The sequence below is a fragment of the Synechococcus sp. WH 5701 genome, from assembly GCF_000153045.1.
Classification (GTDB): Bacteria; Cyanobacteriota; Cyanobacteriia; order PCC-6307; family Cyanobiaceae; genus Regnicoccus_A; species Regnicoccus_A antarcticus.
This window is the reverse complement of record NZ_CH724160.1, coordinates 311,142-639,398: the sequence shown is the minus strand read 5'-3', so window position 1 is coordinate 639,398 and position 328,257 is coordinate 311,142. Positions and strand designations below refer to the sequence as shown.

Genomic DNA, 328,257 nt, shown 5'->3' with positions numbered 1-328,257 from the left:
CAGCCGGACCAGCGGCGGTAGAACCAGCCCTTGGCCAGCTCGGCGCTAGCCACGTAGGCCAGAAGGATCAACAGCAGCGGCAGCAGGAACTCCGGCGGCAGAGGCACGAAGCCGAACAGCCGCCCCAACGGCGTCCAGGGCAGGGGCAGGGTGAGGGCGACCACGGCGATGGTGGCCACCACCAGCGCCCGGGAGGGACGGCTGTGGAGCAGGGGGCCGCGGGTGCGGATCACCAGCACGATCGAGGCGGCCGAGATCACCGATTCCACGAACCAGCCGCTGCGGAACTGGGCGGCATCGGCGTGGAGCAGCAACAGCAGCACCGCGAAGGTGAGGTAGTCGAAGACGGAGCTCACCAGCCCGAACACGACCATGAACCTCTGGATGAAGGGGATGCTCCAGCGGTGCGGCTGGCTGATCCAGTCGGGATCGACCCGGTCGGTGGAGATGGTCATCTCCGGCAGATCGGTGAGCAGGTTGGTGAGCAGGATCTGCTTGGGCAGCAGCGGCAGGAAGGGCAGCAGCAGCGAGGCACCCGCCATCGAGGCCATGTTGCCGAAGTTGGCGCTGGTGGCCATGAACACGTACTTGAGCGTGTTGGCGAAGGTGCGGCGGCCCTCGCGGATGCCGGCCAGGAGCACCGCCAGGTCGGGCTCGAGCAGCACGATGTCGGCGGCTTCCTTGGCCACATCCACCGCCCCCTGCACCGAGAGACCCACATCGGCGGCATGAAGCGCCGGGGCGTCGTTGATGCCATCGCCCAGGTAACCCACCACGTGGCCGGCACGGCGCAGGGCATGGATCAGCCGTTCCTTCTGGCTTGGCTCGATCTCGGCGAACACGTCCACCTCCCCGGCCCGCACAGGCAGGGCGGTGTCGGAGAGCCGCTGCAGCTGGGCGCCGGTCAGCACCTCCGGATTGCGAAGCCCCGCCTCGCGGCCCACCCGTGCCGCCACCAGGGCGTTATCGCCGGTGATCATCTTGAGGCGCACCCCGAGGCGCTCCAGCTCGGCCACGGTGTCATGCACCCCCGGCTGGAGCGGATCGCTGAGGGCCAGCAGCCCCAGCAGGCTCATGCCGGTTTCGTCCTGGCGGCTCACCGCCCGCGGCACCAGGGGCCCCTGGTCCTGCCAGCGCCGCACCGCCACGGCCAGGACCCGGAATCCCTCGGAGCTCCATTCGGCGTAGAGCTCGCGCAGTTGGGCCTCCACCGCCGCCAGGGGCAGCACAGCGCCGCTGGCGGTTTCGGCCCGGTCGCACACCTCCAGCACCTTGAGGAACGCCCCCTTGGTGATCAACACCGGGGTGCCATCGGCGCGGGCCAGCACGCTGAGACGCTTGCGGTTGAAGTCGAAGGGGATCTCATCGAGCTTGGTCCAGGCGGAGAGATCGAGCGGGCCGCGAGCGCCTTCGGGACCGTCGCTCGCGACCGCTGCCTCGCGGAGCGCCGCATCGATCGGGTTGCTGAAGCCCGTTTCAAACGAGGCGTTCACCGCCGCGTGCAGCAGCACCGCCGGGTTGGCCTCGCCATGCACGCCACAGCTGCGCTGCACCCGGGCGCTGCCCTCGGTGAGGGTGCCTGTCTTGTCGGAGCAGAGGATCGTCATGCTGCCGAAGTTCTCGATCGACGAGAGCCGCTTGACGATCACCTGCCGGGCGGCCATGCGCCGGGCCCCCTGGGCCAGGTTCACCGAGATGATCGCCGGCAGCAGCTGGGGCGTGAGCCCCACCCCAAGGGCCAACGCAAACAGGAACGAATCCACCACCGGCCGCCGCAGGAACACGTTGACGGCGAAGATCGCGATCACCAGCACCAGGGTGACTTCCAGCAGCAGCGCCCCGAAGCGCCGCACGCCCCGCTCGAATTCGGTTTCGGGGCTGCGCTGGCGCAGTCGCTCGGCGATCGATGCGAACTGGGTGGCGCCGCCGGTGCGCACCACCACGGCGGTGCCGCTGCCGCTCACCACATGGGTGCCGAGGAACAGCACGTTGGCGCGCTTGGCCAGCGGGGCGTCGGCGGCCACCGCCACCGGGTGCTTGCTCACCGGAAAGCTCTCACCGGTGAGGGCCGCCTCGTTGACACTCAGGTCGGTTTCGTCGATCAGGCGGCAGTCGGCCGGGATGGCGGCACCGGCGGAGAGCACCAGCAGATCGCCCGGCACCACCTCCGCCACCGGCACGGCCTGGTCGCCGCCATCGCGGCGCAGCACCGCAGTGGTCTGAACGGCCTTGAGCAGCTGGGCCACTGCCCCGGCGGCGCCGTTCTCCTGCCAGAAGCCCAGCAGGCCGCTGATCAGCACGATCACCAGGATGATCAGCCCATCGGTGGGCGAATCAAGCAGGAACGAGAGCAGCGCCGCGCCGCTCAGGATCAGGATGATCGGGCTGCTGAACTGACGCAGCAGCAACCGCAGCGCCCCACCCCGCGCCGGCGGCGCCAGGGCGTTGGGGCCGTGCTCCAGAAGGCGGCGAGCGGCCTCGCCGCTGCTGAGGCCGGCCTCGCTGGTGCGCAGCTCCGCCAGCAACTCGGGGAGGGGCTGGCTCCAGAAGGCCTCAGGGTCACCAGGGCTGGTGAGGGGCTCCATCTGCCTGGGCGAACTCTCGGTAGGCTGATGGGTCTGAGAGCCCGGTCAAGACCGGTGCAGGAATACTCCCCATGGCCCACACCATCCAGGATCCCCGCCAGCAGGCCCTGCTGCTGTCGCTGCGTCAGCGGATGGCCGAAGCCCGAGCCTGCGGGAATGCCGAAGCCCGCCGGGCCCTGTTCCGCGAGGCGGTCTACCTCGGCATCCAGCCCAACCTGCTGGAATCGGAGCAGGCCACGGCCGCACAGGAGCACACCAGCGGCCGCTGAATCCTCTCCAAGGCCAATCGCATGGGTGAGCCCATGCAGGCCCTGATCCTGCACAGCCTCTGGGGATTCCAGGGCAGCCTGCAGGAGGCGATTCACCAGGCACGCCACAGCGGCTTCGATGGTGTGGAGGCCAACCTCGACCATCCAGCCCTGGCAGGCGCTGATCCCGGCACGGTGGTGGCCGAGTTTGCCGCCGCCGAACTCACCCTGATCGTGGAGCTGGTCACGGGCAACGGCTACGTGCCCGATCTCGCCATGACAGCGGCGGAGCATCTTCAGCAACTGGCCAGGCAGCTGGAGCGCTGCCGCCGACTCGAGCCGCTGCGGATCACGGTGATCACCGGCAGCGACAGCTGGACCTGGGCAAAGCAACAGTGGTTCTGGGACCGGGCGCTGGAGCTGGCCGCCGCCGCCCAGGCACCGGTGACGTTCGAAACCCACCGTTCGCGCAGCCTGGCGGACCCCTGGCGCATTCAGGACTGGATCAGTCGCTACCCGGATCTGAGGCTCACCGCCGACCTCAGCCACTGGTGCGTGGCCTGCGAGCGGCTGATGACGCCGGACCTGGAGCCGATCCAGGCGATCGCTGGGCGGGTGGACCACATCCACGCCCGGGTGGGGCATGCCCAGGGGCCCCAGGTGGGCCACCCCTTCGCGCCAGAGCACGCCGAGGCCCTGGAGGCGCACCGGGCCTGCTGGCAGCTGATTCTGGATCGGGCCCGAGCGCGCGGCATGGAACGCTTCACGCTCACCCCGGAATTCGGCCCCGACGGCTACCTGCCCACCCTTCCCTTCACGAACCAGCCCGTGGCCGATCTGTTGCAGATCAACACCGCCATGGCCGCCTGGCTCAGGCGCGAGCTGAAAACGGCGGCTCCAGGCCCATGATCCGCGCATAGAGCGCCTGCTGGTGCAGGATCCGCCGCTCCAGCCGATGGGCCGGGCCAGGCGTCAGGCCACTGGTGTAGCCCCGCTGAGCCGACTCCACCAGGGCCCGGTCCTCGTCCAGGAAGGAGCGCAGCTCCTCGATCCAGGCTTCGCCCAGGTCCGTCTGGGCGGGATCACCCAACAACCACACCTGCAGGCGGCAGCGACCCAGATCGCGGGGAGGAAAACTGATCAGGGCCAGACGCCCATCGGGCCAGGCCAGCAGATGAATCCAGGGCGGCGCACCGAAGGTGAGGAACTCCGGTGCCTCAGCATCAGCGCCGCTGCCCTGAAGGGGGACCGGGGTGGCCAGCAGGTTGGTGTGATCGGCAAAGCGATGCCGGTAGTGGCGCACAGGCCCCTGCTGGCGGTGCAGGGTGGTGGGGTGCGCGATGGCCACGTGGTAATCGTCGAGGGTGTTGTCATGGGCGATCTTCCAGTTGCAGGCCAGTTCCGACTCCAGGCTGGCCAGCAGCACCCTTGGCCGCTCCAGGGCCGGGCCCAGCTCCTGCTCCACCAGATCCAGCTGGTGCTCGAGGGGCAGCGGATCCTGGCCGATCGCTACCCAGAGCATCGAGCCGCGCACCGCACAGGCCAGTTGGATCAGGGGCCAGTCCTCGCGTGCGAAGGGATCCACGAACTCCGCTTCCCGTGCCGCGGCCCGCAGGCTGCCACCGAGGTCGTAGGTCCAGCCGTGGTACGGACAAATCAGACGGCGGCAGGGCTGGGCCGCTTGCGCCGGGGGCAACAGGGCCACCCCGCGGTGCGGGCAGCGGTTGAGGAACGCCCGCGGCGAACCTCCGGGGGGATGGGTGAGCAGCAGGGGCTGATCCAGCAGCTCGAGAGCCAGGGCTGAACCCTCCGGCAGGCTGGAGAGTGGTGCCACCGGATGCCAGAAGCGTGGTGCGTAAACCTGCCGCTCACGCTCTGCAACAGAGGCGGAGCGATACAGCTCCGCCTCCAGAAAAGGGCGCTGGCCGAACTGATCGTCTGAAGCGTCCATGGCGGCCACTTCAGATGCCGGCGCCATCAAGGTTGCGCAGGGTGTTGACCAGCTCTTCCCGCAGCTCCAGGAACGGCGGGGACACCCTCAGGTGGGCCAGGTTGGAACGATCCAGATCAGCCTCCACCGTTCTCACGATGCGCCCCGGTCGCGGCGCCATGATGTGAACCCGTTTGGCCAGCAGCAGCGCCTCCTCGAGGTCGTGGGTGATCAGCAGAGCCGTGAGCCCGGAGCGCTCCCAGAGCTGATAGAGAAACTCCTGCATTGATTCACGGATCTGCAGATCCAGGGCGCCGAAGGGTTCATCCAGCAGCACCACCTTGGGGTCGGCCGCCAGGGCGCGAGCGATCGCCACCCGCTGCTGCATGCCGCCGGAGAGCTCACGCGGCAGACGCCGGGCGGCATCCTGCAGCCCGACCACCTCCAGGAAGTAGCCCGTACGCTCCCGGACCAGGGCCTTGGGCAATCCCTGCAGCGTCATGCCGAAGGCCACGTTCTGGGCCGCGGTCATCCAGGGGTAGAGGCTGTACTTCTGGAACACCATGCCCCGGTCGGAGCCGGGCCCGCGCACCGACTTGCCGTCCAGGGCGATCACACCAGCACTGGGGCGCTCCAGACCGGCGATCAAGCGCATCACCGTGGACTTACCCGAGCCGGAGCTGCCCACCAGGGCCACGAATTCGCCGGAATCGATCGAAAAGCTGATGTCGTCGAGCACCAACTTGGCGTGGCGACCGTCGCCGAAGGTTTTGCTGACGCCGTTGACGGAAAGATGCATCTCAGTTGGCCCACGCGCAGCTGCGGCGCAGCAGAAAGCGGAAGCCCAGATCGATGATCAGCCCGATCAGGCCGATCACGATCAGGCCCACGAAGATCTCATCGGTGCGCAGGAAGCGCTGGGCCAGGCTGATGCGCTTGCCCAGGCCCTCGTTGGCCGCCACCAGCTCCGCCACGATCACCAGGTTCCAGGCCGAGGCCATGTTGATGCGGTAGGCATCGATCACCTGGGGAGCGATGAAGGGGGCCACCACGCGGGTGAGGATCGGCAAGCCACGGCCCCCAAGGGTGAGGGCCGTCTCGATCAGCTCCGGCGGCACGAATTTCACCGCATCCATGATCATCAGGGTGTTGAAGAAGAAGGTGCCGACGAAGATCAGCAGCACCTTGGGCAACTCCCCCAGACCGAAGTAGATGATCAGCAGGGGGATGAACGCTGGCGCCGGCATGTAGCGGATCAGACCCAGCAGCGGCTCCAGCAGGCGGCAGATCAGCGGATTACTCCCCATGGCGATCCCCAGGGGCAGGGCCAGGGCCGCGGAGAGGGCGAAGCCCAGGAACACCCGCCGGATGCTGGCGATGGCATCTCCCACCAGGATTCCGCCCTGGAACTGATCACTCGCGGCCTGCCAGACCGCCGGCGGGCTCGGCAGAAACAGGGGATCCACCGCGCCGCTGAGACTGATCAGCGACCAGACCAGCAGGACCACGCCGATCCCGAGCGGACCGAGCAACCAGGGATTCCTCATGGCGCCGCGTCGACGAAGCGCGCATCGAAGAGCTTGGTGAGATCAGGTGGCGTCTTGGCCAGTCCCACCTCCTGCAGGAAGGTGCTGATCTCGGCCGCGGCAAAGGGGAGCGAAGCCATGGTGTCGCCCGGCTTGAGCGCCTCACGGTTCTGCTCGAGCGTGAAGATCGTGGTGCCGGCGTCGTACTCCTTGTATTCGGCCTCGCTCACCCCAGCCCGGGCCGCCAGGATCGTGAGGCTGGGGCCAGGATTGGCCTTGATCTCCTTGAGAGTGGCGAACCAGGCATTCACCACCTTCTGCAACTGCTCAGGATTCTTCTCCACGAACTCCGTACGGCAGACCAGGTGATCGCTGATGGCACCCGGGAACTCCTTGGAGGAGACCAAGGTGGTGCTGCCGGAGCGCTTGAGCGCCTGGGTGGTGAACGGAGCGAACACACCAACGGCATCCACCTTCTCGGCCACGAAAGCCGCTGCTGCTGCCCCCGTTTCCAGGGGCACGAATTCGATGTCCTTGGACGTGAGCCCCGCTTTCTTCAGGCCCAGCAACAGCAGGTAGTGATCAACCGTGCCCTCCTCAGCAGCCACCTTGCGGCCCTTGAGCTGAGTGACGTCCGCGATGCCCTGGGCCGCGATGATCTGGTCATTACCGGTGGAATTGTCGTTGGTGAGCACCACCCGCAGGTCGGCACCACCGGCGATCGAGCTGATCGTGTCGTTGAGCGTCTGGCTGTTGCAATCAAGCTGCCCGGCGTTGAGCGCATTGATCGAATCGAGGTAGCCATCGAACCACTGCAGGGTCACCGGCACCCCCGCCGCGGTGAAGAGATCCTTCTCCTCGGTGACTTTCCAGGGAATCCAGCCGGGCCAGGCGCTGTAGCCAATGCGCACGGGGGTGGCACCTGGCTTCGGAGGGCTCTGGCAGCTGGCCAGCAACCCACCGCCGAGCAGCGCCGTCAGGCCGAGGCCAAGCAGACGTTGACGGCGCCGACGCGGATGTGGCGGGCGTTGCTGCTGAGAAACCGAGCGCGCGGTGGTGGGCATGGAGGTGGAGCTGAGGTCAGGGCGCGGATTGGAGGTCATGGGTTGATTAGCAAAGAAAGGCTGCAAAGCAATACATGCTTGGGAGAAACAAAAGCGTGGCAGTGATGGCTCAGAGGAATTCGAGATAACGCGTCAGCTCCCAGTCCGACACGCAGCCGTGATACTCGGCCCATTCGGCTCGTTTGTAGTCGATGAACGCGTCGGCCATGGCATCACCGAACACCGAGCGGGAGAGTGGATCAGCGGCAAAGGCCTCGATCGCGTCACCAAGGGTTCGTGGCAGAACCCTCAGCCCCCTCTCGGCCCGCTGCTCGGCGCTGAGCCGGTAGGCATTGACGAGATTGGGGTCGCCTGGATCCAGCTCCTCCCGGATGCCTTCCAGTCCAGCCGCGAGGATCATCGCTGCTCCGAGATAGGGGTTGCAGGCACTGTCGGCAGCGCGGCATTCCACTCGGCCACCGGCGGATGGAATCCGCAACATGTTGGTGCGGTTGTTGTTGCCATAGCAGATGAAGACCGGCGCCCAGGTGAAGCCACTCATGGAGCCCTGGGCCACCAGGCGCTTGTAGCTGTTCACCGTGGGAGCGATCACGGCGCAGATCGCCGGGGCATGGCGCAGGATGCCGGCGATGAACTGCTCCGCCAATGGGGTGATGGCGCCAGGGGTGTCGCCCGCGAAGAGATTTCGGCCCGTGGCCGGATCCGCCAGCGACATGTTGAAGTGGGCGCCGCTGCCGGTGCGATCGCTGAAGGGCTTGGGCATGAAGCTGGCGATCAGCCCATGGCGGTGGGTGATCTCCTTGAGCATCAGCCGGAAGAAGGTGAGGCGGTCCGCCATGGTGAGCGCCTCGGCATAGGCGAAGTCGGTCTCGAACTGGCCATTGCCGTCTTCGTGATCGAAGGAGTACACCCCCCAGCCGAGATCATTCATCGCCTGAACCAGCTCATCGAGCCAGGGCAGGTTGTCGAGCAGACCGGTGAGGTCGTAGCAGGGTTTCTCGAGGGTGTCGCGGGAGCTGGCGGGCCGGAGGGCTCCATCGGCGCCACGACGCAGCACAAAGAATTCGGTCTCGATGCCCAGGTTGAAGCGGAATCCCATCCGCTGGGCCTCGTCGAGGGCACGAATCAGAATGTTGCGGCTGCAGGCCTCGAAGGGCTGCCCATGCAGGTGCAGGCTGCTGGCCAGCCAGACCACATCACGACGCCAGGGCAGCACCGTGGCTGTGGCCAGGTCGGGAATGGCGGCCACTTCGTCGTCGCTGACATCCTGGGGAACGCCATCGAGGGCGGCACCGGTGAACAGTTCGGAGCCTGCGAGCATCGCCTCGAAATGGTCCAGCGGCACCGCCTTGGCCTTGCTGGTGCCGTGCAGATCCACGAAGCTGGCCAGGGCATAGCTCACCCCCTGGCTGAGCAGATCAAGCTTGCGCTGCTGCCAGCTGAGCTGCGGTTCAGTGAGCGGATCGGCGGAGGCCGGGGAGGGCAGGCTGCTCATCCCACCTCCGCCAGCACGGACGGGCGGGTGTGCTCCCGGGTGGTGGCCAGCACCCACTGGTGCCAGGCCTCGAGCCCGGCGCCGCTGCTGGCCGAAACCTGGAAGACCACGGCGCCGGGGTTGACCGCGCGGATGTGCGCTTCGATGCGGCTCACCTCGACCGACAGGTAGGGGAGCAGATCCACCTTGGTGATCAGGACGCAATCAGCTTCGCGGAACATCACCGGGTACTTGAGCGGCTTGTCGTCGCCCTCGGTGACACTGAGCAGAGCCACTTTGAGGTGCTCGCCCACCTCAAATTCAGCTGGACAGACCAGGTTGCCCACGTTCTCGACCCAGAGCAGATCGAGATCGGCAGGATTGAGCTGTGCCTGGAGCTGGCGCAGACCACCACTCACCATTGCGGCATCGAGATGGCAGGCGCGGCCCGTGGTGATCGGAACCACCGGCACACCCACCGCTTCGAGGCGCTGGGCATCGAGCTGGGTGGTCATGTCACCCTCCAGCACGGCCATCTCCAGCTGAGGTGCCAGCGCCGTGATCGTGCGCTCCAGCAGGGAGGTCTTGCCGGCGCCGGGGCTGCTCATCACGTTGAGGCAGAGCAGGTTCCAGGCCTCGAAGTGCTCGCGGTTGTGCTCCGCCTGGTGCTGATTGGCGGCCATCAGGTTGAGGCCGAGGGTGTCGCTGAGGGGCATGTGCATGGGATCAGCGCGAGGGAACGGCGGCGGAATCGGAATCTGAGGTCTGGTGCGGCAGGCTGTAGTCGACGGAGCGGATGCGCAGCTCACGGCCGCTGATGATCTCCTCCATGGGCCGATCGCAGCAGGGGGAGCGGTAGGCCCGCTCCCGATCAGGGCTGTACTCGCTGAAGCAGCCCAGGCAACGGGCCCGCAGGGGCACGGTGTCGATCTCAAGCGTCGAGCCATCGAGCCAGGTGCCCTGCACGGCGGCGGCGAAGGTGAACCGCAACGCCTCCGGCTCCACGCAGGTGAAATCACCCACCTGCAGATGCACCGCCGCCACCACCGGGGTGTGGGGCTCCTGCCCACGCTTCCACTCCTGCAGGGAGAGAAGCAGGCACTTGGTCATGTCGACCTCATGCATGGCTCACCTCCACCTCTGATCGACGGCCATGTTGCAGGCTTCGTGCAGCCAGGCCGGCTTCTGCTTGCGGGGCAGCTGACCACTGACCACCAGGTGGGCCATCACGTCGCAGATCACCCGCGTGGCCATCAGCGACGTCATGTCGCTGATGTCGTAGGGAGGTGAAACCTCCACCACTTCAAGGCCGCAGACCGGCACGTTGCGCACGATCAGCTCCAGCAACTTGAGCGCTTCGCGCGGCAGCAGCCCACCGGGCTCGGGCCAGCCCGTGCCGGGCACGAAACCGGCGTCGATGCAGTCGATGTCGAAGGAGATGTAGACGCAGTCGGTGCCATCGGTGGCGCGCTCGATCGCGAACTGCGCCGCCGCCTCCAGGCCCATGTCGCAGATGTCGGTGACGGTGAGCACGTTGGTGCCCCGCTCGCGGCAGACCTTCACCCCCTCGCGAGGAACCTGCCAGCCGCCGATGCCCAGTTGCACCAGGTTCTGAGCCGGGGCGTTGGCCATGTTGGTGGCATGGAACCAGGGGCAGGTGTGCATGCGTTCGTCGAGGTCGATCTCCTGGGTGTCGACATGACGATCGAAGTGGATGATGCCGACTTTCTTGTCACCCAGGTGACGGCAGACGCCGCGCACGGTGGGAAAGCCGATCGAATGATCGCCGCCGAGGATGATCGGGAAGGCGCCACTGGCGAACACGTGAGCCACGCCCTTGGAGATCTGATCGAAACTCTTCTCGTTGTTGGCCGGAATCGTGAAGATGTCGCCGACATCGCAGAGCCTGATCGATTCGCGCAGGTCGACGCCCATTTCGTAGTTGTAGGGCGTGTAGAGCGCCGAAATGCGCCGGATTCCCTGGGGGCCGAAGCGGGTGCCGGGGCGGTAGGTGGTGCCGGAATCGTGGGGCACGCCCAGGATCGCCACATCGAACTCACCGACGCGGTTCACGTCTTCGATGTAGGGCGCCTTCATGAAGGTGTTGATGCCCGCGTAGTGGGGCAGCTCACCACGGGAGAAGGTGGAGATGCGCCGATCAACAATGCTCTCAGCCGCCTCAAGCCCGTAGCGCAGGCCCTGATCCACCTCCTGCTGCCAGCCTGTGAGCGGCAGGCGCGCCTCCTTCTCGAGGGCCTCAGCTCCCTGGCGTCCAGAGGGCGGAGCCTGGGTACGACGGTCGAAGGCCCCTTCCGGGCCTGAAGATGCGGTCATGGCACAACACGGAGGTGGGGTTGCGGTCTCCCGGGCTTTTATCCCTCCGTGCAACCGGGTGACCCCGGTGAGCTTCTCTCGGACCAGACGCCGCATCGGGCTCGCTGAAGCGAACTGACGCGAACCGGAACCCTAGAAGCTGCTTCCGCCCCTGAACCTTCACCCCATCAGAGCGGTGGCGTTGTGACGGTTGCTACCAGAGAGTGACTCCTGGACTTGGATCGGCTGGTTGGAAGGGAGCACACACGAGCACAGATACGCCCCAAAAATCCTTGAAACCCGGAACGATTTCAAGCAAGACTGCAACCGAACCAGAAGATCTAGCCTGACTGGTCCAAACACCGTGTCCTGGGGGCAACGACCATGCGAGCCGTTGTTTATGAACGCTACGGACCACCTGAAGTGCTTCACCTCACGGAAGTGGCCAAGCCCATCCCCGCAGCCCATGAGGTGTTGATCCAGGTCAGGGCCACCACGGTGAGTTCAGGCGACTGGAGGATCCGCAGCCTGGAGGTGCCCGCCGGTTTCGGGCTGATCATCCGCCTGGTGTTCGGCTTCTCCAGACCAAAGCAACCGATCCTGGGCAGTGAGCTGGCCGGTGTCGTCGAAGCGGTGGGCGGCGATGTGAGCCGTTTCAGGCCTGGTGATCCGCTGGTGGCCTTCAGCGACACCGCCATGGGCTGCCATGCGGAGTACGTCTGCCTGCCGGAGGATGGCCTGCTGGCCCGCAAGCCTTCCAACCTCAGCTTCAAGGAAGCCGCCGCGCTCTGCTTCGGTGGCACCACGGCCCTTGCAGTTCTGCGCCAGGCCAGAGTTCAGCCCGGAGAGCGGGTCCTGGTCAATGGTGCCTCAGGCAGCGTCGGCACAGCGGCGGTGCAGCTGGCCCGGCACCTGGGAGCCGAAGTGAGCGGAGTGTGCAGCCAAGCCAATCTGGAGCTCGTGCGTTCCCTGGGGGCCAGCCAGGTGATCGATTACCAGCAAGCTGATTTCAGCCAGAGCGGTGACACCTACGACGTGATCATCGACACGGCCGGCACGGCACCCTTTGCCCGCAGCCGCGGCAGCATGAGGCCGGGGGGTCGCCTGGTGCTGGTGCAGGCAGGGCTGGCCGCCATGCTGCTCAGCCCCTGGCAGACAGTCAGCAGCGACAAGACGGTGATCGCCGGTCCGGTGAGCGTGGAAGCCAGCGACGTGCGCCAGCTCGCTGAGCTGGCCGAGGCCGGGGTCTACAGGCCCGTGATCGATCGTCACTACCCACTGGATCAGATCGTGGCAGCCCACCGCTATGTCGACAGCGGGCGCAAGACAGGCAATGTGGTGATCACGCTTGAGCCTGAAGGCTGATCCCGGAACCCTCGATCAGCTGGTAGCGGCAGGCCAGCCGGCAGGTCTGCCCAGGGGCCACCTCCAGCCGCCGATCACCACTCACCAGGGCGCCCCGCGGTGCCGTCCAGGGCTCCAGGCAGACCATCGAGCGGGGCGGATCGCTCCAGACCACTGCCAGATTGAAGGGGGCTTCAGCCTGCAGCTCCAGGGCCACCCCCGCCTGGCCGTCCAGCAAGCGCACCGGACCAGCAGGCTGCGCCAGCAGATCCACCCCCTGCTCCAGCCGCTCCAGCAGCGGTGCGGTGGCGGCGGGCGCCATGGTGCCGTGGTCGAAACAACGCTCCGGCAGGCCCTCCAGCGACGCCGCCGCCAGGGAGGTGACAGCGAAATACGGATGCAACCCGAAGGCGAAGGGCAACGGTTCCGGCCCGAGGTTGTCCACCAGCACCGCGATCGCCAGAGCCCCTGGCTGGGGCCGTAATTCCAGCTGCAGCCGGAAGGGGAAGGGGAACATCGCCTGGGTGGCGGGGCTATCGCCCAGGCTCAGGCGCACGCCCTCAGCTCCCTTCAGCTCCTCCAACTCCCAGGGCAGATCCCGGGCAAAGCCGTGCTGCTTGAGCGTGAAGTTCCCCTGCGGCAGTGGCAGCTGATCAGCGGGGAGGTTGCCGCAGATCGGGAACAGCACTGGCATGCCGCCCCGCACCGAGAGGGCCGGATCGGCAAAGCGAGCCTCATCGAGATAGAGCAGCTCACGGCCGTTGCAACGCCAGCCGCTGAGCAGCCCGCCCCGCTCCGGCACCAGCCGCAGGAGATCACCATCGGCTGCAGTGCTGAACTCCCAGTGGGGATAGGGCGTGGTGCGGTGGGTCAGGGGCATGGCAGCTCAGGCATCCGGCAGGCTCGAGAGCCACTCCAGCAGGGCGGCGTTCACCTGCTCGGGCACTTCATCGTGGGGGCAGTGGCCGGCGTCGAGCACCACCTCAGTGGTGGCGGCTGGTGCGTGGCGCTGGAAGGCGGCGCGACGGCCGGCGGCATTGATCCAGGGGTCGCGGATCCCCCAGAGCAGCAGCAGGGGGGCCTTGAGCTGGGCAAAGAGTTCGTCCAGGGGCTGGCCACGGGGAATGTCAAAGACCGTGCGAAACACCCCGAAGGCCCCTGGATCCAGCGAGGGCCGCCGGATCGCCTCCACCAGCGCGTCATCCACGTTGCTGCGATCGATGTAGACCTGATTGAGGGTGCGCCGGATCGTGGCCGGGCGCCGCAGGTTCTCGAACAGCAGGCGCTGAAGCACTGGACTGCGCAACAGGGCACCGCCGATCGTGCGCTTCGTGATCGCGCCCCAGCCCTTCGGCTCGGCCTGCTCGTCGCTGAAGGGGCCGGCGGCATTGATCAGCACCACCCCGGCCGCCTCGCTGCCCAGGGCCGCCCCGGCCGCCAGGGCGGCAAAGCCGCCGAGGGAATTGCCCACCAGCACCGTGGGCCGCCCGATCCGCTCGCGCACGTAGGCCACCAGCTGATCACGCCACAGCCCTCCCCCGTAGGCCAGCCCCTCGGGCTTGGCGCTGCGGCCAAAGCCCAGCAGGTCAAGGGCGTGAACCTCATGGTGCTCCGCCAGCGCAGGAATGTTGTAGCGCCAGTGGTCGGTGGAGGCGCCGAAGCCGTGCACCAGCAAAATCGCCGGGCCCTGGGGCTGCGGCGGTCGACTGGCCAGGGCGTGGACCCCATGGCCGCCATAGGTCCAGGGCTCGGAGCGGGGGCCGATCAACGCAGGTGTGGCTTGGTCGTCGATGCTAGGGATCACTTCGGGGGGTTCGCTCCGTGCTCGAGCTGTCCAGCCTGCTGCCGGGAACGGCCCTGTGGGCTCTGGCCTTGTACCTGCCCCTCTCTCTGCCGCTGGCCCGGCTGGAGGAAGCGCTCACCCAGGGGCCGCTCCCTGAGGGGCTGCGTCAGATCGTGCTGCTGCTGAGCAGCGTGATGCTGGCCTTTGCCGTGGGGGGGATCACCCAGCTGGGTCTGAGCTGGGTCCTCAGCCCCAGCTGGGCCGCCAGTCTCGGGCTGATGGCCGTGCTGGCCGGGGCCTTCTGGACCCTGGCCTCCCGCCGAGACGAGAGCTGAACTGACGGGCGCTGAGGCTGAGCAGAACGAACTTTGAGCCTCAGGCCGGCTGCTCGGCCAGCTTCTCCTGGCGGCTGAGCACCACCCTCAGCAGGATCGGGGAGAGGAAGGTGGTGCCGATCACCATCAGCAGGATCGCCGCCTCCAGCGCCGGGGTGAGCAGGCCGGCCTGGGTGCCCAGACCCAGGAAGATCAGGCCCACCTCGCCGCGGGGCATCATGCCCAGACCCACCACCAGGCGGTTGGTCTTCTCCTTGCTGACGTAGGTCCAGCCGGAGGCCACCTTGCCGATGATCGCCACCACCAGCAGGAAGGCCGCCATCACCAGACCCGGGCGGTTGGCCGGATCCATCGGGTTGAGCACGGAGAGATCCATGCTGGTGCCGATCAGAACGAAGAAGATGGTGGCGAACAGCGACACCAGCGGCTTCACTGTTTCCTGAATCGCGTGGGTGTGGCGCGATCCGCTCAGGATCAGGCCGGCAGCAAAGGCACCGAGGGCGGCCTCCAGGCCGATGGCCTGGGCGGCGAAGCAGCAGACGCAGAGCACCACGAAGGAGGCCACCACCACCTCGCCGGGGGCCTTGAGTCGATCGAGCAGCCAGTCGAAGGCCGGGGCGGCGGTGCGGCTGAGGAAGAGGGAAGCGGACACGAACACCGCAGCCGCGAGCAGCAACTTGACGATCGGGCCGAGCTCGAATGAACCCCCACCCGCCACCGCCACCACCACGGCAAGGATCACGATGCCGAGAATGTCATCGAGCACCGCGGCGCCGATCACGGTCTGCCCCTCCCGGGTCTTGAGGTACTTCAGCTCACCGAACACGCTGGCCGTGATGCCAATGCTGGTGGCCGTCATCGCCGCTCCGGCGAACACCGCCGGGATCATCGGCACATCGAAGAAATAGAGCAGACCGAAGGTGCCCAGAGCAAAGGGCAGGGCCACACCGGTGACAGCCACCGTGGTGGCCTGGGCGCCCACCGCCACCAGTTCATCGAGTTCGCTCTCGAGCCCGGTCAGAAACAGCAGGGCAAACAGGCCCAGGGTGGCCACCGCCTGCAGGTTGGGGAACGTCTCGATGTAGATCGCCTGAACCGCATCTGGAGGGAGATCGGCCAGGGAACCCACCGCCGAGGTGAACCAGTTGCTGAGTTCGGCCCCCGTTTCCGGCGGCAGGATCAGGTGCAGCCCGGAGAGGCCGATCAGGACACCGGCAACCAGCTCACCGAGAATGGTGGGCAACTGGAGCCGAACCATCAGCTCGGCCAGGGTGCGCGCCGCCAGGAAGATCAGCAGAAACCGTCCGACCCCGATCAGGGTTTCGGCCACCTCGCCGTTGTGGTTGCCGATCTCGAGCAGCAGGGTCGGAAAAGTCATGCGGGCGGTTGGCGCGTCGCTTCAATGAAGTTGGCCGCGACGTTAGACGGGATCTGCTGCGGGAATTGGAATCTGTCCAGACCAGTCTCTGCCCACCATCAGTGAATCCACACCGAATGGCTGCTGGCCAGGCACAGGCCGAACGACCTGCTCCGCCTCAGGACTGTCCGCTTCGCGCCTGAGCCAAACTGGCTAGACGCACGGATCGGACCGGCATCGCGTTTCACCGCCCGGCGTTGTTCAGCTTCACCGCTCCACCTCCTTCGCCCCGCCACCATGACCGACGCTCCGCCCAGACAGCTGAGGCTGCCCACCCCGGGCTGCTTTGCCGACCCTGATCGCAGCGGCCTCACGGCCGATGGTGTCTTCGACGGCATGACCGAGCATCTCTTCTACACGCTCGGCAAGCTCGCCCCCACCGCCAGCCACCACGACCTCTACGTGGCCCTGAGCTACGCGGTGCGCGACCGGCTGATGACCCGTTACCTGGCGGGGATCGAAGCGATCTCGGCCACGCCCGCCCGCGTGGTGGCTTACCTGTCCGCCGAATTCCTGATCGGCCCCCAGCTGGGCAACAACCTGCTGATGCTCGGCATCCAGGACGAAGCCGCCGAGGCCCTGCGCCGTTTCGGCATCGACTCGCTCGATGAGATCCTCGAGGTGGAGGAGGAACCAGGCCTGGGCAATGGGGGGCTCGGCCGCCTGGCCGCCTGTTATCTGGAATCCCTGGCCAGCCTCGAGATCCCCGCCACCGGCTATGGCATCCGCTACGAGTTCGGGATCTTCGACCAACTGATCCGCGATGGCTGGCAGGTGGAGATCACCGACAAATGGCTCAAGAGCGGCTGGCCCTGGGAACTGCCCCGCCCCGACCAGGCCTGCTTCGTCGGCTTCGGTGGCCGCACCGAGAGCTACCGCGACACCCAGGGGGAGTACCGGGTGCGCTGGTTGCCCTCCGAGCACGCCATCGGTGTCCCCCACGACGTGCCGGTTCTGGGCTACAGGGTGAACACCTGCAACCGCTTGCGGCTCTGGCAGGCGGAAGCGTCCGAGAGCTTTGATTTCTACGCCTTCAACATCGGCGACTACTACGGCGCCGTGGAGGAGAAGGTGGGCTCCGAGACCCTCTCGAAGGTGCTTTACCCCAACGACGGCACCGATGAGGGCCGGCGCCTGCGCCTCAAGCAGCAGCACTTCTTCGTGAGCTGCTCCCTGCAGGACATGCTGCGCAGCCTGGAGCTGCGTGACCTGCCGATCACCGACTTCCCGGAGCACTGGTCGGTGCAGCTGAACGACACCCACCCGGCCATCGCCGTGGCCGAGCTGATGCGGCTGCTGATCGATCACAAGCACCTGAGCTGGGATGCCGCCTGGGACATCACCACCCGATCGCTGGCCTACACGAACCACACCCTGTTGCCCGAGGCCCTGGAGAAATGGGGCCTGGACCTGTTCGGCTCACTCCTGCCGCGGCACCTGGAGCTGATCTTCGAGATCAACCGCCGCTTCCTGCAGACGGTGCGGCTGAAGCATCCGGGCAACGAGACGATGCTGCGCCGGGTGTCGATCATCGATGAGAACGACGGCAAGGCGGTACGGATGGCCCACCTGGCCACCGTGGCCTCCCACCACGTCAACGGCGTGGCGGCCCTGCACAGCGACCTGGTGCGTACGCAGCTCTTCCCTGAATTTGCCTCCCTCTGGCCCGAGAAATTCACCAATGTCACCAACGGCGTCACCCCTCGGCGCTGGATCGCCCTGGCCAACCCGCTGCTGCGGGAGCTGCTCGATGAGGTGATCGGCCAGGACTGGGTGCACAACCTCGACGAGCTGCGCAAGCTGGAGGCCTTCCAGAATGATTCCGGCTTCCTGGAGCGCTGGGGCCAGACCAAGCTGGCGGTGAAGCGTCAGCTGGCCCACTACATCCACCGCCAGAGCGGCCTGCTGGTGGATCCCTCCTCGCTCTTCGATGTGCAGGTGAAGCGGATCCACGAATACAAGCGCCAGCACCTGAATGCCCTGCAGGTGATCGCCCAGTACCTGCGCATCAAGAACGGCCTTGGCGACAACCTCGCCCCCCGCACCGTGATCTTCGGAGGCAAGGCGGCACCGGGCTATTACATGGCCAAGCTGATCATCCGTTTCCTCAACGGCATCGCTGAAACGGTCAACGCCGACCCCGACATGGACGGCCGCCTGCGGGTGGTGTTCCTGCCGAACTACAACGTCACCCTGGGGCAACGGGTGTATCCGGCCTCGGACCTCTCCGAGCAGATCTCCACCGCCGGGCTGGAGGCCTCCGGTACCGGCAACATGAAATTCGCCATGAACGGGGCACTCACCATCGGCACCCTCGATGGCGCCAACGTGGAGATCCGCGAGCAGGTGGGCGCCGAGAACTTCTTCCTCTTCGGCCACACCACCGATGGCATCGAGGCCCTGCGCGCGGGGGGATACCGCCCCTGGGAGCTGATCGCCGGCATCCCGGAACTGCCGGAGGCTCTGCAGCTGGTGGAGCAGGGTCACTTCAGCAATGGCGACACGGAGCTGTTCAAGCCCCTGCTGAAGAACCTCACCGGCCGAGATCCCTACTACGTGATGGCCGACTTCAGCGACTACATGCGTGCCCAGGACACGGTCACCCAGGCCTGGGGCGATCGCACCACCTGGAACCGGATGTCACTGCTGAACACGGCGCGCTCCGGCTTCTTCAGCAGCGACCGCTCCATCCTTGAGTACGCCGAGCGGATCTGGCGGGCAGAACCGTTTCCGGTGACGATCAGCTGCGAGATCGACTGAGGGGCCTCAGGGCCGGTGGTCCGGCAGGTCGGGGGTCTGGTGCAGCAGGCGGTTCAGCCGCAGGCGATCGGCATTGAGGGGGTCGGGGGCAAGCTCTCCGGCCACCTCCCGGAATTTCTGCTCCACATCCTCAGGCACCCGCACATCAAAGATGCGCTCCATCAGCGCTTCGATTGAGAACAGGTGGGCGTTGATGTTCTCCAGATCGGCGATCGCCTGCTGCAGGCTCTCCTCCTCGGGGGAGCCTTCAGCCGCTGCCGGAGCTGCGGAGGCGGGCTGAGGGGCTGGCGCCTCGGCTTCGCCGTCGCCCTGGGTCTTCTGCAGCTCTTCGAGCACCCGGCCCGCCAGGGTGCGGAACGACTGCAGGGCCGCCCAGTTCAGTTCCTGCTGCTGCCGCAGTGTGGGGTTCTCCCGGATCAATCGGTCATGTTCCCGATAGAACCGCTGGCAGTCAGGGCATTGGCAGGGCTCTTCGGGCACCGCGCTCCCTTGGTTCCTTAACGCCCATCATGGCATTGGATGTTCAGGGGCGCCGCTGAGAGCTCCTGCCCCCTCAGACCAGGCGATCAAAGGGGCCGAGCAGGTCCAGCTGGTCGTCGTCACCGTCAGCGTCGTCGCTGTCGTCGCCGTCCTCCTGGATGCTGGGCAGCGGGATCTCGATCGAGCTGACCAGCTGGATCACATCGCGCAAGCGCATCGAATCGGCGAACCAGCCCATCGCCTGCTCCATGTCGCCCCGTTGCTCCGCCTCGACTGACTGCTCCTGATGCACTTCGGCCAGCAGCGCCAGCCAGCAGAGGCAGCGGGCCTGGACGACCGAGAGATCCAGCTCGTCGGGCTGGCTGCGGGCAATCCGCTCGCCCTCCTGCTGAACCAGCAAGCGCAGACGCAGATCGTGAAGCTCGTTCATGCAGGGTTCACGGCCGCTCCCACGCTAGCCAGGGAGCCCTGTTTGGGAAGGCCACCACCGGTAGCGTTCCCTACCACCTGGATCGACGGGGCTGGCGGGACTCGAACCCACGACCTACGGTTTAGGAAACCGTCGCTCTATCCGGCTGAGCTACAGCCCCAACGACACCATTATCCGCTCCGATCACCACCCGGCCTAAAGTCGGCGTCGAAAGCAGGTGAGGTGGTCGCGATCGAAGGGATGACGCCGGCTTCGGCTGGTGGCTCCGGCTTCGGTTGAGGAAAGTCCGGGCTCCCCAATGGCCAGGCTTGCTGGGTAACGCCCAGTGCGGGTGACCGTGAGGAGAGTGCCACAGAAACACACCGCCGATGGCCGGGGCCTGGCCCCGCGCACAGGCAAGGGTGCAAGGGTGCGGTAAGAGCGCACCAGCAGCATCGAGAGGTGCTGGCTCGGTAAACCCCGGCTAGGAGCAAGGCCCAGGGACAACGGTTGGCCATGACACCCGTCCCGACACAAGTGAGCCGCTCGAGGCCGCCGGTAACGGCGGTCCCAGACAGATGCCCACCCCGGTCCGCCCCGGCGGGCCGGAACAGAACCCGGCTTATGTCCTGCTTTCACCCCTTCCGGCCTCCGCAGGGAGGCCAATGGTCCTCCGCCAAGCCCCCGTGCCCCTGAGTGACGAGCGCCGCCACAGCCTGGTGGAGTTCCTCGCGGGCCTCGGGCTGGCGGGCCTCGGGCAGACTGATCTCCGGAGCTCAGAGCTCGACCTCGCCCCGATCGAGGAGGCTCTCACCCACAGCTCCGCCGGCCGGCCGATCAACCACGAGCGGTTGGAGTTTCTTGGCGATGCCGTGCTGCGGCTGGCGGCGGCGGAGTTTCTTGAGCGCCACCACAGGGCCATGGACGTCGGCCAGCGCTCGGCTCTGCGGGCCCAGCTGGTGAGTGACCGCTGGCTGGCGGAGCTGGGGAAGCGCTGCGGCATCGAGGCGATGGTGCACCTCGGCCCGGTGGCTGCAGGGGACAGCGCGGCACGCCAGACGATCCGTGCGGAGATCTGCGAGGCCCTGATCGGCGGGCTCTACGAGACCACAGGCAGCCTGGAGCCGGTGCACACCTGGCTCACCCCCCACTGGCAGCGCAGCGCCAAGGAACTACTGGCCGATCCTTACCGCCACAACTGGAAGACGGGTCTGCAGGAGTGGAGCCAGGCCCAAGGGCTCGGCCTGCCCAACTACCGCTGCGAAGAACGCAGCCGCCGCCACGGCGACCCTCGCCGCTTCCACTGTTCCGTGGACCTGAAAGGTCAGCCGGTGGGGGAAGGCTGGGGAGGGTCCCGACGCGACGCCGAACAACAGGCAGCCCGCTCGGCTCTGGAGCAGCAGCAGGCGATCAGCTCGCTTCCAGGGTCTTCAACGGCATCGTGACCAGCTTGTCCCAGTTGCCCCCCTCGAACAGCACCGCCGCCTGGCTGCCGCTGATGCGCTGCACGAAGCCCCGGTAGCCGTTGTAGATCGAGCGGACATCACGAACCACCACCGTGGTTCCTGGCAAGACCGGCGCCGCTACTGGCGATGCATCTGCTGGAGAGGGATCAGCCGCAGCCATGGGGGTAGTGCACAAGATGAGTTCATTATCGAGTCGATCGGCAGGATGGGGCGCAGATGCGCGGCAGGTCAGTCGATGGTGGGGAGATGGTGAGCGAAGCGGACGCGCCAGAGGCGTGGCTGGTGGTGGGGAAGGTGGTGGCGGCCCAGGGGCTGCAGGGGGAGCTGAGGGTGGTGCCCCGCACAGATTTCCCTGAGCGCTTCACCCGGCCTGGTCAGCGCTGGCTGCGCCGGGCCCAGGAGCCCGCCCGCGCCGTGCGTCTGCTCTCAGGCCGTCAACTGCCCGGCCGGGAGCTGTTCGTGGTGCGGCTGGAGGGAGTCGGCACACGGGAGGAGGCCGAGGCCCTGGTGCATCAGGATCTGCTGGTGGAAGCGGGCGATCGGCCCCGCCTGCAGGAGGGGGAGTTCCACCTGCTCGATCTGCAGGGACTGCAGGTTCGCCTGGCGCCCCATGGCGAGGTGATCGGCACCGTGGTGGATCTGATCCATGCCGGCAACGACCTGCTGGAGGTGGAGCTCAGCGGTGAACAGCCCCGGCGGGCGCTGATCCCCTTCGTGGAGGCGATCGTGCCACGGGTGGACATCGCCGGCGGCTGGCTGGAGATCACACCGCCGCCGGGGCTGCTCGACACCTGAGGGTGGGGCTGACCGCTGGCGCTCCAGGGAGTTCCCCATAGGATTCGGGCCAGAATTGACCCATCAAGGGAAGATCCGACGATGAGCCCAGCGGCCTCCCTCGTGCCCGTGATCCTCTGCGGCGGCACCGGCACCCGCCTCTGGCCGCTGTCGCGTGCCAGTTATCCCAAGCAGTACTGGCCCCTGGCCGGCAGCGGCGAGGAGACCCTGCTGCAACAGACCCAGTTGCGGCTCAAGGGGCTGAACCAGCTGGGCGCTCCCCTGCTGATCTGCAATGAGGACCACCGCTTCATCGTGGCCGAGCAGATGCGCCAGATCGGGGTGGAGCCCGGCGCCATCCTGCTGGAACCTCTCGGTCGCAACACGGCACCGGCGATCGCCGTGGCGGCCCTGCACGCCACCAGCCGGGGGGATGACCCCCTCCTGCTGGTGCTCGCCGCCGATCACGTCATCCAGGACGGTGCACGCTTCCGCGCCACCGTTGAAGCGGGCCGCGCCGCCGCCGAGGGCGGGCTGCTGGTGACCTTCGGCATCGTGCCCACCGCCCCGGAAACCGGCTACGGCTACATCGAGGCGGTGGAGCCCCTGCCCCAGGCCACCCCTGGGCTGGGCGAGCCGCCGATCCCGACCCCCACCCCGATCGCCCGCTTCGTGGAGAAGCCCGATGCCGCCACGGCAGAGGAGTTCCTGTCCAGTGGCCGCTTCACCTGGAACAGCGGCATGTTCCTCTTCCGCGCCAGCGCCATCCTCGCCGAGCTGGAGCGGCTGGCGCCGGAGGTGGTGAGCTGCTGCCGCGCCGCCATCGACCACGACAGCGCCGACCTCGACTTCCTGCGCCTGGAACGGGAATCCTTTGCGAACTGCCCCAATGTCGCCATCGACGTGGCGGTGATGGAACGAACGGGCCTGGGCGCCGTGCTGCCCCTGGAGGCGGGCTGGAGCGATGTGGGCAGCTGGAGTGCCCTCTGGGACACGGGCGCCCGCGACAGCGACGGCAACGTCCTGCGCGGACGGGTGATCAGCGAGGGCTCACGCAACTGCTACCTGCGCAGCGAGCACCGGCTGGTGGTGGGGCTGGGGGTGGAGGATCTGGTGGTGGTCGAAACCGATGACGCCGTGCTGGTGGCCCACCGGGACCGCGCCCAGGAGGTCAAGACCATTGTGAACCGCCTCGCCTCCAGCGGCAGTCCCGAGGGCAAGGCCCACCGCCGCATCTACCGCCCCTGGGGCTCCTACGACGGCATCGTCGAAGGCAGCCGCTGGCAGGTCAAGAAGATCGTGGTCAATCCCGGCGCCAGCCTCTCGCTGCAGATGCACCACCACCGTGCCGAGCACTGGGTGGTGGTTCAGGGCACCGCCGTGGTGGAGAAAGACAGCGTCGAGGAGCTGGTGGGGGAGAACCAGAGCACCTACATCCCACTGGGTGCCAAACATCGGCTCAGCAATCCCGGCAAGATTCCCGTCGAGATGATCGAGGTGCAGAGCGGCCCCTACCTCGGCGAAGACGACATCGTCCGCTTCGATGACCGCTACGGCCGCTCGGACATGAGCCTTCCGGTCCGCTGAGAGCTCCGGTCCGCTGATCTCCCCGAGCTGATCAGGCCGGGGCGGCCACCACCGTCCCGATCAGCTCGGCCCGGGGGAATCCGGCTGTTCGCACAGCGGCCAGTGCCGCCTGAGCCGCCGCCGCCGGCATTGACGCCAGCAGCGGACCACAGGTCTGTGGGTCGATCAGCAGCTCCCGCAAGGGGGCCTTGAGCGCCGCGGCCTGAACCCTGCCGGTCTCCAGCTCCACCCAGGCGCTGCGGTTGGCGGGCGCCAGGCTGCTGGCGAAGCCCCGCTCCAGCAGCTCCAGCGCCCCGGAGAAGGCGGGCAGGGCCTGCGGCTCCAGCACCACCCGCAGGGGTTCCGCCGCGGCCTCCAGCATCTCGCCGAGGTGCCCCAGCAGCCCGAACCCCGTCACATCGGTGCAGGCGCGGCAGCCATGGGCGGCCAGCAGCTCCACCAGCGGCTGCTGGCTCTGAGCCATCACCTCCAGGGCCCCATCGATCCATTCCGGCTCCGCCGCACCGGCCATCGCTCCCGCAAAAAGCACGCCACTGCCGATCGGGCGGCTGAGCAGCAACCGATCACCGGCAGCCAGATCGCCCTTGGCCCAGAAGCGGCCAGGCTCAGAGCGGCCGGTCACGCTCAGGGCGAGGCTGAGTCCCTCCGAGGTGGTGCGCTGCTCCAGGGTGTGCCCCCCCACCAGCCGGGCGCCGAGGGGATCGAGCACGGAGAGCACCCCGGCCAGGGTCTGCAGCAACCACTCCTCCTGCAGCGCCGCCGTTCCCCGCGGCAGGGTCACCAGGGCCAGGACACTCTCCACCCGGGCCCCACAGGCCCAGAGGTCGGAGCAGGCATGCAGGGCGGTGAGCCGCCCGTTCAGCCAGTCGTCGCCCACCAGGGCGGGGAAGCCATCGAGGCTCTGCAGCAGCAGTCCTTGATCCAGGGAACCGGCGATCACGGCGGCGTCGTCACCCCCGGGCGAACCCTGATCCGCCGACCACACCCCGGCCGCGGCCACACCCAGCCGCTCCAGGGCCCCTCGCAGTGGAGCGGCACCCAGCTTGGCGGCGCAGCCCCGACAGGGGCTCTCTTCGACCATGGGAGCCAGGGCCTGGAAGCGGCTGATGAAGCGGCGGTCGATCCAGGCCTTGCACCACCACAGCCAGCGGGAGGGCCCCAGGCAGAACGATCCCCACTGGGCCAGGGCACGGGGCTGGCCATCGACGGCACCGCCATCGCCCAGCAGCTGCAGGGCATGGCGGGGGGGATGCCAGGGGCGCAGGGGTTCACCGTGCAGGGAGCGGCGCAGGTTGGCCGCCAGTACAGGGGCCACCCGCACCGCCCACACCCCGCTGGGTGGGCGAGGTGCCGAGCGCACCAAACCGCAGTCGCCGCAGGCGAACACGCCGGGATGCCCCTCCACCTCAAGGCTGGCCTCCGTGAACACCCGGCCCGTGGCCGGGTCACTGGGCAGTCCGCTGGCCGCCAGCCAGTGCGGAGCCCGGCTGCCCGTGCAACGCACCAGGGGACCCGGACCATCGGCCGGCACGCCGACGTCGGCTTCGGGATCTGGATTCCTCAGGGCCACGCCCGCCGCCGCCAGCATCCGCTCGCCGGCCCGGTTGGCCCCAGGCGAGCCCAGGGCAAGGCTGTCCCCGCGTCGCACCAGCTCCACCCGCAGGCCCCGGGCCTTCAGAGCCAGGGCCACCTCCACCCCGGCCGCCCCACCGCCCAGCACCCGGCAGGGAGCACCGCCTGGCGCCAGCGACTCTGACCAGGCCAGGAACGGCTCCAGCGGCTTGATCGCCAGCCCGCCGGAGCCCGGGGTAACGGCCCCCACATCCAGGCTGAGCCGGTCCCAGCGCAAGGGGGGACGGCCGGCCAGCCGCAGCTCACGCTTGGCCGGATCCAAGCCGGTGATCTCGGCCCGCACGAAACGCACCCCAGCGCGGTCGCAGAGGCGGCGCAGATCGATGGCGGTCTCACGGCGGCCATACAGCCCGGCGATCAGGCCCGGCACCATGCCGCTGTAGAGGGCGGTGCTGGCGCGGCTGACCAGGGTGATCAGCACCCCGCTGGGATGACCCTCCATCGCCCAGCGGCGCAGCAGCAGGGCATGGCTGTGGCCGCCCCCGGCCAGGATCAGGTGCTGCTGGAGTGGGTCCTCAGTCCCCACGCGGCCCATAGCCCTTGGGATTGGCACTCTGCCAGGCCCAGCCATCGCGGCAGATGGCGTCGAGGTCGCGCTGGGTGCGCCAGGCCAGGCGCCGCTGCGCCAGCGACGGATCCGCCACCGTGGCCGCCACATCCCCGGGGCGCCTTGGCACCAGGTCATAGGGAACGGGGGAGCCGCAGGCCCGCTCGAAGGCCGCCAGCAGCTCCAGCACCGAATGGCCCCGGCCGCTGCCCAGGTTGAGGGTGAGCAGCTGGGGGGGCTCAGCCATCAGCACCTCGAGGGCTGCCCGGTGGCCGTCCGCCAGATCCATCACGTGGATGTAATCGCGGACGCCGGTGCCATCGGCGGTGGGCCAGTCGGAGCCGAACACTTGCAACCGTGGCCGGCGGCCCACCGCCACCTGGCTGAGGAAGGGGAACAGATTGTTCGGGATGCCGCCTGGATCCTCGCCAATGCGTCCGCTGGGGTGGGCACCGACCGGGTTGAAGTAGCGCAGCCGCGCCACCCGCCAGCCCGGCTCGCTGGCGTACACATCAGCAAGCATCTGCTCCACCGCAGCCTTGGAGTAGCCATAGGGGTTCACCGGTGCGACCCTGGCGGATTCGGCAATCGGCACCGACTCCGGGGAGCCGTAGAGGGTGGCACTGCTGCTGAAGACGATCGTGCGGCAGCCGGCCTGAACCATGGCCGCCAGCAGGGCGCGGCTGCCACTCAGGTTCACATCCCAGTAACGCAGGGGATCGGCCACCGATTCAGCCACGGCCTTGAGGCCGGCGAAGTGGACCACGGCCTCGATCGGCGCCACGGCAAAAGCCCGCTCCAGATCCCCTGAGCTGCGCAGATCGCCTTCGATCAGCTGCAGCCGTGGGGCCGCAACCGGGCCGGCCAGCTCCTGGACGCGCCGCAGGGCTTCGGGAGAACTGTTGGAGAAGTCATCGAGCACCACCAGGTGGTGGCCCGCTTCCAGCAGCACCAGGCAGGTGTGGCTTCCGATGAAGCCAGCACCGCCGGTGATCAGCAGTTGGCTCATCCCAGCCTCAGATCAAGGGTGCGCAGACCCGCCGAAGGTGCGGGCCATGGGGGGGCCTGGGGGCTCCAGTCATGGTTGGGCTCAGGCCCATCGCCCTCCGCTGCACTGTCGCCAGCCTGGGGAACGGCGATAGGCTCGAAGGTGATCCGCTCCGAGCCCTCGGCCCCAAGCTCGAAACGGGCCGGGGCCGAGGCCAGACCGCTGATCTCCAGCCTCAGCGGCAGGTGGGGATCGACGCAGGGGTGGAGTGAGGGATAGAGGCGGCTGTGGCGGTAGCGCAGGCCGAGCCAGCCGTCGCCCAGGGGCAGCTCCCGGCCGTTCAAGCGCAGCGAACACGACTGCAGGAACGCCGTGTTGGCCTTCAGCTCCAGACGCTGCAGGGAACTGTCGACAAAGCGGCTGGTATTGCCCCCCTGCACCGGGGTGTCGCAGAGCAGGGGCCAGGGCTCGAGAGCCCGGCGGATCTCCAGGCGGGCGCCCTCCTGCTCCCAGTTCAGCAGCAGGGGGAAACGCCACTCCCAGATCGCGCGGAAGGGTTCAGGCTCCAGCACCAGACCATCTCGGGCCAGCAGATCCAGCACCGCCTGGAGGTCGGACCAGATGGCCTGCGGCAGCTGCATCGCGTCATGAAGACGCTCGCCGAAGGGCTCGAGCCGGCTGGGGCGGTGGGCCGGATCGAGCAGGTGGGCGGCCAGGGCGCTCCAGAGCAGGGCGATGGCTGCGGTCCAGTCGGGATCGGGCAGGGTTTCGATGGCCCGGAACTCGATCAGGCCCTGGCAGCCGGCCGCCCAGGCGGGATTCCAGAACTTGTCGAAGCTGATCTCGCTGCGGTGGGTGTTGCCACTGCGGTCGGCATGGAGGTGGCGCAGGGTCTCGCTGATCAGGATGCGCTGATCCCCCTCAGGCAGGGATTCGATCGCCCGGTGGGCCAGCAGCAGATCAAGGGAACTGGCACTGCCTTCATCGAGGCGGGGGGCCTGGGAGGCCGGTCCGACGGAGCTGTTGCCGAACAGGTAGGAGAGGCTGGGGTGCCGCTGCCAGAAGCGCAGGATCGCCACCAGCCAGGCCGGCCTTGAGAAGAAGGGATTGGTCTCGAGGCTGGGGCCTCCCCAGAGCAGATGGTTGCCACCGCCGGTGCCTTCCTGGCGCTCCCCCAGCTGCTTCCAGCTGCGCAGACCCACCGCTTCCGAGGCCTCGCTCAGGGTGCGGATCCAGAAGTTGTAGTCCGCCCAGCCGTGACAGACCGGCAGATTCACCTCCAGCACGCCGGGATCGGCCGTCAGGCCCAGCACGTTCCAGCAACCATCGAGATCCGAGGGGAGCACGCCGCTGAGTTCAGGCTGACTCCAGCCGGCACTGGCCTCGGCGATCAGATGCAGCAGCTGCTCAAGGGGCTGGCGGGGCAGCGGCGGCAGGAAGAGGTTCCAGCCATTGCGGCTCACCTCCAGGGTGAGCACCTGGCGCAGCACCCCCTCGGGGAAATGCTGCAGCGGCAGGCGCAGCCCCGCCGGGCCGCTGGCGGGAAGCAGCTCGCGCAAGGGCTTGGCCAGGGGCCAGCGGGCGGCCTGCCAGCCTTCGGGGAGATCAGGTTCCTCCTCTGTCGGGGTGCTGTGGGACAGGGGGACAGCCCAGATCTTGGAGCTGGGGTCAAGGGGATCCTTCAGCCGCAGGGGGTGCACCTCATGGCCCAGGGCCTTGCCGATCCCATGCAGGAAGTCCTCGGCCCGCTTGGCCGGCAGGGGGAGGGGAGCGGCCTGATCGGCCGGGGATGAGGCCGGCGCCTGCTGAGGCCAGGGCACCAGGGGAGTGCCATCGAGGCCCGTGATCAGCCGCAGCGCCCAGCGGGGGTTGACCTCGCCGTCGTAGCGCTTGCCCGGGCAATACATCAGGGTGCTGCCGGGCCAGACCCGCCGCTGCAGTTCAGCGGCCAGCCGCCGCGCATAGCGCAGCTTGGTGGGGCCATCGGCAGCCACCGACCATTCGGCCCCCTCGGGCTCGACCGGCACCACCGTGGGCTCACCACCGAGGGTGAGCTGGATGCCTTTGGCGCTCAGGCGCCGCTCCGCCTCCGCGGCGGTGACGGCCATCCAGCCGGCATCAGCGGAGGCGTGCCGGATCGACTCAGTGACCACCATCGGCTCAGCGGGAACCCGGCTGGGCCGAGGGCAGCACCGTGCAGGCATTGATGGGCATCGACTCCACGTTCCAGATCCGCTCTGCATAGTCGCGGATCGAGCGGTCGCTGCTGAAGAAACCGCAACGGGCGGAATTGAGCAACGACATCCGGCTCCAGCCGACGGAATCCACCCAGGCGGCATCCACGGCGTTGTGGGCCTTGCGGTAGTCGCCGATGTCGGCCATGACCCGGAAGGGATCGCTGCCGCAGAGGTTGGCCAGCAGGGGGTGGAACAGGTCGCGATCTCCCTCGCTGAAATGACCCGAGCCGATCAGGTCGATGGCCTCCCGCGCGATCGGGTCGTTCTCCAGCCAGGGCATCGGGTGGTACCCGCTCCTGTTGATCACCTCCAGCTGCTCGGCGGTGTGGCCGAACAGGAAGAAGTTCTCGTGGCCGACGAGATCCCTGATCTCGATGTTGGCGCCATCGAGGGTGCCGATCGTGACGGCCCCATTCAGCGCCATCTTCATGTTGCCGGTGCCGGAGGCCTCCAGGCCGGCGGTGGAGATCTGCTCGGAGAGATCCACCGCCGGGTAGACCTTCTGCCCCAGGCTGACGCTGAAGTTGGGCAGGAACACCACCCGCAGGCGCCCGTCCATGGCCGGATCCATGTTCACGATCTCGGCGATGCCGCCGATCAGGCGGATGATCAGCTTGGCCATGGCGTAGCCCGGCGCCGCCTTGCCGCCGAAGATGAAGGTGCGCGGCGGCAGGTCCTCGCCGTTGCGGATACGCAGATAACGCTCGACGATCTGCAGAGCCGCCAGATGCTGGCGCTTGTATTCGTGAATCCGCTTCACCTGCACATCGAACAGGGAGGCGGGATCCACGAGCACGCCCAGCTGCTGGTGGATCAGGTTGGCGAGGCGCTGTTTGTTGTGATCCCGAACACCACGCCAGCGCTCCAGGAAGCCTCCGTCATCGGCATAAGACTCGAGGCGGGAGAGCTCGCCGAGGTCGCGGCGCCAGTTGCTGCCGATGGTGTCATCGAGCAGGTCCGAGAGCGACGGGTTGGCCACGGCGATCCAGCGCCGGGGGGTGACGCCGTTGGTCACGTTGGTGAACTTGTCCGGCCACAGCTCCACGAAGGGAGCGAAGAGGTCCTTGCGCACCAGCTTGCTGTGCAGCTCAGCCACACCGTTGACCCGATGGCTGCCCACCACCGCCAGGTTGGCCATGCGCACCTTGCGGTGCGGACCCTCCTGAATCAGCGACATCCGCTCCAGCAGAGCCGGCTGACCTGGATGGCGGATGCGCACCATGCGCAGGAAGCGGGTGTTGATCTCGTAAATGATCTCCAGCTGGCGCGGCAGCAACTGCTCGAACAGGTCGACACCCCAGGTCTCCAGGGCCTCCGGCAGCAGGGTGTGGTTGGTGTAGCTGACGCAGGACGTGGTGATCGACCAGGCGGTGTCCCAGTCCACGCCGTGCTCATCGATCAGCAGCCGCATCAGTTCAGCCACGGCAATGGCCGGGTGGGTGTCGTTGAGCTGAACGGCGAACTTGGTGTGGAACTCCGTGACCGGCAACCCCTGCCCCTTGAGGATGCGGAACATGTCCTGCAGGGAGCAGCTCACAAAGAAGATCTGCTGACTCAGGCGCAGCTGCTTGCCCTGGTCGGTCTCATCGTTCGGATAGAGCACCTTCGAGAGGGTCTCCGAATTGATCTTCTGCAGCACCGCCCGGGTGTAGTCACCGGCATTGAAGGAGGCGAAGTCAAAGGATTCCGGCGCCTGGGCCGACCACAGCCGCAGGGTGTTGGCGGTGTGAACGCCGTAGCCCAGGATCGGGGTGTCGTAGGCCACGCCCATCACGGTGTGGCCCCCGATCGTGACTGGATAGGTCCATTCGGCGCGGATGACTTCCCAGGGGTTGCCCTGGGCCAACCAGGGATCGGTGCTCTCCACCTGGCTGCCGGCCTTGATCTGCTGGCGGAAGATGCCAAATTCGTAGCGGATGCCGTAGCCGATCGCCGGCAGCTCAAGGCTGGCCATCGATTCCTGGAAACAGGCCGCCAGGCGTCCCAGACCGCCGTTACCCAGGCCCGGTTCCGGCTCCTGGGCGATCAGATGCATCAGATCGAGGCCCAGCTCATCACAGGCTTCCTGGGCCGCCTCGCGCAGGCCCAGATTGACCAGGTTGTTCTCCAGGTGAGGACCAAGCAGATACTCGGCAGAGAGGTAGGACACCGTGCGCACCCCGCTCTGGGTGTAGGCCTCGGCCGTGTCCACCCAGCTCTGCAGCAGCTGATCGCGCACGGCCATCGCCAGGGCGCGGTAGTAGTCGTGACTGGTGGCCAGCGACGGTGACTTGGCCTGGGTGAAGAACAGATGACGGCGCATCGCCTCGGCCAGGGCGTGGCCATCCAGGGATGGCGACGCGCCGAGGTCGGTGGGGGGGACGGTGCTGGCTGCCATGGAGGCGGATCGGGTCGACTCGTCCCTTCATGCTGCGGGACACCCCCCCATCGCTGCTGGAACGGTTACCGATTCAGGTTCATTCCAGGTTCCCTGAAGGTTCGCCTCAGAAGTGCAGGAGGTTGGGCACGGTGTGGTCCTCGCTCAGCACTTCGGCCGCAATCGACCATTGCATCTCGCTGGTGACCCCCGCGGGGCCGCTGAAGCTTCCCATCACGGCCGCGGCCAGGTTGGGCTTGGAGGAGGTGGCCAGGGGGATGTAGCGATCGTCGATGGCCCCCATGCCGCTGGGATCAAAGCCACGCCAGCCGGCCCCCGGCAGGTACACCTCAGCCCAGGCGTGCAGGTCGTAGCGGTCGGGCCTGGGCTCCACCAGGTGGTATCCGCTCACGAAGCGAGCCGGCAGCCCCACGCAGCGGCAGGCCTCGATCATCAGCACCGCCAGATCGCGGCAGGACCCCACCCGCTCCTTGAGGGTGCGTCCGGCGGGCCAGGCCGGCCCGATGTGCCGCTGGGTGTACTTGACCCGGTCCTGAATCATCTCCACCAGCTGATCGAGGAACATCAGCGCCCGCTGATCACTGCCCATCAGGGCCTCCTGGGCCAGTTCCACGGCGGCAGGATCGTGCTGGCCATTCGGCAGCCAGCCCTCAAGACTGCCCAGCAGGTCGCCGTTGAGCTGGCCCTTGGGATAGGGCAGGGACGGCTCGTTCTCCTCCAGGCAAACCTGCAGCAGGGGCGGCACCTGGGTCTCCACCTCGCACTGGGAGCGGATGTCGAAAGCATCGGTGGCGCCGCTGAAGCGCGCCCGCAGGATGTCGTCGCCACTGGCGGCCACCAGCGGGTGAAGGCGATGGGGATCCGGGGAGAGATAGAGATCGAAGCTGAGCAGGCGCTGGAAGCCATGGGCCCTTGGCTTCAGGCAGATGCGGTGCGGACCCAGCAGGACAGGAGCTGTATAGCGGTAACTGAGGGTGTGGGTTACGCGGGCGCGCATGCCGAGGATGCAGGAACGACGGTGCTGGAGGAGGGGCTGGGGTCGGCGGCCGCGGCAGTGTCGTCCGGCTCCGCCTGGGGCGAGGCCACGACGAAGTAGTTGGCGTCGATCAAGGCATGCAGGCGGTTGAGATCGCCCTGGAAACGGTCGATGGCCTCATGCAGCCCCTGGGAGATCAGCTCGTCGATGCGCACGTAGCTCCAGGTGGCGAGCATGCGTCCCGTCAGGCACTCGAGGTCGTCGGGGGGGCCGGGCACCGGATTGCCGCGGATGACCCGCATGGACTTGCTGAGACCTTCGAGGCAGTAGCGCACCGAGCGGGGAAAGATGGGATCGAGCAGCAGGAACTCGGCCACGGCCCGGGGGGTGATGCCCTGTTGCTGCGACTGGCGGAACATCTGGTACGCCCCGGCGGAGCGCAGCAGCGAAATCCATTGCAGCTCATCGAGCACACCGCCCACCTCCTCGGGGCTGGGAAGCAGCAGGTAGTACTTGACGTCGAGGATGCGGCTGGTCTTGTCGGCGCGCTCCACCAGTCGACCCAGTTTGCTGAACTGCCAGGAGAGGTCACGGCTCAAGGTGGCATCGGTGATGCCGTAGAAGAGCTGACAGGCCTTGCGGACCTCGTGGAGCTGCTCCTGGCCGGGAAGCCGCCAGAACGAATCACTCTCGAGCAGGGTGAGATAGAGATCGTTGAGCTGCTCCCACATCTCAGTGGTGATCACCTCTCGGATCTGGCGGGCGTTCTCGCGGGCCGCGTCGATGCAGTTGACGATGCTGCTGGGATTGTCCGGCTCCTGGACCAGGAAGCGCACCACCTCTTCGGGCCCCCCAGCGGGGAAGATCTGATCGAAGAGTTCACGGTCGCCGCTGGCGTCGATCAGCGGCAGCCAGGGCTCGGCACTGCCGGGGGGGCAGTCGAGGGCCATGGCCTCGCTCACCTCAAGGAAGCGGGAGATGTTCTCCGCCCGCTCCACGTAGCGGTTGATCCAGTAGAGGGATTCGGCGACGCGGCTCAGCATGAAGTCTCATCCACGATCCAGGTGTCCTTGCAGCCTCCTCCCTGGGAGGAGTTCACCACCAGGGAGCCGCGGCGCAGGGCCACGCGGGTGAGACCCCCGGGGCTCACCCAGGCGCCCTTGCCCCGCAGCACGTAGGGACGCAGATCGACGTGACAGGGGTAGAGCTCGCCTTCACTGAGGGAAGGCACGGTGGAGAGCTCCAGGGTGGGCTGGGCGATGAAATTGCGGGGATCGGCCTTGATCTTCTCGGCGAAGGAGAGGATCTCGGCCTGATCGGCATGGGGGCCGATCAGCATGCCGTAGCCGCCCGCCTCCGCCACCGACTTGACCACCAGTTCGCTGAGATGGGCGAGCACATAGGCCTGGTCGTCGGGCCGCGAGCAGATGTAGGTAGGCACGTTCTCGATGATCGGCTCCTCCCCCAGGTAGTAGCGGATCATCTCCGGCACGTAGGCATAAATCAGCTTGTCGTCGGCCACACCGGTGCCGGGGGCGTTGGCGATCGCCACGCGCCCGGCCCGGTAGGCCTCCATCAGCCCGCGCACCCCCAGCATCGAGTCGGGGCGGAACACGGCCGGATCGAGGAAGTCGTCGTCGATCCGGCGGTAGATCACATCCACCGGCTCAAGCCCGGAGGTGCTGCGCATCCAGACCCGGTTCCCCTCACAGACCAGATCGCGACCCTCCACCAGCTGGATGCCCATCTGCTGGGCCAGGTAGCTGTGCTCGAAGTAGGCGCTGTTGAAGACCCCGGGGGTGAGCAGCACCACCTTGGGGGTGTCGGTCCAGGGGGCCAGGTCGCGCAGGGTCTGCAGCAGGTGCGACGGATAGTCGTCGATGGGCTGCACCGTGCGGCCGGCGAAGAGGCTGGGGAACATCCGCTTCATCACGCGGCGGTTCTCGAGGAAGTAGGCCACCCCCGAGGGGCAGCGCAGGTTGTCCTCCAGCACCCGCCAGGTGCCCTGGCCGTCGCGGATCAGATCAAGCCCGGAAATGTGGCACCAGCGGCCCAGGGGCGGCTTGAACCCCTGCATCTGGGGCCGCCAGCCCTGGGAGCTCTCGACATCCTCCCGGGGCACGACCCCGTCGCTGAGGATTTTCTGATCGCCGTAGACATCGCCCAGGAAGCTGTCGATCGCTTCCAGCCGCTGAATCAGGCCGAGTTCCAGCCGCTGCCATTCGCCCGAGCGGATCAGACGCGGCAGGGGATCGAAGGGAAGGATCCGCTCACCGCCCCGCTCACCGGAGCCGTTGAGGCGGAAGGTGGCGCCGAGGCGCTTGAGCAACATGCCGGCGGCGGCATGGTTGCGGTTGATCTCCTCGATCCCCAGCTGACCGAGGGACGAGAGCAGGGGACTCAGGGCCGAGCGCGGCTCGGAGGCGGCGCTGAAATACTCGTCGTAACCCTTGCTGGGCTTGTAGTCAGTGAACATCGACGCTGGCGTGGCCATGGCTTGATCATGGACAGCGGCATTGACAACTCTGGTGGTTATCGCTACCGATTGCCGGTGGGTTGAGCTGGATCGATCCAGATCCACACCCGGCCAGGGCCCGTTGTTGGCGCGGGCCCTCAGAGCAGGAAGTAGAGCTGCGCCATCGGCAGCTCGTCGGCGGGCTCGCAGGTGAGCAGTTCACCGTCGGCGAAGACCTCATAGGTCTGGGGATCCACCTCCACCTTGGGCAGGGCGCTGTTGTTGCGCATCTGGGCCTTGCCGATGCCACGGGTGTGAACCACCGGCACGCAGGGCCGCTTCAGGCCCAGCTTGCGGGGCAGGTCATCGTCGAGGGCCGCCTGGCTCAGGAAGGTGAGGCAGCTGGGGGCGAGGGCGCCGCCGTAGGCCGCGAACATCGGCCGTCCGTGCACCGGACCGGGGGTGGGGATCGAGGCGTTGGCATCACCCATCTGGGCCCAGACGATCGAGCCCCCCTTGACCACCAGCTCCGGCTTGACCCCGAAGAAGCCGGGCTTCCAGAGCACCAGATCAGCCAGTTTGCCCACTTCCACCGAGCCGATCTGGCTGTCGAGGCCGTGGGCGATCGCCGGGTTGATCGTGAATTTGGCCACATAGCGCTTGAGGCGCACGTTGTCGTTGCGGCCGCGGCCCGCACCGGCGCTGTCCTCCGGCAGGGTGCCGCGCTGCACCTTCATCTTGTGGGCGGTCTGGAAGGTACGGGTGATCACCTCACCCACCCGGCCCATGGCCTGGGAGTCGCTGGCGATGATGCTGAAGGCCCCCAGGTCGTGGAGGATGTCCTCGGCGGCAATGGTTTCGCGGCGGATGCGCGATTCGGCGAAGGCCACGTCTTCGGGGATGGCCGCATCGAGGTGGTGGCACACCATCAGCATGTCGAGGTGTTCCTCGAGCGTGTTGCGGGTGTAGGGGCGGGTGGGGTTGGTGGAGCTGGGCAGCACGTTGGCCTCGCCGCAGATCCGGATGATGTCCGGGGCATGGCCGCCGCCGGCCCCCTCGGTGTGGAAGGTGTGGATGGTGCGGCCGCCGATCGCCCGGATCGTGTCCTCCACAAAACCCGCCTCATTGAGGGTGTCGGAGTGGATGCAGACCTGCACGTCGAGCTGGTCGGCCACGGTGAGACAGCAATCGATCGCCGCCGGGGTGGTGCCCCAGTCTTCGTGGAGCTTGAGACCGCAGGCTCCGGCCCGCACCTGCTCCTCGAGCGCCTCGGGCGTGCTGGCGTTGCCCTTGCCATAGAAGCCCAGGTTCACGGGCAGGCCTTCAGCGGCCTGGAACATCCGGGCCAGATGGAAGGCCCCGGGGGTGCAGGTGGTGGCATTGGTGCCGGTGGCCGGGCCGGTGCCGCCGCCCAGCAGGGTGGTGACCCCTGAGGCCAGGGCCGTTTCGATCTGCTGCGGGCAGATGAAATGGATGTGGGTGTCGATGCCGCCGGCGGTGAGGATGTGGCCCTCCCCGGCGATCGCCTCGGTGCCGGGCCCCACCACGATCGTCACCCCGTCGGTGATGTCGGGGTTCCCTGCCTTGCCGATGGCGCAGATGCGTCCGTCGCGCAGGCCCACATCGGCCTTGACGATCCCCCACCAATCGAGGATGAGGGCGTTGGTGATCACCGTGTCCACCGCCCCGTCGGCGCGGGAGGTCTGGGCCTGGCCCATGCCGTCGCGGATCACCTTGCCGCCGCCGAACTTCACCTCCTCGCCGTAGCTGGTGAAGTCGTCCTCCACCTCCAGAATCAGCTCGGTGTCAGCCAGCCGCAGCCGGTCGCCGGTGGTGGGGCCATAGGTCTCGGCGTAGGCCCGGCGGTCCATCCGATAGGGCATGGCTGGTGCGGGTGGCGAAGGAACGGGGGATGGGCGGTGTGGCCCGTGGGAGATCAGTCGAGGGGGCCGTTGATCAGGCCGTTGAAGCCGAACACACAGCGGGATCCGGCCAGGGGCACCAGCTGAACGGGACGTTGATCCCCCGGCTCGAAGCGGATCGCGGTGCCGGCGGGGATGTCGAGGCGCTGGCCCCGAGCCGCCTCCCGATCGAAGACCAGGGCATGGTTGGCCTCGTGGAAGTGGAAGTGGGATCCCACCTGCACAGGACGATCACCCCGGTTGGCCACCTCGATCGTGGTGACCGGCCGGCCGGCGTTGAGCTCGAGGCTGCCGGGCTCAGGAAAAAGTTCGCCGGGAATCATCGGATCGGTTCATGCAGGGTGACGAGCTTGGTGCCATCAGGAAAAGTGGCCTCCATCTGCACCTCGGGGATCAGCTCCGGCACCCCCTCCATCACCTGCTCGCGGCTGAGCCAGGTGGTGCCCTCGGCCATCAGTTCAGCCACGCTGCGGCCGTCGCGGGCCCCCTCGAGCACAAGAAAGCTGAGCCAGGCCACTGCCTCGGGATGGTTGAGGCGCAGACCCCGCTGCAGCCGGCGCTCCGCCAGAAGCGCTGCGGTGACGATCAGCAGCTTGTCCTTCTCCTGGGGAGTGAGATACATGGGCCGGGGCGTTCCGCAGGCACTCTGGCAGTGGCCTGGCAGGCCGCCAGGTTCAGCAGGAACTTTCACCGCCGGCTCGCGGCCTCGAGACCAGCATGCTCGGAGTCCAAGCAGCCCCACCGCCATGGCCGAGCCGATCGATCTGCTGGAGCTGCCGGCGGCCCTGCGTCGCCGGACGGTGCTCGCCTACGGCCTCGGTGACGCCGGCACCGGGCTGGCGGCGGCCCTGATCGGCTTCTATCTGTTCGTCTTCTACACGAAGATCGCCGGGCTGCCCCCCTGGCTGGCTGGCCTGGTGCTGATGGTGGGCCGGCTCTGGGACGCCATCAACGATCAGCTGTTGGGCTGGCTCAGCGACCGCACCCGCAGCCGCTTCGGGCCCCGCCTCCCCTGGATGGTCTGGAGCGCGGTACCCCTCGGGCTGAGCATGGCGCTGATGTGGTGGTTCCCTCCCGGTGGTGAACTGCTGCGCTTTGGCTGGTTCGTGCTGATCTCCGTGGTGTTCATGGCCGCCTACACAGGCGTGAACCTGCCCTTCTGCGCCCTGGCCACCGAGCTCAGCGAAGACACCCGGCTGCGCACCCGCCTCAACGCGGCCCGATTCACCGGCTCGATTCTCAGCAGCCTGCTGGGCCTGATGCTCGGCGCGCTGCTGGTGGGCTACGGCGCCCCGGGCTACCTGGCGATGGGGGTGGCCGCAGGAGCGGTGGTGGTCGTCGGCACCCTGCTGTCCGCCTGGGGGTTGGCGCCGGCCGCACGGGTGTGCCGCCGGCCCTCGGGGTCACCCGAGCCCATCACCGCCCAGCTGGGACGCATCCGGCGCAATGGCCGCTTCCTGCGGGTGGTGGGCCTGTATCTCCTGCTCTGGGGAGCGCTGCAACTGATGCAGCCAGTGTCGTTGCTCTATCTCACCGAGGTGATGCATCTGCCCCAGGCCTGGAGCACCTGGATGCTGATCCCCTTCCAGCTGAGTGCCATGGCAGGGCTGGAGCTGTGGAGCCGGCTGGCGGCCCGACGGGGACGGCTGGTCGCCCTGCGCTGGGGCTGTGGCGTCTGGATCGCCATGGGGGGTCTGGCCATGGTGCTGGTGCCGCTGGATGCCGCCGCGGCCCCGCTGGCCCCTGGGGGCAACGGCCTGAAGTTCTCGCTGCTGGTGGGGGTGGTGATTCTGCTGGGCCTGGGGGCCGCCACCGCCTACCTGCTGCCCTGGTCGTTGCTGCCCGACGCGATCGACGCCGATCCGGAGCGGCCGGCCGGGCTGTTCACCGCCTGGATGGTGATGACCCAGAAGCTGGGCAGCGCCGTGTCGGTGTTTCTGCTGGGAAACCTGCTCAGCTGGAGCGGCTACGTGGCGGGGCTGGTCGGTGGCCAGCCCCATCCGGCTCTGGTGATGATCCGCCTCTGCATCGGCCTGATCCCGGCCGTGCTCGTGGTGCTGGGGCTTGTGGTGATGCGTCACTGGCCGCAGCCGTCCTGCCGGCCCCGATGAGCCCTGAGCTCAGCTGAACTCCGGCTTACCGGCCAAGCGGGGCCTGACGATCCCGTCCGAGGTGTCGAGCCAGGGATCCTCCTGGAACGGCCACACCCGGGGGAGAACCGGCACCGCCAGGCCCCGCTCGGCGCGGATCCTGGCCCAGATGCGGGTGAACCACCAGCGGGCCGCCTGGGTGGAGCCGCCCCGGTAACGCGCCACCAGCCCCTGATCGAGCCGGCCGCAGGCCATCTCCCCCTCCAGCCCGGTCCGATCGGCTCGGCAAAGCTCCAGAAGAGCTTCCGGCACCGGCGCCGGCGCCGCCCAGACCAGGCTGCCGAACACGGGCATCCCCGCCAGCCCGTGGGGGGAGCGCAAGGTCTCTCCCGACAGCTCGAGTTGATCGACCACGCTCCAGCGCCCCTGCCGGCGAACCTCCAGGCGCGAGCGCCAGCAGCCCTCCCCCAGGGTTTCGGCATCGGCACTGCGGCCCAGGCGCACCACATCGGCCCCGAGCCAGCTGGCCCCCTCGGCCAGCTCCACCCGGCAGCTCTGCTCGATCAGACCTCCTGCGAACACCACCAGCTCCTGGGGCAGCCATTCCAGGTCCGCCCCCTCCAGCAGCTCGAAGCTCAGCCGCTGGCGGCTCCAGCTGCCCCGGGGCTCCAGGCGGGAGCGGCCCACCGATCCATACACCTTCTGGGCGGCGACGCTGGTGATCAGGGCACGGCTGTGGGGCCCGAGCTCGGCTCCGATGCTCAGCTCATCGCCCCCCACAAGACCACCGCCGGTGTGCAGCAGCGGCAGTTCGCAGCGGCCATCAGCGCGGGCGAAGGCCCGCTGGATCTTGAGGGGGGCCGTGGCACCGCCCTGGTGCTGGGTGCCGCGATCAGCCGGTCGCTGGAAGCGCAGGTGGGCCTCTGCGCACCAGGGCTTCGGGGGAGCGCTGAGCATGGGCAATTGCGCTCCTGAGAGTTCGGCAGTGTCCGGGGAATCCTGGCCCAGGCCACCAGAGCTGATTTGGTAGCCATTGCCACAGGGATTGCCTCCCGGCCTGGGGAGGCTGGCGCCTTGTTCTGAGGCTGATGGCCCTGTGTCCAGGCCCCCGAGCTCGAGTTCACCCCAGGTCACACCGCCGCTGCAGCTCGAGTTGCGCGGCCAGGGGCAGGCGCCGGGTGCGCTCATGCCGGCGCTGAATCTGCCCTTGAGCGCCCAGGAGCGCACCAGCCTGCGCGGGCGGCGGCGCACCTCCTGCGGGCGCGAACTGCTGCTGCACCTGCCGCGAGGACCGGCCCTGGAGCCGGGGGAGCGGCTGATGCCGGCCGATCGCAGCGTGCTGGTGGTGGTGCAGCCAGCGCCTGAGCCGGTGCTGGTGGTGCGCAGCCCGGATTCCCTGGCGTTGCTGCAGGCCGCCTACCACCTGGGCAACCGCCATGTGTCGCTGGAGCTGCGCCCCCGGGAGCTGAGGCTGCTGGAGGACGGGGTGCTGGAGGAGCTGATACGGCAACGGGGGCTGTTGGTGGAGCACCGCCTGGAGCCGTTTCTGCCGGAGCCGGGTGCCTATGCCACAGCCAGTGACTCCCACAACCACTCCCACGCCCACAGTGGCGACCACAACCACGACGGCGACCAGGCGCGATGAGTGTCGCCGGACTGCATCTGCTGCAACTGGTGAGCCCCGCCTTGCCGGTGGGGGCGTTCAGCTACTCGGAGGGGCTGGAGGTGTTGGTGCAGAGGGGAACCATCACCACGGCGAGGGCTCTGCAGGACTGGCTCGAAGCCGAGCTCCGGCGCGGCAGCATCGGCATCGAGGCGGCGGCCCTGGGCCCTCTGCAGGAGGCCCTGCGTCAGCACCAGCTCATGGCTGCAGCGGGAACCGAGAGCGAGGGGGCTCAGCGTGCCCGGGCAACGTTGATGGATCTCGACAGCTGGCTGCTGGTCCAGCGCGAAGCGCCTGAACTGCGGTCCCAGCAACGTCAGATGGGACGCTCCTTGCTGCAGCTGCTGGCGCAGCTGGGCTGGCCGCTGCAGCCTGCCGTCGAGCTGGCCTGGCCGGCGGCCTGGGCCTGGGCGGGTCTTTGCCTGGAGCTCCCACTGCCTGATCTGGTGGAGGCCTACCTCTATGGCTGGTGCGCCAACCAGATCAGTGCCGCCGTGCGCCTGGTGCCACTTGGGCCCACCCAGGGACAACGGTTGCAGCTGGCCCTGGCACCATTACTGGTGGAGCGGGGCCGCGAGCTGGCGCGCGCCGATCCCCGCGAGCAATGGACCGGCGGCATCGGCTCTGGCCTCTGCCAGCTCCACCACGCCGAGCTTTACTCCAGGCTGTTTCGAAGTTGACCCTCAAGGCGGCCCACCAGCATGAGCAAACTGCGCGTTGGAGTGGCGGGACCCGTGGGCTCCGGCAAGACGGCCCTCGTTGAAGCCCTCTGCCGGCGGCTGCGCCAGGAGCTGGAGCTGGCGGTGGTCACCAATGACATCTACACCCAGGAAGACGCCCAGTTCCTGACGCGCGCCGGCGCTCTGGAGCCCGAGCGCATCCGCGGGGTGGAAACGGGAGGTTGCCCCCACACCGCTATCCGGGAAGACTGCTCGATCAACCGCGCCGCGGTGGAGGAACTGGAGATCCAGTTCCCCGATCTCGATTTGGTGCTGGTGGAGAGCGGCGGTGACAATCTCGCGGCCAGCTTCAGTCCGGAGCTGGTGGATCTGTGCATCTATGTGATCGACGTGGCCGCCGGGGACAAGATCCCCAGGAAGGGGGGGCCGGGCATCACCCGCTCCGACCTGCTGGTGATCAACAAGATCGATCTGGCAGCGATGGTGGGCGCCGATCTGAGCGTGATGCAACGAGACACCGAACTGATGCGACCGGGCCGCCCCTGGTGCTTCACCAACCTTCGCAGCGGAGAAGGCCTGGAGCGTGTCGAATCCTTTCTGCGTGAACAGTTACCCAGCCCAAGGGCCTGAGTCAGGGACCTGGCTTCACCAGCAAATCCACACACCCTGAGCCAGCACAGAGGTTTCGTGCGATCGGATACATAGCGCCCTGGGCGATCTCCGTAAGTTCCGAGCTGCCGTCAGCATCGCGGCATACCCTCACCTTGACAAAGCACCAATGGTTCAGAATCTCTCTCGGCGGCTGTTTGCTGGACTTGCTGCTTCCGCCGTCAGCATCACTCTGGTGTCCTGCGGTGGCGGTGGCGGTGGAGACTCCGCTGGCAACTTCGACGGCGAGGTCAAAGTTGGCATCCTCCACTCCCTGAGTGGCACCATGGCTATCTCGGAAACGACCCTGAAAGAGGTCGAAGAGATGGCGATCAAGGAGATCAACGATGCCGGCGGCGTCAAAGTTGACGGCAAGTCATACAAAATCGTCGCCGTTGCCGAAGATGGTGCCTCCGATTGGCCCACCTTTGCCGAGAAATCGCAGAAGCTGATCGACTCCGACAAGGTGGCCGTGGTGTTCGGAGGCTGGACCTCCGCCAGCCGCAAAGCCATGCTGCCGGTGTATGAAGCCAAGAATCATATGGGCACCTCGAAATATTGCCACTACCCAGGCTGCCTTGAGAAGCAAAATGCTCATCCTCTGCACGTGCAGATCCGCCTGATGACTGACATTCATGACTTAAATGCGGGATAATTATCCCGTTGCCGAATGATCAGACAGCCAGCATTGCCTTTGAGTTGCAATGCAGGTATCGAAGAAAGTTGTAAGTCAGATTACGCAGTCCCCACCAAGCTTTCGTTCTGGCCAGTCCAATCCGCCTTGTCAGCTTGCCGCGCATGCAGGTTGTGATTGCACCAAAGACATGCTCAACCCTGGCCCGTACAGTTGATCGGACCTTGTTCCGTTCCTTGGCCTCCTCGCTCAAGGGATGGCAGCGTGAGCCCTTTTCATGAATTCGGCTCTCAAAACCACCCAGGTCCAGGAGATCCTCAAACTGAGCACCTGCATAGCCAGAATCAGCCCAGACAAAGTCATCCCTATTTTCAGGGTCTAGCACCTGCGTAAGCATCTGGCTGTCGTGAATATTAGCTGGGGTAATGGCAAATCTGCGAATGAAGCCGTGAGTGGCATCAATGCAGATGCTGTTCTTGTAGCCGTAGTGGTTGACGCCATTCTTCTTGACCCAGCGAGCGTCAGTGTCCTTCTGGCGCAAGCGGTTTGGCTTGTCCAACCACTTCTCTGGAATGGCTCCATCCTTGATGGTCTTGTTCTCCTCCCTTGAGTTTCGCTGTTTGGGAACTGGGACAAGTGTTGCATCGATGATCTGCCCACCACGGGCCTCCAGCCCATGGGTCCGCAGGTGCTCCTCAAAACGTTCAAAAAGCTCATCGACAACACCCGCCTTGCGGAGCCGCTCGCGGAAGAAGGCAATAGTGGTGGCATCGGGAATGGTGTTCATCACTCCCAGTCCGACAAACTCCTCGAATGAGCGTCTGTCGTTGACCTGAAATTCCAGCTCCTCATCACTGAGGTTGAACAGCTGCTGCAGCACCAGCATCTTGAAGAGGATGATCGGATCAATCCGCTTACGGCCAGCATTGCTCTTGCGTTCATGGCTGTAACCCTGCTCCAGCAGTGGCCTGAAGGCATCCCAGGGAATCGTCTCGGACAGGGTCGCTAACGTGGGCTTCTTCTGCTGAAGCCTGTGGATGCGCTTCTCCTCATCCCAGAATCCACGCTGTCCCATTCAGCTGTGTTGAACTGAACCAATTCTATTGCATATTTCATAGGCTGTCAGGGAGCGACGTAGATTTTTCGAGGTGCCCATATTCTCTTCTACCCGATTCAGTATGAGGGGCAGGAATGCTCCAAGAACATCTTCTACACGGGCGCCGTTCCCAACCAGCAGGCCGAACCAGCCGTTGACTGGCTGATGAAGACCTACGGCGACAAACTGGGCAAGAAGGTTTACTTGGTCGGCTCCGACTACGTCTATCCGCGAACCGCCAACACCATCATCAAGGAGCAGATGAAGGCGCTTGGCGGTGAAACCGTTGGCGAAGACTACATTCCTCTCGGCAACACCGAGGTGGCCCCGATCATTGCCAAGATCAAGAAGGCCTTCCCTGATGGTGGCATCATCATCAACACCTTGAACGGCGACTCCAACGTTGCTCTCTTCAAGCAGTTCAAGGCCGCCGGCATTGATCCGGCAAAATACCCGATCATGTCCTTCTCGATCGCTGAGGAGGAAATCCGCCAGATCGGACCCGAGTACACCACTGGCACCTACGCTGCCTGGAACTTCTTCATGAGCCTGGACACCCCGGCTTCTAAGAAGTTCACCTCCGACTTCCAGGCGATGTATGGCGCCGATCGGGTCACCGGCGACCCGGCTGAATCGGCCTACAACATGGTATACCTCTGGAAGAACGCCGTTGAGAAGGCTGGCACCTTCGAAGATCTCGACAAGGTCCGCAAGACCATGATCGGAATCAAATTCGATGCGCCCCAGGGCGAGATCGAAATGTACCCCAATCACCACACCTCCGAGCGTGTGTTGATCGGTGAGGCTGAAGCCAACGGTCAGTTCAAGATCCTCGAGGACAGCAAGAAGGCCATTCCGCCCATCCCCTGGAACCAGTTCGTGCCCGAAACCAAGGGTTACACCTGCGACTGGACTCAGGATCGTCCTGATGCCGGCAAGTTCAAGATGTGATCAGGGCCATCCCCGGGAGGCGATGAAAAATCGGTGGTTCCTCCAGGAACCACCGCCCGCCGTCCAGATCGATACACCACCCCGTTCGACCTGGTCCAGCGTCGCGTCAGCGATGCTGGACCTAACTTTCAACATTCATTCCGTTGGAACTTTTCTTTTCTCAGATTCTCGATGGCCTCAGCATCGGATCGGTTCTGCTGCTTGCAGCCACCGGTCTGGCCATCGTTTTTGGCTTGATGGGGGTCATCAACCTCGCCCATGGTGAGTTCATGATGCTGGGCGCCTATGTCACCTACGTGGTGCAGTCGGCGTTCAAACCCATGGGTGGTGTGATCTTCGAGCTGTATTTCCCAGTCTCTCTGGTGCTTGCCTTCATCGTCACGGGATTGATTGGAGTGCTGCTGGAGAGAACGCTGATCCGACAGCTTTACGGCAGACCCCTGGAAACACTGCTCGCCACTTGGGGAGTTAGCCTGATTCTCATCCAGCTGATTCGAAGTGTATCAACGGCCATGATGCTTGGCATCATTGTGGGTGTAGCTTCCGGGGTCTTACTTTCTAAGTTACTGCGCGCGAAGTTCTCACAGAAGCCTTTCTTCACCTATCTCAATGGACTGGGCTGGGCTCTCTCCATCCTCATCGGTCTGATTGCCGTGAATCTCTTCGATCAGTTCCGGCCACTCTCCAAGCCTTGGTTCGGTCCCCGCAACATCGATGTGACGGCACCGAAATGGCTGCAGGGTAGCTGGGGGATGATCGGCACCATCGAACTGCCCGGTCTGAGGATCTTCATCATCCTGCTGTCGGCCCTTTTGCTTCTGGCCACCTACTGGTTCCTGAATAAAAGCGTCTGGGGTCTGCGGATCCGCGCAGTCACCCAGAACCGTCAGATGAGCAACTGTCTCGGTATTCCAACCGATCGCGTGGACAGCATCACCTTCGGTATCGGATCCGGACTGGCCGGGGTGGCTGGGTGCGCCATCACTTTGCTGGGATCGGTGGGCCCCAACCTCGGGGCCGCGTATATCGTGTCCTGCTTCATGGTGATCGTGCTGGGCGGTGTAGGCAACCTGCTCGGCACCGTGATCGCAGCGATTCTGCTCGGGATCATTCAATCGGTGATCGGCTCAGGAACCTTGCTCACCATCTTCCCGGATATGCCGGAGGCGGCCCGAGGGGTCACCGAATTTTTCGCGACCACGAGCATGTCGCTGGTCCTCGTTTTCATCTTCATCATCGTCTTCCTCCAGTTCCGTCCCAACGGCATGTTCCCCCAGAAGGGTCGCTCGGTCGATGCTTGACCCGATCATCCCCACCCGCTGCAGATTCCCGTTCCATCTCCCCACGAGGAGGCCTCTACCTTGAAACTCTTCCAAAGACTTGTCCCCTGGATTCTGCTGGCGGTTGCCCTGTTCATCCTGCCGGCTGGCCTCGACGATTTCCGGCTCAACCTCTTCGGTCGCTATTTCGCGCTCGCCATCACCGCTCTGGCGATCGATCTGATCTGGGGATACACCGGTCTGCTGAGCCTGGGTCAGGGGATCTTCTTCTCGTTGGGTGGCTACGCGGTGGCCATGTACCTGATGCTCAATACCAAGAGCCTGGCTGGCGGTAATGGCATCCCCAAATTTTTCGAGAACTACGGCGTCGCTGAGCTGCCCTTTTTCTGGAAGCCCTTCTGGTCACCTGTATTCACGCTGATCGCCATCTGGGTGATCCCAGCCGTGGTGGCTGGTGTGGTGGGTTGGTTGATCTTCAGAAACCGGATCAAAGGAGTGTATTTCTCCATCATCACCCAAGCCGCGTTGATGGTGTTCTTCCACTTCTTCAACGGCCAGCAGAAGCTTTTCGACGGCACCAACGGCCTCAAAACCAGCACCTCGCAGCTGTTCGGCCAACTGGTGGGTTCCCCTGACATGCAGGTGTGGTTCTACCGCCTCACGGTGATCCTGCTCCCCATCGCTTTTCTGATCTGCCGGTACTTCACCAGCGGGCGCTTCGGTGATGCCCTGATCGCCATCCGTGACGATGAGACAAGATTTCGCTTTGCCGGTTTCAATCCGGTCCCGTTCAAGACCATCGTCTTCCTGGTGGCGGGGGCCCTGTGCGGAATCTCTGGCGCGCTGTACACCGTGCAGTCCGGGATCGTTTCGCCCCAGTACATGTCGATCTCCTTCTCGATCGAGATGGTGATCTGGGTGGCCGTGGGCGGCCGGGGGACCCTGGTGGGTCCCATCATCGGCGCCACATTGGTCAACTATCTGCGCAGCCTGGTAAGCGAGGCCCTGCCGGAGGCCTGGCTCTTCGTTCAGGGTGCCCTATTCATCTTCGTGGTTGTGCTCATGCCCGATGGCATTTATGGCTGGGTTGTCAACGGTGGATTCAGGAGTCTGCTGGCCGCCTTCGGCATCGCCAAGAAGGCAAAAACCTATCCCCGGATCGATGAGGAGGCTCTCCCCGTGGACTAGTCAGTCCGACAATGCTGCCAGGTTTTTCTTCGTGACTGCTTTCTCGAATACGCTCCTTTCCGATGTCCATGTCAGAACCTCTACTTGAGCTCAATGACGTCAGCGTGAGTTTCGATGGCTTCTATGCCCTCACCGATCTCAGCCTGAAGTTATATAAGGGTGAGTTGAAGTCGATCATCGGGCCCAACGGTGCCGGCAAGACAACATTTCTGGATGTGATCACCGGCAAGGTTCGACCCACCAAGGGCTCGGTGACCTTCAAGGGACAATCGCTTCTCGGTGTTTCGGAGCAGAAGATCTCTCGTCAGGGGATCGGCCGCAAGTTCCAGACCCCGAGGGTCTTCGAGAACCTCAGCGTGCTTCGCAATCTCGAGCTAGCCGCCTCCCCGTTGAAAAACGCCTTCAGCCTGCTGGGGTCGGGCCTTCCCCAGGCGGCCAAGGACGAGGTTCATCGCATCATGAACTATGTGGGCCTGGCACCCTTCGCCACCGTGAAGGCTGGCTCCCTCTCCCATGGCCAGAAGCAGTGGCTGGCCATCGCTTGCCTGGTGGCCCAGGCCCCGGAAGTTCTGCTCCTGGATGAACCGGTTGCCGGTCTGACCGATGAGGAAACCCTGCGAACGGCCGAACTGATCAAGTCCCTGGCCGGCGACCACACCGTGGTGGTGATCGAGCACGACATGGAATTCATCCGGGATCTCGATTTCGACGTCACCGTTCTGCATCAGGGGCAGGTGCTCACTGAGGGTCCGCTGGACCAGGTCAAAGCCGATCCAAGGGTTATCGAGGTCTACCTGGGGCCGCCCGAACAGTAACCGTTTTCCGACCTTCAACCACCGCCCCCATGTCTACCACCAGCGAAAAACCCCTGCTCCAGGTCAACGGTCTGAATGTGTATTACGGAGAAAGCCATATTCTCCGCAACGTGGACCTGAGCATCCATGAAGGGAAAATGGTCTGCCTGATCGGTCGCAACGGCGTCGGCAAGACCACGTTTCTCAAGACCATCATCGGACTGCTGCAGCAGCGTTCGGGCACCATCGAATACGGCAGCGGTCAACTGTCCAGCCAGCCTCCCTACCGGAGAGCTCGTGCAGGCATCGGCTATGTCTCCCAGGGCAGGGACATCATTCCCCAGGTTTCGGTCAAGGAGAATCTCCTGCTGGGCATGGAGGCCCTTCCCGGAGGGCTCGAGAAGAACCGCCACATCGATCCTCTGATCTTCGATCTGTTTCCGATTCTCGAGAAGTTCCTCAAGCGCAAGGGTGGCGACCTCAGTGGCGGTCAGCAGCAGCAGCTGGCCATCGCCCGAGCTCTGCTGGGCAAGCCGAAACTGCTGCTGCTGGATGAACCGACCGAAGGGATTCAGCCTTCGATCATCCTCGACATCGAGCACGCCGTTCAGCGGATCATGAAGGAGACCGGCATCAGCGTGCTGCTGGTGGAGCAGCATCTTCACTTCGTGCGCCAGTCCGATTTCTATTACGCCATGCAGCGTGGTGGCATTGTGGCCAGTGGCAAGACGGATCAGCTCTCCGACGAGGTGATCAAGGAGTTCCTGACGGTCTGATCGAGATCGAATGCGCCTGGGCGTTGGCTCCCAGCAGGAGTCGACGCCCAGGCCTGAGCTCCCACTTCCGCGGTTGTCAGCAGCCTCGATTGAGCATCCAGGGACGGGTGCTGCTCTGCTTCAGCCGGGGCTTCGCCGTCTCCGGCTGAGCAACTTCTTTGCGCACCAGTCGTGGTTCCGATTGTTCCTGCTTCAGCCGTAAAGGGCCGGTGAGGGACATCACCGGCGTGAACACACGCTTTCCTTCCGCATCACAGGCAGGACAGTTCGTGTTGCTCTGGCGCTCATCGATGCTGCGCCAGACTTCATAGTTTTCGCAGCCGTTGGCGCAGCTGTATTCGTAGACAGGCATGGTGGGAGAAGACAGGGATCTTGGCAAAAACATCGGCACAATACAAAGGGGGCCTGATGCTCAGGCCCCCCAGATTCACCCTTACTGATCAGCAGGGCAGAATATCCTGGTCGAAGATCGAGGTTGGGATGGCCAGGGTACAACAGGCATTGGGAATGTCGACGATGCCGCTGATTCGTCCCTCAACCGGCGCACAACTCAGCAGCAGGTAGGCCTGCTCACCGGTGTAGCCGAACTTCTTGAGGTACTCGATGGCATTGAGGCAGGCCCGCCGGTAGGCGATGTGCACGTCCATGTAGTACTGCTTGCCTTCGAACTCATCCACGGAGATTCCTTCAAACACGAGGTAATCAGTGAAATGAGGCTCGACGGGGCTGGTCTTGAACATGGGATTGACCATCCCATACTTCTCCATGCCACCCTTGATGATCTCCACATGCAGATCGAGGTAGCCGGACATCTCGATCGCGCCACAGAAGGAGATTTCGCCATCCCCCTGGGAGAAGTGGATGTCTCCCATCGAGAGTTTGGCCCCTTCCACGTAGACGGGGAAGTAGATCTTTGTTCCTTTGGTGAGATTCTTGATGTCGCAGTTACCACCATGCTCCCGGGGAGGCACCGTGCGGGCCGCCTCATTGGCCACCCGCTCGAACTCCGAGCTGGGAAGGGTTCCGAGGATGGCGCTGTTGGGATTGGGCAGGGCCGCCAGCACCGGCTCACTGCCCGAGAGCCCGGCGCCATAGGTGCGGCGGTCGGGGGCGGTGTTCACCAGCTCGGTTTCACGTCGGTTCCACTCCCTCAGCAGCTCATGGGAGGGGGCGCAGCCGATCAGGCCGGGGTGGGTGATGCCAGCGAAGCGCACACCGGGGATATGCCTGGAGCTGGTGTAGATCCCTTCGAAATCCCAGATGGCCTTGGCCGCCTTGGGGTAGTGATCCGTCAGGAAGCCGCCACCGTTTTCCTTGGCGAAGATTCCCGTGAAGCCCCATTCATCTCCCTGCAGGGCGCCGACATCAAGAATATCCACCACCAGGATGTCGCCAGGCTGGGCACCATTCACCCAGATCGGCCCACTCAGGACATGGACAACCTCAAGATTGACATCGGCGATGTCCTGGGGATCATCGTTGTCCTTGATCTGGCCATCGGTCCAGTCCTTGCATTCGATCCTGAACACATCACCCGGATTGACTGAAACCACTGCCGGGATGTCGGGATGCCAGCGGTTATGGCCCGGCATCTCCTGCTGGTCCATCGTCTTGGTGAGATCAACCTTGAACAGCGTTTTCGGCATCGAAAGGAGGGGCTCGTTGCAGTTTTCGCCCACATCCAACGCGAGCCCTCCAAGAGGAACAGTGTCATCGGCTACTGGACCCCGCGCTCAGCGGTCCGGTCACTGGCGTGCCGTGCTGTCATCGAAATCACCCCGACGGCAGAGGTTGTCCCTGAGGCGAGCCGTCCAGGCCTGAGGTTCAAGGCCGCCACTGGCCTCGATCCGCCCATCAAAGTGATACAGAATCTGCCAGCGACTCTTGCCGCTCAGCTGAGCGGCCTCGGCAACGTCCGAGATGGGGTAGCCGTAGACGTTGTCGTAGGCGGGCCAGCCGGGTGTGTCCTTGATGCTGCAGACGACGTTGAGCGCATGCAGGCGTCCGCCCGCCGGCTGGCCAGGCCCATGCAGAAGGACGGCGCCCTTGTAGAGGCCGTTGGACACCCCGGGCTTGAAGGTCTGGGCCAGCTCCACCCGGGTCCCCTCCGCCACCACCAGCACATCCCCCAGCCTGGCGTTCTGAACGGCCACCTCCTTGGGCCCGCCGCAGGCCGAAAGCCCCGCCAGCAGCAACGCCAACCCAGGGATCACCGCTGCCGCCTCGACCCTCACGCTGCTCACCCGCTGATGACCAGACGCTATGACAACTGCCAGCGGCGATGGCCACTGGCTCAGTCGTCAGCGAGCAACCCACGCCAGAACCGCTCCGGCTCCGGCCAGGTAGGCAGCACCTCCCCCGCCAGGGCCCGAATCGGCCGGCAGCCGAGGCTGTTGATCAGCAGCGCACCATGACGCAACTGAGGGGCTTCGATCGGCGCCGGAGCCTCCTGGGCCAGCCCCAGGGCCAGGGCCCTCGCCCGCATCACCCCGGGCAGGCAGCCACTGGCCAGGGGCGGAGTCCACCAGCCCCGGGAATGGCGCACGAGCAGGTTGGCGCTGGTGCCGCAGCAGAGCCCCCCGGCCGTGCTCTCCAGCAGCGCCTCCTGCTGCCCCGCCCGCTGGGCCTCCAATCGGGCCAGCACCGAAGCTCCATAGGCAAAGGTCTTGCAGGAGCTGAGCTGGCTGGCGGCATTGCGTCGCTCGAGCCGGCTCACCATCACGGAAACCGAGCTGAAATCAGGCCAAGCGGCACTGAGCTGCAACCAGAAGCGAGCAGGTCCGGGCGAGGGTTCGAGGCCACGCGCGCCATCGCCCCGGCTCCAGTTGAGGCGCAGGGCCCCGCAGCCGATCCCGCTGCGCTCGATCGCCTCGCGGGCCAGTACCGCCACCCGCTCCAGCTGCGGTGGGGGTTCAAGCCCCAGCACATCCGCCCCGCGCCGCCAGCGCTGAAGGTGCTGCGCCAGCAACCGGGGTCGCCCCCCCTCCACCAGCACCGTTTCGAACAGCCCATCGGCCAAGCTCAGGCCCCGATCCGAGAGCGGCACCGCCAGGCGGTCAGGGGCGCCCCAGCGGCCCCCGTCCGGTCCATCGATCCAGGCGATCGCGCTCAGGCCAGGGCCTCCAGCAGGGGATCCAGTTTCCAGGCCAGTTCCTCAGCCTCGGCGGCGGGGCTGGAATCGGCCACGATGCCGCAGCCGGCATGGGCGCGCAGGCGCCGCCCCCTGAGCATCAGGCTGCGGATGAGGATGTTGCTGTCGAAGCGGCCATCGGCCTCGAGCAGGAAGAGGGAGCCGCAGTAGGGCCCCCGGGGCACGGGCTCCAGGGCGCCCAGGCGCTGGCAGGCGCGCACCTTCGGGGCCCCGGTGATCGACCCGCCCGGCCAGCAGGCCCGCAGCAGGTCCACCAGATCGGCCTCCGGGCGCAGCGATCCCTCCACCACGGAGGTGAGATGGTGCACCTGGCGGTAACTCTCCAGCCCCAGCAGCTGCGGCACCCCGATCGAGCCGCTGCGGCAGACCCGGCCGAGGTCGTTGCGCAGCAGATCCACGATCATCACGTTCTCGGCCCGGTCCTTGGCGCTGGTGATCAGGTCGGCGGCGGCGGCGGCATCGGCCTCGGCGGCCGGGTGACGGGGCCGGGTGCCCTTGATCGGACGGGTCTCCACACGGCCATCGCCCTGCAGACGCAGAAAGCGCTCCGGAGAAGCGGAGAGCACCGCCTCGCCGTCCTGGCCGAGCGAAGCGATCGCCACCCCCCCGAAGGGTGCCGGGCAATGGCGCCTCAGTCGGCCGTAGAGCTCCAGGGGTGAGACCGGCTGTGGCAGCAGCAGTTCGCGGCAGGCGGTGAGATTGGCCTGGAACAGATCCCCGGCAGCGATCCACTCCCGCAGGGCCGTTACCTGATCTGCGAAGGCCTCCGGGGTGGTGTGCCAGTGCCAGTGTCCGGGCGGCAGCCCCGGAGAAGGCAGCGCTCCAGCCTCCCCCGGACCCGGATCTTCAGGGCATGACTCGATCAAGACTGCCATGTCCAGCAGCCGCCCCCGGTCGTCTCCCTCCAGCCAGAGACACCGCTCATGAAGATCGAAGCGCAGCAGCGGGTCGTAGCGAGCGGCCCAGAGGGTGGCTGTGTCCGGAGAGCGCCAGTGGGAGCCTGGCTCCACCCAGGCTCCTGCCTCATAGCCCAGCCAGCCCAGCCAGGCCCCACCCGCTCCCAGGACACGCCGCAGGGCCGCGAAGGGATCGCTGGCCCCGGCCTCAGCCGGCAGCCCCCGGCACTCCAGCTGCTCAAGGGGCGCCAGGGCCAGGGTCGACGTGCGTCCCAGGGCCGTTCCATCCCCGTCCAGCCAGACCAGACCCTCGAGGCCGCGCTGCTGGGCCAGCCGGTTCACCAGGGGCCAGGGTTCCCGCCACGGCAGGGGGCGGATCAGACGCTCCCGGCTCATCCAGGTCCGCGGCTGGCCAGTTCGGGATGCCCGGCGTCCCGCAGGGCGGCATCGCGGATGCGGCAGCTGTCGCAGCGGCCGCAGGGGACGGTCCCGCCGGCATAACAGCTCCAGGTGCGCTCGATCGGCAGCCGCAGCCGCAGGGCCTCCTCAACGATCCGGGTCTTGCTCCAGCTCAGCAGCGGTGCCCAGAGCTGGGCCCCCTGGCCCTCCCGGCCGGCCTTGCTGGCCAGGTCCGCCAGGCTCTGAAACGCGGCGAGGTAGTCGGGACGGCAATCGGGGTAGCCCGAATAATCCACCGCATTCACCCCCAGCACCAGCCGGGAGGCCCCCCGGGCCTCGGCCAGGCTGAGCCCCAGGGCGATGAAGACCGTGTTCCGGCCAGGCACATAGGTGGGAGGGATCACCCCCTCAACCACGCCTGCGCCGGGCAGGGCGATGTCCGGATCGGTGAGGGCCGAGCCGCCCCAGGCGGCCAGGTTCAGGGCGATGGTGTGGTGCTCGATCAGGCCGAGCACGGACGCCAGCAGGGCGGCAGCCTCCAGCTCCTGGCGGTGACGCTGGCCGTAATCGAAGGACAGACCGATCACCCGGTAGCCCGCCTCGATCGCCAGAGCCGCGGCCGTGGCCGAATCAAGGCCGCCGGAGAGCAGGGCCACGGCCAGCGGTGCCGGAGAACCTGGATCCAGGGCTGCCGGGGCGGAGGGCAAAGGGATGGCGCCGATCAACGCTGCGCAGGGGCTTGGACATCCATTGTGAAGCTCTGCTCAGCGAGCCTGGGGCGAGACGCTCTCCGGGGGAGAAGGCGCCTGCGGCTGGGGAGGGCGGCGCTGGTCGGGCTCAGGGGTGACAGGAGCTGACGGCTGCTGGCGGGAGGGTGTCTCCTCCGGCTGGCTCTCAGGCTCCGGGCGCTCAGCAGGCTCCGGCGGGCTCGGCACAGGCGGGGGAGGGTCGGCCCGCAGCGACAGGGTGATGAAGGCAGGGGCCACACCTTCGTTGCTGATCAACAGCTGGGCCTGATTACCGGGCACCACCCCCAGGCTCACCACCCGCAGGGGACCTTTGGGCTCGAGCAGATTCCCCTGGGCGTCGAAGATGCTCATCTGCATCAGCGGGGAGCCATTGACCCCCAGCACCAGCTGGTGGCCCCTGGGGATGCGAATCGGGAACACCCGGGCGCCGTTGGCCTCCAGTTCCGCCGACTGCACCCGGGCCTGACCGGGGGTGGCCAGAATCGGCTCGACCCGCAGGCTCTCCAGGGTCTGCTGGGCGGCGGCATACCAGAGCTGGCGGAAGGGCTCGGGTGGAATGTCCATGCTGGATCGGCCCGGCAGCAGAGCCTGGGCATTGCCGGAGACCAGCTGGCGCAGCACCGGTGCGCTCAGGCCCTGGGCGGCAAGACGCCGCTGCTGGCCCTCCCAGTCGGAGGCGCTGAAACTGCCGAGCTTGCGGCGCACGGCGATCGGCAGCTGCTCCACCCGGGCCAACCACTCCTCCGCCAGTTCATTCCAGACCTTGCGCAGGGGGGAATCCTCCAGCGCATCACTGGGCAGTCGCCCTCCCCGCTCGGGGAACTGGGCCATCAGGTTGGCGTCCACCAGGTTGAGAAACCAGCCACGGTCGACCTGCAGGGCCCTCAGGCGGTTGAGCAACTCCTGGCGCTGATCCACTTCCCCAGGCGGCAAGCTGGCAGTGAGTGGGCGCTGGGGGGTTTCCCTGACCTCCTCGCTGGGAGCCTTGCCGCGGCCGAGCAACCACCAGCCCAGGCTGATGCCGACCACGGCCGAGAACACCAGGGCCATCACCACCGGCCAGAGCCGGCCTTCCACGGCCTCGTCCTTGACCTGCTGGCGGCTGCGCAGAACAGCGACAGGCGGCGTGGGAGCCGGAGCGCGGGGAGGCTCAACTGGCGGCGGCACAGACGGTGGCACCAGGGCAACGGTGCGGTCGGCCCGGGCCACGGGGCCGAGGCTCTCGGGCATCGGCAGCTCCTGAAAGGCCTCCAGCGCCTGGGACGCCGTGGCAAAGCGCTGATCGGGATCGGAGCTCAGCAACCGCTCCAGCGGCTCCCGCAGGGCCGGATCGAGCTGGTCGGCAGCCGGCCAGCTCCAGGCGAGGGTTGTTGGATCGAGCAGGGCCGCCGGCTCATCCCCGGTGAGCAGCACCAGCGCCACGACCCCCAGGGCGTGAAGGTCCATCCAGGGCTGCACGGGTTCGCCGCGGCCCAGCTCCGCCGGCGCATAGCCGGGCGTGGCCCCGCCGGCGGGAGCCTCGATGGAACCATCGCGCACCAGGCCGAAATCGAGCAGCACCGGCAGGCCATCGCGGTCGCGGCGCAGCAGATTGGCCGGACTGAGGTCGCCATGGACCAGGTCCTGGCCATGGAGGGCCGCCAGCACCGGCAGCAGCTGTCGCACCAGCAGCAGCACCTCCCCTGCCCCGAAGACCAGCTGACGCTCGCGCCGCGCCTCCAGCAGCTCCCTGTAGGTGGGTCCCCCCTGCCACTCGCGCACCAACCAGAGCTCATCCCCCCGAGGAATGGCTTCACCGATGCGGGGGATCTGGGGATGGAGCACCCCCTGCAGGCGGCTCCAGAGCTGCCGCCAATGCTCCTGGTCCTGCTCGGGACCCAGCTGACGCAGGGCCATCAGCGCCCCGCCGGCCAGCTGATCGCTGGCGCGCCAGAGCACCCCCTGGGGGCTGCGGCTGAGCTCCGCCTCCAGGCGGTAGCGATCCGCGATCAGCAGACCTGGCTCGGCGGTTTGAGCGGGATCCATCAGGCCGGAACCCGCTCTCGGCGGGGCTGGCTCAGTCCGCGGGAGGCGAGCCAGTCGGCATCGTAGAGGCGGGAGCGGTAGCGATCACCGCTGTCGCAGAGCACGGTGACGATCGTGTGGCCGGGCCCGAGCCGGCGGGCCGTTTCCACCGCCGCCGCCACGTTGATGCCCACCGAGCCGCCCATGAACAGCCCTTCCCGCCAGAGCAACTGGTAGATGGTCTCGAGGGCGCTCTGGTCGTCGATGCGCACCGCATCGTCGATCGGTGCCCCCTCGAGGTTGGCGGTGACGCGGCTGTTGCCGATGCCCTCGGTGATCGAGCTGCCCTCGGCCTTCAGCCCGGCGCCGGTGGCCCAGGCATGGAGGGCGCTGCCGTGGGGATCGGCCAGCACGCAGCGCACCCGCTCGGAGCGCTCCTTCAGGAACAGGGCCACGCCGGCATAGGTGCCGCCGGTGCCGGTGGCCGACACCCAGGCGTCGATGCGGCCGCCGGTCTGCTCCCAGATCTCAGGGCCGGTGCTGGCGTAATGGGCGCGGCGGTTGGCCAGGTTGTCGAACTGATTGGCCCAGATGGCACCCGGGATTTCGGCGGCGATGCGGCCCGAGAGCTTCACGTAGTTGTTGGGGTCGCGGTAGGGCACCGCCGGGACGGTGCGCACCTCCGCGCCAAGGCTGCGCAGCAGCCCGATCTTCTCAGCCGACTGGGTGTCGGGGATGACGATCAAGCTGCGGTAGCCGCGGGCATTGCAGAGGTGGGTGAGGCCGATGCCGGTGTTGCCGGCCGTGCCTTCGACCACGGTGCCGCCCGGTTGCAGAGCGCCCGACTCCTCCGCTTCCAGCAGGATGCCGAGGGCAGCGCGGTCTTTGACGGAGCCCCCGGGGTTCATGAACTCCGCCTTGCCGAGGATCTCGCAACCGGTCAGGTCGCTGAGCAGGCGCAGACGAATCAGGGGGGTGTTGCCGACGGCTTCAACAAAACCCTGGCTGATGCCTGCCTGGGTGCAGGGTCCCTGGCGGATGCCCATGGCGGCGGCTTTGTCGCAACGGTGGTCTGTGGCCGATCGTAAGGGGGTCAGCCGCGACCGCCGATCCCCACTAGGCTCCTCCCCAGCTTGTTTCCCATGCCATGGCTTCCGCGGCTCCAAGCGCGGCCCTGCTGGAGCGGCTGGGGACGATCCGCCGCCGCAGCGAAGAGCTGGTGGCCGATCTGGAGCCTGAAGACCTCTGCCTGCAGGGCATGGCCGACGCCAGCCCGCCCAAGTGGCATCTCGGCCACACCACCTGGTTCTTCGAGACCTTCCTGCTCCAACCCCACTTGCCCGGCTATGAGCCCGCCGACAGCCGCTGGGGCTTTCTGTTCAATTCCTATTACGACGCGATCGGCGAGCGCCACCCCCGCCCCCAGCGGGGCCTGCTCTCCCGTCCACCGATGCGGGAGGTGATGGCCTGGCGGCGGCGGGTGGATGCCGGGCTGGAGGATCTGCTGGAGCGGCTGGTCCGGCAACCCCAGGCCACGGCGGCGCCTGTGCTGGAGCTGCTGGAGCTGGGGCTGCAGCACGAACAGCAGCACCAGGAGCTGCTGCTGATGGATCTGCTCGACGGCTTCAGCCGTAACCCCCTGGAGCCCGCCTACCGCCAGCCGGCCGGGCTCCCCGGTGAAGCGGCGGAGCCGCTGGAGTGGATCGAGCATCCGGGCGGCCTGGTGGAGATCGGCGCGGGCCCCGAGGGCGGCTTCCACTTCGACAACGAGGCGCCACGCCACCGTCACTGGCTGGAGCCCCATGCGATCGCCAGCCGGCTGGTGCGCAATGGCGAATTCGCGGCCTTCATTGCCGCAGGGGGGTACCGCCGGCCGGAGCTGTGGATGAGCGAAGGCTGGGCCCTGGTGCAGGAGCGCGGCTGGCGGGCACCCCGCTACTGGCGCGGCTCTGAACACGACGGCTGGAGCTGGGAGTTCAGCCTGGAAGGGAGGCGGCCCCTGCGTCCGGAGGCGCCGGTGCGGCATCTGAGCTGGTTCGAGGCCGACGCCTACGCCCGCTGGGCCGGAGCCCGCCTGCCCACGGAAGCCGAGTGGGAATCCGCCGCCCGGGGCGGCCACCCCGCTTTGCGGGAGCTGGAGGGTCAGGTGTGGCAGTGGACCGCCAGCGCCTACCGTCCCTATCCGGGCTTCACGCCAGCCGCCGGCGCAGTGGGTGAATACAACGGCAAATTCATGAGTTCCCAGATGGTGCTGCGCGGCGGCAGCGACTTCACCCCGCCCGGTCACAGCCGCCTCAGCTACCGCAACTTCTTCCCGCCCGCCAGCCGCTGGATGGCCAGCGGCCTGCGCCTGGCCCAGGAGCGGCGATGAGCAGCCAGCCCGGCCTCAGGCCCCGGCTGGCGACACCAGCGGCACCGCGGTCGCCGGACCCTGCCATCACCATGCTCGATCTGCATCCAGCCCCGGCCGACATGGCCCGGCTGGTGATCGAGGGGCTGAGCCGCACACCCAAGCAGCTCCCGGCCTGGTTTCTCTACGACAACGAGGGCTCCCGCCTGTTCGACGCCATCTGCGAACAACCGGAATACGGCCTCACCCGCACTGAAACCGCCCTGCTCAGCCGCCATGCCCCCGCCATGGCCGCGGCCATGGGCGAGGGTGTGCTGGTGGAGTTCGGCGCCGGCAGCGCCCGCAAGGTCTCGCCGCTGCTGGAGGCCCTGGCCCCGCCGGCCTACGTGGCCCTTGACATCAGCGCCGAGCATCTTCAGGAGGCGTGCCGCAACCTGCAGCAACGCCACCCCAGCATCCCGGTGCTGGGCATCTGCTGCGACTACAGCCAGCTCCAGCAGCTGCCGGAGCAGCCCCTGCTGGCGGGGCAGCGGCGGCTCGGCTTCTACCCCGGCAGCTCCCTGGGCAACTTCGATCCCGACGAAGCCGTGACCCTGCTGGGCCAGTTCTCCCGCCTGCTGGGGAGCGATGGGCGGCTGCTGATCGGCATCGACCAGCCGCGCTCGGCGGCGGCGCTGGAAGCGGCCTACAACGACCGGGCCGGCCACTCCGCCGCCTTCGCCCGCAACCTGCTGGTGCGGCTCAACCGAGAGCTCGCAGGCAGCTTCGATCCCGGCAGCTTCCGTTATGAGGCCCACTGGCAGGCACAGGACTCCCGCATCGCCATGGCCCTGGTGAGCGAGCGGGACCAGCAGGTGAGCCTCGATGGAACACCCTGGCGGTTCGCCGCCGGCGAAGCCCTGATCACCGAGTACAGCCACAAGTACAGCCCGGAGGCCTTCACCGCCCTGGCGGCGGCGGCGGGTTGGCGCGCCCTGGAGCGCTGGGGCGCCGACGACGGCAGCTTCAGCCTGCACCTGCTGCAACCAGCGGCAGCAGGTGCCGAACCAGGCAGACTCAGCATCTGATCAGAAGCGAGAAGACCGGCGATGAGCAGGGACGACCAGCGTCGGGCGATGCGCGAGACCCGCGAAGGCCTGATTGAGCAACTGGAGCAGCTCTACCGCGAGGCTTTCGACCGCATCGGTGAACGGGATCTCGGCGAAGGGGCCATCGCCCGCCTCACCCAGCTGCTGCTGCGCTCCCGCGAAGCGGCGATCACGCCCCTGGAGGAAGAGATCGAAGCCCCCCTGATCACCCGTGCCCCGGAGTGAACCCTCCTTTGACCGTGACACGCCCATGAGCAGCAGCTGGTTCGAGCAGTTGGAGTCGCAGCTGGAGCAGCAGCTGGAGGCCTTCCTCGGCAGCCATCCAGGCCAGCAGGAGCTGCTGGAGCTGGAGGAGCTGCTGGAGCGCCAACGTCGCCTGCGCCGGCGGCGCCTGCAGATCCAGGCCCAGGCCGAGCAGCTGCGCCAGGCCTTGCTGCAGATCGCCGGCGAGATCACCCAGTGGCAGGAGCGGGTGCGGCGGGCGAGGGCCGCCGGTGCCCAGGAGCTGGCTGGACGGGCCGAGGCCCATCAGGGTCAGCTGATGGGCCAGGGGCGCGACCGCTGGCAGCTGCTGGGGGAGCTGGGCAAGGAATTCGCCCGGGTGGAGCAGGAGTTGCAGGAGCTGGAGCAGCGACAGCAGGCCCGCCCCAAGCCCTCCGGCCAGCCCGCCAGAGAACCAGTGGGCGACCCAGCGACCGGTCCCGACCTGGAGCGCGCCTGGGCCGATTTCGAGTCGCGCCAGGAGCTGGAGGAGCTGCGGCGCCGCTCCCGGCCCGCCGGCCCCTGAGCAGGAGCTCCCTCCCATGGGCTTTCTGCTCTCGAAATTGCTGCCGCAACTGCTCTATCCGCTGAGCCTGGGCCTGCTGCTGGCTCTGGCCGGCCTGCTGGTGGGGCCGCGGCGCCGCTGGAGCGGCCCCCTGGGGGGCCTTGGCCTGGCCATGCTCTGGATCAGCGCCATGCCGCTCACCGCCAGGGAACTGGTCTGGGGGCTGGAGGCCCGCAGTGCCCGCCTGACGCCCGCGCCCGTACCCCGGGGCGACGCCATCGTGGTGCTGGGCGGAGGCCTGCGGGCGGCGTTGCCCCCCAGGGCCGGAGTGGAGGTGAACGAGGCTGGCGACCGGCTGCTGAGCGGGATCCGGCTGCTGCGGGACCAGCGGGCGCCCCTGCTGCTGCTGAGCGGAGGCCGGGTGAGCTTCAGCGGCGGGGATCCCGCCCCAGCTGAAGCCATCAGCGCCCGCAGCCTGGCGCTGGAGCTGGGTGTCCCCGCGGATCGCCTTCTGGTCAGTGATCAGGCCAGGACCACCGCCGAGGAGGCGAGGGATCTGCGGCGGATCGGCCAATCCCGCGGCTGGAGCACGGTGCTGCTGGTGACCAGCGCCCTGCACATGCCCAGGGCCCTGGCCAGCTTCCGCCGCCAGAGCGGGCTCCAGGTGGTGCCGGTGGCCTGCGACTACCTGCTGCCGGCCCGTGATCAGCTCGGCAGGCCCACCGCCGGATCGGTGCTGCTGTCGCTCTGGCCCGACGCCGGCTCACTGCTGCTGAGCAGCCTCGCCATCAAGGAACATCTCGGCCTGCTCGTGTACCGCCTCAGGGGCTGGAGCTGAACAGCTGAGCTGAAGGGGGCGGCCGGTCGTTGGAGCGGGCTTACTTCTTCGGAGCGGGGGGCTCCAGGCTCACCCCTTCTGGAGGAGGAGTGGGATCGGGATCGGCGATCAGCATGTGCTGCAGGACGATCTCGGGCCGCTCACTGTCGCGCCAGCGGATGCGGTAAGCGGGCATCTTGGTGCCACGGCTGGTGGTCTGCTCAACAGGCTCCATCACCCAGCCCCGGCGGGAGCGACCCTGAGGATTGCGCTTGACCACCGCATCCGCGTGTTTGAAGCGGAAACCGACGCGCTCACCGCTCATGGGCTGGGGGATAGTCCGAGTACGGTTAATTATCTCATTGCGCCGGTTCAGCCCACCGGCGGCACCGCTTCCGGCCGTAGCAGGGGGAAAGCGATCACGTCGCGGATGCTCGGGCTGTCGGTGAGCAGCATCGCCAGCCGATCGATGCCGATGCCCAGTCCGCCGGTGGGGGGCATGCCCACTTCGAGGGCATGGAGGAAGTCTTCGTCGACCCCATGGGCCTCCAGATCGCCCGCCGCACGGCGCTCCTGCTGGGCTTCCAGCCGCCGGCGCTGGTCGATCGGATCAATCAACTCACTGAAGGCGTTGGCGGTTTCACGGCCAACGATGAACAGCTCGAAGCGCTCCACCAGCCCGGGCTTGCTGCGGTGAGCGCGGGCGAGGGGGGAGTTCTCCACCGGGTAGTCGGTCACGAAGGTGGGCTGAATCAGCGAGTCCTCCACCCGTTGCTCGAAAGCTTCGTTGAGCAGTCGACCCACGCTGTCGGCCGCCTCAGGCACCTCCAGGCCCGCGGCGGCCATGGCGGCGGCGGCCTGCTCGCGGCTGCTGAAGCCGTTGAAATCCAGGCCCGTGGCCTGCTCCACCAGCTCATGCATGGTGGCCCGCCGCCAGGGGGGGGTCAGGTCGATGGCGGTGCCCTGATACTCGATGGCCGTGGTGCCGCACACCTGCTGGCAGACCGAGGCGATCAGCTCCTCGGTGAGCACCATCATGTCGGTGTAATCGGCGTAGGCCTGATAGATCTCGACCGTGGTGAACTCAGGATTGTGGCGCGTGCTCACCCCTTCGTTGCGGAAGATGCGGCCCAGTTCGTAGACCCGCTCGAAACCGCCCACCACCAGGCGCTTGAGGTGCAGTTCGGTGGCGATCCGCAGCACCAGGGGCAGATCGAGGGTGTTGTGGTGGGTGGTGAAGGGCCGGGCGTCGGCACCACCGGCCTCGGCGTTGAGGACCGGCGTTTCGATCTCCAGGAACTGGCGCTCATCCAGCCAGCGGCGGATGCCGCTCACCAGCAGGGCCCGGCGCCGGAAGGTCTCGCGGGTCTGGGGCGAGACCACCAGATCGAGGTAGCGCTGGCGGTAACGCTTCTCCACGTCCGCCAGGCCGTGCCACTTGTCGGGGAGTGGCTGCAGGGCCTTGGTCAGCATCTGCCAGCCGGTCACCTTCACCGAGAGCTCGCCCCGGTCGGTACGGCGCAGACTTCCGCTCACACCGATCCAGTCGCCGGCGTCCACCAGGGTGGTGAGCTGGGTGAAGGCCTCGGGCTGATCCGGCAGGGCCGCCGCCAGGGTGGCCTTCTCGATGAACAGCTGGATCGGGCCGGTCTCATCGAGCAGGGTGAAGAAGGCCAGCTTGCCCATCACCCGGCGGGTCATCACCCGCCCGGCCACCGAAACCCGCTCATCCCGCTCCTGACCGTTGGCCAGATCGGCATGCAGACGCTGCAGCTCAGCGTGACGGTGGCTGGGGTCGAAGCGCAGGCCATAGGGTCCCTGGCCCAGGCCCCTGAGGACCTCAGCCTTGTCCAGTCGGGCCTGCTCCAGGCGGTTGAAGCGCGTCTCCGGCAAGGGGACAGATCTCAGACAGGAGACCCATCCTGAAGGACCGAGGGCTTCAGGATGGGTCTCAGGCCGTGGCCGCGACGGCCGCCTCGGCCATCCGCTGGGAGGCATAGCCGGTGCCTCGCACCGTGAGGATCAGCTCGGGGTTGCGCGGATCGGGCTCGAGCTTGCCGCGCAGGCGGGCCACATAGACATCGACCACGCGCAGGTCGGCGGCACGGCGAGGGGGATAGCCCCAGAGCTGCTCGAGGATCTCGGCCCGGGGCACAACCCGGCCGGGATCACGGAAGAGCAGCTCCAGCAGGCTGAATTCGGTGTAGGTGAGGCCGATGCGCTCACCCTCGCGGGTGACCTGGCGGCGGTTGGTGTCGACGACCAGATCCCCCACCCGCAACACCCCCTGCCCAGCAGGCACATCGCGGGATTCGGCTGCCGCGGAGCCCCTGCCCACCCGCCGCAGGATGGTGGCGATGCGGGCCTCGAGCTCCTTGGGGCTGAACGGCTTGGGCAGGTAGTCGTCGGCGCCGAGATCCAGGCCGGCCACCCGCTCGGCAATGGCATCAAGTGCCGAGAGAAAGATGATCGGCACGCAGGATTCAGCCCGCAGCCTGCGGCAGACAGCGAAGCCATCCAGCTTGGGCAGCATCACATCGAGCACCACCAGGTCGGGCTGCTCGTCGTGGAAGAGGGAAAGGGCCTGCTCACCGTCCTCGGCGCAGACCACCCGGTAGCCGGCCAGCTGCAGGCGCATCACCAGCACACGGCGCACGGTGGCTTCGTCGTCGACCACCAGCACGGTGGCGCAGGGTTCTGACGAAGACTCCGGGGAAGACACACCCTGCAGCTGCTGGGGATCCGCTTCCAGGGGCATCGGAGTCCAGTCATGAAGAAAAGCAACCCTACCTTGTGGGGCTGTTACAGAGCGACCAACGCTCAGCCTCTGCGCGGGGACTCAGCCAAGACTTAATGATTTATTCATGAAGTCTGGAGGGGCGCCCAGTCAGGGCCAGCGGGCTTCGGCATACACGTTCCAGTCGCGCTCCGCTTCCGCCAGCGCCTGATCACTCTCGATCTGGCCAAGCATCGCCCGCTGCAGCTGGCGGTAAAGAATCGCCTGCAACCTCTTCACCCCGGGGGTGGCGGGCACCAGCACCCGCGCCCGGCCGAGGGTCTCCACCGACTGCAGTCGCGCCTGCCGCACCAGCCGCTCCTGGGCATCGGCGGGCGTCTGCTGGCGCAATCCCTGCTCGATGCTCTTCAGGGCCTGCCGCGCCGAAGGCAGCACCCGGGCTTCCTCGGCAAAGCGGGCCTGGTTGGCGGCATTGGTGAGGTAGAGGGCAAAACTGAGCGCCTGCTTCGCTTTGGTGCTCTGGCGCGAGACGGCCAGGTTCATCACCGCCACGTTCGCCAGCCCGTCGGGGCCCGTCAGCGGCGGCCCCGGCCGGGTGACGGCGGCAATGCCCGGGGCATTGGTCTGAATGCTGCGCAGGAACTCGGCGCCGCTGGAGAGCAGGGCCAGTTCACCACTCTGGTAGAGCTCCACGGCCCGGCGGTAGCCCTGGCTCACCACCTCCCGCGGCAGCAGGCCCCGCCGGTAGAGGTCGCTCCAGAAGGCGAAGGCCCGGCGACCCGCCGGGGAGTTGAAAGCGGCGCGCTGGCGCTGATCCTGCAGGGTCACCCCCATCTGCACCATCGACTCCAGCAGCTCGGCGGAATCGTCGGGCACCACCGTGACGAACAGGGCGTATTTGCCGGTGCGACGCCTGACCGCCTCGGCGAAGGCCGGCACCTCCTCCCAGCGGCTGGGCGGCTGGCTGTAACCCGCCCGGGTGAGCAGGTCGCTGTTGCTCAGGGAGATCCGCGCCGTGAGGTACCAGGGAATCGCGAACTGCCCGCCGTCCTGGCGGCTGGCCTGCCAGATCAGGGGCAGGTAGGTGGCAGCGGCATCCGGGGGCAGGAGCGGATCCAGATCCATCAGCCCTCCCTTGCTGGCGAGGTTGGCCGCAAACAGCGGGTTCAGGTTCACCACATCCGGCGCCGTGCGGGCGAACACCGCCGCCAGCAGCTTGCGCTCCACCGACCCCCAGGGCACATCGGTCCAGCGCACCTTCAGGCCAGGATTCTCCCGTTCCCAGGCGGCGATCACCCCACGCAGGTAGTCATTGAACTTGGGGGCCAGATCAAGGGTCCAGAACTGCAGCTCCGGTCCGCTGGGGCGACGGACCCCGCAGCCGGCCAGCAACGCGAGCAGGGCGCTGCCCATCAGCTCACGCCGGCTCCAGCGGCGCCCGGGATTGAAGGGCCGATCCAGCACCGGTTTCGTCATCCCATCACCCCCGCGCGCTGGCACTGTGCCGTCGCCAGAGCAACAGCAGCAACGAACAGATCATCGGTGCCAGCAGGGCCGTGACCAACACCTGCGCCAGCAGGGTGTGCAGGCTTGCCGCTGTGAGCAGTGCCGCCCAGCCGCTGCCCGCCTGGCGCTGCAGCAGCACACTCAGCCCCAGCAGCGCGCTGCCGAGCATGGCCAGCAGGCCGAGGCTGAAGCTGCGTTCGATCGGCGGGCCCCGCCGCGGCAGCCGCCCCCACCACCAGCCCAGCAGGGCCAGGGCAGGCATCTGGGTGGCACCGCCGAGATGGAGGGTGTCGAGCAGGAGGCCTAGGGCCAGCCCCGCCAGGGCACCGGAGAGGGGCCCATCCGCCAGCGACCAGGGCAGCAGCCAGAGCACCGCCCAGCTGGGGGGAACCCCGCCGATCCGCAGCACGCCAGGCGCCGCCAGGGTGAGCAGCGGCACCACCAAGGCGCTGACCACGAAGAGGGGGCGGCGGTGCAGGCTGGCCATGGTTCAGGATCCCGCCGGAGCGGGGCCCCGGCGGGTGAGCACCTGCACCCAGTCGACCGAAGCCACCGGGGCGCTCAGCTGCACCACCGCCAGCGTGGCCGGCACCGCCTTCTCATCCACCGACTGGATCACCCCCACGCTCAGGCCCGGGGGCACCAGGGTGCTGGCGGGGGAGGTGACCACCACATCGCCCGGGCGCACCTGGGGATCCTTCTCGAGGAAGCGCAGCACAGGCCTGTTGCTGCCGACCCCGGTGAGCAGTCCATGGCGCTGAGTGCGCCCCACCCAGACACCCACCTTGCTGGAGGTGTCGGTGAGCAGGGCCACCCGGGCGGTGGTGGGGGTGACGCTGTCCACCCGCCCGATCAGGCCGCCGGGAGCGATCACCGAATCCCCCGGCTGGATGCCCTGGAGCCCGCCGGCACCAAGCACCAATTGATGCCACCAGTCGCCCGGCTCACGGGAAATCACCGGTGCGGTGACCTTGCCGGGATCGGCCCGCTGCAAGTCAAGCAGGCGGCGCAGGCGGCGGTTGTCGAGCTCCAGCTGACTGAGCCTGGTCTGCTGATCCAGCTGCTGAGCCGCCTGCAACCACTCCTTCTGGGCGCTGCCGGGCCAGAAGGGGCGGCTCAGCAGGGCGTAGGTATCGCTGAGCAGGGCGCCCTTGCTGAGGCGAACCGCCACCAGGGCGAACGCCACCAGGGCCCACGGCCAGGCTCCGACCACCGGCCTCAGCCAGGGGACGCGGGAGAGGCGTCCGAACGGCACAGGACTCAGGTGGAGAGACGGGAGAAGTCAGGGGTGTCGAGAACCCGCTCCAGACGCTTGTAGTCCTCCAGCACCTGGCCGCAGCCGTTGACCACGCAGAGCAGGGGATCCTGGGCCACGTGGGTGAGGATGCCGGTCTCGTGGCTGATCAGCTCGCTGATGCCGCGCACCAGGGCGCCACCGCCGGCGAGCATGATGCCGCGATCGACGATGTCGGCGGCCAGCTCAGGCGGTGTGCGCTCCAGGGTGCGTTTCACGGCTTCGACGATCACGTTGAGCGGTTCGGCCATCGCTTCGCGGATGTCGCCGGCGCGGATGTTGATCGTGCGGGGCAGGCCGGAGAGCAGGTGCAGGCCGCGCACATCCATCGAGGATTCATCGTGGGCGTCGTCGGGGAAGGCGGAGCCGATCCGGATCTTGATCTCCTCGGCAGTGCGCTCGCCCACCACCAGGTTGTGCACCTTCTTGAGATACACCGTGATGGCATCGCTGATCTCATCACCCGCCACCCGCACCGACTCACTGAGCACGGTGCCGCCAAGGCTGAGCACAGCCACTTCGGTGGTGCCGCCACCGATGTCGACGATCATGGTGCCGACGGGTTCGGTGACCGGCAGACCGGCGCCGATCGCGGCCGCCACCGGCTCATCAATCAGATGCACCTCGCGGGCACCGGCCAGACCGGCCTCCCGCACCGCCCGGCGCTCCACGCCGGTGACGCCGCTGGGGATGCCGATCACCAGTCGTGGCGCCACGATGCCGCGGCCTTCGTTGCCCTTCTGGATGAATGACTTGATCATCATCTCGGCGGCGTCGAAGTCGGCGATCACCCCATCGCGCAGGGGACGCACGGCGCGAATGTTTCCGGGGGTGCGGCCCAGCATCAATTTGGCCTCGTCGCCCACCGCCAGGGGCACCCCCTTCTCCAGATCAAGCGCCACCACGGACGGTTCCTGAAGCACGATCCCCTTGCCGGACACGTACATCAAGGTGTTGGCCGTTCCCAGATCGATGCCGATGTCACGGGAGAGCTGGAAACGACGAAAGAACACTGGTGAGCAGTCAAGCGGGGCGAATCATAGGTGGGCCCCTTGGACAGCCCCTCGGCTAGACCCGGGGTGGGACATCCGGGCCCAAGGGTGGAACCAGCAGAGAGAAGCGCTGCAGGACGTGGCGCATCATGGGTCCAAGTGACCCCATCCCCCCCTTTTCTGGAGACCCCCATGGGTGTGAATTCCGTGACCCTCGTCGGCCGTGCCGGCCGCGACCCCGAAGTGCGCTACTTCGAATCCGGCACCGTGGTGGCCAATCTCACGCTGGCCGTGAACCGCCGCAGCCGCGACGACGAACCCGACTGGTTCAACCTCGAGATCTGGGGCAAGCAGGCCCAGGTGGCCGCCGACTACGTCCGCAAAGGCTCGCTGCTGGGCATCATCGGCTCCTTCAAGCTCGATCGCTGGACGGACCGCGCCACCGGTGAGGAGCGCAGCAAGCCCGTGGTGCGGGTCGACCGGCTGGAACTGCTGGGCTCCAAGCGCGATGCCGAGCAGGGGGCCTACGGCGATGGCGGCGGTGCCTACGGCGGCGGCGAACCCAGCAGCGAGGAAGTGCCCTTCTGAAGCTGACCCTGGACACTGCAGGCCTGCTTCAGCGGCTGGCCTGGCGCTTTTTCCAGGTGCGCAGCCCCAGCCAGGCGGCGAAGGCCAGCGCGGAGAGCACCAGCAGCACCTTGATCACCTGGGTCACGGGCTGCAGCCAGACCTCCACGTTGGCGTAGCCCTCCCCGAGCGCCATGCCAGCCACGGTCAGCAGCAGGGTCCAGATCAGGCTGCCGGCCGTGGTCCAGATCAGGAAGGGGACCAGCGGCATCATCTCGATGCCGGCAGGAACCGAGATCAGCGTGCGGATGCCCGGCACCAGCCGGCCCCAGAACACCAGGGCCGTGCCGTGGCGGCTGAACCAGTTGCGGCTGCGGTGCAGTTCCTGGGGGCTGATGCCGATCCAGCGGCCGTGGCGCTCGAGCCAGTGCTCGATCCGCTCCTCATTGACCAGGCGGCCGACGCCATACCAGGGCAGGGCCCCCAGCACCGTGCCCGCCAGACCGGCCAGCACCACGGGCACGAGGCCAAGCTGACCCTGCTGCACGTAAAACCCCCCCAGAGGCATGATCAGCTCCGAGGGGATGGGGGGGAAGAGGTTCTCCAGGAACATGGCGCCGAAAATGGCCCCATAACCGGCGATCGGATTGGCAGCCACGGCCGCACCGATCAGTTCGGGCAGCTTCTGGATCAGTTCGATCGCCATCCGGGGTCATCTGAGCTGCCCGCAAGTCTTCCATGGGCGGCGACCTGCCCAGGCTGCTGAGGCTTTCCCAGCAGCCGCGGTACCAGGGACGAACTCAGTAGCGGTAGTGATCCGACTTGAAGGGTCCCTCGACGGGCACATTGATGTAGGCGGCCTGCTCGGTGGTGAGCTCGGTGAGCCGGGCGCCGATCTTGTCGAGGTGGAGGCGGGCCACCATCTCATCGAGGTGCTTGGGCAGCACGTAGACCTCCTTGCCGTACTGATCACCCTTGCTGAACAGCTCGATCTGGGCCAGCACCTGGTTGGTGAAGGAGTTGCTCATCACGAAGCTGGGGTGGCCGGTGGCGCAGCCCAGGTTCACCAGGCGGCCTTCGGCCAGCAGGATGATCTTGTTGCCGCTGGGCAGCAGCACGTGATCCACCTGGGGCTTGATGTTGTCCCAGGGGTATTGCTTGAGGGAGGCGACATCGATCTCGTTGTCGAAATGGCCGATGTTGCAGACGATCGCCTGATCACGCATCTGGATCAGGTGGTCATGGGTGATCACGCGGAAGTTGCCGGTGGCCGTCACGAAGATGTCCACGTCCCCCACCACGTCGTCGAGGCGGACCACCCGGTAGCCCTCCATGGCCGCCTGCAGGGCGCAGATCGGATCGACTTCGGCGATCATCACGCTGGCGCCCAGGCCACGCAGCGACTGGGCCGAACCCTTACCCACATCGCCGTAGCCCATCACCAGGGCCACCTTGCCGGCCACCATCACATCGGTGGCGCGCTTGATGGAATCCACCAGCGATTCACGGCAGCCGTAGAGGTTGTCGAACTTGCTCTTGGTGACCGAGTCATTGACGTTGATGGCCGGGAACGGCAGCTCGCCGCTCTTCTGCATCTGGTACAGACGGGCCACACCGGTGGTGGTTTCCTCAGTGACGCCCTGGATCTGGGCGTGGATCCGCGAATAGAACCCAGGCTGGGCGGCAAGGCGTTGACGAATCGAGTTGAAAAGGGCGACTTCCTCCTCACTGCCGGGATTGTCGAGCACCGAGGGGTCCTGCTCGGCCTTGGTGCCGAGCACCACTAGGCCGGTGGCATCACCGCCATCGTCGAGGATCATGTTGGGCGTGCCGCCGTCGGCCCACTCCATGATCCGGTGGGTGAAAGCCCAGTATTCATCGAGGTTTTCGCCCTTGTAGGCGAACACGGGGATGCCAGCGGCGGCGATCGCGGCCGCGGCGTGGTCCTGGGTGGAGAAGATGTTGCAGGAGGCCCAGCGCACTTCAGCGCCGAGGGCCACCAGGGTTTCGATCAGAACCGCCGTCTGGATCGTCATGTGCAGGCTGCCGGCGATGCGGGCGCCTTTGAGCGGCTGCTGGCTGCCGTACTTCTGACGCAGGGCCATCAGGCCGGGCATCTCGGTTTCGGCGATCGCCATCTCCTTGCGGCCGAACTCCGCCAGGCCGAGATCAGCGATCACATACGACGCGGTGACCTGCAGGCCCGACATGGCCTTGCTCAGAGTGGAGTCGGCCACGGCCGCGGGGGGGGAAACCACCATGGGTTGAAGACGCTCCCTCAAGGGAGGACGATGGGTTGAAATATCTGCAGAGACGCCGAGGCTTCGGGCTCGCTGGAGCTGAATCTACAGGCGGTGCGAGGGCATGGGCGAGCGCAACGGGTGCAGGCAGGGCTGGCAGCAGCATCTGATCGACGCCGCGGCCACCCGTCAGCTGGGGGGTGAACTGGCGGCCTTGCTGCTGAACGAGGGTCCCCGGCTGCTGCTGCTGCAGGGCGATCTCGGCGCCGGCAAGACCTGCCTGGTGCAGGGCCTGGCCCAGGGCCTGGGGATCACCGAGCCGATCACCAGCCCCACCTTCGCCCTGGCTCAGCACTACCGCGGTCAGCGCACCGGCCACGACACCGACCTGGTGCACCTCGACCTCTACCGCCTGGAGCAGCCCGAAGCGGCCGCAGAGCTGTTCGCTCAGGAGGAAGAAGAAGCCCTGGCCCTGGAGGCGGTGCTGGCAGTGGAATGGCCCGAGCGGCTGAGCTTCACGCCCGGGCCGGCCTGGCAGGTGCACCTGCTGATCGATGCTGACGGTCGCCGAGCCCTGGTTCAGGCTCCAGACTGTTGAACAATCGATGCTGAGCCTGGGGAAGCTTCCAGCCAATCCAGCAATCCCAGTTTCGCCAGCCAGACAATGGTCAGGATGATGAATTCCGCCCTGGCCGGCGGGAAAGACTGAAGAAGTGTCGCTGCCGTCAAGCCCGGCTCGGCAGCCAGCAGCTCCAGGATCCGCCGTGCTTCCTCAGGTGTTCCATGCAGGCGACTAAAGGCCCGATTCAGGGCAACCTGATTGACACGATCAAACCCAGTGCCAGGCAACTCACCTCGCAGCCTGAGTGAGCTTCTGGGGCGCAGAACCTGGGTAGCAAAGCCAACAAAGTCAGCGAACGGCTCCCCCCGGAGTGGGTGGACGGCAATCCTGGATCGAGGCGCTTGATTCAAGGCCGCTGTCTCTCGACGGGCTGCCAACTCCTGGAACAACTCCTTGTACTGGGCGATCACCACGGGCCAGCTGAAACACTCCCGCGCTCGACGTGCCGCCGAAGCTCCCATGGCTGCCCGCATCTGGGGCGAGGTAATCAACAGGCGCAAGGCCTCGGCGGCCCGACCAACATGCACGGCTGTGTGCTGTGCCACCGATCCCACATACCCCTGATACGTCTCAAGACCCAGGGCATGCAGATCTGCCATCACACCCCCGAGTCGAGAGCCCGGGGCTGCCAAAGTAGGGATCAGAAATCCATCCAGCCCATTTCGAATTGTAGCTCGATAACCGTCCCAGTCACTGGCGACGACGGGAAGGCCTGCAGCCATGGCTTCGACTGGCGTCAATCCGAATGTTTCCTGAATGTTATCGACCAGCGATAAAAAAATGTCTGCGGCAGCCCAGCAATCGGCGAGCAGATCTTTATCATTTCCATCCCAAAATATGACATTCACATCCGGTGCGCAGGTCGTCGCTGCCTCAATATAATGCTTTCGGTCTTCTTCTCCACCAGGAAACCATCCATACAGGCCGAAGTGGACACGTTGGCCAGAGGAAACTGAGGCATCCTGTAGAGCCTGAAACATAGCCTGAGGGAAGGCTTTTTCATAAAATGAAAGCCGGCCGACCCAAAGCACGAGCGATTCATCTTCCGCAATTGCATGCTTGCTCCGCAAGCGCTGGCGGGCCTGAAGGTTAGAGGCATTTTCGGCAATCGCCTCAACATCAACAGCCAAGGGAATGATGGGCAACTGGGGGCGGGGAGAGCGGCATGCGCCAAGCCGTTCCGAGAGGTGCTCGCTCCAACTGTCAAACATTTGCACCATGGACTGGTGCACGGATGGGGAGGTACAGATCAACGCATCCCACTCATGCACTGGAGCAATTGCGGCAGCGCCGATGGATTCCCGAATCGCCGGTGGGGCAATGGTATGGATCAGCCCTACAAGACTGTAGGCAGCATCGGAGCTAGCGCGACGGCGGATCCAGGCCAGCTCGGACAGATAGGGCTGCCCCCTTAAGAGCACACCACAGCGGGCGGGAATTTCCGTCGACATCAATGAGCCCCCACTGATGGCACATTGGGAATCACCAGATGGATCAAGGCCTTGGCTCAGTTGCTCATCAGTCAGACCCAGTTGATTGAGAATATGAATTCGCTTATAGCCACCATGGCTGAGTAGACCACGGTAAAGCTGAGCGTTAGCAATATCTTTTCCGAACGGATTACTGGGACGGGCTAGCTGACCAGGTGGGTGAAAGATCGACAGTTCGTTCAACTGCATGTTTCAACAACCTCCCATGCTGCCGTCATTCTGAGAACCAATATCCGCCAGAAACGCCAGCACCTGAGCCTGGGTAGGCTGTGGATCGATCGCCCCGGCACCGCGGCAGACCAGGGCGCCGCAGGCACTGGCAAAGCGCATGGCTTCCCGCACGCGCTCCGCGCTGCCTGAGGCCAGCAGCTCCGGCTCCTGGCAAAGACGGTGCAGCAGTCCCGCCAGGAAGGCGTCGCCGGCGCCGGTGGTGTCCACTACGGGCACCCTGAAGGCCCCGAGGCGACCGGCGTGACCGCCCAGCCACCAGCTCAGGGCGCCGGGGCCATCGGTGATCAGTACCGCCGGACCCTGGGGCAGGGAGGCGCTGATCCGCTGGGGGTCACGACTGCCGGCAATCCAGTCGGCCTCCTCGGCGGAGACCTTGATCAAGGCTGCACCGGCCAGCAAGGGCCTGATGTCGGCCAGTGCCTGCTCGGGGGAGCCGGGCCAGAAGGTGGGGCGCCAGTTCACATCAAGAGCCAGCGGAATCCCGGCCGACTCGGCTCGGCGCTGGGCCAGGTGCAGGGCAGCGGCTGAGGCCTCAGAGGCCAGCGGGATGGTGCCCACCAGCAACCAGCGGGCAGCCGCGATCAGCTCTTCCAGCGGTCCCGCCAGGGCAGAAGCCTCCACGGCCTGATCAGCGAACCCGTCCCCCCGCTCACCGGCGAAGCCACCGAAACTGCGATCTCCCGTACTGTTGCGCCGCACCAGCACCGTGCGACTGGGCCGCACCGGATCCCACTGCACGGCCCGGGTGTCCACCCCCCGGGCAGCGAAGAGATCGCCGAAGGCGGCCCCGATCGCGTCCTCGCCGAGGCGCCCCAGCAGGGCCGAGCCCGTGCCCAGCCTGGCCAGGGCGCAGGCCACATTGGCGGGCGCGCCACCGAGACAGTCCTCGACGGGCAGATCGGTGGCAGGGTCACCGCCCGGGGGGCCGAGGCGATCCACAATCGCCTCTCCGAAACACAACACCTGGGGCATGGTGGTCATCAGGCCGATGGCAGCTCAAGGCCAGCATGACCGGGCGTGCCATGACGGCCGAGCCAGGTGTGCAGGGCGGCAATGATCCGGGCGTTGGCAGCCGGAAAGGGAAACTCCACCAGCCGCTCCGGCTCCACCCAGCGCACCTGCTGGCTGGCCAGAGGCTGGGGTTCACCGCTGCTCCAGCGGCAGAGATGGACGATGAAGCGCAGCCGCTTGTGGCTGTAGGCGTGCTCGAGGCGGATCAGCTCCTCACCCACCTCCACCTCGATCGCCAGCTCCTCGCGCAGTTCCCGGCGGATGGTGTCGACAATCAGCTCATCGGGCTCCTGCTTGCCGCCGGGGAACTCCCACAGGCCGCCCAGCAGGCCCTCCTCCAGGCGCTGATCGATCAGCACCCGAGCAGCGCCATCGAGAACAACCCCCACACCGATCACCTGAAACAGCGGTGGTGAGCTGACGTCCTTCACGGGATAGCGGGTGGGGTCTCCGGCAGCGTAGGCAGCACAGTGGGGCCGCCAGGGGCACTCGCCACAGCGGGGCCGGCGGGGAGTGCAGACGGTGGCGCCCAGGTCCATCAGGGCCTGGTTGAACACCCGTGGCCGCTGCACATCGAGCAGCTCCTCACTCCAGCGCCAGAACTGGGCGAGCGAGCGCTGGGGCGGCTGCGGCCAGGCCAGCAGGCGCGCCAGCACCCGCCGCACGTTGCCATCGAGAATCGGGCAGGGGCGATCGAGGGCGGAGCTGAGGATGCTCCCAGCCGTGCTGCGGCCGATCCCCGGCAGAGCCAGCCAGCCCTCCAGATCCCCGGGCCAGCCTTGGGCGGCCAGCCGTCCGGCGGCCTGGTGCATCCGGCGGGCACGGGAGTAGTAGCCCAGCCCCTGCCACAGCAACAGCACCTGCTGCTGGCTCGCCTCCGCCAGGGCGTCGACGCTGGGGAAAGCCAGCATCCAGCGCTCCCAGTAGGGGCGCATCACCGCCAGCTGGGTCTGCTGAAGCATCACCTCGGCAGTCCAGATGCGAAAGGGGCAAAGGGGTTCACCGTCCAGGGGCTCGCTGCCATCCGGCCTGAGCTTCCAGGGAATCCCCTGGCGGCCATGCAGGGTCCACCAGGCGAGCAGATCCCGACGCAGGGCCCACGGATCGGGGATTGCTTCCCTCAAAGATTCAAAGCATGCGCACCAACAGGGTCTCGTCCTGCACTTGCAGGCTGTACTCGGAGCTGCAGGCAGTGGTGTCCGAAGGAACGCAGGGCTCATCACGGAACGCCTCCGGCTCCAGCTGGCTGCGCTTGAGCTCCAGGCCATGGAACTGAAGCTGCTTGCGTCCCCAGCTCCAGTCGTCGTTGATCAGCCGGGGCACCAAGCGGTCCAGCAGGGGGAACTTGGTCTGGCTGTTGCGCAGCACCGGGGACTGGGGCATCCCACCTTCGAAGCGGATCGACGTGATCCTGGCCTCCGGCAGCTGCACCTGCAGCCGGGAGATCCCGTCGATCAGCCGCGAGATCCGCCCTTGTTCATAAATCGCCTGGACCGAGGTGGCATGGCCATAGGCATAGGCCACGACCACCAGCAACCAGGCCAGGGCCGCCACCGCTGCGCGGGGGATCACCCTCCAGCGGAGCTGGGTCGTCCCCGCCACGATCTGCAGGGCCAGTGCCGAGAGCAACGGACCAACAAAGAGCAACAGGCGCGGCACCCTAGCCAGGGGATCCTCCAGGCCCAGCAGGGCGCCGGGGGACACCAGGGCGATCAGTGCCACGATCCCCAGCACCAGAGCTGTGCAGGCCAACATCGCCGGGCGGCCACGGCGGGCCTTCGGCCACCGCCCGACAGCGATCCAGACCACGACGGCATAGGCCAGCACCAGTAACAGCCAGGGGACACTGATGGGCCAGCGGCTCCAGTCGTCGAAGAGGATCTGCCAGAACTCCAGGGCATGGCGGAGGAGCTGGGCGGGCAGGGCCGCGTCGAGGGGGAGCGCCCGGCCCTGTTCGGTGGCGTAGGACGTGCGCTCCTGCAGCACCAGCCGCATCAACGTCATGTAGCTGGCCAGGGCGAGGCCATAAGCGGCCAGCACCCGCCCCAGCATGCGCAGGAGGGAGGGCCTCGCAGGCACCGGCGCCGCCAGACCCAGGGTTTCCCCCACCACCAACATCAGCGCAAAGGGCAGAAAGCCGCTGGTGGCTGGCTGGTAGAGGCAGAGGGAGGCCAGCAACAAAGCCGAGCTCAGCAGCAGCCCCAGCCTCGACACGGCCCGGTGGAGCACCACGGCAGCCACAACCGCCAACCCCAGGGCCAGGGCCATCGCCAGACAGTCGAACCCGTAGGACAGGTTCTCCAGGGCATAGGGCTGCCCCAGCAATGGAAGTGTGGCCAGGGCGCTCCAGAGGGGTGAGCGCAGGCCATAGGCACGGGCGGCCACCACGGCCATCAGAGCCAGCACCCCAACGGCCAGGAGCTGATGCAGTGGCGCCACGGCCACGGCTGGCGATCCCAGATTCACCAGGGCGAACAGACCATCGGCCAGGGGACGCCCCACCTGAGTCCAGCGGAATTCTCCGTCCATCGAGCGGCCGTAGTCGTCGATGTAGCGATGAACGAAGAGAATGATCGGGAGAACCAACAACACTCCCGCTGCCAGACAGGCATAAAACTGACGAACGACCCCCGGGCCCGAAAGAGCGAATGGGGCCAGAATTTTTTCGCCAATAAGGCCTGAGTCAGGGAGCCGCCGCATCCACGATCACACGGAAACAACGCACTGTATCAATGTCGAGCGAAGGATGACCATCCCCCGCTATCCATAAAGAATTTTACCTGGGAATCGTTGCAGAGATGCAGGCGCGTGCGCAGCCATGTCTCCTGACATCACCACTGCTGCTTGCGATCACAAAGAAAGTCGCATTCAACCTCATTTCGCAGTCCCGGACCTGACGACTGCACCCGTTCCCTGCAAAGGACCTCACCCAGTCCGACCTGATCCGCATTCTCAAGGCCATCCCGAACGGCCGCTTTCGCCGTGAGATCTGGAGCGGGTTGGCCGGCGCCATCGCGAGGTGTTGAACTAGGTCCAAGGCCTTTGCTACGAGAGTTGGCCCTCAGACTCCACGTTCGTCTACTGATCAACGAGGCCCGCCTGCAGGAGTTTGGGCAGGTGCTGCAGGGCTGGATGATCAGCCAGATCCTTGGTGGGGCAGCACCGCTTTAGTCCGTTAAGTAGACCTGGCACCCAGTGGCACGACCAGACTACTGGTTGACGATGGCGCCGCCTTGCCGGAGCTCAATACCATCAGTGCATCCTTGAGCGGAGATGTCTTTGATTCCCAGAATCCTTCACTATCTCTGGCTCAGTGATGAGCCCAGGCCTGACCTCATCCGTCGCTGTCTGGCATCCTGGGCGCAGGTGATGCCCGACTTCCGGATCCGGCACTGGTCCCTGGCCGACTTCGATCAGAACGACCTGCCGCTCTTCGCTCAACAGGCGATCGCGCTGAAGCAGTGGGCCTTTGCATCGGATGTCCTGCGGCTTTGGGTTCTTGTTCAGCACGGGGGGGTATATCTCGACGCGGATGTGCTGGCCATACGCTCGCTGGAGCCCCTGCTCGGCTACGACGCGTTTACGGCCGTGGAGTTCAATCCCATGGCCTTCGACGCGGAAAACGGCGTTGCCTGGCTGGACGCGGATGGGCGCAGAAGGCCAGAAGAACGCCAGGGCCCTCCACCTGGCATCGGCCTTCAGGCGGCAGTGTTGGGCGCAGTTCCCGACCATCCGTTCCTGCTCTCTTGCTTGGCCTACTACGAGAACCGCCCATTCGTCGAGCCCGATGGCAGCTGGCACCGCGATCCGATCGCTCCCGGAATCTACGGCCTGGCAGCTGAACACCATGGCTTCCGCTGGACCAACCGCATGCAGCAACTCCGTGATGGGATTGTTGTGCTACCGGCGGAGATGATCGCCAGTACCAAAGCTCAATATGGCCTTAATACCTTCGCCTTCCACTGCTGCGCTGGGTCATGGCGCCAATCACCCCCAGGCTGAACGCCGACGGACGCAGGGAGCTGCTCCTCTTCTGTTCATCTCAGGTTCACCACCAGGTTCGCCTGCCTTGGTGGGGCTGGTGGCGACGATCAAGGTGGCCTCGAGATTGGCCTTGACGGTCTGTATGACCTGTTTGGCCAGGTTGTGCTTCTCGAGCAAGTGGCGGAAGCTCAGGATCGTCGTCTGATCGGGGATATGATCGCAGATCAGGCCAATACCAGCGAAACGACACATTAACTACACCTCAATCAGTGTCTCATCCATCGCCGGATCTTTGAGGCTGTACCATTGCTGCAACAAGTGGATTAGCAGCATGGTGGCGAGTGGGGGATGTCCGCCCTTCTTGCTGGTTTTGGGATCGTGGGGCTTCATCGGGTCGATCAGCGCCTGCCACGGCATCCCCTCCTCCATCTCAGCCAGGTACTTCTCCCGTTTAGTGCACTTCCTGGCAGCGGTATGCGCGTAATCGTCGAACTCAAGCCGCTTCCAGCCATGAAGCCGTTCCTGGCCTGCGCTCCGAGGCACATAGGCAAATATTAGTCCCATGATATTGCTAAACTTATCAGGGATTCGCTGGCTTGAGCCACAACTCACATCTTCTGCTATAAGGATATTAGGCCCTCTTCCTTGTGAATATGGGGATCTTATTTCTAGCGGATCAGTTCTCTGAGCAGTATCCAGGCGGGGCAGAGCTAAGCGACGAGGCGCTAATTCGACGGCTACTAAAGCACACAGATGTAATACGCATCAATACCCGAGAAGCAACGCCAAGCAGGCTTGAGAAATATAGAAAGGCACCAATTCTTATTGGCAATGCTAGTCATCTTTCAAATGAGTCTCGGCAGTGGTTGATTACGTCAAGAAGCTGGTTCGCAATCATTGAACATGATCACCACTATCTTAAGAGGAGAAATCCCTGTCTTTATCCAAACCTCACGGCGCCTCCAGAAGAATTGAGCCAAGTTGATTTTTTTCTGGCTGCTCAACTAGTCATTTGCCAAACACACTTTCACGAGAGTGTGATGAGGCGATCGATCAGCCAGGCGAAGACATGGGTGCTCGAATGCAATTTCTGGCATGAAGAGTGGTTTCCCATTTTCAGTCGGCTTAGACGCGAAGCCAAGAGGATACCCCTTGCAGCTGTGCAGGACTCCACACAACTAGTCAAGAATACACAAGGTGCACTGGACTACTGCAAAAAACATGACTTGCCGTGCAGACTCATACCCAAGCTTGCGTATCCTGAGTTCATTCAATTGCTAGCAACTAATCAGCGCCTAGTGTTCATGCCATTGTGGATAGAAAGTTTTTCAAGAATAACTGCTGAAGCCATGATGCTAGGCCTTAATATTATCGGAAATCACAATATTGGTCTATTGCACGAGCCATGGCTCGAGGATCTCCGGTCGAAGCACAGGGTCAGGCCAGGCCTTGCAGAAGCATTGGCTGAGCGGCTGCGAAAGCGAAACATCGAAGCAACGGAAACCTTACTGAAAATGCTTCCATGATCCCACTTGATGAGTGCTAAATCTGGCCGGGGTGGGTGGGCTTGCTCAACATCGCGGAACGGCATCGGATCGATGTTGGGCAAGCGAAGATTAAAGGTGGCTCCAGAACCGCAGTGCAGGCCTCGGAGACTCATGGCGCCCAGATCGGCTTGGCTGAGAGGCAGGGCAAAGCTGGTGGCAACAAGGGTGGGTAGAGGGCTCATGGCTGGAAGGGAGGGGTGACGGCCGCCAAGGTCCGAACGATCTCCTGATAAGAATCTGCTTTGAAGCGGAATCCTTTCACAGGCGATCTTCCGGATCAAGCTGGAGCTAGATCCATGCCCCGCCACCATCCCGGCAACGCTCAGATCATGGCCGCGTCGCTGTAGTCCTTCACCTGATCGCTGAGGCGGCGCAGGGATGCGAGGCCGTCGCGCTCGAGGTTGCGGATGCGATCACGGCTCATGCCCAGGATGCGGCCGATGCCGGTGAGGCTCATGGGCTCCTCCACATCGATGCCGTAGCGCATGCTCAGCACGCTCCGCTGCAGCTCAGGCAGCTGCTCCAGCAGCGCTCGCATGTCGCCGCGCAGGCACTCGCTGTCCACGCTCTCCGCCGGCAGCGTCCCGTCGCCCTGCAGCAGGTCCAGCAGTTCCGTGTCCTCTCCGTCGCCCACCTTCGTCTCCAGGCTCACCGGTTGCCGCGCACGGCAGAGCAGGTCCTTCACCTCCTCCTCCGGCAGCTCCACACACACCGCCAGTTCGCTCAGTGTGGGTGTCCGCCCCAGCTCCTGGCTCAGTTCCCGCTGGCCTTTCTTCAGCTTGTTCAGCGTTTCGGTGATGTGGATCGGCAGCCGGATCGTGCGGCTCTTCTCCGCGATCGCCCGCGTGATCCCCTGCCGGATCCACCAGTACGCATACGTGCTGAATTTGTAGCCACGGGTCGGGTCGAACTTCTCCACTCCCCGCACCAGACCGATCGTTCCTTCCTGGATCAGGTCCAGCAGTTCCATGTTCCGCTTGGTGTACTTCTTCGCCACGCTCACCACCAGGCGCAGGTTCGCCGCCACCATCCGCTCCTTCGCCCGCCGGCCGCTGGACAGCTTGCGCTTCAGCAGCGCCGGGCTCAGGCCCGCCGCGCTCGCCCATTCCGCCGCGCTCGGCTTCTGGCCTCCGGCGCGCATCTCCAGTTCCTGCTCCGCTTCCTCCAGCCGCATCAGCTCCTGCACCTGACGGCCCAGGGTGATCTCCTGCTCATGGGTCAGCAGCGGCACGCGGCCGATGTCGCGCAGGTACGAGCGCACCAGGTCGCCATCCACCGGCGGCAGGGTGCGCACAGCGATGGGGGCCTGGCGGCTGTCCAGCGCGGGGGCGGACTGGAGGGCGGCTGGACGGGTGGAGAGAGCGGCGACCACGACGACGGAACTTCTGACGGTGTGTAAAGCCTAACCTGAAGAAGTGTGAAGGGCCTCTCAGGAATGGCACGAGTTCCGCCCAGCCCGGCCCGCTCAGGCCGGCATGCCCACGTGGTTCAGCAGCCAGGACGCCGTTTTGAGGTAGATCAGCACCCCGGCCACGTCGGTGGCGGTGGTGATGAACGGCGCCGACATCAGGGCCGGATCCAGTCCCAGCCGGTCGAACAGCAGCGGCAGCGAGGCTCCGGCCGTGGCCGCCAGAGTGGTGATGCAGACCAGGCTGATGCCGGCGGCGGTGGCCACCAGCATCCCGCCCCCCACCTGCCAGGCCCAAGGCACCACCACGATCACCAGCAGCAGGCCCAGCAGCAATCCTGAGAACGCTTCACGGCCCACCGTGCGCCACACCCCCAACGCCTGGATGCGCTGGGTGCTCAGGCCGCGGATCACCACCGTGGAGCTCTGGGCGCCCACGTTGCCGCCGGTGCCGATCAGCAGCGGGATGAAGGCCGCCAGCCGCACCACCGCCTTGAGAACCCCTTCTTCGGAGGCGATCACCGCCGAGGTGCCGGTGTTGGCCACCAGCAGCACCAGCAGCCAGACCACCCGGCGGCGGGCCACGGTGAACAGGTTGCTCTGGAAGTAGTCGTCCTCGTCGCCGGCCTGCACGGCGCCGGCGGCGTAGAGGTCGCGGGTCGCCTCCTGCTGGATCACGTCGATCACGTCATCGACGGTGACGATCCCCACCAGCCGCTGCTCCAGATCCACCACCGGCACGGCCAGAAAGTCGTAGCGCTGGATGATGCGGGCCACCTCTTCCTGGTCGGTGGTGGTGGTCACGCTCACCACCTCCCGGGTCATCACATCGCCGATGCGATCCTCCGGATCGGCCGTGACCAGATCGCGCAGCGAGAGGATGCCGGTGAGATGGCGCGAGGCGTCGGTGACGTAGAGGCTGTAAACGGTTTCGGTGTCGCGGGCGCGGCGGCGCACGATGTCGAGGGCCTGGGCGGCGCTGTGGAACTCCTTGAGATCGATGAATTCGGTCGTCATCAGACGACCGGCGGTTTCGGGCTGATAGCCCAGCAGCTGGGCGGTGACGCGCCGCTCGGCGGGGCTCAGCTCCACCAGCAGCCGGCGCACCACCTTGGCGGGCAGTTCATCGAACAGCCTCACCCGATCGTCGGGCGACATCTCCTCCACCAGCTCCAGCACCTCACCGGAGCGCAGCCGCTCCAGCAACGATTGCTGCACCGGCGGATCGAGATACTCATAGACCTCGATCGCCTCGTCCTTGGCCAGCAGGCGAAAGGCCAGGGCTTGCAGGGTCCGCGGCAAAGCGCCGATCGCCTCGGCGCAGTCGACGGGCTGAACCGGCTCCAGCAGCAGCTTGACGCCGGCGTAATTCCCAGCGGTGAGCAGCGCCTGCAACTGCCGCGCCACCACATCAGCCACTGGCAGCCGGCCGTTGCTGGCCACCCCTGCTGAAGAGGCGCCACTGCCGCTGGTTCCCTCGCTCATCGGCCTGAAGGATCGCGGCCCACCGAGTGTATGGGCGAAGGCCCATCACAGCGACGTCGCCCGCCTAGGGTCCGGCCGATTGAGGATCTTCCATGGCTGTGAATGTGTCGGATGTGGTGGTTCGCGGCGCCACGGGTGGTGAACAACGTCTGGGCGACTTTGCGGGCCAGGTGCTGTTGATCGTGAACGTGGCCAGCCGTTGCGGCTTCACCCGCCAGTACGCCGGACTGCAGAAGCTGCAGGACAGCTACGGCCCCCGTGGCCTGCAGGTGCTGGGCTTCCCCTGCAACGATTTCGGCGCTCAGGAACCGGGCACGCTGCCCGAGATCCAGCAGTTCTGCGCCACCACCTACGGCGCCTCCTTCACCCTCTTCGACAAGGTGCACGCCAAGGGCGTCAAGACCGCTCCTTACGACCTGCTCACAACCGTGGAGCCGGCAGGGGATGTGGAGTGGAACTTCGAGAAGTTCCTGGTGGGCAAGGACGGCACCGTGCTGGCCCGCTACAAGAGCGCCGTCGAACCCGATGGCGCCGAACTGACCGCTGCGATCGAAGCGGCCCTGGCTGCCTGAAGCCATGCCACCGCTAGGGCTGGCCGAGCTGGTCATCGCCGGATTGATGGCCGATGGCCTCTTCCGGCGTCTGGGGCTGCCCGGGCTGGTGGGCATGTTGCTGGTGGGGGTGGCCCTGGGAACCTCGGGCCTGGGGCTGATCGACCCCCGCCTGCTGGCCCTCAGCGGCGATCTGCGCCAGATGGCGCTGATCGTGATCCTGCTGCGGGTGGGCTTCGGGCTCGATCTGGCCACCTTGCGGCGGGTGGGCCCTCGGGTATTGCTGCTGGCCTGGATTCCCGCCAGCTGTGAGGGCCTGATGATCACCGCGGTCGCCCAGCCCCTGCTGCAGCTCAGCTGGCTGGAGGCGGCCCTGCTGGGCTCGGTGCTGGCGGCGGTGTCGCCGGCGGTGGTGGTGCCGCTGATGCTGCGGCTGATCGAGGAGAACCGGGGCACCGCCAAGGCCATTCCCTCGATGGTGATGGCCGCCGCTTCCCTTGACGACATCGCCGTGATCGTGGTGAACGGGGTGCTGCTGGGTCTGCTGGTGAACGACCGGGGGGCGCTGAGCGCCCGGCTGCTGGGCCTGCCCCTGGGACTCGCCCTCGGGGCCCTCGCCGGGGGTCTGCTGGGCTGGGGCCTGATCCGCTGGTTCGAGCGCTTCCGGCCCAACGCCAACCGCCAGACCCTGCTGGTGCTGGCCCTGGCCCTGCTGCTGCTGCGCCTGCAGGAGGGTATCAACCACCTGGTGCCCTTCACCGGCCTGGTGGCGGCCATCGCCCTCGGGGTGGTGTTCCTGGAGCTGCGCCAGGATCTGGCCCACCCGATCTCCGCCAAGCTCAGCTCGATCTGGGTGTTCGCCGAGCTGGTGCTGTTCGTCCTGGTGGGGGCCCAGCTCAATGTGGGAGTGGCCTGGAGCCATGGCCTGGCGGGGCTGGCGGTGCTGGCCCTGGGTCTGCTGGCCCGTTCGCTGGGCACCCTGGCCTGCCTGGCCAGAAGCACGCTCACGGCGGGGGAGCGCCTGTTCGTGATGGTGGCCTACACCCCCAAGGCCACGGTGCAGGCGGCCATCGGCGCGGTGCCCCTGCTGACGATGCAGGCCGCTGGGCTGCCCAGCGGTCCCGGCGAAGTGATCCTGGCGGTGGCGGTGCTCAGCATCGTGGTCACAGCGCCCGCCGGCGCCTGGCTGAGCGCCCGCGTGGCCGACCGGGTGCTTCTGCCTTCACCCGGCCAGCCAACCGCGCCGGGGTGAGCCGCAAGGGCCGGCAGTCTCCACGTGGAACCATCGCTCGCCGTCGGGCTGCTGCCACACCCTCAGCAACCGCAGCGGCTCACCCGCGCGCAACGGGATCAGGCTGGGGGCGCGGTGATGGGGGGAGGCGCGCAGGGCATCGTCGCGTTCAGGGGTGAGACCAGACAGCAGGGGGTCGCCGGCCTGGCGACGCCGTAGCTGGGGGGAACGGCGCTCACCGCCACCAGCAGGCAGAGCCGCCGGGGCGATCAGGGCGAAGCCGAGGATCCAGGCCCAGCGCCAGGTCATCAGATGTCGAGCTGAGCGAAATCCAGTTCGGCGCTGTGGGTTTCGATGAATTCGCGGCGAGGAGCCACCTTGTCGCCCATCAGGATCGTGAAGATGCGATCCGCCTCGGCGGCGTCCTCAATCTCGACCCGTTTCATCGTGCGGGTGGTGGGATCCATGGTGGTTTCCCACAGCTGCTTCGGCATCATCTCGCCGAGGCCCTTGAAGCGCTGAATCGTGTAATTGGCCTTCTCACCGAACCCATCGAGGGTTTTCTTGAGATCCTGCTCGTTGTAGCAATAGGTGTGGTTCTTGCCGCGCTCCACCTTGTAGAGCGGCGGGCAGGCGATGTAGATGTAGCCACCTTCCAGCAGAGTTTTCTGGTAGCGGTAGAAGAAGGTGAGCAACAGGGTACGGATGTGGGCGCCATCCACATCGGCGTCGGTCATGATCACGATGCGGTGGTAGCGCAGGGCCGAGAGGTTGAACTCCTCGCCCTTGATCCCCAGGCCAAGACCCGTGATCAGGGCCTGAATTTCAGTATTTTTATAGATCTTGGCGTCGTCGGTTTTCTCGATGTTGAGGATCTTGCCGCGCAGGGGCAGGATCGCCTGAAAACGCCGATCACGGCCCTGCTTGGCGGAGCCGCCGGCCGAATCACCCTCAACGATGTAGATCTCCGATTCGGAAGGATCGCGGGAGCTGCAGTCGGCCAGCTTGCCGGGCAGGGTGGAGCTCTCCAGCACCGACTTGCGCCGCACCAGCTCCCGGGCCCTTCGGGCCGCCTCAGCCGCATTGAAGGCCTGAATGGCCTTCTCGAGGATCAGGTCGATCACCTGGGGATGGAATTCCAGAAATTCCCCGAGGGCCTCGCCCACCACCGAATCGACGATGCCACGCACCTCGGTGTTGCCGAGCTTGGTTTTGGTCTGTCCTTCGAATTCGGGATCCGGCACCTTCACCGAGAGGACGGCCGTGAGGCCTTCACGGATGTTCTCACCGGCAAGATTGGAATCAGTGTCCTTGCGCTTGCCGCGCTTCTTGGCGAAGGTGTTGAGGGTGCGGGTGAGGACCGTTTTCAGGCCCTCGATGTGGGTGCCGCCGTCGACGGTGCGGATGTTGTTGGCGAAGCCAAGAATGCTGTCGGAGTAGGCATCCACGCACCACTGCAACGCCGCTTCCACCTGGACACCGTCCTTGGACGCGTTGACGTAAATGATGTCGGGATGGAGGGGATCCTTACCCGCATTCATGTAAGTGACGTACTCGCGGATGCCGCCTTCGTAGTGATAGATCTCCTCATGGGGGCTGCCATCGGAGCCCTTGGCCGCCTCGCGTTCATCGCGGAAGACGATGCGCACGCCGCCGTTGAGATAAGCCAGCTCGCGCAACCGGCCTGAGAGGGTGGCGTAATCGAAGTCGATCCCGCCGCTGAAAATCTCAATGTCGGGCTTGAAGCGCACCGCCGTGCCGGTGGCGCCACTGGGGTCGTCCTCGGAGCGCAAGCTGCCGATCGGAGTGCCGCGCTCGAAGCGCTGGCGGTGCACCTGGCCCTGGCGGCGCACGGTGACCTCCACCCACTCGCTTAGGGCATTGACCACGGAGATGCCCACCCCGTGCAGGCCGCCGGAGACCTTGTAGCCGCCACTGCCGAACTTGCCACCGGCGTGCAGAACGGTCAGCACCGTTTCCAGGGCCGACTTGCCGGTGCGGGGATGGATGTCGGTGGGGATGCCACGGCCGTTGTCGGTGATCTCGGCGGATCCGTCCTCGCAGAGGCGAACCAGGATTTCATCGCAGTGGCCGGCAAGGGCCTCGTCGACGGAGTTGTCGACCACCTCATAGACCAGGTGGTGCAGCCCCCTCGGCCCCGTGGTGCCGATGTACATGCCCGGGCGCTTACGCACCGGCTCGAGGCCCTCGAGCACCTGAATCTGCTCGGCGCCGTAGGCGTGTTGGATCTTGGAAGCGTCGCTCATTCCGGAGGTCACACCAGGCGGACGGCGAAGTCCATGGGGGAAGATAAACGGCTGGACAACGCAGTGGATTTGGAGGGCGAATGACGCGCCCAAACCCTTGCCCGAGGCCTTCACTTTAACACTGAAGGCTCACAGGCGCCCACAGGGGCCTCTGACGGCCCATTCGAGCGAGGGATGCACCCCCAAGATTCCATGCCCCTGCCGCCCCTGCTGATCGCCCTGATGGGGCCCACCGCCAGCGGCAAGACCGCCCTGGCGATCGAGCTGGCCGAAACCCTTGATCTGGCCGTGCTCTCGGTCGACTCACGCCAGCTCTACCGCGGCATGAGCATCGGCACCGCCAAACCGAGCGCCGAGCAACGCGCCCGGGTACGCCATGACCTGCTCGACCTGCGCGACCCCGACCAGCCGATCAACCTGCAGGAGTTCTGCGGGGCCGCCCGGGCCGCCATCGCCGCCGAACACCGCCGCCGGGGCGTGGCCTTCCTCGTGGGCGGCAGTGGCCTGTACCTGCGGGCTCTCACCCAGGGCCTTGAACCCCCGGCCGTGCCGCCCCAGCCCGCTCTGCGAGCCCAGCTCCAACAGCTCGGTCAGCCCTTCTGTCACCAGCTCCTTGACCAGGCTGATCCGCTGGCCGCCGGGCGGATCGCGCCCGCCGATGCCGTGCGCACCCAACGGGCCCTGGAGGTGATCTATGCCACCGGACGGCCCCACACGGCACAGCCGAGCGCCTGCCCGCCACCCTGGCGGCTGCTGGAGCTCGGCCTGAACCCTGCGGATCTGCGCGAGCGCATCAGCCGGCGCAGCCAGCAGCTCTACAGCGATGGTCTGGTGGAGGAAACCGAGCAGCTGATCGGGCGCTATGGCGCCGACCTGCCCTTGCTGGCCACGATCGGCTACGGCGAAGCCCGCTCTCTGCTGGCCGGGGAGCTGGCTGAAGCGGAGGCCATCACTCTGACCACCCGGCGCACCCTCCAGTACGCCAAGCGGCAGCGCACCTGGTTCCGACGTCAGCATCAACCGTTGTGGCTGGAGGGCGACGATCCAATCCGGCAGGCGTTGCCGGCGGTGCAACGCGTCCTAGGGTGACTGTCTGGTTTAACCAGGTTCATCGACCCCAACTGCCGGTCCCTCGCCTCTCTGAATGCCACCTCGTCCCCGTTTCGATCGCCGCGCCCCCGTCCGGGAGCTCCCCAACATCAACGATCGGATCAGCTACCCCCAGCTCAGGGTGGTTGATGCCGACGGCAGCCAGCTCGGAGTGATCACCAGGGAGGAAGCCCTGGATGTGGCCAAGGACCGCGATCTCGACCTGGTGCTGGTGAGCGAGAAAGCTGATCCGCCGGTCTGCCGGATCATGGACTACGGCAAGTTCAAGTTCGAGCAGGAAAAGAAAGCCAAGGAAGCCAAGAAGAAGTCGCACCAGACCGAGGTCAAGGAGGTGAAGATGCGCTACAAGATCGATTCGCACGACTACCAGGTGCGCATCGGTCAAGCGGTGCGCTTTCTCAAGGACGGTGACAAGGTCAAGTGCACGGTGATCTTCCGCGGCCGCGAGATCCAGCACACGGCCCTGGCCGAACAACTGCTGTTCCGCATGGCCAAGGATCTCGAGGAAAGCGCCGAGATCCAGCAGGATCCGAAGCGGGAAGGCCGGAACATGATCATGTTCCTCACCCCACGCAAGACGCCGCTCACCAAGGAGAAGGATGCCGCCGCCCAGGCCGCCAAGGCCGTGCGCACCATCCCCTCCCCGGTCCGGCAGCTCAGCAACGCCGAACCGGCACCCAGCGAAGCCTGAGCCGGCCTCGGCCATCTGCCGGCTCAGGCGCTGACCACTGGGGTCGGCTGCCGTCAGGGCACCAGCCACATCCGGTAGCACCTCAAGGCTGGGGGCAGGGGTGGGGTGCCCCAGGCGATGGTTCGATCGTGATCCACTCGGCCATGGCAGAGGCTACGGGGCAGCGATCAGTGTGACGGCGGCAACCGGCACAGGCTCCTATGCCACAGGGGGAATTGTCACCGGCGCAGAAGCTCCGTAGGGTGGCGCAACTCGTACTGGTTCCCTCCGGCGTGCGATTCCACATCCAGCAGGAAAGCGATATCCCGGCGTCGACCCAGCTCTACAACCAGATCTGCTTTGCGATCGCCGCCCGGCACTACCCCCCGGGCCATCGCCTGCCGAGTACGCGGCAGCTGGCCATGCAGACCGGCCTGCACCGCAACACCATCAGCAAGGTCTACCGCCAGCTGGAGAACGATGGGGTGGTGGAGGCGATGGCCGGCTCGGGCATCTACGTGCGCGACCAGCAGAAGCCCCGTGAGCTCAAGGTGCCGCCAGGCCTGCGCAACCGCCTGCGCCCCGACATCGACCGGGAGGTGCGCCAGTGCGTCGACGGGCTGCTCAACGCCGGCTGCACCCTGCAACAGGCCCGCGAGCTGCTCACCCGCGAGATCGACTGGCGCCTGCGCTGCGGCGCCAGGGTGCTGGTGTCGACACCCCGCGAAGACATCGGCGCCTCGATGCTGATCGCCGAGGAGCTGGAGCCCGTCCTGGAGGTGCCCGTGGAGGTGGTGCCGATGGAGGAGCTCGAGGGCGTGCTCGAGAGCTCCAGCAACGGCACGGTGGTCACCAGCCGCTACTTCCTCCAGCCCGTGGAGGAGCTGGCCCAGCGCTTCGGCGTGCGGGCCGTGGCGGTCGATCTCAACGACTTCCACCACGAGCTCAACCTGCTCAAAGAGCTGAGGGCCGGCAGCTGCGTGGGCCTGGTGAGCATCAGCCCGGGCATCCTGCGGGCCGCCGAGGTGATCCTGCACAGCATGCGCGGCAATGAGTTGCTGGTGATGACCGCCAACCCCGACGTGGGCAGCCGCCTGCTGGCTCTGCTACGGGCCGCCAGTCACGTGCTCTGCGACCGCCCGAGCCTGCCCCTGGTGGAGCAGACCCTGCGTCAGAACCGTTCCCAGCTGATGCGCCTGCCCCAGGTGCACTGCGCCCAGAGCTACCTGGGGGCCGCCACCATTGACCTGCTGCGCAAGGAGATCGGCCTGATCGGGCCTCGAGACAGCCAGGCCGAGGGCGAAGCCGCTCAGGCCGGATGATCAGGCGAATCCTTAAACCTATTCTCGCGGATCTGCGCATCATCCGGGAGCGAGACCCGGCGGCTCGCGGCACCCTCGAGATCCTGCTCTGCTACCCGGGCTTCCAGGCCCTGGTGCTGCACCGCCTCAGCCACCGCCTCTGGACCCTGAACGTGCCGCTGCTGCCCCGGCTGTGCTCGCAGGTTGGTCGCCTGTTCACCGGCATTGAGATCCATCCGGGCGCCACAATCGGCCACGGCGTGTTCATCGACCACGGCATGGGGGTGGTGATCGGTGAAACCGCCGAGATCGGCGATCGCTGCCTGCTCTTTCAGGGGGTCACCCTGGGCGGCACCGGCAAGGAACACGGCAAGCGCCACCCAACTCTGGCGGAGAACGTGGTGGTGGGCGCTGGCGCCAAGGTGCTCGGCGCGATCACGGTGGGCACCAACACCCGCATCGGCGCTGGCTCGGTGGTGCTGCGCGATGTGGGCCCCGACAGCACGGTCGTGGGGGTTCCCGGTCGCGTCATTCACCAGTCGGGTGTGCGCATCGATCCCCTCGCCCACTCCCAGCTGCCGGATGCCGAAGCCAAGGTGATCCGCAACCTGATGGAGCGCATCGACACCCTCGAGAGCGAACTCAGCCGGCTGCAGACCTGCCTGCGCGAGGTGGCGGCTGGACGGCCCCTGCAGGAAGTCTGCGGCGGCCGCGCCCAGAGCCTGAAGGACCGGGAAATCCTGGAGTTCCTGGGTGACCGTCCCAGCGGGGGCACCTGAACTGGACGATGGGCCTTCCCTGGGTATCGGTGATCAGGGCAGGACATGGGGTGGCCTGCCTGACGCGGAGGCGGCCATCCCCTGAGCGGAGAGAGACGCTGCAAAGGCTTCAGGAAGAAGTTGGGATGGAGCCAGCCTCCTGTTCATCCGAGCAACGAGAAAACCGCAGCCACGAGCCAGCGCCCAGCGCGCCACTAAAAGTGATCGATTCCAAGCTGAAGGGGCATGGCGGCGAAACAACCGTTCAACAGCCACGATGCTGCGGCCTCTCTGGGCCGAAAGCGAGGTTGAATGCAGGCGATAGGCCATCAAGGGTTCCCTGATCAGGCCATAGGCAGGGGGCGGCATCCGCTCGAACAGACGCAGCCAGAGACCATAGTCTTCGTGACGCTCAGGCCGAAAGGGATCCTCCAGCCACGACCGTTGAACCACAACCGTTGAAAGGGGAATCACGTTGCCCCTGAGCAATTGTCGATAGGAGAGCCCTGTCGGTGGGCAGCGGGTCTCAATCAGCTGGTGTGATGAATCCACGAAGCGATGGTACGCCGTAACGGAAATCTCAATGGCATGATCAAGATGCAACGGAAGCTGACGCTCGAGCTTGCAAGGGTGCCAGAGGTCATCGGCATCAAGAAACGCAATCAGGCTGGCGCGTGCACTGGCGATACCAACGTTACGGGCACACCATGGCCCTGGAGCATGGAGTTTGTCGACAATGGAGAGAAGCCTGAATCTTGGATCGGTGCGAACCAGCCATTGCGCACAGGAGCGGGCATAGGCCTGGGAGTTGTCATCGACCAACAGACATTCCCAGCAAGGAAAAGTCTGGGAACGAAGCGAGTGAGCAGCCTGGATCAGATAGTCGCCCTGATCACGAAAGGGAACAACGATGGAGACCAGAGGACTGGAGATCAAATCAAAAACGGATTCAGAACCCGGGCAGGAATGCGGTGGACGTGATCGGATGGTAAAAAATGTATTGAGCCTGTTGGTGTGCAATTCGTTGCAGAAGCCGCGGGGAGCGACAGAGTCGCCGCAAGCGTTCAGCGAGAACGTCGTCACGACAACCCTGCCAATGGAGATGGTGGAAGTGATCCCAGAGCGGCCAGCGCCCAAGCAAAGGCACGGCACAGCCGGCAGCCACCGCTTCCAACTGGGCAATTCCGAAGGATTCATAGTCGGCCGGGATGATCACCACCTTGGAGCGCGACAAGCAAGCCTGAATTGCATCATCGGAAGGTCTAATCACAAGCTGTACGTTCTCAGGGATATTGTCGGTCGTTGGCTCGAAGGGAACGATGGCCAAGCAATGAAGTCGCGTCAAACGAGCAAGAGTGAGGAAGCGCATCCAACCCTTCTGTCGCGTGGGTCGACCCAAAAACAACAGATCAACAGGACGCGGTGAAGTGGCACTGAAACGGCCGAGATCAAGTCGGCCAGCAAGCTTCTCCTTGACGTCCGCAGGCAAACCATGACTGGAAAGCTGGCAGAGCCCCCCATCCAGGAGCTTGCGTTCATGGGACGTCTGTGCATAAACCGTGATCCCCCAGCTCTGGGTTGCCTTCAATGCCAACTGCGCCAACCTGGCGCGCCAGGCATGACTCACCGAAGAGGGATCATGAAAACTGGGCAACCAGCCAATTTTGAGCGAAGGGCGCAACAAACGGGTGCGTACCACCAGGCCATAGGCCCACGGGCTGTCACAGCCGAAAATCAACATCCGGGAAACGCCATGGAGCTTGCGGACGACGGGGATTCCAGGCAAGCCGCCATCCAACTGGTCAGCCAAGGATGAACGGGCGACAACCACACAACAGGAGGAAGGATCCTGCTGCCGGACGACTTCCATCGCCAGACGCCTGATCCCACCGATAGCACGAAAGCCATCGGGGCGATAGACCAACGCCGTGGCTCTGAGCAAGGGTTTCATCCGATCAACTGGGCAGAACTTTGCGATAAATCTGCGTGGTGAGATGGGCCGTATGGGACCAGCTGAAACGACTTGCTTGTTGGATGGAGCGTTGCGCCATCGTTTGACGAAGTGACGGAGAGGCCAACAGGCGCTCCATCGCCATCCTTAGTTCAGCTGAACTGTGCGGATCAACGAACAGCGCCGCATCACCCACCACCTCAGGCAACGACGACGTATGCCCAACGATCACAGGAGTTCCACACTGCATGGCCTCCAGGGGGGGGAGCCCAAAACCTTCATATAAGGATGGATAAACGAAGGCATCAGCCAGCGAATAGAGCACGGCGAGATCAGATTCCGCCACATGATCAGTGATGATGATGGAGCCTTGGGCCGAGCTCTGGCTGATTCGTTCCATCAATGGCGATGTCTTCCACCCCAGAGAACCTGCCAGAACCAGCACGCAGGCCGTGGCAGGCAGCTTGGAGACCATGGCCTCGTAGGCCTCGATCAACGTGATCAGATTCTTGCGTGGCTCAAGGGTGCAGAGGCTGAGAAGAATAGAGGAATGCTCGGGGATGCCATACCGGCTCCGAGCTGCCAGCAGAACACCCGGATCCCTGACAGCGGCAAGGCTTGGGGACGCCGCCAAAGGTGTCACATGAACGTTGGACTCAGGGACCACGTGCTGATGGCTTAAGAAGTCTTGCCGTGTTGCCTGGGAGACACAAACGACATGATCGGTGGCCCTGAGTCGCTTCATCATCGCGGCAAAATGCCTGATCGCCTCTTGCGCAAAGAAGCGAGGCTGTGTCAATGGCAGCATGTCATGGACCGTGATGAACACGGGCATCCCGGCCTGGTCACGAATCTCATCCGGGAGGCCATAGAAGGGGGTGTGATACACCACGTTCTCAGCAGTGATCGACTGAAGGAGTTCGGCAAATCTCCGGCGGCGCCAGCCTTTAATCTGGGGCAGACGAGAAAACAGCCGATAACCATGCTTCAAGGCTGGCTTGATCCACCCTGGCGATGACAACATTCCACGGCTCGCAGTCGCCCCACTGGCACTGACAGGCTGCCCGGGGATCAAGCCAAGGGCTTGCAGTTCCATGTCGGCAGCTGCCTTGAACAGAGGCTCAGGGCAATAGGGAGTCAGGGCACAGTCACCCTGACAATGGAGCGCCAGCAGCAGCTCACTTGAATACCGAAAGATGCCACCACGATTGAGCGGTCGCCCATGTGCCTGGCCCAAGATTTCTGTATCAAAGATCAGATTCATGGCTCGGGAGTGACGAGGCCGCTATTGCGCCACAGTCAGCACGATAGGACGAAGAGTGAAACAATAAAATGGCCCGCTAGTAACTGGAAGCTTTTCCACGCAGAACAGCGCCTCTGGCACGGATCCCTTGGCAAACCAATGAAGGCTTCTCAGTGCAGGCAACTTTCATCGAAGCGAAGATGACATGAGGCTGAAGATTCCGATGAAACAGAACGACTAGGTCGATGGAGCGGGGCCGCCCCCTGACTACTTTACGATCAGCTGGTAAAATCAAAGAATCAGATTTGAACTGCCTTGCTCATTGATCTGCGGTTGCTGCAACAGCAAAGTGTGTCTGCCGATCCCGAGGACCTGCGGCGCACCCTGGCTGACAGCCCAGACGAATGCAAGGACGCCTCCATTCCGCTGCTGCTGAATGCAGATCCCGACTGGGCTCGCTCGGCTACGGCAGCGATGCTCCTGGAATGGCTGGCTCCGCACCCGACACGGCACCTCTGCCTCATGCCCAGCCTGGGCGATCGGGCCTTGAGCGCCCTCTGCAGCTGGTATGGGGTCACCAGGGTGTGCAGACCATCCCTGCTGGAGGCGACCTGGCATTGCAGCGATCATCCCCCACAGAGCGCACCGCAGACACCGGAGCCAGCGACCCGGCAAAGCTCAACTGAGGCCTTGAGCACTGATCACCATGACCTGGAGCGGCTGGCCTGGCTGAGCCCGATGCCACCACAACGGAGCGGAATCACAAGCTACAGCCTCGAACTCCTGCCGCATCTGGCCAAGTATTTCCAGATCGATCTGATCACCCAAGAACCACTACCCGGTCCGATTCCTGCGGGCGCAAGCCAAGTATGCAGCGTGCAGGCATTCCACGACAACCCAGGGTATTATCAACACATTCTCTATCATCTAGGCAATTCACCAGAAAACCTCAGCAGTGTTCAACTGCTCGAGAGCACGCCCGGAGCCGTGGTGCTCCACGACTTCTATCTCTCGCATATGCTTTGCGCCCCCCAGGCTGATCAGATACTGGGGGGGAGCTGCATGCAGCGGCTCTATCACTCCCATGGTTATCAGGCCTGCTTGTCCTACCAAACCTCTTACATCCGCGAAGATGAAACGTTTCTGTGGGACTATCCATGCAATCTTTTGCCCCTTCAAGCGGCTTCTGGGGTCATTGTCCACAGCGAGGAATCACGCCAACTTGCCTCGAGGTTCTTCACACCCCTCAGCGCTGGAGAGTGGTCTGTCATCCCTCACTTGAAGCTGCTCTCTGATCGTGTTGGGCGCCAGCAAAGCCGCACGCATCTTGGCTTCAGCCCGGATAGCTTCGTGGTGTGCAGCTTTGGCTTTCTTGGAACATCAAAGCTGAGCCCTATGTTGCTGGAGGCTTTCCTCGCCTCGGATCTTGCCAGAGATCCGCGCTGCGCTTTGGTCTTTGCTGGATCCGCTGGTGGCCATCGCCGTCTTCTTGATCAATTGTCGAAAGAGATTGATCAGGCACGGCGCACTGGGCGCCTGCAGGCTGAGGTGAGGATCACTGGATGGCTTGAATCTGACAGCTATCAAGCCTATCTCGATGCAGCCGATGTGGCCGTTCAACTGAGAACACTTTCCAGGGGGGAAACATCAGGGACGGTGCTGGACTGCCTGGGAAGCGGCATTCCATTGATCGTGAATGCCCATGGAAGTATGCGCGAGATCCCTGCTGAATGCGTTCTGGCGCTGCCGGATCAATGCAGCCTTGACAATATCCAGCAAGCGCTGAATACTTTATATTTTGATTCTGCCAAGCGCAACCAGCTGGCAGCGCGGGGGCTTGAGCAAATTGCACGGCATCATCGACCAGAAAGCTGTGCCGCTCTCTATGCCATCGCCATCCGAAAAAGCACAGAACGGAGACAGCGGCGGTCTGCCATCGCCCAGCTCTTCATGCCCAGATCGGGCGAGCAAGAGCTCGTGGAAGCGGCCAATACCCTCGCTCAACTGCTACCGCCTGAGCCCAGCACCCCCCAATTTTTCCTGGACGTCTCCGCACTGGCTCAGGACGATCTGGGAAGTGGGGTCCAACGGGTGGTTCGATGCATCTGTGAGCAGCTTCTTGCGCGCCCACCTGAGGGCTTTCGGGTGGAGCCTGTGGTGGCTAAGCCTGATGGCCTGGGATATCTGTATGCCAGAGGCTTCAGCACACGGCTGTTGGAACTCCGGGACATCGAGCTGGACGACAGCCCAATCCTCTTCAGGCGTGGAGATTACTTTCTCGCAATTGATTTAAGCCACGGCATCGTTAAGGATCAGTCTGCTTTCTACACCTTCATGAGATCTCAGGGTGTGGCCATTTATTTTGTTGTTCACGATCTGCTGCCATGCAGCTTGCCCGATTGCTTCCCTGAAGGCACTCAAGAGCTTCACGAAGACTGGCTGAGGGTGGTCGCTGCCTGCGATGGAGCACTCTGTGTTTCGCGCAGCGTAGCCTCCGATCTCAACCATTGGCTGATGCAGCGGGGAGGCCTGCATCGAACACAGCCATTCCCCGTGGGCTGGTTTCACCACGGCTGTGACTTCAGCCGGAAACAGACGCTCTCCAAGCCCAAGAGGCGCCGCACCGATCGGGGCAAGCCTTCATTCGGCGCTGGGCCCACAGTGCTGATGGTGGGTACCATCGAGCCCAGGAAAGCTTATCTTGACGCTGTAGAAGCGGCCACTCTGCTCTGGGCTCAGGGGGAGGCGTTCAATCTGGTGATCGTTGGCCGTGAGGGCTGGAAGGACTTACCCCAGGCCCAACGACGCACCATTCCAAAGACGATTGCCAGGATCCATGAGCATCCAGAGCTGAATCGATCTCTGTACTGGTTTGACAATGCCTCCGATGCCGAGTTGAGCCAGCTGTATCAGTCTGCGGACGGACTTATGAGCACGTCTTTGGGAGAGGGATTTGGAATTCCGCTGATCGAAGCCGCCAGTTATGGCCTGCCCCTGCTGCTTCGTGATCTCCCCGTGTTCCGCGAGGTCACAGAAGGCCACGCCCGCTATTTTTCTGCCAATGCTGATGCTGAAACCCTGGCCGCTGAGATCAAAGCCTTTCTCGCCATCCTGCGTGATCCTCTTGCCAGCACCGCAGCACGGCTGCAACTTCACCCCCAGTCGTGGCAGGAGAGTGCCGATCAGTTGATCAGTGCCCTCGGGCTGGAGCCCGGGCTGGAGCGGATCCCCCGGATCGAGAGTCCTGCAGACGACTCCGGCCTGACAACCGTCCCTGTCAAGGTGTCCAGACCTCGGTTGCACCGCCGCCTGGCGCACCGCTGCAAGCGGATGGCCCGCAGGATTCTCAGGCGCCTGAGGCGTCGTTCAGCCTTGGTGCCGAGCCTGGCCATGAGCACAGGCAAACCGCTGGTTCTCAGCCCAGGAGCGCAAGGCTGGTATCAGGAACTGCGACGAAACCTTTCGAGAAACTGACCGAATTGGCGATAGGTCGCCGTGAGCTTCCAGGACCGGCTGTTGAGCAGGTCGTCGATGGCCTGGTGACTCTGCTCAAGCTGATCCTGGACACCTCGGAGCTCTTCGCGCACCACACTCAGGTCCCAGTTGAGGCGTTCGCGCTGATCTGCAAAACGATGCCGCTCCGTTTCGAGCTGCAGATTGTGTTCAGCCTCCATCTCAGCTTTCATTTCGACGCTACGTTCCCGCTGGCGAATCGCCAGACGCCACATCAGATCAGCTTCCTGAACAGCCCAATAGGTGAAGGAGGCCCGCAATCTGGGGCTATTGCGCATGACTTGCTCAACAAGAATCCCGACCTGCCTGATGTCGTAGAGATCGAGCGTGTTCCCTCGCGTGCTCTTCTCATCGTGGACAGCCGTTACATCCGCTGAGTAATAGGGTGTCTTCTCCAGGCTGGCCCAGAAATCAAGACACAAAGCAATATCCTCGCCGCAGACCTGGAAAGTTTCCCGAAATCTGACCATCAAAAAATCACTGCGACGCATCACCATCAGCGCTCCGGTAACAGCCGGCATCGGCCCAGACTCCTGAACCTCCAGAGCCTCTGGATCGATCAAAGCACCAAGTTGTTCTGGCCGGAAACGGTTGTAGGGAAGATGATCATTGGAGAACAAGAGTCCAGCATGGGTCAGCAGGCCCGTTGAGCTGCGCAGCCGACCGCCCACCATCCCCACCTCGGGGCGACTGAGCAGCACCTGCACCGCCCGATCAATGCTGCCCGGATCCAGCACGAGATCGTCGTTGATGAACACCAGGAATTCACCGGTTGCCTGCTCTGCCAGCGCATTCATATTGCTGGCAAAGTGATAAGGACTTCGGCAGGCGATCCTGAAGCCAGGAGAGCCGTGATCCACGAGAAGATCTTCATCACTGCTGCTGCCATTCCAGGAACAGAGCACCTCATCACCCGCCTGGGGAAAAGCCCTTGCGCAGGAGAGACTGGAGAGCAGGCGGTTGAGAAGAGCTGGATTTTTCGAAACCACCAGATAGGAGATGGTGGGACCGAGTGGATCAGGCGCCATAGTGAGGCAAATCAAGAAAAGAATTCATCCTGCTCCAGCCCATCGGACGGACTGGCCCCCTGGCCCTCGGCCAGACCCGCCGCCAGCTTGAGCTTCAACCAGGGATGACGCTGCTGCAAGCGACGGCTGACCACACGAAGATGGCGATGGGTCTGGGTCGCCAGCATGGATTGGCCGTGTTCGTGATAAGTGGCAAGGCGCTGCGGGCAGAGAATACCCTGATAGCCAGCTTCAATGAGTTTGCACCAAAAATCAAAATCCTCCCAGCCTTAAGGGATGTGAGTGTAGCCACCCACCTCTCTCCAGGCAGAGCGGCGTACCAGGGCCATGGCATCGATGTAGTTCTTGAAACGGAACCGCGAGGACTGCCAACTACGCCCACCGATCAGCGCAAGCTCATCGGCATGACTGGCTGGGGAGGTGGAAACCACCTCGACCAGCGGATGAACCACGGCAATGTCGTCTGGTGCGTGGCTCGCCACCGCCAGGCAGGAGCGCACGGCCTCCGGCTCCAGGGTGTTATCGGCATCAAGAACGAAACACCAGGGGGCCCGGGCGCTGCCGAAAGCCGTGTTGCGGGCTGCGGCAAGGCCGCCATTGGTGGTGTGCTGCAGCAGCAGAGCACGAGCGAAATGCTGTCCATGCAGGGCGAACCAGCGTTCGGCCTGCTCAAGTCCGCCATCGGTTGAGCCATCATCAACCACGATCAGCTCAAGCGGCTGGTGGCACTGCAGCCGGACACTCTCCAGCGCTGTGCTGATCCGATCCGCGTAGTTGTAAAGGCTGATGCAGACTGCGGCGGTCACAGCCTTGCCGCTGTCAAAAGCCCAGCGAATCTGATGCCCTGGCTCCGGTGTCGGCAACTCAGGCTCGGGTGGCCCCCCTGCGAGACGCCAACGCAGTTCCTCCAGACACTCCTCAGGATGGATCGGAGCCAGGAAGAACTGGGGTGGGAGCCAGTTCTGGATGCTCTGGTCTGGGCGCCCGAGAGCGTGCCAGCCCTGCGCCAGGCGTTCTGCCTCGTTGGGGTTGAGCCGCACCAGCTGGATCCCTTCGAGGCAACAGGCATTGAGCCAGCTGGCCAACAGGCGAGCCTGCTCGCTGTTGGCGATGACCACGTCGTCGAAGCCAGGCCAGCCCCAGATCGGGGGAGCCAGCTGACGGTTCCATGGCGTCCCCGCCGTGCCAAGGGACAGAACCGCTGGCATCCCGTGCCAGCTTTCAGGCGTGTGGCAGGCACAGAGTGCTGCAGGCGCTGGCACGCCAAGACAGCGGCTGGCCGCATCCCCATCGTTCGGTTGCTCCAACCAGCCATTGGCGGTGGTCTCGGGCTCCAGCAGCCAGGCTTGAACGCCAAGGCGGCGCAGAAGAGCCACCTGCTCGGGATCGGGCGTGTACACGTTGCCCAGATGGGCGAGCTGGATCAGCTGGGGGCTGTTCTGGGGGCCATGGGGCAACTCACGCAACAGCACAGCAAAGCTGTTGGGCATCGCCTCCTCGCCGGCGGTCACCTGAACCAGGGAGAAACCTTCGGGAAGCGGACAGCGTTGCAACCAGGCATGGAGCTGCCAGTCGTGGATGGAGCTGCCGATGTGCACAAGGGTGGAGTTGGCCCTGAGGGGCTGCGGCTCCGGCAGCAGCGCCAGGGTGAGGGCAAACGGCTCGGCCGGGGCAGCAGCAATTTCCGCCAGATCGTGGAGCTCAAGCCCATGCTCCAGCCAGTGCTGAAGGCGCATCACGGCGGCCCGTTGATCACCACCACTGAGCGCCAGGGCAGCTGAGGCCCAGGGATGCAGGCCCTCGAAGCGGGCGGCTCGCCATTGCTCGCGCAACAGGGGGGAGACCTGCAGCCAGGCGGGATCGGCCAGGTTGCAGGGGGGCACAGCCTGCTCGAGACCGACGCTGAGAAAGTGGAGCAGCGCTGCCCCATTCAACTCAAGTCCCTGGCGATGGCAGGCCTGGCGGTAGTGCTCTGGATCGAAGAAGGGATGGGGAGAGAGCTGCTCCTTCCAGCCACACCACCAGTAGTGGCTGAGTGGATCGTGATCAGCCGGCAAGTGGGGCCGCTGCTGACGGTAGTGGTGGCTCTCGAACCAGGGGCCGGCATCCAGGTGAGGCACCCGCCGCGCGCGGCGCTGGATCAGCCGGGATCGCCAGCTGCCGACATGGCTGGGCGAGTGAGGCAGCTGAGCCTGTTCGGGCCGTTGCAGCCAATCGCGAAGAGGCTCAAGGGCTCGGACTTGTGCCTCCTGATCCATGCGTGCCAGGGAACGCAGCGCCTGCCTCAGGCGCCGCAGACGCGGGTGAAGCATTCGTTGTGGGGCGCCGGCATCGCCATCGCCCGATGGGTTGAAAGCCCCATGACCATGACCCTGGCGTGACTGCAGAGCAGGCTCCAATTCGTCTAGCAGATTCGGAGCGACAGTGCTTCCTGGGACCCCACAAAAGTCAAGGAGTTGCTGCCATTGCCGTTGTGCGTGATCTGGCCTGGACCAAACACAGGGGTCGACCAGCAGAATCGCAAGATCCCTGGTCTCCAAAAGTCCACGACGGGAGTAGTTCCAGCAAAGCCGCTGATCGATCCAGGACAAGGAGCGAGGTGGAAGCGAAAGGCTGAACAGAAGCTTGAGGTCGACGTTCAGCTCTGCGCACATCTGACGCCAAAGCGGCAGAAGCAGCGTGGCCCTTGCGTCCTGAAGAATCCAAGGGCCACGCTGCCGACCCAGCTCATCCTTCACCAGCTCCCGCAGGGCCGTGGCTGCCTGGGAAGTGATGGGCCAAGTCAGCCATGCATCCGGCAATGGCCACAGGCTCGCCAAACCGCACCATGGACGCCCCAGCTGGAGCAGCAGCCGTTCCTGCAACTCAGCGATCGCCCCCGTTCGATCGCCGACGACCGAACCACCAGATGCCAGGAGGCCATCGAGCAAGGAGGACGTGGGGGAGCAGGAGCCACCGATGACCAGGATCAAGCTTCTCATTGCTTGGCCGGCTCGCAGCTAATGGCAGTCACGGGTGGGAGGAAGATTCGAAGGCTCCTGGCGAATACTCGAGGGTCCCCAGTGCCAGTCGACCCGTTCGGCACGACTCAGAATCGGGATGGCGTGGGATTTGGTGGTCGTTGACGGGTTGAGCAGCTCAAGCCCCAGGTCGGAGTTCGGCGTGGGTGGGCATGGCACGCGTTGACGTGAATAACCGAAGGTACCGAAATCCTGAGGATAAAGTGCATGAGCCAACTCGATTTCATCAGGGCTCAAGCCTTCGACCGTCTGCCTGGATGGGTTGTTTCGCAACCGTTGGGCCGCCTCAGAGCGGATAGAGGCAGGCAGATCGAGTTGCTCCGCGAGGTGCTGGACGTCGTCGGCAAGTGTTTCACAGCGGAGCAGATGATCCACCACTGGGATGCTGCCGAGGTGAGTGAACCAGGTCATTGGCAAGGAATGAACGAAGCGTGGATCCAGCTGGCTGTGCTGAAGGGCCAACTGCTGAAAATAGGATCGACGCATGTCCAACGTGATCCCCGTGGTGTTGATGGTGGCCTCGTCTTGCTTTGAACGCTGCCGAAAATACTCGTTGGCCGCAGAGATCAAACGCTCGTAGGGATTGCGAATCGCCGCGATGGTTGTGTAAGACTCAAGCCATCGAAACTCCGGCCAGTGCACGAGATCGGCCATCGGAAGATGGGCCAGATCGACATGGCGATGCAGAACGGGACTGTAGGCGAAGTTGAACATGCTGACGCAATGCTCAGGACGCGCATCATGAGAAAACAGCTCACGCAATTCTTTGCCAGCACACTTCGGTACGTGCAGGAAAACCAGCTTGAGGTCGTGACGAATGATCATGGATGATCGGCTTCAGCGTAGATGTTCCGGCACCTGCCAAAAGCCCTGATGAATTTCAAGCTGTCGTTCATTGCCAATCCCGAGCTCGGACGGATCGTCGAGCCAATGGATCGGGCAATGCGTGGCCTGCAGCAACATCGAAACACAGACATCCTCATAGAGCATGGACTGGACAAAGCCCCAACTATGCAGGGCGAAGTCCCCCAGCTGTCGAACGGCAGAAGCGGAGAGGAGATAGCCAACTCCGCCCGACATCCAACGCTCGGATCCGAGTGAGTCGAAGGGCCTGAGGTTGAAGCGGGCTGATTTACCCATGTGCCAAGCGCGATCGAGATCCAGTGGGGAAGGGGTGAAGATGGGATAACCAGCAGCAACCGCCTCGCCCTGGGCGAGGCGGGCCAGGGTGATCATCAGGGCTTCGGGGTCACCGGGATGGGTATCGTCGTCCATCTTGAGCAGGGCGGGTGGCTGATCCAGCAGGGAGGCCACCAGCATCAGCGCCATCACCTTGTGGGGCAGACCCTCGTAGGCATCGTCAACGGGAAGCTGGAGAAGCCGTTGGTGGGGGCAAAATCTGAAGCGCCAGTCGGGCAGGGTCGGGTCCCCCACCACGATCAGGGGGATCCCCTGGCCGGCTCGTTCCCAGTGGTGAAAGTGCTGCAAGGCCTGCCGAGCCTTGCCCAGCCGCTGCCGGCAGCTCACGATCGCCAGCAAGGGCCGTTCAGCGCTGCTCCCGAGGCCCTGGAGCGCGCACAGATCCGGGGCGTTCAACTGGGCCAGCAAGCCACGGCCACAGCCCATGGCCTCAGCATCGAGAGGAACCAAGCTGAGCAGGGCCCGGAGGGAGGCGATCAGGGGCACGGGAATTGACCGCAGCCCTGAGAACCTCAGCAGCCTCAGCCCGATCAGGCGGCGCTGGAAGCGCCTCTCCAGGCGCTGAATTGAGCTCGAGCGAAGCTGCTGACCGCGATGGCCGCTGAGCGCATGGTGCAGACCCAAGGCACAGGCCTGATGAGGCCCGAGGAGCCAGTGCTGCCTGGAACCGGGCATGGTGGATCCTCTGCCTCGGCGGTACGGAAATCGTAGGTTGGCTCTCGACTCCGTTGCTGCGCGTCCGCTCTGCCCCTGCCGAATTTCCTCTGCCTCGGTGCACAGAAGGCTGGCACCAGCACCTTGCAGCACTGGCTGAGCCTGCATCCCCAGGTCTTTCTGCCGCCCGGCAAGGAGGTGCACTACTTCAGCCTGCACTACGACCGAGACCGAAGCTGGTATGAAGACCACTACGCCAGCGCAGGCGCCCAGCAGGCTTGCGGAGACATCACCCCGTACTACCTGTTCCATCCGTTGGCCGCTGAGCGTATCGAGACCTTGCTTCCCCGGGCCCGCCTGATCGTGTTGCTTCGGGACCCAGTGGAGCGTGCGCTGTCGGGTCTGTTCCACTCGATCCGCCTTGGTCTGGAATCTCTTCCACCCGATCAGGCGTTGGCGGCGGAGGAGGAGCGGCTGGCCGGCGCCGAGCAGCAACTGACCAGCGGTGCTGCCACCCATCATTCCCATCAGGTGCACAGCTATCTGGCCCGCAGCCGCTATGAACAGCAGCTGGAGCGCTACGAGGCGCGATTCCCAGCCGAGCAGCTGCTGATCTTGCGCAGCGAAGACCTGTTCACCGAGCCAGAGCGGATCTGCCCCCCGCTGCTGGAGTTCCTGAATCTGGCTCCGGCCAAGATCCCGAAGCGGCTGCCGGTGCATAACGCCGGTCTTGGACTGGCCGGAAGCGTGGATCCAGCCCTGCGGGGTTGGCTGCGTACCGCGCTGGAGCCCACCTACGCAGCCATGGAGCAGCGCTATCAGCTGCGCTGGTCGTGATCGAACGCCCTTTTAGGATCCGACCTCTGAGAACGTGTCGATGACCTCCATCCTGCAGCGGATACGGCAACGGCTTCAGGGTCAGCCCCCGAGTGAGCCCCTCGATCCCGAGGGGGCCAGCGGGGTCGCTCTACGCGGCCATCGCGGCTATGTGGGGGGGCATTGGGAGGAAATCGGTCAATTGCAGTTCAACTTTCTCTGTGACCAGGGCCTCCGTCCTGAGCACATCCTGCTCGACATTGCTTGCGGCTCGCTGCGGCTGGGCGTCAAGGCCATCCCCTATCTGGACAAAGGCCACTATCTGGGCATCGAGAAGGAACGCAGCCTGATTGAGGCGGGCCTCGAGCAGGAACTGGGGCAGGAGCTGCGCCTGGCCAAGGCACCGATCATTCTCGAGGATCGATGGTTTCGGTTCGAGCGATTCGGCGTCGAGGTGGACATGGCCATCGCCCAATCCCTGTTCACCCATCTACCTCCGAAGCAGATCGAGCTGTGCCTGAGCCAGCTACGGCCTGTGCTCAAGGCCTCTGCCACCTTGTACGCCACATTCCATGAGGTTCCTGAAGAGCGGCGCAATCCCGATCGGCCGCACGACCATGGTTTCTTCGCGTACACCCGCGACCAGATGGAAGCATTCGGCGAGCATCAAGGCTATGCGGTCAGCTACATCGGCAACTGGGGCCATCCCCGCGGCCAGGTGATGGTGGCCTACCAGCCATTCCCATGATGGCAGCAGAGCAAACAAGCAAGCCATCGCCTTGGCAGCATCTCGAGGCCTACCGCATCGCCATGTTCGAGGCCCACTGCCGCTATCTGTTGGCGGCCTATCTGCAGCCCTGGGCGGCCTCTCTGAGCCGGCGCCTGGAGGCGGGGCAGACACCACCGGCCCTGCATCCCGAGCGGAGAGCCCTGATCGTCGACGACCGACCTAGCCCTGTACTCAGGGCCTGTGTGCTGAACACGCTGCTGATGGGGCGGTTGCGGCTGGGGGTGACCGTGATCAGCTCCACGGGTTCCCACGCCGCGATGACGGCGTTGTTCGCCGGGCTGGAAGCCTGGGTACGGGTCGAGCAGCGGCAGGCGGGCACCGGCGAGAGATTCGGTTGGGAGGGATACAACCGGCTGTTCAAGTCCGCAGAGTTCTGGTCGACTCTGGAGGCCGCCAAGCTGCTGATCTTCCAGGCCGATGCCCTGCTGATCGAGCCGCCGGAGGAGCAGCTCTTCGAATATGCCTACGTGGGATCACCCTGGAGCCGAGGACAGGTGATTTCCTGGCGCTTTCCGCGGTACTCCAGGACACTGGAGCCAATGGAGCCATTCTGGCAAAGCCGTGTGATGTGCAGCACAGTGCCGGAAGGGCTGGTGAACGGCAACGGCGGGGTGTCGATCCGCGACCGCGGGGTGATGGAGCAGATTTGCCGGTTGGAAGCCACAGAGGCACTGGAACCTGAGGACATCTACTTCAGCCGATGCCTGGCACGGCATGTCAGCCCGAAACAATTGCCTTCGCTGCCCATGCTGGAGCGCTTCTGCTGTGAAACTCAGTATCAGCGCACGTGCGCCGCTCATGCTTCCTGGCGCTATCTCTCAGCAGCTGATCAGGCCGAGATCTACGAGAGGCATGCCAAGCAGGTGATCGCACTGATTGGGGCCTGCTGATCCAATGCCAAAGAGTACCGCAATGCGAGCACATTCTGCAGGCCAAGAAGTACCACAGAGACAAATGAACAGACCCGCTGAAGACATTATAGATTTCGCAATTTTCTTCTACCAACGAGAAGCAAAAGAAATCGACTTCAAAGCCATTAGAGATCTTGATTAGGTAGCAAGCTCCGTCAGCCGGCTTTGTCGCATAAGCTGGTACGTGTGTACCAGGGGTGATTGGCATGGCTATGAATCGGATTCAGTTCCAGGCCAGCCTGTCGCTGCCCAAGTTCATCGAGCTCTACGGCACCGAGGAGAATTGCGAGGCCGCCCTGGAGCAGGCGCGCTGGCCCGACGGCTTCAGATGCCCCCGTTGTGAGGGCAAGGAGTATGGGCTCATCGGTGGCCGTCGCCACAAGCGCTATCAGTGCCGGAGCTGCCGCCATCAGGCCACCCTCACGGCCGGCACCATCATGGAGGCGACCAAGTTACCGCTGACCACCTGGTTCCTGGCTTTCTATCTGGTGGGCCAGGCCAAGACTGGCATTTCTTCCCTCGCCCTGATGCGCCATCTCGGGGTGAACTACCGAACAGCGTGGCTGGTTCACAACAAGATCATGCAGGCGATGAGCGAGCGGGAGGAGGCCTATGTCCTGCGGGGAAAGGTGCAGGTGGATGATGCCTACCTTGGCGGAGAACGCTGTGGTGGCAAGGCAGGACTGGGATCGGAGAACAAGGTGCCGATTGTGGCGGCCGTCTCTCTCGATGATGCGGGCCACCCCCGGCACGTGAAGCTTGCCACCGTGGCCACGTTCTCCTTTGCCGCCATCGCTGACTGGGCTCAAGATGCACTGGCGATTGGATGTGAGGTGATCTCTGACGGACTTGCCTGCTTCCGTGCCGTAGCAGAAGTCGGTTGCTTTCATCAAGCTGTGGTCGTGAAGGGGCGCCATCCCAACGAACTGCCTGAATTCCGCTGGATCAACACGGTACTCAGTAACTTGAAAACCAGCTTCAGCGGAACGTTCCATGCTCTGCGATTCGATAAATACGCAGACCGCTACCTGGGCGCCTTCAATTACCGTTTCAACCGGCGCTTCAACTTGGGAGAGATGACCGAGCGGGTGGTTCATGCCATCTGCAGCTGCACCGCACGGCCGGAGCACCTCCTGAGGAGCGCGGAGTTTGCTACCTAATCAAGAGAGATTTTATCCAGAATCTGAAATCACTCACCTTACGGATCTTAAGACACCACTTTTATCTGGATGCAGCCAGGCACTCAGGCTAGATGTTCCCTTGGACAGGCCCATGCTGGCTCGCCTCCAGCTGCATGCGACTTACCAGGGGCAGCAGGGAAGAAGCACGGTCTTTCTTGATTCTGACATGCTGATGGTTCGCCCACTTCCTCAGATCAGATTGGCGTCCAATGAAGTGCTGCTATGCCGGAGGTCTCTTGACAGAACTTCTCTTTTCAACCCAGGATTCATGGGTGGTCTATTCGCAGAATACAGTGGCCAGACAATTGACCAAGTGCACCCCGCGCTAGCCTGCTTTACGGCTACTCCAAATATCAGCTACTGGATTTCACTGCTGTCAGCTCTCAGCAATATTGACAGAAAGTTTCAACTTTGGTATGGAGACCAAGAGGCGATGCGGCGTTCCCTTGGCAATTTACAATTCAGCTTTAAGATGATCCCAGAAGCAATCGCTGCGTGCCTACCAGAGGCGCCGCAGGCTCGTGAAGCATCCATTCTTCACTTTAAAGGCAGACGCAGGAAGCAGCTTCTACTCGGAAAGACTCTTGGAGTCTGAGTTCAACATCCCGGCTTTAGACCTCCAACAAAGATGAATCAAAGAGAGCCAATGCAGGAGAATCAAGCCTTCAGCAAGGAACAGCCCCTGTCAATTCTCGCATACACTATATACCAGCGGAGTGAGTTCGCAGGTATGACCATATCTAACGATCATGGCGTTGTCAGAATAATGCATGCCTCTGTTGGGCGAAGGCCTGCAAATCTTCTCCTACTTGCTTGACGAGGAGACTCCAGTCATCACCGCTAGACTGACGGAAAAGGCGAGCTGAGGGATACCAAGGGGTTTGATCGCCTTCCATGCCCCAATACCAATGAGGGACCTGGCGAGAGGGCAAAAGAATCCAGGTAGGTTTTCCCATCGCACAAGCAATATGCGCTGTACTCGTGCTCACCGTAACCACGACATCGCAGAGCTGGATCCAGCAAGCGAGGGCTTCCAGGTCGCCGAAGAAATCAGCTTCGGGAAGAACGATTCCAGTCTGATCGATAAGCTCATGTTCCTCCTCAGAAAGCGCCTCGTGCTGCAGACTGATGCAGCTGGCGAAACTCAGCGTCGAAAGGGGAAGAAGATCCCTCAGGAATAATGATTTTCTGAATCCCCACTTCCTGTTATTGCTACGCCATACCAACCCTACCTTCAGTTTCCTGCTGTGCTCAGGAGGAAACTGCCTGAGGAGGCCAGGAGAGACGGGCGGGGCCTTCAAATAAGGGGCATTCCGGAAAGCAAAGGAGGAACGGTCATTGCGGCAATACATCCCCAATGACCCAAGAGGTACTACAGCGTTGATGTCAAGGGCATCAAGCGAAGTTTCGGAGGTAACGAGGGTGGCATCGGGGAAGCAGGGCCGCAGCAAGGTCAGGAGGCGAGGGCTCACCTCGATCACCAACTGATGACCCGCCGCAATTATTTCCCTCAGGAAGCCGAGGAACAGAACCTCATCCCCGATGCCCTGCTCGCGAGTCACCAGTAGTTGCCCATCCAGCTGAGAGCCGTCCCAGCGAGGGAAATGTGAATACCGGGACGCCTCCGCCCCCGGCTCGATCCATCGAGCCTCGTAATGCGCCCATGCAGCTTCGCTGAACGTACCGGTGCTGAATAACTGGATTCCCAGGTTCCTACGAGCGATTGCCTGGAAAGCTAAATTCTCCGGATCGGCCTCCATTGCCACCTGCATAGCTGTTGTGGCTTTCTGATGCTCACCTTCCCTGTTCAGCAAGTTCGCCAAAGCTGCGTAGGCTTCGCCTGAAACCCTGTCCTTTGCCAGCACCCTCTCAATCAGCTGCCGCGCTTGCGAAAGAGCGTCTGTTGCTTCTTCTTGCATCAACAACTCTGCAAGCCCAAGCAGCGCCGGCGAGAAGTCCGGACCGAGCTCTGCAGCCTTCCGCCAGATGGCACTGGCTTCGTCTGGCCTGCCCAACTTTTCCAGAATCTGTGCCAAGACTGTAAGAGCTTCCAAGTGGCCGGGCTCAATCTGCAGAGCTTGGAGCACCACCCTCAACGCCTCCTCGTTGTTCTTCCTCCACATCTGGAGGCTCGCCAGCAACACTAGTGCTGCCACATGATTCGGCTTAATCCGCAAGGCTCGTTTCGCCAGCGCATGAGCCTCTTCAGGCTTATTCTGAGCCTGCCGCAAGATGCCAAGAGAAATCAGGGCTTCTGGCTGCTGCGGCTGAAGTTCAAGGCCCTGGATAATGCAGACGTTTGCTTCGCCTAGAGCCCCACGTTCACGCAAAAGATTTCCCAGATTGATGTAAGCATCGCTGAAGTTTGGATTGCTGCGAATGGTCTCGCGCAGAAAATGTTCCGCCTCTTCACACCTCTGGGTGCGAAGCAGCACGGTGGCAAGGTTGGAGAGCAGGATTGGATGTCGGAGACCCCGGGCGAACGCGTTGCGATAACAAGCCTCAGCAGCTTTCAGATCGCCATGACGCTGGGCATCAATGCCGGTCGTCATCAAGGCGTCAATGGAGGAAGGAGTAGATCCCACCCGCATCTTCTTTGAAGGCAGCTTACTAGGAGAAGAAGAACCAAAACCTGCAGCCATGGATTCGCCTAAGCTAAGCATCAAGGCTAAGGCGTGGAGCCGATGGCGCCACTTGCTACCAGCGCCATCAGCGACAGCTGACGGGGCAGGCAACGATCCAAGCTGTAGTGGCTCAAGACCGTGGCTCGGGCGGCTTCCCCGAGTCGACGCGCCAACGCGCGATCCTGAAGGAGCTCGACCACGGCTTCGGCTAGGGAGTCCGGGTCGAAAAAGTTGACAAGCAGTCCGTTCCGTCCATCGTCGATCACTTCCTGCACCGGTGCCGTGGCGGAACCCACCACGGCACAACCACAAGCCATCGCTTCCAACATGCTCCAACTAAGCACGAAGGGATAAGTGAGATAAATGTGCGCCGCACTCAGCTGCAACAGATGCAGGAAACTTGAATAGGGAAGCCTACCGGTGAAATGCACGCGGCTGGGTTCATAGCGTCCCTCGATCTCCCGCAGGAAACGATCCTTCCACTCCCCCTCCTCGCAGACAGACCCATAACTGGCTCCCTTCGTTTCTCCGACGATCACGATCCGGGCCTCTGGAGCCAACCGCTGCAGCGAGGGGATCGCCCGGATCATCGTGTGGCAGCCCCGATAAGGCTCCACGCGACGGTTCACGAAACTCACGATGGGATCCCCCTGGCAGAGTTCCGTTCCGTCAGGCAGGGTCAGGGGCCCAGCCTCGGAGTTGGGGCGGGCCCGCTGGGTGTCGATGCCGTCGTGAATCACGCTGATACGGCTTTGCCAGAGGGACGGAAAGCTGCTGCGCTGGAATGCCGTGGGGGTGACACTCCAGCTGCTGGTTTCCCAATGGAGCAGCGGGTTGGCCATCTTCAGCCGAACTCGGGCAGCCGTACGCCAGTCGAGATCGCCCTGCAGCTCTAGATCAAAGTCGGAATCAAAGCCTCGTGCACGGTAGAAGAACTCCTGATAGGTGAGGATCGGAACGGTCGGCCAGAGGTCGCGCAAGAACAGCATCTCCCCCCAGCCAGGATGACCACAGATCAGGTCAGGGCGGTATCCCTGCTCCTTGAGGCGATGGGCTGCTTCGGCACAGGCCTCGCCACGGATTGTCTTGGTTTCGATGTCACGCACAAGGGGGCTGAGATCCGTGGAGGAAGCACGCCGGATGCCGTAGCGCAGATAGGTGACCCCCTTAGGGATCGGCTCGGAGAGTTGCTCGATGCCCAGCGCCAGCAGATGGTGCCCCTGCTGGCCAGCCAGTGCACGGATCACGTGGCGGTACTGCCCAGGAAAACTCTGATGAATGAAGAGAATATTCACAGGATTGGAAAAAGCATATCCTAAGATTAGTGTTACTGAAGAAGGTTGCCGATGCCAAGACCATGCACGGTAAGAGTGGTTATCCCTCACTTCTTCAGCCGAACGCCCGCTGAAGAAGGGTACGGCTCCACCCGCGGAGATGAGCTAATCCGGGGTATCGCCCTGAGCCGCTGCATCGGCTCGATTCTAGCCTTGGCCCGCAGCGAAGCAGACGACATCCTCGATATTGGCAGCCGCACGATTGCCCAAGCACCGTCGGCAGCCTTTCCGTCCCCACAGCTCAGTGGCATCAATCTTGAATTGCATGTCTTCGTAACCGGTGAGCAGTGGATCAAGCCTGTGCTCAACAGCTTTCGTGGCCGCATCCATCTGCATCGACAAGAGCTCGACAATCCACGCCTGCTGCCGGCCTCTGCTCGAGACTTTCTGCTTCAGGCCGAGCCCATTGCTGACCTGTCGATGTACCTGGAGGATGATCTGGTGATCGGCGATCGGCAATACATCGATAAGTTGCTTTGGTTCATGCAAACCACGCAGCACGGTATAGGGTTGATGCCCCATCGCTACGAACTGACCGGTGAACACGGTACCGCACGGTTGTATGTGGATGGGCCGCTACGGCATGAATTCCTCAACCAATTCCAGAGCCCTGCCTTGAATGTGGCTGGGCTGCGCTTCTGGGATGGCCAAATCGTGCACTTTGATCGGTCCACCAACCCCCACTCCGGCAGCTTTTCTCTCAGCAGACCACAGGTGGAGAAGCTGCGGGAGCAGACGGCCTGGCCGATCGAGGGATTTGTGGGTCCGCTGGAGAGCGTGGCCACTTATACGGTGTTACAGCAGTTCCCGGTCTGGAAACCGAGCTGGGCATGCCGGGAGTTTCTGGGAATCGAGCACGGTTGCCCATCGTTCCTGCACTATCGGCAGCATCTTTCCCGAAAAATCATACGCCGAAAATAAAGACAAAGCCTGCCAGGAATCTCAATCTTCTGTTGACGCCACAGGAAAGGCTATGTGTACTAAGAAAAAGCCCTCTCCGAAGAGAGGGCCATAGAAAGAGGAAGTATTCTTAAGAAAGCCTTAGCCTGAATTGCTGATCAGACAGGAATAGTTCCTTCAAAAACAAAGTTACTGTCTTGGAGGATAGAGGTGTTACCAGCACCAATTAAGACCGTTGAGACATCCCGATTGAAGTCAGCATTAGTCCAATCACCAAAAGTTTGATTGCTGGTTTGAGTAAGCAGAATGTCAGAGCCAAATTGTGCAGTCACAAAAGACTGCGAATCAGCACTGAAGAATCCTCTAATGGCAATGTTAGAGTTAAAGGGTGCCAATGTACCACTAGCATTGAATGACATATTTGCAGCACCTTGGTTGCCAATAACAAGTTGACCAATAATCCCGGTGTCAATCACATTGGTTCCAGCAGATGCTGAACTCCAATCAGTAATTACATCGACGCCACCGCCGCCCCAGGTAAATTGAAATCCATTACCCAGTCTAGAAGTGCCGGCACCTGGAGCAGTAACGTTGTAGGTAGCTGAATCATCATCCCTGCTCACAAAGCGGTTGCCACCAGTGCCGCCGCTGAGGGTATCCCCCTCGCGGTCATTTCTGCCGCCGTACACGACATCGGAGCCGTTGCCGCCTTCAACTGTGTCTCTACCTTCAGCACCAACGAGAAAGTCGTCGCCGTCGTTGCCTTGGATGGAGTCATCGCCGTCGCCACCGGTCACAGAGTCGTTACCGGCGCCGCCCACCATGGTGAGATCAGCTTCGGATGTACCAACAGCAGTAGCAGTCGCCGACAGGAAGTCGTCACCGTCGCCACCGTCGAAGATCGTTCCGGCAGCGGAGGAGTCGACGTCAATCAGGATGACGTCATTACCGAGATTGCCTCCAACAAAAGAGTTGGTAAGAGCACTGTTATCACGGCCAAGCTCAATGGTCAGGAGGTCATTGCCTTGACCACCAAAAATGGAGCTGCGATCGGTATTGCTTGGTGACAAGTTGTCATCCATGCCGAGGAAGTCGTCGCCCCTATTCCCATTAAAATAGGAACTCTGAGCATTGCCGATCCACAACGTGTCGTTGCCTTGACCACCTTGGAGGGTCGAAATGGTGGCATCAATTGAGAATTGACGGTTTCCGAACTCGTCATCCCCCTAGTTCAGCTCAATAAGAGCGCCAGAAAGGAAGAGTGGATCAGTACCGATGACTCCGAGGCCGGCAACATTGGTGGTTACGACATCATTGCCTTGGCCACCGAAGATTGAAGCATTCGGCGCGAAGACGCCAATGTTCCAGAAGTCATCACCTTCCCTTCCTTCGGAGTAGAACGTGGTGGCATCTACGGGGAGAGACGTGATGGCAATCTGGTCGTTGAAGGCAGTTCCAAGAAACTGAACGGGCTCTGTAGGTGAGCCGGGGATGGTGTCAAAAGCCATGGTTGGGGCTGTTTTGAGCGCTGTACAGCAGATCCACTCTACGCCGAAGGGCGGAGCATGACCACCCTAGACCAAGGATCAGTAGGCGGCAATTGATCTGGCACAGGGCCAATGCGGGAGCAAAAGCCCTGCACCGCAGGCGTTCTCATGGATTTCAGTACCAGAAAACTCCTCTGAGGGCAGCCAAGAAAAAGCAACTGTGGCCAGTCTCACACATTATCTGAGCGCCGTGGCCATCGGGAGACTCCGCCTGAGGATCAACGGCGTCGCAGCCCTTCGGCCTTATCGCGGAAGCTGCCCAGCAGTAGCTGTAGATAGGTGGCTTTACGCAGCTTGATGTTCGCCCTCAGCGACATGCCCACCTGCAGTGGCAAATAGCTGCCGGTCTTGAGCTTCAACCGCTGGCTCAAGAGCGTGATTCTGGCCGGAAAACGGTAATCTTCACGTTGAGCTGTCCGATCCGGCGCCAGAGCATCGGATCCAATCTGGCGTACGGTTCCCTCAAGAACACCGAAATCATTGGCCGGGAACGAGTCGATGCTGAGGTCCACGGGCATGCCCACGTGCACGAAGCCAATCTGAGACGACGGAATTTCCACGCCGGCTTCCAGCTTGTTCAGGGGAACCACCTTCATCACCGATTCAGTGCCCTGAGCCACGTAGCCCGCCGCCTTGGGCTTGAGGTCGAACACCACACCACTCACCGGTGCACGCAGCTCCTGATAGGCCAGAGACACCTCAACATCAGCCAACTCGCTGCGCAGGCTGGCCAGCTGACCCTGCAGTTGCTGGGTGGCCTGGTCCAGGATGGCCTGCTGGCGAAAACGATCCAGCTGAGTTTGGGTAAGCTGGCCTTCGGTTTGCTGCACGCGGTCAAATTGCTGGAGATACTGGAGTTCTGCAGAAGCCCCCTCCCTGGCCAAGCTCTGATAGCGCTTGAGAATGTCCTTCTGAAGGCTGAGGTTCTTATCCAAAACCAGGGCTTGATCCTGGTTCATCTCCAGAAACTTCCTCAGTTCCAGATCCTTGAGGTTCAACTGACGTTGAGTGGCAGCAATATTTTGCTCGATCGAGCGCTTCTTCTGGCGGTTGGATTGCGTATCAAGCCGCATCACCACCTGGCCTGCCTTCACCTGATCGCCTTCCTTCACCAGCAGGGAAGCTGCGATGCCCCCCACCGGCATCTGGATGTCTCGCACGGAGCCAATCGGCTCGAGTTTGCCGGTAACGGAAACGATCTCTTCGGTTTTGGCCAGGGCCAGCCAGCCCACGGCAAAGGCGGTGGTTCCCATCAAAACCCAGGCGGTGGCTCGCATCCACAGCCGGGATTGCCTGAGCACCGTTTCGTCATGCTGGCCTGCGGAGACCATGCGCTCAAGCAACTGCCCAGGGTTGCGGTTCGACATGTGAGTGGGCATCAAGCGGCTTCCTGCTGGCGGAAAAGGGTGTAATAACGCCCCTTCTGGGCGATCAGTTGGTCATGGGTTCCGGTTTCCACGATCGCCCCTTGATGCATCATCACAATCAGATCGGCGCGCCGGATCGTGGAGAGGCGATGGGTGATGAAGAAAACGGTGCAGTCGTGGAGTTCTTCAAGCAAATTGTCGCAGACACGCCGCTCGGTGTCATAGTCGAGAGCACTGGTGGCCTCGTCCATCACCAGGAGCTTGGGGCGCGTGAGCAGGGTACGGGCAATGGCCACTCTCTGGCGTTGTCCGCCGCTCAGGCCAGCTCCTCTCTCACCGATCTTCGTGCTGTAGCCACTCGAGAGCTCCATGATGAATTCATGGGCGCAAGCCAGTTTGGCCGCCCGCACGATGTCTTCACTATCTGCTTCGGGCTGGGTCAACGCGATGTTCTCGCTGATCGTGCCGGAAAAAAGCAGCGGCTCCTGGGGAACGATACCCACCTGGCGGCGCAGTGAATACAATTCAACCTTGTCTATGTCGTAGTGATCAATCAGGATACGACCACTGTTTGGAGAATAGAGCCTTGGGATCAGCTTCATGAGAGTGCTTTTCCCGCTTCCGCTCTGGCCCACGATGCCAACAAAGGTTCCAGCCTTCAACTCAAGATCAACGTTCTTGAGAATCAATGGTTGGCCTTGAACGAACGAAAAGCTCACATCCTCGAACACCACATCGCCATGGATCGGCGGCAGTGGAATCTTGGCTTTATCAGTTTCCGTGGATTCCTGGGGGGTGTCAACCACATCAGCCAGACGCTCGAACGACACCCGAAGCTCCTGAATGCTTTGCCAGATCGTGGAAAGCCGTAGCAGGGGTTGGGTCACATAGCCACTCAGAATTCTGAAGGCAATCAACTGGCCCAAGGTAAGTTCGCCCCTGAGCACAAGCACCGCACCCACCCAGATCACCAGAAGCTGAGACAACTTCTGAAGAACCTGGCCGATCTGAGACAGCGCCGTACCGGTGATGGTTTTCTCGAACGTGCGCGAGATGTATTTTCCGTAGAGTTCCTGCCACTTCCAGCGGCTCACCATTTCCACGTTCTGGGCTTTCACGGTCTGAATGCCGGTAAGCACTTCCACGAGGTGGCTCTGGGTACGGGCGTTGTCTTCAGCGGCCTGGCGGAACTGGCGCCGGAAGAGTGGAGCACCCAAGAGGGTGATCCCGATCTGAATGGGAAGCACCGCCAGAGCCACGATCGTGAGTGTCCAGCTGTAGAGCACCATCACAGCGATGTAGATCACCGAGAACACGGCATCCAGCACCGTGGTCAGCGCCTGGCCGGTGAGGAAACCCCTGATCTTCTCAAGCTCCGCCACCCTGGATCCCAGCTCTCCCACCGGACGGCGATCGAAGTAATTCAGGGGCAGGCGTAGCAGGTGGTCGATCACCTCGGCGCCCAGGCGCTGGTCGATCCTGTTGGTGGTTTCAGCAAACAGGAACGTACGCAAACTCCCAAGCACACCCTCCAGCAAGGTGACCACCATCAGGGCAAAGCCCAGAACTTGGAGAGTATCCAAACTCCGCTGATTGATCACCTTGTCGATGATGATCTGAATCAGCAGGGGATTGGCCAGGGTGAACAACTGAACCACAAAGCTGGCCACCAGCACCTGCAGCAGCACTCCCCGGTAGCGCGACAAGGCCGGCAAAAACCAACTCGGCCCAAAGGTCTGATCAGGCGTGGACGTGGTGCGATCGAACACCAGCAGATCCATCCCTTCCGAGTAGGCCTCCAAGATTTCGGCTGGGGTGAGTTCAATCCAGCCATGGCGCGGTGAGGCCAGCGTGATGCCTCCTTGATGGCTGGCCACCACCAAAGCGAATCCCTCCTTCCAGCTCAGCAGCGATGGGGTCTGCAGACGGGTGCCCATTCCTGCTGGCACCTTGGCCCCCACCACATGCAGGCCGAGGGATCCGGCCACCTGGCCAATGAGCTGCAGGTTGAGGGTCTGGCCGCGGCGCAGGGCATCCTGCAACACTTTCTCGATCGAATCCCGTCGGTACGGAAGCTTCATCTCCCGAGCCAGCATCTGAAAGCAGGCCATCGTTTCCTGCAGGGGTCCCTCACCCCGCACCAACGTCATCCCCCGACGTTCGCCGTTGGCGCCGTAGGTCAGCCGACTCACTTCCGGTGCTTCGGGGGCCTCCTGGATGGCGCTGCCCTCCAGGCTGCGCTCAGGGGTGGCCGGCGGCTTGTTTTCGTTGGCCGAGGGAGCGATCACCCGGTCCATCACGTCTCTGGGCAGAGCAATCAGCCGGAGCCCGAAGGGCCCAATGGGCTTGGGGAGAGTGACCTGGGGATCAGCAAGCTCTGAGCACAGCGCCTGACCTTCACAGGCACTGCCCAGGAAAAGCGCCGTACCGGCAAGCACGGCGTCCCGAAACGCTGGTCGATCGGGTGGAATCAGCTGGGCTTGCCCGGCCGCCGGGGCCAGGACCTGAAGCAGGGAGCCGTTACTGCTGGCGCTGCTCTGCTGAATAGCCTGCAGCAGGGCCACCACTTCCGCTGGGAAGAGCGTGCTATCGCACCATCCGCGGAAGGAAGGCTCACTGCCATGCAGCTTCACGATCAAGTCGTCGCTCAGAGCGAACGCCACCAGCTCGGTGGCCGCGCAGACTGATTCACAGGCCTGGCCCCGCAACAGCGAGGCCAGGCCCACCAGATTCCCAGGACCCAGCTTCACCAATGTGGCCATCCGGCCCTGCTCCTGACCAAGCAGGCGCGCCTGGCCTTGCACCAGCAGCAGCACCTGGGCAGGAAGTATGCTGCCATCGGTGAGACTTTGTCCCAGCCGGTAGCGCAGCAAGGTCGACGACTGGGACAGGAGCTGGCGCCCTGCTGGGCTCAGGGATCGAAACGCTGGATGGTCAAGCAGAGCGCCAGCAGCAGTCTGGGTCATTCCGTCGGGCGGCTCTCGCTGTTGATCTGAAGTGCAGCCAGCTTACGGGAAGTCTCCTCCTTGACCCATTGCTCGAACAGCTCGAGCGCCATCTGATCAGCCGTCGCCTCCTCAAAGCTGGCGGGGTGGTAACTCTCCAGCCGCAAGATCAGCCAAAATCCCTCCAGGAGAAAGGGTTCCTGCAACAGGCCCGGGCGGCTGACCCTCAGCCGTTCCGCCAGGGCTGGGTGAGCCTGGGTCAGCGGTACCGGACCCACCAGGCCCTTGGTGTGCTTCTCCACCCCCGTGGAGAAAGCCGCCGCCAGGTCGGCGAAACTGGCCTCTTGCCCGGCGATGCGCAAGTAGAGCTCCCGGGCCAGGAAGGGATCCTGAACACGCAGGAGACTGTAAACCACCCGATCAAGGTGATTCTTGCGGCTGAGAAAGTGGGTCTCGGCTTTGTGCCGGAAGTGCTCCTGGCAGTGATGGCGCAGCTTCAGTGGCTGTTGGATCTGCCACTCCAGGGCGTCCCCCGAGAGCCCTCGCTCAATCAGAAACGAGGCGATCGAGGCCTCATCACTCAGCCGGTGATGGCGGAGGAACTCCTCACGTGCGGCAGCAAGGTCAGCTGCTGCGATGGGTTCGGCCGAAATGGCATCCTCGACCACCTGAGCGCGCACCAGCTTTTTGAGCAGGTTGTGGCGCTGCAGCAGGGCGAGGGCTTCGGCAGGCAAGCTCCCGATCACGTCCTTCATGGGCCGCAGCATAGAGGTCGAACTCGGCTGCCCCCCGGTTTGACCCAGAGGCCCTCGATGGGGCATGCTGACCAAGTCGGCGACAGGCCGGTACTGCAGGGCACCCGTCAAACGATCGGGCCCAGCATGCGGATGTAGCTCAGTGGTAGAGCATCTCCTTGCCAAGGAGAGGGTCGAGAGTTCGAATCTCTTCATCCGCTTTCAGAACACTCAGAATCACTGTTGTGGTGCCCAGCCTCAGCTTTGCTTATGCAGCAGCAACTGCTGGGTGACAGGCTCGAATCCCAACCTCTGATAAAAGCCGGCGCTGTTCGTGGTCATGAGGTAGATGCGCTCCACCCCGCTCAGCTCCGGACTGGCGAGCAGGCGCTGCACGAGCATTCGTCCCAGGCCCTGGCCCTGGTGGCCGGAGTGCACGACCACGTCCCAGAGCAGGGCCCGGTAGACCCCATCACTGGTCGCCCGCCCAAAACCAATCAGTTCACGGCCGCTCCAGGCACTGACAGCGACCTGGCTTCCCCTCAACATGCGCTGCAGATCGTCCCGCTGTCGCCCCCTGGCCCAGAAGCTGTGGCTGTTGAACAAGTGCTGCAACTGGCCCATGGCATCAACCGGCCGCAGCCCCGGCCCAAGCCCCAGGCGCAGGCCTGGGGCACCTGGACGGTGTCGGATCAGGGTGGGCAACAGGTCAGCCCCCTGGCTGCAAGAACGACAGCGTCCCATCTTCGCTTCCCGCCCGCACTGAGGTGTGTGGACACTTCCCTGATAGTGTTCGCCTAGAAAACTGGGCGCCTGATGTTCATTCGGAGAACGACACGCTGGGATTGGCTGCTGGCTGTTGTGCTGCTCTCACTGTTTCCTATCTACAGCTTGATCAGCGGCCAGGACATCAACTACGACGCCCGCAATTACCACCTCTATTCTTCGCTTGCTTTTCTTGCCAACGATTATGGCTCCGACCTTCTCCCCGGCGGCACGCAGACCTTCCTGAACCCCCTGGCCAGCCTGCCGGCCGCCTGGTTGTACGCCGCCAGCGGCGTACTCGGACCGTTGCTGCCCACGCTGCTGTTCTCGCTGCTCCAGGGCTTTGCCCTGGTTGTCGTCTATGCGATCGGCTTGCTCCTCTTCGCTGGTGATCGCCGTCTGTCCTTCCTGGCGGCTCTACTCGGTGGCAGCGCCCCCCTGGTGCTTTCGGAGGCGGGCAACACGATGGCCGATCTCACCCTGTCACTCCTCAGCGTCATCAGCCTCTGGTTGGCTCTGGCGGCAGTGGCTGGTCACGCCGGGCCGGTTCGGCGTCGCTGGCTGGTGGCGCTTTCGGCGGGGCTGGTGGGTGCGGCGGTCGGGATCAAGCTCACCTTCGTGATCACCTTGCCGCTGCTGGGGGCGGTGTTGCTGCTGGGCCCGATGCCGCCGCAAGGGTGGCGGGCGGCGCTGCGAAGGTTGCTGCGCGGAGTCGCGATCGTTCTGCTGCCCTTCCTGCTCAGCCTCTCGCTATTCACCTCCCCCCAACTGATCCATTCCAGCCAGAACACGGGCAGCCCGATCTACCCCCTGTTCAACAACCATTTCCGTTCCCCTCTGCATGAGGATTCCCACCCCACTGAAGGCCGCTTCCTACCCGACTCGCTCCCCTCGTTTCTGCTCGCCCCCCTCTTCGATTTCAGCGACAGCTTCTTTCCGCCCTTCAATCCGGACATGGACCTGAAGACTCGCCGATCAGAGGTTCTCTTCCGTGATCTGCGTCCGTTGTTGTGGGCACTGAGCAGTCTCGCCCTGTTGTTGGTTCCGCCCCTGCGGCATCGGCTGGGGCGGCTGCAGCGAGCCGTGGTGCTGGGGCTCGCCGGCTCCTACGTCTTCTGGCTTGGACTCAGCGCCATCGGCCGCTACGCCATCCCCCTGCAACTGCTGCAGGGCCTGGTGATCGCCCTGTTCTGCCAGCAACTCCTGGCCAGTCTGCCTGTTCCGCAGCGCCGGTTCGGCCCCGCGCTGCTGCTGACGGCTGTGCTGGCGCTCAGCCTGGCCAGCCAGATCACCCCCAGCTGGGGACGTTCAGGCTTCGAGAGGCACTGGACCATGATCCGCTCCGCATCCGCGCCGGCACTGGTGCCGCTGAGCGATGGCCGGCTTGAGTTCCCTCCTGGTGTGCCAATCGTGCTGCTCAATCGGCCGATCGGCTGGATCAAGTCCCACACCCTCGCCAGTGGCAATCCTTTGCTGAACTGGGATCCAGGGATTGCTCCGGCAACGGCGGCCCATTCGAAGATGCCGATGCTCCACCGTCTGATCCAGCAGCGGCTGCTGGACAGCGGCTTCGATTCGTTTCTGGTCCATGTCATCCCCCGGGGAGATGAGGTGCCGGAGCAACGGCTTCGCGCATTCCTGGAGGAAGCGCCCATGATCACTGCTGCGGGCTTCAGGCTGGGGCGCTGTTCCCACTACGAGGCCAGTTCAGGCCTGGAAGACTTCAGCCTTTGTTCCGTATCACAGCCCTGAATGGATTTGCTTCAGTCGATTGCCAGCAAGCGAATCGATTCGATAGGATCACCGAACAGCTGATGAGCAGGGGACTTGCGAACATCTCCCGAACCCCAGCTCAGTTTCGTCATCCCCTGCCTCAATGAGGCGCCCACCCTCGCTGCCACGATCCGCGATTGCCATCGTGGCGGCGCCGCGACCGGCCTTCCCTACGAAATCCTGGTCGCTGACAATGGCAGCTCCGATGGCTCGGTCGAGATTGCCAGACTTGAGGGCGCCCGGGTGGTTGCGGTGCCCGTCCGTGGCTATGGGGCCGCCCTGCGGGCCGGCATCCAGGAGGCGCGAGGGTCCTTTGTGTTCATGGGGGATGCTGATTCCACCTATCGCTTCGACCAGGCCCCCCTGTTTCTGGAGCCCCTGAAAAACGGAGCAGATCTTGTGATGGGCAACCGCTTCCAGGGCACGATCGAGCCGGGAGCCATGCCGTTCTTGCATCGCTATCTTGGCAATCCTGTGCTCAGCTTGCTGGGACGGATCTTGTTCGGCATTGAAGTCGGAGACTTTCACTGCGGCTTGCGGGCCTTTCGCCGCAACTCGATCGAGCGGCTATCCCTGTGCAGTAACGGCATGGAATTCGCCTCTGAGATGGTGATCAAGGCCAGCATTTGTGATCTCTGTCTCAAGGAGATCCCCACCGATCTTCGGCCTAACCCTCCGAGCCGTCGCCCTCACCTCCGCACCTGGCGCGATGGCTGGCGCCACCTGAAGTTCATGCTTTCATTCAGTCCTCGCTATGCATTTCTCGGGCTTGGATCGATCTGCCTGGTTACTTCTCTTCTCTTGTATCTCGCCTATTCAGCCGAGATTTACGTCTTCACCGGCACAACATCCTTGCTCGCAGCCAGCTTTCTGTTTTTTGCGGCATGCGCCCTCATTTCCGATTATATTGTAACGCGCTTCTTCTTTGCGCGTCGTTACGGCAGCCACGTGGGCCGTGGGGGTCGCCTGATTGATCGCTTACTAAACATGCGTTCTGGCGTTGACAGGCTGATGAGAGCTGCGGTGTTTTCACTGATCCTGGGAATCGTGCTGATCATGATCGCCTCAACCTCATACCACAATAATCCGATCCCCATCCGCCGCATCAGTCAAGTCGCCTTTCTGGCCTCAGTTGCCCTCTCAATATCCTTGTTCTCATATCTTGCCGGCGCGAAGATCTCCACCTTGGCGGCATTTCAGGATCGAGAAATCTAAGGTGAATGGCCGCTTCCTGCTCTTCGCGCTGATTGGTGCCATCGCCTTTGCGGTGGACGCGGCAGCCTATCTCCTGCTTGGCAGCTGGTTCAATCAGCCTCCACTACAAAAAGCCCTGGGCTTTTTTGGCGGCGTGAGCACCACCTATCTGCTCAACAGCTTCATCACCTTCCGCACACCACTGGCGCTGTCGCGCTATGGCCTCTACGTGCTCTCCCAGAGCGCCGGCATGCTGGTGAACCTGACCTCCTTTCTTGTCTTTCTGCGGCTTGTGCCTGTTCTTGCGGCCCTGGTGCTGGCCACGCTGGCAGGGCTTGGATTCAATTTTTTTGCGGCCAAGCGAGTACTGCGAAGGCCTTCACCGCCTGGATGAGCCACGCCAGACCTGGGTCGGAAATGCTCAAATCCCTTGGCCTGCCTGACATCTGCCGCCGCAGGCCTCAAGGCGGCGGTGGTAGGCTGACCAATCCAGGCTGGCCCGCTCCATGCTCAAGCTGCTCCTCGGGGATCCCAACGCCCGCAAGCTGAAGCGCTACCAGCCGATCGTTTCGGACATCAACCTGCTGGAGGAGGAGATCGCTCCCCTCAGTGATGATGAGCTGCGCAGCAAGACTGCTGACTTCCGCCTGCGGCTCGAGAAGGCCAACTCCCCGTCCAGCCAGCGCCAGCTCCTCGATGAGCTCCTGCCCGAGGCCTTTGCGGTGGTGCGCGAAGCCGGCAAGCGGGTGCTGGGCATGCGCCACTTCGATGTGCAGCTGGTCGGGGGCATGGTGCTGCATGAGGGCCAGATCGCCGAGATGAAGACCGGCGAAGGCAAAACCCTGGTGGCCACCCTGCCGGCTTACCTCAACGCCCTCACCGGTGCAGGCGTTCACGTGGTGACCGTAAACGACTACCTCGCCCGCCGCGACGCCGAGTGGATGGGGCAGGTGCATCGCTTCCTGGGCCTCTCGGTGGGCCTGATCCAGCAGGACATGGCACCGCCCGATCGACGCCGAAACTACGCTTGCGACATCACCTACGCCACCAACAGTGAGCTCGGGTTCGACTACCTGCGCGACAACATGGCGAACGACATCGAAGAGGTGGTGCAGCGCCAGTTTCACTACTGCATCATCGACGAAGTCGACTCGATCCTCGTGGATGAGGCGCGCACGCCCCTGATCATCTCCGGCCAGGTGGAGCGTCCCCAGGAGAAGTACATGCGCGCGGCTGAGATTGCCGCCGCCCTGGAGCGCGCTGAAGGCATGGCCAAGGATGGCATCGACCCAGAAGGAGATTATGAAGTGGATGAGAAGCAGCGCAATGTCACCCTCACCGACGAGGGCTATGCCAAAGCCGAGGCGATGCTTGGCGTTCTCGATCTGTTCGATCCCGCTGATCCCTGGGCCCACTACATCACCAATGCGCTCAAGGCCAAGGAGATGTTCGTCAAGGATGTGAACTACATCGTGCGCGGCGCTGATGCCGTGATCGTTGATGAGTTCACCGGTCGCGTGATGCCGGGTCGGCGCTGGAGTGATGGCCAGCATCAGGCGATCGAGGCCAAGGAGATGCTGCCGATCCAGCCTGAAACGCAGACCCTGGCAAGCATCACCTACCAGAACTTCTTCCTGCTCTATCCGCGTCTCGCCGGCATGACCGGCACCGCCAAGACCGAGGAAGTGGAATTCGAGAAAACCTACAAGCTCGAAGTCACGGTGGTGCCCACCAACCGGCCACGCTCGCGTCAGGATCTCGTCGATCAGGTCTACAAGAACGAAGCGGCCAAATGGCGCGCCGTGGCCTTGGAAACCGCCGAAATCCACCGGGCCTCCAGGCCGGTCCTGGTGGGCACCACCAGTGTGGAGAAATCCGAGTTGCTCTCCGGGCTGCTCACGCAGCAGGGGATCCCCCACAACCTGCTCAACGCCAAACCGGAGAACGTGGAGCGGGAGGCCGAGATCATCGCCCAGGCGGGGCGTGCCGGGGCCGTCACCATCGCCACCAACATGGCCGGTCGCGGCACCGACATCATCCTGGGCGGCAACTCCGATTACATGGCACGCCTCAAGCTGCGCGAAGTTCTGCTGCCTCGCCTTGTGCGCCCCGAAGACGAACATCAGCCGCCGGTTCCCCTGCCGCGCCAAACCGCTGCGGCAGGTTTCGGCCAGGACTCCTCAGCGGCGCCCTTGATGGCCCCGAGCGAAGCACGCGCCATCGGGGGTCTCTATCCCTGCACTCTCAGCGAGGAGAGCGAACGTGAGCTGGCGCATCTGGCCCGCGAGCTGGTCAAGGTGTGGGGTGACCGGGCCCTCACGGTGCTGGAGCTGGAGGATCGCATTGCCCAGGCAGCGGAGAAGGCTCCCGCCGAGGATCCCCAGATCCAGCAGTTGCGCCGCACAATTGCGCGGGTACGCGCCGAATACGACGCGGTGGTGAAGCAGGAGGAGGACCAGGTGCGCCAGGCCGGAGGCCTGCACGTGATCGGCACCGAGCGTCACGAGTCGCGCCGGGTCGACAACCAGCTGCGCGGCCGCGCCGGCCGTCAGGGCGACCCCGGCAGCACCCGCTTCTTCCTCTCGCTGGAAGACAATCTGCTGCGCATCTTCGGGGGCGATCGGGTGGCCGGTCTGATGAATGCCTTCCGCGTGGAGGAAGATATGCCGATCGAATCCGGGATGCTGACCCGCTCGCTGGAGGGGGCCCAGAAGAAGGTTGAAACCTACTACTACGACATCCGCAAGCAGGTGTTCGAATACGATGAAGTGATGAACAACCAGCGCAAAGCCGTCTATGCCGAACGGCGGCGTGTGCTGGAGGGGCGTGAGCTCAAGCTGCAGGTGATCGGCTATGGCGAGCGCACAATGTCCGACATTGTTGAGGCCTACGTGAACCCCGATCTCCCGCCAGAGGAATGGGATCTGGGCCAACTGGTGGCCAAGGTTCAGGAGTTCGTTTATCTGCTGGAGGATCTCACGCCCGAGCAGCTTTCAGGCCTCAACACCGAAGAACTCAAGGCCTTTTTGCGGGAGCAACTCCGCAATGCCTATGACCTCAAGGAAAGCCAGATCGAGCAGGACCGGCCCGGGCTGATGCGGGAGGCCGAGCGCTTCTTCATTCTCCAGCAGATCGACACCCTCTGGCGTGAGCACCTCCAAGCGATGGATGCCCTGCGTGAATCCGTGGGCCTGCGCGGCTATGGCCAGAAGGATCCCCTGATCGAATACAAGAATGAGGGCTACGACATGTTCCTCGACATGATGACCTCAATGCGCCGCAACGTGATCTATTCGATGTTCATGTTCCAGCCCCGGATCAGTCCTGCTGAGCAGCCGGCATCAACGGCAAGCCAAGCCTAAACTCAGGATGAGCAAGCTGTAGATTGCAGGCACCAATGGAAACCGTCTTCTCAGATTGGACAATTCTGAGTGCACGAAAGTCGACCACTTGATGAATAAATTGCGTTTCGTCGCCATCATTCCAAATACCGCCTCCAATAAAATACAGGCCTGGCCAAAGCGAACCACTGAAGTGAAATCTGATTGTCCAGCTCCCTCCCGCGTCTATCCGAATTGCAGGACAGTCAACTAATGGATAGACCTGGCCGGCAATCCTCTGACCGGCATGACTCGCGATGTGACAGCCACAGGCTAAATCTTCTAGTCCAGCCTTAGCGATGTACTCCCAGCGAAGGACAAAAGGGAGACCCGTCAACAAAACATTCGCCTCAACACCCTCCTCTGTCTCAATGACTACATCTTGGATGCAAGCGCCCTTGCCAGGGTAGATGATTGTTGACTGCGGATGCAGCGATGGGTCGTGCCAAAAGCGAGAGAATGAAGCGACTGGACTATCATGGCTGAGCAGACTCAGCTCTTTCTGCACCTCATCGCTGTCACGACGGCCAACCTGCTCTGATGTACCCTGTTCTTGAGATGTTGAGGGTGATGCCAGCACTTCCATGGCCTGATCCCACTCCAGGTCAGTGGCATTGCTAAGACGTTGATATGTCACCGTGATTCGATCGGGCCTACCCCAAAGCCGCAGTCTCCCACGATGAAGCAGGATCGCTTCATCACAATGCTGAATGATGACAGGGCAGCTATGCGTAACGAGCAGAATCGATGCTCCCTTGGCTTTCAGACGCCCAAGGTGGTCATAGCACTTTTTCTGAAACAATTCATCTCCAACGGCGAGCGCCTCATCGACGACAAGCACATCAGCATCAATATGAGCCTGCACAGGGAATGCCAACCGCAGCGCCATGCCGCTGGAATAGCTTTTGACCGGTTAGTCAATGAATGGTCCAATATCAGCAAAAGCCAAGATGTCATCAAACCGCTTTTCAATATGAGCCTAAGTCAGGCCCAAGCACGGCAGCATTCAGAAATACTTTTTCACGACCGGTAAAGTCAGGATTAAAGCCACTCCCTAATTCAAGCAGAGCTCCCACTCGGCAACGCACGGCGATGCGCCCAGCTGTAGGAGTGAGTGCGCCACAGATTAATTGAAGAAGAGTACTCTTGCCAGATCCATTTCGACCGACGATTCCGACTGTATGACCACGAGTAGGCCTGAAGTTGATTCCCCTTAGAGCCCAGAACTCTCTTAAATACTGTCTCCTACGCCCATCTAATGCCTGCAGCATGCGATCACAGGGATGATCATAAATTTGATAGCACTTGGAAAGATCTTCAACCTCAACAACAGATTCCCGACTGGGAGGCAAAATCTCAAAGGACATCGGCAAAACCTCGCTGGGCCTTTAGAAAAGCCCGGCGAAAACTCAGCCCACACATAAGAATGGCCAAACCAGAGTCTACGACAATGTACATTAGACTAGTGGGTTTACCTAGTATTGTCACTTTTCGAGTCTCTTCGATAATGAGACCAAGTGAATTGAGCCCCAGGAGCGGGGCCGGTTACCAGCGAACTGGAAGTGCGCTGAGGGTATAAAAGACAGCGCTGCTGACGCTTTCCATATGATGCTGATTCGCGGTAATTCATGTTAATAACCTACAACGCTTGCCAGCGCTTGGCAGTAAGAAGCAGAGCGAGTAACGAGCGACTCTTTTTGCTGTACGAGTGCATGTGATTGTTAGCTAACTTAGATCAGTCTCTCTTTTAAAATTTGCTTGAGTCCAATGGTTAATAGGATAGAAAGAAACGATATTGTAAAAAAGAAAGCGGGCTCTCCATGCAAATTCCTTATAAAGTCCAGGGTTTCCAATAAAAAAGGATGTACACAGTATAGGCCCAATGACACTGAAGAAAGCAACGTTATTGGACGAGAAGGTCTGTCCTTTAAATAAAATGATAAAGACAACAGCATGATTGCTCCTACCAAAGGAGAAGCCCTAGCGTAGGAAGGAAATTCCGTAGCCAATATCAATTTATGATTAGGATGTATAAATGATCCCCACTCAATTGTTGAAATAAGTAAATATATGATACCTATCATAAAAATGACCATTTTATTGGTTTTTATGATTTTCTGATAATGAACCATTAGTTTTGCTGCGAATATGGTTGGCAGGAATAGCAAAGGGTTCCAGAATGCTACAAGTTTCATGTATCGTGGGTCAAGCATATTTAAAATTGGAAAAGTGATATTAATGAGCACTATGAAACAAAATAATAGAAGCCAAGTTCCCCTAATAGTCCATTTGCGAACAAGCGATGCTATGATAGTAAGAAAAACCAAGGTGAATAAATAGTAGAATATGGAGTTACCACCTCTTATTATAAATTCTACTATTTCAGGACCATTCCAGCTAGGTATTTTTCTAGTGAATAGTAACCATAACCCAACCCAGAAAACATAAAGAATTATTAATTTATAGATTCTTAATAAGTCATCAATAATAGATTGCTGCTTTTTGAAAAATAAGAATAAAGACATCAAAAGAAAGGAGGGGACAGCTAGTAATAATATATTAAATTGAATGATGTCAAATATGTTTGGCGATTTTTCGACGTCTGAAAATAAGTTTCCAAAACTTGAGATAACCTTAGTGTGCACCGCAATGACAAAAAAAGGAAGAATAGCCCTTAACCAATCAAAGCCATATTCATAGTTTATCAGTTTTCTTTTATCCTTAATCATATCCTTTATTCAACCCCTCAGCAAACCGTGTTTAGCAGGGTCCGGTATCCACCACAGTTCCTGCCTCATTTGTAGCCTAAGATCCCTCATGGCTTCCGAGTCTAAGCCGGACACCGCCACGGCTCAGCGTCAGCGTCTGGCATCCTCTCTAAGATCAGTCAAATAATAGCGAGTGAGGCACTACGGCAAGAGGTCCAAGGAGGAGTTCGTTCAATTTGTCAACTTGACACTGGAGCATAGCAGTGACTTAAAACGCCACCAGTCCGTGCAGCTTGACCACTCGACATGAGAGTCCGACTACGTGAGATGCAGATCAGTTACAAGGGTGCAAGCACCCCTTGGGATTTGCAGTCGTGTCAGTTCAACGCAGCAGACCTACTCATTGAGGACATGTATGCCCTTGATAGGGCTGAGATCCTCGTAAGCCCTACATCGACACGAGTTCAACCTAAAATATTGAATCGAATTTCACCTGGCTTCGTTTTTCCATAAGCACATCTATAGTTCTGACTTTCTTTTTACGAGGTTTTGATCATATAAAAAGCGAATAAAGGGGGCCGCAAGCGAGGCGGATCCGGCAGCATTTAGGTGGTCTTTATCTCGATAGTACAGCAAGCCTTGATGAGACATTGAGCACCGGACATCACTTGATGGGCACAAATAAGAAAATGGCTCAAATACCCTAACGGCAGCCTCGCTGGACTCGGCTAGTTCATCCAAATACCGTTGAACCATAGAAATAGAAGGCAAGATATCGGAGCGAAGTATACTGCATTCAGCGCCCACTCTTAACCAGATACTAGACCGGCATCTATCTATCGTATCAACATCAAAGATTGGAGGAGGACCGATAATGACCAACGATACTCCCTTAGATGCTAAGACTTCCGACAGAGCAAGCAAGTTGTTTCCCCACTGTTTCAAGTCATTTGGCAAGCCTAAGTCATGATGTCGCTTAAAGAAGAGACGGGAGACGACTACAATGTCTCCATTATGGAATTGAAGCTGTGCACGATTATAAAGTATTTGCCGATCTTTTAGAAACTTCTTACTTGTCATTGGAAATGGAATCCCTGGCGTCTCAATAAGGTGAAACCCTGATCCCGTCTGCCTATTGACCTCTAGCAACAATCCTTGGAGATGACCAATATGACTATCTCCAAAGGCCCAGATCATGGGCTGATCGGAACTGCTAGAAGGGACTGTGCATTTTGAAAAAGTCATGGCATTTAATTTACGTCCTCTTCCATCAATGACACATTCCTGACTGAAGCTTAGCCCTGAGTCTCTAAGGGGTAAATAGTCTGGGGGAGCAGGCAGATCATTAATTCCACTTACAAGCATGGCAGGACTCAGCTGCTTTAATGTGGCCAGCCCCAATGCGGCAAGAAATGATCCAAAGAGACCAAAGAACAGTATTCCCGATTTTCGACTAGGCCAGTTTGATTTTCTTATTGGCACTTCAACAAATCGATAGGAGAATATTGCAAGACATAAAACAAGCATGAGTTGAAGTGGCACTGTCCACCATTGAACCCCAATCGTCCAACGGCTAAGCGAAAGAACACTCCAGTGCCATAGATACAAGGAATACGAGAGGAGGCCCAACGACACGACATAAGGATTAGTCAGGAGAGAAAATTCATAAGTTCCTGAGCGCAAACATGCGATCAGCAAAGCTGTCATCAGCACAATCCCAACCACCGGAATGACTGAATATTGAGCTGGGATCAGCATGATTCCAACAACAACGCCGACAATGGGCGATGCTGGAATCTGTGAAAGTCGCGCAAAGTGACTGGCATAATATGTTTGCCCAAGAAATAACAAGCAACCAATCCCTAGCTCCCACATGCGTGCTGGCATTAGGTAATATGACAGCACTTGATTGGCCTGATAAAGATAAATGAATATAGCCAATGAACTCAAAGACAGAGCACTCATTAGCATAATAAAAGATCGCGGCCTGTTTGCCTTCTCAGGGCCAGTCCGGCATAGCCAATATATAAACGGAAACAAGAGATAGAATTGTGCTTCAACAGAGAGCGCCCAAGTATGTGTGAAAGGATTGAGCTCTGCAGCCGTTGCAAAATAATCCGTTGAACTTCTTATTAGGTGAAAATTGGACACTCCCAGCAAGGCGGCAATACCTGTTTTTAGAATTAAGGTAGGTTCGGAAATAAATAAGCATGCAAGAATGGCTGTGAACAGAACGAAGACAATAAGTACAGGCAAAAGTCTCTTAAATCTTCTAGAATAAAAGCCAAGTGTAAACTGCCAAAAAGATTCACCGCCTCTCCCCATTAGCGAAGAGAGAATCACGTAGCCCGAAATAACAAAGAATATGTCAACTCCTAAATAGCCGCCAGGCAGGAGCCTCCTGTTAAAATGATTGACGATGACGGCAATAATTGCAAGTGCTCTGAGCCCGTCTATCTCCTTCCTGTAGGCTGGACGTAGCGACTCATCTAACGGGACACGTTCTTGCATTGTGTTAACTTAGAGGTCTGTAGGCGATCTTGACGATGAGATTGTTCCACGATTGGAGGCTTAATGATGCCTACTTCGAGACAGCATCAAGGGCGACACAAATAGGTGCTTTTCATGCCTAAAGTATCTGAAATTGACACAGCGCAAACGTTGCTGGCGTCCCTGCTAAAACTCAGAACATTTAGCAGCCCAAACATCAACACGCCTAGAAGAAGCTGATTCCATAGACGTTGGTTAGACACGCCCTCACCTCCTCCTTCCTTCCCGCCGATTGCGTAGCTTGAGTTACATGTCAAGCAGTGGGAGAGGCTTGGGCCAGAGATGCAGGCCTCACGTACTCTGATCGGACAGAAACCCTGATCTGCAGCAGCACTCACACAAAGGACGCCGTCTACTCGCGCATGACTCCACCCACTCCTGAAACAGCCACTAAACTGCATTTCTATTGTGAAAATGACCAAAGACAATATAAGACTATCACCTCTTGAGGGCAACCTGGCATGAAATTAGTCGAGTTCAGGGGCGATCCTTCAGGCCTACGCGAGCACGGTCACAAGATTGATATCGTGTGTTCTGCATATAAACGGCCTGGCCAACTTAAAGTTCTAATCCAATGCTTCCTCAATCAAGAGGATGCTAACTGGAATCTGCACGTCATTCACGATGGCCCATGTGAAAGTTTCTCTCAACTTGGAAGAACATATCGCAATGACAACCTGCAGTGCAAGTTCAGCGCCAGCCAAGAACGATCCAACGACTATGGTCACTCACAAAGAGCAAAAGGGCTTGAGCAGACAACTGCCGATTACGTACTGATTACCAATGACGACAATTACTACCCACCCTCATTCCTTTCATATATTAATTCCGCAATTCACTCGGTTAACCCGGATGTAATTCTTTATGACATGGTTCATGGGCACCATTTTCCTGGTGGTCGCTATCAACTCTCGAATTGCTTATTTCAAGTTTACTTCGCAAGGGAATCGATCGATATAGGCGCCGCCATTGTTCGTGGGAGCTTAGCTCGAGAGGCCGGGTTTCACGGAAGAGATTTTTCTGCTGATGCTACATACTTCGAAGACATCAAAAGAATAGCGGGGCCAGACATACTGATTGTCAAAATACCGAGGATTCTCCTATATCACAATTAAAGAGACTCTCTCCTCTGCCAGCAGACTTGACACCAATCCATTCCGATTACTGCAACGACAAAGAGGCTTGATGGAGCAAGATCGATCGGCATCCACCCTTGGCCAAGAGCAGCCCCATGCCACGCAAGCGCCACAATGCCGAGAGGCTGCTCAACAGGGGGGTCGTCAGACACAACATAGGGCTTCCTGAAGATCTCCAGACCGCTTGCAGTGCAGTGGATCTGGGCACTTCTATGGCGGTATAATGTGCGCAAATCGGCTGGATTGAGCCGAAAAGCTGCACCAAGTTTTCCACATGTACCGCCGCAAGGAAGGCAATCAGCTCTCCTTTGATGATTTCTTCCTCCCATTCGGCGGGAAGCTCTCGGGGGATAACCGCTGGGTGAAGTTGGCGGATCTGATCCCTTGGGATGAGCTGGAGCATCACTACGCCTCGCAGTTTTCAAAGGGGTTCGGAGCGCCTGCCAAGCCTTTTCGCATGGCCCTTGGTGCCTTGATCATCAAGGAGCGCTTGCAGGTCACCGACGAAGAGCTCGTTGAGCAGATCAAGGAAAATCCCTATCTTCAGTTCTTTCTTGGCTTGGAAGGCTTCCAGTTCGAGGCACCGTTTGATCCCTCGATGATGGTGTATTTCCGTCGTCGGCTGCCAGAGAAGACCATCAATGACTGCAACGAGCGGATCGTCCGGCATGGCAAACAACAAATTGCACAGAATAAACAAGGCGACAATGATGATCCTGATGATGGTGACGGATCAGTGCCTGCCGCTCTTGAACGCCCCAGCCAAGATGCGAAGGCGCCCAAGAGGCATCAAGGAATCCTTCTGATTGACGCCACATGCGTGCCCAGCGATATTCGCTATCCCACTGATCTCTCTCTTCTCAATGAAGCCCGCGAAACGACAGAGAAGCTGATTGATGAGATGCACAAGCAAGTGCGTGATGTGTTTGGCCACAAACCAAGAACCAACCGGCGTCAGGCCCGTCGTCAATTCCTGGCGGTGGCCAAGAAGAAGCGTCCGCGCCTCAGCAAGATTCGCAAGGCCATTGGTCAGCAGCTCCGGCATCTGGCTCGAAACCTGTCCAGTATCGATGCTCTGATCGCCTGCGGTGCAAGAGTTTTGGCGGCTGGTCGCCATTGGTATCGCAAGCTGTTGGTGATCAGTGAGCTGGTGAGGCAGCAAAAGATCCTGTATCACTCAGACACCAGAAGTATTCAGGATCGAATCGTCAGTTTGACACAACCCCACATCAGGCCAATCGTTCGTGGCAAGACTAGAAATAATGTTGAATTTGGTGCCAAGATCTCGATCTCGGTCAGTGGCGATGGATTTGCATTCCTGGATCGTCTCAGCTGGGATCCCTACAACGAAGGAGAAGACCTAAAATCCCAGGTACGCACTTTTCACCGTCGCCATGGCTTTTATCCAAAGGTTGTCTGTGCTGATCAGATCTATCGCACACGATCCAACCGCGCCTTTTGCATGAGGCATGGAATTCGCTTGAGCGGGCCGCGTCTTGGCAGGCCAAAAAATGATCCTGATCTCGTCGCTGCAGAGAAGAAGATCGCTCTAGATGATCAGAGGCGGCGCAACGGTGTAGAGGGGAAGTTCGGCCAAGGGAAGCGCCGTTTCGGGCTTGGGCTCGTTCGTGAGAAGCTGGCCGAGACCTCAGGTTGCACCATCGCCATAAATCTGTTGGTCATGAACCTCGAGAAGCTCCTGGAGCTTCTTGTTGTATTGATTGCCATACTCCAAGGCTTGCTAATGGCATGTATCGCCTCTGAGAGGCGTCCCACGCTGCTCATTTCATCGGGACTGAGTTTGGCTACATGCTGAGATGATCACGGCGCAGGCATCTCTGGATCAGAGGCTGGCCCGAGCAATAGCTTTTTCAGGAGGCCCAACATAATTCTGGCTTGGCTCCTTAGCAAAAAACTTACTCATCCTCAATATTGATAGGATCACTGAGAGAGTCTGGGGTTGCACCCATGCCTAGCCTACCAATACCAAACTTTACAAGTGCGGCGAGTAGCATTCTTGATTCCGGGGCCTTGATTCCCAAAGCGTGAAGCTCTGCAATACTTAGAGACTTCTTAGACTCAAGTAGACATATCAACTGAGGAATTTGGCCACCTAGAAGAAACTGCAGAAAATCCCTTACCATGGCGCTATTGAGCCATTCTGGAGGAGTGCCGTCATCATCTATTATAATCTTAGATGCTTCAAAGCTCGTGGAAGCATGATGAGCAAATATGCTTGCATAGCTACCATGAAACCGTGAAAGATTCCTGCTTCTTTCATCTGATTCTCGCACTTTCGAGAGTTCGCCCCACAACTCTCGATATTGCTCTGCCACAACCTTGCCGCTAAAGTTATCATTATATTTTTGCAAGCTTGCTTCGGCCATGCCCTGGCGCCTTTCGGAATCGCGCAAAAGGATGGTCAAGGAGCGCTCAAGCGCCTCCTCATCAACAATAACTCCCAACGACCTGATGCCAATCATCATATCATAATCGACTAGTCCAAGCCGGTAGAGTACCTCTAGCTTATCGGCACCATCTAAGGTCAAAAGAACATCATAGGTTGGCACTAGGAATCCGCTGACATCAGGCGTGACAAGATCACGATAGCCGTCCCAGTCACTCACGACCAACGGCAGTTCGGCAGCCATTGCCTCTATCAAGGACAGGCCAAAGGTTTCCTGAAGGTTGTCGGCTGGAGATGTGAATACGTCAGCTGCAGCAAGGGCTTCCCACTTTTCATCCTCACCCGCGGGCTTAGATCCACCTACTCGTATAAAATTAAGACCGTCAAACGAATGCTGAAGCTCATCATAGGCAGCAATAATTTGCTCGTTAAAAGCATGGCCGCATTCGATCAGAGTGATGCCTGCTGTATGCTTGGCAAGCTTTGCTAAGACTCGATAGAGGGGCTGGGGATGTGCTTTCGAGTGAAAGCTGAGCCTGCCGACAAAGGCAACAACAAAGTTCTCTGCAGGAATTCCTAACGCATGTCTTGCTCTAGCTCTGCGTTCCCTGCGACTCAGCTCCGGTGCATAAGCTTGCCGGGCGTCCACGGTCAGGGGAATGATGGGCAGAAGGGGCCCTGGAGGCCGTGCAAGATCTGGCTGATTAAACCTGCGACGGAGCAACTCCATTCGTTCCTCCATGCATCGTTCAACGACTTTTCTGCCAGCTCTGGATGTGCAAACAAGCGCATCCCAAGGGTAGAGGGGGGCAAGGACAAGATCCTCTAGCGAATTCAGGACCTGAGAGGAGCAGAGAGTATGAATTACCCCTGTGATCGAGAAGGCCCTAGGCTCATCCCATGGTCTGAGTTGACACCACTGGGAGAGATCTGGAGCTGGAACATGAAGGTTGCCCGCTTCCCGGGCGACCTTCATAGACAGGCCGCGCTGGATCCGAAGCTTACCACTGGGTGCCAAATGACGAACCAGGGCTTGTTGAAGCGTCCACGCATCACTTTCACTAATAGTAATTGCTGTCAGTAATTCGCCAGCCCTTAGATTTGAGGCAAGTGCTTGGGCAAAATGACGTCCGGCCACCCTTCGGCCTAATATTTGATGGCTTTGGGTATCGAAGGTCTCGCCAGGCAAAAATAATGCTGCCGGATAGTGACTGTTCATTCTTCACCGAGTCAATTGTGCTTTCTAGCCTGGTCATCCAAAGCAGCCTCCCACTGAGGTGTAACTCCAGTTGTGGCAAGGGATGGGTTGATCTGTGATCCTTGCCCATTGTGCCGCCTCCAAGCTCTGCCAACTCCTGGGCTCGCTTGAAGAGCGCGGGCGGGAACCGAACTAGGCTGGTGATCTCGGATGCTCACCTGGGCCTGACAGCCGGGAGCGCTTGTTGCGCAACTTCTTGAGCCCTGTTCCCAAGCGGCAAGGCTTCTCAGAAGGAGTAGGCCGGCCAGATCATCGTGGCGGCATCCAACCAAGCCATGTCCGTGATTGAAGCCGCCCGAGCCTCTGGTGGGGGGTCGGCCTGTTGCATGTTGCACCTCTACTTGAACTATCCATGTATTCCCAGCCATATACCTGGCTCAGATCAGACCCAAAGCGGAAGGCGGTAGCGAAGTTTTGTTAGAAGGAGACCAGCCAGAACGACGGCGATCAGGTTGAAACTGAGCACCAGGAGCTCCGTTCTCAACTGCAAGCGCCCTTCAATCAGGGCATCTCGAACCGGAGCCAGCGCTTGATAAAAAGGGTTAAAATCAGCCAGAAATTGGAGCCTTCCCAAGCCTTCCCGTTTGTAGAGGATCGGCGAGACCAGGAAAAGCAGTTGCAGAACGATGGGCATCAGTTGGGCAAAGTCCTTGAATCGGGCGCCAAGAACTGCCATTAACACGATCACCCAGAAGGTAAAGAAAGCCAGATTCAGCAATGGAAGCCAAAGGAAGCTGACGGCATTCAACAATAAGGAGGGCTGGATAAACGCAAATGCCGCAAAAACTACGACGAAAGCCTGGGCAAAGGTTTGAAGCTGAAAAGCCCACTCTTCCAGGCAATAGAAGACGCTTGGCATCGCGTTACTCAGCAACTGCTCCCTGCGTTGAATGAACAGCCCGCTACCAGCCAGTGAAGCCTGACTGATCAGGCCCCAGATCGTGATACCAAATCCAAGATAGACGATATAAACCGACGGATCGGCAACTTTCAGCACAGTGCTATAGACGACTCCAAGAACAGCCACACTCAGCAGATTGCTCAGTCCCATCCAGAAGCTCCCGAGGGTAGTGCGGCTGAATCGTGCCAACGTCCTCAGCCAGGCGCTGTACCACCAGGCCCGAGCTGTCCGGTAGCCGTAGAACAATCCCTGGCCTTGTGCAGGCTTGGCTTCCCGCAAATTCATAATCCCAGCCGATTCAATGGCCATCCTTCAAGCCACTCCCTGGCTATAGACCTGAATCGCCTGATCCAGAGGGCCATCGAACACCAAGTGGCCATGCTTGAGCACAAGGCCGCGAGTGCAGAACTGGGAGAGCAACTCGTTGGAGTGCGACGCCAGGATCAATGTACCAACCTCCCCCAGAAATCGCTTGAGCTGGTGACGGGCCCTGGAGAGAAACCACTGATCGCCTGCACCGATCCCCTCATCGAGGGCCAGAGCCTCATGGCGAAAGGAGGTCAGCAGCCCGAACTGAAGGCGGGTGCGCATACCTTCGCTATAGGTACGGATCGGGAGATGAATGAAATCAGCCAGTTCGGTGAACTCCGTCAGTTCTCTGAGGAAGGGATCGAAACCCTCGATCGTGTTGCAGTTGAGTAAGTAGTGGGCTCGCGCCGCATGGCGACCACTGAGATCGGAGTCGACCCAGAAGCCTTTATTGATCAGCGGCACCACCTGTGCATAGCGGCGTATCTTGCCTCGAGTGGGCCGGTACACATCGGACAGAAGCCGCAACAACGTGGACTTACCAGCCCCATTATGACCCAGCAGAGCAACACGTTCCCCTTTCTGAATGGTGAAGGAAAGATCATTGAGAGCTGTGACGGCCACAGCACCGCCTCTGGTGCGGTTCAGCAGACCGCCGGTCAGCCCTCCCACCAGAGCCGATTTCAACGAACGGCTGCCAACCCCTTCCACAGGGATATCAAGGCTGACGCCTTCCAGTTCAACCAGGGGCTGATGGAGGGAGTTGAAAGACTCGCTCATGCTCGTGAGCAATCCTCGACACCTGCAAGCATCAGCCTCAACCCGCAGCGACTGGCGGCAGCGTCGCCATCAGGCTGCCCATCTCAAGGGCCTGAAGGGCATAGCTCCAGCCCAGGTTGCTCTTGATGCCGGCCCGCTCCAAGGCCTGCTGCATGGTGTCCGTGGTGAGCACGCCGAAGATCACCGGCACACCCGTGTCGCGTGACACAGCCGCCACCCCCTTGCTCACCTCGGCGCAGACGTAATCGAAGTGGGGGGTGTCGCCCTTGATCACCGCACCCAGGGTGATCAGCACCTGATAGCGGCCCGAGGCCGCCAGGCGCTGGGCCACCAGGGGAATCTCAAAACTGCCGGGCACCCAGGCCAGGTCCAGCTGCTCGCTGCTGGGGCTGGTGTCGATGCCGTGGCGGGAGAGGGCATCGAGGCAGGCACTGAGCAGCTTGGCGGTGACCAGATCGTTGAAACGACCCACCACGATGCCGATGCGCAAGCCGCTGATGTCGGTGAAGCGGCCTTCAAAAACGGTCAATGGACTCAGGCCACGAAGTAGCTCATGCCCCAGTTGAGCAGCACCAGGGCCACCCAGGCCGCTCCACCCAGCAGGATCAGGCGGTTGGAGCGGCCGCTGTCGTCGGTGCTGGCGTAGAGCACCGGGACCGCCACCACAAGGGCAAACGACATCACCACCAGGGCCAGAACGGTGAGGGTGTTGAGGATCTGCATGGTTGGGAGGGCGGGGTGCGCGGTCCCTGGCGCGCGGGCCGGGGCAGGCAGTGGCTGGATTCTCCCATGGGGCCTCCGGAATTTCCCGGCCCGGCCCGGCCATCCTTCACAAGTTGTGGGCACCACCCGGCCCTCCTACGATCGCTCAATCCCTGAGCAAGCCGTGGCCACGCCGCCGGAAGAACAGCTCTCGCTGGTGGCTGCCCTGGGCCTGGAGGCCACCCCCGCCCCGAGGGGCGCAGCCAGGACAGCCTCCACCGACGGCCCCACTGGCGAGAGCGATGACGAGCTGATGGCGGAGGCCGCCGCCCGCCCCCGGCGGCGCCAGGCCAGGGCGAGTGAGCCCAAAGCTGTGAGTCCCGAGCCGGCCGCGGGGTCCGTGGAGTCGGCCGAGCCCGGGGATGCCGCCGAGACGCTGCCCCCCTGGCACCACCACGGCCTGGTGGATCCCGAGGCCCTGCCGCCGGTGCTGCGCCACTACGTGGAGCTCAAGGCGGCCCACCCCGAGCGGGTGTTGCTCTACCGCCTCGGCGATTTCTACGAGTGCTTCTTCGAGGACGCCATCCGGGTGTCGCGGCTGCTGGAGCTCACCCTCACCGGCAAGGAGGGGGGTAAACGGATCGGGCGGGTGCCGATGGCCGGCATCCCCCACCACGCCGCCGAGCGCTACTGCGGCGAACTGGTGCGCCGCGGCCTCGCCGTGGCGCTCTGCGACCAGCTGGAGAGCACCCCAGCCCCGGGCGCCCTGCTCCGGCGTGGGATCACCCGCGTGCTCACCCCCGGCACCGTGCTGGAGGAGGGGATGCTGGCGGCGCGCCGCAACAACTGGCTGGCGGCCGTGGTGCTGGAGCAGGGCCAGTGGGGGCTGGCGGTGGCCGATGTGAGCACCGGCGAATTCCAGCTGATGCAGCGCCAGGGCAGCGATCAGCTGCACCAGGACCTGCTGCAGCTGCAGCCGGCCGAGCTGCTCTGGCCCACTGCGGAGTCCGGCGAGCCGGCCTGGGCGCCGGAGTCGATCCACCGCACGCCGCTGCCGCTCACCCCCTTCACCCTGCCAGAGGCACGCCGCACCCTGCTGGAGCGCTTCGGCCTGGCCAGCCTCGAGGGTCTGGGCCTGGGCGAGGCGCCCCTGGCCCTGAGGGCCGCCGGCGGTCTGGTGCGCTACCTCGATGACACCCAGCCAGCCACTGACGACCCAGCTGACACCACCACCGCGACCACCGCCAGCCGCATCCCCCTGGATCGGCCCACCCTTCAGCAGCGCGGCGATCAGCTGGTGCTCGACGCCCAGACCCGCCGCAACCTGGAGATCACCCAGACCCAGCGGGATGGCCAGTTTCAGGGGTCGCTGCTCTGGGCCCTGGATCGCACCATGACCGCCATGGGCGCCCGGGCGCTGCGCCGCTGGCTGGAGGCCCCCCTGATGGACCTGGCGGCGATCGAGCGGCGCCAGGAGGGCATCGCTGTGCTGGTGCAGCAACGGCCCCTGCGCCTCGCCCTGCGCCGGCTGCTGCGGCCCATGGGCGATCTGGAGCGCCTCTCGGGCCGGGCCGGGGCCGGCAGCGCCTCCGCCCGCGACCTGGTGTCCCTCGCCGATGGGCTGGAGCGCCTGCCCCGCCTCGCCGCCCTGCTGGAGCCCGCGGCCGCGGCCGTGTTCGCTCCCCTGCAGCAGGCCGAACCAGAGCTGGCACAGCTGGCGGCCCTGGTGCGCCACACCCTGGTGGAGGCACCACCGCTCAGCCTCAGCGAGGGGGGCCTGATCCACGACGGCGTCGACGGCCGCCTCGATGGGCTGCGCAACCGGCTCGACGATCAGGACCAGTGGCTGGCGGCCCAGGAGCAGGAGGAGCGCCGCCGCAGCGGCATCCCCACCCTGCGGCTGCAGTTCCACCGCAGCTTCGGCTACTTCCTCTCGGTGAGCCGGGCGCGGGCCGAGCGGGTGCCCGAGCACTGGATCCGGCGCCAGACCCTGGCCAACGAGGAGCGCTTCGTCACCCCCGAGCTCAAGGCGCGCGAGGGCCGCATCCTGCAGCTGCGGGCCCGGGCGGCCCAGCGGGAATACGAGCTGTTCAGCCAGCTGCGTCAGCAAGTGGGGGAGCTGGCCGGACCGATCCGCCAGGCCGCCCGGCGCGTGGCCGGCCTCGATGCCCTGGCCTCACTGGCAGAGGTGGCCGCCTGCCATGGCTACTGCCGGCCGCAACTGGACCACAGCCGCTGCCTGCAGGTGGAGGCGGGACGGCACCCCGTGGTGGAGCAACTACTGGTGGAGGAGTCGTTCAGCGCCAACGATCTGCACCTGGGGGAGCAGGGGCGCCCCGACCTGGTGGTGCTCACCGGGCCGAACGCCAGCGGCAAGAGCTGCTACCTGCGCCAGAACGGGTTGCTGCAGCTGATGGCGCAGATCGGCAGCTGGATTCCGGCCCGATCGGCCCGCCTCGGCCTGGCCGATCGCATCTTCACCCGGGTGGGGGCCGTCGATGACCTGGCCAGCGGCCAGTCCACCTTCATGGTGGAGATGGCCGAGACCGCCAACATCCTTCACCACGCCACCGACCGCTCCCTGGTGCTGCTCGATGAGATCGGCCGCGGCACCGCCACCTTCGATGGTCTCTCGATCGCCTGGGCCGTGGCGGAGCACCTGGCGGCGGGGCTGCGGGCACGGGCGGTGTTCGCCACCCATTACCACGAACTCAACGAACTGGCCGCGCTGCTGCCGGGCGTCGCCAACTACCAGGTGCTGGTGGAGGAAACCGGCGACCACCTGCTCTTCCTGCATCAGGTGCGTCCGGGCGGCGCCAGCCGTAGCTACGGCATCGAAGCGGCCCGGCTGGCGGGCGTGCCGCCCCAGGTGGTGCAGCGGGCCCGTCAGGTGCTGGGGCGGATCGAGGCCAACAGCCATGTGGCCGTGGGCCTTCAGGCCGCGGCCTGATTCAGCCAGGCCCGGCGCAGCAGGGCGTTGCAGGTGGCGCCCACCAGGCCGGCGCCACCCTTGCTGCCTTCGAGCCGGATCTGGGGCAGATCACTGGCGGCCAGCCGCCGCTTGCTCTCCGCCACCCCCACGAAGCCCACCGGCATGCCGATCACCAGGGCCGGCCGGCTGGCGCCGCCGGGCTGATCAAGCAGACGCTCCAGGGCGGTGGGGGCGCTGCCGATCAGCACCACCGCCCCGGGGCAGGCCGCCAGGGCCGCCGCCATGCCCTCGGCCGTGCGGGTGCCGCCAGGCGGCGCCACAGCCGGCGCCCACTCGAGGATGCTGCGCACCGGGTTGGCGAAGGTGCGCCGGGCCATCGGCGAGACGGCCGCGGCCGCCATGGCCGTATCGGTGAGGATCACGGCCCCCCCAGCCAGGGCCTCCAGGCCCAGCGCGCAGGCCTCGGCGCTGAAGCGAAGGTCAGCCGCGATGGCCAGATCGCCACTGCTGTGCACCAGGCGCTCGAGCACCTCCTGCTGCACCGGGTCCAGATCGGTGGGGCCCAGCCACTGGCGGATGCGCCGCACACTCTCGCTGAAGATCGGATGATCCAGATCCAAGCCAGGCCGCCCCATGCCCATCCATCTCTACTGGGGTGACGACGAGGCCGCCAGGACCCGGGCGATCGACGAGTTGATCAGCAAGGAGGTGGACCCGGCCTGGCACAGCATCAACCTCACCCGCCTCGATGGCTCCGACACCGCCCAGGCGGCCCAGGCCCTGAGTGAAGCCCGCACGCCGCCCTTCGGCAGCGGTGCCCGGCTGGTGCTGCTGCAGCGCAGTCCCTTCACCAGTCCCTGCTCCGCCGAGCTGGCAGGCCAGCTGGACACCTGCCTGGAGCTGATTCCCGAGAGCTGCCACCTGGTGCTGGTGAGCAGCGGCAAACCCGATGCCCGCCTGCGCACCACCAAGGCGCTGCGCCAGCGTGCCCTGGAGAAGAGCTTTCAGCTGCCCTCGGCCTGGGATGGGGCCGGCCAGGTGGAGCTGGTGGCGCGCACGGCGCGGGAGCTGGGGGTGACCCTGGCGGCAGGGGCAGCGGAAGCCCTGGCGGAGGCGATCGGCAGCGACAGCGCCCGGCTGAGCAGCGAGCTGGAGAAGCTGGCGCTTTACAGCGGCGAGGCAGCGGTTCAGGTGGCGGCGGTGGCGGCCCTGGTGGGCGGCCACAGCACCACCAGCCTGGCAGTGGGGGATGCTCTGCTGGAGGGGAACGCCGGCGCGGCGATCGCCCTGGTCGATGACCTGCTGCAGGCGGGGGAGCCGGCCCTGCGGCTGGTGGCCTCACTCACCAGCCAGGTCAGGGGCTGGCTGTGGGTCAGTTTGCTGGAGAGCCGCGGCGAGCAGGACGTGGCCGTGATCGCCAAGGCCGCCGGCATCGGCAACCCCAAGCGGATCTACGTCATGCGCCGGCAGATCCGTGGGCGGACCCCCGCCCGGCTGCTGACCCTGCTGGCCCAGGTGCTGGAGGTGGAAGCCGCCCTCAAACGGGGCGCCGAGGCCGGTGAGGCCTTCCGCGATGGGCTGCTGCTGGCCACCGCCCGATAATCGCGGCATCCCATCACATCTGCCGATCGGAATGGCCCTGCTGGTTCAGAAATTCGGGGGAACCTCCGTTGGCAGCGTGGAGCGGATCCAGGCGGTGGCGCAGCGAATCGCCGCCAGCCGCGAGCGGGGTCACGACCTGGTGATCGTGGTCTCGGCCATGGGCCACACCACCGATGAACTCACCGCCCTGGCGCGGGCACTCTGCCCTGAGCCCCCCCAGCGGGAGATGGACATGCTGCTGGCCACGGGCGAGCAGGTGTCGATCGCCCTGCTGGCGATGGCCCTGCACAGCATCGGCGTGCCGGCCGTGTCGATGACGGGACCGCAGGTGGGCATCGTGACCGAATCGGCCCACGGCCGCGCCCGCATCCTCGAGGTGCGCACCGAGCGGCTGCGCAAACGGCTCGAGGAGGGCCAGGTGGTGGTGGTGGCCGGCTTCCAGGGCACCAGCAGCGGCAGTGCCGGCACGCCCGAGATCACCACCCTGGGCCGGGGCGGCTCCGACACCTCTGCCGTGGCCCTGGCCGCGGCCCTCGGGGCCGACGCTTGCGAGATCTACACCGATGTGCCCGGAGTGCTCACCACCGACCCGCGCCAGGTGAGCGATGCCCAGTTGATGGAGGAGGTGAGCTGCAACGAGATGCTGGAGCTGGCCAGCCTTGGCGCGGCGGTGCTGCATCCCCGCGCGGTCGAGATCGCCCGCAACTACGGCGTGCCCCTGGTGGTGCGCTCCAGCTGGAGCGACGCCCCCGGCACCCGGCTCACCAGCGGCAGGCCCCGACCGATCGGCAGTGAGGGGCTGGAGCTGGGCCGTCCGGTGGACGGGGCGGATCTGGAGAACCAGCAGGCGGTGCTGGCCCTCACCCGGGTGCCCGACCACCCCGGGGTGGCCGCCCTGCTGTTCGAGGCTCTCTCCGCGGCGGGGCTGAACGTGGATCTGATCGTGCAGGCCACCCATGTCGGCGCCAGCAACGACATCGCCTTCACCCTCTCGGAGAGCCAGCTGGAGGGCGCCCGAGAGGTCTGCCGGAGCCTGCTCCAGGAGCTGGCGGTGGAGGAGAGCGCCCTGAGCACCCAGGCGGGGCTGGCCAAGCTGAGCATTTCCGGGGCCGGGATCATGGGGCGGCCAGGCATCGCCGCTCGCCTGTTCGACACCCTGGCCCGCTACGGCATCAACCTGCGCATGATCGCCACCAGTGAAGTGAAGGTGAGCTGCCTGGTGGAGGGCAGCCAGGGTGCGCGGGCCCTGCGTGCCGCCGCCGAGGTGTTCGAACTGCAGGAGCACCAGCTGCGCCAGAACCCGCTCCCCTGCGACGTGAGCGATCCGGCGGTGCGCGGCGTGGCCCTCGACCGCAACCAGGCCCAGGTGGTGGTCCGCCAGGTTCCCGACCGCCCCGGCACGGCCGCAGCCGTCTGCCGGGCCCTGGCCGACGCCGGCATCAGCCTCGACACCATCGTCCAGTCGGAGCGCACCCACGGCTCCGGCCCGCAGCTCAGCCGCGACATGAGCTTCACCCTGCGACGCGACGATCTCAACCGAGCCCGCGGCGCCCTGCAACCGGTGCTCGCCCCCTGGCCCGAGGCTCGCTTCGAGGAAGGCCTGGCCATCGCACGGGTGAGCGCCGTGGGCTCGGGCATGCCCTGCACCCCCGGCACCGCCGCCCGCATGTTCCGGGCCCTGGCGGAAGCCGGGGTGAACATCGAGATGATCGCCACCAGCGAGATCCGCACCAGCTGTGTGGTGGCGGAAGCCGATGGGGTCAAAGCCCTGCAGGCGGTGCATGCCTGCTTCCAGCTGGGTGACAGCACCAGCTACACGCTGGAGGCCACGGCCTAGTGCACTGGTTGCGCCACCGCCGCTGGCTGGCCCTGGCCGCGGGCCTCGATGCCCTGGGGGTCTGCCTGCTGGCGGCCTGGATCGACCGGGAACGGAATGGCTTCCTGGACAATCAGCTGGGTCTGCTGGCGATGCTGGTGGTGACCTATCTCAGCCTCGGCTGGCTGTTCGGGTCGTTCACACTCCTCAAGACGAGCCGCCTGCGCTGGAGCCAGCTGGTGGTGCGCCTGGCCATCACAAGTGCGGCCACCACGGCCGCTGGCGCCGTGGTGGGCTGGCTGCTGCGCACCGCGCCGGAGGTGACGCTGCTGCACCGCGGCAGCCTGATGCCACTCTTCACCCTGGCGGCACTCTGGAGCGGTGGCGTGCGGCTGCTGCTGCGCCAGCTGGCCCACTCCACCCGACAGGACCAGTGGGACATCGTCAGTCTTCCCGACGAGCAGGAGGCGATCAGGGCTGAATGGGAGCGAATCGGGGGCATGCGGGCTCCATCGATCCATGTCTTGGGTGAAGACTTTCTCAGGCATGAAAAGGGGCCGGATGGCAACGAGAGCAGCGGCCTTGCCCTCAGCCAGGGAGTGCTCAAGCGGCCCGATGGACTGGAGTCCTGCTCCCGGGCCCTGGAGGAAGGCCGCCCCGTCACCTCCCTGGCGCTGGCGGCCGAGCAGGAGTTGCAGCGGATTCCGCCCCGCTGGGTGGTGGATCAGTGGCTGCTGTTCTCCGATCGCTCCGTGCAGCGCATTGGGAGCTTCGAGCGACAGCTCAAGCGCTATGCCGACGTGATGGTGAGTCTGCTGCTGCTGCTGCTGTGTTCACCGCTGCTGGCCATCACCGCCGCGTTAATCCGCCTGGGCGATGGCGGACCGGTGCTCTACCGGCAGAAGCGCACGGGCCTGCAGGGCAAGCGCTTCAAGGTGATCAAGCTGCGCACAATGATTCCCGATGCGGAGGAAGAGGGAGAGGCGATCTGGTCGGGTCCGAACGACGGGCGGATCACACCGGTAGGCCAGTGGCTGCGGCGCACCCGGCTCGATGAGCTGCCCCAGCTGATCAACGTGCTGCGCGGTGAGATGAGCCTGATCGGCCCGCGCCCGGAGCGGCCCGAGCTGGAGACGGACCTGGAGCGGCGCATCCCCAACTACCGCCTGCGCCACTGGATCCGGCCGGGCCTGAGCGGCTGGGCCCAGGTGAACATGCCGTACACCTCCACGGTGGAGGACGCCGAACTGAAGCTGAGTTACGACCTCTTCTACCTGCGCAACAGCAGTGTCTGGCTCGACCTGCTCATCCTGTTCAAGACAATCAAGATCGTGCTCAAGGCCGCTGGGCGCTGAGCGTCAACTACGCCCCACCAGTTTCTGACGCAGCTTCTTGATGCGATCACGCAGATTGGCGGCCTCTTCGAATTCAAGATTCTTGGCGGCGGCTTTCATCTTGTCCTCCAGCTCCAGGATCAGCTCCGGCAGGGCATCGAGGGGCACCATCGCGAACGATGCCGGCTCGGCTTCAGCAGTGGGAGCCTCATCCTGGGCGCGCCTGGAGACCTCCAGAAAGCTGAGGATGGCATTGCCGGCCCGCTTGCCGGCAGCGCTGGGGATGATGCCGTGGGTCTCGTTGTAGGTCTGCTGGATCGCTCGGCGCCGCTCGGTTTCGGAGATGGCACGGGCCATCGAATCGGTGAGATTGTCGGCATAAAGCAGGGCCGTCCCGTCCACATGACGGGCCGCCCGGCCGATGGTCTGGATCAAGGAGCGCTCGGCCCTCAGAAATCCCTCCTTGTCGGCATCGAGAATCGCCACCAGAGACACCTCGGGCAGATCCAGGCCTTCCCGCAACAGGTTCACGCCCACCAGGGCGTCGAATTCACCGTTGCGCAGATCCTGGATGATCTCAATCCGCTCGATCGAATGGATCTCCGAGTGCAGATAGCGCACCCGCACACCATTCTCAGCCAGGTAATCGGTGAGGTCCTCGGCCATCCGTTTGGTCAGGGTGGTGATCAGCGTGCGCTCATCCCGCCCGGCACGCAGCCTGATTTCGCCGAGCAGATCATCCACCTGGCCCTCGGTGGGGCGCACCTCCACCACCGGATCGAGCACACCGGTGGGGCGGATCACCTGCTGGGCCACATGGCCGTGGCTCTGCTCCATCTCCCAGGTGCCCGGGGTGGCTGACACAAAGATCGTCTGGCGGGCCTTCGACCAGAATTCCGCGGCCTTGAGCGGGCGGTTGTCGGCGGCGCTGGGCAGGCGGAAGCCATGCTCCACCAGCACCTGCTTGCGGGCCTGGTCGCCGTTGTACATGGCATGGAGCTGGGAGCAGGTGACGTGGCTCTCATCCACCACCAGCAACCAATCATCGGGAAAGTAGTCGATCAGGCACTCGGGTGGTGTGCCGGCCGGGCGCCCTGCCAGGTGGCGGGCGTAATTCTCAACGCCATTGCAGTAGCCCACCTGCTGCAGCATCTCGAGGTCGTAGGTGGTGCGTTGCTCCAGCCGCTGGGCCTCCAGCAGGCGGCCCTGGCCATGGAGAACGTCCAGACGCTGATGCAGTTCGTCGCGGATGGCGGCGATCGCCGATTCGAGCCGGTCCTTGGGAGTGACGAAGTGCTTGGCGGGATAGATATTGATGGTTTCCAAACTCTGCAGGATTTCACCGGTGGTGGGATCGACGTAACGAATCGCCTCCACCTCATCGCCGAAGAGTTCAATGCGCACCAGGCGGTCTTCGTAGGCGGGGCCGATCTCGAGCACGTCCCCCTTGACCCGGAAGCGACCGCGCCCAACCTCGACGTCATTGCGGGAATACTGGTTGTTGACCAGCTCGCGCAGGGAACCGCGCAGGTTGAGGGCCTCACCCACCTGAAAACGCACCGCGGCCTTGAGGTATTCCGAGGGAATGCCGAGGCCGTAGATGCAACTGATCGAGGCCACCACGATCACATCCTGGCGCTCGAACAACGAGCGGGTGGCGGAGTGCCGCAGCATATCGATCTCTTCGTTGATCGATGCCGTCTTGGCGATGTAGGTGTCGGAGACCGGAACATAGGCCTCCGGCTGGTAGTAGTCGTAATAGGAGATGAAATATTCGACGGCATTATTCGGGAAGAACTCCCGCAACTCATTGCAGAGCTGGGCCGCGAGAGTCTTGTTGTGGGCCAGCACCAGGGCCGGACGGCCGGTGCGGGCGATCACATTGGCGATGGTGAAGGTCTTGCCGGTGCCTGTGGCCCCCAGCAGGGTCTGGTAGCGCTCACCTGCATCGACACCGTCCACGAGGGCCTCAATGGCCGTGGGTTGATCGCCCTTGGGCTCATAGGGAGCCTGGAGCTCGAAGCGCGCCATGGCCGCTGGATCCAGGTGGCTCCTGGACGAAGACAATATTGATCCTAGGAATCAGCCCACGCCGACTGCAGCGGAGAGGGAAGCGGCCGCCCGGGTGAAGCTCACACCAAGGCCGAGCCAGCCCAGGATCAAGGTACTGAGCACGCTGTAGACGATGGCGCCGAGGGCCGCACTGATCAGACCGTTCTTGAGCCGGAAGCCCTGGATCAACCAGGCCGCCAGGGCAAACAACACGATCGTGATCACCCAGTTGTAGACAGCTGTGATCGGCGTCACCAGACCACCCAGGCTGGTGATGGCCCAGGGCAGTGCCAGCACCAGCTTAAGAGGCCAGATCAGCAGCGTTCCCAGCAGGCCGATCACCACCGCGGAGAGCAGGGCGGTGCCGAAGCCACTGAACTCAACCCCGAGGGGCAGCACACCCACGATCAGCAGCACGACAGCCCGGATGGGCCATTGCAGAAGCCAGATGAACGGGCCCATGGAAGTCATCACGGCGTCGGCCTCACGCTAATCAAAGCCCCCTGACTTGGCCAAGTCAGGGGTGCCGAACCGTCACAGGCTGGCAGGAGGCCTCAGCCGACCACCTCGGCAACAGGCGCTGGGGCCAGGGCCTCACGCAGGCCGCGCACCACCGCCACCATGGCGAGTTCATCGTCGAGCCGGTTCACAGCTGAGCCCACACCCACCCCATGGGCGCCGGCGGCGATGGCCAGGGGCAGGGTGACGGCGGAGAGTCCGGAGGCGCAAAGGACCGGAATCTGCACCGCCCGGCTGATGGCGTGGGCCGCCGCCAGGGTGGGCGCGGCCTTCTCGATCAAGCCAAGGGCCCCGGGGCTGAAGGGACGGGCACTGGTGCCACCTTCGGTCTGGATCAGATCGGCGCCGGCGGCGGCCAGATCGCTGGCCAGCTGCTGCTGCTGATCCAGGGGGAGCCCATGGGGGACCGTGACCGAGAGCACCACCTCCGGCAGCAGCTCCCGGGTGCGCCGGGTGAGGGCGAGCACCTCCTCGGCGCCGAAGATCCGCCCTTCGGGATAGAACGAATCGAAATTGCCGATCTCCACCATCGCGGCGCCAGCGGCCACGGCAGCGGGGAACAGATCCGGATCAACGGCAGAGACACAGACCGGCAAGCCGGAGGCCGCTGCAGCCAGGCGCACGAGCTTCGGATCGCAGGCCACATCGAGCAGGTCGGCGCCACCAGCCCCAGCGGCCCGGCTGATCCGCTCCACGCTGGCCGCCTCGAAGTTGCTCAAGCCGGCGATCACCTTCAACAGCCGCCGCGAGTGCAGCGCCGCTTGCAGGGGGGCGGGCAGGCTGGTGAGGCGCGACATCGGCGAGCAGGGCAGATGGAAGCCATTCTCCCATGGGGTCCCCTGCAGCACCGGCTGCACCGGCGGCTGCTGACGGACCCCCTGCTCCTGCCCCGGGGGAGGCGGCTGCTGCTGGCGATCTCCGGTGGCCAGGACTCGATGGCCCTGACGGCTCTGCTTCTGGAGCTGCGGCGCCTGCACGGCTGGGAGCTTCACCTCTGGCACGGCAACCACGGCTGGCGGAAGGAAGCCGCCGATCAGGCCGGGGAGCTGGCGGCCTGGGCCGGCGGCCTGGGCCTGCCCATCCGGGTGGAGAACGCCCCCGCTGCGCCGGCCTCCTCCGCCAGCGGTCGTGAGGAGGCTGGGCGCCGCTGGCGCTACGAGCGGTTGAACCAGCAGGCCCTCAGCCTCGGCTGCACCCGCGTCGTGACCGGCCATACCGGCAGTGACCGTGCCGAGACCCTGTTGTTCAACCTGGCCAGGGGTTGCGGCCTGCGGGGGCTGAGCAGCCTGCGGGCGCGGCGTCCCCTCAGCGGCAGGATCGAGTTGGTGCGTCCCCTGCTCGGCTTCTCCCGGGCCGAGACCGCGTCCTTCTGCAAGCAGCAGCAGCTGCCCCTGTGGCTGGATCCAGGCAACACCGATCCCCGCTTCAGCCGCAACCGCCTGCGCCAGGAGGTGCTGCCGGTGCTGGAGGAGCTCCATCCCGGGGCCTGGCGGCGTCTGGGCGCACTGGCCGAACGCCTGGAAGGCACCCAGAATCTCACCCAGGAGCTGGCCCTGCTGGCCCTCATGGCTCTGGAGACGCCACCAGCTGCCCCACTCGCCGCAGGCCGGCCTGAGCAGGGGCCAGAACTGCAGCGCCAACCACTGAGCGAGCTCACCGCCAGCAGCCAGGAGCTGCTGCTCGATCTCTGGCTGGAGCGCAGCGCCGGGGTTCGGCTGGGGGCCCGGAGCCTTGAAGCCCTGAGGCGCCGGTTGCCGCTGAGCCAGGGGCCTGGCAGCCTGGCTTTGCCCGGAGGCAGGAGCCTTCACTGGGACCGGCAGAGCCTGTGGCTTCAGCCGGAACCGAGCGATCACGCGGGTCCATCCGGCCCTCCCGAACCCGGTGCGGCCTCAGCCCCCTCCAACCGATGACATCCAGCGGCTTCGATCAGGCCTACAAAAGCGTGGAGCTGGCCTACAGCCAGGGGCGCTTCGCCGAGGCCCTGCAGGAGGGGGAGGACCTGCTGGCGCACACACGACTCGAGGCCAGTGATCCCCACAGCCTGCGGCTGAAACTGTTGCTCGGGCACATTCACTTCTATGGATTGCGCCAGCCCGAAGACGCCGGCGAGCTCTACCGCGAGGTGCAGGCCACTGCCATCAAGGGGAGCACGTACAACGATCTGGCTGCCGAGGGACTGGCGCTCTGCGAGCAGAGCAAGCCAGAGCCAAGCCAGTCCGAACAAAGCCTGGCGCCGGCTCCTCCGGACAACGACCTGGAGGCTGTGCGGGTGTACGTGCTGGCCGAGCAGCCGGCCGCCTCCGTCCGCGATGAAGCAGGCGAGCGGCGCTTCAGTCCCGAGGAGGAAGCTGAGCTGGCCAAGGGTCTGCTGCGGGTGGTGCTGGGCTGAGCGGCAACAGGGCCGCCCAGCCAGCAGCCCTTCAGCTGGCGGCGGTGGAGCGGCGGCGACGCACGCGGTTCGCGGGCATCTCCGGTTCTTCCGGCTTGGTCTCCGCCACCTGGACAACGGGGGCACTTGCAGGGATCTTGGTGGCGACGGGCAGGGTGGCCGTCGCCGAGACAGCACCAGCGCCAGAGGCCTGAACCCGCTGGGGGGGAGCAGGAGCATGGGTGCGGATCACGGGTTCACGCCCTGTGCTCTCCCGGCGACCGCCGCGGGGGGCCGGGCGGCTGTCCGGCTCGGCATCAGCACGGCCCTTGTAGGCCGGGGTGCCCGCCGGAGCCGGCTGCACCAGACAGATGATCAGGGGCTCCACCTGCAGCTCGCGCCGCAAGCGGCGCTGGAGACCGACTTCGATCTCCCGCTGCACGCCCACCCAATCGACCTCGGGGGCCGTACCACCAGTGTTGCGGGCCAGCTGATTCCAGCGGTTGTCGAGCACCCAGCCAATCTCCCGCTCAGCCCAGATCGAGAGCCGGCGGGCATCGGCGGTGGTGACCACACCGCGCAGGTTGACCCGCGGCGGGGCGCCCATGACGCCATCGGTGCTGATCACGGTCAGCAGGGTGATGACGCCGTCTTCGGCCAGTTGCTGGCGTTCCTTGAGCACGCGGTTGTCGACGATGCCGTTGCGGGAGGCATCCAGCAGTTCGATACCGGCCTTGACCGGATCCCCCTTGTGGATGGTCGTGGGGGTGAGCTCCACCACATCGCCGTTGTCGATGATCAGCATGTTGTCGGCGGGAATCCCCATCGACTGGGCCGTGCGCGAGTGGCACACGAGCATGCGGTGCTCCCCGTGCACCGGCACGAAGAATTTCGGCCGGGTGAGTGCAAGCATCAGCTTGTGGTCTTCCTGGCAGCCATGGCCGGAGACGTGGATGCCTTCACCCTTGCCGTAGACCACCTTGGCCCCCATCATCATCAGGCGGTCGATGGTGTTCACCACCGAGATGGTGTTCCCGGGGATCGGACTGGCGGAGAAGATGATCGTGTCGGTGGATTTCACCTGCACCTGGGGGTGCTCACCACGGGAAATACGGCTGAGGGCCGCCAGAGGCTCACCCTGGCTGCCGGTCATCAGCAGCAGGGTTTCGCGATCGGGAAGGTCGCGAATCTGCTTGATCGGCACGAACAGCTCATCGGGGCAACGGATGTAACCCAGTTCGCGCGCCTTGGCGATCACGTTGAGCATGGAGCGGCCCAGCAGGCCCACCTTGCGGCCATGCTTCATCGCCAGTTCCAGGATCATCGAAACCCGGTGAACAGAACTGGCAAACGTGGTGACGATCACCCGGCCATCGGAATTGGCGAAGTGACGGTCGAGGTTCGGGAACACCGACCGCTCCGGCGGGGTGAAGCCGGGTACCTCGGCATTGGTGGAATCGCTGAACAGGCAGAGCACGCCCTGCTCGCCGTAATGGGCCATCCGCTGGATGTCGAAGTATTCACCATCGACAGGAGTGTGGTCGAACTTGAAATCGCCGGTGAAGATCACCACGCCCACGGGGGTGGTGATCGCCAGGCTGAAGCTGTCAGCGATCGAGTGGGTGTTGCGGATGAACTCCACCTGGAAGTGCTGACCCACCTTGACCACATCCCGAGGGCTCACCGTCTGGATCACGGTGCGATCTGTGACGGCAGCCTCCTCCATCTTTCCCTGGAGCATCGACATGGCCAGCCGCGGGCCATAGATCACAGGGATGTTGAAGTTCTTGAGGTGGTGGGGAATACCGCCGATGTGATCTTCGTGACCATGGGTCACGATCATGCCGCGGATGCGCTTCTGGTTTTCACGCAGATAGCTGGTGTCGGGCAGCACCACATTGACGCCGTGCATGCCATCGCTGGGGAAGGCGAGGCCGGCATCCACCAGCATCAGCTCATCGCCATACTCAAAAACACAGGTGTTCTTGCCGATCTCATGAAGACCGCCGAGGGGAATCACCCGCAGGGCCGGCTGTTTGGTGGTGGGGGACGTCTTGTTGTTGCTTGAGCTCATGGGGTGTGGAACGAAGGGTTGGAGAACAGATGGACGGGAATCGGAGTGTTGCTGTTGCGAGAACTCCAGGCCGCACTGCGCTGGAGCTAAGCCATGGCGTCAGGTGGGACGCAGGGCAGCCAGAGCGGAGGTCAATCGGGCACGGACGTCGCTGTCGGCGGAGACCAGCGGAAGACGGGGGGACCCCACGGGCCAGCCCTCCAGTTCAAGGGCGGCTTTGACGGGAATCGGATTGGTGGTGGCGAACAGGGCCCGGCAGAGGGGCAGCAGGCGTTCATGCAGGGCCAGGGCCGCGGCCAGCTCGCCGGCGAAAAAGGCAGAAATCATGCGCTGGATCTCGCGCCCCACCAGATGGCTGGCCACGCTCACCACGCCGACGGCACCCACGGCCAGCATCGGCAGGGTGAGGGCATCGTCGCCGCTGTAGATCGCCAGCCGGTCGCCGCAGAGCAGCCGCAGCTGGCTGACTTCATCGGTGCTGCCACTGGCGGCCTTGTAGCTCACCACGTTGGGAAGATCGAGCAGGCGGGCCGTGGTGCGGGGCTCGAGACTGCAGCCGGTGCGTCCAGGAATGTTGTAGAGCATCACCGGCAGGCCGGGGGCCGCCTGGGCGATCGCGCGGAAATGGGCTTCGAGCCCCTCCTGGGGCGGCTTGTTGTAGTACGGAACCACCACCAGGGCCCCATCAGCGCCTTCCTCGGCCGCGCGTCCGATGGCTTCGATGGCCTCGGCTGTGCAGTTGCTGCCCGTGCCGGCGAGCACCAGGGCTCGGCCACCCACGGCCTGCTTCACCGCCTCGAACAGCTCGTGCTGCTCCTGCCAGCTCAGGGTGGGGGACTCGCCGGTGGTGCCGCAAAGCACCAGTCCGTCGGAGCCGTGATCCACCAGATGCTCAGCCAGGCGCGCGGCCAGCTCAAGATCCACCGCGCCATCGGGACTGAACGGGGTGACCATGGCGGTCAACATCCGGCCGAAGGGCGGATGCGGTTGGCCCGTGATGGCCTGTTCAACCGTGATGCTCAAACGGCACCTCCGACGGCGGCCATGCGCCAGGCCGGATCGAGCAGCAACTCGGCGATCTGCACGGCGTTGAGGGCCGCCCCCTTGCGGATCTGATCACCACAGAGCCAGAGCTCAAGGGCATTGGGGTCGCTGAGGTCCTGGCGAATGCGCCCCACCGCCACCGGATCTCGGCCGGTGACATCGGTGGGCATCGGGAAGCGGTTGGCGGCGAAATCTTCCAGCAGCTCCACCCCAGGAGCCGCAGCCAGCAGGGCTCGGGCCTCCTCGACGGGAAAGGGTTGCTCGAACTCGATGTTCACTGCCTCGGAGTGGGCCCGCAGCACGGGCACCCGCACACAGGTGGCCGAGAGCCGCAGCTCCGGCAGAGCCATGATCTTGCGGGTTTCGTGCAGCATCTTGAGCTCCTCCTCGCAGTAGCCGCTGGGCTGCAGGGGGGAGTTGTGCAGGAAGAGATTGAAAGCGAGAGAGTGGGGCAGCACCTCGCTTACCGGCTCACCCCCATCAAGAACAGTGCGGCTGAGTTCACGCAGTTCCTCCATCGCCCGGGCCCCGGCACCGCTGGCCGACTGATAGGTGCTCACGACCACACGACGGATCGGACGACAGGCCTGCAGGGGCGCCAGGGCCAGGGTGAGCAGGATCGTGGTGCAGTTGGGGTTGGCGATGATCCCCCGGTGAGCCAGGGCCGCCTCCGGGTTCACCTCAGGCACCACCAGCGGCACCTCAGGATCAAGGCGGAAGGCGCTGGAGTTGTCGATGACAACCGCGCCTGCCGCCACCGCCACCGGCGCCCAGCGCCGTGAGATCGACCCACCAGCGGAGGCCAGCACCACATCCACCCCCTCAAAGGCGGCAGCGTCGACGGCCTCGATGGGGACCTCGCGGCCCTGCCACTCCAGCCGGCGTCCGGCAGAGCGGGGGGAGGCCAGCAGCCGAAGCTCACCGACTGGGAAGCGACGCTCCTCCAGCAGGGTCAGCAGCTCCTGCCCCACGGCGCCGGTCGCACCGAGCACCGCCACCGTCAGGGGACGGTTGGGAAGTGGTTGAAAGGAGGCGGTGCTTGACAACGGCAGGACGGGGTGAAAGCGCTGGCTGAGGTGGCTGGGCCTGGAGCAGACCAGTGGGTCAGACGTGGGCTCGGCTGAAGACGGACGCAACGGCCGCAGGCAAGGCTGAACCCGCTGAGCGGGGCTGAGCCATCAGTGAAAGGAGGAGGGAAGCGGGAAGGATTGCAGAGGAACGGGAAAGACTTTGGGAGCCTGGGCCGGTGTCACGCTCCGTGGGGCGGAGGGAGCTGTGCACGCTGGACCGGAGGCTCGAAGTGGAACCGAATGGTCCTGGCGGATATCAACGACCACATGTCGTTGCGCACACAATACGCTGCCCAGGCCTCAGGAGGGTCCGCGGGATGAGCCGGAGCACGAGTTCATAGGATCGGGGGCTGCATCCCCGCGCCCCGGCCGTTTCTCCATGAGCTCCGCCCTGAAGGTCAAGACCAGCCCCCGTCCCGGCAGCCGGCTGGCGCTGGAGGTGGCCGTCCCCGGCGGCCGCTCCCAGGCCAGCTACGAGGCCGCGGTGGTGAAGCTGAGCCGCAGTGTGCGTCTGCCCGGATTCCGTCAGGGCAAGGTGCCCCGTCCGGTGCTGCTCCAGCAGATCGGCCCCCTGCGGATCCGGGCCACCGCCCTCGAAGACCTGGTGGACAGCGTCTGGCGGGATGCCCTCGAGCAGGAGAAGATCGAGGCCCTCAGCAGCCCCGAGCTGAGCGAGGGCTTCGAGGCCCTGCTGGAGCGCTTCAGCCCCGGTGAAGACCTGACCCTCACCCTTGAGCTGGATGTGCAACCCACCCCCAGCCTCAAAGCCACCAAAGGGCTCACGGCCGAAGCCGAGCTGATCAGCTACGACCCCGCACGGGTCGAGGAGATGCTCGAGCAATCGCGCCGCCAGCTGGCCACCCTGGTGCCGGTGGAGGATCGGCCCGCCGCCACTGGCGACGTGGCTGTGGTGGCCTTCAGCGGCACCTTCGTCGACACCGGCGCGGCGATCGAGGGCGGCAGCTCCGACGCCATGGAGGTGGAACTCGAGGAGCGGCGGATGATCCCCGGCTTCGTGGCGGGCATCCTCGGCATGGCTGTGGGCGAGGAGCGCGAGGTGAGCTGCCGCTTCCCCGACGACTACCCCCAGGAGGAGGCCCAGGGCCGCGAGGCCAGCTTCAGCATCACCCTCAAGGAACTCAAGGCGCGCGAACTGCCAGCCCTCGATGACGCCTTCGCCAAGGAGGCCAGTGACAAGGACAGCCTCGAGGAGCTCAGGACCGATCTGGAGACCCGCCTGCGCGAGGACGCCGAACGGCGGGCCCGCAGCAGCCGCCACGACGCCCTGCTGGCGGCACTGGTGGAGCAGCTCGAGGTGGACCTGCCCGAGACACTGATCCAGCAGGAGATCCGCTCGCTGATCGAGCAGACCGCCTCCCAGATCGCCCAGCAAGGGATGGATGTTAAGAAGCTGTTCACCCCCGATCTGGTGCGCAGCCTGATGGACAGCTCCCGCCCCGAGGCCGAGCAGCGGCTGCGGCGCAGTTTCGCCCTCAAGGCCCTGGCCGAAGCCGAAGACATCCGCCCGGAGGCCGACGCCATCGAGGCCAAGGTCAAGGAGGTCATTCAGGGTCTGAGCGACACCAGTTCGATCGATCCGCTGCGGCTGCGCGAAGCCGTGGCCGAAGATCTCCTGCGCGAGAGCCTGCTGGAGTGGCTCGAGGCCAACAGCACCCTCACGGAGAAAGCCCCTGAGGCCGAGTCTGCTGCCGGCGCCGACGACCAGGCCTGAGACCGCCATAGATTGAATGCCTGCACCGTTTCCCCCTGCCCCGGCCGCGTGATCGAAGCCCTTCGCTCCCATCCGATCCACAACAGCTGGCAGGCCTCGCCAGGCGTGCTGCCCACCGTGGTGGAGCAGTCGGGGCGCGGCGAGCGGGCGTTCGACATCTATTCCCGCCTCCTGCGGGAGCGGATCATCTTTCTGGGCACAGGCATCGACGATCAGGTGGCCGACTCCCTGGTGGCCCAGCTCCTGTTCCTGGAAGCGGAAGATCCCGAGAAGGACATCCAGATCTACGTCAACTCACCTGGCGGCTCCGTCACGGCCGGGCTGGCCATCTACGACACCATGCAGCAGGTGGCTCCCGACGTGGTGACGATCTGTTATGGCCTGGCGGCCAGCATGGGGGCGTTCCTGCTTTCGGGTGGCACCAAGGGCAAGCGCATGGCCCTGCCCAGCGCGCGGATCATGATCCACCAGCCCCTCGGAGGCGCCCAGGGGCAGGCTGTCGACATCGAGATTCAGGCCAAGGAGATCCTTTTCCTCAAGGACACCCTCAACGGTCTGATGGCGGAGCACACCGGCCAGCCCCTCGCAAAGATTGCGGAGGACACCGACCGGGACTACTTTTTGTCTCCGCCCGAAGCCGTCAGCTACGGATTGATCGATCGTGTCGTGGATGACACCACCACGGTTTGATCCTTAAGGTCTGCTGACGGACCTCAGGTTCCGGCCCATCCTGGAAGGCCGGCCCATGCCCCACCCCCTGACCAGGACGCCCCAGCCCGATGGCCAAGTTCGACGCCCATCTCAAGTGCTCGTTCTGCGGCAAGTCTCAGGAGCAGGTGCGCAAACTGATCGCCGGACCCGGGGTCTACATCTGCGACGAGTGCATCGATCTCTGCAATGAGATCCTCGATGAGGAGCTGGTGGAGAGCCACGGCAGCGCCAGGCCCAGCGGCGACCACGGCCGCAAACCAGCCGTCAAGAAGAGCAGCAAGCCCGCCCCCACCCTGGCGAGCATCCCCAGACCCCAGGAGATCAAGTCCTTCCTCGATCAGCAGGTGGTGGGCCAGGACGAGGCCAAGAAGGTGCTTTCGGTGGCGGTCTACAACCACTACAAGCGCCTGGCCTGGCAAGGGGACGGCAAGGGCGAGACCGACCGCAGCGCCACCCGGCTGCACAAGTCGAACATCCTCCTGATCGGCCCCACCGGCTGCGGCAAGACCCTGCTCGCCCAGACCCTGGCCGAGCTGCTCGACGTGCCCTTCGCCGTGGCCGATGCCACCACCCTCACCGAGGCGGGCTATGTGGGTGAGGACGTGGAGAACATCCTGCTGCGTCTGCTGCAGAAGGCCGACCTCGATGTGGAGCAGGCCCAGCGCGGCATCATCTACATCGACGAGATCGACAAGATCGCCCGCAAGAGCGAGAACCCCTCGATCACCCGCGACGTGTCCGGCGAAGGCGTGCAGCAGGCGCTGCTCAAGATGCTGGAAGGCACCGTCGCCAACGTGCCGCCCCAGGGGGGCCGCAAACATCCTTACCAGGATTGCATCCAGATCGACACCAGCCAGATCCTGTTCATCTGCGGCGGCGCCTTCGTCGGCCTCGAAGAGGTGGTGCAGCGGCGCCTGGGGCGCAATTCGATCGGCTTCCTGCCGGCCGATGGCCGCGGCCGCGGCCATCGCGAACTCAAGGCCAGCCACGTGCTGCGTCACCTCGAACCGGACGATCTGGTGCGCTACGGCCTGATCCCGGAGTTCACCGGCCGGCTGCCCGTGAGCGCCGTGCTCGAACCCCTTGATGTGCGCTCCCTGGAGTCGATCCTCACCGAACCGCGCGACGCCCTCGTCAAGCAGTTCCAGACGCTGATGAGCATGGACAGCGTGCGCCTGGAGTTCGAGCCCGGCGCCATCGAGGCGATCGCCCACGAGGCCCACCGCCGCCGCACCGGTGCCCGTGCCCTGCGCGGCATCGTCGAGGAGCTGATGCTGGATCTGATGTACGACCTGCCCTCCAACAACGAGGTCAGCTCGTTCACGATCACCCGCGAGCTGGTGGAGCAACGCAGCAAGGCCAAGGTGCTCCCCTATCCCAACGTCGTCAGCCAGCAGGAATCGGCCTGAACGGCAATCCACCCCTGACCCTCCTTGCTCCGTGCGCAATCCCGGCGGCAGGGTAAAGCGGTCCTGCCCCGCGATCACGGCCCATGGCAGCCGCCGACCATCTCCAGGTGCCCCGGCAGCATGGGCTGTTCAACCACCACGGCATCGACCTGGGGGATGGCAGCGTGGCTCATTACCTGGAGGGCCGGGCGATCCTGCGCTCACCCCTCGAGGACTTCAGCCGCGGTGAACCCGTGGCAGTGGTGGCCTATGACCCCGACGAGATCTCTGCGGCGGGCATGACCCTGCGCCGTGCCATGGGCCGGCTGGGTGAGCAGCGCTACAACCTGATCTTCAACAACTGCGAGCATTTCGCCATCTGGTGCAAGACCGGTCGTCACCGCAGCGCCCAGGTGGAGGGCTGGCTGCACACCGGCAGCCTCGGAGCTCTGATGCTCGGCCAGCTGGTGCCGGCAGCCCTGATCACCGCCGTGCGCCTGCTGCTCAGGCAGGGCCTCAACCTGGATGGGGAGCAGCTGGAGAAGGGCCGGACCCTGGCACTGCAGAGCCTGGAGCAGCTCGATGGTCTGCGCCTGAAGCTGCAGCAGAAGCTGGAGGCGGAGCTGGCCCGGGCGGAGGCCCGCTGGGGGGAAGGCCGAGACAGCGCGTCGGAGCCGTTCGCCAAGCTGCGCCTGGCGGCCCAGAACCTGGCCGACCAGCTTGAGGAGGTGGAGGAGATGGAAGACCGCCTGGAGCGCCTGCTGGCCGCGAAACCCTCTGAGTAGCCTCATGGGCCAGGCCGTCCGGGGAGCAGCCTCCATGACCCAGGCCCGTGCCTACCTGCCCCTGCCCCAGAAGTACAGGCCGCAGCGCTTCGACCAGCTGGTGGGGCAGGAGGCGGTCGCCTCCACCCTCACCAGTGCCCTGCGCCAGAACCGGATCGCGCCGGCCTACCTGTTCAGCGGGCCCCGGGGCACGGGCAAGACCTCCAGCGCACGGATCCTGGCGCGGTCGCTCAATTGCCTCACGGCAGCAGGACCCACCCCCGACCCCTGCGGCAGCTGTGAGCTCTGCCGCTCGATCACCGCTGGCAACGCCCTCGATGTGATCGAGATCGATGCCGCCTCCAACACCGGCGTCGACAACATCCGCGAGCTGATCGAACGCTCCCGCTTCGCGCCGGTGCAGGCCCGCTGGAAGGTCTATGTGATCGATGAGTGCCACATGCTCTCGACCGCCGCCTTCAACGCCCTGCTCAAGACCCTGGAGGAGCCCCCGCCACGGGTGGTGTTCGTGCTGGCCACCACCGATCCCCAGCGGGTGCTGCCGACGATCCTCTCCCGCTGCCAGCGCTTTGATTTCCGCCGTATTCCCCTGGAGGCCCTGGAGGGCCATCTGCGCTTCATCGCCAGCGAAGAGGAGATCGGCATCACCCCCGAAGCTCTGCACGTGGTGGCGCTGCGGGCCCAGGGGGGCCTCCGCGATGCCGAGAGCCTGCTCGACCAGCTCAGTCTGCTGAGCGCACCGATCGAGGCCACGGCGGTCTGGGACCTGCTCGGCGCCGTGCCGGAGCAGGAGCTGCTGGAGCTCGTGGCCGCCATGGGAGAGGGCGATCCCGTGGGCATTCTCGAGACCTGCCGGCGCCTGCTCGAACGGGGGCGGGAGCCCGGGGCCGTGCTGCAGGGTCTGGCCAGCCTGCTGCGGGATCTGGTGCTGGCCGGGGTGGCCCCGGACCGGCTGGAGCTCACTGCGGTCAGCACCCAGCTGCAACCGCTGTTGCCCGAGCAGGCCCGCCGCATCGGCAAGGCACGGCTGCTCAGCTGGCAGGCGCTGCTCAAGGGCAGCGAACAGCAGCTGCGCCAGAGCGCCCAACCCAGGCTCTGGCTCGAGGTGCTGCTGCTGGGTTTGCTGGCGGAGCCGGCGGCTGCCGCCGCCGTCCCGGCGATGGTACGGCCCCAAGCCCCGACGGCTCAGCCCCAGCCCCAGGTGCCCGAGGCAACGCCAACAGCCCCCCAGGCAGCAGCAGCAGCTCCTCCTGCGGCTCCAGTCGTCGCCCCAGCCAGCCCAGCTCCCTCCAACGCCCCTGCGGCCGGCCCGGACCACCAGGATCTCGGGGAGCTCTGGCAGCAGATTCTCTCCAGCCTGGAGCTGCCCTCCACCCGCATGCTGCTCTCCCAGCAGGCCTCCCTGCTGCGCCTCGATGGCCAGCGGGCGGTGGTGCGGGTCAGCAGCAAGTGGATCGCCATGGTGCAGAGCCGCCTGCCCCTGCTGGAGTCGGCGCTGCGCCAGGCCCTGGGCAGCCCCCGCCAGGTGCTGCTGGAGGCCTCCGACCAGCCCAGCAGCCCGGTGGTGGTCACTCCACCGATGGTGGCCAAGCCCACTGGAACACCACCAGTGGGGCCGCCCACGGCACCACCCCTGGATCACGCCCCTTCAGCGTCTGCAGCAGCGGTGGTCTCCAAGGCGACGACTTCCCAGGCAGCGCCCCCCCAGGCGATGGCCGCTGCCCAGACGCCATCTCCTGCTCCTGTGAAGGCAGCGCCGAACCCAACCCCTGATCGGCCTGAGCGCCAACCGCTCGATGACCAGGCCCGCCGCCTGGCCGACTTCTTCAACGGCGAAGTGGTGAGCCTGGAGGAGTGAAGCGGACCCGCTCAGGAGGCCTGGGTGGAAGGATCCGAGAGCGGATCAGCCAGGGGATCGATGGGGAGGTCATCGGCGCTGGCCTCGATCCCGCTGTCGCCCCCCAGGTGCTGGGTCTTGGCCCAGACCAGGCGCTTGGGCAGCAGGGCCATGCGCAGGGTGACCCAGGGGATGACCACGAACCAGTGCATGAGATAGGTGATCCCCAGCGCGGCCGCCAGGGGGTTCATCGCCGGCAGGGGAGGACCTTCGCTGGGGCGGCGGCAGCCGGCCACGAACGCTGCGCCAGAGAGGCCGAGGGCCACGATCGACAGGGGCCAGACCGTGGGGGCGGTGCGGCTGACCAAAGCGGCGAGCAGGTCGACGACCGAAACCATCGGCAGCACGTACTGCAGCAGAAAGAAGCTGGTGAGGTCGAGCTTCTGGGCGGGGTTCAGGCGTTCCGAGATCAGCCCCGGCCAATAGTCGAAGAAGCGCTGCAGGCCACCTTCCGCCCAGCGCTGACGCTGGCGCCAGAGGGCCGGAATGGTGAGCACCGCCTCCTCCTCCACGGGGGGATCCCAGAGCACGCCCACCGGCTCACCGGCCAGCAACAAGCGAAAACTGAGGTCAAGGTCGTCGGTGACGGTGTCCTCATTGAAGCCGCCAACCCGGAGGATCACTTCCCGGCGCAGCAACTGGCCGTTGCCCCGCAATTCCGCCACACCGCCGCCGGCCAGCCGGCCCTCCTGCACCACAGCATCGAGGGCCATTTCCATCGCCTGGGCGCGGGTCAGCAGGTTGCAGCCTGCATTCACCACTGCCTTGCGCAGTTGCATCGCCGACCAGCTGCCCTGCTCAGCCTGGGGGATCAACCGCTCGAGCAGATCCTCCTGCAGGCCGGCATCGGCGTCGAGCACCAGCATCCAGCGGCCTTCGAGCTGCTCCAGCACCGCATTGAGGGCCCCCGACTTACCGCCGCCGGCATGGCGGGGGCGCCGCAGCACCCGCAGCATCGGCGTGCTGGCCTCGAGGGCCTTCAGCAGCTCAGGCGTGCGGTCCTCGCTGCCGTCGTCCACCACCCAGAGGCGCAGAACCCCATGGCGGTAACGCAGGCGGCTGATCCGCTCCACCAGACGGCCGACCACGGCCTGCTCGTCGCGGGCCGCCACCACCACATCCACGGATGGCCAGGGTCCCGGCCAGGGGCCGTCGGCTGAGCTCTGCGGCGGGTTGCGACGCCAGAGCTGTCCCAGCACGGTGCGCACCACATAGGCGCCCAGCAGAAGGGTGAGGCTGGCGGCTGGCAGAAGGCTGCGGGGCGGCTCCAGCCAGTGGGGCGCCACCCCGGCCCAGCCGCAGAGCACAACAAACAGGGCAGCTTTGCCGCGACGCCCCCTGGGGCTGGAACCGGTGGCTGTCATGGCAACTCCGTCATGGCAACCGTGCCGGCGTGGCTGGTCCGCGTCAGGGCGAACTCTAAAGGCCCCCACTGAGGGCTTCGATGGTTACCAGCTCGGTGCCCGGGTAGTAGTGCGCCAGGATCCGGTTCTGACTCCAGCCGCGACCGCCCAGATCGATGGCCCCCTGCTGGGAGAGGCCGGCGCCATGGCCGAAGCCACCACCCATGAAGCTCCAGCGGCCGGACCCCTCGGGCTTGAGCACGAAGAGGGTGCTCGGCAGTTGCCGGAACGTGCGGCGGATGGCGTCGCGGCGCAGCACCCGCTGGCCGCTGCTGCCCACCACCGAGAGGGCCAGCACCCGGCCGCTGGGGCCGCGCTCCAGCACCTTGATCTCCCTCGGCTCTCCAACCCCGCCAGGTCCTTTCTCCAGAGACTGGCGGATGCGGGTGACATCCAGCTGCCGGGTCCAGCGAAACAGGGGATGGCCCGCTCCATAGGCGGTGCCTCCCTGGCGCAGCAGCTCCGCCAAGGAGGCGGCGGGCAGGGGCACCCCGAAGCGCTGGGCAAAGGCCGGCGGCCCATCGGGGCGGGCCTGGAGGTAAGGCAGGGGCGGGCCGCTCCAGACCTCCTCGAATCCGGCCGAGATGCCGCCGTTGCTGGCGTGGTAGACGGCGTGGATGGGTTGCCCCTGCCAGCTCAGCACCTGCCCGCGGGTGGCCTCAACGGCACGGCGCACGGCGGCGCCGGCCTGGCGCGGGTCGGCATACACCTGGCACTGGGTGTCGGAGCAGAGGTGGTAGCCGTCGACGTCGTAGCGATGGCTGTTGCGCAGGGCCCAGGTGCGGGCGAGAACGGCCTGGGCGGCGAGGGCCGCCGCTGGGGAGCCAGCGCCGATCTCATGGGGAACGACCCCCAGCAGATAGCGCTCCAGGGGGACCTGCTCGATCAGGCTCCAGCCGCCGTAGGCGTTGGCCTGCAAGCGGAAGGGTCCCTGGAACACTCCTTTGCCCCAGCGCAAGCCCTGCGGGACCTTCAGGCGCAGGGGACCCTGCAACGCCACCACGCTGCCGTCGGCTGCCGTGGCCTCCAGCTCCAGGCGGGTTGTCTCCTCCCGCGTCCAGGCCCTGGCCTTGAATCCCTCGGGCGGAGCCGTGCGGGGGGGGGCCCACACTTCCCACTCCGCCGGATGGGCGATCACGGGCTCCACACCAAGCAGGCGCCAGGCCGAGGCTGCCTGATCAGCCGTTTCAAAACTGGGGAAGGGGCCCAGCACGGTGCGCTCGAGCAGCAGGGGCTCCGGCAGGGGCCGCTGCCGCCAGCGCAGGCTCAGCCTGGGGCCCTGGAGCTTGCGGCCACTGGCGTCCTCCAGCTCGAGGCTGCCGGCGGCGGCCTTCAACAGAAGTGGCGCCGCCTTGGCGGCAGCCATCCCAGGGGCCGGCCCCAGCCGGGCACCCAGGGCGACCCAGAGCACCGGCTGGCTGCGCTCGATGGCGGGGCGAGGGGAGGTGGGCCAGTGCAACGCCGCCGCGGGCATGGCACGGCAGCCCGGGGCCAGCAGCAGGGAGCTGCCGAGGCCCATGGCGAGGGGCGCCAGACGGGACAGGAAGAGTGGTGAGGGCGGAGCGGGGAATCTCATCGAAAAACCGTACGGCCGAGGGGATGATCCTGGGGGAGTTGGCGGAAGGGGCATCCACGTCGTACTTTGGTTGTTTGTGAACGGGCGCCAGACATGCCGAAGCTCAAGACCCGCCGAGCAGCTGCCAAGCGGTTCAAGGTGACCGGCACTGGCAAATTCATGCGTCGGCGCGCCTTCCACAACCACCTGCTCGATCACAAGAGCCCCAAGCGCAAGCGTTACCTCGGCACCATGGCGGTCGTCGATGAGCGCGATGCCGACAACGTGAGCCGCATGCTCCCCTACGCAGGCTGAGAAGCCAGGCGAAAGCCGGCAGCTCCTGATTCCCACCGTTCAACTGAGAGATTTCCATGGCCCGCGTCAAGAGGGGCAATGTCGCCCGTAAACGCCGTAACAAGGTCCTCCGCCTCGCCCGCGGCTTCCAGGGCAGCAACGGCAGCCTCTTCCGCACCGCGAACCAGCGGGTGATGAAGGCCCTCTGCAATGCTTACCGCGACCGTCGCCGGCGCAAGCGCGATTTCCGTCGCCTCTGGATTGCCCGCATCAACGCCGCCGCTCGCCTCAACGGCCTGAGCTACAGCCGCCTGATCGGTGGTCTCAAGCGCTCCGATGTGCAGCTGAACCGCAAGATGCTCGCCCAGCTCGCCCTGGCCGATCCCGGCAGCTTCAGCGACGTGGTGGGCGCCGCCCGCGCCTGACCTCAGGCTCCCCGAATCAACTTCGCGCATTAGCCAACCCCCGCAGGCCCGATGGACCTTCTCCTTCCACAGGCCTATCTGATCGGCCTGATCGTTCTGCTGGGGGGGGCGGCCGTGGTGATCGGCCTGCAGGTCTGGCGTGTGCGCGCTGATGAAGTTCGCCTGGCGAAGCTGGAGATCAAGGTCAAGGAAGACTCCAAGGATTCCGCCACGCTCTACGAGCTGGCCTCGGTGCAGCTGCGCAAGCGTCTCTACGACCAGGCCGTCGACACGCTCAAACTGGCTTTGAAGCGCTCAGACGGCGAACCGGGTGAAGCACGGGCGCTGATGCAGAACGCCCTGGGTTTTGCTCTGGCGGCCCAGGGCAACCATGCCGCAGCCATCCGTCACTACAAGTCGGCCCTGCAGGCCAAAGCGGATTATCCCGTGGCCTTGAACAACCTGGGTTATGCCCTCGAGCGCCAGTCTCTGCCCGAGGAGGCCCGCCAGGCCTACAGCCAGGCCCTGGCCCTTGATCCCGGCAACAAGACCACGAGCAAGCGCCTGAAGCTGCTCGATCGTCGCTTCCCAGCCGAGACCGTTGAAACGGCTGGTCCGGCCCAGGGGATGGCCCCAACAACCGGGCGCTCAGCCTCAACCAAGAACGACGCCTCAGGTCAGAAGAAAGCGTCCTAAGGCTGCCTCTTCAGCAGCCTTTGAATCTCAAACACCTCGCTGAATCTGGCTTTCGGTCACCACAATCCCCGTACCGGCGCTCCACTGGAAGGTGCCGCTGGAGCTGCCACCTGGGCCACTGGACGAAGGTCGAAGCGACCGCCGGGATTGGTCAGACGCGGCGCGACCCAGCCCGCCAGCTCCAGGCCCTGCACCCCACTGATTTCCCCACCCGATTCCATCCCGCCGACTTCGCAGTCGCAGAGCATCAGCAGATCGAGCTGGTCGGATTTGGCGTTGAGGTTGCCCTGCACCGCCACGGTGGTCTCTCCCACCTGCATCTCACCGCGCAGGTCGACCATCTGGCCCATGGGGGTGGCCTCCTCCAGGCGCAGCTGCACAGGCAGGGGCGCGCCGCCGCTGAAGGAGCGGTAGACGCCCGACCACACCCTCGGCAGGTCGCGGGCCAGATCAACGGCCCGGCCCTTCGGATCAAAGGTTTCCACCGGCCCCAGCTCGGCCTCGAAAACCTGCACCGCTGAGGTGGGCGGTGCGCCGAAAGGCACGACGCTTCCCACCGGCAAGGGATTCATGGCCAGCTGGGGGTCGGCGGCAGCCAGGAGCAGCGGCAGAAGCAGCGGCATCGGGAAGGTTCAGGGCACGTGGGAGCAGGCTAAGGGCGGCGGCGCCATCCGGCGGACCGAAACAGCCGCCAGGGCCATCGTTCGCGGTAGTTTCGCGGCATGGCTGGGGCTTCGACGACATCCCAATGGACAGCGACACCCTGGTGATCGCGGGACGGCCCTTCCGCAGCCGCCTGATGACCGGCACCGGCAAATACCCGAGCCTGGCGGCGATGAAAGCCAGCCTGGAGGCAAGCTCCTGCGAGATCGTCACCGTGGCGGTGCGCCGGGTGCAGTCGCTGGCCGCTGGACATGAGGGTCTGATCGAGGCGATCGACTGGAGCCGCCACTGGATGCTGCCCAACACCGCCGGATGCGCCACCGCCGAGGAGGCGATGCGGGTGGCACGGCTGGGCCGGGAGCTGGCGCGGCTGGCCGGCCAGGAGGACAACAACTTCGTGAAGCTGGAGGTGATTCCGGACAGCAGGCACCTGCTGCCGGATCCGATCGGCACCCTCCAGGCCGCTGAAGCCCTGGTGCAGGAAGGATTCGTGGTGCTTCCCTACATCAACGCCGATCCGATGCTGGCGCGGCGGCTGGAGGAGGCCGGCTGCGCCACAGTGATGCCGCTGGGCTCTCCGATCGGCTCTGGCCAGGGGATCCGCAACGCCGCCAACATCGCCCTGATCATCGAGAGCGCCCGCGTTCCCGTGGTGGTGGACGCCGGCATCGGTGTTCCCAGCGAAGCCGCCCAGGCCATGGAGATGGGCGCCGATGCCCTGCTGATCAACAGCGCCATCGCCATGGCCGGTGATCCAGCGGCGATGGCCCGCGCCATGGCCATGGCCACGGTGGCGGGCCGCACCGCCTACCTGGCCGGGCGGCTGCCGGTGCGCTCCGAGGCCAGCGCCAGCTCACCGCAGCAGGGCCTTGTTGGTTCCCCCGCTCCGGCCGAGATCCCGTAACAGTCCTTCTCAGGGAAAGGCCAAGGCCGCCGGCACTGGGTAACTTGCGGCATCCACTGCGCCCCATCCATGTCGGTCACCGAGGAAGACGGCGGCAAACTCAATGCCTTCGCCAGGGAGCCCCGCATGGAGGTGATCGAGACGGGGGCAGGGCGCAGCCGCTCGACCACCATGCTGCTGCTGGGGGGTGTGGTGCTGGTGCTGCTGATGGTGGCGGTGGCGGCGGGGATCAGCTGAGCGTCTGGATCCCGGCTGCCTGCTGGGGGGGGCGGAACGCCTGTAGTAGCTTGCCAGCAGGAGCATCGGCTCGTTCAGCAGGAGTTCAGACGTGAAGGTTCTCGTTCTCGGCGGCGACGGCTTCTGCGGCTGGCCCTGCTGCGTGAATCTGGCCGAGGCCGGCCACGACGTGGTCATGGTCGACAACCTCAGCCGGCGCAAGATCGACGTGGATCTGGGGGTGGAATCCCTGACCCCGATCGCCACCGTGCACGACCGCCTGCGGGCCTGGGAGGACACGGGCGGCCGAGCCATCCGCTTCGTGCACCTCGACATCGCCCAGGACTACCACCTGCTGCTGGAGCTGCTGCGCAGCGAGCGTCCTGAGGCCGTGGTCCATTTCGCCGAGCAGCGGGCGGCGCCCTACTCGATGAAGTCGAGCACCACCAAGCGCTACACCGTCGACAACAACGTCAACGGCACCCACAACCTGCTCTGCGCGATCGTTGAGAGCGGCCTCGACATCCACATCGTGCACCTGGGCACCATGGGGGTCTACGGCTATGGCTCCCACCGGGGCGCCACGATTCCCGAGGGCTACCTCACGGTGGAGGTGCCCCAGGCCGACGGCAGCCGCTTCCGGGAGAAGATCCTGCACCCCACGGATCCTGGCAGCGTCTACCACATGACCAAGACGCTGGATCAGCTTCTTTTTTATTACTACAACAAGAACGACGGCATCCGCGTCACCGACCTGCACCAGGGCATCGTCTGGGGCACCAACACCGATCTCACCGACCGGGACCCCCGCCTGGTGAACCGCTTCGACTACGACGGCGATTACGGCACGGTGCTCAACCGCTTCCTGATGCAGGCCGCGATCGGCTATCCCCTCACCGTGCACGGCACGGGCGGCCAGACCCGCGCCTTCATCCACATCCGTGATTCGGTCAAGTGCGTGGAGCTGGCGATCGATCACCCGCCCGTCTCCGGGGAAAAGGTGCGCATCTACAACCAGATGACCGAGAGCCACAAGGTCAACGATCTGGCTGAAAAGGTGGCGGCGGTCACCGGCGCCCAGGTGAGCCACCTGCCCAACCCGCGCAAGGAGGCGATCGAGAACGATCTGATCGTCGACAACCGCTGTCTGATCGAGCTGGGCCTCAAGCCCACCACCCTGGAAGACGGCCTGCTCAGCGAAGTGGTGGATGTGGCCCGGCGCTGGGCCGACCGCTGCGACCGCTCACGCATTCCCTGCGTGTCCTCCTGGACCACGACCCAGGCGGCGGCCCTCAAGGCTGTCGTCTGAGCCCAGGACCATGCCCCGACAGCGGCTCCCGTGAAGATCGCACTGTTCACCGAAACCTTCCTGCCCAAGGTCGACGGCATCGTCACGCGTCTCACCAAGACCGTGGAACACCTGGTGCGCGCCGGGGATGAGGTGCTGCTGTTCTGCCCGGAGGGCGCCCCCTCGCTTTACATGGGAGCCCGGGTGATCGGCGTGCCGGCCCTGCCCCTGCCGCTCTACCCGGAGCTGAAGCTCGCCCTGCCCCGTCCAGCCGTGGCCGAGGCTCTGGAGGCGTTTCAGCCGGATGTGGTGCATGTGGTCAACCCGGCGGTGCTGGGCCTGGGGGGCATCTGGATGGCACGAACCCGCCAGATCCCGCTGGTGGCCAGCTATCACACCCACCTGCCCAAATACCTGGAGCACTACGGCATGGGCGTGCTGGAGCCCTTGCTCTGGGAACTGCTCAAGGCCGCCCATAACCAGGCCGTGCTCAATCTCTGCACGTCCTCGGTGATGGTGGAGGAGCTCGCTCAGCGGGGCATCCAGCACACCGCCCTCTGGCAGCGGGGTGTTGACACCGAGATGTTCAGGCCCGAGCTGCGCTCGGACGCCATGCGGCGGCGGCTGATGGGCCGCCATCCCGACAGCGACAGCCTGCTGCTGTATGTGGGTCGGCTGTCGGCCGAGAAGCAGATCGAGCGGATCCGGCCCGTGCTCGACGCCCTGCCCCAGGCCCGGCTGGCTCTGGTGGGCGACGGCCCGCACCGGGCTCAGCTGGAGAAGGTGTTCGAGGGAACCGCCACCACCTTTGTGGGTTATCTGGGCGGCGAGGAGCTGGCCGGCGCCTTTGCCAGTGCTGATGCCTTCCTCTTCCCCTCCAGCACTGAAACCCTGGGACTGGTGCTGCTGGAGGCGATGGCGGCGGGCTGTCCGGTGGTTGGTGCCAACCGGGGCGGCATCCCCGACATCGTCACCGATGGGGTCAACGGCTGTCTCTACGACCCCGACGACGACGCCTCCCTCACCGCCGCCACCCTGCGGCTGCTGGCCAGCCCCGAGCGGCGCGAGCAGCTGCGGCTGGCGGCCCGCCATGAGGCCGAGCGCTGGGGCTGGGCCGGAGCCACCGCCCAGCTTCGCCGCTTCTACCGCGATGTGGCCGGTGCTGGCCTTCAGCTGGCGGCCTGAGCCGGCTTGAACCAGGTGGCCAGCAGGGCCTTCACCATCGGCACGGCGATGGTGCCGCCGTAGCCACCACTGTTCTCGCCGAAGGCAATGATCACCAGATCGGGCTTACCGGCTGGGGCATAGCCGCCGAACCAGGCGTGATCCGGCCGCGGCGGGTCTTCGGCGGTGCCGGTCTTGCCGGCCACCGCCGGCAGCCTGGGATCGTTGAGCATGGTGGCGGTGCCGTTCGTGACCACCTCGCGCAGACCCTGGCGCAGCACCTTGAGGGTGGTGGGCTTGAGGCCGATCCAGGTCCGGGGGGTGTCCCGCTCCACCAGGTGGGGCGTGACCAGCCAGCCGCCATTGGCCACGGCCGCGTAGAGACGGGCCATCTGCAGCGGCGTCACCGAAACAGCCCCCTGACCGATCGCCGAGGTGATCGTGTCCACGGAGGTCCAGGATTCGCCCAGCACTTTCTTCTTCCAGGCCTTGTCGCCCAGCAATCCCGGACTCTCCTCATCGCGCAGCTCGATGCCGGTGTAGCTGCCATAGCCGAGGCGGCGCGCCGCCTTGAACAGCTCCTCGGAGCCCACCTTCAGCCCCAGCCGGTAGAAGAAACTGTTGCTGCTCACCGCCAGAGCGAGGGGAAAACCGATGCTGCCGAAGCTGCCGTGGTCGGCGTAGCACTGGCCGTCGTAGCAGAAGGAACCGGAGGTGGGGATGGTGGAGGTGGGGCCGTAGCGCCCCGATTCGAGGCCGGCGATCGTACTGATCAGCTTGAAGGTGCTGGCGGGAGGAAAGGCCCGCATCGCCCGGTTGAGCATGGGTGCTTCCGGGCGGTTGAGATTGTTCCACTGGGCCGTGGTGGGGCCGGTGGAGAAGATGTTGGGATCGAAGTTGGGGCGGCTCGCCATGGCGCGGATGGCGCCGGTGCGGGGATCCATGGCCACGATTGCCCCTTTCGCCACCCCATCAAGGGCCTTCTCAGCAGTGCGCTGCAATTCAAGATCCAGGGTCAGGCGCAGGTCCTTGCCGGCGCGGGCCTGCTTGTCCCCCAGCACCCGCTGCACCTGGCCCGCGGCATTCACCTCCAGCTGCTGGCCGCCCCACTCACCCCTGAGGTGGGATTCGTAGACCTGCTCCAGCCCTGTACGCCCGATGCGGTCCTGCACCCGGTAGCCCTTGTCGGCCAGCCGGGCGTATTCCTCCTCGGTGAGGCCACTGGTGTAACCGAGCACGTGCGCGGCAAGGGGGCCGCCCGGGTAGGAGCGCAGGTAGTCGACGTCTACCTCGGCGCCATCGAGATTGATCGCCTGCTCCCGGAAGCGCAGCACCTGGACGCTGCTGAGGGAACTGGCCAGCTCGATCCGGTAGCCATCACCCTGGAGCCCCTCCTTGTAGTTCTGCTCCAGCTGATCCACCGGCAGCGCCAGGAGCGCCGCCAGCTTCTCGCGCAGGGCCGGCCAGCGTTCCTTCGACACCAGCCGAGGCTGCAGGTAGAGGTTGTAGGTGAGGCGGCTGGTGGCCAGCACCTCCCCATGGCGATCGAGCAGACGGCCGCGGACAGGGTGACGGGGCACCAGGCGGATGCGGTTCTGGTCGGCCCGCAGGCGGTTTTCAGGGCCCTGGGCCAGCTGCAGCCAGGCCAGGCGGGCCCCCATCGCCGAGGCCGCCAGCACCACAACCGCCAGCAGCCAAGCCGGCTGATGGCTCATCCCCGACTGCCGCGGCGAGCCGGCCTGGAATCCGCTGGCCATCGCTTTCAGGCCCCGAGGCGGCGCTCAAGTTCCTCCAGGCGCCCGGAGACGCGCGCCAGGGCCTCCTGCAGCGCCCGCCGCTCCTCCGGCCCCGTGGGGGAGACGGGCGGCGGGCCGCTCAGATCACTGGCCGAACCAGAGGGCACGTCGCGCACCTCCACCTTCACCACAGGGTTGCCCAGCCCGGGTTGCACCTGATCGAGGCTCTCGCGCACCTTCTTAGCGGCCGCATCCCCCTCCTGACGCAGCTGCGCCAGGGGATCATCCGTGGCGGTGAAGGCCTCCACCACCTGGCGGGGTCCGCCCCGACGGGCCCGGTCGACCACGGCGATGCCGACCGGAAGCAGGTCTTCCATCAGGCTGAGCCGCAGGGCATCAAAGGGATCGGCAGCCATGGCACAACTCCTGAAGCGAACGCCGCTGGCAATCACCATCGGACCGTTTTCCCAGTCTGACGCCCAGGCGGGCGGCTGAGGGTTCAGGGGGTGCGCTGGATCCCGGGCTCGAGAATCACCGCACGGCAGAATTCGCGCGATCCCACCCACCAGCCGCCCACCACGGCCAGAGCGACGGCGGCGGTGAAGGGCAGCAGGGCCTGGCGTGTCATGTCGAGGCTGAACCACTCGCCCCAGCCGCGCAGGGCACGCTCACGATCAAACCGACGCCGTTCCCGCTGCTCCAGCTTCTGACGGCGCTGCAGCGATTTCTCAACCCAGCGCTCGAAGGCACGCTTTTTGGTGACGGCCATCTTGCGCTCCACCTCCAGCAGGTGACCGGCGCTGAGATCGGGATGGAAGGTGCTGATCAGCTCCAGGCTCTTGATGAACATCTCCACGGCGCCATCCTTGATCTGGCGGTCGCCGTCGCTGAGTTCCTCCCAGTGGACTTCCGGGTAGAAACGGCCACGGTTGGCCAGAATCTGCTCCTCCGGCAGCTGACCGGGCTCCCGCAACCAGCGGTCGGTGTTGGCATCGAAACGACGCCAGTACAGGAAAGGATTGAGGTAGATGGTTTTCCCCCCCAGCAGGATGCTGTCCTGCTGCAGGCGGCGCTGCACCTGGGGATCCTGCTGAGTGACGGCGGTCAAGGGAAACAGGCTGGGAGCCGATGGTATCGAACGCCGACCAAAGAGGCCAGCGCCGGGACTATTCCCACTCGATCGTGCCGGGGGGCTTGCTGGTGATGTCGAGCACCACCCGGTTCACCCCCTGCACCTCATTGACGATCCGGTTGGAGATGCGCTCCAGCAGGTCATAAGGCAGACGAGACCAGTCGGCGGTCATGCCGTCTTCGCTGGACACACAGCGCAGCACGATTGGATAGGCGTAGGTGCGCTTGTCGCCCATCACGCCGACGCTGCGCACCGGCAGCAGCACGGCAAAAGCCTGCCAGATCTCGTGATAGAGCCCGGCCTCCTGCACCTCCTCGCGAACGATCAGGTCGGCATCACGCAGGATGTTCAGCTTCTCGGCGCTGACCTCCCCGAGGATGCGGATGGCCAGGCCAGGTCCCGGGAAGGGGTGGCGGCGCACGATTTCCTCGGGCAAGCCGAGGCTGCGGCCCACCTTGCGCACCTCGTCCTTGAACAGGCGCCGCAGGGGTTCCACCAGCTTGAACTGCAGATCCTTGGGCAGCCCGCCCACGTTGTGGTGGCTTTTGATCTTCACCGCCACCCGCTCGCCGGTCTTGGGATCGAGGTTGGTGCCGGCCGATTCGATCACATCGGGATAGAGAGTGCCCTGGGCGAGGTAATCGAAGGGTCCGAGCCGCTTGCTTTCCTCCTCGAAGACACGGATGAATTCGGCGCCGATGATCTTGCGCTTCTGCTCCGGATCTGTGACGCCATCGAGCTTGGCAAGAAAGCGATCACGGGCATTGATGTATTCGACGCGAATGTGAAACTGCGCATCGAAGAACTCGGTGAGGAACTCCGGCTCCCCCTTGCGCATGAATCCCTGGTCGATGAACATGCAGGTGAGCTGATCTCCGATGGCCCGGTGCAACAGGAAGGCCAGCGTGGAGGAATCGACCCCGCCGGAGAGCGCCAGCAGCACCCGCTTGTCTCCAACCCGATCACGCACATCGGCAAGGGCTTCATCGATGAAGGCCGCCGTGGTCCAGTCGGGTTCACAGCCGCAGATGTGATAAACGAAGTTGCGAATCATCGCCATCCCGCCGCGGGAATGCACCACTTCAGGGTGGAACTGCACCCCGTACAAACGCCGCTGGTGATCAGCCACCGCTGCTTCCGGCGTGTTGTCGGTGTGGGCCAGACGGCTGAAGCCCGGCGGCAGGGCCTGCACCGAATCCCCATGGCTCATCCACATCGTCGAGCCGTGCTCCACGTTGGTGAGCAGATCGACCGGGTCATCCACGTAGAGGGGCGCCTTGCCGTACTCGCCGCGGCCGGCGGCTTCCACCTGACCGCCGAGCTGCTGAACCATCAGCTGCATGCCGTAGCAGACCCCCAGCACCGGGATCCCCAGGCTCCAGATGGCTGGATCGCACAGGGGTGCCCCCTCGTCGTACACCGAGTTGGGGCCGCCGCTGAGGATGATTCCCTTCGGCGCCAGCCGTTTGATGTCCTCCACGCTGGTGGCATACCCCAGCACCAGGGAATACACCTCGGTTTCCCGCACGCGACGGGCAATCAGCTCGGAATACTGGGAGCCGAAATCGAGGATGACGATCGCCGGCAGACGTGAGCTTTCGGGCTGCTCGGTCGAGGGGGACGGGTGGGACATAACGACCGAATGACGGCCTGCCTGGCCTTTGGGGGTCACCCTAGGTCGTGCCGGAAAGCCTCCAGCAGCTCATGTCCGCAGGGGCCTGACACCCGCAGCTGCCGCTGCCGATCGAAGAGCGCCGCACCGATCCGCATGCTGAAGCGGCCGTAGCGGGCCAGGTAGGCCTGGCTGCGGGTCTCGATCGCCAGCGCCAGCCGCGCCTCGATCCGGGCTGCCAGCGGCCCGTCGAGCTCCTTCAATTCCGCCAGGGCCGCCTCCACCGTGGGCGCCGCGAACAGCCGCTGCAGCTCAGGACCGCCCATGCCTTCGAGGGCCGCCAGGGCCGTGAGCACCTCGGCGCGACCATCGGCCAGGTGGTGGTGGGTGTGGAAGATCCCGCCCGCCAGCTTGATCAACTTGCCGTGATAGCCGAACAGCAGCAGCCGCTCGACGCCGGCTTCTGCCGCCGCCACGATCAGTGGACCGAGCCAGTTGCCGGCCTTGAGCAGCAGGCCGGCGGGCAGCCCGAGCCGGGGAGCCAGATCGAGCCCGTTCTCGCCGATCACCAGCACCAGATCCCTGGGGTGGGGCGAGTGCGGCCACTGGCGCAGGGTCTCCAGGCACTGCTCGAGCCGATCGGGGGCGGCGCTGCGCTGCACCACGGCCTGGGTCCCGATCAGGGCCAGACCATCCACCACCCCGAAGGCTTCATTGCTGGTGCGGCCAGCGAGCTCCCGGCCCCGGGGGAACACCAGCTGGAGCTGCAGACCGCGGCCGGCTGGCACCAGGGGCAGAAGGTTGACCTCCAGCAGCTGGCGGGCATAGGCCGAGAGGCACAGCTCCCGGCTGCCGGCCAGCACGCCCAGCCCCTCCCCCGCCTCCAGAAGCAGCCGCTGGGATGGCTCTGCCCCCTGCGGAGGATCCCACCAGCTGGCCCGAACCCACACCAGCAAACCCCGGGTGAGATCCAGGCCATCGCCCGGATCACAGCGGGCCATGCCCAGGGCCTGACCATCGCCGATGGCGGCGGCGGCCTCCACCGGCACCAGCTCGACGCCGGCCGGCTCCAGCAGCTCCAGCGGCTGCGCCTCACTGGAGCCCCTGAGCGCCGTCACGCCGAGCGCAAGGCCCTCGCCCTCGGCCTCCAGCAGCGCCTCCAGGGCTGCGCGGGCTGCCGCCGCCACCCAGACCGGCAGGGTGAAGGGTGTCGCTTCGGTCATCGGCAAGGGGATGGCTGCGGTGTTGGTCGATGAGCGGGGCCGGGGAGCAGGGACCTTGGTTTTTTAAGGTGGTGGATTGGGCCGCCGCGCCCGCCCCCCCCAGCGCCCCCCATGCAGGACAAGCTCACCCTGATGATCCCCGGTCCCACGCCGGTGCCGGAGACCGTCCTGCTGGCCATGAGCCGCCACCCGATCGGCCATCGCAGCGGCGAATTCCAGGCAATCGTGAAGCGCACCACCGCGCAGCTCAAGTGGCTGCACCAGACCCAAGGTGATGTGCTGGCCCTCACCGGCAGCGGCACCGCCGCCATGGAGGCGGGCATCATCAACGTGCTGAGCCGGGGCGACAAGGTCCTCTGCGGGGACAACGGCAAGTTCGGCGAGCGCTGGGTGAAGGTGGCCAGGGCCTATGGCCTGGAGGTGGAGGTGATCCGCGCCGACTGGGGCCAGCCCCTGGATCCGGAGGCCTTCCGCCTGGCCCTCGAAGCCGACAGCGAGAAGCAGATCCGCGCGGTGATCCTCACCCATTCGGAAACCTCCACCGGGGTGATCAACGACCTGGAGACGATCGCCCGCCATGTTCATGCCCATGGCCAGGCCCTGGTGGTGGCTGACTGCGTCACCAGCCTGGGGGCCTGCCCGGTGCCGGTGGATGCCTGGGGCCTGGATGTGGTGGGCTCGGGCTCCCAGAAGGGTTACATGATGCCGCCGGGCCTGGCTTTCGTGGCGATGAGCGAACGCGCCTGGGAGGCTCACAAGCGCTCCGATCTGCCCAAGTTCTACCTGGATCTGGGCAAGTACCGGAAATCAGCCGCCGCCGATAGCAACCCCTTCACGCCTCCGGTGACGCTCTATTACGCCCTGGAAGCCGCCCTGGGCATGATGGAGCAGGAAGGACTGGACGCCATCTTCGCCCGCCATTCCCGGCTGCAGCGGGCCACCCAAGCGGCCATGCGTGCCATCGGTCTGCCCCTTTACGCCGCTGAAGGCCACGGCAGCCCGGCGATCACGGCGGTGGCCCCTGAGGGCCTGGACGCTGAGGTGCTGCGCAAGAAGATCAAGGAGCGCTACGACATCCTGCTGGCGGGCGGTCAGGACCACCTCAAAGGCAAGGTATTCCGCATCGGCCACCTGGGCTTTGTCTGCGACCGTGACGTGCTCACGGCGGTGGCCGCCATTGAGGCGACCCTGCAGGAGCTGGGGGCTGCCCGTCAGCCGGTGGGGGCAGGCCTGGCCGCGGCGGCCCGGGAACTGGCGGCCTGAGAGCCTAGACCGAGGGTGAGGGCTGAAGCTTCAGCCCTCACCTGTTCACCCTTTGCTAGGGTGAAGAAATGCGGGTGTAATTCAGTGGTAGAATGTCAGCTTCCCAAGCTGAACGTCGCCGGTTCGAGTCCGGTCACCCGCTTGAGTCTGAGATGAATTCATTTTCAGAGCCTTGGCTCTGAATGAAGAGCACTGAAGCAGGCTCTCAGGATCTGGGCTTGATCACCTGGAGAATCTGGGGGCCGATACTGCCGGCTCGGCGCTCGCAATCGAGGGATTTGAGTACAGCCTGGGCCGCTTCGACGAGATCACCACGTTGGGCAGCAGCTTCGGCACGGGATTCATGCTTGGCCGCATCGCGGAGGAACTGGCTTCGTTGCTCTGATCCTTGTGACATGGCGATCGAAGATCGCGTTTGAACCGCAAGCACAACAACAGATCAATCTTCAACCACCTTAACGCTTGAGCGAGAAGTTGGCTTGAAAGAGAGAGGAATCCAGACAGGAAGAGACAATTTCAGCTGTCAGGTGCCTGGCTCTTCGCCCAGACCACCGATGGCATCGATCTGGGAGCGCAGCTGGCCCGCCCGGCTGCTGTCCCCACGGCTGATGGCGATGGCCAAGGCGAATTCCAGCTTCTCAAGCTGATGGCCACCTTCGATGTAGCCAGGGCGGTGGATGGTGGACTGAGGCGCCAACGACCCCCCGTTCCGGGGCAGGGGGCAGGCCGGATAGGTGTTGGCCATGGTTGTTTTTCTTTTCATTCTGCCACCCAGAAGCAGGTCACCGCCAGCTTGAGTGATATTGGTCTGAACGAAGCGTGGAACCCAGCCCGCCAGGTGGAGCAAACGCCCTAGGCGGCCAGGTCCAGCTCCTGCGGCGGGGCAGGCTCGACAGCCAACGGAGCGGACACCGGGGCTGACGTCTCGAGCAGCTGGCGGCAGTCCCGCAGCAGCACCTCCACATTGGAGAGAGCCTGGAGCTGATCGGGCTCCGGCTGCTGGTCTTCCTCCAGCGCCATCTCCAGCAGACCAAGCCGTTGCTCCAGGTGCACCAGCCGGTGCGACAAGGCCGCCACCGTCTGGGCGAGATCTTCCGCCGTGCGGGTGATGCGGAACGACACCGATTCAGGGGCCATGGCAATCGAACCAAGAAGGCCGATCACAACACAGAACCGCCCACCGCTCAAGCCATCTCCCAGACTGAGTCGTCCTGGCGTCACCTGCGGCCATGTCCAGCCTGGCCACTCTGGCGATCTACCTCCTGGCCGGCCTGGGCGGTGGCTTGCTCGCCCTGCGAACGGGGATTCCAGCGGCGCCCCTGGCGGGAGCCCTGCTCGGTGCGGGGCTGGTGAGCATGAGCGGGCGATGGGATGTGGCCCACTGGCCCCCTGGGACCCGCACGGGCCTTGAGATCGCCATCGGCACGGTGATCGGCACCGGCCTCACCAGCGCAGCGCTGACGGAACTGCGGCAACTGTGGCGGCCGGCGATCCTGATCACCGTCACCCTGGTGGCCACCGGCCTGGTGGTTGGCCTCTGGAGCAGCCGGCTGCTGGGGGTGAGTCCGATCATCACCCTGCTGGGGGCTGCCCCCGGAGGCATCAGCGGCATGAGCCTGGTGGGCACTGAATTCGGTGTCGGTGCCGCCGTAGCTGCCCTTCACGCGGTGCGGCTGATCACGGTGCTGCTGGTGGTGCCCATGGTAATCAGGCTGGTGCTGTCATTCACAGCTGGTCATTCCTCCAGTTGACAAGCGCCAGTGCCTCCCCCTCGACAGTTCGGAGTCGACCGATACGTTGGTGCCCGATGCCTGGCTCCACGAACCGATTCGATGCTCTCCCGTCTCCTCTGCCCCTTCTCAACTTCAACGGCGCCGGCCAGAGACCGTAGCCGCAGGCTGAGATCGGCCCTGCGGGGGATCCTGGTGCCCGCCCTGCTGCTCCTGGCGAGTCCTCTGCCCCTGCTGAGCCAACCGACGCGGCTGGCCCAGGTCAGTCAGCCGGACCCCAGCGATCCAGGCAACAAGGGCGCAGAGGTGTACTGCTTCATGCGCAAGGCCGGCAATGACCACGAGGTGAGCTGGACCGCCGCCTACGCCCTGATCAAGCGCCAGAGCGCCAGTCTGTTCAAGACCTCGCCTGAACATGCCGCCGTGATGATCACCGAGGCCGTGGTGAAATCCCCCGATGCCTTCCCCGACTGCGGCCGCTTCATCGGAGCCCTCTATGGCAGTGAAAAACCCGCGCCACTGAGGACCGACATCCCAGCAAGTGGAAGCACTGGTCCTGTTCCCATCCCCAGCGGCGGCGGAACCACTCGCAATGACCGCTATTCCTACTGATTCCCTTTGCGCTGAATCCCCTCGGGCCCTCTGGTGCGCTCTGGCGCTGACCCTGGCCCTGGCCGGTTGTACCGCGGCGCCCCCCCCGACCACGGAATCGCCACGGCTGCGCCAGGACGAATGCCTCGATGAGGTCAAGGTTGATCGGCTCGATCAGGCCCTGGAGCGCTGCGACAAGGTGGTGAGCACCTTCCCGCTTGAGGCCCGTCCCCTCAGTGACCGCTTCGTGATCCACACCCTCAGGGGCGAGCAGGCCAGGGCCTGCCAGGACATCGACAAGGCGGCGGAGCTGCTCAAGGCCACCAGCAACGGAAACCCCTCGAAGGATGCCGGCGATCCCCAGCTGGTCACCGACATCCGTGTGCGCCAGGAAAGCTGCCGCGACATTCCGGCGGCGGCGGCCCCCTGACTCACCAGGCCTCCAGTAACTGGCGCACCATCGCCGGCAGGGCCTGGCGGCGCAGGATCGCCTGACGGCCACCGAGGGCCAGGGCAATCCGCTCGGCCTTGCTGGCGATCAGCCCATCCACCAGCTGATCGGCCACCCCCAGCTGCAGCCAGTGGGCGGTGAGGGGACCGGCCATGCCGATGCGATGGGCCCGGTCCTCCGCCTGCTCGGTGTCGCCCGGGGTCCAGGGCCTCTCCAGCAGCACAACGTGACTGGCGCGGTGCAGGGTGAAGCCAAGGCCCGCGACTGCGAAGGTGGCCACCAGCAACGGCACCCGGCCCGCCTGGAAGCGCTCCACCTGGCGCTGCCGCTCCGGTGGCTTGAGACGGCCCGTGAGCACGGCACCACCCAGGCTCGCGGCCAGCCGCTCGGCAGGAGCCACGAAGGCCGTGAACACCACCACCGCGGCTCCACCCACGAGCAACTGCGTGACCAGAGCCTGGGCCGCCGGCACCTTGTAGGCCGCGCCGATCTGCCTGAGGGCCGTGAGCATCGCCAGGGATTCAGCGTCGCGGCGCACCTCGCCGCGGGCGGCCCGCAGGCGGTAGTTCTCCACCCGCTGCTGCAGCTCATGCTCAAACCCCTGGGCCTGGCTGGCGTTGAGCGCCACGGGGCAGATCAGGCGTTGTTTGGGGGGAAGGTCGAGGCAATCCTGCTTGCGCCGATGCAGCACCAACGGCTGAATCAGCCGGTGCAGGTCCTCCAGACGTTCAGCCCCGCTGGCCTGCCAGTGGCGGCGCCCGCCGCTTTCACGCCAATGGCCCTGGCAATAGGTCTGCTCAAAGCTGAGCTGATCCCGGCCGAGGGGATGATCGATCGCCGCCAGCAGGGGGAAGAGCTGCCGCGGGCGGCCGTTCTTCATCGGGGTGCCGCTCAGGAGCCAGATCGCCCGCAGGCGCGGGTGACGGGCCAGGCGCAGCAGGGCCCGGGTACGGGCCGCCGCCAGGTTCTGGGCGAAATGGGCCTCATCCACGAGCAGCACGGTGCCGGCAGGGGGCAGCTCCGCCGGCAACCGCGCCCAGCTGAACAGCTCCACAGCCAGTTCAAGGGCCAGGGACTCCTGCCTCCAGAAGCCGTGCAGACCCACCGGGGCCACCACGGCAATGCGGCAGTCGGCGCAACGGGAGAGGGCGCGGGCTGCCACCAGGGCTGTGAGGGTCTTGCCCAGGCCCATCGCATGGGCCAGGACAGCCCCACGGCGAGCCAGCAACCAGCGGGCCGCCGTGCGCTGGTGGCTGAAGAGCTGCCGCCCGTCCGGCAGGGGGGCCTCCAGCTGGGCAGCCGCCACCAACTCACGATGCGGCGGCAGGGGGGGCAGTGGCTGGCGCAGCCAGGCCATCCACTGGGCCAGGCCGGGCTCGATCGCAAAGCGCGCGCCCAGCAGAGCCTGCAACTGGCCTGCGGCCTCGAGCGGAAACTCCCAGCAATGGCGCTGGGCACGCCAGCGGCCCGCCGGCCTGATCCGGCGCAACTGGGCCTGGGTGACCGGATCGAACGGGGAGATCACCTCGATCAGGCCGCAGGACCCAAGCTGCAGCAGGCAGCGCGGCTGAGTCCCTCGCGTGGCTCGCAGGGACACCGACGCGCGTCCGTCATTGGAGTTGAAGTCTAGTCAGCTTGGCGCCGTGAACAAGCCTTGGCGATCAGCTTGAAAAAATGAAGTCGTCGACACATTGACAGACCAGAAGCCATGGGCAAACTGTCCGCAACCGAGGCATGGGAATGCAGGTCAGGGATGCGGTCTTCCTTGAGGATCTCTGCCCCAAGTTGCGTGTCAGACGCTGGAGACAATCCCTGCACAAACAGACCCAAAATCGTTGTATTTATTGTGGCAATCGTTCCGAGTCAATTGATCATCTGATGCCGCGCTGCCGCGGCGGGCTGAGTGTGACCGAAAACTGCGTTCCCGCCTGCCTGGCCTGCAACGGCCACAAAAGCGACGCCGACGCCTTCGACTGGTACCGGCGTCAGCGCTTCTACGATCCACGCCGGGCGATGGCGATCCGGGCCTGGATGGATGGCGACCTGCGCCTGGCCATACGCCTGTTGCAGTGGGCCACTCCCGAGCCAGCAGCAGCAACCCAGTCCTCAGACCTGCCCCAGAGGCCGGCCATGACCCTGCAGGCGGCCTGAAGCCAAGACCCCTTCACCAGACGCGGCAGGCGGCTGGCCCGTTGTGGCGCTCGCAGACGGCCGCGAGCTGCTCGGGCTGTTCGGGAGCCACCAGGGCGGCCGTGAGCACGAGAGCCACCACCAACAGTGGAAGAGCCCCCAAGGCACGGGGGAGGCTCCACGGACGGACCCGGCCTGGGCGGCCCAGGCTCGCGGGGAGAAGACGGGGTGTAGAGAAGCAGGAGGCGGCCATCAATGGAATCGAGCAGTGATACAGGTGTACTCATGGTGAGTGCTGTTGTCAACCGCAGCCCCTGGAAGGGGGCCTCCGGCCGGATGCTGGTGCTGGGGGGCGGCTACAGCGGCCAGCGCTTCGCCTCGGCTGTGGCCGCCACTGGCATGCCGGTGCTGATCAGCCACCGCCCCGATGGCCATCCCGTGCTCGGGGAGGGGATCAGCTCAGTGGCCTTCGCCAGCGAGCTCAGGCCGGGAATCGAGCCCGCAGCCCTGGAGAACGTGACCCATGTGCTGGTGACGGTTCCCCCTGGCCGTGACGGCAAGGATCCGGTACTGGAAAGCCTCGGCCCGATCCTGGCCGGCCTGCCGCTGCAATGGCTGGGCTACCTCTCCACCTCCGGGGTCTATGGCGATCGCGGCGGCGCCTGGGTCCAGGAAAGCGATTCCCCCACACCGGGACTGGCCCGCAGCCGGGCAAGGCTGGCCTGCGAACAGGCCTGGGAGGCCAGTGGTCTACCCCTGCAGGTGTTCCGCCTGCCGGCGATCTACGGGCCGGGACGCTGCCCGTTCAACGGCCTGCGCGCCGGCAGCAGCCGCCTGATCCACAAACCCGCCCAGGTGTTCAGCCGCATCCACGTCGATGACATCACTGGTGCTCTGCTGCACAACCTCGCCCTGCCCAGTGCCCAGAGGCCGGCACTACTGAACGTGGCGGATGACAGGCCCTGCCCTTCAAGTGAAACCCTGGGCTACGCCGCCCACCTGCTGAACTGCAAACTACCTGAGGTGGAGTCCTATGGGCGGATCCAGGAGAGCCTCAGTCCAATGGCCCGCAGCTTCTGGAGCGAGAACCGGCGGACCAGCAACAGGCGGCTGAGCGTCGAGCTCGGTTACCGGCTGCGCTATCCCAGCTACCGGGAAGGATTCAGGGCTTCCCTGCTGGAGGAACAGGCCGTTCAGCGAGGGGCTGGCTCCACCTCCTCAGGGCACACCGGCGCGGCCAGCGGCTGAAGATTGGTGAGGCTGGGAATGTTCAGGTCACCCTTCAGGCGACACCAGTCGATCACAATCCACTTCTTCTGCAACCCCTGAGCCAGGCCCAGCACCAGTCCCCCCAGAAGCAACCAGCGGATCATGACTCTCGAGGCCACTGGCAGCAACGCTAAACAAGGGGTGATCGCCCTGGCCCTGGGGGATCCCGCCGGCATCGGTGCCGAGGTGACCCTCAAGTCCCTGGCGGCCCTGCAGGCGCGGGGTGCGGCGGTGAATGTGGTGCTGGTGGGCTGCCGCCGCTGGCTGGAGCAGACCTATATGGACCTGCGCGACCGCAGCGCGACGCCGCTGGCGGATCCAGGTGCCTACCCCATCCTGGACAGACCCCTGCAGGAAGGGATCATCCCGGGCCAGGGCAGCGCAGCCAGTGGTGCCGCCAGCTTTGCCTGGCTGAATGCGGCGGTGGATCTGGTGCTCAGCGGCCAGGCCGGGGCCCTGACCACGGCGCCGATCGCCAAACACGCCTGGCATGCCGCCGGCCATCGATACCCAGGTCAGACCGAGCGGCTGGCGGAACTCTGCGGGCGGAAGCAGGCCTCGATGCTGTTCACCGCTCGCTCACCAGGGGGCAGCTGGCGGCTGAACACACTGCTGGCCACCACCCACATCCCCCTGGCCCAGGTGCCCCAGGCCCTCACCCCCGCCCTGGTGGAGCATCAGCTGGAGATGCTGCTGGCGTTCTGCCGGCGCTTCCAGCCCCAGCCCAGCCTGACGGTGGCCGGTCTGAATCCCCATGCCGGCGAAGGCGGCCAGCTGGGAACTGAGGAGCAGGACTGGCTGATTCCTCTGCTGGAGAGCTGGCGGCAGCGGCACCCCACCGTGACGGTGCGTGGGCCACTACCGCCGGACAGCTGCTGGCTTGGGGCGGCCGCGGCCTGGCGGGGCGACGGACAGGGATCCGACGGTTACCTGGCCCTGTATCACGATCAGGGGCTGATCCCGGTCAAGCTGCTCGCCTTCGATGCCGCTGTGAACACCACCCTGGGGCTGCCCTTCCTGCGCACCTCACCGGATCACGGCACCGGCTTCGACATTGCCGGTTCAGGTCTGGCCCGCGCCGACAGCATGGTGGCGGCCCTGGAAACGGCATGGGAGCTGGGCTGAGCCACAACCGGCGCGGCTCAGGACCGGCGAATTCAGGCGGGCTTGACCCGTAGCAGCACCTGACCAAATTCCACTGGTGTGCCGTTATCCACCAGGATCTCCACCAGCTCACCGCTGACTTCGGCCTCCAGCTCGTTCATCAGCTTCATGGCCTCAAGGATGCACACGGGCTGGCCGACACTGATGCGGCTGCCGATCTCGACGAAGGGGGGATCGGTAGGCGAGGGGGAACGGTAGAAGGTCCCCACCATCGGAGCCGTGATGTCGACAAGATCGGCCCGCAGCGCAGATGGGGCCGGCGGCGGGCTGGACGGGGCCGTGACCCCGGCGGAACCTGGCGCCGGAGCGGCAGGCGCCACCACGGGGGAGGGCAGCGGGGCCGGAGCTGGGGCAAGCGCTGCTGGGGCCGGCAGGTTGCGACGCACCTCCAGGCGGAAATCGTCACCTTCGAGCTTCAACTCCTGGATGTCGCTCTGCTCCAGGAAGATGAGCAGGTTGTGCAGTTGGTCGTTGTCGAGCTGCATGGCGATCAGGACTCCCGGCCGAGATAGCTGTCGTTGCGCGTGTCGATCTTGATCTTCTCGCCAATGGTGATGAACAGGGGCACCATCACCTGGGCACCGGTCTCGACGATGGCGGGCTTGGTCCCGCCGGTGGCGGTGTCACCTTTGACGCCCGGGTCGGTCTGGGTGACCTCGAGCACCACGGAGTTGGGAAGCTCCACTTCCAGGGGAGAGCCGTTCCAGGACACCACGTTCACCTCCATACCTTCTTTGAGGTACTTGCGCCCGTCACCGATCTGCTTGGCGGTGAGGCGGGTCTCCTCGTAAGTGGCCATGTCCATGAAGACGTACTCCTCGGCCTCCATGTAGGTGTGTTGCAGGGTGGATTTCTCCAGCTGGGCCTGGGCGAGGGTTTCGCCGGCGCGGAAGGTCTTCTCAACCACGCTGCCGCTCTGCACGGCCTTGAGCTTGGTTCGCACGAAGGCTGATCCCTTACCAGGCTTGACGTGCAGGAACTCAACGACCCTCCAGACCTGTCCATCGAGCTCGATGGTGGTGCCAGTTCGGAAGTCGTTGCTCGAGATCATTCCGGCGGAACGGGTGAGCGGGATTGTACGGCTGGCCGTTGAACCCCCCTCTGAGACTGGCTCTGGGCCCCGGCAAGCTGTGCCAAAGTCCGAAGAACGGCAGAACGCCCGGAGACCGGCAGGGACAGCCATGAACAGGAGTTCTCAGCAACAGCAAGCCCCCCGGCCAGAGGAACAGCAGCTCAGAGAGCAGCGCCGGAACCCCTGGCGGGCCATGACGCTGCTGCTGATGGCGCTGGTGCTTGCCGGCGGCGCCTGCTTCGGCCCGGTCAGCCCGGTGGCGGCTGCCCTGCCGCCGGGGAACGCCGTCACCGATCCAACCGCCTTGCTGCGCAATGCTTTGCCGATCGAGCAGCCGGATCTTCAGAAGCTGCAGCATCGCCTTGAAGACAGCAGCGACGACCTGCGTGCCAAGCGCTGGAGTGCTCTCACCGGCACGGCCCGCAAAGCCCAGGCGCAGCTGAGCAGCCGGCGCTCCGCCCTGCTGGCGGCCTACCAGAGCGAGCAGCGCGAGCAGGCCACGGCCCTGCTCGACCGCCTCGAATCCGAATTGCAGTCCGTGGCCGAGGCCGCCGAGCGGCAGGATCGCGATGTCTTCCTGACCACCCGCCGCCGGGCCCTGAGCACCATCGGAGAAGCGGAAGCACTGCTGGTGGGGCCGTTCCCGTTCGAAATTCCGGCAGAGTTCGCCGACCTGCCCAGGCTGCTGGGTCGCGCCACCGTGAAGCTCACCACCACCAAAGGCGACCTGATCGCCGTGGTGGATGGCTACAACGCACCACTGACCGCCGGAGCCTTCATCGACCTGGTGCAGCGGGGTTTCTACGACAACCTCCCCTTCATCCGCGCCGAAGATTTCTACGTCCTGCAGACCGGTGATCCGAAAGGAGCCGCCAGCGGCTATGTGAACACCTCCGGCCAGGAGCGGAAGGTGCCCCTTGAGATCATGGTGCCGGGTCAGAGCAAGCCTTTCTACAACCAGACCTTTGAGGATCTCGGCCTGTTCAAGGCCACACCGGTTCTGCCTTTCGCCACCAAGGGAACCCTGGGCTGGGCGCACTCCGACACCGCCCTCGACGATGGTTCCTCCCAGTTCTTCCTCTTCCTGTTCGAGGCGGAACTCACCCCGGCGGGCCTCAATCTGATCGACGGCCGCTATGCCGCCTTCGGCTACGTGGTCGAGGGCTTCGATGTGCTCCAGGAGCTCACCGCCGACGACGGCATTGTCAAGGCGACCGTGGTGGAGGGGGCCGACAACCTGCGGCCCCATGGCTGAGGGCTCCGGCCTGGCGCCGACCCTCGCCGACCTGGGGGAATGGGAGCTGATCGAGCGCCTCGGAGCCTTCGCTCCCCCCGGTCAGTTCGCCGATGATGCCGCTCTGCTGGATGGCCGCTCGGAGCGGACACTCGTGGTCAATACCGATGTGCTGGTGGAGGGAGTCCATTTCAGCGACGCCACCATGACCGCCGCCGATGTGGGCTGGCGGGCGGCGGCGGCCAACCTCTCGGACCTCGCGGCCATGGGCTGCCGGGAGGTGCTGGGGCTGACGGTGGCCCTGGTGGCTCCCGCAGCCACCCCCTGGGCCTGGGTGGAGGGGGTGTACCAGGGGCTGAGCGCTGCTTTGGGGTGCTATGGCGGCACGCTGCTGGGGGGCGATTGCAGCGGCGGCGGCCAGCGGCTTCTCGCAGTCACAGCCCTGGGGCGGCTCGGAGCGGACGGGCCGATCCGGCGTCGGGATGGTTACCCCGGTGATGCCCTGGTGAGCACGGGACCCCATGGTCTCAGCCGCCTGGGCCTTGCGGCGCTGCTGCAGGAGATCCCGACCCCGCCGGCGGCTCCCAACTGGCGCCAAGCCGGCCCAGCCCTGCTGGAGCGGGCCGTTCAGGCGCACCGCAGGCCGCGGCCCCGGCTGGATGCCGTGGCCGCGCTGGCCTCATCCCGGCCTGTGGGCAGTCCCTGGAGGGTGGCCGGCACCGACAGCAGCGATGGACTGGCGGCGGCGCTGAAGACCCTGACCCAGGGGAGCGGCTGCGACGCTCTGCTGGAGCGCCGGGACCTTCCGCTCGACCCGGAGATGGCGGCCCTGGCCATCGCCGAAGCCTGGTGCCTGAACGGCGGTGAAGATTTCGAACTTGTGCTGGCCCTTGATCCCGGCTGGGCCCGGCAGCTGATCCAGGCCCTGCCCGGGACCCGCCGGATCGGATCACTGACCCCGGGCTCAGGGATTCTGCGCTGGGCCGGCGACGGTTCGCCCCTCGCGGACGCCGACGGAAGCTTCACACATTTTCACTGAGTTATTGCACTGGGCCATGAAAAAGCCGCCCCGGAGGAGGGACGGCCCAACACGAAGAGCTCAGGGAGCAGAACTCACTTCCAGTTCTTGGCCACCAGCTCGGCCAGATCGACCACCCGCTGGCTGTAGCCCCACTCGTTGTCGTACCAGGCGATGACCTTGACCATGTTGTCGCCCATCACCAAGGTGAGATCGGCATCCACGATCGTGGATTCATCCGTACCGGCATGGTCGGAGGAAACCAGCGGCAGATCAGAGTATTTGATGATGCCCTTCATGCCATTCTCCGAGGCTTGCTTGAGCACGGCGTTGACCTCCTCGCGGGTGGTGCCGCGGCTCACTTCAATCACCAGGTCCACCACCGACACGTTGGGGGTGGGCACGCGCATGGCGATGCCGTTCAGCTTGCCCTTCATCGGCGGATACACCAAAGCGACGGCTTTGGCGGCACCGGTGGAGGTGGGGACGATGTTGATGGCGGCGGCGCGGGCGCGGCGAAGATCACGGTGGCTGGCATCAAGAATGCGCTGGTCACCGGTGTAGCTGTGAGTGGTGGTCATCGTGCCCTTGACGATGCCGAAGGCCTGATCCAGAACCTTGACCAGGGGTGCCATGCAATTGGTGGTGCAGCTGGCGTTGCTGATCACGTTGTAGTCGTCGTGGCGGTACTGATCGTCGTTGACCCCGACGACAAACGTACCGATACCTTCACCCTTGCCTGGAGCCGTGATCAGTACCTTGCTGGCGCCGGCCTTGATGTGCTTGCCGGCGCCCTCCGTATCAATGAACACCCCTGTGGCTTCAATCACCAGATCAACTCCCCAGTCCTTCCAGGGAAGGTTGAGAGGATTGCGATCGGAGAAGCACTTGATTGGCTTGCCGTTAACCGTGATGGTGTCTTTGGTGTAACCCACCTCGGTGTCACGAATCTTGCCCAGCATCGAGTCGTACTCGAGCAGATGGGCATTGGTGTGCGGATCAGAAGTGTCGTTCAGGCCGACCACCTCGATCCCGGTGTTTTCGCCACGACTGAGCCAACAACGCATGAAGTTGCGACCGATCCGGCCGAATCCATTGATCGCAACACGCAGGGTCATGGCAGGGACGGGAAACCCGTTGACAAGGGGAGTTTGGCTGCCGATCATACAGAAATGGTCTCCCCCTCCTGGAGCCGCTCCGGTAGTGGATTCTTTCGCGGAGCCAAACAAGCGTTAAATGGGGAGAGACAAGCGCAGCGTCAACACCTACCTTCGGGTCCGCATGGAGACGCCTTTGGCACCGCTGCTCGACCACCGTGCCCCCCTCCACTTCATCGGGGTCGGCGGCATTGGCATGTCGGCATTGGCTGGAATCCTGGCCGACCGTGGTTTTCAGGTGAGCGGATCCGACCCGCGTGACAGTCCTGTGCTCGAGTCCCTGCGCCGCCGTGGTGTGCGGGTGTTCGCCCACCAGGACGCAGAAACGATCGAGACTCTGAACCGTGATGGGGTCACCTCAGCGCTGGTGGTGATCAGTACGGCGGTTCCGGCGGAGAATCCCGAGCTGATGGCAGCCCGCGAAGCCGGCCTGACCATCTGTCACCGCTCCGACGTGCTGGCGGCCCTGATCAACGCTCAGCCCTCGATCGCCGTGGCCGGCAGCCACGGCAAGACCACCACCAGCACCCTGATCGCCACCCTGCTGGCGGCCACCGACCAGGACCCCACCGCCGTGATTGGTGGCATCGTGCCCGCGTTTCAGAGCAACGCCCGCAGTGGCCGCGGCCGGGTGCTGGTGGCCGAGGCCGATGAGTCGGATGGCTCCCTGGTGAAGTTCAGATCCAGCCTCGGGCTGATCACCAACCTCGAGCTCGACCACACCGACCACTACCCCGATCTCGAGGCTCTGATCCAGACGCTCCAGCGCTTCGCCGCCGGCTGCGGCTCCCTGCTCGCCAATGCCGACTGTCCGGTGCTGCGCCAGCATTTTCAACCCGGAGCCTGGTGGTCGATCGAGCGCAGCGAAGGGGTGGAGTTCGCCGCCCTGGCGGTGGAGGAGCACGGCGAAGGCACCATGGCCGACTTTTACGAAAATGGAGAGCTGGTAGGGCGCTTCAGCCTGCCCCTGCCCGGCCGCCACAATCTCAGCAATGCCACCGCCGCCCTGGCGGCCTGCCGCCTGGAGGGTGTGCCCTTCGGCGCCCTGGCCACGGCGATGAGAACCCTTCGCTCCCCCGGGCGCCGTTTCGACTTCCGGGGCCGCTGGGCCGGCCGCCAGGTGGTCGACGACTACGCCCACCATCCCAGTGAGGTGGAGGCCACTCTGCACATGGCCCGCCTGATGGTGACCAGCGGCCGCAGCCCTCTGCCAGAGGTGCCCCAACGGCTGGTGGCCGTGTTCCAGCCCCACCGCTTCAGCCGCACCGCCGAATTCATGGATGCTTTCGCCGCTGCCCTCGCTCTCGCCGACACGGTGCTCCTCGCCCCGCTCTACGCCGCTGGAGAAGCTCCCATCCCCGGTGTCAACAGTCAGGCCCTGGCCAATCGCCTGCAGCAACTCCGCCCTGACCTGCCACTGAGGGTGAGCGCAACGCTGGAGCAGCTGGCTGAACAGGTGGTGCGCCGCAGCCAGCCCGGTGATCTGGTGCTGGTGATGGGAGCGGGCGATGTGAACGGCCTCTGGTCTCGCCTCCAGGCCCTTGCCGAGCTGAAGCCGCCCGATGCGCCGGATGCTCCCGCTGCCCGCCTGGCCGCCTGAGCCGTGCCCCTCACCCCGGCCCACGAGCCAGCCCTGAGCCAGATAACCCTGGCCGACTACACCACCTGGAAGGTGGGAGGACCGGCTGAATGGTTCGCCGAGCCGGCCAGCAGCGACGAACTGATGGCCCTGGCCCGCTGGGCCCGGGCCGAAACGCTCCCCCTGCGCCTGATCGGAGCGGGCTCGAACCTGCTGATCAGCGACGGCGGACTTGAGGGGCTCACCCTCTGCAACCGCAGGCTGCAGGGCAGCGTGATCGATGCGGCCACGGGCCTGGTGGAGGCCCAGGCCGGGGAGCCGATCCCCACCCTGGCGCGCAAGGCAGCCCGCGCTGGCCTGAGTGGTCTGGAGTGGGCGGTGGGCATCCCCGGCACCGTGGGTGGGGCCGCGGTGATGAACGCTGGCGCCCAGGGGGGCTGCACGGCGGACTGGCTCCAGGAGGTCACGGTGCTCGATCCCAACGGGGGGGATAGCCCCTTCGTTCTGCAGGGCAGTGAGCTGGAGTTCGCCTACCGCCACAGCCGGCTGCAGCGGGAACCCCTGCTGGTGCTCTCGGCCCGGTTCCGCCTCAGCTCGGGCCATGATCCAGCTGAGATCAGCCGGCGTACCAGCGCCAACCTCTCCAGCCGCACCAGCAGCCAGCCCTACCAACAGCCCAGCTGCGGCAGCGTCTTCCGCAACCCCGAGCCCCGCAAAGCCGGCCAGTTGATCGAGCAGCTCGGGCTCAAGGGTCTGGCGCTCGGGGGAGCCATGGTCTCGCCGATCCACGCCAATTTCATCGTCAACACCGGCGGCGCCTGCGCCCATGACATCGACCAGCTGATCCAGCTGGTCCAGCAGCGCGTCTTCAGCGCCCACGGCATCGAACTCCACACCGAAGTGAAGCGTCTGGGCCACTTCCCGGCCCCTGCCACCGGGGTGAGGAGCCTGAGCTTCGAAGGGGAGGCCGTAGCCTGAATCGGCGCTCTTGATTCCTGCATGGCCGGCTTCGGACTACCCAACTTCGGACAGCTGACCGAAGCCTTCCGCAAGGCCCAGCAGATTCAGCAGGACGCCCAGAAGCTCCAGGACGAACTCGACGCCATGGAACTGGAGGGCAGCAGCGCCGATGGCCGGGCCAGCGTCTGGCTGACCGGCAACCAGCAGCCGCTCAAGGTGCGGCTGTCCCCCGAGCTACTGACCGATGGCGCGGAGGCCACCGAGGCCGCCACCCTCGAGGCCCTCAAGGCCGCCTACGACGTCTCCACCGGCACGATGAAGGAGCGGATGGAAGAACTCACCGGCGGCCTGAACCTGCCCGGTCTGGGGGGCTGAGGCTGCTGCCCGTGGTTCAGGTTCAGCCCAGATCAGGAGCCTGCTGGCGCTGACGGCGACGGGAGGGCCGGCTAGGGGGCCGTTGGGCGCGGGTTTCCAGGGCCGCGCTGCTGGCCTGCTGCAACTCCGCCAGGCCGCCGGCGTAATAGGCGTAGCGGTCCCAGGCGGTCCCCACCTGGCAACCGGGATCACCACGGTGCTGGCAGTTGCTGAAGCGGCAGGGACCCTCCCGCAGGGCTGCGGCGATCTCCGGGAAAAGGGCCGGCAGAACAGCGGGATCGCTGGGCAGCTCGGGCCGGTTGAAGCCAGGGGTATCGGCAATCAGGGCCCCGGGGGCCAGCGGGAAGAGCTCCACATGCCGGGTGGTGTGGCGTCCGCGCCTGAGCCGACCCGACACCGTGCCGACCCGCAGGGCCAGGGCGGGCACCAGCGCATTGAGCAGACTGCTCTTGCCCACCCCGGACGGACCGCAGACCACGGAGATTCCCGGCTGGGCAAGCCGCTCCTTCAGTGAGGCCAATCCCTCACCGCTGGCCGTGCTGACCGCGATCGGGTCATAGCCCCAGCTCCTCAGTCGTTGCCGCCAGCGCTCGAGCTGATCGGGAGGGACCAGATCCAGCTTGGAGAACACCACCTGCACCGGCTGACCGCTGTGCTCGGCAGTGAGCAGAAAACGGCTGAGTTGCTCAGGATCCGGGACCGGATCGGCCATCGCGATGACCACCACGATCCGGTCACAGTTGGCCACCGGTGGCCGGCCCAGCAGGCTGGTGCGCGGCAGGAGATCACCCACGGCGGCACGACCCGCCGGCCAGTCGATGCCCTCCAGCCCCACCCGATCGCCCACGTGGATGCGCTCACCCGCCTGACCCAGCCGGCTGCGCCGAGTGCAGAGCAGCTGATCCAGTCCGCTGGGGCCTGGGATCTCCAGGCTCACCTGGCAGAAGTTGGCCTGAATCGCGGTGACCAGACCCTTGACCATCGCCTTGCCCCCGTCAGCCCTGGCCTCGGCTTCAGTCCCCATGGCGGCGGATCCACAAGCGGACCCCCTCCTGGCCAGCAGCTTCGTGGGGTTCAGGGTTGGCCCCGGTCACCCGCTCGACCCGGTGGCCCTCCTGGCGCAGCCCCTCAGCCACCATCAACTCGGGTTCGCCGGCATCGAGCTCGAGCTGCATCCATTCACCCGCCGCGATCCTCTCAAGCGCCAGGCGGCTGCGGATGAAGTTGAGGGGGCAGGGGGTGCCGCGCAGATCGAGCCGCAGGGTGGGTTCCGCCGGCGGGGTCCCCGATGGAGGGCTGCTGGTCACAGGCGGGCCATGGGGCTAACCGAACAGCCCGCCGAACAGGCCGCTCTTGTGGGGGTGATCCTTGGTGGAATGGTGACCGGCCAGCTCCTCGAGCAGCTCCCGTTCGTGGCTGCTGAGCTTGGTGGGCACCTGCACCTTCACGTTGAAGAGGTGGTTGCCCCGGGCCACCGGGTTGCCCAGCTTCGGAATGCCCTTGCCCGTGAGGGTGAGGGTGGTGCCGGGTTGGGTGCCCGCAGGAATCTCCAGGGTGGCTGCCCCATCCACCGTGTCCACCTCGATCGTGTCGCCGAGGATCGCCTGGAGGTAGTTCACCGTCACATCGGAATGGATGTGGATCCCGTCGCGACGCAGCTTGTCGTGGGCCTGAACGAACAGGTACACGTAGAGGTCACCAGCGGGACCGCCGCGTTGGCCGGCATTGCCCTCGCCAGCCACGCGCAGGCGGGTGCCGGAGTCGACACCGGCGGGGATCGTGATCCGCAGCTTCTTGCGCACCTGCTGGACCCCCTGGCCGCCACAGGCGCCGCAGGGGTCAGCGATCACCTGGCCGCTTCCCTCACAGGTGGGGCAGGGGGCGACCTGGGTGAAGCTGCCGAAGGGGGTGCGGGTGGCCCGGCGCACCTGACCCTGACCAGCGCAGGTGCCGCAGGTGGTAGGGCCGCTGCCGCTCTTGGCGCCGCTGCCCTGGCAGGTGGCACAGGTTTCCAGGTGACGGATCTGTACCTCCTTCTCCTGGCCGAAGACCGCCTCGTTGAAGCTGATGCTGAGATCGAGGCGGAGGTCGTCCCCCTGGCGGGGACCACGACGGCGGGGGCCACCTCCGGCTCCGCCGCCAGCGGCGGCACCGCCGAAACCACTGAAGAACGTCTCGAAGAGATCGGCGAACCCTCCCATGTCGCCCATGTCGGGGGCTCCGGCACCGGAGACACCCGCTTCACCGAACTGGTCGTAGCGGGCCCGGGTCTGGGGATCACTGAGCACCTCGTAGGCCCGGCCGATCTCCTTGAAGCGGTCCTCCGCGCCGGGCTCCTTGTTGATGTCGGGGTGGTACTGGCGGGCGAGACGTCGGTAGGCCCGCTTGAGGGTGTCGGCGTCTGCGTCGCGGGACACCCCCAGCAGGTCGTAGTACTCGGCCATCAGCTGGATTCCTCACCACCCACTGTCCCGTCCTGGGCCAGGGGCGCGACCCCCTCCGAGGCCCCGGGACCCGGTCCCATCGAGACTTTCACCAGAGCATGGCGCAGCACGCGCCCGTTCAGCTGATAGCCGCGCTGGAGTTCCTCGATCACCATGTCCTCCCTCACCAGGTCACTGGGCTCCCGCAGCACCGCTTCATGCAGGTTGGGATCAAACGGTTCACCCTCCACCCGCATCGGGGCCACACCCAGTTGCTTGAAGGCATCCACCAGCTGCTTGTAGAGGCCCTGATAGCTGCGGTGGAGACTCAGGGCCTCCTCGCTCTGGGGATCGAGCTGCTGGCGGGCGCGGTCGAAGTTGTCGACCACGGGCAGGATCTCGCTGAGGGTGGAGCAGGCGATCTGCAGACGCAGGTCGTCCTGATCGCGGCTCTGGCGTTTGCGGAAATTGTCGAAGTCGGCGGCGATGCGCATGTACTGACCGCGCAGGGTCTCGTGCTCACGCCGGAGGGTCTCGAGTTCAGCGGACAGTCGCTGGGCCAGGGGCTCCCCGTCCGCCTCGCCACCGGCGACTGCCTCGGCCGGCGGATCGCTGGAAGCCGGCTCAGGGGCGCCGGTGGCGGCCGGAGAGTCCTCCCCCGCCTGGTCAAGGTCCTGAATCAGGGAGTCCGCCCCGGCGGAGGGATCCTGTGGGAAGGGAGTGGCTTCGCCGCTCATGCTGACTGCAACGCCGATCGGTCCTAAACATGTTGATGGTCGACGGGCTCCTCCCACAAGCGGCGGAAGCCCGCACCTGATCCCTTCGGCCCCGCACCGGCCATGACCCTCTCGGCGAAACGCCCGGTCCCTGCGGCCGAAACGCTCCAGCAGCGGCGCCTGGAGGCCGAGCTGCTCAGCGGTGAGAAGCTGCTGCTCCCCGTGGACCTGCAGCAGGCCGATCCGCGGGCCGCTGAGGCCTGCCCCAGGATCGATGCCCAGCACTGGCGGGAGTGGGTGGCCCTGCCCCTGGTGCGCCAGGGAGAGCAGCTCTTGATCGCCATCCCCAGCCACTGGCAGGAGCAGCAGCGCCAGCAACTGGAGGAGGCGGTGCTGGCCAACGGCATCACCCCGCAGTTGCGCCTGGGGCTGCAGGAGGAGATCAGCGAGGCCCTGCAGCAGAAGATGGCCGACCGTCGCCATCGCCCCAGCGAGGACACCGCCCTGACCTCCCAGCCCAACGGACTCTCCCTGCTGGAGGGCCTCAGCCTGGAAGACCGCCTGGAGGAGGCACCCGCTGCCGAGGAGCAGGAACTGGACCTGGAGGCGAGCCTGAAGGCCTCCAACGCCTCACCGGTGGTGAGCCTGGTGAACCGCATCCTGATCCAGGCGATGGAGTCGGAGTCGAGCGACATCCACGTGGAGCCGGAGGAGGACGGGCTGCGGATCCGCTTTCGCCAGGACGGAGTGCTGCATCCGGTCGAACACCTGCCCAGGAGCCTGGCACCGGCGGTCACCTCGCGCTTCAAGATCATGGCCGAACTGGACATCGCCGAGCGGCGGATGCCCCAGGACGGGCGCATCCGCCGGATGTTCCGCGGCCGCACGATCGAACTTCGGGTGAGTACTCTGCCGGGCCGCTGGGGGGAGAAGGTGGTGCTGCGTCTGCTCGACAGCGGCAGCACCCGTCTGGGCCTCGACCGACTGATCACCGAGCCAACCACCCTGGCCACCGTGCGATCGATGGGCTCGAGGCCCTTCGGGATGGTGCTGGTGACGGGGCCCACCGGGTCAGGCAAGTCGACCACGCTCTATTCCCTGCTGGCGGAACGGAACGAGCCCGGCATCAACATCTCCACCGTCGAAGATCCGATCGAGTACATGCTCAAGGGCATCACCCAGACCCAGGTGAACCGCGACAAGGGCTACGACTTCAGCACCGCCCTGCGGGCCTTCATGCGCCAGGACCCGGACGTGCTGCTGGTGGGGGAAACCCGCGATGGAGAAACGGCCAAGACCGCCATCGAGGCGGCCCTGACCGGCCACCTGGTGCTCACGACCCTGCACTGCAACGACGCGCCCAGTGCCATCGCCCGGCTCAACGAGATGGGCGTGGAGCCCTTCATGGTGAGTGCCTCCCTGATCGGGATCGTCTCCCAGCGGCTGCTGCGCAAGGTCTGCGAGTCGTGCCGCGTGCCCTACCACCCAGGGGAGGAAGAGCTGGGCCATTTCGGCCTCTTCGCCAGCCAGGAGCAGTCGGTCACCTTCTACAAAGCCAATCGGGGACCCAGGGCCGACGGCAGCAGCTGTCCCACCTGCCAGGGACGGGGCTACAAGGGCCGCATCGGCGTCTACGAAGTGCTGAGGATCAACGACAACCTCGCCAGTGCCATCGCCAAGGGCGCCAGCACCGACGTGATCCGCAATCTTTCGATCGAGACCGGCATGAAAACCCTGCTGGTCTATGGCCTGGAACTCGTGCGCCACGGCCAGACCACTCTCGAGGAAGTGGAGCGGATGCTGCTCACCGACACCGAACTGGAATCCCAGCGGCGCGCCCAGGCCCTCACCACCTTGACCTGCCAGGGCTGCGGGGCGGGCCTCAGGGATGAATGGCTGGAGTGCCCCTATTGCCTGACCCCCCGCCGCTGAGTGTTGCGGGCCATCTCAGCGGCACTCAGAATCCAGATCAACCCGGCATGGTCCCGATGGAGCTCCAGATCGAGGAGTTGATGGAAGAGCTGGTCGAGCAGAAGGGCAGCGACCTTCATCTCTCGGCCGGCCAGCAACCCTACGGACGCTTCAACGGGGAACTCAGGCCGATGCGGGAGCAGGCCCTCAGCGAGGAATCCTGCAACCGCATGATCTTCTCGATCCTCACCAACTCCCAGCGGAAACAACTGGAGCAGACCTGGGAACTCGATTGCTCCTACGGCCTGCGCGGCCTGGCCCGCTTCCGCATCAATGTCTTCAGCCAGCGCGGCACCTATGCCGCCTCCATGCGGGCCCTGAACAGCAAGGTGCCCACGCCCCAGGAGCTGGGCCTGCCTCCGGTGGTGGTGGACATCACCAAGCGGCCTTCAGGCCTGGTGCTGGTGACGGGTCCGACCGGATCGGGCAAAAGCACCACCCTGGCCTCACTGCTCGATCACATCAACCACAGCCGGGCCGAGCACATCATCACGATCGAGGATCCGATCGAGTTTGCTTACATCAATGACAAGAGCCTGATCCATCAGCGCCAGCTCAATGAAGACACCAAAAGCTTCAGCAATGCCCTGCGGGCTGCCCTGCGGGAGGATCCCGATGTGATTCTGGTGGGGGAAATGCGTGATCTGGAAACGATTCAGCTGGCCATCACCGCTGCAGAAACCGGCCACTTAGTGTTCGCCACCCTGCACACCAGTTCCGCCGCCCAGACCGTGGATCGCATGGTGGATGTGTTCCCGGCGGGCCAGCAGGCCCAGATCCGCACCCAGCTCAGCAGCAGCCTGGCGGCGATCTTCGCCCAGACGCTCTGCCGCAGAAGTTCACCCTCCAGCCACAACTATGGTCGGGTGATGGCCCAGGAGATCATGATCAACACGCCGGCCCTGGCCAACCTGATCCGCGAAGCGAAAACAGCTCAGATCTATTCGCAGATTCAGACCGGCGGTCAGCTGGGCATGCAGACCCTGGAGAAAGCCCTGGCCGACATGGTCAAGCAGGGGGACATCGCCCTGGAGGAAGCCCGCACCCACTCCACCAAGCCGGATGAGTTGAACCGGCTGCTCGGCAACTTCCTCTGATCAGCATCCACCATGCCTGCCTTTCTGGCCACGTACACCAGCACCCGGGGGGACCAGCGGGAGCTGCGGGTTGAGGCCAACGATCTACCAACGGCCCGCCGCGACCTGCGCCGGCGGGGCATCCTCCCCCACTCCCTGGTACCGGCAACCGATGGACCAGCTTCGGTCTTCTCCGCCACCTACGCCAACCAGCGGGGCCAGCAGAAGGTGATCCAGCTGAAAGCCCCTGACCTGGCCAGCGCCAAGCGGGACCTGCGCCGCCGGGGCATCGCCGCCACCTCCGTGGTGCCACTCGCCTCCACCCGTTCGGTGCAGGCGAGCGCCAAGAGGGGCGCCAGTCTGTTCAGCCGGGATCTGGGGACGATGTTCCAGGCCAGGCCCAATGTCCGGGAAAAGGCGCTGTTCGCCAGCAAGCTCTCGGCCCTGGTGGATTCTGGCGTCCCGATTGTGCGAGGCCTCACCCTGGTGGCCAAGCAGCAGAAGAAACCGATTTTCCGGCAGGCCCTTGAGGCCGTCGCCAGCGATGTGAGTCAGGGGGTTAGCCTTGGAGTGGCGATGCGCCGCTGGCCCAAGGTGTTCGATCGGATCACCATCGCGATGGTCGAAGCGGGCGAACTCGGAGGCGTGCTCGATGAAACCCTGAAACGGCTGGCCCTGTTGCTGGAGCAGAATGCCAAGCTTCAGAATCAGATCAAGGGAGCCCTGGCCTATCCGGTCATCGTGCTGCTGATCGCCATCGCCGTGTTCCTCGGGATGACGATTTTCCTGATCCCGACCTTTGCCGATATCTTTGAGCAGCTGGGCGCGGAGCTGCCTGTCTTCACCCAGATGATGGTGAATCTGAGCGCCCTGCTTCGCTCGGCATTTTCCCTGTTCCTGATCGCCTTTGTGATCCTGGCCGGATGGCTGTTCATCGGGTTCTACAAAACTCCCCTGGGCAAGCGGAAAGTTGACGGCTTCATCCTGAAGATTCCCCTGTTCGGTGACCTGATTCAGAAAACCGAAACTGCTCAATTCTGCCGAACCTTCAGCTCACTGAGCAAAGCCGGTGTGCCGATTCTGATGAGCCTGGAGATCGTTCGAGACACCTCAAGAAATTCAATCTTTGCCGATACGATCGAGGACTGCCGAGTGGAGATACAGGATGGCATCCCCGTTAGCGTGGCCCTCTCCCGCAAGAACGTCTTTCCGGAAATGGCTCTCAGCATGCTGGCCATTGGCGAAGAGACCGGAGAGATGGATGCCATGCTCTCCAAGGTCGCCGACTTCTACGAAGACGAGGTTGAAGTGGCTGTCAAAGCGCTCACCTCACTCCTGGAGCCCATCATGATCGTGATCGTCGGCATCATCGTGGGCGCGATTCTCGTGGCCATGTATCTACCGATGTTCTCGGTCTTCGACAAGATCCGCTGAGCGCACCGCCAGCGGCAGCCCCTCGCGGGCCTCCCTGGCGATGGCGCCTCCGGCCAGCCAGCCGCTGGTCCAGCAGTGCTGGAAGTTGAAGCCCCCGGTGACCCCGTCCACATCCAGCAGCTCGCCGGCGAAGTACAGCCCTGGCTGCTTTCGGCTCTCCATCGTGGCCAGGTTCACCTCCCCCAGGGTGACGCCGCCGGCCGTGACGAATTCCTCACCGAAGGGGCCGCGGCCGCCCACCGCGTAGGTGCTGGAGCGCAGGGCGCCCAGCAGGCTGTCCTCGTCGCGCCGGCGCAGATCAGCCCAACGCTGGTCGGGAGTCACCCCATGGCGCTCCAGCAGGTGGATCCAGAGCCGGCGGCTGAGCTCGGGCCAGGGGCGGGCATTGAGCAACTGGCGGCGGGCCTGCTCGACGCGGGCGGTCTGGAAGCGACCCGCCAGCTCAGCGGCAGAGCAGCCGCCACTCCAGTCAATGCGCAGCTCGGCGCGGTAGCCGCTCTCCTTGAGAGCCCGGGCCGCAAAGGCGGTGAGCCTCAAGGTGGCTGGACCGCTCACCCCCCAGCCGGTGATCAGCAGTGGTCCTCGCTCGCGAAAACGCTTGGAAGGCAGCCGCAGCTCCAGTCCCACCGGATCCATCACCACCCCGCGCAGGGCGGCCAGGGGGTTGGCCTCCAGGGCCAGGGTGAACAGGGATGGCACCGGCGCCACCACGCCATGGCCCAACTGGCTGGCCAGCTGGCGGCCGCTGGGATGGCCACCCGTGGCCAGCAGCAGGCGGGCGGCGCTGAGGTCGCTGGAAGCCCCAGCAGGGGCCAGTCCCGGTGACAGGCGCAGCCGCAGGTTGAATCCACACCCCTCGCGTGGCTCCACCTGGCGCAGGGAGGCCCCCCTCCAGACGGTCACCCCGGCGGCGGCAGCGGCCGCTTCAAGTACAGCCACCACGCTGCTGGAGCGGTTGCTGCGGGGAAAGAGGCGGCCGTCGGGTTCCTCCACCAGCTCCAGTCCCCGCTCGGCAAACCAGGCCAGACAGTCGCCGGGTGCGAAGCGGCTGAACGGCCCGCGCAGGGCCCTCGACCCCCGGGGGTAATGCCCCACCAGGGCCAGGGGATCCCAGCAGGCATGGGTGACATTGCAGCGCCCACCGCCGCTGATCAGCACCTTGCCCAGCGGCTGGGGGGTGGCCTCCAGCAGCAGCACTCCCGCCAGCCCCTGCTCCGCGGCGGTGATGGCCGCCATGTAGCCGGCGGGCCCACCCCCGGCGACCACCAGGGACCAGTCGACAGGCAGCATGGGCGGATGGGGCAGGGAGACAACGCGACGACGCCCGTTGCCGGGGCCTACCGCTTCAGTGTGGCGCCGATGATGGACTGCACCGACCGGCACTTCCGGGTGCTGATGCGGCAGATCAGCCGTCGCGCCCTGCTCTACACCGAGATGGTGGTGGCCCAGGCCCTGCACCACGGCCGCCGCGACACGCTGCTGGACTTCGATCCCCAGGAACATCCCCTGGCCCTGCAGCTGGGGGGCGACGATCCGGCGCTGCTGGCGGAATCAGCACAACTGGCGGCCGCCTGGGGCTACGACGAGATCAACCTCAACGTGGGCTGCCCCAGCCCCAAGGTGCAGCAGGGACGGTTCGGCGCCTGCCTGATGGCGGACCCGGATCGGGTGGCCCGCTGCGTGGAGGCGATGGCGAATGCTTCTTCCCTGCCGGTGACGGTCAAGCACCGCATCGGCATCGACGATCAGGACAGCTATGAGCTGCTCCTGGCTTTCGTGGACAAGGTGGCCGGCGCCGGCGCCAGCCGCTTCAGCGTGCATGCCCGCAAGGCCTGGCTCCATGGCCTTGATCCGAAGCAGAACCGCACGATTCCGCCCCTGCGCCACGACCTGGTGCATCAACTCAAACGGGATCGCCCCCAGTTCACGATCGAACTGAATGGCGGCCTGCTGAGCCTGGAGAACTGCCAGGAGCACCTGGGTCAGGTGGATGGGGTGATGGTGGGGCGCGCCGCCTACGACCATCCCCTGCGCTGGGCCTCGGTCGACCAGGAGCTGTTCGGCTGCCTGGAGCGAGCTCCGGCCTCGGCCTCAACGGTGGTGCGGGGCCTGATTCCCCATGCCAGCCGCTGGTGCGGGGCCGGCCGACGGCTCTGGCCGATCGCCCGCCACCTGGTGCATTTGGTGGAAGGGGTGCCGGGGGCCCGGCACTGGCGCCGCCGGCTGGGGGAGCGTGCGGGGGAGCGCAGCGCGGGCCCAGAGGTGCTGGAGGCTGCCGCCCAGGACCTGGAACAGCAAGGCCTTTAGGAGGCTGGGGCCTGGGGACCGAGCCGCTCGCGGCAGCGCTTGAGCTGCTCGGCCACCCGCTCGAAACCCGTGCCCCCCTCACTGCGGCGGGCGGCCACCACCTGACGCGGCTCGATCGCGGCGTGGATGTCCGCCTCGAAGGCGGGATGGAGCTGGCGCCAGCGCTCCAGGGGCAGATCCCGCAGCAACAGCCCCTCGGCCAGGCAGGTTTTCACCAACCCACCCACCAGCTGGTAGGCCTCACGGAAGGGAACGCCACGGGCCACCAGGTAGTCGGCCACATCGGTGGCATTGGAGAAATCAGCCGCCACGGCCTGCTCCAGCCGCTCGGGCCGGAAGTGGATGCCCTCCTCCAGCAGGATCGCCATCGCCTCAAGGCAATCCGCGGTGGTGCGGACCACATCGAAGAGGGCTTCCTTGTCCTCCTGGAAATCCTTGTTGTAGGCAAGGGGCAGCCCCTTGATCATCGTGAGCAGGCCCATCAGGTGACCGAACACCCGGCCGGCCTTGCCACGCACCAGCTCGGGCACGTCGGGGTTCTTCTTCTGGGGCATCAGGCTGCTGCCGGTGGCGCAGCGGTCAGTGAGCCGCACGAAGCCAAACTCCTCGCTGGCCCAGAGGATCACCTCCTCCGAGAGACGGCTGAGGTGGACCAGGATCAGACTGGCAGCGGCACTGAATTCCACGGCGAAGTCGCGATCACTGACCGCATCGAGGCTGTTGGCATAGATCGCCTCGAAGCCCAGTTCCTCGGCCGTCAGCCGCCTGTCGATCGGCACCGGCGTACCGGCCAGGGCCGCCGCCCCCAGGGGCGAGATGTTCACCCGGCGGCGCACGTCGGAAAGCCGGTGCCGATCGCGTTCGGCCATCTCCACATAGGCCAGCAGGTGGTGGGCCAGGGAGAGGGGCTGGGCCCGCTGTAGGTGCGTGTAGCCGGGAATGAGGGTGTGCAGGTGGTTCTCCGCCTGGTCGAGCAGGGCCTGCTGGAAGCGCCGCAGGCCGGCATCGAGGCCATCGATCGCCTGGCGCAGCCAGAGGCGCAGATCGGTGCCGACCTGGTCATTGCGGCTGCGGCCGGTGTGCAGCTTCTTGCCCAGGGGGCCGATCAGGGTGATCAGGCGGTGCTCCACGGCGAAGTGCACGTCCTCGGCCTCCACCCCTGGGCGGAAATGACCCTCGGCCGCCTCGGCGCGAACCGTCTCGAGGGCCGCGATGAGTTGATCCGCCTCAGCGACGCTGATCACCCCGCAGCGGCCGAGCATGCGGGCGTGGGCGACGGAGGCATCGAGGTCCTGCTGCAACAGGGTGATGTCAAAGCCGATCGAGGCATTGAAGCGCTCGATGACCGGGTGGAGCCCTTCCTCGAAACGGTCACTCCATCGCGCCGGTTGGGAAGCCTGTGCCGCCATCGAAGCCGAACCATGCCGCGAAGCGTCAGCTTCGCATCCGAGCCTGGGGTCCCCACTCAGCCGGGCAGGGTGGGGAGCATCACCTCCTCACGCACCTTCAGCACCACCATCGAGGCATCGTCGCTCAGCTGCCGGTCAGCACCCACGAAGCGGTCGAGCCGCTCGAACAGGGCATCGAGAACACCCTGGGCGCTCTTGCCGGCCCGGCAGGCTTCTCCCAGGTGCCGCTGCAGGCGCTCCTCTTCGAAGCGCTCACCCGTGAGACCGAGGGCTTCACTGACCCCATCGGTGTAATAGAGGACCACATCACCGGGCTCCAGCAGCACGCGTTCGCAGCCGTACTGGGCCTCCGGCTGCAGGCCGATCAGCAGGCCCGGAGCATCGAGCCGCTCCACCCCGTGGCGCTGGTGCCGCCACAGCAGCGGCGGATTGTGGGCAGCGTTGGCATAGCGGAGCACGCGGCTGCGGGGATCGAAGTCGGAATAGAAGAGGGTGACGAAACGATGTGAATGGGCCAGGTCCTCCTGGGCCAGTTCGTTGAGGTCGTGCAGGATCCGGTCGGGGGCATGGCCACTGAGCACCTCGGCCCGCAGCATCCCCCGCAGCAGGGTCATCAGCAGGCCCGCGGGCACACCCTTGCCCATCACATCGCCCATCACCAGGGCCCAGCGCGAGGTTTCACGACGGCGTCCGCTGAGCTGGGGCCGGGTCGGGATGAAGTCGTAGTAGTCGCCCCCCACCTCAAAGGCCGGCCGGCAGCGGGCGGCCAGCTCCACCCCCTCAATCACCGGACAGTGGTCGGGAAGCAGCTGCGCCTGGATCTCCGCACCGGTGTTGAGCTGGCGATCGAGGCGCTCATGGCGGCGGCGGTCCTCCTGCAGCATCTCGGTTTCGATGGCCACGCCCGTGAGATCAGCCACCAGCTGCACGTGGCGGCGGTGGACATCACTCCAGGTCAGGCCTTCGGCGCTGCCGAAGACGTAGAGGCGTCCGCGGGCCCGGTTACGGGCCACCACGGAGGTGCCGAACAGCTGCACTTCCCCCAGAAGACGACGCACCTGCAGATCGAGCTGGGAGACCTCCTCCTCCTCGGCCAGGCCAGCGGGCAGATCCAGCTCCCCCAGCAGGCGCACCAGTTCGCCGCTGCGGGAGGCAGGACTGGCCTGGGTGTGCTCCCGCCAGAGGCGTCCGTCGGGGTGGAAGACCACCAGAAGGCTGGCCTCAGCTCCCACCAGGCGAGAGGACACCAGGGGAACCAGCTCCAGGAAGCGGTTCAGGTTGGTGAAGCTGCGTAAGGCGAAGCCAAGCGAGGCCAGCAGCTCCTGGTTGCGCCGTTGCTCCCGGCTGAGGCTGTCGAGCAGTTGCCGCAGGGAAGCCGATGCCGTGAGGGCCTGATGGGGCCGGGGCGGTGGCAGGGGCACGCGGGCTAGCGGCGTGCGGCTCTTAACAGGCGGCCGCAGGGGGCGAACGCTAGCAGGGTTCCCCAGTTCGAGCAGCTCAGCTGGAGAGCAGGGCTTCGACGAACTCAAAGCTGTTGAACGGCCTGAGGTCGCGGATGCCCTCGCCGGCACCGATGAAACGAATCGGCAAGCCGGCTTCGGAGGCCACCGCCAGGGCCACACCACCCCGGGCGCTGCCATCGAGCTTGGTGAGCACAACCCCTGTAAGACCGGCGGCACTGGCGAAGGCCATCGCCTGGCGCAGGCCGTTCTGCCCCTGACTGGCATCAAGCACCAGCAGGGATTCCACAACCGCCTCCGGGGCCAGCTTGTCGACGATGCGCCGCACCTTGCTGAGTTCCTCCATCAGGTTGTTCTTGGTCTGCAGCCGGCCGGCCGTGTCCACCAGCACCAGTTCGATTCCCTTGGAGTGGGCCGCGCCGATGGCGTCGTAGACCACGGCTGCCGGATCGGCATTGGCACTGGGGTTGGCGATCACCGGCACGCCGCTGCGCTCGCCCCAGACAGTGACCTGCTGCACGGCGGCGGCGCGGAAGGTGTCGGCGGCTGCGATCAGGCAGCTGTAGCCGCTGCGCACCGCCAGATTGGCCAGTTTGCCCAGGGTGGTGGTTTTGCCGACACCATTCACCCCCACCAGCAACCAGACATTGAGTCGGTCCCGCTGGGGGGCCAGCAGAAGCTCACCGCTGGCTTCGATCGGCGTCTCGAGCAGCCCGCGCAGCTGCTCCTTGAGAAAGCGAAGACCCTCGGCCGGCTCCACCACCTCTTCGTTCAGGCGCCTGCGCAGAGCCTCGAGCACGTGGTCGGTGGCCTGCACGCCCACATCGGCACGCAGCAGGGTGGTTTCCAGATCGTCGAGCACCTCCGGGGTGAGGGGATCGTCGCCCAGGCTGTCGAGCAGTTGGGTGACCAGGCCGCGTCGGGTCTTCTCCATGCCGCGACGCAGGCGGCTGAGCCAGTCAATCTCCTCGAGCGAGACCTGATCGGCACGTCGGCCCTGGGCCGCGAGCACCTCGGCGGACCAGGTGAAGTCGGCATCAAAGGACCCCAGCTGTGGGCTGGCCTCCTCACTCGAGGGGGCAGTCGGCTCGCCCTTGGGCGGCGGGTCGGTGCTGGGGGCGAGCACGGTCTGCTGGCGCTCGGCACGGCTGGCCGCGGCCAGCTCCAGCAGGGAGGGGCCGGCGGGGCTGGGCGACTCCAGGGCTGGAGGTCGCTCAGATGTGCTGGCTGACTCTGCTGGTGTGGCCTGAACCTCTGGAGGAGTCGCCTCGGAGGACTTCTCCGGCTCCGCAGCGGCAACAGGTTCTGGTTGAGGCGCTGCCGCCTCAACGGGTTCAGGCGTTGGTTCAGGTACCTGGGCTTCGGCGACTGGCTGGCTGCGCTCCTGCTCAGCCTTGAGGCGGGCATAGGCCTGACGGGCCCAGTCCAGGGCGTCCTGATCGACAGCGGGGGCCGGGGCTGGCGCTTGGGGTGCCGGCTCCGGGACGGGTTCACCGACCGAAGCGGGTGGAAGTGGCGCCTCTGACACGCCGGCGGCGCTGCCATCGGCCTTGTCTTCGCCAGCCTCCTTGGCCGCCGCAGGCTCAGCCGCCGGCTCGGTGGTGGTGGGACGCCGCCGGAACCAGTCGAAGACCATGCTTGCTCAGGAGACGGAGGTGGTGAGACGGCGCAGGATCCCGTTGATCATCCGGCGGCCCTGATCATCGCTGTAGCGGTTGGCCAGCTCCACGGCCTCGTTGCAGGCCACCGGGGCCGGCGTTCCGAAGGTGTGGAGATCCACGGCCGCCAGCCGCAGGATGTCGCGGTCGATGCGGGGCAGGCGGCCGAGGCGCCAGCCTTCCATCACGGCATCGAGCCGTGAATCGAGCGCATCGCGGTCCTGGAGCACGGCTCGGGTGCGGGCGATCGCCCCCTCGCGGATCTCGCTCTGGTCGGCAAGCATCAGCAGACGTGGTAACTCCAGGCTGGCCGAGAGACGATTGAGCGCCTGCTCGGCATGGGTCAGACCCCGCTGGAGATGATCCCGAACCCGGGGCATCTGGTCGGCCCCATCGATCAGTTCGCTGTCGAGCAGTTGCTGTTGCGCCTGCTGCAGATCGAGCTCGGCATTGTCGAGCGCCTCGCGCACATGCTGGGCCAGGCTGGCCAGAGCCTGCTGCAGAAGACTCTCGAGCGGCAGGTCGGCCGGTGGTACGCGGTCACTGACCTGGCCCAGCATCAGCAGGGCCAGTTCTCTGGAGATGGATCGACTCGGCATCGGGTGGGGCGAGGGTGGCAGGCCGCGGATCAGGGCTTGTTGGGGGGAACAGAGGAGAAGACGGGAGCACGCAACTGGGCAAGCAGACTGGAGAAGCTGCGGCTGGCCGGGGTTTCACGCTCATCATCAGGGCTGACGATCCCCGCGGAGATGATCGTGCGGAACGCATCCTCCACAGAGAGGTCCAGGTCACGGACCGCGGTCTCCGGCACAACGGCGTACCAGCCGGTGGTGGGGTTGGGAGCCGTGGGAATGAAGACGCTCAGCATCGGCTGATCGAACCCCCCCTGCATCACATTGCCAAGAACCCCGGTGACAAACCCGAGGGCGAACAAGCCCTTACGTGGATATTCCACCAGCACGACCCGGCGGAAGCGGGTGGAATTATCTCGGAAGATCGTTTCAAGCAGTTGCTTGAGGGTCTTGTAGACCGAGCCGGCGAGTGGAATGCGCTGGAGGGTTCCCTCCCCAAAATCGAGCAACCAACGCCCGACGATGTTGCGGGCCATCAGGCCGATCAGCAGAATTCCCAGCAGAGGTACCAGCAAACCCACCCCCAGATTGATCAACTCCTGCAGGAGTGGATTGAGGGTATTGAAGGGATTGAATTGCTTGGGAATCGAGGTGAGAAAGGCGAGCACGAAGCGGCTCACCGTGGTCGCCAGCCAGATGGTGGTGGCCAGGGGAATGACCACCAGCAGACCGGCGATCAGATCATTCTTGAGGTCCTGCTGCAACCGGGTCCCCAAGGGTTGATCAGGTCTGGGGCTCGACTGCACCAAGGATGGTTCCGGTTGTCCGGTGTTCGGATTGCTGTGAGCAACCTAGCCAGCCGTCTGGGGGTGGAGCAGCTTCCGGGGTTGTTCCGAGGGATTTCAGAGCAACGCGGCCAGAGCCAGCAGGGTGAAGGCCACGGCCAGCACTGCGGCCGAGCCGGTGCCGGCATAGCGGCGTTGATTCACCGCCAGACCCTGAGCCCGCTCGGCTTCCTTGAACTGCTGTTCCATCTGCTGCAGCTGGCGGTCGATGAAGCCACGAGCCGCCTGTTGCTTCTGTTCCTCGGTGGCCTGGGGCGGCACCTGGCCCGACTGCTCAGCCTGGCGCACCAGTTGCTCCAGCACCTGGGGATTCTGGCTCTGCTGTTTGGCCATCTCGAGCTGACTGCGCTGAGCGGTCAGGGTCTGCTCGGTCTTGGCAGTCAGCACGCCATCGCCACTGATCGCCACCGGCACCGACACCGCCAGGCCAATGGCGAGGAGGGCCGCCAGGGCCGCCACCAGCCAATGCAGGGGGGAGCGGGGGTCGGTCTGGTCGAGGCGGGAGCCGAACAGAGCCAGCAGCAGGCCCACCAGCGCCATCGGCGACTGGGTGATCAGACGCTCGATCACCATCTGGCGGAACGCCTCCTCCTGCCAGCTCCAGGCGGAAACCACCGCCGCCAGCTGCAGCCCCAGCAGCACGACGAGGGTGAGGCCGAGCCAGCGCAGCAGATAGCCAAGACGGCTGGTTGAGGCAGAAGTCACAGCAGGATGGCAATCAAAGGCAACTGTACGGGTGAGATCAGGCCATCCCCAGCAACCGGTCGCTCCGGCCGGCTCGGAGCACCGCCCCCAGGACCTGGCGATCGCGCTCAAGGCCCAGGCCAGGGCGTTGGGCTTCGAACCGGTGGGCCTGGCCGCCTTGCCAGGAGATGGGCGGATCCCCCTGCGCACTGCGGCGCTGGAGCGCTGGCTGGAGGCCGGTCACCAGGCCGGCATGGCCTGGATGAACGATCCACGCCGCCGCCAGGTCACCAGCCTGCTGCCCGGCGTGCGCAGCCTGCTGGCGGTGGGCCTGAACTATCACGTGGCCACCAGTCGAGCGCCGGGCAGCCTGGCCGTCGCTCGCTACGGCTGGGGCAGGGACTATCACCGGGTGATCAATGGACGTCTGCGCCGGCTGGGGCGCTGGCTGGAGGAGCAGTGTCCTGGGGTGGGCTGGCGGGCCTGCGTCGACAGCGCCCCCCTGCTGGACAAGGCCTGGGCCGAGCAGGCGGGTCTGGGCTGGATCGGCAAGAACGGCAACCTGATCCACCCCCGCCGGGGGTCGTGGATGCTGATCGGCCATCTGCTCACCACGGCCGATCTTCCTGGTGACGCTGCATCTGAACCTCTCTGCGGCCGCTGCAGCCGCTGCATCGAGGCCTGCCCCACCGGCGCCATCAGCGAGCCCTTTGTGGTGGATGCCAACCGCTGCCTGGCTTATCACACGATTGAGAACCGGGACGACACCCTTCCCGACGCCATGGTGGCGGCCATGGGTCCCTGGGTGGCCGGCTGCGACATCTGCCAGGACGTCTGCCCCTGGAACCAGCAGCCACTGCCCAGCTCGGAGGATCCCGAGCTGCAACCCAGGGACTGGTTGCTGAACCTGCACGCCGGCGAGGCCCTCGGCTGGAGTGATGCCGACTGGGATGAGCGACTGCGGGGTTCCGCCCTGCGGCGGATCAAGCCCTGGATGTGGCGGCGCAATCTGCGGTCGGCCCAGGCCGGGACCCCAGAAGCGGACCCCTAGGCTGGACCCTGGATCGATCGGCTGGAATGGCTCCGCGCTGGTTCAACTTTCTGGCGACGGCTCCGCTGGCCCTGACCCTGGCAATCGGACCGGCTGCCTCGGCACAGGCCCTGGTTCCCTACGTGTATGTGCCCAAGGGGGAGGAGCTGGAGGCGGCGGGGCTGGGCATCGCCCAGGCAGCCACGCGCCTGCTGAGGCTGGGCCAGGCCGATGACGCGGCCCGGCTGGCAGGCCTGACGGTGCAACTGCTGCCCAACGATCCCCGCGGCTGGGTGCTGCTGGCGGAAGCGCAGCTGCGCAGCAACCAGATCAAGGCCGCCGGCCAGTCCCTGGCGCGCGCCAAGCAGCTCGATCCGCGCAACCCCGGCATCTGGTTCGCGGAAGGCTCCCTGGCCCTGCGGGATGGTCAGCCCGGCCAGGCCATCGGTCTGCTGGAAACCGGTCTGAAGTTCGACGGCAAGAATCCCGGTGCCCACTTCGACCTGGGCAACGCCCACCTGCTGCTGAACAATCCCCAGGCGGCCCTGGGGTCGTTTGAGCGGGCCTCGGGCCTGCGCAAGGATTTCTGGGAGGCGATCAACAACCAGGGCCTGGTCCTTTATGAGCTCGGCCGCAGCGACGACGCGATCCGGCGCTGGCGCCGGGCCCTGGAGATCAACCCCAAGGCCGCTGAACCCATGCTTGCCCTGGCCGCCGCACTGAATGCCCGGCCGGGCGATCAGCAGAAAGCCCTGGAGATGGCCAGCCAGGCCCTGGCGATCGAACCCAACTACGTGCTGGAGGCCTACCAGAAGGAGCAACTCTGGGGTCCACGGCTGCGCAACAGCACCCGCGTCCTGCTCGAGAACCCGGCGATCAAGGCCGACACCGACCGGGCCAATGCCAACGCCACCGGCAGTAGCGATGGGGAAGACTCCGGGGAGGAGTGAAGCCGGAAGCTGGGTGGGGCCTCACCTGAGAGGATCTGTAGGCTGAGCGCCTTCCGCCCTCAGACCCCAGAACCGGATGGCCGAGGAGCGCGTCCAGCCCATCGCCCTGCATCAGGAGATGCAGCGTTCGTACCTCGAGTACGCGATGAGCGTGATCGTGGGCCGCGCCCTTCCCGATGTGCGTGATGGTCTCAAGCCCGTCCAGCGCCGCATCCTGTTCGCGATGCATGAACTGGGGCTGACCCCGGACCGGCCTTACCGCAAGTGCGCCCGGGTGGTGGGTGATGTGCTCGGGAAGTACCACCCCCATGGCGACCAGGCGGTCTACGACGCACTGGTACGCCAGGTGCAGACCTTCGCCAGCCGCCATCCGCTGCTGGATGGTCACGGCAACTTCGGCTCGGTCGACGATGACCCGCCGGCGGCCATGCGCTACACCGAAACCCGTCTCGCGCCGATCGCGCACCAGGCGCTGCTTGATGAGATCGGCAGCGACACGGTCGATTTCACCTCCAACTTCGACGGCTCCCAGCAGGAACCCACCGTGCTGCCGGCCCAGCTGCCATTCCTGCTGCTCAACGGTTGCTCGGGCATCGCCGTGGGCATGGCCACCAGCATCCCCCCCCACAACCTGGGCGAGGTGGTGGAGGCTCTGATTGCCCTGATCCGCAAGCCGGAGCTGAGCGACGAGAAGTTGCTGGAGCTGGTGCCCGGGCCCGACTTCCCCACTGGCGGCGAGGTGCTGGTGGGCAGCGGCGTGCGCGACACCTATCTGCAGGGGCGCGGCAGCATCCCGATGCGTGGCATTGCCCACATCGAGGAGGTGCAGCCTGGCAAGGGCCGACATCGGCGCAGTGCCGTGGTGATCACCGAGTTGCCCTATCAACTGAGCAAGGCCGGCTGGATCGAGAAGCTCGCCGATCAGGTGAACGACGGCAAGATCGGCGGGATCGCCGACATCCGCGACGAGAGCGACCGCGAGGGGATGCGGGTGGTGATCGAGCTGCGCCGTGACACCGAGGCCAGCAAGGTGCTCACCGACCTGCAACGGCGCACCTCCCTGCAGAGCAATTTCGGCGCCATCCTGCTCGCCCTGGTGAACGGGCAGCCCCAGCAGCTCAGCCTGCGCCAGTTGCTCAACCACTTTCTGGAGTACCGGGAACACACCCTGATCCGCCGCACCAGCCACGCCCTGCGGCGCACCGAAGACCGGCTGGAGGTGGTGGAAGGCCTGATCCGCGCCCTCGATGCTCTGCCGGAAGTGATTGAGCGGATCCAGGCGGCCAGCGACGCCGCCAGCGCCAGAGCCAGCCTGCAGGTGCACTTCGATCTGAGCGAACGCCAGGCCGATGCCGTGCTGGCGATGCCCCTGCGGCGGCTCACAAGCCTGGAGCAGGACGGGCTGCGCAAGGAGTCGGTGGAGCTGATGGAGGAGCGGGAGCGGCTGCGCCACCTGCTCGACGATCGAGCGGCCCTGCTCGAGTCCATGGTGGCCGAACTCAAGGCCCTCAAAAAGCGCTACTCCACCCCCCGCCGCACCCGGCTGGTGGCCGGCGGGGACGACCTGGTGGCCCAGCGGGCGGCAGCGGTGCGGCCCAACACCGAACTGCAACGACAGCAGGCCCTCGAGGCCCTGCCGGGGGATGGACGGCTGCTGATCCAGGCCGACGGAGTGGTACGGATCGTGTCACCCCAGGCACTGGGTCGGCTGCACCTCGATGAAGCGGCGCCGCTGGGGGAACATCCCTCCCCGGCGCGCCTGATCCTGCCGGTAGCCGAGAAGCCCTCCCTGCTGGCCTTCAGCGCCAGTGGCCGGGTGGCCATGCTGCGCTGGGAATTCGCCGCCCAGCAGCCCGGTTCGCTCGAGAAGTTTCTGCCCGAGGGTCTGCTGGGTGATCCGATCGTGGAGGTGCTGCCCCTGCCGCAGAAACCCACGGGAACTCTGGGTCTGCTCAGCAGCGATGGCCGCTTCAAACGGCTGCCGATCGAGGCATTCAGCGAACTTTCCGGCCGGGCTGCCACCGTGCTGAAGCTCAAGGACGGCGTGCAACTTCGCCGGGTCGTGCCCTGCACGGACGGTCAGGACCTGGTGGTGGCCAGCACCACAGGCCGTCTGCTCAGACTGGCGGTGAATGACGACACCCTGCCGCTGATGGGCAAGGCCGCCCAGGGACCGATGCTGTTGCGCCTGCTGCCCGGCGAAAGCGTGGTGGGGGCGGCCTGCGTCGATCCGGGGAGCGATGTGCTGCTGGTCAGCCGCCACAGCCAGCTGAAGCGGCTGGAGGTGGAGGGCCTGCGCCGCTGCGAGCGTGGCGACCTGGGTCAGATCGGTCTGCGCTTCCGCCAGCGGGAGGATGAATTGGTCGATCTGCAGGCAGGCAGCGCCGCCGTCATGGGCCTGAGGTTCTCCACAGGCCGAAGCCTGCGTCTGGCAGTGGCCGACCTGCAGCTCAGCACTGGCGAGGAGGGACCGAAAGAACCACTCTGGACCTGTTCAGCCGGTGAAACCGTGCTGGAGCTGGTGCCCTTGCTCAGCTGAGGAGCTCAAGTCAGACCCTGGCCGCCAGACCCGTGGGCTCGAGCATCAACTTGCTGGACCGCACGGAATCGTCCATCTCGATCGGATAGTTGCCGTCGAAGCAAGCGGTGCAGAAATGAGAGGCGTTGTCGTGGGCAGCCTCGAGCATGCCCTCCTTGCTGAGATAGGCCAGGGAATCAACCTGGAGATGATCGGTGATCTCCTGGAGATTGAGGCGCGCAGCAATCAGCTGGTCCTGGTTGTCGGTGTCGATGCCGTAGAAGCAGGGGTGGGTGACCGGCGGTGAGCTGATGCGCATGTGCACCTCGGTCGCACCGGCCTCACGCAGGGCGATCACCAACTTGCGGCTGGTGGTGCCCCGCACAATCGAATCGTCGATCACCACCACCCTCTTGCCGGAGAGCACATCCGGCAGGGGGTTGAGCTTGACGCGAATGCCCGCCTCCCGCATCGCCTGGGTGGGTTGGATGAAGGTACGGCCCACGTAGCGGTTTTTGATCAGACCATCGGCAAAGGGAATGCCGCTGGCCTTGGAAAAACCGATGGCGGCGGGAATGCCGGAATCGGGGACGCCGATCACGATGTCGGCTTCCACAGCAGTTTCCCGCGCCAGCACCTCACCGATGCGGTGGCGGTAGCTGTAAAGCGACTCGCCGAAGAAGCGGCTGTCAGGCCGGGCGAAGTAGATCATCTCGAACACGCAGAGCTTGGTGGGCTCGTCGCACCAGCGCTGGCGGGCCGGCAGCGGATCACCGGCGCTGAAGCGGATCAGCTCACCCGGGCCCACGTCACCGTCGTAGGCGGCGCCGATGATGTCGAGTCCACAGGTTTCACTGCTGACCACCCACTGGCCCTGGTGCTTGTCGCCGAGGTGGCCGAACACCAGGGGCCGCACCCCATGGCCATCACGCAGGGCGAACAGCCCATCGGGCGTGCCGATCGCCAGGCTGAAGGCCCCGCGGCAGCGGCCGGCCGCGTCGCGGATCGCCTCCTCCCAGCCCAGCCCCCCGTCCACAGCGTGTTGCAGGGCAAAGGCAATCAGTTCTGAATCCGTGGTGGAGGTGAACTGGATCTCACTGGCCTGCACCGACTGGCGCAGATCCTCGACGTTGACGAGATTGCCGTTGTGGGCCAGCGCAAAGGGGCCGAGGCGGGTCATCAACACCACCGGCTGGGCGTTGCAGACCCGACTGCTGCCGGTGGTGGAATAGCGGTTGTGGCCCACGGCCAGATCACCGGGCATGCGCTCGAGCACGTCCTGATCAAAGACCTGGCTCACCAGGCCCATGTCCTTGTGCAGCCGCACCTTGTCGCCGTTGAACACAGCGATGCCGGCCGATTCCTGACCCCGGTGCTGCAGGGCGTAGAGGCCGAAGTAGGTGAGGTTGGCCACTTGCTGGCCAGGGGCGTACACGGCAAAGACCCCACAGGCCTCTTCCATCCGGTCGGGCCGTTCCGGCGTGGGGTGCGCGCTTGCCACAGGCCCGTTCACCTTTCTTTTACCTTTGCATTGTGCCTCAGCCGGTTGCGGCCAGCCGGCGCGGCAGAGCGTTCTCGTAGCTCGTGCGCAGCTCCTCCACCTCCAGGGCCAGCAGGACAGTGCCGTTCTGCTCGAAGCTCAGGGCTGTGCCGGCCTCACCCACCCGACCGATCGGCGTGGCCAGTGCTTGCGGCCCCACAGCCTGCTGCACCGCCAGCAGCTCCTGCCAGGCCTGCTCCTGAGCTGGTCGGAGCGACACCAGCACCCTGGCGCCCCCTTCGGCGAAGAGCAAGCGATCCAGACGGCCCGCATCGGCGGGAAGCTCCAGAGCGGCACCGAGGCCGGAGGCGATGCAGGCCTCGGCAGCCGCCACCGCCAGGCCCCCGTCGCTGAGATCGTGGGCGGAGGCCACCAGGCCCGCCGTGATCGCCTGACGCAGCAGGGATTGCACTGTCCGCTCGAGCTTCAGGTCGGTCAGCGGCGGCCGGCCCGTGGCCAGACCATGGACACTCTCCAGATAACTGGAGGCGGCCAGAGCCAGCCGCCCATCGACGTCGCTACCGGCCAGGGGCACCCCCAGCAGCCAGAGGTGATCGCCCGGAGCCTGCCAGCCCAGGCCGGTGACGTGATCGAGGTCGTGAACGAGTCCCACCATCCCCACCACGGGAGTGGGATGGATCGGCTGCAGGCTGCCATCGGGCCGCCTGGTTTCGTTGTACAGGGAGACGTTGCCGCCGGTAACGGGAGTGTCGAGTGCCCGGCAGGCCTCCGACAGACCACGGCAGGCCATGGCCAGCTGCCAGTAGCCGGTGGGGGTCTCCGGGGAGGGGAAGTTGAGGTTGTCGGTGACTGCAAGGGGTTCAGCCCCGACGCAGCTGAGGTTGCGGGCAGCTTCGGCCACCGCCGCCGCCGCCCCCCGCTCTGGATCCAGGGCCACCCAGCGGTTGGGGCAGTCGACAGTGGCGGCCACGCCGCGACTGGCGGCCTCCATGGCGCCCTCGCCCCGCTGGGGCCGCAGGCGCACCACGGCCGCATCGGCGCCACCGGGGGGCATCACCGAGTTGGCCTGCACCTGGTGGTCGTACTGGCGATAGACCCAGCGCTTGCTGGCAATGGTGGGGTCATCGAGCAGGCGCAGGAGCACGGCACCCCAACCCAGGGCCTGGCCCGCCAGTGGTCCGCCTGCCGGTGTGATGCCCTCAGCGGCGGCGGCGGGCAGGTCGGCCTCGCTCCAGCGCCAGTGCGCCTGGATGGCGGCCGGAGGTTCACTGATCAGCTCATGGTGGTTGATCGGGGTGTCATCGGCGAGGGCGCTGGCGGGCACCTCCGCCGCCACCAAGCCTCCCTGGAGCACCCGCACCACGTTGTCGGCCAGCACACGGCCGACAACAGCAGCCTGCAGACCCCAACGGCGGAAGCGTGCCATCAGGGCCTCCTCGCAACCCGGTTTGACCACGAACAGCATCCGCTCCTGCGACTCGCTGAGCAGGAACTCGTAGGCGCTCATGCCGCTCTCCCGGGCCGGCACCCGGTCGAGATCGAGCTCGATGCCCAGCCCCCCCTTGGCGGCCATCTCCGAGCAGCTGCAGGTGAGGCCCGCGGCTCCCATGTCCTGAGCCGCGAGCACATCACCACTCTGAAACGCCTCAAGGCAGGCCTCAATCAGCCCCTTCTCCAGGAAGGGGTCGCCCACCTGCACAGCCGGGCGGTCATCGAGGGATGCCGCACTCAGCTCGGCCGAGGCAAAGCTGGCGCCGCCCATGCCGTCGCGGCCGGTGGTGCTGCCCACGTACACCACCGGATTGCCCACCCCCACAGCCCCGGAGCAGACGATCTCCTCGGTTTCCATCAGCCCCAGGGCCATGGCGTTCACCAGGGGGTTGCCGGAATAACTGGGGTCGAAAGCCACCTCACCGCCCACGGTGGGCACCCCCACACAGTTGCCGTAGTGGGCGATGCCGGCCACCACGCCCTCCATCAGGCCCACGTTGCGCTCGTCTTCCAGGGGACCAAAGCGCAGGGCGTTGAGCAGGGCGATCGGCCGGGCACCCATCGTGAAGATGTCGCGCAGGATGCCTCCCACTCCGGTGGCCGCCCCCTGGAAGGGCTCCACGGCGGAGGGATGGTTGTGGCTTTCGATCTTGAAGGCGAGCCTCTGGCCCTCGCCCAGGTCCACCACGCCGGCATTCTCGCCGGGGCCCACCAGGATGCGAGGGCCGGTGGTGGGGAAGCCCTGCAGCAGTGGCCTGGAGTTGCGGTAGCAGCAATGCTCCGACCACATCACCCCGAACATGCCCAGCTCGGCGCGGTTGGGGTCACGACCGAGCCGGCGGCGGATCTCCTCGTAATCAGCCTGGCTGAGGCCCTCCTGGCGCAGGGCCTCGGCGACCGGAAAGGAGGGTGTGGCAACCACAGCAGGGACTCATCAGAGCTCCAGTGTGGCCGAGCCCGTGGCCCCGGCCCGCCGCCTGGGTGGGTTCAGATCCAAGGATCGTCCGGCTCGAGCGGATCGGCCTCGTGGGGCTGTGGCCGGTTTCGCGCTGCCCGGCGCCGTGGCTGGGCCGAAACCTCCCTTACGGGCTCCCCCCAGGCCTCCGGGTCATCCCAGTCTTCCTGCTCGTCGAGCCGGTTGAGGGGGGGATCCTCCAGGCGGGCTTCGGGGTCGAGGGGATCAGGCTCCTGCCAGGGCGGCTCCTCCAGCCAGCCCTCCAGCCGCTCCTCAAAGCGCCCGCCCACCTCCTCGAACTGCTCCCGCCAACGGCGGGAGCGCCGCAGAAATTCCTGACGCACACTGGCGCGGGCCAGGGGGAGATCATCGAGGCCCTGTAGCGCGGTCATCACCTGCCCGGGCTGCTGATCGACGATGCGCTCGGGTGAGAGCAGCCAACGGCTGCTGCCGGGCAGACGCGGATCGCTGCGGGCCACCAGGTAGTCGAGGATGCGGCCGCTGCGCAACTCCACGTTGGCGTCGGCAATCACACCCAGCAGTTGGTTGTCGCTCCCGAGCAGGGCTGCTTCGAAGAGGGTGGGCAAGCGCTCCAGGGTGGCGGGGTCGGTGTCTGCGGGATCCCCTTGCACCAGAGCTTCCTGGTCGGTGAGCCCGCGCAGCTGATTGAGCCTCCACACCAGCCGGCGGGCTCCGAAGGCCGAAGGCCTGCTCACCCAGCCCAGCAGGCGGTGCACAGGCGGGTGCATCCAGCCCTGCAGACCAGCGCCATGGTCAATGCCCTGGTTGCAGCGCACCCGGCGCCGCAGCAGGTCGCTGAGCAGCAGTTGCTCGGGGAGGGTCACGGCCTCAGCTGCGGATCTGAACGGGCATCACCAGGTAAGTGAAGGTGGGATCCTGCGCGGAGGTCAGCACCGCAGGGGTTGTGGGTGCGTTGCAGCGCAACTCCACCCGCTCGGGGGTCATCGCCTTGAGTCCATCGAGCATGTAGCGGACGTTGAAGGCGATCTCGATCGGATCACCACTGATCACCGCCGGCAGATCTTCGGAACCACTGCCCACGTCCTGGGCATCGGCGCTGATGTGCAGCTGTCCGCTAGCGGGATCACTGCTGAGCTTGACGACGTTGTTGTGCTGGTCCGCCAGCACCGCCACCCGCTCGAGGGCCTGCACGAAGCCACGGCGATCGAGTTCCAGGGTTCGGCTGAAGCGATCGGGGATCAGCTGCCGGTAATTGGGGTAGGTGCCATCAAGGCTGCGGCTGGTGAGCACCTGGTCGGCCCAGAGAAACACCACCTGCCCGCGGTCGCAGTACAGGCTCACCGGGTCGTCACTGCTGCAGGCGGAGAGCAACCGCTCCAGTTCCCGCAGGGAACGGGCCGGCACCGTGACCGCGAAGGGCTCACTGCCGTCCTCGGCGCCGGAGAAGGCCTTTTCGAGGCGGAGCACCGAGAGGCGGTGCCCGTCCGTGGCGGCGCACTCCAGATCCTGATCGGCCAGGCCGAGGTGGACGCCGGTGAGCAACTGCTTGGCCTCATCGCCGCTGCTGGCAAACAAGGTGGCCCGCAGCCCCTTCACCAGGGCGTCCGGTTGCAGGCGAAGGGGAGTTCCGGTCTGAACGAGGGGCAGATCGGGAAAGTCCTCGGCGGAGAGTCCGCGCATCTGGTAGCTGCCGGAGCGGCTGGTGATCTCCACCTGCTCCTGGCCTTCCTCACAGCTCAGGCTGATCGGGCTGTCGCTGGAGAGCCGCGCCACGATCTCACCGAAGAGGCGCGAAGGCAGGGTGATCGTGCCGCTGCTCTCCACGGACGCGGGCAGGCTGGTCTGGATGCCGAGGCTGAGATCGAAGCCGGTGAGGCTGAGCCGGCCAGTGCCGGCATCGGCGGTGAGCAGCACGTTGGCCAGCACTGGGTGAGTGGGGCGTGAAGCCACGGCACGACTGACCAGCTGAAGGCTGGCGCTCAGTTCCGCCTGAGAGCAGACCAGCTTCATCGCGACATGACTCCAGAGAGGACAAGCCCGCCAAGGGCCCCACCACGCTTCCACACCACTGAGCCAAGCGCAACGAGCACAAGCCTGCTCGATCCGCTTTCCCCCTGCCTATTCCCCAATCCTGTTACTGGTTTTTGATTGATCAAGAAGAAAATAAATCCAATCCGTAGTCGTAGGGGCTGGGGAAAACGCGGAAAACTTCTACAGCTCAGTTCCGATCTGGATTTTTTTGAATCTGAACTGAGGAACGCCTGGCGGAATGATGACTGAAATCAAGGTTTTCCACTCTTTCCCGGATCTGGGGAAAACGTGAGCAACTCAGGGGTGCTCTATTTGCCCCTGTTCTCCCCGTGCTGGGGCTGTTTTTCCCGTGGACGCTTTGCGCACTGACACCCCAGCGAAAAGCCCCACACCGGAGGTTCCGGCATGGGGCTCACTGGGTTGTTGGGTCCAGCTTGTCTGTCGGGCTTAGAAGCCCATCACCTTGGCCACCACATCCACCTCAGGGGCCAGGCCGGCATGGAAGGCCCCATCGCAGTTGTCGATGGCGGTGTTGGGATCCTTCAGACCGTTGCCTGTGAGCACGCAGACCACCGTGGCGCCGGCGGGCACCTGCTCGGCCTGCTGCAGCAGCCCCGCCACAGAGGCGGCGCTGGCCGGTTCGCAGAACACACCTTCCTCCCGGCCGAGCAACTGATAGGCCTCGAGAATGTCCTGGTCGGTGACGGCGTGGAAGCTGCCGCCGCTCTGCTCACGCACGGCGAGCGCCTTCTCGCGGTTGGCGGGATTGCCGATGCGGATCGCCGTGGCAATCGTGTCGGGTTGCTCCACGGTGTGACCCAGCACCAGAGGCGCCGAGCCACTGGCCTGGAAGCCCATCATCCGGGGAAGACGCCGGCTGTGGCCCGCCTGTCGGTACTCCTGAAAGCCCATCCAGTAGGCACTGATGTTGCCGGCGTTGCCCATGGGGATGCAGAGCCAGTCGGGGGCGTCACCGAGGGCATCCACCACCTCGAAGGCGGCGGTCTTCTGCCCCTGCAGCCGATAGGGGTTGAGCGAATTCACCAACGTGACCGGATAGGTGTCAGCCACCTCTCGCACGATGGCCAGGGCACGATCGAAGTTCCCCTTCACCGCCAGCACCTCAGCGCCATACACGAGGGCCTGGGCGAGCTTGCCCTGGGCCACGTAGCCGTCGGGGATCAGCACGAAGGCGCGCATGCCACCGCGGCGGGCATAGGCGGCGGCTGCCGCACTGGTGTTGCCGGTGCTGGCGCAGATCACGGCCTCGGCGCCGGCTTCCCTCGCCTTGCTCACCGCCATCGTCATCCCCCGGTCCTTGAAGCTGCCGGTGGGGTTGAGGCCGTCATATTTGAGAAACACCTTGATGCCCCGGCCCAGCCGTGACGCCACGGCCGGCGCTGGGATCAGGGGAGTCGCGCCTTCCCGCAGGGTGATCACCGGCGTGGCCTCACTCACCGGCAACCAGCGCCGGTAGGCCTCGATCAGCCCCGGCCAGTCCTGCATCGTTGGCTGCTGGCCCAGTCGCCGAAGAGCTGAAAGCAGGGGCACGTCGGCAGGCGGTCAGGCTGAGATGAATCTACGCGCCGAGTCCCCAGCAGCCCCGGAACCATGCCCTGGGCCTCAAGGGGCCGTCGACGGTGGTGCCGCTGTGGACGACTCTGGCTTCGCTTCCATCATCGAGCCGCTCTTGGGCTGATCGCCGCTGCCGGGTTTCGCGGCTCCATCGCCGCGCAGCCCGTCGAGGGGGGATTCAGAGAAGAAGCGCACAAGATCGGAAATCGAGCTTGCTTTGCTGATCACCCCCAGCAGGGCCGGAATGTTCACTGCCAGCTCCTGGGCCGGGTAGGCCTGGAGGAACCCGGTGGCGCTGAGGTTGCCGTTGCCGTTGGCCAGGCCCGTGATCAGGGCGCCACGGATGGCCTGGACCCCCTTCTGGGGCGCCCTCAGGGGAGAGAAGATTCCCGCCAGCCGCTGCAGCAGCGCTTCGCCGATCCGCGTGGAGAGCAGCCGGCTGGTGAGCACCAGGGGCAGGGAGAGTTGTTGGTTCAGCATCTTGGCCACCGAGGCCGGATCCTGCCTTCCGAAGCGCAGCACATCCCCCAGCAGCCCACGGGCTTCACCCGTCTGGGCCAGGTGCTCCAGGTCGGCTACCGGAATCGAACGCCGGAAGGCTCCGCTCACGAACACCACCTGTTCGGCGGCCTGCACCTGCAGCCCTGGCGTTGCTGCACTCAGCGAAAGCCCCAGCAGGACGGCCAGGATTTTGGGCGGACGATTCAATAGCCGAAACCTTGTGGTCGGAAAATCCTAAGAGCTGCCGGTGGCGCTGAGAACAGCGCTCTGGCTCAGTTCGGGAGCCACCAGGACGTCGCGCAGAAGTCGCACCACGCTGCGCTCCGCCAGACCCTGGGCCAGCTGGACGCCCATGCGGCGCAGGTCGGGTTCTCCCAGCAGCCGGGGCAGCCGCAGCAGCAGCAACTGGGGCTCGAAGCCGGGCAGCTGACGCAGGATCGTCAGCAGTTGCTGCACCGGCTCGAGGCTGAGCAGTGCCTCCTCCCCGCTCTCGAGCCGGGGGCTGCGCAGTCCGGGCGGTTGCAGCCGGCGAGGCAGGCGGCTGCCCAGCCGGCGGAAGGCCTGCCAGCTGATCGCATCCACCCTGTCCACCAGGGCATCCACCAGCTGCTGGCGCAGCAGGCCGCCCTTGGGGGAGAAGAGAAAGTCGAGCACCTGATCGAGCAGTCCCTCCAGATCCAGCTGGTCCTGAAGGGAGGCACTGCTGATCAGGTTCTCCAGCCGCTGCCAGCGGAATTCTTCGCCATCGAAGAGCATCTCGCGCAGGCTGCTGCGCAGGGCCGGATCAGGGTCCTCCATCAGCCGTCGGGCGAAGTAGGGGTAGGCGGCGCCGAGGATCTTGAAGTCGGGGTCCACGCTCAGCGCGATGCCCTCCAGTGTCACCAGGGAGCGGATGATCAGGGCGTAGTAGGGCGGCACCTGGAACGGAAACCTGTACATCACCCCGGAGAGATCGTCGGTGACGGCCTTGAAGTCCATGCGGCTGACACCCATCTCCAGGGCCTGGCCGAAGACACTCTCGAAGGCCGGCACGATCGGTTCGAGATTCACTTCCTCTCCGAGGAATCCCAGGTTGACGAAATCACGCGAGAGGGAGGTGAAATTTCGGTTCACCAGATGCACCACGGCCTGAATCAGACCCGTTCTCGACTCGCGGCTCACCTCGCTCATCATGCCGAAGTCGAGATAGGCCAGCCGGCCATCGGGCAAAGCCAGCAGGTTTCCGGGGTGGGGATCCGCATGAAAAAAACCATGCTCCAGCAATTGCTGCAGGCTGCAGTTCACCCCTATTTGCACCATGTCGTCGGGGTTGATGCCCAGGGCGCGCACCGCCTCCAGGTTGGTGAGCTTCACCCCCTCGATCCACTCCATCGTGAGGACCCGGCGGCTGGTGACTTCGCGGTAAATGCGCGGAACGGCGATGCGGGGATTGTGCTGATGCAGGCGTGCGAAATGTTCGGCGTTGCTGGCTTCGTTGAGATAGTCCATCTCTTCGAAGACCCGTTTGCCGAGCTCATCGATCAGGGCCACCAGGTCGCTGCGGATCAGGCGCACGTTCTGGTTCAGCCAGGCGGCGATCTGGCGCACGATGTAGAGATCGAGCGTGATCTGCTCGCGCAGCCCTGGACGCTGCACCTTCACCGCCACGGCTTCGCCGCTGAGCAGTACCCCCCGGTGCACCTGGCCCAGGGAGGCTGCTGAGATCGGCTCCCGGTCGAGTTGCCGGAACAGGCTGTTCACCGGTGCGCCGAGGTCTTCCTCGATGCAGGCCATCGCCAGGGAGCTCTCGAAGCCAGGCAGCTGATCCTGCAGCTGTGCCAGTTCCTCCAGCAGCACCGGCGGGATGATGTCTGGCCGGGTGGAGAGGGCCTGGCCGGCTTTGATGAAGGCTGGCCCAAGGGCCGCCAGAAGTTCGGCGCACTCCCGTGCCCGCGCCCGCGCCCGATCCTCGTTGCTGAGCGTCCCGAGAAATTTGTCAAAGCCCACGCCGATCAGGAACAGGCTGATGGGCACGATGGTTTGCCAAAGACGCCGCAGCAAGCGCTGGGGGTGGCCGGAGTAAATCCGCGAAATGGTCTGCGGGTCGTAACTCAGCAGACCGGCGGCTTCGATGAAGTCGCTGAGTTCCTCGGCGTTGCTGGTTTGTTCGGCGATCGTGTCCCCGGTGATCGTGGCCTGATCCGAGCGGACCATCAGGGAGGAGTTCGACTGTTTCTCTTCTAAACGAAAGCGACCGCCGCTACGGTCGGGGCAATCACCGGAGGCCGGCGTGCTCACGGGTCTGCGTCTGGAGAACATCGCCCTGATCGATGCTCTGGATCTCAGTTTCAGGCCAGGGTTCACCGTTCTCACCGGGGAGACCGGCGCGGGTAAATCTCTCCTCCTCGATGCCCTCGATGCCCTGCTCGGCGGTGCCCAGGGGGGTGAGGGTCTGCGGCTGCTGCGCCCAGGCTGTGAGCGGGCGCGCATCGAAGCCGGTTTCTCCTTCTCGGAGCCGGTGCGGGCCTGGCTGATCGAGCAGGAACTCGAACCGGAGGACTGCGATCTGATCATCAGCCGGGAGTGGCGCCAGCAGGAGGACCGCATCCGCAGCCGCTGCCGCATCAATGGGGTGATCGTCAACCGCGCCCAGCTGCTGGAGCTGCGCCCCCTGCTGCTGGAGCTCACCGTTCAGGGGCAGACCCAGCAGCTGGCGCGTCCTGGCCAGCAGCGGCGCTGGCTGGATCGCTTCGGTGGGGAGCCGATCGCCGAGTCCCTGCTGGCGGCCCGCTCGGCCGTGCGGGCCTGGAAAGCGGCGGCGGCGGCCCTGGACACAGCCAGGGCCGATCAGCAGCGCCAGCAGCTTGACCGGCAACGGCGTCTGCAGCTGCTGGAGGATCTGGAGGCGGCTCAGCTCGACGACCCCCATGAGCGCCAGCGCCTGCAGGGGGAGCAGGATCGGCTGGCCCACGCCGTCCGCTTGCAGGAGGGGGTGACGACGGTGAGCGGACGGCTGGTGGAGGGTCTGGAGGGCGCCCCGTCGGTGCTCGATCACCTCGCCGCCATCGAGCAGGAGCTGCAGCATCTGCAGGGGTTCGATGGGGGCCTGCAGCCCTGGCTGGAGTGCTGCGCCGGGGCGGCCCAGCTGCTGCAGGAGCTGGCCTCTGGCCTGGATCGTTATGGCGCTGGCCTGGAGAGCGATCCTGAAACCCTTTCGGGACTGCAGGAGCGGATGGCCCAGCTCAAGGCCCTGGAGCGGCGCCACGGCCAGGAGCTGGGGGCCCTGATCGCCCTGCGCGACGACCTCCGACGCCAATTTGATGCCACCGGGGTCGAGGCCTCGCTACGTCAACTGGAGCAGCAGGAAGAGAGCAGCCGCCTCCGGTGCGAGCAGGCCTGCGCACAGCTCAGCGAGCGGCGCCGTGTCGCCGCCACGGCTCTGGAGCGGCAATTGATGGACACCCTGCGGCCCCTGGGTCTGGCTCAGGTGCGCTTCGGGGTCTCGATCGAGCCTTCCCCCGCCGGTGATGAGGGGGCCGATGCGATTGGGTTCCTGTTCTCGGCCAACCCTGGTCAGCCATTGGCCCCCCTGCAGGAGGTGGCCAGCGGCGGGGAGATGAGCCGCTTCCTGCTGGCCCTGAAAACCTGTCTGGCGGCGGCGGATCCCCAGGTCACCCTGCTGTTTGATGAAATCGACAGCGGCGTCAGCGGCCGGGTCAGTGGGGCCATCGCCGCCCTGCTGCGCCGCCTCGCTGAGCAGCGTCAGGTGTTCTGCGTCACTCACCAGCCTCTGGTGGCCGCCATGGCCCAGCACCACTTCCGCGTGAGCAAGCAGGTGGAGGCGGGCTGCACCCGTACAGGGGTGACGGCCCTGCAAGACAGCAGCGAGAGAGAGCGGGAACTGGCCGAACTCGCCGGAGGCGATTCCGGTGAAACCCGCAGCTATGTGGCCAGCCTGCTGCAGCAGGGGGCCTCCTGAGCCGCAGGAGCAGCCCGTAGACTCCAGGCTGTCAGGGTTGCTGAATGCCCCGCGCCAGATCCGTCTCCGGATCCAAGAGCTCCGCCACGAATGGAGGCGGCCCCAAGGCCATGTCCGAGCTGGCCGCCTCCCCTGGGCTTGATCCCAGCACCATGCTCAGTGGCGGCAGCCTCGAGGATGTGATCCGGGTGCGTGGCGCACGCCAGCACAACCTGCGCAACGTCGATCTCACCCTGCCGCGCAACCGGCTGGTGGTGTTCACCGGGGTGAGCGGCAGCGGCAAGAGCTCCCTGGCCTTCGACACGATCTTCGCCGAGGGTCAGCGCCGCTACGTGGAGAGCCTCTCCGCTTATGCGCGTCAGTTTCTTGGCCAGGTGGACAAGCCCGACGTCGACGCCATCGAGGGGCTCTCCCCGGCGATCTCGATCGATCAGAAATCCACCAGCCACAACCCCCGCTCCACGGTCGGCACCGTCACCGAGATCCAGGACTACCTGCGCCTGCTGTTCGGCCGTGCCGGTGAGCCCCACTGCCCCCAGTGCAACCGCTCGATCCGGCCCGAGAGCATCGACGAGATGGTCGATCGGATCGCCACCCTGCCGGAGGGCACCCGCTACCAGTTGCTGGCGCCCGTGGTGCGGGGCAAGAAGGGTACCCACACCAAGCTGCTCTCCGGTCTGGTGGCCGAGGGCTTTGCCCGGGTTCGCATCAATGGTGAGGTGAGAGAGCTCTCCGACAACATCGAACTCGACAAGAACCACGCCCACAACATCGAAGTGGTGGTGGACCGGCTGGTGGCCCGCGAGGGCATCACCGAGCGGCTCACCGATTCCCTGCGAACCTGCCTCAAGCGGGGCGATGGCCTGGCCCTGGTGGAGGTGGTGCCCAAGACCGGCGAGGAGCTGCCTGAGGGCGTTGAGCGGGAACGGCTCTACTCCGAGAATTTCGCCTGTCCCGTGCACGGGGCCGTGATGGAGGAGCTCTCGCCCCGGCTGTTCTCCTTCAACAGCCCCTATGGCGCCTGCGCCGACTGCCACGGCATCGGCCATCTGCGCCGGTTCACCCTGGAGCGGGTGGTGCCCGATCCTTCCTTGCCGGTCTACGCGGCGATCGCTCCCTGGAGTGACAAGGACAACAGCTATTACTTCTCCCTGCTCTACAGCGTGGGTGAGGCCTTCGGCTTCGAGATCAAGACCCCCTGGAACCAGCTCAGCGATGAGCAGCGCCAGGTGGTGCTCCATGGCAGCGAGGAGCCGATCGCCATCCAGGCCGACAGCCGCTACCGCAAGAGCCAGGTGTACCAGCGACCGTTCGAGGGGATCCTGCCGATCCTGGAGCGTCAGTTGCGTGACGCCAGCGGCGAGTCGGTGCGTCAGAAGCTGGAGCAGTACCTGGAGATGGTGCCCTGCGGCACCTGCCATGGGCTGCGTCTGAGGCCCGAGGCCCTGGCGGTGCGGGTGGGGCCCTACGCCATCCATGAACTCACCGCCGTGAGCGTGGCTGAAACCCTCGAGCGGATTGAGGCCTTGATGGGGGTGGCCCAGGGTGCCAAGCCCCTGCTCACACCGCGTCAGATCCAGATCGGTGACCTGGTGCTGCGGGAGATCCGCATGCGCCTCAAGTTCCTGCTGGATGTGGGCCTTGATTACCTCAGCCTCGATCGGCCGGCCATGACCCTCTCCGGTGGAGAGGCCCAGCGCATCCGCCTGGCCACCCAGATCGGGGCGGGTCTCACCGGGGTGCTCTACGTGCTCGATGAGCCCAGCATCGGCCTGCACCAGCGCGACAACGATCGGCTGCTCAACACCCTCTTCAAGCTGAGGGATCTTGGTAACACCCTGATCGTTGTGGAGCACGACGAGGACACGATCAGGGCTGCGGATCATCTCGTCGACATCGGACCCGGTGCTGGCGTGCACGGCGGGCACATCGTGGCGGAGGGGTCCCTCCAGAACCTGCTCGAGGCCGAGGAGTCGCTCACCGGCGCCTACCTCAGTGGCCGCCGCTCCATCCCCACCCCGGCTGAGCGGCGTTCGGCCGGCAGCCGCAAGCTCACCCTGGTCAACTGCCGCCGCAACAACCTCCAGGGTCTCGATGTCGACATCCCCCTCGGCCGGCTCGTGGCCGTCACCGGGGTGAGCGGCAGCGGCAAGAGCACCCTGATCAATGAGCTGTTGCATCCAGCTCTCGAGCACAAGCTCGGCCTGCGGGTTCCCTTCCCCTCCGGCCTTGACGAGCTGCGCGGCATCCAGTCGGTCGACAAGGTGATCGTGATCGACCAGAGCCCGATCGGCCGTACCCCCCGCTCCAACCCGGCCACTTACACCGGCGCCTTTGATCCGATCCGCCAGGTGTTCGCCGCCACCGTGGAGGCCAAGGCCCGCGGCTATCAGGTGGGTCAGTTCAGCTTCAACGTGAAGGGAGGCCGGTGCGAGGCCTGCAGCGGTCAGGGAGTGAATGTGATCGAGATGAACTTCCTCCCTGATGTCTATGTGCAGTGCGACGTCTGCAAGGGAGCTCGCTACAACCGCGAAACCCTGCAGGTGGCCTACAAGGGCTTCACCATCGCCGATGTCCTGCAGATGACGGTGGAGCAGGCTGCAGACGTCTTCAGCGCCATCCCCCAGGCTGCAGATCGTCTGCGCACTCTGGTGGACGTGGGTCTGGGCTACATCAAGCTCGGGCAGCCAGCCCCCACCCTCTCCGGCGGTGAGGCCCAGCGCGTGAAGCTGGCCACCGAACTCTCCAAACGCGCCACCGGCAAGACCCTCTATCTGATCGATGAACCCACCACGGGCCTGAGCTTCTACGACGTGCACAAGCTCATGGACGTGATGCAGCGCCTAGTGGACAAGGGCAATTCGATCGTGGTGATCGAGCACAACCTCGATGTGATCCGCTGTGCCGACTGGCTGATCGACCTGGGACCGGAAGGGGGCAACAAGGGGGGTGAAATCGTGGTGGCCGGCACTCCGGAGCAGGTGGCGGAGCACCCCACCAGTCACACGGGCCGGTATCTCAAGCAGGTGCTCGCCCAGCATCCACCTCTGGCCATCGTGTCCTGACGGACCGGAGCACACACAGGCGCTGAGGAGAGATCATGGAGATCCTCGGGTGCCACACTTGCGCGCGCTTCGTTCCGCTCCGGCTGCTCCTCTGCTGCTCACCTTCGCCGGGCTGTTGATCTCGGTGCCGTTCCTGCAGACTCCTGCCAGGGCACTGGAGCAGGTGGAGCTGCGCTTGCCGTTGCTTGAGACAAGCTTCAGCGTCAAGCTGGAGGAGCTCAGCCATCCCGATCGGCTGCTCGCCGGCAGCAGTGATCTGGCTGAACTGGACCAGGCCACCAACGGGCTCATCGGTCGCAAGCTTGTGGGCCTGTTCAATGCCCCGCTGCCGCTGCAGGTGCCGGCGGTGGTGAACGAAGCCGAAGGGTCGCCCATGCTCAACCAGGCGCTGCTCCTGGTCTCCGCCCTGGGGGGCATCGACGGTCTGCCTGCCCACCTCGAGGGAAAAGATCTCTCCAGGGTGCTGGACAAGGCGGCGGCCCAGGGCCCTCTGACCATGCTGAGCGTGATGAAGGCCCTCCCGGGCACCACCGCCTCGGTGGACCTGAGCCGGGCCCTGTTCGTGGTCCGGCGGCTGGCCAGTCAGCAGCAACCAGCCGATCGACTGATGGCCGGGCGAACTCCGGCGAGTGTCGATCCGGCCCTCAGCCAGCCCGGACCTCTCACGGTGGAACGGAAGCTGATCACCCTGCCGGCCCCCCACCGGCCAAAGCCGCTGCAGGTGGTACAGATCAGCCCCACCAGAGGGGCGAGCGGCCGACTGGTGGTGATCTCCCATGGGCTCTGGGACGCACCGGAGAGCTTCGAGGGCTGGGCCAGCCATCTGGCCAGCCACGGCTACACGGTGCTGTTGCCCTACCACCCGGGCAGTGATCAGGGTCAGCAGCAGGCCATGCTCTCCGGCAAGGTCCCTCCTCCGGGGGCGGATGAGCTGCGTCTGCGGCCCCTGGATGTCTCGGCCGTGATCGATGGGGCCGCCGCGGGCCTTGCCGGCTTGCCCACGACGTTGAACACCAAGTTCGTGGCCGTGCTCGGTCAGTCGTGGGGGGCCACCACCGTGCTGCAGCTGGCGGGAGCCAGGCCCAGCGACAGCCAGCTCCAGACTCGCTGCGACGAGGTGCTGGACCCGGAGCGCAACCTCAGCTGGGTGCTGCAGTGCAGCTTCCTCGGTACCGCTGATCAGGCGGCCCTGGCCGATCCCCGCGTCAAGGTGGGTGTGGCGGTGAGTCCGCCGATGTCGCTGCTGTTCGACACCGGAGCGGGACAGGGCATGAACGCCCGCGTCTTGCTGGTGAGCGGCACCCGCGACTGGGTGGTGCCACCGGATCCGGAAGCGATCCGGCCCATGCGCCGAGAGGCCAGCCGTGGCGGGGGTGGCCATCGCCTCGTGCTGGTCCGTGGTGGCGATCACTTCAACCTGGGCTCCACCCTGGCGGAGGGCGGGGGTGCTCTTCGAGGGTTGCTTCTGGCCTGGACCAACGGCGGCTTCGCCGCCGGTGCCGCTGCTCAACCCGGCCCGGGGGCTCCCGACCTGCTGCCCGCCAATGGCTGGGGTGACGCCGGTATGGCCTTGGTGGAGATCACCCCGGCTCAGCTGGGGTCTCCCTGACCCGGACACTGAAGGTTCAGGGGCTGGATTCCGCTTCGCCGGTTTCCGGCTCCAGGGACGCGGCGTGCTCGGTGTTCAGATCCGGCATCCAGTAGCTCAGATCGTCGTGCCAGTACAGACGGCCCGCCAGCCGATCGGTGCTGAGCCTGGTGTTGCCCAGCTTGCTGATCAGGTTCCCTAGCTCCAGGGGAGAGAGATCGGTGCTGATGTCGTTGCCGGCGATCCGAAGCAGCTCCGGCAGGCGTGTCACGACACTGGGCTGGGCCAGTTTGCGGAACACCTCCCGGATCACCAGTTGCTGGCGTTCCATCCGGCCAATGTCGCCCAGCTCGTCGTTGCGGAAGCGCAGGAACCCCTCGAGGTCCTTGCCCTTGAGTAACTGCGGGCCTGGGTAGAGATCGATGTAGAGACCCTGGCGGCTGTCGGTGTAGTACATCCGCTTGGGCACATCCACCTCGACACCCCCCAGGGCTTCGGCAAGGTTCTGCACCGCATCCAGATTCACTAGCAGATAACGGTCGACCGGGGTGGAGAGCAAGGTGGTGAGCTCCTCCTTGACTGCCTCCACCCCACCGGAGGCGTAAAGGGCGTTGGCCTTGAGCACACCGAAGCGACTGGATTCGATGAACGTGTCCCGAGGCACCTGGGTGAGCTTGGTGGTGCCGTCGTGGATGTCGACGACCACCATCACGTCGGTGCTGCCGCTGATCTGGTCGGAGCCCAGGATCAAGATGCGGTGCTGGTCGACGGGGAGCGCCGGCACCAGCTTGCCGAGAGTTGGTGCCGTGTGGTTCAGTGCCGCCAGGACGGGACCGATCAGCCGTGGCAATGGGCCTGCCAGGCCATAGCCCAGGCCGATGCCGCTGGCGAAGGCCAACAGGATGGCCGGGCGCAGGGCACGCCTGAGCCAACCCATGGGCTTGGGTTTGGTCTCGCCGCGCCCCTGGCGACGGCTGAGGGCAATCACCGTGGCGGCCGCTCGCTCAGCCTGATTGGCAGCGTCGACCTTGCCGGCGGCTGGACGGTTGGGGCGACGCTGGGCCTGGGCCATGGGGAATCCTGACCGGCGCACCATAAAACCGAAAACGGCTGAAGGCCAGGGGGCAGCGCTGCTCAGCTTGCCGCGACCACTGTGATCTTTCCGGCGGCACGATCAGCCCGTGCCCGTGCTTCGGCCACGTCCGCCCCGGCGGCCAGGGCCACCCCCATGCGGCGATTGGGGCGGGCGTTGGGTTTGCCGAAGAGCAGCACCTGAGTGTCTGGCTCTGCCAGGGCTTCGGCCACGCCGGTGTAAGCCACGGCGTCGAGGGTCTGATCCGCCAGGATCACCCGGCTGGCGGCGGCTGAGCTGGAGCGGATCGCGGGGATCGGCAGGCCCAGCACCGCCCGCAGGTGCAGCTCGAATTCGCTCAGGTTCTGCCCCATCAGGGTGACGAGGCCAGTGTCGTGGGGGCGGGGGGAGAGCTCGGAGAAGACCACCTCCTCCCGGCCTGGTTCGCCGCAGAGGAAGAACTCCACCCCGAACAGCCCGGCGCCCCCCAGTTCGTCGGTGACGGCCAGGGCCATGGCCTGGGCGGCCGCCAGCTGCGCTTCGCCGAGCGCGGCCGGCTGCCAGCTGCATTGGTAGTCGCCGCGCTCCTGCACATGGCCGATCGGCGGGCAGAAGAGGGTGGGGCCCGACCAGGGCCTGACCGTGAGCAGGGTGATCTCCAGCTCGAAGGACAGGAACTCCTCCACGATCACCCGGGCGCCGGCACCCCGGGCCCCATCCAGGGCCGCCTGCCAGGCGGCGACCAGGCCGTCCTCTGATCGCACCACGCTCTGGCCCTTGCCGGAGGAGCTCATCACCGGCTTCACCACCACGGGCCAGCCCAGGGGAGCCGCGGCCGTCGCCAGCTCCTCGGCACTCTCGGCGTAGGCGAAGCGGGCCGTACGCAGGCCGAGCGTGCCGGCAGCCAGATCCCGGATCCGGTCGCGGTTCATGGTCACGGCCGTGGCACGGGCGGTGGGAATCACCGTGATCCCTTCCGCTTCGATTGCGGCCAGGGCATCCACGGCCAGGGCCTCGATTTCCGGGATGACCAGATCGGGGCGGTGGCGCCTCACGACTGCCTTGAGGGCCTCCGGGTCGGTCATGGCGATCACCTCCGCCTGATCGGCCACCTGCATCGCCGGCGCACTGGGATAACGGTCGACGGCGATGACCCGGCACCCCAGCCGCTGGGCGGCGATGGCCACCTCCTTACCCAGTTCACCGCTGCCCAGCAGCATCAGGGTTCGCGGGAAGGGGGCTGCGGCCATGGGCTTGTGGAGATCTTTCCCGATCTTCGCCCCCGGCAAAGCCTGCTAGAGAAGGCATCCGCGCCCGACCACCTTGCTGAGCCTGCTGTTCGCCTTCTCCACCGCCGGTGATGCCGATGCCGGCCTGGTGTTCGGCCAGGACATCGCCACGTTCCAGAAGTGGGCCCTGATCTATCTGGTGCTCTCCTCGCTGGGGTTCGTGGCCGTGTGGGTGGTGGGTTACCTGCGCCGCTGAGGCCCCGCCGGGAACCGCTCAGGCCCCCGGGATCAGATCCAGCTGGCGCACCGGCGGCTCCTCGCTGATGAACCCGTAGGCCTCGAACACACCCGCATCGGGATGGGTGATGTGCTGCCCGTCGCTGTGCCGCTCCAGGCTGAACCCCTCAGCGGCCATGCGCCGCATCAGGGCCGCCGCCTCCTCGAAGCGGGCCGCCATGGCCTCGAGGCTGGCGCAGTCGGCGGTCAGACCCTGTTCCTTCCAGGTGAAGTAGGCCACTTCAGACTCCCGTTTCTTCATTCACCTCTCAAGTCTGCTGCTGCCGATCCGCTCAGGGCAACAGCAGCAATCCCAGCAGCACCAGCAGCGCGCTCGCCCCCCAGAAGCGCACCACCACCGTCAGCTCGGGCAGGCCCCCCAGTTCGAAATGGTGATGCAGCGGTGCCATGCGGAACAGGCGGCGGCCCTGGCCATCGGGCCCCTTGGTGGCCTTGAACACCCACACCTGCAGGATCACCGAGAGCGATTCCGCCAGGAACACGCCTCCCATCAGCAGCAGCGGCCAGAGGCTGTCGCTGAGCAGGGCCACCGCGCTCAGGGCCGCCCCCATGGCCAGCGAGCCGGTGTCGCCCATGAACACCCGGGCCGGGTGGCGGTTGTGGGCCAGGAACCCCAGCCAGGCCCCGGCCATGGCGGCGCAGAAGCCGGCCATGGCCGGATCCCCCAGGGACCCCCGCAACATCAGCTGGGCGCCGAAGCCGGTGAAGACGATGGCGCCGCAGCCGGCCGCCAGGCCATCGAGGCCGTCGGTGAGGTTGGTGGCGTTGCTCTCCGCCAGGAACACGAACAACCCCAGGGGCAGGATCAGCAGACCGAGGGGCAGCACCCAGCCCAGGGCCAGGGAGACATCGGGGTGGATCCAGAGGTTCCGCTGGGCCCAGGCCAGGAACAGAGCCGCCGCCAGGGCCTGAAGCAGCAGTTTGCCCCGGGGGGTCAGGCCAGTGTTGGTCTGGCGGGTGAGGCTGCGCCAGTCGTCGATGCCGCCGATGGCCAGGTAGGCCAGGGTGATTGCCGCCACCGCCAGCAGCCGGTCATCGCCGGGGGAGACCAGTCCCCCCACGATCACCCCTGCCGGCACCGCCAGCAGGCCGCCCATGGTGGGCGTTCCGGCCTTGCCGTGGTGGCCCTGGGGGCCTTCCTCCCTGATCACCTGGCCGAGTTTCAGGGCCCTCAGTCGGGGCACCCCCCAGTGGCAGAGCGCCCAGCTCACCAGGGCGGCCACCAGCAGGGGCGGTGTGAGCTGGGGAGCGCCGCTGAGGCCGTCGCAGAGCACGCAGACAATCAGCAGGCCCAGGGTCAGTCCCAGGGCACTGAGCCGACCATCGACTGGGGCTGCGGTGGCCCCTGGGGCCGGCACTGGGTTTGTTCGGGCCAAGACTCCGGGCGCCGCCGTGGCGCTGTGGCGATGCGGCCGGACCTTAGGTCAGGATCTCAATCTTCCCAGTTCTCATCCGACTGCTCATCGGCCTGGTTGTACTCCTCCTTCTCGCCCATCAGAGCCGAGAGCTCCTCTTCTTCCACCGTGCTCACATCCGGAGCGGCGGTTTCCTCATCGGCCACCAGGCGGCCACTGCTCTCCAGCCAGCTGAGCAGGTCGGGCTCATCCCGCAAGGGCAGCACCGGCGCCGGCTCATCCCGCCGGTAGCGGGTGAGGGAGGGGTTGATGCTGTCGAGGGTGCTCATGGAAAGCCTGTGAAGCGTGCAACCGTTGGACGCCGATCGACCACCATAAGCCAGCACCTCGAACCATCCCCTTGGCCGACAGCAAACTCCGTTCGCTGCTCCTGGGCTGGAGCCTGGCTCTGTTGATCAGTGCCCTGCTGGTGTCGGCCGGCCAGCGCTGGCCCGAACCCCTGGCCGTGGTGCCCTGGAAGGTGTGGGCTCTGGTGCTGATCCCACCGCTGCTGATGGGGGCCTGGATCGCCAGCCGCTGGGACCGGGTGCCGGCCGCAGCCGCGGGCCGCTCCGGTGACGGTGACGAGGGACAATCCTGCAACAGCTCGCACGTACAGGACTGAGGGGATGGCACAGGAGCAGGGCGCCAGGGCAAAGCGGGTGGTGCTCGCCTACTCCGGCGGGGTGGATACCAGTGTCTGCATTCCCTACCTCAAGCAGGAATGGGGCGTGGAGGAGGTGATCACCTTCGCCGCCGATCTCGGCCAGGGCGACGAGTTGGAGCCGATCCGCCAGAAGGCGCTCGACTCCGGCGCCAGCCAGTCGATCGTGGGGGATCTGATCGATCCCTTCATCCGCGAGTTCGCGTTCCCCGCCATCCGCGCCAATGCTCTCTACGAGGGGCGCTATCCCCTCTCCACAGCCCTGGCCCGTCCCCTGATCGCCCGCCGGTTGGTGGAGGTGGCGCGGGAGCAGGGCGCCGATGCCGTTGCCCATGGCTGCACGGGCAAAGGCAATGATCAGGTGCGTTTCGATGTGGCGATCGGTGCCCTGGCTCCCGATCTGAAGGTGCTCACCCCGGCGAGGGAATGGGCCATGAGCCGTGAGGAAACGATTGCCTACGGCGAGCGCTGCGGCATCCCGGCGCCGGTGAGCAAGAAGAATCCCTATTCGATCGATCTGAACCTGCTGGGCCGCAGCATCGAGGCGGGTCCGCTGGAGGATCCGATGGTGGAGCCTCCCGAAGAGGTGTTTGCCATGACCCGCTCGATCCGCGACACCCCGGATGAGCCCCAGGTGGTGGAGATCAGCTTCGAGCAGGGCAATCCGGTGGCGATTGATGGCGTCAGCCTCGATCCGGTCGGTGTGATCCGCCGCGCGAATGAGCTTGCTGGCCTCCATGGCTTCGGCCGCCTCGACATCATCGAGAACAGGGTGGTGGGGATCAAGTCAAGAGAGATCTATGAAACGCCAGGCCTGCTGCTGCTGATCCGTGCCCACCAGGAGCTGGAGAGCCTCACCCTGGCTGCTGACGTGGTGCGTTACAAGCGCCAGATCGAATCCAGCTGGGCTGATCTCGTCTATCAGGGTCTCTGGTTCGGTCCACTCAAGCAGGCCCTTGATGGTTTCCTGGATTGCACCCAGGCCACGGTCAACGGCGTGGTGCGTCTGCGCCTGCACAAGGGCAATGCGGTGGTGATCGGTCGTGCCAGCAGCAGCGACAGCTTGTATGTGCCCGCCATGGCCACCTATGGCAGTGACGATCGCTTCGATCACCGGGCCGCCAAGGGATTCATCTATGTGTGGGGGATGCCCACGCGCCTCTGGGCGGCCAGTCGGCGTCAGGCTTGAGGCAGCTAGCCGCCAGGCGAGGAGACTTAACGCCTAAGCCAACGCTGTCGCAGGGCCCGTAATGGCGCCAGTGCTTCCTGCTGGCTTGACTCTGAGGCTGGCCTGCGCTCGCTCTCGGGGTCGGGCGGGGGAGGTGGTGGTGCCGGAGGGAGCAGGCGCCTGGCCTGCTCCCTGAGGGCCTGATTGTCCTGGGCCAGCAGCTGCTGCTGATCGAGCAGGGGTTGCAGGCGCTGATGAAATTTTCGCTCGAAGATCTGGGGCAGATCCCTGATCAGCTCCTCGAGATCGGCCAGTTGGCGTCGCGCCCGGTCAAGGTCCTGCTGGCAGGTCAACAGCTGGGCCTTGGTGGCCTCCAACTCAAGATTTGTCTCCCTCAGGGCGCTTCTCAGCCGGTCTTCCGGTTTCTGCGACTCCGGCTCTGGGCTGCGCAGTTCGGCCGGAATCGGCACCGGCGTGTTTCCTGGCCTGGGGAGGTCTGTAGCCATGAGCTCGCCAGGGATGAGGGCTGACCCATCATCCCCAGATTGGGCGGGATCCGTCGATCCGTGCTGGCTCAGCTCTCGGCTGCCACCGGCTCGGCTGCCGCAGGAGCACTGCGGGGGGTGGGCAGTGGACCGTCCTGCTTGACGGTGAGGTAGCGGATCACGTCCTCGCTGAGGCGCATGGCGCGTTCGAGCAGGGCCACCTGCTGGCCGTCACCGTCGTGGTTGAGCTGAACGTAAATGCCTTCGCGGTGCTTGGCGATCGTGTAGGCCAGGCGGCGCTTGCCGCGCATCTGGCAATCGAGCACTTCAGCGCCTGCTTCGGTGAGCAGATCGCGGTACTTGGCCACATGGGTTTCCACCTCTTCCTCCGGGATGTCCGGACGAAGGATGTACATGGTTTCGTAGTAAGGCTTCTGCGACATGGGGGGCTGAGGCTCCGTGATGGGCTCGTGGGAGGCCGGCGGCAGAGCGCTGCCAGCAACGGATCAATCAGCCTACCTGCCGGTCTTCTCCCTCTCCCCACGCTCCCGCCAGTGACGTCAATAGAGCTGCATCCGCACCGCTTCCGAGACCGTGGGGATGTCGGGTTCACGGCCACGGATGCTCTGCACCACCGAGAACACCACCAGCAGCAGGGTGCCCAGAAACACGGTGTTGCTGAGGGTGCGCAAAGCAAAGCCTCCCCCCAGCGGGCGCAGCAGAACGCTGAAGGCCAGCGACAGCAGGATCAGCACGATGTCGATCAGGATCGCCTGCAGCACGTTGAAGCGAATGAAGTAGGGCACCCGGGCATTGCGCACCACCGCCAAAAACAGCACCAGGAAGAGCAGAAAGCCCCCGAAGGGAATCTGCTGCTGCAGGGCCATCAGCGGCAGGGCCGGCAGCACCAGCCACTGCAGGGCCGGCACCAGGCTGAACAGGGCCTCACCGAAAGGCACCCCATCACTCCAGGGCAGCAGATAGGCCAGTACGGCCAGGAGCCGTTGCCAGAGCGGGGGGCCTTCCATGGATGCGGGACTGGGTGGCTGCACTCCGCCCAGGCTAGGGGGAGAGCTCACGTGGGCCGGTGTCAGGCGTTGCCCAGCTGATCGAGGGCGGCCTGGCGCATCGCCGCCAGCGGCAGCGGCATGGGCTCGGAGTGGCCTCGCTCTGGCTCACCGAGCCAGAGCCGCAGGGCGGCGGCCCCTTGCTGCACCAGCATCTCCAGGCCATCGAGCACACCGCAGCCCCGCTGACGGCCCTCCTGCAGCAGGCGGCTTGGCCGGGGAGTGTAGATCAGGTCGTAGATCAGGCTGCCCGCACGCAGAGCGTCGAGCTCAGCCGCATCCAGAGGGCAGGCGCTGGAGCTGGCTCCCATGCCCACCGGGGTGGTGTTGACCACCAGATCGGCCTCAGCCAGCGCCTTGATCAGATCGCCGCGCTCACCGGCCGCTGCCGGCCAGGCCACCCCACTCAGCTGCGCTGCCCAGGACCCGCACTCCGCCTGAAACGCCGCCAGGGCATCGGGCCGCCGCCCGGCCAGCTGAATGCGCTCCAGTCCCAGCTCCACCAGTGCCGCCACCACAGCCCGGGCACTGCCGCCGCAGCCCAGCACCAGGGCCCGCCCCCCCGCCAGGTCCGGCACCGAAACCCCTTCCGCGTTGGCGATGCCACGCAGCGGCGCCAGGAAGCCCTCCACGTCGGTGTTGGTGCCCAGCCAGCCGCCGCCCTCGCGCCGCACCAGGGTGTTCACGGCCCCGACCCGCCGGGCCAGGGGGGTGAGCTCCGCCGCCAGCTCCGCCACCGCCCGCTTGTGGGGCAGCGTCACGTTCAGCCCGCGGCAGTCGATGGCCTCCAGCGCCCTCACCACCACCGCCAGATCATTGGCCTGCACCGGCAGGGCCAGATAGACCCAGTCGAGGCCCAACTGCCGGAGGGCGGCGTTGTGCATGGCCGGAGAAAGAGAATGGCGAATCGGATCGCCGAGAACGGCCACGAGCGAGGTGTGGGCGGAGATCTCAGGGGGCATGGCGGCTGGGGTCTGGGGCGATGCCGGCAGCGAAATGTACGGGTCTGGCCGCCGCCCGCCCGCCCACTGTTCGGAAACCACACCTCGCCTGCGGTGGCCCCCACTGCTGAAGATGCATGGGACAGAACATTCAATTCAGAGGAGGTGAGAACCCATGGGCAAGGTTGTCGGCATTGACCTGGGCACGACGAACAGCTGCGTGGCGGTGATGGAGGGCGGCAAGCCCACTGTGATCGCCAACGCAGAAGGGTTCCGGACCACACCATCAGTGGTGGCCTACACCAAGAACCAGGATCAGCTGGTGGGCCAGATCGCCAAGCGCCAGGCGGTGATGAACCCTGAGAACACCTTCTACTCGGTGAAGCGGTTCATCGGCCGCCGGGTCGATGAGGTGAACGAAGAATCGAAGGAAGTGAGCTATGGCGTCGAGAAGGCGGGCGCCAATGTGAAGGTGAAGTGCCCGGTGCTGAACAAGCAGTTCGCCCCTGAAGAGGTGAGCGCCCAGGTGCTGCGCAAGCTGGCCGACGACGCCGGCAAGTACCTCGGTGAAACCGTCACCCAGGCGGTGATCACGGTGCCGGCCTACTTCAACGACTCCCAGCGTCAGGCCACCAAGGATGCCGGCAAGATCGCCGGCCTCGAGGTGCTGCGCATCATCAACGAGCCCACGGCGGCGGCCCTGGCCTACGGCCTGGATCGCAAGAGCAACGAGCGCATCCTGGTCTTCGACCTGGGCGGCGGCACGTTCGACGTCTCGGTGCTCGAGGTGGGCGATGGCGTCTTCGAGGTGCTCTCCACCAGTGGCGACACCCACCTGGGCGGCGACGACTTCGACAAGGTGATCGTCGATCATCTGGCCGCCAGCTTCAAGGCCAATGAGGGCATCGATCTGCGCCAGGACAAGCAGGCCCTGCAACGCCTGACCGAGGCGGCCGAGAAGGCCAAGATCGAGCTCTCCAGTGCCACCCAGAGCGAGATCAACCTGCCGTTCATCACGGCCACTCCCGAGGGTCCCAAGCACCTCGATCTCACCCTCACCCGGGCGAAATTCGAGGAGCTGGCCTCCAAGCTGATCGACCGCTGTCGCGTGCCGGTGGAGCAGGCGCTCAAGGACGCCAAGCTCTCCTCGTCAGAGCTTGATGAAGTGGTGATGGTGGGTGGTTCCACCCGCATCCCCGCCGTGCTCGAGCTGGTCAAGCGGGTCACCGGCAAGGAGCCCAACCAGACGGTGAACCCCGATGAGGTGGTGGCCGTGGGTGCCGCGATCCAGGGCGGCGTGCTGGCCGGTGAGGTGAAGGACATCCTTCTCCTCGATGTCACCCCGCTGTCGCTGGGCGTCGAAACCCTGGGTGGCGTGATGACCAAGATGATCACCCGCAACACCACCATCCCCACCAAGAAAGCCGAGGTGTACTCCACCGCGGTGGATGGACAGACCAACGTCGAGATCCACGTGCTTCAGGGTGAGCGCGAACTTGCCTCCGACAACAAGAGTCTCGGCACCTTCCGCCTCGACGGCATCCCGCCGTCGCCCCGCGGCGTCCCCCAGATCGAGGTCACCTTCGACATCGACGCCAACGGCATCCTCAGCGTCACCGCCAAGGACAAGGGCAGCGGCAAGGAGCAGAGCATCTCGATCACCGGGGCTTCCACCCTCAGTGAGACCGAGGTGGAGAAGATGGTGAAGGATGCCGAGACCAACTCGGCGGCCGACAAGGAGAAGCGCGAGCGCATCGACCTGAAGAACCAGGCCGAAACTCTCCTCTACCAGTCGGAGAAGCAGGTCACCGACCTGGGCGACAAGGTGAGCGCTGAGGTGAAAACCAAGATGGAGGAGAAGCGCCAGCAGCTCCAGGAGGCTCTCGACAAGGAGGACTACGAGGCCATGAAGACCCGACTCGAGGAGCTCCAGAAAGAGCTCTATGAAGTGGGCGCCTCCGTCTACCAGCAGGCCGGCGCTGAAGCCGGTGCCAGCGCTGGAGAACCCGGCGGCAATGGTGCTGCCGGCGCCACGTCGTCCTCAGGCCCCAGTGCCGATGATGTGATCGACGCCGAGTTCACCGAGAGCAAGTGATCGACCCGTGATCGTGGCTGGGTGGCCGCTGACGCTGCCCGGCTCGATCGTTGATCTTGGCCTCAACCAGGAAAGCCCTCTTTGCAGTGCAAAGAGGGCTTTTTGCTGCTCCGGGATCGGTTTCAGGTCCCGGAGCGTTCAACTGGCGCGGATTACTTGCCGATGCTGGCCACGGCTTCCTTGGCCCGGGTCACCACTTCGGGGGGCAGGCTCACGTAGCCCAGTTCGGGGGCCAGCGACTGGGCCTTGGCCGAGAGGGTGTGCTCGAACACCTTCTGAAGCAGCGCGGTCTTGTCACCGTTGCCGCTCTTGTAGAGCAGGATCCAGGTGAAGGTCACGATCGGGTAGCCGGCGGCTGGATTGGGATCGCTGCCCACCAGATCCGGACCGATGTCGATCGAGCCCAGGGCGGCACTGGCGGTTTCGTTCGTCGGTTTGAGCATCTCACCGGTCTTGTTCTGCACGGCCGCCGCCTGCAGTTCCCCTTGCACGTAGGCGGTTTCCACGTAGCCGATGCCGCCGGGTGTCTGCTTCAAGGTGGCGGCAATGCCTTCATTTCCTTTGGCACCCACACCGGTGGGCCAGGCCACCGACTTGGCCGCCCCAGGTCCGTTTTTCCACTCGTCGCTGAAGGCCGCCAGGCTGTTGGTGAAGTTGTAGGTGGTGCCGGATCCATCGGAGCGGTGCACGATGGTGATCGGCTTGTCGGCGCAGCCCAGATCCTTGTAGTTCTTGATCTTGCCGAGGAACACTCCAACCACCTGTTCCTGGCTGAGCTTGAGATCACAACCCGGCAGGTTGTAGGCCACGGCGATGGCTCCCGCCGTCATCGGGACCTGAACCACTCCCCGCTCGACCTTGGCGATGTCCTTGTCCTTCATCGGGGCGTCGGAGGCGCCGAAATCAATGGTGCCCGCGACGAACTGACGCACACCAGCCCCTGATCCCACCGACTGGTAGTTGACGTTGATGCCCTCGCTGGCCAGATCCTGGAACCAGCGCTGATAGATCGAGGCCGGGAAGGAGGCTCCGGCTCCATTGAGGCTGCCGGTGAGACCGCCGCCGCCGCCGCTGCCTCCCCCGCAGGCGGAGAGGGCCAGGCTGAGCCCGAGCCCCAGGGCAGTCCCGATCGTGGCGAGGGAATTGGGCTGGCTTTGTTTCATGGTGGGGAGAGAACGCTTCGGGCCTGCAGTCACCCGGCGACGCTATCCAGCCAACTCCCCGAATACGTTAACGACAGGTAAGGGAACTTTCGATCTGCTCCACGGCCCACTGGGCTGAGGCCGGCGCCAGCAGGACACCGTTGCGATAGTGACCGCACAGCAGCAGCAGTCCTGGCTCCAGATGCTCCAGCAGCGGGGCTGGTCGGCCGATGGGCCTGGCACGCAGTCCCTGCAAGCGGCGGATCACTTCCGCCTCCCTCAGCCAGCCGCAGCCAGGGGCCTCGCCGGCCAGCTGCCGCATCGGCTCCAGCAACTGTGGGTCGGCGTGATCCCCCGGCTCCAGGGTCGCCCCCAGCCAGAGCCCCCCGCCGGGTCGGGGCACCAGGTTGAGGCCCTGCCACACCACAGGGCAGGGCCAGCGGATCGGCACGGAGGTCGCCAGCTCCAGGCACTGGCCCAGTACAGGCTGGTGCGGTCGCTGGTGCCCCAGGGGTGCCAGCAGCCCCTCGCTGGCCAGGCCTGCTGCGACCACCACCCACTCGGCCTCCATGGCCTGCGCTGCTGAGAGGCCGTGCACTCTCCAGCCTGTCGGCTGCCGCTCCAGCCCCACCACCAGGTCGCTGACCAGCTCCAGGCCCTGCTGCAGGCCATCACGGCGAAAGGCGTCCATGGCGGCCAGGGGATCCAGCTGTCCGTCCTGGGCGGAATGGAGGCCGCCCAGGCTGCTCTCGGCATCACCCAGACCCAGGTCCTGCAGCCGCGAAGGCTCCCACCAGCTCAGAGGCAGGCCGAGGGCCTGGCGTTCCTCCAGCAGCTGCCGCAGCCGCTCGGTGTCGCCGGTGTCCCTGGCCAACAGCAGCAAGCCCGCCTGGAAGGGGATGGGGCAGCCACGCCCGCTCAGCTCCTGGCGCCATTGAGTCCAGAGGCTCAGGGAGGTCTGGCGCAGGCGCCAGGCGCGGCCCCTGCTGCGCTGGAACACCTGGGCCATCAGCACCCCCAGGGCCGCGGCACTGCCGCTGCGGGACTCCTGCGGATGCGGCCCGTCGGCGTCCGGGGCGATCAGCCGCACCCGATGGCCGCGGCACTGCAGCAGCCAGGCCGTCGCCAGGGCGACGATGCCGCCGCCGATGACAACCACTGAGCTGGGAACGGCCAGAGTCTTCGTTGCCGCCTGGCCGGGGCTCAGGCTGCAGAGCCGCTGGGCAGGGCGGCAGCGGGGAGCACCTCGGCGTAAGAGCCGAAACCGCTGGCCACTTTGATGTAACCCTTGCGCAGCCGTTCTCCGTCCTGGAGGCGGGCGGCCTCATCGAGCTCGGCGAGGGCGCTCTTGAGCTGTTTGGCCAGGGCCGTGGCCCTGGCGCGGTCGGCGGGAAGGAGGCGCTGGTTGATGTAAAGCATTTCGCGACCCACTTCCTGCATCGGGCCGTGAATCAGGTTGCGGGTGAACACCCAGTTCTTCTCGTTCACCAGTGACGCCAGCTCGGGCAGACGGTCCTTGGCGGCAAGGAATCCCTCGGCCTGCCGCTGGATGATCGCCATGTCGGCGGGGCCGATGCTCGGGGGTTTCTTGGCCTGGCCGCCATCGCAGGCCACCAATCCGAAGCTGAGCAAGACGGCGAGTGCCCCAAGGGCCAGCCGCCTCAGCGAATGACGAAGGGTGGAAGCCAGCTGAGCGGCCATGGTGAACACCGAAGTCTGGCGCGACTGTACGCCGCACCAGCATGGCCGTCTGCCCTGCTGGCGACTGGCCTGGGGAGTGCCGGGCACAATGCCCTTCGAGACAGGCCCCGGTGCCGATGAGCGTGCCCACAGCGATTCTGCAGGTGATCTGCCCCGACCGTCCCGGTCTGGTCAGTGCGCTCTCCGGCTGGGTGGCGGCCAACGGCGGCAACATCCGCCATGCCGATCACCACACCGACGCCGGCGCCGGGCTGTTTCTCAGCCGGATCGAGTGGCAGCTGGAGGGTTTCGGACTGCCGCGGGAGGCGGTGGCGCCGGCGGTGACGGCCCTGGCGGAGCGGCTCGGTGGCGTGGGCCAGCTGCACTTCTCCGACGCCGCAGCGCGGGTGGCGATCTTCGTGAGCAAGCAGGATCACTGCCTGGTGGATCTGCTCTGGCGAACCCGGGCCGGGGAGTTGCCGATGCAGGTGCCGCTGGTGATCTCCAATCACCCCGATCTCCAGGCCCTGGCCGAGGATTTCGGCGCACACTTCGTTCATCTGCCGGTGCTGCCCGCCTCGAAGCAGGAAGCTGAGGGGGCGCAGTTGCAGCTGCTCGACGACCACGGCATCGAGCTGGTGGTGCTCGCCAAGTACATGCAGGTGCTCAGCCCCGATTTCCTGGCCCGCTTTCCGGCGGTGATCAACATTCACCATTCCTTCCTGCCGGCCTTCAAGGGGGCTCAGCCCTATCACCGGGCCTGGGAGCGGGGCGTGAAGCTGATCGGGGCCACGGCCCACTATGTGACCGAGGATCTCGACGGCGGACCGATCATCGAGCAGGCCACCGTGCCCGTCAGCCACCGGGACGAAGTGGACGACCTGATCCGCAAGGGGCGGGACATGGAGCGGCTGGCCCTGGCCCGGGCCCTGCGCCTGCACCTGCGCCGCCAGGTGATGGTCTACCGGGGTCGCACTGCCGTGTTCTCGTGAGGCAGGAGTGGCTGCGGCGCCTTGATGCGGCCAGGCCCGAGGGTGCCTTGCCCCTGGGTTGGCGATGTTTTCAGCTGGGCTTGCTGCTACTGGCCAGTTCGGCCCTGCTGGCCGGAATGCTCCTGCTGGTGGCCCTGATCCTTGGCTGCCGCCAGCGCCTGCCCTGGTGGCGGGATCGGGTCAACCAGGTGCTGCTGCTGGTGTCGGTCCTGATGGTGCTGGGCTGTTTCACCGCCTCCAGCGGCTGGCTGGCCTGGGTGGGTCTGGCCAACTGGCTGCCCTTCTTCTGGGCGTTCTGGGGGTTTCAGCCCTACCTCGCCTCGGCCCCGGCCCGCCGCCGGGTGGCCCTCTGGCTGGTGGCCGGCACCGTGCCTGTGATCGTCACCGGCCTGGGGCAACTGTTCTGGGGCTGGAGCGGGCCGTTCCAGATCCTGGGGGGAGCGATCATCTGGCACCTCAAAGCCGGTGGTAACCCTCCCGGGCGCCTCGCCGGTCTGTTCGACTACGCCAACATCGCCGGAGCCTGGCTGGCCCTGGCCTGGCCCTTTGCCCTGGCGGCCCTGCTGCAGCGACCTCAGCCGTGGCGGAAGCGCCTGCCGGCGTTGCTGATCACCGTGGGCCTTGTGGCCGCTATGGCCCTCACCGACTCCCGCAACGCCTGGGGGGCCCTGGTGCTGGCGCTCCCCTTGGTGGCGGGCCCGGCCCGCTGGATCTGGTTGCTTCCCCTCCTGTTGCTTCTGTTGATTCCCGTGGGCCTGGCCAGCCTGCCGGGAGTGCCGCTGGTGCTGCAGGCCCCGGCCAGGGCCCTGGTTCCCGGTGTGATCTGGGAGCGGCTGAGCGATCTGGAGTTCGCCGGTCGCCGGCCCCTGGCCATCACCCGGGTCAACCAGTGGGGGGTGGCCGTGCAGCTGGTGGCGGAACGTCCCTGGCTCGGTTGGGGCGCCGCCGCCTTCAGTGTGATCTACCCCCTGCGCACAGCCGGCATCTGGCATGGTCATCCCCACAACCTGCCGATCGACCTGGCGGTCAGCCATGGAGTTCTGGTGGCGGTGTTGCTGGTGGGACTGGTCCTGGCGCTGCAGATTCAGGCGGCCCGCCGCGGCATGGCCAGCGGCGCTTTGTTCGAGCGGGCCTGGTGGGCAGCCTTCCTGGTGCTGATGGCGCTCCACGCCACCGACATCCCCCTCTACGACAGCCGCATCAACATCGCCGGCTGGGTGCTGCTCTGCGGGCTGCGCGCCTATTCCCTCAGCCCGGAGCCGCGCAGGCGGGCCTGACCCCGGCGACCGCCAGGGCCTCCTGGCGGTGACGGGCCAGGGTGGTCTTGGGCAGGGGTCCCTCCAGGTGCTCCCAGGGCAGCACCCGCTCCGGGTCCCAGACGCCATGAGTCGTGTCCTGCCACGAAGGAAGTGGCGGCAGGCTCCCCTCCTCCTGCTCGCAGACGCTGCGGTAGGCGGCCTTCCAGCCGCCCTGGCTGTCGTGGCGGCCGCGCACGGCGATGATCACGGCGGCCAGGCGCCGGTCGCTGCGGGAGAGCAGGGCCTGGATCACGCTCCAGCCGTAGCTCTCGGGCCGCAGCTCGATCCCCTTCGGCTTGAGCCTCTTGGCCAGCCTCTTCAGGCGCTTCTCCGCCTCGGGCCGCACCGGTTCCCACTGGAACGGTGTATGGGCCTTGGGCACGAAGCTGCTCACCCCCAGGCTCAGGCGCAGGCCGGGGGTGGCCTTCTTCAGCGCCAGCAGCAGATCGGCGGTGGCTTCGATGTCCTCGTCGCACTCTGTGGGTAATCCCACCATGCCGTAGAGCTTCAGGCCCGTGAGGCCCCCCTCCTTTGCATAGCGGGCGGCCGCGAAGATCTCCTCGCTGCTGAGCTTCTTGTTCACCACCTCGCGCATGCGCTGGCTGCCGCTTTCAATCGCGATCGTGAGCGATTTGCTGCCCCGCTTGGCCAGGATCCGGGCCAGTTGGGGGGTCACCGTGGCGGCCCGCACCGAGCTGACGCTCACCCGGGTGTCCTCGAAGCGGTCCTGGTCGAGCCAGCTCAGCAGGTCGTCGAACTGGGGGTGCTGGGTCACCGAGGCCCCCAGCAATCCCAGCCGGCGGGTGGCCCCCAGACCCGCTTCCACAGCGGGAATCAGGCCGTCGTCCAGCGACGGGGTTCGAAAGGGCAGGGTGAGGTAGCTGGCCAGGCAGAAGCGGCAGAGTTCGGGGCAGCTGCGCACCACCTCGACCATGTGGATCGAGGGCCAGGCCGCCTCGGGGGTGATCACCATGGAGTGGCTGAGGGTGTTTCCTCGCCAGGTCTGCTTGGCCACGGTCGCCGGGACGCCCGCCTCTGTTGGCTCGACGCCTAACAGCCGGCCATCGGAGCTGTAGCGGGGGGCGTAGAGCGCTGGCACGTACACACCCGGCACCCGGGCCAGGGCGCGCAGCCGCTCGGCTCTCGGAGCCTGCCGCTGGGCGATCACCTCCTCCACGAAGTCGGGCAACAGCTGTTCGCCGTCGCCCAGCAGGATGGCGTCGAAGAAGGGGGCCAGGGGCTCGGGGTTGGCGGTGAGCACCGGCCCGCCCCCGAAGACGATCGGATCGTCTTCACCCCGCTGCTGGCTCCAGAGCGGAATGCGCTGCTGCTCCAGCAGGTCCAGCAGCACCGGCCCATCCAGTTCCCAGCTGAGCGAGAGCCCGAACAGGTCGCAGTGCCGGTGGGGGGGGTCGCCCCGGTCGGTGAACAGACGTCGCACGTCCAGGTCGGACCGCCGCGCCAGGGTTGCCCAGACCACCTGAAAACCGAGGCTGGTGATGCCCACTGAGTAGGTGCTGGGGAAGGCCAGCACGGTGCGCAGCGCATGGGCGGCCGGTTGGGCAGGCTCGAACAGCAGGGTCTCCTGGTCCAGGGAAAGGTCATCGGTGCAGTGACCCCAGGCTGTCACCCCTGGGGACTGGCCGTTGCTCAGGGGGTCTTGAGCCCGTTCAGCAGGCCCATCAGGCCGGTGATGGCTCCACTGCCGCTCTCGGCGGTGGGGGGAGTGGCGCCGCCGAAGGTGCTGATCACCTGTTGGGCTGCGGCCTCGATGGCGGGCCACTTGTCGCCCGCCAGGGGTTGGATCAGGGGCCCCACCTTCTTGAAGACCCCCTCAAACCCGCCCATGGTGACCATGGCGGCCTGCATGTCGCCCGCCTTGATCTGGCGTTCGCCTTTGTTGAGGATGTCCATCAGGGGAGCGAGGGCCGGGGTCACGGCGGTTCTGGCGGCATCACCGGCCGCCTGCTTGGCCGCATCCCCCATGCCGTCACCAGCCTGCTTCATGCCGTCCTTCGGGCCTTGGCAGCTGGTGAGCAGCAGCGAGGCCAGGATCACCCCACTCCAGGCGGAGCGGGTCCAGAGACGTGTGGTGTTCATGGTGGAGGAGCAGACGGTCCTCAAGGTATGCAGCGAAATCAGCAGCGTCCGATGACACGCCAGTTTGTAACTTGAGCTACAAAAGTGCCGGTTGGGGCTTCGCGCGCCTCAGAGCGGCCGCGGCCGCAGCGGCACCGACAGCACCGACAGCCCGCCGACGCCCTTGCCGCTGGCGCTGCGGGGGGGGGGCGGAGGGATCAACCGCTGGAAGATCGACTGGCGATGCAGCAACCGGGCCACCACGAGGCTGCCCAGGCTGGCCACCAGCACGGGCTTGAGCAGCAGCAGCTCCTTGGTGAGGGCGAAGGTCAGGAAGGTGGCCGTCATCGGCGTGCGCGCGCAGGCGGTCATGAAGGCCGCCATCCCGGCGAAGATCGTGGTGTTCGGGGCGCTGATCCCCACCTGCTCCATCATCCCGGCCGCCGCTAGGCCCAGGGCGCCTCCGAGGGTGAGCATCGGCGCGAACAGTCCGCCGGGGGTGCCTGCGGCGGCCGCCAGACCCGTGCTCACGAACAGCACAAGAAAGATGGCCAGGGCTTTGCTGATGTCAATGTCGCCCTCCGCCACGGCCTGGCGGATGCCGGCACGGTTGATGAAATCGGCTGGCAGCAGGGCGTCGACGACCCCGAGCACCACCCCGGCCGCGGCCATGGCCCCAGCCAGGGGTATGCCCAGTTGGCGCCGCCAGTTGTGCAGCCTGACCACGAAGCGGCAGTAGGTCTCCGCTCCCGCCGCCACCAGGGCCCCGACCACGAACAGCACCAACAGATCCAGTGGCAGCACCTCCACATAGGTGGTGACCTGCCGCTCGAGGACGAAGCCCCGGCCCAGATTCCAGCCGGTGCTGTGCATCCCCAGCCCGGCCAGGCCGAGCAGATCGGCCCAGGTGTCGGCCCAGAAGGTGGTGACCAGCACCAGCAGCATCACCACGGGCCGTGCCCCCTGCAGCAGTTCCTCGAGGGTGTACAAGAAGCCGCCGATCGGCGCATTGAACACCGCGGCGATGCCGGCGCCGCCGCCGGCCGCCACGATCATGCGACGAAAGGCGTTGGGTGCCTTGAGCAGGCGGGCCATCACCCAGCCCACGGAGCTGCCCATCTGGATCGAGGGGCCGGAGGGGCCAAGCGGAAAACCGCTGCCGATGGCCACGATTCCCGCCACCAGCTTCACCGCCGCCACCTCGAAGCCCATCGGGATCGGCCGCCCGCGCAGGAACTGCATCACCTGGGGGATCCCCGAGCCCTGGGCTGCAGGGGCGCCGATCTGCACCAGCAGGCCGGCGATCAGGCCGCCGGCGCCGCTGATGGCCGGCAGCAGCAGCCAGTCGGGGCCCAGCGCGAGCATGCGCAGGCGCAGGCGCCCCAGCCCATCAAGCCCCAGCTTGAACAGCAGGGCCGCGGTGGCGGCCCCCAGTCCGGTGACCACCAGCGCCAGGATCACCTTGAGCCAGTGCTCCTCCAGCATCCGCCGGATGGTGGAGGTGGTCAGCCGCTCTTTCTGGGGTTGGACCAGGGTGGGGGCGTGGCGCTCCGTGTTCAGGGTCAGACCTCCGCCAGCACCCTGGCCTCCTCTTCGCTGCTCACCACCCGGCCCTGGTTCTCGAAGCCCTCGATCTGATCGAAGTTGAGGTAGCGGTAGAGCTGGCCTGAGAGGGGATCGATCTTGGCTGCGGCGATCTCCAGATACTCGGCTGGGGTGGGGATGTGGCCCAGCAGGGCGCAGACCGCCGCCAGCTCGGCGCTGCCCAGGTACACCTGGGCGCCATTGCCGAGGCGGTTGTTGAAGTTGCGGGTGCTGGTGGAGAACACGGTGGTGTTGTCGTCGACGCGCGCCTGGTTGCCCATGCACAGGGAGCAGCCGGGCAGCTCCATGCGGGCGCCGGCGGCCTCGAACTTGGAGGTGTACCCCTCGGCGCGCAGCACCTCGTCGTCCATGCGGGTGGGGGGGCACACCCAGAGCTTGGCGGCGCTGGTGCCCGCCCCATCCAGCACGGTGGCGGCGGCGCGGTAGTGGCCGATGTTGGTCATGCAGGAACCGATGAACACCTCATCGATCCGGTCCCCGGCCACCTCCGAGAGCAGCTTGACGTTGTCGGGATCGTTGGGGCAGGCCAGCACAGGTTCGGTGAGTTCATCGAGGTTGATCTCGATGATTTCGGCGTACTCGGCGTCGGCATCCGCGGCCATCAGCTGGGGATCGGCCAGCCAGGCCTCCATCGCCTGGATGCGCCGGGCCATCGTGCGCTCATCGTGATAGCCGCGGGCGATCATGTTCTTGAGCAGCGCCACGTTGCTGCGCAGGTATTCGGCCACCGTGGCTTCCGAGAGCTTGATCGTGCAGCCGGCACAGGAGCGTTCGGCGGTGGCGTCGGTGAGCTCGAACGCCTGCTCCAGCTTGAGATCGGGCAGCCCTTCGATCTCCATGATCCGGCCGGAGAACACGTTGATCTTGCCCGCCTTCGCCACGGTGAGCAGGCCCTTCTGGATCGCCACCCAGGGGATCGCATTCACCACATCGCGCAGGGTGACGCCGGGCTGAAGCGAACCGGAGAAGCGCACCAGCACCGATTCGGGCATGTCGAGCGGCATGGCGCCGATGGCGGCGGCGAAGGCCACCAGGCCCGAGCCCGCCGGGAAGGAGATGCCGAGGGGGAAGCGGGTGTGGCTGTCGCCGCCGGTGCCCACGGTGTCTGGCAACAGCATGCGGTTGAGCCAGCTGTGGATGATCCCGTCGCCGGGGCGCAGAGCCACACCGCCCCTGGAGCTGATGAAATCGGGCAGCTCCGCGTGGGTTTTCAGGTCCACCGGCTTGGGGTAGGCAGCGGTGTGACAGAAGCTCTGCAGCACCAGATCGGCGGAGAAGCCGAGGCAGGCCAGCTCCTTCATCTCATCGCGGGTCATCGGCCCGGTGGTGTCCTGGGAGCCCACGGTGGTCATCAGGGGCTCGCAGCTGGTGCCGGGGCGCACGCCCGGCAAGCCGCAGGCCTTGCCCACCATCTTCTGGGCCAGGGTGAAGCCCTTGCCGGTGTCGGCCGGGGCCGCGGGGCGGATGAAGAGCTCCGAGGGCGCCAGGCCCAGCTGGGTCCGCACCTTGTCGGTGAGCGAGCGGCCGATCAGCAGGGGGATGCGGCCGCCGGCGCGCACCTCATCGGCGATGGTGCTCGGCTTCAGCTCGAAGCGGGCCACCACCTCACCGGCGCCTGCTTCGCCGGCGGCCCGCTCGATCGTGCCGGCGTAGGGGCGGATCGTGATCACATCGCCCGAGTTCAGCGCTGCCACATCGCACTCGATCGGCAGGGCGCCGGAATCCTCGGCGGTGTTGAAGAAGATCGGCGCGATCTTGCCCCCCAGGATCACGCCGCCGCCGCGCTTGTTGGGCACATGGGGGATGTCGGTGCCGGTGTGCCAGAGCACGGAGTTGATCGCCGACTTGCGTGAGCTGCCGGTGCCCACCACATCGCCCACATAAGCCACGGGATGGCCCTTGCCCTTGAGCTCGGCGATCAGCTCCAGGCCTCCCGGCATCCGGGTTTCCAGCATCGCCATGGCGTGCAGGGGGATGTCGGGGCGGGTGGTGGCGTGGGTGGCCGGGGAGAGGTCGTCGGTGTTGGTTTCCCCCTCCACTTTGAACACCGTGACGGTGATTTCGGCGGGCAGCGCGGGTTTGGCGGTGAACCATTCAGCGGCGGCCCAGGACTCCACCACCTGCTTCGCCCAGGGGTTGCTGGCCGCCAGGTCCAGCACGTCGTGGAAGGAGTCGTAGACGAGCAGGGTGCGGCTGAGGCCGCTGGCCGCTTCGGCGGCGATGGTGGCATCGCCGTGGCCGAGCAGGCTGATCAGGGCGCCGACGTTGTAGCCGCCGATCATGGTGGCCAGCAGCCGAGTGGCCTCAATCGGGCTCACCAGGGGGCTCGCGCTCAGCCCCTGGGCGATGGCACTCAACCAGCTGGCTTTGACGTAGGCGGCTTCATCCACTCCCGGCGGGATGCGTTCACTGAGCAGATCGAGCAGGAAGGCCTCCTCACCGGCGGGAGGTTGCTCCAGCAGCTGGGTGAGGGCCTGAACCTCAGGGGCGGTCAGGGGCAGGGGCGGTACGCCCAGGGCTGCACGCTCCGCCTCCGCCTGGCGGTAGCTGACCAGCAGGTCGGTGACACTCTCTGAAGAGGGCATGGCGAAACGATGGAGTTGAGCCCATTGTTTCTGGCCGAGTGCCCCTCCTCAGTCACCGTCGCTGCCAAAGATGCTGCGAAGGGAGTCTCTAGGGTGTGAGATTGGCCCCCGGTTCACGACCGCTCCCGGCATGCTCACCACCTCCGACCTCCACATCGTGGAGACACGGCCGCTGGTGGCACCGGCGGTTCTCCATCGCGAACTGCCCCTGAGCCAGACGGCGGCCCGCACCGTGCTTGACGCCCGTGAGCGGATCAAGGCGATTCTGCATGGGCAGGATTCCCGCCTGCTGGTGATCGTCGGTCCCTGCTCGGTGCACGACGTGGAGGCCGCCAGAGCCTATGCCGATGCCATCGCCGAGGTGCGTGAGCGCCACCGCGACCAGCTGGAGGTGGTGATGCGGGTGTACTTCGAGAAGCCCCGCACCACCGTGGGCTGGAAGGGCCTGATCAACGATCCCCACCTCGACGGCAGCTACGACATCAACACCGGCCTGCGCCTGGCGCGGGGCCTGCTGGTGCACCTGGCCGAGATGGGGCTGCCCGCCGCAACCGAGCTGCTCGATCCGGTGGTGCCCCAGTACATCGCCGACCTGATCGGCTGGACAGCGATCGGGGCGCGCACCACCGAAAGCCAGACCCACCGGGAGATGGCCTCGGGCCTGTCGATGCCGATCGGCTTCAAGAACGGCACCGACGGCAGCGCCGTCACGGCCATCCATGCCATGCAGGCCGCCTCCAAGCCCCACCATTTCCTGGGCATCAGCCAGCTGGGCCATGCCGCGATCGTCTCCACCACCGGCAACCCCGATGGCCATCTGGTGCTGCGCGGCGGTAAGGGAGGCACCAATTACCACCCGGAGGCGATCGAGCAGGCGGCCCTTGCGCTGCAGAAGGAGGGTCTCCCGGCGAGGCTGATGGTCGACTGCAGTCACGGCAACTCCAACAAGGACTACCGGCGCCAGGGGGAGGTGCTCGCCGAGGTGGCCGGCCAGGTGCGCGGTGGGTCCAGCCATGTGATGGGGGTGATGATCGAAAGTCACCTGGTGGCCGGCAATCAGAAGATCCCAGCCGATCTGAGCCAGCTCGCTTACGGCCAGAGCATCACCGATGCCTGCATCGACCTGGAGACCACCCGCACGGTCCTTGACGGTCTGGCCGAAGCCGTGGCAGAGGCCCAGGCCGCCAACCTGGCGCCGGTCTGATTGGATTAGTTCTGGCACTCCCAGAGTGAGACTGCCAGAATCATGCTTTGCAACGGGATGTTCCTGTTGAACAGTTGATTCTGGCTGGGCCACTAAGTTGCCATCGTTGAGGCATCCGGTGATGCATCAGGAGGTCACGCAATGTCCTATCTCCTCCAGTTCTGCGGCTTGAGCGAACCCCTCCAGCTGTTCTATCTCGAGCAGAGTGGCGCTTCCAAAGAATTCAACGGGCCGGTGTTCGCTGGCTTCCGACCCTTCCAGCTCGATGATCTGCTCGGCTGGGCCCTGGGTTCAGCCCGCCAGCGGGGCTGGGATCCCGAGGGCATTCAGACCACGGTGCTCCAGGCCTGGATGGAGCGGGCCGAGTTGATTCGCCAGTGGCAGCTGCGTCTCAAGGCCGAGCCCAGCGATCGCCTGGTGGTGGCAGGTCTCGGCACCCCCACCGACTGGCAGCGCCGCTGCGAGGGGATGCTCAGGGCCTGAGTGTCAGCCAGCTCCAGAGCAGGCCCGTGGCCACGGGAACGCTGAGGTTGTCGAGCCCGAGCACGGCGACCTGCTCCAGCAGGGTGGCCCCCAGGCTGATCAGCACCAGGACGGCTGGGGTGGGCCCGGAGCCCCCCAGCTGGCGCAGCAGCAGCAGCACCATCAGGGCCATGCCAGCCATGGCTGTGGTGCCCACCACCGATTTGCGCTGTCCCAGGATCAGCCAGCTCGGTGAAGGGATCAGGGGTCCCAGCAGTCCGGCGAGGCCATCCCCCAGGGCCATCACCAGCACTCCCGCCACCACGGCCTGGGGCTGGGTCGGCCAGAACAGCGCCAGCAGCAGGGTGATCGCGGCGCCGTAGGCCACCGTTCCATAGCTGTGGCGACCGACGTCCTCGATGGCCGGCAGCAGGCGGTAACGGTGGTTCAGGGCCGCCAGCAGGGTGACCAGGGCCGCCGCCGGCAGGGCGATCCAGCGATCGATCCCTGCAGCCCAGGCGATCAGCACCACCGGTCCGGTGCCGATGTGCAGCAGTTTGCGACTCCACTCGGGTTGATCGGGCCAGCGCCGTCGCGCCCAAAGCGCCAGGCCCAGCACAGCAGCCAGCCACAGCAGCACCAAAGCCACTCCCATCAAGGGTTGACTCCCAGCAGGCGGGACCAGACTGGCAGCAGCCCTGGCTCAGGCAGCCTGCTGCAGGTTGCTCATCAGCCGCAGTTTCATGATCGCCTTGGCTTCAAGCTGGCGCACACGCTCGCGCGAGACGTTGATCTTGCGGCCGATCTCAGCGAGGGTGAGTGGCTCTTTGCCCTCCAGTCCGAAGCGCAGCCGCAGGATCTCCTGCTCACGCTCATTGAGCTGGGAGAGCCAGGTGCCGAGGTGTTCCTTCTGGATCGAGCGGTCCATGTGATCCATGGGCTCGGTGCTGGCCGGATCGGCGATCAGCTCGCCCAGGGTGCTGCGATCTTCCTCGCCCCTGGCGTGGGCGTCGAGGGAGGCGCAGGGGGCGCTCTGGGAAATCAGATCCTCCAGATCCTTGATGTCCATGCCCATGGCATGGGACAGCTCCAGCCGGTTGGGCTGGCGGCCGAAGCGGTGCGAGAGCTCCCGGGTGATGCGGCGCATCTTCGAGAGTTTTTCGCTCACATGAATCGGCAGGCGAATCGTGCGGGCGCTGTTGTCGATGGCCCGGGTCATGCCCTGGCGAATCCACCAGTAGGCATAGGTGGAGAACTTGTAGCCCATGGCGGGATCGAATTTGTCGACGGCTCGCTCAAGGCCGATCGCTCCTTCCTGGACGAGATCGAGCAGCTCCAGCCCCTGGTTCTGGTACTTCTTGGCCACACTCACCACCAGACGCAGGTTTGCGGCCATCATGCGGTCGCGGGCACGGCCTCCCATGCGGATCTGATGACGCTGGCGGGGGGTGAGTGAGGCGTCGGGTAATTCCAGCAGGAGCTTCATCGCCTGCACGTGGTGAGCCAGCTCAATCTCTTCGGCTGCGGTCAGCAGGGGAACCCGGCCGATATTGCTCAGATACCAACCGATGGAATCGGCGCTGAGCCGACCGCCTCCGGTTTTGGGCTGGGCCACCCGTGCCGCTGGCTTCGCTTTCTTGGAAGCGAGGCCTGTGGCAGGGGTGGATTGCAAAGGTGTCCCCATCACCCCAGCCTCCGGATGTGTTGTGCGCGGAATGTAGCAGGGTCGGGAGGTTGGCTGCTGTATGAATCCGAAAATTCCCTAAAGGAGGAAAGCCACTTTTCTTCATTGAGTTATCCATGATGCCAATTTTGCAACTGGTGTAGGCATCGCTACACCAGTTGCAAAGCCGGGGCCGCGAACGCTCAGGCCTGGGCTGTCAGACCCGTGCGCCACTGCTTGATCAGATCGAGCTGGGCGCAGCGCGGCTCACCACTGGGTCGTCGCTGGATGAAGCTGCCGTCGCTCTGCATGTCCCAGGCCGCGCAGTTGTCGTTCTGGTAGGTGTCCAGGAGGCGCTCCAGCTGGCCGCGCAGCTGGGGATTCTTGATCGGCGTCACCGCTTCGACGCGGCGGTCGAGGTTGCGTGGCATCCAATCGGCGCTGCCGATGTACATCTCCGCCGCACCGGCATTGGCGAACCAGAACATCCGGGAGTGCTCGAGAAAGCGGCCGATGATGCTGATCACCTGGATCGTTTCGCTCACACCAGGCACCCCGGGTCTCAGGCAGCACATGCCACGGATCACCAGCTCGATCACCACCCCGGCCTGGGAGGCTTCATAGAGCAGGGCGATGATCGCTGGATCCACCAGGGCATTCATCTTCGCGCGGATGTGTCCGCCCTTGCCCTCGCGGGCATGGCTGATTTCCCGCTGGATCAGAGCTTCCATTCCCTTGCGCAGGGTGACCGGCGCCACCAGCAGACTGCGGAAGCTCTGCTGTTTCGAGAAGCCGGTGAGGTAGTTGAACAGCTCCACCAGATCCTGCCCCAGCTCCGGCTGGGCTGAGAGCAGGCCAATGTCGGTGTAGAGGCTGGAGGTTTTGGAGTTGTAGTTGCCGGTGCCGATGTGCACGTAGCTGCGCAGCCGTTCTTTTTCCTTGCGCACCACCAGCATGATCTTGGTGTGGGTCTTGAGGCCCAGCACGCCATAGACCACGTGAACGCCGGAGTGCTCCAGCTGGCGGGCCCACTGGATGTTGTTGTCCTCGTCGAAGCGCGCTTTGAGTTCCACCAGGGCCATCACCTGCTTGCCGTTCTCGGCGGCGCGGATCAGCGCCGCGATGATCGGCGAATCCTTTGAGGTGCGGTAAAGGGTCATCTTGATGGCCAGCACCGAGGGGTCGTCGGCGGCCTGGTTGATGAACTCCTCCACCGAGGTGGAGAAGAGGTCGTAGGGGTGTTGGAGCAACACATCGCTGCGGCGGATCGCCGCGAAGATGCTTTCGAACTCCTCCGCCTTGATCGAGCCATCCCCCAGGCGGCTCTTCTGCGCCCGGGCCAGGGCTGTGGCCGTGCGGCCCTGGTGGGGCTTGTCCTTGAGCTGGGGCAGGGGGATTGCCAGCAGGCGCATCAGGTCGTCAAGCCCAAGGGGCCCATTGATCCGGTAGAGGTCCGCCGGATCCACATCGGTGCCCTCCATCAGCAGATCCACCACCTCATCCGGCATCTCGTTGGCCACCTCGAGCCGCACCACCTCGCCACCGCGGCGGCGTTTGCGCAGGCCCTCCTGCAGGGCCTCCATCAGGTCGTCGGCCTCCAGGTCGCGCAGCTCCAGGTCGGCGTCGCGGGTGATGCGGAAGAAGTAATGCCCCTCGATCGTCATGCCGGGGAAGAGGAGCTGCAGGTTGAAGGCCACCACCTGTTCCAGGGGCACCACCGTGTACACGGGAGAGGGCTCGCGGGTGCAGAGCTCGGTGGGAATCTCGACGAAGCGCGGCAGGGTCTTGGTGGGCACCTTCACCCTGGCGAACTGCTGCTGCCCGGTGTCGGGATCGCGGATCAGGGCTGCCACGTTCAAGCTGAGGTTGCTCATGAACGGAAAGGGATGGGCCGGGTCCACCGCCAGGGGGGTGAGCACCGGGAAGATGGCGGTCTGGAAGTAGGTGTTGACCCAGGTCTTCTGCTGCTTGTTCAGGCGTTGGTAGTCGATCAGCTGAACGCCCTGATTGAAAAGCTCCTGTTTGAGGTGATGGCGGTAGTGGGCCTGCTGTTGCTCCAGCAGCGGACGCAGTTTCTGCTGGATCGCCTCCAGCTGCTGCCTGGGGGTGAGTCCGTCGTCGCTGAGGGTGGAGAGGCCCGCCTCCAGCTGCGACTTCAGGGACGCCACCCTGACCATGAAGAACTCATCGAGGTTGTTGCTGAAGATGGCGCTGAATTTCGCCTGCTCCAGCAATGGTGTGGTGGGGTCGAGGGCCTGAGCCAGCACGCGGCTGTTGAACGCGATCCAGCTCAGCTCGCGGTTGATGTAGAGCTCCGGTGCCACGACGGGTTCATTCATCACCTGATCCATGGCTGGGGCTGTGGGGGGGAAGGTAGCAATCAAGGGCTGGGAGGCACTGTCGCGGGCTTGCTTGCCGGGAGGCTGCTGAGGGGGCCACCTCCTGCCACCAGCAGGGCCACCACCAGGAACAGGGCGATGCCGGCCCAGAACGGGCTGGTCTTGCCCACCAGGTCATAGGCCAGACCCGCCAGAGGCGGGCCGATGAAACTGCCCAGGCTCTGCAGGCCCTGCAGGCTGCCCAGGGCCGCTCCCTGGCCGCTGTCATCCAGCCGGCGCGACACCTGGCTGCGCAGGCAGGGGGTGACCAGCCCGGTGCCGCAGGCCAGCAGGGCCAGGGCCGTGAACACCACCGGCAGAGCATTGGCCTCTGTGGCCAGGGGAATCAGCAGGCAGCCCGCCACCACCAGCCCCAGGCCGGCCAGGCTGAGGCGCCCTTCGCCGAAGCGTTGCACCAGCGGTCCGATCAGGCCGCCCTGCACCACCGTGGCCACCACGCCCACCACCAGGAAGGCCATGGCCGCCAGCTCCGGCCCCCAGCCGAACACCTGTTTGAAATAGAGCACCAGCACGGCGGTGAAGCCGTTGAAGCCGAGAAAGAACAGAAAGAAGGCCAGGCTGAGCCGCCGCACCCGGGGATTGCGAAACACGCGCATCAGCTGGCTGAGCGGGTTGAGCTCCCGCTTGCGGGGCAGGGCCAGGCGTGCGGCCGGGGGATGGGTTTCCGGCAGCACCGTGAGCACCAGCACCAGATTCACGGCCGCCACCGCCACGGCCAGCAGCAATGGCAGGGTCACATTCACCCCCGCCAGCAGCCCCCCCAGGGCCGGCCCGAGGATGAAACCGAGCCCGAAGGCCACGCCGATCAGCCCGAAGGCCTTGGCCCGCTTCTCCGGAGGGCTGATGTCAGCCAGCACGGCGCCTGCTGTGGCGGCGGTGCCGCCGCTGACCCCATCGATCAGCCGGGCGCCGAAGAGCAGAGGCAAGGGCCAGGCGCTGCCCGCCGGCCAGGGCAGGGACAGGGTCAGGGCAAAACCCCCCAGGCCCAGCACCGAGCCGGCCACGCAGCCGGCGATGACGGGTTTACGGCCGAAGCGGTCGCTGAGGGCTCCGATCAGGGGGGTGAACAGGAACTGGGCCAGGGCGTAACTGCCCGCCAGCAGGCCCAATGTGCGCCCGTCGCTGGTGAAACTCGCCAGCAGAAAGGGCAGCAGGGGAAAGACGATGCTTTCCCCCAGACGGTCGTTCAGCAGAGTCAGGAAGATGCAGAACCGCGTGGAAGGGCGCGACCAGCCCATGGCGACGACCCGCAACAGTGCCGTTACCTTCCCATGGGCGGCCGCACGATCCGATCGCCCCACCCGCCGGTACATCTGGGGTGAACTGCCCGAGCCGACCGATACTCATTCGCCCCCAGCCGCCCAGGCCAGCCGCCGCCTCTCTGCAGGTGCTGATTCCCGCGCGCGATGAGGCCGCCGCCATCGCCGCGGTGATCCAGGAGCTGCGCGGTCAGGGTCTGGAGCGCATCCGGGTGGTGGATAACGGCAGTGGCGATGACACCGCGGCGGTGGCCAGCGCTGCCGGCGCCGAGGTGGTGGTTGAGCCGAGGCCGGGCTATGGCCGGGCCTGCTGGCGTGGCCTGGGCGGACTGCCGCCCGCTGTGGAATGGATCTTCTTCTGCGACGGTGACGGCAGCGACGATCTGGCGGCGCTGCCCAGGTTGCTGGCGGCGGCGGCAGAAGCGGATCTGGTGCTGGGTAACCGCCTGGCTGGGGCGGAGGGTCGGCGGGCGATGACCCCGCTGCAGCGCTTCGGCAACCGCCTGGCGACCCGCCTGATCCAGCTGGGCTGGGGTCACAGATATCGGGATCTCGGTCCGATGCGCCTGATCCGACGCCCCTGCCTCGAGGCGCTCGCCCTGCGGGATCGGGGCTTCGGCTGGACGCTCGAGATGCAGGTGAGGGCGGTGGAGCAGGGCTGCCGCATCCGCGAAGTGCCGGTGGGTTACCGGCCGCGCCAGGGGGGGCGCTCCAAGATCTCCGGATCGCTGCTGGGCAGCCTCCGGGCCGGGGAGGTGATCCTGCGCACCCTCGGGGGTCTGTACCTGGCGCGGATCAGTCGGGGGCTCAATCGATGACACCTCTGACCAGCCAACGGAACCTCTGGCGGTTGTGCGCCCTGCTGCTGGTGGGCGGAGCCGCCTGGATGGCGCCCCATGGTCAGGTCAGTGATTGGCAGGTCCTGCAGGCGTTCTGGGGCGCCGTGGCGGTGATGGGTCTGGGCTTCGCGCTCTCCTGGCGGATCGTGGCGCTACCGGCCGTCTGGTTCTGGGGGGTGGCGATCGCCACCCGGCTGCTGCTGCTGGCCATGGAGCCCGGCGATGACGTCTGGCGTTACCTCTGGGAAGGCACGATCCAGCAGCACGGCTTCAATCCCTACGAGCTGGCTCCCGACGCCACTGCCCTGCAGGCCCTGCGGCCCGCCTGGTGGGGTCAGATCAACCATCCAGCGGTGACGGCCATCTACCCACCCCTGACGCAGCTCGGCTTTCGCCTGCTCACCCTGGTGCCTGCCCAGGTGCTGCTGTTCAAGCTGGCCTTCCTGGCCTGCGATCTGGGCCTCTGTGCCCTGCTGAGCCGGCGGTTCGGGGCGGCGTCGGCGTTGCTCTGGGCCTGGAACCCCCTGGTGATCTACAGCTTCAGCGGCGGTGCCCACTACGACAGCTGGTTTCTGCTGCCTCTTGTGGCGGCCTGGTTCCTGTTCGACCGTCCACCTGAGCCAGGACCAGGATCAGGACCAGGGCTCGCTGGCCGCTGGGCCCTGGGCGCCCTGCTGATCGGCGTGAGCGTGGCGATCAAGTGGGTGTCGCTGCCCCTGCTGGCCTACCCCTGCTGGCTGGCGCTGCGCAGCGACCGAGCGCTGCTGGCGTTGGGGCTGGGTCTGCTGGGGCTTCTGCCCCTCGGCCTGGGGTCAATGGCCTACTGCGACTCGATCCGCTGCCCATTGATCCCCACGGGTTCGGCCTTCGTGACCCAGGCCCGCAGCGCTGAATTCGTTCCCCATCTGCTGGCTCGGATCTGGCCGGCCACCAGCAGCAGCAATGCCATCCATCTGCTGCCGCTGCTGCTGGTGGTGGCCCTGCTGCTGTGGCGCTGCCGCCGCTTCGGCGGGTTCGCGCAGGGCTACTGGTTTGCCCTGCTCACGCTCTCGCCGATCGTTCATCTCTGGTACTTCAGCTGGATCGTGCCCTTTGCCGTGCCCACGGCGAACTGGGGCGTGCGGCTGGTGAGTCTGAGCGGCTTCATCTACTTCGTGCTGCTGCACCGAAAACCCGATTGGAACCTTCTGGAGATCGAGCGCGCCCTGATCTGGGTCCCGTTCGTGGCGGGCTTCGGCATCACCCAGCTGAGGCAGGCCAGGCTCCAGCCCCCCGATCTCTCCACCCCGTCCGTGCCATGACCACCCTGAGACTGGTCCTGCTGGCTGGAGTGACCACCGCCCTGGTGGGTTGCTCGCTGCCGCCCTTCCCCGTGCCGGGCTCCGGGGCGGCCGGCACGGCGGGTTCCGGGGCGGCCGCGGCTGTGCCGTACTCCAGCGAGACTTACACCCGGGTGCTCCAGGAGTACGTCAACGAGCGGGGCCTGGTGGACTACGAGGGTCTTCAGCGCCGACCAGAGGATCTGGAGCGCTATGTGGCGGTGATCGGCGCGGTGCCCCCGGAGCGTTACCGCTCCTGGAGTGAGGCGAAGCAGATCGCCTTCCTGCTCAATGCCTACAACGCCCTGACCCTGGCCTCGATCATCCAGGAGACTCCGCTGAAGGCCAGCATCAAGGACATCTGGGGCGTGTGGAACCTGCGCCGCCACCAGGTGGCGGGCCAGCCGCGCACGCTCGATGCGATCGAGCATCAGATCCTGCGCCAGGACTTCAACGAACCGCGCATCCATGCGGCCCTGGTGTGTGCCGCCAACAACTGCCCGCCCCTGCGCCGGGAGCCCTACGCGGCTGAGCGGCTGGAGCAGCAACTGGAGGATCAGGTGCGCCGCTGGCTGGCGGGTCCCCATGGCCTGCGGATCGATCGGACTGGGGAGCGGGTGCTGATCTCGCCGATCTTCCGCTGGTTCGGCGAGGACTGGGGCCGGGCCAACCCGACAGCGGCTCCGGTGCCCGGCCATGTGAGGGACAGTGCGGTCCTGGCCTTCATCGGCGATTACGTCAGCCCTGAGGACCGCGCTTACCTGGCCCAGGGCCGCTATGCCCTGGGCACCCTCGACTACGACTGGTCGCTCAACCGCCAGTGAGTGCGGCAATGTTCAGCAACAGGACTCAAGTCCTCAACAACAGGAGGCGGAGCCTGCCGCTGTGAAGGGCATCACGCTGCCACAGCCGGGAAAGAGGCCGAAGTGGGCGCTGGAGTCGGCGCCGATGAAGTCGAAATGGGGCGCCAGCCGGCTCTGGTGGAGCATCCGGAAGGTGTTGCCGCAGACGGGAAACACCCGGCCCGCTTCCAGGCTGTGGTGCTTGTCGAAGTCGAGGCGGTGGGGGTGACCGGGGATCGTGCCCCGGTAGATCACGGCCTGGCCGTGGTCCTCGCAGGCATCTTCGAGGTCGTCGATCTGGAACAGCCGGTAGGTGGCGGAGAAGAAGCGCAGCTCACCGGTGCGTTCGGCCAGCTCCGGATCGGTGATCTCCAGCGGGCGGTCGTTCACCAGGCGCGGATCGGCGTAGCCCGCCTGGCGGGCCAGACGCAGGAAATCGTTCCAGTAGAGGGCGCCACTGAGGCATTCGCCATAGAGCACCGGGTCGGCCTGCAAGGCCTGGGGCACCCGCCGGTCGGCGTAGACATCGGCGAAGAAGAACTCACCGCCGGGTTTGAGCAACCGCCGCACCCCGCGCAACACAGCCAGCTTGTCGGTGGAGAGGTTCACCACGCAGTTGGAGATCACCACATCGAAGCTGCCGGGCTCCAGCTCGAGCTGCTCCAGGTGCTCGATGTAGCCCTCCAGAAAACGGATGTTGTCGTAGCCGAAGCACTCGGCATGAAAGGCGCGGTGGGCTTCGGCCACCGCCAGCTGCTCAGCCGTCATGTCGACCCCCACCACCGTGCCGCCCGGCCCCACCAATTGAGCGAGCAGGTAGGCGTCACGGCCGCTGCCACAGCCCAGATCCAGCACCCGCGCGCCCTCCAGCAGCGGCGGGCAGACCAGACCGCAGCCGTAGTAGCGGGAGAGCACTTCGGGATGGAGGCGGCTGAGCAGGGGCTTGAGGGTGGCGGGCACCGCGCTGGCATCGCAGCAGGCGCTGGTGCGCAGATCGGCGCTGCTGGCCAGGGTGCTGCCGTAATAGGTCTGCACGGCCTCGCGCACGCCGGAGTCGTCGCTGCTGCAGCAGCTGCTGGTTGTGGATGCGGTCATGGCGAGACGAAACGGAGGAGGGCTGTCATGGCGGAAGTCAGGCGCCGCGGCGCCAGCTGTGGAAGCGTTGCAGCAGGGCCAGGGTGCGCTGGGGGGCGTGGGCCCGTTTCCAGGCACCGGCGGCGTACTTGTTGGCTTCCGAGAGGGTGGGATAGGCGTGGATGGTGGAGAGGATTTTGCCGAGTCCCAGGCGCCAGCGCATGGCCAGCACGAACTCCGCGAGCAGCTCACCGGCCTGCTCAGCCACGATCGTCACCCCAAGGATCCTGTCGCTGCCCGGGGGCGTGAGCACCTTCACGAAACCCGTTTCGGCGCTCTCCACGATCGCCCGATCGAGCTCATGCAACGGGAAGCGGGTCACCTCCACCGCCACCCCCTGGCGGGCGGCCTCGCTTTCGCTCAGCCCCACTCCCGCCACCTCCGGATCGGTGAAGGTGGTGCGCGGGATCACCCGCCCGTCGACGCGGAAGCGGCGGAAGGGCCCGAACAGGGCGTTCACGGCGGCATACCAGGCCTGGTGGGCGGCAGTGTGGGTGAACTGCCAGGGGCCGGCCACATCACCGGCGGCATAGATGTTGGGGAACAGCGTCTGAAGAGAGGCGTTGGTGTCGATGGTGCGGCCGGTGGGGATGCCCAGCTCCTCAAGGCCATAGCCCTCCAGCCTTGCCCGCCGGCCGATGGCGCAGAGCACCTGATCACCGAGCAGTTCGCTGGCCTCGGGAGCCTCGGGGCCGCCGGTTGTGATCAGCACTGCTGTCGCCGCCGGGCGGGGCTCGAAGCCCCGCACCGTGCAACTGGTGAGCACCCGCACGCCATCGGCTTCGAGGGCCTGGTGCACCACGGCGGCCGCGTCGGGGTCTTCGCGGCTGAGCAGTTGCGGGCCCCGCTGCAGCAGGGTGACCCGTGCGCCCAGGCGGGCCAGAGCCTGGGAGAGTTCACAACCGATCGGACCGCCTCCCATCACCACGATTCGCGGTGAGGCCAGGGGGCAATCCCGCAGGGCCTGCCACACCGTTTCACTGGTGAGCAGGCCGACCGCATCGGCCCCAGGCAGATCCGGCAGCACCGGACTGGCGCCGGTGGCCAGCACGATGGCCGGCGCCGTGAGCCGTTGCTCCTGGCCATCGCGTGTGGTGATCGCCACGGTCCAGGGGTCGATCAGGCGTCCGTGGCCGCGCAGCACCTCCACCCCCAGCCCCTCGTAGCGCTCGACGCTGTCGTGGGGGGCCACCTCCGCCACCTTGGCGAACACCCGCTCCAGCACCAGCGGCAACGACACGCTGGGCTCGTGGGGCTCGAGTCCGTAGCGATCAGCCTGGCGCATGCGCGCCGCCGCTCGGGCCGTGGCGATCAGGGCCTTGCTGGGCACGCAGCCGGTGTTGAGGCAGTCACCGCCCATGCGCTCGGCTTCGATCAGGGTCACCTTCGCCTTCACGGCGGCGGCGATGTAAGCGGTGACCAGGCCCGCTGCACCGGCACCGATCACGATCAGGTTGCGATCGAAGCGGGCTGGCTTCGTCCAGGGGCGGTAGAGCCGCCAGAGCTTCCAGCGCTCCAGGGCCAGCCGCGCGATCCAGGGGAAGGCCCCCAGCAGCGCCAGCGACAGCAGCAGCGGCGGCGTGAGGATGCCCTCGAGGCTGCGCAGCTGCGCCAGCTGCGTGCCGGCGTTCACGTACACGAGGGTGCCGGGCAGCATGCCGATCTGGCTGGTGAGATAAAAGGAGAGTGTGCGGATCGGGGTCAGCCCCATCACCACGTTCACCAGGAAAAAGGGAAACACCGGCACCAGCCGTAGGCTGAGCAGGTAGAGCACCCCATCGCGGCGCAGCCCCTCCTCGATCGGGGCCAGGCGCGTGCCGAAGCGCCTCAGCATCGGCTCCCGCAGCAGGGTGCGCGCCAGCAGGAAGGCGATGGTGGCGCCGGCGCTGGACGCGAACGACACCAGCAGGGTGCCGAGCCCCAGCCCGAAGACGGCGCCACCGGCCAGGGTCATCACCGCCGCGCCGGGCAGGGAGAGGCCGGTGACCAGCACGTAAGCAAGCCCGTAGAGGGCGGCGGCGCTGAGGGGAGCCCGCTGGCGCCAGGCCAGCAGGCCGGCATGGGCATCGCGAAGGGCCTCGAGGCTGAGCCTCTGGGGCAGATCCAGCAGGAAAAACAGTGCCACCAGCACCACCACCGCCAGGAGCAGCAGCCACCGCCTCGAGGCGGCGCTGGTGGGGCCACCTCGCCTGGGGTTGCCAGTCATGCGGCCAGGGCCCCGCCGCAGCTGGAGCCGCTGCCGGCGGTGCAGCCGAAGCAGTGCTCCGCCACCTGGATCGGATCGCCGGCGGGGTCGCGCCCAAGCAGATCACGCAGGTGGGAGCGTTGGCGGCCGCCGGCGTCCAGCCCCAGCTGCTGGTTGAAATCGCAGTCGTAGAGGAAGCCCTGCCAGTCGACGCTGATCAGCTGGCGGCACATGACCTGGGTCAGGTTGTCGTCGCGGTGGCTGCGGCGCAGCAGCTCCAGGTAGCTCTCCAGCTCCCCCTGGGCCCTCAGCACCGCCGCGAAGCGCTGGACCGGCATGTTGGCCAGGGCATAGAGCTGGTTGAACACCACGCCATGATCGGCCGCGAGCACCCGCCGGTAGTCGGCCTCCAGTGGTCCCTGCTCCGGTGGCAGTGCCGCGCCCTGGGGGTTGTACACCAGGTTCAGCTCCCGGCCCGAGCCCGGATGGCCGTAGCCGAGGGCGTTGAGCTGGCGCAGGCCGCTGATGCTGCGCTGGAAGACCCCGGAGCCCCGCTGACGCTCCACGTTGTCCTGGAGGTAGCAGGGCAGTGAGGCCACCACCGTGACCCCCTGCTCGGCGAGAAAGGCGGCCAGATCTTCCTGATCCGGTTCCTGCAGAATCGTGAGGTTGCAGCGATCGATCACCTCCACCCCCAGGGCGCGGGCCTCTCGCACCAGCTCCCGGAACTGAGGGTGCAGCTCCGGTGCCCCACCGGTCAGGTCGAGGCAGCGCAGACCCCTGGCGGCCAGCACCTCGGGGATCAGGGCCAGGGTGGTGGCCTCCATGCTTTCCGTGCGGGTCGGCCCGGCATTCACGTGGCAGTGCACGCAGGCCTGGTTGCAGCGGTAGGTGAGGTTCACCTGCAGGGTGTCCAGGCGGCCGCGGTTGATTGGCGGGAAGGCCTGGGTGGGCTCCTGTCGGCTGCGCCTTGGGGTGGTCAGGTGGGGGGCAGTGGTCACGGTGGAGATCAGATCGTGCTGGTGAGAATGCGGCGTCCGGCGGGCTGGGCCCCCAGGCCCCCCAGCGATTCGATGCTGACGCTGACGCTGCTGGCGGCGCTGGTGGGGTAGGTGGGGATCGGCATGGCCACATGACCCTTGCCGTCGGGAACGAAGGGAACGCAGCCCACCTCGCGGCCATTGACGCGGGCCCAGAGCCGGTAGGTGCTGTTGGGCGGTGGCGGCGGCAGCCCGTCGAGCATCAGCATGTTGTGGGTGGGGTTGCCCGTGACCAGCACCTTGCCGCTGGCGCCGCCCTCGCCGCCCATGGCCTGGAGAGGCATCTCCCGGCTGGCGGGGGTGAGGGTGCCGTTTGTGCCGGCCTGCTGCTGCACCCGCGCCAGCTGCTGGCGGGTCTGGTGCAGCTGGCTGCCCAGCACCAGCACCCCCAGTCCCATCACTGCCGGCAGCAGCCAGGGGAGGATCGCCCGCCGCGGTGGAGGCTGAGCCAGCAGGCGTTGGCGCAGGCGCTGCGGCGGACTGGCGGCGGCGGGGAGGGCGAGGGGCAGCAGTTCGAGGGTGGTGCTGAACTCATCGAGGCGCTGGCGCAGCTCAGGGCGCTCCTGCAAGAGCGCCGCCAGCCGCTGGCGCTCCTGTTCGTCGAGGTCGCCGAGGGCATGGCCGGCCAGCAGCAGGTCGAGATCGGCCTCCGCCTCAGGTCCGGTTTCGTGGGTATGGGGGTCGCGGATGCTCATGATTGCGGGCGGTCGTCGATCAGCTGGTCGCGCAGGCGAATCAGACCCTGGCGGGAGCGGGTCTTGACGGTGCCGAGGGGCAGTTGCAGCCGTTCGGCGATCGCCGACTGGCTCAGGCCCTCGTAGTAGGCCATCTCCAGCACCTGGCGCTGGTTGGCGGGGATCGCCTCGAGGGCCAGGCGCACCCGCTGGGAGAGGTCATCGGCCTCGGCGGCTTCCTGGGGGCTGCGCACGGCCGAGGGAAACAGCTGCTGCGACCAGCGTTGCACCAGCTGCCAGCGGTTGCGGCGCTGCTCGATGCGGTTGAACGCCATCGAGCGGGTCATCATCAGCAGGTAGGCCAGCACCGGCCCCCGCCTCGGGTCGTAGCGGCCCTGCTGCCAGTAACGCAGGAAGACGTCGTGGCAGAGGTCTTCCGCCTCCTGATGGGACTGACTGAGCCTCAGAGCCAGGCGGAACACCGGGGCGCCGCAGGCGTCGTAGAGGCCGGCCAGATCGGGGTACCCCGCTGGGTGGTTGTCCTGGAGCCTGGCCCCGGGGGGTGCGGTGGCGTTGGGCTCGGGGTTGGTCACGCGCAACGGGGAGCCGAACGGTCTGGAACAGATGGTGTACCGCTGAGCATGCGGATCGGATTGGCCAGGGGAGCGGGGCAATCCGATGGCTGCCCCCGCCGGTATGGAAGGGGTCTCACACCACCCACCCGTCATGTTGTTCTCCAATCAAACCGTTGGCCGCGGCCTCGCCGCCCTGGCCCTGGGCGCATCCACCGTGCTGGCAGTCCAGGCCGCCGAGATGGGTGCCCACAGCGGCATGTTTCAGAAGGCCGAAGCCCCGGTGAGTGGCAGCTTCATGATCAAGACCGAAGCGGGCAAGCAGGTGCTCGTGCTCAGCAGTGATTTCAAGACCAACGACAGTGCTCCTGATCTGAAGGTGGCCTTCAGCCCATCGGCCAAGCCGCTGGCGATGAGCAAGCCTCCCAAGTACGAGCTCAAGGCCGGCAGCTACACCGTGCTCGCGCCGCTCAAGTCGAGCAAGGGAGCCCAGAGGTACGTGATCCCCGCCTCGATCGATCTGAGCAAGCAGAAGTCGGTGCTGATCTGGTGCCAGAAGTTCAACGCCACCATGGCCTGGGCGCCCATCCAGCACGACTCCAAGGTGAAGGATTCGATGATGAAGTGATCTCGACCCGCCATGATCGCCGGCATGGATTCAGCCCCGGGCCGGCTCAGCCACCTCAACGCCAGCGGTGAGGTGCACATGGTGGAGGTGGGCGATCGCCCCGCCACAGACCGCCGCGCCGTGGCCGAAGGCTTCCTCAGCATGGAGGCTTCGGTGCTGGCCCTGGTGCTGGAAGGCCGGGCCCCCAAAGGCGATGTGCTGGCTGTGGCACGGGTGGCGGCGATCCAGGGGGCCAAGCGCACCTGGGAGCTGATCCCTCTGTGCCATCCGATCGCGCTCACGGGCCTGGAGGTGCGCATCGAGCCCAGCGCCGATGGCTGTGGCCTGCGCCTCGAGGCCAGCGCGCGCAGCACCGGTCCCACCGGTGTGGAGATGGAGGCACTCACCGCCGTGCAGGTGGGTCTGCTCACCCTCTACGACATGGTGAAATCCGCTGATCCGGCCATGACCATCGGCCCGGTGCGGCTGCTGAGCAAAACGGGGGGACGCCACGGCGACTGGATCCATCCCAGCGCCGTGCCCTCCTGAGCCGTGAGCCCCGATGAGCACCAGCGCTGCATCGCTTGAGCCCTATCCCCGCGAAGGCCTGCCCCTGGAGGAGGCCCGCCGCCAGGTGCTCGCCGCCCTCACACCCCTGGCCGGCAGCGAGAGCCTGCCGTTGCAGCAGGCCCTGGGCCGGGTGACTGCCGAGTCGGTGGTGGCCACGGAGGCGGTGCCCGGCTTTCGCGCCTCGATCATGGATGGCTATGCCCTGGCGGCCACGAGTGTCCCGCAGGTGGGACACTCGTGGCCGCTGATGGGCCGCTCGGCCCCCGGCGCTCCCTACCCACGGCCCCTGGCTGAGGGGGAGGCGATCCGCATCCTCACCGGCGCGCCCCTGCCCGAGGGGGCCACCAGGGTGCTGCCCCAGGAGCTGGTGGAAGCCGATGGTGAGCGCCTGCGCCTCAGCCGCGAGGCTGGGCCCAACCCCTGGATCCGCGCCGCCGACGAGGAGGCCGGCGCCGGCCAGGAGCTGCTGGGCGCCGGAGTGCGCCTGGGGCCCGCCGATCTGGGCAGGCTGGCCAGCTGCGGAGTGGCGGAGCTGGCGCTGCGGCCGCGGCCCCGGCTGGGGCTGCTGATCACCGGCGATGAGCTGGTGCCGGCGGGAAGCGCCCGCGGGCCAGGGCAGATCTGGGAGAGCAACGGCACGCTGTTGGTGGCGCTGCTGGAGCGGCTGGGGGTGGTGGTGGCCGAGCGGCGGCTGGTGGCCGATCAGCCCGCCGCTCTGCGCGCGGCGTTGCTGGAGCTGGCGGCCGGCTGTGATCTGGTGGCAAGCACCGGCGGTGTGTCGGCGGGCGACAGCGACTGGATCCGGCCGCTGCTGGCGGAGCTTGGATCGGTGGCCTTCTGGAAGTTGTTCCTCAAGCCCGGGAGGCCCTTCGCCTTCGGGGAGCTGCTGGGCACGCCGTTTTTCGGGCTGCCGGGCAATCCGGTGGCGGTGGCGATCACGGCCCTGCAGCTGCTGGTGCCGGCTCTGCAGCGGCTGGAGGGGGCGCCGGTGGAGCCGCTGCCGCGCCTGAAAGTGCGCCTGGCGGCCGAGCTTCGGCGTGGTGCAGGCCGCCCCGAGCTGGCCCGCGCCCGTCTGCAGGTGGGAGCCGAAGGGGAGCTGCTGGCCTTGGTGGACGGCAGCCAGGCCTCCTCGCGCATCGGTTCGCTGCAGAGGGCCGACCTGCTGCTGGAGATTCCGGCGGAGCTGGGCACCCTGGCGGCGGGCACGGAGCTGTGGGCGCAGCTGCTGCGGCTTCCGATCTTCTGAGGGCCGCCGCTGGGCCCCAGTGGTTCAGCCGGTGGTCAGTAGGCGGTGTTGCCCTCCACCCAGGTGCCCACGCCGCCGCACCATTCGCGCTTCCAGAAGGGGGCGTCGTGCTTGAGGGCTTCGAGCAGCTCCTGGCCACCGCGCTGGGCCGGACCGCGGCGATCGGCCGCCACCGCCACCAGCACGATCGCCTCCCCCGGCAGCACCCGCCCCACCCGGTGATCCACCCGCAGCGCCAGCAGGCCATGGCGGCGGCTGATGGCGGCGGCGATCCGCTCGATCTGGGCTTCGGTCATGCCGGGGTAATGCTCCAGCTCCAGGGCTTCAAGCGGCGCGCCGCTGGCGGTGCGGCCGCGCACACGGCCGATGAAATGGGCTTCCGCCGCGGGTGCTTCGGCGCCGCGGGCCGCGAAGCCCCGCTGCCAGTCCGCCAGGGCCGCGAGGGGATCGAAGCGCTCGGGGTGGAGCTGCAGAACCAAGTCCGGTTGTGGGTCAGCCATCAGTTCAGCCACCACTGATGGGGGGCAGGAAGGCCACCACATCGCCGGGCTGGAGCGGCTCATCGAGTGCAGCGAAGGCCTGGTTCACCGCCACCCGCACCTGGGGCGGGACGGCCTCACCCAGACCCAGCTGCTGCCAGAGGCTGGCCGGTGTGGGGGCCGGGGATTCCGTCGAGATGGCGAGGCTTCGCTCCCCCCAGCCCGCCTGCTCCCGCAGGGAGGCGAACAGGCGCACGCGGATCACGGACAGGTGGCCACCAGCACCCGGTGGCGGTGGTCGGAGGCCACCCGGCGGATGGCAGCGAAGCCTGCCTCGGCCAGGGCGGCAGGCAGATCCAGACGGAAGTAGTCCTCGAGGTAGGGCTCTGTGGCCTTGAGCAGGGTGGCCAGGGCCGGCGGCATGGCGCGGATCACCTCCGCTTCCGGGTCCTGGTCCACCAGGGCCAGCACGCCTTGGGGCCGCAGCAGCCGCTTCGCTTCCCTGAGCACCGCGCGGCTGGCGTCACCCGGCAGTTCATGGCAAAGGAACTGGGCGGTGATCAGATCGAAGCTCGCCGCCGGCAGGCCGCTGGCCTCGGCGGCGCGGTGGTGCCAGGCCTTGATGCGGCCGCCGGCATCGCGCACCTTCGCCACCGCGAGCATCTGGGGGGAGAGGTCGAGGCCGCTCACGTGCACGCCGCTGTGGCCGTGCTGCTCCAGCCAGTCGGTCAGCGCCAGGGTGCCCACCCCCACCGAGCAGCCGATGTCGAGGACGTTGCGCACCGGGCCGCTGAGGCTGGGTTCGATCGCGGCATAGATGCCGTTGCGCATGCGCTGCTGGGCGGCTTCCGGGCTGAGTTGCTTCTCCTCTTTCCAGACCCGCAGCGCCACCGAATCGGTGGCCTGCTCCGCCTCACAGGCGGCATCCCAGCAGAGGTTGCCCTGGGCATAGGCGTGGAAGCGGGCCCGGTAGTAGGGCGGGGTCACAACGGCCGCCTCGGTGCTGCTGGCCAGCAGCGGCTCCGCCTGCTGGCGCAACTGCTCACGGCGATGGCGCCAGGGGATGCCCCGGGTTTCGGCCGTCCGGATCATCATCCGCCGGGCCTGCAGGAACAGCAGCTGCCGCATGGGCTCCACCGCCAGAACCGCAGCGATCAGTCGGCCCAGCGGCGTGCGCGCATCCACCCAGGGAGGTGGCGGCGGCGAGCTGATCACCGGGCCGGAGCTGATGGCGCTGATGTTCATCGGGGCGCTGGGATGGGCGGCGAGGCTGCCATCCTGACGCCCCCAGTTCAGGCTTTGGGGTGCGTTTGCCCGACCACCCAGCTCAGATAGGCGGGATCCGGATCCTGCAGGGGCGTGGCCGTGATTGCCGGGATCTCGTAAGGGTGAGCCTCACGAATCACCTTCATCAGCGACTGCAGGCGCTGCCGGGTGGTCTTGAAGGTGATCCGGATTTCTGGCTCCTCCACCAGCTCGCCCTTCCAGATGTAGAGGCTCTCGATCGGCTCCAGCTGGGCACAGGCCGCCAGCCCGGCCCTGATCACCTCCCGTGCCAGCCGTCTGGCGTCGTCTTGGCTCGCCACCGTGGTGTGAACGGCGAGCAGGACTTCCTCGTCGGCTGTCATGGCGGCTCAGTACCAGCTGCGGTACCACTGGGCCATCTGCTGGATTTCATCGCTCTGCACCCGCACCATGGCCTGCTGCAACTGACGAAGCTCCGGGTGCTGGGAATTGGTCTGGGCCATCGAGGCCATCATCACGCCCATCTGGTGGTGGGGAATCATCTGCTCGATGAAGGCACGGTCGAAGTCCGGGGCTGCGCTCAGGGCAGAGAGGTTCGTCCACCCGCCCATGGCGCCCCCACCCATACCTCCACCCATGCCCATCCCCATCCCCATCCCCATCCCCATGCCCATCCCCATGCCGTTCTGCCAGCCCCAGCCTGTGCCCGGTCCCCAACTGGGCACATCTTTGCCGTACCACTGCTTGTACCAGGCACGCATCTGGGCGTTCTCACGGGTCTGACTGGCCTTGATGCTCTTGGCCAGGGCCTTGATCTCGGGCCGCTGCGCGCGGGTGAGGGCGAGATCGGCCATGGCGATCGCCCCGTCGTGGTGGGGGATCATCATCACGATGAACTGCTGATCCGAATAACCCATCCCCATCTGGCCAGGGCCACCCACGCCTCCTCCATACCCGGGCATGCCTGGTCCTCCTCCAGTTCCATGCATGCCTGCACCGCCCCAACCCTGGGACAGGCACTGGGTACCAGCCCAAAGGGAGACCGTGATGATGCCTCCTGTGGCCAGCAGCAGCAGGGCTGGCCGCCCGAAGAGTCTTCGGCGTGGATCGTTGTTGGCCATCGTTTCAAGACCGCTCGCTTACCGTCCATCTCCACGGTGGCCATGGGCTAGCCAGTGGCTTGACAATTCAGCCGAATGTTCACGCGACCTCCGCCAGCCGGGGGCTGCTCAGACGTTGAGATTCGGGCAGATCACGGACGTGTTAGGCGCTGGATCGCTTTGCCAGTTCTTCAGCAGGCTTTGCAGTTCCCTTCTGAACAGACGCAGTTCCCGCAGCCTTTCGTCCACCAGATCGATCTGCCGTTGCAGCTGCCGCTGGATGTCGCCGCAGGGGAGCTCACCGGCATCGTGGACCGCCAGACACTCCTGAATTTCATCAAGAGTCAGACCGAGGCTCTTGAGCCGCCGGATGAAGTCCAGGCGCCGCAGGCTCTCCTCACCGAACAGGCGGTAACCGCCTTCGCTGCGGCCCACCGCCGGCAGGAGGCCGAGATCTTCGTAGTAGCGGAGGGTCTTGATCGGCAGGCCACTGCGGATGGCGAGGGCCCCGATCTTCATGCCAACGGCTGTCATGGGCTTGACTCTCCTCCCTTGGGGAGACTCTAGGCTGACTCAGGCTTGCTCCACCATCACTCCGTGAACCGCAGCGCTCTGGCTCTCCTCCTGTCGGCTGGCGTCTGCCTGGGTACCAGCGCAGCCCGTGCCCAGGCCAACAACATGTTTCCGAGCCAGGCCGCTGCGGAAAAGCGAGCCAAGGAACTCAAGTGCAGCGGTGCCTTCGCGATGGGGAAGGAATGGATGCCCTGCCAGAACTTCGATCTGTACGAGAAGGCTGTCTCCCGGGAGAAGTGACACCAGCGTTTCCTTGGCTGTCTCTGACCATTCCCGCGCAAACTCGATGACCACGCACTCCAGCAGCCCCTTCCCGCAGCCCAGCCGTTGGGCTCTTCTGGCGGCCCTGGCAGCGGCGGCCTTCGCCCCGTTGCTCACCAGCTCAGCCGCCGAGGCCCATGTGAAGGGCATGTTCAAGACCAAGCAGGAAGCTGAACAACGTGCCGCCGAGCTCAAGTGCAAGGGCACTTTTTCAATGGGCTCGTTGTGGATGCCCTGTGCGAATGAGCAGGCGCTCCACAAGGCCCTGCGGAACAACTGACTCCACGCGCGGGGATCCTCCTGATCATCACCGCGCTGTCGGGCTCGATCTATGGACTGATGTTGGCGAACAACATCGATGCCTTCTGCCGGAATTCTCACGTTGATAATTGCCATCTCCGGCGTCGGCCTGATGCTCGGCGGCCGCCGCAAGCGACCAACATCACTGAGCTCAAAGGCGAACAATCAGGAACCAGGATACGAAAATGACGGGACATGACTCTCCAGCTAACTGGACACCCCTAGCTTGAAGGAATGACCCCTTCCCCGAGCTCGTCTTGCTGCCATGCCGAGGGCCCAGCCGTATCGGCGGACGGCATGGAGCGGGAGCTGGCCCGGGAGCGCACCCTGCTGCGCCGCAAGGTCAGCGTGGCTGCCGTGCTCACCGTCCTGGTGATGCTCTCCAGCCTGCCCCACATGCTGGGGCTTCACAGCCTTGCGTTCCTGCCGCTCTGGTTCACCAGCCCCTGGACCCAGCTGATCCTCACCACACCGGTGTTGTTCTGGTGCGGGCGTGATTTCTTCACCGGCGCCGTCTCGGCTTTCCGGCAGCACTCCGCCGACATGAACACCCTGGTGGCGGCCGGCACCGGCATTGCTTACCTCACCTCGCTGTTCACCACCCTGTTCCCGCAGGTGCTGATCGCTGAAGGCCTGCCGGCTGACGTCTACTACGAAACCGTGGCGGTGATCCTGACCCTGGTGCTGCTGGGTCGGCTGCTGGAGGCCCGGGCCCGTGGGCAGACCTCAGAAGCGATCCGGCGGCTGCTGCAGCTCCAGCCCCCCACCGCCCGGGTGCTGCGGGAGGGACAACCGGTTGAAGTTCCTGTGTCGATGGTGGTGGTCGGGGACCTGGTGCAGGTGCGTCCGGGCGAGAAGCTGCCCGTGGATGGGGTGGTCGAAGAGGGCAGTTCCTGGGTGGAGGAATCGATGCTCACCGGTGAACCCACTCCTGTCGCCAAAGCTGCCGGCGATGCCGTGATCGGCGCCTCGATGAACCGCAGCGGCAGTTTCACCTTCCGCGTCAGCCGGGTGGGCTCAGGCACGGTGCTGGCCCAGATCGTTGAGCTGGTGCGCCAGGCCCAGAGCTCCCGCACCCAGGTGCAGCGCCTGGCCGATCAGGTGGTGGGCTGGTTCGTGCCGGTGGTGATTGCCCTGGCGATCGCCGCGTTCGTGATCTGGTTCCTGATCAGCGGCAACCCGGTGCTGGCGATGCTGTTTCTGGTGAGCGTGCTGGTGATCGCCTGTCCCTGTGCCCTGGGCCTGGCCACCCCCACCTCGATCATGGTGGCCTCCGGCAAGGGGGCCGAGAACGGCCTGATCTTTCGCAGCGCCGAAGCCCTGGAGACGGCCGGCAAGCTGCGCACCATCGTGCTCGACAAGACCGGCACCCTCACCCGCGGCCAGCCGGAGGTAACCGATTTCGAGCGGCTGAACGGTGGTGGACTTCCGGCCAGCACCCTGCTGGCGCTCACGGCATCGCTGGAATCCCGCTCGGAGCATCCCCTGGCCGAAGCGATCGTCACCTATGCCCGCAGCCAGTTGAAGGACGGCTCAATGCCTGCGGTGGAGGGCTTCGAGGCCGTGGCCGGCCGCGGCGTGCAGGGGGTGGTCGCCGGCCAGCAGGTGCGGGTCGGCACTCCCCGCTGGTTCGCGGAGCTCGGCATCGACACCGCCGCCCTCAAGCCCCTGGTGGAGCGTCTCGAGGCCGCCGCCTGCAGCGTGGCGGCCGTGGTGGTGGACGGGCGGATTGAGGCCTGCTTCGGGGTGGCCGATCCCCTCAAAACCAGTTCGGAAGCCGCCGTGGCCGCCCTGCGGCGCCTGGGTCTGCAGGTGGTGATGCTCAGCGGCGATGCCCGCCGCACCGCCGAGGTGGTGGCCGCCCAGGTGGGGATCGAGCGGGTGATCGCCGAGGTGCGCCCCGCTGACAAGGCCTCGGTGGTGCAGGAGCTGCAGCAGAAAATGGAGGGCCTGGTGGCGATGGTGGGCGACGGCATCAACGACGCCCCCGCCCTGGCCCAGGCGGATGTGGGCATCGCCATGGGCACCGGCACCGATGTGGCGATCGCCGCCAGCGACATCACCCTGATCTCCGGCAACCTGGCCGGGGTGCCGGCGGCGATCGAGCTCAGCCGTGCCGCCATGGCCAACGTCCGCCAGAACCTGTTCTTCGCCTTCGCCTACAACGTGGCCGGCATCCCGATCGCCGCCGGCCTGCTGTTTCCCCTCACCGGCTGGCTGCTGAGCCCGATGATCGCCGGCGCCGCCATGGCCTTCAGCTCGGTGTCGGTGGTGAGCAATGCTCTGCGGTTGCGGAACTTTCGGCCCACGCCCCTTCCCGTTGCCGCCAGCTGATGACCAATCTCTTTGCTGCCGAGCTGATCAATGCCGAACCGCTCTGGCGCACCATCGACCAGCCCGTGGTGCTGAAGGCCCTGGTCGCCGGCGTTGGTGTGGTGCTGATCGCCTGGGAACTGTGGTGGTTCCTGGGCGGCCATGGCGGTGGTGTGGCGGCCCGCGATGGCGAGGCTGGCGTGCAGGAAATCACCATCACCGTGGATGGCGGCTATGCGCCCTCAAGAATCAAAGTGAAGGCCGGCCGGCCGCTGCGGCTGGCGTTTCACCGGATCGATCCGAGCGGCTGTGTGGCCCAGGTGATCTTCCCCGATTTCCACAAAACCCTTGATCTGCCCCTTGATGCCACCACCAGCCTGGAGTTGCCGCCCACGGAGGCTGGCGTCTATCCCTTCCACTGCGGCATGAACATGGTGCGCGGAGTCCTGGAGGTGGTGGATCAGAGCGCAACAAGGGCGTCGTAGTTGTGGTACTCGGGCTTGCGTAATCCCTCCACCGCCAGCATCCTGCGCAGTCGCCTGGATCTCCTGGGCCTGATCCCCCCACACCATGCCATCCATGCCCCCGATCCCGTCGATGCCCCCCGCCACTCCAGAGTCCAGTTCCTGGACTCCCGACGCCGCAGGCCTGGCGCGCCGCTATCACTGCGCCCAGGGAATGGTGGTGGATTACGCGATCGGTCTGGCGATTGTGGGGATGTTTCCTGCCTTCCTCACGCCGGTCCTGGTGATCGCGGTGGTTCTGTTGATGAAGCTGCTGTGGGACATCGCCCGAAACTGGCAATTCAGCCTCACCGCCAATCCCATCGCGATCGGGGGGTGGGTCATGAATGGTCTGGGTGCCTGTGCGGTTGCGATTCTCGCCTGGACGACGCTTGTTTTCCTGGGTGCCTGGCTTCCGATGATTGATCACTACGCCCTATCCGCCGCCCTGATGAGCGGTGGCTGGACTCTGGGGGCCGGGGCCAACCAGTTCTTCATGAACGGATTTCTGCGTCGTTTTCGCCGGCAGGACGCCGGTCTGAACCATGGCTGAGTGGAGCCGACGGCGAGTGCTCCTGGCTGGGCTAGCCATCACCGGAGCGGCCTCCGGCGTGAGCGAATTCCTGCGCCGCCGGTCCTTCCAATACGAGCAGGCAGATCTCACCGATCAGCTCCTCAACAGTCCGGATGTGGTGAACCGTGCCGTGACGAATGCGATCGAAGGTGACAAGGAAGCCACGGCCGAAGTGGAACGAATCCTTGCGGGGCTGAATCTTCAAGCCCCCAACCTCCCCTACGATCGATCCATCTCGAAGACGTTGATCCAGGCCAGCCGGCTGGCGACCGAACAGTACCTCACGGGGAAGTTCAATCTTTCGTTTGATGGCTCCATCCGGGGACTGCCCACCTATAGCGACCGGTTTTCTGGCTACACGCAGTTTGCCTCCATCAAGGGGCCAGAAACGGTGAATGCCGAGCAGCGCATCGATCTCGATCAAAGGAGTGGGCGCGATCCGCTTCTGGCAGGAAGCCATCGCCTCAGCAGGTTGATCACCGGCTTTGCCGGCCGGACCGGCCCGGCCATGGTCATCCGTTGGAGCTTTCCTGTGTACTGGGGCTTCGTGCTGAGCGGCCCCAGCCATCACCTGCTGGTTCTGCGGGGAACGCAGCGGGGATATGAATGGTTCCAGACCCTCCGCGCCAATCAGGTGGTCGCCCGGGAGGTGCCGGAGCTTGAGTTTGCCGGCTCCATCCACGATGGATTCGCCAGCATCTATGCCCGTCTGTCCCGGCCCGTGATCGACGCCGCGCGACACCTCGATCCGACCAAGCCGTTGTTCGTTTCCGGCCACAGTCTTGGTTCACCCCTGGCCAGCCTGGCCGCCCTCGACATCGCCCAGAAAATCCCCAGCTTCCGAGACAATCTGAGGCTCTACACCTATGCCGGACCGCGGCTGGGCAACCCTGCCTTCGCTGAAGCCTTCAGCCGGCTCGTGCCCAACAGCTACCGCATTGTGAACCAGGCCGACCTGGTGCCCACCCTGCCACCGACCAGAACGAGGGACATCATCTACGTCCACCTTGGTGAGCCCTGGGGCTTCACGAGCGCTTCCGGAGACATCGGCCCGAACCACTTCATTAGCGCCTATCGCCTGGCGGTGGATCAGGAACGGGAACAGCCCCTCGCCAGTATCAAGCTGGTGCCGCAGTGACCGCGGGCTGCCAGGGCTGGAGTCTGCTCAGTTCTTGACGATGCCCTTGAACACACCACTGGGGTTGTAGGTGCCGTTCGACTGACGGCTGGGCTGGTTTGTGGTGATGAAGCGAGGGCTTCGCTTGAACTTTTCGGCCGCCAAGCCGGTGCAATCGCATGCCGGTCCTCCACCATGACGCGTTCCTTGGCGGCAACTTCGCCATGGCAATCGTGCATCATGCTTGAAACTTCGATGTTGGGCCGGCTCTCCTTGGCTTGTGCCGATAACCCAAGGCCTGAGGTGGCAAGGAGAACGGCAGAAGCGAACAGGAATGATGGAGGACGCATGATTTTCAGATCTTTCATCAGGCGCCGGAGCGCTGCCTCTCTCCCCCTCTCCTGTGCCAGTTCAGGCCACCGATGTCAGCGGCAGCTCACCACACCCGCAAGGGAGGGTTCTGCCGGGCGATGGGCATGGCCAGGCACCACCCAGATGGACTGCTGATCAGCCTCCTGGATCTGCAGGCGGAACTGGCGGCTGAAAGAGTCCTGAAGACGGATCTGGTGTCGCCGACCCCATGGGCCTTTTCCGGCGCTGCCCGGTGAGCTGCCAGGGGAATCTGCAGACCTGTCCTCCGCTCCACTTCACGGCAAGTTCAGGATTGCTCGTGTTGGCGGCGGCCGACCCTGGGCGGGGCTTGCGTGCCAATCAGGCTCTGAGCTTCATGCCCGTTGATCACAATCAGCGGGCATGAGCTTCTCTTGGGTCTAGCCTAAAGATCAGGATTGGGCTCTCTCAATGGCGAGGCTATAGCCCACTTATGCCAGCGTTTTCATTGTCATTCCTTGAGCCATGACCAGCATTGCTGAAATTGCTCCAGACCTGTTCCGGCTTTCGATTTATGTTCCGGACTTTGACATGCAGTTCAACCATTTCCTGGTGCGCGATGAGCAGCCATTGCTGTTCCACGCCGGCTTGAAGGGGATGTTCCCTGCCCTGCGGGATGCGGTGGCCACCTTGATGGATCCCGCCAAGCTTCAGTACATCGCCTGGAGCCATTTCGAATCCGATGAGATCGGCGGCCTCAACAATTGGCTGGAGCTGGCACCTGAGGCCCAGCCTGTCTGCACGCTCGTGGGCAAACTCGTGAGTGTCGACGACTTTTCGATACGACCTGCCCGCGGCATGCTCCCTGATGATGTGCTGAGCACCGGTCGGTATCGCTACCGCTTCTACCCTTCCCCGCACCTGCCCCACGGGTGGGACGCCGGTTTGCTGTTCGAAGAGACGAGCAAAACCTTGTTCTGTTCTGATCTGTTCCATCACTTCGGGGATGTGGCTCCGCTCACCTCCTCCGACCTGATCGGGCCAACACTTCAGGGCATGGAGCAGATGCAGCAAGGTCCCCTGGCGTCCTATATGCCCTACACCAGGCATACGGAATCTGTGCTGCAGGCACTGGCTGAGCTCAGGCCGGAGGCCCTGGCCGTCATGCACGGCTCGTCCTTTGTCGGCAGGAGTGATCAGCTACTGAGCGATCTGGCTGGCGTGCTCAGGGACACCTTCGATTCGGCCTGACCGTCGCCGCTGGCCGACCTCGCTGTTGGTGCCCGTCATTGAGCTGCATGCCCATGAGAAGCATGCCCGCCATGGGCTGATGACGGTTGGGCGTGTACTCACCATGGCGATCGGTGACGGAATGGTGATCGGGGCGCCACGGCATCCCACCTTGAAACCATCAGCCCTGCCCACCCACTCCCCTGCTCCCTCCATGACCCGGTTTCGATTTCTGATTCCCTTCGGCAGTGCGGTCTTGTTGGGGGGCGTTGCCTTGCCTGGCGCCGTCATGGCCCAGTCGCTTTATACCATCACCACCACGTGCTCCCTCAAGGGCGCTGCCCCCGTCCCCTGCACGGTGGAGGCCGTGGACGTGGGAGAGTCCACTGAGTATCGCCACAAGATCGGGGCCACCAAGGTGACCTACCGGGTCTTCGATGATCCTTATGTGCGGATTGAGGGCCTGAATCCTGCCACTGGCGCCTGGACCCCGGCCCGCAACGCTTCCATCCGCTTCAACACCAACCAACTCTGCTTCAACGACCGCGCCTTCTGTGTGGTCAATCCCAACTACCTCAACAGTGTTCGTGAGGAAGCCGGGCGGACCTACGCCGGTCGAGATCTGGTGGGCCTCAGCTTCGGCACCAATGGACGAGTCGATATTGTCTGTTTTGATGAGGGATGCCGTCGTCTCCGGGAGGCGATCGAGCAATGAAACGATTCCTTCGACTGGGTACCGCTGCATGCCTTGGGTTTGCGCTGGCATTACCGCCGATTGACTCCGCGGCTGCCTCAGGGCTCAACTCGGCTGATGCCGCCAGCGTTGATGAGTTCCAGATCGCCCGGGGTGGCGGCGGACGCGGCGGCGGCGGAAGTCGCGGCGGTGGTGGAGGTGGCCGCAGCTCTGGTGGCGGGCGCAGCGGAGGCTCCAGTGGTCGTACCGGTTTCAGCACATACAGCGGCGGTGGCAGTTCGTTCCGCGGCAGTCAGAAACCTTCCGGTGGCTGGAGCAGCGGCTCGTCACGGTCCTCCTCGCCGCGGTCAACGTCCACGGGCAGCTCGCGGTCCGTCAGCGGACAAGGCCAGCGTCAGACCAATGCCGGGGCCCGGCAGAGCGATCGCAGCACCACCCAGGCAGATCGCCGTGATGCCTCGACCTCCCGTCAGCAGGGGCGCCAGGACAACGCCGGCGGCCGCCAGGACCAGCGCACCGACCGCACCGATACCCGCCAGTCGAGCCGAACAGACCGCAGCACTGACCGGCAGGACAACCGCAGTGATCGGGTCTCGGATCGCACCGACCTGAGGGGGGATCGTGCCGACAACCGCTGGGACAACACCTGGTCCGGATGGGCCCGACCTGGCTGGGGCGCTGCTCGCCCCTGGACCTACGGCTGGTATGGCGGCTGGAGTTCTCCGCCCTGGGGCTGGTGGGGTGCCCGATCCGTGGCCTGGGGTGTCGGCGCTTTGGCCACCACCGCCGCCATCACCAGCTTGGTGGATGATGCCATTGACAATCAGGTCACCTACATCGAGGTGCCCGAGACGAGCTACGAGCTGTACTACCCCAGTGTTGAGCCTGTCGGCACCGACAGCATTACCTTTGCTGCCAACAGCGGCTCAAATCTGGTGGAGTTCACAGCCGACTGTAAGCAGGGCACCCTCAATGGGCGCACACCTGAAACAGCTGAGGAGGCTCAGCTGCTGAATGCAGCCTGTCAAGTTGCCTATGGAGATTGATCGTCTCTGAGGCCTCCTTTCTTGCGGAGCTCAACTGAGCCCCAACGCAGGCCTGGGACTGACGAATGCCGGAGCAGGGAATTCACTATTCACCTGTTTGCCGCTGCATGAGGCCAGAGAGCTGTTCTGCAAGAAATTGTCGTAAGCCAGGATGATTGTTATGCTTGCAGCTGCTTCATTGCCTGGTAAGTTCTAGGCTCTGCGCTGGACGTGATCTACCGTGAGCCTTTCCTGCCGCTTCCTCCGCAACCCCGCTCTCACTACGGTTGTTTGCTAGTCACAGCCTTGGCCTGAGGCGTGGGTACGCCCTGACAGCCAGCCACGACGGCCGCCAGGGTCAGCAGCAGAGCTCAGGGATGGGGCGTTTGCACCAGCGCACAACAGGGACAACAAAGCCATTGTGAAGGCAGCAATCTGCAGGACCGCCGCCGGTGCTGAGGGGGGCTGGAGCCACTGGATGTGACGAAGCTGAAGCCAGCGTGCTTGAAGGCCAAACGGTCTGTAGTGCTGTGGTCCACCAGCCGGGATTTCTGTATGGCTTCCGGCCGACTTCGTCGATGTAGCGGTACATCACCACCTCGAACATCACCGAGGTTTCGGCCCCGTCCTTGCTGACGTAGCGGATGTCATCGATCACCAGCTTCTCGGCGCGGTTCACCGGGGCGGCTGGGAGATCACGGTAATGGAAGGGCTTTGACCGTCATCCTCGGCTCGATAGCACTGAGCTGCCGCCTGGACTGGCGTTGATCAGCAGCGCCGCTGCCCGGCGGGCCGTGGTGGCCGCATCCGGCTGACGTTGCAGAAAGGCCACCACGGTGGCGCCCTCGATCAATAGCTCCAGTTGTGCTGCCAGCTGAGTGGTAGCCGCCGGTACCGCCCCTGGCAGGGCGCTGCAGAGCTCAAGCAGCAGCTCACGGCAGGAGGACTTGAACGCTTCCGCCGCCTGCCGCGGCAGATCGCCGGGATTGGGGTACTCGCTGGCGGCCTTGAGGAACAGGCAGCCATGGAACCCGGGGGAGCGGAACCAGCTCTCGAGCCAGTCGAACAGCGCCAGGATCCGCTCCGTGGGGCTGGAGGCGGCGGCCACCTTGGCGCTGATTTCGGCGCTGATCTCCGCGGCCCGACGGTTCAACGCCGCCGCGATCAGGTCTTCTTTGGAGCGGAAGTGCTTGTAAAGGGTCATCTTGGCGACCCCGGCCCGCTGCAGCACCGCCTCGATGCCCACCGCCCGGTAGCCGTCTCGTCCGAAGAGTTCCAGGGCCGCGTCCACCAGTTGCTCGCGCTTACCGGAGCTGGTGGTGGTGCTGGAGCTGACGGGCGCTGGAGCCACTGGATGTGACGAAGGCTCAATCAAGGGTACTTGCTAGACCGAACGGTCTGTAGTGTTGTGCTGTATCGACCGTTCGGTCTACCCCATGATCACCCTCTACGGCCACGAGATCTCCGGCAACAGTTACCGCCCACGCCTGCTGCTTCACCTGCTGCAGCTCGAGTACCGCTGGATCCGGGTTGACCTGATGGCAGGGGAGCACAAGCAGGACGCCTTCCTGGCTCTCAACCCGGCCGCCCAGGTGCCGGTGCTGGTGGATGGGGAGTTCACCCTCGCCGACTCCCACGCGATCCTGGTGTACCTGGCCCGGCGCTACGGCGGTGACGCCTGGCTGCCCCTCGACGCCGTCGGCCTCGCGGAAGTGGTGCGCTGGCTGGCCTTCTCCGCCGGTGAGATCAAACAGGGCCCTGAACATGCCCGCCTCCATCACCTGCTGGGGGTGAGCAGCATCAACATCGAGCGCGCCCGGCAGAAGTCGGAGGCGGTGCTGCGCTTGCTGGATGGGCATCTCGCCGTCCAGCCCTGGCTGGCGCTCGGCCGCCCCACCATCGCCGATGTGGCCGTCTACCCCTACATCCATCTCGCCCCCGACGGCCAGATCGATCTGAGCCCCTATGAACACGTGAACGCCTGGCTGGGGCGGATTGAAGCGCTGGCTGGCTTCCGCGCCATGGGGGCCTAGATGGCGGAGCACTACCTGCAGCGTCACTTCACCCCCGCCGTGCTTGCCGAGCAGAAGCGGGCCTATGGCCGTGCTCAGCCGGTGCCGGCCGCCGCGGGACCGGATCCGCTCGGCCCGCAGGAGGCGGCCTTCATCGCCGCACGCGACAGCTTCTACATCGCCAGCCTCACCGAGGACGGCGCCCCCTACATCCAGCACCGGGGCGGCCCCGTGGGCTTCCTGCGCCTGCTCGATGCGCACACCCTGGCCTTCGCCGATTTCGGCGGCAACCGCCAGCTGCTCACCGTGGGACATCTGAGCAAGGATCCCCGGGTGGCGCTGTTCCTGATGGATTACCCCGCTCGCCGTCGCCTCAAGATCGATGGCGACGCCATCAGCCTCCCCGCAGGCGAGTCCGAGTCCGACCAGGTCGAGCGGGTGATCCGCATCCGCGTCAGCGGCTACGACTGGAACTGCCCCCAGCACATCACCCCCCGCTACAGCGAGGCGGAATGGCGGGCGCGGAGGCTTTCGTAGGCCTGGCAGAAGGACTCCCCCAGGGCCTCGCGCAGCACCGTGTCGGCGGCGAAGGCGGCGAGGGCCTCCTTGAGGGTGGCGGGCAGCGGAGTCGCGGTGCCGGGAGCCGGCGGGTCGGTGTAGAGGTTGGCGTCGTTGCGGGGGCCGGGGTCGAGCTGCCGCTCAAGGCCGTCGAGACCGGCGGCCAGCACCGCCGCCGGCAGCAGGTAGGGGTTGGCGGCACTGTCGGCCAGGCGCAGCTCCAGGCGCTGGTCGTCGGGGATGCGCACCATGTGGCTGCGGTTGTTGCCGCCGTAGCTGATCCAGCCCGGTGACCAGGTGGCGCCTGAGTTGGTGGTCTGGCCCCCCAGGCGTGCGTAGCTCTCGGCTGTGGGATTGGTGATGGCGCACAGGGCCGGGGCGTGCTCCAGCAGCCCCCCCAGAAAGTGGTAGGCCAGCCGCGAGAGACCCAGCTCGCCACGGGGGTCGTGGAAGAGGTTGCGGCCCGAGTCGTCCCAGAGGGAATGGTGCAGGTGGGCGCCGCTGCCGGTGAGCTGGGGGAAGGGCTTGGGCCCGAAGCTCACCCGAGCGCCCAGCGGTTCCGCCATCGACTGGGCCATCACCCGGAAGAGGGCGTGGCGGTCGGCGGTCACCAGGGCATCCGCAAAGGTCCAGTTGATCTCGAACTGGCCGTTGGCATCCTCGTGATCGGCCTGGTAGGGCCCCCAGCCCAGCTCCTCCATCGCTTCGAGCAGGCCGCCGATCAGCTCGAACTGGCGCATCAGCGCCAGCTGGTCGTAGCAGGGTTTGCTCTGGGTGTCGTGGACATCGGCGATCGCCGTGCCGCCGGGCTGCAGCAGAAAGAACTCGGCTTCCACTCCTGTGCGGAAGCTGTAGCCCAGCTGCGTTGCCCGTTCCAGCTGGCGGCGCAGCACCCAGCGCGGCGACTGCTCCAGTGGCCGGCCCTCCACCTGCAGATCGGTGGCCACCCAGGCCACGCTGCGCTGCCAGGGCAGCACCGCCAGGCTGGCGGGATCGGGCAGGCCGAGCACATCGGGATCGGCCGGGGTCATCGCCAGCCAGGCGGCGAAGCCCGCGAAGCCGGCGCCATCGCGGGCCAGTTGGTTCACGGCACTCGCCGGCACCAGCTTGGCGCGCTGCACCCCGAACAGATCCGAGAAGGAGAAGAGGAAATGGCGGAGTCCGTGGTCGGCGGCGTAGCGGGCCAGGTCGGTCATGGGCTCAGCGGGGGGTGGGCGGAATAGAGGGATTTGGTCGGTCGGATCAGGGCGGCGTAAGCAGCCCGGTGGATCAATCCATCAGCAGGCCTTCGAGGGCGGCCCGGATCAGGGCCTGCTCGGCCGGCGCGTTGCGGGGATTGCCGGCCCGGTGCCCGAGCACCGACTCCAGCCGCTCGAAGCGGGCACCGGGGATGCAGGCGGCTTCCTCGGCACAGTCGTCGGGTGGAAAATAGAGGTCGTGGGAGCCGGCGATCACGGTGGTGCGGGCCGTGATCCGCCCCAGGGCGTCGGCCAGGGAACTCCCCATGGCGGCGCCGAGATCGTTGGCCAGCCAGGTGTCGAGCATCGCCAGCAGATCGCGGGGATCGTGGCGGCTGTAGGCGGGTAACCAGCTGCGCTCCACATACTCCTCCACGCTGCCGTAGCCCAGCGCCTCGTGCCTGCCCTGCCGGTAGTAGGCCTGGCTGGCGGCCCAGCTGGCGTAGATCAGGGCGAAGCTGCGCAGCCCCTGCTCGGGGGTGGCCCTGAAGCGCTCCCCATCCCAGGCGGGATCGGCGGTGAGGGCCTGGCGCAGGCTGAGCAGGAACAGGCGGTTGTGGGGCGTGGTGCGGGCTGTGCCGCAGAGGCAGCAGATCCGCTCCACCGCCTCGGGCTTCAGGGCCGCCCAGTGGTAGGCCTGCTGTGCCCCCATCGACCAGCCGTAGATCAGGGCGAGACGCTCCACCCCGTACACCTCCTGGATCAGGCGTTGTTGGGCGGTCACGTTGTCGGTATGGCGGAAGATCCAGCCCTGCTCGGCCAGCCCCATGGCGCTGGTGCTCGGGCTGCTGGAGCGGCCGTTGCCGAACTGGCTCACCAGCAGCACGCAGAAACGGGCTGGATCGAGAATCGGGCCCACCACCCAGTCGATGTCCTCGGGCCAGGCGCCGTAGGAGCTGGGGTAGAGCACCAGGTTGGAGCGTTCTGCGTTGAGTTCGCCGAACACCCTGTAGGCCAGGCGGGCGTTGGGCAGATCCCTGCCGCAGCTGAGCGCAAAGGACCCCAGCTCAAACACAGCATCCCGGCCCTGGGTCGCCGCAGCCACGCTCATGCCGGTGGCAGCGCCAGCCTCGACGGATCGGCCAGGAACGCCCTGTGCACCGCCAGGTAGCCCGGATCGTTGTGCTCCAGCCTCCCGGCGATCCAGCCGTGGGCCGCCGGCAGGGCATGGAAGGGAATCGAAGCCATCAGGTGGTGTTCGACGTGAAAGGGCATGTTCCACATCAGCCAGCGCAGCGGCGCCAGGGTGCGGGTGGTGCGGGTGTTGCGCAGCACGTCGGCGGCGGTGCTGCAGCCTCCGTGCTCAGCCAGCAACACGAAGCGCAGCAGGGGCTGCCCCAGGGCCAGCGGCAGGAGCCACTGCCAGAGCAGAACGCCGTTGCCCCCCGGAATCGACAGCAGCAGCACCAGCCCATAAACAGCGAACTGGAGGCGGATCGAGCGGCGCAGCGCCGGGGCGGCCTCGGCGGGGATGTAGGGGCGGCCGCTGAAGTCGCCGCGCAGGCCGGCGGCGTGGCTCCGCAGCTTGCCGATCCACCAGGGCAGGCCGCTCAACTCCAGCAGGTAGGCCCAGCGGCTGGTGGGCGGCGGATCCTCCAGCTCCGGGTCCAGGCCGGGCTGGTGGGTGTGGCGGTGGTGCCACTGGTGGTAGCGGCGGTAAAAATCGGCGTTGTAGAAGCTCAGCACTCCGGCCCACCAGGCCACGGCGTCGTTGAGGCGGCGGCTGGCGAAGGCGGTGCGGTGGCCGCATTCGTGCATGGCGCAGAAGGCGAAGGCCAGGCCCCAGCCCAGCAGCAGCAGGGCCGGCAGCCGCAGCGCCCAGGGCAGACGAGCATCCCCCCAGATCAGCCCGCTGACCAGGATCAGCCCCCCATGGCCCGCCAGTTGCCACCAGCCGGCCCCATCCCTGCGCAGGTTGAGCTCGCTCAGGGTTTCTGCGGGAATCAGCTCGGCAGGGGCCGCCTTGATGGCCGGTTGGCTCGTGGTCACGGACCTCAGGATCCCAGCAACGCCGTGCATTCCAACCGTTCCTGGTTGGCATCGCGACGATCCACCTGACGGCGGATCAGGCCGGCCAGATAGGCCGCATCGGAGCCGACGCCGCAGAAGCGGCCCGAGCCCCAGGTGTGCAGCCAGGGCAGCCCCAGGACATAGAGGCCTGCCGCGGGGGTCACACCGCGCTGATGCACCGGCTCCCCGGCTCCATCGAAGATGGGGACCTCCACCCAGCGGAAGTCGGAGCGGTAGCCCGTGCACCAGATCACGGCCGCCAGTGGTTCATCGCCAAGATCCAGGGGTGGGTCCTGTGGTGGCGGCTGCCAGCAGGGTTCGTAGGCGGGGTCTTCGGGTGCTTCGAGACCGTTGGACTCGATGTAGGTGTCGATGCTGGCGCGGATGCGGCGGTAGACCGCGTCGGCACCATCGAGGTTGGCCGCCAGGTCGGGCGCGAAGCGGAAGCCGCTGACGCTGATCTCCTCCAACCGGCCATGCAGGACCATCCCTTCGAGGGCACGACGGCGCAGATCGATCTCCCGGCCACCGTCGCGGCCGGTGAGGTAGTGATTGGTCTTGCGACGCACCGAGCGGGGATCGGGATGCTGCTCGATCGGGGTGTCGTAGTAGCTCATGCGATCGAGCCAGTCGACCACGTCCTTGCCGCGATAGCGACGGGGTGAACGGGGAGCCGAACCCACGCTCAGGTGAACACGACGGCCGGCCAGGAAGAGGTCTTCGGCGATCTGGCAGCCCGACTGGCCGCTGCCCACCACCAGGACGGGCCCGTCGGGCAGCTGGTCGGGGCGGCGGTAGTCACGGGCGTCGAGCTGGAGCAGCCTGGCCGGCAGGCGGGCCGCCAGCGGGTGGCGCCGGGGCCTGTGGTAAGCGCCGGTGGCGATCACCACCTGCGGGGTCTCGATCACTCCGTCGCTGGTGCTCAGGCGGTAACCACCGGTTTCCAGGGGTTGCAGGCGTTCAACGGCAATGCCTTCCCGCACCGGCACGGCGGCGTGATAGGCAAAGCGGCGCAGGTAGTCGACGATCGCGTCACGGCCCATGAACCCCTCTGGATCGTCGCCGTCGTAGGGGAACTCCGGCAGGCGGCATTGCCAGTTGGGGGTGACCAGGCAGAAGGAATCCCAGCGCTGGTGCTGCCAGGAGTGGGCGACCCGGTGCCTTTCGAGCACCACTGGCGTCAGTCCCTGCTGCTGGAGGCAGCTGGCCACCGACAGGCCGGCCTGGCCGGCACCGATCACCACCACCGGCACGCGCAGGACGGCGGCGTCGGACGGGGGAGGATCTGAGCTGGTGATGAGGCTGGTCCGCTGGCTTCGGTTCACGGGCGCGTGCTGAATGTCCTGGCTGTCACGGTTCGATCGTCACGCTGGTCATGGCGATGTCGCGGACGTTGCCCTGATCGTCTTGAAGCAACCCGTCCTTGAACGAGTTCGCCCTTGGGTTGGTCCAAAATCCTCTGATATCCAGAGTTGATTGACGGTAGCGATCGTGACGAATCGCGGGTGACGGCCCGCCACAGTCCGCTCTCCCTGGTGGCCTGGTGATTCTGTGGCAGTGGCTACACAGAACGAAACATGGGCTGTGCAAGGGTCTTGATTGTTGCTTTTTAGCCAGGCCCTTCATCGATGCCCGAGGTTACCCATCCCGCTCACCAAGCAGGAAATTTTCTTGTTGACTACGAAGAGAAAGTCTTTCCTGATGTCAAGGCCGAGCCGGGCGAGAAGGCGCTGGTCACCTTTCACACGGTGGCCTTCGAAGGCTCCATCGGTCTGGTGAACCTGCTCCAGGCCAGCCGTCTGATCAACAAGGGCTTCGAGACCTCAATCCTTCTTTATGGCCCTGGTGTCACCCTCGGTGTGCAGCGGGGCTTCCCCAAGCTTGGTGATGCCGCCTTCGACGGCCATCTCAATTTCAATGCCCGCATTCAGAAGTTCATGGATCAGGGCGGCAAAGTGTATGCCTGCCGATTTGCCCTTCAGGCGCTCTATGGCCATGGCGAAGGCGCCTTGATTCCGGGTATTCGTCCCATCAATCCCCTCGATGTGCTTGACATCATCCTGATGCACCGCAAGGAGGGTGCCTTCATTCTCGATACCTGGACGCTCTGAATGGAGGCGCCGATCGTTGTTGCAGCCGCCCAGATCCGTCCTGTGCTTCACAGCCTGGACGGGTCTCTGGCTCGGGTACTGGAGGCCATGGCCGAGGCGGCTGCAGCGTCGGTGCAGCTGATCGTTTTTCCGGAAACGTTCCTCCCTTACTACCCCTACTTCTCCTTCATCGAACCGCCCGTGCTGATGGGCCGCTCGCATCTGCTGCTCTATGAGCAAGCGGTGGTGGTTCCCGGCCCGGCGATCGACAGGATCGCGGAGGCGGCCCGTCGTCATCGGATGTACGTGCTGCTGGGCATCAACGAGCGCGACGGCGGCAGCCTCTACAACGCCCAGCTGCTGATCGACGACACCGGCACGGTGCTGCTCAAGCGCCGCAAGATCACTCCCACGTATCACGAACGGATGGTGTGGGGCCAGGGTGATGGGGCCGGCCTGACCGTGGTGCCCACGTCCCTCGGCCGGGTCGGTGCCCTGGCCTGCTGGGAGCACTACAACCCCCTGGCGCGATTCAGCCTGATGGCCCAGGGGGAGGAGATCCACTGCGCCCAGTTCCCGGGCTCGCTGGTGGGGCCGATCTTCAGCGAGCAGACGGCCGTCAGCCTGCGTCACCACGCCCTGGAGGCGGGATGCTTCGTGATCAGCTCCACGGCCTGGCTGGATCCCGCCGATCTGGCCACGATCACGCCGGACGCCTCGCTGCACAAGGCCTTCCAGGGTGGTTGTCACACCGCAGTGATCAGCCCCGAGGGCCGTTATCTGGCCGGGCCGCTCCCTGAAGGCGAAGGGTTGGCCATCGCCGAGCTGGATCCGTCACTGATCACCAAACGCAAGCGAATGATGGACAGCGTGGGCCACTACAGCCGCCCTGATCTGCTCGGTCTGCGCATCGATCGCACACCGGCCCGTCTGATCGAGGACCAGCCCGGGCTTCCACTTCAGGCTCCTTTGGACTTGCCCATCACCGCAACCTCGTTGCCCCCGCTGGAGATTTCGGCCCATGGCTGAGCCTGCTTCCGCCGCACTGGGCCGTCTGGTCACCGAGCTGCAGGTGAATGGCGTGGCGGTGCCCGCCGTTGGCGGCAATCCCGGCCGACGTGGCGGGGCCGGCCCTTCCGATCACCGTGCCATCAGCGTCGATGGCACCACCGTGATGGTGCCCGTCTACAACACCGCCTCCCAGGATTCCCCCTATGCCTTGGAACGCCATGACGACGGCATGGTCTGGCTGAGGCACCGCGACCAGAGCGGCTCCCGACAATTGGTGGACACCCCGCCTGAACCCCGCTTCTACGGGCTCAGCACCTCCGACGGCACGCCTTACCGCTCGATCGCCCTGCTGCATGGCCGCGATGTGCTGGCCACCACCCTGCTGCAGACCTGCATCCGTTTTCGCGACCGTGCTGAGTCGTGCCAGTTCTGTGCGATCGAGCAATCGCTCGACGACGGACGCACCCTGGCGCGCAAGACCCCAGAGCAGGTGGCCGAGGTGGCAGAAGCGGCCGTGCGGCTTGATGGTGTGAAGCAGCTGGTGATGACCACCGGCACCCCCAACACCGACGACCGTGGTGCCCGGCTGATGGCTGAAACGGCCCGCGCCGTCAAGGCGAGGGTGCCCTTGCCGATCCAGGCCCAGTGCGAGCCCCCCGACGATCCGATCTGGTTCAGGCGCATGCAGGAGGCCGGTGTCGACAGCCTCGGCATGCACCTGGAGGTGGTGGAGCCCGAGGTGCGCCGGCGCATCCTTCCCGGCAAGGCCGAGCTCAGCCTCGAGCGCTATTTCACCGCCTTCGAGCAGGCGGTGGCCGTCTTCGGCCGGGGTGAGGTGTCCACCTACCTGCTCGCCGGGCTGGGCGACAGCGCGGAATCGATCGTGAGCTGCAGTGAGCGCTTGATCGCCCTGGGCGTCTACCCCTTCGTGGTGCCATTCGTGCCGATCGCCGGCACCCCGCTGGAGCACCATCCAGCCCCCAGCACCGACTTCATGGTGGAGGTCTACACGGCGGTGGGAGGGCTCCTGGAGGTCTCCGATCTGAGCTCGGCCGCGATGACGGCGGGCTGCGCCAAGTGCGGCGCCTGCTCCGCCCTGTCCCTGTTCGAGTCCAGCGGGCCCAGCCCCTCCTGAGCCGACTGCGATGTTCTTCATTGACCCCTCCAGCCACGAGATCGGCCGCAGTCCCAGCTCCGCGCCGGCGGCCTACACGCCCTCGGTGCGCTGGGGGCTCGGTGTCGATGCCGACGACTTCCGCCTCTCCCCGGGCGCCAGCTCCGATCAGTTCTCCTTTCACCTGCTGCGCCACGGCTCCTCCCTGCTGGCGGGTTACTGGAGCCTGCGCAGCCGCATCTTCTGCGAGGAGCAGCACCTGTTCGAAGCCTCCGATCGCGATGCGAGCGATGATCTGGCCTACCCGATCGCGGCCCTGACCCATGGCGGCAGCGCAGCTGGCTCGGTGGTGGGGGTGGTGCGCATCCTCGAGACCAGCCCAGGCCTGTGGTATGGCGGCCGACTGGGGGTGGCTGCCGACTTCCGCCGCCACAACCAGATCGGCAAGGGCCTGATCTGGAAGGCCGTCACCACGGCCCATGGCTGGGGCTGCCATCGGTTTCTGGCCACGGTGCAGATCCAGAATGTGCGCTTCTTCCGGCGCCTGCACTGGTGTTCGGTCGAGACCCTGGAGATTCGCGGTGTCAGCCACCATCTGATGGAGGCCGACCTCGAGTACTACATCCCGTCGATTGAGCGCCGACCCGAGTTGCCACCCGAGTTGCCTCTGCCTCAGGCGGCATGAGTGAGCCCGATCTGGAGGCCCTGGCCGCGCGCCTGCGACAGCTGGCTGGCTGGCGCGGGAAAACGGACATCCAGCGGCCCGCGGCCCATTTCCCCCATCTCCCCTTCCCGGCTCTCGGCGTGGCGGCGGCCCTTGGCGATGACGCTGCCCTGCTGCCCGCCGCCACAGGCTCCCTGCTGCTGGCCTGCGAGGGTCTCCATCCCGATCTGGTCGATCAGGACCCCTGGTTTGCGGGCTGGAGCGGTGTGCTGGTGAACCTCAGCGACATCGCCGCCATGGGCGGGCGGCCCCTGGCGGTGGTCAACAGTCTCTGGAGTGGTGATGCCAGCCACGCCGATCTCATCCTCAATGGCCTGCGCGTGGCCTCGGAGACGTTCCAGGTGCCTGTGGTGGGAGGGCACACGAATCTGCACAGCCCCTACAACGCCCTCTCGGTGGCCGTGCTGGGGGTGGCTAAGGGCCCGGTGCTCTCGGCCCGCTGCGCACGCCCAGGCGATCACTGCCATCTGCTGATCAACACCAGCGGCCACGTCCACCATCCCTATCCCTTCTGGGATGCGGCCACCACAGCGGAGCCCGCGCTGCTGCGCCGTCATCTGGCCCTGATGGCCGAGCTGGCGGAATCCGGCACGGTTCATGCGGCCAAGGACATCAGCATGGGAGGGCTGATCGGCACGGCCGTGATGTTCGCTGAGGCCTCGGGCTGCGGCCTGGAGCTCGATCTCGATGCCATCTCCCCGCCAGCTGGCGTCAGCCTTGACGACTGGCTGTGCTGCTTTCCCAGCTATGGCTATCTGCTGGCAGCAGGTCCCGAGCGGGCCGGGGCCCTGGCGGCAGCCGTGGCGCCGTTCGCCGATCTGCAGCTGGCCTGCATCGGTCGGTTCGGTCCGGTTGGTGGGGGGCTCAGCCTGCGGCAGGCGGGGCAGTGCCATCAGCTCTGGTCTGGCGATGAGGCACTCACGGGATTCGGGGCCCTGTGTTGACGCCTACCACCGGTGTTGGCTGCGTCCTGGAGGATCCGGTCCAGTCCTCCCTCAGGCACCGTGCCCGAAGTCCATCTGAACGTGGAGTGGCCCGATGGCCGCACCACGGTGCTCTACTCACCCTCCACCGTGATCCTGAACTACCTCCAGCCTGGCCAGAGCCTGGCGGTAGCGGAGCTCGCTAGCCGCGGAACGGAGGCCCTGCGCATGGCCTCCGAGAGGGTGCGGGCGCGGTACGGCTTCGCCTGCACCCGGGCCGATGAGGAGGAGCGCCAACTGCTCCAGACCGCCACGGTCTACGCGGACGATCAGCTGGTGCACATCAGCGCGCCATGAGCCGCCCCTACCTGCGCAAGTTCCTGGGCGACCGGGCTCCGCTGCCCCCACGTCCTCCCACACGCGCCATCGTCATGGCCTGGATCGGTGGTCTGCTGGCGATCGCAGCGGTGGCCCTGTTGCGGCTGGGCCTCACCCAGCCGTTCGTGCTCGGCTCCTTCGGCGCAACCTGCGTGCTGGCCTTCGGCTATCCCGATGTGCCCTTCTCCCAGCCCCGCAACATCGTGCTGGGCCACACCCTCAGTACCGCCACGGGCCTGGTGTTCCTCACGTTGTTCGGGCCGACGTGGTGGGCGATGGCGATGGCTGCGGCCACCGCGATCGCCCTGATGATGGCCACCGGCACGGTGCATCCCCCCGCGGGATCGAACCCAGTGATCGTGTTTCTGCTCCAGCCAGGCTGGGACTTCCTGCTGCTGCCCACCCTGCTCGGCGCTTTGGTCGTCACCCTGGTGGCCCTCATCTACAACAACGCCGTGCGCGAGAGCCGCTACCCGAAGTACTGGTGAGCGAGAGGGCCGCAACTGCCGGGAGCTACGGACATCACCAAAGTGCCGTTCCTGCGCCTGCTTTTCCTGTTCGGGCTCGGACTTCTCCTCGCGCCGCCTGCCAGGGATCTGGACCTGATCGAGATTCACCTCTCGATTCTGGAAACCGATCTGAGCGTTCGGGTGTCGGAACTGCGGTCCCCCCAGAGCCTCCTTCAGGGCAACAGCGACCTCGCCCAGCTCGACTAGGCCACCGATGGCCAGTTCGACGCCAGGCTGATCAGGTTTCTGCAGTCCCCCCTCCCCATCCCCGTCTCGCATCGCCCCGAGCCGCTTCAGATGGTGGCCCTGGGGCAATCCTGGGGAGCCACCACCGTGCTCAAGCTGGCCGTTGCCAGGCCCTGCGCCTCCCTGCTGAGCCAATCCTGCGAGGACCTGCGTGATCCCCCCACCCGCAACCTCCGCTGGGTGCTCCAGTGCAACTTCCTCACCAGCGCCAACCGTGCCGGTGGGGGCGGCCCCGGGTCCCAGTGCTCCTGCTCTCCTCCCTGACGACGGATGGGCGACGACACCTTCGCGTTGGTGGATGTGACCCCCCAGTTGCCATCCGTCGGGGTGCCCTGATCCAGTCCACGGCCGCCCACCGCACAACCGCTCTCCCGTTACGAAGAGCCACGTGCGGCCTGGGTGTGTTGTTGTACTGCTTTGGAGGTTCTCCGACCGGGCTTCAGAGATCAGCGTGGTGCTCGATCCAGGGCAGGCCCGCTTCCTTCCAGGCCACGAAGCCGCCCTCGAGGTTGGCGACGTGCGTGAAGCCGAGGGTCTGCAGCGTCAGTGCGGCAAGGGCCGCGCGCGTGCCGGAGCGGCAGTAGACGATCACCCGAGCGCTGGGATCCAGCGCATCGTGATGGCGCGCACTGGTGGGATCAGCGGCAAACTCGAGCAGACCCCTGGGCACCTGCACCGCGCCATCGATGTGCTCCTCCCACTCGGAGGGCTCCCGTATATCCAGGGCGACGGCCTTCCCGGTGGAGAGCTCCTCGAACGCCTGCTGCGGCGTGACAGCTTCGATCCGGGCGCGGGCCTGCTCAACCAGCTCGTGGGCGGTGATGCTCATGCTGTTCAGCCTCTCCAAAGTGTGTTGCTGGCCCAACGCTCTGCTCTTGCCTGCCGTCAGCCCAACCCCAACTGCGTACCCTTCGCTTCGAGCCCGCTACCGTGGGCCATCTTGCTCCAACTCCTGCGCTCCCATTCCTCTTCAAGAACCTGATGAGCAGCTTCTTCGAGGAACTTCGGCTGGGCCCATTCGTCCACATCAAAATCGTTCTTGATGTAACCGTGCTTAAACATGAAATCCTTCCCGATCCGGATACATTCGAGGTTCTGAGCACTTAGGGAACCCCTGAAAAACCCGCTAAAATCAGTCCAGATCCAAGACTGAGACTGGAACGGATGGCCGACCCTCTCCAGCTGGGCTTCACGGACTACGAGCAGATCTACGCCAAAAAGAGGACGCGCCGCCAGCGCTTCTTGGATGAGATGGAGGCCACGGTTCCCTGGGAAGCGTTTCTGGCCTTGATTGAGCCCGTGTATCACAAGCCCTCCAGCAAAGGAGGTCGTCCGCCGATTCCTTTGGAGGTGATGCTGCGGATCCATCTGCTGCAGCAGTGGTTCACGCTTTCAGATCCATTGATGGAGGAGATGCTGATCGATACGCCCTGCTTCCGCCGCTTCGCAGGGATCGAGACGATGGATGGCCGGATCCCTGATGAGACGACGATTCTCAACTTTCGCCATCTGCTGGAAGAGCACCGGATCGCGGAGCAGATTCTTGAGGGTGTGAACCAGATGCTTAGCGAGAGAGGAGTGATGCTGAGGGAAGGAACGATCCTTGATGCCACGATAATCAATGCCCCCAGCTCCACCAAGAACAAGGCCAAGGAGAGGGATCCTGACATGCACTCAGTGGCCAAGGGCAAGCAGTGGTTCTTTGGAATGCGCTGCCACATCGGAGTTGATGCCGCATCTGGCCTGGTCCACTCTGTTGAGAGCACCGCCGCCAATGTTCATGAGCTGAACACAGCAGCTGAACGGCTCCATGGGGATGAACGCCTCATCTACGGCGATGCCGGCCACATCGGCATCGAGAAACGAAACGACTTCCAGGACTGCGAGGCTGAGTTCAGGATTGCGATGAAGCCCGGCCAGCGCAGAGTGCTTCCAGAGACACCTGAGGGCAGGCTTCTTGATCTGATTGAGACGGCGAAAGCCCACTTCCGCGCCAAAGTGGAACATCCCTTTCGAATCATCAAATGTCAGTTCGGCTTCCGGAAGGTCTTCTACAGAGGTATCCGCAAGAACGACCTCAAGCTGAAGTTGCTCTTTGCCCTGGCAAACCTCTGGATGGTACGGGAACGGATACCTGATTCAGCGTAAAGCAAGGGTATAGTGTGTCTAAAGACCGATAATCATCCAGAAATCAAGCCAAAACGAATGGTGGGAACTGCCTGAAGTCTTTTCAAGGGCTTCTCTGAGCGAAAAGTGGGCTAAATCTGCTCAGTATCGTCTCATTGATGAGAATGAGACTAGATTATTCGGATTAAGGCGTCTTGATCAGAGGTTCCTTAGGCTCGGCACCATGTCGACGTCCTTGATGCCTTCGTAGGTATGCTCGGCGTCAAGGTAGAAGGTTTGCCGGTTAAGGATTTCGCCCGCCGCGTGCTTGTTCCGGTTGGCCCAGAGTCCAACGTTCAACATGGCGCGCATGTAGGCCAGCACCAGTTCTGGATGCTCCTTGGCCATCACGTCCGTGCAGGTGATGACGGCCGGCGTATTGGCCACTTGCATCGTCCAGTCCGGGTGGTTAGCCAGATTGTAGATAGCCTTGATCTTGCCTGTTGCTTCCGAGAGTTGCCCTAGCTGTCCCATTTGGTTGTATATGGCGTCCATGGTCCCATCGAGCAGGGCTTTCTCCAGTGGGCGAAAGGCGTAGTCGTGTTTGTGGTCGCGCCGTAGCCAAAGCTCGGACGGGTTGTTCATTGGCGGCACGAGCATTGCGGGATCGTCGTACCAGTCGTCCGCATAAGGAAATTCGACAAGTTCGACATCGTCGATAGTCATTCCGTGTAGCTTGAGGATGTTCAGGATCCCCATATGCTCTTGAATGCGCCACCAGTCATTCTTGATGGTATTCAGGCTCTTGGTAATGCCAATTTTTTGCCCTTCAGGTCTTGCACTCGGAAGATCTCGTCGCGTGCACGCACCTGCATGACACCACCCTCATAGACCCATGTGGCTCCGAGCAACACGGTGCGGCGAAGGTCCGCGTGAACGTGGATGGCCGGATTCAGCCCGCCGAAGCGAATCAGGTTGTCGAGGTTGTGAATGTAGTGGGGGTACCAGTTGTTCTCCGGCGCGTGGCGGAAGTAGGCGTACTCGACGCCGATCTTCTTGAATTCCTCGCGGCACCAGCCCAGCTCCTGATCGATGTTGTTCGCCGACACCATCGGGCAGTTCGTGAACCACACCTCGTCCCAGCGCAGGGGCACCGTGCTGGACTTTCTTGCCTCTGGTCCAGTTGTTGTCATGGTGATCTCTCCCCTGGGTAGTTACTCCTTTCGGTTGATCTCACACCACTGCATCAGGGAGACGTCCTACCGCCATGAAGTCCTGCTGCCTGGCTGGGTCCTTGTAACCATCTGGTCCCTTCACCCCACTGTTCACATCCACGGCATAGGGCTTCACCTGCGCGATGATCTGACTCACGTTCTGGTCGGCGACACCCCCACCCTGGGGGCCTCACACCCTCTTGTCAGCTGAACAACCTGGTGGGACTACACAACTAAACAGCTAGTGCTCATCAGGCTTGGCCGGCTGCATAGAAACGACCCGCTGTGGGAAGGGAATCTCAATCCCCTCCTCGCTGAAGCGGTGCCAGATGGCGCTGCTCACCTCGCTCTTGATGCTGGCGTTGTTCATCGGATTCTCGATCCAGAACCGCACGGCGTAGTTGATGCTGGAGTCGCCGTAGCTCAGCAACAGGGCCTTGGGCGGGGGCTGCAGCAGCACCCTCGGTGAGGAGCGGGCCACCGCCTCCAGCAGTTGGATCACCGTGTCGGGGTCGTGGCGGTAGGCGGCCGACACCTCCACCTGGCTGCGGCGCATCCGATCGCTGCCGGTGTAGGTGGTGGTCGTGGTGGTGAAGAAGTCCTGGTTGGGGATCACCAGTTCGGCATTGTCGCGGTCGCGCCAGAGCACCGCCGCCCGCAGCCCCAGGCTGCGCACCTCGCAGGGATCCCCATCGATGAAGAGGATCTCGCCAGGGCGCACGGAACCCTCGAACAGCAGCCAGAGGCCGCTCACGAAGTTGGAGAACACCTCCTTGATGCCGAAGCCGAGCCCGACCGACAACCCACCGGCCACGGCGGCGATCGCCGTGCTGTTCAGCCCGATGCGCCTGAGCACCCACAGCGATCCCAAGGCGATCACCAGGTAACGGCTGACCAACTCCACCGCCACCCGGGTGCTGCTGGAGAAGCCCAGCAGCCGCTGCAGCAGGTCCCCCAGTCCCACCACCGCATATTCCGACACCACCACCAGGAAATAGGGGATGGTCAGGATCAGGATGATGCCACTGGCCGTGAGCGGCTCGCCGAACAGGGTGATCAGGGGGATCCGGCCCACATCGATCAGGGAATCCAGCTGGTTGATCAGGGATCCAACCACCACCAGCGCAAACAGTGGACGCACCAGCTGGCGGTAGAACCGCTCGATGCTCGCGGCGGTGAACCAGCGCCGAGCCACCAGCTTCACCAGAGCCAGAACGATCCAGAGAGTGAACAGCTGGACCACGTAATGGGCCAGGCCGTTGGGGAACCCCAGCCAGCCCAGCACCAGGGCGTTGAGGCGCAGGCCCAGCAGCAGGCCCAGGCTGCCGAGGAACTCCAGCCGGTGGCCCCGACCCAGCAGGTGGGGACGGATCCAGATGGCGTAGACGGCATACAGCACAGCCCCGCTGAGCACCTGGAGCATCACCTGGGGCCGGGCCAGGTAGCCCAGCCAACCGGAGATCTCGTAGAGGAAGAGGCGCATCGGCGATCGGGCGGACGGCGGAGCTCAGGGCTTGCTGGAGGGAGGCGCAGCGGGTGGCCCCGCCTGGATGTCCTTCATCACGTCGGCGGGCGAGGCCGCATTCACGATCGCGCGCTCCAGGATGTCGTCCATCCAGGCCAGGCGGGTTTCGATCCGGTCGGGGTCAGAGAAGCTGATCAGCTGCGCCCGGTCGAGGCTGTCCGCCAGGGCCGCGAACACAGCGGAGCTCTTGCTGGGAATCAGCACATTACGGTTCACCGGCAGGTTGCCCGGAGCGAACAGCATCAGTCGCTTCTGGTTGAGCCGATTGAGGGTGAAGAGCACGAACTCCTTGGCCAGCTCCCGCTGCCGTGGTGTGGAGTGCGTCCCGAAACTCCAGACCTTCAGCCGGGTGAGCCCCCGAGCCGGCTGGCCGGGGCTGCCCGGCAGCTGCGACACCCCCAGGGACGGGCCCATGCTCTTGCCGAGCCGTTCCAGCCAGAGGCTGTTGCAGCTGATCCAGTCGAGCTTGCCCTGCTCCAGCTGATGCACCAGATCCACCGCCTCTTCCGAGAACTCCACGTTCTGCTGGAGGTTGGCGTTGTTGAGCCAGTTCAGCCAGCGCAGCAGGTCCTGGCGATCGCTCGTGCTGATCACCAGCGTGCCGCCTCTCGGGCTGGGTGACTCCAGCAGCCGCTCCAGAGCCCCGTTGGCCTCCATGCCGCTGCTGGTCCAGTAGAGATCGCCAAGCCGCAGGGGCAGACCGACCTTCAGACCCTTGGCACTCAGGTTGATCAGATCCGTCAGATCGCGCGGTGGCTCGGGCACGCGCCGGCGGTTGTAGCAGGCCACCTCCGGCTGGGCCAGCAGCGGCACGGCCAGCAGCTGGCGGCCGAGGCGGAAATCGTTGAGGAAGCGGGGCTCGAGTTCTTCGAGCCGTTCGGGATCGAGCGTCACCGCTTCACTCAATCCCTGCTGATGCAGGCGCAGGGCGGTCACCACCCGGGTGACCATCAGGTCGGGGCCCAGCCCCCTGGAGGACCGGAAGGCGGTGGAGCTCAGGAAGGCATCGCTGGGGAGGTGACGGACATGGATGCTGACGCCGGGGTTCACCTGACGGAATTCGTCGATCAGCCTGCGGGCCCGCTGTTCGCTGTCACCCAGCTCCACCTGGGGGGTTCTGGTGGAATCGGTCTCGACGTACAGAAAGAGGCTGTCGGGTACGCCCCAGCCCTGACAGCCTCCGCAGAGCAGCATGGCGGCCAGGGCGGCCGGCAGGGATCGGGCCGCCCCACCGCCCGGCCAGCGGCGTCGGCCGATGGGGCTCCTGCCGGTCATGCGGCCTCGGCTGGCGCGGCCTGGCCCACCAGTTGCTCACTCACCTCCCAGAGGCGCTGGCGGATCTGGGGATCGAGGGCCGCTGGGGCGATGCGCACCTGGGTGGGCCCGCCGCGCATGCCCCCCCACTGATCGGGCCCGTAGTGCTCTCCGCCCCGAGCTTCGGGGGCCGTGGCGGCATAAAGCTGGGGCAGGGCCCCCATGGCGGCGCTCTGGAAGAGGGGATCCATCAATCGGTAGGCCAGGCTCTCGAAGCGGGAGCCGCTCGAGGCCACCGAGGCGGGCTGCAGGTTGGTGCGCGCCAGCCCGGGGTGGGCAGCCAGCGACGACACCGTGCTGCCGGCTGCCGCCAGCCGTTGCTGCAACTCAAGGGCGAAGGTCACATTGGCCAGCTTGCTCTGGCTGTAGGCCGCCCAGCGGTCGTAGCGCCGCTCCGACTGCAGGTCATCGAAGGCCAGCTTGCCGAAGTACTGGGCGCCGGAGGTCACCGTCACCACCCGGGCATCGGCGCGTCCCTCCATCAGGGGCAGCAGCGCTGTGGTGAGGGCGAAATGGCCCAGGTGGTTGGTGCCGAACTGCAGCTCGAAGCCATCGCGGGTGAGCTGCCGCGGCGGGCCCATCACACCGGCGTTGTTGAGCAGCAGATCGAGGCGGCCGTACTGCTCCTGCATCCAGCGGGCCCCGGCGCGCACGCTGGCCAGATCCGCCAGGTCGAGCTCGAGCACCTCCAGGCCGGCGACCGCGGCGGGCAGCAGCTCGGCGCGGGCCTCCTCCCCCCGGCGGCGGGAGCGGCAGGCGAGCACCACCGTGGCCCCATGGCTCGCCAGGGCCCGGGCGGACTCCAGCCCCAGCCCGCTGTTGGCGCCGGTGATCAGGGCGATCCGGCCACTCTGGTCGGGGATGGAGGCGGTGGTCCAGGTCATCGGGATGGCGATCAGCTCACAAAAGTCATCGTGTCGCGCGGGTTTCCATCACCGTGGGCCCCACCCAGAAGGTGCCTGGATCCTGCCGCGCCGCCGCCATCTCGGCCCGGGCCCGCTCGGCCTCCTGATGGCTCCACAGCCCCCGGCGGATCAGCTCCGGCCCGTAGATGGTCACGAAACACTCCAGCCAGCGCGCCACCCCGTCGCCGAGGCGCCCCACCACGGTGAGTGGCCGCAGCTCATCGATGCGGAAGCCCCGCTGGCTCAGCAGCGACGGCAGCCGCCGGTTCACGTCAGGATCGCCGCCGGCGGCCAGGAAGCTGGCGTGGGCGGCACGACCGAAGCTCGCCACCGCCTCGGTGCCTGGATGCAACGCGAAGCTGCTCCAGTGGATGTATTCGTGGACCACCAGCCGGGCGCCAGGTCGCAGCTGGGCGGCCAGTCCATCGAGCAGGGGGTCGAGTTCGCCGAGGAACATCAGCACCCAGCGGCACCACACCAGGTCGAACGACTCCTCTGGAAAGGCATCGCTCACCAGGTCGTGTTGACGCACCTCCAGCTGGCTCAGCCCCAGCCCCGCCCTGCGGGCGGCTTCGGCGTAGGCCGCACTCAGCTCCAGGCCCAGCACCCGGCCCTCGGGTCCCACCTCCCGGGCCAGCTCCAGGGCGACAAAGCCCGGGCCGGCCCCCAGATCCAGCACCCGCTCCCCAGGCTTCAACCCCGCCCGGTGCCAGGCTCGCCGAGCTTCCGGCAGCCAGAGCTCGTGCTGAAGCCGCAGCCGTTCAAGTTCGATCGGATCGGTGCCGAGCAGGTAGGTGTCGGTGGCCACCGGGGAACGGGCTGGGAGCTCAGGGCAGTGTGGCCCGGAGCTCAGTCTTCGCCGGGGAAGAGCAGCTCGGCCAGCTCGTCGGGGTCCACGTCGTAGACGCGAGCCAGGGAGGTTTCGATCGCCGAGGTCACCTCACCCGGCAGGAAGCGCATGGAGTTGAGCGCGTCCTCGGTGATGTCGTCGGTGAGCAGTTTCTCTTCACCGCCGAGCTTCTCGTCGTTGATCACCGCCATCACCCAGCTCTGGTAGGCGTAGACCAGATCGGAGAACTCGAGCTCCGGGTCGTTCAGATCCAGGGCCATGGGCGTGTCCTGTGCAAGCTCATGCAGTTTGCCCCCAAGGGCGGACCTGCGACGGTTCAGGGGCATCAGGGGACACTCCTGTGCGGAACTCCTGATCAGCTCCCGTGCTTGCGGCAGCCTGAGTTTCCCCTCGTCAGGCCCTTTCTGTGACCCCTGCCGGACCCGGCACCAGCTCAGCCCAGGCCACAGCGCTGCAGGCCGGCCTGTTCGACTTCGCCCTCGGCGAACTGGTGCGCCAGCACCGCACCAGCTTCCCGCCGCTGTGGACCACCGAGAGCTGGGCCAAGCTGATGATCTGGTTGGCGCTCAACTGCGGCGCTGACGGCAGCCGCGAGGGCCTCGAGGCGTTCGCCGGCGCGATCGGCCCTCACGCCACGGCCCGGATGCGGCGGCTGTTCTTCGAGCGGGAGCTGGAGGGGATCAACCTCAAGCTGATGGCGGATCCCGCCGAAGCCCAGGTGCTGGCGCTGCCCCTGGAACCTGCCGCAGGGGAAGGCGGACTGGCGGCCGCCAGCCTCGCTGAAGCCCTGGAGCAGGTGGGCCTGGCAGAGCAGGTGAGCACCGATCCGCGTAGCTGGGTCCGCCATGACTCTGCGGTGGCCATTCCCTGGTCGCGGCTGGCCTCGCCGGTCTGAACGTCAGGCGCGCCCGTTCCTACGGTGCCCGCCTCTGGGAGGCACCTGATGCGCCTGATCGGCACCTACCGAAATTCTGGCTATGAAGCCCTGGCCGATGCGGCCCTGGGTTTCTACGAGCGGCGGGCGGATCTGCGCCGCCCGGGGGTTGCCTTCGGCCACGATCCCTCCCAACCCGCCAAGGTCTCCACCGACATCAGCCTGGTCGCGATCGACCGCTCCGACCCCGAGGCCCACGGCCTGGCGGAAGTGATCCTGCGCGGCGTGTCGGCTGGGTTGCAGCGCTACTTGAGCGAGCGCCCGCTGCTGCTGGAGGTGTGCCCGGAGCGTTCTCTGTTCGTGAACCCGATCTTCAACCTGCAGCACTACGCGCCAGGCGAGGGATTCCGCAGCTGGCACTGTGACTGGACCACCAGCGAAGAGGCCACCGAACCGATCCGGCGCGTGCTCGCCTGGATCCTTTACCTCAACACCCTCCCCGATGGCGGCACCGAGTTCCACTGGCAGGAGCACCACGAGGAGGCCGAGCGGGGCAAGTTGCTGATCTTCCCGGCCAGCCCCTCCCACACCCACCGTGGGCGGGTCTCCGCCAGCCACGCCAAGACGATCGCCACCGGCTGGATCAATGCCGGCACCCTGGAGGCCTATGTCGCGCGGCTGGCAGCAGCCTGAGCCCACCGTCCCCTTTGAGAGCATGGGCTGACCTTCCCCAGCCCGCCGTGACCGAGGCCTCCGCTGCCCCCAGCCCCGACGGCGCCCTGCCCAAGACCTACGACCCGGCCGGCACCGAAGCCCGCTGGCAGGCGGCCTGGGAAGCGGCGGGTGCTTTTCATCCGGATCCGGAGGCTCTCGGCGAGCCCTTCAGCGTCGTGATCCCGCCGCCGAACGTGACCGGCAGCCTGCACATGGGCCACGGCTTCGAGACGGCCCTGATCGACACGATCGTGCGCTTCCAGCGCCTGCAGGGTAAGAACGTGCTCTGTCTGCCCGGCACCGACCACGCCTCGATCGCCGTGCAGACGATCCTGGAGAAGCAGATCAAGGCCGAGGGCGGCAGCAAGGACGACCTGGGCCGTGATGCCTTCCTGGAGCGCGCCTGGGCCTGGAAGGCAGGCAGCGGTGGCACGATCGTGGGCCAGCTGCGGCGGCTGGGCTACTCGGTGGACTGGAGCCGCGAGCGCTTCACCCTTGATCCCGGCCTCAACAAAGCCGTGGTGGAGGCCTTCGTGCGGCTGCACGAGCATGGGCTGATCTACCGGGGTGAGTACCTGGTGAACTGGTGCCCGGCCTCGGGATCGGCGGTGAGCGATCTGGAGGTGGAGATGAAGGAGCTCGACGGGCACCTCTGGCACTTCCGCTATCCGCTCAGCGGCGGTGCCGCCGCCGATGGCACCGACCATCTGGTGGTGGCCACCACGCGCCCGGAAACGATGCTGGGCGACACCGGCGTGGCGGTGCACCCCGACGACCCCCGTTATGCGGCACTGGTGGGCCGCACGCTGACGCTGCCGCTGGTGGGCCGTCAGATCCCGATCGTGGCCGACGGGCACGTGGATCCGGCCTTCGGCACGGGCTGCGTCAAGGTGACTCCCGCTCACGACCCCAACGACTTCGCCATCGGCACCCGCCACGGCCTGCCGCAGATCACGGTGATGGCCAAGGACGGCAGCATGAACGCCCAGGCAGGCCGCTTCGCCGGGCTGGATCGCTTCGAGGCGCGCCAGGCCGTGGTGGCGGCGATGGAGGCCGAAGGCTTCCTGGTGAAGGTGGAGCCCCACCGCCACAGCGTGCCGTTTTCGGATCGGGGCAAGGTGCCGGTGGAGCCGCTGCTCTCCACCCAGTGGTTCGCACGAGCCGAGCCCCTGGCCGCCCGCTGCCGCGAGGCCCTCGATCGGGGCGAGCCACGCTTCGTGCCGCAGCGCTGGGAGAAGGTCTACCGCGACTGGCTCACCGACATCCGCGACTGGTGCATCAGCCGCCAGCTCTGGTGGGGCCACCGCATCCCCGCCTGGTTCGTGGTGAGTGAAACCGGCGGCGTGATCACCGAGGCCACGCCCTATGTGGTGGCCCGTGATGACGCCGAGGCGCGCCGTAAGGCCGAGCAACAGTTCGGTGAGGGGTCCCGCGCCGCCGGCCGGGAGCTGCAGCTGGAGCAGGACCCCGACGTGCTCGACACCTGGTTCTCCAGCGGCCTCTGGCCCTTCTCCACCCTGGGCTGGCCCGATGAGAGCGCCGCCGATCTGGCCACCTGGTATCCCACCAGCGTGCTGGTGACCGGCTTCGACATCATCTTTTTCTGGGTGGCGCGGATGACGATGCTGGCCGGCGCCTTCACCGGCCGCATGCCCTTCGCCGACGTGATGATCCACGGCCTGGTGCGGGATGAAAACAACCGCAAGATGAGCAAGTCGGCCGGCAACGGCATCGACCCCCTGCCCCTGATCGAGCGCTACGGCGCCGATGCCCTGCGCTTCGCCCTGGTGCGCGAAGTGGCCGGCGCCGGCCAGGACATCCGCCTCGACTACGACCGCGCCAGCGGCAGCTCGGCCACGGTGGAGGCGGCCCGCAACTTCGCCAACAAGCTCTGGAACGCCACCCGCTTTGCCCTGCTCAACCTGGGCGGTGAAACCCCCGCCAGCCTGGGAGACCCCGATCCGGCGGCCCTGACCCTGGCCGACCGCTGGATCCTCTCGCGCCTGGCAAGGGTGAACCGCGAAACAGCCGAGCGCTACGGCAGCTACGGTCTGGGCGAGGCGGCTAAGGGGCTCTATGAGTTCGCCTGGAACGAGGTCTGCGACTGGACGATCGAGCTGCTCAAGCGGCGCCTCAATCCCCGCCCTGCCGCTGAAGGCGAGCCCCTCAGCAACGAAGCCCTGGCCGACCAGAGGGTTGCCCGCCAGGTGCTGGCCAAGGTGCTCGGTGAGCTGCTGGTGCTGCTGCATCCGCTGATGCCCCACCTGAGCGAGGAGCTCTGGCATGGGCTCACTGGCGCCCCCGAAGGCACCTTCCTGGCCCTGCAGCCCTGGCCCGCCGTGAACGAGGCCGCGCTGGATCAAGCCCTCGAGGCCCAGTTCGCCGAACTGATCGAGGCGATCCGGGTGGTGCGCAACCTGCGGGCGGTGGCCGGACTCAAGCCTTCCCAGAGCGCCCCGGTGGTGTTCCTCACCAGCCGGCCAGAGTTGGCGGCCGTGCTGCACGAGGGCAGCGGCGACATCACCGCCCTCACCCGGGCGGCTTCGGTGGAGGTGCGCGAGCCGGGGGGGGCGGCGAATGAACGCTGCCTCGCGGCCGTGAGCGGTGAGCTCCAGGTGCTGCTGCCGATCGAGGGCCTGGTCGACCTCGAGGCCCTGCGCGGCCGCCTGGAGAAGGACATCGCCAAGGCGGAGAAGGAGATCAAGGGCCTGGCCGGCCGCCTCGCCAACCCCAACTTCGCCGGCAAGGCGCCGCCGGAGGTGGTGGCCGAGTGCCGCGCCAACCTGGCCGAAGCCGAGGCCCAGGCGGCGCTGGCCCGGGGGCGGCTGGAGGGGTTGGGCTGAAGCGTGAATGGTCGTGATCTGAGGTGGACCCTTGCTCACGGCCGTTCAACGACGATGGCGGGCAAAGCCAGCTTCAATGCGCAGATCCTTGAAGGCCTCGGCCGCCAGGACTGAGCCCTGACGGTGAATCAGTTCTGGAGGTTTCAGAGCTTCCAGCCTGCTCTGGACTATGAATCAATGAAAGAAGCAACGTATCTGCTGGAATGCCAGACTTGCAGGTACGTTGCTTCAGGGTTAGTGTGGCCGTTAAGTCGTATGGCGGGATATCACCAGCTCCAGATTAGTTTCCGGTGGGCAATGGTATTTTTATGCCTTCCTTCGAGAGCATTTCCCGGACATGCTGGAAGCGTTCGTACTGGGTGAGTGTAATCGGGCCAGCATACCCCTCGCCCTGCATCTTGCGCGGTGGGTATTGCACATAGGTTTTCATCAACTCTTTGACCGCTTCGCCGATGGTGACCAACATCCAGGTCCTTTCCGTGTAGTTATTCATGAAGATGTCGTAGCGTTCTTGTGGATCTTGCCAAAGATCAAACAATTGCGGCACCACCGCGACGTAACTCTCTGCTCCCTTCCATCCCAGGTTGGAGTCTACGGCCAGACCTCCGGTCGTTCCACCATCGTCACCCCGTAGGTTAAACACGGCCTTGTAATTGTTTACACGTACGGCGCCTGGTGTCAGTTCGTTCTCGGTGAAGTAGAACCAGGATTTGCGCTCACATTTGCCGGTGCCAAGCAGCACCGGAGACATGTCATAGCTGTCAAAAGTTGTTGGTTGCCCCTCGCGATCCTTGGTGGGCAGGGATATCCCTGCAAGAGCTGCAAATGTGGCCATCAGATCGAGGCCGCCCACAATATCGTGGTTCTTGACGCCTGCTGCGATCTTCCCTGGCCACCAGGCAATGGCGGGGACGCGGTTGCCTCCCTCGCGGACGGTACCCTTCGTGCCTCGAAACGGGGTGTAGCCGGCGTCAGGATAGACATCCTGCCAAGCTCCGTTGTCCGTCGTCCAGAAGATCAACGTATCCTCTTCCAGGCCAAGCTCACGCACCTTGTCCATAATCGCCCCGACCCTGGCATCCAGCTCGACGATCGAGTCGGCGTACTTACTCTTCGAAGGTGATTGGTGGATGAAATCAGGGTGCGGCAGGTTGGGCTGGTGCACCTTCATGAAGTTGACGCTGAGAAAGAAGGGCTGGTCGCCCTTGGCAGCTTCATCAAGAAAGTCAGTCGCTGCTTTTTCGACATAGCCATCGAAGAAGGGAATCCCGACAACGCCTTGCTCAGGTGTATCGACGTACTGACCATTGATCTTGAAATCTTCCTTGGCCTCCTCACCTGCCTTACCAGACAGCGACCCTTTGGTCACCTTCTGGAACATGGTGCGTAGTTCTGGATCCATATCCGGGAACCAGGTGGGATCGGCATAGGTATAGGCATTCAGGTGATAGAGGCCGACATACTTCATCTCGTCATAGCCCTGGGCATTGGGCAGCGCGTAATCAGCCTCACCCAGGTGCCATTTGCCCGTGAAAAAAGTGCGGTAGTCGCCCTGTTTCAGCACGGAGGCCAGGGTCCATTCTGCTGCTGGCAGGCCGCCGCCCTGCCCCTGGAAGGCCACGGTGGTCATGCCGCTGCGGTTGGGGATGCGACCCGTGACCATGGCTGCCCGACCCGGAGTGCAACTCGGTTGGGCATAAAAGGAGAAGAAGGTCATGCCTTCAGCGGCCAGTCGATCGAAGTTTGGGGTTGGCATCCCGCGCCCTTCGCCGCCGCCGTATGGCCCAAGATCGCCATAGCCTGTGTCATCGGTCACAAGCAGAATGATGTTTGGCTTCTTGTTCGGCATTGGCCAGAGCCTCCAGAGAGTGGTGATGGATTGCCAGGAATCCAGATCAATGATAAATCCAATCACCTCTTTGCGGTTGTCTTGCGGGTCTGGCTATTCATTTCTCTTGATCCTGCTTGGCAGGGCTCTGCCCCAAATGCTCAAACGAGAAGATCTGTTTTCAGTCGATCTTCATGCTGATCACGATCGATCCCTGCTGCCTGGCATCATCGTGCCGCACGATCATCGCCAAGTTGGCTTCTCCCCCTGCCTTGGTGTATTCCAGCATCTGCCGATCATGGCGAAGGACGCGGCTACTCGGGAGGAGAGGGGCGATCGAGAAGCAACCCAGGTAAAGATCGGAGCCGGCCAACAGTTTCGGAGGGCTGCTCACCGAAGAGGTTGGCGTACTGCCGGGCGAAGTGCCCCGGGTTGAGAAAGCCCCATGCGGCGGCACGGGAGCCGATCGTCATCTGGCTTGGATCGGCCCCCAGCAGTTCCTGGCGGATGCCGTGCAGGCGATGAAGCCGCAGATAGGTCATCGGACCCATCCCCAGGTGCTCCCGGAATCCCTGAATCAGGCTCCGCCGGCTGGTGTGCACCTCTCGGCAGAGGCCCTCCAGGTGAATGGGCTGTCTGGGATGGGCTTCCATCCACCGCTGGGCCGCCTTCACCAGCTCGATCCGCGAAGGGGCCCGGGGCAGGCTGTCGCCGGCATGCCCGCCATGGATCAGGGCTTCCAGCATCAAAGGGATCAGATCGTTGCTCACCAGCTCGTCGAAACCAGCCACCTGTTGCAGGGTGGGATCGGTCTCGAGCGTCGAGAAGAGCTGGTGCAGGTAGCGCCGCAACCGCGCAAACCGGCCTGGATCCAGGGTGAGCCAGTTGCGGGGCAGGACCTGCTCCAGCACGGAGCAGCCGAGCCGGTCGGCCCGATGGAGGAACTCCTCCCGATGGATCAGCAGCAGGGCCATGTCGCACGGGCCAAAGGTGGTCAGATGGACCTCGCCGGCGCAGGAGAGCCCGAACAGGGCCCTGGGCAACAGCGGCTGGCCATGGCTGCGCATCAGGGCTGGCGAGGTCACATCGCCGTCCAGATCCCTGTCCAGATCCATCGCCACAATTTGGCTGCCACGCGGCTTGGGGCCGGCACAGTGAACCGACCTGTCGACCCGGATGCGCAGCAGCCGCAGCGGACCCAGCAGCAGGGGCAGCAAAGTTCCGCTCAGCTCACCCCCGGCGAGCTGAGTGATCTTCAGGGACAGGCCGAGGGCGTCCAGCCTGGCCTGCAGGCACTCGACGCTGTCAATGGTCAGCAGGGGAGGCATCTGAACAACGTCGCATCGTCTGCGGGTTTGTCTCTGACCATTCTGGCCTCAGCTGTGGGCGCCCCATGGGCGTTGATGCCAGGCATCACCGCATCAAAAGGCCTTCAGAGCTACTCGTTGAGCGGATTCACCTGGGGCTAACGCGCAAACGAGAAGATCTGTTTCCAGTCGTTCTTCATGCTGATCACCACCCATCCCTGCTGCTTGGCTTCGTCGTAGAGCTCCTGGGTGAAGGTGCCCACCTTGGTGTCCGGCAGCCCCTGGGCTGGGCCATAGGCATACTCCCTGCTGGCATCATCGTGCAGCACGATCATCGCCAGGTTGGCTTCTCCCCCTGCCTTGGCGTATTCGAGCATCTGCCGATCGCCGGTGGAATTCCCGAATGCCGCCGTGGGCCGGCGACCGATCATCAGATGGATGCCCTCGGGCTTACCAGCGTTGTTGTTGTCGAGCAGAAGCTTGGGTTCCTTGGTGAGAAAGGGCTTGCCCGTGCTGGTGTAGCCGTAGCGGGTGCTGCCGGCCGTGCCGATCACCTGTTCAGGGGGGATTCCATAGACCTCCTCCGCGTAGACACGCACAAAATCCTGGCCACCACCCGTGGCGATGTAGGTGCGATAGCCCTTCGCGCGCAGCAGCTTGAGCAGCTCCTGCATCGGCTGATAGGTGAGCTCGGTGTAGGGGCGTTTCCAGCGTGGATGTTTCGCCGTGGCGAGCCAACGTTTCACCTCTTGATTGAAGGTGTCAAGCGGCATTCCGGTGAGGGTGGCGGCTGCCAGTTTCTCAAGATCCGGCACCGTCAGGCTCTCCAGACTCGTTCTGTCACCGGACAGCCCAGAGAGCACGGTGGCGTAGGGTTTCTCCCGGGCCAGCTCAGGCTTGGCTTTCACCAGCTCAGGCACCCGTTCGAGGATGTACATCACTTGCGTGTACATCGGGTGTTCCACCCAGAGGGTGCCGTCCTGGTCGAAGGTGGCGATGCGCTTCTCTGCAGGAACGAATTCAGGACTGCTGGGATCGGTGGTCTGGGAGACAAAGGTGAGGATGCTGTCTTTTGCAGCCCCAGGGTTCCAGGAAGGCAGCGGATCCAGCGGCTTGGCAGAAACTCCTGGCAGGCCAAAGACAACGGCCAGCAGTGTGGCGCAGAGCAGCGTGCCCAGCGACTGAATGATGGTTCTGCGCCTCAGTGGCATCGTCGATGAATAGCTCATCGACCTTAAAGCCGTTGCAGATCCGAATCAGTCATAGACGTCAAGTGGATTCTGAGCCAGCCGAGGGGCTTTGCTGATCCGCCCTGAAGGTCTTCAGAATGCTGACGCCGGAGAGAATCAGATTGATGCCCACCAGCAGCCCGAGCAGGCTGAGGGAGTCGAAAGGCCAGTTGCTCCAGATCAGGATGCCAAGAATAATGCCCGCAATTCCATTGATCAGCAACAGCTTTCGATGCTCCTCTCTCCCCTCAAAGGCATGGATCACTTGGATGGCTCCCTGGATGAAGAAGAGAATGCCGATCACCAAGGTGAGATCCAGGATCGAGAAGACGGGATGGCGCAGGATCCAGAAGCCAACGATCAGATAGAAGATGCCTATCAGGATGGTCAGTAGATGCTGGCCAGTCTTTCCCTTGCTGAGCTGTACGCCATGGAACAGCTGCAGGAACCCCACCAGCAACAGCACGAAGCCGATCACGTTGAACGTGAAGATCGTGGCGAAGAGGGGATAAACAATGGCCAGCACCCCCAGCAGGATGATCAGGATCCCCATGGACCTTGACGTCTTCAAGCGCTGGGCCCAGGCGTGATCAGAGTCGCTCATGATGTTGCTCATGGTGTGGGTACTCCAGTTATTCGCTCGGATGGCCGGCTTCCTTGACTTTCGCCAAGATTGCGTCGAGGTTGTAGGTGGCAGGGGATTGAAGCGGTGGGTACGTCTTGTAGGACATCAACTGTTCTTCCCACAACTGCTGGCCGATCGGCAACATATTCCAGTCGTATTGGTAGGCCGTGACCGGACCGGCCAAGGCACCGCCAATGCTCATCGCGGTTTCCTGGGCGACGCCGACGGCCTGCTCAAAAGGATCGCGCTTGATGTTCTGAACCAGTGTCCAATGGAAGGGGATCAGGGGCATGATCCAGCCGTCGGCTCCTGGCTCAGACATGGTGTAGTACATCTTCCAGTTCTTGTACCTCACGGCTGATGGTGTGGCCCCGGAGTAATAGAAGAAATAATCTCTTGCCGACTTGTCAGACTTGGCTTCGAGATAGTCGCGCTGATTGACGCCATCCAGTGTGGTCTTGACGATGCCGGGATAGTTGCCGGCTTCGATCTGCTTCTTCAGGGCGTCTCCCTTGGCTCCCCCGCCGATATCCACCAGGGTCGGCACCCAGTCCAGGGCGGCGAACAGCTGGTCTTTCACGGTGCCCGGCTCGATATGGCCGGGCCAGCGGACCACCATCGGGGCCCGATACCCACCTTCGTAGGCTTCGCCCTTCTGGCCCTTGAAGGGGGTAACACCGCCGTCGGGGAAGGAGATCTTCTCGGCGCCGTTGTCGGTGGTGAAGACGATCAGCGTGTTGTCGAGCTGGCCCATGTCATCCAGCTTCTTGAGCACATAGCCGATGTTGTCATCCATCTGCTTCATGCCAGCTTCGTTGACTCCCCAATCCTTGCCGCCCTTTGTCGACACCATATCCATGTATTTGTCCGAGAGCACGGTGGTGACGTGCATCCGGGCCGGGTTGTACCAGACGAAGAACGGCTTGTTGGTTTTCTTGGGATCGTTGCGGTCGAGGAAGTCGATCACCTTGGCTGAGATCTCCTCGTCCACGGTCTTGGATCGCTCCAGGGTCAGCGGTCCCTCGTCCTTGCAGCTCTGGTTCTTTTCTGTGCCGTCGGACGACGTGCACCAGATCACCGGGCGGGGCGGGGTGAGGCAGGTTGTGGACTTGGGATCCACCGCACCGGCCACGGCAGGAAGCCCAGGTACAGGAGTGTTCTGGCAAGGGGGCGCATCGCCTGTTGCGTCGGCGAGCTGTTGATGTCGGGGAAGCTCACCTGCTGCATGGCATCGAGGTGATACAGGTAGCCCCAGTACTCCTCGAAACCGTGGGCCGTGGGCAGTGAGGCGGTGTGGTCACCCAGGTGATTCTTGCCGAATTCTCCCGTGGTGTAGCCCTGATCGCGAAGGAACTTAGCCAGTGCGGGCGTTCCTGGCTTGAGGTAAGTGGGGCTGCCGGGCAGCTGGGGCGGGATCATGCCGGTTCGCAGGGGGTACATGCCCGTGAAGAACGCATTGCGGCCCGAGGTGCAGCTCTGCATGGCCACGTAATCCATGAAGATCGCGCCCTCTTTGCCGATCCGGTCGATGTTGGGGGTTTCACCCACCATCAGGCCGCGGTGGTAGACCCCCGGCTGCATCCAGCCGATGTCATCGCCCATGATGAAGAGAATGTTGGGCTTGTTGGCGAATTTCTCGGTGGGCATGCCCATCGGCCGCGCCACTGGCTGACCGGTGGGCATCGCCGTGGGGTTCGCGGAGGCCTTGTTGAGGTCTGGGCCTTTCGCGCCGCAGGCCACCAGGGCAACACTCAAGAACAGCGCCAGCAGCAGGCTGGTCAGCCGACGGATCGTTGGTGCGAGTGGGGCCATGCGCCGAGCCTGGGACCTGAAGTGGGCCGCGACCCCTGACGGGAGCGCAGGTAAGAATCCATAGTTCCAAGAAATGGCGGGGAGGAGGCCGAGGAGCTGACTTTTTTGCCCGAATTGAGCAGGCGTGCCCAGCTGAGTCGCAACGACTACCCCTCAGTGGGGCTGGTGACCAGTCGAAAGCCGATATGGGACGTGCCTGTATCCGGTTCGAGGGCCTCCCGGGCCGCCGGGCGGTAACGGCTGCAATAGTTCTTCGCACAGAGGAAGGAACCACCCTTGATCACGTGCTTGGCGATGCCAGGCTCGCGGGGATCGAAGCTCAGCTCCTGCTCTGTCACAGCTGGATTGACATGATCGGCCATGCCCTGGTGGCCGGGTCGGTACCAGTCCTGCGTCCATTCCCAGACGTTGCCGGTCATGTCCTGGAGCCCGTAGCCGTTGGGCGGAAAGCTCCCAACCGGGGCTGTGCCGAAGTAGCCATCCTTCTCCTGGTTGTGGATGGGGAACTCCCCTTGCCAGGTGTTGGCCTTCTTCGCTGAATAGGTTTTCCCCCAGCTGAAGATCTGATCCTTGAGGCCGCCCCTGGCGGCGAATTCCCACTGGGCCTCGGTGGGAAGCTCTTTGCCGGCCCAGGCCGCATAGGCCTCGGCATCCCTGAAGGCGACCTGTACGACGGGATGGTTGGCCAGGCCTTCCAGATCGCTTTCGGGGCCCTGCGGATGCCGCCAGTTTGCCCCGGGAGTCCAGTGCCACCAGCTCAGGTAGGAGACCTCGGTGACCTTGGTTCCTGCAGGGGGCATGGCAAAGACCAGGGCACCCGGTGCCCGCTGATCCTCAGCCAGGTCGGGGTACTGATCCTTGGGGATCGGCCGTTCCGCGACGGTGACATAGCCCGTGTCCGTCACGAATGCATCGAACTCGGCATTGGTGACTTCATGGCGGTCGATGCAGAAACCCTCCACCGTCACCGCATCGGCTGAGAGCTCATCGGGGTAGTGATCATCCGACCCCATGCGGAACGTGCCGCCGGGGATCCATTCCATGCCTGCCTGGCAGGAAGGAGGGGCCTGCACGGCATCCGCCTCAAGCGGCTGAATCAGCAAACCCAGGATGAGAAGGGTCGTGGCCAGCAGGCGCAGGGGCATGAAGTCTCCGCCGGGGGGTGTATCCAAGAGCCTGAGAGTATGGACGAAAGCCTCTGACCATGGCTCCTTCGCCAACCTCCCCTCGCGTTTGAAGTGCTGCCCCTGGCCTTGGGGGCAGCCGTGAGCCCACTGCTGTTGGTGGGACAGGTGCTGACCCTCACCAGCCCAGGCTCCGGCCTGCGTCGAGGCTGGTGCTTTGCCTTCGGCTCGGCCCTGGTGGTGGTCGTCTGGGCGGTGCTGGGTCTGGCCACAGGAGCAGCCCTCCCGGCCAGAAGCTCAGGCCCCGACCCGGTTTCCGCTTGCCTGCATCTGGTGCTGGCGATCGTCCTGTTGGTGATCGGGATCGAGATCCTGCAGCGTCCCGCCCCCCAGAAGGTCGCCCCCACCGCGCCCGTTGCCCACCCCCTGCGCGGGTCTTTCCTGCTCGGACTGGGGCTCATGGCCGCCAATCTCACCTCTCTGGTTCTGTTCCTGCCGGCGATTCAGGATGTGGCCCGATCCGGCGCGTCAACCATCACCCAGGGGTTGATGGTGGGGCTGGTCAGCCTGATCACCTTGCTGCCCGCTCTGGGCCCATTGCTGGCCCTGGTGCTGGCGGGTTCATCCGGGCGGCGCCGTCTGGTGGCCCTCAGCAGCTGGAGTGAGCGGCATCAGCGCCAGATCAATGCGGCTCTCTGCTTCGGGTTCAGCATCTACCTCGCCATCAGCGGTCTTCTGAGGCTCTGAAGATGACCAGACCAACCCATGCGGGAGACTCAATGTTGAGAGAGATTCGATGGATGCCTTGCCCGGAAGCCGTCAAAACAGATAACATCAATCCACCGATCCGATGACGGCGCCCTCAACGACCCAACAGAGTCTTGAACAGCTTGCCAACGGCGCTCAGCTTTGCCCATGGCACGGATGGCTGTTCCTGATCTGGACTGGCGGCACCTTCATCCACGGCCACACGACCCTGATGACCGGGTTGGCATTCCCTTTGGTCAACGCGCAGGAGCATCCCAATACCGTCACCATTGGCTCGTGATGGATATCAAATGTTCGCGATGCGATTGATTCCGAAGACGTTTCTTTTTCCTTCACAGCCGCCCTCGTTACCCCGGTGCTACAACCAAGCCAAACCAAGGCGGTGCGCTGGAGTTGGCTGGCGCGGCGTTCCTGATCATCAACGTCTGCGATGAGCCCTGTGAACTCCCCCTTCAAAGCCCCCCTTGCTCTGGCCCTACTGGTACTGGTGAGCCCCGGGCTGGTATCTCCAGCCCAGGCCTGGGGCCGATTCGGTGGTTTTGCAGGTGGTGGGTACCGCTTCGGCGGGGGCGTTGATGACTGGCGCCGCGGATACAACGGTTACCACCCCCTCTATGGCGCCGGAGCACGCCCCGCCTGGGGCAATCTCAACCGCAACATCGATGTCAATACCAATTTCTACAACCGGCCCTACAACGGCTGGCACCCCGGCTGGGCCAATGGGGGCTACTGGAGCAGAAGACCCTGGAATGCGGGCTGGTATCGATGGGCCCCAGCCACCTGGAGTTGGTGGGGGCCAAACGCCACGACCTGGGGGCTGGCAGGCCTGGCCACCGGCGCGGCCATCACAAGCCTGGTCAATACCGCTGCCATGCAGCAATCACCAGTGTTCGTGGTACCCCAGACCAGCTACCAGCTGAACTATGGCTCCGTGGAGGCGGTGGGAACCTATGGTGCAAGCTTCAGCTATCAGTTCAACGGCACTCCGCTGCTCGGTGCCGCCAACTGTCAGCAGGGCCTTCTGAACGGACAGGTTCCACAGACGGCCCAACAGGCTCAGCTGCTTAATGCCGTCTGCCAAGTGGCCTACGGCCCAGGTGTTTGAGGTCGCCGGACCCATTGAATACTTCGCGCAGGGGACCCATGACAGCGATGTTCAGCTTCATCACCACGATGGTCTTGGTTCTCATTCTGGGCCTGACAGCGTGCGGAACCAATGATTCAATCGCGATGGAGGACTACTGCAACGACAGCGGAGGCCAAGGGCTCGGAACATTCGCTTGTGATGATTATCACTCCAAGCAGGTGGGAATCGCTGAATCAATGGTCATTCTTGAGCCGGGTTGACTAACCCAGGACAACCCTGGATATCCTGTGCCTGAATCAGGCTATCTGATCTGACCAGCCTCCGTAAAGATCAGAGGCCGTACTTGGTGGCAGCCTGCTGCTTGCAGATTGTCTTGGCATTGCTGATGCTTACGCGTTGGTTCACCTGATTGACCACGCAACGACATGTGTACGTGGCCAGACCAGCTGGAGCTGGTTTACCAGAGAGGGCAACTTCAGCATTCACGGCATTGGTGCAGTAATGCATAATCAGATCGTCTTCCATGTTCTGCGCACTGGCTCCATAAGGGAAGCAGGCGAGTGTTCCGCAGCTGATAACTGCGATGGCCAGCAACCGTGCTGATGCCGTCATTGTTCAGATTGGAGACAGAATCCTTTAACCTACAGGCAATTGCGAGCCACGCTCCTCAGGCGATCGGCTCCACGGCTGGCGATGTGAGGTGTGGGCAGGCCCGTTTCCCTGGTTCGAGTACCACCTCAACCAGACGAACCATGCCCAAGCGAGATTCTGACGCCTCTGCCCTGGCATCGCTACTGGATGGCAGCAAAGCCGGGGAGTTGATCCCCGAGCTGGCCCGGCACGGTCTGCAGCAGCTGATCGAGCTGGAGGCTGCCGCCGTTCTGGGTGCCGACCTCCATGAGCGCAGTGAGGAGCGGCTCGGCTACCGCAACGGCTACCGGTCTCGCAGCCTCACCACCCAGGTGGGCGACATCGACCTGCTGATCCCCAAGTTGCGGGCCGGTAGCTTCCTGCCCTCGATCCTTGAGCCCCGCCGGCGGGTCGACCAGGCTCTCTACGCCGTGATCATGGAGGCCTACATCGGCGGCGTTTCCACCCGAAAGCTCGATGCCCTGGTGGGGGCGCTGGGCTCCCAGAGCGGCATCTCCAAGTCGCAGGTGAGCCGGATCTGCCAGGAGATCGACCAGCAGGTGCAGGCGTTCCTGAGCCGGCCGCTGCAGGAGTCTGGCTACGCCTACGTCTACCTGGATGCCACTTACCTCAAGGGCCGGCTCGGCAAGGCTCTGCAGGTCTGCTCTCGGGCCGTGGTCGTCGCCATGGGCGTCAATGTCGATGGCCGCCGGGAGTTGCTGGGCCTCAAGGTGGGCGACAGTGAGACTGAGGGCTTCTGGAGTGAGTTCCTTGCCTCGCTCATAGCCGCAGGCTTCTGCGAAGCAGTAGAGCGTGGCCTCACTGGGGTCAAACTGGTGATCTCCGACGCCCACGTGGGGCTCACCAAGGCGATCCGCAGGCAGCTGCAGGGTTGCGTCTGGCAGCGCTGTCGCGTTCATTTCGCCAGAAACCTGTTGCAGCGCGTCCCCATAGGCGCAGCCTTCTCCGCAGGAGTAGCCCACCAGGGCATGGTCACCGCTGCCCTGCGCAGTGTGTTCGCCCAGGAGAACGCCGGCGAGATCCTCAGCCGCTGGGATGACCTGGCCGCCTCGTTGATCGAGCGCTTTCCCAAAGCCGCTGAGCTGATGCACGAGGCCCGGGAGGACGTGCTGGCCTTCCGCCACTTCCCGCAGCAGCACTGGCGCAAGGTCTGGAGCACCAACCTGCTGGAGCGGGTGAATGAGGAGATCAAACGCCGCACCCGCGTCGTCGGCATCTTCCCCAACGATGCCGCCATCACCCGCCTGGTGGGCGCGGTGCTGCTGGAGCAGCACGAGCACTGGCAGCTGGAGGGCCGCCGCATGTTCTCCGCCGAGAGCATGGCCGCCATCACGGATCTGGAGGCACTCCCAGCCCTGCAGACCTCCAGCACCTGAGAAGGGCACACGCAGGCCCCAGGTGGTCGAGGTTGCAGCGCCCCCTCAGGGCGCAGCGGCCTCGATCGCCGCCTGGGGGCCGGTGCTGGAACCCCTGGGCTGCATAGAAGACTCCTGCCGCTCTCAACACATCCACGATTTGACGAAAGACTTGACAAGTCAATCGTCCCGATTCATCGTGGATCTACGAGGCGTACTTGCGCCTCCGGAATGACAGCCAGTCATTCCACCCTGTTTACCCTATAATCAGGGAATTCGGGCCTCGGCATTTACACCACGCAAAGGGACGCGGCCCAGGGTTATGGCTATTTCTTCCCGGTCAAGATAAAGAATGTTGAGCCAGCCTTTGCCTGTTGGGCCCTGGCTGACGATCGTGAAAGTTCATGGCATAGCTTCTCTCGTTTTGTGGCGAAGAGTCGGGATCCTGATAATCCTGGCCGACTGCTGGATTCGCTTCCGCCTGGGTAAGTCTTTGAAAGACTCGACGTGTTCGCGTGGACTCGGAGGGCAGTGAGCCGATCTGGAGTGAGCCCCGCTGTGGCTTCGGTCCGTATTACAACAACGTCCCCTGATGCTCCACCGGCTCCAGCTGCGCTGACTCGGCCCGCTCCTCCGCTTCGCTGGCCTCCACTTCCAGAACCTGCTCGATCACCCGGTCGGTGAGCGCATCGAAGTAGGCCGATAGGGTCTGCTGCAGCTCCAGGAATTCCGGCCAGAGCGTCTCGTTCACGAAAGGGCGGCTCAGTCGCGCCATCACTGTGGTGCGCCGCTGGCCGCGATACCGATAGGGCTGGATGCCGTAGCGCCGCATCAGGGCCACGAACAGGTGTCGCGACCACTGGTCGGACAGGGAAAAGCGGAACTCCACCGGTGGCTCCTCGGCAGCCAGTTCCCGCAGGCGGACCTGGATGCGTTCGCGGGCCCGCTCGGCCGCAACCCGCTCCCCGTCAGTGGCAGGCCTGGCGAACAGGGCCTCGATCCGCCGCAGCTTCGCCACCAGCTGCTCCTCCGGGCCCGCCGGGGGCGCTGCCACGGTGCGGGGAACAGACCTGAAGCCTCGGTTTGCACCTGGAGAGGTGGATCGCTCACGGCGGGCGATGGCGCTCGTTTCCCCGGCTCAAGGGTGCCAGCTTAGAAGTCTTTCCGATCGTTCGATCGGGGGGTCTCTTCCATCAATTGGCCTCCATTCACGGGATGGAATGGGGACCCACGGGGCACCCCCCACAACGGGCCTCTGTCTCCCCCGGCCCTCGGCCCCTAAAGCCCCTTGCGATCCAGCGCCTCGGCCAGCCGCGTCACCGCCGAGGCCAGCTGCGCCTGGGTGTCGGGGGGCGCCACCGCCTCCTCCTTGCGCTTGGAAGCTTCGATGGCGCGCACGATCAGGAACACCACGAAGGCGATCACCAGGAAGTTGATCAAGGCCACGAGCACCGCCCCGGCGGGCCAGGCCTGAATCGACTCCACCTGGGCGGCCTTGAGCGCGGGCTCCAGCAGGCTGGTCATTACCAAGCTCACCACCGCGTCGACCACCTTGCCGAAAGCGCCGCCGATCACCACCGCCACCGCCAGGTCCACCACATTGCCCTTGTTGATGAAGGCCTTGAAATCCGAGAGAAGGCCGGGGCGGCGTGAGGCCATGGCAGCGATAGTCAGACGAGACTGATGAAGCGTTATAGCCTTGATTTCCTCAGCCGAACATTGGTCTGAGCAACGGGCTCAGCGGAAAAACGAAGCCCGCCAGGGCTCCGGCCGCAGGCCACGGGGCAGGTAGAGCGGATGCATCGGGTGGCCATTGCGGCTCAGACGCAGGCAGTGCAGGCTGCAGAGGGAGGAGAGAACCGCGGTGGCGCGCCCCCGGTGAGCTCCGTTCACTCCCCAGGCGGCGACACGCAGGTCGGCCAGCCGGGCCGCGGTCCGCAGGTGCAGGTCGTTATCGGAACCGATGGGATCTGTGGCCGTTTTCAGGGCCGCGGGATGGGTGGCGCGAAGGGCGAACATGTTGGTCAGGCAGAGCCCGCCATAGCCCCAGTCCCTGGCGTAGGTGATGCAACGCCGCACGGTGGGATCGTCGTGGGCCTCATCGGCCGTGCTCGGATTCAGCCCGATGATCATCACCACACCCCGGCTGCCATCCCAGCGCCGCCAGAGCTCATAGCGGTAGAGGCGGCAGGGGCTGAGAACGGCGCTGCTCTCCATGGCGCCATCCTGGCGTTGGTTCCCCCATCCATCCGCCAGCTTCGCCGGTACCCCGTTCACGACTCCGCCCTCCCCCATGTCCCAGGCCATGGCCCCGCCGCCAGCCCCCATCCGCCATTCCCCCTGGTGGACCCGGGCCTTCCATGCCTTCAACCTGCTGGTGCTGCTGGTGATGGCCGGCAGTGGTCTGCAGATCTACAACGCCAATCCGGTCTTCGGCGGCCGGGAGGGCGCCACGGTTCCGGAGCTGTTCACCCTCGGCGGCTGGCTGGCCGGCGGACGCGACTGGCACTTCGGCTTCATGGGGCTTTATGCCCTCAACCTCGGCCTTTGGATGGCCCTGCTGCTCACTCGGCGGCGCCGGCGGCTGGCGGAGACCGGTGATCTGAGCACCATCAGGGCCAGTGCCCACGCGCCCAGGCGCCGGCTGGCCAGCCACCGGCTGGTCTACACCCTGATGCTGATCCTGCTGGGCTTCAGCCTGATCACCGGCCTGGCGATGTATAAGCCGGCTCAGTTCTGGTGGCTCTCGGGTCTGTTCTCGTTCGGTGAGGCCTTTGGTGTCACCGCCTGGCAGACCCTGCGGGTGTGCCACTTCGCCACGATCCCCGCCATCGCTCTGCTGTTGATCGCACACGTGCTGCTGTCGTGGCGAATAGGCGGGTTGCGATTGCTGCGCTCGATGTTCACCTGAGCCTTGCCATGACCCGCTCCCCGGATCCCTCGCCCCAGTTCTCCCGCCGCCGGCTGCTGGGCCTGGGGGTGTCGGGCGGCTCGAGCCTGCTGCTCGGTGGCTGCGCCCTCAACGGCCTCAGCGAGCAGGTGGGGCAGGCCAGCGAGCCCCTCAATCAGCGCCTCGAAGTTCTGCTCCAGGGCCGCGGCCCGGTGCCGGAGTTCCGGCCCGATCAGGTGGACCCGGCGGCTCTGCTGATCAATAGCTTCAACGGCACGCCCCGCCTCGATCCGGCCAGCTACCGGCTGCGGGTGGAGGGTCTGGTCAGCCGGCCGCTCCAGCTCGATCTGACGGCCCTCTCGGCCCTGCCGCAGTACGGCGTGGTCATGCGCCACGTCTGTGTGGAGGGCTGGGCGGCGATCGTGGCCTGGTCGGGCGTGCGCCTGGCCGATGTGCTCACCCTGGCTGAGATCTCGCCCCTGGGCGGCTATGTGGAGATCGAGTCGGCCGATCAGTACTTCGAAAGCTGGGACCGGGCCTCCGCCATGCACCCCCAGACCCTCCTGGCCACGGCCATGAACGGGGCGCCCCTGCCAGTGGCCAATGGGGCCCCCGTGCGCCTCGCCACCCCAATCAAGCTGGGCTACAAGCTCAGCAAGTGGGTCACGCGCCTGCGGGTGGTTTCAGATCTGGGTGTACGCCGTGGCACCTGGGAAGACCAGGGCTACGAATGGTTCGCGGGCCTCTGAATTCGGCACTCAGACCGAAGATGCTGGGACCTCCATCTGAATGGCCTCTGGTCTCCTGGGGGATTCACTGCTGTGCTGAACGGACCTGCAAGGGTCGCCATCCAGTCGTTGTACCAATCAGGAGTTGGATTCATGCCGTCGAATGACCCCTCCCTGCTTCAACCCAACGCGGAGCAGGGCGGCCCCCTTCCCCTGCGTATCGCTCTGATCGTGGTGGGCCTCACCTACACCTTCGGGCTCTACCCCCTCACCGTGCTCTGGCCCGATGGCTTCATGTGGATGCCCCGCCAGGCGGAATACGAGCAGATGATCCTGGCCACCTTCGCGGTGCTGGGTGTGTTTCTGCTGCTGGCCTCGCGGCAGCCTGCGCAGCACCGCAGCCTGATCGCTTTTGCGGCCTGGTCGAGCCTCGTCCATGGATTGGTGATGCTTGTGCAGGCCCTCGTCGATCCGTCGGAGCGGGCCAACATGCTCGGTGACATCCCAGCCTTGGTTGTGGTGGGCATCGTTTTGCTGCTGCTGAACCGGCCCTCCCGGCTCAGCCCCCAGGAGTCCTGACCAGTCCTGCCAGTGTTGGGCTCCTCGGGTGCCCTTGGTTTGGATCTCTCCCCCTGGCTTGAGCCGCTCTTGCCGGCTCTGCGCTCTCCCGCCGGGGCGGTGGCCTTCGTTCCGCTCTATGCCCTCTGGGTGACCCTGCTGCTGCCGGGGGTCTGGGCCTCGATGCTGGCCGGGGCGCTCTACGGCACGCTCTGGGGCAGCGTGGTCGTGTTCACCGGTGGATCGCTCGGGGCCCTCGTCGTCTTCCTGCTGGGACGCCACTGGCTGCGCGGCTGGAGCCGCCGCCGCCTTCGGTCCTTCCCGAAGCTGCTGGCGATCGAGCGGGCCGTTAGCCAGGAGGGCCTGAAGCTGGTCTTGCTCACAAGGCTCTCGCCGGCCTTCCCCTTCAGCCTGCTCAACCTCGCCTATGGCCTCAGCGAGGTGAGCCTGCGCGACTACGTGATCGGGCTGATCGCGATCCTGCCGGGCACAGTGCTGTTCTGCGCCCTCGGGGAGCTGGCGGGGGATGTGGCCCGCTTCGGTGAGGTGCTGCATGGTGAGGCCGATGCCGGCACCTGGGCACTGCGACTGGTCGGCGTGCTGGCCACCGTGGCTTCCGTATGGGTGGCGGGACGGGCGGCGCGGCGGGCGCTACCCCCTCCCGATGGCCAGTGACTCAGTCCCTCAGAGGGTGGCGTACTCCATTGGATCGGCGTAGGTGCTGGCCAGATAGGCAGCCCCATTGCCGTTGTTGAGCACGGCGCCGAAGTCGAGGAATTCCACCGAGTTGGAATCGAACTCGGCGCTCACCCCCAGCAGCAGCCGGCCAGTGGGGCTCTGGGCGGCACGGATCACCTCCAGCCCCTCAGGACTGCGGCTCACCTGCTGATAGGTGACGAAGTCCACATCATTGACGTCCGTGATGTCGTACACCACCAGTAGGCCGCCCTGGGTGACCGGATCGATGGCGACACCCGTTTTATCGCCAGCCGTGGTGCGCTCCATGGAACCCACGGCATAGCGGCGGCCCTCATACTCGAGCACAACCACCGATTCCGGCTCCACTCCCTTGTCGTCGCTGCGGCCGTCGTCATAGATGCCGGCGAACTGGGCGATGTTCTGCAGGCTGGTGTTGTAGTCCTTGCCCTCGATGGTGTCGGCCATCCAGCTGTCCCAGACCAGCTCACCGGTGAGGCCGTCGAACAGGCTGAGGCTGCGGGAGCCGAAGCTCACCGGCGTGCCGGTGCGGGTTGATGGCGAGTCAGGGGCAGGTTCAAACTCAAGATCATTACTCGGGTCCCCATCGGCAAGCTTGTCGCTGAGCACGAGGCCTTGTGTCCTAAGGGCATCGTTCTCAGCATTCTCAACAATCAGCTTGTAGCGGTCGGGTACGGACTCATAATTGAGAGCGCTTGCCCCACCGGAGCCGTTGCGTCGCTCATCGAGATAGCCGTCGTACTCCCGCGCATCGCCCTCATTGGCAGTGATGAAATAAACGTTGCTGCCCTGCTCCCAGGCAGCGATGCCGTCGGCCATGCGAAGGCCCACCACCTTCTGGCCCTCGAGGGGGTCGAAAATGGCGCTATAGCTCAGATCATTTGCTGGCGGACCATCCCGGTCGTCCAGATCGACCGAAACCTGGCTGTAATCCACCCAGCCGAGGCCGATGTAGGCCTCCACCTGGTTGGTGGCCAGATCGATCCGGGCCACCGTGTTGCTTTCCTGAAGGGTCACGAACAGGTAACCGCCGGCGGCCGATACGTATTCGGGCTCAGCGTCCTGGCCGAAGCTGCTCGTGACGCCGGTCTTGCCACTGAAGCGGATGCCGCTTCCCAACAGGTCCACGCCGCTGGCATTGAGATCGGGGAAGATGATTTCGTCTTCCTCGAAGCTGATGTTGCCGCCCTGGCCCGAGAGATTGATGATGGACACACTGCCGACTGGATCAGCACTGAAATCAGAGTTGGGTTGGCCCTCATTGGCAATGAACAGCTGGCGGCCATCTGCGCTGAAGCGCATGCCATCGGTGAGGAAGCCGGTGCTCACCACAGCCACTTTGGAGAGCTTTCCCGAAGGATTGAGCTTGTAGAAGCGGATCTGGCTCTCCGGTGTGTCGATGTCAGGGTCCTCGTAGTTCTCCGGTGTGGCGGCGATCGCGATCAGGTTGCCGAAGCTGGCCACCGATGTAGTGAAGAACCCGCTCAGGTCGAGTTGCTGGACGAATTGAGGGTTTGAGGGATCTTTCCAGGTGGTGAGGGTGACGAGATTGCTGCCCCCGCTGGAGATCGTGTAGAGCTTGTTGCCGATGTATAGAGATGCACTGATTTCCGCCACCAAGCCATCCTCGCCGGGTGTTGCGTCGATGGCGTAAGGGGTGAGGTCGATGCGGCCGAGAAGAGGATCAGCTGGTGCCTCCTGGGGCGGAGGTGCGATCGGCTTCCCTTTGCCCGCGCTGCCGTTGCCACGCCCGGGCTTCAGTGGTCCCTGCGAAGGAGAAGGAAAAGGAGCAGCCATGGATGCGGTGTCGGGCACCTGAATGTCTCACCATCTCTCCGATGGGATGTTACGGACTGGTAAAGATGAGCTTATGATGGGCTCAAGATTGATCTGAATTGGTGCAGCTCTGACCTGCATGGCCTGCACCACTGATGGCATCATCAAGGGCCTGAACCTCGTGGAGTCTGGCTCGCTCATTCACCTTATTGCTGCTCAGGACTCCCTGCTCTGAAAACAATGCCAAGGCGGCTATTCATCCAGTTCTGATCAAAAGCAGCGATCACATTCACCGAGCGCTCCTCGGCGCTAGGGGTGCTTTATTATTTCCGCCATCCGCAGTGGCTGGCGATCAACATGCGCCAGTCCAAGTGAAGCCAGGCCACAGGACTGCTGCGATCGGAAACTCCGCGGGACGATCGGAACCGGTGGCAGCACCAGCCGCCGCCTGCGCGAGGATGAAGGCAGCTCAACCCTGGCCGTGCCAGCTCGCCCCGTGACTTCAGGACCTTCCGGTGGTTTCGCGGCATTGGGCACGGCTCTGTCTCTGGCGACGGCACTGCCTCATCAGCCTCTGGTGGCTGCCTCTCCCGCCATCGGCCCCACGCCGGCGCTGGCCACCCTTTTTCAGGCCCTCTGTAGTGGCAGCCCCTGCACCATTGTTTTGGATGAGCGCGGGATCGCCGGGCCGGCTGGCTTCATCCCAGCCGCAAGCATCAGCCGCTGGGTCACCACTGGAGCGGGGGGAGATCCCCCGGGCCTGGGGGAAGTGGTCGGCGCCAGCACCATGAACACGATGAAATCGGCGGCGGCTTTTGTGGTGCCGATTTACGTCAGCGCACCGCTGGGTCTGCTCGGTGGGCTGCTGCGCGGGGCAGGCTCCAAGCGCGACGGGGAGGATGGACCACGTCGCTTCCTGGTGGTGGGCCAGGGCCGTGACGGGCGGACCATCGAGCACCAGTTCGAGTTCGTAAACCAGAAGCCGGCCCGTCAGGTGCGCATCGCCTTGGCGATGGTGAGCGGGCTGGCCATGGGCGAAACCCGCCGACCGGTGGATGAGCCGTTGCCGTTGGCAGGGAGTGCCGCTTCCCCCAGCGATGGCGGCGACTGGCAGGCCTATCTGCAGGACCGCGGTCTGGTGGAGTGGGCCGCCAGCAACCCTCAGCTGGCGGAGGCGCTGAAGCAACGGCTGTTTCCAGCCCCCTGATCGTTTTGTCCCAATCCCTGCGGGTGGCCCCAGCTAGGCGGTCCCCTCCAGCTCCTCCAGCAGCGCCCGCAGGCCCTCCTCATCGAGCACGGCCACCCCGAGGGCCTCCGCCTTGGTCAGCTTGCTTCCGGCTTCGGCGCCGGCCACCACGTAGCTGGTCTTCTTGCTCACTGAGCCGCTCACCTTGCCGCCGGCGGCCTCGATCAGGGCCTGGGCCTGGCTGCGACTGAGGCTGGGCAGGGTGCCGGTGAGCACGAACGTCTGGCCGCTCAGGTGCCCGGCCCCGCCAGGGCCGCCGCCCTCTCCCTCAACCCCTTGCTCCCTCTCGGCGGCCGCTAGGGGAATCCCCAGCGCCTGCAGCTCGGCCAGCAGCGCGCCGTTGGCCGCTGTGGCGAACCACTGGCGCAGAGATTCGGCGATCTCCCCGCCGATGCCGAACACCGCCGTGATCACCTCCGGCTGCTCCGCCGCGGCCATGCCCAGGGTTTCAGCCGAAGGGAAGGCCCGCGCCAGTGCCTTGGCGTTCACAGCTCCCACGTGGTGGATGCCCAGGCCATAGAGCTGCCGGTGCCAGGGTTGCTGCTTCGAGGCCTCCAGGGCCTCCACCAGATTTGCCGCCGAGGTCTCCCCCATCCGCTCCAGGCTGGCCAGTAGGGCCGCATCGAGGCGGTACAGATCGGCGATCGAGCGCACCAGGCCCCGGTCCACCAGCTGCTCCACCAGCTTGGCCCCCAGTCCATCCACATCCATGGCTCCCTTGCTCACCCAGTGGCGCAGGGCGCCGCGCAGGATTGCCGGGCAGCTGCTGTTCACGCAGCGGGTGGCCGCTTCACCCTCCTCGCGCACCAGCGCCGAGCCGCATTCCGGGCAGCTGCTGGGCAGTTGCAGCGGCGCGGCTCCCGGCGGCCGCAGTTCGGCCAGCACCCGCACCACTTCGGGGATGATCTCGCCGGCCTTGCGCACCACGATCGTGTCGCCGGCGTGCAGGTCCAGCTCGGCCAGCCGGTCGGCGTTGTGGAGGGTGGCCCGGCTGACACTGGTGCCGGCCAGTGGCACCGGCTCGAACTCGGCCACCGGGGTGACCACCCCGGTGCGGCCCACCTGGGCCACCAGGCGCAGCAGCCGGCTGGGGGCCTCCTCGGCGGCGTACTTGAGGGCGATCGCCCAGCGCGGTGCCTTCTGGGTGAAGCCTGCATCGGCCTGCAGACGCAGGTCGTCGAGCTTCACCACCACGCCATCGGTGGCATAGGGGAGGTCACGCCGCTTGTGCTCCCAGGCAGCGAAGAAGGCCTCCACGGCGGCCAGATCCGGGCAGAGGGCCGCATTCGGGTTGACCCGGAAGCCGGCGGCCGCCAGCCAGCGCAGGCTCTCCCACTGGCTGCGCGGTCTCCCTGGATCGCCGCTGCCCGGAGCGGGCCGCCAGTCGTCCGGCAGGTGCAGGGTGTAGGCGAAGAAATCGAGGCGCCGCGCCGCCACCACCTGGGGATCGAGCTGACGCAGGGTGCCGGCGCAGGCGTTGCGCGGGTTGGCGAACAGGGGCTCGCCCCGCCCGGCGCGCTCCGCGTTGATCTCCGCGAAGGTGCCATCGGGGATCAGGGCTTCACCGCGCACCTCCACCCACTCCGGAGGATCCTCCAGCAGCAGGCGCAGCGGCACGCTCTGGATCGTGCGCACGTTGGCGGTGATCTCCTCGCCGGATTCCCCGTCGCCCCGGGTGGCGGCCCGCACCAGAAGACCGTGCTCATAGCTGAGGGCCAGGGCGTTCCCGTCGATCTTGAGCTCACCCACCATCGGCAGGGCCGGCAGGGCTTCCCCGGGCGGGGCGCTGCGGTCGAGCACCTTGAGCAGGCGGCCGTACCAGGCCTCCAGCTCCTCGATCGAGAAGGCGTTCTCGAGGCTGAGCAGACCGATGCGGTGCCGCACCGCCTGAAACCCTTCCGCCGGCGAACCCCCCACCCGCCGGGTGGGGCTGTCGGGACTGATCAGCTCCGGGTGCAGCCGCTCCAGCTGCTCCAGCTCCCGGTAGAGACGGTCGTAGACCGCGTCCTCCATCTCGGGGGAGTCGAGCACGTAGTAGGCGTGGGCGGCGCGGTTCAACAGCCGCCGCAGCTCCTCGGCGAGGGCCCGCACCGTTGCTCAGGCCGCGGCCAGTTTCTGGATCCGCTCCACCCGCCAGGCGTCTTCCACCTTCACGAAGGTGAAATCCAGGGGCAACTCGTCCTTCGCTTCCGATTTGAGCTTCACGGTGAGAATGATCTGGCCCTCCTGCAGCCGCGGCCGGCCCGATTTGAGGTTGCGGTACTTGTTGAGCTGCAGCCCCGCCAGGAAGCGGATGAACTGCTGCCGGTTCACGTGCGAGCGGTAGTTCTTGGTGGTGAGCAGATAGGCGCCGTCGATCTGGCCGGAGGCCACCTGAGTGAAGAACTGCTTGAGCAGCGGGTTGATGCCGCGGGCGCTGATCACCAGGCGCACGGCGGTGTACGTCCAGTAGAGGAGCAGAGCCCCAGCTCCGGCCAGCAGGGCCTTGGTGCCGATCGTTTGGGCCAGACCCCAGTCCATCGTCTGCATGCGCGCGTTCAGGTTTCAGAGTCTGACCGACGGCCCCGCCACCCCGGGATCGAACCCTTCACACTGGGTGAACGGTTGATCCACCCGTCTGCGGCATGCCTCTGGAGCCACTGCTGCCCTTGTTCCATCGCCTCGACCGGGAACACTTCGGCGGCGCCCTGGCACCGGGCGGCCGGCCCCTCCTGGATTTGCGCTGGAGCGACGGACGCATGAGCCGCACGGCCGGCCTCTACCGCCGCGGGCGCCGACGTGATGGCTCGGCCCTTTGTGAAATCGTTCTCTCGCGGCCAGTCCTGGCCCCCCTGCCCACCAACGCCACACTGGGCACCCTCTGCCACGAGATGATCCACGCCTGGATCGACCGTGTGCTGCAGGCCCGGGAGGTGCACGGCCCCCATTTCCGTGCTGCCATGGCCCGGATCAACGCCGTCCAGGGGGAGTTCGAGGTGAGCCTGCGTCACCACTACCCCCTGCCGCTGGTGTCGGCCCCCTGGATTGCCCGCTGCCCCTGCTGTGGCGTCAGCGCGGCCTACCGCCGGCGGGTACGGGGTCTGGCCTGCCGGCTCTGCTGCGAGCGGCTGCATGGCGGCCGCTGGGATGCCAGCTGTGCCCTGGTGTTCGAAGCGCGTGCGGCTTAGGGTTCCGCCAACCGGCCGGTGCCTGTGGAACTGTTTCTGTGGGTGCTGCAGGGAGGGGGTGTCTCGATCACCTTGCTGGGTCTGGGGCGAGAACGCTGGA

General features: G+C 65.4%; 315 protein-coding genes, 3 tRNA genes, 1 other RNA gene, 3 pseudogenes and 1 riboswitch. Of the genes and pseudogenes, 140 read left to right on the top strand and 182 right to left on the bottom strand.

Features of this window, described 5'->3' with window-relative positions:
• The coding region (mgtA, locus tag WH5701_RS13160) for a magnesium-translocating P-type ATPase (protein ID WP_006172968.1) at positions 1-2,585 on the bottom strand (2,585 nt) is incomplete at its 3' end.
• A 71-nt stretch (positions 2,586-2,656) separates the two neighbouring features.
• On the opposite strand from mgtA, the gene WH5701_RS13155 reads away from it, so the two are divergent.
• Together WH5701_RS13155 and WH5701_RS13150 are read left to right on the top strand one after the other, a co-directional pair.
• Positions 2,657-2,854 (top strand): hypothetical protein, encoded by a 198-nt coding sequence (locus tag WH5701_RS13155; RefSeq protein WP_006172967.1) that lies wholly within the window; start codon positions 2,657-2,659, stop codon positions 2,852-2,854.
• Between the two features lie 33 nt (positions 2,855-2,887).
• On the top strand, positions 2,888-3,742 hold the full coding sequence (locus tag WH5701_RS13150) for a sugar phosphate isomerase/epimerase (protein WP_037981500.1): 855 nt from the start codon (positions 2,888-2,890) through the stop codon (positions 3,740-3,742).
• Here WH5701_RS13150 and WH5701_RS13145 read toward each other — a convergent pair.
• From WH5701_RS13145 to speB, 8 genes are all read right to left on the bottom strand, one after another.
• Entirely contained in the window at positions 3,705-4,784 is a 1,080-nt protein-coding gene (locus tag WH5701_RS13145; protein WP_037981498.1) for an aromatic ring-hydroxylating dioxygenase subunit alpha, read from the bottom strand. The two genes, WH5701_RS13150 and WH5701_RS13145, sit on opposite strands and share 38 nt — an antisense overlap.
• A 10-nt stretch (positions 4,785-4,794) precedes the next feature.
• Positions 4,795-5,562: an ABC transporter ATP-binding protein gene (locus tag WH5701_RS13140; RefSeq protein ID WP_006172964.1), complete on the bottom strand. Its 768-nt coding sequence runs from the start codon at positions 5,560-5,562 to the stop codon at positions 4,795-4,797.
• Position 5,563: 1 nt separating this feature from the next.
• Positions 5,564-6,310: an ABC transporter permease gene (locus WH5701_RS13135; RefSeq protein WP_006172963.1), complete on the bottom strand. Its 747-nt coding sequence runs from the start codon at positions 6,308-6,310 to the stop codon at positions 5,564-5,566.
• Positions 6,307-7,392: an ABC transporter substrate-binding protein gene (locus WH5701_RS13130; RefSeq protein WP_006172962.1), complete on the bottom strand. Its 1,086-nt coding sequence runs from the start codon at positions 7,390-7,392 to the stop codon at positions 6,307-6,309. The genes WH5701_RS13135 and WH5701_RS13130 overlap by 4 nt, the downstream gene beginning before the upstream one ends.
• Positions 7,393-7,462: 70 nt before the next feature.
• Positions 7,463-8,848: a type III glutamate--ammonia ligase gene (gene glnT / locus WH5701_RS13125; RefSeq protein ID WP_006172961.1), complete on the bottom strand. Its 1,386-nt coding sequence runs from the start codon at positions 8,846-8,848 to the stop codon at positions 7,463-7,465.
• Positions 8,845-9,549 (bottom strand): hydrogenase nickel incorporation protein HypB, encoded by a 705-nt coding sequence (hypB, locus tag WH5701_RS13120; protein ID WP_050751553.1) that lies wholly within the window; start codon positions 9,547-9,549, stop codon positions 8,845-8,847. Before hypB ends, glnT (WH5701_RS13125) begins: the two co-directional genes overlap by 4 nt.
• 4 nt (positions 9,550-9,553) lie before the next feature.
• Positions 9,554-9,952, bottom strand: coding sequence for a hydrogenase maturation nickel metallochaperone HypA (locus WH5701_RS13115; protein WP_006172959.1), 399 nt, complete (start codon positions 9,950-9,952; stop codon positions 9,554-9,556).
• Between the two features lie 3 nt (positions 9,953-9,955).
• Positions 9,956-11,161, bottom strand: a complete 1,206-nt coding sequence (speB, locus tag WH5701_RS13110; RefSeq protein ID WP_006172958.1) for an agmatinase — start codon at positions 11,159-11,161, stop codon at positions 9,956-9,958.
• Between the two features lie 25 nt (positions 11,162-11,186).
• Positions 11,187-11,308: riboswitch (guanidine-I (ykkC/yxkD leader) on the bottom strand.
• A 216-nt stretch (positions 11,309-11,524) separates the two neighbouring features.
• Here speB and WH5701_RS13105 point away from each other — a divergent pair.
• Positions 11,525-12,505, top strand: a complete 981-nt coding sequence (locus tag WH5701_RS13105) for an NAD(P)-dependent alcohol dehydrogenase (RefSeq protein WP_006172957.1) — start codon at positions 11,525-11,527, stop codon at positions 12,503-12,505.
• Here WH5701_RS13105 and WH5701_RS13100 read toward each other — a convergent pair.
• The gene (locus WH5701_RS13100) at positions 12,483-13,364 is read right to left on the bottom strand and encodes a galactose mutarotase (protein ID WP_006172956.1); all 882 of its coding nucleotides are present in this window, start codon (positions 13,362-13,364) and stop codon (positions 12,483-12,485) included. The two genes, WH5701_RS13105 and WH5701_RS13100, sit on opposite strands and share 23 nt — an antisense overlap.
• 6 nt (positions 13,365-13,370) lie before the next feature.
• Positions 13,371-14,252: an alpha/beta fold hydrolase gene (locus WH5701_RS13095; RefSeq protein ID WP_006172955.1), complete on the bottom strand. Its 882-nt coding sequence runs from the start codon at positions 14,250-14,252 to the stop codon at positions 13,371-13,373.
• Positions 14,253-14,305: 53 nt separating this feature from the next.
• Between WH5701_RS13095 and WH5701_RS13090 the strand changes: the two genes are divergently transcribed.
• Entirely contained in the window at positions 14,306-14,602 is a 297-nt protein-coding gene (locus WH5701_RS13090; protein WP_006172954.1) for a hypothetical protein, read from the top strand.
• 40 nt (positions 14,603-14,642) lie between these two features.
• Here the strand turns inward: WH5701_RS13090 and WH5701_RS13085 are convergent, their stop codons facing one another.
• On the bottom strand, positions 14,643-15,980 hold the full coding sequence (locus WH5701_RS13085; RefSeq protein ID WP_006172953.1) for a cation:proton antiporter: 1,338 nt from the start codon (positions 15,978-15,980) through the stop codon (positions 14,643-14,645).
• Between the two features lie 276 nt (positions 15,981-16,256).
• On the opposite strand from WH5701_RS13085, the gene WH5701_RS13080 reads away from it, so the two are divergent.
• The gene (locus WH5701_RS13080) at positions 16,257-18,779 is read left to right on the top strand and encodes a glycogen/starch/alpha-glucan phosphorylase (RefSeq protein ID WP_006172952.1); all 2,523 of its coding nucleotides are present in this window, start codon (positions 16,257-16,259) and stop codon (positions 18,777-18,779) included.
• Positions 18,780-18,785: 6 nt separating this feature from the next.
• On the opposite strand, the gene WH5701_RS13075 is transcribed toward WH5701_RS13080, so the two are convergent.
• The 3 genes from WH5701_RS13075 to WH5701_RS13065 form a co-directional block, all read right to left on the bottom strand.
• Complete coding sequence (locus tag WH5701_RS13075; protein ID WP_037981106.1) at positions 18,786-19,259, bottom strand: hypothetical protein; 474 nt, start codon at positions 19,257-19,259, stop codon at positions 18,786-18,788.
• 73 nt (positions 19,260-19,332) lie between these two features.
• On the bottom strand, positions 19,333-19,689 hold the full coding sequence (locus tag WH5701_RS13070) for a hypothetical protein (RefSeq protein ID WP_006172950.1): 357 nt from the start codon (positions 19,687-19,689) through the stop codon (positions 19,333-19,335).
• A gap of 86 nt (positions 19,690-19,775) precedes the next feature.
• A tRNA-Arg gene (locus WH5701_RS13065) sits at positions 19,776-19,849 on the bottom strand.
• 49 nt (positions 19,850-19,898) lie between these two features.
• Between WH5701_RS13065 and rnpB the strand changes: the two genes are divergently transcribed.
• Both rnpB and rnc read left to right on the top strand, forming a co-directional pair.
• An RNA gene (gene rnpB / locus WH5701_RS15905) (RNase P RNA component class A) lies at positions 19,899-20,309 on the top strand.
• 24 nt (positions 20,310-20,333) lie between these two features.
• Positions 20,334-21,113, top strand: a complete 780-nt coding sequence (rnc, locus tag WH5701_RS13060; RefSeq protein ID WP_006172949.1) for a ribonuclease III — start codon at positions 20,334-20,336, stop codon at positions 21,111-21,113.
• On the opposite strand, the gene WH5701_RS15850 is transcribed toward rnc, so the two are convergent.
• Entirely contained in the window at positions 21,079-21,294 is a 216-nt protein-coding gene (locus WH5701_RS15850; RefSeq protein ID WP_050751551.1) for an NAD(P)H dehydrogenase subunit NdhS, read from the bottom strand. The two genes, rnc and WH5701_RS15850, sit on opposite strands and share 35 nt — an antisense overlap.
• A gap of 86 nt (positions 21,295-21,380) precedes the next feature.
• On the opposite strand from WH5701_RS15850, the gene rimM reads away from it, so the two are divergent.
• Both rimM and WH5701_RS13050 read left to right on the top strand, forming a co-directional pair.
• On the top strand, positions 21,381-21,929 hold the full coding sequence (gene rimM / locus WH5701_RS13055; protein ID WP_037981488.1) for a ribosome maturation factor RimM: 549 nt from the start codon (positions 21,381-21,383) through the stop codon (positions 21,927-21,929).
• Positions 21,930-22,010: 81 nt separating this feature from the next.
• A complete protein-coding gene (locus WH5701_RS13050) occupies positions 22,011-23,495 on the top strand; it encodes a mannose-1-phosphate guanylyltransferase/mannose-6-phosphate isomerase (protein ID WP_006172946.1) in 1,485 nt (494 codons plus the stop codon).
• A gap of 31 nt (positions 23,496-23,526) precedes the next feature.
• On the opposite strand, the gene selD is transcribed toward WH5701_RS13050, so the two are convergent.
• From selD to WH5701_RS13000, 10 genes are all read right to left on the bottom strand, one after another.
• Positions 23,527-25,662: a selenide, water dikinase SelD gene (gene selD, locus WH5701_RS13045; RefSeq protein ID WP_006172945.1), complete on the bottom strand. Its 2,136-nt coding sequence runs from the start codon at positions 25,660-25,662 to the stop codon at positions 23,527-23,529.
• The gene (gene galE / locus WH5701_RS13040; RefSeq protein WP_006172944.1) at positions 25,643-26,683 is read right to left on the bottom strand and encodes a UDP-glucose 4-epimerase GalE; all 1,041 of its coding nucleotides are present in this window, start codon (positions 26,681-26,683) and stop codon (positions 25,643-25,645) included. Before galE ends, selD begins: the two co-directional genes overlap by 20 nt.
• Complete coding sequence (locus WH5701_RS13035) at positions 26,680-28,818, bottom strand: transglutaminase family protein (RefSeq protein ID WP_232201916.1); 2,139 nt, start codon at positions 28,816-28,818, stop codon at positions 26,680-26,682. Before WH5701_RS13035 ends, galE begins: the two co-directional genes overlap by 4 nt.
• A 4-nt stretch (positions 28,819-28,822) precedes the next feature.
• Positions 28,823-31,276 (bottom strand): glycogen/starch/alpha-glucan phosphorylase, encoded by a 2,454-nt coding sequence (locus WH5701_RS13030; protein ID WP_006172942.1) that lies wholly within the window; start codon positions 31,274-31,276, stop codon positions 28,823-28,825.
• A 106-nt stretch (positions 31,277-31,382) separates the two neighbouring features.
• Positions 31,383-32,273 carry a transglutaminase family protein gene (locus WH5701_RS13025; protein ID WP_006172941.1) on the bottom strand — a complete coding sequence of 297 codons (891 nt, stop codon included), beginning with the start codon at positions 32,271-32,273 and terminating at the stop codon, positions 31,383-31,385.
• Entirely contained in the window at positions 32,258-33,295 is a 1,038-nt protein-coding gene (locus WH5701_RS13020; RefSeq protein WP_006172940.1) for an alpha-E domain-containing protein, read from the bottom strand. Before WH5701_RS13020 ends, WH5701_RS13025 begins: the two co-directional genes overlap by 16 nt.
• Positions 33,289-34,728, bottom strand: a complete 1,440-nt coding sequence (locus WH5701_RS13015; RefSeq protein ID WP_006172939.1) for a circularly permuted type 2 ATP-grasp protein — start codon at positions 34,726-34,728, stop codon at positions 33,289-33,291. The genes WH5701_RS13020 and WH5701_RS13015 overlap by 7 nt, the downstream gene beginning before the upstream one ends.
• Positions 34,729-34,865: 137 nt before the next feature.
• Positions 34,866-36,590 (bottom strand): urease subunit alpha, encoded by a 1,725-nt coding sequence (gene ureC / locus WH5701_RS13010; RefSeq protein WP_006172938.1) that lies wholly within the window; start codon positions 36,588-36,590, stop codon positions 34,866-34,868.
• A gap of 53 nt (positions 36,591-36,643) precedes the next feature.
• Positions 36,644-36,952, bottom strand: a complete 309-nt coding sequence (locus tag WH5701_RS13005) for an urease subunit beta (protein WP_006172937.1) — start codon at positions 36,950-36,952, stop codon at positions 36,644-36,646.
• Positions 36,949-37,251, bottom strand: coding sequence for an urease subunit gamma (locus WH5701_RS13000; RefSeq protein ID WP_006172936.1), 303 nt, complete (start codon positions 37,249-37,251; stop codon positions 36,949-36,951). The genes WH5701_RS13005 and WH5701_RS13000 overlap by 4 nt, the downstream gene beginning before the upstream one ends.
• 124 nt (positions 37,252-37,375) lie before the next feature.
• On the opposite strand from WH5701_RS13000, the gene WH5701_RS12995 reads away from it, so the two are divergent.
• Positions 37,376-38,740: an MFS transporter gene (locus WH5701_RS12995; protein ID WP_006172935.1), complete on the top strand. Its 1,365-nt coding sequence runs from the start codon at positions 37,376-37,378 to the stop codon at positions 38,738-38,740.
• A gap of 9 nt (positions 38,741-38,749) precedes the next feature.
• Here WH5701_RS12995 and WH5701_RS12990 read toward each other — a convergent pair whose 3' ends face one another.
• Positions 38,750-39,676 (bottom strand): urease accessory protein UreD, encoded by a 927-nt coding sequence (locus WH5701_RS12990; RefSeq protein ID WP_083781928.1) that lies wholly within the window; start codon positions 39,674-39,676, stop codon positions 38,750-38,752.
• A 139-nt stretch (positions 39,677-39,815) separates the two neighbouring features.
• Here WH5701_RS12990 and ureE point away from each other — a divergent pair, with 139 nt between their 5' ends.
• The 4 genes and pseudogenes from ureE to WH5701_RS12970 form a co-directional block, all read left to right on the top strand.
• Positions 39,816-40,364 (top strand): urease accessory protein UreE, encoded by a 549-nt coding sequence (gene ureE, locus WH5701_RS12985; RefSeq protein ID WP_037981103.1) that lies wholly within the window; start codon positions 39,816-39,818, stop codon positions 40,362-40,364.
• Positions 40,361-41,062, top strand: a complete 702-nt coding sequence (locus WH5701_RS12980; RefSeq protein ID WP_006172932.1) for an urease accessory protein UreF — start codon at positions 40,361-40,363, stop codon at positions 41,060-41,062. The genes ureE and WH5701_RS12980 overlap by 4 nt, the downstream gene beginning before the upstream one ends.
• 21 nt (positions 41,063-41,083) lie before the next feature.
• Complete coding sequence (gene ureG, locus WH5701_RS12975; RefSeq protein ID WP_006172931.1) at positions 41,084-41,692, top strand: urease accessory protein UreG; 609 nt, start codon at positions 41,084-41,086, stop codon at positions 41,690-41,692.
• A gap of 148 nt (positions 41,693-41,840) precedes the next feature.
• Positions 41,841-42,299, top strand: a pseudogene (locus tag WH5701_RS12970) (transporter substrate-binding protein); the annotation flags it as partial.
• 85 nt (positions 42,300-42,384) lie between these two features.
• Here WH5701_RS12970 and WH5701_RS12965 read toward each other — a convergent pair.
• Positions 42,385-43,419, bottom strand: a complete 1,035-nt coding sequence (locus tag WH5701_RS12965) for an IS5 family transposase (protein WP_006170455.1) — start codon at positions 43,417-43,419, stop codon at positions 42,385-42,387.
• Between the two features lie 78 nt (positions 43,420-43,497).
• Here WH5701_RS12965 and WH5701_RS12960 point away from each other — a divergent pair.
• The 5 genes and pseudogenes from WH5701_RS12960 to urtE form a co-directional block, all read left to right on the top strand.
• Positions 43,498-44,391, top strand: a pseudogene (locus WH5701_RS12960) (transporter substrate-binding protein); the annotation flags it as partial.
• Positions 44,392-44,534: 143 nt separating this feature from the next.
• Positions 44,535-45,692: an urea ABC transporter permease subunit UrtB gene (locus WH5701_RS12955; protein WP_006172928.1), complete on the top strand. Its 1,158-nt coding sequence runs from the start codon at positions 44,535-44,537 to the stop codon at positions 45,690-45,692.
• A gap of 60 nt (positions 45,693-45,752) precedes the next feature.
• Positions 45,753-46,859 carry an urea ABC transporter permease subunit UrtC gene (gene urtC, locus WH5701_RS12950; protein ID WP_006172927.1) on the top strand — a complete coding sequence of 369 codons (1,107 nt, stop codon included), beginning with the start codon at positions 45,753-45,755 and terminating at the stop codon, positions 46,857-46,859.
• Between the two features lie 68 nt (positions 46,860-46,927).
• Positions 46,928-47,674, top strand: coding sequence for an urea ABC transporter ATP-binding protein UrtD (gene urtD / locus WH5701_RS12945; protein ID WP_037981100.1), 747 nt, complete (start codon positions 46,928-46,930; stop codon positions 47,672-47,674).
• Positions 47,675-47,703: 29 nt separating this feature from the next.
• On the top strand, positions 47,704-48,429 hold the full coding sequence (urtE, locus tag WH5701_RS12940) for an urea ABC transporter ATP-binding subunit UrtE (RefSeq protein WP_006172925.1): 726 nt from the start codon (positions 47,704-47,706) through the stop codon (positions 48,427-48,429).
• A gap of 76 nt (positions 48,430-48,505) precedes the next feature.
• On the opposite strand, the gene WH5701_RS12935 is transcribed toward urtE, so the two are convergent.
• The 8 genes from WH5701_RS12935 to WH5701_RS12900 form a co-directional block, all read right to left on the bottom strand.
• Positions 48,506-48,781 (bottom strand): FmdB family zinc ribbon protein, encoded by a 276-nt coding sequence (locus tag WH5701_RS12935; protein ID WP_006172924.1) that lies wholly within the window; start codon positions 48,779-48,781, stop codon positions 48,506-48,508.
• A gap of 88 nt (positions 48,782-48,869) precedes the next feature.
• Positions 48,870-50,075: a formamidase gene (fmdA, locus tag WH5701_RS12930; RefSeq protein WP_037981469.1), complete on the bottom strand. Its 1,206-nt coding sequence runs from the start codon at positions 50,073-50,075 to the stop codon at positions 48,870-48,872.
• Between the two features lie 99 nt (positions 50,076-50,174).
• Positions 50,175-50,672, bottom strand: a complete 498-nt coding sequence (locus tag WH5701_RS12925; protein WP_006172922.1) for a hypothetical protein — start codon at positions 50,670-50,672, stop codon at positions 50,175-50,177.
• Between the two features lie 50 nt (positions 50,673-50,722).
• Positions 50,723-51,475 carry an aminotransferase class IV gene (locus tag WH5701_RS12920; RefSeq protein WP_006172920.1) on the bottom strand — a complete coding sequence of 251 codons (753 nt, stop codon included), beginning with the start codon at positions 51,473-51,475 and terminating at the stop codon, positions 50,723-50,725.
• 62 nt (positions 51,476-51,537) lie between these two features.
• Positions 51,538-52,872 carry an anthranilate synthase component I family protein gene (locus WH5701_RS12915; protein WP_006172918.1) on the bottom strand — a complete coding sequence of 445 codons (1,335 nt, stop codon included), beginning with the start codon at positions 52,870-52,872 and terminating at the stop codon, positions 51,538-51,540.
• Complete coding sequence (gene queC, locus WH5701_RS12910) at positions 52,869-53,537, bottom strand: 7-cyano-7-deazaguanine synthase QueC (protein WP_037981464.1); 669 nt, start codon at positions 53,535-53,537, stop codon at positions 52,869-52,871. Before queC ends, WH5701_RS12915 begins: the two co-directional genes overlap by 4 nt.
• Before the next feature lie 102 nt (positions 53,538-53,639).
• Positions 53,640-55,649 carry a phosphotransferase gene (locus tag WH5701_RS12905; protein ID WP_006172916.1) on the bottom strand — a complete coding sequence of 670 codons (2,010 nt, stop codon included), beginning with the start codon at positions 55,647-55,649 and terminating at the stop codon, positions 53,640-53,642.
• The gene (locus WH5701_RS12900; RefSeq protein ID WP_006172915.1) at positions 55,649-56,674 is read right to left on the bottom strand and encodes a cysteine synthase A; all 1,026 of its coding nucleotides are present in this window, start codon (positions 56,672-56,674) and stop codon (positions 55,649-55,651) included. Before WH5701_RS12900 ends, WH5701_RS12905 begins: the two co-directional genes overlap by 1 nt.
• Before the next feature lie 101 nt (positions 56,675-56,775).
• Here WH5701_RS12900 and egtB point away from each other — a divergent pair, with 101 nt between their 5' ends.
• The 5 genes from egtB (at position 56,776) to WH5701_RS12875 (ending at position 60,670) form a co-directional block, all read left to right on the top strand.
• Positions 56,776-57,999: an ergothioneine biosynthesis protein EgtB gene (gene egtB / locus WH5701_RS12895; RefSeq protein WP_006172914.1), complete on the top strand. Its 1,224-nt coding sequence runs from the start codon at positions 56,776-56,778 to the stop codon at positions 57,997-57,999.
• Between the two features lie 71 nt (positions 58,000-58,070).
• Positions 58,071-59,045 (top strand): L-histidine N(alpha)-methyltransferase, encoded by a 975-nt coding sequence (egtD, locus tag WH5701_RS12890; RefSeq protein WP_006172912.1) that lies wholly within the window; start codon positions 58,071-58,073, stop codon positions 59,043-59,045.
• A gap of 21 nt (positions 59,046-59,066) precedes the next feature.
• On the top strand, positions 59,067-59,291 hold the full coding sequence (locus WH5701_RS12885; RefSeq protein ID WP_006172911.1) for a hercynine metabolism small protein: 225 nt from the start codon (positions 59,067-59,069) through the stop codon (positions 59,289-59,291).
• 25 nt (positions 59,292-59,316) lie between these two features.
• Positions 59,317-59,853: a hercynine metabolism protein gene (locus WH5701_RS12880; RefSeq protein ID WP_006172909.1), complete on the top strand. Its 537-nt coding sequence runs from the start codon at positions 59,317-59,319 to the stop codon at positions 59,851-59,853.
• 16 nt (positions 59,854-59,869) lie between these two features.
• The gene (locus WH5701_RS12875; RefSeq protein ID WP_006172907.1) at positions 59,870-60,670 is read left to right on the top strand and encodes a YdcF family protein; all 801 of its coding nucleotides are present in this window, start codon (positions 59,870-59,872) and stop codon (positions 60,668-60,670) included.
• A 40-nt stretch (positions 60,671-60,710) separates the two neighbouring features.
• On the opposite strand, the gene WH5701_RS12870 is transcribed toward WH5701_RS12875, so the two are convergent.
• The 7 genes from WH5701_RS12870 to WH5701_RS12840 form a co-directional block, all read right to left on the bottom strand.
• Positions 60,711-60,974: a hypothetical protein gene (locus WH5701_RS12870; RefSeq protein WP_006172906.1), complete on the bottom strand. Its 264-nt coding sequence runs from the start codon at positions 60,972-60,974 to the stop codon at positions 60,711-60,713.
• A 47-nt stretch (positions 60,975-61,021) separates the two neighbouring features.
• Entirely contained in the window at positions 61,022-62,542 is a 1,521-nt protein-coding gene (gene lysS / locus WH5701_RS12865) for a lysine--tRNA ligase (protein ID WP_006172904.1), read from the bottom strand.
• Positions 62,543-62,600: 58 nt separating this feature from the next.
• Positions 62,601-63,407 (bottom strand): response regulator transcription factor RpaB, encoded by an 807-nt coding sequence (gene rpaB / locus WH5701_RS12860; RefSeq protein ID WP_006172902.1) that lies wholly within the window; start codon positions 63,405-63,407, stop codon positions 62,601-62,603.
• Positions 63,408-63,536: 129 nt separating this feature from the next.
• Positions 63,537-64,862 (bottom strand): sugar ABC transporter substrate-binding protein, encoded by a 1,326-nt coding sequence (locus tag WH5701_RS12855; protein ID WP_050751590.1) that lies wholly within the window; start codon positions 64,860-64,862, stop codon positions 63,537-63,539.
• A gap of 4 nt (positions 64,863-64,866) precedes the next feature.
• Positions 64,867-65,379 carry a rod shape-determining protein MreD gene (mreD, locus tag WH5701_RS12850; RefSeq protein ID WP_006172898.1) on the bottom strand — a complete coding sequence of 171 codons (513 nt, stop codon included), beginning with the start codon at positions 65,377-65,379 and terminating at the stop codon, positions 64,867-64,869.
• Between the two features lie 3 nt (positions 65,380-65,382).
• Positions 65,383-66,147, bottom strand: coding sequence for a rod shape-determining protein MreC (gene mreC / locus WH5701_RS12845; protein WP_006172897.1), 765 nt, complete (start codon positions 66,145-66,147; stop codon positions 65,383-65,385).
• Positions 66,148-66,152: 5 nt separating this feature from the next.
• Positions 66,153-67,199, bottom strand: coding sequence for a rod shape-determining protein (locus WH5701_RS12840; RefSeq protein WP_006172896.1), 1,047 nt, complete (start codon positions 67,197-67,199; stop codon positions 66,153-66,155).
• Between the two features lie 171 nt (positions 67,200-67,370).
• On the opposite strand from WH5701_RS12840, the gene WH5701_RS12835 reads away from it, so the two are divergent.
• Positions 67,371-67,766 carry a single-stranded DNA-binding protein gene (locus WH5701_RS12835; RefSeq protein WP_006172895.1) on the top strand — a complete coding sequence of 132 codons (396 nt, stop codon included), beginning with the start codon at positions 67,371-67,373 and terminating at the stop codon, positions 67,764-67,766.
• Positions 67,767-67,794: 28 nt separating this feature from the next.
• On the opposite strand, the gene WH5701_RS12830 is transcribed toward WH5701_RS12835, so the two are convergent.
• Positions 67,795-68,451, bottom strand: coding sequence for a DedA family protein (locus tag WH5701_RS12830; protein ID WP_006172894.1), 657 nt, complete (start codon positions 68,449-68,451; stop codon positions 67,795-67,797).
• 94 nt (positions 68,452-68,545) lie between these two features.
• On the bottom strand, positions 68,546-69,955 hold the full coding sequence (ahcY, locus tag WH5701_RS12825; RefSeq protein ID WP_037981454.1) for an adenosylhomocysteinase: 1,410 nt from the start codon (positions 69,953-69,955) through the stop codon (positions 68,546-68,548).
• Positions 69,956-70,109: 154 nt separating this feature from the next.
• Between ahcY and tsaE the strand changes: the two genes are divergently transcribed.
• A complete protein-coding gene (gene tsaE, locus WH5701_RS12820) occupies positions 70,110-70,583 on the top strand; it encodes a tRNA (adenosine(37)-N6)-threonylcarbamoyltransferase complex ATPase subunit type 1 TsaE (protein ID WP_006172892.1) in 474 nt (157 codons plus the stop codon).
• Here tsaE and WH5701_RS12815 read toward each other — a convergent pair.
• From WH5701_RS12815 to WH5701_RS12800, 4 genes are read right to left on the bottom strand one after another with little or no spacing between them, the layout of a single operon-like run.
• Positions 70,565-72,286: a glycosyltransferase family 4 protein gene (locus WH5701_RS12815; protein WP_071934301.1), complete on the bottom strand. Its 1,722-nt coding sequence runs from the start codon at positions 72,284-72,286 to the stop codon at positions 70,565-70,567. The genes tsaE and WH5701_RS12815 overlap by 19 nt on opposite strands.
• Before the next feature lie 3 nt (positions 72,287-72,289).
• On the bottom strand, positions 72,290-73,309 hold the full coding sequence (locus WH5701_RS12810) for a carbohydrate kinase (protein WP_006172886.1): 1,020 nt from the start codon (positions 73,307-73,309) through the stop codon (positions 72,290-72,292).
• A complete protein-coding gene (gene mutT / locus WH5701_RS12805) occupies positions 73,309-74,463 on the bottom strand; it encodes an 8-oxo-dGTP diphosphatase MutT (RefSeq protein WP_006172885.1) in 1,155 nt (384 codons plus the stop codon). The genes WH5701_RS12810 and mutT overlap by 1 nt, the downstream gene beginning before the upstream one ends.
• A gap of 4 nt (positions 74,464-74,467) precedes the next feature.
• Entirely contained in the window at positions 74,468-75,925 is a 1,458-nt protein-coding gene (locus WH5701_RS12800; protein ID WP_198005201.1) for a glucosyltransferase domain-containing protein, read from the bottom strand.
• Between the two features lie 687 nt (positions 75,926-76,612).
• Here WH5701_RS12800 and WH5701_RS12795 point away from each other — a divergent pair.
• Positions 76,613-77,341: a glycosyltransferase family 32 protein gene (locus tag WH5701_RS12795; RefSeq protein ID WP_006172881.1), complete on the top strand. Its 729-nt coding sequence runs from the start codon at positions 76,613-76,615 to the stop codon at positions 77,339-77,341.
• Here the strand turns inward: WH5701_RS12795 and WH5701_RS16940 are convergent.
• Together WH5701_RS16940 and WH5701_RS18470 are read right to left on the bottom strand one after the other, a co-directional pair.
• On the bottom strand, positions 77,327-77,575 hold the full coding sequence (locus tag WH5701_RS16940; RefSeq protein ID WP_006172879.1) for a transposase: 249 nt from the start codon (positions 77,573-77,575) through the stop codon (positions 77,327-77,329). The genes WH5701_RS12795 and WH5701_RS16940 overlap by 15 nt on opposite strands.
• Before the next feature lie 3 nt (positions 77,576-77,578).
• Positions 77,579-77,887 (bottom strand): transposase, encoded by a 309-nt coding sequence (locus WH5701_RS18470; RefSeq protein WP_006172877.1) that lies wholly within the window; start codon positions 77,885-77,887, stop codon positions 77,579-77,581.
• An 89-nt stretch (positions 77,888-77,976) separates the two neighbouring features.
• On the opposite strand from WH5701_RS18470, the gene WH5701_RS17755 reads away from it, so the two are divergent.
• Entirely contained in the window at positions 77,977-78,849 is an 873-nt protein-coding gene (locus WH5701_RS17755; RefSeq protein ID WP_156776753.1) for a hypothetical protein, read from the top strand.
• Positions 78,850-79,192: 343 nt separating this feature from the next.
• Here the strand turns inward: WH5701_RS17755 and WH5701_RS12785 are convergent, their stop codons facing one another.
• Entirely contained in the window at positions 79,193-80,191 is a 999-nt protein-coding gene (locus tag WH5701_RS12785; protein WP_050751589.1) for an RpoD/SigA family RNA polymerase sigma factor, read from the bottom strand.
• A 144-nt stretch (positions 80,192-80,335) separates the two neighbouring features.
• Positions 80,336-81,763 (bottom strand): magnesium transporter, encoded by a 1,428-nt coding sequence (gene mgtE / locus WH5701_RS12780; RefSeq protein WP_006172874.1) that lies wholly within the window; start codon positions 81,761-81,763, stop codon positions 80,336-80,338.
• Between the two features lie 92 nt (positions 81,764-81,855).
• Between mgtE and WH5701_RS12775 the strand changes: the two genes are divergently transcribed.
• Together WH5701_RS12775 and WH5701_RS12770 are read left to right on the top strand one after the other, a co-directional pair.
• On the top strand, positions 81,856-82,335 hold the full coding sequence (locus WH5701_RS12775) for a glutathione peroxidase (protein WP_006172873.1): 480 nt from the start codon (positions 81,856-81,858) through the stop codon (positions 82,333-82,335).
• A gap of 4 nt (positions 82,336-82,339) precedes the next feature.
• Positions 82,340-83,566 carry a cation:proton antiporter gene (locus WH5701_RS12770; protein ID WP_006172872.1) on the top strand — a complete coding sequence of 409 codons (1,227 nt, stop codon included), beginning with the start codon at positions 82,340-82,342 and terminating at the stop codon, positions 83,564-83,566.
• Here WH5701_RS12770 and WH5701_RS12765 read toward each other — a convergent pair.
• Both WH5701_RS12765 and gyrB read right to left on the bottom strand, forming a co-directional pair.
• Complete coding sequence (locus tag WH5701_RS12765) at positions 83,537-83,854, bottom strand: hypothetical protein (RefSeq protein ID WP_006172871.1); 318 nt, start codon at positions 83,852-83,854, stop codon at positions 83,537-83,539. The genes WH5701_RS12770 and WH5701_RS12765 overlap by 30 nt on opposite strands.
• Positions 83,854-85,812: a DNA topoisomerase (ATP-hydrolyzing) subunit B gene (gene gyrB / locus WH5701_RS12760; RefSeq protein ID WP_006172870.1), complete on the bottom strand. Its 1,959-nt coding sequence runs from the start codon at positions 85,810-85,812 to the stop codon at positions 83,854-83,856. The genes WH5701_RS12765 and gyrB overlap by 1 nt, the downstream gene beginning before the upstream one ends.
• A gap of 192 nt (positions 85,813-86,004) precedes the next feature.
• Here gyrB and miaA point away from each other — a divergent pair, with 192 nt between their 5' ends.
• From miaA to cysE, 4 genes are all read left to right on the top strand, one after another.
• On the top strand, positions 86,005-86,901 hold the full coding sequence (miaA, locus tag WH5701_RS12755; protein ID WP_006172868.1) for a tRNA (adenosine(37)-N6)-dimethylallyltransferase MiaA: 897 nt from the start codon (positions 86,005-86,007) through the stop codon (positions 86,899-86,901).
• Between the two features lie 55 nt (positions 86,902-86,956).
• Complete coding sequence (gene infC / locus WH5701_RS12750) at positions 86,957-87,613, top strand: translation initiation factor IF-3 (RefSeq protein WP_006172867.1); 657 nt, start codon at positions 86,957-86,959, stop codon at positions 87,611-87,613.
• Positions 87,614-87,885: 272 nt separating this feature from the next.
• Complete coding sequence (locus WH5701_RS12745) at positions 87,886-88,914, top strand: GntR family transcriptional regulator (protein ID WP_006172866.1); 1,029 nt, start codon at positions 87,886-87,888, stop codon at positions 88,912-88,914.
• Positions 88,911-89,672 (top strand): serine O-acetyltransferase, encoded by a 762-nt coding sequence (cysE, locus tag WH5701_RS12740; protein ID WP_006172865.1) that lies wholly within the window; start codon positions 88,911-88,913, stop codon positions 89,670-89,672. The genes WH5701_RS12745 and cysE overlap by 4 nt, the downstream gene beginning before the upstream one ends.
• A gap of 33 nt (positions 89,673-89,705) precedes the next feature.
• On the opposite strand, the gene WH5701_RS16935 is transcribed toward cysE, so the two are convergent.
• The 3 genes from WH5701_RS16935 to WH5701_RS18465 are packed head-to-tail and all read right to left on the bottom strand — an operon-like array spanning position 89,706 to position 92,866.
• Positions 89,706-90,587 carry a glycosyltransferase family 2 protein gene (locus WH5701_RS16935; protein ID WP_006172864.1) on the bottom strand — a complete coding sequence of 294 codons (882 nt, stop codon included), beginning with the start codon at positions 90,585-90,587 and terminating at the stop codon, positions 89,706-89,708.
• A gap of 13 nt (positions 90,588-90,600) precedes the next feature.
• A complete protein-coding gene (locus WH5701_RS16930; RefSeq protein WP_071934300.1) occupies positions 90,601-91,602 on the bottom strand; it encodes a glycosyltransferase in 1,002 nt (333 codons plus the stop codon).
• A 4-nt stretch (positions 91,603-91,606) separates the two neighbouring features.
• A complete protein-coding gene (locus tag WH5701_RS18465; protein WP_050751545.1) occupies positions 91,607-92,866 on the bottom strand; it encodes a glycosyltransferase family 1 protein in 1,260 nt (419 codons plus the stop codon).
• A gap of 294 nt (positions 92,867-93,160) precedes the next feature.
• On the opposite strand from WH5701_RS18465, the gene WH5701_RS12725 reads away from it, so the two are divergent.
• Positions 93,161-96,319, top strand: a complete 3,159-nt coding sequence (locus tag WH5701_RS12725; RefSeq protein WP_006172860.1) for a glycosyltransferase — start codon at positions 93,161-93,163, stop codon at positions 96,317-96,319.
• Here the strand turns inward: WH5701_RS12725 and WH5701_RS12720 are convergent.
• The 5 genes from WH5701_RS12720 to WH5701_RS12700 all read right to left on the bottom strand — a co-directional run bounded on the left by WH5701_RS12720 (position 96,286) and on the right by WH5701_RS12700 (position 102,281).
• The gene (locus WH5701_RS12720; RefSeq protein WP_006172859.1) at positions 96,286-97,386 is read right to left on the bottom strand and encodes a glycosyltransferase; all 1,101 of its coding nucleotides are present in this window, start codon (positions 97,384-97,386) and stop codon (positions 96,286-96,288) included. The genes WH5701_RS12725 and WH5701_RS12720 overlap by 34 nt on opposite strands.
• A gap of 11 nt (positions 97,387-97,397) precedes the next feature.
• Positions 97,398-97,553: a hypothetical protein gene (locus WH5701_RS17750; protein ID WP_006172857.1), complete on the bottom strand. Its 156-nt coding sequence runs from the start codon at positions 97,551-97,553 to the stop codon at positions 97,398-97,400.
• Positions 97,554-97,655: 102 nt separating this feature from the next.
• Positions 97,656-99,698: a glycosyltransferase family 2 protein gene (locus tag WH5701_RS12715; RefSeq protein WP_198005199.1), complete on the bottom strand. Its 2,043-nt coding sequence runs from the start codon at positions 99,696-99,698 to the stop codon at positions 97,656-97,658.
• A gap of 687 nt (positions 99,699-100,385) precedes the next feature.
• On the bottom strand, positions 100,386-101,231 hold the full coding sequence (locus WH5701_RS12705) for a sulfotransferase family 2 domain-containing protein (protein ID WP_006172852.1): 846 nt from the start codon (positions 101,229-101,231) through the stop codon (positions 100,386-100,388).
• Positions 101,232-101,243: 12 nt separating this feature from the next.
• Positions 101,244-102,281, bottom strand: a complete 1,038-nt coding sequence (locus WH5701_RS12700; RefSeq protein ID WP_006172851.1) for a hypothetical protein — start codon at positions 102,279-102,281, stop codon at positions 101,244-101,246.
• A gap of 69 nt (positions 102,282-102,350) precedes the next feature.
• Between WH5701_RS12700 and WH5701_RS12695 the strand changes: the two genes are divergently transcribed.
• From WH5701_RS12695 to WH5701_RS18460, 5 genes are all read left to right on the top strand, one after another.
• Complete coding sequence (locus WH5701_RS12695) at positions 102,351-103,097, top strand: sulfotransferase (RefSeq protein ID WP_083781901.1); 747 nt, start codon at positions 102,351-102,353, stop codon at positions 103,095-103,097.
• Between the two features lie 40 nt (positions 103,098-103,137).
• Positions 103,138-103,824 carry a class I SAM-dependent methyltransferase gene (locus WH5701_RS15840; protein ID WP_006172848.1) on the top strand — a complete coding sequence of 229 codons (687 nt, stop codon included), beginning with the start codon at positions 103,138-103,140 and terminating at the stop codon, positions 103,822-103,824.
• The gene (locus WH5701_RS12685; RefSeq protein WP_156776751.1) at positions 103,824-104,756 is read left to right on the top strand and encodes a DUF5672 family protein; all 933 of its coding nucleotides are present in this window, start codon (positions 103,824-103,826) and stop codon (positions 104,754-104,756) included. The genes WH5701_RS15840 and WH5701_RS12685 overlap by 1 nt, the downstream gene beginning before the upstream one ends.
• A gap of 227 nt (positions 104,757-104,983) precedes the next feature.
• A complete protein-coding gene (locus WH5701_RS12680) occupies positions 104,984-105,937 on the top strand; it encodes an IS1595-like element ISSysp1 family transposase (protein WP_037981084.1) in 954 nt (317 codons plus the stop codon).
• A gap of 112 nt (positions 105,938-106,049) precedes the next feature.
• Positions 106,050-106,553, top strand: coding sequence for a hypothetical protein (locus WH5701_RS18460; protein WP_232201912.1), 504 nt, complete (start codon positions 106,050-106,052; stop codon positions 106,551-106,553).
• Positions 106,554-106,716: 163 nt separating this feature from the next.
• Here the strand turns inward: WH5701_RS18460 and WH5701_RS12675 are convergent, their stop codons facing one another.
• Together WH5701_RS12675 and WH5701_RS12670 are read right to left on the bottom strand one after the other, a co-directional pair.
• Complete coding sequence (locus tag WH5701_RS12675) at positions 106,717-108,600, bottom strand: tetratricopeptide repeat protein (RefSeq protein ID WP_198005198.1); 1,884 nt, start codon at positions 108,598-108,600, stop codon at positions 106,717-106,719.
• A 26-nt stretch (positions 108,601-108,626) separates the two neighbouring features.
• Positions 108,627-109,829: a glycosyltransferase gene (locus tag WH5701_RS12670; protein ID WP_006172838.1), complete on the bottom strand. Its 1,203-nt coding sequence runs from the start codon at positions 109,827-109,829 to the stop codon at positions 108,627-108,629.
• A gap of 240 nt (positions 109,830-110,069) precedes the next feature.
• On the opposite strand from WH5701_RS12670, the gene WH5701_RS12665 reads away from it, so the two are divergent.
• Complete coding sequence (locus WH5701_RS12665; RefSeq protein WP_156776749.1) at positions 110,070-110,837, top strand: hypothetical protein; 768 nt, start codon at positions 110,070-110,072, stop codon at positions 110,835-110,837.
• 137 nt (positions 110,838-110,974) lie between these two features.
• Here the strand turns inward: WH5701_RS12665 and WH5701_RS17745 are convergent, their stop codons facing one another.
• From WH5701_RS17745 to WH5701_RS12640, 5 genes are all read right to left on the bottom strand, one after another.
• Positions 110,975-111,898, bottom strand: coding sequence for a calcium-binding protein (locus WH5701_RS17745; protein WP_156776748.1), 924 nt, complete (start codon positions 111,896-111,898; stop codon positions 110,975-110,977).
• Between the two features lie 144 nt (positions 111,899-112,042).
• The gene (locus WH5701_RS12655) at positions 112,043-112,324 is read right to left on the bottom strand and encodes a hypothetical protein (protein WP_037981076.1); all 282 of its coding nucleotides are present in this window, start codon (positions 112,322-112,324) and stop codon (positions 112,043-112,045) included.
• A gap of 257 nt (positions 112,325-112,581) precedes the next feature.
• The gene (locus tag WH5701_RS12650) at positions 112,582-113,730 is read right to left on the bottom strand and encodes an HlyD family secretion protein (RefSeq protein ID WP_006172831.1); all 1,149 of its coding nucleotides are present in this window, start codon (positions 113,728-113,730) and stop codon (positions 112,582-112,584) included.
• Between the two features lie 11 nt (positions 113,731-113,741).
• Positions 113,742-116,696, bottom strand: coding sequence for an ABC transporter transmembrane domain-containing protein (locus WH5701_RS12645; RefSeq protein WP_006172829.1), 2,955 nt, complete (start codon positions 116,694-116,696; stop codon positions 113,742-113,744).
• Positions 116,693-117,430, bottom strand: coding sequence for a peptidylprolyl isomerase (locus WH5701_RS12640; protein ID WP_156776747.1), 738 nt, complete (start codon positions 117,428-117,430; stop codon positions 116,693-116,695). The genes WH5701_RS12645 and WH5701_RS12640 overlap by 4 nt, the downstream gene beginning before the upstream one ends.
• Positions 117,431-117,558: 128 nt before the next feature.
• Here WH5701_RS12640 and WH5701_RS12635 point away from each other — a divergent pair.
• Positions 117,559-117,630, top strand: a tRNA-Gly gene (locus tag WH5701_RS12635).
• 37 nt (positions 117,631-117,667) lie between these two features.
• Here the strand turns inward: WH5701_RS12635 and WH5701_RS12630 are convergent.
• Positions 117,668-118,114 (bottom strand): GNAT family N-acetyltransferase, encoded by a 447-nt coding sequence (locus WH5701_RS12630; RefSeq protein ID WP_006172826.1) that lies wholly within the window; start codon positions 118,112-118,114, stop codon positions 117,668-117,670.
• A gap of 111 nt (positions 118,115-118,225) precedes the next feature.
• Here WH5701_RS12630 and WH5701_RS12625 point away from each other — a divergent pair, with 111 nt between their 5' ends.
• The 4 genes from WH5701_RS12625 to secA all read left to right on the top strand — a co-directional run bounded on the left by WH5701_RS12625 (position 118,226) and on the right by secA (position 124,503).
• Complete coding sequence (locus WH5701_RS12625; RefSeq protein WP_006172824.1) at positions 118,226-119,926, top strand: hypothetical protein; 1,701 nt, start codon at positions 118,226-118,228, stop codon at positions 119,924-119,926.
• Between the two features lie 75 nt (positions 119,927-120,001).
• Positions 120,002-121,162 carry a glycosyltransferase family 2 protein gene (locus WH5701_RS12620; protein ID WP_006172823.1) on the top strand — a complete coding sequence of 387 codons (1,161 nt, stop codon included), beginning with the start codon at positions 120,002-120,004 and terminating at the stop codon, positions 121,160-121,162.
• Complete coding sequence (locus WH5701_RS12615; RefSeq protein ID WP_198005197.1) at positions 121,110-121,535, top strand: GtrA family protein; 426 nt, start codon at positions 121,110-121,112, stop codon at positions 121,533-121,535. Before WH5701_RS12620 ends, WH5701_RS12615 begins: the two co-directional genes overlap by 53 nt.
• Positions 121,536-121,647: 112 nt before the next feature.
• On the top strand, positions 121,648-124,503 hold the full coding sequence (secA, locus tag WH5701_RS12610) for a preprotein translocase subunit SecA (RefSeq protein ID WP_006172820.1): 2,856 nt from the start codon (positions 121,648-121,650) through the stop codon (positions 124,501-124,503).
• Here secA and WH5701_RS17235 read toward each other — a convergent pair.
• The gene (locus WH5701_RS17235; protein ID WP_232201911.1) at positions 124,460-125,158 is read right to left on the bottom strand and encodes a Wzt carbohydrate-binding domain-containing protein; all 699 of its coding nucleotides are present in this window, start codon (positions 125,156-125,158) and stop codon (positions 124,460-124,462) included. The genes secA and WH5701_RS17235 overlap by 44 nt on opposite strands.
• 42 nt (positions 125,159-125,200) lie before the next feature.
• Between WH5701_RS17235 and WH5701_RS18455 the strand changes: the two genes are divergently transcribed.
• Positions 125,201-125,554, top strand: coding sequence for a hypothetical protein (locus WH5701_RS18455; RefSeq protein ID WP_006172816.1), 354 nt, complete (start codon positions 125,201-125,203; stop codon positions 125,552-125,554).
• Here the strand turns inward: WH5701_RS18455 and WH5701_RS18820 are convergent.
• From WH5701_RS18820 to WH5701_RS16910, 3 genes are all read right to left on the bottom strand, one after another.
• On the bottom strand, positions 125,490-125,792 hold the full coding sequence (locus WH5701_RS18820) for an ATP-binding cassette domain-containing protein (protein WP_156776801.1): 303 nt from the start codon (positions 125,790-125,792) through the stop codon (positions 125,490-125,492). The two genes, WH5701_RS18455 and WH5701_RS18820, sit on opposite strands and share 65 nt — an antisense overlap.
• Positions 125,793-126,251: 459 nt before the next feature.
• On the bottom strand, positions 126,252-127,250 hold the full coding sequence (locus WH5701_RS18815) for an acyltransferase family protein (RefSeq protein WP_071934297.1): 999 nt from the start codon (positions 127,248-127,250) through the stop codon (positions 126,252-126,254).
• A 498-nt stretch (positions 127,251-127,748) separates the two neighbouring features.
• A complete protein-coding gene (locus tag WH5701_RS16910; RefSeq protein WP_006172811.1) occupies positions 127,749-129,740 on the bottom strand; it encodes an acyltransferase family protein in 1,992 nt (663 codons plus the stop codon).
• A 500-nt stretch (positions 129,741-130,240) separates the two neighbouring features.
• Between WH5701_RS16910 and WH5701_RS16905 the strand changes: the two genes are divergently transcribed.
• Positions 130,241-130,894 (top strand): glycosyltransferase family A protein, encoded by a 654-nt coding sequence (locus WH5701_RS16905; protein ID WP_071934296.1) that lies wholly within the window; start codon positions 130,241-130,243, stop codon positions 130,892-130,894.
• Between the two features lie 295 nt (positions 130,895-131,189).
• Positions 131,190-132,731 carry an IS5-like element ISSysp4 family transposase gene (locus tag WH5701_RS12595; RefSeq protein WP_006170113.1) on the top strand — a complete coding sequence of 514 codons (1,542 nt, stop codon included), beginning with the start codon at positions 131,190-131,192 and terminating at the stop codon, positions 132,729-132,731.
• A 100-nt stretch (positions 132,732-132,831) separates the two neighbouring features.
• On the opposite strand, the gene WH5701_RS16900 is transcribed toward WH5701_RS12595, so the two are convergent.
• From WH5701_RS16900 to psbZ, 5 genes are all read right to left on the bottom strand, one after another.
• Positions 132,832-134,052 carry a glycosyltransferase family 4 protein gene (locus WH5701_RS16900; RefSeq protein ID WP_232201909.1) on the bottom strand — a complete coding sequence of 407 codons (1,221 nt, stop codon included), beginning with the start codon at positions 134,050-134,052 and terminating at the stop codon, positions 132,832-132,834.
• A 910-nt stretch (positions 134,053-134,962) separates the two neighbouring features.
• Positions 134,963-135,790 carry an ABC transporter permease gene (locus tag WH5701_RS12585; protein WP_006172800.1) on the bottom strand — a complete coding sequence of 276 codons (828 nt, stop codon included), beginning with the start codon at positions 135,788-135,790 and terminating at the stop codon, positions 134,963-134,965.
• Positions 135,791-135,793: 3 nt separating this feature from the next.
• On the bottom strand, positions 135,794-136,570 hold the full coding sequence (locus tag WH5701_RS12580; protein ID WP_006172799.1) for an ABC transporter ATP-binding protein: 777 nt from the start codon (positions 136,568-136,570) through the stop codon (positions 135,794-135,796).
• Between the two features lie 37 nt (positions 136,571-136,607).
• Entirely contained in the window at positions 136,608-137,099 is a 492-nt protein-coding gene (gene ribH / locus WH5701_RS12575) for a 6,7-dimethyl-8-ribityllumazine synthase (protein ID WP_006172798.1), read from the bottom strand.
• 5 nt (positions 137,100-137,104) lie between these two features.
• Entirely contained in the window at positions 137,105-137,293 is a 189-nt protein-coding gene (gene psbZ, locus WH5701_RS12570) for a photosystem II reaction center protein PsbZ (protein WP_006172797.1), read from the bottom strand.
• A gap of 163 nt (positions 137,294-137,456) precedes the next feature.
• Here psbZ and mutS point away from each other — a divergent pair, with 163 nt between their 5' ends.
• Positions 137,457-140,222: a DNA mismatch repair protein MutS gene (mutS, locus tag WH5701_RS12565; RefSeq protein ID WP_232201906.1), complete on the top strand. Its 2,766-nt coding sequence runs from the start codon at positions 137,457-137,459 to the stop codon at positions 140,220-140,222.
• On the opposite strand, the gene WH5701_RS12560 is transcribed toward mutS, so the two are convergent.
• Entirely contained in the window at positions 140,207-140,845 is a 639-nt protein-coding gene (locus tag WH5701_RS12560) for a precorrin-8X methylmutase (protein ID WP_006172795.1), read from the bottom strand. The two genes, mutS and WH5701_RS12560, sit on opposite strands and share 16 nt — an antisense overlap.
• Between WH5701_RS12560 and holA the strand changes: the two genes are divergently transcribed.
• Genes holA through WH5701_RS12545 form a run of 3 tightly spaced genes read left to right on the top strand, consistent with a single transcriptional unit; the run spans position 140,838 to position 144,977 of the window.
• Positions 140,838-141,806, top strand: a complete 969-nt coding sequence (gene holA / locus WH5701_RS12555; protein ID WP_006172794.1) for a DNA polymerase III subunit delta — start codon at positions 140,838-140,840, stop codon at positions 141,804-141,806. The genes WH5701_RS12560 and holA overlap by 8 nt on opposite strands.
• Positions 141,807-141,837: 31 nt before the next feature.
• Complete coding sequence (locus tag WH5701_RS12550; protein WP_006172793.1) at positions 141,838-143,643, top strand: aspartate kinase; 1,806 nt, start codon at positions 141,838-141,840, stop codon at positions 143,641-143,643.
• A gap of 8 nt (positions 143,644-143,651) precedes the next feature.
• Positions 143,652-144,977, top strand: coding sequence for a sugar transferase (locus WH5701_RS12545; RefSeq protein WP_037981427.1), 1,326 nt, complete (start codon positions 143,652-143,654; stop codon positions 144,975-144,977).
• A 3-nt stretch (positions 144,978-144,980) separates the two neighbouring features.
• Here WH5701_RS12545 and uvrB read toward each other — a convergent pair whose 3' ends face one another.
• The 3 genes from uvrB to WH5701_RS12530 form a co-directional block, all read right to left on the bottom strand.
• Positions 144,981-146,987 (bottom strand): excinuclease ABC subunit UvrB, encoded by a 2,007-nt coding sequence (uvrB, locus tag WH5701_RS12540; protein ID WP_006172791.1) that lies wholly within the window; start codon positions 146,985-146,987, stop codon positions 144,981-144,983.
• Positions 146,988-147,038: 51 nt separating this feature from the next.
• Positions 147,039-147,470 carry a phage holin family protein gene (locus WH5701_RS12535; RefSeq protein ID WP_006172790.1) on the bottom strand — a complete coding sequence of 144 codons (432 nt, stop codon included), beginning with the start codon at positions 147,468-147,470 and terminating at the stop codon, positions 147,039-147,041.
• Positions 147,471-147,562: 92 nt separating this feature from the next.
• Entirely contained in the window at positions 147,563-148,324 is a 762-nt protein-coding gene (locus WH5701_RS12530) for a DUF561 domain-containing protein (protein ID WP_006172789.1), read from the bottom strand.
• 15 nt (positions 148,325-148,339) lie between these two features.
• Here WH5701_RS12530 and tilS point away from each other — a divergent pair, with 15 nt between their 5' ends.
• Together tilS and WH5701_RS12520 are read left to right on the top strand one after the other, a co-directional pair.
• Positions 148,340-149,437, top strand: coding sequence for a tRNA lysidine(34) synthetase TilS (gene tilS / locus WH5701_RS12525; RefSeq protein ID WP_006172788.1), 1,098 nt, complete (start codon positions 148,340-148,342; stop codon positions 149,435-149,437).
• Entirely contained in the window at positions 149,434-149,916 is a 483-nt protein-coding gene (locus WH5701_RS12520) for a hypothetical protein (protein WP_006172787.1), read from the top strand. Before tilS ends, WH5701_RS12520 begins: the two co-directional genes overlap by 4 nt.
• 31 nt (positions 149,917-149,947) lie before the next feature.
• Here the strand turns inward: WH5701_RS12520 and WH5701_RS12515 are convergent, their stop codons facing one another.
• From WH5701_RS12515 to WH5701_RS12505, 3 genes are all read right to left on the bottom strand, one after another.
• On the bottom strand, positions 149,948-151,969 hold the full coding sequence (locus WH5701_RS12515) for a ribonuclease J (protein ID WP_006172786.1): 2,022 nt from the start codon (positions 151,967-151,969) through the stop codon (positions 149,948-149,950).
• 99 nt (positions 151,970-152,068) lie between these two features.
• Positions 152,069-152,935, bottom strand: coding sequence for a 4-hydroxy-tetrahydrodipicolinate synthase (gene dapA / locus WH5701_RS12510; protein ID WP_050751588.1), 867 nt, complete (start codon positions 152,933-152,935; stop codon positions 152,069-152,071).
• A gap of 53 nt (positions 152,936-152,988) precedes the next feature.
• Positions 152,989-154,059 carry an aspartate-semialdehyde dehydrogenase gene (locus WH5701_RS12505; RefSeq protein WP_006172784.1) on the bottom strand — a complete coding sequence of 357 codons (1,071 nt, stop codon included), beginning with the start codon at positions 154,057-154,059 and terminating at the stop codon, positions 152,989-152,991.
• Between the two features lie 403 nt (positions 154,060-154,462).
• Here WH5701_RS12505 and tig point away from each other — a divergent pair, with 403 nt between their 5' ends.
• The 5 genes from tig to WH5701_RS12480 all read left to right on the top strand — a co-directional run bounded on the left by tig (position 154,463) and on the right by WH5701_RS12480 (position 160,557).
• Positions 154,463-155,815 (top strand): trigger factor, encoded by a 1,353-nt coding sequence (gene tig / locus WH5701_RS12500; protein ID WP_006172783.1) that lies wholly within the window; start codon positions 154,463-154,465, stop codon positions 155,813-155,815.
• Between the two features lie 48 nt (positions 155,816-155,863).
• On the top strand, positions 155,864-156,505 hold the full coding sequence (clpP, locus tag WH5701_RS12495) for an ATP-dependent Clp endopeptidase proteolytic subunit ClpP (protein ID WP_006172782.1): 642 nt from the start codon (positions 155,864-155,866) through the stop codon (positions 156,503-156,505).
• An 89-nt stretch (positions 156,506-156,594) separates the two neighbouring features.
• Positions 156,595-157,935 carry an ATP-dependent protease ATP-binding subunit ClpX gene (gene clpX / locus WH5701_RS12490; protein WP_006172781.1) on the top strand — a complete coding sequence of 447 codons (1,341 nt, stop codon included), beginning with the start codon at positions 156,595-156,597 and terminating at the stop codon, positions 157,933-157,935.
• Positions 157,936-158,018: 83 nt separating this feature from the next.
• On the top strand, positions 158,019-158,699 hold the full coding sequence (locus WH5701_RS12485; RefSeq protein WP_006172780.1) for a lecithin retinol acyltransferase family protein: 681 nt from the start codon (positions 158,019-158,021) through the stop codon (positions 158,697-158,699).
• A 34-nt stretch (positions 158,700-158,733) separates the two neighbouring features.
• Positions 158,734-160,557 carry a DNA polymerase III subunit gamma/tau gene (locus WH5701_RS12480; RefSeq protein WP_006172779.1) on the top strand — a complete coding sequence of 608 codons (1,824 nt, stop codon included), beginning with the start codon at positions 158,734-158,736 and terminating at the stop codon, positions 160,555-160,557.
• An 11-nt stretch (positions 160,558-160,568) separates the two neighbouring features.
• On the opposite strand, the gene WH5701_RS12475 is transcribed toward WH5701_RS12480, so the two are convergent.
• On the bottom strand, positions 160,569-161,960 hold the full coding sequence (locus tag WH5701_RS12475) for a glycosyltransferase family 2 protein (RefSeq protein ID WP_006172778.1): 1,392 nt from the start codon (positions 161,958-161,960) through the stop codon (positions 160,569-160,571).
• 55 nt (positions 161,961-162,015) lie between these two features.
• Positions 162,016-163,575, bottom strand: coding sequence for a SpoIID/LytB domain-containing protein (locus WH5701_RS12470; protein ID WP_050751543.1), 1,560 nt, complete (start codon positions 163,573-163,575; stop codon positions 162,016-162,018).
• A 93-nt stretch (positions 163,576-163,668) separates the two neighbouring features.
• Here WH5701_RS12470 and rpmI point away from each other — a divergent pair, with 93 nt between their 5' ends.
• Genes rpmI through WH5701_RS12455 form a run of 3 tightly spaced genes read left to right on the top strand, consistent with a single transcriptional unit; the run spans position 163,669 to position 164,948 of the window.
• Positions 163,669-163,869, top strand: a complete 201-nt coding sequence (gene rpmI / locus WH5701_RS12465) for a 50S ribosomal protein L35 (RefSeq protein WP_006172776.1) — start codon at positions 163,669-163,671, stop codon at positions 163,867-163,869.
• 56 nt (positions 163,870-163,925) lie between these two features.
• Positions 163,926-164,273 carry a 50S ribosomal protein L20 gene (gene rplT, locus WH5701_RS12460; protein ID WP_006172775.1) on the top strand — a complete coding sequence of 116 codons (348 nt, stop codon included), beginning with the start codon at positions 163,926-163,928 and terminating at the stop codon, positions 164,271-164,273.
• Positions 164,274-164,324: 51 nt separating this feature from the next.
• Positions 164,325-164,948: a tetratricopeptide repeat protein gene (locus WH5701_RS12455; protein WP_006172774.1), complete on the top strand. Its 624-nt coding sequence runs from the start codon at positions 164,325-164,327 to the stop codon at positions 164,946-164,948.
• A gap of 56 nt (positions 164,949-165,004) precedes the next feature.
• Here WH5701_RS12455 and WH5701_RS12450 read toward each other — a convergent pair whose 3' ends face one another.
• On the bottom strand, positions 165,005-165,571 hold the full coding sequence (locus tag WH5701_RS12450) for a hypothetical protein (RefSeq protein WP_006172773.1): 567 nt from the start codon (positions 165,569-165,571) through the stop codon (positions 165,005-165,007).
• A gap of 125 nt (positions 165,572-165,696) precedes the next feature.
• On the opposite strand from WH5701_RS12450, the gene WH5701_RS12445 reads away from it, so the two are divergent.
• The 4 genes from WH5701_RS12445 to WH5701_RS12430 all read left to right on the top strand — a co-directional run bounded on the left by WH5701_RS12445 (position 165,697) and on the right by WH5701_RS12430 (position 169,204).
• Positions 165,697-166,515, top strand: coding sequence for a thiazole synthase (locus tag WH5701_RS12445; protein ID WP_006172772.1), 819 nt, complete (start codon positions 165,697-165,699; stop codon positions 166,513-166,515).
• A 69-nt stretch (positions 166,516-166,584) separates the two neighbouring features.
• Positions 166,585-166,752 carry a photosystem II assembly protein Psb34 gene (psb34, locus tag WH5701_RS12440; protein ID WP_006172771.1) on the top strand — a complete coding sequence of 56 codons (168 nt, stop codon included), beginning with the start codon at positions 166,585-166,587 and terminating at the stop codon, positions 166,750-166,752.
• A 91-nt stretch (positions 166,753-166,843) separates the two neighbouring features.
• Positions 166,844-168,040, top strand: coding sequence for an NAD-dependent epimerase/dehydratase family protein (locus WH5701_RS12435; protein ID WP_006172770.1), 1,197 nt, complete (start codon positions 166,844-166,846; stop codon positions 168,038-168,040).
• Between the two features lie 30 nt (positions 168,041-168,070).
• Positions 168,071-169,204, top strand: a complete 1,134-nt coding sequence (locus tag WH5701_RS12430) for a glycosyltransferase family 1 protein (protein ID WP_006172769.1) — start codon at positions 168,071-168,073, stop codon at positions 169,202-169,204.
• On the opposite strand, the gene mrdA is transcribed toward WH5701_RS12430, so the two are convergent.
• The 5 genes from mrdA to cbiD all read right to left on the bottom strand — a co-directional run bounded on the left by mrdA (position 169,189) and on the right by cbiD (position 174,886).
• The gene (gene mrdA, locus WH5701_RS12425; RefSeq protein WP_006172768.1) at positions 169,189-170,940 is read right to left on the bottom strand and encodes a penicillin-binding protein 2; all 1,752 of its coding nucleotides are present in this window, start codon (positions 170,938-170,940) and stop codon (positions 169,189-169,191) included. The two genes, WH5701_RS12430 and mrdA, sit on opposite strands and share 16 nt — an antisense overlap.
• A gap of 5 nt (positions 170,941-170,945) precedes the next feature.
• On the bottom strand, positions 170,946-171,335 hold the full coding sequence (locus WH5701_RS12420) for a hypothetical protein (RefSeq protein WP_006172767.1): 390 nt from the start codon (positions 171,333-171,335) through the stop codon (positions 170,946-170,948).
• A gap of 83 nt (positions 171,336-171,418) precedes the next feature.
• The gene (locus WH5701_RS12415) at positions 171,419-172,027 is read right to left on the bottom strand and encodes a hypothetical protein (RefSeq protein WP_006172766.1); all 609 of its coding nucleotides are present in this window, start codon (positions 172,025-172,027) and stop codon (positions 171,419-171,421) included.
• 58 nt (positions 172,028-172,085) lie between these two features.
• The gene (gene guaA, locus WH5701_RS12410; protein ID WP_006172765.1) at positions 172,086-173,684 is read right to left on the bottom strand and encodes a glutamine-hydrolyzing GMP synthase; all 1,599 of its coding nucleotides are present in this window, start codon (positions 173,682-173,684) and stop codon (positions 172,086-172,088) included.
• 35 nt (positions 173,685-173,719) lie between these two features.
• Positions 173,720-174,886 (bottom strand): cobalt-precorrin-5B (C(1))-methyltransferase CbiD, encoded by a 1,167-nt coding sequence (gene cbiD / locus WH5701_RS12405; RefSeq protein WP_006172764.1) that lies wholly within the window; start codon positions 174,884-174,886, stop codon positions 173,720-173,722.
• Between the two features lie 111 nt (positions 174,887-174,997).
• On the opposite strand from cbiD, the gene WH5701_RS12400 reads away from it, so the two are divergent.
• The gene (locus WH5701_RS12400; protein ID WP_006172763.1) at positions 174,998-176,149 is read left to right on the top strand and encodes an alanine--glyoxylate aminotransferase family protein; all 1,152 of its coding nucleotides are present in this window, start codon (positions 174,998-175,000) and stop codon (positions 176,147-176,149) included.
• A gap of 70 nt (positions 176,150-176,219) precedes the next feature.
• Positions 176,220-176,291, top strand: a tRNA-Gly gene (locus tag WH5701_RS12395).
• A gap of 381 nt (positions 176,292-176,672) precedes the next feature.
• On the opposite strand, the gene WH5701_RS12385 is transcribed toward WH5701_RS12395, so the two are convergent.
• Positions 176,673-176,894 (bottom strand): hypothetical protein, encoded by a 222-nt coding sequence (locus WH5701_RS12385; protein WP_006172761.1) that lies wholly within the window; start codon positions 176,892-176,894, stop codon positions 176,673-176,675.
• 107 nt (positions 176,895-177,001) lie between these two features.
• On the bottom strand, positions 177,002-177,286 hold the full coding sequence (locus tag WH5701_RS12380; protein WP_006172760.1) for a hypothetical protein: 285 nt from the start codon (positions 177,284-177,286) through the stop codon (positions 177,002-177,004).
• Between the two features lie 92 nt (positions 177,287-177,378).
• Between WH5701_RS12380 and WH5701_RS12375 the strand changes: the two genes are divergently transcribed.
• From WH5701_RS12375 to WH5701_RS12365, 3 genes are all read left to right on the top strand, one after another.
• Positions 177,379-177,900, top strand: coding sequence for an AbrB family transcriptional regulator (locus WH5701_RS12375; protein ID WP_006172759.1), 522 nt, complete (start codon positions 177,379-177,381; stop codon positions 177,898-177,900).
• A gap of 174 nt (positions 177,901-178,074) precedes the next feature.
• A complete protein-coding gene (locus WH5701_RS17730) occupies positions 178,075-178,491 on the top strand; it encodes a DUF6554 family protein (protein ID WP_006172758.1) in 417 nt (138 codons plus the stop codon).
• Positions 178,472-178,900 (top strand): hypothetical protein, encoded by a 429-nt coding sequence (locus WH5701_RS12365; RefSeq protein WP_006172757.1) that lies wholly within the window; start codon positions 178,472-178,474, stop codon positions 178,898-178,900. Before WH5701_RS17730 ends, WH5701_RS12365 begins: the two co-directional genes overlap by 20 nt.
• A gap of 1 nt (position 178,901) precedes the next feature.
• Here WH5701_RS12365 and WH5701_RS12360 read toward each other — a convergent pair whose 3' ends face one another.
• Positions 178,902-180,518, bottom strand: a complete 1,617-nt coding sequence (locus tag WH5701_RS12360; protein ID WP_006172756.1) for a DEAD/DEAH box helicase — start codon at positions 180,516-180,518, stop codon at positions 178,902-178,904.
• 143 nt (positions 180,519-180,661) lie between these two features.
• On the opposite strand from WH5701_RS12360, the gene WH5701_RS12355 reads away from it, so the two are divergent.
• Positions 180,662-181,072 carry an HNH endonuclease gene (locus WH5701_RS12355; protein WP_037981069.1) on the top strand — a complete coding sequence of 137 codons (411 nt, stop codon included), beginning with the start codon at positions 180,662-180,664 and terminating at the stop codon, positions 181,070-181,072.
• Positions 181,073-181,085: 13 nt separating this feature from the next.
• Here the strand turns inward: WH5701_RS12355 and WH5701_RS18650 are convergent, their stop codons facing one another.
• On the bottom strand, positions 181,086-181,214 hold the full coding sequence (locus WH5701_RS18650) for a hypothetical protein (RefSeq protein ID WP_255143852.1): 129 nt from the start codon (positions 181,212-181,214) through the stop codon (positions 181,086-181,088).
• Positions 181,215-181,336: 122 nt separating this feature from the next.
• Here WH5701_RS18650 and WH5701_RS12345 point away from each other — a divergent pair, with 122 nt between their 5' ends.
• Together WH5701_RS12345 and pdxA are read left to right on the top strand one after the other, a co-directional pair.
• Positions 181,337-182,299, top strand: a complete 963-nt coding sequence (locus tag WH5701_RS12345; RefSeq protein ID WP_006172753.1) for a hypothetical protein — start codon at positions 181,337-181,339, stop codon at positions 182,297-182,299.
• Between the two features lie 123 nt (positions 182,300-182,422).
• Positions 182,423-183,445, top strand: a complete 1,023-nt coding sequence (pdxA, locus tag WH5701_RS12335; protein ID WP_037981067.1) for a 4-hydroxythreonine-4-phosphate dehydrogenase PdxA — start codon at positions 182,423-182,425, stop codon at positions 183,443-183,445.
• A 32-nt stretch (positions 183,446-183,477) separates the two neighbouring features.
• Here pdxA and accB read toward each other — a convergent pair whose 3' ends face one another.
• On the bottom strand, positions 183,478-183,969 hold the full coding sequence (gene accB, locus WH5701_RS12330; protein ID WP_006172750.1) for an acetyl-CoA carboxylase biotin carboxyl carrier protein: 492 nt from the start codon (positions 183,967-183,969) through the stop codon (positions 183,478-183,480).
• Between the two features lie 5 nt (positions 183,970-183,974).
• The gene (gene efp / locus WH5701_RS12325) at positions 183,975-184,535 is read right to left on the bottom strand and encodes an elongation factor P (protein WP_006172749.1); all 561 of its coding nucleotides are present in this window, start codon (positions 184,533-184,535) and stop codon (positions 183,975-183,977) included.
• Between the two features lie 214 nt (positions 184,536-184,749).
• Here efp and WH5701_RS12320 point away from each other — a divergent pair, with 214 nt between their 5' ends.
• Positions 184,750-185,811, top strand: a complete 1,062-nt coding sequence (locus tag WH5701_RS12320; protein WP_006172748.1) for a peptidylprolyl isomerase — start codon at positions 184,750-184,752, stop codon at positions 185,809-185,811.
• Entirely contained in the window at positions 185,804-186,829 is a 1,026-nt protein-coding gene (gene thiL, locus WH5701_RS12315) for a thiamine-phosphate kinase (protein ID WP_006172747.1), read from the top strand. Before WH5701_RS12320 ends, thiL begins: the two co-directional genes overlap by 8 nt.
• Before the next feature lie 74 nt (positions 186,830-186,903).
• Here the strand turns inward: thiL and WH5701_RS12310 are convergent, their stop codons facing one another.
• A complete protein-coding gene (locus WH5701_RS12310) occupies positions 186,904-187,926 on the bottom strand; it encodes a type I glyceraldehyde-3-phosphate dehydrogenase (protein ID WP_006172746.1) in 1,023 nt (340 codons plus the stop codon).
• Between the two features lie 175 nt (positions 187,927-188,101).
• Between WH5701_RS12310 and murC the strand changes: the two genes are divergently transcribed.
• From murC to WH5701_RS12295, 3 genes are read left to right on the top strand one after another with little or no spacing between them, the layout of a single operon-like run.
• Positions 188,102-189,565 carry a UDP-N-acetylmuramate--L-alanine ligase gene (gene murC, locus WH5701_RS12305; RefSeq protein WP_006172745.1) on the top strand — a complete coding sequence of 488 codons (1,464 nt, stop codon included), beginning with the start codon at positions 188,102-188,104 and terminating at the stop codon, positions 189,563-189,565.
• A gap of 3 nt (positions 189,566-189,568) precedes the next feature.
• The gene (gene murB, locus WH5701_RS12300) at positions 189,569-190,522 is read left to right on the top strand and encodes a UDP-N-acetylmuramate dehydrogenase (RefSeq protein ID WP_006172744.1); all 954 of its coding nucleotides are present in this window, start codon (positions 189,569-189,571) and stop codon (positions 190,520-190,522) included.
• Between the two features lie 21 nt (positions 190,523-190,543).
• Positions 190,544-190,879 carry a YbaB/EbfC family nucleoid-associated protein gene (locus WH5701_RS12295; protein ID WP_006172743.1) on the top strand — a complete coding sequence of 112 codons (336 nt, stop codon included), beginning with the start codon at positions 190,544-190,546 and terminating at the stop codon, positions 190,877-190,879.
• Positions 190,880-190,901: 22 nt separating this feature from the next.
• Here WH5701_RS12295 and rsgA read toward each other — a convergent pair whose 3' ends face one another.
• From rsgA to grpE, 4 genes are read right to left on the bottom strand one after another with little or no spacing between them, the layout of a single operon-like run.
• Entirely contained in the window at positions 190,902-191,903 is a 1,002-nt protein-coding gene (gene rsgA / locus WH5701_RS12290; RefSeq protein ID WP_006172742.1) for a ribosome small subunit-dependent GTPase A, read from the bottom strand.
• Positions 191,893-192,186 carry a sulfurtransferase TusA family protein gene (locus WH5701_RS12285; RefSeq protein ID WP_006172741.1) on the bottom strand — a complete coding sequence of 98 codons (294 nt, stop codon included), beginning with the start codon at positions 192,184-192,186 and terminating at the stop codon, positions 191,893-191,895. The genes rsgA and WH5701_RS12285 overlap by 11 nt, the downstream gene beginning before the upstream one ends.
• Positions 192,187-192,201: 15 nt before the next feature.
• Positions 192,202-193,323: a molecular chaperone DnaJ gene (dnaJ, locus tag WH5701_RS12280; RefSeq protein WP_006172740.1), complete on the bottom strand. Its 1,122-nt coding sequence runs from the start codon at positions 193,321-193,323 to the stop codon at positions 192,202-192,204.
• The gene (grpE, locus tag WH5701_RS12275; RefSeq protein WP_006172739.1) at positions 193,323-194,039 is read right to left on the bottom strand and encodes a nucleotide exchange factor GrpE; all 717 of its coding nucleotides are present in this window, start codon (positions 194,037-194,039) and stop codon (positions 193,323-193,325) included. Before grpE ends, dnaJ begins: the two co-directional genes overlap by 1 nt.
• A gap of 102 nt (positions 194,040-194,141) precedes the next feature.
• On the opposite strand from grpE, the gene WH5701_RS12270 reads away from it, so the two are divergent.
• The 3 genes from WH5701_RS12270 to WH5701_RS12260 are packed head-to-tail and all read left to right on the top strand — an operon-like array spanning position 194,142 to position 198,499.
• Positions 194,142-195,950, top strand: coding sequence for a GspE/PulE family protein (locus tag WH5701_RS12270; RefSeq protein WP_006172738.1), 1,809 nt, complete (start codon positions 194,142-194,144; stop codon positions 195,948-195,950).
• A 56-nt stretch (positions 195,951-196,006) separates the two neighbouring features.
• Positions 196,007-197,086, top strand: a complete 1,080-nt coding sequence (locus WH5701_RS12265) for a type IV pilus twitching motility protein PilT (protein WP_006172737.1) — start codon at positions 196,007-196,009, stop codon at positions 197,084-197,086.
• A 12-nt stretch (positions 197,087-197,098) separates the two neighbouring features.
• Positions 197,099-198,499 carry a type II secretion system F family protein gene (locus WH5701_RS12260; RefSeq protein WP_006172736.1) on the top strand — a complete coding sequence of 467 codons (1,401 nt, stop codon included), beginning with the start codon at positions 197,099-197,101 and terminating at the stop codon, positions 198,497-198,499.
• Here WH5701_RS12260 and WH5701_RS12255 read toward each other — a convergent pair.
• Positions 198,464-199,789 carry an NAD(P)/FAD-dependent oxidoreductase gene (locus WH5701_RS12255; protein ID WP_006172735.1) on the bottom strand — a complete coding sequence of 442 codons (1,326 nt, stop codon included), beginning with the start codon at positions 199,787-199,789 and terminating at the stop codon, positions 198,464-198,466. The two genes, WH5701_RS12260 and WH5701_RS12255, sit on opposite strands and share 36 nt — an antisense overlap.
• Positions 199,790-199,795: 6 nt before the next feature.
• On the opposite strand from WH5701_RS12255, the gene dusA reads away from it, so the two are divergent.
• Complete coding sequence (dusA, locus tag WH5701_RS12250) at positions 199,796-200,806, top strand: tRNA dihydrouridine(20/20a) synthase DusA (RefSeq protein WP_050751541.1); 1,011 nt, start codon at positions 199,796-199,798, stop codon at positions 200,804-200,806.
• Here the strand turns inward: dusA and argH are convergent.
• The 6 genes from argH to WH5701_RS12220 all read right to left on the bottom strand — a co-directional run bounded on the left by argH (position 200,803) and on the right by WH5701_RS12220 (position 207,455).
• A complete protein-coding gene (gene argH, locus WH5701_RS12245) occupies positions 200,803-202,215 on the bottom strand; it encodes an argininosuccinate lyase (protein ID WP_006172733.1) in 1,413 nt (470 codons plus the stop codon). The genes dusA and argH overlap by 4 nt on opposite strands.
• A 56-nt stretch (positions 202,216-202,271) precedes the next feature.
• The gene (locus WH5701_RS12240; protein ID WP_006172732.1) at positions 202,272-203,636 is read right to left on the bottom strand and encodes a PP2C family protein-serine/threonine phosphatase; all 1,365 of its coding nucleotides are present in this window, start codon (positions 203,634-203,636) and stop codon (positions 202,272-202,274) included.
• Positions 203,637-203,712: 76 nt separating this feature from the next.
• Positions 203,713-205,311 (bottom strand): signal recognition particle-docking protein FtsY, encoded by a 1,599-nt coding sequence (gene ftsY, locus WH5701_RS12235; protein ID WP_006172731.1) that lies wholly within the window; start codon positions 205,309-205,311, stop codon positions 203,713-203,715.
• Between the two features lie 6 nt (positions 205,312-205,317).
• Positions 205,318-205,932, bottom strand: a complete 615-nt coding sequence (nusB, locus tag WH5701_RS12230; RefSeq protein WP_006172730.1) for a transcription antitermination factor NusB — start codon at positions 205,930-205,932, stop codon at positions 205,318-205,320.
• Between the two features lie 29 nt (positions 205,933-205,961).
• The gene (locus tag WH5701_RS12225) at positions 205,962-206,714 is read right to left on the bottom strand and encodes a DUF502 domain-containing protein (RefSeq protein WP_037981065.1); all 753 of its coding nucleotides are present in this window, start codon (positions 206,712-206,714) and stop codon (positions 205,962-205,964) included.
• A 93-nt stretch (positions 206,715-206,807) separates the two neighbouring features.
• Complete coding sequence (locus WH5701_RS12220; RefSeq protein ID WP_006172728.1) at positions 206,808-207,455, bottom strand: HpsJ family protein; 648 nt, start codon at positions 207,453-207,455, stop codon at positions 206,808-206,810.
• 31 nt (positions 207,456-207,486) lie between these two features.
• Between WH5701_RS12220 and queG the strand changes: the two genes are divergently transcribed.
• The 3 genes from queG (at position 207,487) to WH5701_RS12205 (ending at position 211,953) form a co-directional block, all read left to right on the top strand.
• Positions 207,487-208,485, top strand: a complete 999-nt coding sequence (queG, locus tag WH5701_RS12215) for a tRNA epoxyqueuosine(34) reductase QueG (RefSeq protein WP_006172727.1) — start codon at positions 207,487-207,489, stop codon at positions 208,483-208,485.
• Positions 208,486-208,511: 26 nt separating this feature from the next.
• A complete protein-coding gene (locus WH5701_RS12210) occupies positions 208,512-209,414 on the top strand; it encodes a tetratricopeptide repeat protein (protein WP_006172726.1) in 903 nt (300 codons plus the stop codon).
• Positions 209,415-209,490: 76 nt separating this feature from the next.
• A complete protein-coding gene (locus WH5701_RS12205) occupies positions 209,491-211,953 on the top strand; it encodes a DNA topoisomerase (ATP-hydrolyzing) subunit A (protein ID WP_006172725.1) in 2,463 nt (820 codons plus the stop codon).
• A 10-nt stretch (positions 211,954-211,963) separates the two neighbouring features.
• On the opposite strand, the gene purF is transcribed toward WH5701_RS12205, so the two are convergent.
• The 7 genes from purF to WH5701_RS12170 form a co-directional block, all read right to left on the bottom strand.
• Positions 211,964-213,394: an amidophosphoribosyltransferase gene (gene purF / locus WH5701_RS12200; protein ID WP_006172724.1), complete on the bottom strand. Its 1,431-nt coding sequence runs from the start codon at positions 213,392-213,394 to the stop codon at positions 211,964-211,966.
• A 76-nt stretch (positions 213,395-213,470) separates the two neighbouring features.
• Positions 213,471-215,846: a phosphoribosylformylglycinamidine synthase subunit PurL gene (purL, locus tag WH5701_RS12195; protein ID WP_006172723.1), complete on the bottom strand. Its 2,376-nt coding sequence runs from the start codon at positions 215,844-215,846 to the stop codon at positions 213,471-213,473.
• A 65-nt stretch (positions 215,847-215,911) separates the two neighbouring features.
• The gene (locus tag WH5701_RS12190) at positions 215,912-216,724 is read right to left on the bottom strand and encodes a hypothetical protein (protein ID WP_006172722.1); all 813 of its coding nucleotides are present in this window, start codon (positions 216,722-216,724) and stop codon (positions 215,912-215,914) included.
• A gap of 4 nt (positions 216,725-216,728) precedes the next feature.
• Complete coding sequence (dnaN, locus tag WH5701_RS12185; protein WP_006172721.1) at positions 216,729-217,871, bottom strand: DNA polymerase III subunit beta; 1,143 nt, start codon at positions 217,869-217,871, stop codon at positions 216,729-216,731.
• A gap of 468 nt (positions 217,872-218,339) precedes the next feature.
• Positions 218,340-219,398 (bottom strand): threonine synthase, encoded by a 1,059-nt coding sequence (gene thrC, locus WH5701_RS12180; RefSeq protein WP_037981392.1) that lies wholly within the window; start codon positions 219,396-219,398, stop codon positions 218,340-218,342.
• A 117-nt stretch (positions 219,399-219,515) separates the two neighbouring features.
• Positions 219,516-220,175: an alpha/beta hydrolase gene (locus WH5701_RS12175; RefSeq protein ID WP_006172719.1), complete on the bottom strand. Its 660-nt coding sequence runs from the start codon at positions 220,173-220,175 to the stop codon at positions 219,516-219,518.
• Between the two features lie 27 nt (positions 220,176-220,202).
• Positions 220,203-222,161 carry an AarF/ABC1/UbiB kinase family protein gene (locus WH5701_RS12170; protein WP_006172718.1) on the bottom strand — a complete coding sequence of 653 codons (1,959 nt, stop codon included), beginning with the start codon at positions 222,159-222,161 and terminating at the stop codon, positions 220,203-220,205.
• Positions 222,162-222,237: 76 nt separating this feature from the next.
• Between WH5701_RS12170 and recN the strand changes: the two genes are divergently transcribed.
• The 3 genes from recN (at position 222,238) to WH5701_RS12155 (ending at position 228,600) form a co-directional block, all read left to right on the top strand.
• Positions 222,238-223,926 carry a DNA repair protein RecN gene (gene recN / locus WH5701_RS12165; RefSeq protein ID WP_006172717.1) on the top strand — a complete coding sequence of 563 codons (1,689 nt, stop codon included), beginning with the start codon at positions 222,238-222,240 and terminating at the stop codon, positions 223,924-223,926.
• Between the two features lie 110 nt (positions 223,927-224,036).
• Positions 224,037-226,991 carry an excinuclease ABC subunit UvrA gene (gene uvrA / locus WH5701_RS12160; protein ID WP_006172715.1) on the top strand — a complete coding sequence of 985 codons (2,955 nt, stop codon included), beginning with the start codon at positions 224,037-224,039 and terminating at the stop codon, positions 226,989-226,991.
• 58 nt (positions 226,992-227,049) lie between these two features.
• A complete protein-coding gene (locus WH5701_RS12155) occupies positions 227,050-228,600 on the top strand; it encodes an alpha/beta fold hydrolase (protein WP_006172714.1) in 1,551 nt (516 codons plus the stop codon).
• Between the two features lie 16 nt (positions 228,601-228,616).
• Here WH5701_RS12155 and WH5701_RS12150 read toward each other — a convergent pair whose 3' ends face one another.
• Together WH5701_RS12150 and purT are read right to left on the bottom strand one after the other, a co-directional pair.
• Positions 228,617-229,651: an LCP family protein gene (locus tag WH5701_RS12150; protein WP_006172713.1), complete on the bottom strand. Its 1,035-nt coding sequence runs from the start codon at positions 229,649-229,651 to the stop codon at positions 228,617-228,619.
• A gap of 62 nt (positions 229,652-229,713) precedes the next feature.
• Positions 229,714-230,901 (bottom strand): formate-dependent phosphoribosylglycinamide formyltransferase, encoded by a 1,188-nt coding sequence (purT, locus tag WH5701_RS12145; protein WP_006172712.1) that lies wholly within the window; start codon positions 230,899-230,901, stop codon positions 229,714-229,716.
• A gap of 73 nt (positions 230,902-230,974) precedes the next feature.
• On the opposite strand from purT, the gene WH5701_RS12140 reads away from it, so the two are divergent.
• Positions 230,975-231,136 carry a hypothetical protein gene (locus WH5701_RS12140; protein ID WP_006172711.1) on the top strand — a complete coding sequence of 54 codons (162 nt, stop codon included), beginning with the start codon at positions 230,975-230,977 and terminating at the stop codon, positions 231,134-231,136.
• Positions 231,137-231,154: 18 nt separating this feature from the next.
• Here the strand turns inward: WH5701_RS12140 and WH5701_RS12135 are convergent, their stop codons facing one another.
• The 3 genes from WH5701_RS12135 to WH5701_RS12125 form a co-directional block, all read right to left on the bottom strand.
• Entirely contained in the window at positions 231,155-231,397 is a 243-nt protein-coding gene (locus WH5701_RS12135) for a hypothetical protein (RefSeq protein ID WP_037981382.1), read from the bottom strand.
• Between the two features lie 52 nt (positions 231,398-231,449).
• Positions 231,450-232,535 (bottom strand): phospho-N-acetylmuramoyl-pentapeptide-transferase, encoded by a 1,086-nt coding sequence (gene mraY / locus WH5701_RS12130; protein ID WP_006172709.1) that lies wholly within the window; start codon positions 232,533-232,535, stop codon positions 231,450-231,452.
• 74 nt (positions 232,536-232,609) lie between these two features.
• Positions 232,610-232,861 (bottom strand): DUF3134 domain-containing protein, encoded by a 252-nt coding sequence (locus tag WH5701_RS12125; RefSeq protein ID WP_006172708.1) that lies wholly within the window; start codon positions 232,859-232,861, stop codon positions 232,610-232,612.
• A 71-nt stretch (positions 232,862-232,932) separates the two neighbouring features.
• Between WH5701_RS12125 and WH5701_RS12120 the strand changes: the two genes are divergently transcribed.
• Together WH5701_RS12120 and WH5701_RS12115 are read left to right on the top strand one after the other, a co-directional pair.
• A complete protein-coding gene (locus tag WH5701_RS12120; protein ID WP_006172707.1) occupies positions 232,933-233,196 on the top strand; it encodes a hypothetical protein in 264 nt (87 codons plus the stop codon).
• Between the two features lie 4 nt (positions 233,197-233,200).
• A complete protein-coding gene (locus WH5701_RS12115; RefSeq protein ID WP_006172706.1) occupies positions 233,201-234,424 on the top strand; it encodes an argininosuccinate synthase in 1,224 nt (407 codons plus the stop codon).
• A gap of 26 nt (positions 234,425-234,450) precedes the next feature.
• Here the strand turns inward: WH5701_RS12115 and WH5701_RS15830 are convergent, their stop codons facing one another.
• The 4 genes from WH5701_RS15830 to WH5701_RS12095 all read right to left on the bottom strand — a co-directional run bounded on the left by WH5701_RS15830 (position 234,451) and on the right by WH5701_RS12095 (position 236,917).
• Complete coding sequence (locus tag WH5701_RS15830; protein ID WP_156776744.1) at positions 234,451-234,909, bottom strand: hypothetical protein; 459 nt, start codon at positions 234,907-234,909, stop codon at positions 234,451-234,453.
• 68 nt (positions 234,910-234,977) lie between these two features.
• Positions 234,978-235,331, bottom strand: coding sequence for a 30S ribosomal protein S6 (rpsF, locus tag WH5701_RS12105; protein WP_006172704.1), 354 nt, complete (start codon positions 235,329-235,331; stop codon positions 234,978-234,980).
• 117 nt (positions 235,332-235,448) lie between these two features.
• A complete protein-coding gene (locus WH5701_RS12100) occupies positions 235,449-235,916 on the bottom strand; it encodes a Tic20 family protein (RefSeq protein WP_006172703.1) in 468 nt (155 codons plus the stop codon).
• 62 nt (positions 235,917-235,978) lie between these two features.
• Positions 235,979-236,917, bottom strand: coding sequence for a shikimate dehydrogenase (locus WH5701_RS12095; RefSeq protein WP_006172702.1), 939 nt, complete (start codon positions 236,915-236,917; stop codon positions 235,979-235,981).
• A 154-nt stretch (positions 236,918-237,071) separates the two neighbouring features.
• Here WH5701_RS12095 and dnaK point away from each other — a divergent pair, with 154 nt between their 5' ends.
• Positions 237,072-238,991 carry a molecular chaperone DnaK gene (dnaK, locus tag WH5701_RS12090; RefSeq protein WP_006172701.1) on the top strand — a complete coding sequence of 640 codons (1,920 nt, stop codon included), beginning with the start codon at positions 237,072-237,074 and terminating at the stop codon, positions 238,989-238,991.
• Between the two features lie 152 nt (positions 238,992-239,143).
• Here the strand turns inward: dnaK and pstS are convergent, their stop codons facing one another.
• The 3 genes from pstS to psbQ all read right to left on the bottom strand — a co-directional run bounded on the left by pstS (position 239,144) and on the right by psbQ (position 241,834).
• Positions 239,144-240,154 (bottom strand): phosphate ABC transporter substrate-binding protein PstS, encoded by a 1,011-nt coding sequence (gene pstS / locus WH5701_RS12085; protein ID WP_006172700.1) that lies wholly within the window; start codon positions 240,152-240,154, stop codon positions 239,144-239,146.
• A gap of 67 nt (positions 240,155-240,221) precedes the next feature.
• Positions 240,222-241,292: an FAD-binding oxidoreductase gene (locus tag WH5701_RS12080; protein WP_006172699.1), complete on the bottom strand. Its 1,071-nt coding sequence runs from the start codon at positions 241,290-241,292 to the stop codon at positions 240,222-240,224.
• 44 nt (positions 241,293-241,336) lie between these two features.
• On the bottom strand, positions 241,337-241,834 hold the full coding sequence (gene psbQ / locus WH5701_RS12075; protein WP_037981376.1) for a photosystem II protein PsbQ: 498 nt from the start codon (positions 241,832-241,834) through the stop codon (positions 241,337-241,339).
• A 116-nt stretch (positions 241,835-241,950) separates the two neighbouring features.
• Between psbQ and purU the strand changes: the two genes are divergently transcribed.
• Both purU and WH5701_RS12065 read left to right on the top strand, forming a co-directional pair.
• Positions 241,951-242,805, top strand: a complete 855-nt coding sequence (purU, locus tag WH5701_RS12070) for a formyltetrahydrofolate deformylase (RefSeq protein WP_006172697.1) — start codon at positions 241,951-241,953, stop codon at positions 242,803-242,805.
• Positions 242,802-244,082: an O-antigen ligase gene (locus WH5701_RS12065; RefSeq protein WP_006172696.1), complete on the top strand. Its 1,281-nt coding sequence runs from the start codon at positions 242,802-242,804 to the stop codon at positions 244,080-244,082. The genes purU and WH5701_RS12065 overlap by 4 nt, the downstream gene beginning before the upstream one ends.
• On the opposite strand, the gene WH5701_RS12060 is transcribed toward WH5701_RS12065, so the two are convergent.
• The 4 genes from WH5701_RS12060 to acnB all read right to left on the bottom strand — a co-directional run bounded on the left by WH5701_RS12060 (position 244,054) and on the right by acnB (position 250,372).
• A complete protein-coding gene (locus WH5701_RS12060; RefSeq protein WP_037981374.1) occupies positions 244,054-245,637 on the bottom strand; it encodes a radical SAM protein in 1,584 nt (527 codons plus the stop codon). The genes WH5701_RS12065 and WH5701_RS12060 overlap by 29 nt on opposite strands.
• A 116-nt stretch (positions 245,638-245,753) precedes the next feature.
• Positions 245,754-246,203 carry a hypothetical protein gene (locus WH5701_RS12055; RefSeq protein WP_006172694.1) on the bottom strand — a complete coding sequence of 150 codons (450 nt, stop codon included), beginning with the start codon at positions 246,201-246,203 and terminating at the stop codon, positions 245,754-245,756.
• A gap of 108 nt (positions 246,204-246,311) precedes the next feature.
• Entirely contained in the window at positions 246,312-247,667 is a 1,356-nt protein-coding gene (locus tag WH5701_RS12050) for a ClC family H(+)/Cl(-) exchange transporter (RefSeq protein WP_006172693.1), read from the bottom strand.
• Positions 247,668-247,744: 77 nt separating this feature from the next.
• A complete protein-coding gene (gene acnB / locus WH5701_RS12045) occupies positions 247,745-250,372 on the bottom strand; it encodes a bifunctional aconitate hydratase 2/2-methylisocitrate dehydratase (protein WP_006172692.1) in 2,628 nt (875 codons plus the stop codon).
• 130 nt (positions 250,373-250,502) lie between these two features.
• Here acnB and WH5701_RS12040 point away from each other — a divergent pair, with 130 nt between their 5' ends.
• Both WH5701_RS12040 and WH5701_RS12035 read left to right on the top strand, forming a co-directional pair.
• Complete coding sequence (locus WH5701_RS12040) at positions 250,503-251,576, top strand: 3-deoxy-7-phosphoheptulonate synthase (RefSeq protein ID WP_006172691.1); 1,074 nt, start codon at positions 250,503-250,505, stop codon at positions 251,574-251,576.
• Between the two features lie 141 nt (positions 251,577-251,717).
• The gene (locus WH5701_RS12035) at positions 251,718-252,059 is read left to right on the top strand and encodes a hypothetical protein (protein WP_006172690.1); all 342 of its coding nucleotides are present in this window, start codon (positions 251,718-251,720) and stop codon (positions 252,057-252,059) included.
• On the opposite strand, the gene WH5701_RS12030 is transcribed toward WH5701_RS12035, so the two are convergent.
• The 4 genes from WH5701_RS12030 to WH5701_RS12015 all read right to left on the bottom strand — a co-directional run bounded on the left by WH5701_RS12030 (position 252,049) and on the right by WH5701_RS12015 (position 257,338).
• The gene (locus WH5701_RS12030) at positions 252,049-252,693 is read right to left on the bottom strand and encodes a hypothetical protein (RefSeq protein WP_006172689.1); all 645 of its coding nucleotides are present in this window, start codon (positions 252,691-252,693) and stop codon (positions 252,049-252,051) included. The genes WH5701_RS12035 and WH5701_RS12030 overlap by 11 nt on opposite strands.
• 48 nt (positions 252,694-252,741) lie before the next feature.
• Positions 252,742-253,722 (bottom strand): RpoD/SigA family RNA polymerase sigma factor, encoded by a 981-nt coding sequence (locus WH5701_RS12025; RefSeq protein ID WP_037981050.1) that lies wholly within the window; start codon positions 253,720-253,722, stop codon positions 252,742-252,744.
• 182 nt (positions 253,723-253,904) lie between these two features.
• A complete protein-coding gene (ppk1, locus tag WH5701_RS12020; RefSeq protein WP_037981367.1) occupies positions 253,905-256,040 on the bottom strand; it encodes a polyphosphate kinase 1 in 2,136 nt (711 codons plus the stop codon).
• Between the two features lie 41 nt (positions 256,041-256,081).
• Positions 256,082-257,338 carry an MFS transporter gene (locus WH5701_RS12015; protein WP_006172686.1) on the bottom strand — a complete coding sequence of 419 codons (1,257 nt, stop codon included), beginning with the start codon at positions 257,336-257,338 and terminating at the stop codon, positions 256,082-256,084.
• A gap of 149 nt (positions 257,339-257,487) precedes the next feature.
• Here WH5701_RS12015 and WH5701_RS17225 point away from each other — a divergent pair, with 149 nt between their 5' ends.
• From WH5701_RS17225 to WH5701_RS12000, 3 genes are read left to right on the top strand one after another with little or no spacing between them, the layout of a single operon-like run.
• Entirely contained in the window at positions 257,488-258,177 is a 690-nt protein-coding gene (locus tag WH5701_RS17225) for a glycosyltransferase (RefSeq protein WP_232201903.1), read from the top strand.
• Complete coding sequence (locus WH5701_RS17220) at positions 258,174-259,499, top strand: hypothetical protein (RefSeq protein ID WP_006172682.1); 1,326 nt, start codon at positions 258,174-258,176, stop codon at positions 259,497-259,499. The genes WH5701_RS17225 and WH5701_RS17220 overlap by 4 nt, the downstream gene beginning before the upstream one ends.
• Complete coding sequence (locus WH5701_RS12000; RefSeq protein ID WP_006172681.1) at positions 259,496-260,341, top strand: DUF547 domain-containing protein; 846 nt, start codon at positions 259,496-259,498, stop codon at positions 260,339-260,341. Before WH5701_RS17220 ends, WH5701_RS12000 begins: the two co-directional genes overlap by 4 nt.
• Before the next feature lie 33 nt (positions 260,342-260,374).
• On the opposite strand, the gene WH5701_RS11995 is transcribed toward WH5701_RS12000, so the two are convergent.
• Genes WH5701_RS11995 through WH5701_RS11975 form a run of 5 tightly spaced genes read right to left on the bottom strand, consistent with a single transcriptional unit; the run spans position 260,375 to position 265,985 of the window.
• Positions 260,375-261,454 (bottom strand): methyltransferase domain-containing protein, encoded by a 1,080-nt coding sequence (locus WH5701_RS11995; protein ID WP_006172679.1) that lies wholly within the window; start codon positions 261,452-261,454, stop codon positions 260,375-260,377.
• 37 nt (positions 261,455-261,491) lie between these two features.
• On the bottom strand, positions 261,492-263,699 hold the full coding sequence (locus WH5701_RS11990) for an FAD-dependent oxidoreductase (protein WP_006172677.1): 2,208 nt from the start codon (positions 263,697-263,699) through the stop codon (positions 261,492-261,494).
• Positions 263,696-264,679, bottom strand: a complete 984-nt coding sequence (gene arsS / locus WH5701_RS11985; RefSeq protein WP_006172676.1) for an arsenosugar biosynthesis radical SAM (seleno)protein ArsS — start codon at positions 264,677-264,679, stop codon at positions 263,696-263,698. The genes WH5701_RS11990 and arsS overlap by 4 nt, the downstream gene beginning before the upstream one ends.
• 8 nt (positions 264,680-264,687) lie before the next feature.
• Positions 264,688-265,413 (bottom strand): anti-sigma factor domain-containing protein, encoded by a 726-nt coding sequence (locus WH5701_RS11980; RefSeq protein ID WP_006172674.1) that lies wholly within the window; start codon positions 265,411-265,413, stop codon positions 264,688-264,690.
• Positions 265,410-265,985, bottom strand: coding sequence for a sigma-70 family RNA polymerase sigma factor (locus WH5701_RS11975; RefSeq protein WP_232201902.1), 576 nt, complete (start codon positions 265,983-265,985; stop codon positions 265,410-265,412). Before WH5701_RS11975 ends, WH5701_RS11980 begins: the two co-directional genes overlap by 4 nt.
• Before the next feature lie 85 nt (positions 265,986-266,070).
• Between WH5701_RS11975 and WH5701_RS15825 the strand changes: the two genes are divergently transcribed.
• Genes WH5701_RS15825 through glp form a run of 3 tightly spaced genes read left to right on the top strand, consistent with a single transcriptional unit; the run spans position 266,071 to position 268,387 of the window.
• The gene (locus WH5701_RS15825) at positions 266,071-266,592 is read left to right on the top strand and encodes a DM13 domain-containing protein (RefSeq protein ID WP_156776742.1); all 522 of its coding nucleotides are present in this window, start codon (positions 266,071-266,073) and stop codon (positions 266,590-266,592) included.
• Positions 266,593-266,616: 24 nt separating this feature from the next.
• Positions 266,617-267,120 carry a cyclic pyranopterin monophosphate synthase MoaC gene (moaC, locus tag WH5701_RS11965; RefSeq protein WP_232201900.1) on the top strand — a complete coding sequence of 168 codons (504 nt, stop codon included), beginning with the start codon at positions 266,617-266,619 and terminating at the stop codon, positions 267,118-267,120.
• 13 nt (positions 267,121-267,133) lie between these two features.
• Complete coding sequence (glp, locus tag WH5701_RS11960) at positions 267,134-268,387, top strand: gephyrin-like molybdotransferase Glp (protein ID WP_006172668.1); 1,254 nt, start codon at positions 267,134-267,136, stop codon at positions 268,385-268,387.
• A 35-nt stretch (positions 268,388-268,422) separates the two neighbouring features.
• On the opposite strand, the gene WH5701_RS11955 is transcribed toward glp, so the two are convergent.
• From WH5701_RS11955 to WH5701_RS11930, 6 genes are all read right to left on the bottom strand, one after another.
• Positions 268,423-268,887 carry a molybdenum cofactor biosynthesis protein MoaE gene (locus tag WH5701_RS11955; RefSeq protein WP_037981352.1) on the bottom strand — a complete coding sequence of 155 codons (465 nt, stop codon included), beginning with the start codon at positions 268,885-268,887 and terminating at the stop codon, positions 268,423-268,425.
• A 4-nt stretch (positions 268,888-268,891) separates the two neighbouring features.
• Positions 268,892-269,131, bottom strand: coding sequence for a MoaD/ThiS family protein (locus WH5701_RS11950; RefSeq protein WP_006172664.1), 240 nt, complete (start codon positions 269,129-269,131; stop codon positions 268,892-268,894).
• Positions 269,128-270,111, bottom strand: a complete 984-nt coding sequence (locus tag WH5701_RS11945; RefSeq protein WP_006172662.1) for a class I SAM-dependent methyltransferase — start codon at positions 270,109-270,111, stop codon at positions 269,128-269,130. The genes WH5701_RS11950 and WH5701_RS11945 overlap by 4 nt, the downstream gene beginning before the upstream one ends.
• Before the next feature lie 47 nt (positions 270,112-270,158).
• Positions 270,159-270,494 (bottom strand): divalent-cation tolerance protein CutA, encoded by a 336-nt coding sequence (gene cutA / locus WH5701_RS11940; RefSeq protein WP_006172661.1) that lies wholly within the window; start codon positions 270,492-270,494, stop codon positions 270,159-270,161.
• Positions 270,495-270,500: 6 nt separating this feature from the next.
• Entirely contained in the window at positions 270,501-271,028 is a 528-nt protein-coding gene (locus WH5701_RS11935) for a DUF305 domain-containing protein (protein ID WP_232201898.1), read from the bottom strand.
• 312 nt (positions 271,029-271,340) lie between these two features.
• Entirely contained in the window at positions 271,341-271,745 is a 405-nt protein-coding gene (locus tag WH5701_RS11930) for a heavy metal-responsive transcriptional regulator (protein WP_156776740.1), read from the bottom strand.
• Between the two features lie 63 nt (positions 271,746-271,808).
• On the opposite strand from WH5701_RS11930, the gene WH5701_RS11925 reads away from it, so the two are divergent.
• The 5 genes from WH5701_RS11925 to WH5701_RS11905 all read left to right on the top strand — a co-directional run bounded on the left by WH5701_RS11925 (position 271,809) and on the right by WH5701_RS11905 (position 275,714).
• Positions 271,809-272,024: a DUF3721 domain-containing protein gene (locus WH5701_RS11925; protein WP_006172658.1), complete on the top strand. Its 216-nt coding sequence runs from the start codon at positions 271,809-271,811 to the stop codon at positions 272,022-272,024.
• 46 nt (positions 272,025-272,070) lie between these two features.
• Positions 272,071-272,325 carry a DUF3721 domain-containing protein gene (locus WH5701_RS11920; protein ID WP_006172657.1) on the top strand — a complete coding sequence of 85 codons (255 nt, stop codon included), beginning with the start codon at positions 272,071-272,073 and terminating at the stop codon, positions 272,323-272,325.
• Positions 272,326-272,642: 317 nt separating this feature from the next.
• Positions 272,643-274,679 (top strand): copper-translocating P-type ATPase, encoded by a 2,037-nt coding sequence (locus WH5701_RS11915; RefSeq protein WP_006172656.1) that lies wholly within the window; start codon positions 272,643-272,645, stop codon positions 274,677-274,679.
• Complete coding sequence (locus WH5701_RS11910) at positions 274,679-275,143, top strand: cupredoxin domain-containing protein (RefSeq protein WP_006172655.1); 465 nt, start codon at positions 274,679-274,681, stop codon at positions 275,141-275,143. Before WH5701_RS11915 ends, WH5701_RS11910 begins: the two co-directional genes overlap by 1 nt.
• Positions 275,144-275,228: 85 nt before the next feature.
• Positions 275,229-275,714: a hypothetical protein gene (locus WH5701_RS11905; protein WP_156776738.1), complete on the top strand. Its 486-nt coding sequence runs from the start codon at positions 275,229-275,231 to the stop codon at positions 275,712-275,714.
• A 31-nt stretch (positions 275,715-275,745) separates the two neighbouring features.
• Here WH5701_RS11905 and WH5701_RS18450 read toward each other — a convergent pair whose 3' ends face one another.
• Complete coding sequence (locus tag WH5701_RS18450) at positions 275,746-276,195, bottom strand: hypothetical protein (RefSeq protein WP_232201896.1); 450 nt, start codon at positions 276,193-276,195, stop codon at positions 275,746-275,748.
• A gap of 48 nt (positions 276,196-276,243) precedes the next feature.
• On the opposite strand from WH5701_RS18450, the gene WH5701_RS18445 reads away from it, so the two are divergent.
• The 5 genes from WH5701_RS18445 to WH5701_RS17725 all read left to right on the top strand — a co-directional run bounded on the left by WH5701_RS18445 (position 276,244) and on the right by WH5701_RS17725 (position 280,152).
• The gene (locus WH5701_RS18445) at positions 276,244-276,873 is read left to right on the top strand and encodes a lipase family protein (RefSeq protein WP_232201894.1); all 630 of its coding nucleotides are present in this window, start codon (positions 276,244-276,246) and stop codon (positions 276,871-276,873) included.
• 401 nt (positions 276,874-277,274) lie between these two features.
• A complete protein-coding gene (locus tag WH5701_RS11895) occupies positions 277,275-277,460 on the top strand; it encodes a hypothetical protein (protein ID WP_006172650.1) in 186 nt (61 codons plus the stop codon).
• A 247-nt stretch (positions 277,461-277,707) separates the two neighbouring features.
• Positions 277,708-278,433 (top strand): MBL fold metallo-hydrolase, encoded by a 726-nt coding sequence (locus WH5701_RS11890; RefSeq protein ID WP_006172645.1) that lies wholly within the window; start codon positions 277,708-277,710, stop codon positions 278,431-278,433.
• 28 nt (positions 278,434-278,461) lie between these two features.
• A complete protein-coding gene (locus WH5701_RS11885; RefSeq protein ID WP_232201892.1) occupies positions 278,462-279,127 on the top strand; it encodes a hypothetical protein in 666 nt (221 codons plus the stop codon).
• Positions 279,124-280,152, top strand: a complete 1,029-nt coding sequence (locus WH5701_RS17725) for a hypothetical protein (protein ID WP_006172643.1) — start codon at positions 279,124-279,126, stop codon at positions 280,150-280,152. The genes WH5701_RS11885 and WH5701_RS17725 overlap by 4 nt, the downstream gene beginning before the upstream one ends.
• 337 nt (positions 280,153-280,489) lie before the next feature.
• Here the strand turns inward: WH5701_RS17725 and WH5701_RS17720 are convergent, their stop codons facing one another.
• The gene (locus WH5701_RS17720) at positions 280,490-280,810 is read right to left on the bottom strand and encodes a hypothetical protein (protein WP_006172642.1); all 321 of its coding nucleotides are present in this window, start codon (positions 280,808-280,810) and stop codon (positions 280,490-280,492) included.
• Positions 280,811-280,852: 42 nt separating this feature from the next.
• Positions 280,853-281,482: a TetR/AcrR family transcriptional regulator gene (locus tag WH5701_RS11875; protein ID WP_006172641.1), complete on the bottom strand. Its 630-nt coding sequence runs from the start codon at positions 281,480-281,482 to the stop codon at positions 280,853-280,855.
• Between the two features lie 85 nt (positions 281,483-281,567).
• Here WH5701_RS11875 and WH5701_RS11870 point away from each other — a divergent pair, with 85 nt between their 5' ends.
• On the top strand, positions 281,568-282,164 hold the full coding sequence (locus WH5701_RS11870; protein ID WP_006172640.1) for a glutathione S-transferase family protein: 597 nt from the start codon (positions 281,568-281,570) through the stop codon (positions 282,162-282,164).
• A complete protein-coding gene (locus WH5701_RS11865; RefSeq protein ID WP_006172639.1) occupies positions 282,165-282,680 on the top strand; it encodes a pyridoxamine 5'-phosphate oxidase family protein in 516 nt (171 codons plus the stop codon).
• On the opposite strand, the gene glnT (WH5701_RS11860) is transcribed toward WH5701_RS11865, so the two are convergent.
• The 4 genes from glnT (WH5701_RS11860) to WH5701_RS11845 form a co-directional block, all read right to left on the bottom strand.
• Positions 282,641-283,897, bottom strand: a complete 1,257-nt coding sequence (gene glnT / locus WH5701_RS11860; protein WP_006172637.1) for a type III glutamate--ammonia ligase — start codon at positions 283,895-283,897, stop codon at positions 282,641-282,643. The two genes, WH5701_RS11865 and glnT (WH5701_RS11860), sit on opposite strands and share 40 nt — an antisense overlap.
• Positions 283,898-283,970: 73 nt before the next feature.
• Positions 283,971-284,990 carry an alpha/beta fold hydrolase gene (locus WH5701_RS11855; protein ID WP_006172636.1) on the bottom strand — a complete coding sequence of 340 codons (1,020 nt, stop codon included), beginning with the start codon at positions 284,988-284,990 and terminating at the stop codon, positions 283,971-283,973.
• The gene (locus WH5701_RS11850) at positions 284,987-285,958 is read right to left on the bottom strand and encodes a fatty acid desaturase (protein ID WP_006172635.1); all 972 of its coding nucleotides are present in this window, start codon (positions 285,956-285,958) and stop codon (positions 284,987-284,989) included. Before WH5701_RS11850 ends, WH5701_RS11855 begins: the two co-directional genes overlap by 4 nt.
• Entirely contained in the window at positions 285,934-287,247 is a 1,314-nt protein-coding gene (locus tag WH5701_RS11845; RefSeq protein WP_037981335.1) for an MSMEG_0569 family flavin-dependent oxidoreductase, read from the bottom strand. The genes WH5701_RS11850 and WH5701_RS11845 overlap by 25 nt, the downstream gene beginning before the upstream one ends.
• Positions 287,248-287,577: 330 nt before the next feature.
• Between WH5701_RS11845 and WH5701_RS11840 the strand changes: the two genes are divergently transcribed.
• The 9 genes from WH5701_RS11840 (at position 287,578) to WH5701_RS11800 (ending at position 293,208) form a co-directional block, all read left to right on the top strand.
• Complete coding sequence (locus WH5701_RS11840) at positions 287,578-288,060, top strand: MSMEG_0572/Sll0783 family nitrogen starvation response protein (RefSeq protein WP_006172633.1); 483 nt, start codon at positions 287,578-287,580, stop codon at positions 288,058-288,060.
• Positions 288,061-289,068 (top strand): Nit6803 family nitrilase, encoded by a 1,008-nt coding sequence (locus WH5701_RS11835; RefSeq protein WP_006172632.1) that lies wholly within the window; start codon positions 288,061-288,063, stop codon positions 289,066-289,068.
• Positions 289,061-290,185, top strand: a complete 1,125-nt coding sequence (locus WH5701_RS11830; protein ID WP_006172631.1) for an MSMEG_0568 family radical SAM protein — start codon at positions 289,061-289,063, stop codon at positions 290,183-290,185. The genes WH5701_RS11835 and WH5701_RS11830 overlap by 8 nt, the downstream gene beginning before the upstream one ends.
• A 10-nt stretch (positions 290,186-290,195) precedes the next feature.
• On the top strand, positions 290,196-290,849 hold the full coding sequence (locus tag WH5701_RS11825) for an MSMEG_0567/Sll0786 family nitrogen starvation N-acetyltransferase (protein WP_006172630.1): 654 nt from the start codon (positions 290,196-290,198) through the stop codon (positions 290,847-290,849).
• Positions 290,846-291,832 carry a sll0787 family AIR synthase-like protein gene (locus tag WH5701_RS11820; RefSeq protein ID WP_006172629.1) on the top strand — a complete coding sequence of 329 codons (987 nt, stop codon included), beginning with the start codon at positions 290,846-290,848 and terminating at the stop codon, positions 291,830-291,832. The genes WH5701_RS11825 and WH5701_RS11820 overlap by 4 nt, the downstream gene beginning before the upstream one ends.
• Before the next feature lie 60 nt (positions 291,833-291,892).
• On the top strand, positions 291,893-292,168 hold the full coding sequence (locus WH5701_RS11815; protein ID WP_006172628.1) for an MSMEG_0570 family nitrogen starvation response protein: 276 nt from the start codon (positions 291,893-291,895) through the stop codon (positions 292,166-292,168).
• The gene (locus WH5701_RS11810; protein WP_006172627.1) at positions 292,165-292,677 is read left to right on the top strand and encodes an HPP family protein; all 513 of its coding nucleotides are present in this window, start codon (positions 292,165-292,167) and stop codon (positions 292,675-292,677) included. The genes WH5701_RS11815 and WH5701_RS11810 overlap by 4 nt, the downstream gene beginning before the upstream one ends.
• A gap of 42 nt (positions 292,678-292,719) precedes the next feature.
• Positions 292,720-292,905, top strand: a complete 186-nt coding sequence (locus WH5701_RS11805; protein WP_006172626.1) for a hypothetical protein — start codon at positions 292,720-292,722, stop codon at positions 292,903-292,905.
• A 90-nt stretch (positions 292,906-292,995) separates the two neighbouring features.
• The gene (locus tag WH5701_RS11800; protein WP_006172625.1) at positions 292,996-293,208 is read left to right on the top strand and encodes a hypothetical protein; all 213 of its coding nucleotides are present in this window, start codon (positions 292,996-292,998) and stop codon (positions 293,206-293,208) included.
• A 175-nt stretch (positions 293,209-293,383) separates the two neighbouring features.
• On the opposite strand, the gene WH5701_RS11795 is transcribed toward WH5701_RS11800, so the two are convergent.
• Entirely contained in the window at positions 293,384-293,773 is a 390-nt protein-coding gene (locus WH5701_RS11795; protein WP_037981047.1) for a rhodanese-like domain-containing protein, read from the bottom strand.
• Between the two features lie 56 nt (positions 293,774-293,829).
• The gene (locus WH5701_RS17715; RefSeq protein ID WP_006172623.1) at positions 293,830-294,006 is read right to left on the bottom strand and encodes a hypothetical protein; all 177 of its coding nucleotides are present in this window, start codon (positions 294,004-294,006) and stop codon (positions 293,830-293,832) included.
• A 102-nt stretch (positions 294,007-294,108) separates the two neighbouring features.
• Here WH5701_RS17715 and WH5701_RS11790 point away from each other — a divergent pair, with 102 nt between their 5' ends.
• Positions 294,109-295,092, top strand: coding sequence for an IS5 family transposase (locus WH5701_RS11790; protein ID WP_006170118.1), 984 nt, complete (start codon positions 294,109-294,111; stop codon positions 295,090-295,092).
• A 177-nt stretch (positions 295,093-295,269) separates the two neighbouring features.
• Here WH5701_RS11790 and WH5701_RS15820 read toward each other — a convergent pair whose 3' ends face one another.
• From WH5701_RS15820 to WH5701_RS11760, 8 genes and pseudogenes are all read right to left on the bottom strand, one after another.
• Positions 295,270-295,809, bottom strand: a complete 540-nt coding sequence (locus tag WH5701_RS15820; RefSeq protein WP_006172622.1) for a hypothetical protein — start codon at positions 295,807-295,809, stop codon at positions 295,270-295,272.
• A gap of 38 nt (positions 295,810-295,847) precedes the next feature.
• Positions 295,848-296,243, bottom strand: coding sequence for a hypothetical protein (locus WH5701_RS15815; RefSeq protein WP_156776735.1), 396 nt, complete (start codon positions 296,241-296,243; stop codon positions 295,848-295,850).
• Between the two features lie 40 nt (positions 296,244-296,283).
• Positions 296,284-296,433: pseudogene (locus tag WH5701_RS18810) on the bottom strand (hypothetical protein); the annotation flags it as partial.
• 72 nt (positions 296,434-296,505) lie between these two features.
• Positions 296,506-297,747, bottom strand: a complete 1,242-nt coding sequence (locus WH5701_RS11780) for a mechanosensitive ion channel family protein (RefSeq protein WP_006172619.1) — start codon at positions 297,745-297,747, stop codon at positions 296,506-296,508.
• A 24-nt stretch (positions 297,748-297,771) separates the two neighbouring features.
• Complete coding sequence (locus WH5701_RS15805) at positions 297,772-299,064, bottom strand: hypothetical protein (protein ID WP_006172618.1); 1,293 nt, start codon at positions 299,062-299,064, stop codon at positions 297,772-297,774.
• Positions 299,061-299,987 carry an oxidoreductase gene (locus tag WH5701_RS11770; RefSeq protein ID WP_006172617.1) on the bottom strand — a complete coding sequence of 309 codons (927 nt, stop codon included), beginning with the start codon at positions 299,985-299,987 and terminating at the stop codon, positions 299,061-299,063. The genes WH5701_RS15805 and WH5701_RS11770 overlap by 4 nt, the downstream gene beginning before the upstream one ends.
• A 25-nt stretch (positions 299,988-300,012) precedes the next feature.
• Positions 300,013-300,816, bottom strand: a complete 804-nt coding sequence (locus tag WH5701_RS11765; protein ID WP_006172616.1) for a methyltransferase domain-containing protein — start codon at positions 300,814-300,816, stop codon at positions 300,013-300,015.
• Positions 300,817-300,857: 41 nt separating this feature from the next.
• The gene (locus WH5701_RS11760; protein ID WP_037981045.1) at positions 300,858-301,118 is read right to left on the bottom strand and encodes a hypothetical protein; all 261 of its coding nucleotides are present in this window, start codon (positions 301,116-301,118) and stop codon (positions 300,858-300,860) included.
• Positions 301,119-301,264: 146 nt separating this feature from the next.
• On the opposite strand from WH5701_RS11760, the gene WH5701_RS11755 reads away from it, so the two are divergent.
• The 3 genes from WH5701_RS11755 to WH5701_RS11745 are packed head-to-tail and all read left to right on the top strand — an operon-like array spanning position 301,265 to position 305,289.
• Positions 301,265-301,753: a hypothetical protein gene (locus WH5701_RS11755; RefSeq protein WP_006172614.1), complete on the top strand. Its 489-nt coding sequence runs from the start codon at positions 301,265-301,267 to the stop codon at positions 301,751-301,753.
• Positions 301,754-301,801: 48 nt separating this feature from the next.
• Complete coding sequence (locus WH5701_RS11750) at positions 301,802-302,425, top strand: 2OG-Fe(II) oxygenase (protein ID WP_006172613.1); 624 nt, start codon at positions 301,802-301,804, stop codon at positions 302,423-302,425.
• A 47-nt stretch (positions 302,426-302,472) separates the two neighbouring features.
• Entirely contained in the window at positions 302,473-305,289 is a 2,817-nt protein-coding gene (locus WH5701_RS11745) for a valine--tRNA ligase (protein WP_006172612.1), read from the top strand.
• A gap of 280 nt (positions 305,290-305,569) precedes the next feature.
• Here WH5701_RS11745 and WH5701_RS11740 read toward each other — a convergent pair whose 3' ends face one another.
• From WH5701_RS11740 to WH5701_RS11715, 7 genes are all read right to left on the bottom strand, one after another.
• Entirely contained in the window at positions 305,570-307,138 is a 1,569-nt protein-coding gene (locus WH5701_RS11740; protein ID WP_037981041.1) for an arylsulfatase, read from the bottom strand.
• Between the two features lie 293 nt (positions 307,139-307,431).
• Positions 307,432-308,445: a helix-turn-helix domain-containing protein gene (locus WH5701_RS11735; RefSeq protein ID WP_006172608.1), complete on the bottom strand. Its 1,014-nt coding sequence runs from the start codon at positions 308,443-308,445 to the stop codon at positions 307,432-307,434.
• Between the two features lie 137 nt (positions 308,446-308,582).
• The gene (locus tag WH5701_RS11730; protein ID WP_006172607.1) at positions 308,583-309,635 is read right to left on the bottom strand and encodes an HAD family phosphatase; all 1,053 of its coding nucleotides are present in this window, start codon (positions 309,633-309,635) and stop codon (positions 308,583-308,585) included.
• A gap of 58 nt (positions 309,636-309,693) precedes the next feature.
• On the bottom strand, positions 309,694-310,206 hold the full coding sequence (locus WH5701_RS11725; protein WP_006172606.1) for an HdeD family acid-resistance protein: 513 nt from the start codon (positions 310,204-310,206) through the stop codon (positions 309,694-309,696).
• A 79-nt stretch (positions 310,207-310,285) separates the two neighbouring features.
• Positions 310,286-311,398, bottom strand: coding sequence for a sulfatase-like hydrolase/transferase (locus WH5701_RS11720; RefSeq protein WP_232201887.1), 1,113 nt, complete (start codon positions 311,396-311,398; stop codon positions 310,286-310,288).
• Positions 311,353-312,090: a sulfatase-like hydrolase/transferase gene (locus tag WH5701_RS18070; RefSeq protein ID WP_006172604.1), complete on the bottom strand. Its 738-nt coding sequence runs from the start codon at positions 312,088-312,090 to the stop codon at positions 311,353-311,355. Before WH5701_RS18070 ends, WH5701_RS11720 begins: the two co-directional genes overlap by 46 nt.
• 146 nt (positions 312,091-312,236) lie before the next feature.
• The gene (locus WH5701_RS11715; RefSeq protein WP_006172603.1) at positions 312,237-313,235 is read right to left on the bottom strand and encodes a formylglycine-generating enzyme family protein; all 999 of its coding nucleotides are present in this window, start codon (positions 313,233-313,235) and stop codon (positions 312,237-312,239) included.
• A 93-nt stretch (positions 313,236-313,328) separates the two neighbouring features.
• Here WH5701_RS11715 and WH5701_RS11710 point away from each other — a divergent pair, with 93 nt between their 5' ends.
• The 4 genes from WH5701_RS11710 to WH5701_RS11695 all read left to right on the top strand — a co-directional run bounded on the left by WH5701_RS11710 (position 313,329) and on the right by WH5701_RS11695 (position 315,329).
• Entirely contained in the window at positions 313,329-313,961 is a 633-nt protein-coding gene (locus WH5701_RS11710) for a GAP family protein (RefSeq protein WP_006172602.1), read from the top strand.
• A gap of 103 nt (positions 313,962-314,064) precedes the next feature.
• The gene (locus tag WH5701_RS11705; RefSeq protein WP_006172601.1) at positions 314,065-314,262 is read left to right on the top strand and encodes a hypothetical protein; all 198 of its coding nucleotides are present in this window, start codon (positions 314,065-314,067) and stop codon (positions 314,260-314,262) included.
• Between the two features lie 150 nt (positions 314,263-314,412).
• Entirely contained in the window at positions 314,413-315,087 is a 675-nt protein-coding gene (locus tag WH5701_RS15800; RefSeq protein ID WP_006172600.1) for a hypothetical protein, read from the top strand.
• 38 nt (positions 315,088-315,125) lie between these two features.
• Positions 315,126-315,329: a hypothetical protein gene (locus tag WH5701_RS11695; RefSeq protein ID WP_037981036.1), complete on the top strand. Its 204-nt coding sequence runs from the start codon at positions 315,126-315,128 to the stop codon at positions 315,327-315,329.
• A gap of 70 nt (positions 315,330-315,399) precedes the next feature.
• Here the strand turns inward: WH5701_RS11695 and WH5701_RS17705 are convergent, their stop codons facing one another.
• Positions 315,400-315,663 (bottom strand): hypothetical protein, encoded by a 264-nt coding sequence (locus WH5701_RS17705; RefSeq protein WP_156776734.1) that lies wholly within the window; start codon positions 315,661-315,663, stop codon positions 315,400-315,402.
• Positions 315,664-315,821: 158 nt separating this feature from the next.
• On the opposite strand from WH5701_RS17705, the gene WH5701_RS11690 reads away from it, so the two are divergent.
• Positions 315,822-317,096, top strand: coding sequence for an IS256 family transposase (locus WH5701_RS11690; RefSeq protein ID WP_006172598.1), 1,275 nt, complete (start codon positions 315,822-315,824; stop codon positions 317,094-317,096).
• Positions 317,097-317,649: 553 nt separating this feature from the next.
• Here the strand turns inward: WH5701_RS11690 and WH5701_RS11685 are convergent.
• From WH5701_RS11685 to WH5701_RS11675, 3 genes are all read right to left on the bottom strand, one after another.
• On the bottom strand, positions 317,650-318,129 hold the full coding sequence (locus tag WH5701_RS11685) for a hypothetical protein (RefSeq protein ID WP_006172597.1): 480 nt from the start codon (positions 318,127-318,129) through the stop codon (positions 317,650-317,652).
• Positions 318,130-318,353: 224 nt separating this feature from the next.
• Positions 318,354-318,734 carry a large conductance mechanosensitive channel protein MscL gene (gene mscL, locus WH5701_RS11680; RefSeq protein WP_006172596.1) on the bottom strand — a complete coding sequence of 127 codons (381 nt, stop codon included), beginning with the start codon at positions 318,732-318,734 and terminating at the stop codon, positions 318,354-318,356.
• Between the two features lie 78 nt (positions 318,735-318,812).
• A complete protein-coding gene (locus WH5701_RS11675) occupies positions 318,813-319,292 on the bottom strand; it encodes a DUF1643 domain-containing protein (RefSeq protein ID WP_037981329.1) in 480 nt (159 codons plus the stop codon).
• On the opposite strand from WH5701_RS11675, the gene WH5701_RS11670 reads away from it, so the two are divergent.
• From WH5701_RS11670 to WH5701_RS11655, 4 genes are all read left to right on the top strand, one after another.
• Positions 319,291-319,986 (top strand): cytochrome b/b6 domain-containing protein, encoded by a 696-nt coding sequence (locus tag WH5701_RS11670; RefSeq protein ID WP_232201881.1) that lies wholly within the window; start codon positions 319,291-319,293, stop codon positions 319,984-319,986. The genes WH5701_RS11675 and WH5701_RS11670 overlap by 2 nt on opposite strands.
• Positions 319,987-319,994: 8 nt before the next feature.
• On the top strand, positions 319,995-320,714 hold the full coding sequence (locus WH5701_RS11665; protein WP_006172593.1) for a molybdopterin-dependent oxidoreductase: 720 nt from the start codon (positions 319,995-319,997) through the stop codon (positions 320,712-320,714).
• Between the two features lie 132 nt (positions 320,715-320,846).
• Positions 320,847-321,272, top strand: a complete 426-nt coding sequence (locus WH5701_RS11660; RefSeq protein WP_006172592.1) for a DUF6632 domain-containing protein — start codon at positions 320,847-320,849, stop codon at positions 321,270-321,272.
• Positions 321,273-321,311: 39 nt separating this feature from the next.
• Positions 321,312-321,926: a TVP38/TMEM64 family protein gene (locus WH5701_RS11655; RefSeq protein WP_156776733.1), complete on the top strand. Its 615-nt coding sequence runs from the start codon at positions 321,312-321,314 to the stop codon at positions 321,924-321,926.
• Between the two features lie 9 nt (positions 321,927-321,935).
• Here WH5701_RS11655 and WH5701_RS11650 read toward each other — a convergent pair whose 3' ends face one another.
• Complete coding sequence (locus tag WH5701_RS11650; RefSeq protein WP_006172590.1) at positions 321,936-323,765, bottom strand: hypothetical protein; 1,830 nt, start codon at positions 323,763-323,765, stop codon at positions 321,936-321,938.
• Between the two features lie 556 nt (positions 323,766-324,321).
• Here WH5701_RS11650 and WH5701_RS11645 point away from each other — a divergent pair.
• A complete protein-coding gene (locus tag WH5701_RS11645) occupies positions 324,322-324,951 on the top strand; it encodes a hypothetical protein (protein ID WP_156776731.1) in 630 nt (209 codons plus the stop codon).
• Positions 324,952-324,984: 33 nt separating this feature from the next.
• On the opposite strand, the gene ligA is transcribed toward WH5701_RS11645, so the two are convergent.
• Complete coding sequence (ligA, locus tag WH5701_RS11640) at positions 324,985-327,081, bottom strand: NAD-dependent DNA ligase LigA (RefSeq protein WP_006172587.1); 2,097 nt, start codon at positions 327,079-327,081, stop codon at positions 324,985-324,987.
• Positions 327,082-327,087: 6 nt separating this feature from the next.
• Positions 327,088-327,510 carry a hypothetical protein gene (locus WH5701_RS11635; protein WP_037981326.1) on the bottom strand — a complete coding sequence of 141 codons (423 nt, stop codon included), beginning with the start codon at positions 327,508-327,510 and terminating at the stop codon, positions 327,088-327,090.
• Positions 327,511-327,614: 104 nt separating this feature from the next.
• Between WH5701_RS11635 and WH5701_RS11630 the strand changes: the two genes are divergently transcribed.
• Entirely contained in the window at positions 327,615-328,157 is a 543-nt protein-coding gene (locus WH5701_RS11630; RefSeq protein ID WP_006172585.1) for a SprT family zinc-dependent metalloprotease, read from the top strand.
• The last annotated feature ends 100 nt before the right edge of the window (positions 328,158-328,257 follow it).

Coding starts and splice junctions, on each gene's coding strand:
- WH5701_RS13155 (WP_006172967.1), top strand. CDS start 2,657: ATGGCCCACACCATCCAGGATCCCCGCCAGCAGGCCCTGCTGCTGTCG.
- WH5701_RS13150 (WP_037981500.1), top strand. CDS start 2,888: ATGCAGGCCCTGATCCTGCACAGCCTCTGGGGATTCCAGGGCAGCCTG.
- WH5701_RS13145 (WP_037981498.1), bottom strand. CDS start 4,784: ATGGACGCTTCAGACGATCAGTTCGGCCAGCGCCCTTTTCTGGAGGCG.
- WH5701_RS13140 (WP_006172964.1), bottom strand. CDS start 5,562: ATGCATCTTTCCGTCAACGGCGTCAGCAAAACCTTCGGCGACGGTCGC.
- WH5701_RS13135 (WP_006172963.1), bottom strand. CDS start 6,310: ATGAGGAATCCCTGGTTGCTCGGTCCGCTCGGGATCGGCGTGGTCCTG.
- WH5701_RS13130 (WP_006172962.1), bottom strand. CDS start 7,392: ATGACCTCCAATCCGCGCCCTGACCTCAGCTCCACCTCCATGCCCACC.
- glnT (WP_006172961.1), bottom strand. CDS start 8,848: ATGAGCAGCCTGCCCTCCCCGGCCTCCGCCGATCCGCTCACTGAACCG.
- hypB (WP_050751553.1), bottom strand. CDS start 9,549: ATGCACATGCCCCTCAGCGACACCCTCGGCCTCAACCTGATGGCCGCC.
- WH5701_RS13115 (WP_006172959.1), bottom strand. CDS start 9,952: ATGCATGAGGTCGACATGACCAAGTGCCTGCTTCTCTCCCTGCAGGAG.
- speB (WP_006172958.1), bottom strand. CDS start 11,161: ATGACCGCATCTTCAGGCCCGGAAGGGGCCTTCGACCGTCGTACCCAG.
- WH5701_RS13105 (WP_006172957.1), top strand. CDS start 11,525: ATGCGAGCCGTTGTTTATGAACGCTACGGACCACCTGAAGTGCTTCAC.
- WH5701_RS13100 (WP_006172956.1), bottom strand. CDS start 13,364: ATGCCCCTGACCCACCGCACCACGCCCTATCCCCACTGGGAGTTCAGC.
- WH5701_RS13085 (WP_006172953.1), bottom strand. CDS start 15,980: ATGACTTTTCCGACCCTGCTGCTCGAGATCGGCAACCACAACGGCGAG.
- WH5701_RS13080 (WP_006172952.1), top strand. CDS start 16,257: ATGACCGACGCTCCGCCCAGACAGCTGAGGCTGCCCACCCCGGGCTGC.
- WH5701_RS13070 (WP_006172950.1), bottom strand. CDS start 19,689: ATGAACGAGCTTCACGATCTGCGTCTGCGCTTGCTGGTTCAGCAGGAG.
- rnc (WP_006172949.1), top strand. CDS start 20,334: ATGGTCCTCCGCCAAGCCCCCGTGCCCCTGAGTGACGAGCGCCGCCAC.
- WH5701_RS15850 (WP_050751551.1), bottom strand. CDS start 21,294: ATGGCTGCGGCTGATCCCTCTCCAGCAGATGCATCGCCAGTAGCGGCG.
- rimM (WP_037981488.1), top strand. CDS start 21,381: ATGGTGAGCGAAGCGGACGCGCCAGAGGCGTGGCTGGTGGTGGGGAAG.
- WH5701_RS13050 (WP_006172946.1), top strand. CDS start 22,011: ATGAGCCCAGCGGCCTCCCTCGTGCCCGTGATCCTCTGCGGCGGCACC.
- selD (WP_006172945.1), bottom strand. CDS start 25,662: ATGGGCCGCGTGGGGACTGAGGACCCACTCCAGCAGCACCTGATCCTG.
- galE (WP_006172944.1), bottom strand. CDS start 26,683: ATGAGCCAACTGCTGATCACCGGCGGTGCTGGCTTCATCGGAAGCCAC.
- WH5701_RS13035 (WP_232201916.1), bottom strand. CDS start 28,818: ATGGTGGTCACTGAGTCGATCCGGCACGCCTCCGCTGATGCCGGCTGG.
- WH5701_RS13030 (WP_006172942.1), bottom strand. CDS start 31,276: ATGGCAGCCAGCACCGTCCCCCCCACCGACCTCGGCGCGTCGCCATCC.
- WH5701_RS13025 (WP_006172941.1), bottom strand. CDS start 32,273: ATGCGCGCCCGCGTAACCCACACCCTCAGTTACCGCTATACAGCTCCT.
- WH5701_RS13020 (WP_006172940.1), bottom strand. CDS start 33,295: ATGCTGAGCCGCGTCGCCGAATCCCTCTACTGGATCAACCGCTACGTG.
- WH5701_RS13015 (WP_006172939.1), bottom strand. CDS start 34,728: ATGTTCACTGACTACAAGCCCAGCAAGGGTTACGACGAGTATTTCAGC.
- ureC (WP_006172938.1), bottom strand. CDS start 36,590: ATGCCCTATCGGATGGACCGCCGGGCCTACGCCGAGACCTATGGCCCC.
- WH5701_RS13005 (WP_006172937.1), bottom strand. CDS start 36,952: ATGATTCCCGGCGAACTTTTTCCTGAGCCCGGCAGCCTCGAGCTCAAC.
- WH5701_RS13000 (WP_006172936.1), bottom strand. CDS start 37,251: ATGTATCTCACTCCCCAGGAGAAGGACAAGCTGCTGATCGTCACCGCA.
- WH5701_RS12995 (WP_006172935.1), top strand. CDS start 37,376: ATGGCCGAGCCGATCGATCTGCTGGAGCTGCCGGCGGCCCTGCGTCGC.
- WH5701_RS12990 (WP_083781928.1), bottom strand. CDS start 39,676: ATGCTCAGCGCTCCCCCGAAGCCCTGGTGCGCAGAGGCCCACCTGCGC.
- WH5701_RS12980 (WP_006172932.1), top strand. CDS start 40,361: ATGAGTGTCGCCGGACTGCATCTGCTGCAACTGGTGAGCCCCGCCTTG.
- ureG (WP_006172931.1), top strand. CDS start 41,084: ATGAGCAAACTGCGCGTTGGAGTGGCGGGACCCGTGGGCTCCGGCAAG.
- WH5701_RS12965 (WP_006170455.1), bottom strand. CDS start 43,419: ATGGGACAGCGTGGATTCTGGGATGAGGAGAAGCGCATCCACAGGCTT.
- urtD (WP_037981100.1), top strand. CDS start 46,928: ATGTCAGAACCTCTACTTGAGCTCAATGACGTCAGCGTGAGTTTCGAT.
- urtE (WP_006172925.1), top strand. CDS start 47,704: ATGTCTACCACCAGCGAAAAACCCCTGCTCCAGGTCAACGGTCTGAAT.
- WH5701_RS12935 (WP_006172924.1), bottom strand. CDS start 48,781: ATGCCTGTCTACGAATACAGCTGCGCCAACGGCTGCGAAAACTATGAA.
- fmdA (WP_037981469.1), bottom strand. CDS start 50,075: ATGCCGAAAACGCTGTTCAAGGTTGATCTCACCAAGACGATGGACCAG.
- WH5701_RS12915 (WP_006172918.1), bottom strand. CDS start 52,872: ATGAGCCGGGAGCGTCTGATCCGCCCCCTGCCGTGGCGGGAACCCTGG.
- WH5701_RS12905 (WP_006172916.1), bottom strand. CDS start 55,649: ATGGATCCCGCTCAAACCGCCGAGCCAGGTCTGCTGATCGCGGATCGC.
- WH5701_RS12900 (WP_006172915.1), bottom strand. CDS start 56,674: ATGGGCATCCGCCAGGGACCCTGCACCCAGGCAGGCATCAGCCAGGGT.
- egtB (WP_006172914.1), top strand. CDS start 56,776: ATGGCTTCCGCGGCTCCAAGCGCGGCCCTGCTGGAGCGGCTGGGGACG.
- egtD (WP_006172912.1), top strand. CDS start 58,071: ATGCTCGATCTGCATCCAGCCCCGGCCGACATGGCCCGGCTGGTGATC.
- WH5701_RS12885 (WP_006172911.1), top strand. CDS start 59,067: ATGAGCAGGGACGACCAGCGTCGGGCGATGCGCGAGACCCGCGAAGGC.
- WH5701_RS12880 (WP_006172909.1), top strand. CDS start 59,317: ATGAGCAGCAGCTGGTTCGAGCAGTTGGAGTCGCAGCTGGAGCAGCAG.
- WH5701_RS12875 (WP_006172907.1), top strand. CDS start 59,870: ATGGGCTTTCTGCTCTCGAAATTGCTGCCGCAACTGCTCTATCCGCTG.
- WH5701_RS12870 (WP_006172906.1), bottom strand. CDS start 60,974: ATGAGCGGTGAGCGCGTCGGTTTCCGCTTCAAACACGCGGATGCGGTG.
- rpaB (WP_006172902.1), bottom strand. CDS start 63,407: ATGCCCCTGGAAGCGGATCCCCAGCAGCTGCAGGGTGTGTCTTCCCCG.
- WH5701_RS12855 (WP_050751590.1), bottom strand. CDS start 64,862: ATGACGAAACCGGTGCTGGATCGGCCCTTCAATCCCGGGCGCCGCTGG.
- mreD (WP_006172898.1), bottom strand. CDS start 65,379: ATGGCCAGCCTGCACCGCCGCCCCCTCTTCGTGGTCAGCGCCTTGGTG.
- WH5701_RS12835 (WP_006172895.1), top strand. CDS start 67,371: ATGGGTGTGAATTCCGTGACCCTCGTCGGCCGTGCCGGCCGCGACCCC.
- WH5701_RS12830 (WP_006172894.1), bottom strand. CDS start 68,451: ATGGCGATCGAACTGATCCAGAAGCTGCCCGAACTGATCGGTGCGGCC.
- ahcY (WP_037981454.1), bottom strand. CDS start 69,955: ATGTCGGGCCTGCAGGTCACCGCGTCGTATGTGATCGCTGATCTCGGC.
- tsaE (WP_006172892.1), top strand. CDS start 70,110: ATGGGCGAGCGCAACGGGTGCAGGCAGGGCTGGCAGCAGCATCTGATC.
- WH5701_RS12815 (WP_071934301.1), bottom strand. CDS start 72,286: ATGCAGTTGAACGAACTGTCGATCTTTCACCCACCTGGTCAGCTAGCC.
- WH5701_RS12810 (WP_006172886.1), bottom strand. CDS start 73,309: ATGACCACCATGCCCCAGGTGTTGTGTTTCGGAGAGGCGATTGTGGAT.
- WH5701_RS12795 (WP_006172881.1), top strand. CDS start 76,613: ATGTCTTTGATTCCCAGAATCCTTCACTATCTCTGGCTCAGTGATGAG.
- WH5701_RS16940 (WP_006172879.1), bottom strand. CDS start 77,575: ATGTGTCGTTTCGCTGGTATTGGCCTGATCTGCGATCATATCCCCGAT.
- WH5701_RS18470 (WP_006172877.1), bottom strand. CDS start 77,887: ATGGGACTAATATTTGCCTATGTGCCTCGGAGCGCAGGCCAGGAACGG.
- WH5701_RS17755 (WP_156776753.1), top strand. CDS start 77,977: ATGGGGATCTTATTTCTAGCGGATCAGTTCTCTGAGCAGTATCCAGGC.
- mgtE (WP_006172874.1), bottom strand. CDS start 81,763: ATGAGCGAGGGAACCAGCGGCAGTGGCGCCTCTTCAGCAGGGGTGGCC.
- WH5701_RS12775 (WP_006172873.1), top strand. CDS start 81,856: ATGGCTGTGAATGTGTCGGATGTGGTGGTTCGCGGCGCCACGGGTGGT.
- WH5701_RS12770 (WP_006172872.1), top strand. CDS start 82,340: ATGCCACCGCTAGGGCTGGCCGAGCTGGTCATCGCCGGATTGATGGCC.
- WH5701_RS12765 (WP_006172871.1), bottom strand. CDS start 83,854: ATGACCTGGCGCTGGGCCTGGATCCTCGGCTTCGCCCTGATCGCCCCG.
- gyrB (WP_006172870.1), bottom strand. CDS start 85,812: ATGAGCGACGCTTCCAAGATCCAACACGCCTACGGCGCCGAGCAGATT.
- miaA (WP_006172868.1), top strand. CDS start 86,005: ATGCCCCTGCCGCCCCTGCTGATCGCCCTGATGGGGCCCACCGCCAGC.
- infC (WP_006172867.1), top strand. CDS start 86,957: ATGCCACCTCGTCCCCGTTTCGATCGCCGCGCCCCCGTCCGGGAGCTC.
- cysE (WP_006172865.1), top strand. CDS start 88,911: ATGATCAGGCGAATCCTTAAACCTATTCTCGCGGATCTGCGCATCATC.
- WH5701_RS16930 (WP_071934300.1), bottom strand. CDS start 91,602: ATGAAACCCTTGCTCAGAGCCACGGCGTTGGTCTATCGCCCCGATGGC.
- WH5701_RS18465 (WP_050751545.1), bottom strand. CDS start 92,866: ATGAATCTGATCTTTGATACAGAAATCTTGGGCCAGGCACATGGGCGA.
- WH5701_RS12720 (WP_006172859.1), bottom strand. CDS start 97,386: ATGGCGCCTGATCCACTCGGTCCCACCATCTCCTATCTGGTGGTTTCG.
- WH5701_RS17750 (WP_006172857.1), bottom strand. CDS start 97,553: ATGCTGGCGACCCAGACCCATCGCCATCTTCGTGTGGTCAGCCGTCGC.
- WH5701_RS12715 (WP_198005199.1), bottom strand. CDS start 99,698: ATGCTTCACCCGCGTCTGCGGCGCCTGAGGCAGGCGCTGCGTTCCCTG.
- WH5701_RS12705 (WP_006172852.1), bottom strand. CDS start 101,231: ATGATCATTCGTCACGACCTCAAGCTGGTTTTCCTGCACGTACCGAAG.
- WH5701_RS12700 (WP_006172851.1), bottom strand. CDS start 102,281: ATGCCCGGTTCCAGGCAGCACTGGCTCCTCGGGCCTCATCAGGCCTGT.
- WH5701_RS15840 (WP_006172848.1), top strand. CDS start 103,138: ATGACCTCCATCCTGCAGCGGATACGGCAACGGCTTCAGGGTCAGCCC.
- WH5701_RS12685 (WP_156776751.1), top strand. CDS start 103,824: ATGGCAGCAGAGCAAACAAGCAAGCCATCGCCTTGGCAGCATCTCGAG.
- WH5701_RS12680 (WP_037981084.1), top strand. CDS start 104,984: ATGGCTATGAATCGGATTCAGTTCCAGGCCAGCCTGTCGCTGCCCAAG.
- WH5701_RS18460 (WP_232201912.1), top strand. CDS start 106,050: ATGCTGGCTCGCCTCCAGCTGCATGCGACTTACCAGGGGCAGCAGGGA.
- WH5701_RS12675 (WP_198005198.1), bottom strand. CDS start 108,600: ATGGCTGCAGGTTTTGGTTCTTCTTCTCCTAGTAAGCTGCCTTCAAAG.
- WH5701_RS17745 (WP_156776748.1), bottom strand. CDS start 111,898: ATGGATGACAACTTGTCACCAAGCAATACCGATCGCAGCTCCATTTTT.
- WH5701_RS12655 (WP_037981076.1), bottom strand. CDS start 112,324: ATGGCTTTTGACACCATCCCCGGCTCACCTACAGAGCCCGTTCAGTTT.
- WH5701_RS12650 (WP_006172831.1), bottom strand. CDS start 113,730: ATGTCGAACCGCAACCCTGGGCAGTTGCTTGAGCGCATGGTCTCCGCA.
- WH5701_RS12645 (WP_006172829.1), bottom strand. CDS start 116,696: ATGACCCAGACTGCTGCTGGCGCTCTGCTTGACCATCCAGCGTTTCGA.
- WH5701_RS12640 (WP_156776747.1), bottom strand. CDS start 117,430: ATGAAGGACGTGATCGGGAGCTTGCCTGCCGAAGCCCTCGCCCTGCTG.
- WH5701_RS12625 (WP_006172824.1), top strand. CDS start 118,226: ATGTTCATTCGGAGAACGACACGCTGGGATTGGCTGCTGGCTGTTGTG.
- secA (WP_006172820.1), top strand. CDS start 121,648: ATGCTCAAGCTGCTCCTCGGGGATCCCAACGCCCGCAAGCTGAAGCGC.
- WH5701_RS18455 (WP_006172816.1), top strand. CDS start 125,201: ATGAAGCAGGATCGCTTCATCACAATGCTGAATGATGACAGGGCAGCT.
- WH5701_RS18820 (WP_156776801.1), bottom strand. CDS start 125,792: ATGCTGCAGGCATTAGATGGGCGTAGGAGACAGTATTTAAGAGAGTTC.
- WH5701_RS18815 (WP_071934297.1), bottom strand. CDS start 127,250: ATGATTAAGGATAAAAGAAAACTGATAAACTATGAATATGGCTTTGAT.
- WH5701_RS16910 (WP_006172811.1), bottom strand. CDS start 129,740: ATGCAAGAACGTGTCCCGTTAGATGAGTCGCTACGTCCAGCCTACAGG.
- WH5701_RS16905 (WP_071934296.1), top strand. CDS start 130,241: ATGAAATTAGTCGAGTTCAGGGGCGATCCTTCAGGCCTACGCGAGCAC.
- WH5701_RS12595 (WP_006170113.1), top strand. CDS start 131,190: ATGTACCGCCGCAAGGAAGGCAATCAGCTCTCCTTTGATGATTTCTTC.
- WH5701_RS16900 (WP_232201909.1), bottom strand. CDS start 134,052: ATGGAGTTGCTCCGTCGCAGGTTTAATCAGCCAGATCTTGCACGGCCT.
- WH5701_RS12585 (WP_006172800.1), bottom strand. CDS start 135,790: ATGGCCATTGAATCGGCTGGGATTATGAATTTGCGGGAAGCCAAGCCT.
- WH5701_RS12580 (WP_006172799.1), bottom strand. CDS start 136,570: ATGAGCGAGTCTTTCAACTCCCTCCATCAGCCCCTGGTTGAACTGGAA.
- psbZ (WP_006172797.1), bottom strand. CDS start 137,293: ATGCAGATCCTCAACACCCTCACCGTTCTGGCCCTGGTGGTGATGTCG.
- holA (WP_006172794.1), top strand. CDS start 140,838: ATGCCCATCCATCTCTACTGGGGTGACGACGAGGCCGCCAGGACCCGG.
- WH5701_RS12560 (WP_006172795.1), bottom strand. CDS start 140,845: ATGGGCATGGGGCGGCCTGGCTTGGATCTGGATCATCCGATCTTCAGC.
- WH5701_RS12550 (WP_006172793.1), top strand. CDS start 141,838: ATGGCCCTGCTGGTTCAGAAATTCGGGGGAACCTCCGTTGGCAGCGTG.
- uvrB (WP_006172791.1), bottom strand. CDS start 146,987: ATGGCGCGCTTCGAGCTCCAGGCTCCCTATGAGCCCAAGGGCGATCAA.
- WH5701_RS12535 (WP_006172790.1), bottom strand. CDS start 147,470: ATGGGCCCGTTCATCTGGCTTCTGCAATGGCCCATCCGGGCTGTCGTG.
- WH5701_RS12530 (WP_006172789.1), bottom strand. CDS start 148,324: ATGTCGCGCCTCACCAGCCTGCCCGCCCCCCTGCAAGCGGCGCTGCAC.
- tilS (WP_006172788.1), top strand. CDS start 148,340: ATGGAAGCCATTCTCCCATGGGGTCCCCTGCAGCACCGGCTGCACCGG.
- WH5701_RS12520 (WP_006172787.1), top strand. CDS start 149,434: ATGACATCCAGCGGCTTCGATCAGGCCTACAAAAGCGTGGAGCTGGCC.
- WH5701_RS12515 (WP_006172786.1), bottom strand. CDS start 151,969: ATGAGCTCAAGCAACAACAAGACGTCCCCCACCACCAAACAGCCGGCC.
- dapA (WP_050751588.1), bottom strand. CDS start 152,935: ATGTTGACCGCCATGGTCACCCCGTTCAGTCCCGATGGCGCGGTGGAT.
- tig (WP_006172783.1), top strand. CDS start 154,463: ATGAGCTCCGCCCTGAAGGTCAAGACCAGCCCCCGTCCCGGCAGCCGG.
- clpX (WP_006172781.1), top strand. CDS start 156,595: ATGGCCAAGTTCGACGCCCATCTCAAGTGCTCGTTCTGCGGCAAGTCT.
- WH5701_RS12485 (WP_006172780.1), top strand. CDS start 158,019: ATGGCAGCCGCCGACCATCTCCAGGTGCCCCGGCAGCATGGGCTGTTC.
- WH5701_RS12480 (WP_006172779.1), top strand. CDS start 158,734: ATGACCCAGGCCCGTGCCTACCTGCCCCTGCCCCAGAAGTACAGGCCG.
- WH5701_RS12475 (WP_006172778.1), bottom strand. CDS start 161,960: ATGACAGCCACCGGTTCCAGCCCCAGGGGGCGTCGCGGCAAAGCTGCC.
- WH5701_RS12470 (WP_050751543.1), bottom strand. CDS start 163,575: ATGAGATTCCCCGCTCCGCCCTCACCACTCTTCCTGTCCCGTCTGGCG.
- rpmI (WP_006172776.1), top strand. CDS start 163,669: ATGCCGAAGCTCAAGACCCGCCGAGCAGCTGCCAAGCGGTTCAAGGTG.
- rplT (WP_006172775.1), top strand. CDS start 163,926: ATGGCCCGCGTCAAGAGGGGCAATGTCGCCCGTAAACGCCGTAACAAG.
- WH5701_RS12455 (WP_006172774.1), top strand. CDS start 164,325: ATGGACCTTCTCCTTCCACAGGCCTATCTGATCGGCCTGATCGTTCTG.
- WH5701_RS12450 (WP_006172773.1), bottom strand. CDS start 165,571: ATGCCGCTGCTTCTGCCGCTGCTCCTGGCTGCCGCCGACCCCCAGCTG.
- WH5701_RS12445 (WP_006172772.1), top strand. CDS start 165,697: ATGGACAGCGACACCCTGGTGATCGCGGGACGGCCCTTCCGCAGCCGC.
- psb34 (WP_006172771.1), top strand. CDS start 166,585: ATGTCGGTCACCGAGGAAGACGGCGGCAAACTCAATGCCTTCGCCAGG.
- mrdA (WP_006172768.1), bottom strand. CDS start 170,940: ATGGCCAGCGGATTCCAGGCCGGCTCGCCGCGGCAGTCGGGGATGAGC.
- WH5701_RS12420 (WP_006172767.1), bottom strand. CDS start 171,335: ATGGCTGCCGATCCCTTTGATGCCCTGCGGCTCAGCCTGATGGAAGAC.
- guaA (WP_006172765.1), bottom strand. CDS start 173,684: ATGTCCCACCCGTCCCCCTCGACCGAGCAGCCCGAAAGCTCACGTCTG.
- cbiD (WP_006172764.1), bottom strand. CDS start 174,886: ATGACCGAAGCGACACCCTTCACCCTGCCGGTCTGGGTGGCGGCGGCA.
- WH5701_RS12400 (WP_006172763.1), top strand. CDS start 174,998: ATGCAGGACAAGCTCACCCTGATGATCCCCGGTCCCACGCCGGTGCCG.
- WH5701_RS12385 (WP_006172761.1), bottom strand. CDS start 176,894: ATGGCCAACACCTATCCGGCCTGCCCCCTGCCCCGGAACGGGGGGTCG.
- WH5701_RS12380 (WP_006172760.1), bottom strand. CDS start 177,286: ATGGCCCCTGAATCGGTGTCGTTCCGCATCACCCGCACGGCGGAAGAT.
- WH5701_RS12375 (WP_006172759.1), top strand. CDS start 177,379: ATGTCCAGCCTGGCCACTCTGGCGATCTACCTCCTGGCCGGCCTGGGC.
- WH5701_RS12365 (WP_006172757.1), top strand. CDS start 178,472: ATGACCGCTATTCCTACTGATTCCCTTTGCGCTGAATCCCCTCGGGCC.
- WH5701_RS12355 (WP_037981069.1), top strand. CDS start 180,662: ATGCAGGTCAGGGATGCGGTCTTCCTTGAGGATCTCTGCCCCAAGTTG.
- WH5701_RS12345 (WP_006172753.1), top strand. CDS start 181,337: ATGGTGAGTGCTGTTGTCAACCGCAGCCCCTGGAAGGGGGCCTCCGGC.
- pdxA (WP_037981067.1), top strand. CDS start 182,423: ATGACTCTCGAGGCCACTGGCAGCAACGCTAAACAAGGGGTGATCGCC.
- accB (WP_006172750.1), bottom strand. CDS start 183,969: ATGCAGCTCGACAACGACCAACTGCACAACCTGCTCATCTTCCTGGAG.
- efp (WP_006172749.1), bottom strand. CDS start 184,535: ATGATCTCGAGCAACGACTTCCGAACTGGCACCACCATCGAGCTCGAT.
- WH5701_RS12320 (WP_006172748.1), top strand. CDS start 184,750: ATGACGCTGCTGCTGATGGCGCTGGTGCTTGCCGGCGGCGCCTGCTTC.
- thiL (WP_006172747.1), top strand. CDS start 185,804: ATGGCTGAGGGCTCCGGCCTGGCGCCGACCCTCGCCGACCTGGGGGAA.
- WH5701_RS12310 (WP_006172746.1), bottom strand. CDS start 187,926: ATGACCCTGCGTGTTGCGATCAATGGATTCGGCCGGATCGGTCGCAAC.
- WH5701_RS12295 (WP_006172743.1), top strand. CDS start 190,544: ATGGCCGGCTTCGGACTACCCAACTTCGGACAGCTGACCGAAGCCTTC.
- rsgA (WP_006172742.1), bottom strand. CDS start 191,903: ATGGGGACTGAAGCCGAGGCCAGGGCTGACGGGGGCAAGGCGATGGTC.
- dnaJ (WP_006172740.1), bottom strand. CDS start 193,323: ATGGCCGAGTACTACGACCTGCTGGGGGTGTCCCGCGACGCAGACGCC.
- grpE (WP_006172739.1), bottom strand. CDS start 194,039: ATGAGCGGCGAAGCCACTCCCTTCCCACAGGATCCCTCCGCCGGGGCG.
- WH5701_RS12270 (WP_006172738.1), top strand. CDS start 194,142: ATGACCCTCTCGGCGAAACGCCCGGTCCCTGCGGCCGAAACGCTCCAG.
- WH5701_RS12265 (WP_006172737.1), top strand. CDS start 196,007: ATGGAGCTCCAGATCGAGGAGTTGATGGAAGAGCTGGTCGAGCAGAAG.
- WH5701_RS12260 (WP_006172736.1), top strand. CDS start 197,099: ATGCCTGCCTTTCTGGCCACGTACACCAGCACCCGGGGGGACCAGCGG.
- WH5701_RS12255 (WP_006172735.1), bottom strand. CDS start 199,789: ATGCTGCCTGTCGACTGGTCCCTGGTGGTCGCCGGGGGTGGGCCCGCC.
- dusA (WP_050751541.1), top strand. CDS start 199,796: ATGGGGCAGGGAGACAACGCGACGACGCCCGTTGCCGGGGCCTACCGC.
- argH (WP_006172733.1), bottom strand. CDS start 202,215: ATGGCGGCACAGGCTTCCCAACCGGCGCGATGGAGTGACCGTTTCGAG.
- ftsY (WP_006172731.1), bottom strand. CDS start 205,311: ATGGTCTTCGACTGGTTCCGGCGGCGTCCCACCACCACCGAGCCGGCG.
- nusB (WP_006172730.1), bottom strand. CDS start 205,932: ATGCCGAGTCGATCCATCTCCAGAGAACTGGCCCTGCTGATGCTGGGC.
- WH5701_RS12210 (WP_006172726.1), top strand. CDS start 208,512: ATGGCTCCGCGCTGGTTCAACTTTCTGGCGACGGCTCCGCTGGCCCTG.
- WH5701_RS12205 (WP_006172725.1), top strand. CDS start 209,491: ATGGCCGAGGAGCGCGTCCAGCCCATCGCCCTGCATCAGGAGATGCAG.
- purF (WP_006172724.1), bottom strand. CDS start 213,394: ATGGAAGAGGCCTGTGGGGTCTTTGCCGTGTACGCCCCTGGCCAGCAA.
- dnaN (WP_006172721.1), bottom strand. CDS start 217,871: ATGAAGCTGGTCTGCTCTCAGGCGGAACTGAGCGCCAGCCTTCAGCTG.
- thrC (WP_037981392.1), bottom strand. CDS start 219,398: ATGCAGGACTGGCCGGGGCTGATCGAGGCCTACCGGCGCTGGTTGCCG.
- WH5701_RS12170 (WP_006172718.1), bottom strand. CDS start 222,161: ATGGTCCGCTCGGATCAGGCCACGATCACCGGGGACACGATCGCCGAA.
- uvrA (WP_006172715.1), top strand. CDS start 224,037: ATGTCCGAGCTGGCCGCCTCCCCTGGGCTTGATCCCAGCACCATGCTC.
- WH5701_RS12150 (WP_006172713.1), bottom strand. CDS start 229,651: ATGGCCCAGGCCCAGCGTCGCCCCAACCGTCCAGCCGCCGGCAAGGTC.
- purT (WP_006172712.1), bottom strand. CDS start 230,901: ATGGCCGCAGCCCCCTTCCCGCGAACCCTGATGCTGCTGGGCAGCGGT.
- WH5701_RS12125 (WP_006172708.1), bottom strand. CDS start 232,861: ATGAGCACCCTCGACAGCATCAACCCCTCCCTCACCCGCTACCGGCGG.
- WH5701_RS12115 (WP_006172706.1), top strand. CDS start 233,201: ATGGCACAGGAGCAGGGCGCCAGGGCAAAGCGGGTGGTGCTCGCCTAC.
- WH5701_RS15830 (WP_156776744.1), bottom strand. CDS start 234,909: ATGGCTACAGACCTCCCCAGGCCAGGAAACACGCCGGTGCCGATTCCG.
- rpsF (WP_006172704.1), bottom strand. CDS start 235,331: ATGTCGCAGAAGCCTTACTACGAAACCATGTACATCCTTCGTCCGGAC.
- WH5701_RS12100 (WP_006172703.1), bottom strand. CDS start 235,916: ATGGAAGGCCCCCCGCTCTGGCAACGGCTCCTGGCCGTACTGGCCTAT.
- WH5701_RS12095 (WP_006172702.1), bottom strand. CDS start 236,917: ATGCCCCCTGAGATCTCCGCCCACACCTCGCTCGTGGCCGTTCTCGGC.
- dnaK (WP_006172701.1), top strand. CDS start 237,072: ATGGGCAAGGTTGTCGGCATTGACCTGGGCACGACGAACAGCTGCGTG.
- pstS (WP_006172700.1), bottom strand. CDS start 240,154: ATGAAACAAAGCCAGCCCAATTCCCTCGCCACGATCGGGACTGCCCTG.
- psbQ (WP_037981376.1), bottom strand. CDS start 241,834: ATGGCCGCTCAGCTGGCTTCCACCCTTCGTCATTCGCTGAGGCGGCTG.
- purU (WP_006172697.1), top strand. CDS start 241,951: ATGAGCGTGCCCACAGCGATTCTGCAGGTGATCTGCCCCGACCGTCCC.
- WH5701_RS12055 (WP_006172694.1), bottom strand. CDS start 246,203: ATGAACACCACACGTCTCTGGACCCGCTCCGCCTGGAGTGGGGTGATC.
- WH5701_RS12050 (WP_006172693.1), bottom strand. CDS start 247,667: ATGCTGGAGGAGCACTGGCTCAAGGTGATCCTGGCGCTGGTGGTCACC.
- acnB (WP_006172692.1), bottom strand. CDS start 250,372: ATGCCCTCTTCAGAGAGTGTCACCGACCTGCTGGTCAGCTACCGCCAG.
- WH5701_RS12040 (WP_006172691.1), top strand. CDS start 250,503: ATGCTCACCACCTCCGACCTCCACATCGTGGAGACACGGCCGCTGGTG.
- WH5701_RS12035 (WP_006172690.1), top strand. CDS start 251,718: ATGTCCTATCTCCTCCAGTTCTGCGGCTTGAGCGAACCCCTCCAGCTG.
- WH5701_RS12030 (WP_006172689.1), bottom strand. CDS start 252,693: ATGGGAGTGGCTTTGGTGCTGCTGTGGCTGGCTGCTGTGCTGGGCCTG.
- WH5701_RS12025 (WP_037981050.1), bottom strand. CDS start 253,722: ATGGGGACACCTTTGCAATCCACCCCTGCCACAGGCCTCGCTTCCAAG.
- ppk1 (WP_037981367.1), bottom strand. CDS start 256,040: ATGAATGAACCCGTCGTGGCACCGGAGCTCTACATCAACCGCGAGCTG.
- WH5701_RS12015 (WP_006172686.1), bottom strand. CDS start 257,338: ATGGGCTGGTCGCGCCCTTCCACGCGGTTCTGCATCTTCCTGACTCTG.
- WH5701_RS17220 (WP_006172682.1), top strand. CDS start 258,174: ATGACACCTCTGACCAGCCAACGGAACCTCTGGCGGTTGTGCGCCCTG.
- WH5701_RS12000 (WP_006172681.1), top strand. CDS start 259,496: ATGACCACCCTGAGACTGGTCCTGCTGGCTGGAGTGACCACCGCCCTG.
- WH5701_RS11995 (WP_006172679.1), bottom strand. CDS start 261,454: ATGACCGCATCCACAACCAGCAGCTGCTGCAGCAGCGACGACTCCGGC.
- WH5701_RS11990 (WP_006172677.1), bottom strand. CDS start 263,699: ATGACTGGCAACCCCAGGCGAGGTGGCCCCACCAGCGCCGCCTCGAGG.
- WH5701_RS11980 (WP_006172674.1), bottom strand. CDS start 265,413: ATGAGCATCCGCGACCCCCATACCCACGAAACCGGACCTGAGGCGGAG.
- WH5701_RS15825 (WP_156776742.1), top strand. CDS start 266,071: ATGGCTGCCCCCGCCGGTATGGAAGGGGTCTCACACCACCCACCCGTC.
- moaC (WP_232201900.1), top strand. CDS start 266,617: ATGGATTCAGCCCCGGGCCGGCTCAGCCACCTCAACGCCAGCGGTGAG.
- glp (WP_006172668.1), top strand. CDS start 267,134: ATGAGCACCAGCGCTGCATCGCTTGAGCCCTATCCCCGCGAAGGCCTG.
- WH5701_RS11955 (WP_037981352.1), bottom strand. CDS start 268,887: ATGGCTGACCCACAACCGGACTTGGTTCTGCAGCTCCACCCCGAGCGC.
- WH5701_RS11945 (WP_006172662.1), bottom strand. CDS start 270,111: ATGAACATCAGCGCCATCAGCTCCGGCCCGGTGATCAGCTCGCCGCCG.
- cutA (WP_006172661.1), bottom strand. CDS start 270,494: ATGACAGCCGACGAGGAAGTCCTGCTCGCCGTTCACACCACGGTGGCG.
- WH5701_RS11935 (WP_232201898.1), bottom strand. CDS start 271,028: ATGGGTTATTCGGATCAGCAGTTCATCGTGATGATGATCCCCCACCAC.
- WH5701_RS11930 (WP_156776740.1), bottom strand. CDS start 271,745: ATGACAGCCGTTGGCATGAAGATCGGGGCCCTCGCCATCCGCAGTGGC.
- WH5701_RS11920 (WP_006172657.1), top strand. CDS start 272,071: ATGACCACGCACTCCAGCAGCCCCTTCCCGCAGCCCAGCCGTTGGGCT.
- WH5701_RS11915 (WP_006172656.1), top strand. CDS start 272,643: ATGGAGCGGGAGCTGGCCCGGGAGCGCACCCTGCTGCGCCGCAAGGTC.
- WH5701_RS11910 (WP_006172655.1), top strand. CDS start 274,679: ATGACCAATCTCTTTGCTGCCGAGCTGATCAATGCCGAACCGCTCTGG.
- WH5701_RS11905 (WP_156776738.1), top strand. CDS start 275,229: ATGCCATCCATGCCCCCGATCCCGTCGATGCCCCCCGCCACTCCAGAG.
- WH5701_RS18450 (WP_232201896.1), bottom strand. CDS start 276,195: ATGGCTTCCTGCCAGAAGCGGATCGCGCCCACTCCTTTGATCGAGATC.
- WH5701_RS18445 (WP_232201894.1), top strand. CDS start 276,244: ATGGTCATCCGTTGGAGCTTTCCTGTGTACTGGGGCTTCGTGCTGAGC.
- WH5701_RS11895 (WP_006172650.1), top strand. CDS start 277,275: ATGTCAGCGGCAGCTCACCACACCCGCAAGGGAGGGTTCTGCCGGGCG.
- WH5701_RS11890 (WP_006172645.1), top strand. CDS start 277,708: ATGACCAGCATTGCTGAAATTGCTCCAGACCTGTTCCGGCTTTCGATT.
- WH5701_RS17725 (WP_006172643.1), top strand. CDS start 279,124: ATGAAACGATTCCTTCGACTGGGTACCGCTGCATGCCTTGGGTTTGCG.
- WH5701_RS11870 (WP_006172640.1), top strand. CDS start 281,568: ATGATCACCCTCTACGGCCACGAGATCTCCGGCAACAGTTACCGCCCA.
- WH5701_RS11865 (WP_006172639.1), top strand. CDS start 282,165: ATGGCGGAGCACTACCTGCAGCGTCACTTCACCCCCGCCGTGCTTGCC.
- glnT (WP_006172637.1), bottom strand. CDS start 283,897: ATGACCGACCTGGCCCGCTACGCCGCCGACCACGGACTCCGCCATTTC.
- WH5701_RS11855 (WP_006172636.1), bottom strand. CDS start 284,990: ATGAGCGTGGCTGCGGCGACCCAGGGCCGGGATGCTGTGTTTGAGCTG.
- WH5701_RS11850 (WP_006172635.1), bottom strand. CDS start 285,958: ATGCACGGCGTTGCTGGGATCCTGAGGTCCGTGACCACGAGCCAACCG.
- WH5701_RS11840 (WP_006172633.1), top strand. CDS start 287,578: ATGCCCGAGGTTACCCATCCCGCTCACCAAGCAGGAAATTTTCTTGTT.
- WH5701_RS11835 (WP_006172632.1), top strand. CDS start 288,061: ATGGAGGCGCCGATCGTTGTTGCAGCCGCCCAGATCCGTCCTGTGCTT.
- WH5701_RS11830 (WP_006172631.1), top strand. CDS start 289,061: ATGGCTGAGCCTGCTTCCGCCGCACTGGGCCGTCTGGTCACCGAGCTG.
- WH5701_RS11825 (WP_006172630.1), top strand. CDS start 290,196: ATGTTCTTCATTGACCCCTCCAGCCACGAGATCGGCCGCAGTCCCAGC.
- WH5701_RS11820 (WP_006172629.1), top strand. CDS start 290,846: ATGAGTGAGCCCGATCTGGAGGCCCTGGCCGCGCGCCTGCGACAGCTG.
- WH5701_RS11810 (WP_006172627.1), top strand. CDS start 292,165: ATGAGCCGCCCCTACCTGCGCAAGTTCCTGGGCGACCGGGCTCCGCTG.
- WH5701_RS11800 (WP_006172625.1), top strand. CDS start 292,996: ATGGTGGCCCTGGGGCAATCCTGGGGAGCCACCACCGTGCTCAAGCTG.
- WH5701_RS11795 (WP_037981047.1), bottom strand. CDS start 293,773: ATGAGCATCACCGCCCACGAGCTGGTTGAGCAGGCCCGCGCCCGGATC.
- WH5701_RS17715 (WP_006172623.1), bottom strand. CDS start 294,006: ATGTTTAAGCACGGTTACATCAAGAACGATTTTGATGTGGACGAATGG.
- WH5701_RS11790 (WP_006170118.1), top strand. CDS start 294,109: ATGGCCGACCCTCTCCAGCTGGGCTTCACGGACTACGAGCAGATCTAC.
- WH5701_RS15820 (WP_006172622.1), bottom strand. CDS start 295,809: ATGGGGATCCTGAACATCCTCAAGCTACACGGAATGACTATCGACGAT.
- WH5701_RS15815 (WP_156776735.1), bottom strand. CDS start 296,243: ATGACAACAACTGGACCAGAGGCAAGAAAGTCCAGCACGGTGCCCCTG.
- WH5701_RS11780 (WP_006172619.1), bottom strand. CDS start 297,747: ATGCGCCTCTTCCTCTACGAGATCTCCGGTTGGCTGGGCTACCTGGCC.
- WH5701_RS15805 (WP_006172618.1), bottom strand. CDS start 299,064: ATGACCGGCAGGAGCCCCATCGGCCGACGCCGCTGGCCGGGCGGTGGG.
- WH5701_RS11770 (WP_006172617.1), bottom strand. CDS start 299,987: ATGACCTGGACCACCGCCTCCATCCCCGACCAGAGTGGCCGGATCGCC.
- WH5701_RS11760 (WP_037981045.1), bottom strand. CDS start 301,118: ATGGCCCTGGATCTGAACGACCCGGAGCTCGAGTTCTCCGATCTGGTC.
- WH5701_RS11750 (WP_006172613.1), top strand. CDS start 301,802: ATGCGCCTGATCGGCACCTACCGAAATTCTGGCTATGAAGCCCTGGCC.
- WH5701_RS11740 (WP_037981041.1), bottom strand. CDS start 307,138: ATGCCGAACAAGAAGCCAAACATCATTCTGCTTGTGACCGATGACACA.
- WH5701_RS11735 (WP_006172608.1), bottom strand. CDS start 308,445: ATGCCTCCCCTGCTGACCATTGACAGCGTCGAGTGCCTGCAGGCCAGG.
- WH5701_RS11730 (WP_006172607.1), bottom strand. CDS start 309,635: ATGCCACTGAGGCGCAGAACCATCATTCAGTCGCTGGGCACGCTGCTC.
- WH5701_RS11725 (WP_006172606.1), bottom strand. CDS start 310,206: ATGGGGATCCTGATCATCCTGCTGGGGGTGCTGGCCATTGTTTATCCC.
- WH5701_RS18070 (WP_006172604.1), bottom strand. CDS start 312,090: ATGGCCCCACTCGCACCAACGATCCGTCGGCTGACCAGCCTGCTGCTG.
- WH5701_RS11715 (WP_006172603.1), bottom strand. CDS start 313,235: ATGCCCCTGCGCCTGCTGGCCACGACCCTTCTCATCCTGGGTTTGCTG.
- WH5701_RS11705 (WP_006172601.1), top strand. CDS start 314,065: ATGACGGCGCCCTCAACGACCCAACAGAGTCTTGAACAGCTTGCCAAC.
- WH5701_RS15800 (WP_006172600.1), top strand. CDS start 314,413: ATGAGCCCTGTGAACTCCCCCTTCAAAGCCCCCCTTGCTCTGGCCCTA.
- WH5701_RS11695 (WP_037981036.1), top strand. CDS start 315,126: ATGACAGCGATGTTCAGCTTCATCACCACGATGGTCTTGGTTCTCATT.
- WH5701_RS11690 (WP_006172598.1), top strand. CDS start 315,822: ATGCCCAAGCGAGATTCTGACGCCTCTGCCCTGGCATCGCTACTGGAT.
- mscL (WP_006172596.1), bottom strand. CDS start 318,734: ATGGCCTCACGCCGCCCCGGCCTTCTCTCGGATTTCAAGGCCTTCATC.
- WH5701_RS11670 (WP_232201881.1), top strand. CDS start 319,291: ATGGCGCCATCCTGGCGTTGGTTCCCCCATCCATCCGCCAGCTTCGCC.
- WH5701_RS11675 (WP_037981329.1), bottom strand. CDS start 319,292: ATGGAGAGCAGCGCCGTTCTCAGCCCCTGCCGCCTCTACCGCTATGAG.
- WH5701_RS11665 (WP_006172593.1), top strand. CDS start 319,995: ATGACCCGCTCCCCGGATCCCTCGCCCCAGTTCTCCCGCCGCCGGCTG.
- WH5701_RS11660 (WP_006172592.1), top strand. CDS start 320,847: ATGCCGTCGAATGACCCCTCCCTGCTTCAACCCAACGCGGAGCAGGGC.
- WH5701_RS11650 (WP_006172590.1), bottom strand. CDS start 323,765: ATGGCTGCTCCTTTTCCTTCTCCTTCGCAGGGACCACTGAAGCCCGGG.
- WH5701_RS11635 (WP_037981326.1), bottom strand. CDS start 327,510: ATGGACTGGGGTCTGGCCCAAACGATCGGCACCAAGGCCCTGCTGGCC.
- WH5701_RS11630 (WP_006172585.1), top strand. CDS start 327,615: ATGCCTCTGGAGCCACTGCTGCCCTTGTTCCATCGCCTCGACCGGGAA.